The following is a 461,373-nucleotide window of genomic DNA, read 5'->3' on the forward strand; positions in this document are numbered from 1 at the left end:
GAGGAAGGTATTTCCACCAATATCCTCGCCACCCGTCTGGCCCATCTTGAAGCCACAGGCATGCTGACACGCCATCAAGACCCTGAAAAGCGTAGCCGTGTCTTTTATCTGCCAACGCGTAAGGCGCGCGATCTTCTCCCTGCTTTTCTGGGCTTGATGGTCTGGTCGGTGAAACACGACCAAGTCACCGAAGCACCAGATAGTTTTGCTCCCTTCTATGAGGATGACCCCAAGGCAGCCGTGGCCTGGTATGAACAAGAGATCGACAAGGTGAACGCAAAATTTGCGAGCAAAACCTAAAGCAAAGCGAAAATAGCCCCGCAAACGCTAGACCTGCCCCAGCGTCATCTTTAATCTGTCAACTTAGCGAGGGGAGCAAGAATGACAGAAAATACCGTTCAGGCCAAAAAGCTCAGCCGTATTCAGCAACGAAACCGTGACATCATTATGAATGCCGCGCTTGATGTGTTTTCACAAAGCGGGTTTCGAGGCGCAACACTCGACCAAATCGCAGAGGTCGCTGGTCTGTCTAAACCAAATATCCTCTACTATTTTTCCGGCAAGGAAGAGATCTATGTCACCCTGCTGAACAAAATGGTGACAAGCTGGTCTGACCCGCTGAGAGAATTTGACGCTGACGGTGAGCCAATTGAAGAAATCGTTGGCTATATCGAACGCAAGATGGAGATGACGCGTGAGTTTCCGCGTGAAAGTCGTCTGTTTGCAAATGAAATCATTCAGGGGGGCTCGCGGGTCATGGACCACAACGTGGCTGTGATCAAACCTCTGTTTGAGGAAAAGGCCGCTCTCATTCAAAGATGGATTGATGAAGGCCGTCTGGCCCCTGTGGACCCGCAGCATCTGCTCACCTCGATCTGGGCAACGACACAGCACTACGCGGATTTTGAAGCGCAGACCAAAGTGTTCCTAGGGCAAGGTGACAATGTGCTGGATCGCGGAACCAGTTACCTGACGGACCTATTCAGGAAGGCACTGCAGCCTGAATAAAACGCACTCTCTCAAACTGAAAAGAGCGCCCGATGGGCGCTCTTTCTGTTTGTTTACTTCTCTGGCAAGAGCCCGTGCGGGCTGAAGCGCAACACGAGCAGCAGGATCAGCCCCATGGTGAACGGACGCAGGTACGCGACCCGCTCTAACAGGCCTTCGCGGATTGGATGGGTTGCATCCAAACCAGACGTAAGCGTGTTCACGAGGAAGATCGAAATTGGCTCGACCTCAACCCAGAGGAACCAGATGAACATGCCCCCCAGAACAGCGCCCCAGTTGTTACCGGAGCCGCCGACAATCACCATCACCCAAACAAGGAAGGTGAAGCGCAGCGGCTGGTATGATGCAGGCGTCAGCTGACCATCCAACGTCGTCATCATCGCCCCCGCGATGCCACAGATGGCGGCACCCAGAACGAAGATTTGCAGGTGGCGCGCGGTGACGTCTTTGCCCATGGCCTCAGACGCTGTCTCGTTGTCACGGATCGCGCGCATCATGCGGCCCCATGGCGAGTTCAATGCCAGCTGCATCAAGGTTACGATCAGCACAATCACCGCAATAAAGAGCGCCGCATAGAGCAGCTTTACAAAGATCGTGGAGCCGGTCACCGGGTCCGCACCTATGCGTTCCATCCAGCCAAGGAAGGTCTCGGACTGCTGCAGGTCAATCTCATAAGGCACCGGACGCGGCAGACCATTGACGTTTTTCACGCCACGAGACAGCCAGTCTTCGTTCTTGAGAACAGCGATGATGATCTCACCAATGCCGAGGGTCGCAATCGCCAGATAGTCTGAGCGTAAACCCAGCGCGGTTTTGGCAATGAGCCATGCCACACCAGCTGCGAAAAGCCCACCGACAGGCCATGCAATCAGGACCGGAAGGCCGAGACCACCAAGGAAGCCTGTTTGAGCAGGGTTCACCGCTTCGATCGCAGCAACTGCTGGATCAAAGAGTGCACGGAAAGCAAAGAAGCCACCGATCAGCCAAACTGCAACGATCAACCCGCGCGGCAGGTTTTTCGGCAAGCGAGACCAGCCCAAAATCGCACCGGCGATAACACCGACAGCCACAAGCAAGGACATCAGAATTTGCACGCCGCCCGCTTCCCAAGCCTCCCCAACCGGAGACACGGAGGTCAGCACGACGGACAGACCGCCCAGCGCCACAAAGCCAACAACGCCCACGTTGAAGAGGCCAGCATAGCCCCATTGCAAGTTCACGCCCAAAGCCATGATCGCAGAGATCAGACCGAAGTTCAGAATGAAGAGCGCATTGTTCCAGCTTTCAAAGATGCCAACGCCCAGGATGAGCATACCCATAAAGGCGAAATAGAGTGGAGCACGTGAATTGGTCATACCGCTTTCCCCTTAAACAGGCCGGTCGGCTTGAACAGCAGAACGATGATGAGAATGGCGAAGGACACCGCGAACTTATCGTCGGTCGAGAGCAACTGGATGAGCCCGTCGGGTCGCCACCCCTCTGGACCGAGGTAGGTCACAACTTTCTTGAAGGCGTAGGTGAGTGTCACCTCGGAAAAGGCGATGACAAATCCGCCTGCGATGGCTCCCAGCGGCGATCCGAGACCACCTACGATGGCAGAGGCAAAGATAGGCAGAAGGAGCTGCATGAAGACAAAGGGCTTGAAGCTTTTGTCTGGGCCATAAAGCGTGCCTGCGACGGTCGCGAGCGCTGCTACGACGAGCCATGTGATCATGACCACCCGTTCCGGGTTGATGCCCGAGAGCAGCGCCAGATCTTCGTTGTCTGAATAGGCGCGCATGGATTTACCTGTGCGGGTCTTGTTCAAGAACCAAAAGAGCAGAGCCACGGTCGCGACAGCGACAACAAGGGTCAGAACCTGTGTCGTACGGATTGCGAGACCTTCGGAAAGGCCGGTCATCTCTTTGAAGTCCCGCGCACGCATGATGAAGCGTTCTCCATCGGCGAAGCGACGGTCATCGGTGCCCACGATCATACGGATGATGCCGTTCATCATGAACATGACACCCATAGATACGATCACCAACATCACCGGCGCGGCTTTTACGCGACGGTAGAACTTGTAGACCGTTTTATCGGTGAAAAGCACAAGCGCTGAGGCTGCAGCGATACCGAATGGCAGCGCCAAAAGCGCTGTGGGCAGTGGACCCAGCGAGATGCCCCAGCTTTGGAACAGGCCTGTGACCAGCAGCACAACCATCGTGCCAAAGGCCATAGTCTCACCATGGGCAAAGTTTGAGAACCGCAGAATGCCGTAGATCAGCGTAACCCCAAGCGCGCCGATTGCGAGCTGTGCGCCGTAGGCGGACGCCGGGATAATGACGAAGTTGGTGAATGCCACCAATGCGTTGAGAATGTCGACCATGATCAACCTCCCAGGAATGTACGGCGCACTTCAGGGTCGGCCAAAAGCGCTTCCCCGGTGTCCGTATAGGCGTTGCGTCCCTGAACGAGCACATAGCCTTTATCTGCGATTTCAAGTGCTTGACGGGCGTTCTGTTCCACCATGAGGATGGAAATGCCAGTCTTTGCAACTTCGATGATGCGGTCAAACAGCTCGTCCATGACGATCGGCGAAACACCCGCTGTTGGCTCATCCAACATCAGAAGTTTCGGCTGTGTCATCAGCGCGCGACCGACAGCAACCTGCTGGCGTTGACCGCCAGAGAGTTCACCTGCGTTTTGGTTGCGCTTTTCATAGACCGCTGGGAAGAGCTCGTAGACCTGATCGATGGTCTCTTCGAAATCATCGGTCCGGATGAAGGCCCCCATCTCGAGGTTCTCGCGCACGGACATGGTTGGGAAAATGTTGCGAACCTGAGGCACAAAGCCCATGCCCATGTGCACACGCTCCTGCGGAGAGAGGCCCGTAATGTCCTGACCGTCCAGAACCACCGCGCCTTCACGCAGGTTCAGCATGCCAAAGACAGCTTTCATGCCGGTGGATTTCCCTGCCCCGTTTGGGCCAACGATCACAGCGATTTCGCCTTTGTCTACGGAAAGTTCCAAGTCATGCAGGATGTCCGGCCCAGTGCCGTAGCCGCCGGTCATGTTGTTTGCAGAGAGGAAGCTCATGATGCGCCCTCCTTTTTCTTGTTCTTCACGCCGGTACCCAGATAGGCCTCAATCACGGCTTCGTTGGACATGATCTCATCCGCAGTACCCGTCGCCATGACAGAGCCCTGCGCCATCACGATCACCGGATCGCAAAGCTGTTTGATGAAATCCATATCGTGTTCGATCATGCAGAAGGTGTAGCCGCGCTCCACATTCAGGCGCTTGATCGCGTCACCAATGGTGTAAAGCAGCGTGCGGTTCACACCTGCGCCGACCTCATCAAGGAAGACCATCTTGGCGTCGACCATCATAGTGCGGCCAAGTTCCAGCAGTTTCTTTTGACCACCCGACACGTTACCCGCCTTCAGATCAGCGATGTGTTCGATGGTCAGGAATTCCAGCACCTCATCGGCTTTCGCCCGCAAGGCCCGTTCTTCATCCGCAATGCGTTTGCGCCCGAACCAAGTGTTCCACAGCGTTTCGCCATGCTGTCCAGCGGGCACCATCATCAGGTTCTCGCGGCAAGTCATGGAGTGGAATTCATGCGCGATCTGGAAAGTGCGCAGGATACCTTTGTGAAAAAGGTTATGAGGTTTCAGGCCGGTGATGTCTTCCCCATCAAACAGCACAGTGCCGCTTGTTGGCGTCAGAACTCCAGCGATGCAATTGAAAAGCGACGTCTTTCCCGCCCCATTCGGGCCAATCAGCCCGGTAATGGTCCCCTTTTCGATGGTCAGCGAAGCCCCATCGACAGCGCGAAATCCGCCGAAATGCATGTGTAGGTCACGCACTTCGATCATGTTCTATGTCCCATGTGATTGTGCTCCCTCCTAAGTTCTTGATGTTAGTTGAGGGATGGATTGGAAAAAGCCCGGAGCGCGAAACTCCGGGCTTTTCCGTTATCAGCTCGACTTAGCGGTAGCCGATTGTCTCTTGCTTACCGTTCACTGTCTTGATGACACGGTAGGAGCCGGATGCTTCACCTGGCTCGATCAGCTCAACAGCGGATGCGCCAACCAGATCGACTTCGCCACCATTTGCCAGGATTTCCAGCGCTTTCGCCAGTTCGCCAGGGAAGATCTGCTCACCCGGTGCGTTGGCAACGTCAAACATCTTTTCCTTGTAAACAGCTGGATCATTGGATCCTGCCGCTTGCATCGCCAGAAGTAGGATCGCAGCTGCGTCATAGGATTCTGGTGAGAACGGTGCAGTCGCGTCAAAGCCGTTTGCTTCGCCGATTGGGGTGTATAGATCACCACCCGGTGCATCTGTGCCAGGAACCTGACCCATTGTGCCGTCCAGATCCGCGCCGAAGTTTGCTTCTGTCGCAAAGCCAACCATCGCATCAGGCAGGTGGAAGGTGTCAAATGCACCTGTGTCCAGCGATGCCTGAATGATGCCTTTACCACCTTGGTCTGCATAGCCGACAACAACCAACAGGTCACCGCCCGCGGATGCCAGAGCGCCAACTTCAGCAGAGTAGTCGCCTTTACCATCTTCGTGAGACGCGTTGATGGTCACTTCGCCGCCATTTGCGGTGTAATTCGCTTCAAAGCTGTCCGCCAGACCTTTGCCATAGTCGTTGTTTGTGTAGGTCACAGCAACGGAGGTGATGCCTTCTTCCAGCAGAATATCTGCCATCACCGCGCCTTGGCGCGCGTCAGAAGGTGTCGCGCGGAAAAACAGGCCATTGTCTTCGATTGTAGACAGCGCTGGGGATGTTGCGGATGGGGAAATCATCACCATACCGTTTGGAACGGCAACGTTCTGCAGTGCAGCGGTTGTCGCGCCAGAGCAGAGCGCACCGATGATGCCGGAAACGCCATCAGCGGTGACAAAACGTTCAGCAACCGAAGTTGCGATCGCTGCGTCGGCACAGGTGGAGTCACCCTCAACCAGTGTCAGTTTCTTGCCGCCAAGGAAGAGGCCGCTTTCCGCAACTTCTTTCACCGCGGCGCGTGCACCACCCGCCATTGGAGGCGCATAGGATTCAGCTGGGCCAGTGAAGCCAAGCATCAAGCCAACTTTAACTTCATCTGAGTGACCCGCTGCGTAAGCAGAGCCTGCAACGAGCGCGGTAGCAGCCGAAGCCAGAAGGAATTTTTTCATTTGGTATTTACTCCCTGTTTGGAACTTTGTCCTGGCGGAGAGCCTAAATGTGACCAATTTCTTTTGAAAGAGTTACGCTAGGAAAAAACAAAAAGAATGCAGATTACAGGAAATTTGATCAAACAAGCCAGAAAATGAAATGAATTTGGTAAATTATTCGATTTTATTCAGGAAAAAGGCGCAAATCACTTGAATGCTCAAAGCGCTCCGGCTGTCTGTTTCAACAATTTCGTAAACCTAAGGGGAATAAAAGCGACAAAAACATGCGTTTTCGTAGAGTCTGTCGATAGGTCATGATTCCGGTGGCAGCTTCATTGAATCCAGATTTATGCCGCCGAGAGGTTGAAATCGTTGCTATGGACAAACTGCCTCTACATGTGGAATTGAAGCGCAGCCGTTGAAATGCAATCCACCGGATTGGGAGATGTCCATTGGCGCGATCCGTAGCCAAAGATCACGATCAGAAACGCCAGCATATTCTATATGCCTCCGCACGAGTTTTCGCAGAGGAAGGTATTGCGCGGTCTAATATGGTTCAGGTCGCCAAAGCCTGCGGCATCTCAAAAGCCAATATCTATCATTATTATGACAGCAAAGACGCGCTGCTGTTTGATATCCTCAACACATATCTCTCTGCTTTGCGTGACAGATTATTGGCACTTGTCTCAGATGATACGGCACCGGAAGATCACTTGCATGCCTTCGTGAGCGAAGTTCTCTTGGCCTATCTGAAAATGGATGCTGAGCACAAAATTCAATCCGAAGGCGTCCCGCTTTTGCAGGAAGACCAGCAATTGATCTTGAAATCCTATCAACGCGATATTGTTCGCGCGCTGAATGGAACGTTGCTAGAGATTGCCCCCCAGCGTTTCACGCATGATAAATCCAGTCTGCGTGCCACCAGCATGTCGATCTTCGGCATGCTCAACTGGTACGCCATGTGGAATGAAGACGCGGACGAAATGGCGCGCAACAACTACGCCAAACTGGTCACGGATTTGGTGATCAATGGTGTGCGGGGCGGCTGAGCGCTGAACAGGCCTATGCCCGGGTCAAACCTAATCCAAATCTTGTGCAACGTAAGTCACATCAGTCTCGGAGCTATGGATTGCCAAGCGGAGTGCTGAACCTTGGGCTTTTATTGTGTGCGCAAGATCGACAAATCCCAGATGCTCTAAGGCCGCGATGACTTCGCTATTAACACGCTCAAGAGAGTTGTTCTCGACATAGTTTATTAGGATCTTGGCAGCCGTGCTCGCACCTCGCAATGCGATGCCGTTTGCGGGATCATCCAATGCAGCGACGCTTTGGGCATTCAATTCGATGATCGCCTTCACGTTGTCAGGGGCTTGCGTTTGAATATGACGGATTTCCCCCGTCAAAGACGTTATTCTATCCTCCAACCCGAGCATCTGCACTTCCACATCCTGGCCGGTTTTCACATAGCCCAAATGCGTTGGGGGAATAAAAAACTCAGCCAAGTACCCCTGTGAATCCGAAGGTCTGATTTCCAGAATTTCTGTGTCAGAGAGCGCCGCACTCATGAGAGGCAACCGCCTCAGACGTACCACCTGCCCCTTGTCTGGCGACAGCAACCTTGGATCATCAATCAATGCCAATAGACGTTGCCGCATCTGCTGGTCGGCCTGAAGCTCCCTGGAAATAGTCGCCAATCGATGGCGCCTATCCCTTCGATGCTCTGACATATTGCGTTCGTGTTCGGACACCATCATCTGCTCGCGTTCAAAAAGACGATTGCGAGCAAATTGCAATGAGAGAACCTGTCGGAAATCATTGCTCTGGGCATCCGCTTGAGGGTCAAGAGATGTCAGCAGACTTTGGATGAGCCCTTCAAGCAACTTTTGATCTGATTTTAAAAGGCTGCGCGATTTTTCAAATTCCAGAACCATCGTCGCAGTCACATCCGCGTCTTCTACACATTGCCTATCAGCGTCTTCGACGGCTTGAATTTGCTGTGCTGGAAGACTTTCAGAAAGGTCATTGTCAACTTCAGATGACCGATGGTTCAGCAGACAGGCGCGCAGCCTATCATTATGCAATAGCCGCGCATCCAGAGCCGCGACTTGAGATGTCATAACCTCTGCATCCAAGAGCGCCACAGTTTGCCCGGCGTATACGACCTCATTTCGCTCTACGAGTATCTCTTTTAGAAAAGCGCCTTCCGGAACGGTGACCGCCACTGGTGATGCAAGCGGGCGCAGCGTCCCGATGAAACTATGTCGCGAAGCAACAGTCGTATTTGCCAGCAAAACCGCAGCAGGCGCGATCACGACTGCGAGGCTTGAGAGTACAGCCAATATCCACAATAGCCTGCTTAGACGTAAGCGGCCTTTTGGCAGATCAGAATAGAAATCAGGAAGAGGTCTGTGCATGGACCCTGCCCGGTTTCACTTCGGTCTTGCGTGGGTCATAGGTTTCAACCTTGACCTTAATCAGACGCCCTTCAAGATGGCTTTCGAAGGCGACATCCAAACTGTTTGCCATGATGGCTGCCAACGGGTTGCGCCTTGAATCCAGAGGCTTCTGTTCAGCCAATTCTTGTGCCTTCTGCACCTGACCTGAGGAAATAGGTGGTGACCCATCCATCATGTGAACGCTGCAATGCCCTTCAAAATTCTTGAACAGGAATTCCACCGTATCGTCATCGCCCAAATTCGCTTCGCGGCAGGACACTGCCAAAAGCTCCGAGGCAACAAGGGCAACTCGCCGTCGATTGGCTTCATCCCCATTGCGACGGAAATGAGATCTGATCCATTTCTCCAGATTCTGTTCAGCCTCGAGTGACCGTTGCGCAATGAAACGATGCCATCCGCTTGCCCGGCGCTCGCGTACTTGCTTGGCAGGGCCGAAATCCACCAACGTGCCGTTTTGCAGCACAAAAAGCCGATCACATTTATCAAGCAATGCGCGGTTGTCAGATATCAGGACGATGCTGCGGCCCAAGCGGACTTCTTGATCCAGCCGATGGCAGAGCGCAGAAACCTGTGCTGCCTGCAGGGCGTCTTCTGGTCGGTCAAAAAAGTAAACTGAAGGCGACAGTGCGAATGCGCGGCTCAGCGCCAATGATTTGCGATGCATAGACGGCAATAGCCTTGCATCTGGCGCGCTACAAATTTCCTGCACGAGATCATGTGCGAATACCATTTGTTCAAGAAAATATCGCCCGCGCTTCAGCTGATCATCCCCCTGATAACACGATAGGTTGTCCGCTCCAGATGCAGGCAATATCAACGGTGTATCTGCCACATGTACAGCCGGCACCAACTGTATCCCCGAAGATCTCTGCCACAAATCTGTGCCATTCTGTGTAACCAGCCCAGATACTTGAACATCGGCCAGTGAAAACGGATCGACCAAACTCTGCATCAAAAGGGACTTCCCAGCGCCGCTTTCACCGATAATGCCGACGATCTCTCCGGGATCAATCGAGAGGGAAATATCTGCCAAAAGCGGATTGCCATTTTGCGTTCGGACATTGAGATGCGAAACGATCAGACCAGTGCCGGGCAGCGTCGAGTTTTCGACCGGTTTTTGAACACGTGTCGATTTGCCAATGTCCTCTCGATTTTGGCCAAAATGCACTTGCGCATACTTCAGCACATCGTTGACACACCATGCGCTTATCAACGCAAGCGACAGCATAATACCTGGCATCAAAACCTGCTCAGAAACAAGAAAGGCCCCTGTTGCGAAGCTGATCAGCAGAGCCATCAAAACAACAACGCGTCTAAAAGGGTCGCTCAACGCATGATTGGCTGACTTGGCCATCGCCTTCGCTGCCCCGTTGCCGTCCCGTCCTGCGCAAAGAGACACGGCTTCTTCTGGGAAATACACCCAAGGGGGCTCATTGCTCTTTACTCGCGATAATTGTCTCTGAACAAGCCACCCCACCCCTGAACATATCGGGATGCTGAGGCCCGCCAGAGGATGCACAAAGAGTATTGTCATAGATATCGGCGCAGCAAAAACCGCCGCAACCAGACGCGCCTGCTGTTCTCGCATCCAGCGAAATCCACGGAGTGATCTTGTATGGGCGAACTCAAGCAGCGCCACCCCCATTACAAGGCAAAACCCAACACCAAGCAGAACCAGTGCCATGCGACTTTCGCCGGCCTCTACGACAATCGCGTGAAACAGAAAGGACAGGAGGATTATGGCCAATGTGCAAAGGAATATGCTGACCCCGAAAGTGGCCCCAAGCACCAAAGCCCAACGCGGGGAGGATCGGTCCGCCATGGCCAGCTTTGCGTCCACGATGTCGATCGTTTCTGAGCTAACCGATGGCTCATCCAATTCCATATCTCTGGAATGTAACATGTGGGACTCCCGTCTATGTGACGAGACTTGATTAACCCAGCACTCTTAAAAAACTTTTGAGAAATACCGCCTGAATGAGAACAACCAGCGGCTCGCAAATGAAAAGAATTTCAAATTTTCGACGTTCGAAGTTTATTAAGGGTGTTGCGCCTAAGGTCTAATGCGAATCCAAAACTTAGGTGCTTCTCTGAACATGCCAGGCGATCCAAAATCTAAAGCAGACCGTGGGACATTCGGTTCAGCCTCTCTATTGCTGAGCGCAGTGGCCGTGGTCACTGTTACAGCGACCTGGTTTGTCGGCTCCTCCGCAAAATCGATGTTTTTAGCCTATCAAGAAGAGATCAATCCGATCATCGCAGGTGGCGAAGGCGATGCGCTCCCGGCCGTCATGCGAGGCAGCATTCCGGCCATGACCACAAGCTTGGTCTATGAGGAACCTAAGGGGACAAAACCGCCGCGCATGTGTGAAATGCAGTCGGATTACTTTGACGACTTGGATCAAGGTAAGGAAGCCCTATCGGGATACACACAACGCAATGAATATATTCGTAAATATCGCCCTCGACGCGGCTTTTTGAACGAAAGAGAAATGCGTGCAGCGAGAGTTGCCTGGCACTATTTCGAAAAGTTCACCCAAGAAAACACTGGAATGGCCAACTCGGTGGGGAATTACCCATCCACTACGCTCTGGGATACTGCCTCTTACATTGCAGGCGCAGTGGCCGCTTTTGAACTTTGTATTATCGAAAAACCTGAATTTGATCGCCGCATGACGCTGCTTTTAACCACGATCAAAGGGTTAGAGCTCTTTCGAAAAGAATTGCCCAACAAAGTGTATCACACCAAATCAGGCCTCAAGGTCGACTATACCAACAAGGCCGGGGAAATCGGATTTTCCGCTCTTGATATCGGCCGATTTATGGTTTGGATGCGGATCCTGAAAAATCGCTATCCCTACATGGGAAATACCGTCGACTCGGTCCTTCTGAAATGGGATTTCTCTAATGCAGTTTCCAAAGAAGGGCTCTTGTTTGGGGCCTATGTGGACAAGGAGACCGGCGAAACTGTTTATGCGCAGGAAGGCCGTTTGGGATATGAGGAATACGCGGCCAAGGGATTTGCGCTTTGGGGGTTCCGCCCTTTGATGGCGCATCGCGCAGAACCTTTTTTGACGGCCTCAATTTTTGGTATTCAGGTGCCTTACGATGGGCGTGACCCACGAGTGTTTCACAGTCAAAACTACGTCGTAACGGAATCCTATCTTCAAGATGGTCTAGAGCTTGGGTTCGATATGCCCCACGATGATAGCTCACCTTCCTGGGTGCATTCGGACGGTTGGCGTGCGGAGTTTGCTGATCGAATTTACCGCGTACAAGAAAACCGCTGGCGGCGCACAGGGTTTATGACTGCCCGCTCAGAGCATAACGTCAAAGGCCCCCCTTATTTCACCTACGATACCATTTTTTCCGATGGCTACCCATGGAATACGGTCACCCCACGCGGGGATTACACGCCAGACCATGCAGCTGTTGCAGCAAAAGCCGCACTTGGGCTCTGGGCGCTCTGGGATACGGAATATACTGATGTTCTCTACGAGGCGATGATCGAACTCTATGATCCTGAAAATGGAATGTATGAGGGACTTTATGAACGCGGTCAGGGCCGGGTTGAGATCTACACTGCGAACAATAACGGCATCATTCTCACCTCGTTACTGCACAAGGTCCAAGGCAAAATCCTTACGCCGTATACCGGCGAAACCGAAGTTTGGTACACTGCTTACCGAGATCAAGATCTGCGAGAACGTCGCAACTACCCTGACCCGTTTCAGCGCGAAGATTGGCTGCCAGCGCTAAGGCATTCGACTCAAAAGGAGCTTGATTACTGATGTTTAACTCTCAGCGACTGATACGATTTAGTGCGTCAGCTGCATTGATGGCTCTGCTTTGCGGTGGGATAGCATCGGCTCAGCAGTCTTCGACCGCACCTGAGGATTCCTTTACGCTGGATGCAGCGATCCTCGATACTTCCATCCCCTTCTCGGTGGGTGCCCATGAAGCGCGGCAGGAATTGCGCGGAGCCTTTGGCTGGCCAACATTTCAAGAAGGCTTGGTGCAGGGTGTCTATTTCCGGTTCGATCCTGATGGCTATGCACGCTTCTCCCCTACTCCTCGATTGGACACCGATGTGTTTGAAGTCATTTGTCGCCCACGCACCCACGTTTGCATGGCACGAAAAGACAGTTTGACTTTGACGCTTAACAACCGAAACCAGATTCAGCTCGCACTTGAAAATGTAACGGAAGCGGATGACTTTCTAATTGCCGAAGGCATTTCAGAGCTTCCTCTGCCCAGCAATATTCTAAATCCTCTAGATGGGCGCATGGAGCTCATCTTATCGTCCGGAGGTGATCTTGTTGTCTCTCGCGCGAAAAAGGAAGTGGACCGAATATCGCTTAAAGGCTTCGCTGCAGTGACCGCATACCTGCGCTGGGTTAGCGCACAACAAAGCTATACAGTTCTACCGCGGGATTGGCCGGTACCCAACTCCGGCTCCGCAACGGCAGAAATAACCAAATCTGCAAAATGGCAATCACCAATGCCGAAGCCTTTGGCCGCTGAACTCTCCTATCCAGATGAAGATGTGGCCGAAGTTCGCGGCGAACTTCGCGTGTTGCGAGAGTTGCTTTTGAAAGGCGAAACCGCTGCGCCTCAGGATCGAGAGGCAGTCGATCGGCTTAGCGAGGTTCAGCGTGCATTGGATGCATTGGCGCTGGAAATCGAAACGCTGAAAACACCGGATAACCCTATTGTTGTTGAAGCGCCTCAAGCTCTTCAGAGCCACGCCGAATACAACTCAGTTAATACAATCGAGAGGCAAACTGCTCCATTAGAAAACGATGCTCAACTAATCGCGCGCCGGATGGAGTATCTGATGACAGAAATCGGGTTAGAACCGGAAGTGGCGTTGATGTTGCTTAAACAAGGCGAGGTAAAACTCGACAATGAAACTGAAACAACTCCGCAGAACTTGGTCGATGAACTACTGGCAGACTTGCGCGCAAACTTGCCAACAGAGGCTGCAACACCAGAATTGAAGCCCAATATATCTGAAACGGAGTACCAGCTACTGACGGATTACTTTCAATCGGTCTTTGATGAAATCTGACTAAGATGCATGCTGGAACAGTTGTTAATCACGTTCGGAGGCTCTGTGATCCGTTAAGCACCTCCAGCTTTCAGGCAGGTGTTCCCGCATTATTATCCGCCGTTAGTGCAGATTTCCGAGAGGTGTTATCAAGTTTGGCCAAGTTTAAACGCCTGGTCAAAACGACCTGTACCCATACAAAATACAGATAAATCAGTTTGATTTATCTTATTTTAGATAGGATGCGCGCGAACACTTTGCCGAGAGGTATGATTGGTTGCCGACGCCGAATACCTAGATCAGAAACGATGTCAGATTACCGTTTCTCCAACAATCCTGCCGTCGCTTTTGTGCTTTTCAGTTTGTGTTTCGGCCTAACGAATTTCGCAAGTGTAGTTCTGAACGCCGAACCTATTTCGAAGCCAGCGCCAGATGTCTCGCACCTTTTGCAATCGCCTCTGGATGCTTCAGATCGTGGCAAACAACAAAGCCCCTGGTCCATTCAATGTTATCAATCCGCTCACAACTGCATCGCCCGCGCTCCGGGGATGGCTTTATGGTTGGATCATGAGCTGGGCCTGCGTTTCTCGGTGGCGGCGGGATCGAATGCACGTATTTCCATTCAGGAAAGGAACTACACAACAGACGCGCCAAAGATACTTTCCTCTGCGTTGACGAAAAACGACATCCACCGATTGTCCCAGCCGAACAGCTTCATTGTCGTTGAGGAAATGGGCAAAGTGATATTCCGAAATTCCACCTTTGGCCTAGACCAAATATATGCCTCGTTGCTGAAAGCAAACGGGGGACGTGATCCAATCGAATGGGGACCGAATTCCGCACTAAAGGCTGAAGAACAAGACGCAGAAAGTGCATATCTGCCCAGGCACAGCCTGTCGGCAGCTGGTGCCACCGAATTCCCACAAAAGCTACTCCCGAGCAACAAACCACAAAGTGAGTTTGCGATCAGAGCACAGGGGGGGAATTCCTTCTTCTCTGAAACAGGTCAAGCCGGGAATTAAATCACTTCGCTTGCCACAGGGGCCCGTGAACAATGTAGTGAAGGGCTTCCAAAACGACGGCATTTGTATTCAACGTATAAACTTCATTTACGCTTAGATCGGACTCATAAAGCCCCGCTGGCCACCCATATTCGGCGTCGCCTTGCGCTTGCATTTGCGCCACAAGATGATCTGAGTATGCTGTGTCAAACAACGCATCCCACCCAAATGCAGCTTTCAAACTGATGGTCCGTAGCTCTGGAAATGAAGCACCGCTTTCCGTTACCACATCCCAAGCGACCCCATCTGCATAAACAGACGCATAGAGGAAAAATGGATCCTGATCGACGTGGTCTTCAGACACCATGGTCATGACACCGGTGTCCCTGTAGCGCGCTTCTTGCGCCATATAGACCTGCTCAGCAAGCCGTCGCATTTCGCTATCCAGGCCGAGCTCCAGTGCTAACAAAACAAATGGTTCGCTGACGATTGGGCTGATCGCTTGAAATGAGGCTGCGGTCCTGAGATCCGTTGGCACCAAAACCTCTTCAACCTCAATCCACTTTAAGATCCTTTGCGCAGATATTGCGCGCAGGACATCAAGGCCCCAAAGTCCTGCAGCGCGCGCTCCGTACTGTTCGTAACCAAGCCGGCCTTCCTGACGAAAGACCACTTCGCCGTTTTTCACTTCCGTGCCAATGAGTTCCCCGTTCTCAGCCATAGAGCTTAAATCCCATAGCGCCAAAACGGATCGAACGTCTTCCCCGAACTCAGGTGCAACACGTTCCAGGGTACGAAATGCCAACAACATTCGAGCAACATCCAACGCAGACCAACCAATGCCCTTTTCGCTGACCTCATTCTGATAATTCACCATCGCCAGCGTGCGCGTGTCATAGGCTTTGTTGGGAAGTTGGCCTTCAAACAATGGCAGTTCGATAAAGCTGTCGAGGAATTGCTGCGCGCGCTCCTGAAACTCTTCTGACTGAATAACCCCCAATTTGTAAGCAGCGGTCAATGCCATCACATAGGATCCTTGATCCCAAAGTGTTGTGGACGGGAAACCCGCAACGCTGTCGACCAAACCAGTTTCTGATCTTGTATTGCGCTCGATAAATCTCCAGGCACGTTGCGCCGCAAGCTCCTCTTGTGGTGTCAGAGCACGATGTGGTGCGAGTTCCATGCGGTATTCGGAGATGACATCAATTTCGCTGGCGGCGGCCCGCCGCTGCACGTCCCATGCCCCATCTGTGCCGATGGCGACGGTTGCCGCAATGAGCAGTCCTGAAATAAATAGCAAGCTAGACCTTTGAATATACTTCATAATTTCATTCACTTTTTGAAACAGGAGAATGAGCGGGAGGCTCTGGCACGGTCAAAGCGCATAAGGACACACGCACCAGTGCTACGCAGACCCAGCAGATCCACAGGGTATTCACTAAAACGAACGCTGCACTGTAATCACCAGATGGCTCTAAATAGCGGTAGGTTCCATAGGCGACAGCCAACATCAGAATCGTGATAAGTATCAAATTGGGCAATGCATGCCTGAGGGAAGCTGAAAAGACCGGTGTCTTGGGTGTTGGTGCGAAATGAGGTTTTCGCCCCAAAAGTACCTGCACCATTGCGCGCCACTGAATGAACAGGGTTCCAATCGTAATAACGCGCCCCGAAGACAATTGATTGCCCTTCGCGGCGAGGCTCATCGCCAACTCATTGCAGATCAGTACCGGGAGGATATGTCGAAAAAAGTCGATTGAATAACTGGAGATCGGGGCTTGCCCTGAAAAAAGGGAATAAGCTGGCGCCAAAATAAGAATGGGCAGCCAAAATATCGCGAGATAGGACCAGAATGTCGCCAGATAGTGCAGCCTGATTTTCCAAGGCATACCGGTTTTGAAAAGTGGATTGGCATGAAACATGATATCGAATGTGCCGCCTGCGTACTTCAGCTTTTGCAGTGCCCAGGCAGACATTGACCAAGGCGAAAGCATGCGCGCTTCGATCTGTGGATGATAAACTGACCTCCAACCCTTTTGGTGCTGCTGTATCGATGTGAAAATGTCTTCGGAAACGTGATATCGAAACGGTTGCAAATCAGTATGCTGCAAGAGCGCAGAACCGTCTGCATTTTCACGACCAGCCATCAATTTGGCCAAATGCGCCCCTTGTTCCTTCAATGCATTATCAAATACGGCCTCGCGCCGATGAATTGATCCTGCCCCACAACAAAATGACGCTCCATTTCGATTTCTGCGACGTTGGATAACATCAAAAAAGAAGACCGGATTTGACATAAAATGATCCGCACCCAATCGGGATTGACCGGTCAGCTTTTCAAGTGGATAAGCCAGAAAACGTGACCAGCGCCCCAAGCGGGAGGTCAGCCAATCTGACCATGAACGCCCCTTGGGAAGATCATAAAACCAATGCGGCGTTTGAACCCAAGCCACTTTGGGATCGCGGAAATACCCTAGAGTGTTGCGCAGATATGTCGGGAAAAGCTGAGTGTCAGCATCGCAAATGACAATGAAGTCTCCATCAGATTGAAAAAGTGCATTAGCTAGATTTCCGGCCTTGAAACCACGGTTGTCGTTTCGCGAGATGTATCCCACCTCATTTGTCTGCGCCAATTGCCGCATGTCTCTGCGATTTCCATCGTCCAAAAGGTAAATGCGCGTTACAACACCCGACGGGCTCTGCATGGCCTTCGCCGCCAATATGGAAGGCCGAACAATCTCAATGTCCTCATCATACGTCGTGATAAAGAGATCGACGGAAATAGTACCTTCACCAGTTAATGAGAGGTCATTTCGCCGCTGTGGGGGCGGCAGAGCAACAGAGTCCCCTTCCTCCCAAATATCGAAGAAAAACAACGCTGTGCCGATAAGTGCAAGGGTCTCTGAGAGCACAACCAAAATTGAAAATATGGGTGCATCCAGATTCAAGGACGCCGTCCATCTCCAATGAAGATACCAAAGTCCTAGACCGAGTGTGGCCCCCGCAAAGAATTGCCAAAAGACCTGCGAAGCCCCGGAAAATGGAGCATTTTGCGGAGGAACCTCATCCCGAAAGGCCGTGAAATAGGGTAATTTTTTCAAAGCGTTCTCAATCAAGATTGTTCAAGCTGATTGCCGGATGGGGAATGGGCTCACATCTGAATTCGGAACTGAGTGGAGATCGGGCGTATTTTGCTGACCGTTTGCGTCGAGAAAGCGATGATCAATTATCCAATCATTGTGTAGGATCAAATGTTGTCCCCAAAATCCTGGGGCAATCCTCGTTCCCTCCATCACCAAACAGTCTTCCAAAATGCTAGGGCCTGAAATCTTAGCACCAGCGCCAATTACGCAGGTTCCACGCAACTCCACCTTTGCTCCAATTTCTGCGTCTGGCGCGATATAGGACTGCCCTTTAACTCGAGCGCTTTGCGCAATCTCAGCTCTGTCAGAAATCCAATGAGTACCTTCCCGGCGTGCAGGAATTTTCAGGTTTGGAACTCTCCCCAACACCCCCTCTTTCAGGAGCTGCACGTAAACTTGAAGCGAGCGAAGGTCGAAATCTGAGAATGTCGATTGGTAGTAGTGAATTGGTCTACCCTGCCTCGAAAGTTCAGGAAGCAGATCCTCGATAATGTCAACGTGTTGTCCGTGCTCAATTTCCTTAAGAACCTTTGGAGAAAATACGTATGCCGCTGAATCAAAATGCTTCAGATACCGAATAGGTCTGCCTAAGCTTTCATAATCGGCGATGTTCTGTCGACTGGTTTTGGGCTCGCTCACAAGGAGACTATCTTCCTCACTATTTCCCCGCTCTTTCACGGCAATTGTTACGTCAGCTCCGCTTTTTTTATGACTCAACATCATTTCCAATAAATCGACATTTGTCAGGGATGTCCCATTCAGAACAAAGAAGTCATCGTAAAACGCACTCAGATTTTTTTGCATTTTCTTCAAAGAATGAGCCGTTCCATACGGCGCATTTTGCCCCACTAAATCTGACGAATACGCTTCGTTCAAAAACCTTACGGGGCGCATCAACCACTTTGCATCCTGAAAGTGGGAAACAATGCGGTCACCATTTCTGGATGGGTTCACATGTATCTCTTTTATTCCAAATGAGTTCAGATAACGCACCGTCCGCTCTAGGAGCGGTTGACCTAAAACATCTGACATTGGATTCGATATTTCATCAGAAATTGGGCATGACTTGCCCTGCCCCTCATTGCACAGAATGACAGCTGTTGCGTGCCTCAAGCTTGCCCGTTTGAATTCTTCCGATGACAACGCCTCATCTGCATCGCGGTAGATATTCAACCCACGATCCACACCAGTCGCTTGAAGCCTGCGCAAAACAGCCGGACGAAATCCGCAGAACGCCAGAGGTTTGCTCGTAACCGTGGCAGAAAGCTCTACAAGCGATGCCAAACCAGACATATTTGCCCTATGACATTTTGACATATCAATCAGCAACGCCTTGAAACCATTGGAAACCTGCGTCTCACAGATCCGTCGCATTTCAACCAATCGGCCAGTCTGTGTAAGTGCACCCTCTATTTCCAAAACTGCGATGGCGCCCATATGATGACGCAGTCCAATTTTCATCGGTGACTCTCCTTGATGCGATGCTTTTGGAGACCAATGCTCGGCAGCGGTCCGAGGCCAATTGTCCAAGCAAAAAACCTGTTTTTTGATAAGAGATTTACAAAGATTGAGGTGCCCACCAATGCCAATGAAATCTTGCTAAACACCTGATATATTGGCGAATAATTTGCGCCCCTCAGCGCGATTTCACACAGATCCAAGAATATGGGATGGCATAGATAGATACCGAACGAATATGGCGCGAGTTTCGAAAGAGTGCTCGGCCAAGACCTGTATCCAATTGTCAGACATCCTGCGAACAAAAGCGCTGGCATCAAAAAATCGGCCCAATAACCTGCGGTGTCTTCGAACACCCATCGGCCTAACTCGATCGACTTCCATGTCGCCGTCAACTTCATGAGGAACAAAAGGCCCGCCAAAAACACAACGAATGGAAACCATTGTCGCAGCACCCCTGCCTCACCCCGCTGCCAAATACCGACCATTGCACCGGCAAACATACCGTAGCCAGCATAGGTGAGAATTTTCACCATTCTCAGAAGATAGGGTAGATGCTCACTTTGCCAAAAATGCGCATAGAGGAAAGTATCGAGCTCTCTGCGTATAACCAGAAATCCTATGATCGACAGCCCCAGGATGGGAAACTTCTGTGCGAGGCGAAACAGTGGATAGAACAGCAATAGGCCAAACAGCGTCGGCAAAAAGTGCATGTGGTACTTCACATCACCGAGCAAAAAGAACCCAAGCCATTCTGAAGGCGACATCAAAGAGGCCCAAGCAGACGGCGCGTAGCCGAATGCATTCGCTTTGATCAGCCCATAGAAGGCGTAAAAGACCGTCCAGAATGAGAAAGGGAGTAGCAGTCGGCGCACTTGCTCCTTCAGCGTGTCCAGATAGCTTCGCGGACGACGATCTAGCGCCATAATCAATAGGAAAACCGAAATGATTAAAAAGAGTTCTGTTCGCGCGATGTAAACCACCGCCCGCAGGATGAGGGGCGCAATGCGCTCTGCAGTTTCGTAATCAGGCCACGCCTGCCCATTCGGATCTGCAGTGCTATGCAGCGCAACCATCGACAGCCCCGCAATCAGGCGTAAGCTATCCAGCCATATTAATCGCTTTGCAGACATCCCAACTCCAATTTTCGATCCTGATCATTTTGGGAAAAGGTCGAAAAAAGGTAAATTTTTTAGAGGTTTGCAGAAAATTATTCTGTGCCCATATTATCCAACAATTAAGAATTTGAACCTAGAATGGCCATCTAAATGGAGTTTGGTATGGTCGTGAGAATAGCTGCAATCCTATGGGTCCTGCTTGCCCCAACAGCCTTATCCGCTGAGTTAAACGCAAGTGAATGTCTGAGGATTCAACAGCTTTTGAATAAGCTTCCGTCAGAATGCCTCCAGGCTTCCGCAAATCCAAATGAATTAGGCCTCAAGTCTCCAGCTGGGGCGGTGAAGCAAAACCATATCTTCTTCCCTGCGGGAGGCAGTGAGCTTGATCCAAATGCTATAAAGCAACTCTATGCCCTCAGTCGCGCTTTGATGGGGCAAGTCATGGGGGACACGTGCCTGCAACTGATAGGCCATTCCGACACCTCTGGCGGAACTGCTGCCAATGAAAGACTTGGGCAATTGCGCGCAGAAAAAGTGGCTGAATATCTGGATGCTCAGCTACGGAACTCAGCGCGGATTCAAGACGTTACTTCCGTTGGAGAAACGCAGCCTTTGAATGGTTTTGCCCCGCAAAACAAATGGCAAAGGCGCGTAGAAATTCGCGCACGAAAGTGTTCTCCGGTCTCGTTTTAGATCTGATCCGCTTCGGTGTTGAAACGAGAGAATTTGTATCCCACTTCAGCGCGTCATCAGCAAACAGTCGCAACGCAATCAGAATCTGGGTAATCGGTCCAAGTGGTGCCCTTGGGTGAGCGATACAAATACGCGTGGTCTCCGCACGATATCGAAGAATTATATGACTTGCAGAGCGACCCACACGAGCGCCTCAATCTGGCAGAACTCCCTGAGTTCAAGGCACTAAAACAAATGCAGAAGGACAAGCTCTTTGAATGGATGGCACAAGAGCGTGATGCGCTTGTGTTTGGTGGCTACCAACTGCCAGTCGGAAGCTACATCGATGGACGCGACATCACTGAGCAACACCAACACGAACCGCAGCCGTAGACCACAAAGGCTGCGCAGTCCCAATACTGTTTAGCAGAGTTTTCATGTGAACTACCTCAGTCGCTCAGGGCGCTGCCGATAGAATGAGGGACCTTCTGTCATTGGGTAGACCTATCCCACATGCACCCCAAGAAGTACTCGCGTTGTTCCTGAGGCAATCCACCTCAGCCGCATTTAAGCATCCTGTCAGCACTCGGTCTTCAACACGCAGCACCAGTTTCAACAAATCTGAAAACCGCTTCGGACCTGTAAGCATTTGAAACAGCGAGATCGGTTTCCAATTCCCAGCAACGACCTCCACTGAGTCAATCGAGCTCATTGGCGACGGGACAAGTCTCCCGGCTGCGCACGCGCAACCAGCACAGAAAGAAGGGCAACAAAGCAAGCTTCGGGAAAGCTGCTCGGAAATGTAAGCCTCTGTAGAGAAATGGGAGTTTTAGAGATGTAAATGGTGCCCGGCCCGGGAATGAACAACGACTTCAAGTCTGCTTGCAGGGTGTATCATAGAAGGGAAGTCGGTCCCCAAACCGGATTCCGCTCCCTACGCCCCGCCGGCGAGGCGCGCAGGCAAACTTCAGTTTGCGTAACTGCGCGCAGCCCCATTCCTGGGCATGCGATGGGCGCCATCGAGGCGCCTTTGCCGCGCAGCCCAGTATTCCGGGAGCGGATGTGAAATCCCGGAGCCATTTCCTGTCCAATGAAACGCAAAACGGAGAGGGAAATTGGCAGATCTGGACACTCAAATTGAACAGGCCCAGCAGCGATTGAGAGACCTGCAAGCGAAGGCTCGCAAGCAGAAGCGGCGGGATGACACCTGGAGGCTGATCCTCTATGGCGCGGCCTGCCTTGCTCACATCGAAACGCTTGACGGCGACAGGCGAAAAACAGAGGCCGTGGGAAAACTGCATGCGAAGGTTACTCGAAGCAGCGACCGGGTGTTCCTTGGATTGGAGCCGCTGCCCGTAAGACCAGACATTGATCCGGCGACCAAAGCAGAGAAAGCTGCCCCGAGCGAATAAAGGAATTGAGCTTCATGCGAACATGGCGGCGCAAGGCTTGCGCCGCCCAAACAGGCCGCGTCGCTTTTGAGAAGACTTTGCCTTTGGGGGGGAATTCCCTGACGTTCCTGATCAGGCGTTTTGGTAGGGAGACTTGCATACAGCCGCCCCCAGCCAATTCCCTCACCGGGAAACTGACCAATGACCACCTCACCTTCGGAATTGGGTGCGAACCGCGGGTCTGATTGCTGCACCCGGACACGCCGCCTGCACAGAAATCGCGTCGGCTTCACCAGATTGAGCACCGCCAAATTGGCGACATTCGTCACCGTCAGGGAGAACTCCGCAAGTTTCTCCGGAAAGATGGACGTTCCATAGGCCAGAACGACCTCGCCAGTCGCGTCATCGACATGGATGACCAGACAGGGGCGGTCCTTGTCTCCAGGACCATCAGAATGAGGGAAGCGGAATGAAACGATGTCGCCAGTGGAAAGCGGGCGCGTTGCGCCCGGCACGTGTGCCGCCATGGAGGGCTTCAAGATTTGAGGAAGATCGTGTCGCCCCTTCTTCAGATCCATCCTTCGGATGTCTCTGAAGAGAGCTAAGTGCCATGTTTTCTGGGATTTTTATCGACGCCATTCAAGGGGGGTGAAACAAAACTTTATGCCGTAATTGCAAAAAAAGCGGCTTCGGTTTTTTGAATTTCAGCCAATGTAAAATAGGCCAAGCGGCGAAGGCTACCAATGAGGAAAGTCTTCATGCGGCATCAACGAAGACAGAAAGTTCATGCGATCTGAGAACCAAGCTGGGACAGTTATTCTTCGCCACCCCACAATGAGAACGAAATATGAACAAATCTGTGGGAAACTGATCGGATAGTTGCTATTACTGGCCTGGACCGGGCCGTGATACCCATATATAGTGCATGAAAAAGAGGTGCGACCAGGATGAGCCAAGGCTTCACATTTATTGATCTTTTCGCCGGAATCGGTGGTTTGCGCCAGGCTATGGAGAGCATCGGCGGGCACTGTGTCTTCACGAGTGAGTGGGATAAGTTCTCAAAACAGACTTATGAGGCCAACTACCGCGACAACCGTCCGATCGTCGGCGATATTCGTGAAGTGGCTGCCGAAGACATCCCACCGCACAATGTTCTGTGTGCCGGTTTCCCCTGTCAGCCATTCTCCTTAGCCGGTGTTTCCAAAAAGAACTCACTCGGCCGAGAACATGGATTTCGTGATGAAGCACAGGGAACACTGTTCTTTGACGTTGTCAGGATCCTTGAGCATCATCGTCCTGAAGCCTTCATGCTCGAGAATGTTAAAAACCTGATGAGTCATGACAAGGGAAAAACCTTTGAAGTGATCATGGGCGCTTTGCAGGAACTTGGATACTCGGTGAAGGCTCAGGTGATCGACGCCCAGCACTTCGTTCCTCAACATCGCCAGAGGATTGTGATCGTTGGCTTCAAGGAAGACACCGGTTTCACTTTTGAGGACCTCCAGTTGAAGCCTAAGGGCAGTATCACGCTTGGGTCGATCCTTCATCCTCAGAATGGAACCGAGACAGCCGAAATTCCTTATACTGAGGGCCCGGATGCCAGGGTGAACCCAAAATACACCCTTACGGATAAACTTTGGGAATACCTGCAGAATTACGCTGCCAAACACAAAGCCGCAGGTAACGGCTTTGGTTTTGGTCTGGTCGGCCCCGAGAATGTCTCTCGGACGCTGTCTGCACGTTACCATAAAGACGGATCGGAGATCCTGATTGATCAGGGTGTGGGAAATAATCCTCGCCGCTTGACGCCACGTGAATGTGCTCGCCTCATGGGGTATTCTGATGACTTCAGAATTCCGGTGTCTGACACCCAGGCCTATCGCCAGTTCGGGAACAGCGTTGCCGTCCCCGTGTTCAAAGAGGTTGCGCGCATTATGGCACCTCATCTTGCGCACGTGATGGACAACCGCCCGAAGGAGGCAGTCTCTGTCTGACGTTCACGATCAAGCTACCCGCAGCCGCAATATGTCGGCTATTCGCAGCAAGAACACGAAGCCAGAACTTCTGATCCGCCGCGGGCTTCACGCCCGCGGCTTTCGCTTTCGCCTTCATGATAAAGCGCTCCCGGGAACACCAGACATAGTCCTGCGCCGATATAGCGCTCTGATTGATGTGCGGGGATGCTTCTTCCATGGTCATGACTGCAACCTTTTCCGGCTACCGCGCACCCGAAGGGATTTCTGGGAGAGCAAAATTTCCACCAACAGAAGGCGTGACATCAAAACAGCAAGTGAGCTTCAGGATATTGGATGGAGGGTTGCAATTGTCTGGGAGTGCGCCCTCCGTGGCCCAAAGAAAATCAATTCGGAAACTGTTATTGACTCTCTCTCCCAATGGCTGTCCTCTGACGAAAAATTATTTGAAATCAGAGGCGTTGACTCATGTTTACCTCCCTGAGAAACGTTATTTCAGCAATGCAAGATGCGGGGGCGAAGCGATTTTATGCGAAGCGTCTTGCCCCAAATGACAACTCGAAGAACCAAGTTTACCTGGGTGGCGGCTTTGATGCGCTCAACATCATCCCGCATGGTGATATCGAGACCGATTTTTCTGAAAAAGCTGGAGCTGTCCGGCGGCGCGACAAAGCTTCTGTCGAGTTCTATTGGATTGACAGCCAGGGAATATGGCGAGCACCCAACGCCCAACTCATTCTTTACCCCAAATATCCCGAAGTCAGGATGTCGGGCTTTTTGCAAAAAGCTGTGAACGCACCGAAGGGCCTCATGGCGTCCCGCGATGAAGGAAGGGTGATGTTTTTCGGGGTTTCCCCCGAGGGGCGCGTTTACGGCTTCGTAGACGCCTATGATTCTGACGTAGCCGCCGAGCTGGATGCTCTGGGTGAATTTCCGTCGGAAGGTGTGTTTTCTAACATCACCCGCCTGGTAACCAAAGCCAGCCGCGACCCTCGTGAGATTCTTCTGGAAACACTTCGGAATGTTCATGGCAAAGGCTGGATTCCCGGTCAAAGACTGCACTCCGATGGGGTCGTCAGGCCGTATTCCGCACAGAATGGTGGTGGATATACCCTCGAAGCTGAACTGGGGATTATCCCCAACGGAATCGCGGAGCCTGACTTTATGGGATGGGAGATCAAGCAATATTCCGTCAGGGATTTCGTGAATTTTCGGGCGAAATCACCAGTCACATTGATGACTCCTGAGCCAACCTCAGGTGTATATTCTGACAATTTTCCGCTGTTTATGAATGACTTCGGTTACGACGACACTAAAGGCCGACCGGGGCGCCGGAACTTCGGCGGCATTTACAAATACGGATCCGAAGCGCACGCGCGCACTTCGGTTCGGATGATCGTTGAAGGATACGACACGGAAAAGGGCAAGATTGACGACATGGGTGGGAGCATCTTGCTGGTCGCCCCTGATGATCGCGTTGCCGCAGGTTGGGAGTTCAAGAACCTTCTCAACCATTGGAATCGCAAGCACGCTCAAGCGGCCTACCTTCCTTCGCTGTCATCCGGCAACCCGAGGCAATATCAATATGCCGACAGGGTCCAGCTTGGTCAGGGAACTGATTTCTTCAGGTTCATGCGGCTCATCAGCCAAGGCAGTGTATATCTTGATCCGGCAGTGAAGGTCGAGAACGGTAAGCAGAAAAAGAGAAATCAGTTCCGAGTAAGCCACACAGACCTCCCCAAACTTTATGAACGCTTTGAAAGCATCGAGCTAAGGAAGTAAGCAACTGAGCGGCGGCGTTTTTTGTCGTTCCACTAACTTCAAACATAAACTTGCAAGTATTCGCGCAATAGAATTGAAACTCTTGCCAGTCCTCCTTTTTATTGGGGGACTGGCAAGTAAAAAAATCAGTTTTTGACCGCAGTATTGCAATATGGGTGGGTAATCTGACCATTCTCTGGGTCTCCCATGCCACCTTCGCTTTTACGCTTGATATGGTCATATGAGGCAGACTTGTTGGCATCAATTAAACCGCCACAGATCGAACAGCTTAGAGCGCTATCCAAAGATTGGCGTAGATAGATCGCCGACTTTGCTTCATCAGTGAAGTTTCTTGCCGCTCCCTCAAGCTCTGAAGCAACCAGCTTTCCCTGCAGACCGAGCAGCAGCAGAAGTTTCTCCGTATTGACCTCTTCCTTTTTCAATAAGCTGTCGATAATCCCGGTGAACATTTTGCTCAACCGCGCCACCCTTTGAGTGCTGCCAATCTGCACAATTGCTTGATTTATTGTCGCTTTATTTGCGATCAAGAACTTCTCCAATGGTTCCCTGCACTCGATAAACTTCTTAAAAAAGCCCTTGTCGTTATCTTGGATTGCCTTGGCAAAGACTCCAGTGACTGCCAAGAACAGGTGATCACTATGTTTACCCCGATGGTTATAGAAATACACAGCCGGGTGTAATCCTAAACTCGCCGCTCCATTACCTGTTATACGGCGCATTACCTTAGTGCATTTCTTCAACGCCTCTAATGTCGCCATCCCATCAGGGTCTGACTTATTGATTGCCCAGTCCTTCGTATCTGAACTCGTTTCCCGTGCCGCCGTGGCAATAAAATCCATCAGCAAGTTCAATGCACCAATCGGTGATGCGCGCCCCCCAAAGGTAAATCAAGGGTCTTGATTGGCTCGTTGATCTCCGGTTGGAAAAGCAGTTCGTGTAGCTCAAGGGCCGAGTCTTCAATCTGATTCATTGTTTCTTGATCAAAGCGGGACCAATATTTGTGGCCAGTGCCTGCACGAACAATGGAACGCGCCGAAATTGCTACGGGGTTTCTGCGCTCCCGGAGCAATCTCTCTTCGGTTTTATGAAGTGGAGTGCCTTGGGTGTTGATTTTGAAAAAAGAAGTTTCTGCCTTCTCTGCATCACCTTCCACCCATTGAAGGGAGAGCGATCGAGTAGCCAAATTTCGAGCCCGTTTTTTCAGCACATCATCTGATGTGCTGTCTGGATCTATCATAGCCGCATGTAGCGTTTTGTAAGGGCCAATCTCGCGATTAACCAAGTTTCGCACTCTCGTCGCCACACGCTTCTGGTCATCAGGAATTGTGCCCCGATAGAATTTCGAGGAAATTGGCCCATCACCGTAGTCATCTTCGATCCATGCTCGAAGAGTGCTTATGCGATGACCACCGTCGATAACAAAAACGTGGCTGGGGGATTGCCACAAAATCACAGACGGCACCAATTCATTATCGAGGAAGCTTTTTAAGAAAACCAGAATCTGCTTCGGATCCCAATGATTTGTCTCTCGCTGGAAGTCTGGTTTCCTGAGGCGGTGAACCAAAAAGGAGTCTTGTTTCAACTGCGCGACTGAGAAGGTCTGAATTTTCTCAGCAGAACTGTCATCGTCGGATTTTGCTGCAAAGTCCGCGCGCGGAAGCATCGCATCCAAATTTACTTTCTGTGCCATTGGGCCCTCAAAATGTATTCATGCACTTATAAATAGTATGAGGCCCAGACCGAAACAACCATAAAGGGAGTTTCAATCGCCGTCCATGCCGCCTGATCTTCAACGTAGCGAAACCAAAGCCTGCTTTTCTCTCGATCTTCCAGGCAAGTGAGTATAGCAACTCTGGTTAAGTTCATATTGGAAACACGGAACGCTAATGAGGCCACCCACATCCCGCTCGGTGGTTTAGGTCTCAGCAGCGGTTTCCTAAGTGCCTCGTTCGATTTTCTAAGCGAACAATCCGAATTGTCCGACGTGGGATGTGTAGCAAAATGTGAGGCAGATTGTGTAGCAAAACAAGTTAGAGACCAAAGCGAGCACAACCAAAATACAAAGTTATCCAATTAAACCAAATAGATATTCACAATTTCTCTTGATTTAAATGGTGCCCGAGGGCGGAATCGAACCACCGACACGAGGATTTTCAATCCACTGCTCTACCCCTGAGCTACCCGGGCACGGGTGAGTGATCTCTCACTCGGGTTTGCGCGTTCTATGTCAGGGCTGCGGTGGTGTCTAAGGGGATATTCAAAAAATTAGTGCAGTTGGCCGTCTTTTTTTGAACCCACTGATTGGGCCTCAGAAATTGCGTCTTCCAGAGCCTCATCCTCCACCGCTGGAGTGCTGTATTCTTCGTTCAGCCATTTGCCTAAGTCGATGTCAGCACAGCGTTTTGAACAAAAAGGACGGTAGCTTTGTGCGGTGGATTTATTGCAGATTGGGCAGGCCATTTTCAGAGGCCCTCAAGAGGCAGGCGGTCGCGTTTGCGCTGTAGCTCGAAATGTCCCAGAGGGGTCCATCCCGCCATCACAGTCTCGACACCATCAGCTTTCAAAGCTGCACGCAATGTGCTCTCAAAAATCCGGCGATCTTTCTTTGGTATGGGGGCCGCATCTATTGTAATCTGACCGCCAAGGCCGCGTAAACGTAACTGACGTGGCAGGTCTTTTGCTGCAGATATATTGGCTTGCAGCGCAGCGCCAGGCGATGTGTCGCGACCTGTGTTGACATCCACCGCGACCAAAGCCCGGGTGGGTTCAACAAACATATAGGCGCCGTTGCCAAGCGACACGCGCGGGTGTGAAAGATCTTCCAGCGCATCAAGGACACCATGCGTGTCAAAAGACCCGGGACTCGTCACGACATCAGCCGGATCGATCCATTCGCGCCACGCAAGCACATGCGGGCCATCGCCTTCCGATAGCTTTTCTGCAGGGCCTTCGGTTTCGCTCATGATCGCGGTGGCCATATCCTCCATGGAGGCGATGTCCTCGGCAATTTCATCGACATCTTCAGCCGTGCAGCAGGACCTTAGGATCAGCCCCATATCGCCTTCCTGCATGACGCCATGCGCAATGCCTTTCAGGGTATCGCGCAAATCGTCATCTTTGATCGAACGGCTTACATTCAAACCCGGAGAATCTGGGGTGACAATTGCGTAGCGGCTTTTGAACAGAATTTTTTGCGTCACCGGAATGGCTTTGCCGTCTTCGGCATATCCAGTGACCTGTACCAAAAGCGGCTGCCCTGGCGAAAGGCCTTTGACCTGGCGCAGAAAGACATTTCCATCGGGCGTGGAGAGGAACATTCCGCCCTGCCCTTTCATCGGGCGATCCGCAATGGCACGGTAAATCGTGCCCGGCCGCGGCGCATCGTTGTCAATCAGGAAATCATGAAGTTTGCCATCCACCATCAGTGCCGCAGCTTCGCGGCCATTCAAATGGTCGAGGATGATTTGACGCCCTTTCATGGCATCTCCTTATAAAGCGGATAGCCCGCTGCACTGAGCAGCGCCGCGGTTTCAGCCAGCGGCAACCCTACAATACCGGTAAAAGACCCACTGATCCACGGAATGAAGGCTCCGGCTGGACCTTGAATGGCGTAGCCGCCTGCTTTGCCTTCCCAGTCACCCGTCGCGAGATAGAAATTCAGCTCATCATCAGAGAGGCGTTTCATCTTGGCCTGGCTGACAACATCACGCTGCCAGAACTGGTCGCCTCGTTTTATGGCAACCGAGGTGATAATACGGTGACGACGGCCACCCAAGGCAATCAAAAATTCTGCAGCTTCAGACGCATCTGCAGGTTTGCCCATAATGCGGCGACCCAGCGCGACGGTTGTATCAGCGCAAAGCACGATATCATCGGTATCTGCCTGAACAGCAGCAACTTTTTCCCGTGCAATACGGCTACAATAATCTTTGGGAAGCTCACCCTTATGGGGCGTTTCATCGATATCAGGGGGGCGAATATCATCCGCCACAACCCCGATTTGTGCCAGCAATTCACGACGCCTTGGGCTGCCTGAGCCGAGGATCAGTGTCATATCACCAAACCTGCAAACAGCCGCAAAAGCGGAATTACTTGAAGCGGTAATTGATCCGACCTTTGGTCAGATCGTATGGGGTCATTTCGACCTGAACTTTGTCGCCTGCGAGAACGCGGATGCGGTTCTTGCGCATTTTACCTGCCGTGTGAGCGATGATTTCATGGCCGTTTTCCAGCTCGACCCGAAATGTCGCATTTGGCAGGAGTTCCTTTACGACGCCGGGAAATTCGAGCAGTTCTTCCTTGGCCATGGTTTCTCCTTCACAAAACACCCGTCCATTACGGGCGATCCCTTAAATGGTTGCAAATTGCCTGATTTACAAGCGCATTTTGCAGCTATCTCGTAAATATGAACAGTTTACGGACCTCGATCAGCCCTCTTCACCCCAAGCTTCTTTCAATCGCTCGATAATTTCATCACGAGACTTCCGGTAGGCATCCAGTTTGGCGTCCCGTGTTTCCCCCTTGCCGGTCGGATCCGGAATCGGCCAAAACTGCAGGTCCATGTGGAACCATCGTGTCAGTTCCTGCGCTTTGGCATGGCTCGCAGGCGAAAGCGCTACAACCATATCGAAGCTGGAAAGCTGATCGCCGAGTTCTTCCAACTCTTCAAAGGAGCGAGAGCGATGACGTGAGAGCTCGACGCCAATTTCCTGACAGACCGCAATGGCAAAACCATCAATCTCCAGATCATTGCTCAGGCCCGCCGACTGCACATAGGTATCTGTTCCAAATAGCTGTTTCATAATGCCTTCAGCCATCGGAGAGCGTACAGCATTGTGGTCACAGCAAAAGAGAACCGACTGTGGAAGATCGAAGGCCATGAATTAGCCTCCGAAATGCAGAACGCAGATCAAGGTGAACAGGCGGCGCGCTGTGTCGTGATCGACATCGGCCTTTTCTTCCAAACGCTCGGCGAGGATGCGCGCGCCTTCGTCATGGATGCCGCGACGGGCCATATCAATGGTTTCAATCTGGCTGGGCGGCATGTTCTTCACGGCATCAAAATAGCTTTCGCAGATCTGCCAGTAATCTTTGACAACCTGACGAAAGGGAGAGAGGGACAAATGAAATTCTGCCGCCTTACTACCCGCATCGGTTGCAATGTCAAAGACCAATCTCTTGTCGCGAATGGCCAATTCGACAGAATATGGACCGTCAGGAATTTCACGATCTGCGCGTTTGGGCAGATCGAAAGTATTCTTTTCGATCAGGTCAAAAATTGCGACGCGTCGCTCCTGTTCAATTTCAGGAGTCGGCGGCGGCAAATTGCGATCATCAATTTCAATGCGGCTAATATAGCTCATGGATCAACCTGTACCTGACTGCACCAAAAACAGGTAGCCTATGACGGCCAGACGAGCAATGCGGCATCGCCGCATGGGTAGTAATGCGGGGTCTGTTGGCAACGGTTGCCCAATGGCGCATTAAGACCTGAACGGAGGAACTATGACAGATTACGGTGTTTTTTCCCTGAAAGGCCAACGCGCGCTGATCACAGGAAGTAGCTCTGGCTTGGGGTTTGAGATCGCAAAGCTCTTAGCGGAAGCCGGTGCAGAGGTCTGGGTCAACGGTCGTGATTCGAGCACTGTTGACACCGCTGTTCAGGAAATTGGGCCCCATGCACATTCAGCGGTCTTTGATGTGGCAGACCAAACAGCTGCAAGCGATACGCTATCAGAAATAGAAGCTTCGGGTGGGCTTTCCATCTTGGTGAACAATGTCGGCATGCGCGATCGCAGGAGCCTTCAGGAGTTTTCAGAAGACGATATAGTAAATCTCCTAAAGGTTGATCTAATGGCTCCATTTGCGTTGTCGCAAAAAGCGGCTCTCGGAATGGTAAAGCGAGGATATGGGCGCATTGTGAATATTAGCTCGATTGCTGGTTTGATCGCGCAGTCAAATGACGCGCTTTATACTACGGCCAAAGCGGGTTTGAACGGAATGACACGGGCCATGGCAGCTGAACTTGGCACACAGGGTGTCACCGTCAACGCAGTCGCGCCGGGGTTCTTCAAAACCGCGCCGAATGCTTTGGCGGCCGAAGATCCCAACATTCAAAAACGACTGGAGATGTCGTCATCGCTAAAACGTTGGGGCGAACCCAGAGAGCTTGCGCCTGCGGTGCTTTTCCTCGCCTCCCCTGCCGCAAGCTTTGTCACTGGACAGGTCATGGCTGTGGACGGCGGCTTCACAGCGCACTATTGAGATTATTTCTGGTTCAGAGCGTCCAGCCGAGCCAGTACGGACAGTCCGTGTGCCTCGAGGCTTTCGCTTTCTGCCAAAGCTGCAGCAGCCGGACCAATGGCACGCAGACTATCCAGTGTCATCTTGGACAGGGTCGTGCGCTTGAGGAAGTCCATGACTGACAGGCCAGAGCTAAATCGAGCGGAGCGTGCGGTTGGCAGAACGTGGTTTGGTCCACCGACGTAGTCACCAATGGCTTCTGGCGTGAACTGGCCCAGGAAAATGGCGCCAGCGTGAGTGATATTCTCGGACAGAGCATCTGGATCAGCGACACACAGCTCTAAGTGTTCTGGCGCAATACGATCTGACAGGCGCGCAGCTTCATCCAGATCAGTCACTGTGATCACCGCGCCAAAATCACGCCAACTTGCACCTGCGATGGCACGACGCTCCAGCGTTTCAAGACGTTTTTCAACAGCTTGCGCCACCTGTTGACCAAAAGCGGCGTCATCCGTGATCAGGATCGACTGTGCGCTTTCATCGTGCTCTGCTTGGCTTAGCAAATCGAGCGCGATCCAATCCGGGTTGTTGTCTTTGTCTGCAATCACAAGGATTTCAGACGGACCCGCAATCATGTCGATGCCAACCTTGCCAAACACACGGCGTTTGGCTGCTGCAACAAATGCGTTGCCCGGCCCCGTGATCTTATCAACAGCCGCAATGGTTTCTGTGCCATAGGCCAAAGCCGCCACCGCCTGTGCGCCGCCAATGCGGTAGATTTCGTCGACCCCAGCCAGTCGTGCGGCCAACAGAACCAATGGGTTTGCAATGCCATCTGGCGTTGGAACAACGATCGCAAGTCGTTCAACACCCGCAACTTTGGCAGGAATGGCGTTCATCAACACTGAAGACGGGTAGCTTGCAAGACCGCCGGGAACATAAAGGCCCGCTGCCGAGACCGCAGTCCAACGCCAGCCTAATGTCGCGCCGCTTTCATCTGTCCAGCTATCGTCCGCTGGCATTTGCCGCGCGTGATAGGCGCGAATGCGGTCTGCCGCCAATTCTAGCGCTGCCCGCTCTTCATCAGACACCTCAGCGCAGTAGGCGTCAATTTCCGCCTCTGAAAAGCGCATCGTTTCAGACGTGAGCTCTAGGCGGTCAAATTTCGCCGTCAGCTCCAGCACCGCCGCATCACCACGGTTGCGCACGTCTGAAATGATCTCAGCCACAACCGCATCCACATCCGGGCTGTCTTCGCGCTTTGCGCCGAGCAAGGCTGTGAACTGGGTTTCAAAATCCGCATCCTGCGTGTTCAGAAACTGGGGCATGTGGCTCTCCTTTGCGACGCTCTTAGCGGGCAACGCAGCAAGCCTCAAGTATTACTGGAAATCAGCTGCTTTCGCATGGGCTGTCCATCGGTCGTATAACAAACAACACGCTCGCCATCGATCTCCCACCCTTGCTTTAAGTAATAGTCCTGCGCGGTCTTGGAGCTGACCAGACGCGCCGCATCAACTCCTTTATCACGCATTTCATTTTCCATGTGCTGCAACAGGGCGGAACTATGCCCCTGCCCACGCGCGTCCGGCGCCACATACAGAAGTTGGATCATCCCATCAGTGGAGTAGCAACCGACGGCGCCGATGCCCTCGTTCGCGAGACTAAGGCGCATATGGGCACCCTCTTTGAGCCATTGGCAAATGTGCTCCGGAGACTTGTTTTCGATCCAACCCTTAATCAGTTCAGGATCATCCAAATGGTCCGCCGCACAAAGCTCGGTAATAGAACGGATCAGCACATTGCTGATCTCATTGGCATCTTCGAGAGTGGCTTGGCGAATTTCTGGCATAGGGCCTCCTGTGATCGGACCCTATGCAGCGTAAAGAACCAAAGCAACCATGGTTTTAGGCTGCTTCACCCCAATCACTCGTCGTGAGCCGGCACCTGCTTGGATGGCGCTATATAGGGGCGCGTGACATCTTTAAGCGCGACCTCAAGCGCTTCAACAGTCAGGCGGATCGCTCCATCCCCAGCCAATGTGACGGTGACCGCACCCGTCTGATCATCGGCTTGTTCGAATTCGACAGCAAGAACCGATAGGATCATATCTCGATCAGAGCGATCGACACCCTGGCTCGCGACTTTCAATACGTTTTCGATAACCAACAAGGACTGCACACGTTCGACATCGCGCCGACGACTTTCGGCATTGTCTCGATCTTCCCAGCGGAAACGGTTCAGCAAAATGGCAAAGCGGCGGTCTTTGGCACGCCAGGTCATTTCAGTTACCGGGAATACAGCATCCTGCACCAGAGCAGAAACAACCTGCAGGTCTTCGCTGTCCAGTGCCCCAAGATTTAAGGGTGCTTCGCGACCATCTTCGAACCGTGCATCTTCACTCATACGCCTTCCACCCTCTCGATCAACGCGCCTACGTTGCTCAGTTTTTCTTCCAACCGTTCGTAACCACGGTCAAGGTGATAGACGCGGTTCACCAGCGTTTCCCCTTCTGCCGCCAGACCCGCAAGGATCAAAGACACGGAGGCTCGCAAATCTGTCGCCATCACAGGCGCACCCTTTAGTTTTTCAACGCCATGGACGGTCGCAGTACCACCGGCAACCTCAATATTTGCGCCCATGCGGATCAATTCCGGTGCGTGCATAAAGCGATTTTCAAAGATTGTTTCTTCCAAAACCGAAGTACCCTCTGCAAAGCACATCATGGCCATGAACTGCGCCTGTAGATCGGTTGGGAAACCTGGGAAGGGCGCTGTGGCAACATCCACTGCTTTCAGGCGGCCACCCGGATGGCGCACCTTCAGGCCAAGGTCCGTTTCAGTGATCTCAAGACCGGCCTCTTCCATCTTATCGCAAAACGCCGCCAAAAGATCCCGACGTCCGCCAATACACTCTACTTCGCCGCCAGCAATCCCCGGCGCTGTCATGTATGTGCCCAATTCGATCCGGTCGGTGATCACACGATGGGTCGTGCCATGCAAACGGTCCACACCGCGCACAACCATTGTCTCTGTGCCCGCACCTTCAATATCCGCGCCCATCGCGATCAAGCAATCTGCGAGGGCTTTTGTATCAGGTTCACGGGCAGCGTTTTTGATGACCGTGGTGCCTTTCGCGAGCACAGCCGCACACATGATATTCTCAGTCGCGCCCACAGAAGGGAACGGGAATTCAATCTCCGCACCTTTCAAATCGCCAGAGGCATGCACATAGCCGTCTTTCAATTCGACCTTGGCTCCAAGCTTTTCCAAACCGGTCAGGTGAAAATCAACGGCACGCGCACCGATCGCACAGCCACCCGGCAGAGACACAACAGCTTCGCCAGTGCGGCCAATCAATGGGCCCAGCACATTAAATGACGCACGCAGTTTACGTACCATGTCGTAATGCGCGAGATGAGATGTCAAAGCGGACGCAGAGAACGCCAGAGTGCCGCCTTCGTTCAGGCGCCCAATCTCTACCCCCAGGCTTTCAAGCAGCGTCGATAGCGTAGCGACATCTGACAGGCGCGGCACATTCGTTAATGTCAGCGGCTCTTCGGACAGCAGCGAAGCACACATCAGTTTCAGACAAGTGTTCTTAGCCCCTGCAATTGGGATTTGGCCTTTCAGCGCGCCATTACCTTTTACGAGAATCGAATCCATTTACTCTTGTCCCTTATCCTGCACATTTGCCTCAGACCCCTCTTTTTCAACGCTGCGCGCACGGGCCTGCGCCTTACGGCGGCCCATATTGGCCTTCAGCGCGGCCTTCAACCGTGCTTCGCGATCTTCCGCCTGTTTGGCTTTGCTTGAGGGTGGTTTTTTGCTCTCCATGCACTTTCCATACATGAGGTAAAAAAAACATTCCAGATGCCCTTGCGCGGGGGGGAATTTGAGTCTAATCACCGCGCCACGGTCGATGTCACTAACGTGCTCATCCTCGCCGACAGCTGCTGCTGTAGCTCAGTGGTAGAGCGCACCCTTGGTAAGGGTGAGGTCGGGAGTTCAATCCTCCCCAGCAGCACCATCTCTCTTTGATAATTCATCCTTTAAAAACATCAGTTTTGCAGCCATTGTATTTGCTTTGGAAGTGCGATTTTAGTCGCTTCACATGCGCGGAGTTCCCGCAAAATTTTGAGAAGGATTTTAGGATGCGATCTTGGGCTATTGCTGCTGTATTCTCCCTGACCTGTGTCATAAGTTCAGCAAGTGCTGAAGAGTTGGTGCAGCGAAGCGAGCTTAACCGAGCACCTCTGACTGGCGTCGAAGGCATGGAAGTCATTGTCAGCAAACTGGTTTTACAGAACGGTGGTCGCATTGTGCTGCACACTCACCCAGGGGATGAGCATGCGGTGATTGTGAAAGGTGGCAAGGTGGAACTACCCAATGGCAAAATAGTCGACTTTGCCGATGATACTCCCATGTTCTTCCCTGAAGGACCGGCGCACGGCGGTGTCACGTCACGCAATGAAACACCGATCATTATTTACACGACACACATCGTGCGCGCGGGTGAACCACTAGTAACAATAGCTGAATAAGCATGAAACGTCGGGGTACTGCCTAACAAGCAGCCATCAAACGATAGACAATCTGTGCAGCAGTAAAATCCCAAGCCGCATTGCCATCTGGTGCCAGCTCAACCACATCAAGCCCGACGCATCGACGCCCTTTCAAGGTGTGTTCGACCAAACGAAGGGCCTGATAATAGCCCAATCCACCCGGAACGGGCGTACCCGTCGCAGGCATCTGACTTGGGTCGAGACCATCCACATCAAAGCTGACATAGATGTCCTCAGGGAAGTCATCAGGCAGATCGACTTCGTGGATATTTCCGACAACCAGCTCTTCAGCGTCTTTGAAAAAGACCTGATATGCGACGCGGCTCTCTTGTTCCTGCTCACACAGCGCGCGAACGCCAAATTGCGCGAGACGGATGCCTTCTTCGGACAGAAGATGCATGACAGAGGCGTGGCTGTGTTTGTTGCCCTGATAGGCCACCCGCAGGTCGGCGTGGGCATCGATCTGAACAATACCAATCGGCTTCTTCAGTGCGCGCGCGACCCCCATAACGGCACCATAAGAGAGCGAGTGTTCCCCGCCCAATGTAACCGGAACCTTGCCAGCTTCTGCAGCTGCCTGTGTCCGCTGAGCAATGCGTTCCATGACCTCGGCCAGATCACCTGTACAATCCACCGGCACTTCGGTGAAGATACCGTCCGCACAGGGTTCTTTGCCGACTGTGATGCGTTCCAGTTCGTTGGACGCTTCGATGATGGCCGATGGGCCATTTTCTGTACCGGAGCCGTAAGACACGGTGCGTTCCAATGGAACCGGGATGATGCGGAATTTCGCGCTCTCGGCGCGTTCTTCATTCGCGAGTTCGCTGTCGAGAAAAATGCTCATGACAGGCGTCCTTTGAAATCTTCGTAAGTAAACTCGCGGATCATTTTCAAATCATCCGTGCGGCTGTCCCAGAGCGCGATGGACGGCAGTGGAACGCCATTGAAGGTGTTGGTTTTCACCATGGAATAATGCGCCTGATCTAGGAAAGCGAAACGCTGCCCGATCCGGAGCGGCTTGTCCCAAGTGTAGTCTCCAATCACATCACCAGCGAGGCAAGACGGGCCGCCAAGGCGGTAAGTCGTTCCTTGCTCTGCCTCACCCAGCAGCGCCGGACGGTAAGGGGCTTCGATCACATCAGGCATATGGCAGGTTGCTGAAATATCGGTGATTGCGATCTGTTTTTCGTTGGTGAATGTATCGAGCACTTCGCCGACCAGAATACCTGCATCCAAGGCAATGGCTTCACCGGGTTCGATGATGACTTCGACATCGTATTTGGTGCGGATATCTTTCAGCAGAAAGATCAAAACGTCACGATCATAGTCGTCGCGCGTGATGTGATGCCCACCACCAAAATTGAGCCATTTCAATTGGTTGAAATAGGGCAGCAACTTGTACTCAACCGCAGACCAGACATGCATCAGCGGCTGGACACCCTGTTCGCACAGCGTGTGAATATGGATACCGTCAACGCCATTCAGCGCCTCAGGAGTAAGCTGACTGATCGGTGTGCCCAGACGAGAGCAAGGCGCCGATGGATCGTATTTGGCAACTTCGCCGACGGAGTACTCCGGATTGATGCGCAGACCAACCTGAACTCCTGCAGCCTGGCATTTTGCCAGGAAACGATCTTTCTGCGCAGGGCTGTTAAAGATCACATGATCTGACAGTGCGATGATCTCGTCGATGTCGCTGTCTTTATAGCCCGCGCAGAAGGTCGCGACTTCTCCGCCGTATTCTTCGCGTGCCAGACGGGCCTCAAAGATGCCGCTGGCACAGGTGCCGGACAAATATTGGCGCACCAGAGGGGCTAATGAAAACATCGAAAAGGCTTTGAGCGCTGCCAGCACTTTGGCGCCGGAGCGATCAGAAACGTCCTTCAGGATTTGAAGATTGGCTTCAACTTTGGCGGCATCCACCACAAAGCATGGGGATGGGACACGATTGAGGTCGAATTCCTTGAAGGCACCAGGATCGCCTGCTTGGGTGGTCATCATGTCGGACATCACGCGCCTCTTGATTTCCCTGAGGTTGGCAGGGGGCCAGCCCCCAGACCCCCGGAGTATTTATTCAAAGAAGAAGATGGGGCGGTCGGGATGCCCGCCCTGTTGTTACTTAGAAGTCGACCGGACCGTCGAGTTCGTGGACCTGCCATGGCAGGCCGTGTTCGTTCAACATATCCATGAAGTCATCTGGATCAAGTTGTTCCATGTTCCAGACTCCCGGTTCTTTCCAGTTGCCTTTCAGAAGCTGCGCCGCACCGATCATAGCTGGCACGCCTGTGGTGTATGAAACAGCCTGTGAGCCGACCTCTGCGTAGCACTCTTCGTGGTCACAGATGTTGTAGATGTAATAGGTCTTTTCGCCGGAGCCGTCTTTGGCTTGGCCGGTCGCGATATCACCGATACAAGCTTTGCCTTTGGTCAGCGCACCCAGATCGCCCGGATCAGGCAGCAGAGTTTTAAGGAATTGGATCGGGATGATCTCTTTGCCGTCGTGCATCACCGGGTCAATGCGGGTCATGCCGACGTTTTGTAATACAGTCGCGTGCATGATGTAGGCATCACCGAAAGTCATCCAGAAACGCGCGCGTTCAATTTCCGGGAAGTGCGTGGAGAGGCTTTCCAGCTCTTCATGGTACATCTGGTACATGTTCTTTTCGCCAACACCTGGGAAGTCGAAAGTGACCTTATTGGTCAGGGCCGGGCTGTGTTGCCACGCGCCGTTTTCCCAGTGGCGGACCTCAGCCAGAACTTCGCGCAGGTTGATTTCCGGGTTGAAATTGGTGGCAAAGGCCTGACCGTTGTCACCGCCGTTTGCATCCAGAATGTCGATCTGACGAATGGTCTCGAGCTTGTGTTTCTTGAGCCAGGTCGCGAAGACAGAGGTCACGCCCGGATCAAAGCCAGAACCGAGGATCGCAGTCAGGCCTGCCTCTTTGAACTTGTCTTGGTAGGCCCACTGCCAGTGGTATTCGAACTTAGCCACATCTTCTGGCTCGTAATTCGCGGTGTCGAGGTAATGGCAGCCCGCTTCCAGGCAGGCATCCATCAGCACGAGATCTTGATAGGGCAGTGCGAGGTTCACGAGGATTTCTGCACCGGTTTCTTTGATCAAAGCCACGGTATCAGCGACATTGTTTGCATCAAGTTCCGCTGTTTTGATGTCAACGCCCACACGCTCTTTTACGGCAGCGGCAATCGCATCACATTTGGATTTGGTGCGGCTCGCAAGTGTGATCTCGGAAAAGATATCCGAATTCATCGCCATTTTGTGGACAGCAGCGTGGGAGACGCCCCCTGCCCCAACAACAAGTGTTTTGCCCATGTTCATAATCCCCTAGGTGTCGTCAGAGACAAGTTGTTATTCATAATAGGTGTAGCCATTAATGGAGTCACGATAGGCTCCCATCAGCGTTTTGCGGTCTTTGGCTTTCAAAGCCCCGGTCGAGATCGCTTCGTCCACCATTTTGCGGAATTCGGCGACGCAGTCCTGTGGATCGAATTCAACGTAAGACATGACCTCGGAAATCGTGTCGCCCTCTTGCTCGTGCAACAGGTCGAAGCCACCGTCGGCGCGCAGGTCAATGGTCACCACGTTGGTGTCGCCAAAGAGGTTGTGCAAATCGCCGAGCGTTTCCTGATACGCCCCCACAAAGAAGACGCCCATGTAGTAGGGTTTGTCTTCGGGCAACGTATGCACCGGTAAGGACGGCGCTACTCCGTCAGCGAGAATGAAGCGGTCCACTTTACCGTCGCTGTCACAGGTGATGTCTGTCAGTACCGCGTGACGGTCTGGCGTTTTGTCCAGCATCTGCAGCGGTACAATCGGGTGCAGCTGATCGATGGCCCAGACATCTGGCAGCGACTGGAACAGCGAGAAATTGCAGTGATAGATATCAGCCAATTTCGTCAGCTGCTCATCGCTGATCGGGATTTGGTCAAAGCCCGCGTGTTCTTTGATACGTGCCATCAGGTGCAAATAGATACGTTCCGCGCGGGCCATCTGGCGCAGGTCGATATAGCCACGGTGAAAGAGCGCCCGCAGCTCATTGCGGTAAAAGTTGGCGTCGTTCCAACATTCCTGCAGCCGTTCGCCGGAGATATATTCGGTGATGGCCAAAAGGTCAGAGATCAAATGGTGATCGCCTTCCTCTGCCTGCGGAGCCGTCGGCGCATCATAATGCGTCGCTTCAAGAACGTTGAAGATCAGCATAGAAGACGTCGCAACGACAGCGCGTCCGCTTTCGGTGACCAAAGTTGGGTGATCGATTTCTGCCGCATCCATCGCGTATTGCACTGTCTCGACAACGTTGGTGCAGTACTCACGCATAGAGTAGTTGATGGAGCTTTCTGTCGCGCGTTTTTCACCGGTGTAGTCAACGCCCATGCCACCGCCCAAATCGAGGTGAGTCAGCGGCACACCTTCTTGGGTTAGTTCCGTGTAAAAGCGGCAAGCTTCCGTAACAGCGCGGCGTACATCATTCACATCGGGCACCTGGCTGCCGAGATGGCTGTGCTGAAGTTTGAGGCAATGCAGAAGGCCTGCATCACGTAGCTTATCGACCATCGAGACAAGCTGATCGGTGTTCAGACCGAAGGCCGACCGATCCCCAGAGCTTTTTTCCCATTTGCCTGAAATCTGATTGGTCAGTTTGACCCGCACACCGAGCATCGGATCGACGTCGAGTTCCTGTGCTACCGCAACGACGGTATCCACCTCCTTCGGACTTTCCAGAACGATGCAGGTGTTGAAACCAAGCTTGCGGGAAAGGATGGCCAGACGAACGAATTCTTCGTCTTTGATACCGTTGCAGACAATCAAAGCCTCGCGCGAAAGGCGATGCGCCAGGGCGATGACCAATTCTGGTTTAGAACCGGCTTCAAGACCATAGTTATGAGGACGACCGAACTCGACAATCCGATCGACAACCTGTGCCTGCTGATTCACTTTGATCGGGAACACACCTCGGTATTTTCCGCGGTACCCAACACGTTCGATCGCCTCATTGAAGCAATCATTCATATGCTTGATTTCATGTTCCAGATAAGACGACACCCGCAGGATCATCGGCACCTGAATGCCGCGGTCATCCAGATCTTCTAAAATGGCTGGCAGGCTGACAGATGGCGCGTCAGGGTTGAGCGGGTTTTTCAACCCGATCTCACCCATATCATTCACGACAATGAGGTCTTTTCCCCATTTATTAATGCCGTAGATGTCATGCGGCGCGGCATAAGTCTTGTTCAATCAGGTGTCCCCCGAAACCAGCAGTATAGCGTGATAGATGGCGCGGTTTATGCGGGTTTGACGATTCTTCCAAGAAGAAATTGTTGAGGTTACGCAGTGCAGCGGAACCCTGTCGCAGCCAAGCACTGAATGGTCGTTTCAGTGAAGAAGATCGGAAAGCTGCGCCGCGCTTTCTTTCAAAAGCCCAACGCATTCAACAGCACGGGGCAGCGGAAAGCGCTGTTCTGGTGCGTGCACGGACAAGGTCGACACAAGGCGTCCATTGCCTTCAAAAATCGGCACCGCAACCGCTGTCATTCCCTCCATGAATTCGCAGCGATCCAAGGAGTAGCCAACCTCGCGGATATTCTTGATCTCTTCAATCAAGGTATCGGCTCTGGTGATGGTGGATTTGGTCCGCGCTTCCATGGAAGTGGCCTGCGCGTAGTTTTTCAGATGTCGATTGTCGAGCGAGCTCAGATACATCTTGCCTGAGGCAGTGCAATAAAATGGCACCCGTGAACCGATGGGCAACTGAATACGTAGTGGCCATTTGGTTTCAACACGGTCGAGATAGATCATGGCATCCCGGTCAGGGAGCGCGATGTTACATGTTTCACCGACTTGATCCGCCAATTTAGACAGAACAGCCACACGGGCAGTCCGGATACGTAGCGAGGAAATAATGCCGGTGGACATATTGCGCAGGCGTAACCCTGGAGAGTAGCCGCGCCCGTCGATTTCACGCTGGATGAATCCTTCGGTTTCAAGCGTGGAAAATAGACGGTGGATGGTGGGTTTGGGGAGGCCGAGGGTTTGGTTTACCTCAGTGGGTGTCACAGGGACCCCGGCCTTGGCCATGGCTTCTAGCACCAGCAACAAACGTAAATTTGTAGGAATTCCGTTTTCTTTGCTTGTACCATCAGCCATCGCTATCCCCCAATATTCTTATCTTTCTGTCCTTAACCCGACGCCGGGATCAACATTGTCGACAGCGCTGGTACCAACGAGACAATGATCCATACCGCGAGCAGCGAGAACAGGTAAGGCACCGTGTAACGCAGAAGGCGGAAGTATGGTACCCCGGTCACACCTGAGGCCACATATAGGTTGAGACCATATGGTGGTGTGATGAAGCCGATCGATGCACCCACAAGGAAGATCACGCCAAACTGCACCGGTTCGACACCGACAGAATGAGCAATCGGGGCCAAGATTGGCGCCAAAATGATCGTCACAGGTAGAGATTCCAGAACCATGCCACAGACGAAAACAATCGCCATGGAGGTAAAGAGAACCGCGTAGTAGCCACCCATGCCACGCACGAAGTCACCAATGATTTCCTGCGCACCCAGAACTGACAGGATCTGTTGCATAACAACAGAAACTGCGATCAGTGGCGCAAGGATACCCGCGATCTGAGCAGAGCGCATTGTAATCGATGGCACTTCAAATGGTGTGAAGCCCTTTACAACCAGGTATTCTGCAACGCTGCGTTCCTTGAAGTCACGATCTTCAGATGGGGAACCCATCATCTTATAGATCGGCAAGCTCAGGAAGCCGACGATGATACAGAAACCAACGGTCACGCCCGCAGCCTCGGTCGGCGAGAATTTACCAGTGTAGATGCCCCACAGAACCAAGCCGATTGCAAAGAAACCAAGCCACGCGCCAATCGCCGTCTTAAAGACACGGCCGAACTGCAACTTGATCAGGTAGCCCCAGCCGTTGATGGTACAGATGACAAAGGCCACCGCCATCATCGCGAACACCATCATCGCACCTGGGATGATACCGGCCACGAAGAGCTCGGAAATCGGTAGGTTCAGCAAGAAGCCGTAAACGATGAAGATGATCGATGGTGGGATGATGATACCAACGGTACCACCCGCCGCAGCCGTCGCCGCAGAGAAGCGCTCGTCATAGCCACCCTTCACCATTTCAGGGTGAAGCATGGAACCGATGGTCGCTGTTGTCGCAGAGTTCGAACCCGAAATCGCCGCAAAGAGACCACAGGCACCCAGCGATGCCATCGCCAGACCACCACGCAGCCAACCAAGGCAGGAGTAAGCGAAGTCAGACAAGCGACGCGCGATACCTGAACGGTTGATCAAGTCACCGGTCAAAATAAAGAGCGGCATCGCAAGTAGCGCAAAACCATCGGTAAAGACGTCGCCGAGGGCCGCGCCAGTGTTGATCAGAGGCAGACCGAGCACGAAGCTCATGCCTATCACCCAATAACCAATCACAAGAAAGACCGGCACGCCGAGCATGAAGAAGAAGGTCACCCCAAGAGAGATGATAGTAATCCAAGTACTGTCCGTCATTGTTCCAATCCTTCCCTCAGCCTTCGCCAATCGCGGCCTGCTTGATCAACGGCTCGCCGCTGCGCAGGTTTTCGATATCTTCGAGGTAGTTTTCCATTGCACGCCCTGTGACCAGCACAAAGGACAGTGGAACAGAAACGAGGAACCACCACTGAAGGATGTTGTCTGTACCCAGCAAAATCTGGAAGTTTGACGCGGAGTTAATTGCAACCTGAGTGGATGTCGTGATGATCACCCACGAAAAGCAGACCCAAAGGACGAAGTCCAAAGTGAGGCAGGCGAATTGCAAACCGCGTGGCATGTTTGATCTGAATTCGGCAAAGGCCAAGTGCGTTCGTAACTTAACGTTATACGCACAGCCAAACCACGTCATGATCAAGAACAAGAACGGTGGAATTGTCGTGGACCAAGGTGCTTGAACGCCCAACACGAAGCGCCGGAACACTTCGACAAAGATGATCACACCGATCAACAGATAGGTTGAAACCATCACTGTTGATTCAAAATTTCGCTCAATCCAAGGAATGTGTTTGTAGAGGTACAGGAAGAACATCCCGCCCAATACTGTAATGAGGGCCCCCATAACCCAAGCTGCTGGCCCCTGAAAGGCCTCGCTCATCATCCAGGCATCGTTTGCAAACGTTGCACTGACGATTTCGAGCATATCACTGACGATAGACATAATCCGTCTCCTCCCTGAGGACGAACCTTACCTATTGGTAAGTTGTCACTAGAGAAAATTGTGGCGGCAGGAGACTCCCCTGCCGCCAACGTTGAAGTTTAGGCTTTCCACCAGCGACGTGGCTCAACGTTCTCTGCCAGCATATCTGCAGGAACTTCACGAGCAACACGATGCAGTTCAGTGTAGGTGTCCATGCCACCTGCCCATTTGTTGATACGCTCACGCCACTGTTCCCAAGCCGCTGGCTGGAACTCTGGAGAACACATTTCTTCCGCCAGTTTCAGCTGGTCTGCGCCCAGGAACGCGTTGCGAACGCCATTCTGCGCAAAGATGGTGTTCGGCAGTTGTGGATCAGATTGACCAACAGTGTTAACCAGCGCCGCTTCGTTCGCTGCTTGTACGTGAACCTGTGCGAGGTAGGAAGATTCCATAACCGCGTCTTGCAGGTTGCCGTCCAGGCTGTCGAATGCTTTCGCAGACATCGCAGTGTGCTCTGTACCGCAGAAGAACTTCAGGTCAACAGACTGAGAAACAACTGGGGACATGTTCGCATATGCAACCGCAGACGCCCATGTTTCCGCACCATCGATCAGACCAGTTTTCAGACCGTCGAGTGTTTCTTCCCAAGCAACAGGAACCGGGTTCAGGTTCAGAAGCTGCATCGCGATGCGGCCCAGCTGTGTACCTGTTACACGGTTTTTGGTGCCAAACAGCTCTTCCAGTTTGGTGACAGTTGGCTTGTCTTTGAAGTTCGCACCCATTTGCAGACCACGAAGTTCACAGTGGCTGAAGAGGAACTTCAGGCCGTGACGCTTCTCAAACGGCTCACGCAGGATCGCGTTTGATTCTGGGCTGTAGAGGAAGTGGTACTGGGATGCGCGGCCTGGGAAGACGTACGCATAATCCAGAACGTTCAGATATGGCGCACCACCTGCTGAGTTTTGCGTGGATGCCGCATAGATATCGACAATGCCATTTTGCGCTTTTTCGACGCAGGACAGCTGACCACAGATTTGGTTGTCGCCGATGAATTCAACGCGAATTTCACCATCGGTTCTGGATTCCAAATCGCGTGCAAATTCAAGACAACCTGCGCGCTCAATCAAAAGGTTACGCTGGTTAAAGCCAGCGGCGCCAAACTTCAGAGTATGTTTAGCTTCTTTCGCGTAGCGTTTCTCATAGGTTGATTCGACCGCTTTTGCCAAAGATGGCAAAGTCATAGTGCCGGTGAATGCGCCAGCTGCAAGAAGCGTAGACGACATTCCGTATTGGCCCGCGAGCTTAAAAAGATCGCGGCGCGAAATGCCACTGAGCTTGTCAGATACTTTCATGAACTATCCTCCCTGTTCATAACTGTTAGTTTTTGAGACTTGCGGTATCATTTTTATTGATTTAAGAATCGATTGCAAGAAAAACATTCACCTGAATTAATGCCACTGGGAGGAGCGCATGAGTCCTACGAAAGCCGATTACATAGTTGTTGGTGCTGGTTCGGCAGGTTGCGTCGTAGCGAACCGCTTGAGCGCGGATCCATCCGTCAATGTTGTACTACTTGAAGCAGGTGGTCGTGATATTAACCCATGGATTCACATTCCTGTGGGGTATTTCAAAACAATTCATAACCCTTCGGTTGATTGGTGTTACAAAACCGAGCCAGATCCGGGACTTAATGGCCGCTCCATCGAGTGGCCTCGCGGCAAGGTTCTGGGTGGCTCCTCCTCTCTGAACGGCCTGCTTTATGTACGTGGCCAATCTCAGGATTATGACCGCTGGGCGCAGATGGGGAACAAGGGGTGGTCTTGGGATGAAGTCCTGCCGCTGTTCAAACGCGCAGAGAACAACGAGCGTGGTGCAGATGAATACCATGGTGACGAAGGCCCGCTGTCGGTTTCCAATATGCGAATCTCTCGGCCAATCACTGACGCGTGGGTCGCAGCTGCTCAGGCTGCAGGCTATCCGTTTAACCCGGATTACAATGGCGCAGATCAAGAAGGCGTAGGCTTCTTTCAGCTTACTTCTCGTAATGGCCGCCGCTGCAGCTCTGCTGTTGCCTATCTGAACCCAATTAAAGATCGTAAAAACCTGAACATCATCACCCACGCGCTTGTTGAGCGCGTTGAGATGGATGGTAGCAAGGTGACCGGCGTGACCTATCGCGACCGTTCTGGCCGTTCAAACACCATCAGCGTATCGAAGGAAGTCATTCTGTCGGGCGGCGCAATCAACTCGCCACAAATTCTGATGCTTTCCGGTATCGGCGAAGCAGAACAGCTGAAAGCCAACGGTATAGAAGTCAAAAAAGACCTCGCAGGTGTTGGTAAGAATATGCAGGACCACCTGCAAGCGCGTCTGGTCTATAAGTGTAACGAGCCAACACTGAACGATGAAGTGCGCACACTTCACCGTCAGGCCTTCATTGCTATGAAATATGCGCTCTATCGCGCGGGCCCAATGACCATGGCGGCTTCTCTGGCCTGCGGTTTCATGAAAACCCGACCGGAGCTTGAAACCCCTGACATTCAATTCCACGTGCAGCCGCTGTCTGCTGAAAACCCAGGTAAAGGTGCCGATCCGTTCTCTGCCTTTACCATGTCGGTTTGCCAGCTACGCCCGGAATCCAAAGGTGAGATCAAGATCGTTTCCAAAGATCCAACGGTCTATCCGAAGATTCACCCGAACTACCTGTCCACTGAAACAGACTGCCGCACTATCGTGGATGGCGTGAATGTTGCTCGGAAAATCGCGCGTCATGCGCCACTAACATCCAAAATTTCTGAGGAGTATCGCCCAAGCGCCGATCTGGACATGGATGACTACGACGCGACTCTGGATTGGGCACGCAACAACACCGCATCGATCTACCACCCAACAGGCACCTGTAAGATGGGGAGCGACAGTACAGCAGTCGTTGATGAACGTCTGCGTGTACATGGCATTCAAGGTCTGCGCGTTGCAGACTGTTCCATCATGCCAGAGATCGTATCGGGCAACACCAACGCGCCAGCGATCATGATTGGCGAAAAGGTCTCTGACCTCATCAAAGAAGATCAGAAACTGGCGGGTTAACCCTCCTCCTCCGCCGGATTTGCTGCCTCTATCCCTTTCAACCAGAGCGCAGCCGCACCCCAACGTCACCGTCCACCGATGTTGGGGTGCCTTTTTGTTTGCCCCACTTCACATTTCTTTACAAGCGCACTCAGGTCTTGCCGTGCAAGAAGTCAACTGCATACGTTAGCGCTATCTCAACCTGCGGAGCGCGCAAATGGCAAATCCAAGACGGTTATGGCTGGCCATCACGGCCGCCTTTATGGTGAACGGTGCCTTTTACGGAATATGGGCGGCGCGCATTCCTGCTGTGGCGAATGAATTTACTCTTGGCCACAATGAGTTAGGCATTCTACTCTTGCTTCTCGCCCTCGGTGCAATCGTGTGTTTCCCTGTTGCCGGTCGCATGGCTGACCGCCACGGAGCCCCGTTGGTAACCCGCATTTTGACCCTTGGGAAAGCTGTTTCTATGATTGGTCTCGCCCTGTCTCCCAATGTCGAAACGCTCGCCATTTCACTTTTCATTTTTGGCGCCAGCCATGGCGGAATGGATGTCGCGATGAACGCATGGGCGTCGGATGTAGAACGCGTGACCAAGCGCACTTGGATGCCGAGTTTTCATGCCATGTGGAGTTTTGGGGCCGGGATCGGAGCAATTTCTGGCTATCTCGCCGTCTCAGCGGGTTTGACCTACTCCACACATTTCTTGATCACCTCCGCCGTAGTGCCGGTCATTGGCTTCTGGGGCATGCAGATCCCTTGGGGCACCACCCCAAAGTCTTCATCGGAAAAAACGCCACTTTTTCCAATACCGCGCGGCATGCTTTTGATTGTTGGCATTTTTGCTCTTTGTACAACTTTAGGCGAAGGTGCGATGGCGGATTGGAGCGCAATTTATCTGATCGAAGTCACTCTGGCTGAAGAACGCATCGCGCCTATGGGATTAGCGGTGTTCTCTGCAACCATGGTGGCTATGCGTCTGATGGGCGGGCTCGTAATTACCGCGTTGGGCACAACGCGCGCAGGGATTGGCTCTGGGCTTTTCGCAACTCTAGGCACCGCAACGGCAATTTTCGCACCCTCAGCAATGATTGCCATGGTTGGCTTTGCTTTGATGGGTATTGGCTACGCCCTAGCCATGCCCATCGCCTTCTCACGTGCGGGGAATGACCCGCATATTCCACCAGCACAGGCCATCGCAAGTGTCGCCACGCTGGGTTATGGCGGTATCTTACTTGGCCCGCCGATCATCGGGTTTCTCTCTGAAATTGTCGGATTGAGAGGAGCCTTCTCTATCCTGCTAATTTTAGCGTTTGTGATGCTCGCGCTCGCACCCGCGATCAAAACTGAGGCGACCGTAACCGCCGAGGTGCGCTAAACGCCCGACCAGTCCACATCGTTGGCTTCTTCAATGGTCAGTCGCCCCTCAGGCCAAGGATGCATAAGCTGTGCTGCCGCTTCTATTGACCCGTTGAGCCAAGTATCTATGTCCGTCGGACGAAGCAGAACACCCATTCGGTGATGAATTGGCTTCACGTCTGCGTTTGGCTCACAGGTTACCGTCGCCACCTGTTTGATCTCGCGCCCACCCGGAGCCGTCCAGACATCAGTGATTGCTGCAAAGACCACCGGTTCATTTCCGAACAGGCGCCAAGCCGTCTTGCGACGTTTTTCACCGGTCCATTCATACCAACCATCAACGACCACGACAGCGCGTTCGACACCTTCAAAAGCCGATTTATCAAACACGGTTTCTGAGCGTGCATTGATGATGGTTTCCATGACCGGTCGCCCCCGCGCATTCACTCGGCCAACCGGAATAATGCCCCATCGCATAGGTTCAAAACCCATTGGCGTCAGGGTGATAACCTCCTGACCGGGCTGAATATTGCGTCTTGGTTCTGTCTCAGGAAGTTTCGATTGTTCTACCCCGGCGAATTTCGCAATTTCATCTATTGGAGTTGTGAGAAACAATCTGCCCGGCATGTTCAGTTCTCAGAGGTGTGCTCGACAAGTGCGAGTACATGTGGGCCGAGGGCATCAACAATCATGGCAACGCCCTTTGCATTTGGATGAATGCCATCCGCCTGCATCAGCCCCTGTACTTCAGCTGGATCAACCGAGCCCAGGCCTTCAAAAAAACTTGGGGCAAATAGGGTGGCAAATTGCTCAGAGAGTTGCGGATACATGGAGTCAAAACTCTCTTTGTACTCTGGTCCGTAATTGCCCGGCGCCTGCATTCCAATCAGCAATACGTTCACATCCTGCGCCGCGGCAGCAGCCAGAATGCCTGATAGGTTTGCCCTCGATGAGGCCGGATCAATTCCACGCAGAACGTCGTTGCCGCCCAAAGCGACAATCATCGCGTCCACATCCGGCGTCATCGTCCAAGCAGCGCGCGAAAGTCCTCCGGCTGTCGTGTCACCGGAGACCCCGGCGTTCACGAGACGAACATCGGCGCCCTGCCCCGTCAGCCACGCTTGAAGCTGCGGTACAAACCCTTGGTCCACATGAAGTCCATATCCCTGGGTCAAGCTGTCGCCCATGGCGGCGATTGTCACAGGCTCAGCAAATGCGGCAGAAGACGAAAGCAAAACCGCGGCAGCCACCTTGCTGATTTCACGGCAAGCCCCATATTGGCGTTTAAGATTGATCAACAGGCGAACTCCATGGACACGATCCTTTCCCTTAAAGATGTGCGTTTGGCGCTAGAAGGCAATGCCGGACTTGTCGAAATCCTACACGGCATTTCGCTAGATGTGCAAAAAGGTGAGACTTTGGGGCTGGTTGGCCCATCAGGATCGGGCAAATCGTCATTGTTAATGCTGATGGGCGGATTGGAGCGCACCACAGGCGGCGAAATCAAAGCTCTGGGTCAAGATCTGACCGCTATGAATGAAGACGCCTTGGCACGCTTCAGGCGCGATCACATGGGCGTTGTGTTTCAAAGTTTTCACCTCATCCCGACCATGACGGCTTTGGAAAACGTGGCCACACCCTTAGAACTTGCAGGGCACAAAGATGCATTTGAACGCGCTGAGGCTGAACTCGAAGCCGTTGGGCTAGGCCATCGCGGCGACCACTACCCTGCACAGATGTCCGGCGGTGAACAGCAACGTGTCGCTTTGGCGCGCGCATCTGCGCCACGCCCGAAAATCTTGCTGGCCGATGAACCAACCGGCAACCTCGACGGTGCCAATGGCGCCGCCATCATGGATCTGCTCTTTGGTCTACGGGATCGCCACGGCGCGACATTGGTTCTGGTGACACATTCCAATGAGCTCGCGAACCGCTGCGATCGCGTGGTGCGCCTGCGGGACGGGCGGATTGATGACATGCGAAAGGCTGCGGAATGAGCTTTCGTACTGCGGCAAAATTTGCCCGCCGTGAACTGCGCGGCGGCCTGAAAGGATTTCGCATCTTCCTTGCCTGCCTCACCCTGGGAGTTGCAGCAATTGCAGGTATCGGATCGGTCCGTGAAAGCATCCAAGCGGGCATAACCAGCCAAGGCACCCAAATTCTGGGTGGCGATGCAGAGATAGAGTTCACCTACCGCTACGCCACTGAGGACGAGCGCAATTGGATGGGCGAAAATGCCGATGCGATCTCTGAAATTGTTGATTTTCGCTCCATGGCTGTCGTTACACGGGGCGAAGTTACGGAAAGGGGCCTGACCCAAGTCAAAGCCGTAGATAACGCCTACCCCCTGGTTGGTGAGGTCATATTGGACCCAGCTGTTCCGCTGGAAACCGCGCTCGGCTTAAGCGAGGGTGTGCCCGGCGCTGTCATGCATCCGCTGTTGGTTGACCGTCTGGCACTGGAAATTGGTGACACTTTCGCGCTGGGCCAGCAAGAGTTCCGCCTGACTGCCAGGCTTGAAGGTGAACCTGACAACGCTGGAGGAGGTTTTGGACTTGGCCCACGCACACTCGTAGCCACGCAAAGCCTTGAAAATTCTGGCCTTCTAGCCCCGGGCACTCTGTTTGAAACCCAATACCGTCTCCTGTTGAAAGACGCTTCTGACCTCGATGCGATAAAGGCTGAAGCTGAGGCGCAGTTTGAAGAAAAGGGCCTGCGCTGGCGCGATAGCCGCAATGGCGCACCGGGTGTTTCCAGGTTTGTCGAGCGCCTCGGCTCTTTCCTGATCCTTGTGGGTCTGTCCGGACTTGCTGTTGGTGGCGTCGGTGTATCCGCGGCCATCCGTGCCTACCTCGCCAGCAAAACTCATGTGATTGCAACGCTGCGCTCCTTGGGGGCAGATCGTTCAACGATATTCTTAACCTATTTCATTCAGATCGGGGTTCTCAGCCTGCTTGGTATTGCTATGGGCCTTTTGCTCGGAGGCGTTGCCCCAATCGCGCTTGGTCCGGTCATTCAAGCGGCTTTGCCATTGCCTGCTGTGATCACCCTGCACCCTTTACCTCTCATTGAAGCCTCGGTTTACGGGCTTTTGACAGCACTGATTTTCACCCTTTGGCCGCTTGCGCGTACCGAAGACATCCGTGCAGCCGAACTCTTCCGAGAAGCCATGAATGCAGCCAAAGGTCTGCCAGCAGCGCGTTACCTCGCGGCGACAGCTGCGCTAGTGGCTCTGTTGGTCAGCGCCGCAAGTTATTTTTCTGGTTCTCTCACACTCACGCTCTGGACAACTGGCGGTATTGCAGCAGCCTTGCTTCTGCTCGCTCTGGCATCGCTCTTGATCCGCTGGATTTCACGCAAATCCGCGCCTCGTGCACGCCGTCGCCCAGCATTGCGTTGGGCGCTTGCTGCAATCAGCAGCCCGCGCGAAGGGGCGGCATCGGTTGTCTTGTCGCTGGGGTTGGGCCTATCCGTACTTGCCGCCGTTGGACAGATTGATGGCAACCTAAGGAACGCGATTGCCCAAGACCTTCCCGGCGTGGCACCAAGCTATTTCTTTGTTGATATCCAACGCGATCAAATGCCCGGTTTTCTGGATAGGGTCGAAAATGATCCGGCTGTAAGTAAAGTTGAAAACGCCCCAATGCTGCGCGGTATTATCACCCAGATCAATGGCAGGCCTGCTGCAGAAACAGCGGGAGATCACTGGGTCATTCGAGGCGACCGCGGCGTGAGCTACGCAAGCACCCTGCCCGAAACCTCCAAACTCACCGCGGGCGAGTGGTGGGATGAAGACTATACCGGGGAACCTCAGATTAGCTTTGCAGCTGAGGAAGCCGAAGAAATGGGTTTGAAGCTCGGTGACAGCATGACGGTGAACATCCTCGGACGGGATATCACTGGCACGGTCACCAGCTTCCGAGAAGTTGATTTCTCGACAGCTGGAATGGGTTTCGTTCTGGTCATGAACGAAGCAGCGCTTGTCGGAGCGCCCCATAGCTTCATCGCGACCGTCTACGCAGAGGAGAGCGCTGAAGCGCAGATCCTACGTGATATCTCAAACGCGTATGCCAACGTGACAGCCATCAGAGTGCGCGATGCAATAGATCGCGTTACAGAAGTTCTTGGCTCTATTGCGGCAGCCACCGCCTATGGGGCCGCTGCGACGCTTCTTACCGGCTTCCTTGTCCTGATCGGTGCAGCGGCTGCAGGTCAGCAAACCCGCACCTATGAGGCTGCCATCCTGAAAACCCTAGGAGCGACCCGTCGCCGGATACTGCTGAGTTTCACTCTACGCGGGGCCCTACTGGGAGCAGCAGCCGGTATCGTCGCCATTGCAGCAGGTATTCTCGGAGGCTGGGCGGTCAGTGAGTTTGTCTTGGAAAGCGATTTCATCGTGATCTGGGGCAATGCGCTCGCGATTGTCATTGGAGGCATTGCCGCCACGCTTCTTGCAGGGCTCGCCTTTGCAACTGGCCCGCTTAAAGCCAAACCAGCAGGTATTCTGCGAACCGCAGACTGACACCCCTGCATTCACCTTTGCAAAAATACTCCCGCCAGAGGCATGAAATTTATCAGGTAAGACCAAAATGAGAGCGGCCCCCATTTCGGAGCCGCTCATCCGATTATTCAGCCGCTTCTGCGTAGTCATCCATCGGTGGGCAGGTACAGATCAGATGCCTGTCGCCAAAGGCATTGTCCACGCGGTTGACCGGTGGCCAGTATTTGTCGACCCGAAAGGCGCCGGGAGGGAAACAACCCTGCTCGCGGCTATCGGGACGATCCCAGTCTTTTACCAAATCTTCCATCGTATGCGGTGCGTTTTTCAGCGGGTTGTTCTCCGCATCCATATCGCCTTTTTCGATGGCGTCGATCTCTGCCCGGATCGCCAACATCGCGTCGCAGAACCGATCCAACTCAGCTTTGGTCTCAGATTCTGTCGGCTCAATCATCAGCGTGCCAGCCACAGGCCAAGACATTGTTGGCGCGTGAAAGCCATTGTCGATCAGACGCTTGGCGATGTCGTCAACCGACACACCAGCCGTGTCCGCAAAGGGTCGCGTGTCGATAATGCATTCGTGCGCCACTCGGCCGGTTGGGCCTTTGTAGAGAACTTCAAAAGCGCCTTCCAAACGCTTTGCGATATAGTTGCCGTTCAAGATTGCCACGCGAGTGGCTTGCGTCAGACCATCACCGCCCATCATCAGACAATAAGCCCAGCTGATCGCAAGGATGGACGCGGAGCCCAAAGGCGCTGCTGAAACCGGCCCTTCTTCGCCGCCCGTCTCTGGATGCCCTGGCAAATGCGGTGTTAGATGCGCTTTCACACCAATCGGTCCCATGCCCGGACCTCCACCGCCATGTGGGATAGCGAAGGTCTTGTGCAGGTTGAGGTGGCTTACATCACCGCCCAGATCACCCGGACGCGACAGGCCCACCATGGCGTTCATATTCGCGCCGTCGATATAGACCTGCCCGCCGAAATCATGGGTGATCTGGCAAACCTCATGCACGGTTTCCTCAAACACGCCGTGGGTCGATGGATAGGTTATCATGCAGCCCGCGAGGTTTTCGCCATGTTTTTCAGCCTTGGCTTTAAAGTCCTCGAGATCAATGTCGCCGTTCTCAGCAGACTTCACCGGAACGACTTTCCAGCCCACCATCTGAGCCGATGCCGGGTTGGTCCCATGCGCACTCATTGGGATAAGGCAGATGTTCCGGTGCCCCTGGCCATTCGCACGGTGATACGCCGCAATGGTCAACAGACCCGCATATTCCCCCTGCGCGCCGGAGTTCGGCTGCATGGAAATCGCGTCATATCCGGTGATGTCACAAAGCTTATCTGACAGATCCGTCACCATCTCGGTGTAACCTGCCGCTTGGTCCACAGGCGCAAACGGGTGCATATGCGCAAACTCAGGCCAGCTGATCGGCATCATTTCTGCCGCCGCGTTCAGCTTCATGGTGCAAGACCCCAGTGGGATCATCGCGCGATCCAAAGCCAAATCGCGATCCGCCAGACGGCGCATGTAACGCATCATTTCGGTTTCAGCGCGGTTCATGTGGAAGATCGGATGCGTCAGGTATTCCGTCCTGCGGTGCATGTTTTCAGGCACGCGGTAGCCCTGATCCAGCTTGTCGTCTTTGGTGACGATACCAAAGGCACGCCAGACGCCTTCGATCACATCAGAACGTGTGGCCTCGTCGAGCGTGATGCCCACGCGGAACTCACCCACTTTACGCAGGTTGATGTTCTCATCCCGTGCAGATTTCAGAACCGCCGCCTGCAGAGGGCCAACATCCACTGTGATCGTGTCAAAGAAGGACTGTGGATCGACTTTGAACCCAGCCGCTTCAAGGCCGTTCGCCAAACGCACGGTCTTGCGGTGAATACGCTGCGCAATCGCCTGCAAACCTTTCGGGCCATGGAACACAGCGTACATCGATGCCATCACAGCCAGCAAAGCCTGCGCGGTGCAGACATTGGATGTCGCCTTTTCACGACGGATGTGTTGCTCACGGGTTTGCAGAGAGAGACGATAAGCGCGGTTACCGTGAGCATCGATCGACACACCGACCAAACGGCCTGGCATCGCGCGTTTGTAAGCGTCCTTTGTGGCCATGTAAGCCGCGTGCGGGCCGCCGTATCCCATCGGCACGCCAAATCGCTGGGTAGAGCCAACAGCGATATCGGCGCCCATAGCGCCGGGTTCTTTCAGCAGTGTCAGAGACAGAGGATCGGCTGCGACAATAGCAATCGCTTTGTTTTCATGCAGCTTTTCGATCTGGGGCGTAAAATCGCGCACATGACCGTAGGTGCCCGGATACTGGAACAATGCCCCAAAGACCTTGTCAGCTTCCAGCTTATCCGGATTGCCGACGATCACCTCAATCCCCAGAGGTTCAGCACGCGTTTTCACAACCGCGATGTTTTGTGGGTGACAATCGCGGTCTACAAAGAAAGCCTTCGCTTTGGATTTCGCAACCCGCTGCGCCATGGTCATCGCTTCAGCACAGGCAGTGGATTCATCCAGCAACGAGGCGTTGGCGATCTCCAATCCCGTCAAATCGCTGACCATGGTCTGGAAGTTCAAAAGCGCTTCAAGACGGCCCTGAGAAATCTCTGGCTGGTAAGGCGTATAGGCCGTGTACCACGCTGGATTTTCCAGAATATTGCGCTGGATCGCAGGCGGTGTGACAGTGCCGTGATAGCCCTGCCCAATCAGGCTGGTCATCAGCACGTTTTTCTCTGCCGTTTGGCGCATCCGATACAGCAGCTGGCGCTCAGAAAGAGGACGACCGAAGTCTAATTCTTCTTTTTGACGGATCGATTTAGGTAGTGTGTCTTCGATCAAGTCATCAAGGTTTTTCGCTCCAACCACCTCCAGCATCTCAACCATCTCCTCCGGAGATGGACCGATGTGGCGACGGTTCGCGAAGTCGTAGGGCAGATAATCTGTAGGTTCGAAAGGCATCTTAGTCTCCAGTCGAAGTTTGCAATCAGCAATCAAGGTGCCCGGCCCTTGAACCGGGCAATATTTTACCCGATGAAGTTGTTATAAGCGGCTTCGTCCATGTAATCGTCCATCTGGCTCAGATCAGACGCTTTCATTTTGAAGAACCATGCATCGCCAATCGGATCTTCATTGACTTTGCCAGGCTCATCTACGAGCGCTTCATTCACTTCGACGATCTCACCATCCAGAGGTGCGAGAATGTCTGAGGCGGCCTTCACAGATTCAATCACGCAGACTTCGTCATCTTTTGACACTTCAGTATCGATCTCTGGCAGTTCGACAAAAACAACATCGCCCAATTGTTCTGCCGCGTGGGCGGTGACGCCGACCACCACAACATCGCCCTCAACGCGCAGCCATTCGTGCTCTTCAGTAAATTTCATGGGTTCGCTCCTGTGTATTCTGTTCAGCGTTTGAAGTTGGCTGGGACCAATGGCAGCTTCGCCACTTTCAGCGGCATACGTTTGCCTCGGACCTCGCCGAATAAGTCAGTTCCAACAGCCGCGTAGCTGCTGCCAATATAGCCCATGGCCACCGGGCCATTCACGGTTGGGCCAAAGCCACCAGAGGTCACGGTGCCAATTGGCTCCCCGCCGTCATCGGTTGCAAAAATCGGAGTACCTGCACGCATTGGCGCCCGCCCCTGCGGCAGCAATCCTACTCGTTTGTGGGCCACACCTTCAGCCATGGCACTTAAGATATGGGCTGCGCCCGGAAAGCCGCCTTCGCGCTCGCCACCTGCACGGCGCACCTTCTGGATCGCCCAGATCAGACCCGCTTCAATGGGGTTTGTGGTGGCGTCGATATCATTGCCATAAAGGCAGAGCCCGGCTTCGAGGCGCAGACTGTCACGTGCACCCAGGCCGATGGGTTCGACCTCCTCCATCTCAAGCAGCGCCCGGCAAAGCGCCTCTGCCGCATCATGCGGCACTGAGATTTCGAACCCATCTTCGCCGGTGTACCCGGAGCGAGAGACCCAACACTCTGCCCCAGCCAATTCGAGATTGGCGACATCCATGAAGACCATTTCCTCGGCGACAGGATTGAGGCGCGCCAGAGCCGCCTCTGCTGCGGGGCCTTGCAGTGCAATCAAAGCCCGGCCAGTGATTTCATCAACTGTGACTTCAGGCTCCAATGCCGCCTTCATCCGGGCGATATCGGCTTCTTTGCAGGCTGCATTGACCACGACAAAGAGATGATCGCCACGATTGGCAAACATCAGATCGTCTTCGATCCCACCGTCATCATTTGTAAAAAACCCGTAGCGTTGCTTGTTCTGATCCAAATCCGCAACATCCATCGGCACCAGAGTTTCAAAAGCATGCGCAACCGCCTCGTAGTTTTCGCCGCGAAGGATCACTTGCCCCATGTGGCTCACATCAAACAACCCTGCCTGCGCACGGCAATGCAGATGCTCTTTCATCACTCCAAGTGGATATTGCACAGGCATGGAATAGCCAGCAAATGGCACCATCTTGGCACCGAGTTCAGCATGCAGATCAAATAGCGGCGTATGGTTCAGGTCACCTGTCTCAGCCATCTATGTCGCTCCCTTATTCCGGAGCATGCTGAGTGCAGACTACCGGCATCACATTTGCGCAGATTGTCCCTGCGCGCGATGCCCCCTCTGTCCTTTCGCCTGAGATCGTTATCCCTTCGGCGGGTGCATTTGCACCACTCTCCAGAGTTCAGCGGATGACGTCGGTCCCTTTGGCCTGAGAGTTTCCGGGGCGGTTGCTCCTTCGGCACCGGGTTACCCGGTTCTCCCGAGTCACCTTAGCTTAGGTGACAAATTAGATGTGAGATTCGACATATTCAAGCCCATTTACGACAAGCACGGATCTGGAAGCAAAATTTTCTGCAATGCTTTGTTATTACAAATCAAACTGTCGAGGGTCAGATCATCAAGACTTGCGAAGAAAGCCTCAGCCGCGCGTTGCAGTGCTTCTTTGAGACGACATGCTTCCACCAAAGGACAGCTTCCATCGGTATCCGCAAAGCAATCATTCTCCGGCACAGGGCCTTCCATTTGGCGGAAGATTTCTCCTATTTGGATTGCGCTGGCCTCACGGCCAAGCTCAACCCCGCCATTGCGCCCTCGGTGGGTGTTCAAATAGCCAAGATGACCCAATTCATTGATCACTTGCGCAAGATGATTTTCAGAAGTCTGACAAATACCAGATATCTCCGCTTTGGTGACCAAACGCCCTTTGTTGACGGCACAAAACATCAAAACACGCATCGCGAGGTTGGTTCGTTTTGTCATGCGCATTGTCGTCATCTCCGCTTGGTTTGCTGAAAACCTTACCCGCGACCTCATCTTTTCGAATTGACACAGATCAAGCAGCGCGCGATTTCTGAGCCTATGACAGCCCCTTATTTCTTTGGCTACGGCAGCCTAGTAAACCGGCGCACCCATGATTACGGGGATATTCAGCCCGCAACGCTGACAGGCTGGCGGCGCGTCTGGCGGCAGACCACATATGCCCCGCGCCCCATTTTAACAGTCGAACCCTGCGAAAACGTTACGATTACCGGGCTGATTGCGCATGTGCCCAACGACGATTGGGCAGAGTTAGACCAGCGCGAACATGCCTATGATCGCGTGCCAGTGAACCATGCAATCCGCCACGATCTTTCAAACCCTGCTGACATTGCGACCTACACTGTGCCGATCGACAAACATCCGGCAAGTGAAGAGCTGAAGCCGATCTATTTGAGCTACCTAGATGTTGTTGTTCAGGGCTATCTGATGGAATTTGGTATCGAAGGTGTTCGCGCGTTTTTTAACACGACAATAGGCTGGGAAGCCCCGATCAAAAATGACAGGAACGATCCGATTTACCCGCGCCACCAGATTCTCACACCAGAAGAAACGCGGTTGGTAGATGCAGAACTGTCTCGGATTGACTGTCGATATCTCCCTTAACGGCGCAGGTGCATTATAGACATCAGACGACCTTGGCGGGCAAATGGTGCTTGGTCGGGCTCTTTGCGAAGAGACATGACGCGATAAGCGAGGATCAAGGCAATGCCCGCAAAGATCACCCCCCCCACGGCCTGACCGATCAGAACGCCCGGTGCTCCCCACCACGCAGCTCCAATCCAGACAAATGGAATGGTACCCAGAGTGTGCCGGCCCCAGTTGATCCATGTGGAATAAAATGGGTGGCCAAGGTTGTTGAAAGCGGCGTTGGAAACGAAAAGCACACCGTTGAAGAAGAAAGCCAAAGCCAGCGGTCCGCAGAAGAGATAGAGCAAGGTAACGGCCATGCCTTCGGCGCTAAACAGGGCGACCAGTGGATCTCTGAGCAGAAACAACAGCACAGTCATTCCGCCCACCCACATGGCGGTAAACAGCAAGCCCTCGCGGAAAGCGGTTCGTACACGGTCATACTGTCCGGCTCCAAAGTTCTGCCCGATGACTGGGCCTACCGCACCAGAGAGCGCAAAGATCATACCGAATGCCACTGGGGTAAGACGTGCGACGATGGCCATACCAGCAACCGCGTCCTCGCCATATGTGGCCATCGTGCGAGTCACATAGGCTTGCCCAATTGGCGTTGCGAGTTGGGTCAGAATGGCAGGCCCTGCAATGCCAACGATCGCCATCAGATCAATACGGAATTGCGACGGTGTCGGTTTATCTAAACCTTTGTGCACCTTTATCACCGGATAGAGTGCAAAGAAGGCAATCGCAAAACGCGCTGCGACAGAAGCCCATGCCGCGCCGGACAGCTCCATATCCAGACCAAAGATCAGGATCGGGTCGAGTACAGCGTTCACTGCCCCGCCAATAATCGTGGACATCATTGAACGGCGCGCGTCGCCATGAGCGCGCAGGATCGCGCCGCCCACCATGGCTATCAGCAGGATTGGCAGAGTGGGAATGATGATCTGCAGGTAGCTGACAGCGAGCTCAAGCGTAAGGCCACTAGCCCCCATGAGGCCCGCGAGGTATTCGAGATTAAACCAAACCAGCGCGGCAAAAATTGCAGCAAAAATAAAGCCATAGAGCAATGAGGTCGCAGCGCGGCGTCCAGCCTTCTGCCGATCGCCCTCACCCAAGGCCTGCGCAACAAGCGCGCCTGCTGCAATGGCCATTCCGATACCAAAGCTTGAAGTGAAAAACAGGATCGCACCAGCGTATCCGACAGCTGCAGCCAGCTCATCTTTGCCAAGCATTGAGATGAAGACCATATCGACCAGATCAACAAGGAAGATTGCCATTAGGCCAACCGATGATGTGGCCGACATGACAACCACATGCCGGAACAAACTGCCTGTTAGAAATTTCGCCTGTGCATTCGCCGGGGCATCAGCCATTTACACGCTCCCTCTGTCCATGTCTTAACAGATCACGAAGCGAACCCCATGCCAATCTGCAAAAATGCACATACATCACGGCGCAAACAAAAAGGCCGCCCTAGAGAGAGAGCGGCCTTTTGAAACATTTGGCTGGACAGATTATCCCCGCGCTTTGATCACCTTCAGCAGCGGCAGGACCGCGGACATGTCAGGGCCATGGCTCTGACCGGTCAGTGCCTTGCGCAGTGGCATGAACAGACCCCGCCCCTTGCGGCCAGTTGCTTCTTTCACAGCCTTGGTCCAAGCACCCCAGGTTTCACCGTCAAATGGCCCTTCCGGCAGCAACGCCATGGCTTCGGTAACAAAGTCTTTGTCTTCGTCGTCGATCACTGGTTCCGCACCGTTCGCGAAGAGATCCCACCAGGGAGCGATGTCTTTACGAGTTGTGATGTTCTCGCGCACGACCATCCAGAATTGCTCCGCCAGCTCAGATGGCACCCCAGCCGCGGCCACATCATCTGCAACCTCGGCCAAAGAGCGGTCGCCCAGCAGGCGGGCGGTCAATGGATAGAGATCCTGTACATCAAACTTGGTCGGCGCTGTGCCGAACTGGCTGATGTCAAAACCTTCTGCAATCTCGTCAATCGAGCCACGCAGCTCAACCGGCTGGCTAGAACCAAGACGCGCCATTAGGCTCAAAAGCGCCATTGGCTCAACACCTGCTTCACGCAGATCGCGCAGTGCCAATGTGCCTAGACGTTTCGAGAGGCTTTCGCCCTGAGGACCGGTCAGCAGCGAATGGTGTGCAAATGTTGGAACCGTGCCGCCCATCGCTTCGATCATCTGAATTTGGGTCGCTGTGTTGGTGACGTGGTCAGAGCCGCGCACAACATGGGTCACACCCATTTCCGTGTCATCTACAACGGATGCCAGCGTATAGAGGAACTGGCCATCGCCACGGATCAGAACCGGGTCAGACACAGACGCCGCGTCAATCGACAGATCACCCAACACACCATCCGCCCAGTTGATGCGTGTTTGATCCAGTTTGAAGCGCCAGTGGCCATCGCCGCGTTCTGCGCGCAGCTTCTCGCGCTCTTCATCAGACAGGTTCAACGCCGCGCGATCGTAGACCGGCGGTTTGCCCATGTTCAGTTGTTTTTTACGCTTGAGGTCGAGTTCAGTCGGTGTCTCAAAACACTCGTAGAACTTGCCCATCTCACGCAGCTTGTCGGCTGCTGCATGGTAGCGGTCCAGACGCTCAGACTGACGCTCGATCTTGTCCCAGGTCAGACCCAGCCATTCCAGATCTTCTTGGATCGCATCAACATATTCCTGCTTGGACCGTTCTGGATCCGTATCATCGATACGCAGAATGAATGTCCCGCCCGCCTTCTTGGCGATCAGGAAGTTCATCAGTGCAGTGCGCAGGTTGCCAACATGGATATAGCCCGTGGGCGACGGGGCAAATCGAGTAGTGGTCATAAGACGTCTCCAAATATCCCGCGCTGCTTGTCACAAGCCATTGCCATTGTCCAGAACAAGGCTCTGCGCTGATCGTTCTAAAATGCACACAAAACCGCGCTGTGACCTCCATACCCGTTTGGACAGGTGCCTCTCCGCATTGGCGGCTCTTCACCCCCATAGGCCTATCAGGTGAGCGCGGAAAATCACCTAAAGTTGCAGGATATTTTGGGGCAAGAAATTTTTGAAAAGGAGAATTCGATGGACACGACCATTTTCGATGCGATTCAATCGATTGGCGGGCGGTCAGACCTGTTTGACCGCGCCATCTGTAACATCGCGACCAATCCACTACTCAAGGGAGCCTTGCCCATGATCTTCTTCTGGGCGCTTTGGTTTGCGCCATCCTACAATCGGATGGTCTACCGTGCTCGCCTCTTGGCCATGCTCGTTGTGGCCGCCGTAGCCATTGTTATCGGCCGTGCCATGGCAACTCTTCTACCTTTTCGCCTGCGTCCGCTGCATGATCCAGACATAAAAATGCAATTATCCTTCGACTTGGATCCATCCATCCTATCTGGCTGGAGTGCCTTTCCAAGCGATCACGCAGTCATGTTCTTTGCACTCTCGACCTGCTTCTTCCTGATCCAAAAACGCATCGGCTATATTGCTTTCGTCCACAGCATAATCGCAATCGCATTTGCACGCGTGTTTCTTGGGTTTCACTGGCCATCTGATGTCCTGGCGGGTGCATTGGTCGGCGCAGGTGTTGCAATGGTTCTGTTCAGACCCGTTGCAAAACTCATCAGTCAGACGCAATTGACCCGCTGGCTAATTCGCCGTGAGCAGTTTCTCTATCCGGCGCTGTTCATCATTACGTATCAAGTCACCACAATGTTCAACGCGACACGTGAACTTGCTTCGGCCATGCTCGACGCTCTGAGCCTCGTTTAGTAAATAACGTTAGCAGAGGCGCCTATCGCGCCTCTACTGTCCAGATTTTGTCGAGGTCTTTCAGCCCTGCCCCGACGAGTTCTCGCAGCACATCCAGGTCGATGTCTGCGAGTTTGTTTACATAGAGGCAGCTTTTCCCAAGCTTATGTTTACCAAGCCTCCCCATGATCTCTGAATAATCCTGATAGCCGGGCATGATGTAGATCGAGAGATTGGACTTTCGTGGTGAAAAACCGGTCGCAAGGAAATCGCCCTCTCGGCCGCTTTCATATATGTAGTGATACCGGCCAAACCCAATGATGGACGGCCCCCACATCACCGGTTCAAATCCGCTGACCTCTGTAAATAGATCGAGTAGCACCAAACCGTCCTCTCGGCGAGTTGGATGCTCCACTTTCAGAAGAAAGTCCCGCGGGTCTTCCCCGCTGGCCACTGTCTTGTTTTGTGCTTTCGCCATGCTCACCTCCGGATCACGCAATCGCTATCTTGAAATATTCGGAATCAACCTATCATCTTCGTCAGCTGCTCAGGAGGATGCCATGCACAAGACCAAGACACTATCCCACGGAAAACTATCCCGCAGAGATCTGATGATTGGTGGCGCCACATTGCCGTTGATTGCGGGTGCCAGCAAAGCCTTTGGTGCCGCAGAGATGATGGGTGTTGGCGGGACGCGCTTTAATCGCATGAAGCTCGGTGGCTTTGAGGTCACGACGCTCCTTGCTGGTACGCGCGCTGTGGAAGATCCCAAAAACATTTTTGGATTGAATGTGGATGGCAGTGAGTTCGACGCGGTGTCTGCAGAAGCCAATATCCCAACAGACGTTGCACAGTTCTTTTTCACACCAACTGTCGTGAACACAGGCACCGAGCTGATCCTTTTTGACACTGGTTTAAACCCGGCTGGTATCACCAGAGCACTGGCTGACGCAGGTTATAATGCCGATCAGATCGACGTCGTTGTAATCACCCATATGCACGGAGATCACATCGGAGGTCTTTATGGTGATGGCGGAGAAACCTTCAAAAACGCGCGTTATGTCACCGGATCTGCTGAGTTCGATTTCTGGGCCAAGGCTGAAAACGAACGCTTCGAAGTCAAAGTACGGCCCCTCGCAGATAAATTTGCGATGATTGGGGATGGCGTGTCGGTTGCCTCTGGCGTCACCGCCATGGGAGCCTTCGGACATACGCCGGGCCATATGACTTACCGGTTAGAAAGCAATGGTCAACAATTGGTACTGGGCGCAGATTTCGCCAACCATTATGTCTGGTCTGTCGCCCATCCTGATTGGGAAGTGCGCTTTGATATGGACAAGTCAGCGGCAGCCGCAACGCGGCGCAAAATGCTCGACATGATGGCTGCGGATAACATCCCGTTTATCGGCTATCACATGCCATTCCCCGGCGTTGGTTATGTTGAAACCCGTGGAGATGGGTTTCACTACGTGCCAGCGAGCTATCAATTGATGCTCTGAGGTTTAGAAGACACCCATTGCCAACCCGGCAGCCAGCGCTTGGCCAATGTCTCGACATTTGGCCAAGTCATTCTCCGGAATGGTTTTGGGCGCCAGAATGGCCGCTTCGGTTTGCGCGCTGGTGTTCACAATGATGGCCGGCTGCACTTCCTTTAAACGCCACCCTGTTGTTATTCGCGCCAACTGACGCACCGCATTCTCTCCGTCAGAGCCCGCACAGATCATCTGCGCGTATGGGCGGCCTTCAAGCTTTCCAAGCACCGGGTAATAACAGCGATCGAAGAACTCTTTCATCATCCCGGACAAAGCCGCCAGATTTTCAGGCGCGCAGAAGATGTAGCCATCTGCTCCCAGAAGATGCTTAGGTTCGGCATCCTCGGCCCGCATCAGGGTCACATCGCACTCGTCTTTCGCCGCCGCATAAGCGGCCTCAGCCATCTGGCGACTGCCGCCTGTGCGAGAGTGATAAATGATGAGTAGCTGCACGTCTCTATCCTCTAGTGTCACCGTTCAAACGGCATGCGGACGCAAAAGCTCGGCCTCAGAGCCATATGGCGGCGCGCCCTCCGGTAAGTCTTGCAGAATTACAGCCTCCTCGTCACGCAATTGGCGCCAGAGCACCGGCATTAGTCGACGATAAGCCGCTGGAATTGACCGCTCCGGCACGGGCAACTGATCCCTGAGATACTCGTGCAATTTGGGCAAGTTGTAATAGGGCACCATGGTGAACATGTGATGTTCAAGGTGGTAGTTCATATTCAGGTAAATGAACCGGCTAACCGGGTTCATCATAACCGTTCTGGTGTTCAGGCGATGGTCAGTGACATTTTCTGCCAGTCCCAAATGCTGCAGAAGACCGGTCATCACATGATGCCACGCACCATAAAGACGCGGCAGGCCGATCACCATCAGTGGCAATATTGACCCCAGCAGCATCGACAGCGCAATAACCCCCAAATAAATCGCCAGCCAAATCCGTGCGACGCGGGTCACCCGAGCTATATCCAGATCCCTGACGAAACTCGCCTCTTCGGGATCAAGTCGCCCGCTTGCATGCAATAACATGCGCCCAACTGCCTGATAAACATCGATGATACCAAACAGGTTCAACACAATTCGCCACAAATCCGGCGGGCGCATCGCGACAATCTCAGGGTCCCGGCCGACGATGATTGTATCCGTGTGATGCCGCACATGGCTGGCCCGCCAGACAACGGGAGACCGCATCATCATGAAGGAAGCTATCTGGTAAACAACGGTGTTCATCCAAGCGGTTTTGAAAGCCGTTTTATGCCCACACTCATGCCACCGAGAGTCTCCGCCAGAACCATAAAGCACCCCATAGGCCGCCCAGAACGGCAATGACCAAAGGCTTGGCCAAAGCGCAATGCCGATTCCTGCGAGCACCAACATGGCACCCAGCCAGATCAGGGTATCTCGCATCGCGATCCGGTCTGACTTCTGCATAAGCCCCCTGACAACCGCAGGGTCGATTGTCGGTTTAAACCACTTTGGGTTCGCGAGCCCGCTTTCCTGCGCGAGGCGCGCGCCTTCACCTAACAGATGATAATCTCGCGTCATGCTCGGAGGCTAGCCACAGGTGACAAGCCGGTCAATCAGCGTTGCTTAACTCTCATCTCGGAACCGGTTCACAATCGGATAGCGCCGATCCATCCAAAAGGCTTTCTTGGACAGACGCGCGCCGGGTGCAGACTGGAAGCGCTTGTATTCGCTGATGTAAAGCAGGTGTTCGACCCGCTTGACCGTCGCACGCTCATACCCGGCCTCGACGCAATCCGCTACGGATTTCTCCTGATCGACCAGCATCTCAAGAATGCCGTCGAGAATGTCATAGGGCGGCAGGCTGTCTTCGTCTTTCTGATCCGGACGCAGCTCTGCAGACGGTGGTTTGTCGATGATCGTCACCGGGATCACCTCGCCCGACGGCCCGTTCATCCATTCCCGGTGGTTTTCGTTGCGCCAGCGGCAGGTTTCAAAAACACGGGTTTTGTACATGTCCTTGATCGGATTATAGCCACCGTTCATGTCGCCATAGATCGTGGCATAGCCAACTGCGACCTCGGATTTATTGCCTGTCGTCAGCAGCATCTCGCCAAATTTATTAGACATGGCCATCAAGAGAAGCCCGCGCAGGCGCGATTGGATGTTTTCTTCCGTCAGCCCTTCTTCAAGACCTACAAAAAGCGGCGCAAGCGTATTGGTGACGGCGTCGCGGCTTTCTTTGATCGGCACATAATCATAGTGCACGCCCAACCGTTTCGCGATGTCTTCAGCGTCATCCAGCGAGCCTTGCGAAGTGTACTCAGATGGCAGCATCACGCAGCGCACGTTTTCAGCGCCCAGCGCATCAACCGCAATGGTTGCAACGATCGCGGAATCGATACCGCCAGACAGTCCCAAAAGAACCTTCTTAAAGCCTGTCTTTCCCATGTAATCGCGCAGGGCTTCGACGCTGACGCGGTAGTCCTGCTCTTCTCCTGCAGGCAGCAGAGCCCGTTCGCCCTGTTCACAGACCCAGCCGTCTTCGCCGCGCACCAGATCCACATGTGCGATCATTTCATCAAAGACAGGCAGCTGCACCGCGAGGTGTCCGCCCGGGTTCAGGACAAAAGAACCACCGTCAAAAACCTGATCATCCTGTCCGCCCACCATATTGAGATAAATCAGCGGCAGGCCGGTTTCGATCACGCGCGCCACCATGTGGCTCATGCGGCGATCAAACTTATCACGGTAGTAAGGTGACCCATTTGGAACCAGCAGGAATTCGGCACCGGTTTCCTGCATTGTCTCTGCGACATCTTCATACCAGGCGTCTTCGCAGATTGGAGACCCAATGCGCGTATTCCCGACGGCATACGGGCCACCCATGGGGCCGGAATCAAACACCCGCACTTCGTCGAAGACGTTGTAGTTTGGCAGGTGGTGTTTCAGTTGTTTGCTAGCAATTTTTCCACCCTTCAGGATGAAGTAGGCATTAAACAGCTTATCGTCTTCAGCAAATGGCCCTCCGATGGCCAATGCAGGTCCGTCGGCACAGTCGATTGCCAATTGTTCGACGGCTGCCAAACAGGCGGCTTGCACCGAGGGCTTCATCACCAAATCCTGTGGGTTGTATCCAAGAATGAACATCTCAGGCAGCGCAACAAGATCAGAACCTGCCGCTTTGCCTTCTGCCCAGGCAGATTTCGCTTTGGCCGCGTTCCCCGCGATGTCGCCCATCACCGGGTTGGCCTGCGCCAATGTCACTCGGAATTTGTCTGCCATGATCGCACTCCGGGGCCTGATCCTTCCAACTTGCGCAAGATTTAGCAGAACCAGCCCCAAGGAAAAGCGTAAAGCGGCAAAAGGCGTTGCCCCGCAGGCCGCCCTGCACTAAATTTCCGCTGAGGCGCAGGCCAGCAGGGGCAAAATAATGAAAACCAAACTCGCACTTTCTATGATTGCAATGGTGGCAGCTCTCGGCACCACCAGCCCAGCATATGCGCAAGACAGTGGTGTTTTGACCAAGCAATACGATGATGGCGGTGTCTATGAGGGCACCTTCAAAGACGGATTGCAGCACGGCACCGGCACCTATCGTCTTCCAAATGGATACGAATACACAGGCGCTTGGGTTGAAGGCGAAATCCTTGGCATGGGCCAAGCCCGCTTCCCCAACGGCTCGCTGTATGAAGGCGAATTTGTCAAAGGGAAACCAGAAGGCATCGGCAAGATCACCTTTACCGATGGCGGCACTTACGAAGGCGAATGGGTTGATGGGAAGATCACCGGTCAGGGTCTGGCGACCTATGCAAACGGTGTGACCTACGAGGGTGGCTTTGTGAACGCCATGCACCACGGCACCGGCACCATGCGCAGCCCCGGTGGGTATGTTTACGCCGGAGACTGGGTCAACGGTGTGAAAGAAGGTACAGGCCAGATCACTTACCCTGACGGAGCCGTCTACAACGGCGCCATCATTGCGGGTCAACGCCAAGGTACCGGCACGCTGACGATGCCAGACGGGCTGGTCTATGAAGGCCTCTGGAGTGCGGGGCAAATTGACGGTCACGGCAAGCTGACTCAGCCAAATGGCGATGTTTATGATGGTACGCTTGTTGGCGGCCAGCGCGAAGGGTTCGGCCGGGTTCTCTATGCCAATGGCGACATTTACGAAGGCGAGTTCAAAGCCGACCGCCGCGAAGGCAATGGCGTCTTCATCGGCGCAGATGGCTACAAATACGAAGGCGATTGGGTCGCAGGCCAAATCCAAGGAAATGGAACCGTCACCTACCCTGATGGTTCCATCTATGTGGGTGCCTTTATGGAAGACCTCGCGGATGGCCAAGGCATGATCACCTATCCTGATGGTTCTGTTTACGAGGGCGATTGGAAGGGCGGCGTCATTCAAGGGACCGGCAAGGCGACCTATGCAAATGGGCTTGTTTACGAAGGTGAGTTTCAAAACGCCAAGAACCACGGACAGGGTGTCATGACTTACGCGGACGGCTATCGCTATGAAGGTTCATGGGCAGATGGTCAGCGTCACGGCGAAGGCACCGCGACCTACACAGATGGAACGACCTACGCGGGCAACTTCGTGGATGGTCAACGCGAAGGTCAAGGCACAATCACAATGCCCGACGGTTTCACCTATACTGGCGAATGGAAAGCCGGTGAAATCGAAGGGCAAGGCGTCGCGACCTATGCTAATGGCGATGTCTATGAAGGCACGTTCAAGGCCGGTAAGCGTCAGGGTGCAGGAACGATGAAATACGCCTCTGGTCAAGAAGCCACCGGAGATTGGGAAAACGGCGCGCTACAGCAGAACTAAGAGTCGTTAAAACGGTTTCTTGTCTAAACCCTATCGTCTAGCGCGCCGTGTCTCCTCGTCGGTATCTGTGCCCATGGCCATGCCAAAAATTCGCTGGTGACCTGTTTCGGAAAGTACGATCTCCAGGCGTTACTTCCGGCGTCTGAAAAACCGAGGGTTTCGCCGTACGAATTCGTCGATAATCCCAGTCAGCCCTCCTCGCTCACGCCCGTGAAGATAGAGATAACCTGCGGCAGCACCAACTCCAGCGCCAACAGCATCAACGATCAGATCTCCCATTGTGTCAGAAAGCCCGGATTTTTGCATATTCAATCCAAGCAACCTATCCATTGAAAACTCAAAAACTTCCCAAGCCACTCCAATTGTGACTGCGAAACAGAATGCAAAAACCGCCACTCCAAATGGCGGCGCGGCGTATCGATCTCCCTGAAACATCATGAAAATCAACAAAAAACCGGTGAGCCCAAAGGCAACGGCTGATCCTCCGTGCATGGCAACGTCCCACCACCAGTACCGTTCGTAGAAATCAAAGACTTCGCCCAGAAACAGTGTACCACCGACAAACAGAACCACTCCCACAACAAAGCTGTCTGGAACCCTCACATTGGCCCATCGGGAAATCACCACGGGCGCCATCGACAGCATCAGTGTCATGGTCGACACAAAAGCAAGTTGCCAGCGCGCGAAGAAAAGAGCGATCAATGCGGTTACAGCAAGGCCTAGCCAGATCAGTTTGGCCAATTTGGGCTGGTCTGCAAACATGTGGTGACAACTCCCAGAGGCTGTGTTGATATCAGAAATATGAGTATACCCCGGTTGCGCATCGCAACCTACAACTTACAGAAATGCATTGGGCTAGATCTTCGCCGCCGACCTGATCGAACTTTGCAGGTTATCGAGGCGATTCAAGCTCATGTGGTGGTTCTGCAGGAGGTAGACAAGCGCCTCCCCCCTCGTCCGGCGGCTCTCCCGCATGGAATGGTTGAAGATCATGGATGGCGGATTCTACCGTTCGGTGCTCCGGGTGGGTCTCTTGGTTGGCATGGCAATGCGATGCTGGCATCGCCAGACGTTGAAGTTTGCGACACCGGACACATTAACCTTCCCGGCCTTGAACCCAGGGGCGCAATTTATGCTGACCTGCAAACACCGATTGGAGAAATCCGTATCGTCGGTCTGCATTTAGGACTTTTGCGCCACTATCGGCTGCTTCAAATCGCGGCCATCGTTCGCCATCTGAGACAGCTTCCCTACATGAGTACCGTTTTCGCAGGTGATTTTAACGAATGGGGTACGGGACGCGATCTTGACGCGACCGCCAAAGGAGTGAGTTTCATCCAATCACCTCCCAGCTTTCCAGCCCTAAGCCCCGTTGCAAGACTTGATCGTTTCGCACTTAGTTCAGAGCTTTCACATCTGGATACCGACATCCATAGCGCCCAACCAGCGAGAATTGCCTCAGATCATTTGCCTGTTTGGGCCGATATTATTCGGAGCAAAGTCTAAATCGATGAATTCGAATAACCGGAATCGATAGCCCTCAATTTCAGGCACTCATTAATCCTGAGGGAATGGGCAAAGTTATCAGATAAACTTTGAAAATTCGGGCTTTTATTTCCACTTCACCGATGTATAGTCCCCCCCATGACACGCCAGACCCATATCGCAAATTCCGAGCGCCTTCCGGCGCCGTTTGCGCGTGGTCTAGACCTACTCCTAACTCGCCTCTGAGCGCGGCCTACTCGGCGCGCGTGCTCAGAGGAGTTGTGACGCGCCGTAAATCCGTATCAACCGAGTTTAGGACAATCCAAAATGCAAAAAGTGAACCTTGCTGAAAAGCTGGCGATGTTTTCGTCCCACTGGGATCCCCATGTCGTCGCAAGCTACAATGATAACGACGTGATGGTCGTGAAGTTCAAAGGCGAATTTCCCTTCCACAAACATGATACCACCGATGATTTCTTTCTCGTCCTCGAGGGTGAAGTCACCATGGAATACGAAGCGCATGATCCTGTGTCCTTTGGTCCGGGTGAGCTTGTGGTCGTACCCAAAGGCGTTGTACACCGCCCGAAAGCTGCAGAAGAAGTCAAAGTTCTGCTGATCGAACCCAAGGGTGAACCAAATTCCGGGGACAGCGGCCGAGAGCCAGCGCCCAAGCCGCATATCTGAGGATAAAGACAATGGATAAGAACAGAGTCGTCATTTTTGACACCACCCTGCGCGATGGCGAGCAATCCCCGGGCGCGACCATGACCCATGATGAAAAGCTCGAAATCGCAGAGATGTTGGATGATATGGGCGTTGACATCATCGAAGCCGGTTTTCCGATTGCTTCTGAAGGTGATTTCCGTGCGGTCAGCGAGATCGCAAAACGTGCTAAAAACAGCCGCATCTGTGGTTTGGCGCGGGCGAATTTCGCCGATATCGACCGCTGCGCCGAAGCAATCAAACACGCAGAGCTGAACCGCATCCATACCTTTATCGGGACATCTCCGCTGCACCGGGCCATCCCGAACCTCACTATGGATGAGATGGCGGATAAAATTCATGAGACTGTGACTCACGCGCGCAACCTGACCGAAAACGTGCAATGGTCCCCGATGGATGCAACCCGCACTGAATGGGACTACCTCTGCCGCGTGATCGAAATCGCCATCAAAGCAGGTGCCACAACGATCAACATCCCTGACACCGTTGGCTATACTGCACCAGCGGAATCAGCGGATCTGATCAAACGCCTGATTGAAACCGTACCGGGCGCGGATGAAGTCATTTTCGCAACCCACTGCCACAATGACCTCGGCATGGCGACTGCGAACTCCTTGGCCGCAGTGGCTGGCGGTGCGCGCCAGATCGAATGTACCATCAATGGTCTCGGCGAACGCGCGGGTAACACAGCTTTGGAAGAAGTTGTGATGGCGATGAAAACTCGCAACGACATCATGCCTTGGCACACAGGCATCGACACGAAAAAGATCATGGCAATCTCGCGTCGCGTTTCCACCGTGTCAGGTTTCCTGGTCCAGCCAAACAAGGCCATCGTCGGCAAAAACGCTTTCGCGCATGAAAGCGGCATCCATCAGGATGGCATGCTGAAGAATCCAGAAAACTTCGAGATCATGCGTCCCGAAGACATCGGTCTGTCTGGCACCTCTCTGCCACTGGGCAAACACTCTGGTCGCGCCGCTCTGCGCGATAAGCTGGAGCAGCTGGGCTATGAGATTGGCGACAACCAATTGAAAGACGTGTTTGTGCGCTTCAAAGACCTCGCGGACCGCAAAAAGGAAGTCTTTGACGATGACCTGATCGCCCTGATGCGGACAGATGACGCCAATGACGTGCTGAAGTTGAAAACACTGCGCGTTGTCTGCGGCACGGGTGGGCCTGCGGACGCAACTCTGGTGATGGAGATCGACGGCGAAGAAAAGACCGCAATTGAATCCGGAGACGGTCCTGTTGATGCGGCATTCAAAGCCATTCGGCAGCTGCACCCCAACAAAGCGCATCTGGAGCTTTATCAAGTGCACGCTGTCACAGCGGGTACCGACGCGCAGGCAACAGTCTCAGTTCGCCTGTCCGAGGATGGCAATGTTGCAACCGGGGAAAGTGCTGACACGGACACAGTTGTAGCCTCAGCCAAAGCCTATATCCACGCTTTGAACCGCCTGCTCGTAAGACGCGGCAAACTGGGCGACGGTGCCGATACGAAAGAAGTGTCTTACAAAGACCTCGCATAGGGTAAGTGCGGGCCTAAGGGCCCGCTTTTTCTCTTTGCTAAAATACCTTGGGGGAGAGGTCGCGTTTTTAAGAATGCGACCGAGGTGGCAGCGCCGCCCCCTCAAACCGAACCCGCAAGGCGCAGCTCCATCGCTAGGTAGAAAAGAGTTTGCTCAGACGCTTGGCTTCGTCATGCAATCCATAAGGTGCGTTCACAATGAACATGCCTGATCCAATCATGCGATGCCCCTCCCGTGCTGCTGGAAAACGAACTTCATGGCGCAGGGTCTTTGGAAGGTTTTGGAATTCCAGCGCCGTTAGCATCTGGAGATGCGTTTGGTCTTTCAAAATAGGATACCAAAGCGCGATCACACCGACATTCCACTTGCGGTGAAGTTTCGCGATTTGCTTTGGGATCAGATCGTAATCCGTTTTCAATTCGTAGCTTGGGTCGATCAGCAAGAGCCCTCGCCGTGGTGTCGGAGGGCACACGGCCTGCGCCATTTCAAACCCGTCGCGGCGGTGAATTTTCGCGTCAAACATCACCATCGCATCTTCAAGCGCATCCCCTTCGCGCGGGTGCAACTCCGCAAGATGCATCTTATCGCCAGCCCGCAACAATTGCGCGGCCAGTAAGGGGGATCCGCCATAGGCTTGCTCTCCGAAACCGTCCCGCACGGCTTTCAGCGCGCGTCGGAAAGGGTGGTCGACGTCGAACCAATCCTCCGCAATGCCAATCCCGGCCTCTGCTTCGCCAGTTTTTACCGCCTCAGGGGCTTCAAGATCGTAGAGACCGCGCCCCGAGTGAGTCTCCAGATAACTCATCGGCTTGGGCTTTTGCCCCATGTAGTCAAGCATAGCGCACAACAGGGCATGTTTCTGCACATCTGCCAGATTGCCCGCGTGGTAAATGTGCTGATAACTAAGCATAAATGTGCCCTTTGACCCGTGATCAGCGCTCTTTAGCGCAGTTTGCCCGATCAGGACAGCCGCCAAATGCCAAGCCGCTTTCGGCAGGGGCGCATTATCCGGCGGAATAACGCTGATTTACGCCCGCGCGCCCTTTCCCAAGCCCAGCCCCAGCCCTATAAGAGAACGGCCCTCACTCTCCCAGAGTCGTGGGCCATTTTAGAATCGTTTTGGGGATCGGGGTAGAAATGCTGGGAAATCTTGGCGGGCTGTTTACGTCTGACATGGCCATCGACTTGGGCACGGCCAACACGCTTGTTTACGTGAAAGGCAAAGGTGTCATTCTCAGCGAACCTTCGGTTGTGGCGTACCACGTCAAGGACGGTGTGAAAAAGGTTCTGGCCGTGGGCGAAGACGCGAAGCTGATGCTAGGCAGAACACCAGGCAGCATCGAAGCGATCCGTCCAATGCGCGAGGGTGTGATTGCAGACTTTGACACCGCGGAAGAGATGATCAAACACTTCATCCGCAAGGTGCACAAACGCTCCACTTTCTCTAAGCCAAAAATCATTGTCTGCGTCCCTCACGGCGCGACACCCGTTGAAAAACGCGCGATCCGCCAGTCCGTGCTGTCTGCGGGTGCCCGCCGAGCGGGTCTGATTGCAGAGCCAATCGCAGCCGCCATTGGTGCAGGCATGCCAATCACCGATCCAACCGGTAACATGGTTGTCGATATCGGCGGTGGTACAACCGAAGTTGCGGTTCTCTCTTTGGGTGACATCGTTTACGCCCGCTCCGTACGCGTCGGTGGTGACCGCATGGACGAAGCAATCATTTCTTACCTGCGCCGCCAGCAAAACCTGCTGGTTGGTGAATCTACTGCGGAGCGCATCAAAACCTCCATCGGTACAGCGCGGATGCCGGATGACGGCCGTGGGTCTTCAATGCAAATTCGCGGTCGCGACCTGCTGAATGGCGTGCCGAAGGAAACCGAAATTTCTCAAGCTCAAGTCGCAGAGGCGTTGGCAGAACCCGTGCAACAGATCTGCGAAGCAGTAATGACTGCGCTTGAAGCAACCCCACCGGATCTGGCGGCTGATATCGTGGATCGCGGCGTAATGCTAACAGGCGGTGGCGCGCTTCTAGGCGACCTAGACCTCGCTCTGCGTGAACAGACAGGCCTCGCGGTTTCCATTGCTGATGAAAGCCTCAACTGCGTTGCTTTGGGCACCGGCAAGGCGCTGGAGTTTGAAAAGCAGCTGCGCCACGCGATTGATTACGAAAGCTAATCACGCGCAAACCTCTTGGCAGGTGCCCCTGCACCGCCATATTCTTTTGCAGGCACTGTTCTGAACCGGAGGACGTATGGCCCGAGACAGGACGCAAGGCGAAGACTATGTCGCCCCACTCAAGAGGCTCTTTGCGGGCCTCATTGTGGCGTGCCTGCTGGGAATTTTCCTTCTCTGGCGAATAGATAGCCCGCGTGTAGAGCAATTCCGAGCCTCGCTTGTTGATCGGTTTGTGCCATCCTTTGAGTGGGCCATGGCACCAGTCACCGGCACGATCAACCTCTTCCGCGATTTCCAAAGCTATCAACGCGTAGTGGAGCAAAACAAAGAATTGCGCCGCGAACTGCAGCAAATGAAAGCCTGGAAAGAAGCCGCATTGCAGCTGGAACAGGAAAACGCGCGGCTGCTAGATCTGAACAATGTGCGGCTCGACCCGCGCCTGACCTACATCACTGGTGTGGTGCTTGCTGACAGTGGCTCGCCCTTCCGCCAGTCTGTGCTTCTGAACATCGGTGGCCGCGATGGCGTCGTCGACGGATGGGCCGCAATGGATGGCATTGGCCTGGTCGGACGAATTTCAGGCACCGGAGAAACGACAAGTCGTGTCATCCTTTTGACCGATGCCTCTTCACGTATCCCAGCCACAATCCAGCCGTCAGGTCAGAACGCTCTGATCGTCGGAGACAATACACTGTCACCACAAATCGACTTTGTGGAACATAGCGACCAAGTTCGACCCGGAGATCGCGTAATTTCGTCTGGGGATGGCGGAGTTTTCCCGGCTGGCCTTCTGATTGGGCGTGTGGCATCTGATCCGGGTGGGCGTCTGCGCGTGCGATTGGCTGCTGACTATGAGCGTCTGGAATTCCTGCGCGTCCTCAGAGACCACGGCAAAGAGGCCGTTGGTGAGACCGGTGATCTTATTGTACCGGAGGGTGACCTTCAGAGCGATCTTCTGCTGGAGGATCGCAATGGCTGAGACCAACAGCGCCAAACCCTGGATCATGCGTGGCACCTTTGCAGCATTGGCCATAGGCTTATTGTTTTGGTCTCTACTGCCATTGAACACGGTTCCTAGAAATTGGACGGGACCAGATCTCCTGATGGTGCTTACAATGGTTTGGGTATTGCGGCGCCCGGACTATGCACCTGCTTTTTTGATTGCAGCGGTTATTTTACTTGCCGATTTTTTGCTTGGTCGCCCCCCCGGATTGCTAGCCGCAATAACCGTCTTTGTCTGCGATAACCTGCGCCGCCGCGCTATGAACCGTTCCGAGATGGTCTTCTCCGTGGAATGGCTCACAGCAGCCGCTGCCTTGACCGTAATTGCGGTTGCCAATCGCCTGTTGACTGCGGTTTTCATATTAGAGCAAGCGCCCCTCACTCTGACCCTTGTTCAATTGGTTGCGAGCATATTGGTTTACCCTCTTGTCGCAGGCTTTTGTTCGTTGATTTTGGGTGTACGCCAAACCCGGTTCCGCGAAGGTGATCCAACATGAGACGCACTGAGGCCGAAAACGCAGCGAATTATAGCCGCCTGACGCGCCGCGCCATGTTGCTCGGAGGTGCGCAACTCGGGTTCATGGGTATTCTCGGCCTACGTATGCGCCACCTGCAAGTCGATCAAGCCGACGAATTCCGCCTCTTGGCAGAAGAAAACCGCATCAATATCCGTTTGATCCCCCCAGCAAGGGGTGAAATTTTTGACCGCAACGGTGTGATCATCGCAGCCAATGAACCAAGCTACCGGATTTCCATTGTGCGCGAGGATGCCGACAATGTGGAAGAAGTCATCGCCCGGCTTTCAAATCTGATCGAACTGGATGACACGGCGCTCAATCGCGCGATGACCGAGATGAAACGCACGGCCCCATTCTTGCCTGTGACCGTGGCGGAACGGATCAGTTGGGAAGAGATGTCGCGGGTCGCCGTAAATGCGCCTGCTTTGCCCGGTGTGACACCGGAGGTGGGCCTATCCCGGCTTTATCCTCATGGCCCGGACTTCGCGCATGTGATTGGCTACGTTGGCCCTGTTTCAGACTACGATCTGTCTAAGATCGAAGACCCAGACCAATTGCTTCTGATCCCACGGTTCCAAATCGGCAAAGTGGGACTGGAAGCCAAACGCGAAGAAAAGCTGCGTGGTGCTGCGGGCACCAAGCGCGTTGAGGTGAATGCCTTTGGTCGTGTCATGCGCGAGCTGGACCGGCGCGAAGGCCAGGCCGGAGACGACCTTCAACTGACGGTCGATCAGCCGTTGCAAACCTATGTCCAGGCGCGTCTCGGCGATGAAAGCGCAGCCGCCGTTGTGATGGATTGCAAAACCGGCGAGATCTTGGCGATCAACTCTGCCCCTAGTTTTGATCCCAACTTGTTTGTGCGGGGGATCTCGGTCGCGGACTATTCAGAGCTTACCGAAAACGATCATCGCCCATTGGCCACGAAGTCCGTTCAAGGCACCTACCCACCCGGTTCAACATTCAAAATGATCGTGGCATTGGCTGCCCTCAAAGAGGGTATTGTTGATAGTAAAAGCACTTACTATTGCCCCGGACATCTGCAGGTATCCAATCGCCGTTTCCATTGCTGGAAACGCGGGGGTCACGGCCATATGAACCTTGAAACCGCCCTGCGAGAGAGTTGTGACGTCTACTTCTATGAGCTCGCTTTGGAAGTCGGGATCGAAAAGATCACCGAAATGGCCAATCGGTTCGGGCTAGGTGTGAAACACGGCATTCCGATGTCAGCCGTTGCGACGGGCCTCACGCCGACGAAGGCTTGGAAAGCACGCAACCGGGACAGCCAATGGGTGGTGGGCGATACGGTCAATGCCTCCATCGGACAGGGCTTTGTGTTGGCCTCACCGCTACAGCTGGCGGTCATGGGCGCACGGTTGGCCTCTGGCAAAGCTGTTGAGCCAATCCTGGTGAAATCCATCAACGGGATCGATCAGACTGTCCCAGCCGAAGACGTGCCAGATATCGACGTGAACCCCAACCATCTGCGCATGGTGCAACAGGCGATGTATGCGGTCTCTAATCACCGCAAAGGCACGGCCTGTAGCCAACGCATTATCAAAGACGAATTTAGACTAGCCGGTAAAACTGGCACAAGTCAGGTGCGCAACATCACTGCTGCAGAGCGTCGCGCCGGGGTGATCCGCAACGAGGACCTGCCATGGGAACGTCGCGACCATGGTTTGTTTGTAAACTTTGCACCCTATGACGACCCGCAAATTGCGGTGGCAGTTGTGGTTGAGCATGGTGGTGGCTCAAAGGCGGCGACACCTATTGCGCGCGACATCACCTTGCAGGCGCTTTACAAAGGCGACCCTCCGCTTGATGCCTATCCAAGCAAAGACCGGAACCGCATCAAATCTCAGCAGGAACGCCTGCGCCGAGAGTACCCTGCGCTACGAAATGACGGGCGAGATCGCGTATGAGCTATCTTGAGTATTCCGTTAAAACAGTCCCATCCGGCCTAAGTAAAATCTTGCATTTAAACTGGGCCCTGGTGGTTTTGTTGATGGCTGTCTCGAGTGTTGGTTTTTTGATGCTCTATTCCGTTGCCGGTGGGTCATATGCCCCCTGGGCCGAGGCCCAGATGAAACGCTTTATCATGGGGCTTGTCCTAATGTTTGGCATCGCTATGGTGCCCATTTGGTTTTGGCGCAACGTGTCAGGCGTTCTCTATGCTGGCTCCCTGATCCTGCTCGTACTGGTCGAGTTCATGGGCACAGAACAAAAAGGGGCCCAGCGCTGGATTGACCTTGGTTTCATGCGCCTTCAGCCCTCGGAGCTTATGAAGATTACCTTGGTGATGTTCTTGGCGGCCTACTATGATTGGCTTCCAGCGAAGAAAACATCACGCCCATTTTGGATCGCGCTTCCGCTTGCCATTATTCTTGTGCCCACATTCCTCGTCTTTCAACAGCCAGACTTGGGCACCTCTTTGCTGTTGATGATGGGTGGCGCGGTCGTGGTCTTCATTGCAGGTGTCCATTGGGGCTACTTCGCGGCTGTCTTTGCAAGCGGCTTTGGATTGATCTTCGCAGTTTTGCATTCGCGAGACAAAAGCTGGCAATTGCTCAACGCCTATCAATATCGGCGGATCGACACCTTCCTGGACCCGTCAAAAGATCCTCTAGGGGCTGGCTACCATATCACTCAATCCAAAATCGCCTTGGGATCTGGTGGATGGACGGGACGCGGTTATATGCAAGGCACGCAAAGTCGTTTGAACTTCCTGCCTGAAAAACACACAGACTTTATTTTCACGACGCTCGCCGAAGAATTTGGCTTCCTCGGAGCCTTCTCTTTGCTCTGCCTCTATGCGCTGATCATCATCTTCTGTGTGGTCTCAGCTTTGCAGAACAAAGACCGGTTCTCTTCACTTCTGATCATGGGCATCGCAGGCACGTTTTTCCTGTTCTTTGCAGTGAACATGTCGATGGTTATGGGGATGGCTCCGGTGGTGGGCGTGCCACTTCCGCTGGTGAGCTACGGTGGGTCAGCCATGCTCGTCCTGATGGTGGCCTTTGGCATGGTGCAAAGCGCCCATGTGCACCGCCCGCGTTAATCCACTCTCAAAACTGGAGCGTACATGAGTGCTTTTCATCTTGCCATTCACGTGACCCATCTGGACAAAGCAAGAGACTTTTATGGGAAAGTACTTGGCTGTAAAGAAGGTCGCTCGACCGAGACCTGGGTCGACTTCGACTTCTTCGGGCATCAATTGTCGCTGCACCTCGGTGCCCCATTCCCGGTGGCAAAAACTGGTATTGTCGGAGAGCATAGTGTGCCCATGCCGCATTTTGGCGTGGTGCTGCCGATGGAGAAATGGAATGCATTGGCCGAACACCTGACGTCGCTCGGAATGGAGTTTGAACTGCCGCCGCAAATTCGTTTTGAAGGCAAAGCGGGTGAGCAAGCGACCATGTTCTTTCATGACCCATCAGGCAACCCGATTGAGATCAAAGGCTTTCAAGACCAAAGCGGGGTTTTTGCGTCATGATCAACGTTTTGTTTGCAGCCTCTGACGCAAATTGGACAACCTATCAGGGTTCCCTGATGAAAAGCTTCGACGTCTTGGGGCTTAAGGTCAATTTGCAACGGGAGATGGATGCAAAATTAGTCGACTATATCGTCTACGCACCAAGCAGTGAGCTGCAGGATTTCACGCCGTTTACGAACTGCAAGGCGGTGCTCAGCCTGTGGGCTGGGGTCGAGAAGATTGTGGGTAATGAAACTCTGACGCAAACGCTTTGCCGGATGGTTGATCCCGGCCTCACTCAGGGCATGGTCGAGTGGGTGACGGGCCATACTCTGCGCTACCACTTGGATATCGATGCCAATCTACAAGCGCAGAATGGAGACTGGGTACCTGTGGTTCCTCCACTGGCTTCCGAACGGAAAGTCGCGGTTCTTGGACTTGGAGAATTGGGGCAAACCTGCGCTAAGACTCTCAGCGCACTTGGCTTCAACGTCGTTGGCTGGTCACGTCGGCCGAAAGAGATAGATCGCATCCCATGTTATTCGGGGAATGACGGCCTTGTGCAGGCGATTTCGCAGTCTGAGATCATCGTTCTCCTCCTTCCGAATACGCCCGAAACAGAAAACACGCTGAATGCATCGACGATCAATATGCTGCCCAGAGGCGCTCGGATCATCAATCCCGGACGCGGGACACTGATTGACGATGACGCGCTTTTGGATGCGCTTAACTCAGGCCAGATCGGTCATGCAACACTGGATGTTTTTCGAGTGGAACCATTGCCCGCTGACCACCCCTACTGGGCGCATCCAAATGTGACTGTCACACCGCATATCGCGGCGGAAACACGTGCCAGTACCGCGTCACAAGTGATTGCCGAGAACATCCGTCGGGGTGAAGTTGGTGAGCCGCTTTTGTATCAGGTCGATCGTGAGACCGGCTATTAGGGGTTTAACTCCAAAGTGAAGCGAAAGGCTGAAGCCTCAAACTATCGCAGCTTTGGCGGCTTTTCTGGATCGCTTCCCGGTGCGACTTGCACGTATTCTTGAGGCTCCTCCGGCTCTGGTAAATCAAAGCGCAATCCCACTTTGGCCAGCTGTGCGGCAATCGGGTCATTCTTGGAAAAGAACCCAACATCAAGCGCGCCAGCATCGATACCGGAAAAAGTCAGCGCTTCGGATACCGCCTTAGCCAATGCGCCTTCAGCGTCAGGAAGTGCGCCGACGAACCCCAACAGATGCGAACGGACGCCGTTTTCCTGAACTGTGCCTACCAGATATGCCCATTGCGCCAAACCAATCGCTGTGGACAGTTTCGCATCTAGCGACGAGATCAATGTTTCCGGCAAACCGGACGGTGGGGTAAATTCTGCAAGTTTCGCTTCCACCTCATCCGGCGCGTTGCCAAGCGTTTCCACAAGCCATGCCATCGCATCTGCAGGAATGAGGATCGACGATGGTGCGACTTCCAAATTAACGCCCATGCCAATGCCAGCGGGCGCAAGCATGTCGGCAATCACCCGGCCTGAAAGCGCTGCATAGGGTGCGGGTTTTCCAACAAACTCTGCGAGCCGTTCCACCGTGTCAAACACCAGCACAAAGGACGCGTCCTGTACCTCAAAGACTTCTGGTGAAATCCGGTTACTTTCTGGCTCTTTCTCAAGCAACAGAAACAGCTCTGCATCAGCCAGTCGTTCGTAGAACTTCAAGCGCGCATTGTCGTCAGTTGGGTTTGCTTCCATCACCGCATGGGTGAGGTCAATTGGGGTCTGGTCGATATTGGTCACGCCAAAGCCTCTCTTACAGATTGACGAAGAACTGGAAGCAGCTCTTCCTCAAACCAGGGATGTTTCTTCAACCATGCCGTATTCCGCCAAGACGGATGTGGCAAGGGGAAGACCGAGGGCGCATGGTCGCGCCAACCAGCAACGGTCTCCGTAACTTTCCCCGCACCGATGTGCCATTTCTGCGCATATCCGCCGATCAATAATGTCAGGCGCACGGAATTTAGCTGTTCCATCGCACTGCCTCGCCATGTCTTGGCACAGATGGCAGGCGGGGGTAGATCGGCTCCCTTGTCGTTATACCCCGGAAAACAAAAGGCCATGGGTAATATGGCTAGCTTGGATCGATCGTAGAACACGGTTTCATCAATCCCCATCCATTCGCGCAGGCGATCCCCAGAAGGGTCAGTGAATGGTCGCCCGCTTTCGTGCACCCGCGCGCCGGGTGCCTGACCGGCAACCAGAATACGCGCGTTGGGTTGAAACCAAACGACTGGGCGAGGTTGATGCGCTGTATGTGTCTTGGCAAAGCGATCAGCGCATAGCTGGCAACCGGCGATCTCTGTTTGCAGTGTCATGGCAGGGTGGATTAGACAGCAGCCCGCACGGTCGCGAGTTTGGCGCCAAACCCGATGAATACCACTCCTGTGATCCCTTTGAGCCAGCGCTGAAATCCTCCACCGCTGGCAATCTTCGTCAGGCGCGTCAACAAGAGCACCATCGCGCCAAACCAAATCGCATTGATCAAAGCGTGTACAGTCACCAGCATAAAGGATGTCGCAGCAGTGGTTTCCCCCACGGTAATAAACTGCGGGAAAGCAGCGATATAGAACATCGAAACCTTTGGATTCAGCGCGTTTGTCAGGAACCCTTCGATAAAAGATCGTCTGAGCGTGCGCTCCCTTTTGGCGGGTTTCGGCGTTGCCACGTACTGCGCCTTTCGAAAGGCCTCACCAAGGGACCGTATCCCAATCCAGCAAAGGTAGGCAGCCCCTAGGTATTTCACGATGGCAAAGAGAGTCGCGGATTGCATGAGAAGCAAGGAGAGCCCAAGAATGGAAAAGATGCCGTGCAGATAGAATGCTGCGATGAAGCCGAGAACGTTGGCAAACCCAGCCTGCCGCCCTGAAGTTGGAACTGTCCGAGCAATCAATACCCCATTTGGTCCGGGCGACATCACCAGTAGCCCTGCAACAATGGCGAAGGTCAGTATCTCTGCAATGGTCATGGCACGCTCCTCTTAGATGTTTGCACCCTCCCCCTTTCACCTGTGAAAATCAAATTAATTCGATATTTCGAGAATTATGAAAATAAAACTTGCAGGGAATCGATATTTCGATAATTTTAGAAATATGAAAATTATGCACCCATCCGATCTGAGTTTGGAAGTTGCGGCTTCTTCCTTTGCCGCCCTTGGTTCCGAGCAACGCCTTAGTGTTTTGCTGACGCTGGTTCGCGCAGGAGAGCCCGGCCTCAGTATTGGCGAATTGGGAGAGCGCAGCGGTGTCACCGGGTCAACCCTGACCCATCATATGAAAATACTGACTCAGGCCGGTCTTGTGCGGCAGGAGAAAAAAGGGCGCAGCATCATCTGCGCTGCCATCGCATTTGAAGAAGTGCGCACCCTCTCTGAATTTTTGCTCAATGAATGCTGCGCAGATTGCGACAATCAGGAACACAACCATGGCTGACATCACTCAATCTCCACGGACGCCGCTTTTGAAGCGTATAGACAAAGCCTGGCTGGCCTTGGTTTTGATCCTCTTGGGGGTGGCAGTCTTTGATCGTCCGCAATTTGTGCCAACCTTGAGTTTTTCCTTAGAGGCCCTTGCTGGGACAGCGCCTTTCATCACTTTTGCGGTCCTCGCCATTGCATACCTCAAAGCAACCGGAGCAGAGAACGTTGTGGCGAAGGCCTTTGCGGGCCGCGAAAGCCGCATGATTATCTTTGCTGCCTTGCTTGGTGGCCTTGCTCCCTTCTGTTCCTGTGAAGTGATCCCTTTCATCGCTGCTCTATTGGCCGCAGGGACCCCGCTGTCTGCTGTGATGGCCTTTTGGCTGGCCTCCCCTCTGATGGACCCCGCAATGTTTTCGATCACAGCGGGCCAATTGGGTTTTGACTTTGCCTTTGCAAAAACATTGGCCGCCATTGGGCTGGGTGTGTTTGGTGGCTTCGTGACCATGTCTCTTGCGAAATCTGCAGTCTTCGCCGACCCGCTACGCGAAAAGCCTCAGGTCGGTGGCTGCTGTGGGGTGAAAGCGCCGTTTTCGGAAAAGCCAGTATGGGCATTCTGGAAAGATAACACCCGCAAGATTGTGTTTCGCGAAACTGGCCTGGACAACGCCGTCTTCCTGCTAAAGTGGCTTTCGCTTGCCTATGTCATCGAAGCTTTGATGATCCACTACGTACCGGCGGAATGGATCGCGACCTTCCTTGGTGGCGAGGGGCTGCAACCGATTGCTCTGGGAGCATTGGTTGGTGCGCCTGCATATCTCAATGGCTATGCAGCTGTCCCTCTTGTTGACGCCCTCTTGCAACAGGGCATGGCTCCGGGTGCGGCGATGAGTTTCATGATCGCAGGTGGCGTCAGCTGTATTCCGGCCGCTATCGCCGTCTGGGCTCTCGTGAAGCCACGGGTATTTGTCGCATATCTTGGCCTCGCGATGATCGGCAGCTTCTTCGCAGGTGTACTGTGGCAAGCGATTTCACTGGCCTGATCTGATCAAATTTCGGCGAAGTCTCAAAAATACAGCACAAAAAGATGCATTTTCTTCAAACCTTTAGCTTATCGCTTACGCGGAACACGCGTCAAAACCGCTCTAAGCGTGGTCATCCCGTTGTTCAGACCTCATATTTCAGGTATCCAAAATAAAAAATGTTTCCTGGGGAGGACTGATGTACCGCGTTTGGAATTTTCTTACCAATTATTCGCTTTTATTGATCATCGGTGCTCTTCTTGCGCTTTTATGGGCCAATACAAACCCTGAAACCTACCACCACTTTGTGGAGTTTGTGATCTGGGATCATGCACCGATTGGCCACTATCACCACGGCCATCGAACTCTCACGCTTCATTATCTGGTCAACGACATCCTGATGGCACTGTTCTTTGCGATGGCAGCAAAGGAAGTGTGGGAAGCTGTGATCCTGAAGGACGGCTCACTACGCGGCAAAAAGGCAGCGACTCCTCTGTTTGCGACCGCAGGCGGCATGTTTGGCCCAATCGGTGTTTACCTTGGTTTGGCCTTTCTGATGGGTTCTGACACCTACAATGCTGTTGCGAATGGTTGGGCGATCCCAACTGCGACAGATATCGCTTTCTCCTATCTTGTCGGTCGGATCGTGTTTGGCGCGGGCCATCCTGCTGTGCGCTTCCTGCTGTTGCTGGCGATTGCCGATGATGCGGCGGGCCTCATAATTCTGGCGATCTTCTATCCATCTGGTGATCTTGCGCCTGAATGGCTGTTGGCCTCCTTTGGTGCGGCACTGGCAGTTTACCTGATCTTCAACTGGCTGCCCCGTAAAATGGACGCCGGCAAACAGGATCGCCCGAACTCGACTTGGGTCCGCAAGAACCTGCACTTCCTGCCCTATGCTGTTGCAGCCTGCATTAGCTGGTATGGCTTCATGCGCTCAGGTCTGCACCCTGCGTTGGGTCTGCTGCCAGTTGTGCCTGCGATCCCGCATGCTGACCGCGCGTTTGGCTTTTTCTCCGAAGCGGAAACGCATCTACATGACCTGCTGAACGTAATTGAACACGCATTGAAGCACCCGGTTGAAGTCATCTTGTTCTTCTTCGGTCTACTGAACGCTGGCGTCGAATTCAGCGCAATGGGCGATGCGACTTGGCTGGTTCTGGCAGGTCTGATCATCGGCAAACCGATTGGCATCCTGCTCTTTGGCTGGGTGGCGGCTGTACCGCTGAAACTCGGCATACCAAGGGGTATGCGCATCATAGACCTTGTCGTAATCGGCTTTGTTTCGGCCATTGGCTTTACGGTTTCGCTCTTTGTCGCCTCGGTGGCCTTCCCCCCTGGCGATGTGCAAGACGCGGCGAAAATGGGGGCACTCTTAAGTTTCGGGGCCGCGATCATATCAATCGTCGCTGGCAAGCTTCTTCGAGTGCAAAAGGCCGATTTGGCCCCAGCCGAATAATCCAGCCTCTAAAACCTTACAGAAACCGGTGCATTCGCGCCGGTTTTTGTCATTTTTTTGCCCCAATCCGAACGCATATGTTGTCAGGGATTGGGGAAATCCGTCATAATACAAACAAAGCGGCGCTGATCTCTTAGCGAGAGATGCATCGTGCAAAGACTTCTCAGATCATGGGGAGCATTGGCAGAGCAGCCGGAGCACTAGAATGCTCGAGTTTGAAAACGTCAGTAAGTCCTTCTGGACGGGGACGCAGCGCAAGGTCATTCTTGATCGGGCGTCTTTCCGCGTGGAAGTTGGACAGTCTCTGGGCATTCTGGCCCCAAATGGATCGGGCAAAACCACAATCATCAATATGATGGCAGGCTTGGAGAAACCTGATGAAGGCGAAATCCGCCGCACCTGCCGGATCTCCTTCCCATTGGGGTTCATGGGCGGCGTGGTTAACAAACACACCGCTGTCGAAAACAGCCGCTACATTGCCCGCCTCTACGGGCTTGACCCGGACTATGTCGAAGCCTTCTGCCGTTGGCTCTGTGGTCTGGACGAGTATTTTGATCAGCCCCTCGGCACCTATTCCTCGGGCATGCGCGCCCGGTTCTCCTTCGCTTTGATGCTGGCGTTGGATTTTGACATCTACCTTGTGGATGAGGGCATGCCGTCTTCCACCGATGTTGAGTTCAACCGCAAAGCGGGTGAAGTCTTACGAGAACGCCTGCGCACCACAACAATGATCATCGTGTCCCACCAGCCCAAAACGCTGGAGAAATTCGCCCGGTCCGCCGCTGTGCTGGTCAATGGGCAAATGCATATGTTTGACACCTTGGAAGAGGCAAAGCAGCTCTATGACTACCAAACCCAAGGCTAAGAAGTTTCGCATCCGTCGCAGCGCCGCGCAGCAATCCGCGGCGGCAGAGGCCATGCACGTTGAGGCAACTACACCAGCTGCGGAACAGGAAGTGGCTGGTGCGCCGATGCCTGAAACGCAACTAACGGAAGTTGCGACACCCCCAAATGCAGAGCCTCCCCAGCCTGATGCCGAGGTATCTGACCGGGCAGCGCGTCGACAGGCGCGCCTCGCACGCTCGGCAGAGCGGCGTGCAAAGACTGCACCCGCTGAAGATAGTCAGCCGCTCCCGACCTCGACCGAAGAGGATATGGGCGGTTTGGAAATGGCGGCGGCAGCACCTGCTGCAGCCACGCCTCCGCCTTCAACCAGTGGCACAACAGCGCCACCATCTTCAATTCCTGCTGCGGCGAATCCAGAACAAGAGATCGCGGCTATCAGACAGGAAGGTCTGACTGGGCGCCAACTGCGCATGGCACGGCGACTCGCCCAGAAACACAATTTGGCAGCAACATCTGACTATGACGCTGTTCGGCTACTGCGTCAGCAGGGGCTAGACCCCTTCCGCAGATCAAACATGCTCGACAATGTGGCACCAGAGGGCGGCCCGCCTGCCCCGGTTGGCACGCCGCAGTTGCCGCAAACTCAGGCAGCGGGCGGCAATACCCTGCCTTCGATGGAAATGGCTTCTCCTGCAGAACGTCGCGTGCGCGAGATTGGCGATATCCAGAAAGACATTGCCCGTCGCCGCCGTCGCAAGTCACTTCTAATGGTGTCTCGCCTTTTGGCATTTGTGATGCTGCCAACTTTGTTGGCGGGTTACTATTACTATGCCGTGGCGACTCCGATGTATTCGACCAAGTCCGAATTCCTGATCATTCAATCCGAACAAGCTGGCGCGGGTGGCGGACTTTTCTCTGGCTCTCCTTTTGACCAAAAGGACTCTACCTCCACTCAGTCTTTCTTACAGTCGAAAGAGGCGATGCTCCAGCTTGAGGAGGATGTTGGTTTCAAAGCTGTATTCTCTGATCCATCCGTTGATCCTTTGCAGCGGCTGGAAGAAAACCCATCCAACGAAGAGGCCTATAAGGTCTACACAAAGTACGTCAAAATTGGCTTTGATCCGACGGACGGTGTGATCAGAATGGAGGTTTCCTCTCCTGATCCAGAAGTCAGCACGAATTTCTCTAAAGCCTTGATTGCCTATGCCGAGGAACGTGTGGATGGACAGTCTCAGCGCAAACGTGAGGACCAGTTGAAAGATGCGCGTCGCTCATTGGAAAAAGCCAAAGAGGATCGCCGCGCTGCACAGCAGGCTCTCGTTGAATTGCAGGAAACTTCGGTTCTTGACCCGGAAGGCCTGATTGCGAGCCTGCGGCAGCAAATCAGCACATACGAATTGGAACTACAGGAAAACCAGTTGGAACTTAGCCAGCTCTTGGATAACCCACGCCCGAACCAAGCGCGGGTGAACGGGGTCAAGGGCAGCATCAGAAACCTGCAATCTATTCTGCAAGGGCTTGAAAGCCGCATGACCGACATTGGGGGAGCTCAATCTTCACTTGCGGGGCAAGCGGCCGCCATTCAGATTGCACAGGCTGACCTCGTCACTGCAGATTTGATCCTCCAAGCTGCGCTGCAGACGCTGAACCAAACAGAGCTAGAAGCATCAAGACAAGTGCGTTATCTGACCACTTCAGTGCAGCCCGTATCGTCTCAGGATCCAAGCTATCCACGCGCCTTTGAGAACACGATTCTGAGCTTCCTGATTTTTTCAGGCATCTACCTGATGCTCTCGCTGACCGGATCAATTTTGAGAGAACAGGTTTCGGGTTAACAATCGAAAACTAGAATGAGTAAGGGGCGCCTTAGGCGCCCCTTTTCGTTTATGCAACCAAACCACGGCCTTTAAGGAGCGCTTCTACGCCAGGTAGGCGGCCCCTGAAGCGCGTGTAAAGCGTATCGGCTTCAACCGATCCTCCTTTGGACAGGATATGTTCTTCAAGCGCCTGTGCCTGCGCCGGATCAAAAGCACTTCCGGCCTCTTCAAACGCCTCGAAAGCATCAGCATCCATGACTTCGGACCACATGTAACTGTAATAGCCGCTTGAATACCCGTCACCTGCGAAGACATGAGCAAAGTGGGGTGTTGCGTGACGCATTGTGATCGCCTTAGGCATTCCCAATTCGGTCAGCACTTCGGTTTGCTTCGCCATCGGATCTTTCGCAGCGGCACCGTCGTGGAACGCAAGATCCACAAGAGCCGAGGCGACATATTCAACAGTCTGGAACCCCATGTCGAAATTCGCAGCCTTCAAAACCTTGCTCAGCATCTCTTCGGGCATTGCCTCCCCCGTCTCAGCATGCGTTGCAAATTCCTTCAGAACCTCTGGCACTTCCAGCCAATGTTCATAAAGCTGGCTTGGGAGCTCCACAAAATCCCGGGCAACCGATGTGCCGGAGACACTTTCGTACGTCACGTTAGACAGCATTTGGTGCAGCGCATGGCCAAATTCATGGAACAGAGTGCGCGCGTCGTCATAGGACAGAAGCGCAGGATCAGATTTCGCAAAGTTACAGACGTTGATGACCACCGGCGTCTGGGTGTCAGGGTATTTCGCCTGACCGCGCATCGCGGAACACCAAGCACCAGAGCGTTTGCTGCCGCGCGCGAAATAGTCACCGATGAAAACCGCAATGTGCTGACCATCACGAGTCACATCCCAGGCCCGACAATCGTCATGATAAAGCGGCACATCCAGCGGGGCGAACTCTAACCCGAAAAGCCGGTTGGCGCAGGCAAAGGAGGCTTCGATCATGCGATCAAGCTGCAGATAAGGTTTCAGTGCAGCTTCATCCAAATCATGCTCTGCCTTGCGACGCTTCTCTGCGTAGTAGCGCCAATCCCAAGCTTCCAGCTCACCGTTGACGCCATCGGCGTGCATCATCTGTGTCAATACTTCTGCATCGGCATTGGCCTGTGCCTTAGCTGGCTCCCAAACATCCATCAGCAATTTGCGCACGGCATCCGGCGTCTTGGCCATTTCGGTTTCGAGCTTGAAAGCCGAGAAGCTTTCATACCCCAACAGGCTCGCGCGCTCTTCACGCAATGCCAGCGTTTCCGCCGCAATGTCGCGATTGTCTGTGTCGCCACCGTTCGCCCCGCGTGCGACCCAGGCTGCAAAGGCTTTCTCACGTAGGTCGCGGCGCGGCGAAAACTGCAAGAAAGGTACAATCAGAGATCGAGATAGCGTGATAACGGGCCCATCGCTGCCCATTTCTTCTCCGGCCGCACGCGCGGCTGCAACTACGAAACCTGGCAGGCCATCCAGATCTTCTTCAGTGAGCGGCATGAACCATTCGCGCTCATCCGCCAGAAGGTTCTGCGTGAAATTGGTTCCCAAGACCGCCAGTCGACCCTTGACCTCTTTCATGCGCGAGTCATCCTCGCCCTCAAGTGCTGCCCCTCCCCGCACAAATCCGCGATGGGTTAACATCAGGACACGGGATTGCTCCTCATTCAAACCCAGCTCATCGCGCTTCGCCCAAAGGTCAGCAATGCGGCCAAAGAGCTGTTTGTTGGCTGAAATCTCAGCGGAATGCGCGGCCAGCTTTGGTGCAAAATCTCGCTGAAGCGCTTCACGCTCTGGATTACTGTCAGCGCCAGCAACCGTGTAGAAAACGGACAGAACCTTATCGAGGCCTTCGCCTGCCGACTCCAAAGCGCCAATCGTATTTTCAAATGTCGGCGCATCCGTGTTTTCTGCGATGCCATCGATTTCAATTTTATGCGCATAAAGAGCTGCTTCAAACGCTGGTTCAAAATCCGTGTCTTCAATCAGATCGAAGGGTGCGATTTCAAATGGGGTCGCCCATTTTGCAAGCAACGGGTTGGTCATTAGATTCTCCTTTGCAGAGAGCCTAAATCCACCACCGATTTCCGCAATGCAAGTTTTAGCGATCCTCAGCTTGCGTTGCCGCAAACCGGGCAATCATCCCGACGTTTCAACTGGATTTTGCGAGTCTCGCCATAGAGCGCGTCGTAGATCATCATCTCCCCTCGCAAGGGGGTACCAGCCTTGCTGATGAGTTTGATGGCTTCGACAGCCATCATTGATCCAATAACACCGGGAAGTGGGCCAATTACCCCGGCTTCGGCGCAGCTTGGAGCCAATCCTGCAGCGGGAGCTTCAGGAAAGATACATTGGTAACATGGGGCGTCATGTTTGGGATCAAAGACTGAAATTTGCCCTTCCCATTGGCTGAGCGCCCCGGAAATCAAAGGCTTACCTTGTTCAGCACAGATCTTGTTGACGAGATAACGTGTGTCGAAGTTGTCCGTCCCATCCAGCACCAGATCGTAATCCACAATCAGATCTGCTGCATCTGCTTCAGACAATCGGCGTGCATATGGACGAACTGTCACAAATGGGTTCTGAGCCCGCATCATTTCAGCGGCCGAATGGACCTTTGGCACACCTATGGCCTGATCCTGATGGATCACCTGACGTTGGAGATTGGAGTTGTCGACCTCATCATCATCGACAACGCCTATAGTTCCCACCCCAGCAGCGGCCAAATACATCAGAGCCGGAGACCCAAGTCCTCCTGCACCAACCACCAAAACCTTCGCATCCTTGAGCCGTTTCTGTCCCATTCCGCCAATTTCTCTGAGCACTATATGGCGCGCGTAGCGATTGAGTTCAGTGTCAGAAAACGGTCCCTGTTGTTGCTCCACAGGTTCAGGTTTGTGTACGCGAGATTTGAGCCAGCGTAGGCCACGGACATATGCAAAGACCAGGGCCGCAGCAGCTCCCAATAGCAACCAAAGCGCAGCAGAGCCGCCTGTGGCAATCCTCAATGGATGATCATCTGGGAAGGCCACATGCAGCCCAAGCACCGCCACGTAAATCAACGCGATGATCAGCCCAACCACCTGATTGGGCGCTTTCATCAATCGCCCCAGTCCCCAGACCAATGCAAAGAGGCCAAAGACAAAAAGCATCAGGCCACTCCGGTCGAACCAAATCCACCAGCGCCGCGCTCTGTTTCACTCAGGCCTTCTGCGAGTTGAAACTTTGCCTGCATTACCGGCACCACGATCATTTGTGCGATACGATCCCCATGGGCGACGTGAAATTCTTCTTGCCCGGCGTTTAAAACGATCACTCCCAACGGGCCACGATAGTCGCTGTCGATTGTTCCGGGGCTATTGGGCAAGGTGATGCCGTGCTTAAGCGCCAACCCAGATCGTGGCCGTATCTGAACTTCGTAACCTAGTGGAATTTCCATACGCAGACCGGTTGGCACCAAAGTACGTTCACCTGGCGCTAAAGTGACGCCATCGTTCTCTGCCGAGCCAAAATTGGCTCGCAGATCAGCCCCGGCAGCGCCCGGTGTCTCATAAGAGGGCAACCCGAGGCTTCGATCCGCCTCATCTGTCCAAGTAAAATTGATGGTAACCAAGTCTGGCCCTCGTCTATTGGACCTTAGCCCAGTTTCTCTGCAATACGGCCCGCCAGTTGGCGCGCCACAGCATCCTTGCTCATACGCGGCCAATGTTCTGCCCCCTCATCGGAGATCAGAACCACAGCGTTTTCGCGCCCACCCATGATGCCCGTTTCAGGGCTTACGTCATTGGCCACAATCCAATCGCAGCCTTTGCGTTTGCGTTTTTTAGTTGCGTTTTCAATCACGTCATCAGTTTCAGCCGCAAAGCCGACAACCAATCCTGGACGTTCACTGTCGAGTTTCGACACATGCGCCAATATATCAGGATTTTCAGCAAAACTCAGGCTTGGGATTTTGCCGTCCTGTTTTTTGATCTTGCTATCGCTTGCGCTTTCAACACGCCAGTCAGCAACCGCAGCAGCGAATACGGCTGCATCCGCTGGCAAGGCATTGGATACGGCTTTCATCATTTCGCTTGCGGTTTCAACTTCCACCACATGTGCACCTTCTGGGCGCGGCTCATCAGCCGGGCCGGTGACAAATACAACTTCAGCACCCAACATCACCAGCGCTCGGGCTATTGCAGTTCCCTGAGCCCCGGAAGATCGATTGGCAATGTAGCGTACAGGATCAATCGGCTCATGGGTGGGGCCTGAAGTCACAACAATGCGGCGACCGGTCAGCGGCCCTTCGGCCAATTGGTTTTCAATTGCAGTCACAATCTCGACGGGCTCCGCCATGCGGCCCGGACCATATTCACCGCAGGCCATATCGCCTTCATTGGGACCAACAAAAGCGACGCCATCTTGGCGCAGCGCTGCCAGATTTCGTTGCGTGGCCGGATGCAACCACATACGCACGTTCATCGCCGGCGCTACGAGCACCTGAGTGTCAGTGGCCAGCAAAAGTGTAGAGGCCAGATCGTCCGCCTGTCCATTGGCCATTTTCGCCATCAAATTCGCCGTCGCCGGAGCAACAACAATCAAATCCGCAGATCGGGAAAGCTGGATATGGCCCATCTCAGCCTCATCAGTCAGATCAAACAGATCGCGATAGGCCTTTTCCTCTGAAAGCGCAGAAACCGAAAGCGGCGTTACAAATTCCTCAGCCGACTTGGTTAGAACCGGCGTCACCCAAGCCCCACGCTTGCGCAACTGCCGGATCAATTCCAGCGACTTGTAAGCAGCGATCCCGCCGCTGATTATCAGAAGAATACGTTTGTCTTCCAGCATTTGGCTTCTCCGAACCTAGGCTGGGAAGACACTAGGCATTTGCGCCTAGAGAGACAAGCCGTGGACTTAGGCTTGTGCGTTCAACAGTTGGCGAAGCTCAGGTGCATGCCCCTCCAAAGTCTTGCGCATTTTAACCAAGGCCGCGACCTCAAGTTGGCGTACGCGTTCTTTGGAAATTCCAAGAGTTTTACCGAGTGTTTCAAGCGTTTCTGAGTCATCGGTTAGCTTACGTCGCTGAATGATGAGCTTTTCACGATCAGTCAGCCGATCAATTGCTTCACTCAGCCATTCCTTTGCCTGCATACGGTCTCGTGAGTCGGCAACACTGTCAGCACCTGACGCGGCCTCATCTTCAAGCACATCAATCCATTCACGCCCATCTTCGTCACCGCCCTGTATCGCGTTCAGAGAAAAATCACCGCCGGCCAGACGCCCCTGCATCATGCAAACATCTGAAACAGACACTCCGATTTCAGAAGCCACACGTTGGGACAGCTGATGCGAATCCAGATCTTCATTAGCTTTGCGTGCGTCTCTCTCTAGTTCTGCCTCAACACGTCGCAAATTAAAAAACAGTGACTTCTGGGCTGACGTCGACCCTGTGCGCACCAAGGACCAATTGCGCATCACGTGGTCCTGAATACTTGCTCGGATCCACCAGACTGCATAGGTCGAAAAGCGCACACCGCGGTCCGGGTCGAAACGATCAGCGGCCTTCATCAGGCCAACGCCAGCTTCCTGAATCAAATCGGCAACCGGCACGCCGTAACGTTTGAATTTCATCGCCATTGAAATCGCCAAGCGCATGTAGGCCATGGTCAAACGATGAAGCGCTTTTTCGTCTCGATCATCGCGCCACGCACGTGCCAGAGCCAATTCGGTTTCTGGATCAAGCATTTTCGCCTTCATAGCCGCTTTGGTGACCATATTGGATCGATTTTGTCCGTACATAGCAGCCTCCCTTGCTTGCCAGCCTTTAGGAGATTACGCAGGACATCGAATTGTGGATCACTCTTAGGAGCATCATGTTACCTAAACTCTCCTTCGTGCTAGGCGGAGCAGCCTCAGGAAAGTCGGCATTTGCTGAAGGATTGGTTGTGCAAACCGGTGCGCCAAAGGTCTACGTGGCGACAGCCGAAATCTATGATGATGAGATGCGCGCGAAAGTTGACGCACACCTGGAAATGCGCGGAGAAACCTGGCGCACGATTGAAGCCCCACAAGATCTTACCCCAGCGCTTGAGAGTGTGAGATCGGACGAAGTGGTCCTTTTGGACTGCGCAACCATGTGGCTCAGCAATCAAGTGATGGCTGAAAGTGATCTGGTTGAAGAGACGGATAGACTGTTGGCTGCAATAAACAACTGCGCAGGCCGCGTCGTAGTGGTTTCTAACGAGGTTGGCATGGGCATCGTGCCAGACAACGCTCTTGCGAGGCGGTTTCGGGATAAGCAAGGAAAGCTCAATCAACGCATCGCAGCCGAGGCTGATCTCGCTGTTTTTGTCATTGCTGGTCTGCCCACCTTCCTAAAAGGTCAGCTGCGATGAGCCGTCTCTTTTTGGTCCGCCATGGGCCGACTCACGCAAAATCCATGGTCGGCTGGTCCGATCTGCCAGCAGACCTATCCGATACCGCAGCACTTGCGCGTCTTGAGGCGTTCTTGCCAACAAAGGCTCATATAGTCTCCTCTGATCTGTCGCGTGCTGTTGAAACAGCCAATGCTATTCAGGGCGATCGAAATCGACTGCCGCATGTCTTTGACTTGCGTGAAATGCACTTTGGTGATTGGGAACTCAAAACCCACACCGATGTTGAAGACAAAGAACACATGATGGCGTTCTGGGACACGCCCGGAGATATCCGCCCACCCAAAGGGGAAAGTTGGAACGAAGTCGTAGCCCGTGTTGATGCCGCTATTGATTCACTGCTTCAGAACGCCGACGGTCATGACCTCGTGATCGTTTGCCACTTCGGGGTCATCGTTACACAAATTCAGCGCGCTTTGCGACTGACACCCTATGAGGCATTTGGACATAAAATCAGCAACTTGTCTGTCACCGTGATCGATACGGCATCGGACTGGCTCACAGAGCACATCAATCACAATCCCTGATGGTAATCTGCACAAACTTTCGTTTTCGTGATATGCCATTTTCGTCGTAAACTGCTCCCATGTCTTATGATCTGGTTATTGGCGACTACGCCTACTCGTCTTGGTCCCTCAGGGGCTGGTTATTGTTTGAGAAATTCGGCATCGCATGCGACGTCACGTTGCTGAATTTCAATTCTGAGAGCTCGGTTGCAGCACAGCTGCGTGACTTTGCTCCCGCAAAGACCGTGCCGACTATCCGCACGCCAGAAGGTGCCATAATTTCAGAGAGTTACGCGATTGCAGAAGATCTTGCTGATCGCCACCCTGAAGCGGGTATCTGGCCAAGTGATCCCAAACATCGCGCCATCGCGCGCTCCATTTCTGCAGAAATGCATTCTGGTTTTATGGCCCTGCGATCTGCATGCCCAATGAACCTGCGCACGGCCTTTATCTGGGAAGAGCCTGATCAGGCCGTGCTCGACGATCTCGCTCGGATCGAAGACATCTGGGCCTGGGCGCGGCGCGAATGCGGCACCGAAAACGAACCTTGGCTTTTTGGGAGCTACAGCGCCGCAGACGCCATGTATGCACCGGTGGCTATGCGAATAGCGGGATATGGCTTGCCTGTAAGCGAGGCGGCACAAGCCTATGTAGAACAGCACCTGAATGACCACGCATTCCGACGTTGGCGCGCCATGGGTATGGTGAATGGTGAACACCTGTCTCGCTATGACCAGCCGCACCCAACACGTGAGTGGCCGGGTCCCAAACCCCTTGCCGCCACTGTAAGCGAAGCCACTCCGGTGAATAACCACTGCCCCTATAGTGGCAAAATCAGCACGCACATGTTGGAGCTCGATGGTGTTGTCTATGGGTTCTGCAACGCGATCTGTCGTGACAAATCCATCGCTGACCCAGAGGCTTGGCCTGCTTTTACAGAGTTACGCCAAAAACTTGGTTAAGACTCAAGTAACCATCCTCCCAATAAGGTTTTTCGAAACCGATTGGGGGGACCATGGTCGCGAAATCCTATACAGTCGCCTTTGAAGGCGTTGAGGCTCATCAGGTCGAGGTACAATGTGCTGTGACGCCCGGCTTACCGGCTTTCTCTGTTGTGGGGTTGCCTGACAAAGCCGTGTCAGAAGCACGAGATCGGGTTCGCGCGGCTTTGACTTCGTTGGCAATCGCCCTGCCCTCTAAACGTATCACAATCAATCTTTCACCCGCTGATTTACCGAAGGAAGGCAGCCACTTCGATCTGCCGATAGCGATGGCTTTATTGGCAGCCTTAGAGATTATCCCAAAAGATGCCGCTGAAGGCGCCGTTTCGCTTGGGGAGCTTTCATTGGACGGCGCGTTGGTGCCCGTGATTGGCGCACTGCCTGCAGCAATGTCAGCGGCTGAAGAAAGTCGAACGCTGCTATGTCCTCAATCTTCAGGCGCAGAAGCCGCTTGGGTGGGTGCTGCGGAGGTTATTGGCGCGGCCACCCTCGCCGATGTCATCCGCCATTTCACTGGGCAAAGCCCCTTACCGCCCTGCGCACCGGGAGAGATTGTCTCACCCAACGTTGCAAAGGATTTGCGTGACGTCAAAGGACAGGAGCGCGCGAAACGTGCTTTGGAAATCGCCGCAGCCGGGCGACATCACATGATTATGCTCGGTACGCCGGGGTCAGGAAAATCGATGCTGGCATCGCGATTGCCATCGATACTGCCACCGCTCTCTGCAATTGAAGCGCTTGAAACCAGTATGATCCATTCGATCTCTGGCCTGCTGGATCAGGGCGGTATTTCGATGCAACGCCCGTTCAGAGAGCCACATCACACAGCTTCTATGGCTGCCATCGTTGGAGGCGGGCGTCGCGCCTCTCCCGGTGAAATCAGCCTTGCCCACAACGGCGTCTTGTTCATGGATGAGCTGCCAGAATTTTCGCGGCAGGTCTTGGAGACGCTCAGGCAACCCATAGAAACAGGCGAAGTCATGGTCGCGCGCGCCAATGCGCATGTGACCTATCCCTGCCGCTTTATGCTCGTGGCCGCAGCAAATCCCTGCAAATGCGGGTTTATGTTTGATCCCTCAAAGGCTTGCCCGCGTGTTCCGGGATGTGGCGAAGAGTATCTCGGGAGAATTTCCGGCCCCCTCATGGATCGTATCGATCTGAAAATCGAAGTGCCACCGGTGTCTTTTCAGGATCTGGACCTGCCAGCTGACGGTGAGACCTCTGCTAATGTCGCCAAACGTGTGGCCGCGGCACGAGCCATTCAATCGAAGAGATTTGAAGGGAAGGACGGATTGCGTTCAAACGCGGATGTTCAAGGCAGCCTGCTAGAAGAAAGTGCAGCCCCGGATGCCGAAGGCCGATCCATGCTTCTGAAAGCGTCAGAAGTATTTGGCTTGACCGCGCGTGGTTACCACAGGGTCTTGCGCGTTGCGCGCACGATTGCCGATTTGGAAGCGAGCGACAAAGTGCACCGCAATCACATTGCCGAGGCCATCAGCTATCGGATGGCCTCGGCAAATTCGTGATTACAGTTTTGCTTCAATCGCTTGCCAGATCTTTTCAGCGATATTCACACCGTCAAAACGCTCAAGTTCCTGAATACCAGTCGGCGAAGTCACATTGATCTCGGTGAGGTAATCCCCAATGACATCGATCCCAACAAAGACCTGACCTTTTTCTTTCAGAAGCGGCCCAATGGCAGCACAGATTTCGAGGTCACGATCACTAAGGCTGATTTTTTCTGGGCGACCGCCGACATGCATGTTGCTGCGTGTCTCACCGGCGGCAGGAACGCGATTGATCGCACCAACCGGTTCACCATCCACTAGGATCACGCGTTTGTCGCCATTGCTCACATCCGGCAGGAATTTCTGAACAATGAGCGGTTCACGGCTGAACCCTGTGAAAAGCTCATGCAGGCTGCTGAGGTTGCGATCGTTTGCATCCAAGCGGAACACGCCCGCGCCGCCATTGCCATAAAGCGGCTTCAGAATGACATCCTGATGTTTGGCTTTGAATTCTTTGATGGTCTCCAAATCCCGCGCGATTGTTGTTGGAGGCGTCAATTCCGGAAAATCCAAAACCAGCAGCTTTTCTGGGTAGTTGCGCACCCAAAACGGGTCGTTCACCACCAAAACATCATCTTTCAGACGATCCAACAGGTGGGTCGATGTAATGTAGTGCATGTCAAACGGAGGGTCCTGGCGCAGCCAAAGGACGTCGAAATCCTTCAACTCCACCTTTTTAACAGGACCAAGGTCAACATGATTGCCCTCTTCGCGACGCACGACCATGTCCTGCCCACGTGCGGTGATCACGCCTTCTTCATAGGCCAGCTGATCAGGCGAATAGTAAAACAGCTCGTGTCCGCGCGCTTGTGCTTCTTCCGCAATGCGAAAAGAACTGTCTGCGTTGATATCGACCGCGTCGATTGGATCCATTTGAAAGGCGATTTTCATGGGCGTCCCTCTTTGTCTGCCCACTACATGGCGTAGCACCCCGCCCGTTGCAATGGGTGAATCAAGTCGCCAACAATGCGTTTTCAAGAATGTGAACTTCGCCTTTGCCATTCACCAGAGCAACGTCAAAGCGCATATCGACAAGCACACCGCCAGAATAGCGTTCGGCAAAGATGGATGCTGCGTTCATGATACGAGCGACCTGAGCAGGGGAAATGCGCTGCGCTGCCAAGTCGTGTCTGCGGGCTGTTTTCACTTCGACAAAGACCAGCCCTTGATCATCCTCGAACACCAGATCCAATTCACCCCCACCACCGCGCCATCGCTGCGTTAGGGGGCGGCACCCGCGATCTTCGTAGATGCGCTGAACAGCGTTTTCCCCGCTTACGCCGGACAGATAGTTTTGCTGTCCGCGCAATTGACGAGCGTTGAGCTGCATTGGGAATCTCCCAAAAGGTTCACTTCCCTTTCAGTTCTAATGCCAGTGAATAAACTTTCCGTTTATTCACGCCAAAAGCTTTCGCGACAGTATCCGCCGCATCGCGCACTGTCATAGACTGCAGCGCCTTCTCTAGGGCCGTTTCGATGTCTTCGGCAGAGCTTTCATCACCCTGACCACGATCCACCAGAACAACGATTTCGCCTTTAACCCCGGTTTCCGCAAAGGAGGCTGCCAGTTCTACCAACGTGCCCCGGCGAACCTCTTCGAATTTCTTGGTTAGCTCGCGGCAAACGACGGCATCGCGTGTTGCTCCGAGAACATCTGCGGCGTCTTCCAGCATTTGCACCAGCCGTTTGGGGCTTTCATAAAAGACTAAAGTGCCAGGCACATCTTTCACCGCCTCAAAACCATTGCGACGCGCTGACTTGGCGCTGGGCAGAAAGCCAACAAAGAAAAACGCATCTGTCGGCAGACCAGCAATTGAGAGCGCCGTCACAATCGCCGATGGGCCCGGCGCTGACGTTACAAGATGGCCTGCTTCAGAAACGGCCTTTGCCAAGTGGTATCCGGGATCAGCGATCAGGGGCGTACCGGCCTCAGAGGCATAGGCTACCGATTTCCCATCTTCGAGATACTGAAGAAGGCGGTTCCTCACATTTTCCCCAGAGTGATCGTGATAGGCGATGACCTGCCGATCTTTCAGAGGCACGCCATGAATTTCCAAAAGGCGGCGTAAAGATCGGGTATCCTCGGCAGCGATCACATCTGCGCTGGCCAAAATGTCCAGTGCTCTCAATGTGATATCGCGCGCGGTGCCAATCGGTGTTGCGACGAAGTATAGCCCCGCCTTCAATGGCACAAATTGATGATTCAACGCTGGACCCCCTGAGTGTGGCGTTTATTATCCGCAGCAACCGCGGCGCGGTGTGTGTTGCGCTGCCACTTTGGCCTTAGTCTGAGGATCGTGTACATGTTTGCTGCTTTTAAACCCCGTCGTCGTTTTCTGAAAGGGATTCTCTTTGCCGGGGCAACTGCCTTGGTTGCAGCCTGTGAACCGATCAGCGTTGGCGGCGGTCCTTCCATCAATACATCCAAACCTGTGCCGGTCGCTTTGCTGGTTCCAAAGTCTTCGCAGTCTTCAGGTGATGCGGTGCTTTCACAGAGCCTTGAAAACGCGGCGCGTTTGGCGATGACGGATCTGAACGGCGTTGAGATTGATCTGCGTGTCTATGACACCGCAGGAGATGCCGCCGTTGCGCAAGCAGCTGCTTTGAAAGCTGTCGGCGAAGGGGCAAAGATTATTCTTGGGCCGGTGCGCAGTGGTCCTTCCAATGCAGTTGGTGTCGCCTTAGCTGGGAAAGGTGTGAATGTTCTCTCATTCTCTAACAACACCTCCATCGCTGGTGGAAATGTCTTTGTGCTGGGGCCAACATATGAAAACTCCGCAAGACGCCTTGCCAGTTTTGCATCCCGCAACGGCAAATCAAACATCCTGACGGTTCATGCTCAAAACGTGGACGGAGAAGCGGGTCGGAATGCAATTGCAAGCGCGCTTGCATCAAGCGGAGCGGGTAATGCGGGCTCTGTCGCTTATGAATTCTCTCAACAGGGTGTGGTGAACGCGGTTTCTGATATTCGCAATACGGCCCGCAGCTCTGGAGCGGATGCGATCTTCCTGGCTGCAAATACCTCTGGCGCCTTGCCCCTGTTTTCTCAGCTCCTGCCAGAAGCAGGCGTTGATCCAGCGCAGGTTCAGTACATCGGTCTGACCCGGTGGGATATTCCCGCGCAGACGCTGGATCTGCCAGGTGTTCAAGGCGGATGGTTTGCCATGCCTGACCCTGCGCTGAGCGGCCAATTCCGCGACCGCTATTCATTGGCCTATGGCACAAGCCCGCACCCGATTGGCGGCTTGGCCTACGACGGGATCGCCGCGATTGGCGCGTTGGTTTCTCAAGGAAAGTCTGACGCTCTGACGACCTCAGCCCTAACGCAGGGTGCCGGTTTCAGAGGTGTCAACGGCGCCTTCCGCCTGCGCGCGGATGGCACGAACGAACGCGGACTGGCAGTTGCCACGATCCGTGAAAAACAGGTTGTTATCATTGACCCAGCACCAAGAAGTTTTGGCGGCCCAGGCAGCTAACCCTGCCGCCATCCTCCCGGCACCACCGGAAAATCTCATTTGCGACGCCGACCTGATCGTAGACCGCGCCCAACTGGGCGCGGCATTGATCGAAGTGTGTATGGAAAACTCCAATGCGCGGGAGATAAGATCAGCCGTTGTCGCACTTCTGCGAGACAAACAAAAGGCAGGGCGCGAGGCAATTCAGGCCGCATTTGAAAACGATCCGTTTTCTGCACGCCCGATGACCCGTGCTTACACATGGCTGACCGATTGTCTTGTAAATTCAGCCCATTACGTGGCGACACAAGCGCTCCATCCCCTTTCCAATCCGACAGAAGGTGAGCGCATCGCGCTTTTCGCCGTTGGCGGGTATGGCCGTGGCGAGATGGCCCCTCAGTCAGATGTCGATCTGCTGTTTCTGACGCCCTACAAAATCACTGGCTGGGCGGAAAGCGTCATCGAGTCCATGCTCTATATTCTTTGGGATTTGCGCCTGAAGGTGGGGCATAGTTCGCGCACCGTGCGTGATTGTGTGCGCCTTGGTGGAGAGGATTTCACCATACGCACGGCCCTTCTGGAACAACGCTTCCTTGCAGGGCATGCGCCTCTATCCAATGAACTTTCAGAACGGCTGGAAAAGGACCTGTTCAAAGGATCCGAGCGAGAGTTTGTGGATGCGAAGCTTCTCGAACGTGACGAGCGGCACAAAAAGCAAGGCCAGCGTTATGTGGTTGAGCCGAACGTGAAAGAGGGCAAGGGCGGGCTGCGTGATCTTCAGTCGTTGTTCTGGATCGCGAAATACGTTTACCACGTGGATGACACACATGATCTGGTTGGGCTCGGGCTATTTCGGCAGGACGAATTTGAACTGTTTGAACGCGCAGAGAACTTCCTTTGGGCCACGCGAGCGCATCTGCATCTGATCAATAAGCGCCCGATGGAAAACTTAAGTTTTGACATGCAGGTGATGGTCGCAGAGCGCATGGGCTATACCGACAAAGGTGGCCGCCGCGCCGTTGAGCACTTTATGCAGGACTATTTCCGGCATGCGACCTCGGTTGGGGATCTGACTCGGATTCTGCTGACGAAATTGGAAGACAGCCACACTAAGTCGGCGCCGCTTCTGGAACGCATATTCAGACGTCGCCCTAGCAAGGTCAAAGCGGGATATACCGTCAATAACAACCGCATTTCGATTGCAAACGATGACGAGTTTCTAAGCGATAATCTCAATATCCTTCGCATGTTCGAAGAGGCTCTAAGGACGGGTCTTCTGATCCACCCGGACGCCATGCGCTTGCTACAAGCCAACCTGCATTTGATTGACGAAGAGATGCAGAGCGATCCAAAGGCTGCTCGCATTTTCCTGGATACACTGCTGAAACACGGCAATCCCGAACGCGCCTTGCGGCGGATGAACGAATTGGGTGTTCTCGCGGCCTATATTCCAGAGTTTGAACCCATCGTCGCGATGATGCAGTTCAATATGTATCACTCTTACACGGTGGATGAGCATACGATTCAGGTGATCTCGACTTTCACACAGATTGAACGCGAAGACCTGATCGAAGAACTGCCGCTGAGTTCTGAGATCTTGAAGCGCGGGATCAATCGCAAAGTCCTTATGGTCGCGATGCTGCTGCACGATATCGGCAAGGGCCGGGACATTGACCACTCTATTCTTGGCGCTCAAATTTCCCGCAAAGTCGCACCACGGTTGGGGCTAACAAAAGAAGAATGCAAAACCGTTGAATGGCTGGTGCGGTATCACCTCTTGATGTCTGACGTCGCACAGAAGCGTGACTTGTCTGATCCAAGGACCATTCGCGACTTTGCGAAAGCCGTGAAATCGGTGAAAAACCTTGATTTGCTGACTGTGTTGACCGTCTGTGATATTCGTGGCGTTGGCCCGGACGTGTGGAATAACTGGAAAGCGACCCTGATCCGCAACCTCTATGCCCAAACGCTTGCCGCTCTGGAAGACGGAGCAGAAGCCTTGAATAGCAAGCAGCGCGGCAATGAAGCACGCAAGTCTTTGCGCACAAGATTGACGGATTGGGATAGCAAACTCATCAAAGCAGAATGCGCACGGCATTATGAACCTTACTGGCAAGGTCTTCCGGCGGAAGCGCATGTCGCCTTTGCCAAGCTGCTGCAAAATCTGGATGGCGGAGAAGTCCACATAGATCTGCAACCGGATGAAGATCGCGATGCGACGCGGGTTCTCTTCGCTTTGGAAGATCACCCAGGCATCTTCTCTCGACTTGCCGGCGCTCTGGCGCTTGTGGGGGCAAACGTGGTGGATGCGCGGACCTACACGTCCAAGGATGGCTATGCGACAGCAGCCTTCTGGATTCAGGATGCAGATGGCAGCCCCTATGAAGCCAGCCGACTGAACCGCCTGTCCCAGATGATCCGCAAGACCTTGATGGGTGAGGTTGTCACCTCTGAAGCCATGAAGTCACGCGATGTCATCAAGAAACGCGAACGTGCCTTCCGCGTGCCGACAACCATCACCTTCGACAATGAAGGGTCCGAGATTTACACGATTATCGAGGTCGATACCCGCGATCGTCCAGGCCTGCTTTTTGACCTCACCCGCACACTTGCGAACAGCAATGTCTATATCGCGTCTGCGGTGATCGCGACCTATGGCGAACAGGTCGTCGATACCTTCTACGTGAAAGATATGTTTGGACTGAAGTTCTACGCGGAGAGCAAACAGAAAACGCTAGAAGCCCGCCTGAAAGATGCCATCGTCAAGGGCGCTGAAAGGGCCAGCGCGTGAAGCCAATCCGCCTGATACGCAGCTTCCTAACAGTTGGGTTTTGGACGCTCGCGAGCCGAATTCTCGGCTTCGCGCGTGAAATCATGATTCTCTCGCTGATTGGTCCAGGCGCTGCGCTCGACGCTTTTGTGGCTGCATTCAGACTGCCAAACATGTTTCGTCGTTTCTTTGCCGAAGGCGCGTTTAATGCAGCTTTCGTACCCATGTTTTCAAAAAAGTATGAAGCTGGGGATGATCCGCAGGCCTTCGCTCAGGATGCTTTGAATGGATTGTCCTTATCCGTCCTGATCCTGATTGCCGTCGCGATGATCTTCATGCCCGGTTTTGTCTGGCTGACGGCAGAGGGTTTTTATGGCGACCCGCGGTTTGACGTAACCGTTGGCTACGGGCGGATTGTCTTCCCTTACATTCTTTTCATGTCACTTGCCGCTCTGTTTTCCGGGGTTCTGAATGCAACGGGGCGATTTGCAGCAGCAGCAGCAGCCCCCGTTCTTTTGAACATCTTTGCGGTGGCTGCGATGACATTCGGCTATGTTCTGGGCGGAGAAGTGGTCACTTGGCTGCTATGGGCGATCCCTGTCGCTGGCATTGCGCAGCTGGCTCTTGTTTGGGTCGCCGCGGAAAGGGCCGGTGTCACGCTCAGGATAGGAAGACCACGCTGGACGCCCGACATGTCCCATATGGTCAGAGTCGCGGTACCCGCGGCGCTTGCTTCCGGAGTGATGCAGATCAACCTTGTGGTGGGCCAGCTCGTGGCCTCCCGAACCGAAAGCGCCGTTAGTTGGCTCTTTGCCGCCGATCGGCTTTACCAACTGCCTTTAGGAGTGGTTGGGATCGCCGTTGGGATCGTATTGCTTCCAGAACTCTCTCGCCGCTTAAAGGCAGGTGATGACGCAGGTGCACGCGATGCCTATTCGCGAGCCGGCGAGTTCGCCCTCGCGCTCACCATTCCATGTGCCGTTGCTTTTCTTGCCATCCCATTGGCGCTGGTTTCTGTGATGTATGAACGCGGAGCGACCACCGCTGAAGATAGCCAAGCCATCGCCTGGGCGGTTGCGATTTATGGCCTTGGATTGCCTGCCTTCGTCCTGCAGAAACTGCTTCAGCCTTTGTATTTCGCACGTGAAGACACGAAAAGTCCGTTTCGCTTTGCGGTCTATTCTATGATCATCAACGCCGGTCTAGCCTTTGGATTGCACCCTGTTATCGGCTGGCTTGCCCCGGCTGTAGCTACAACTGTCGCCGGCTGGGCAATGGTGGCCATGCTAGCCCTTGGAGCGCGTGAGTTCGGTGAAGTTGCGCGTTTTGATCACCGCTTCCGTGCAAGTGCTCCCCGGATTATTGTGGCCGCCATACTGATGGGGGCTGCACTGCTAAGCGTTCAATGGCTCCTGAGTGATGTGCTCATCACCGCAGGATGGCGCTATCTCGCCCTGCTCGCGCTGATTTCAGCGGGCGCAGTTGTCTATTTCGCAATCGGACAGATAATCGGCGCGTTTAACTTGCGCAGCCTTCTTAAAGGTGGTCGTTAAATCTTAGTCGTGGCGGATCATGGCGCGGATGCGCGCCCAACCGCCCGGTACTAAGAAAAATGACATCCCAAAGCCAGTTGCAAACCCAGTAAGATCAGCAATCCAATCTCCGTTGCCGCCAAAAAGTGCGCCAAACAGCAGCTGAATACCCAGCAGCATCGCAATCAGAGAAAAAGCGCGCATCTGGTTTTCCCCGCCGACTTTCAGACGAATCCAGATCAGAAAAGTGAAAGCGCCAATAAAGCCGTAAGCGCCCGGATAAGATCCAATCAGGGTGACCGGGTCAGGCCATACTGCGGTGTAGACTACCGCTCCGAGCGCACCTGAGGCGAAAAACACCAAAAGTACGGCGATGGGGTGGAAAACCTCGCCCACCATCTTACCCAGTGCCAAAACGATCACCGCGCCAAAGAGCGCGTGCGTGAAACTTCCATGCAGGAAAAGATAGCTAAATATCCGAATGATGTGTTCGCTGGGCCAATTCCCATTCTGCCACATCCACGCAAAAATATCGGGTGAATAGGCAAACTTCTGAACAGCCTGCAGCCTCCACGCAATTGCCTCAGGGCCACCAACCAGCCCGGTGCTTCCTGCATAAAACACGATCTCTACGCCGATGATCACTATCGCCAGCGCCGCAATTACGGGTGGAAGCGCATTAAATGGGCTTGAATTATTCGGGTCAGACATGTGCGCTCCTTGACGGCATTCGGTGCCATGGGTAAGCCAAGCGCGCAACAAATTCCAGACGGAGTATCTGATATGAGTGAGGCGGTCCAAACGTCTTCTGCTTTCACCCCGCGTGTTTTCTCGGGCATCCAGCCTTCAGGTGGCCTGACACTCGGCAATTATCTTGGCGCGATGAAGCGCTTTGTGGACACTCAGAACACCGGAGTGCAATCGATCTACTGCATGGTGGATCAGCACGCGATCACCGTCTGGCAAGACCCGGAAAACCTGCGCCGCGCCACTCGCGAACTTTGCGCGGGTTACATCGCGTCGGGTCTCGATCCTGAGAAATCCATTCTGTTCAACCAATCCCAGGTGCCTGAACACGCGCAGCTGGGTTGGATTTTCAACTGCGTCGCCCGCATGGGCTGGATGCAGCGTATGACCCAGTGGAAAGACAAAGCGGGTAAGAACTCGCAGAACGCTTCTTTGGGTCTCTTCGCTTACCCCGCCCTGATGGCAGCTGACATTTTGATCTACCACGCGACACATGTGCCGGTTGGAGAAGATCAGAAACAGCACGTTGAACTCACACGCGACATCGCGACTAAGTTCAACCACGACTACAAGGTCGATTTCTTCCCGATCCCAGAACCGGTGATTGAGGGCACGGCGACCCGGGTGATGTCTTTGCGTGATGGCACCAAAAAGATGTCAAAGTCAGACCCGTCTGATGCCTCTCGCATCAACCTGACCGACAATGCAGACACGATCGCTAAGAAGATCCGCAAGGCGAAAACCGATCCTGAAGGCCTGCCTTCTGAAGCCAAAGGTCTGGAAGAGCGTGCCGAAGCGCGCAACCTTGTGAACATCTACGCTGCCCTAGCTGAAAATTCAGTTGATGCAGTTCTGGCAGATGTTGGCGGCAAGCAGTTCTCGGAGTTCAAACCGATGCTGGCCGAGTTGGCGGTTGAGAAGCTGTCTCCGATCTCAAACGAAATGGCGCGTTTGATGGAAGATTCTGCCGAGATCGACAAAATCTTGGCGCGCGGTGCTGAACGTGCGCGCGAGATCGCGTCTCCGATCTTGAAAGAGACCTATAAGATCGTGGGCATGGTTGGCTCATAAACATTCACGACAAGAGAAATCAGAAGCCGGGCACACTGCCCGGCTTTTTTTTTGCACCCTAGGCTGGGGCACTGCTTCGTTTCAGCCCTTTTGGTTTTGTGAACATCACGAAGTTTCCCATCACGATCAGAGCCACGCCAATGAAGGCAGTTCCGGTCCATTCGTAGCCCTCAAAGAGGGTCGACAAGAGCAATGCGATCAGCGGAAAGACGACGGTCGCATATCCGGCCTTTGCAGACCCGACATTTTGTACCAACAGCAAATAGGTGGTGAACCCAACAACCGATCCGATGACGGAGAGATAAACCAGCGCACCCAAATAGGTCGCTCCTGTTGGGATAATGATGGATGTGCCGCTCCCCCAAATGAGTGCGAGCAAGACGACAGACCCGATGCCCATACCCCAGGCATTTGCGGTGATCGGTGTCACGCCCACCGAAGTATTCTTGCGCGAAACCATGTTGCCCAGTGAAAACAGCATGGTGCCACCGCAAGCCCAGGCGACACCACGCAGGCTGTTCATATCGAAACGTGCAAAGAGGTCGTTCCAGAAAAGTAACAACAGTCCCGAAACACCGATAAACCCTGCAGAGATCACACGAGGCGATATGCGCTCTTTGTAAATCAGCCGCGCATTCACGGCGTTAAATATGGAAGCCAAGGAAAACACCACCGAGACCAACCCGGACGGGATTAGCCCTGTCGCGTTGTAAAAGCAGATGAAGTTGAAACTAAAAAGGCACAATGCCTGCAAGACAACAAAGCGCCAGACGTTTGGCAGTTTCAATCGGCCGAGCAGCACCAGCCCGACGATCATGACAATGGCCGCTAAAGCAAAGCGGTAAAAGATCGAGACGAGCACCGGCACATCGCCCAATTGAAAGGCGATGGCGATCCAGCTGGTGCCCCAGATCAAAACGGTGGCGGTAAAAAGTAAGAAAACAGTCATAGGCGCGATAAAGCTCTGAATTGAAGCGATGTATTGCACGATCTTGCGCAAAACGTCTTTGCCGCGCTTTCACCACCTACGCGATGGGACTATGTTCGCGTCATGAAACACTCGGTTTTTGATTTCCTTGATCAGTCCCCTGAGGCCGTAACCCATGCTCACCTTGAGCTTGGCGACGGTTGCGGTGTGACCATTTGGGAAAACAACAACGATCGCATTCGCTATGAAGCTCCTGCGAATAATACCTTCAGCCTTTATCTGAAAGGCGGCACCGGCACCTATCGAACTGACGCTGGTCGCGCGTCGGGCTACCCAGGTGCCGTCTGCATTATGCCAGAGGGCTGCGATTCCGAGTGGGAGATCAATAAGCCCTTCCGCTTTGTACATCTCTATCTGTCTAATGAACGGTTGTGCAGCGGCTTCGTGCGCACGCACGATTGCGACGTGCGTCGGATGCAAATTGACGAGGCGACATTTGCTGAAAATCAGCGCATGGCTGCTCCGCTCCTGCAGCTTGCCCAGGCGGCTTATCGGGATGATCGGCTTCAGGCCGAAACAGCCATCGCGGAATTCTTCGGTGCCTTGGACCCCAAATCCACATCGATGAGCGCGGGCTTAAGTCCTCATGTTTTAAGGCGTATTGATGAATGGATCGAAGCCCACTTGCATGAAGCCATTTCATTGGAAGACATGGCGGATCAGGCAGAGCTTTCCAGCTTTCATTTCCATCGCATGTTCCGCTTGTCGCGTGGGCTGGCCCCGCATGCATGGGTCACCGAGCGCCGAACCCAGCGCGCTTGCGCGTTGCTGCAAACCGATCTGCCGATTGCGCAGATCGCGGCAACTTGTGGGTTTTCGCATCAAAGCCATATGAACCGGGTCTTCAAACGTGCTCTGGGAACCACCCCTGCGCAATATCGCCTCCTCCATCGCGCAGGTTCATAAAACCGCAATGTTAATGTTGCGAATCCGTTTCAATTGCCTGCTATCAAATTGACACCGACAAGCTATCTGCGCGGTTACCCCCAAAGCGCGCGCGCCATTTCATGGGCTTACGCCCAACTACATTTTAAAAGCGCCGCCCCGGAGCTTTGGCTCTGGGGCAATTTCTTGATGGACAGTGTCGAACTGCCACGCCCCAATCGCACTTTAATCCCATTGCCCTCTCCCCATCCTTCGGCCATGATGCCGCCAAGGAGGCGTTTTCATGCGTAAATTTCTAGTCGTGCTGGATGACAGCCGGGAATGTTTGAACGCGATGCGTTTTGCAGCGATGCGAGCGAGGAAGACCAACGGGGGCGTGGAAATCCTGTCGATTATCCCGCCTGAGGAATTCCAGCATTGGATCGGTGTAGGCGATATTATGCGCCAAGAAGCACGCGAAAGAATTGAAGCTCACTACGAAGTCTTTGCCAAATGGATGAGGGATCGTCAGGGCATTGACCCTGAGCTTGTGATCCGTGAAGGCGAACTAGTGACTGAAATCTTGGCACAGGTGAGTGCTGACCCAGATGTAGGTGTTCTCGTGCTGGGTGCCGGAACTGACAAGGGCGGCCCTGGCCCATTGGTAACTCAGCTAGCTCGTGCCTCAGGCACCCTGCCGATCCCAATCACTGTTGTTCCGGGCGATCTTTCCAAAGAACGTCTCGAAGCCATCACCTAAAGCAATAGGCCGGGTACTTAATCCGGCCTTTTAGAATCATTCCAAACCTTGACAGCGCTTGATCTGCCCCGCATATCAAAGGGCAGATACGAAAGGCATGGCTATGTTTATTCAAACCGAATCCACCCCTAACCCAGCAACCCTGAAGTTCCTTCCGGGCCAGACAGTGCTGGAAACCGGTACCGCGGATTTTCCATCTCAGGAAGCAGCGGCCAATTCTCCATTGGCGCAGCGCGTTTTTGGTGTGGCGGGTGTGACAGGTGTCTTCTTTGGCCATGACTTTGTCACAGTAACCAAAGCTGATGACGTTGAATGGGATCACCTGAAACCCTCCATCCTCGGTGTGATCATGGAGCATTTCCAGTCTGGTCAGCCTGTATTGGGTGCTGAGGCCGTTGCGCCTTCTGGCCATGCAGAACATGATGGTGAAGACGGTGAAATCGTCAACCAGATCAAAGAGTTGCTTGACACACGTGTTCGCCCCGCTGTGGCTCAAGACGGTGGTGATATCACCTTCCATGGCTTTGAACGCGGCGTTGTTTACTTGCACATGCAAGGTGCCTGCGCGGGCTGCCCATCTTCGACAGTGACGTTGAAAATGGGCATCGAGAACCTGCTGCGCCACTATATCCCTGAAGTGACAGAGGTGCGCCCAGTTGGCTTCTGATCCTCTGATCCTTGGATTTGATACATCGGCCGCGCATTGCGCGGCCGCTTTGCTCTGTGGAGACCGTCTTTTGGGTTCCGTTGCCCAAGAGATGACGCGCGGCCAAGCCGAAGAGCTTATGCCCATTCTTGAGGCCCTTCTGAAAGAACATGATCTCTCCTGGAAAGATCTCAACGTCATTGGCGTCGGAATCGGGCCGGGCAATTTCACAGGCATTCGCATTTCAGTCTCTGCCGCGCGCGGGTTGGCACTGGCACTTGGAATTCCCACGATCGGAGTATCGACATTTGAGGCGAGCCTTCATGGCATCAGCGGCCCAACAGTGGCTTCAGTTCCCGCGCCACGAAATCAGCAGTATATTCTTGAACCACAAAAAGAGGCGGTTTTGCATCAGGGTGTTTTCGAAACCACCCTTCCAGTTGTGATCCCACCCGCTGCTGACGAACTCGCGACAAATATTGCCTATGTGGCCCGTGAGAGAATGCATCACGAAACGGCCCGACCTGCTCCGCTTTACATTCGAGCTGCAGATGCCGCGCCATCGCGCGATATCCCACCACAAATTCTATGACTCCGAGCGGCTTCGCCAGAATATACGAGCGCGCGTTTCCCGAATCTCGCCCCTGGTCGGCTGCTGAGTTTGAGGACATCCTAAGTTCAAAGCACAGTTTTTATGTGGGTGACTCGCGCGGCTTTGCCGTTGGGCGTGTGATCGCCGGAGAATCCGAGCTGATCACCTTAGCCGTCGAGCCGAAATTTCAAGGGCAAGGATTTGGGCGTAGATTGCTGAAACTCTATCAAGCAGAAGCATTAAAATTAGGCGCAGAAAGCTACTTCTTAGAGGTGGCCAGCGACAATAAAACTGCGATTAATTTATATATTTCAGATGGGTACAGCGTATCATCCTCGCGTCCAAACTACTAAAAACGCGATGACGGCCGTACCGTTGACGCGATTATAATGATCAAAGAAGCGGCAACTCAAAGCTGAGCCAGCGCTATTCTGGGCCATTTGGTCAAAAAACCGGTTGACCCTCCCACCCCTTACCGGCCAATTTTGGATATTGATCTGATAGATCTTAAAATTCCAAGGTCCGGCGAGAGTGACAGACTGGACCATTCCAAACTGTGGGAGATACATTCATGACCCTTATGCAGAAATTCCTCGGCGCTGCGGCGACCGTTGCTCTGACTGCAGGCGTCGCTGCTGCTGATCCAGCCGTCATTTTTGACCTGGGTGGTAAATTCGACAAATCCTTTAACGAAGCTGGCTACAACGGCGCAGAGCGTTGGGCAGAGGAAACTGGCGGCAAATATCTGGACATCGAACTTCAGTCCGAAGCTCAGCGTGAGCAAGCGCTGCGTCGCTTTGCTGAAGCAGGTGCAAACCCAATCGTAACCATGGGTTTCGCGATGACACCAACCATCGAACAGGTTGCTCCTGAGTACCCAGAAACCAAATTCGTGAACATCGATGGCTGGGCGAACCTGCCAAACGTTCAAACCATCTCTTTTGCTGAGCACGAAGGTTCTTACCTGGCAGGCGTTATGGCGGCGAAAGCGTCTAAGTCTGGCACCGTTGGCTTCATCGGCGGCATGGATATCCCTCTGATCCGCAAATTTGCATGTGGCTACGCACAAGGCGTTAAGTCTGTGAACCCAGACGCAACCATCATCGCGAACATGACAGGTACAACTCCTGCGGCATGGAACGACCCGGTAAAGGGCTCTGAGCTGACCAAAGCGCAGATCTCTCAAGGCGCTGACGTTGTTTACGCAGCGGCGGGCGGTACCGGTGTTGGCGTTCTGCAAACAGCAGCTGACGAAGGCATCCTGTCCATCGGCGTTGACAGCAACCAGAACCACCTGCATCCAGGTAAAGTTCTGACATCCATGCTGAAGCGCGTGGACGTTGCGGTTTATAACGCGCTGAAAGACGGCGAAGGCCTCGCAACCGGCTTCCAGAACCTCGATCTGGCAAGCAATGGTGTTGGCGTCGCGTTTGACGACAACAACGCGTCTCTTGTGAGCGCCGAAATGACCGAAGCGGTCGATATGGCGACAAAGGCGATCGTTTCAGGTGAGATCACTGTAGAAAACTACGCCGCAGCAGAATCCTGCTCGGTTCTGGAATTCTAATCCTCACATGACGGATACTATTGATACGGGGCGGCCAGAAATGGCCGCCCCTACCGCTGGCACTCCTTTGGCGCTTGAGCTGAAGGGCATTTCCAAAGCTTTTGGGCCTGTACAGGCCAACAAAGACATTTCGATCTCGGTCCGTCCAGGCACGATCCACGGTATTATCGGGGAAAACGGTGCCGGAAAATCGACTTTGATGTCGATCCTCTATGGATTCTACAAAGCCGATTCAGGCGAGATCTATATTCGGGGTCAGAAAACCAGCATCCCCGACAGCCAAGCCGCGATTTCAGCTGGCATTGGCATGGTCTTCCAGCACTTTAAGCTGGTCGAGAATTTCACAGTTCTTGAGAACATCATCCTTGGTGCCGAAGACGGTGCGTTGTTGCGCCCCTCGCTTGCAAAGGCGCGAAAAGAACTGAAACAACTCGCTGAAGAATACGAGCTGAACGTCGATCCAGATGCGATGATCGAAGATCTCAGCGTAGGTCACCAGCAAAGGGTTGAGATCCTGAAGGCGCTCTATCGCCAAGCGGATATCCTCATTCTGGACGAACCAACTGGCGTTCTAACACCAGCCGAAGCAGACCAACTGTTCCGAATTCTGGATCGCCTGCGGGCTGAAGGTAAAACCATCATTCTGATCACGCACAAACTGCGCGAAATCATGGAATACACTGACACGGTGAGCGTAATGCGCCGAGGTCAGATGACCGCGACCGTCAAAACCTCTGATACCTCGCCCGAAGGATTGGCAGAGCTGATGGTGGGTCGCAAGGTTCTCTTACAGGTCGACAAAACGCCCGCAGAGCCGGGTGAGGAAATCCTGAAAATCCAAAACCTGCGAGTTGTGGATGAAAGCGGTGTTGAGCGTGTCAAAGGCATAGACCTGACTGTCCGTGCAGGTGAAATCGTCGGTATTGCGGGCGTTGCCGGTAACGGTCAATCCGAACTGCTTGAGGTTCTGGGCGGCTTCCAAGACGCAACGGGCTCTGTACAAGTCAACGGCCAGGAACTGCCGCTATCGGGCCAGGGGGCCGACGGCCAAGCGCGCCGTGCGGCAGGTATCGCGCATGTTCCAGAGGACCGTCAAAAAGAAGGTCTGATCATGGAGTTCTCCGCCTGGGAGAACTCTGTCTTCGGTTATCACCACGAGCCCGAATACCAAAACGGCATCCTGATGGATAACAAAGGCATCCTCGCAAAGGCTGCCGACCAGATGGAGCGCTTTGACGTCCGTCCTCCGCATCCGCATTTGGCGGCCAAGAACTTCTCTGGAGGTAACCAGCAGAAAATCGTTGTGGCCCGCGAAATCGAACGCAATCCGGATGTCCTACTGATCGGCCAGCCGACCCGAGGTGTGGACATTGGCGCGATCGAATTCATCCACCAGCAAATCGTGAACCTGCGCGATCAGGGCAAAGCGATCCTTCTGGTCAGTGTTGAACTGGAAGAAGTCCTGTCTCTGGCAGATCGTGTGGCCGTGATGTTTGACGGTCAGATCATGGGCGAACGAGCAGCTGCTGATACCGATGAGAAAGAACTGGGCCTTCTGATGGCCGGTGTCTCTGGCAAAGATGAGGAGACAGTCTAATGGGTAAAATGCCACTTTGGGCCGACGCCATTCTCGTGCCTTTAATCAGCCTGCTTCTGGCAGCTTTCTTCAGCGCAATTGTTATCTTGGGCATCGGTGAGAACCCGGTTGAAGCATTCAACCTTATGGTCGACGGGGCGCTGAAACGCTCCGCAGGCTGGGGCTATACGCTTTATTACACCACAAATTATATCTTCACTGGCCTTGCTGTTGCCGTCGCCTTTCATGCCCGGCTCTTTAACATTGGCGGTGAAGGTCAGGCCATGATTGGTGGCGTGGGTGTTGCGCTTGTTTGCCTCTATATTCCTTGGCCGCATTGGACTCTTGCGATTATCGGCGCTTCTACAGCCGCAGCGCTCTTTGGTGCAGCATGGGCCTTTATTCCAGCTTACTTGCAGGCCAAGCGCGGTAGCCACATCGTGATCACCACGATCATGTTCAACTATATTGCCTTTTCGGTGCTTGGGTACCTGCTGGTTGAAGTCCTGCGCCCAACGGGCCAGATGGACCCGGCCTCCGCGAGCTTCCCGGAAGCGACGCACCTGCCGAACTTCCACGAAATGTTCGCCCCAGAAGGCTCCCGCATGTTCCGGGGCGCACCGGCAAACGTGACCTTCTTCCTGTCTCTGTTGGCCTGTGTTTTTGTCTGGGTACTGATCTGGAAAACACGTCTGGGTTATGACATCCGCAGCTTTGGTTTCTCTGAAACGGCTGCGAAATATGCCGGTACGTCTCCAGTTCGTATCACTGTGATCGCGATGCTGATCTCCGGCGCCCTGGCAGGCATGATGTCTGTAAACACTACATTGGGTGAAAGCGAACGCCTGATCCTGAACTCCACCGAAGGTGCGGGTTTTGTCGGGATCGCCGTAGCTCTCATGGGACGCAACCACCCAATTGGTATTCTGATGGCAGCGCTCTTGTTTGGCTTCCTTGCTCAAGGTGGCGCGGAACTGGCGCTTTGGACTGACATCCCGCGTGAGCTGATCGTTGTGATCCAGGCCTTGGTGATCCTCTTCACAGGGGCGCTGGATAATATGGTGCGTATGCCGCTTGAACGTCTGTTCCTAAGCTTCAGCCGGAAGGAGAACGCATAATGGATTTCCTGACACTCCTTCAGGTTCTGGACAGTTCTGTTCGTCTGGCTGTGCCTTTGCTCTTGGCCTGCCTTGCTGGTCTCTACTCTGAACGCGCAGGTATCTTTGACATCGGCCTAGAAGGCAAAATGCTGGCGGCAGCCTTTGCAGCAGGCGCATTTGCGGCGGTCAGCGGCTCTGTCTGGGTCGGCCTTATTGCTGGTATTGGCGCCTCTATGATCCTATCGCTGCTACACGGTGTTGCGTCGATTACGTTCCGGGGCAATCAATTGATCTCTGGTGTGGCAATCAACATGTTGGCAGCCGGGATGACCGTCTTGATCGCACAGGATTGGTTCCAACAAGGTGGACGTACACCGTCTTTGTTGACCGAAGGCCGTATGAGCCCGATCAACTTGCCGTTCGCTGACATGTTTGAAAGCATCCCTCTCTTTGGTCCCACCTACAGCGAGTTGATCTCTGGTCACAGCTTGATCGTCTATGTGGCTTTTGCCTTTGTGCCTCTCACGTGGTGGATTCTGTATCGCACAAGGTTTGGTCTTCGCCTGCGGGCCGTAGGTGAGAACCCCGCGTCTGTAGACACAGCCGGTGTCTCTGTGATCCGCCTGCGTTTCACCGCTGTGCTAATCTGTGGCGCACTCTGTGGCGTAGCGGGCGCTTATCTGGCGACCGGTCTGCAAGCGGGCTTTATCAAGGACATGACAGCAGGTCGTGGCTTTATCGCGCTTGCGGCTTTGATCTTTGCGAAGTGGCGTCCCTGGTATGCGCTTTGGGCCTGCCTGCTCTTTGGCCTGCTACAAGCCCTCGCCGTGCGATTCCAAAGCATTGAGATCGGCGGCGTGGTGATTCCCGTACAGCTCATGGAAGCTCTCCCATTCATCCTTACCGTTGTGATTTTGGCCGGTTTTGTGGGCAGAGCGATCCCTCCACGGGCTGGCGGCGAGCCTTATGTGAAAGAACGGTAAGTCCAGTTCAAAAAAACTATGCAACCGGGCCGTCAAAATGACGCAGCCCGGTTGTGTTTTTTAAAAAGCAGGCGCTATGTGGCGCCATGCAAATCTATCTCCCGATCGCAGAAGTTTCTGTAAACGCTTTCCTCCTTCTCGGACTGGGCGGCCTTGTGGGCGTTCTCTCCGGCATGTTTGGGGTTGGCGGCGGATTCCTCATGACCCCGCTCTTGTTCTTTATTGGCATTCCACCGGCTGTGGCCGTGGCAACAGAAGCCAATCAAATCGTCGCTTCTTCTTTCTCTGGCGTGCTTGCGCACTTCAAAAGGCGAACGGTGGACTTGAGGATGGGGACGGTCTTGCTGATCGGTGGTCTCACCGGTGCGGCACTGGGCGTGTTCATCTTCAACTACTTAAAATCGCTCGGCCAAGTCGATCTGTTGGTTAAGCTTTGCTACGTGGTCTTCCTAGGCATCATCGGCAGTTTGATGTTTGTTGAAAGCCTGAACGCGATCCGCAAATCACGCAAACAAACTGGTCCGATCAAGCGCAAGAAACACACTTGGGTGCATGGTCTTCCGTTCAAAATGCGGTTCCGTGTTTCCGGACTTTATATCTCTGTGATCCCTCCCCTGCTCGTCGGTGTCTTTGTCGGCATCCTCTCAGCCATCATGGGTGTTGGCGGTGGCTTCATCATGGTGCCTGCGATGATCTATCTGCTGGGCATGCCAACCAAAGTTGTTGTCGGCACCTCGCTTTTTCAGATCATCTTTGTGACGGCTTTCACGACACTGTTGCACGCCACAACAAACCACACTGTGGACATGGCATTGGCCGTTCTGCTGCTCGTGGGTGGCGTGATTGGAGCACAGTTCGGTGCAGTCATCGGTGCAAAACTGAAGGCCGAACAGCTACGAATTTTGCTGGCCATGATGGTGATCGCGGTCTGCCTGAAACTGGCGTTGGATTTGCTGATCATGCCAAGCGAGCTCTACTCGCTCGGTGCCGCGGGAGGTCACTAAGATGTTGCGTTCTATCCTTATCGCACTTTGCTTTATGCTCCCATTGTCAGCGCAGGCTGAAGAAGAAGTCGTCCTTGGCCTCAGTCAAAATCGCGTCGCAATTACCGCGAATTTCGATGGCTCTGAAATCCTTGTCTTCGGCGCAGTCAAACGTGAGGCCGCCATCCCGGATGGAGATCCACTTGAAGTCGTTGTCACGGTTTCTGGCCCTTCTGAACCAATCACAGTACGCCGGAAAGAAAAACGGTTCGGTATTTGGGTGAACACGGATAGCGTAACCATAGATGCGGCGCCTAGCTTCTATGCAGTTGCATCAAGCGGCCCGCTGCAAGATATCCTTGCGAAGCATGAAGACATTTTGCATCGCGTCTCAATCGAAAATGCTATCGACTCGATTGCCGCGCGCTTCCGGCAACCAGAGGCCCCTCGATTTGCCGAAGCTATCGCCCGCATTCGCACAGACAACGGACTCTATTCTGTGCATGAAGGTGCCGTGCAAGTAGAAGAACAAACCTTGTTCCGAACGTCCATTGCCATGCCTGCAAACCTAACGGAAGGCGACTACAGCACGCGGGTTTTTCTAACGCGTGGAGGCCTGGTTATTTCAGAATACGAGACCACGATTGACGTTCGCAAGGTTGGGTTGGAGCGTTTTCTCTTTAACCTGTCGCGCCAGCAGCCCCTGGTTTACGGCCTTCTGTCATTGGCCATTGCAATCATCGCAGGCTGGGGCGCATCGGCCTTCTTCAGATTTGTGCGTCAGGGCGCGTAATACGCGCCCTGCCCTTTACCCACGGCCGATATAGGGCATCTTGGTTGCCATGACGGTCATGAACTGAACATTGGCCTCTGCAGGCAACTCCGCCATATGTAGAACAAGGCGCGCCGCATCGTTCACATCCATCATTGGCATGAGCTTCGCGTTTGGGTCTTCTGCCAAGGCACGGGCATTGAGATCATCCACCATTTCCGTTCGCGCATTGCCAATATCGATCTGCCCACAGGCGATATCGTGCTCTCTACCATCCAAAGAGATACTACGCGTCATCCCAGTGATTGCGTGTTTGCTGGTTGTGTAACACACCGATTCCGCACGGGGGCTGTGAGCTGAGAGGGAGCCGTTGTTGATGATGCGCCCCCCCTTGGGATGTTGATCCCGCATCTGGCGAAACGCCAATTGCGCCGCAATGAACATGCCCCGAACGTTCACGTTAAGCACATTGTCAAAGTCATCCAGATCAACTTCATCAATGCTCGCACTTGGCCCAAAGCTCCCGGCATTGTTGAACAGAGCATCCAGACGTCCTGTCAAATCAAGGAACTTGTCAAAGGCCGCCTGCATCCCAACTGCGTCAGTCACATCAACAGGCAACGGAATGGCCGCTTTGTTCTTGGCCGCAATGTCAGCCAGACGATCTCCGCGGCGGGCGATCAGTCCAACTTTCCAGCCTTGCTCAAGAAAAGCCTCTGCCGTCGCGCGCCCAATGCCTGAACTCGCGCCGGTGACGATGATGCTCTTCATGTTTGTTCCTCCAAGGTCAGGGGCGCTGGCGCGACCCTCAAGTCTTCTGTCTGCAGTGGCCCCGTCGGTTTCGCCAAACGGTTGCGCACCACCCAATAAAGGCGCTCTTGCGCGCGAGTGATCGCCACATAAGCCAGACGTTTCCACAAAGGCTGGCCGGCTTCAACCCGCCCCATGCGCGCGGCCACAAACAGGTCGGGTGCAAAGACCTGCACATTCTCCCACTGGCTGCCCTGTGCCTTATGAATAGTCACAGCCGCCCCGTGCAGAAAGGCCGCGCCCATCCTCGCAGCATAAGGAATGAACGGTTCTTCTTCGTCAGGCTTTTCGATTTTCACAATCGAGGCCGCTGAAACCTGAGGGTCTTCTGCGCCCATCACATGCAGGCGAGAGAAACCAGGTTTTCGTCCCGGTCCCAGATAGATTACCTGAGCCCCCTTGATGAGCCCTCGGGCTTCAAGATCAAGGCGCTTCTTGCGGTGTTTCATCGGCAACTCGATACCGTCGCAGATCAGCGGCTCCCCCTCAAGAAGATCATCCTCTGGCGCGCCATGGACATGACGAAATGCGTTGATCAATCGAATGCGGGTATTATTGCGCCAGACCAAAACCGGTGAACGCGCCATCAGATCCACTTCGACCCGCTGTGACCAGACGACACGGTCATCGTTTCGAGCCTTTTCTTCAATCATGCGCTCGAAATCTTCAAACCCCATTTGCGGGTCGGCCAAAGCATGGGCCAAATCAAGGATCGGGTTGTCAGCATCCTGACGGTGTATGCGGCTGAGTGAGAATTTTGACTGTTCTGGAAGCTTGTCAAAAACCATCGACCCCGATTGGTTTACCGGTGCCAGCTGGGCTGGATCGCCAAACACAACAAGCGTTGAAAAAATCTCTTTCAAATCATCAAATTGACGATCATCCAACATAGAGCCTTCATCGACAAACCCGATATCAAGGGGCTCATCCCGTCGTTTCCATCCCGTAATGAAATCCGATCCACGCAGCCCCGCCGCAGCTAAAGCCCCTGGGATGGATTTATGTAGCTGATAGAAGGCATGAGCGCGGTCCAGCGCCTCTTCTGTCAATCCTTCGATCTCCGGCTTCTCGCCGTTCTCAGCAAGCCATTCCGCGATCTTTTCGTATTCCGGGTCATAGACGGGGCTGTAGAGAATACGGTGGATCGTCGTCGCAGGTACACCACGCATGCGAAGAACGCTGGCAGCTTTGTTCGTCGGTGCCAAAATTGCCAGAGTTCGGCGATCCAGCGCTTTCTTGCTTTCGTAGTCGCCAGAAACAATCGAAACGCCTGCTTCCTTCAGGGCATTCACCAGTTCGGCAAGCAAAAGCGTCTTACCAGATCCGGCCTTCCCCATCACTGCTGCCACCGCAGATGCGCTGCTTTTCGGAGGCATCAGCAGGCTGTCGTCCAGATCGACACCAGCCCCTTTCAGGATGGCGGAAATCTGGTCAAAGGCATCCGCCTGATCGTGGGAAAGGGTCACTGCCCCCTTGGGCACGGGCTTCGTCATGAGCGGACCCTACAGGCGGCAAGATCAAAGTGCCAGCACTGGTTGCCCCAATCCTCTAATGAGGTCGATGACTTCCGTTCTCTGCCGCGAGACACTCGGCCTCCTGCTCTTCTTTGGCCGCAATTTCAATGGCGGCAATGAGCTTTAGCTCCGCAAGCTCCGTGGCCAAAGTTTGCATGTTATTGGCTGAAGAAAACGTTTCCAGATCTGCTATCACGTCGATCATCCAGTCATATTTCATCTCTGCACTCAAACCTTTCGGTATATGGCGGACTGGGTTTAATCAGGGCGCACACGACAACAAGGCGGCGTTTGGAGGCAGGTCTCCGAACATCAGCCATGCCGCTGTGAATAGCAGCGAAACGGTTTCTCAAACGTAAACCGCCAGCGGGCCGAAGCGCGCTGGCGGTCATAAATTTCAAGCTTTCGCGCCGAATTTAACCGGCGTCGAGAACCTCTTGCAGAGTGCGCAGACCGGTCTTCGGAGCCTGAACCAGAACAGACATGTTCCCTGGTTTGTGCTCGTTGCGGTACATTTTCATGTGCGCCTCTGGGATTTCGTCCCAAGTGAATGTCTCAGACAGGAACGGCTCAATGCGACGCTCGATCATCATCTGGTTCGCTGCGGCTGCTTGCTTGAGGTGCGCGAAGTGTGAACCCTGCAGGCGCTTCTGGTGCATCCATGTATAACGAACGTCGAAGGTCAGGTTGTAGCCGGTGGTACCCGCGCAGATCACAACCATGCCGCCTTTCTTACAAACCAGGTTGGACACTGGGAATGTGGTCTCACCTGGGTGTTCGAAGACGATGTCTACGTTGTTGCCTTTACCAGTGATGTCCCAGATCGCCTTGCCGAAACGGCGCGCTTCCTTGAACCACTCATTGTACTCCGGTGTGTTCACGGTTGGCAGCTGACCCCAGCAAGTGAAGTCCTTGCGGTTGATCACGCCTTTCGCGCCCAGAGACATAACGAAGTCACGTTTGCTTTCGTCAGAAATCACACCAATCGCGTTTGCACCGGCTGCTTTGATCAGCTGGATCGCGTAGGTGCCCAGACCACCGGATGCGCCCCAAACCAGAACGTTCATGCCCGGCTTCAGCTCATGTGGAGGGTGGCCAAAGAGCATGCGGTATGCGGTCGCCAGAGTCAGGGTGTAGCATGCGCTTTCTTCCCAAGTCTGGTGTGTTGGACGACGCAGCAGCTGCTGTGCCTGTACGTTGGTGAATTGAGCAAAGGAACCGTCTGGTGTCTCATAGCCCCAGATGCGCTGGCTATTGGAATACATTGGGTCGCCGCCGTTGCATTCCTCATCGTCACCATCGTCCTGGTTACAGTGGATGACAACTTCGTCGCCCACTTTCCAGTTCTTAACTTTCTCACCAACGGCCCAAACGATACCGGACGCATCGGAACCCGCGATGTGGTAATCCGCGCCGTGGCCGTCAAATGGAGAGATCGGTTTGCCAAGGCCCGCCCAAACGCCGTTGTAGTTCACACCTGCAGACATAACGAGAACCAGAACTTCGTGCGCGTCCAGCTTTGGAACGTCAACCACTTCTACCTTGAAGGACTCGTCAGGTGTACCGTGACGTTCACGACGGATTGTCCAAGCATACATCTGCTTTGGGACATAACCCATCGGAGGGATTTCCCCCAGTTCATAGAGATCTTTTTCCGGTGCGTCGTACTGAAGAACGCTGTTTTCAGAATCCAGAGCCATTTTCGCCTCCTGGTTAAAAGTTTCGCCGCGACGCAGAATCGCGTTTCTGAGGTAGAGATAGATTCTTGCGCGAAACATTGCAATACTTTCCACTCCACTTCGGTAATTTTATAACCCAGCAACCGCAGAAACGTGGCGTCACATCTAAAAATCCAACCCAGCATCAAATTATATTTATTATTTGCAATGCCTTAGCAAGATTTCACGCGAATTGAGCGATTGAAATTGATCGCATTTTACACGAAGAACTTCACGAATTTCTGCTTATATTGTAGATTTTTCGCTCATTTCTTGCGTTTTTGCCGCGCTGCGGCGAATTGACAAGTGCGAAAAATTCCGCGTAATTACACAGCAACGAAATATTATTGCCGAGCCACCGAAAGAGGACCGCCAATGTCGCAAGTGCAGAAAGACCGCCCCTGGCTGATCCGGACCTATGCGGGTCACTCCACCGCTAAGGCCTCCAACGCTTTGTATCGCGCGAACCTTGCGAAGGGTCAGACGGGTCTTTCCGTGGCTTTCGATCTACCCACTCAAACCGGCTACGACAGTGACCACGTTTTGGCACGTGGTGAGGTTGGTAAAGTGGGTGTACCTGTATGCCACTTGGGTGACATGCGGACGCTGTTTGACGAGATCCCGCTCGAGCAAATGAATACCTCGATGACAATCAACGCCACCGCGCCTTGGTTGCTGTCGCTTTATATCGCTGTCGCCGAGGAGCAAGGCGCGGATGTCACCAAACTGCAAGGCACGGTACAAAACGACCTAATCAAAGAATACCTGAGCCGCGGCACATATGTGTGCCCGCCAAAACCAAGCCTGAAGATGATCGGCGATGTGGCAGAATACTGCTACACGAATGTTCCAAAATGGAACCCGATGAACGTCTGTTCCTATCACCTGCAAGAAGCAGGCGCGACGCCGGAACAGGAACTCTCTTTTGCTCTTGCGACGGCCATCGCTGTTCTTGATGAGTTAAAGCCACGTGTACCAGCAGAGGATTTCCCTGCCCTTTGCGGTCGGATTTCCTTTTTTGTGAACGCGGGCATCCGCTTCGTCACCGAGATGTGCAAAATGCGTGCCTTTGTGGAGCTGTGGGATGAAATCCTGCAGGAACGCTACGGCGTAGAGAACCCAAAGTTCCGTCGTTTCCGCTATGGCGTTCAGGTGAACTCCCTGGGCCTGACCGAGCAACAGCCTGAAAACAACGTGTATCGCATCCTGATCGAGATGCTGGCCGTGACCCTGTCTAAACGTGCGCGCGCCCGTGCGGTGCAGTTGCCAGCATGGAACGAAGCGCTTGGCCTTCCGCGTCCATGGGATCAGCAATGGTCCATGCGGATGCAACAGATCATGGCCTATGAAACGGACCTGCTGGAGTACGATGATCTCTTTGACAACAACCCAGCAGTCGACCGCAAAGTGGCAGAACTCAAAGAAGGTGCGCGCCATGAGTTGGCGAACTTGGAATCCATGGACGGAGCGATCGGCGCCATCGACTATATGAAAGGCCGCTTGGTTGAATCCAACGCCGACCGCCTGAACCGCATTGAGGCGGGTGAAGTCGTCGTGGTTGGCGTAAACAAGTGGCAACAAGGCGAGGTCTCCCCGCTGATGACCGGCGATGGCGGCATCATGGTGGTGGATCCCGCTGTAGAACAAGAACAGGTGTCGCGCCTGAAAGAATGGCGCGCGTCTCGTGATGCCGCAGCTGTCGAGGCAGCTCTTGCAGAGCTGCGCGAAGCAGCCGCCACCGGTGCCAATGTCATGCCAGCCTCGATCAAAGCAGCCAAAGCGGGTGTCACCACCGGTGAATGGGCTGCGCAAATGCGTCAGGTCCATGGCGAATACCGTGGCCCAACCGGCGTTTCTGGCAGCCAGTCGAACAAGACCGAGGGTCTGGATGATCTACGTAACGCGGTGGATATGGTCAGCGACAAGCTGGGACGCCGTCTGAAGTTCGTGATCGGCAAGCCGGGTCTGGATGGACACTCCAACGGTGCCGAACAAATCGCCTTCCGTGCCCGCGACTGCGGCATGGACATCACCTATGATGGCATCCGCCTAACGCCCGAAGAGATCGTGAAAACCGCGCTGGAAGAAGAGGCCCACGTGGTTGGTCTTTCCATCCTATCAGGCTCTCATATCCCACTCGTGGAAGAGCTGGTGCAGCGGATGAAAGACGCGGGCCTTTCTGAGACACCTGTTATCGTCGGCGGCATTATCCCAGACGATGACGCAGAGCGTTTGTTGGCGATGGGCGTTTCCCGCGTTTACACGCCAAAAGACTTTGAGCTGAACACCATCATGCATGACATTGTGGTGCTAGCAGACCCCGCTCCGATCGCGGCTGAATAAGCAGATTTGCCAAAATCCATCCTCCCTGCCAGAATTGGGCCGGGAGGATGTCTTATGTCAGTATCAGTGGATGCCCGTGTCACGGGCCGCGTTCAAGGTGTCGCCTATCGCCATTGGGCCAAATCGCGCGCGGATGCACTTGGGCTGAACGGCTGGGTGCGTAATGATGTGTCAGGCGCCGTAATTGCCCATCTTGAGGGCGAGAAAAAGCTGGTTCATCAAATGGTTGAGGAAATGTGGTCGGGCCCCGGAGCCGCTTCAGTTCGTGACGTGCAATATCGCACCAATAGCAAAGGCCTTGCGGCAGACACACCACTCAGCCGCTTTGAAATACGCTACTGATCACCATCATACCAAGTGACCAATTCGTCATAGGTGTAGCTCTCTCGAATATCTGCATCAGGTTCAGGTTCATACCCCTCTGCCTGGATCAGACAGCCTGCGCCACAAACCAGTGAAATCGTCATATCCTCGGTATCGATATACCAAAGGCGCCCACCCGGCGTGGCAACATATCCGTCAATCCCTTCCGCCTCATCGCTTTCAATATCGTCAACACTTGGCACCTCATAGCCATCATGGCCCTCATATCCGCCATGTGTGTGGTATGAGGCGATGATCACTTCAATATTGCGTGGATCACGCGGCGTGCAGCTGGATTTCCGGCCTTTACGCGCTTTGGAAGCGACCAGCTCTCCGTCGTCATCGAACCCGATGTATCCGCAATACTCGCGATTTCTGGCCAATGAGCCCGGTTGGATTTCCTGAAACACCTTCTTGATCAGCGCAATTTCGTCTTTTGGCCCAGCAAAAACAGGGGCTGCCGCAAAAACAAGACCAGAGCAAATCAGATTGCGGAGATGCTTGCGCATGACTACTTTCCCTCATCAAATACACTGCGAAATAAGCACAGGGGTTACACCATGACAATTCATATCGGCGCACAGCCCGGCGACATTGCGGAAACAGTTCTCCTTCCTGGTGACCCGTACCGTGCCAAATGGGCCGCAGAGACTTTTCTTGAGGATGTGAAATGCATCAACGAAGTTCGCGGTATGCTGGGCTTCACCGGCACGTGGAAAGGCAACCGTGTGACCATACATGGGTCTGGCATGGGCATGCCAAGCCTATCCATCTACGTGAATGAGCTGATCAAAGACTATGGCGCAAAGACACTGATCCGCATCGGCTCCTGTGGTGGCATGCAAAAAAAGGTGAATGTGCGCGATGTCTTGTTGGCGATGACAGCCACATCCGTCTCTACCCCTTCACGTGGTATCTTCAAAGAAATCAACTTCGCTCCTTGTGCGGACTATGACCTTCTGCGCGCGGCCGCGGATGCTGCCGCTGCGAAGGGCACGCCAACGCATGTAGGGGGCATATACTCCAGTGATGTCTTCTATGACGAGCGCCCAGACCTTAATGAACAAATGACGCGCCACGGCATCCTTGGGGTCGAAATGGAAGCGGCTGAGCTTTATAATCTTGCAGCCCGCTACGACTGCCGCGCATTGGCCGTACTAACGGTCTCAGACCACCTCATCACCGGTGAGGCGCTTCCCAGTGATCAACGCGAGAAATCCTTCGGTGACATGGTCGAAATCGCACTCGAAGCGGCTTTTAGCTAAAGCTTCTTACAGACCCTAGGCGGCTTTCCATCGGCGGAAAAATCCTCTGCCCCGCAGGCCATGCATTTGTAAAACGTCTCACCATCTCTGTTGAAGCTACGGTCCATACGCCAGCGGCACCCACGAGTTTTGCGATTGCTCATCACGGCGATGAGGACAAAGGCCAGGACCAAACCGATCACTATATGCATGGCACACCTGTCAAACAAAAAGGGACGGTTAACCGCCCCTTTTCTTTTTGGTAAAATACCTCGGGGGTGATCGAAAGCATCGCTTTCGATCTTGAGGGCAGCGCCCCCTTCACGGTCGTTAAACCGCGCGTTCCACCATCATCTTTTTGATATGCGCGATGGCTTTCGCCGGGTTCAAACCCTTCGGGCAGGTTTTTGCGCAGTTCATGATGGTGTGGCAGCGGTAAAGCTTAAACGGATCTTCCAAAGCATCCAGACGCTCACCGGTCGCCTCATCGCGGCTGTCAATCAGCCAGCGGTAAGCGTGCAGCAGCGCCGCTGGGCCGAGGTAACGATCACCATTCCACCAATAGCTTGGGCATGAAGTGGAGCAAGAGGCGCACATCACACACTCATAAAGACCATCAAGCTTCTTGCGGTCTTCGATGGATTGCTTCCATTCTTTCGCTGGACGGTTTGTCTTGGTTTCCAGCCACGGCATGATCGATGCGTGCTGCGCGTAGAAGTGCGTAAGGTCTGGGATCAAATCTTTCACAACTTCCATATGCGGAAGTGGATAGATCTTCACGGTGCCTTTGACTTCATCGATGCCATAGATACAGGCCAAAGTGTTGATCCCGTCGATGTTCATCGCACAGGAGCCACAAATACCTTCGCGGCAGGAGCGGCGGAATGTCAGCGTTGGATCAATCTCGTTTTTGATCTTGATCAGCGCGTCCAGGATCATCGGGCCGCAGTTGTCCATATCGACGAAATAGGTGTCGACAGATGGGTTTTTGCCGTCATCGGGGTTCCAGCGGTAAATCTGGAACTTCCGCAGATTTTTCGCGCCGGCTGGTTTTGGCCAGGTTTTCCCGGTTGTGATACGCGAGTTCTTTGGGAGCGCAAATTCGACCATTGCGTCTTCTCCTTACTTGCCTGGCGCGCAAATCGCGCGCGGGGTGGATTCTGCACGGGCTGGGCCTGCGCGTTGAGTGGAACGCAAATGGGTCATGAATCCCCCACCTGCACGATATAGGGAAACTGCGCCTGTTCAACGTAGTTCGCCAAAAGTTCGGCGTCCTTAGGCATCAATTTCTGCATGAGTTTCACGAGGCCAGCATCTTGGCTGGCCGCGAGGAGAACGATTTGAAAAGAGGCATCATTGGCCATTTCAAGCCAGCGGCTCTGCGCTGTGAGGTCTTCTGCGCGGACCGCGTCCTTCTGAAAAGATGACCCACCACCGTAGGGTTGCACAATACCCAGCGTGTTGTCTTTGCACGGCAACCCAAGCGCTTGCAGCACCTTCTCGCGATAGACCGGACGTGCCATCCAGCGATCATAGTTCACCGGCACCAGACCCAGAGGTTTGGCCTGGGTGATCAGCTCCAGCATGTCGCGATATTTATCCAAGGCCACCATCATGATGCGCAGACACACAAGGGTGTCGAGCTCGTCATTTGCCTGAATTTTCCGCAGCAAAGATGCCGCCCAGTTCATGAAGTCCCGATAGAATAAAACTTCATGGGTGACATCAGAGTCTGCCAGATCCGGTGTCAGACCCGCAGCCATATCGTCTGGATCGGGTGAGAAGTCTTCATAAGACACAATCACCAAAGCACCGTCGCCCGCGACTTTGGTCACTGGACCAATCGGCTCACCTTTGGTGATGCTTGCGCGCTTGCCATTCAGTTCAATGGAGCGCCAAGTCCGCCGCGCAGGGCGCCCAACGGAACAGTTGTTCAGAAACACCGATCCGTTTTCAGCATTGCGCAGAAGCCAGTTGATGATGGCGTGGTTACCGGAACGGCGCATCCCATAGGTCCGCAGGATCACACCCGGCTGAAAGCCGAGCGCGTCTGCAAGGGATTTTTGCGCCGCTTCTGCCATCACTGTTTAGAAGGTCCGTGCCTTTGGCGCGATCTTCTTCAGCTCGATGCCGCCATCTTCCTCTTTGGTCAGAGGGTCCAGCACAACGTTACGATAGCTCAGTTCCACCTTGTTACCATCAATGCGGCTGATGGTGTGAACGCGCCAGTTTTCGTCATCACGATCAGGGAAGTCCTCATGGGCGTGCGCACCACGAGATTCCTGACGTGCTTCAGCACCGTGGATTGTGCCCAAGGCGTTTGGCATCAGGTTGGTCAGCTCCAATGTCTCCATCAGATCAGAGTTCCAAACCAGCGACGTATCGGTGACTTTCAGGTCGTCCATTTTCGCCGCGATGTCGGTCATCTTCTCGACGCCCTCTTTCATGGTTTTGGCTGTCCGGAAGACCGCCGCGTCAGCCTGCATCGCTTTCTGCATTTCCAGACGCAGATCAGCGGTTGGAATGCCACCTTTCGCGTAGCGCAGGTTGTCAAAGCGCTCGAATGCCGCATCCACAGACGCTTGGTTCAGCTTTGGATTTGGCGCGTCAGCGTCGACAACTTTACCTGCACGGATCGCAGAGGCGCGACCGAAGACCACGAGGTCGATCAGAGAGTTGGAGCCCAGACGGTTTGCACCGTGAACAGAGGCACAACCCGCTTCACCCACGGCCATCAGACCCGGAACAACGGCGTTCTGGTCTTCTTCAGTTGGATTCAGCACTTCGCCCCAATAGTTGGTTGGAATGCCGCCCATGTTGTAGTGCACGGTCGGGATAACCGGGATCGGCTCCTTGGTCACGTCTACACCTGCGAAGATTTTCGCAGATTCAGAAATGCCAGGTAAACGCTCCGCCAGTGCTTCTGGTGGCAGGTGGTTCAGGTTCAGGAAGATGTGATCCCCATCCGCACCCACACCACGGCCTTCGCGGATTTCCATGGTCATAGAACGGGAAACATAGTCACGAGGGGCTAGATCTTTATAGGTCGGTGCGTAACGCTCCATAAAGCGCTCGCCTTCGGAGTTGGTCAGGTAACCACCTTCACCGCGCGCACCCTCTGTGATCAGGCAGCCAGATCCGTAGATGCCGGTTGGGTGGAACTGCACGAACTCCAAGTCCTGCATTGGCAGACCCGCACGGGCCACCATGCCACCACCGTCACCCGTACAGGTGTGCGCAGAGGTTGCGGAGAAGTAAGCACGGCCATAACCGCCAGTCGCCAGAACAACCATCTTGGCATTGAAGACGTGCATGGTGCCGTCATCGAGCTTCCAGCAGACAACACCCTGACATTGGCCATCCTCGGACATGATCAGGTCGATCGCGAAATATTCTACAAAGAATTCCGCGTTGTTTTTCAGGGACTGACCGTAAAGCGTGTGCAGGATCGCGTGACCAGTCCGGTCAGCGGCCGCACAGGTACGCTGTACTGGAGGACCTTCACCATACTCAGTGGTGTGACCACCGAATGGGCGCTGGTAGATTTTACCTTCTTCCGTACGGGAGAAAGGCACACCGTAGTGCTCAAGCTCGTAAACCGCCTTTGGCGCTTCGCGGGCGAGGTATTCCATCGCATCGGTATCGCCTAGCCAGTCAGAACCCTTCACGGTGTCATACATGTGCCATTCCCAGCTGTCCGGGCCCATATTGGACAAGGACGCCGCGATACCGCCTTGCGCGGCAACGGTGTGGGAACGGGTTGGGAAAACTTTGGTTACGCAGGCAGTGCGCAGGCCTTGCTCTGCCATGCCCAGCGTTGCGCGCAGACCAGCACCGCCAGCACCAACAACCACCACGTCGTATTCGTGGGTTTCGTATTCATATGCGTTTGTCATTGTTCTTATTCCTTGGCGCTCGAATTACAGAGCGATCTTTGCAAGGGCGAAAAGACCCGCTGCAATCACCGCGTAAGAGAATGCCTCTGCTGCAATCAGCGTCAGCTTCTGAGCAATCCCGTGCATGTAGTCTTCGATGGCCGCTTGTGCTTCGCGCATCAGGTGGAGCATCAGAACCACCAAGCTCAGGCCGGTGAAGATGGCTGGGAATGGGCGGCTGAAATACTCGGTGACTTCGTCGTGGCTTTCACCAAGACCACCACCAATCATCAGAATGAATACCGGAACGATGAAAACCAGCGCGATCGAGCTTGCGATCATCTGCCAATGGTGATGTGTGCCTTCGCGGCCAGAACCTGCACCCTGTGCGCGTTTGCGGTCAGTCAAAAATGCCATTCTGAAATCTCCTTAAACCACAATCGCTGTCAGCACGGCGAGAACAGTTGCCCCGATGAACATCGCAGCACCCAGCTTTTCACTGATCTCAACTTCCAGGCAGTAGCCGAAGTCCCAAATCACGTGACGAAGACGGCCCAGCATGTGGTAGTAGAGCGCCCAGGCGGCTCCGAACATCACAAGGTTGCCAATCCAACTCGTCAGAAGACCATCCACAGCCGCGAACGCCGCTTCGGAGGATGCTGCTGAAATAAGCCATGCAACGACCAGCACTGCGAGGAAAAACGATGCAATCCCTGTGACACGGACCATGATTGAAGACATGGAGGTCATTTGCGGACGGTAGATCGTTAGGTGGGGCGAAAGCGGTCGATTACCGCGGTTCACGTCTGCCATTCTGAGTCCTTTCCGGTTCCTTGCGTTTCTTACTACAGAATTTTCGCTCTCTGTCACCTTTCAGAACCCCAAAAACCTGTGATTTTTTGGTAGATTCGACGGTTTGCGCAAACAAGTCGCACCATTGTGATCACACGATCAAGCTCTGTGATCACAAATCAGCCCCCATCATATTAAATGAGCGGGAAAATACCATTTGCGTCAATACATCGTCAGTTTCAGAACTGACCAAAATCTCAAAGGGTTCCGGTGCTGAACTTTATTTGACTCTAAATTCGCTTGAATAGTATCGATCCGGCGGGACCGACTAAACCTCTCCGATCAGAGAGGCATCAGCGCCCAATAGTCGAGATCAAGCAGCACCTCTGGCAGGTATTTACCATCCTCGCCTTTCAATTCGAAGGGCGCGCCGCCTTTAGTGGCCACCAACCGCAGACGGATCGCCCCTACGCCCGGAGCATTGGTCTCTGCCTTGTCCAAAACTTCAGTCCAAGCCCGGACCGTATTGCCAGACAGACATGGGTTCGCATGGGCGCCACCGTTCAAGCCAACAATCATCTGTGCATTTGCCAAACCATTGAAAGACAGGGTACGCGCCATAGAGATTACGTGGCCACCGTAAATCAATCGTGTGCCATCTGGACGAGCAGTGTTGTCAAAGTGAACCTTGGCTGTGTTTTGCCAAAGACGCGTGGCGATCATGTGCTCGGCTTCTTCAATCGTCACACCATCGACGTGATCGATGGTTTCGCCAACCTCATAGTCTCCCCAGCGATGCGCTTCGCCCGCCAGTTCAAAATCGTAGTTGGTGAAATCCAGCCCCTCTGGAATGACCAACTGATCCGCAGGGATAACTTTGTTCAGCTCAGGGATAACAGTTTCTGGCGCCGGAGCATCCAGATCGCGTTTGCGAACCATAACCCAGCGCACGTATTCCATCACGGTTTCACCATTTTGGTTCAACCCACGAGTACGCACGTAGACCACACCGGATTTGCCGTTGGAGTTTTGCTTGACCCCGATCACCTCGGACTCAGAGCGCAGAGTGTCGCCTTCATAAACCGGCTTCAACCACCGCCCTTCGGCATAGCCAAGGTTTGCAACGGCGTTCAAAGACACATCTGGAACGGTCTTACCAAAGACCACGTGAAACGCGATAAGATCATCCAAAGGTGCCTTAGGCAGACCAGACGCGCGCGCGAATTCATCAGAAGAATAAAGCGAGTGACGCGCTGGATAAAGCGCGTGATAAAGCGCGCGCTCGCCACCAGAAACGGTACGTGGCACGGCGTGTTTGATCACATCACCGACTTTATAGTCCTCGAAAAAACGGCCCGCGTTGGTCTTAGCCATTTCAGTGTGCTCCTAGCTTGGTATCTGGGGTGTAAGTGCCTTCAACCTCTTTCACCACGGCTTGTGCGCAGCGCATGACTCCCTTTGCAGAGTCAAACGCGTAGCTTGGATCGCCATGCAGCTCCCACCCCTTATTCAGGGCCTCGGTCACTTTGTGGCAGAAGGCGGATGTATCGTCTTCAGTAAGCAATCGATAAAGTTTCATTCCATCATCCTCCGAACGGGGTTAGCCCAAAGAACGTGTGTATGTAGCCAATCACACCAACCAACAAGATCGAGATTGCGAAAAACATGGCGTCTTTTGCGACTGTGCCTTTCGGGTTTGGTTCCCAATCTCCCTCGGCACGGTTGATGACAACGATCTCCAACAGAGCCCAAAGACCAATACCGCCAAACAGAACAAGAGACGCAAGATCTCCGTTCACCAGAAGGTGCGCAATGACCCATAGTATTGTGCCAGTCAGCATCGGGTGTCGAAGCTTATAAAAAATGGCGCCCTTCTTTGGGCCTGGGCTTGTGAAATAAAGGGCAAATACCATCAAAATGTTGTTCACAGGTGTCGACCAGCCGGTGCGATCCCAGAGGTGAGTGTAGTCTGCAGCTCGGTACCCGACTACCATCAGGGCAACGGCTCCAAATATCACCAATGCGACAAGGCCTTTTCCCTTGTCGCCCATTGGCCCTCGAAGACCAGGTGCCACGCGTTTGAACAAATGCGCAGCAACCCAAAGTCCTAATCCTATGACAAGCAGCGTCATGTGTGCGATCTCCAAATCAGAATGTAAATCGCGTTAACTTTAGCCACTAAATTCCGCAATTGCATCCGCTTTTGAGATTATTTCTCGTGCGGTAATAACATGCAGATTTTCAACGATTTTTCCATCCACGACCGCGATTCCAGACCCATCGCGTTCAGCTTCTTCGAAAGCTTCGATCTGGCGACGCGCCAAATCAACTTCTTCGTCAGAAGGGGCAAACACGTCATTCGCAACCGCTACCTGAGATGGGTGGATAAGAGTTTTACCATCAAAACCCATATCACGGCCCTGCTCACATTCGGCACGCAGACCTTCGTCATCTTTGAAGGCGTTATAAACACCATCCAGAATGACCAGACCCTGTGTTTTCGCGGCAAGCAGGCATAGGCCAAGGCTTGTCATCAAAGGCAGCCGATCTGCGCGGTGACGGGTCTGTAGATCCTTCGCCAGATCATTCGTGCCCATAACCATGCCAGAGATCAGCGGTGCGCGCGCAATTTCATAAGCATTCATCATGCCACGAGGCGTTTCCATCATCGCCCAGATCGGCGTGTTTCCAGAAATCTGGCGCAGCAGGTCCAATTGACCCGCGCTTTCAACCTTTGGCAAAAGCATCGCATCACAATCCATTCGCGATACGGCTTTGGCATCCTCACCACCCCAGCGTGTAGAGAGCTCGTTGATTCGAACAATTTTCATCTTCTTGCCAAATCCACCGGCAGCAAGAGTTTCTCCGAGAAGCTTGCGAGCATTCTTTTTCTCATTGGCTGCAACCGCATCTTCGAGGTCGAAGATGATCGCATCAACGGGCAACGATTTGGCTTTCTCCATGGCGCGCTCGTTAGAAGCCGGCACATAGAGAACGGAACGGTATGGTCTTGCACGATGGTTCATCAGATTCGCTCCAGCAATATAGTTGCGTGAATTACTGGCATTTTTTGCAAAAAGAATTCAAGCGCTATTTTGCTGCGATGCAGAAAGAGACCTAACGTCACAAAAACGCAAAATTCGATGTGAAAAACGATGCGAGCGGTCGGTTAACCACATATTTCGAGTTTATCCGGCATGATTTTCATCCAGCAGAGGTCCAAGCCTTTTGCACTGCAGCAAACACGTTTGGACCCGGAAAGGTGAAACCATGAAGGGACTTCAAAACAGTTTAACACTCGCGCTCACATCCATCCTGATGACAAATACAGTGCAGGCGCAAACCCAGCGCAATTGCGCCCCAAGGGCGACCGTTGTCGAAAGATTGGCACAGGGTTACGGCGAAACGCGCCAATCGATTGGTCTGGGACGCGACAATACAATGGTTGAAGTCTTTGCCAGTCTACAAAGCGGATCTTGGACCATCACCGTCACAACGCCCACTGGCCTGACTTGCTTAATCGCTTCAGGGCAAAGCTTTGAGCCTCTGGCGGAAGCTCTGCAGGTGCCAGACAAAGACGCTTAAGTCACGGTATTTAGCCCCACCTTCACATACATTCGAAGGCAATAAGACTTTATCTTCTCAATTAGAATCGCGTGCATTTGGGCAGTTGATCTTCGCCATTTTAGGCAATTTTGTGCGGCATTATGCGCTCAATTCATGCTGCGAGCGCAAAGAAAATGCGTCACGCAAGGTTCCTTAAAGTTAGCGCTAAAATGTATACAATAGTGCACAAAAATGCAGATCGCGCCAAATTTGACGGGTTTGCGACGCTCTGTCTTAGGCCAAAGTGCTTGCGCCGAGCCCGTTTATTCCTTACCCACTGGCGCAAATTTAACCGGATCGGAGATTTCCCAATGGCACGACCCAAGATCGCCCTTATCGGCTCAGGTCAGATCGGTGGCACCCTCGCGCACCTCGCAGCAATCAAAGAACTGGGCGACGTAGTTCTGTTCGACATCGCAGATGGCGTCCCTCAGGGTAAAGCGCTGGACATCGCAGAATCCGGCCCTTCCGAAGGTTTTGACGCGGCAATGTCCGGCACAACCGACTACGCTGATATCGCTGGTGCGGACGTTGTGATCGTGACCGCAGGTGTGCCTCGTAAGCCAGGCATGTCCCGCGACGACCTGCTGGGCATCAACCTGAAAGTCATGAAATCCGTTGGTGAAGGCATCCGCGACAACGCGCCAGACGCCTTCGTGATCTGCATCACCAACCCGCTGGACGCGATGGTTTGGGCTCTGCGTGAATTCTCTGGTCTGCCACACAACAAAGTTTGCGGCATGGCAGGTGTTCTGGATAGCGCACGTTTCCGCCACTTCCTGGCAGAAGAATTCAACGTTTCCATGCGCGACGTGACTGCCTTTGTTCTCGGTGGCCACGGCGACACAATGGTGCCTTCTGTACGTTACTCCACAGTTGCAGGTATCCCCCTGCCAGATCTGGTAGAGATGGGCTGGACCACTCAAGAGAAACTGGACGGCATCGTTCAGCGCACTCGCGACGGCGGTGCGGAAATCGTTGGCCTGCTGAAAACTGGTTCTGCTTACTATGCACCAGCAACTTCTGCGATCGAAATGGCGGAAGCCTATCTGAAAGATCAGAAGCGCGTTCTGCCATGTGCAGCATATGTTGATGGTGCTCTGGGTCTGGACGGCATGTATGTTGGCGTTCCGACCGTTATCGGCGCAAATGGCGTTGAGCGTATCGTTGACATCAAGCTGAACGACGAAGAGCAGGAAATGTTCACCGCATCTGTGAATGCGGTTAAAGGTCTGGTTGAAGCTTGCAAAGGCATCGACGAGTCACTGGCGTAATTCCAGCATCTTAATAAACAAAAGGCGTGGCTTCTGAGCTGCGCTTTTTATTTGAGCCATGGACGCGGCAATTCTGACTAGAATCTTAAGCTCCGGCCCATTCGAATCGCATTTTGCAGTCTCTATATCAATTTTGTGATCACACCTTTTTTGACTGTGATCACAAATGTCACTTTTTCCCCGAAAATTCCAAAAACCGCTTAGTTCGCTCAAAATTATAAGGCTATACCTGTCTCAACTGCAGCAATATGGGACAGTTTCATGAACATCCATGAATACCAGGCGAAGGCTCTACTTCGCTCTTACGGTGCCCCGGTTTCTGAAGGACGTGTTGTTCTGAAAGCCGAGGATGCCAAAACCGCAGCGGGCGAATTGGACGGACCTCTCTGGGTTGTCAAAGCGCAAATCCACGCTGGTGGCCGCGGCAAAGGCTCTTTCAAAGAAGCAGATGCTGGTGAAAAAGGCGGTGTGCGCCTGACCAAATCTGTTGAAGAAGCAGCAGAAGAAGCCAAGAAGATGCTCGGCCGCACACTGGTGACACACCAGACTGGCCCAGCAGGTAAGCAAGTGAACCGCATCTATATCGAGGCAGGTTCCGGCATCGAAACCGAACTCTACCTTGCACTGCTGGTTGACCGTCAGACATCTCGCGTGTCTTTCGTATGCTCCACAGAAGGCGGCATGGACATCGAAGAGGTTGCGGAAGCAACGCCTGAAAAGATCCTGTCATTCTCTGTTGATCCGGCAACTGGCTTCCAGCCATACCACGGTCGTCGCATCGCATTCTCTCTGGGCCTGAAAGGCGCACAGGTTAAGCAGTGCGTTAAGTTGATGTCCCAGCTCTACAAAGCCTTCATCGAGAAGGATATGGAGATGCTGGAAATCAACCCGCTGATCGTGACCGATGGCGGTGACCTGAAAGTTCTGGACGCGAAACTGGGCTTTGACGGCAACGCGGTTTACCGTCATCCAGACGTAGCAGAGCTGCGCGATGAAACCGAAGAAGATCCAAAAGAGCTTGAGGCGTCTAAGTACGACCTGAACTACATCGCTCTGGATGGTGAAATCGGCTGCATGGTGAACGGTGCGGGTCTGGCGATGGCCACCATGGACATCATCAAACTCTATGGTGCAGAGCCAGCAAACTTCCTTGACGTGGGTGGTGGCGCGACCAAAGAGAAAGTGACCGAAGCGTTCAAGATCATCACTTCTGATCCAAACGTTAAAGGCATTCTGGTCAACATCTTCGGCGGCATCATGCGCTGCGACGTGATCGCAGAGGGCGTTGTGGCCGCTGTGAAAGAAGTTGGTCTGCAAGTGCCGCTGGTTGTGCGTCTGGAAGGCACCAATGTGGAAGCCGGCAAAGACATCATCAACAACTCCGACGTTGACGTGATCGCGGCAGACAACCTGTCCGATGGCGCTGAGAAGATCGTCAAAGCGGTGAAAGGATAAGAAAATGGCCATTCTCGTAGACGAAAATACCAAAGTTATCTGTCAAGGTCTGACAGGTTCTCAAGGTACCTTCCACTCTGAACAAGCGATCGCTTACGGCACTAAAATGGTTGGTGGCGTGACACCAGGCAAAGGTGGTCAGGAACATTTGGGCCTGCCGATCTTTAACTCTGTGCACGAAGCAAAAGCGAAAACCGAAGCAAATGCTTCTGTGATCTATGTACCTCCTCCATTTGCGGCGGATTCCATTCTGGAAGCCATCGATGCGGAAATGGAACTGATCATCTGTATCACGGAAGGCATTCCTGTGCTGGACATGATGGCCGTGAAACGCGCGCTGGAGAACTCTTCCAGCCGTCTGATCGGTCCAAACTGCCCAGGTATCATCACACCTGACGCATGTAAGATCGGCATTATGCCAGGTCACATCCACAAGCGTGGCTCTGTGGGCGTTGTATCCCGCTCCGGTACGCTGACTTATGAAGCGGTGAAGCAAACCGCTGACATCGGTCTGGGCCAGTCCACTGCTGTGGGCATCGGCGGCGACCCGATCAAAGGCACAGAGCACATCGACGTGCTGGACATGTTCCTGGATGACGACGAAACCGAATCCATCATCATGATCGGTGAAATCGGCGGTTCTGCAGAAGAAGAGGCTGCGGAATTCCTGGCGGAGCAGAAGAAAAAAGGTCGTTGGAAACCAGTTGCTGGTTTCATTGCGGGCCGTACAGCCCCTCCAGGCCGCCGTATGGGCCACGCCGGTGCAATCGTTGCAGGCGGCAAAGGCGGTGCGGAAGACAAGATCGAAGCAATGAAGTCTGCGGGCATTGTTGTGGCTGACAGCCCAGCGGGCCTCGGCGAAGCGGTCTTGAAGGCCATCGGCTAATCGTATTTGAATTGGTGGCAGGCCGTATTCTCGGCCTGTCGCTTTAAGTCCGGCAAAAAGTCGGATGTAACAATGAAACCAAAATGGCCGGGAGTCTCCTCCATGACCGACCAATCCCCAAACGATATTTTCCACGCCTCCAGTTTTATGCAGGGGCATAACGCAGAGTACCTCGAACAGATGTACGCCCGTTATGCGAGTGACCCGAATGCAGTGGACGCAGCCTGGCAAGACTTTTTCAGTCAGCTGGGCGACGCAGAACTGGATGTAAAAGCAGAGGCAAGTGGCCCAAGCTGGGCACGCTCTGATTGGCCTCCTGCGCCAAACGATGACCTCACCGGTGCGTTGACAGGCGAATGGCCTGCCCCGGAAGAGGCGAAAGCGGCTGGCAAGAAGATCAAAGCCAAGGCCGAAGAAAAAGGTGTTGAGGTCTCTGACGAGGCAGTCAAACAAGCGGTGCTGGACTCGATCCGCGCCCTTATGCTGATCCGCGCCTATCGTATTCGCGGCCACCTGGTTGCCGACCTTGATCCGCTGGGCATGCGGGATCAGACGCCACATCCCGAGCTGGATCCGGCCTCTTACGGCTTTAGCGGCGCTGATATGGATCGCCCGATCTTTATCGACAACGTTCTGGGTCTGCAGATCGCAACCATGCGCCAGATCCTAGAGATCGTGAAGCGCACCTATTGCGGCACCTTTGCCTTGCAGTACATGCACATTTCCAATCCAGAAGAATCCAGCTGGTTGAAAGAACGCATTGAAGGGTTCGATAAGGAAATCACCTTCACCCGAGAGGGCCGCAAGGCGATCCTGAACAAGATGGTCGAGGCAGAAGGCTTCGAAAAGTTTCTCCACGTTAAATACATGGGGACTAAGCGCTTTGGTCTTGATGGTGGTGAATCTCTGATCCCGGCAATGGAACAGATCATCAAGCGCGGTGGCGCGCTTGGCGTGAAAGACATCGTGGTTGGCATGCCGCACCGTGGTCGCTTGAATGTTCTGGCAAACGTGATGGCGAAACCCTACCGCGCGATCTTCAACGAATTCCAAGGCGGCTCTTTCAAGCCAGAGGAAGTCGACGGTTCCGGTGACGTTAAATATCACTTGGGTGCATCGTCTGACCGCGAGTTTGATGGTAACAACGTTCACTTGTCTCTGACAGCGAACCCGTCCCACCTTGAGGCCGTTAACCCGGTTGTCCTTGGTAAAGTACGCGCCAAGCAGGACCAGCTGAGCGACGAAGAACGCACAGCTGTGATGCCAATCCTTCTGCACGGTGACGCGGCCTTTGCTGGTCAGGGTGTTGTGGCAGAATGTTTCGCGCTTTCAGGCCTGCGCGGTCACAAGACCGGCGGCACCATGCATATCGTTGTGAACAACCAGATCGGTTTCACCACAGCGCCGCACTTCTCGCGCTCTTCCCCATATCCAACCGACAACGCCTTGGTTGTGGAAGCGCCTATTTTCCACGTGAACGGCGATGACCCGGAAGCGGTTGTACACGCGGCGAAAGTGGCGACGGAGTTCCGTCAGAAGTTCCAGAAAGACGTTGTGATCGACATCTTCTGCTACCGCCGCTTTGGTCACAACGAAGGCGACGAGCCGATGTTCACCAACCCGGTGATGTACAAGAAGATCAAGGGTCACAAGACCACCTTGTCTCTGTACACAGAGCGTCTGGTCAAAGACGGTCTGATCCCGGAAGGTGAAATCGAAGACATGAAAGCCGCTTTCCAGGCGAAGATGAACGAAGAGTTCGAAGCCGGGAAAGAGTTCAAGCCAAACAAGGCTGACTGGCTGGATGGCAAGTGGTCTCACCTCGACAAGAACAACGAGGACTATCAGCGTGGCGAAACCGCCATTAAGAAAGAGACCTTTAATGAGGTCGCAAACGCGCTGACCACCGTGCCAGAGGGCTACCCTCTGCACAAAACCATCGGCCGTTTCTTGGACAACCGCCGCAAAGCTCTGACCGAGGGCGAAGGCATTGACTGGGCAACCGGTGAAGCCATGGCGTTTGGCTCATTGCTGACCGAAGGCTACCCAGTTCGCCTGGCAGGTCAGGATGCGACACGCGGCACCTTCTCGCAACGCCACTCCGGCATTGTGAACCAGGAAAGCGAAGGGCGTTACTATCCGCTGAACAACATCCGTGCAGGTCAGGCTCAGTATGAAGTCATCGACTCGGCCCTGTCCGAATATGCGGTGCTTGGCTTTGAATACGGCTACTCGCTGGCAGAACCAAACGCGCTGACGCTCTGGGAAGCGCAGTTCGGTGACTTCGCCAACGGTGCGCAGATCATGTTTGACCAGTTCATCAGCTCTGGTGAAAGCAAATGGCTGCGGATGTCTGGTTTGACTGTTCTTCTACCGCACGGCTTTGAAGGTCAGGGCCCAGAGCACTCCTCTGCACGTCTGGAACGTTTCTTGCAGATGTGTGGTGGTGACAACTGGATCGTTGCGAACTGTACAACGCCTGCAAACTACTTCCACATCCTGCGTCGTCAGCTGCACCGCAGCTTCCGTAAGCCGCTCATTCTGATGACACCGAAATCCCTGCTGCGCCACAAGCTGGCGGTCAGTAAGGCCGAAGAGTTCACAGATGGGTCCAGCTTCCACCGCGTTCTGTGGGACGATGCGCAACACGGCAACAGCGACACCAAATTGGTGGCAGATGACAAGATCAAACGCGTCGTCATGTGTTCCGGTAAGGTCTATTTCGACCTTCTGGAAGAGCGTGACGCTCGTGGCATCGATGATGTCTACCTGCTGCGGATCGAACAGTTCTACCCATTCCCTGCGATCTCTGCGGTGAAGGAACTGGAGCGCTTCAAACAGGCCGAGATGGTCTGGTGTCAGGAAGAGCCAAAGAACCAAGGTGCCTGGTCCTTCATTGAACCAAACATCGAATGGGTTCTGGGTCGCATCAAAGCAAAACACACACGTCCGATCTATGCGGGTCGCGCAGCTTCTGCGTCGCCAGCGACTGGTCTGGCGAGCCAACACAAAGCACAACAAGAAGCGCTGGTCGACGCCGCGCTGACCATTGAAGGGTAATAAGAATGACCTCTGAAGTACGTGTCCCTACTCTGGGCGAAAGCGTGACCGAAGCCACCGTTGCAACCTGGTTCAAAAAGCCGGGCGATGCGGTTGCCGTGGATGAAATGCTCTGCGAGCTGGAAACCGATAAGGTGACAGTCGAAGTGCCAGCGCCAGCGGCAGGCGTGATGGGCGAAATCGTAGCGGCGGAAGGCGACACTGTTGGTGTTGATGCTCTGCTCGCAACTATCGTCGCAGGTGAAGGCGCAGCCCCTGCATCAGCGGCAGCGGCTCCTGCAGCAGAAGCAGCGCCAGCCGCTTCCGGCGCATCTGTCGACGTCATGGTGCCAACACTTGGTGAATCCGTAACCGAAGCGACCGTCTCCACATGGTTCAAAGCCGTAGGCGACTCTGTCGCGCAGGACGAGATGCTCTGTGAGCTGGAAACCGACAAGGTCTCTGTCGAAGTCCCTGCCCCGGCAGCGGGTGTTCTCACCGAGATCATCGCAGCCGAAGGCGCAACTGTTGATGCAACGGCTAAACTGGCGGTTCTGTCCTCTGGCGGCGCAGCGGCAGCGGCTCCTGCCCCAGCTGCGGCAGCACCTGCAGCGGCGACAACCGGCAAAGACGTTGAAAACGCCCCGTCCGCCAACAAGCTGATGGCGGAAAAAGGCATCGACGCGTCTCGGGTTCAAGGCTCTGGCCGCGACGGTCGCATCATGAAAGAAGACGTGCTGAAAGCAGCAATTGCACCTGCAGCGGCGGCAGCCCCTGCCCCAGCAGCCGCACCACGCGCGCCTGTGTCAGCAGACGATGCCTCCCGCGAAGAGCGTGTGAAGATGACACGTCTGCGCCAGACTATCGCGAAACGCCTGAAGGACTCTCAGAACACTGCCGCGATGCTTACCACCTACAACGAGGTCGACATGACCGAGGTGATGGCGCTGCGCAACGAATACAAAGACCTGTTCCAGAAGAAACACGGCGTGAAGCTTGGCTTTATGTCCTTCTTCACCAAGGCCTGTGTACATGCTTTGAAAGAAGTGCCTGAAGTGAACGCAGAGATCGACGGCACAGACATCGTCTACAAGAACTTCGTGCACATGGGCATCGCCGCCGGCACACCAACTGGTCTGGTTGTGCCTGTGATCCGCGACGCAGACAGCATGTCCTTTGCTGAGATCGAAAAAGCGATCGCCGAAAAAGGTGCGCGCGCACGCGACGGCAAACTGTCTATGGCAGAAATGCAGGGCGGTTCCTTCACTATCTCTAACGGCGGTGTCTACGGTTCCCTGATGTCTTCCCCGATCCTGAACCCTCCGCAGTCCGGTATCCTCGGCATGCACAAGATTCAGGACCGTCCAATGGTTGTGAACGGTGAGATCGTGATCCGTCCGATGATGTATCTGGCCCTGTCATATGACCACCGGATCGTGGACGGCAAAGGCGCAGTGACCTTCCTTGTGCGCGTGAAAGAAGCGCTGGAAGACCCACGTCGACTGCTGATGGATCTGTAATATGAGCAAGGGTACTCAACCTAATAGGATGAGTGCCAGACTCGTCGGGAAGCAGATTGAAGAAGTTAGGCAGAATTCAGATGCCACTTTCGAAATCAGTTTCACCGACGGCGCCTCTCTATTTCTAACTTCCCTCCCAATTGATGGCGGAATTATCGAAGCGAGTCTGCTAGATGACTCTGATCTGAATCCGCCAAGAAAGTAGCCCAATAGGGCTTGACGAGCATTGAGAATAGGAACTCAAAATGTCCCAATATGACGTCATCATCATCGGCGCTGGCCCTGGCGGCTATGTATCCGCTGTGCGCTGCGCCCAGCTGGGCCTGAAAACCGCTATCGTGGAAGGCCGCGAGACCCTCGGCGGCACTTGCCTCAACGTCGGCTGTATCCCGTCCAAGGCGCTCTTGCACGCGACACACCTGCTGCACGAAGCAGAGCACAACTTCGCGGGCATGGGTCTGAAGGGCAAATCGCCTTCCGTCGACTGGAAACAGATGCTGACCTACAAAGATGAGGTCATCGGCCAGAACACCGGCGGCGTTGAGTTCCTCATGAAGAAGAACAAGATCGACTGGTTGAAAGGCTGGGCGAGCATCCCTGCGGCGGGCAAGGTCACTGTGGGCGACACCACTTATGAGACCAAGAACATCGTGATTGCCTCTGGCTCCATCCCGTCTTCTTTGCCGGGTGTCGAGGTCGACAATGACGCGGGTGTGGTTGTGGACAGCACAGGCGCTCTGGAACTGAAAAAGATTCCAAAGAAAATGACGGTGATCGGCGCGGGCGTGATTGGTCTGGAACTGGGTTCCGTCTACGCACGTCTTGGCTCTGAAGTGACTGTCGTTGAATACATGGACGCGGTGTGCCCAGGCATGGACAAAGACGTGCAGCGCACTTTCAAGCGTATCCTTGAAAAGCAGGGCCTCAAGTTCATCATGGGCGCGGCTGTGCAGGGCGTGGATGCAACCAAAACCAAAGCCAAGGTCAAATACCAGCCTAAGAAAGGCGGCGATGAGGAAGTCATCGACGCGGATGTGGTTCTGGTGGCAACAGGCCGCAAGCCATATGCCGAAGGTCTGGGTCTGGACGCGCTCGGCGTGAAGATGACCGAACGCGGTCAGATCGCTGTGGATGCACATTGGGCAACCAACGTTCCGGGTATCTATGCCATCGGTGACGTGATCGAAGGCCCGATGCTGGCGCATAAAGCCGAAGACGAAGGCATGGCAGTCGCAGACGTGATCAAAGGCAACCACGGCCACGTAAACTACGGCGTCATTCCGGGTGTTGTTTACACCACTCCTGAAGTGGCGACCGTGGGCCAAACCGAAGACGCGCTGAAAGCAGCGGGCCACAAGATCAAGGTTGGCAAGTTCTCCTTCATGGGCAATGGCCGCGCAAAGGCCGTTGGCCAAGCGGATGGCTTCGTGAAGCTCATCGCTGACAAAGAGACCGATCGTGTGCTTGGCGCAGCCATCATCGGCCCGGCAGCAGGTGACATGATCCACGAGATCTGTGTCGCTATGGAGTTCGGTGCGTCTGCTCAGGACATCGCCCTGACCTGCCACGCCCACCCGACCTACTCTGAAGCGGTCCGCGAAGCTGCGCTGGCCTGTGGTGACGGTCCCATCCACGCGTAACCACTGGTACAATCAAAACAAAAAGAAGGCGGCCTTAGGGCCGCCTTTTTAGTCTGGGTTCTCAGGGGTTACGCGGAACGGCAGTGGGTTTCTGCACAGTCGCAGCTGCCGCTCCGCAAAAGGCTGTAAAGCCTAGGCGCGCATCGGGGGGTGCGCTTAGCCAAATGTAGGGACCGCGATCGGATATTTCTCTTAACGTCGCTTCACGAATACGTGGGCAGCAAAGAAGAGCCGCAAACGCTGAAACGGCTTTATCGGTTTGGCTTTCTTGAGCGCCCCGAAATGCGCGATCTCCTTTTGATATTCCGACTGTTCACATTTCTTCTTCCTCGGCAGCGGCAGTATCGGCATCATCTGATCTCTCCTCTTCATCCTGACCTCCATCCTGCCGAAACCGAAGCTTGACAAAAATGGAACAAAATGAAGTGATCATTTCATGAATGAAACGAACCTAAATTGGGATGATCTGCGACTTTTCCTGGAAGTTGCGCGTGCAAGTGGGCTGGCTCCTGCTGCGGACCGGACAGGCAAGAGTTCTGCCACCCTTGGACGCAGGCTTCTCGCGCTTGAGACTGCGATGGGACAAGAACTGGTCCAGCGTCACGCGCGCGGATACACGCTGACAGCGCAGGGCGAGGCCCTCATGCGGCGCGCAGAAGCCATTGAAAGCCAGATCACTCAGGCGACGCAAAGTGAGGGTGCCGCGCAGCGACCCATCGTGAAACTATCGGCGGGAACTTGGATGGCCCGCTATTTGGCGATGCACATCAATCAGTTGGTGTTTCCCGACGATCAGCTGAGGCTGCGTTTTGTCTCTACGGAAGAGAAGCTGGATTTCAACCACCGTGAAGCTGTCATTGGCATTCGCAATCAGCGCCCCACAGAAGTCGCTCTGGCGGCTCAAAAAGTTGGCCGTGTGCATTTCGCGGCCTATGCCAGCGCGCCCGATCTTACGACATGGGTTGGTGTGGAAGTGGAGACCCCCTCGGCGCGCTGGGTCAGAGCTAATAAAGCGGATCGGATAAGGGTTGAAGCCAACACACCTATAATGGCGCTTGAATTGGCCAAGGCAGGCGCAGGTTGCATTGTCTTGCCGGAACGCATTGGTGAAGCGGAAGAAGGTCTAAAGCGGATCTCTGGCACAATTGAAGAGCTGAGCCATGATCAATGGCTGGTTTCACATCACGAGGATCGAAACGCTCCGCATGTACGCAAAGTCTTGAACCGGGTGCGTACCTTGCTCACGCAGTAATCACCACATGGTCTTAGCAGCCCGAGCGCCCCATTCTGCATCGTAGCGCTCACCACCCTCTGCACCATCTGTCTGCTCGGCGAGGATTTCACCAACCGTTGGCAATGTGCCACTCTCGTCTTCTCCGCTCCAGGTGCGAGCGCGCATCAAAGCGCGGGCACATTGACTGTAGACCTCATGAATCTCAATCACGATTACAGAGCGCGGCTGTTTGCCTTTGAATTCAAACTGAGCACGTAGGTCGTCATCAACGGTGACATGGGCGCGCCCGTTCACACGCACCACATTGTTGGAGCCGGGCACCAGAAACATCAGAGATATCCTCGGATCGCGCACAATGTTGCGCAGCGTGTCGATGCGATTGTTGCCATGCCAATCGGGCATCGCGAGTGTTTTGGGATCAAGCTCAGTCACCACCGGGCCATCATCTCCACGCGGGCTTCCATCGGTCCCTTCTGGGCCAACGGTACTCACCATACAAAGCCGAGAGGTCATGATCCATTTGCGATAAAGCGGGGTGAGCTGCTGCGCGACCTTTCGGATCGAGGCCACGCCGGGAGTACCGTAGTGGTTTTCTAGCTCTTCAACCGTTTTGAGGAACTGCATTCAGATTAAACCCCGCCTCTGTCATCAGAGCGTTTGAACGCTCTTCCACTTGGCTCTCAAGCTGCGTCATGAAGAGTTTTTGTTCAAGCCCTGCTGGGATCGGATCAAGGTATTCAATCACCGCATGACCTCGTTTACGCAGGATACCGCGTTTGGGCCAGAAGACCCCGACGTTGGTCGCCGCAGGGACGCAGGTTTGGCCAAGTTGTTGGTACAGAACATATGTGCCGACTTTATCAGGCCTGTCAGCGCCGGGCGCGACACGCGTACCTTGTGGGTAGATGATCAGCTGACCGGGGTGCACAGCACCACGCAGGACATCCTGAGCCATTTTTTTAATCGCCTTGCCGCGTTTGCCACGGTTCACCGGGACGCACCCGATACGCCACGCATATTGGCCAAGGATCGGCGCGAACATAAGTTCGCGCTTCATGATGAACTTACCGGATGGCAAACTGCCCATCAGCATGATGATGTCCAGAAAGCTTTGGTGTTTGGAGGCAACAATGACGTTGCCCTCCGGTGGTGTGCCACGGACTTCAGATGTAAGTCCAACCATCCAACTCAGAGTCCAACGAACCCACCAGCAATATACCTTCATGCTACGGATCGCGATGTCGCGGCTGAGCAGGGACGGAATAAAACAGATAACCCCCATCAAGAACATCATCAGATACATTTGAATGATGAACAGAAGCGAACGCACCCATTGTAAAGCCATCAGCGAAGCTCCCGGAGTGTGCGGCGTGCTGCGACGCCGGTAGAGACATAGCCAACTACAGCAGCCAATAGCGGGATCATCAGCAACCAGGCAGCACTCAGCCCTTGGAAGCCAAGCCCGGTCAGGAAGCCGCCCTGCTCCTGCGCGGCAGGCAGAATGAGGACAGCTAGGAAACCGACCGCAGAGCCAATTGCGGCACCAGCCAAAGCGCGCAGTGTGAAGCGGCGCACGAAGGCTTTGGCGATGTAGCTGTCTTGAGCACCAACAAGTCTTAGAACCGCAATGATCTTTGCGTTTGCAGCCAGCGCAGCCTGAGCCGCGAGGGTGATCATCGCCGCCGTGACGAGCGCGATCAGCCCGATCGAGAGCAGCCCCAACAATCGCAAGCGTCCCGCAGCCTGCTGAAGGGGTTTGCGCCATCTGACGTGGTCATCAAGAATGGCTCCAGGAACCTCGGCTTGTAGTCGCAGCCGAAGCCCTGCTGCGTCATATCCTTCTGCGGTTTCTTCAATTGTGATCAACTGAGGGATCGGAAGGTCCTCTACCGGCAAATCAGGGCCAAACCACGGAGCCAAAAGCGCTCGTTGGTCTTCAGAAGACATCGCCTCAGCCCGAGCAATACCTGGCGTTGTTTGAAGCACATTCAATGCGGCAGCGGTCTGAGCTGCCATTTGCTCAACTGGTGCCGAAATGCGCAGCGTCGAACTTTGCGCCAACTCCTGCCCCCAACGATGCGCCAATCGCCCTGAGGCCAAAGAAAGCGCAATCGCAAAGACCGCGAGGAAGGCCATGGCGGCTGATGCAAACAAAGTGAGGCGCGCCGTAAAACCTGTCGGCGGGACCATGCGATCTGCCTGAGCATCACCGACGATAACTGAGATGATATTTGAGAGAGCGGTCTTCATGGATCTGCCCCCGCCAATTGAACCTGACGATTTGCAATCCGCAGAACACGTGCCTGAACCTTCGTTTTCGCCGCGCGGATCAAGTTCATGTCATGGGTGGCAATCATCACGGTCTTGCCCATTTTATTGAGCTCGATCAGCAGCTGCAGCAGGCGCTGGGACATTTCCCAATCGACATTACCAGTCGGTTCATCCGCCAGAACAATATCAGGCGACATGATGACCGCCCGAGCCAGAGCCGCACGCTGACGTTCACCACCGGACAGTTCTGGCGGCAATGCCTTGGCACGTTTCTTAAGACCGACCCATGACAGGAGTTCTTTAAGATTGGCCACCTGTTCCAAATCGTTGCGATCTGAAACGGTCAGAGGCAGAGCCACATTGTCTGCAAGCGGGAGATGGTCCAGAAAGTGGCAATCCTGATGCACAACGCCAATCCGGCGGCGCGCCATAGCGTGATCATCGCGGCTCATACCGCGAATGTCTTTGCCAAAGAGCGTGGTTTGCCCAGCCGTTGGCGTCAGCTCTCCGTAACAAAGTTTGAGGAACGTGGTTTTGCCCGCACCAGATGGTCCGGTCAGGAAATAAAACCCACCCGGCTCAATCGCCAAATCAATGTCGCTTAGCAATTCCCCGCCGCCATAACTGTAGGCGACGTTGTTCAACTCAATCACAGAGGGCCTCAATCACAATTTGCCCTGTTGTGCCGCAGCATCGCTCTGGTTGCAATATTGGCAAGGCCGCCTTTGCACTTTCCCGCGCGCCCATTCCACAATATGTTGTGTAAAAGACCATGGGATAACTGAGGTTGTAGGGGTATATGCGGTTAACTTGTCCAAATTGCGATGCGCAATACGAAGTGCCTGACGACGTGATTCCTCAAGATGGTCGAGATGTTCAATGCTCCAACTGCGGAAATACATGGTTCCAAGCGCACCCTGATCATGCGGTCGAGGTTGTGGACGATCCCGAAGCACCAGAGCCCGATGCCGAGTGGACGCCTGAGGTTACAGAAGATGAACCGCTACAAGAAGTGGTTGCTGATAGCTCAGACGACATAGATGAGACGGAGAGTTCGGGCCCGGTAACCATGTCATCTGATGCGCCCGATGAGGTGCTTGCCGCAGCCGTAAAAGCCGCCATCCGTCGCGCTAAGCCGACACAGGATGTTGAAGATCCTGATGATGAACCGCAAGAGGAGCCCTCCTCCGTTGCGGCAGAACACGAAGAACACAGCTTCGAGGACGACCTCGATGCCAGCTTGAATGAGCTGGAAGACGTGGCAGATGAGACCGAAGAGGCAGAAGAAGACGCCGAAGACAGCGTATATTTTGATGCCTCTGAAGACGAAGACGAATCCACTGAGGAGGTCTCTTCTGAGGAACCCAAGCGCCGCACTATAGACCCTACAGTAGCCAACATTCTTCAAGAGGAAGCCGCGCTAGAAGCCGAAAGGCGTGCTGAAGACAGTTCTTTAGAAAGCCAGCCAGACCTTGGACTTGAAGAAAGCCAGGATGATGCTGCCAAACGCGCGCGACAGGCGCGTGAGCGCATGGCACGTATGCGTGGCCTGCCCGCCGATTCTATCGACAAACCCGTCGAACCTATCCCTGCAAATTCCCGCCGCGATCTTCTGCCGGACATCGAAGAAATCAATTCGACGCTGCGCGCCACCGAAGATCGCGCGCCTGATGAGCAACCAGACGGCCGCCCAACGGCCAACCAGCGTCGCGCTGGTGGCAACCGCATTGGCTTTGCCATGGCGCTCCTACTGATTGGTCTCTTTGCCTATGTCTACAACCGCCCTGAAGTTGTGAGTGCAACGATTCCAGGATCTGAAAACGTCGTGGCTGGCTTTGTCAATTTCGTAGATAACGCCCGCATTTGGCTTGATTCACAAATGACCAAGCTGATGCTCTGGTTGGATAGTCTGTCCTCTGAGTAACCGGCATTGCAGCCCGGAAGGGCAATCGTGTCAGAACCGATCCAGAAGACGTTTGAGATAATTGCGTTCGATCTCAGGACGTTCGCTCTCGCCCGCTCGACGGCGAATTTCGTCCAGCAAGTCACGCGCACGGCGATACACATCTTCACCCTGCAATAGCCCTTGCTCCGTGCCCGGCATCCCCTGCTGACCGGGGTTACGCCCCAGTGGATCACGTGCCGAACCTTGATTGTTCTGCGCCTGACCTTCCTGACCTGAATTCTGCTGGTTCTGTGCCAAGGCCTCGCCGAGGCTGCGCATGCCTTCTCTGAGGGCTTCCATCGCTTCTGATTGCTGGTCGATGGCCTCAGCCAGATCATCATTGCGCAGCGCGTCTTCTGCGCCATCCATCGCTTCACCTGCGCGCCCCAAGGCCTCGCGTGCGGCATCACCTTCCGGTGTGCCCTGCCCGGGCAGGTTTTGCTGCTGGCGCTGGAGTTCCTGACGCAGGGCCTGCTGACGATCCGCCAGCGTGCCTTCGAGGCCTTGTCCGTCCTGACCTTCGGCCCCTTCGCCTTCACCTGATCCCGTGCCCCCGGTGCCATCATGTGATTGCCCACGACCTTCACCGCCAGAGAACCCCTCGTTTTCGGAACTCTGGCCCGATTGGGCATTAGGATTGAATTGTTCTTGGAGCTCTCGGAAGGCTTGATCGCTCAATCCTTGTTGCTCACGCAGGGTTTCGCCAAGCTCACCCAGCGCTTGTTCACCGGCGGATTGCTGACCTTGTCCGCCCTGCGTCACCCGCATGTTCTCCATCATGCGCTGGAATTCTTCCAAGGCCTGCTGCGCTTCTGCCATCCGGCCCTGTTCCATCAGCTCTTGGATGCGATCCATCATGCGCTGCAGGTCATTCTGGGTCATCTGGATACTGTTCTGAGCCTGTTGCTGATCACGTGAGAACTCTTCGCTCTGATTGTTCTGCTGCGCGAGTTGGCGCATGTAATCCTGCGTGGCTTCGCGCAGTTCCTGCATCAGTCGCGCGATCTCCTCAGGCGTCGCGCCGTTCTTCATGGCTTCCGACAACCGTTCGCGCGCGCGTTCCATCCGCTCGCGCGCATCATCCAAATCGCCCTCTTCCAGCTCAATCGCAAAGGCCCAGAGTTCTTCAGCGATTTCATCGCGATCCGCTTCAGGTAAGCCCTCAGGGATGGCTCTCTCCAGATGACGCAAAATAGTGCGCAATCTCAGATAGTCTTTGTCTTTGCGAAAGATGCCTTCATCTGGTCTGTGAGAGATGGCACGCATCAATTGTGCAACACGAGGACCGTTTTCACGAGACCACAGCAAATCGCGGCGCAGTTCCACCAGAGCATTCGCGATAGGGTCAAAGAAGCGTCGGGCTGGCAGATCGAAATTCACCTGATATGGCACGCTGAGCTGATCCGCTGCATCACGAACCTGCAACGTAACTTCAACTGGCAAATGCGCCCAAGGATGGGCAGAGAAATCATCTATCAGAGTTTCATCAAAGTCATGTCGTTTACCGGTAATCGGCAAGGGTAATTGCAGATCAATGGCGGTCAGATCTTCGGGTTCCGGTGCAAGACCGTGGATCCGATTAACCTCCTCCACGTTCAACAGGACCTTAGCGGTCCCATCGACGACCTCGTAGTCATCGGTCGCTGAAAACGGCAGGCTCATTTCCCCGCGCCCAGAAGTTTCGACCTCGCCTACAAAGGTCAGTTCGGGTACGTCGTCAGGTATCAAAGTCACATCCCAACGACGACCACCAGTCCCGGCAATCTCCAGTTCCCCATCTTGTCGAAGCAAAAACGCCTGCGCAGGATCGGCAGCACTTGGCACTTCAGTCCGAGCCGAAACGGTTTCGCTCAAGGTCAGTGCGCCAATTTCACCATACAGGCGGACGGTAACCTGACTGTTTTGCGGAATCTCAAGCACGCCAGATGGCAGGTCATTCAAATAGAGCGTCGGCAGTCCGGTGTAATTGGGTGGTGTTATCCACCCTTCCCATGACGCCTGCGCGATCAGTGGCGATGACGCTCCGGGTGCCATAGCTGACACACTACCCATACGGCTCACACTGCCAAACATCAGCCCAATACACAGCAACAAAAGCGCCGTGAACCTCAGTCCGAAGGGGTCGAGGTGTGATATCACCCAGTTGGGCCTTGGCGCGCGCGCTTTGGCTGCCTTTTCCGCCATACGCGCCTGGTGCGCTTTCCAGATAGCCGCCGTCGCTGGGTCTGCCTGACCCAATGCGGGTTGATCCATCAGTGTCTGAACAGGGCGTCCGGGCAGCGTGTCGTCCAACCGGATGAGAGCATCTTCTCGACTAGGCAGTGATATCTGCCGCGCACCACGCCAGATAAAAAACAACAGTCCGGCAAGGCAAAACACGCCAGTGACCCAAACGACTTCAACTGAAGCGGCGTCTTGAACACCCATCATCAGAGCAGCGGAAACCACGAATATCAGAGACCAGACGGGCCAGAAGGCACGAATCAAGCGCTCAGATAACAGGCCCAGTCGCGTGAGCGACAAAACCCAACTCAGTTTATTCAGGACAGCTTTCGCACGGTCAGCCTGTGCCATGAACGCTCTACGAGTGCTCCCAATCAGGTGGCCGAGGGCGGGATTGCCCCTGAGACAAACTCAGAGCCACTCAGGAATGGTATCGCGATTTATCATTTCTTCAAAGGTCGGACGTCGGCGGATAACCGCAAATTGATCGCCCTTCACCAGAACCTCAGGAATGAGAGGCCGTGAATTGTATTCGCTGGACATCACAGCGCCATAGGCCCCGGCAGAGCGGAAGGCCACCAGATCGTCGGATTTGACTTCGGACATGGTGCGACCTTTGGCGAAAGTGTCACCACTTTCGCAGACGGGCCCCACGATATCGTAAGTCGCCGGTTCCTCACCCGGTGCGGCTTCGACAACCGGGATGATGTCGTGATGTGCTTCATACATCGCCGGGCGGATCAGATCGTTCATTGCGCCATCGATGATCATGAACTGGCGGTCTTCGCCTTCTTTCACATAGATCACTTTGCTGACCATGATCCCAGCGTTGCCTGCAATCAGGCGGCCCGGTTCGATCTCAATCTCACACCCCAGATGACCAAGGGTTTCTTTGACCATCGCGCCATATTCCACCGGCAGCGGCGGCGCTTCGTTAGAGCGCTCATAAGGAATGCCTAAACCGCCACCCAGATCGAGGCGTTTGATGTTGTGCCCATCCGCCCGTAGGGTCTCGGTCAGTTCGGCAACTTTTTCGTAAGCCAATTTGAACGGCTCTAGCTGCGTCAGCTGACTGCCGATGTGCACATCGATGCCAATCACTTCGAGCCCAGGCAGACTCGCGGCATGCGCATAAACTTCACGTGCGCGGCTGATCGGGATGCCGAATTTGTTCTCGGATTTACCTGTTGCGATTTTCGCGTGGGTTTTGGCGTCCACGTCTGGGTTCACACGCACGGTGATCGGGGCTTTGACGCCAAGCTCGACAGCCACTTCGTTGATCACGGCCATTTCTGGCTCGGATTCAACGTTGAACTGACGAATGCCACCGGTCAGGGCTGCGCGGATTTCCTCATGGGTTTTACCAACACCCGAAAAAACGATCCGCTCGCCTGGTACGCCTGCTGCCTTAGCACGCGCATATTCTCCACCCGACACCACATCCATGCCCGCGCCCAGCGCGGCAAGGGTTTTCAGGATGGCTTGGTTGCTGGCCGCTTTCATGGCGTAGCAGACCAGATGGTCGGTGCCTTCCAGCGCTTCATCAAAGAGGCGGAAGTGACGTTCGAAGGTTGCGGTGGAATAGCAATAGAAAGGCGTACCCACCTGCGCCGCGATTTCCGCTACAGGGACATCCTCTGCAAAGAGGGCCCCATCTTTGTAAATAAAGTGATCCATGCGCGCGCCCCTAATTCCCGTCAGGCCAAAACCATTTCGCTTCTCTTAGGCAGAACCCGCGACGCATGCAATCTTATCAGGTCTGCAAGGGTGATGAATTTTTGTTTGGGGCGGCCAACCAAAAGAAAAGAAAGAGCGGCAATCCGCAGCTAACGCCAATGCAAAAAGTGGCTGGAATGGCGATCAACCAGTGCCACTGCCGATGTTTCAGTGTTTCGAAAATCACCCAGATTGCCAAGGCGATGGCCGAGATCGTGAGGTCCCAGACAAGTCCGCTGCTGGCATCATTCACATGCCAAGCCTCGATCATTCCAGCCAAGTTAAAGCCGTTTTCGGAAAACCATGAGAGGAAGTAGGCCATGGGATGGATCGCTCCCCAGATGGTCAAAAGCAAAAAGACCCAGCGTATGCCAGGTCCTCTTTGCATCACAGGCTTACACCCACGCTGACGTTGCCTTTGGAAGCGCCAACTTTGGCGGAGGTCGATAGACCGTTTGGCCCAATGCCAATCCCAATGCCAGCACTTGGCCGGATCGGTTCGCCATCTACGCCACAAGAGGCAAGAAACAGAACCGCTGTCAAAGCTGCGATGATTTTCATCCCAAAAGATCCTTCCAACGCGCGACCTGCGCGCGCACTTGGCTCGGCGCGGTGCCGCCATAAGAGGTGCGTGAGGCCACGGAGTTATGCACGCCCAGAACGCCAAACACATCCTCGGTGATGTGCTCGTGTACGGATTTCATATCCTCGAGCGTAAGATCCGGCAAATCACAGCCGCGAGATTCCGCCATCGCAACCAATGTACCAGTCACGTGGTGGGCATCGCGGAACGGCATGTTCAGCGCGCGCACCAGCCAGTCCGCCAGATCGGTCGCAGTTGAGAACCCACTGCCCGCCGCTGCTTCAAGGCTTTCAGTGTTAGCAGACATGTCTTTGACCATGCCTTCCATTGCCGCGAGCGCCAGCATCAGGTTATCGGCTGCGTCAAAGGTCTGCTCTTTGTCTTCCTGCATGTCCTTGGAATAGGCCAGCGGAAGACCTTTCATCACGATGGTCAGCGCTGTGTTGGCCCCAAAAATCCGACCGATTTTCGCGCGGATCAGCTCTGCCGCATCTGGGTTCTTCTTCTGCGGCATGATCGAGCTGCCGGTTGAGAAACGATCAGACAAGGTCACGAAACGGAACTGCGCAGAAGACCAGACGACCAACTCTTCAGACAGACGGCTCAGGTGGATGGCGCAGATCGAGGCTGCGGACAGGAAGTCCAAAGCAAAGTCGCGATCAGATACCGCATCCAAAGAGTTCGCCGCTGGACGATCAAATCCCAGCGCTTCTGCAGTCATTTCGCGATCAATTGGGAAAGAGGTCCCCGCCAGCGCTGCAGCACCCAATGGGGATTCGTTCATCCGTTTACGCGCGTCCATGAAGCGGCTGCGGTCGCGCGCCAGCATTTCCACATAGGCCATCATGTGGTGACCCCATGTGACAGGCTGCGCTGTCTGCAAATGTGTAAAGCCCGGCATCACCCAGTCGGCCCCGGCTTCGGCCTGCGTCAACAAGGCGCGCATCAGCGCTTCGATGCCAGAAATCGCCGCATCCATCTGATCCCGCACCCAGAGTTTGAAGTCCGTCGCAACCTGATCATTACGCGAACGCCCTGTGTGCAAACGCCCTGCAGGCTCTCCGATGATTTCTTTCAGACGCGCTTCGACATTCATGTGAATGTCTTCCAGTGCAGCGGAGAAGTTAAATTGACCGTTCTCGATCTCTGACAAGACCGTGAGCAGCCCTTCCCTAATCGCCTCGGCATCCTTATCCGTAATGATGCCTGCCTTGGCCAACATGGCTGCGTGGGCCCGCGAGCCAGCAATATCCTGCGCCGCCATCCGCTGATCGAAACCGATCGAAGCATTGATTGCTTCCATGATCGCGTCTGGACCGGCGGCGAAGCGGCCACCCCACATCTGGTTTGAGGATTTGTCTGTCATGTCGTGCCCTTCGGAGGAACTATGCGTCGAATTGGTTTGAGCGTGCTTTATATGGCCTTGGCGCTTAGCGCAAATGTTGCGTCTGCTGATATTGAAACCGCCACCGCCCTACGCGAAGGCGATATGAAGAAACTTGTCTTCCACCCAGAGGCGATGGAAATATCTGATGCCGCCTTCATTCATGAAAACGGTGGTGAAGGTACGCTTCAGGATTACGAAGGCAAATATGTTCTTCTGAACTTCTGGGCCACATGGTGCGCGCCTTGCCGCCACGAGATGCCAATGCTCTCTGAGCTGCAAACGGAGCTGGGCGGCGACGCTTTCGAAGTGGTTACATTGGCCACGGGCCGGAACCTTCCCCCTGCGATGGCAAAGTTCCTTGACGAGATCGGCGTAGAAAACCTGCCCCAACACCGGGACCCAAAACAGGCAGTGGCGCGCGAAATGAAGGTCTTTGGTCTGCCAACAACAATGATCATCGATCCAGACGGCAATGAAATTGCCCGTCTCAGAGGGGATGCTGATTGGTCGAGCGACAGCGCGAAGGCCGTCCTACAGGCGCTCATTGGGAGTGGTGAAGGCTAAATTCCATTCAATTTAAGCTTTAACAGCTTGTTCACGCCTTCGGTCTCTACTTGGAGGGAGCGAAGGGATTCGACATGGGCGAGCTGCAAGACAATGCACCGGAAGACATTCCGGAAACTAAAAAGCGTGTTGAGACAAACAATCCACTGGATTGGGCAATCGACTCACGGGATCAATCCGTTATGAAAATGGTGGATGAGGCGATCCAGCATAAAGAAGTCATGCTGGCTTATCAGCCGATCGTACATGCCGCAGAACCAACCAAGGCCTTACTCTACGAGGGGCTGATCCGGGTTCTCGATGAGACGGGCCGGGTGATTCCCGCGCGCGAATTCATCGATCACGTGGAAGACACGGACACGGGCCGTCGGTTGGATTGTTTGTCGTTGGAACTGGGGTTGGAGGCGCTCACCCAGAATCCCGATATCTCCCTTTCGATCAATATGTCGGCGCGGTCTATTGGATACGGAGAATGGAATCGCATTCTGAAAAGCGCCTTAAGGCTGCGCCCTGATCTAGGGCAACGTCTGATTCTGGAAGTGTCTGAACCATCCGCAATGCAAGTTCCGGAACTTGTTATGGATTTCATGGATGAATACCAAGCTCAAGGCATTGGATTTGCATTGGATGACTATGCGTCCAAGCTGACATCTTTCAGGTATTTCAAAGACTTCTTTTTCAACTATGTAAAATTGGATGGGTATTTCACCCAAAACATCAGCACAGACCGCGAAAATCAGGTCATAGCCGAGGCAATCGCCCATATTGCGCGGCAATTCGACATCTTCACAATTGCGACACGTGTCGCGAGTATGGATGATGCAAAGACCCTTGCAAGGCTGGGGTTCGACTGTTTGCAGGGCTATTATTTTGGCGCTCCTACGGTCAATCCGCCGTGGAGCAAGCAGGATAATTCCAAAGAAGCGGCCTAATTTGCAATTTTCTTACGCCAATCCTGTAGTTTTTATTGTCGCACTGCAGCATTTCCGTTAAGCAACCCTTGGAAGGGGATCGAAATGTGTCCCGCCGGTGGACGCATTTCTTGCATCTTTTAGAGGATCGACGAACATGACTAACGTAGTAATCGCCTCCGCAGCACGTACCGCTGTGGGCAGCTTTGGCGGCTCTTTTGCCAACACCCCTGCACATGACTTGGGTGCAGCAGTTTTGGAAGCGCTGGTAGAACGCGCGGGCATCGATAAATCCGAAGTGTCCGAGACCATCCTGGGTCAGGTTCTGACAGCAGGCCAAGGCCAAAACCCTGCACGTCAGGCACACATCAATGCTGGTCTGCCGCAAGAAAGCGCAGCCTGGGGCATCAACCAAGTATGTGGCTCTGGCCTGCGCGCCGTTGCTTTGGCAGCACAGCACATCCAGCTGGGTGACGCCTCCATCGTCGCCGCAGGTGGCCAGGAAAACATGACACTTTCCCCACATGTGGCGCACCTGCGTGCTGGCCAGAAAATGGGCGACATGAAATACATCGATTCCATGATCCGTGACGGTTTGTGGGATGCGTTCAACGGCTACCACATGGGTCAGACTGCAGAAAACGTTGCCGCAAAATGGCAGATCTCTCGTGAAATGCAGGACGAATTCGCTCTGGCCTCCCAGAACAAAGCGGAAGCCGCTCAGAAAGCAGGCAAATTTGACGACGAGGTGATCCCATTCACCGTTAAAACGCGCAAAGGTGACATCATTGTCGACAAAGACGAATACATCCGTCACGGCGCTACCATCGAAAATATGCAGAAACTGCGTCCAGCCTTCATGCGCGAAGGCGGTACGGTGACTGCAGGCAACGCATCTGGTCTGAACGACGGCGCAGCAGGTACCTTGCTGATGTCAGCTGATGAAGCAGAAAAGCGCGGCATCGAACCGCTGGCGCGTATCGCATCATATGCTACGGCTGGTCTGGACCCATCTGTCATGGGTGTGGGCCCAATCTACGCCTCCCGCAAAGCGCTGGATAAAGCAGGCTGGTCTGTATCCGATCTGGATCTGGTTGAAGCCAACGAAGCCTTCGCTGCACAGGCATGTGCTGTGAACAAAGACATGGGCTGGGATCCTTCCATCGTGAACGTCAACGGCGGTGCCATTGCGATCGGTCACCCAATCGGCGCATCCGGCTGCCGCGTTCTGAACACTCTGCTGTTCGAAATGAAGCGCCGCGACGCCAAGAAAGGCCTCGCGACCCTCTGCATCGGCGGCGGCATGGGCGTGGCGCTCTGCGTTGAGCGTCCATAATTCCGGGACTCCGAACACGATTAGTGAAAGGCGTCCCGCATTGGGGCGCCTTTTTTGTTACAGAGTGCATTCATTTTCACCCCGTAAGCGTAAATCGGCCACCCTGCGTCAATTTTCCCAAGGAAATATTGTTGCACATACCAGCCATTTTACGTAACAGAATTACCAGAATATTTAGTCATACTGGAGTAAGACCATGGCAAAAGTAGCTCTCGTCACCGGCGGTTCCCGCGGCATCGGTGAAGCCATTTCCAAAGCACTCAAGGCCGAAGGCTACGAAGTTGCAGCGACCTATGCAGGCAACGACGAAAAAGCGGCAGCATTCACTGAAGCGACCGGCATCAAGACCTACAAATGGAACGTTGCCGACTATGATGCTTCCAAAGCGGGTATCGCGCAGGTCGAAGCAGACCTTGGCCCCATTGATGTTGTTGTTGCGAATGCAGGCATCACCCGTGACGCGCCTTTCCACAAGATGACCCCAGAGGCATGGAAAGAAGTTGTCGACACCAACCTGACCGGCGTGTTCAACACGGTACATCCAATTTGGCCAGGCATGCGCGAGCGTAAGTTCGGCCGCGTAATCGTGATCTCTTCGATCAACGGTCAGAAAGGTCAGTTCGGTCAGGTGAACTACGCCGCAACCAAAGCAGGCGATCTGGGCATCGTGAAATCTCTGGCGCAGGAAGGCGCACGTGCAGGTATCACAGCAAACGCGATCTGCCCGGGCTACATCGGGACCGAAATGGTTCGCGCGATCCCAGAAGAAGTTCTGAACACCAAGATCATCCCGCAGATCCCAGCAGGCCGTCTGGGTGAGCCAGAAGAAATCGCACGCTGCGTGACTTTCCTGGCATCCGATGATTCCGGCTTTATCAACGGTTCCACCATCTCCGCGAATGGTGCTCAGTTCTTCGTATAATCTCAACGGGACTGTAAAAAACACTAAGGGCCGGTCTTTTGACCGGCCCTTTTGTTGTGCCCCGTAAGAACTGTTTCCAGATCAGCGGGACGGTTCCGTAAGGAGCATTGGCACCAGCGGAACATCCTTGTTACCCGTGAACCAAGATAGAAATCTGGCAAATGCCAAGGCGCGCTCGGCATGAGCTTTACGATAGGCTTGGGCAACTTGTGCATTGTGAGAAACTTCGATCATCCTGCGCTCCTGCATTTGAATTTCTGAACTATCCCAAACATGCGACGTGCAAACAAAGTTTACAAACGAGACTTTTCAAAGCGCCAGTTTAGTTTTACTTAAGTGATATGTCTGATCGCCTTCCCCCGTTAACAGCCCTGCGCGCCTTTGAGGCCGCGGCTCGCCACCTCTCATTTGCCAAGGCTGCAGATGAGCTCAATGTGACGCCTGCCGCGCTCTCTTTTCAGATCAAATCGCTAGAGGAGCACTTGGGCCATCCCCTCTTCACTCGGCTCAATCGGGCCGTTGAATTGACCGAGGCGGGACAGTCGCTGGCTCCGGGGACATCAGAAGGATTTGATGCGCTGGCAAATGCTTGGCGCACAGTGAAACGCACCGTGGTTGTGAACTCTCTCACAATCACAGCCGGCCCTGCCCTGACGGCCAAATGGCTCGCGCCCCGGATTTTCGATTTTGCTCGCGCCCACCCCGATATCGAGCTGCGCTTTTCTGCAACGCTCAGAAATCTTGATTTCGACCATGACGATGTGGATGTCGCGTTTCGATTTGGACAAAAGGACTATCCTGATCTCTATAGCGTTCCGGTCAGACGGGAATGGATCACGCCAGTTATGACCCCTGAGATGGCAGAAGAGTTCGACACTCCGGAAAAGCTCATCAACGCACCCCTCATATTTGATGATTCAATCAACTTCTTGAATCCCCGCTGCGACTGGCCAGCCTGGTTCAAAGCCATTGGATTAACGTACCCGTCGGACAAACGCGGCGCGCATTTTTCCAATGCAGATCACGCGATTGACGCAGCAGTTGCGGGCGTGGGGGTCGCCCTAGGTCGTCGGCCCATCATTATGAAAGACGTAATGGAAGGAAGGCTCGTCGCCCCGTTCAATATTGCACTAGAGATGGATGCACGGTTCCGTTTTCTCTGTCGCAAAGGCGCTGAATCCCGCCCAGATGTCGCGGCCTTGCGTGATTGGTTCGTTGCAGAAATCGAAAAAACCGCGCATTTCTCTGACGATTTCGAAATCATTCCTGTGACGGAGCTGGAAACCAAATGACGACCAAGCGTGCGACGATGATTGGCTTTGTGGCCGTTATCCTTTGGTCCTTCCTTGCGCTCTTCACTGTCGGCACCGCTCCAATGCCGCCTTTGTTGCTGAATGCCATCTGCTTTGCGATTGGCGGATCACTGGGCCTGGCCTGGATCGCCAAAAGCGGAGGGTTTCGCCAATTGAAATCAGTTCCCTTGTGGGTTTTTGGATTTGGCACCATTGGCCTGTTTGGCTACCACATCCTTTATTTTAGCGCGCTTCGCCTGGCGCCTGCCGCTGAAGCAGGGCTGATTGCCTATCTATGGCCTCTTTTGATTGTGCTCTTTTCCGGCTTACTGCCCGGCGAGCAGTTAAAACGAGCGCATATACTGGGCGCCGTGGTGGCATTTGCGGGCGCAGCCATGATTGTTCAAAGTGGAGGTTCTGGGTTTCAGATTGAAGCCCTCCCCGGTTATGCACTGGCATTTTGTTGCGCTCTCTTTTGGTCGGGGTACTCTGTCCTGTCCCGCAAGCTCGGTGATGTTCCAACCGCCGCTGTCGCGGTGTTCTGCGTGACAACGGCTTTTCTGTCGCTTGCCCTGCATCTAGCGCTGGAAGAGCCTCAGTGGCCTTCCTCCGCCTTAGGCTGGGCGTCAGTTCTCGCACTTGGCCTTGGTCCGGTTGGGCTGGCATTCTTTGTTTGGGACATCGGCGTCAAAAAAGGAGACATCCAGTTGCTTGGCACCAGCTCCTACGCGGCCCCCTTGTTATCGACGCTCATATTAGTGGTGGCTGGTGTTGCCACAGCCAGCTGGGTCTTGGCCCTGTCAGCGCTGCTGATCACAGTCGGCGCTATGATTGCAGCACGTGCGAGCGTGTCTTCTGATACTTAGGCAAAATAAAACCCCGCTTCCGAAGAAACGGGGCCTCGTCTAAAGGGTGAATTGTCGTCAAGCAGACAGTCTGGTGATCTCTTCTTTGATTTTCAGCTTCTGCTTCTTCATCTCAGCAATCTCAAGGTCACTGGACCCTGGTGCGCGCTGTTCTTGTTCGACAAGTTTTGAGAGGCTCTCGTGTTTCCGTTTAAGTTCTTCCAAATGTGAGCTCACGCTCATGTGGCATCCTCCTCTCTAAATGGGTTTCTATTAGCAGAGACAGTCGACCACAAAAATCTGTGCCTGTCACGCTGCGGGCGCATCATTTTCACCCCAAATTTCGGTCAAAGATGTTGAAAATTGGCGCACAATTATTGCGCAATCAGGAATTCTCTAGCAATTTAATAAGGTTAGAGACCTTCCCGCCATGCGCGAAATTATGCCGGAAATTTCAAGGCTGCGCCGTCTCTGAGCACTGATTTTATTTCTGGCGTGTAATCTTCTGCATCTTTTACGTGCAAGGCCCCCATATGCAGCTGAATTGGCGCGTGCAATCTCAAGGGTGCGCGCCCGGAATGCCGCGCCCGAACGAGGATCAAATTGGCGTCCCGACCTGACCGGGGAATGAACGGCTGAACCTGGATCGAGCCCAATGAAGTTGGGATGCATGCAAGAAGATCCGCCAGCCTCTCAGCGCGATGAATAAACGTCACATAGCCTTTGGGCGCGACCCGTTTGGCCGCAACAGACAGCCAAACTGAAAGAGGTGTGTCCTCTCCCATGGCCCTCTCGCGCCCGGCATCTGTCGCGGAATGACCTGTGCTGCGGTCAAAGTAGGGCGGATTGGCAATCACATGGTCAAAACGCTGCTGTTTCAGATCCCCGGGAAGGTTGGAAAGGTCTGCGTCAATGACGTCAAATGCAGCGGCATTTAGCTCCGCATTTTCGCGAGCGAGCGCTGCATAATCAGACTGTATTTCAACACCTGACAAAGACAAACTGGGCACCCTTGCGGCGAGGCAGAGTGCCGCAGTCCCAACCCCGGTGCCAAGCTCCAGAATAGATTGCCCAGATTTGGCAGGAATTGAGGCTGCCAATAGCACCGGATCCACCCCCGCGCGATAGCCGGAAACGGGCTGGCGGATGCGGACCTTGCCGCCAAGGTATTCATTTTCGGTGATTTTTTGGCTCACGGGCGCCCCAGGGGAATGTCGTTGTCCTTCATAACCCGCTCAGCCTGTATCAGACGATCCTCGTGTACCAATATACGACGTGGAAAGATGCCAATTCCACCTTCCAGCACGCTCATATTTACGTCCATTTCAAAGCAGTCTATACCCTCCCCTCGAAGGAGTGCCATGGCAAAGGCGATGATCGTCGGGTCGGTGGTACGTAAGAGTTCCTTCATAATGGGGATGTAAGGGCAAGGGTCGCCTGTTGTCGAGCCTTGTGACGGGAGTGTGATGGGTCTGGACCACGCAGCAACTAAACCGCACGAGGCGCTGAGCGCGCTTTTGACCGATGAAATGCAGGCGGTGAACGATCTGATTACAGACCGTATGGCCAGCAAACACGCACCTCGTATTCCTGAGGTGACAGCCCACCTCGTGGGCGCTGGTGGCAAACGCCTCCGTCCTATGCTGACCTTGGCGGCTGCCAAGCTTTGTGGCTATGACGGACCGTATCACCTGCACCTCGCCGCAACTGTGGAATTCATTCATACAGCTACTTTGCTGCACGACGACGTTGTAGACGAAAGCGCTCAACGTCGTGGGCGCCCAACAGCGAACCTACTGTGGGACAACAAAAGCTCTGTTCTGGTCGGTGACTACCTCTTTTCACGCTCTTTCCAACTGATGGTGGAAACGGGCTCCATGCGGGTTTTGGATATTTTGGCGAATGCGTCGGCTACCATTGCGGAAGGCGAAGTGCTTCAGCTGACCGCTGCACAGGATTTGCGCACGGACGAAAGCATCTATCTGCAAGTTGTGCGTGGTAAGACAGCGGCTTTGTTCTCAGCTGCAACTGAAGTTGGCGGCGTGATTGCAGCGGCCGATGAAACACACGTTCAGGCACTTTATGACTACGGTGATGCGCTAGGGATATCATTCCAGATTGTGGATGACCTGCTGGATTATCAAGGCGACACGAAGGCGACCGGTAAAAACGTTGGCGATGATTTCCGTGAACGCAAGCTGACTCTGCCAGTGATCAAAGCCGTTGCAAAGGCAGATGCCGATGAACGCGCCTTCTGGGAACGCACCATCGAAAAGGGCAAACAGGACGATGGCGATCTTGAGCACGCATTAGAGCTGCTTCAGAAGCACGATGCGCTCGTGGATACCCGAAAAGATGCATTGGCCTGGGCGGAGAAAGCCAAGGCGGCGCTCGCCCCGCTCCCGGATCATCAGATCAAAGCGCTGCTCATTGACCTGGCCGACTACGTGGTGGCCCGCGTCAACTAAAGGTCAGATCGAAGCCTATTGGCTGTGACATGCATGAAAGCGCCCTCTGGAGAGGGCGTTTTTTATTGCTCGTTTGCGACCTGAATTGGCGTGGCACCCTCTTCTGCCAGAACAGCATCTAGCCCACGGTCAAGCTTTGCGCGAATACGATTAGGATCAGCCTCGGAGTTCTCTGGATCATCGATAAAGCTCAAGGCCCGCGCCCATTGGAATTGGGCCTCCGTTTCGCGCCCAACCGCCCAATAGACGTCTCCCAGGTGGTCATTCACCACAGGATCAACCGGCAAAAGCTCTGTTGCACGCTCCATATGCTCCACAGCGTCCTCAAAGCGCCCAAGGCGATAGAGCACCCACCCAAGGCTATCGACGATGTAGCCACTGTCAGGACGCGCGGCCACGGCACGTTCGATCATGCCCAGAGCCTCATCAAGCTTGATGCGCTTTTCTACCAAGGAGTAGCCGAGGTAGTTCAAAACTTGTGGCTGATCGGGGTTCAATTCCAAGGCCTGACGGAAATCCGCCTCGGCCTTGGACCAATTCCCCATGCGCTCATGGCAAATGCCCCGTGCATAGAAGGAAAACCACTGGCTTTCCTGAGGTGTATCAAACAGGGCAAGCGCCTCATCATAAGCCTTCGCCGCCTCATCAAATCGATCCTGCTGGCGTAGCGCATCTCCCAGTGAAGTGTGCACAATTGGCAGATCGCTATGGGTGCGCGTCAGTTGCTGGAGCACTTCGATAGCCGCTTCGGCTTTGCCGCCGGCCCTCAGAGCTTCTGCGCGTCCCATCTCCGCAGCGTGAAAGCTAAAGTGCCCGGCAGGCACGCTTTTGTAGACTTCAGTTGCCAGATCATATTGTTCGACTTGTTCGAGCAGATCGGCACTGAGAAGCAGCGCATCAATGTGATCTTCCCGCAGGAACTGGGCGGTGCGCGTGTAAAGCAGTGTGTAGTCAGGTGATGCATCGTCCTGCAGCGCATCAGCAATGCTGAACAGCACCTCCGCCATGCCATCACGAGCCGATTTAACCTGTGTGAAGTCGAGCATTTCGTCATTCACGAGGCTCTGTCGCATCACGCGTAATTCTGGATCTAAGTTGGTTCCAAAAAGCGCATCTAGTACTTCAAGCGCATCTGCATTGCGTTCAAGTTGACTGAGAATTTCAATATGGGCCATCACGGCACGACGAGACAGCTGAACGTTGGCAGCGGTCTCTCCGCCGAAGATATCTTCTGCGCGTTCAAAATCCCCAACTGCTGCAAGGGCAAGCGCTTTGTGATAGAGGGCAAACCCCGCAAGACCGCGCTCTTCACCGACTTTGTCAAAGGCCGCCAATGCATTACTGATCTGTCCAGCGCCATATTCAGCCCAAGCGATCAAAAGACCATCCGCCAAAGGACCAATGCCCTGATCACCCTTAAGGCGCTTGATCAAAGTAGGAAAATCTTTCTGGTCGATCAGGTCCGCAATGAGAACCATGTTGCCGATCTGGCTATTCACAGAATTGCTGTCGAGCACACGCGCCGGCGGCACTGCCTTCGTTACATTGCCAAGCGCAAGATGCGCGAGAACCAGATTTTCCAAAAGGAAGACATCCCCAGGATTGCGCGCCAAAAGCTGCGTGTAATACTGCGACGCGGCAGCGTAATCGCTTGAAAACGTCGCTGAGCGTGCAGCGAGGTAAGCCCCGGCGTTTGTGTCAGCTTGGATAGGAACGGACGTCGTGCCCAAAAGCAAAGTGGCTGCTAGCAGTCGCAGAGTTTTTCTAGGCACATTCGGCTCCTTCATTTGCGCGTTACGGCGAGACTAGTCGCCTCAGTGGGGCGAGGCAATGCCGCTTCTTCAAAGCCAATTGCTAACGCGCAGAATCGCCGATTATCACATAACTTTTTCTTGAGTTGATCAATCGATCCTACGCAAATGCACCTCACACGTCTGTGAAATGCAAAAACGCCCGCTAAAAAGCGGGCGTTTTCGAAAGATATTGTCGGATTACATGTTCGGGTAGTTAGGCCCGTCACCGCCCTGCGGGGTGACCCAGTTGATGTTTTGCGCCGGGTCTTTGATGTCGCAGGTTTTGCAATGAACACAGTTTTGGAAATTCACCACGAACTCTGGCTTGCCCTCTTTCTCGACGATCTCGTAAACGCCTGCCGGACAGTAACGCTGCGCAGGTTCGTCATACATTGGCAGGTTATCAGAGATCGGCTTCATCGGATCAGCCAAACGCAGGTGACAAGGCTGGCTTTCCTCGTGGTTTGTCATCGCGAAGCTGACGTTGGTCAGGCGATCAAATGACAGCGTGCCATCCGGTTTTGGATAGTCAATTGGCTTGTGAGCCGCTGCTGGCTCAGTCGCCGCCGCGTCGGTTTTGCCGTGGCTTAAGCTGCCAAACAGTGAGAACCCTTTGGTTATGGTCTGGAACCACATGTCAAAGCCACCCAGAACTAGTGAGGCAACCATGCCGAATTTCGACCACAGAGGTTTGACGTTGCGCACCTTCTTCAGGTCCTGACCAATGGCGCCTTTGCGGACTTCTTCTTCATAGTCGTGTAGCTCGTCGCCAGACCGGCCCGCCTGGATTGCCTTATAGGCCGCTTCCGCTGCCGCTTTACCAGAGAGCATCGCATTGTGGTTGCCCTTGATACGCGGCACGTTGACCATGCCAACGGAACAGCCCAGAAGCGCGACACCAGATGCAACCATCTTTGGCATAGACTGGTAGCCGCCTTCAGAAATCGCACGTGCACCATAAGCCACGCGTTTGCCGCCTTTCAGCAGTTCCGCCACCATTGGGTGGTGCTTAAAACGCTGGAATTCCATGTAAGGGAAAAGATGCGGGTTTTTGTAGTTCAGGTGAACTACGAAACCGACGTACACCTGGTTGTTCTCAAGGTGATAGATGAAAGACCCACCGCCCGCGTTGGAGCCCAAAGGCCAACCCATGGTGTGGGTCACAGTGCCTTCTTTGTGCTTGGCCGGGTCAATTTCCCAGATCTCTTTCATACCAATGCCGAACTTCTGAGGCTCTTTACCATCAGAGAGGTCGTATTTCTCGATCACCTCTTTCGCGAGGGAACCACGCACACCTTCTGACAGGAAGACGTATTTACCATGCAGTTCCATTCCAGGCTCTGTGCCAGGTCCATATGAACCATCGGCTTCCAGACCAAAGACGCCGGCAACCACGCCTTTGACTTCGCCGTTTTCACCGTAGACCAGCTCGGAACATGCCATACCCGGGAAGATCTCGACACCCAGTTCTTCGGCTTGCTCAGCCATCCAACGGCAGACGTTACCCATGGAAACGATATAGTTGCCATGGTTGTTCATCAGCGGCGGCATTGGGAAGTTTGGAATACGGATTTGACCCGCTTCACCCAAAGCGAAGAAATTGTCTTCTTTCACCGGCACGTTCAACGGCGCGCCCTTTTCTTTCCAATCTGGGATCAGCGCGTCCAGGCCAGACGGATCAAGCACCGCACCCGAGAGAATGTGGGCACCGACTTCAGAGCCTTTTTCCAACACGACAACATTCAGGTCCGCATCCAATTGCTTCAGACGGATTGCAGCAGACAAGCCTGCAGGGCCTGCACCGACAATAACGACGTCATATTCCATTGCTTCGCGTTCGATCTCGGCCATCGTGGCTTCCTTCCTTAGGGGGCTTCCGGCTGGCGTCCGGGACATATTCTTTCGCGATTGCTATCCTTTTCCCTCTGGAACCGTCAATGCGAACGCGACGCAAAAATAAGTGTAAACGCCACGTTATCTGCCAAATGCTTAAAAAGCCGCAGGCAAAACCGCAGCCTGCTTATGATTGGAGACGGATCGGGTCATAAAACGAAGCAATAATTTGCCACGTCGAAGCTTTTCCTTGCATTCACATTCCTGTTTGGGTCAGGTATTTCAGCCGTTAAGCACGCAGCGCCAATGAGCGACGCTGTAAGATAAGAATTTGGGGAAAGAAAAATGGATAAGATCCCGATGACTCGCGTGGGGTTCACCACGCTCGAGGCAGAGTTGAAAACACTGAAATCCGAGGAACGACCAGCCATCATTCAAGCGATTGCTGAAGCGCGTGAATTGGGGGATCTGAAAGAAAACGCAGAATATCATTCTGCGCGGGAAAAACAGGGTTTCATTGAAGGGCGGATCAAAGAGCTTGAAGGCATTCTGTCTTTGGCTGATGTGATCGACCCGACCAGCCTCAGCGGCGCAGTGAAATTCGGCGCGACAGTTACAGTTGCCGATGAAGACACAGACGAAGAAAAGACCTGGCAGATCGTTGGCGAATACGAAGCCAATGTCGAAAATGGCCTATTGAACATTAAATCTCCCATCGCACGTGCTTTGATTGGTAAAGAAGAAGGCGACAGTGTTGATGTACGCACCCCGGGTGGCACGAAAAGCTACGAAATCGTTACGATAGCTTACGTGTAATCCGGTTTGCGGAGGTAATGATGACAGACGAGAGTAACGGTAAACCAACCCGGATCGGTCTATATGACCGGCCGAAAACCCGCGACGTGACGGGAATTGAAATCATTGCGGTTGCTCTGAGCTTGCTTTGGTTGCTAGGAACCGTGATTTTTTTCCTTGTTCTAGAGCCTGGCCCAAACTCGATCGATAGTCTTCAGTTCATCATGACCATGGTTGCCATTTTCATGCCGGTGGCCCTGATTTGGGTTGCCGCGATGACAGCGCGGTCGAGCCGCACCATGAGAGAAGAAGGCCAACGTATTAATGCTGCGGTTGAGGGCCTGCGCCAAAGCTACATGGCCCAAGCGCAGGCCAGTGGCAAAGCGCCGATGGAGCCTTCGATTGCGAAGAAGCTGGATGAAATCGCCGCAGCTCAGAAGAAAACTGAGACTGCTATCGCGATGTTTTCCACAACACGAGAAACGCAAGCTGTTCGCCCTGTTGTCGAACCGGTTACAGCACCAGCTGAGCAGGAAGATCAGGCTTCACTTGCGCTTGGCACACCATCCGAAGAACTCGATCCGCCTCTGAATCATGGTGATTTGATCCGTGCGATGCATTTCCCGGAAAACGCCGAGGACCAAGAGGGCTTCAATGCGCTGCGAAAAGCCCTCAAAGACCGCAGAGCGAGCCAGCTCATTCAGGCAGCGCAGGACGTTCTGACGCTACTGAGCCAGGACGGGATTTACATGGATGATCTGCGTCCAGATCTGGCACGTCCTGAAATTTGGCGCCAGTTTGCAGAAGGCATTCGTGGGCGTGAGATCGCAGCGCTTGGTGGCGTGCGGGATCGCTCTTCATTGGCACTCTCAGCCGGTCGCATGAAACAAGACCCCATCTTCCGTGACGCAGCGCACCACTTCCTGCGCAGGTTTGATAAGTCCTTCGTAGAGTTTGAAAAAACAGCGACCGACGCGGAAATCACCGCACTTTCTGAAACCCGCACGGCACGCGCGTTTATGTTGCTTGGACGCGTCGCGGGCATTTTCGACTGATTGCAAAAATCATCGCGCAGCTCCGTGGCTGCGCTCGTTTCCCGGCCTCGAGCCCAAACTCCCGATAGCTGTAAAAGCGCACCATATCACCCGGTGTGATCTCGATGGCCTCATCTGGCAGCTCAACGAGCCCATCTGCCCAGCTTAACCCTGAAATACGCCCTGACCCTTCTGAGGCAAAGGCTTCCACTTGGCCATCTTTAACGCGGGCGCGCAGGTACTCTCGACGCCCTGCTTTCTTGGATTTGGTAAAAGATGCGGGCATCAAAACACCATCGGGGGCGTTCCAGCCTTCTCCCGCCAAAACGCCCATCGCGGGCAGCGCGAAGATCATCGCACAGACACCTGCTGCAACGGGATTGCCAGGCAGGCCGAAAACAGGCGTGTTTTGCCAGAGGCCCAATGCCAAGGGCCGCCCAGGTTTGATTGCCAATCGCCAGAGTGCCATGGCACCTGCCTCATTGAGCAGCGCCGACATGTGATCCTCATCGCCCGCAGACGCCCCACCACTGGTGAGAATGACGTCCGCCTCGGCGGCGGCTTTATCCAGTGCATCGCGCAGTGTTTCGCGGTCGTCAGCAACGCGACCGAGATCGATTGCCGTATGTCCGAGCTTGGCCACGATGGACAGAAGCATCGGGCGATTGGCATCAAAAATCTGATCGGGACCTGCAGCGGTGCCCGCCTCTGCCAGTTCATCACCCGTGGAAAGGACCGCCACACGAAGGGGGGTGTAGACTTTCACAGTTTGAACACCTGCAGCAGCCATCAACGCCATGTCGGCGGGGCGGATTCGGTGGCCAGGGGCGAGAATTTCATCGCCCTCTTTGAAGTCCTCACCGGCTTTCCGAGCGTTCGACCCGATCTTCAGAGGGCCACGAAAGGCGATTTCGCCTTCGCCAACAGAAACATCCTCTTGCAAGATGACGGTATCGGCACCCTCTGGCATGGTCGCGCCAGTCAGAATACGCAGCGCTTCACCGGTGGGCACAGCACCATCAAACGGCTGACCCGCCGCCGATCGCCCCTCAGTCAGACTTACAATGTGATCACCTGCCCCAAATTCAGCACCTTTAACGGCATAGCCATCCACAGCACTGTTTGGCTTCGGGGGGTTAGACCGGTGCGCTACGACAGGCGTGGCAAGCACACGCCCCAATGCCATCTGCATGGGCAGGTCTTCGGTACCAACAACCGTATGCAGTCTCTGCCTGAGCAATTCCTGTGCTTCGGCCACTGGGGTCCAGTGCACACCGGGGGGCAGTGCAAAACAATCATTCTGAAGTGGCGGCGGAGTGAGATTTAATTGGCTCATGGTGACCCTTTATCCACGCATTTCCGCAAGACCGGTTTGATCCATCACAAAATCGGCAATTTCATCAATCCGATTGATATCCACCTGAGGCACCTCAGTTTCCAGCATCTCATCCGTGGCTATTAGCTTAACCGTGCTGTTGTTGTTAGCAATCAAAGGCATTTCACACCCCTTGCGGTGGCATTCGATTTTCGGATGCGGCTCCTTCTTGAAACCTTCCACGAGGATCACATCCACAGGGTTCAATCTTTGCAGCAAATCGGACAATTTTGGAGGAGCAACTTGGTGCTCTTTGAGAATGGCATAGCGCTTATCAGACGCAAGCATCACTTCCTGCGCTCCCGCGCTACGATGCGCGAAACTATCGGTGCCCGATTTGTCCAAGTCCACATTGTGATGTGTGCGTTTGATCGTAGAAACCGTAAATCCGCGCGCGGTCAACTCGGTCACCAGGTTAGAAACCAACGTTGTCTTACCTGCGTTTTTCCAACCTGTAACGCCGAAAACCTTCATGACATCTCCTGCAAAAGCACACGCGCTTTCGCCAAATCTTCTGGCGTATTGACATTGAAGAATGGGTCGTAGGCCCTAGTCTCAAAAACCGCTTCCCGCGCATTGTGCTGATCGGTCCACATCACCACTTTACGCAAGCCGTTTGCAAGGGCAGCTCTCAGATCGTCTCGCAAGGCCACGGGCCACAGCCCAAATGTAGGCTGTCGCCAGCGTTTGCCATTCGTGTCCTGCGTGGCTGCAAGGGCAAGTGGCAATTCCATCCCTTCGCTCACCGCGGCCAATTCCGATACGAAATTCTTTGGAAAAAAAGGTGTATCAGCGGCAGCGGTTACTATGCTCTCAGCGCCTTGCTCATGTGCCCAATCCAACCCTGCGAGCACGCCTGCAAGCGGGCCGGGGTATTCTGCAATACTGTCAGCGATCACTGGCAAGCCATAGGATTCAAAACGATCTGGATCGCCATTGGCATTCAATGCAATCGCGTCGACCTGACCCGACAATCGATCGATTACGTGCCGCAAAATGGGGCGCTCATCAAGCAACAAAAGCCCCTTGTCACCCCCACCCATTCGGCGTGCTAGCCCACCGGCAAGTATGACACCCAGCGGAGCGCCCATCAGCGCGATCCCTTGCGCGCAGATTTCTTAGGCTCATCAGCGATCTGGGATAGGTCTGCGTCACGTACCAGCCGATCTTCTCCTGACAGGCACACGAAGCGATTTCCGCGCAGGCGGCCAATCAACGTCAAACCAACTTGCTGCGCGATCTCAACACCCCAAGCGGTAAAACCAGAGCGGCTGACCAAAGCCGGGATGCCCATCAGCGCGCATTTGATCACCATCTCAGAAGTCAGGCGACCCGTGGTGTAAAGCACTTTGTCTGCGCCAGAAGTGCCCGTCTGAAACATCCAACCCGCCACTTTATCCACAGCATTATGACGCCCAACGTCTTCCATATAGATCAATGGCTGGTCGCCTTGGCACAGCACCGTTCCATGAATTGCGCCCGCCTCCAAATAAAGCGAAGGGGTCCGGTTGATCTGGCTGGAGAGGGCATAAAGGTCTGACGCGCGCACCTGCAGCTTGGGGAGCGTGACATCGCTTAGACCTTCCATCATATCACCAAAGACCGTTCCTACGGCGCAGCCGCTGGTGCGCGTCTTGCGATTGAGCTTATCTTCATAATCTGTTTCGGTTTCAGTCCGAACGACAACGGTTTCAAGCTCCTCATCGTAGTCGACGGAGGTCACCGTTTCATCCTCTTGCAGCATGCCCTGATTGCGCAAAAAACCCAGTGCGAGCAGGTCTGGATAGTCCCCGATGGTCATAGCGGTGACAATTTCGCGGCGATTCAGGAAGATTGTTAATGGCCGTTCTTCAACCACCGAAGTCTCAACGGGGTGTCCGGCTTGATCAAAGCCTTGGATCGAACGCGTCAGACCCGGCTTATGCGGATCAGGCGCGATGAGATAATTGATATCCGTTAGTTTTGCCAATTGCGTCTCTCATGTCAGGCGATGTCGGCCAAGCACGACCAAACTAGGCACAGCGCATGGCAATCACCACCTCAAAATCGGCGATCTGACAGTGAATTCACGACGGGCTGCCGCGTTACCTGCGCGCGCTGGCAAAAATTCCCACTGAATCAAAGACCCGCAGTACGCTCGTATTCGGGAACGAAGGCGCGTAACACACCCGTTTTATCGTCCTCATCATACTCATAGAGACGCTCAAAAGTCGCGCCTTTGTCGGCAAATGTCTCCATCAGACGTTTTGGATAGTAAGACGGTTTCACGTCCTCAAAACCCGGCAATTTGGACAGCAGTCGGGATGTCGACATCGCGCAATGGGATTGCATCACGGCTGGATGATTCACGACCATCTGCAGGGCCTGCTCTGCCACTTCTGGTGAAACCTCAATGGTCTGGATCACAACGTGATAGGTCTCGCGTGCATGAAAGCGCGTGTATTGATCGACCAAATAGGGCGTCATACCAAAAACAGTGTCATTGCGGGACACGATTTTCTCATGACGGAATGACCCAGCAGGATCAAACGCCACACGCTGGCTGCCATTCACAAGAATCGACGTATGCGCGCCGGCTCCGTTGCGATTGGAAAGCATGGTATAAAGCGTGATGCTGGGGGGGCCATCATGCGAATAGGCGGCGCGTGACACCTCTTCGAGGTCAGCGCCTCCTGAATTGGGAACGGTACAAGCCGTCAAAACGGCTGCAGATGCGGCCAGAACCATGGCCTGAACAAAACGTTTCAACATGCCCGCCCCCAGCGGTTTGGCTTAGCTGTTAAACAGCGCCAGGAAGATCAGAACCGCAATAGATACCGCAGCTACATATGTCGAAGCTTTAATAAAGCCCTCAAAGGTCTTTTCCTGAACTTCGGTGTTCATTGTGCCGTGTTCATGTTCAGCCATTTCCAACGTCCTTTTAACTGGTTTGACCGCTGAATACTTCAAATTCGATCACCTGTCACCTGCACAATCCGCCACTCTCCGCGACATTGTGCCAAGCCAGCAAAACCAGGCGAAACAGGGTGCGAGCGCGGGCGTTTTGGCAGGTTTTGCGTCGATTATTGCCGACTCAGCTATTCTCTTCCAAATCACGCGCCAAACGAAAGCCGATCCGATTTGGCTCCTTTGCTTCGACCTTGGTCGGCAAGGCACGCAGCATCACATTGAGCTGGCTCACGTGTTGAACCAACTGGGTTTTTGCACCCGACATGTCTGTTCCATGAAATGTCACCATGTCTGGGTCAAAATACCCCATACCTTCAATGCGTAGAACACCGGCGTCACCGCCCGTGAATCCCATGGCTATCTCGTGCTCATTGTCGAGTTGCTGTTCAAAATTCTGGATGTAGAGAATCAGGCGCTCATAGGCCCAAGCCGCCGGACTTTTCTGCTGAACTGGTTTCGTGTCCACTGCGGTTGGCAAATCTTTTTTGCAGGCACCTTCGTTGGCATCGATCTCATATCGACGCGGCAAAGCCGCCGCTTCTTCGGCCTCAGCAGAGGTTTTGATGTCATCACTCATATCTCAATCCTTTTTCTGCCAAAGCCAGGCGCCATCCGCCCGACGCTCCCGACTTACATCACCAAGATGATACAGATGATTGAGATGAGCAATCGCTTCAACCAAGGCGAGCCCATATTCGCCTTTGCCGATCGAGCGCTTAAAGAGCGGAGGGAAACAATCCCCTGCCACGCGTGGTTCCGTCAAATGGCCCACCAAACGATCAAGCGCGCCGTGGTGGTTGTCGATCAACTGCCGCATACGTGTCGGCAGCCCTGTAAATGGCAATTTATGGCCGCCGAGCACTAGTTGATCGGGGCGTGCGTGTTGCGAAAGCCGCTCGCAAGCCTCTAGCCAGTCGGCAACCGGGTCAGCCTCTGGTTCAGTCGCATACACCCCGATGTTGGAGCTAATAGAGGGCAGAATCTGATCCCCAGAAATCACGAGATTGTCATCCTGCGACCAGAGAGTCAGATGCTCAGGCGCGTGACCGTTGCCCATATGAACATCCCAATTTCGGCCACCGACACGAATCACATCATCCTGCTTGATACGTTTGAACCCCAAAGGCATTGGATAGACGACATCCGCAAAATTGAATGGGCGTTCAGACTTCCGTTCTTCAAATATCTCACGATCCATCCCTGCTGAGAGATAGAAATCTAGCGTTTCCTGACGCGGTACCGCCTGCTCATCCAATTGCAGCATGCGCGCAAAGAGCCAGGCCGTGCGTGTCGTCCAAAGCGTGGCCCCGTGCTCGGTCTGAAACCAGCCGGCAAGACCAACATGATCGGGGTGATGATGAGTCACAATCACGCGCGAGACAGGTTTGCCACGTAGTGGCTCAGCTAAGAGTTTCCCCCAAATCGCGCGACTGCGGCGCGAGGAAAAACCAGTGTCGACAATGGTCCAGCTATCGCCTTCATCGAGCGCATAGACATTAACGTGATCCAACGCCATGGGCAGCGGAAGGCGCACCCAGAGGACCCCTTCAGCCACTTCGATTGCCTCCCCCTCGGCCGGCGGCTCCTGCCAAGGGTAGCGAATGCCTGTTGCCTCGCTCATGCGCTCAGATCATCGATACTGAGGTCATAAAGCTCCGCTGCACCCTGGGTGGCATGTGCAAGCAGCCCCGCATGCTCAGGCAGCAAGCGTTTTATGTAAAAGCGTGCGAGTTTGGTACGTGGGCCTTCGCCCTCTTCCGCACAGGCCGCTTTCAAATGGTAATGCGCGCCGAGAATGCGCGCGAAACCATCAAGGAAGGGGACGCAGCCCGCAAAGCGTTCATTCAGATCGCCCTGACCAACCATCCATTCTGTGGCCTCACGCAGCGTTTCAGACGCCTGCCAGACCATCTCTGCCATGTTTGGGCGTGTCGCACGCGCTTGTTCAGCAAAGTTCTCGATCTCTTCGATCAGCGCATAGGCCGCATCGCCACCATCCATCAGCTTACGGGCTACAAGATCCATGGATTGGATACCGTTGGTGCCTTCATAGATCGACGTAATACGGACATCCCGCGCATATTGCGCCGCGCCGGTTTCTTCAATGAAACCCATCCCGCCATGCACCTGGATGCCCAGATCAGCCACTTTGATTCCGGTGTCCGTTCCGAAGGCCTTGGCAACTGGTGTCAGGAAAGCCGCACGGGCCTTCCACTCGGCGGTGCCTGTGGCGTGACTCATGTCGATGGCAAGCGCGGTCTCCAGAGCAATGGCGCGGGCCGCGAAGGTTTCAGCCTTCATGGTCGCCAGCATGCGTCGCACATCCGCGTGATCCACAATGGTGCCTTCGCCAAGAGGCGTGCGCCCCTGTTTGCGCTCCAAAGCATAGGCCAGCGCATGTTGATAGGCCCCTTCCGCCACACCAACGCCCTGCCCGCCAACACCGAGCCTTGCATTGTTCATCATGGTGAACATGCATTTCATTCCGTCATGCTCTTCACCGACAAGCCAACCGGTGGCGCCGTCATACTGCATCACAGCTGTTGGGGAACCGTGGATGCCCATTTTATGTTCCAGGCTCACAACCTTCAGGTTGTTGGCAACACCAGGCTCGCCGTTTTCATCAGGAATATTGCGTGGCACAACAAAGAGGCTGATGCCTTTGGTCCCTTTCCCACCGTCTGGCAGGCGCGCTAGAACAAGATGCACAACGTTTTCCGCAAAATCGGAATCGCCCCAAGTGATGAAGATTTTCTGACCAGAGATCGCATAGGTTCCGTCGTCGTTCCGCGTCGCTTTGGCGGCCAGCGCTCCTACATCAGAACCTGCCTGTGGCTCTGTTAGATTCATGGTGCCGTTCCATGCGCCTGAGTTGAGTTTAGGTAGGTAGATCCGTTTGATCTCATCCGTTGCATGCGCTTCAAGCGCTTCGATATGACCCTGTGTCAGCAACGGATTGAGCTGCAGCGCGAGGTTTGCCGAAGCCATCATTTCGTTCACTGCCGTGGTCACGGTAAACGGCAACCCCATGCCACCATATACAGGATCAGCCGAGGTCGAAATCCAACCGCCTTCTGCGATGCCTTTGAAAGCCTCTTCAAAACCGGGAGAAGTCCGTACCTTGCCGTTTTCCAAAGCCGCTGGCGTCAGATCACCGTTGCGCAGTGTTGGATAAAGCACCTCTTCGCTCATCCGACCTGCCTCGGTCAGAATGGCAGAAACGGTGTCTGCATCCACTTCAGAAAACTTATCGGTCTCGCTGACCTGACCCAGATTGATCAGTGCGTTGAGGATAAAATCGTATTCCCCGACGGGCGCGCGGTACGGCATGCGGTGGACCCTTATAGGTTGGCTTTATGTTGTGAGGCTTGTATGCAGCCCAAAGCACCATAGAAACCTGAATTCCGACCGCATACCCTAACGCAGCGTCAAAAATGAATGACCTAACGACCGAAATTCTGTTAGCAAATCCACAGGGGTTTGAACGCGCTGCTGAAATCTGGCGTGCGGGTGGATTAGTCGCGCTGCCAACAGAAACGGTTTATGGACTGGGTGCAGATGCGCGCAATGATCTGGCGGTCGCGCGGATATTCGAAGCCAAAGGTCGTCCACGCTTCAATCCGCTGATTGTGCATGTCGCGAGTGTTGATGACGCCAAAGATTTGGTCGAATGGAATGATGTTGCAGATCGCCTGGCAAGCGCATTTTGGCCGGGGCCGTTAACATTGGTTTTACCATTGAAATCAGGTTCAGGCCTCTCTCCACTCGTCACGGCTGACCTGCCGACATTGGCTGTCCGGATGCCTGCAAACCCACTGGCGCAGGATGTTCTTCGGGGCTTTGGCGGTCCAATCGCGGCACCTTCAGCGAACCCATCAGGCAAGATCAGCCCGACCTCCGCAGAACATGTGAAAGCGGGGCTTTCTGGCAAGATCGAAGCCATCGTCGATGGGGGCACCTGCGATGTTGGGTTGGAAAGTACAATCGTAGGCCTGTTTGACAAGCCGACGCTCTTACGTCCCGGCGGACTGCCAAAAGAGGCCCTTGAAGCTGCCCTTGGTGAACCCCTGGGTGTCCATTCGGCCGCAGATCCGCTGGTTGCACCAGGTCAGATGACGTCGCACTATGCACCCGGCGCCTCTGTAAGATTAAATGCCTCTGAGGCTGAGGAAGGTGAACTACTGTTAGGATTTGGCGCGGTTGACTGCACACTTAACCTGTCTGCATCTGGCGATCTCAGAGAAGCAGCGGCAAACCTATTCCACCATTTGCATGCGCTTGACGCGATGAACTCCAAAGGCATCGCTGTATCACCGATCCCAAATCAGGGTCTGGGTGTGGCCATCAATGATCGCCTGAAACGCGCCGCGGCCCCTCGCGATTAGGCGCGGCCCGCGCTTGCAGAAAGCGTCAACGGGTCTACCCCCAAAGTGTTGAGCGCCGCTTCCCATTTCTTCTCGTCTGCAAGGTCAAAGACCAGATCAAAGCCCGCATCGCAGATCAGCCAGCCATTGTCGGCAATTTCCGCCTCAAGCTGCCCAGGGCCCCAGCCTGAATAGCCAAGCGCCATCAGGGCTTTGTCAGGACCATCCCCCTGCGCCATCTCTTCGAGAACATCCTGCGTTGCCGTCATCGCAAAAAAGTCGTCCACCGGCAGCGTGGATATCTGGGAGCGGTACTCAGAGGAGTGAAGAACGAAGCCTCGCCCACCTTCAACAGGACCGCCAAAATGCAGCGGAATGGGTCGGCTTTGGGCGGATTCTTCTATGGAAAGTTGTTCCAGCAGATCGCTGAAAGTCATTTTCCCCATAGTCTTGTTGACGATCAGTCCCATGGCCCCATCAGGACTATGGGCACATAAAAATACTACCGAATGAGCGAAGCGTGGGTCGCCCATGCCGGGCATGGCAATCAATATTTTGCCGGTGAGGTCTAATTGATCCGAGGCATCAGCCAAGGCAACACGTCCTTTCAGTAACTCTTCTTTCAATGTGAGACCTACCCGCCCAAGACGCAAGCCTTTGGTTTCAAAAACGGTTTCAAAAATATGTGGTAAATAGGAAACCGACACAATCGCTCGCCGGAATGTGAGTTGGCATTTGCCAATTGATATCGCATTTCTTGGGTATGAACATAACCCGTCTTACATCTGCTTTCGCCCTGATGGCCCTGGCCACTGCTCCTCAAATCACTGAGGCGCAGGCCTATGAGCTGGCTGTGGAGGCCGATGTTCTAGAAGGCTGGAGAGGACAGGATGGCCGGCACATTGCGGCGGTTCGGTTCCGCCTGAAAGATGGCTGGAAGACCTATTGGCGCTCCCCCGGAGATGGCGGCATTCCGCCGAGGTTTACATGGAAAGGCTCACGCAACTTGCGGACCTTGGATGTGGTTTGGCCAACACCTGAAGTCTTTAATCAGGATGGGATGACCTCTTTAGGCTATGAGCATGAAGTTGTGGTGCCGGTTGTCATTGAACCGCGTCGTGCAGGGAAAGACATTGTCCTAAATGGTGAGCTGGAAATCGGTGTCTGCAAGGACATCTGCGTACCTGAAACCCTGAGCGTCTCTGCCCGTTTGCCTGGAGATGGGAGTCAGATTGATCCTAGCATTTCGGTCGCCTTAACGGATCAACCCTATGCAGCAGACGAGGCTGGTGTTCAGAAGGTCACATGTTCAGTGTCGCCTACTGCTGACGGCATGAAAGTCGATGCGCAGATCCAAATGCCATCCAGTGGCGGGCGCGAGTTTTCTGTCATTGAAACCGATAACCCGTTGCTTTGGGTTGCCGAGGCAAAAACGCGCCGCTCTGGGAACACACTGCATGTGTCCAGCGAGGTTATGCATGTGGAATCTCAGGCGTTCCTATTGAACAGATCAGGCCTGCGCATCACCGTTTTGGGCGGTAGCTACGCCGTTGATATTCAAGGGTGTTCAGCTGGCTAATTGCCTGCGGCGCGACAGTATCAACAATACCAGACCGAGCCCATATGCCAATAGGCTGAGCAGTGCCGCCCCTGCCGCGAAGAGAAGCATCGCAGGTGCAAAACGATCAATCGTCGCGAGTTGTTCGATTGACTGCAGCAGCGGATGTAGTTCACCCTGAACAAGCACCCAGCCAAGCGTGGCGACCAGCCAGATGGCGATCAAAGCAGATGTGCCAGCAAAGAGAGCACGAATCGCGCGAGCTTTCACTGCTCGGCGGTACGACCTGAGCATTTTGCCGACATCCTGTTGTGCTGCCAAGAGCGCTGGCACAACCAGCAGAACGAGCAGAACACCGAAGCCAAGGCCATAGACCAAAGTAATCACGGTAGGTTTCAGGAACTGCGCCTGTTGAGAGCGCTCAAACAGCAGTGGGGTCAAACCAAGGACGGTTGTCAAAGTCGTCAACATCACCGGGCGCAGACGTTCCGCCGTGCCCTCAATGATCGACGGGATTATACCTCGCTCTTTCGCATAGCCATCGATGGTGGTGACCAAAACAATAGAGTCGTTGATGATGATCCCCGTCATCCCCAAAAGGCCAACGACCGAGAACATCGACAACGGCACGTCGTGATAGTGGTGTCCCCAAATCGTGCCAACCAGCCCGAATGGGATAATGGCCATGACAACAAGCGGTCGAGTCCAGCTTGCGAAGACCCAGGCGAGTACCAGGTAAATGCCTGCCAGACAAAGGATCAGCCCATTGCGTGCATCGGTCAGGAAACTGCTTTCCTGTTCCGACAATCCCGCCAAATGCCATTCCACCTGCTGAATAGACGCAATTTCGGGCAGGATATTGTCTTTCAACGCATCTTCGATTTCCGTGGCGCGGGCTGCATCGTCTTCTGAAATATCGCCCAAGACCGAGATCACACGCACCCCGTTTTCGCGACGGACGGTCGAGAAACCGGTTTTGCGATCAACACTGACGATATCAGCCAAAGGCACGTAGTTGCCGCTTGGGGTCCGCATCATGGTGCGTTCAAGGAAGTCAGCGGTCAATTCGCCATCCGGCAGCGTCACGTGAATGCTCGCTGTGCGTGGTCCTTCTGGATAGGTCGCAGCTTCCAGACCATTGAGTCGATGTCGAAGTACCCTCCCAAGACCGTCAATGGTAAAGCCCAGCGCCTGCCCCTGCGGTGTCAGGTCAAGGATCAGCTCTTCTTTATCGTATGGCAGCGTATCTTCGACTGCAGAGACTTCTGGATAGGCCAACAAAGCGTCTTTCAGATCTTCAGCCGCCGCTTTGAGCGTCTCGCTATCAGCACCGAAGAATTGAACATCCAACGAGTCCCCACCCGGGCCTGAACGCCACCCCCTGAAGCTTACGGTCTCCGCGAGTGGATGCTTTTGAACACGATCCTGAAGCTCCGCTACAAAGGCAAAGCTGGAATAGGGTCGCAGGTCTGCATCGATGAGTTCAATCGCAATAGAGCCCAGCTGATCAGCGGATCGGTTCTCTGCACCCGACAACCCACGCCCCGTGTTGCCACCTATTTCAGCCATCACAAAGTCGAGAGGATTGCGCCCGTATTTTTCTTCATATTCGGCACCAAGCTCTTCTGTCGCGCGCTGCAACTCGCGCATCATGGCAAAGGAGTCTTCACGTGTCGCATCCGCTGACATGATGAAGTTGCCAGAAACCGAGCCACGTTCTGGCGCGTTGAAAAAACGCCATTTCACCTCACCGGTCGCGAACAGGCTGGCCTGTGATGACAACAGCAATATGGCACCAGCCAGAACCGGGTAGCGGGCAATCACAACCAGACGCATGAAGGCGCGGAACGGGCCATCTCGGAACCAGCGGAACCCGACATTCACCATCTTGCTGGGCAGGTCATACCAATGCTCTTTCGCAGTATGAGTCAGCGCGTGTTTCATGTGGTGTGGCAGGATCAAAAAGCACTCAACCAATGACGCAGCGAGTACGAGGATCACCGTAGTTGGGATATCGATGATCAAATCGCCAAACCGACCACCAACTGCGGTGAGGCCAAAGAAAGCGATGATGGTTGTGAGGGTCGCGGAAAAGACTGGCAAAGCCATACGTTGCGCCGCGTTTTCAGCCGCCACCGCCGGAGATTCTCCGAACCGACGCGCCCGCATGTCGGCGTGTTCTCCAACGACAATGGCGTCGTCCACGACGATTCCCAAGGTGATGATCAACCCAAAGAGAGAGACCATATTGATGGTCACCCCTACCAGATACATCAGCGCGATCGCCGCACACATCGCGACCGGAATACCTGCAGCAACCCAAAGAGCGGTTCGCGCATTCAGGAAGAGGAAAAGCAGCATCAGAACCAGCCCCAATCCCATCAGGCCGTTGTCCAACAGCAGGTTGAGACGTCCGCTAATCGCCTCAGCGCGGGTCCGGATGAGGTCGATGGATGCCCCTTGCGGCAGCGTTTCCTGCAGTTGATCGGCAACCTCTTGTACAGTCGCTTGAATACCAATCGCATCACCCTGTGCTGAGCGATCCACACGCACTGAAATGGCCGGGTTTTCTCCAACAAAATAACTTCGATTACGATCGACACCTTCCACGACAACGGTAGCCACATCACCAATTGTCAGCGCAGATCCATCAGCTTCGGTGCGCAATACAATCGCTTCGATCTGATCAGCGCTTCGTTTGGCAACGCCTGTACGCACGCGTGTATTGGCACCCGCCACGTCCCCAGCGGGGTCAGCATCCACTTCTTCAGCAATCGCAGAAGCAATATCTGCCATGGATATGTCGAATTGAATGAGGTTGAGCGAGGGTACTTCCACCACAGTTCGTGGTGCGGCGACGCCTCGGATAGTTGCGCGGGTTACGCCTTCTGCAAACAGTCTCGTGACAAATTCATCCGCGAAGCGTCCCAACTGTTCAGGCGCAAGTGGTCCGGTGATGACAACATCTGTTACCCGATCCCGCCAAGCCCCGCGCCTTACGCGCGGATCGTCTGCATCCTCAGGCAGGGTTGAGATCGTGTCGACCGCGTCCTGCACATCATTTGCCGCCCGCGCCATATCCCAGCCGGGTTCGAACTCCATCGAAATCCGCGCAGAGCCTTCGGTAGAGCGCGCTTCGGTTGTGGCGACGCCCTCAACGCCGAGCAAAACCGGCTCCAGAACCTGCACAATTGCGTTGTCGACGTCTTCGGCCCCTGCTCCGTCCCAACCGACTGAGACAGAGACATTGTCCACGATCACATCAGGGAAGAACTGCGCGCGCATCTGCGGTGCCGCTGCGAAGCCCGCGATCAGCAAGATCACAAGCAGCAGATTGGCAGCGGTTCCGTGGCGGGTGAAATAGGAAAGAAGACCACTCGCTTGAGGAGGAATACCGCGCACCATGGCTTATCCCCCCATCCGCTGCTCTAACCGATCAACGACCTGCGTCGGCACCAAAGGCTGGGCGAGCTGATCCAAAATGCGTTGCTTGCGATCAGCCGGCATCCGTTGATTGCCTTCAACAAAGGCAAGCAATTTGGCGCGGCGCTCATCGGTCAATTCTACCATTGCAGGCGCGGCCGGCTCTTCTGGCACGCTTTCACCAACAGGTTTAACGCGAATTCCTGCCCCCAATAATGGGGTGAGTTGGGTCACGACCGAACGGCCAGCAATCGCCTGCCCTGCGACCAGAACCTGATCTCCTTGGCGTCGGAGCAGTTGCACAGGCACGGCTTCAAGACGTTCACCCTCACCCACAACAAGCACACGGCCCTGCGCATCCAAGGCGGATGACGGCAATTCGACAACATTTCTAAGAGGCTCTTCTTCAACGGCCACGCTGACAAAATCGCCAGGTTTTAAACCGCGCGCTTCATTCAGATTGGCAAAGATCAATCGCCCCGTCAGGCCTTCACCCACTGCTGCGCTGTCGCGACTTATCTGACCCGAAGCTTGAAGCTGGAAGCCTGAAACATCGAGCTGCACGGCAACCTCAGCCCCGCGCAAATCACCTTCTTGATTAAGAAGGCGGGCGTATTGGCTCGTGGATACGCGGAAAGAAACTTCCAGAGCGTTCGGATCGATCAGTCGCGCCAGACGCTCATTTGCGGATACCACGCCGCCTTCGACAACCGCGACTTCCGCCAGGGTACCGTCAAATTCCGAGATGATCTGGCGTTCCGCGAGATTACGCGCGGCTTCGACCTGTGCGATCTCGGTACGTTCAACAACACTTGTCGACCTTGAAACCAGCGCCTCTGACTGAGCGACAGCCTGCCTGCGGGCGAGCTCCTGTTGGCGCGCATTTGAGAGATTGAGTTCGGCTGTCTCTATTGCAGCTGAAGTACCAACTCCACGGCTTTCCAAATCCCGTTGCCGCGCCAAGGCGCGTTCGCGCAAATCTATCTGCGCGGTTGCAGCTGTCCATTCTTCGCGTGCCAGTTCCAGACCGCGCTGTGCTTCAATCACTTCCGACCGAGCAGAGCCTAAATCGGATTCGACACGCGCCAGCTCATCCTCTGCATCTGCTGTATCGAGTTGGGCCAGCAATTGTCCTTTTCTAACACGACCACCATCCCGGAAGGCATCTGAAAGCGTTACAATGGTGCCACCTGAGGGTGCTCGAATGTCGAGCGAGCGCTGGCTTTGAATTTCACCAAAGGCCCGCAACCTGGGCGTCACCACAGAGGGTGCAGCCAATTGCACATTCACAGTAAAGACGCGTTCTCGTTGCTGCGGCGGGCGCGTTTCACGGTTGGCGCGTTCTGAAAGGGCTGACGTAAACACCTGCACAGCGCTCACCAGCAAAGCCACCGTGACCGCCAACAAAAACAGGCCCATGAAACCCTGACGCAGAAAGCGCATACGACATTCCCTTATTCGCGCCCTGAATCCTTGAACTGATTAGGGTCGACCTATCTAACCTGTGCCGTTTTGAAAGAATTGCAAAGGTATACCTTGCTTAAACGGGCCCATTCCGGGTTTCCGTCGCAGAAAATTGATTAATTTCTTAATTTCAGAGCAGTTCAGCCTTTGCTGCGCTTCAGATGCTCATCGAGACGCGGCAGGATTTCCACGAAATTGCAAGGCATGTGGCGATAGTCGAGTTGGAACTTCAGGATTTCATCCCAAGCATCTTTGCAAGCCCCGGTGCTGCCGGGCAGCGCAAACAAATAAGTACCATTGGCCACACCACCGGTTGCGCGGCTTTGAACAGCCGACGTGCCGATCTTGTTGAATGAGATCATTGTAAACAGAGTTGAAAAGGCGTCGATTTCCTTTTCGTAGACATCCCGATGTGCTTCGACCGTCACATCACGCCCTGTCAGACCTGTGCCGCCAGTGGAGATGATGACATCAATCTCCGGATTCTCAGTCCAGATACGCAGCTGATCAGCGATCTCAACCCGTTCATCTTTAAGGATGGTCCGGTCGGCCAACACGTGGCCCGCCCCTTCGAGGCGGGCTACCAGCGTGTCTCCGCTTTTATCCTGATCCAATCCGCGCGTGTCACTGACTGTGAGGATGGCAATACGCACCGGCACAAAAGGGCGGCTTTCGTCAATTCGAGACACTTAAGCTTTCTCCATAATGGCAAGGCGCGCGGCGAGGCCTGCAAAAATCGCTGCGGTCACATATCCGATCCCGCGTTGGAACTTAGGCGAACCAGTCAATACGCGACCCATTCCGCCAGAGAATGCCCCAACCAGCCCGTTCACGATGAAGCCGCCAAAAGCAATGATGGCCCCAAGGCTTAGAAATTGCAGAAGGACGTTGCCCTGCGCCGGATCAACAAATTGCGGCACAAAGGCCAGCACGAAGAGGATCACCTTCGGATTGCTCAGGTTCACAATGAAGCCCTGACGAAAAGCTTTGGCAGCTGTCAGAGGTTTCACTTTAGATTGATCAGCAGAGCTCGCCCGCAGCGCGCCGATGGCCAGCCACAAGAGATAGGCAACACCAACCCAGCGAATGACATCAAAGAGCCAAGGCACCGTTGCGACCAGCGCACCGAGGCCGACGCCGGCCAGGGCGACATGCATCATGGCCCCAGTCGAGATTCCTGCACTTGCGGCGACTGCCGGACGGGTTCCGGAGCGGAGCCCCTGCCCCAAGCAAAACATCATATCCGCACCCGGCGTGAGGTTCAGAGCCAATGCGGCCGGGATAAAGGCAATCAGAAGATAGAGATCCATGGCACCTGCCTATTTGAGGCTGAGAAGCTTTGCTTTGAGTTCGATCAAATCCGCCCAAGCCTCGCGTTTCATGTGCGGGCTGCGCAGAAGGAAGGCCGGGTGGAACATGGGCAAAACCGGGCGATCCAGCGCTTCGGTCCATTGGCCACGCAGGCGCGTGATGCCGCGTTTTCCAAGCACGCCATGGCAAGCGATATTGCCCATCAAGACAACGACGTCTGGATCCACCAACTCAACGTGGCGCTTTACGAAGGGCATCATCATGAAAATCTCTTCGGGCTGAGGATCACGATTCTGCGGCGGACGCCATGGCAGAACATTGGTGATGTAGACAGCCTCGTCTGTTGCCTCCGCGGTTCGATCCATATCGATTGCGGCCAGCATCTTATCCAAAAGCTGCCCAGCGCGCCCTACAAACGGACGGCCAATGCGGTCTTCATCCCGCCCCGGCGCTTCGCCGATGATCATGACCCGTGCAGAGGGGTGACCATCGCTAAATACCAGTGAGCGCGCACCACGTTTCAACGCGCAATGCTCAAACTGAGCGATGGCTGACTTCAACTGATCAAGGTTGGCAGCCTGCTTTGCCATTTGCTGAGCGATTTCAAGCGGATCGACTTTCGGCTCTCTGACCGGAGCAGATTGCTGGCATTGCGCCGGACTGGACTTGACCTTTTTCTCAGGAATTTCATAGCGATTGACCGGCGCATCCAAAATCGCCTCGGTCGCCCCAAGTTCGACCTGCCAATCCAGCAGCGCTTTCGCTGTGTGAAAATCCAAAGTTGATTCCATATCAAGCACCCTACTCTGCTCACTTCATGGCGAAAACCACAATCGCGCCTGCTGGCTGCTTGCGCCACTTGCTAGGGAGGCATCAGCTACCTATAAGCAGCCCAGATCAGACCATCGTCACAAGGAGCCGCGTGATGTTTCGTCAAAAGCATCTTCTGGGGATTGAGCAATTGCACCCCCAAGAGATCACCACTCTTCTCGATTTGGCTGATCAATATGTCGATCTGAACCGTCAGGATGTGAAACACTCCGAAGCCCTGCGCGGGCTGACGCAGATCAACATGTTCTTTGAAAACTCCACCCGCACCCAGGCGAGCTTTGAGATCGCAGGCAAACGACTGGGTGCGGATGTGATGAACATGGCCATGCAGGCGAGCTCGATCAAAAAGGGTGAGACCCTGATCGACACCGCCATGACCCTAAATGCGATGCATCCCGATTTGCTGGTTGTGCGTCATCCGCATTCCGGTGCTGTGGACCTGCTGGCTCAGAAAGTGAACTGTGCTGTGTTGAACGCGGGCGACGGCAAACATGAGCACCCGACGCAGGCGCTGCTCGATGCTCTGACCATCCGTCGTGCCAAGGGCCGTTTGCACCGCCTGAACGTTGCAATCTGTGGCGATATCAGCCACAGCCGCGTCGCTCGTTCCAACCTGATCCTGCTGGGTAAAATGGAAAACCGCGTGCGTCTGGTTGGCCCGCCCACTCTGATGCCAAGCCAGATCGATCAGTTTGGCGTCGAGGTCTATGAAGATATGGCCGAGGGCCTAAAAGACGTCGATGTGGTTATGATGCTGCGACTGCAACGCGAACGCATGGACGGGGGCTTTATCCCGTCAGAACGTGAATATTATCACCGCTATGGTTTGGATGCGGAAAAACTCGCCCATGCAAAAGACGACGCCATTGTCATGCATCCTGGCCCAATGAACCGTGGCGTTGAAATTGACGGCGAACTGGCTGACGACATCAACCGCTCGGTCATTCAAGAGCAAGTCGAAATGGGCGTTGCCGTGCGTATGGCTGCCATGGACTTGCTTGCGCGCAACCTGCGGGCCGAGCGCCAGAACAAACCGGTAGAGGTCTGACATGGAAGATCCCAAAGACCCAAAAATGAGTGGCCGCGTGGCGACCATCGCCCTTTTGGTCATGTTTGGCCTGGTGGGCCTGATGGTCTGGGTGGCGGGCTGATTGGATTGCAGTGATGCCTGAGCAGATGAAGGTCAAAGCCCAGGAACACGGACTGATCCGCATTTTTGCTGTTGATCTGCCACCAGAAGAGGCGGATCGGTTTGATCATCGAACCTTTGATGACGACTTGGGTACTTGGCCTTTGAGAGACGCGCTCGGAGCCGATTATCTGGACGAAGACTTCATCGAATTCTTTGACGTCGCTGATCTAGAAGAGCTTGGACTGGCGGGCTACATGGTTCAAGGCTTGGGCATCGCGCGAAAGGACGTCGATGAAGTCCGCGCGCAGATCGATCAGATTTCTGGCCACGTCTTAATTGTTCTCTCGAATGCCTTTGATGGATTTGAGCAAACATTGAACCCCAAAGCCCCCCTCAGGTGGATTGGCACTTTTGAGGAAGAGGGCGCTGACGTGCAATTTAAACCGCTGAAAAGCGCCGCCGCCAAAGGCAGCGTCGCAGAAACGCCTCCAGCGAAAGCCAGCAATCCGCATCTCATGGTGTTGACGGCCATCGTGGCCCTACCCGTCCTCATCGGATTGATCGCCTTGATCGTCTGGCTGGTTCTGAGATGACATCACCCTGCAAAAACTTGACGCCACGGCTGCAAACCGGCATGTGGCACAGAACGACGCGCTGGCCGCGGATCAAAAGAGGATTTGACCACTCATGAGCCTTCTTTTCACCAACGCCCGCTTGATTGATCCCGAAAACCAAACAGACACCATCGGCAGCCTGCTGGTCGAGAACGGCATCATCACTGCTGTTGGCGAGACCCTTACTGACCCGAAAGATGCGGAAGTCATCGATTGCGGCGGCAAATGCCTCGCGCCGGGGATCGTGGATATCGGTGTGAAGGTCTGTGAGCCGGGTGAGCGCCACAAGGAAAGCTACAAGACAGCTGGTCAGGCGGCAGCCGCGGGCGGGATCACCACAATGGTTACGCGCCCAGACACTGCGCCTACCATCGACAACCCGGAAACACTTGAATTTGTGACCCGCCGCGCCAACGAAGCTGCACCGGTGAATGTTGTGCCTATGGCTGCCCTGACCAAGGGCCGCGCCGGCGGGGAAATGACTGAATTCGGTTTCCTAATGGACGCTGGTGCAGTGGCTTTTACCGATTGCGACAGCGTTGTCACCGACAACAAAGTCTTCTCCCGCGCGTTGACCTATGCGCGCTCTTTGGGTGCTTTGGTCATTGGCCATCCACAAGATCCGGGTCTCTCTAAGGGTGCCGCCGCGACCTCAGGAAAATTCGCGAGCCTGCGGGGCTTGCCTGCAGTATCTCCGATGGCAGAACGCATGGGGCTTGATCGCGATATCGCGCTGATCGAGATGACAGGTGTGAAGTATCACGCAGATCAGATCACCACAGCCCGCGCCCTGCCCGCATTGGAGCGCGCCAAGGCCAATGGTTTTGACATCACCGCAGGCACCTCAATACATCATCTGACTTTGAACGAGTTGGATGTGGCTGATTACCGGACCTTCTTTAAGGTCAAGCCGCCTTTGCGCAGCGAAGATGACCGTCTTGCCATAGTGGCTGCCGTGAAATCCGGCCTGATTGATATCATTAGCTCGATGCACACGCCTCAGGATGAAGAGAGCAAACGCCTGCCATTCGAAGAGGCGGCCTCCGGTGCCGTTGCATTGGAAACCCTGCTGCCTGCCGCGATGCGACTTGTGCATGCAGAGCAGCTGACCTTGCCGGAATTGTTCCGTGCATTGGCTCTGAACCCCGCAAAGCGCCTGGGTTTACCTTCAGGCCGGCTCGCTGAAGGCGCACCCGCGGATTTGGTTCTGTTCGACGCCGATGCACCGCTGGTTCTGGACAGGTTTAAACTGCAATCAAAGTCAAAAAACACACCGTTTGACGGGCAGAAAATGCAGGGTAAGGTGCTGGCAACCTATGTGGCCGGCGAGGCCGTTTACCGGAGAAAATAATGCCCGCATTGGAAACCGGCCTGATGGCCCTGATTGTTTGGGGATTGGTCGGATACCTGTTTGGCTCTATCCCTTTTGGTATTGTGATCACCCGTGTCTTTGGCCTTGGTGACCTGCGTAAGATCGGGTCCGGCAACATTGGAACAACCAATGTTTTAAGGACAGGCTCTAAACCCGCAGCAGCCGCCACATTGATTTTGGATGGCGGCAAAGGGGCGATTGCGGTTTTGGTCGCTCGCATTTTGGCCGCTGAGGATGCCGCGCAATTGGCAGGACTTATGGCCTTTCTTGGCCATTGCTTTCCGATCTGGTTGAAATTCAAAGGCGGCAAAGGCGTTGCGACGTTTCTGGGTTTGATGCTGGCTTTGGCATGGCCTGTGGGCATTGCCTGTTGCCTCACATGGTTGATCACGGCGATTGTGAAGCGCATCTCTTCTCTGTCAGCGCTTGTTTCTGCAACATCAACTTCTGTTTGGATCCTCATCTTGGGTCATATCCAAGTATTACTGCTTGGTGTCTTGGTCACCTTGCTGGTGTTCTGGCGCCATCATGAAAACATTGCGCGCCTACGTGCGGGTACAGAACCAAAGATAGGTCAGAAATAAGCAGTTCGCGATTGACGAACATTTGCTCTGCGCCAATGCACAATCAAAAACTCTTGTTTTGCAGTTGATCGGAACCTTCACAATCTTGGGTTTGTCCGACGCAATTACGTCGTGACAGCATTTTTCGACCCAGATGAAATTTCGGCTGACGGGTCAGCAAAATCCGAAAGGTTACATCATGAAAACTCTGAAAACCCTCGCAGCAGGGATCGTTTTGGCATCTTCCATCGCAACAACTGCACTTGCCGCTGGCGTAGACGTCAATGCATCCAACACCGGTCTTGCATTGCAAGGTTATGACCCGGTTGCATATTTCACAGAAGGTCAGGCAACACCCGGCAGCTACAAAATCACAACTGTTTACAACGACACGACCTATCGGTTCGCGTCTGAAGCCCACAAGGCGACCTTTGAAGCGAACCCAGAGGCTTACCTACCGCAGTATGGCGGCTACTGCGCTTTTGGCGCGGCGATGGGCTTCAAATTCGATGGCGATCCAGAGTTGTGGAAGATTGTTGATGGCGAGCTCTACCTGAATCTGGCGCAAGATATCCAAGAGCGTTGGGAAGGTGACATCCCTGGCTACATTGAAAAAGCGGACGCACAATGGACCAACATTGAAGACGTCGCTCCTGCGGTTCTTCAAGCACAATAATCCCTGGCACTAAAACAGGAACGGCGGCGCATCACTGCGCCGCCGTTTTCTATTCTACAACAACCAGTTAATAGCTAAATTCGTCGTATATTCTCGTCAGATCACCGTTCCAGGCACCGTGATACCGCTCTAGCAATTCATCCGCTGGCACCTTGCCGCTTTCAAGGCTTTCCTTGAGTGCGTTCAGGAAGTGTGTCTCGTCTGGGATCAAACCTCCGGCACCTGGTATTGCCCGCGCTTTCAAACCTGCCTCTGACATGGCCACAACTTCGCGTGCCAGATCATGCATCTTGAGACCTGCCACTTCGGCTTGCAGGCCTTGCTCACTTGCTGCAACGCGCAAATTCTCGCGGGTCTCGGCATCCCAGCCTTTAACCAAATCCCAAGCCGCATCCAGTGAGGATTGATCATACATCAGACCAACCCAGAAAGCAGGAAGAGCACAAAGACGACGCCATGGTCCGCCATCTGCACCGCGCATTTCCATGAACTTCTTGATGCGTGCTTCAGGGAAGGCGGTGGTCAGATGGTCAGCCCAATCCGAAAGCGTTGGTGTTTCACCGGGCAGCGCAGGCAGCTCACCTTTCAGGAAGTCACGGAAGGACATGCCCAGCGCATCGACGTATTTTCCATCGCGATAGACAAAATACATTGGCACATCGAGCGCATATTGCACCCAACGCTCAAAACCAAAGCCCTCTTCAAAAACAAATGGCAGCATGCCGGTGCGTGCCGAATCCAGGTCACGCCAAACGCGTGAGCGCCAGGATTTGTGGCCATTCACCTTGCCATCAAAGAAAGGCGAATTTGCAAACAGGGCCGTTGCCACAGGCTGCAGAGCCAAAGCAACACGCAGCTTTTGGACCATGTCAGCCTCTGAACCGAAGTCTAGGTTCACCTGAACGGTACAGGTTCGGTACATCATGTACTTACCCATCGTTCCAACGCGATCCATGTAATCGGTCATTAGCTTGTAACGCCCCTTTGGCATCACTGGCATCTGTTCGTGCGTCCAGATCGGGGCGGCACCAAGTCCGATGAATTTAACGCCAATCTTATCCGCAATGTCTTTCACATCACGGAGGTGAGCGTTTACCTCGTCGCAGGTCTCGTGGATGGATTGAAGAGGTGCGCCAGACAGCTCCAGCTGCCCGCCCGGTTCAAGCGATACATTGGCACCGTCCTTTTCAAGGCCAATCAACTTATCGCCTTCATGAACTGGCGCCCATCCGTGGCCGTCTCTTAGGCCTTCCAGAACCGCCAAGATAGAGCGTTCGCCCTCATAGGGCAGCGGATTCAAACTATCCTGACAAAAACCAAACTTCTCATGCTCTGTGCCAATGCGCCAATCTTCGCGCGGTTTACACCCCGCTTCCAGATATTCGGCAAGTTGCTCGTGGCGTTCGATAGGTCCGCCGCCGGACTGAGGGATGGACATGGGCTAAGCTCCGATGGGATCGCATGGTGCGAGAGGGTCTTGAGGTAGCTTTCGTGGAATGAATCGGTGCCACTGTCAATGCAATGTCTTGACAGGTTTGGCCCAGATCACGACAGGTTGAGTGGCATCGGCCTTAAGGGCGGAAAGCATGAATTCGGTGCGAATGCCGGGAAGCGCTGCGAAAGCATCAAAAAGCTTGTCGGCCCCTTCAGCATTCACGGGGATTGCGATGTCTGCCTGACGTGGTTGCTGCAAAATCCAAACTGGCGGCTTTTGTGCAGGATCAAGCACAACCATTGCCAAATCATCGATGGCTGCAACGCCGCCAGAGATCGGGCCGTAATAGCTCACTTCACCCTCATCGACGGTCACAACACCGGGGCCACCTTTACCAGAGCGAAAGCGCGCACGTTGAATTCCGGTGTAAATCAGAATTGCGCCGCCAACCGCTACTGCGATTCCGATCCATTGCAAAATGCCACTACCTGAAAGCCACCAAAGTCCCAGCAAAAATACCACAACGCCGAGTAGTGTTTCTCGCCACTCCAGCAATGCAGTGCGGGCTTCAGGCCGAATGAAACTCATGTGCGTCCTTTGATTGATCGCATCACCAATCCCCAAACTTCTGCTGCCAAATCGTCAACGCGGCGACAGCAGCGGTATCTGCGCGAAGGATACGTGGGCCCAAGCTCACTACATGAGCCTGAGGATGTGCGTGCAATCGCTTTCTCTCAGCCGGCGAAAACCCACCTTCTGGCCCGATCAAAATCGCCCATTTTTCGCCCGATGCAGCGCCGAGCGCTTTTGCGGTGCCAATTTCGGCTTCATCGCAGAACATCAATTGTCGATCCTCTGGCCAATCGGCCAGTAGACGTTCGAACTTCTTCAAGTCAGCCACCTCAGGGACATAGGTGCCGCCGCACTGTTCGGCTGCCTCAACAGCATGCGCCTGCAAGCGGTCCTGTCGGATGCGATCAGAATTCGTGAACTCCGTCTGTATTGGCAAGATGCGCGCTGCTCCCATCTCCGCAGCTTTCTCAACGATGAAGTCGGTCCGCGCCTTTTTTATCGGGGCAAAGATCAACCAAAGATCGGGTGGCATTTGCAACGGTTTGGTCTGTTCGACACAGGCCAGCTCACCCGCGCGTTTACCCGCCTTGATAACCTCAGCCCGCCATTCCCCATCCTTGCCATTGAACAGCAGTACATGCGCACCCAGTGCGAGCCGCATCACCCCAAAGAGGTAATGTGCCTGATCGCGCTCCAGAGGAACCGATTGCCCATCCCCCAGGGGATGATCTACATACAACCTGACTTTTGCATCCTTCATGAGGACTTACATATGGCCGAGACCCCCACAACGCCAGAGCCGAGCGGACAAGTTTCTGACGCGGTGAAAGGAAATTGGGTCGACAGCTATGCCCCAGCTCCGACACGCCCCTATCTGAGACTGTCTCGTGCAGATCGTCCGATTGGAACTTGGCTATTGTTTTTGCCCTGTATGATGGGGCTCTTGCTCTCGATGTTGAATGACAACGTGGTCACTTGGCACGATGCCTGGACGGTCGTTGGCTGTGGGATGGGCGCCTTTCTGATGCGCGGCGCGGGATGCACTTGGAATGATATCACCGATCGCGAATTTGATGGCAAAGTCGAACGAACAAAATCACGCCCGATCCCAAGCGGCCAAGTCACCGTTACCGGAGCTGTAATCTGGATGGCAACGCAAGCCGTCTTGGGTTTATTTATTCTGCTGACTTTTTATCCCAATGCGATTGTTCTCGGCTTTATCGCTGTAATCCCAGTGCTGATTTATCCATTTGCCAAACGCTTCACATGGTGGCCGCAACTCTTCTTGGGAATTGCCTTTAATTGGGGTGCCCTGCTGGCCTGGACAGCGCATAGCAATTCGCTTCAATGGCCCGCCGTTGTGCTCTACCTTTCAGGTATCACCTGGACGCTGTTCTACGATACGATTTATGCCCATCAAGACAAAGAAGACGATGCGCTGATTGGGGTGAGGTCCACAGCGCGCCTGTTTGCTGAAAACACGCCGCGTTGGTTGCTGATTTTTCTCATCGCGACGCTTTGTCTGATGGCCTTTGCGGTGATTGGCTCCACCATTCACCGCAGCCCGATCTCAATGGCGGTGGCTCTGGTTGGAGTTTGGGCCATGGGGTGGCATCTGCATTGGCAGCTCAAGAACCTGGACACAGAAAACTACGAGGTTCTGGTCAAACTCTTCCGCTCAAACCGCGACGCAGGCTTGATTCCTTTGCTGTTTTTCGCCGGTGCCCTGTTCCTTTGATTGATAAGGCGGCCTGAGTTGCGTATCAGACACGGAACGCTGGAAACAAAGAAGACGTTATGCGACTGCCTTTGACATTAACCGTGGCCGCCACTTTCGGACTGGCCGGGATCATGAGCCTTGCTGCAGCGAGCCTCACTGCAACCGTGATCGAAGACAGCACTCAGAACAGTGTTCAAGCAGCTCTGGATAAAGAAGGTCTGGATTGGGCTGAAACTTATGCAGAGGGACTGAACGTTTTTCTATCGGGCACCGCACCGACGGAAGCGGAACGGTTCATGGCCATGTCGACCGCTGGCAGCATCGTTGATGCGGCGCGGGTCATCGACAATATGAATGTCGCCGCGATCGCGGCTCTCGCGGCACCAGATTTTTCCGTTGAAATCCTTCGCAATGAAGCCGGGCTTTCTGTAATCGGTTTGATACCGCAAACCAGTGATCGCGACGATCTTCTCAAACGGCTAAAACGCTCTGTTACGCCGAATGAAAAGGTCGCCGATTTCTTGGAAACTGCGGCCTACGATGTTCCGGTTGGTTGGAACGCTGCCCTGAGATTTTCACTTGATGCTTTGGAGGATCTTCCACGAAGCAAAATTTCGGTTTCTGCGCAGAACGTACAAATCACGGCAATGGTCGACAGCGCTGAAGAAAAACAAGCGCTGGAACGCAGCCTCAGGGACGGAACGCCAAAAGGCGTTGATCTTGTACTTGCGATCTCAGCCCCTCGCCCAGTGATCACACCCTTCACGCTCCGGGCCATTCTAAATGAGGGCAATCTGCGATTTGATGCCTGCTCGGCGGATACTACCGAAGCGCGGGATAAAATCGTCTCTGCAGCTCAGAGTATGGGATTATCAGATCGGCAATCCTGCCGCATCGGTCTGGGTGTTCCTTCGCCAAACTGGTCCGATGCCTCGATTGTGTCACTGACCGCGCTTAGCGAACTGGGTGGGGGTTCTGTTACACTGACTGACGCAGATATTTCGCTCGTGGCGCCTGTGGGCACTGACCCGGCTTTGTTTGATCGTGTGGTTGCCCAAACTGAGAAAGACCTACCAGATCTCTTCGCCCTACATGCTGCACTTCCAACCGTGGACGAAAATGGTGAAGTGGAACAGGCAGAGTTTATTGCGACGCTTAGTCCTGAGGGATTGATGCAGATGCGTGGCAAGCTTGGCAGCGCATTGAGCCAAACGACGATTGATAGCTATGCGCAGGCGCGCTTTGGCAGTGAAAATGTCTATGATGCTGTACGGCTATCAGATCAAGTCCCAACCGGATGGCCGAGCCGCGTTATGGCTGGTCTGGATGCCCTATCTGCCTTGCACCATGGGTCCGTTACGGTCACCCCAGACTTCGTAGAAATCTCGGGCAAGACCGGGGCTCAAAATGCCGGCGCATCTATTAGTCAGGTTCTCGCAAATCGTCTTGGCGGGGGACAACAATTCGCCATCGACGTCGCCTATGTTGAATCTCTCGATCCCCTTGCCTCTATCCCAACACCTGAAGAATGCATCGCGCGCCTTCAAAATGTACAGGCCGAGACGAAGATCTCGTTTGAGCCTGGATCGGGCACATTGGACGCCAATGCCGCACCGATTTTGGATGCGGTAGCGGTCATTCTTGAAGATTGTGGTGAGCTACCGCTGGAAATCCAAGGTCACACCGATAGCCAAGGCCGTGAGTCGATGAACCTCGCGCTCAGCCAGAACCGCGCACAGTCTGTTTTGGCTGCCTTGCGCGACCGACGCATTCTGACCGGCACCTTCAAGGCAACAGGTTTTGGTGAGGCCACCCCAATTGCCAGCAACGAAACCGAAGCCGGGCGCGAAGCCAACCGCAGGATCGAATTTGTCCTAATCCAAACAACCGTAGAAACCGCCGAAACTACGGGAAATGAAGAGGGTGAACCTCAAGAATCCCTTGAAACCAACGGCGATCCGGTAAATGAAGAGGCAGAGACAGGCGAAACAGCCGAGCAGGAGACAGAGGCGAATGTCGAGAATTGAATTCATTATCGCAACAGCGATTGTTCTGTTTGTCGCCTTTTCTCTAGGTTGGTTTGCCAATTGGCTTGTACATCGCTTCACACGCGTCGCACAATCTGACGTCGACCAGCTAGAGCGCATGAGCCAAGAGCTGCATGAAGCTGAAGAGACCCGCGATCAGGCGATTACCTATCTGCAGCAGCGTGAAGCAGAGCTGACCAATCAGCTGAACCAGACCGAAGCTGAACTTGCCGCGGCTATGGAAGGCTTGCGGGACGCACGTCACGAGGCGGAAGAGCTTCGTAAATACGTTGCCCAAGTCCAGCAAGCAGGCTAACTCACCAGCGTTTCAGCGCGTCTTCGTCAGTATCCTTCGCAGCGACCCATTCGGCGCTGTCAGAGGTGATTTCTTTTTTCCAGAAAGGTGCGCGGGACTTCAGGAAATCCATCAGGAATTCCGCCGCTTCAAAGGCATGAACCCTGTGTTTAGACGCGGTGGCAACCATCATGATCAGCTCACCAGGCTCCAAGTCGCCATACCGATGGATCACCAATACGTCGCCCAGATCCCAACGAGAGGACGCCTCTTCCGCAATCTTGGTCAGAGCCTTCTCGGTCATGCCAGGGTAGTGCTCTATCCGCATAGATTGCAGAGTGCCTTCTACGTTGTTGCGCACAATGCCTGTAAAGGTCACCACCGCGCCCATATTGGACTGCGCTTCCGCAAATGCGTTGCTTTCAGCCCCTAGATCAAAGGCCGCCTCTTGCACCAGGATGCGCATCTCAGCCCCCTGTCATGGGTGGAAAGAACGCCACCTCGCGCACGCCACTGAGGGATGCGTCAAAGTCGGAAAGCTCTTGATCGAGCGCCACGCGAAGCGCGCTGAGGTCGGAGAAGGCTATTGCATATCGGTCTTCACGCGCGCGCAGTTCTTCCACCAGTTCCATCACGCTGGAGGCTTCTGTATCGACGCGTTCTTTCGGCAAACCAATGCGTTCCCGCACCCAAGCAAAATAGACAACATCCATGGTTTTAGTCCTTCAGATAAGGCGTGGCCTTACGGAAATAGTCGAGACCCGTCACAAAAGTCAGAAGTGCAGCCAGCCATATGAGCATCAGGCCACCGCTTCGGGTCCATGCCTCGCCCTGATACATAGCACGCAATCCTAGCTCATCGTCGATTTCACCCGACAGAATCTGAGTCAACGTGTTGTAGTCCATGCCCCATGACCACATGCCAAAATAGTGCTCAAAGATGCCCTGCGCAAAGAGAACGGCAATTGCGACCATCTGAGTGGCCGTCTTCCACTTGGCAAGCTTAGTCACTTTCAACGTTCCAGCAGTGTCGCCAAGAAACTCACGAAGCCCCGATACAAAAACCTCGCGGAAGAGGATCACGGCGGCTGGCAGGAGCAATAACAAGGACATGCTGGAAAAGGCGACAATGATCATCAGCGCAATCACCACCATTGCCTTATCGGCAATCGGGTCGAGCATGGCACCGAGTTTCGTCACCTGTTTCCACTTCCGGGCCAAGTAACCATCCAAATAGTCTGTCAGCGAAGCCACGACAAAAAGCCCTAGCGCGAAGAAATCGGCGAAGGGGCGAGGGAAGAGCAAAAACATGACTGCAATCATGGGGGCAGCAAGAAGCCGTAGCGCAGTCAAAACGTTCGGAATGGTCCAAGTCATGGGCCATTCCTAGCCTGTCTCTTAGCGCAGGGAAAGCACCCATAACATCCCAAGACCAGCAAAAGCATCGATCTATGCTATACTGTTGCTATGCAAAACAGTTTCGGGAGGAAAGGACATGGAACCTGTTGTTCTATTGGTCGGACGCCTGCCGCATGTAATCGGCGATGTGGCACGCGAACTTGAGGATTTACCGATCCGCTGGTTAGGGGCGCATGATCACGGAGAAGTGGTGCGCCAGTTGGATAATGAGCCGGGTATTTCCTGCGTCATCATGGGGGCTGGCTTAGAGGATGATATCCGCGGCGATTTAATCGGCATTATCGCTGAGAAGCGCCCAGATGTGTGTATTCACCTCAAAGATCGCGACTCTGGTCCTAAAGGCATGGTGCCCTTTATCCGCCAAGTCGTTCAGGGCGGCATCTTGAACCAATTCGTGGTCAATTAAGGACATTAAAAAACCCGGGCATTGGGTATGCCCGGGTCAGTGTACGAAGCAATTTCATCCCCGAAATTCTTACTAGGAATTTGCCGCGTCTCCTGGGGTGGAAACCTGAGATCGGGATGCTTGTGATCCAGGTTCCGGCGACGAAAGCAAATCTGATTTAGGCTTCGTTAGAACTGTTTTACTCGCTCGCGTTTAGCGCGAATTCGCTGGCAGCGGATAGGTTCTACATAATGCGGATAGGCCCGTATACTTTAGTATAGGAAGCTAATCAGCGGCCCTCATGAAAGAAATCATAGATCGATTCTGCTAATGAATCCGAGATCCCTTCCACTGCCTTGAGGTCTGCGAGATTCGCGCGACTCACCGCCTTGGCGCTACCGAAATGCGCGAGCAAGGCACGCTTCCGAGTCGCGCCGACACCAGGAACCTCATCCAAAGGCGTCGCCCCAACCGCTTTCGCCCGCTTGGCGCGGTGAGTGCCAATGGCGAAGCGATGGGCCTCGTCCCGCAGACGTTGGATAAAGTAGAGCACAGGATCGTTGCGGCGTAGCGCAAAAGGACGCTGACCCACTCGGTGGAACTCTTCCTTACCGTGGTCACGATCGACACCTTTGGCGACTCCGACCATCGGAATGTCTTCGACCCCCCATTCCCGCATGATCTCTGCAACCGCTGAAACCTGCCCCGCGCCCCCATCAATCAACAGCAGGTCTGGCCAATGCCCTTTGTCGCGATCAGGGTCTTCTTTGAGTAGGCGTTTGAAGCGGCGCGACAGCACCTCTTTCATCATGCCGAAGTCATCGCCCGGCGTGAGATCATCTCCGCGGATATTGAATTTGCGGTAGCTGTTCTTCATGAAGCCATCCCGCCCCGCAACGATCATCCCGCCTACGGCGTTTGTGCCTTGAATATGCGAGTTGTCATAAACTTCGATCCGTTCCGGTGGGCCTTCCAAAGAGAAGGCCTCAGCAATCCCAGTCAGCAGTTTCGCCTGTGTTGCGCTTTCGCTCATCTTCCGCGCCAATGACTCGCGCGCGTTGCGCACGGCACCCGCAACCAATTCAACCTTTTCGCCCCGCTGGGGCACCGTAATCTCGACCTTGCGCTTAGCCTTCTCTTCCAAGGCTTCAGACATCAACTCTGCGTTCTCGATGGGGTGAGACAGGATCAACTGCCTGGGCGGCTCTTTGGTGTCATAGAACTGCCCTGTGAAGGCTTCGAGCACCTCTGCAGCCTCGATGTCCGCACCAACACGTGGGTAGTAGTCTTTGTTCCCCCAGTTCTGATTGGCGCGAATAAAGAACACCTGCACACAGGCCTGCCCTTTTTCTAGGTGCAGCGCGATAACATCAGCCTCGCGTACACCGCGTGGATTGATGCCCTGCGCGGTTTGAACCTGGGTCAGGGCGCGAATACGATCTCTTAGAACCGCAGCCTGTTCGAACTCCATATTGGCGCTGGCCTCTTGCATTTGGCCAGCCAACTTCTCTTGGATATCAGTGGAGCGTCCCTGCAGATAGCGTTCTGCATCAGCCACCGATACTGCGTAGTCTTCGGCGCTAATCTTACCTACGCAGGGTGCTGTGCAGCGTTTGATTTGATATTGCAGACAAGGTCGCGTGCGGCTTTCGAACGTCGCGTCAGAACAGTCGCGCAACATGAAGACCTTTTGCAACTGGTTCAGGGTGCGATTGACCGCGCCAGCGCTTGCGAAAGGACCGTAGTAATTGCCCTTTTCCTTCTTCGCTCCGCGATGCTTTTTGACCTGTGGGAAGTCGTGTGCCTTGCTTACAAGGATGTTTGGGAAACTTTTGTCATCACGCAGCAGCACGTTGTACTTAGGTTTCAGCTGCTTGATCAGGTTTTGTTCAAGCAGCAGCGCTTCGGTTTCTGTCTTGGTCGTCAGAAACATCATCGAAGCGGTTTCGCTGATCATGCGAGAAATGCGGCCAGTATGCCCGGTTGGCCGTGAATAGCTTGATACCCGCGCTTTCAGATTGCGCGCCTTACCCACATACAAAACCCGTGCCTGACTATCGAGCATGCGATAAACCCCCGGAGAACCATCCAGAGTTTTCAGATAATCGGCGATCAACACATGGCCTGTCAGGCGCTGGGGTTCGTCAGAGGTAGTGTCAGACATTCAGACTATGAGCCTACATATGATTCTTTCCCTGCCTGCAATCTCAGGGGGCTTTGCGCAAGAGTAAACATGTCCACTGAATCTGTGGATAACTCTGAAGATAACTTTCCGTGAGAATTGAATCCCCCTTATTTTTAAGCCCAATTTGGTGATTGCACAAAAAATAGGCATATAAATATCCGTCTGTTTTTAAAGGATATTTTTTCCTAAAACTCTCAAAACACTGAAATCATTACAGTTTTCGTAACGCTTTCGTGACAGTTGTGTGACCGGTGCACAACTCGCATCCCTTCGCGCGGATGGCGCACGTAACTGCCACTCTCGGTCAGCAGCACAAACGTCAGAATTACATAAGGAAAAGGGAGATTAGGCCAGCACAGCTAAGATGTAGACGACGTACAGCCCAGTGAGCAGAACACCCCACCGCCGCGTGATATCAGCCTTGAACCAAACAAATGGCAGGATCAACAGGCTGGCACCTGCCATGACCCAAAGGTCAAACTCCAGGAAGTCGTCCTCAACCGGGATAGGACCAATCAGGCTGGCAATGCCCATTATGGCCAACAGGTTGAACATGTTGGAGCCAATGACATTCCCCAAAGCGACATCTGCCTGGCGCCGGAGCGCGGCCATGACAGTTGTGGCGAGTTCTGGGAGGCTGGTACCCAAAGCCACCAGTGTAAGACCAATCACGGCCTCCTCGACATGGAAGGCACGGGCAATATCCACGGCGCTTTCTACCAATAGATCAGCGCCCAATGGCAGACCAATTAAACCCAGAACAAGAAACATACCGATACGCCACCAAGGCATATCTGGATCAGCGCCTTCCAGATCATCCAAATCCTCTGCTTCACTACAGGCGGCCTTGCCATTTTTTCGGTGCTGCATGGCCATTCGGAAGGCATCCCCCAACACAAAAGTCAGAGCAGCCAGCAAGATCAATCCGCTCAGCCAGGTGAACACGCCACAAAATGCGAGTGCAATGAACAATGCAGTTGCTGCCATCATGAAGACGTAGTTCTTGCGAGTATCGCATGTGCTTGTGTGCAAGCGCGCTAAGATCGCGGGCAGGCCTGACACCAAGAGAATATTCGCTGTGTTGGAGCCGACTACGTTCCCCAGTGCAATGCCCGGAGCACCATCGTCAATCGCGCTGATCGCAATGAGCAGCTCAGGTGCAGACGTGCCAAATGCCACAATCGTCAGGCTCACGATCAATGCAGGAATGCCAATACGAAGGCTCATGTTGACCGCGCCGCGCACAAGTGCATCGCCTGCGAGCAGCAGAATGATCAGCCCTAAACCGGCTGTTAGCCAAACGAGCATGTGGTCTTAGCCCTTCCTGCTGCGACAGCGACAGGGTCCCTTGCCTAACTTAAACCGCCCGCATTCAGGGCATCTTCGCGCATCCAATTGTTTCTTACCTGGCAGCGTAAGCTTGCCAAACATGGCCAGTACAGCCATGCCAACGAGAAACAACAGGACAATTTTTGTCAGCACATCAAAGCCCGAACCGCGCGTATTCTGCGCGTTCCTCTATCCCGCTTAGGGCATCCTGTGCAACCTGTGCGCCAAATCTTTGCCAAAATGGACGTCGCATGTCGTAACGACGGAACCGTACATCCTTGCCAAATTTTTCTTTCATAACCGGTACGATATGCCCCAAACCATCGGCTAGACCCTGGTCGATCGCTTTCTGGCCGATCCAAATTTCACCGGTAAACATTTCGTCATTTTCGATGAGCTTGTCGCCACGACGCGTTTTCACATGGTCGATAAAGTTCTCATGGATCTGTTCAAGAATCTCGCCAAGACGCGCGACATCTTCTTCCTTTTCCGGGCTGAACGGGTCGAGCATCGATTTTGATTTTCCGGCGGTGTGCACGCGTCGCTCTATGCCATGGCGCTGCAAAAAATCATGCGCGCCAAAGCCAGCAGAGATTACGCCAATGGACCCCACGACGGATGATGCATCAACATAGATTTCGTCAGCAGCCGCGGCGAGCCAGTAGCCACCGGATGCAGCAACGTCTTCGACAAAGGCAAATACCGGCACATCCAGTTCTTCCGACAGTCGCCGAATGCGCGCGCCGATTAGCGCACTTTGCACTGGGGAGCCTCCGGGCGAATTCAGGATCAAAGCAACCGCGCTAGGCTTGCCACGCCGAAAGGCTTTTTCGATCAGCGGAGCCAGAGATTGATCGCTCAAGCCGCCCCGGTTTCCGGCGGCAATCACACCAGCCAGACGGATAACAGCGACGGATGGTGGCTTTTTGGTAAAGGGGATCCAACGTTTCATGAGTGGCATTTAGAAAGCCTGAAGCCTTCAAACAAGATGGGCGCTTCAACAAAGCGCCCACCTGATGCATATACGTCAATTTCAGAATGTCTGAACTAGCTGCGGATGCGCCAGCCAGTCTTAAATATCCACCAAATTACGACCATGCAGATTCCGGTGAAACCAGCGATAGCCAGAAGGCTCAATCCGATCGGCACATCGGCAAGACCAAAGAACGCCCAGCGGAATCCAGAGATCAAATATACCACTGGGTTGAACAGGGTCACGGTCTGCCAGAAAGGCGGCAGCATAGAGATCGAATAGAATGATCCGCCCAGGAAGACCAAAGGAGTCACGATCAAAAGTGGTACAAGCTGCAACTGTTCAAAGTTCTTAGCCCAGATCCCGATGATGAACCCAAACAAAGCAAAGCTCGTGCAGGTCAGCACCATAAAGGCGATCATCGCAATCGGGTGTTGGATACTCAGATCAACAAAGAAACCTGCGGTGGCCAAGATCACAACGCCTATGAACAGCGACTTGGTTGCAGCGGCGCCAACGTAACCGATAACGATCTCAAGAAAATTCACCGGCGCCGACAGAAGTTCGTAGATCGTCCCTATGAACTTCGGGAAATATATCCCAAATGATGCGTTCGATATGCCCTGCGTCATGATCGACAACATGATCAAACCCGGCACGATAAAGGCTCCGTAGCTGACGCCTTCAACCTGATCGATCCGACTGCCAATCGCGGCCCCAAACACTACAAAATAAAGCGACGTTGAGATCACCGGAGAGATAAAACTCTGGGTCAATGTGCGGAAGAACCGCGCCATTTCGAAAACATAGATGGCTTTGATGGCTGTCCAGTTCATGCTTGCCCCTCCTCGACCAAGCCTACGAAGATATCTTCGAGGCTGCTTTGCTCTGTTTGCAGATCCTTCAGCACCAATCCTGCGCCTGAGAGATCGGCCAACAACGTGGTGATACCTGTGCGCTCAGCTTTGGTGTCATAGGAGTAGGTGATAGATGTTCCATCCTCACTCAGGCTCAAATCATAGCCGTTGAGCCCCTCTGGCAAGCTTTCAATCGCGTCCTGTAGCTCAACTTTCATCTGTTTCTGCCCAAGGCGCTGCATCAGGGCAGACTTCTCTTCGATCAAAAGAAGCTCTCCCTTGTTGATGACACCTACGCGATCCGCGATCGCTTCGGCCTCTTCGATATAATGCGTCGTCAGGATGATCGTCACACCATCGCGCTTGAGTTCATCCACCGTATCCCACATGTCTTTACGAAGCGCGACATCGACACCCGCAGTAGGTTCATCCAGAAACAGAATGCGAGGCTCATGACTAAGGGCCTTCGCGATCAACACGCGCCGTTTCATGCCGCCAGAGAGTTCCATGATACGGCTGTTTTTCTTATCCCAAAGGCTCAACTGCTTCAGGATCTTTTCTAGATAGGCATCGTTACGGCGTTTGCCGAACAGGCCACGCGAAAAGCGAACCGTATTCCAAACCGTCTCAAAGGGTTCTAGATTGATCTCCTGCGGGACAAGCCCAATCAGACTGCGCGCAGCGCGGTAGTCTTCATTAACGCAATGACCACCGACATGAATGTCGCCAGAGGTGCTGGTTGTGATCCCGCAAACGGTCGAAATCAACGTTGTTTTACCAGCACCATTTGGCCCCAACAGCGCAAGAATTTCGCCTTCTTGTATTGAGAGCGTGACGCCTTTAAGCGCCTCAAATCCGCCCTCATAAACCTTCTTCAGGTCCTTTATTTCCAATATGGACGTCATAACGTTCCCTCGTAAGTACCGCGCGAAACTACGTGTTCGCCCGAGTTTGGCCAAGATACTAAAAAGACATATAGACCTGTGCAAAAACGCATATCAGGCTGATGCTGCGTGCATTCATAGACCCCCTGACTGTCAATTAATGACAGCAATTTGGGACCAAAACTGAGTGCAGCAATATTCGCAATCACACATCTGCTCTTATGAGCCGTGTCATCTTGGCCAATGGCACGATACAGTTTAGCGGACAGGCCGATACGTGGGAGATTCAATTGCCGATCAGACCCCGTAATGGCTGGACAGAGTCGAAGCGCTTTCGAAAGATGCCGCTAGAAACAAAGCTCACATTCTTCGGTGTGTAAACTGACTTACTGATAGGAATGATTTCACGGAGTCGAACGCCATTCGGGACACCTCAAAACCGGTGCCTCCAAACGCAACACAGGCTCGCAGTTAGGCAAAACCGGTGCTTCTTGAACTGCTAACCGAGAAGCGCGTCACGGTCGCAAAGTAACGTTTGAAAAAATTTGAAAGCGATGCAAAATTCTCGTCGCTTTCCTCTTGACCCTATCGCAGGGCTAAACTAAACCCCGCTCCACTCATGGCGCGGTAGCTCAGCTGGTTAGAGCGCTCGACTCATAATCGAGAGGTCGGGAGTTCAAGTCTCCCCCACGCCACCACTTCCCTCAATACGCAGACATATGGATCCAGCCCATTTGTGGTCCATTTCGAGTCCTCCGGGAATGCAATCAAGTTATAGAATTACAAAGGGCCGGCACAATGGCCGACCCTTATCAGATAAAGCCAATTCGCCGCATGGGATGCATTTAGCGAACCCGGCCTAATCCAGTTAAGTTGTCACTCTTTACACTGAAACCGAGAGTATCAAGAAGACACTATAATTAAACAATAATTTCGCGACGAACATGACGAAGTTCGTGACGAACACTGTGTGATAGAGAAACACCTCGGTCAGCGGAACAAGCCCGCAGAGCTTGACCTAGGGTCAACCAACATCTTAATCATAAGATATTGGCTCTGAGTGAAGCAATTACATCAGTATTTTCCTCAACTAGGGCATTCATCTTCAACGGAGGTTTGGGAAGTCCCAAATAAATTTGGCACCCAATGACCAGCTGGACTCCACTTAAGATGAACCCACAAGAAGTTGTTGCTGTGCGCGCACTTCGCAAGGCTGCCATTCAGTCGTTTGGTACTCCATGGATTCTATCACTGTTCCTTGGAATTACCGCGTTGATCGCCTTTGTGGCACCCAAGGCGCTACCAACTGATTCCATCCTTTTAATTTGGCTTGGAACCGGAGGAATTGCCGTGGTGTCGGTGGTTTATCAGATTACGACGGGCCCGTGGTTTGTCGTGATATTTGCTAGAAGACACTACTCTGTCCTCTTCAGCCTTATAATCAACAGTCTAATCGACGTGGTTTTGCTTACGGCCTTGGCCATGCCAGCAATTTCACCAGAATTCATCGCAGAGCATGGATTTATCGATGTCGCCTTCCGTGTCTATATGGTTTTATTCCTACTCACTTGGGCTTTCGTACATGTCTATCTGACATTGATGGAGAATATCTTCGCAGACATATTGGCGAAGGCAAATCTCCCGACCCGGATATTTCCCCAATTTCGAACTGAGAAAACTGATGCGCTGCAAAAGCTTCTTCCCATCAATGTTCGGGGGCCCGTTCGCTACATCCAAGCGCAAGATAAATATGTGCAGGTCGCAACGTTCAATGGAAACCATCTTCTGCCCATGCCTCTGAGCCAAGCGGTGTCGAAGATCGATCCACAAAGCGGCATGCGAGTTCATCGTTCGCTTTGGATCAGCTGGGAGGAAGTCGACCGCGTGGTTTATGAAAACGGCAACCCACGCATCATTGGCAAAGACGGTGAAGTTTGGCCCGTGAGCCGAAAGCATGTAAAGCAGCTCAAGTCCGAGCTTCTAGACCGTGAGAAAGGTTGAATCAGGCGCTTCGCACAGTATCGATCATCAGCTGAACATTCTCTGGATCAGCATCAGGCGTGATGCCATGGCCCAAATTGAAGATATGTGGGCCATTGCTCAACGCGTCAACGATCCGTTTGGTTTCGGAAACCAGTGCATCTCCACCTGTCACCATATGAGATGACTTCAAGTTGCCCTGAACACAGCCATCAGGTTGAACGGCCTTCGCAACCCACTCTGCTGTGACGCCATCATCAAAGGCTACGCAATCTGCTCCGGTTGCCTGTGCAAAGCCTGCATAGCGTTCGCCGGCGCCGCGCGGGAAAGCAATGATCGGTGTTTCCGGATGCAGCTCTTTCAATGCTGCAATAATGCGTTTGGTGGGTTCCAGAGCATAGCGGTCAAAGTCCTGGCCTTTGAGGGAGCCTGCCCAGCTGTCAAAAAGCTTCACAACCTCTGCCCCGGCTTTAATTTGCTCAGACAAATAGGTAATGGTGCCTTCTACAATCAGATCGATGACCTGCTGGAACAGTTCTGGATGCTGATCTTTCAGAGCGTGGGCTGGTCCTTGGTCTGGCGTACCACGCCCTGCGATCATATAAGTTGCTACCGTCCATGGTGCGCCAGCAAATCCGATCAGCGTGGTTTCGCTTGGCAATTCGCGACGCAAGATGCGGACGGTTTCATAAATTGGTGCGAGCTTGTCATGAACTGCAGCAGCAGGTTTCAAGGCGTCGAAATCCGACTGAGACTGGATGGTGGAAAGCCGCGGCCCCTCTCCAGTTACAAACCAAAGATCGGCCCCAAGCGCCTGCGGCAATAGCAAAATATCTGCAAATAGGATCGAGGCATCAAAACCGTAGCGACGGATCGGCTGCAGGGTCACTTCGGCTGCCAGTTCGGAGTTATAGCAAAGCGAAAGAAAATCCCCCGCCTGCGCACGCGTAGCGCGATATTCCGGCAAGTATCGACCTGCTTGGCGCATCATCCAGATAGGTGGCGTCGGCAATGTTTCTCCTGCCAATGCACGCAGAATGGTTTTTTGCTCAGCCATGATCCACCTCATTCAATCTAGTCTCACGCTAGGTCTAGCGCGCGCGGCAAGATGTCAAGGCTCGGCGGCCGCCATTCTGCTTGTCAGGACAATCTGGCGCGGCTAGACCTCAGCCCATGACAGTGACCATGCCAACACCCGATGCACCCTTGAAAATAGGCACCCGAGGCTCTCCGCTTGCGCTTGCGCAGGCCTATGAGACGCGCCATCGATTGGCCGAGGCGTTTAATCTGGATGAAGCCGCTTTTCACATCGAAGTGATTAAAACCACTGGTGATGATCGCCAGATGATCGCAGCGGATCGCCCGTTGAAAGAAATCGGGAACAAGGGGCTATTCACCAAAGAAATTGAAGATGCCATGCTGCGCGGCGACATTGATATCGCTGTGCATTCCACGAAGGACATGCCAACCGAACAGCCTGAAGGTCTGGTGCTTGAAACCTTCCTGCCGCGTGAAGATGTGCGCGATGCGTTTATCTCGGTAAAATATGGCTCTATTTCAGAACTACCCGCCGGAGCGAAGGTTGGCACCTCTTCCTTGCGTCGTCGCGCTCAGCTGATGCAGATTCGCCCGGATCTCGACATCGTTGAATTCCGGGGCAATGTCCAGACGCGGTTGAAAAAGCTGAACGATGGGGTCGCGGATTGCTCATTCCTTGCCATGGCGGGGCTCACACGCTTGGGCATGCTGGATCAGGCGACATCCGCAATTGAAGCAGAAGAAATGCTGCCTGCCGTGGCGCAAGGAGCCATTGGTATTGAATGCCGCGCGAACGATAAACGCGCGGAACATATGCTTGCAGCCATTCATCATGCAGAGACCGGGCACCGTGTCCTGTGCGAGCGGGCCTTTTTGCGCGCGCTTGACGGATCATGTGAGACCCCAATTGCAGCGCTATCTGTCGTCGAAGGTGACACAATTCACCTACGCGGAGAAATTCTGCGGCCAGACGGCTCCCAGAGCCTGAAAACTGAAGGCAAGTCTGCACTGAGTGACGCCGAAAGCTTAGGACGTCGTCTGGGGGAAGAGTTGCTGGTGCAAGCCGGAGCTGACTTCTTCGATTTCCGTTAAAGCGGGCTGTCTTAGACCCACTTCGCCATTGGCGGCAGGCTCATCAAAACCGCATTGGCGTCATGTCCGGTTTCAAGTCCAAACTTGGTGCCGCGATCATAGACCAGATTGTATTCGGCATAGAGACCACGATGCACCAACTGTGCGTCTTTCTCTGCGTCGCCAAACCCCTGTGACCGACGTTTTTCGATCAACGGCAGGAAGGCAGGCAGAAATGCCTTTCCTATGTCTTGGATGAAGGCAAAGTCAGCCTCCCAATCCCCTGTATTATGATCGTCAAGGAAAATACCACCAACACCACGAGCGCGGCCGCGATGAGGAATGTAGAAGTACTCATCCGCCCAGTCCTTCAAACGCGGGTAATGTGCTTCACCGTGGCGGTCGCAGTGCTCTTTTTGAACACCATGGAAGTGGGCTGTGTCTTCGTCATATTCGAGACAAGGGTTCAGGTCAGAGCCCCCCCCAAACCACCAACCATGTGGCGTCCAGAACATACGTGTATTCATGTGAACCGCTGGGCAATGCGGGTTTTGCATGTGGGCCACCAGAGAGATGCCAGAAGCCCAAAACCGTGGATCGTCCTGCATGCCGGGCAAACCCTTACGTGCAGCCATGGCTTTCTGGGCCCTTTCCCCCAGCGTTCCATAGACGGTCGAGACGTTCACCCCGACCTTTTCGAAAACACGACCGCCCCGCATCACAGACATGAGGCCGCCGCCAGCGTCTGCACCATCATCAGAAGCACGCCGCGTTTCGGTCACCTCAAAACGGCCAGCATCCTGATCAGAAAAAGGTCCGGTGACATGAGTATCTTCAAGACGCTCAAATGCTGCAACGATCTCATCCCGTAGCGAACGGAACCAAGCGCTTGCAGTGTCCTTTTGAGGCTGCATCGTGTCAGTCATCGATATGTCCTTAGTGCGCGGGGGATTTGACCGGGTCAATTAGCGTACGTCCACCGTCCACAGTGACCACCTGCCCTGTCATAAAGGCCGAGGCATCAGATGTAAGATAGCGCACGGTATCGACCAGCTCTGTGGGGGCTGCGATGCGCCCTTGTGGGGTGTGATCCTCGATGTCATTTCTGAAATCGGGATGTTCCTTCAGAATATTTTTAAGACTCGCGCTCATGACCGATCCAAATGCGACTGCGTTCACACGAATACGATGGGGTGCAAGTGCTGTGGCCAGTCCGCGCGTCATCTGATCAAGCGCTGCAGTCGCCATCGAATACCCCATAAGGTCTGGGTTGGTGCGACAAGCAGCAATGGACGACAGATTCACAATCGCCCCAGCAGAGCCTTCGCGCTCATCCTCTTCGGATTGTTTAATCATACGTTTGGCCACGGCCTGACTTAACCGCAGTGAGGTCAATAGGTTCTGGTTCAACATCGTTGAGATACTGTCGTCATCGATATCCAACGGATCAGTCCGCATCAGTTGGCGGCTTGCATTCACGAGAATATCTACGCGTTCAAAACTATCGATCGTTGCTGAAAGCAGGTTCGCTATCGTCAGGCGTTCGCGCAGATCGCCTGCGAAAAATTCAACTTTGCTGTCTTCCGAAACGTCTCCGGCCTCTTTGCTAAGCTGTTTGTCATCCATATCAACCATCATGACATTCGCACCCTGCTCGGCGAACTCCCGACTGATGGCCAAGCCGACCCCATTGGCTGCTCCGGTCACGATGGCGGTTTTACCAGCGATAGAAAATGACATGATGATCCCCGGATTTGGTCCTGATGATTCTTGTGGAGGTTACGCGGATTTAACGCGCGGTGCGAGTTGGCCGCTCAGCGCGTAGGATTTTGAACCGATTGTCGCCTGCCACCTCTTCGACTTTTACAAAAAGGTCTTCCAATGTTGCCTCGTAAGGAAGATGACGATTGGCCACCATCCAGAGCTGGCCTGAGGGTGCCAACATCCGCGCCGCGGCCGCGATGAATGCTTTGCCAAGTGCGGGGTCCGCTGTGCGGCCGCTGTGGAACGGCGGGTTCATGACAACTGCGTTCATTTTAGCGCGCGGCTCCCAAGTGGTTGCGTCAGACCAGTGAAACTCCGCGCGCGCATCTTTGACATTCATTTTTGCGCATTCCAAAGCCACATGGTTGGCTTCTACGAGATAAAGCGTTTCGACCTCGTCGCGTGTCAGGATGTTATTAGAGATATACCCCCAGCCCGCGCCAAGATCGGCAACGTAGCGCCCTAATTTCTCCGGTAGCGCGGCGACCAAAGCGGCCGAGGCTGGATCAATCCCATCCGCCGAGAACACTCCTGGCCGAGTAAGGAATCCCCCATCAATGGAAGTCTCAGCGTCGGGCACCCAGTCTTTGAAGTCACCGCCTTCAAACCAGAATAACTTGCCATGCGCTTTAGAGAATGATCCCGCCAAATCTGAACGACGTTTACAATCTTTCAGCATGGAGTCTGCACCATCGGTTTTTCGGCCATCCACAATAACCATGCCGCCAAGCGCTGAAGCCTCAGCAACCAGGGCGCGGGCCTCAGCTTTGGCGCGGGTCAGGAACACCACGGCAGCTGAGAATTCTCCGCTGGCGGAGACCGATACGTCATAACCAGCCTGAGCGAAGGCATCGTGGTCAGGCTTCATTCCAGTGATGACTTGAACGCGATCTCTTGGCAAAGCGCTCAGATCCGTGGCAGCTGTGGGCGAGAAGACTGCGATCCGGCCCTCGGACGGCAGAACCAACTGACCGCTTTCAACCGCCAGTGACAAACGGGAAGATGACATGAAACTTATCGATCCGAGCTCTGGCTTCGGATCACTCCTTTTCCATCGTGCATTGCAATGGGTGCTGATGGCGACGCGCGAAATCCATCACCTGTGTGACTTTGGTTTCGGCAATCTCGTGGCTGAATACGCCAACAACAGCCACACCTTTTTTATGCACGGTCAGCATGATCTCAAAGGCCTGCGCATGTGTCAGGCCGAAAAACCGTTCAAGAATGTGAACGACAAACTCCATTGGCGTGTAATCGTCATTCAGTAAAAGCACCTTATAGAGAGGCGGACGCTTGGTGCGCGCACGCGTTTTGACAGCGATGCCAACATCCCCGTCATCCTCATTATCCGACGCCATGAAAAACGGCTCTGTTGCCATATCAAATGTCATTCCGGTTTTTCGTATCCGCGATGTATATAACCTGTCGCCGCCAATAGAAAAGGCCTTCGGTATAACTCACACTATGCAGATCGCGTTTATTCGCTGTTTTCGCATTAAAATCTTTGCAAACCGATGACAAGTTAAGGAAATCCTGACCCGCCCCAAGCTTCGATTCGCCTCGATCTGATGCCATTTTAGCGAAAATCCTGATCCAGATCGATATCCGCGGTGAAGCTGGTTGTTGTCTAACTCCATCTTAGTAACCGCTTGCATCTCGTCGCTTTGGTCTGTCGGAATCAATGTCCTTACCAGGCGGTCAATTTACCATAATTCGAGCGCCACATTCTCGCCACAATCGACGGTTTAGTAGCACTTCTCATTGCTTCCGCAAGATGTTGGATTTACCGACCGTTAAACAATTCCAAACTCCTTGAATCAAAGGGTTTATTTGAAATTGGCCCTGTGTTAGCCTTTAGGAAAAGGTCAGCCAAAAAATTGGCGGCAGAGGCAGTAAGGGCAAGTAACGTGAAGGTTCGGCAGAGCAGGCCGGCCCATTTTGGGCTATTTATCCTCTTAGCGTGTTTATTGACATGCGTGACCGCGTTCACCGCGGCGGCAGCGCCTTATGCTGCTATGGTCATCGACTCTCGCTCTGGCAAAGTTCTGCATTCTCGTAACGCCGATACACGCCTGCACCCGGCCTCCCTGACTAAGATGATGACGCTCTATATCGCGTTTGAAGCTGTTCAGAACGGCGAATTGTCTATGGACACGAAGGTCCGCATCTCCAAAGTTGCCGCTGCAGAGCCACCATCCAAACTCGGCTTGAAAGCGGGTCAGCGTATTGCCTTCCGATATCTCGTGCGCGCGGCAGCAGTAAAATCTGCCAATGATGCGGCCACCGCAATTGGTGAAGCCATTTCGGGTTCCGAAGCCGCCTTTGCCCGTCGCATGAACCGCACAGCGCGGGCTTTGGGTATGACACGCACAACTTTCAAAAATGCACACGGTTTGACCGAAAGCGGTCACATGTCGACTGCCCGTGACATGACCACGCTGGGCCGCCACGTGCTTTATGATTATCCGCAGTATTATAACCTCTTCTCTCGCCAATCGACCCATGCAGGTGTGAAGGAAGTGGCCAACACTAACCGTCGTTTCCTCAGCAACTACCGCGGCGCCGACGGCATCAAAACCGGGTACACCCGCGCCGCTGGCTTTAACCTTGTGGCATCTGCTGAGCGTGGCAACGAACGGATTATCGCAACTGTCTTTGGTGGCCGCTCCACCGCTTCGCGCAATGCAAAGGTGGCCGAATTGCTTGATCTTGGCTTCCGCCGCGCCCCAAGCCGCGTGGCGTTGAGAAAGCCAACCCGCCCTGCCTACGCAGGCAACGTAGGAACGTCTGGCGCACAGCCAGCCGCAAAGACCGTGCGTGTTGCGACAGCAGTGAAAAAGAGCCTGCGTCCTATTCTAAGGCCAACAACAAGCGCCCCTGCCCCGACAACAACAATTGCCGCGACAGATGGCATTAATGTCGAAATCGAAAACGCGCTAAAAGAAGCGCAAGCTAATACAGCCTCGCTCTTCCCGACATCGGTGAAGAAATCCGCGGCCCCTGCCCCGACACCTGTCATTGTCGAAGATCCGGAACCCCAAGTCGTCACCCGTTTGTCTACCTCTGGCGGGCGTCACTGGGGTATCAATGTTGGCCGGTACGGAAGCCGATATGCGGCTGAGAAAATGCTCCTGAAAACGGCGCTCGCTGAGATGAGTACACTTGATGGCTCACTGCGAAAGGTTGTGAAATCCAAGCGCGGATTTGACGCCAACTTTATGGGGCTCACCCGAGACACTGCAGACTTAGCCTGTCGGCGCCTGCAAGCGCGCCAAGTGTCCTGCTTTATGATCGGGCCAAGTTAACCCCCCGGTCATCTGACTGTGAAAGGATCAAGCTATGCCAGATCCCTATTTTTCCGAAGTCAAATTCCTCGGTGCCGGCAACCAAGACTTTGTCGAAATCGCTCTTGATGCAGGCACTGACCCAAGCACGATTCAGCTGGTTGTCTATCATCCCAATGGGACCGTACGAACAACCAATGATCTCGATAGTCCGGACAGCTCTAATGCTGGCAAGGATATCTATTCGATCGATTCAGCTGGATCAGACACGTTCAATGGCGTCCATAAAAATGGAGCCATCGCCCTTGTTGAAAATGGTGTTGTTGTTCAATTCATCTCTTTTGAATCAACGCTCACGCCGAGCAATGGCCCTGCAGCGGGGATGACATCCACTGCGCTTGGCGGAACCGCACAGGGTGAGTCACTCGAATCCACCGATGGTGGCGGAAGCTATGGAGTGAATACCGCCCCATCCAAGGGCACGATCCCGTGCTTTCTTGCTGGCACTCAGATTAAATCGGTTGGTGGTGAAACGGCTGTGGAAGACATCGTATCAGGCGATCAGTTGGAAACCAGAGATAACGGTTTGCAAACTGTGATCTGGGTCGGAAAGCGATGTTTGACTCTTGATGAATCCAGCGATCCGAAAACCAGACCAATTCGCATCCCCGCACAGGCGTTGGGGGCTGGCGCTCCGCACATCGATACATACATTTCGCCAAACCACAGAGTTCTGATCTCTGATCATCTTTGTCAACAGCTCTTCGGATCGCGAGAGGTTTTCATTGCCGCGAAATTCCTGCTTGGGCACCGCGGAATTGGTCACGCACCTGTGGCATTACCGATCTGGGTTCACCATGTGTTGTTTGAGCACCATGAAGTTATCACCGCTAATGGACTGCCAGCGGAAAGCCTCTTTCATGGTACCGTTGCTGCGGAAGGTTTCAGTTCTGAGGGTTCTGAAGTCCCAACTGGGTTAGAGGGATTTACTCATCACGACTCCCCGGCCCGCAAAGTCCTGAAATCTGGCGAGGCCGCGCTCCTATTGCGTGAACTGGAAAAGCAGGAAACTTTCCATTTGATGGTCAGCTAACCGCTTAGTCTTTCGGACGGTCGTCGTACTCGCCACTCAGGATGCGCTGCGCGTCTCCATCCGGGTCGTCATACTGTTCGCTGCGCAACGTATAAAGGAACCCCCAAAGCCCTAATCCTCCGAGGATAAGAGACACAGGAATAAGCAATCCGAGTACGGTCATGGGTTACCTCAAACGTAGTGCGTTCAAACTGACTGTAATTGAACTCGTCGACATTGCCAAAGCGGCAATCAAAGGTGTGGCAAGACCTGCGATCGCCAGGGGCACTGCTATGACATTATAGAGCGTGGCAATGCGGAAGTTTTCCCGAATACGTCGTCTTGCGCGGCGCGAGATCTCAAGCGCTTCTGCAATACATGACAGATCAGAGCCCAGTATCACGATATCTGACGCCACACGGGCGGCATCTAGCGCGGAAGCCGGAGACATCGAGACATGAGCGGCCGCAAGTGCAACCGTATCGTTAAGCCCGTCACCAACCATCATGACTTTGCGATTTTGCGCCGCGATATCTGAGATGTATTCGGCCTTGTCTTCTGGCAGCATGTCAGACTTCCAGTTCGAACAGCCAATATCTGCAGCCACTGTCTGGACAGCACCCTCGCTATCACCTGATAGTATGTGCACTTCGATGCCTTGGCTTTGAAGGATCGAAACCGCTTCTTTGGCCCCCGCCCTCAAATCGTCTTCAAATCGAATTGCAACCGGTTTGGCCAAGCCCAAGTTCAGATATACTGCACTGCCCTCTACAGGGATGGCGTCTACCCATTCCGCACGCCCTAAACGGACGGATTTACCATTCCAGACACCTTGAACACCAAATCCCGGAATTTCTTCGATTTCGGACACATCGGCAGTTTCCAATCCATCTCCGATTGCCACAATCGCCTGGCTGAGCGGATGCGCCGAGCCTGCCGCCAATGCTAGAGCGACGCTGGCCGCCTCGGCATTCAATTCATCCCAGTTTTGCACAACCGGCGTACCTTTGGTCAGCGTCCCAGTTTTATCAAACACCACGGTATCGACCTCTGCGAGCCGTTCCAGTGCTGTAGCATGTTTGACAAGCAAGCCCATCTTGAAGAGGCGGCCACTGGCGGCTGTAGTTACAGCTGGCACAGCCAAACCCAATGCACAGGGACAGGTGATGATCAAAACCGCCGCAGCAATGTTAAGGGCGGTGCGCATATCAAACGTGTAAAGATACCACCCCACAAATGCCAAAGCAGATAGAATATGCACACCAGGTGCGTATAGTTTGGCGGCACTATCGGCCAAAGAAGTGTAGCGGGATCGTCCACTCTCTGCGATGGCCACCAAATCGGCCATTCGATGCAGGCTCGTATCGCGCCCAACTGCGTTAGCACGTATGACCAGCGGACCGGTTAAATTGACCTCCCCAGCGCTGACAACAAAGCCTTCTTCGACAAAGACAGGGGCTGTCTCACCTGTCAGCAATGAGCGATCAAGCTCTGATCGGCCTTCTACAATTTCACCATCAACCGGCATCCGCCCGCCCGGACGCACAAGAATCAGATCGCCAATCGCAAGATCAGCCAAAGCCACAACTTCTTCAGAACCCGCTCTTAGCCGTGTCGCCCTCGGCACTTCGAGCGCCGCAAGCTCTTCTGCTGCAGATCGCGCAACGGCTCGGGTCCGGTGATCCAGATAGCGACCTGCCAAAAGGAAGAACACAAGCGTGAGCGCCGCATCAAAATAGGCATGATGACCAGACAGCATCGTCTCCCACAATGACGTGACCAGCGCCAGGGCGATGGCCAGCACAATCGGCACATCCATATTCAGACGCCGTGCCTTTAGAGCCGACCACGCGCTTACAAAGAAAGGTTTTCCCGTAAATGCAATAGCTGGCAGGGCGATGGCCGCTGATATCCAGTGGAATAGATCGCGGGTTGCGCTATCTGCACCTGACCAAACAGAGACGGACAGAAGCATAACGTTCATCGTCGCAAAGCCGGCAAGCCCGACACGCATCAGAAGATCACGACCTGCCTTATCAGAGGCTGTAGCGCTCAGGGTCCCGGCATCCAACTCATGTGCCTCATAGCCTATGGCTTCCAAAGCACCAATAAGTTGGCTCGCATCAAGCTCTGCATCCGCCTCTACGGTCGCACGTTTAAGCGTTAGATTAACCCTTGCGGATTGCACACCCTCTTGAGCCTCAAGCGCGCGCTCTACGGTGGCAATGCAAGCCCCGCAATGCACGCCCGGAACGCTCAGCGCAATCTGCGCGTCTGTCGCGAGCTCCAGATCAGCAACAGCTTCAGCTGCAGGAAGAGCATCACAAGCTGGGCATGCAGAGACCATTGTCATCGTTTAGTGTTCCACCCGCAAAATAACACGCTGCTCAAAAGCGGTGCCGTCGAATGCTTCCGCTTTCATACGGATATTCCAGTTGCCATCTCCCAGTTCAGCAGGGGCCACATAGGCGCGGCCGTCAAACTGAAAATCCGGAGTTAGGTCATCTTTGACATGCGTCGCGCGTCCAAGCACAGCATCAAGAGATTTAACGGCAACTGGTGCACCATTTGCATCTTTGATTGAGAGGATCACCAATCCGCCAGTGGCCTTAGCAGAAACGTCCCACCCTAGGGCTTCCTGACTGGCCTTGCGATCGTCAAAAGTCTGGCTGGCAACATATGAGTTTTTCACTTCAAGCCCAGGGAATGTCTTCACTGCACTGAAAGCCAGAACCAGATTCACTGAGATGATTACAGCAAAGGCACCGACAAATATCATCGCTGCATGGCGACCGGTAAATCGTTTTTCGCGCGTCATCGTTATTCCCCTTTCCCGTGAAATACAGTGTCTTTGTGCACCCGCTCTCCGCTTTGGGTATCTTCAACCCAGAAGCGTAGATCGCTCAGCGCACCATCCGCAGCGCCAGATCCTTTGGGTGCCACCACATAGACTCGCTGTAGACGCATCGCGTCTGCTGGAACCGTCACAGCTTCGCCTTCCTGGCCTTCAAGGATCACCTGCATATCAGCCTCCCCTTTAATCGTGACGGCAAACGGGCGCTCTTCACCGTGTTTGTTCCGCAACCTCAGCTCGTAAGTGTTGCGGATGTCACCATTGGAGAGTGTTACGAAGGTTGGGTTGCGAACGGGCGCAACAGTTACGTCAATATCGGAGCGCATGAACAGCGCCACAACCAAAAGCACACCAACCAAAGACCACAGACCTGTATAAACCATCGTACGCAGGCGCAGGATGTGCTTCCAAACACGGCGAGGCGCTTGACCTGCACGTTCCAATGGTTCGTCGCTGATTGCCATGTAATCGATCAACCCACGTGGTTTTCCGATTTTGTCCATAATGTCATCGCAAGCATCGATGCACAGCGCGCAGGTGATACATTCCATCTGCTGACCATCGCGGATATCAATCCCCATCGGGCACACTGTCACGCAGGCCATGCAGTCAATACAATCGCCCTGAGGATCTTCGGTTTGCACAGCTTTCTTAAGCTTGCCACGAGGCTCCCCACGCCAGTCACGGTACCCGACAGTCAACGTGTCTTCATCCATCATCGCCGCCTGAATACGCGGCCATGGGCAGGCGTAGATACAGATCTGCTCACGCGCATAACCACCGAAGAAGAAGGTCGTCGCAGTCAAAAGCGCCATCGTGGTATAGGCAATCGGATGCGCTTGCCCGGTGACCAAATCCACCATCAGGGTTGGCGCGTCAGCAAAGTAGAAGACCCAAGCCCCGCCTGTCGCCAAACCGATTAATAGCCAGGCGATGATCTTGGTCACTCTCAACCGCAGCTTTCTGAAGTCCCATTTCTTCTGGCGATGCAAACGCAGTCGGGCGTTGCGATCGCCTTCGATCCAACGCTCCACGAGAATAAAGAGATCTGTCCAGACGGTCTGCGGGCAGGCATAGCCGCACCAAACGCGCCCAAGCGCTGACGTGAACAGGAAGAGCCCAAGCCCAGCCATAATCAATAGGCCAGCAATGAAATAAAATTCATGCGGCCAAATCTCGATCCAGAAAAAGAAGAAACGACGGTTGGCCATGTCGACCAAAACTGCCTGGTCCGGCAAAGCCGGTCCTCGGTCCCAACGGATCCACGGGACGAGGTAGTAAATCCCAAGGGTCACCGCCATGATCCACCATTTGAGGGTTCTGAATTTGCCGGAAACACGCTTCGGGAAGACCGGTTCGCGTGCGGCATAGAGGCTTTGGGAGGAATCGCTGTTACTCAAGGACGTGGCTCGCTCTGCAAATTGGCTGCCTCGTTTTCGCAGGCGCGAGCCTTGCAGACTTTGACCAAGATCAAATTCTGAGTTTTGGACGCACCTTTTCCAAGAAAACTGGTTTTGGCTGGTTTTGATATAGAGTTTTGGGGAGAGTTCGGTGCCGGGCCCTCAGGAAACGCGCGAACAGGACGAGAGTCCGGCACCATTTGCCCACGCTCCTCAAGGTGGACAACTGTCAGCGAAATGATCGTTTGTGGGAGGACCATTTCGCCGTTGATGTTAGATTCGCAGATTCGGGCGTGATTTGCCTTGATGCAGATCAATCAGCCAATTTTGGGCGACAAATATTCGCCAAACGCTGAGTGCACTGAGTTACTGTTCAGACGCCAGCACAAGAACCCAATAGGTATTTGATCCACTCCCGGCTTTGGCCAAGGCAAAATCTTCGAAATTGGGGTTGATGTTGTTGGCGTGGTGACCGGGCGAGTTCGTCCAGGCGGTCATAACGGCCTCTTCAGACTGCTGACCACGTGCGATGTTTTCGCCATAGGTCCGCCAGTTGTAGCCGGCCGCAGTAATGCGATCCCCAGGAGACGATCCGTTTAAACCCGTATGACTGAAATAGTTATTGGCCCGCATATCGTCCGCATGACCCTGAGCGGCGTTTGCCAATCGGGCATCAAAGGCAACGTTGCCAGCGCCGTTTGTAAGACGCACATCATTCAGAAGCGTAGCAAAGGACGCGTTGTTGGCCCCTCCCCCAGTTGGCGGTGGTGTTGAGCCTCCGGATGATGGTGGCGAGGTTGAAGGCGGCATTGTCGCAGCCGGCGGCGCCGTTGTGCTTGTTGGTAATACAGATGAACCGCCACCTGTTGTTGCGCCACCGCATGCGGAAAGCGCCGAAACTGCCAAAATCGGGATGAACCACTTCATAGTCTGCTCCTTGCCTATAGCCGAGGATGTAGGTTGCAGGGTCACTCTCTGTACAGGAGGACAAGAATTGGGACGCCAGAAAGGCAACATAATGCTGAAAATGCTATCAACCGTCGGCAAGTCCCCGCGCGATTGAAGCAACCGGCGATCTTTAGCGCATCATGGGCGGCAGATTGCTTGTTTTATTGCCTTTCCCGCCTCCGGATTGCGTTGACAATCCGCTCGAACATATGTCCCCGGCGACATGAAAATGGCTCAAATTCATAAATTACGCGGTGCCTTCAAGCCGCTAATCTGCGCCGCCACTATTTCGGCAACTGCACTGTCGGCACATGCACAGTCCACTTTTTCTATAGATGACACCGGTTTAGTTCGTGCAGAGGAAGCGTTGCAGTCTTCCAATTTCAATCTTGCGCGAGACCTGGGGCAAACGGCCTATGCCCATGCCAATTCAGATGTTAAAAAGCTGCAATCTGCACGACTTGTCAGCGCAGCTTACTTTGGTCTTGGCCGTTTCACTGCCGCACAATTCTGGCTGCGCCGCGCCACCAATCACGCCAAGACTCCGCAAGATGCACTGCAGCTTCGAGAGGACATGAGCGCCATCCGCAAATCCAATCCGCTCGCCACAAGTCTCTCATTCTCTATCGCGCCTTCTGACAATGTGAATGGCGGTGCCGCTGATAGAACTTTTTCGCTGGGTGATTTCACATTCGAATTTGCACCAAGCAGTCTCGCGCTTTCAGGTATCGAATATTCCGGTCAGGTGGATTTTCTATATAACTTGGGTGAGAGCGAAACCGGCGTCACAGCCGCGGGTCTTTCACTCTATGGCCGCACTTACTCACTGAGCCAATCCGCAAAGGAGGCTGCCCCCGGAGTGTCAGGATCTGACTATGCTTACACGCAAGTAGAAGCTTCTTTGCGTCATCGGCAAAACATCTTTGAGGGCCTTGGACCCTCGGAAATCGCACTTCAGGTCGGAAGAACCTGGTATGGTGGCGACCCCTTGCGCAACTACGCCCGCCTCGGCCTGTCTCAGGACTTTGTGCTTGGGCAAGATGCAGCGCTGACGATCAGCGGGTTCGCAGAAAACCAAAACGCATTGTCCGCAGCCCAAGTCGATACGCGAGTGTATGATTTGAAAGGAATTTATGCCCAGCGCCTGGCTAATCAGGATGTCTTACGGCTTACCCTGCAGCGACGCTTTCATGACGCGGATGAGGAAACATTCACTTACTCCGACAATCGCTTTGTGGTCAGTTACGAGTTGGCTGAACGCTATTGGAACACCAAACTCTCTTTGTTCGCGGGGTTTGGTTACAAGAACTACGACGAGTTTTCCCTGTCGCTGGATGGCCGCCGTGATCGATCCGTCTCTGCTGGTTTAACAGCCGTGTTTGAGGGTGTCTCTTATTTCGGATTTTCTCCCAGTATGACGTTGGCTGCCAACAGGACCCAGTCCAACGTTGCGCGGTTCACAACGAATGGCTTGGAAGCGCGGCTCGGGTTCACGTCGAATTTCTAACAAAAAAGGCCCCCGCACAAAAAATGCGGAGGCCTTTTTGTTTCATGTGCAGGTGGCTATTCACCGCCACCCAGCTGGTGAACGTAGGCTGACACCGCGCGGATCTGAGCTTCTGTCAGGCGGGTATCCCAGCTTGGCATGACACCAAAACGGCTGTTCACAACCGTCTCGCGAATATCATCGTATGACCCACCGAAGAGCCAGATCGCATCTGCGAGGTTTGGCGCACCCTGATCACGGTCGCCTAGGCCCGCTTCGCCGTGACAGGAGGAACAGTTGTCTGCGTAGACTGTTGCGCCCTCGGTCACCATGCTTGCGTCCATTGGTTCACCGCTCAGAGACATCACGAAGTTCACGACCTGATCAATCTGCTCGTCTTCCAGAAGTTCATCGCGCCCGAAAGCGGGCATCTCAGAATACCGCGCGAGGTCGTTGTCCTCATTGCGGATACCCGCTGTCACAGTCTCGTGGATCGCTTCGATGTCACCACCCCAGAGCCAGTCGTTGTCCAGAAGGTTTGGATAGCCTTTGGCACCAGCTGCACCTGAGCCGTGACACTGCGCACACCACGTCTTGAAGACCGCGGCACCGGCAGATTTGGCATAGCCGTTCAGCTCTGGATCGCTTTCAATTGCGGTGAGTTCAGCAGATGCCAAACGCGCATTGATCGCTTCATTGCGGGTGTTCACCTCGTCAATTTCAGCCGCCACTTCGGCCCGAGTGGAGTAACCTAACAGACCCTCAGTGGCGCCTTTGATCCCCGGCCATGCAGGGTAAGCGATGGTGTAACCGATGCCCCAGATGATGGTGATATAGAAGGTCCACAACCACCAGCGTGGCATAGGGTTGTCGTATTCCTGGATACCGTCCCACTCGTGTCCAGTGGTTGGAATATCCTGTTTTTGAACAGGTTTCTTGCTCATTTCTGCGCCTCCTTCTCAGTCTCGGCGTCTGGCGCGGGTTTGTCTTCGTAGCGGAATGGAATGCCTGCTGTGTCCTGATATTCTGCCTTGGAACCTGGGCGGAACACCCAGAGGATCACCATGAGGAAGAAGGTGAAGAGGAACAGCAGCATCCAGCTATCTGCGAATTCACGTAGGAGAGAATAAGTTTCCATTGTTCCCTCCCTTAGCGTGACGCGTCAGGCGTGAAGGTCGAGAAGTCGACCAGTGTGCCCAACATTTGCAGGTAAGCCACCAAGGCATCCATTTCGGTTGTACCCGGTTGACCGTCGAAGTTACGGACGCTGACACTGTCTTCGCCGTAGCGTTCCAGAAGGCCATCATAGTCAAGATCAGGATCAGCCTGCGCATTGAAATCAAGCTGCGCGTTGGCGATCATGTCCTCGGTGTATGGCACACCAACCATGGCGTTCACCTTCATCAGATCCCCGATGTATTCACCATCGATCCGATTGTTTGTCAGGTAGCCATACTTAGGCATGATGGATTCTGGAACGACGGATTGAGGATCGATCAGGTGATCCACATGCCAGTCATCAGAGTAACGACCGCCCACACGGGCCAGGTCTGGCCCTGTCCGTTTGGATCCCCATTGGAATGGGTGGTCGTACTGCGATTCTGCCGCCAGAGAGTAGTGACCGTAGCGTTCAACCTCATCTCGCATTGGGCGGATCATCTGGCTGTGGCAGACATAGCACCCTTCGCGGATGTAGATGTCTTTGCCAGCCAGCTCCAGCGGGGTGTAGGGGCGCATGCCCTCCACATCCTCGATGGTGTTTTCCAGCCAGAACAGTGGGGCGATCTGCACGATCCCCCCGATTGTCACAACGAGGAAACTGAACACCAACAGAAGCGTCGCGTTGGTTTCTAGGATTTTGTGTTTATCAAGAATAGCCATCTCTCAGACCCTCCTTATTCTGCTGGAACTGCGACGGTCAGGCTGGCTTCTTTTGCCGGAGCCTTGCGTACAGTCAGCCAGAGGTTCACACACATGATGATCGCACCTACGAGGTACATGACCCCACCCAGTCCGCGCACCACATACATTGGGAATTTCGCGGCAACGGTGTCGGCGAAGGAGTTCACGAGGAAGCCGTTCGCATCCACTTCACGCCACATCAGGCCTTCCATGATGCCGGTCACCCACATGGAGGCCGCGTAAAGGATGATCCCGATAGTCGCGAGCCAGAAGTGCCAGCTTACCATGGTCAAGCTGTACAGACGTTCGCGTTTCCACAGAACCGGTACCAGGAAGTAGAGAGCACCAAAGGTGATCATACCGTTCCAACCCAGCGCACCAGAATGCACGTGACCAATAGTCCAGTCGGTGTAGTGGCTCAGAGAGTTCACCGCACGGATCGACATCATTGGACCTTCGAAGGTCGACATGCCGTAGAAGCCAAGCGAGATCACCATCATCCGGATCACCGGGTCGGTGCGCAGCTTGTCCCATGCGCCAGAGAGCGTCATCAGACCGTTGATCATACCACCCCAGCTTGGCATCCAAAGGATGATCGAGAAGACCATACCCAGAGTCGATGCCCAGTCAGGCAGCGCAGTGTAATGCAGGTGGTGTGGACCCGCCCAGATATACAGGAAGATCAGCGCCCAGAAGTGGATGATCGACAGTTTGTAAGAGAACACCGGACGTTCAGCCTGCTTCGGAATGAAGTAGTACATCATGCCCAGGAAGCCCGCTGTCAGGAAGAAGCCCACCGCATTGTGGCCATACCACCATTGCACCATGGCGTCCTGAACACCTGCCCAGAGGATCACGGATTTGGAGCCAAAGATGCTGACCGGAATGGTCATATTGTTCACAAGGTGCAGCATCGCAACGGTGACGATAAAGCTCAGGAAGAACCAGTTCGCCACGTAGATGTGCTTTTCCTTGCGTTTGATGATGGTGCCAAGGAACACGGCCAGATAAGCGACCCAGACGATGGTCAGCCAAAGGTCCACATGCCATTCAGGTTCGGCATATTCTTTGGACTGCGTGCCACCCAGAACATAGCCGAGTGCTGCCAACACGATGAACAGCTGGTAGCCCCAGAAGACAAACCACGCAAGATTGCCACCCCAGAGACGTGCGGCGCTGGTGCGCTGCACGACATAGAAGGATGTCGCAATCAAAGCGTTGCCGCCAAAGGCAAAAATTACCGCGCTGGTGTGCAGCGGGCGCAGACGGCCAAAGTTGCCGATACCTTGTGTCCATTCAAAATTAAGAACCGGAAAGGCCAATTGGAATGCGATGAAAACGCCTACCAAGAACCCCACAACGCCCCAGAAAGCCGTGGCAACCACGCCTGCCCGGATCACGTCATCCATATATTCGGACTGCGAAGGTACCGGCTTTTCTTCACCCGTTCCCCGCAGCACCCATAAAAAAAGCCCACCGGAAACAAGCACAATCACAAGTGCTTGCACCATATAGGCCAAGTCGCGCGCATAGTTGGCCGCAATCATCGCTCCTAGCGTGATGAGGCCCAGCACGATCAGCTTCACAGTGTTGATCATTTCGTGTCCCTTTGTCTTGCCCAGCTGGCGCGCTTGGACGAATCCAAACGGACCACGGGCGGCTTCAGACTGAGGCCTTTTTGCTTTTGCTGGGGATGTGCTGCCTTGATCTGCATCAAGGAAATTCGCCCCTTACGCGCGCAGGCTGATTTTTAAGGGGTCTCAGCGACCCAGTTCTCTAATCATTTATCAAGGAGGCTCCGATGCCCTTCAAATCCGTGATGTCCGTGTTGACCGATGTGGATTTTGCCGAGCAGACTTTGAAACAGGCCAGCCTATTTGCACGCGAGCATCGGGCGCATCTGGATGTCTTAACCCTCGGCGTAGATCGCAGTCAGATGGGCTACTATTTTTCAGGAGCCAGCGCTGTGGTGGTAGAAACCTCTCTCAACCAGGCGCGCGAAGAAGCCCAGGCGATTGAACGCGTGGCAGAGACTTTCTTAAGGAATACAGAATGCCGCTGGGCGGTGGAGGCTGGTGTCTCTCAGATGACAGATGTGGCCCGCCATGTCGCCGCGCGCGCACGGTTCTCAGATGTGATGATCCTGCCGAAACCCTATGGCGAAAACCATGGGTATGAAATGGAGACGACCATCGAAGCCGCTCTGTTTGATGCAGGCGCTCCGGTTCTTGTGGTCCCGGAAAGCGGGAAAACCATTTCGAAGCCGAAATCGATCACCGTGGCTTGGAACGAAAGTCAGGAGGCGCTTGGCGCTGCTAAAGCGGCCTTGCCGCTTTTGGCTGAGGCTGATCTAGTGCGCGTTTTGGTAATTGACCCGCCGACCCATGGTCCTAACCGGTCTGATCCGGGTGGCCTGCTGTCAACATTCCTCGCCCGTCACGGCGTGCGCGTGGAAATCGACGTTCTGTCAAAATCCATGCCACGCGTTTCTGATGTTCTGCTGCGTCATGCGCAGGACACCGAGGCGGAGATGATTGTCATGGGGGCCTACGGTCACTCGCGGTTCCGCGAATCCATCCTGGGAGGCGCGACCCGCCATATGTTGGAGCAGGCCGAAATCCCTGTCTTCATGGCGCACTGATCAGATCAGAACACCACCGTCCGCATCATCGCCTGCTTCTTCCAGCAGGCGATCCATATCATGCACCGTGACATGGCGATTGCCTTCCAGCGAAATCACCCCATCACGCTTTAGCGCCGAGATCTGGCGGCTGACGGTTTCCAACGTCAAACCCAGATAGTCTGCCATTGCCTCACGGGTCAGCGGCAGATCGAATTCCATCGTCCCTTGCAACGTCGCCAGTTTCAGGGTCGCATCACGCCGCGCTATGATGGCCAAAAGCGAAGCGATTTTCTCGCGCGCTTTCTTACGACCCAGCACAAGCATCCATTCGCGGGCAGCATCCAGCTCATCTAGGGTCATTTGCAAAAGACGCTGCGCAATATGCGGCGTCTTCTCCATCATCGCCTCAAACGGCTTTTTGCGGAAACAACACATCACTATGTCTGATGTCGCGACCACATCATAAGGCGCGATATCGCGGCCGGGCCGCCCTACGAAATCGGAGGGCAGCAAGAGCCCTACCATCTGCGTACGCCCATCTTCCATCGTTTGCGTCAAAGTCGCGATCCCTGTCACAACCGAGCCAACAAAATCCATTTGGTCACCGGACCAAATCACAGTCTGGCCTGCTTCGTAGCTACGATAATACTTGATCTCGTCAAGCTGGGTTAACTCGTCAGCGTCGCAACGAGAGCAAACCGCGCGGTGCCTAATCTGGCAGTCTCCGCAGTCTCGTGGTGCGCCGGTTGGCAATTCCAATGACATGTTTTTCAACACCCTTGATCTGTATCAAAGAGAAGCTTTTGTTGCTCCCCTAACGCTAACTTCATGAGACCAAAACAGCAATTCGCCGATCTGGGACTGTTTGACGCGAAAGTACCTCGCTACACAAGCTACCCCACCGCCCCGCACTTCAGCAATGATATTGATGCGGGTTTTTTTGAGTCATGCCTGTCGGAAATCCCCGAGAATTCAGAGGTTTCTCTCTATGTGCATGTTCCCTTCTGTCGGCGGCTCTGCTGGTTCTGTGCCTGCCGCACGCAGGGTACGCAAACGGCCTCCCCCGTTGCTGCCTATGTTGAGGTTTTACAAAGCGAACTTGCATTATTGAAATCACGCTTGCCAAAAGGTGTTTCTTTGTCACGCCTTCACTGGGGCGGTGGTACACCAACACTTTTGACCGCCGATATGATCACGGCGCTTTCAGAAAGCATCTTCGAGCTCGCACCAATGGCTGAGGGCGGAGAGTTTTCGGTTGAAATCGATCCAAATGAAATTGACGAAACCCGCATGGACGCGCTTGCAGCGGCGAGCATGAATCGCGCATCGATCGGTGTGCAGGATTTCGACCGAGGCATTCAGGAAACCATCGGTCGCCTGCAAAGCTATGAGGTCACGAAGCGCGCTATCGATATGATCCGGGATCGCGGCGTTGAAAGCCTGAATGCTGACATCCTCTTTGGCTTGCCGCATCAGACGCCAGAAAAGATAACGGAAAGCGTGCAGAAACTGCTCTCGCTATCTCCTGATCGCGTCGCGCTCTATGGCTATGCCCATGTGCCTTGGATGGCCAAACGTCAGCAGTTGATCCCATCCGATGCTCTGCCAACCCCCGAAGAAAGGCTGGCACTCTTTGAAACAGCCGCAGAATTGTTCAGCTGGGATGGCTACGATGCAATTGGTATAGACCACTTTGCGCTGCCAACAGACGGGCTTGCGAAGGCTGCCCAGAAGGGTCTACTGCGTCGCAATTTTCAGGGCTATACGGATGATCAAGCAGACGTTCTGATCGGGGTTGGTGCCTCATCCATTTCGAAATTCCCGCAAGGATACGCACAGAATGCGCCTGCGACAGCCGCTTATACGAAGGCCGTTCAATCGGGCGCTTTCTCGGTATCGCGCGGTCATGAATTCAGCGACGAGGATCGGTTGAATGCCCGTCTCATCGAGGCGGTCATGTGTGATTTTGCGGTCAATGCTAAAGAGATCGTTGAAACTTTCGCCATTTCGCAGGACGATCTTCGAGACATATTCGACGCGGTAAACCTGAAATTTGATGGGCTTCTGAATGTGTCTGATGAGGGTCTTTTGGTACCAACAGAAGTACGCCCTCTCACCCGACTAATAGCACGCGCGTTTGATGCCTACGATCAAAGCAAAGCACGCCATAGCGCAGCGATTTGATCAGTCTGCCGCAGCAAGAAGTTCTTGAGTGTAGCCCGTCTTCGGATTTGTAAACACGTCTTCAGCTGCGCCAGCTTCAACAACGTCGCCCTGTTTCATCACCATGATCTTGTGGCTCATCGCGCGCACAACGTGCAGGTCGTGACTGATGAATAGATAAGCGAGCCCGTATTTCTTCTGCAGATTACGAAGCAGGTCCACAATTTGCACCTGAACAGTCATATCCAGCGCAGAAGTCGGTTCATCCAGCACCACCAACTTGGGTCGCAAGATCATAGCCCTTGCGATGGCAATACGTTGGCGTTGACCACCAGAAAACTCGTGCGGGTATCGGTCCATTGTCGCCGGATCGAGCCCAACCTCTTCCATGACTTCCGCCACCAACTCACGCGGGTCACGCCCATCCGGATTGCCATGCACTCCCAGCCCTTCCGCGATGATCTGCTCGCAACTCATACGGGGAGAGAGACTGCCAAACGGGTCTTGGAAGACGATCTGCATGTCCTTACGCAGTGCACGCAATTCTTTGGTTTTGCGCTTGCGAATGTCCTCATCCATGAAGCGGATGTCACCTTCGGATGCGATCAGGCGCATGATGGCCAAGGCAAGCGTCGTTTTGCCTGATCCGCTCTCACCGACCACCCCAAGCGTTTCACCTGCTCGAACGGTCATGGTTGCGTCATTCACCGCTTTCACATGACCAACGGTACGACGCAAAAGGCCACGTTGGATTGGGAACCAAATACGCAAGCCCTTGGTTTCAGCCACCACCGGCGCGGTCTCAGCCACCGGGTCCGGTGCTCCTGCGGCACGAGCATTTAGCAGTTTTCTGGTGTATTCATGCTGTGGATTGGCAAAGATTTCAGCGACCGGCCCCGCTTCGACAATCTCGCCATCTTTCATGACGCAGACCTTATCCGCGATCCGACGCACAATCCCAAGGTCGTGGGTAATAAACAAAAGGCCCATACCTTCGGATTTCTTCAGTTCAGCCAAGAGCTCCAAAATCTGTGCTTGGATGGTCACGTCCAGCGCTGTCGTCGGTTCATCTGCCACCAATATGTCTGGCTTGTTCGCCAGAGCCATCGCGATCATGATGCGCTGCCGTTGTCCACCGCTTAGCTGGTGCGGATAGGATGTCAACCTGGATTCAGCGTCTCGGATTCCAACTTTGTTCATCAAATCCAAGATGCGTTCGCGCGCCTCGTCGCCGACAATCCCCTGGTGAAGTGCAAGCGACTCGCCCAGCTGCTTTTCCAGCGTATGCAGAGGGTTCAGTGAGGTCATCGGTTCCTGGAAAATGAAGCTGATGTCATTCCCGCGCACCTTACGCAGCAGCTTTTCATCCGCTGACACCATCTCCTGACCATCATATGTCACCGATCCCGACACGGTGGCGCTTGCACCAAGCAGGGATACTGTCGAAAGCGCGGTCACGGATTTGCCGGAACCTGACTCACCGACCAAAGCGACGGTTTCTCCACGATCCACCGAGAAGGACACGCCTCTGACGGCCTCAAAATCTCGCCCCTCCACACGGAAGGACACACGCAGGCCCTTTACCTCAAGAATGCTCATGAAAAGGTCTTTCGTGGATCAAATGCATCGCGCACGCCTTCGAAAATGAAGACCAGAAGCGACAGCATAATGGCGAATGTAAAGAAGGCGGTGAAGCCAAGCCAAGGGGCCTGAAGATTCTGTTTGGCTTGCAAGGTCAGCTCTCCAAGCGAGGGGGCTGACGACGGCAGACCAAAGCCAAGGAAATCCAGCCCTGCCAAGGTCGAGATCGTTCCGGTCACGATAAACGGCAGCATAGTCACTGTCGCCACCATTGCATTCGGTAGCATGTGGCGGAACATGATCACACGGTTGGAGACCCCCAAAGCCTTCGCCGCCCGAACATACTCTAGGTTCCGGGCCCGCAGGAATTCTGCTCGCACGACGCCCACCAAGGCTGTCCAGCCAAAGAGCACCGTGAGAAAGACCAACAACCAGAAACTTCGTCCCAAGATCGCAAAGAGAATGATGATGATATAGAGGCTCGGAGTCGCGCCCCAGATTTCGATGACACGTTGAAAAATCAGATCAACCCAGCCACCGAAATAGCCCTGAATGGCCCCTGCGATAATTCCGACAATGCTTGCCAATGTGGTCACAATCAAAGTGAAGAAGATCGAGAGGCGGAACCCGTAAATCACGCGCGCAACCACATCGCGCTTGGTATCATCTGTCCCAAGCCAGTTCTGCCCATCCGGGGCCAATGGCGCAGCACCCGGACGATCCACAGGCGTATCATAAGAATACGGAATAAGCGGCCAAAGCGCCCAGCCCTTTTCAACCGCCTCGCCTTCGATCACAGCGTCCCGCGCGTCCTCGATATATCCTTCAGGTTCATCAAAACACAGGTCCATCCCACCTGTGGCAATCAGACATTGCACCTCTGGATCACGATAAGCGGCTTCGGTTCGAAAATCACCGCCGAAGGCGGTCTCAGGATAAAAGGTAAAGACAGGCGTATAAAAATCACCGCGATATTTCACCAAGATCGGTTTGTCGTTCGCCAACAGTTCCGCAAACAGACTCAGTCCAAAGACAACGCTGAAGATAATCAGCGACCAAAACGCGCGCCGGTTCTGGCAGAAATTTCGCCAGCGACGCTGATTGATAGGAGACAATGCCATTAGCCCTCCCTCCTTTCAAAGTCGATCCTTGGATCCACAAAGACATACATCAGGTCGCTCAGGATCCCGACCACAAGGCCAATCAGACCAAAGACAAAGAGCGTGCCAAAAATCACCGGATAATCACGCGCCACCGCGGCTTCAAAGCCCAGACGCCCCAGCCCATCAAGCGAGAAGATCGTTTCGATGATCAACGAGCCGCCAAAAAACACACCTATAAATACGGCTGGAAAACCCGCAATCACAATCAACATCGCATTGCGGAAAATATGACCATAAAGCACGCGCCGCTCACTCAGGCCCTTGGCCCTCGCGGTCATCACGTAGTGCTTTTTGATCTCATCCAGGAAAGAATTCTTGGTCAACAAAGTCAGCGTCGCAAAAGCAGAGATCGTACTGGCCAACACTGGCAACGCGATGTGCCAGAAGTAATCCAGTACCTGCCCGACAAGCGTCATATCCTCCCAACCATCGCTGGTCAGGCCGCGCAGCGGGAAGATGCGCCAATAGGACCCGCCTGCAAATAGAACCACCAAGAGGATTGCAAAGAGGAAGCCAGGGATCGCATAGGCCACAATGATCGCACCACTGGTCCAGGTGTCAAAGGCAGTCCCATCCTTCACAGCCTTTCGAATGCCCAATGGAATAGAGACGATATAGGCAATCAAAGTCGACCAAAGACCCAGAGTGATAGACACGGGAAGCTTTTCAAGCACTAGGTCGATCACACCGATTTTTCGGAAATAGCTCTCGCCGAAATCAAACTGGATGTAGCTCCACATCATATCGAAGAACCGTTCGACCGGCGGCTTATCAAAGCCAAATTCTTTCTCAAGCTCTTCGATGAATTCCTTAGGTAATCCCCGTGCACCAGCGTATTCGCTATCTGATCCAAAAGTCTCCTCACCAAGGCCAACATCATTGCCGTCTCCGGCAAAACTAGAAAATACGTCGCCTTCGCCCTGAAGCTGGGCCAGAACCTGTTCTACAGGTCCACCCGGTACAAATTGAACGAGTGTAAAGTTGATAATCATGATCCCCAAAAGCGTGGGTATCACGAGCAGCAAACGCCGAAGAATATAGGCTCCCAAGGATCAGTTACCTCAACGCGCCTGAGGCTTTAAGAGCCTCGTATTTATCTTGGTTCATCCACCAGAAATCCAACACGCCAACTGCATAAGGCGGTAGTTTCTCTGGGCGTTCCAACATGTCGTAATAGGCCACCCAATACGCAGGGACATAGCCAGCGTGTGCGATAACACGTTCGTAGCGCAGCGCGCGATCCAAAGCTGTCAGCGCGGTGATTTCTTCCTCGCGTGAATTCGCTTCAAGCGCGGCATCCACAATCGCATCCACCATCGGGCTGCGCAGTGCAGACGGGTTATAGGATGAAACCTCTGCGGTTTCCGCGCCAAAGAGCTGCTTTAGTCCCGTGCCCACCGTAGAGAAGCTCAAGATGCGCGTGTTGATCATATCGTAGTCTTTATCAAGGAAGCGTTGCTGTCCCTGCGCAGCGTCCACGGCATTGTCATTGACCTCGATACCCCAATCGCGAAGCGTATTATTGTAGGTTTCGATCATCGCCTTCCGAGTATCATCCCAGCTTGAAATCACGAGGAAATCCAATGACATCTGATTGCCGTCTGCATCGACCATCTTGCCTTCGTCATTCACAGACCAGCCCTCTGCTTCAAGCAACTTTAGGGCTGTACGCTTATTGCGACGATCAATCGGGTTTGACGAACGGGACGAATGCGGCATCACCGCAGGCTCTGTGTAAATCTCCTCCGGCACCACGTCACCAAGCGCTTTGAAGAACTCCAGTTCTTTGCCCTCTGGCAGGCCATCAGCCATCCAGTCCTGGTTTTCAACAAAGGAATTACGCTGTGTGGTCAGATTGAACTGCAGCGATTCCTTGGTCCATTCGAAGTTAAAAGCCAATGACAATGCTTGACGGACATTCCGATTGTCCAAAGGCGCGCGCAGAGTATTGAAGATCATGCCACTATTGCTTGGCGCATTCCCGTTCGGAATTTCCTGGCGCACAGCATGCCCTTTTTCAATGGCTGGGAAATCGTAGCCCGTTGCCCAGCGCTTGGTCGAACCTTCTGAACGGAAGGTGTAGATGCCAGTTTTGAAGGCCTCAAATTCCGCTGTAGCATCCGCAAAATACTCAATGCGCACGCTGTCAAAATTGAAACGGCCAACGTTCGCCGGGTGATCCCAACCCCAGTAATTCGGATTGCGTTCATAAACCACGTAGCGATTGAATTCGTAATCGCCGACCTGATACGGGCCAGACCCCATGGGCGACATGACAGATGGTTCGTCCAAACGTTCACCGGTTTCTTTGTACCAAGCTTCAGACAAGATCGGTGTCCCACCAACTTGACTGATCAGAGAGCGTCGCGAAATCCCATCAACAAATGTGTATTTCAGCGTGTGATCATCAATGACCTCAACACCTTCGATCCGCTGGCTCACCGAACGCGCAAAGGACCGAATGCCTTGTTCGAGGAATAGGTTATGCGTAAAAGCCGCATCCTGCGCCCGCAGAGGGGACCCATCACGGAATACGACGTCATCGCGCATGTGGAAGACGCACCAACGTTTGCTTTTCGGATACTCAACTTCGCGCGCAATTAGGTTGTAGGAATCTGTCAAGGAATCGGCAGGCGCACCGCCGCCCCAAGGCATTTCTGCAAACATTGATTCCGCGACTACCGAAGCATCAGTCTGAGGATTGCCACGCCAAGCCCAGCGATTAAAGCCATCAAAGGTTCCCCGCGCTGACAGGACGATCTGACCGCCCTTCGGAGCGTTTGGATTGACGTAGTCAAAGTGAGGATAGTCCGCAGGATATTTCAAATCTCCAAAGAACGAATACCCATGGGACCGGATCATCTCATCATCATCCGCGTAGACACGACCGGGTAAACCCAATCCAATGGCTGCTGCACTGCTGCCCATAAGCCCCAATACATGTCGACGTGAAAATTCTAGGAACTTCTTTTCTTCGGCATGTTTTGCCATCTATGGGCCCTTTCTGCTGATGAGCAACGCTTCTACGCGTTCTTTTACATTAGATTATGTCTGTGCCCCGCCGGCATTCAAGCTAAGAATGCATAAACAAGTGGTGATCAGCCCGTGCGCAGATGCATCCTAACCCTTTGAGTTCCAACTAGAACAGGATCGCAAAAAGAAAAGGCCGTTGCATGAGCAACGGCCTGTCAAAGTTCTCAGCTGAGAACTAAATTATTGGATAGTCGCCAGATAAGCGATCAGGTTGGCGCGGTCTGCTGGTTTTTTCAGACCACCAAAGCCCATTTTTGTGCCCGGTGCGAATTTCTTTGGGCTCGCCAGGAAACCATCGAGGTTTTCTGCGGACCAAGTTTCCGCAACTGCAACCATTGCACCGGAATAAGCAAAACCATCTTGTACGCCAACCGCGCGGTCAACAACGTTGAAGAGGTGCGGGCCAGTGCCGTTAGCGCCGTCTTCCAGCTTGTGGCAGGCTTTACACTTGCCGAATACTTTTTCGCCTTTGCCGATGTCCGCAGCTGCCAGAAGCTCTTCCAGGGATGGGCCTTCCTCTGCAGGGCCAGCCGCCGCGACTTCTACTTCGATCGCGTAGCCTTGCTTGGCTTCTTCGCCACCGTGGGCACCGTGGCCACCACCGGTGGAATACAGAGCATCAGCCGCCCATGCACCCAGCAGGAATACCAGAAGCGCGCCGCACAGAGCGCCAGTTACTTTTGTCAGTGTCATCGTGTCGAACATGCTACGTTTCCATCTCGTGGCGTTTGCGGCGTATCTATCCGCTTCCTTCTGCGGAACGCAAGGTATAGTTACCGCGACCAATCGCCCTTCTTCGGGAAAATGACGGAAAAAACGAAATGACACATCGGATAGCTTTTCAGGGAGAGCCCGGCGCCTACTCACATGAGGCCTGCCGCGACGCACGTCCAGACATGGAGGCCCTACCCTGCGCGACCTTTGAAGAGGTCATCGACGCCGTCAAAAATGGGGATGCGCAGTTAGCAATGCTACCCGTTGAAAACACAACTTATGGACGCGTTGCGGACATCCATCGGCTGCTGCCAAAAAGCGGACTTCACATTATCGATGAAGCCTTTGTTCGCGTGCATATCAACTTGCTTGCGGTGCCCGGAACGAAGCTTGAAGAGGTTAAAGAAGCCCATTCCCATCTGGTTCTGTTGCCGCAATGCGCAACTTTCCTGAAGCAACACGGCATCCGTGGTCGCGTCAGCCCTGATAACGCAAGGGCGGCTCGGGAAGTGTCTGAAGTCGGAGATAAGTCGTCCGCTGCGCTGGCTTCTGAGCTTGCAGGCGAAATCTATGGTTTGGATGTTCTGGCGCGCCACGTCGAGGATTTCGACAATAATACCACGCGATTCTTGATTATGGCGCCTGAGGCACAGACGGATCGACGTGACAAAGGTCATGGTATGATCACGAGTTTTGTCTTTCAGGTTCGCAACATTCCTGCAGCACTTTACAAAGCTATGGGCGGCTTTGCGACCAATGGGGTCAATATGACGAAATTGGAAAGCTACATGGTCGATGGTCGTTTCACAGCCACGCAATTTTATGCAGAGGTTGAAGGTCACCCGGATGATCCATCGCTGAAACTGGCGCTGGAGGAGTTGGACTACTTCACCAACTACCTTTCAGTTCTGGGAGTTTATCCTGCAGCCAAGACGCGCCACTACGAGTAATCAGGCGGCCTGATAGTAACGTTCTTCCAAGTTGCGACACTGAAGCTTCACTCGCTCCTGCAGCTTTTTGTCAATATTGCTGCGGGCGAGCTTGAGCGATTGCAACAGCAGGCGCATCGGTAAAGTTTTGGCGCTTGAGTTGGCTTTAAAGTGCAAGCGCGTGCGTTTTTTTGAAAGTGCGAGCAATTCGAAGGACACAGTCACGTCCATGCCCGGCATGATCGCCTCGATTTCGATCCAATCCGGACGATCGAAACGAATGATCTCTGCGCGCATCGGAATGTCTTTGCCACGCCACGCGAATTCAACGGTCCATTTGGTGCCAACGCCAATCGGCGCGTTGGGCTCGTGGCGCTGCACCTCGATCCCTCTACGCATCGCCATGCGTTCAAACACGTCGTATTCTGAAAGAAGATCAAATGCGTCTTCAATTGGTACGTCTACATCTTCACGTGCGGTAAATTCCATAGAACTGCTCTTTGGTCGTTGGACGTTTATGATTGTCGACTTGGTGAGATTCTGGCGTCAATCAAGGCAATCTTCAAGCCAGTTCTTTAATATAAAGTGTGCAATGGCACCGTTTCTGGGGCGGCGAACTCTTGGATGCTCCCCTGAAAAGGCCAGCATGACCTCTTCTCTTGTCATCCAGATCGCGTCCTCCAGCTCTACCGGATCGAGGGTAATTTCGGTTCCCAAAGCTTCTGCATGAAAGCCCAGCATCAAAGAGGATGGGAACGCCCAAGGCTGGCTTCCAAGGTATTCGACCGCTCCCACACGAATGCCAGCTTCTTCGAAAACTTCACGGCGTACCGCAGCTTCGGGCGTTTCTCCGGGTTCCAGAAAACCAGCCAGCAGCGAAAACATCCCATCAGGCCATCCGGGGCTGCGACCAACAAGAACCGAGTTGCCTTGCGTGACCAGCATAATCACCACAGGATCAGTGCGCGGGAAATGAAGCGCTGAACACGTGTCACAACGTCTGCGCCACCCAGATTCATCGATATGACTTTCTGCACCGCACTTGGAACAAAACCGATGGGTCGCGTGCCATGACAACAGTGACCGCGTCATTGCGCAGAGCTCGGCATCGCGATCAGACAATCGGGTCATGATTGTGCGCAATTCGCTAAACGCCTGATCCGCGGGAAACCCCGGATAATGCTGCTCTGTCTGATCAAGGAAGCTCCCATCTGGCGTGTCTTGATTCATCGGTTCCCAAGCAGAGATGTCTTGAGCAAAGAGACACCCTTCTTCCCCACGCCCCAAAAAGATCGGTTCTTCAGCAGCATGCTCAAAAATCGAGTGGTCCAATTCGAGGAGAACAAGTTCTTTGTCACCCTCTCCACTCACCAAGGGTTTGCCCCGCCAGAAGACAATCGAACGGCTTTCGCGATCACGTTTGATCGCAGCCATCTTCGTATCATCGCCTCGAAGTTCGGCGGCGCGGTCAAATCCCACGCCTCCGAACGTCACTGATTCAAAATGCGCCATGCTCGATCCTTTCCTCAGAGCGGGGATAGCCAGAATTTTGGGCTTTGTCTTTCAAATTCGAGGCATTTCAATCTTGAATTCCACGTCCCAACGTTGACACAACCTTAAGATGAATAGACTGTAAATAGCTGAATACCCGCCCTTTTTGATTCTCTTTTTGACGAAACCGGATGCCGAACCCTGAAATTCACACAAATAAAATTTCACTGACTATTTTGGCCACATCTGACGTGCATGGAGTGCTGGTGAGTGGGAATGAGAATGCTCCGACTCAAGGGGGGCTTAGCCGCATTGCAACTCTTGTTGACCGTATAAGAGATGAACAGCCGAATTGCTTGCTGTTTGACAATGGCGATTTCTTACAGGGCACACCGATCTGCGATTTTGTCGCCTCTGGAGATATCCAACTGAAAGAGGGCCATCCAGTGATCGAAGCGATGAACCGCCTTGGTTACGACGCAGCTGGCTTGGGAAACCATGAATTTGACTATGGGCCTCAGTTTCTAAAAACCACGCTTGGTTCCGCAAATTTCCCAGTGATCGGTTCCAACATAAATTGCTCAGATCAATGCTGGGAAAACCACCTTCTGCTGGATCGGCAGGTTTTCGACCAAGATGGACGGAGTCGGCGGCTTAAAATCGGCGTACTTTCGGTCATGCCTGAACAAGTGACCGCTTGGAATGCGGGGGTATTAAATAGACAGCTCAAAACACAAGACATTACCCAGTCCGCTAACGACACTGCGCATGCTCTGAGGGAATCCGGGGCGGACATCATTGTAGCATTGCTTCACAGTGGGATAGGAGCATCAGAGAGCGGGGCAAGGCAAGAAAACGCTGTTATACCGATCGCGCAACTGGCCGATATTGACGTCATTGTCTGTGGTCATACCCATCAAGCGCTGCCCGATGATACTGTTGAAAATACAGAACATGTTAACTATTCCACCGGAAAAATCTGCGGAATTCCAGCGATCATGCCGGGATTCAATGGCGCGTTTCTAGGGCAAATATCTTTGGAGCTCGAAGTCCGTGAACAAGGGTTTGATATCCTTGATGCACAATCTCGATTGATTTCAACCTCCGCAGAAGAATCCTCTGATTTCCCGGACCAGAAAAATGAAATTCGCGCGATTGCCGATGCGTTTGAAGCCGCCTGCGCGGCTTTACTGCGCAAGAACATTGGCACGCTAGACACACCTGTGCACAGTTACTACTCCCGACTTCCTGGGGATTCTGCAGTGGCTTTGGTTGCGGCGGCTCAATTGCACTTTGCGCGTCACGAATTGAAAACCTATCTGCCCGACGACTTGCCCCTGATCACCGCTGCAAGCCCTTTTAAAGGTGGGGGCCGCGGAGGCCCCAACAATTTTGTGGCCGTTCCCAAAGGTCCAATAACCAGAGGGGACTTGGCCAACTTACACCCGTTTCAAAACACATTGGTGGCCAAACGCATTAATGGGGGACAGTTGAAAGATTGGCTGGAGATGTCGGCCTCAAATTTCAATCAAATCCTACCAGGCACCAAAGGCATAAGTTTAAGAAACGACAGTTTCCCGTGCTACGGGTTTGATACGGTTTTTGGTGTTTCTTACGTGATAGACCTGTCGCAACCTGCGAAATTCAACGTCTTGGGTGAACAGGTTTCTGAAGGTCAGCGCGTCTACAGCTTAAGTTGGAACGGTAAGCCTGTTTCTGAAAATCAGCACTTTGTCATGTTAACAACGAGCTATCGCGCTGGTGGCGGTGGTAATTTCCCGAACGTGCACCAGTGCCTCGAATATGAGATCCCCGCAATAGACTCGCGTGCTCTGCTTACAGAATTCGTATCAAAAGGGGTTTGCCGCGAAGATCTCCCGCCCTCGCCCTGGTCCTTCGCGCATATCCCAGGTGCATCAGCCTGGGCCGCGATTGGCCCCGGTGTTTTGCCGTTCTTTGCGCAGGGTCATCGCCCGGAAATCGAGATCACGGCGCATGGTATCGGGGAAGATGGCTTCGTGCCATTCACCATTAATTTCGACGATTGATTGAGATCCAGCTTGCTTGCATTCCACTCTGGCTCGGCCTGTATCGGCTCCTGAGAGGTTGGCGCGGGCAAGCGCCTCGCCAACCCGGTCAGATCCGGAAGGAAGCAGCCGTAACGAGCCCCGCTTGGGTCGATGTTCAGCCTCTCACCTCGCCTAAAGGCGCCCATCTGGCGTCGCATGAAACAAACGGAGGGACTTTATGATTGTCATGACCGCCCTTCGGGCAGCGGCCTGAGACAAGGCTTGCCTTGCCTGAACCAGCTCGCGCCTTGCACTGCAGCAAGGTCGTTGAACAAAATGTTTCATAGGCAAATCAATGACATATAGCTTACAAGACCTCGGCTGGTCTTCCTTTTTTGCGCGTCAGTTAGAGACTGAAGACGTGCAACCTTTTCGCGTATCCGAAGTCCATCGCAGCAGCGTAACCGCGCTCTCACCAGAGGGCACCAATCGCCTTTTGTCACCGGATCACGAAACCGGCGCGATCGCCGTCGGTGACTGGGTTCTGGCAGATGATGAATTCAGGATAACAACGATTCTAGAGCGGCAAACGCTCTTGCAACGACGGGCCGCAGGCCACGAGGTGAAACCGCAGTTGATTGCGGCAAACGTCGACACACTGTTTATCGTCAGTTCGTGTAACGCTGATTTCAATATCGCCCGCCTAGAGCGATATTTGGCGTTGGCAAATTCAGCGGGTTCGTACCCTGTTGTTCTGCTAACCAAAGCGGACCAATGCGACGACCCATCCGATTTTAGGCGCGAAATTGAAATGCTGCCAATGGCGCCTGTGGTGGAAACCCTGAATGCCAAAGACCCAAGTGAAGTCAAAGCTGCAATGAACTGGGTGAAGCCAGGTCAGACGGCCGCTTTCGTTGGGTCATCAGGTGTAGGAAAAACCACCTTGGCCAACGGTATGACGGGCGGCAATGACGCAACTGCTGGCATTCGCGAAGATGATGCGCGAGGACGCCACACAACGACTTCGCGGTTCCTGAAACGAATGCTTAACGGCGGTTGGCTGATTGACACACCGGGCATGCGGGAATTGCAGCTCTTTGATGCACAGGACGGGTTAGATGCCGTGTTTGAAGACCTTCAAACACTTGCTCAACAGTGCAAATTCAACGACTGCGCCCATGAAACCGAACCCGGTTGCGCAGTCAGGGCAGCTCTGGAAGCAGGAGACATCGACCCAGAACGTGTCGAACGTTGGCGCAAGCTGGAACGCGAGAACCTCTGTAATTCTGAGTTACTCGCTCAAGCCCGCTTGCGGCAAAAGACATTCAGTCGTCACGTCAGATCGGTCGTCAAAGGCAACAAAAAGCGCAAGGGGCGCTAATTTAGCTACAATGCAATCCACCGGGGCGCGGCAGTTTTCTGCGGCGCCCTTTTTGCGCCCACTCATACTGAGCGTCCGTCTCAATCGCACAGGGGCGAACCGCCCTCAGATGCCCAAGTGCTTCTTCAATATGTTCGCCAGCTTCCATCATCAGCCGCAAAGCGACCATACCGGATCGTCCGCATCCGCCCTTACAATGCACCAGCACGCGGCCACCACCCTTTAAAGCCATCAGAACTTTCTCAGCCACATCGGGCCATGCCGCTTCGAAGGTTGCGTCGGGTACACCAAAGTCAGTGATAGGAAGATGCTCCCAACGGGCGGCACGTGCTCGAATTTCGGAGCCGAGTGTTTCGGCCCCGAAGTCTGCCAACTCACCAGACGTTACCAATGTGAGAACGATGGAAGGCTGCCATTCTCGGATATCCTCAAGATCGCCCTGGTAGTCGCCCCCAAGCCCCGGAAGCTGGGAAATCGCCAAGACCCCTCCCCCAACAGACAATGCATGAAATGCAATATGCGCCATCAAAACCTCCCGGCGAGTCACACTCGCCGGGAAGTATCTTTGCATAGTTCAGGTTAAGGCAAATAGACTTTTTGCGCCTTAACCTAAACCGCCTTCAATCACCTGTCCGGGATGGGCTTCTGCCCAGTCTGCCAAAAAATTCGCGACAGCCTCATCCCCCGCCAGATCGATGGCACGTCGCGGCAAAGCAACTCCTTCGGTCAGTGCCAGGTCCAGACAGGCAATGTAGTCCCGCTCTTTACGGTTCGGGCAGTTTTCCGATCCATGAATGATTGTGGACAACAGAGTGCCGCCATAATCGTTGATATGACCCAGATCTGGTTTCAGCTTCAGGAAATAATCCATGACTTCGGGCAACCCTTCCCACCCTGCAAGCTGAACCGGTGTCAGCCCTTCACGGTTTGGGCGATCCCACTCCAAGCCCAACGCAACCAGCTGTTTCACATGCGGTAGCTTGTCGGGCATTGCCAAAAGGGTGCAGAGCATTTCCCGGTAGGTCTGCGGCAGGAGCGCTGTATCGACAAATTGCCCATTTGTATCGACGCCATCGGCAGCCTTCGCCAATAGGATTTCCTCTGGTGTCAATTCCGGGGCCTTGCCACATTTTTCTATGGCCTTTGCCAAATCGCGATTACCGAACACCCGAGCGTACCCGTAGGAGGTCATGCCGTTGTACCGCAAAGAAGGATCAGCACCAGCCTCCATCAACACATCAATCATCTGCGGCCCACACATCCGACGCGCAGCTTGGTGTAGTGCAGGCAGAACCCAAGGCAATTCTCCCCCAACTTCTTCGGCGGCGAATTCATTCACGTCACCGCCTGCCGCGATCAATTTACGCACCGCTACATGATCATCAAAATCCATCGCCCTGAGCAGCGCATTGGTACCGCGCGGATCAACCCCGTGCGCGATCAACATGTCGATCCCTTCATGATGCCCAAGCTCAGTCGCGTGATAGAGGCTTTCCCCGTCATTCGGATCCGCTCCGTTTTCCAGAAGCCATTTTGCAAGCCGCATATTGTTCGCATGGCCCAGCGCACCATAAAGAACCGACAGCTGGTGATCATTGTCGGGCGCAACGGGAATGGAGTCATTTACATCCGCACCATGTGCTACCAACAGCTTCGCGATTGCCATCATGTCATCTGAAAATTCGGGGTGCGTTTGGTGCCAGGTTGAAAAACAAAGATGCGCCATCGGGGAACGCGGGCCAAGCTTACGTGTTGCCGCTTTCGGGTCAGCCCAAATCGCAGCTTCGACAGCTGCCAAGTCATAAAGAGCGATCTGAACACCGAGCAGCCCTTCAGGCAAATCGGGGTGTTCTTTTAGCAGAAACGCCACCACGCGATTTTGCCCATGCGCCAGCGCCATTTTCAATCGTTGTTGCAGGGCTGCGCGGTCTAACCCGACGGTTTCTGCTGCCAGCTTCAAGGCCGGCCAGCTGGAAAAATTGTGTTCCTGCGCAATGACATGCAGGTAATCTGCATGGCGCAGCTCGGTTCCCTCTGGACGGGGTGGATGAACACGCAACCTTTCCCGGGCCGCTGGCAAGCCAAGTGCGTGATCTTTTGCCAATCGCTTGGCCATACGGCGCAATTGGTCGAGTTTCAGTGTGTTCTGAGAATTTAGCATCGGTTTCCCTCTCACACCCATGGTTCGCTCAACGGGTCGGAAAGCCGATCATGTCGGTTTAAATATACTAAAGGGATGCGTCTGGCTTTCCGCGAACCTGGTGGCCGTCCCGTCGGCCAGGGTCACCCTAACGCGAGACAAGTGTGGCATCAACGCCGAAAGCGCCCATCGAGATGCTCCGCAATGCGGCGCGTGAACCAACATCGCACCTTGCCAATCCGGTGGACGCGCCGCCCCTCTGGCCTTAACCTGCGTGAGACCCGATTCAGAAGGCAAAACATGAGCGACCCACAAAACACTGGCGAACAAACCGGCTATCAGGTTCTGGCCCGTAAATACCGTCCGGAAACCTTCGCTGACCTTGTTGGCCAAGATGCCATGGTGCGCACGCTCAAAAACGCCTTTGCCGCCGACCGTATTGCCCAGGCCTTTGTGATGACAGGCATTCGCGGCACAGGTAAGACCACTACGGCACGGATCATTGCAAAAGGCATGAACTGCATTGGCCCTGACGGAAATGGCGGACCAACGACAGAGCCTTGTGGCGTTTGCGAGCATTGCACTGCCATCATGGAAGGCCGCCATGTTGACGTCATGGAAATGGACGCCGCTTCACGCACGGGCGTGGGCGACATCCGCGAGATCATTGACTCGGTTCATTACCGTGCGGCCTCCGCCCGCTATAAGATCTACATCATCGATGAGGTGCACATGCTCTCTACCAGCGCGTTCAACGCGCTGCTGAAGACATTGGAAGAGCCACCCGCGCACGTAAAATTCATCTTTGCGACTACTGAAATTCGCAAAGTCCCGGTCACGGTGCTGTCGCGGTGTCAGCGCTTTGACCTACGCCGCATCGAACCCGAAGACATGATCGCCTTGATGCGCAAGATTGCCACTGCTGAAGGTGCTGAAATCGCCGACGATGCATTGGCTTTGATCACCCGTGCCGCGGAAGGGTCGGCGCGTGATGCAACCTCGCTTTTAGATCAGGCGATTTCCCATGGCGCGGGTGAAACAACCGCCGATCAGGTCCGCGCCATGTTGGGTCTCGCCGACCGGGGGCGTGTTCTTGATCTTTATGACATGATCCTGAAAGGCGACGCAGGCGGTGCCTTAAATGAGCTCTCGGCGCAATATGCCGATGGGGCTGACCCCATGGCCGTGCTGCGGGATCTAGCTGAGATCACCCACTGGGTCTCGGTTGTTAAAATCACGCCTGAAGCTGCAGACGACCCGACCATCAGCCCTGATGAACGCGCGCGCGGCCAAGCCATGGCAGAAAACCTGCCAATGCGCGTTATGACCCGCATGTGGCAGATGCTCCTGAAAGCCATCGAAGAAGTTGCCGCTGCGCCGAACGCGATGATGGCGGCGGAAATGGCAATCATCCGATTGACTCACGTTGCCGATCTACCAAGCCCAGAAGAACTGGTGCGCAAACTGCAAAACACACCCGTTCCACCATCTCCACCAAATGGCGGCGGTGGCGGAGGAGCCCCGGTGCCACAGCAAGGTGGAGCCACGCAGGCTCATTCCAGCAGCCAAGTTTCTGGCGGCCCTGGTGGCACTGTGACCGCGTTGGCACCTCAAGTTGAAAATGCACTCGCCCAATACGCTACCTTTGATCACATAATTGAGCTGATCAAAGAACGTCGTGACGGGTTGCTTCTGAATAACGTTAAAAAATATGTGCGCCTTGCTGGCTATCGTCCCGGGCGGATTGAGTTTGTACCAGCGCCAAACGCCCCGCAGGATTTGGCTCAGAAACTCGGCAGCGCATTGCAACGTTGGACGCATCAACGCTGGGCCGTGATTTTGGTGAATGAAGGCGGTCAACCTTCGATCTTCGAGGTTGAAGACGCCGCTGCCAAAGCGCTGCGCGAAGAGGCCCGCGCACATCCGCTCGTGCAAGCTATCTTTGATGCTTTCCCTAGGGCGAAGATCACTGAGATCAAATCCCAACAGGAGATCGCTAATGAGGCATTGGCTGAGGCCCTGCCTGAGGTCGAAGACGAATGGGACCCATTTGAGGAAGACTGATCTTTGAAACGCCGGTTCATCCAATGCGATGTTTTCTCTGACGTTCCCGGAAAGGGTAACGGCCTCGCTGTTGTATTGGATGGCGAAGGTCTCAGCACTGAAGATATGCTCGGCTTCGCGGCTTGGACAAACCTTGCTGAGACGACATTCCTCCTTGCGCCGACAACACCCGAAGCTGATTACCGCGTGCGCATTTTCACGCCCGGACGCGAGATGCTTTTTGCGGGGCATCCGACACTTGGAAGCTGCATGTCATGGCTGCACGCTGGTGGCCAACCGGCGACATCTGGAATTGTCCGACAGGAATGCGCGATTGGCATCGTCGAAATTGATGTTTCCGGGAAGAATCCTGCCTTCGTGGCACCTGACACAAATATCGCTGAAATGCCAAAAGACGCCCGTGCGCTGCGCCAATCCGCGATGGGGCTGAACGACGCTCAGATCAAATCGACCGTGCACCTTAACAACGGGCCAGAGTGGTTCCTGTTCGAACTCCACTCAGCAGAAGATGTGCTGGCGGTTGACTCAGGCACCACGCAATGGCCGGAGCATTTCGGAACCACGCTGATCGGCGCACATCCGGCGGGCCATGAGTGTGACTATGAAGTACGCAACATCGCGCCCTCGTCTGGGATGAGTGAAGATCCCATCACCGGGTCTTTGAATTCCGCCATTGCAAAATGGCTCGCGCGGGAAGGTCGGCTGACTGAAGAACTCCTGATTGCTCAGGGGACGGTTATCAATCGCCTCGGCCGTGTCTATCTTAAACGAGACCTGGTGGATGATCATAAACTCTGGATCGGTGGAGCAGTGAACATCGTGATTGAAGGCACAGTTGATATCTAATGATATTTGAACCTGCCTTGTGCCTCATCTTCGCAGCGCTTAGGTAAGACTGAATCGACTTTTTCAGGAGTTCCCCATGCTCAAAGGACTGGGCCAGCTTGGCGATATGGCCAAGATGATGAAACAAGCGCAGGACATGCAGGAAAAAATGCAGCAGCTGCAAGATGACCTGCACAATATGACCGTGACCGGCGAAAGCGGTGCGGGCCTGGTCAAAGCGACCGCGACCGCAAAGGGCGATCTAAAAGCGCTCGACATCGATCCTTCGATTTTCGTGCCATCCGAAAAGGAGGTCGCAGAAGACCTGATCCTTGCAGCCATCAAAGACGCACAAGCCAAAGCGGCAGAAAAATCTCAGGCGGAAATGGGCAAGATCACAGAAGGTCTTGGCCTGCCAGCAGATTTCAAACTGCCGTTCTAATTTCTAAAGACGCCCCTGCTTCTTCTTTGTATAAATACTCAAAACCGGCGCAACAGATGCACCAGAGTAGGCCCGAAGAATGAGCAGCAGTGATCTCGAGAATCTGATTGACCTGATGGCCCGCCTGCCGGGCCTAGGTCCCCGCTCTGCCCGCAGGGCAGTGCTGCATCTGATCCGCAAACGCGGCATGCTCCTTACGCCACTTGCAGATTCCATGGTGCGCGTTGCCGAAACTGCGCGAGAATGCCTGAACTGCGGCAATGTCGGCACCACGGACATCTGTGACATCTGCGCAGACGAAAAACGCGCAACCGGGGAAATCTGCGTCGTCGAAGATGTCGCTGATCTTTGGGCAATGGAACGCGCAGGCGTTTTCAAAGGCCGCTATCATGTTCTGGGCGGCACGCTATCCGCTCTGGATGGCATCGGCCCCGAAGACCTCTCCATCCCGCGCTTGATCGACCGGGTGACGACAGAAAGCGTGAGTGAGGTGATCCTTGCTTTAAACGCGACTGTCGACGGGCAAACCACTGCGCATTACATCGCTGATCAGTTGGAACATACGGTGACCATCTCTTCACTCGCACAGGGTGTGCCCATTGGTGGGGAGTTGGATTATCTGGATGAAGGCACCATCACAGCCGCATTGAAGGCCCGCAAACCAATCTAAATCTTTGGCGGTGTTGGATATTGGCCGAAATCTTCAAGATTTCGCTTTTACCTCTGAATTACCTTAGACGGATATTGGAAAACGAGAGGCACACATGAAACTGCGCTACGCAATATTTTACGTTGACGACGTCAAAAGAACGCTTGAATTCTACAATACCGCGTTTGGACTCCACATTGGATTTCTGCACGAAAGTGGCGACTACGGGGAGCTTCTGACCGGCGACACAAAACTCGCGTTTTCTTCTATTGAGCTTATGAAAACGCTTGGGAAATCACCTTCACGACCGGATCCGAAAAGCCCATCCAGTGAGATCGCCTTTGAAACCGAAACCGTCGCTGAAGCGCTTGCGGCCGCAATCGAGGCCGGTGCCACTTTGGTGCAAGAGGCGCGAGAAGAACCCTGGGGACAAACGACGTCCTACGTGACCGACATCAATGGATTTCTGGTGGAGATCTGTTCCCCAGTCGCCAGCGCGGGCTGAGCCAACTGATGCTGAACCTTTGCATTTGATCGCAGCGCAAGCGGGCTTAGACCAAACCAATGTCTGAACTCGCGCGCCATATGGGCCTGGTCTGAAAACCCATGATCGGCGGCAACCGCAGCCAGAGGCGACTGGTGATCTTGTGAGGCGCGCCGAACACGAGCCAAACGCAGCCAGAAAATCGGTGACTTTCCTGTTTCTTTGATGAGTAGGCGGTGCAAGCTTCGCACGGAAACGCCACTGGCCCTTGCGGCACGTTCCACGCCCTCTGCCTCTGATAGGCATCGGATGGCCTCAGCGGAACGTGTTTGGGCGGTTACTTCGTGATGAATGTCATTTCCGTTGACCTCAATTCCTTGCTCCAATCCGCACAGGAAATCTGCCGAAATATGCGAACCGGGGGACAATCGATATCCCGTCAAATCTGCACCGGGAGTTAGTTCAACAATTTCTGGCGCGGCCTGAAGAGGCGTCACGCGCCACTCGCATTGCCCGTTTGGATGATCAATCCGAATAATATCTCGGCACCCATCCGGAAGCACCAGCTCCGCTGCGCAAACTTGCGCTTTATGCATCCACTTTTGAAGAACCGCAGTCATACGCCTATGTTGACCGCCAAAAGAAAAGCCCGCAACCAAATGGTGCGGGCTTTCTGAAAATCTATGCGATGAAAGCCTTACGGCTGCTCGTCATCGCTGTCGCCTGGCAGGTCAAAGAAGCTGTCGGCGTCAGAGAAGTCTTTCTCTTCTTCCTCTTCGCGAGGATCGTCCAGACCGGCAGTGTCTTCACCAGCACCCAGAGTGAAAGTCTCAAGACCTTCAATCGCGGATGGCATGCGTGGCTCTGCGTCCATCTCCAGAGATTGCTCTGTGGACACAAGCTTACGACGCTCGTCATCAGACATCACATTGCCTTCAGCCGCTTGTTTCGCCGCCGCTTTCTGAACCGCTGCGTCCAGCTCGGTCTGCTTACACAAGCCCAGCGCAACCGGATCGATTGGCTGCATGTTTGCGATGTTCCAGTGGGTGCGCTCACGGATCGACTGGATTGTTGGCTTGGTTGTGCCAACCAGTTTCGCGATCTGACCATCAGAGAGTTCTGGGTGAAACTTTACCAGCCACAGGATCGAATTTGGACGGTCCTGACGCTTGGACAGCGGTGTGTAGCGTGGGCCACGGCGTTTTTCTTCGCCCACAGCTGCGGCGTTGAACTTCAGTTTCAGCTTGTGCAGCGGGTTGCTCTCTGCCGCATCGATCTCTTCTTGAGTGAGCTGGTTATTGGCAACTGGGTCAAACCCCTTCACGCCACCAGCCACATCACCGTCTGCGATGCCTTGGATTTCCAGCTCGTGCATACCCACGAAGTCCGCAATCTGCTTGAAGCTGATTGTGGTGTTATCAACCAGCCACACAGCGGTGGCTTTTGCCATAATCGGTTTCGCCATTTCGGCCTCCTAGAATACAGGTGTCCCCTCGTCAGACTTTGCGTCTGACGGCATCCTTTGGGGGGATGCGGGTTTCCGTTGTCGGGGAACTTGCAGCCGATATAGTGCGCTTGAGTGAAAAAGGAAAGAGTGAATGCGGTTTCTGGTTTCTGCCCTTCTGGCGTTTGGATTGACGACATCGGCATTGGCTGAAGGTGAAAAGGCGGGTGAATTTGACTACTACGTTCTTGCACTCAGCTGGTCACCAAACTGGTGCGCAATTGAAGGCGATGCCAAGGGCTCTCCGCAATGTGATCCACGAGAGGATCATGGCTGGATTTTGCACGGGCTCTGGCCGCAATTCCATCGTGGATGGCCAAGCTATTGCCGGACCTCAGAGCGCGCTCCTTCACGTGGCATGACCAGTGACATGGCTGACATCATGGGCACATCGGGACTGGCTTGGCATCAATGGAAGAAACACGGCACCTGTTCTGGTCTGTCCGCAAGCGGCTATTTTGAGCTTTCCAGAGAGGCTTATGAGAGGATCGAGCGCCCTCAGATTTTACGCAAGCTCGACAAATCTGTGCGCCTTCCTGCCCATTTGATCGAAGAAGTCTTTCTAAAAGAAAACCCCGGGCTTTCACCCGAGGGTCTCACGGTGACGTGCAAGCAGGGTTACATTCAAGAGGCCCGGATTTGCCTGTCCAAAGACCTCGATCCGGTACCTTGCGGCCGCGATGTAATCAAAGATTGCACTCTATCGGATGCGCTCTTTGATCCTGTGCGCTAGGTCTATTCCGCAGGGGTCTTAGTTGGGCGCTGGTCTTTAGGCTGCCATCCAGGGCGGTTCACAAGATATTGCCAGGCTTCCCGTGTTGTCCGCGCTTTTCGTAAGTCGGCAAACACACCGGGCCATTCTGAGAACCACACAGAAATCGGATTTCGCGTGTCAAAATCTCGTGCCAAACCATAGCGTGGCGTTTCTTCCTCAACCTGAAATGTTCCAAAGAGTCGATCCCAGATGATGGTGATGCCACCGTAGTTCTTGTCGAGGTACTTTCGATCAGACCCATGGTGCACCCGGTGATGCGATGGCGTGTTCAGAACCCATTCGAGTGGCCCCAGCTTTCCGATAAGCTCTGTGTGAATCCAGGTCTGATAGGCCAGTACCACGATGATCCCAAAGAAGATCATTTCTGGGGAAAACCCTAAGAACACCAACGGCAGATGGGCGATAAGAGACCACATGCCTTCCAAAGGCCCAAAGCGAATACCGGTGATGATATTATAGTCCCGCGAGGAGTGATGCACGGCGTGCTGCGTCCAAAGGATACGCACCTCATGCGCAATGCGGTGTTCCCAATAATAGGTGATATCCGCAGCCAAGACAGCCAGCGCCAACCCCCACCACGTCATTGGGATGGACCAGCTCACAAGGTTCTCGGACAGGATATAGAAAATGCCGTAGGCCCCAGTCATTATAAAGATCTCAACCACCAAATAGGGGATTTGTGTGGAGGCGCTGACAAGCATCTCGGCAAAGGTGCGCCCCTTGTGTTCGCCTTTGAACAGGGCTTCGGCGATCTCAATTAACAAGATCGCGATACCAATCATAAAGAACGCTTCATCAATCTGCGTTCCCAAGATCTCCAGACCTTCAATCGTCATGCTTTTGCTCCCTCTGAAAGCAGGCCCCATGCAAAGTCGGCGGCTTGCTTGGATGTCGCCTCTTCGTTGCGCACCATTTCCCAGCCTGCATAGATTAGGTTTTCATAAGCTCGTGCGAACCATTCGGCGGGCACTTCTTTGCGCAGGCCGCCTTCGGCTTGTGCTTTTTTCACATCTCTGACCAATTCATCAAAGTCAGATTGGATACGCTCGGCGATGTCACCTGTCTGGGCGGCGGCCTCTGTCGCAAGAAACATCTGGCGAGAGGCGAGCGGCAGCATCGCTTCAAGCGCAAGGCGTAAACCCTCTGTGTATGAGGGCGCACCTTTCACCGCCTCATCCACAGCCGCATCCAGCTCGTCCATAGCGTTTCGTGCAAGAGCACGGATCAACTCATCCCGCCCGGCAAAATGCCGATGCAAGGTCGCCCGCCCGACGCCAGCCAGTTCGGCAACATCTGACAATGAGGCTCCGGGGTTTTTCCCGAAAATCTCAAAGGCTGCTTCCAAGATGGCCGTTTCAGTATTTAGTCGTTTTCGAATCATGAGACAAAGATGTCTCATTTGATACAAAATTCAACCCCTGCAAATTAGATTTCCCCACTGAGGCATTCTGCGCATTGAGTTTTTTCGTGACCCACGTAAAACGCCAGCAACTAATTGTGCGATGCCAGTGACCCGTTTTCGAACCTATTTCCAGATTTATGAACGCTACGCGGCGCTGATCTTTTTGATCATCGCGCTGACGCTGCCGCGTATCTCTGCTGTTTTGGTTGAATTCATCCCTGGCGTTGAAACAGTGATTATCTGTACTGGAAGCGAATATATCTCTGTCACGCTTGGCCCGGATGGTGAACCTCTGAACACCGAAGAAATTGGAGAGGCGCATTGTACACTCTCTGACGTCACGCAAGTGGATCAGGCTGAATCGCCTTATTGGCACATCCTTGCGGCAAGCTTCCACAAAGCGTTTTCCATTAAGGAAAACTGGCAGCTGGCTACGCTAAACTTCTCTCCTCACGCGCCAACGCGCGCGCCTCCTACGTCGATCTGAACACACTCAACCCTCAGATCTACATAGGAATAATCTAAATGACCGATGCAACTGCACCGGCTCCATCCGCGTCTCATACGACCGGAGGAGCCTTCTACCGTCTTGTCTGGAAATGGCACTTTCTGGCCTCTCTTTATGTTCTGCCTTTCATGACCATGTTGGCCATCACCGGCGGCATCTATCTGTACAAACCCCAAATCGAAAACTGGCTTTATGAAGACCGTATGCATGTGGAGGTCGCCGGTCCGGCACTCCCCTTAGCGTCACAAATTGCTGCGCTTAAGGAACACTCTGGCATCACACGGCTACGTGGCGTGACCAGCTTTGATGACCCATCGCGCAGCACTTTTCTCGAGTTCAATGATAGCCAAAAGGTTCGCTCATATGCCTGGGTGAACCCCTACACAGGAGAAGTTCTTGGCGCAGTCGCGAGAGATGAAACCGTGATGCGGTTGCTCAAGAAATTCCACGGCGAATTGCTGTTAGGAAAATTCGGCACGAAATTCGTTGAGCTTTCGGCGCACTGGGCCATCGTCATGTTCATCACAGGCGCCTACTTGTGGTGGCCGCGCGGTAACCGAAGCTTGAAACAAGCTATTCGGCCACCGAAGGGATCCCCAAAACACGGCCGCAGCTGGTGGCGCGAAACGCATCTTTTCACGGGGCTGCTTGCAACCGTTCTTGTTGTGCCAATACTGATTACCGGCCTACCTTGGACGGACGTTTGGGGCGGCGGACTATCTTACGTGCAAAGCGAAACAGGACAAAAATCGCAATCCCTAAGGTTCAGCCGTTCTGCGCCGAATTCCACAGCCTCCGAAGGCACGCAAATCGCTTATGAAGAGGTCTTTGCCATTGCCAAGGCGGAAGGCCTGAAAGCGCCATATGAAATGCGGCCACCGCGCAATGAAAGGGCTGCATTCTGGGTTCGCTCTGCCAGCAGCAATCGTTTTGAGCAATCCGAACTGATCGTGGATCAATACAGCGGTGATATCCTAAGGCGGTTCAATTTCTCGGAAAACCCGCCAGTCGCCAAAGCAGTATCTTTGGGTATCTCATTTCACCAAGGGGAACTCTACGGCCGCGTGAACCTGATCCAGAATACCATGGCGGCCATTTTGGCGTTTGTCTTGGCGATCACCGGCTTTGTTGCTTGGTGGAAACGTCGGCCAGCAGGCAAGCTTGGTGTACCGCATGCACCTGAAGCTGCACTCAGTCCGATGATGATCATCTTGGTGATCTTCTTGTCGGTACTTTTGCCATTGGTCGGCGCATCTTTGATCGTCGCTTTGATCCTTGATTGGCTCCTGTTCCAGCGCCTCGGCTGGTTCCGAACTTAAACGAGCGAACGGCAGGCTGATATCCTCAACCTGCCATTCATCTTTGTAAAAATACTCTGGGGGAGACTGTACCAGTTCACTCGGGGGCAAAGCCCCCTCCCCGATCAGACCTTCAGCACAATTTTCCCGATATGCGCATTGGTTTCCATTCGCGCATGCGCACTGGACGCTTCCTCAAGCGGGTATTCGGAATCAATCACCGGAGCGATCCGGCCTGCGTCCAGCAAAGGCCAAACGTGAGCCCGTAGCTTCTCTGCAATCTTTGCCTTTGCAAAATCGCTTTGAGGGCGGAGCGTCGAACCCGTGATCGTCAATCGACGCAGCATGACCTGTGCAAAGTTCAGCTCCACCTTTGGTCCTTGCAGGAAAGCGATCTGAACGAGGCGCCCTTCTGTGGCCAGAGCTTTCACGTTGCGCGGGAGGTAGTCACCACCAACCATATCAAGGATCACGTTTGCGCCACCTTCGGCCTTCATCACCTCGACGAAGTCACCCTCGCGATAGTTGATCGCCTGCTCAGCCCCAAGTTTACGGCACACTTCACATTTTTCATCAGATCCCGCAGTTGCGAAGACACGCGCTCCCATAGCACTGGCCAACTGAATTGCTGTCGTCCCAATGCCAGAACTTCCGCCGTGCACGAGGAACTTTTCGCCTGCTTTCAAGCCAGCGCGATCAAAGACATTGCTCCAAACGGTGAAGAAAGTTTCGGGCAAACAGGCTGCTTCACGCAGCGCCATGCCCTTAGGTACAGGCAAACAATGTGCTGCTGGGGTCAGAACGTATTCCGCATAGCCACCGCCCGGCAGCAAGGCACAAACCTCGTCACCTTCTTGCCACTCAGTGACATTTGGTCCGACGGCGGCAATCAAACCGGAGGCCTCAAGGCCCGGCAATGGGCTCGCAGAGGGCGGTGGGCGGTAGAGCCCCGCGCGCTGCAACGCATCTGGGCGGTTCACACCAGCATAGGCCACTTTGATCAGAACTTCGCCCGCACCCGGCATTGGCACCGGCTGCTCGCTGAGTTGTAGAACCTCTGGGCCTCCCGGCTCAGAAATTTCGATTGCGCGCATGGCTTCGCTCATGAACGTCTCCGCTTTCTTGTTAGATTTCGATTAGCGCCAGCGTCCCGGCATATTGGTTGCGTGAGTTGGCGCTTTCACTCTGGATAGCGCCTCAATGGGGCCCGCAAATACCTTGCCAAAGGGGCTCTTGCTAAACGCAGCTTTGGCTTTCTCAAATTGCATGACATTCTCGATACGTCGGTCAAGGAAAGCCCAGGTGGCTTCATGCCCTTCACTATCGTCTCCCAGCCAATACAGAACCGTAGCGCCATAAACCGCGCTGAGGGTTGCACGTTTGGAATACCAATTGATGTCATCAGAGGTATCACCTAGCGCAGTCCAAATGACGTCAGCCGTGCCCCAGATCAATTGAGAGCCGGTGCCGGCATATTTTGGCAGCGCAAAAAGCGTAGACCCACGACGCACCACTTCTTTGTCTTCAATCAATTGAAGGCGCAACTTCACTGCATGGGCGATACGATCTCGGAACCGCATGTCATCCAATTCCGCCTCAGCGAGCGCTTTGACCATCTGCGCATCACCCTGCTTATGGAAGGCCGCTGCCAAGTCGACCGCGCCTCTAGGGCAAACCGCCTTTGCGACAATTGGTTCCACACCGGAATCGCTGATCGCAGCCTTAAAAGTCGCCTCTCCCCAGCCGTCAAAGGCCACATGTGGCAGCGCCGATTCGATCAAACGACCCTTAATTTCTTCGCTCATGAGGCTCTCCTGCTGGTTCGCGGGCATACTAGACAGATCAAATCGCCTTTGCTATAGGGCGAGCTCCTGCAATCTTTATTGCAACTTCAACTTAGAAAGGTGGTGAAAACCACATGCAGGTTAGTGTTCGCGACAACAACGTCGATCAGGCGCTTCGTGCCCTGAAGAAAAAGCTGCAGCGTGAAGGTGTCTTCCGTGAAATGAAGCTCAAGCAACATTTCGAGAAGCCGTCTGAGAAAAAAGCGCGTGAGAAAGCTGAAGCGATCCGCCGTGCCCGTAAACTGGCACGTAAGAAAGCCCAGCGCGAAGGTTTGCTCTAAGCAGATCCAGCTTTGGACACAGAGAATAGATAACCCCCAAGGTTCGCCTTGGGGGTTTCTTTTTGTCTTTAACCCATCTTGATCCATTTTAGAATTATTCTAAATTAGTAAGAGCAAGCCGCCGCCAGCACCCAACATATTTGAAGGAATGAACATGCAGTTGAAACCCGATCTCGCGCAGGCTCTAAACAATCAGGTCAATGCAGAGCTTTCTGCCGCGCACAACTATCTGGCAATGGCGGCTTATTTTGATTCAATTGATCTTCCAGGCTTTGCGCAATGGTTCCGCGCGCAATCCACTGAGGAAACCCAGCACGCGATGAAGTTTTATGACTTCGTCGTGAAACGCGATGCAGATGTAACGCTCACTTCCATTGACGCGCCCAAGCAAGCTTTTTCAGGACCTATCGAGGCGATCGAAACCGCCCTTGCCATGGAGCAAAGCGTTTCAGCTCAAATCCATGCACTTTATGGGCTGGCCTCTGACGCCAAAGACTATGCGGCTCAATCTCTGTTGAACTGGTTTTTAGATGAACAAGTTGAGGAGGAAGACAGCTTCCGCAATCTGCTAATCCAAACACGCGCCGCTCAGAATGACCCCTGGAACCTACAGGTTCTCGATAAAGAACTTGCTGCTCGTCAGATCGAACCCGCCCCAGCCTGAGAAAGTTAGGTCAACTTCGTGTGATCTGAGTAGGCGCCATTTACCTTGGCGCTTACTTCGCTAACCTACGACCGCAAATGAGTTAGCAGGATAGCCGTCATGACAGACAATACGTATGTCCCTCCCAAAGTTTGGGTTTGGGAACAAGGAAATGGCGGGGAGTTCGCCAGCATCAACCGTCCAATCGCAGGAGCCACACACGACAAAGAGCTTCCAATCGGCAAGCACCCGCTGCAGCTTCACTCACTCGCGACCCCAAATGGGGTCAAAGTGACTGTCATGCTGGAGGAACTGCTGGCAGCTGGCCACAAAGGCGCAGAATATGATGCATGGTTGATCAACATTGGCGAAGGAGATCAATTCGGCAGCGGGTTTGTCGAGATCAATCCGAATTCAAAAATCCCCGCTTTGAAGGACACCGAGACCGGCTCTCGCGTTTTTGAGTCAGGATCAATCCTGCTCTATCTTGCTGGGAAGTTTGGGGCCTTTCTGCCAAAAGATCCCGCGAAGCGCACAGAGACAATGAATTGGCTCTTCTGGCAAATGGGCAGCGCTCCATATTTGGGCGGAGGCTTTGGTCACTTCTACGCTTACGCGCCTGAGAAATGGCAATATCCGATCGATCGCTTTGCCATGGAAACCAAGCGCCAGCTTGATGTGTTGGATCGCCAGTTGGCTGAGAACACATATATTGCCGGAGAAGAGTACACGATCGCGGATATAGCGATCTGGCCATGGTACGGGCAGCTTTTGCTCAACCGGCTTTATAATGCCGCGGAGTTTCTGGATGCCGAGAGCTACACGCATGTGATGCGCTGGGCGAAGATGATCGATGCGCGTCCGGCTGTGCTGCGCGGACGCATGGTCAACCGACCTTTCGGCGAACCTGAGATGCAGCTTCATGAACGCCATGACGCCAGCGATTTCGATACAAAGACACAAGATAAGTTGGCTGCAGCCGACTAATCGAATTGGAGGGCTAAACAGATTTGGCCCTCCACATCCTAATTCATACTATTCAGACTGGCAGAGCCGTTGTTTTGAAGACAGTGCGCAGCGCGAAAGAGCTCTGCATCTGCGCGACGCCTGGCAGGCGTGCGAGATATTGACGGTGAATACGCGCAAAATCTTCGGTGTTTTCTGCGACAACCTTTAGAATGTAGTCCGCCGTGCCAGCCATCAGATGACATTCCAAGACGTCAGGAATGCGCGCGACGGCTTTCTCAAATGACTCAAGCACCTCGTCTGCCTGCCCAGAGAGTGTGATTTCCACAAAGACTGTGGTTGGGACCCGCATTTTGCGCGCGTCAAGCAAGGCGACGTAGTCGCGAATATAGCCGTCCTTCTCCAGGCGATGCACACGTCTGTGACAGGCGGATGGCGAGAGGTTCACAGCCTCTGAAAGCTCAGCGTTTGAGATTCGCCCCCGTTTTTGAAGCACCTTCAAAATGCGACGATCTGTGTTATCAAGTGACATATATCCGAAACCTTTTGCACATTTTTCGACATTATACGAAGATTCTTCGAAATGCATGTTTTCATTCTGCTCAAAAAAGCAGCAAATTTTTTACTCACTGTTGGATGATGGTCCCATCGATTTAACAGGGAAAAGCAAAATGAAAATCGGTTGCCCAACAGAAATAAAACCACAAGAGTTTCGCGTCGGTATGACACCAGACGCTGCTCGTGAAGCAGTCAACCACGGCCATGATGTTGTGATCCAACGCGGTGCTGGCATGGGTGCGGGTTTCACAGATCAGGACTATCACGCAGCTGGTGCGGTGATACTTGATACGGCGGAAGAAATCTTTGCGACTGCGGACATGATCGTGAAGGTAAAGGAGCCTCAAGCGGTGGAACGCAAGATGCTGCGCGAAGGCCAGCTCTTGTTCACCTACCTGCATCTCGCACCGGACCCAGAGCAAACACATGACCTTCTGGAAAGCGGCTGTACTGCCATTGCATATGAGACAGTAACCGACGATCGCGGCGGCCTGCCTTTGCTGGCGCCAATGTCTGAAGTGGCTGGTCGGCTGGCACCACAGGTCGGCGCATATACTCTGCAAAAGGCCAACGGTGGCCGCGGCGTCCTGATGGGCGGCGTACCGGGTGTTGCCCCTGCTAAAGTTGTTGTGATCGGCGGCGGCGTTGTTGGGACCCATGCTGCGAAAATCGCAGCAGGCATGGGCGCAGACGTAACCGTACTGGACCGTTCTCTACCTCGCCTCAAATATCTCGATGACGTCTTTGGCGGCACTTTCAAGAACCAATACTCCACCGCTGGCGCAACTGCAGAGTTGGTCCGCGAAGCAGATATGGTGATCGGTGCAGTCCTGATCCCGGGTGCAGCTGCTCCAAAGCTCATCTCGCGCGCGCAGCTTTCCGAGATGAAACCAGGCGCAGTTTTGGTGGACGTGGCGATTGACCAAGGTGGGTGCTTTGAAACCTCTAAAGCCACCACGCACGCTGATCCGATCTACGAAGTAGACGGCATCATGCACTACTGTGTGGCAAACATGCCGGGAGCAGTGGCACGCACATCAACTCAGGCTCTGGGGAACGCCACGCTGCCATTTATGCTTTCCTTGGCGGACAAGGGCTGGCGGCAGGCCTGTGAGGATGACCCTCACCTGCTGAACGGTCTGAACGTGCACGCGGGTCAGCTGACCTATTACGCGGTTGGCAAAGCCCTCGGCATCGATGTGCTGGCACCGAGCCTCGCACTTAAGGCCTAAACATCAAATAGGGGCGCTTACGGGCGCCTCTATTTGCTTTCCCAAGGCGGCGCCCTTCCGATTTCTGCAATCAGGAAATCCATGAAGATACGCACTTTTGGTGACAGCACGTTGCTTTTTGGGAAAACCAACCAAAGCACCGCTCCGTCATCGATACGATGGTTGGGTAAAACCTGCTCCAACTGACCAGACTTCAATTCTGAGCTGATACTCCACAAGGCATTTGCCGAAATCCCCGCCCCTGCCAAGGTGACGACCTTTTGACTGGTTCCGTCATCAATCAATATTCGCCTTCTTGCATCAGGGGGTGGGAACTGACCCGCCTCGGCTCCGCTCCGATCCCGTAGCGGGCGGGTTTCCCAGCTTTTGAAAACAATCAGGTCATGCTCGGCTAAGTCTTCGATGGACTCGGGCCGGCCACGTTCATCCAGGTAGGAGGTAGCAGCGCAAAGAATTCTGTGGTCATCTGCAAGCTTGCGCCCCTTCAGACTAGAGTCCTTTGGTTTTGTATTTCGGAGCGCTAAATCGAAGCTGCCTTCCAACAAATCCTGTTCGGTATCTGAGAAACGCAGGTCTAAAGACACATCAGGCCATTGGATAAGAAACTTTGGCAACACAGGTGCGATGTAGAGCTGTGCAAAGCTGCTTGAAGCAGCAAACCTCAGCGTGCCTTTTATGTCAACTTTACCAATACCAAGCGCTGCGCGGGCGGCATCTTCCTGAGCAATGATTTCCCTCGCGAAAGGTAGAAAGTTGGCTCCTTCCAGTGATAAGGCAACCTTACGTGTGGTGCGATGCAGCAATTCAATTCCAAGGCTGTTTTCCAGTTTCGCCAACCGTGCGCTGGATACAGCTGGCGCAAGGCCAAGCGATTTCCCTGCCGCGCTGATGTTTAGCTTTTCAGCCGCTAGAATGAATAACCTCAGAGCGTCCGTATCCATTATATCCAATTTCCGAATTCTGATTGTACTTTCACGCCATTTATAACGCCAATCTATTCAATATGTTCGCATAACCGCAATACCGCGGAGGAAAAAGGACATCTAATTTGGCTTACTATTCTGTACTCGCAGTTACCCCAACCACCGACGAATGGATTCCGGATTATCTGGAACCAGCAAATCGCTTGGTTGCTCAATATGGCGGCAAATACTTGGCACGCACGGCAAACCACTCGCAACTTGAAGGGGATGACACTCCTGCAGCGCTTCGCATCGTCATCGAATGGCCATCAAAGGAAGCCGCAGAAGGGTTCATGGCGGACCAGGAGTACGCGCCACATTTGGCCGCGCGAACCGCTGGATCTCAGTCATTCCACTTTCTCATCGAAGGCAAAGACGACCTGGCCTAATCCTGTGGGCATTCACCCTTAAAAAGCGGTTGCAGCGCGTTTAGTCGGGCTGCAACAAAATCCAAAAAGACCCGAATGCGTGGAACATCTTTGAGGTCAGCATGGGTCAGCACCCACAATGGCAGTTGGTTAAAAACCGGCATGCCGGGTACGCGCGCAAGCTCAGGGTCGCTGTCACCCAAGAAACAGGCCATGCGAGTGGCGCCTATACCGGCCCGAACAGCCCCAATGGCGGCAGTCATGTCATCCACGGTCAAGCGTGGGCGCAATTCACGCACCGCTTTAATTTCCGCGGGTGGCCCCGGCCAATGCGCAAAGCGTATCCAATCAAGCGGAGTTTGATCGCCCTTGTCGCGCTCCAAATAGCTGCGTGATGCATAAACCGAGCCTCGCTGCTCAAACAATCTCCGCCCAACGAGAGTATCAGGAGGATTTCTAGAGAAACGGATCGCCACGTCCGCTTCCCTCTGCGCGAGATTCAAAGATGTATTTGTAGCCATCAGCTGCAGATCAATCTCAGGATAGAGATCTGAGAAATCCCGCAGAATAGGTGCAAGGCAGCATTGGATCAAAAGCTGCGAAGCCGTGACACGGAGCAGTCCACGCAATTCCGTGTCCCGCGCGCCAATCTGCCGATCAAGGTCAGCCTGCATGGCCTCCATCTGCTCGGCGGTTTGAACCGCGTCATGACCCGCATCGGTGGGCACATACCCACTTGGAAGCCGATCAAACAGCCGCGCACCAAGGGCTTTTTCAGCTGCCGATATCCGGCGTGCGACGGTCGCATGGTTGACCCCGAGTGACCTCGCAGCCCCGCTCGTCCCGCCATGACGCGCTGTTTCGAGCACAAATCTCAAATCATTCCAGTCCAGCATCACCTGATAGTAATCGCACATAAGTTACGCAACAATGATCATTTTTGATCAAAAGGCGCGCACGTAGGTTGGCGGCAAACAACACAGGAGCACAGAAATGACCGCATATGCACTTGTCACCTTATCCGTCGAAGATCAGGACAAACTTGCAATCTATCGCGAAGCCGCAGGCCCAGCGATGGCCAAACACGGCGTAAAGCCACTGGCTGTTTCGGGAGAGGCCCAAGTGATCGAGGGCGACGGCCCTGCCCCAAATGTAACTGTGATATTGCAGTTTGAGGATCGTGACGCCGCTTTGGGTTGGATAAATGATCCTGAGATCGCCCATGTGCATCAGATGCGCAAAGACACCGGCTCTTCTCGCATTGTCCTGATGTAAGGAAAGCGGGCGGGCCTCCCCTCAAAGGCCCGCCCTCATAGTGGATCAAGCTTCGCGCTTGATTTCCACCGTGTGTGGGTAAGGGATTGAAATCCCATCTTTATCGAAGGCTTCTTTGACCGCCTGGGTCATTCCAAACTTCAATTCCCAAAAATCTTCGGCAGAGCACCAAAGTCTGGCCGTGATGTCAACAGAGCTGTCACCCAAATTTGTCACACGAACCCAAGGTTCTGGGTCAGACATCACCCGAGCATCGTTATTCGCAAGGTTTAAGATGATGGATTTCGCCTTTTCAATGTCATCACCGTAGTCGATTCCAAAGACCAAATCGCATCGGCGGGTCGCATGATGGGAGAAGTTAGTGATTACTGCACCCCAGGCCTGACCATTTGGCACAATGATCTGCACGTTGTCCGCGGTCGCAAGCTCGGTCACGAAGAGATTGATATCTTTCACCGTGCCCGCAGAGCCCGCGATATCCACGAATTGCCCCAGCTTATAAGGGCGGAAGATGATCAACATGAAACCCGCCGCCAAGTCAGATAGCGTTCCCTGCAGCGCCATACCTATGGCGAGAGTCGCCGCACCCAATATGGCCACAAGACTCGTGGCTTCGATCCCAAAGATTCCAAGTACCGCCACGGCAACGATCAGCAAAATCACCCAACGGGCAATGGAAGCAATGAAGCTTCCGATAGTATCGTCTAGAGATTCACTGGACAGCACCTTCCGGCGGATCAGGCGTGACACAAGCCCGGCGAGCGTCCAACCCACCACCAAAACCAAAAGCGCTTTGACTGCATTGGTCACCAATCCAGCCTGTCCCTGCGCAAATTCCAAGAGGAATTCCATAACTCACCTTTTCATTATAAAGGGCCGAGCGTTATCTACTCGGCCCAAATTCAAGCCCAAACGGCGTCTGGTTGAACTACTTCTTCAAAGCGTCGCGGATTTCAAGAAGAACATCCAGCTCGCTTGGACCAGCTGGAGCCTCCTCGGCTGGCGCTTCCTCTTCTTTGGATTCCGCAGCTTCTTTCACCTTGTTCACGTAGCGCACCAGCATGAAGACCACAAAGGCAATGATCAAGAAGTTGATGACAGCCATGATGAAGGCACCATGTGCAAACACAGCCGCGCCTGCTTCTCGCGCCGCTTCCAGCGATGCACCCGCAGCCACTTCGCCAGACAGCACCAGATAGCTATTGGTAAAGTCGACCCCGCCCATGAACAGGCCAATGATCGGATTGATCAAATCACCCACCATGGATTTCACGATTGCGGTGAAAGCCGCACCGATGATGATACCAACGGCCATGTCCATCACATTGCCCTTGGCGATAAAATCTTTGAACTCTTGCAACATATTGCGTTCCCTCTTGTCCCCTTAACATGTGTGCAAAGCATTCACTCTGCGCCACTGCACACAACCCTGCCCATAAACGCACGTAAAAGCGACTAAAACGACGGGAATTTCATCATATCTTCCCCGTAACCGAAGCAAGGAAACCACAATGACCGACCTTTCAGCCTTTCCAATTACCAAAAAATGGCCTGTTCAAAACCCTGATGTACTGCAGCTTTTTAGCTTCCCAACCCCAAATGGTGTTAAGGTGGCCATTGCACTGGAAGAGATGGGCATCCCCTACGAAGCGCATCGAGTGACCCTGGCGGATGCGGATGTGCGGAGCCCAGAATTCCTGAGCTTGAACCCAAACAACAAAATCCCTGCGATCATTGATCCGAATGGACCTGATGGCGAACCTCTTGGCCTTTTTGAAAGTGGAGCGATCCTAATCTATCTGGCAGAAAAATCTGGCAAGCTGATAGGGGAAACTGCGGCGGATAAAGCCAAGGCCATCCAATGGCTGATGTTCCAGATGGGTGGTGTTGGCCCGATGTTTGGCCAGATCGGCTTCTTCGTGAAATTCGCAGGCAGCGAGATTGAAGACCCGCGTCCGCGTGAACGCTATGTCAACGAAGCCAAACGCCTGCTCGCGGTGATCGAAAAGCAGCTGAGTGGTCAGGATTGGATCGCCGGAGATTTCTTTTCAATCGCAGATGTGGCCATCGTTCCTTGGCTCAAAGGCCTGCATTTCTATCAAGCGGATGAGCTTGTGGGGCTGCATGATCTGCCAAATGTTCAGAACTATATCGAGCGGTTCAACGCACGGCCTTCGGTTGTGAAAGGCTCCAACATCCCACCTCGCGAGGGCTGATCGCAGCAGCACAACAGTTGATATGTGGCGGGTGAGGAAGCGGGCAAATAATTGCCCGCTCCGACCCGCCGCGGTATTAGGCTGGCAAAGCACCCGTCAAAATATAACGCAGCATTTGAACGACTTGACTGGGTTCCTCTGCAACGGCCAGAGCCGCAGCATCAACTTCTTTTAAAGCATGCTGGTGATCCGCTCCGTGCAGGATGATGAGGGATTTACCCAAAGCGGAGGCGTAACCCGCATCAAATGCGGCATTCCACTGTTTGTATTTCTCACCGAAACGCACGACGACAACATCCGCGTCAGCAATGGCTTTTCGTGTCCGAATAGCATTCAGCTTTGCGCCTTTGTGATCGTGCCAGAACTTTTGATCCTCAGCACCCAAGATGCGTACTCCACAATCATCGCTCGCATCGTGATCTGTGACCGGCGCGTCAAACACCACATCCAGCCCCTTGGCCCCTTCGATGATTTGCTCCCGCCAATCGGTGTGAATTTCCCCGGATAGATACACTTTTAGGGTCATGAGATGCCTCCATTATTCGGAGGCACTATTCACACAATGCCAAAGCGCGTCCACCACCAAGTCTGGATCAGCGTTTCCGGGCGACGATATAGCGGCGGGCTTCCTTCGCAGGATAGTGACCCGCTTCAATTATCTGAAAGCCTGCGCGTTCGATCTCTGCATCAAATTCCTCGACCGAATACATGCCAACAAATGGGGCTTTGCCAAGCTTCTGTAGCACCGGAAGCACGAGGCGCATCATGCGATATTTAAAATGGAAGCCTTTGGTCGGCTTCACGAAGGTCTTAGAGATAAAAACACCCCCCGGACGCAACGCGTCATAAGCAGCCTTCAATGCACCGGGCAAATCCTCAACTAAATGAAGTAAGTTATGCGCCAGGACCGCATCAAATGGCCCTTTTGGCAACTCCTCTGCTGAGCAGCGTTCAAACGAGATGTTGCTGATACCATCATTCCAAGCTTTCTCGCGCCCGACGTCCAACATTTTATCTGACAGGTCAGTCGCCGTTATCTCTGCAACCCCTTCGGCCAGAAGCAGAGCCGTAGACCCTGTCCCAGCGCCGATCTCCAGGACCTTGTCATCGGCCTTCAAATAGCTCCGTGTCCGGTTCAGGGTATATTCATAGCCCTCCTGGTTCTTAATCGGAGACTTCGCGTATTTCCCCGCAATGCCATCCCAAAACGCCTCTGCGTTGCCCATGGTTTTGTCCTCTTGGAGTGGATCACCCAAGGTGACCGCTGTGTCATTTTCTGGGCGTAGAATACAAATACGCAAAACATTAGGAATTGCCGAAATTCGCAGTTTGCTTATACGTAAATGCATGAATGCTACACCACACCAACCCGACTGGAACCATATCCGCGCCTTCCTTGCGACAGCGGAAACAGGGTCTCTCAGCGCGGCCGCGCGCGAGCTTGGCTTGACGCAACCCACTCTCAGCCGCCAGGTTGCGGCGCTGGAAGAAGAGCTTGGTGTCATGTTGTTTGAGCGCGTGGGGCGCACGCTCGAACTGACAGGGGCAGGTGTTGAAATGCTGGAACATACGAAGGAGATGGGGCTGGCCGCCAACAAGATTTCGCTAGTCGCGACCGGGCAATCACAAGCCATTGATGGTGAAATCCGGATCACTGCGGCAGACGTCTTCTCGGCCTATCTTCTGCCCGAAGTCCTGAAGGATTTAAGGGAAGTAGCCCCGGATCTATCCATCGACATCATCGCAGCCAATGACATTCAGGACATCATGCGTCGCGAGGCGGATATTGCCATCCGCCATGTGCGCCCTGAACAACCTGATCTGATTGCGCGTTTGGTAGCGGAACCCAAAGCCTATTTCTATGCCAGCAAGAGCTACGTTCAAAATCATGGCCAGCCTAAGGATTTAAAAGACCTTGAGAATTTCGATTTCATTTCCTTTGGCGACAAGCAGGAAATGATTGGCTTCATGGAACCGCTGGGCATCAATCTGACCGAGAAAAACATTCGGATCGGATCAAAAAACGGACTGGTAGCCTGGCAACTTTGCCGCGAAGGTTTTGGCGTTTCCGTCATGGGGGCAACGGTCGGCGACGTGGCGCCGGAGATGGTCAAACTGTTGCCGGATGTTGAGCCAATCGTCTTTCCAACCTGGTTGGTAACGCACCGCGAGCTTCACACCAGCCGACGCATTCGACTGGTTTATGACATGCTCGCTGAATTTCTATCGCGCAAAGGCTAACCTTCGCAAAAGGCAATCAGCTTACGTAGGGCCCACGCAATTGCGAGATCGCACGTTGTATCGAGCGCCAGGTTTCAGCTTCTGGCGCATTGCCTGCATCTTCACTCTCCCGTGCTTTTTGCGCAGCTTCTGCTTCGGCCTTGTCGCCATGAACACTATAGAGCGCACGGGCATATTCTGAGATCTTGGTCGCTTCCATGATCCATCTCCCTTGCTGGTGAATGGGTCGAGTATACCACCAATTCCGTGTCACAGCCGAATGCAGGCCAAAACAACCCGAACGACAACCTCATAGCAAACAAGATCAAACGAAAAAAGCCCCCCGGAAACCGGAGGGCTTTTCAGATTAACTTTCAGCGCCTTAGCCGCGCAGAGTGCCGCCAGTCGCCTTGCTGACTTTTTCGATGATCTTAGCAGCAACCGCCTCGATATCTTTCTCTTTCAGCGTTTTGTCGGTTGGCTGCAGGCGCACCGTAACGGCGATAGATTTCTTACCTTCGCCCATTTGCGCTTCAGCTTTTTCGCCCTTGAACTCATCAAAGACGCGCACGCTTTCGATCAGCTCTTTTTCCGCACCAGCGGCTGCATTGACCAGCGTCAGGGCCTCGACAGAGGCGTCAACGACAAAGGCAAAGTCACGTTCGACCGCCTGTAGATCGCGCAGTTTAAGCGCCGGACGAGTTGCAGACGATTTACGCGGCATTGGGATTTCTTCCGGGTAGATCGTGAAAGCCACAGCAGGGCCTTTAACGTCCATTTCTTCCAGAATTTTCGGATGCACTTCACCGAACACTGCCAGTGTTTTCTTTGGCCCCAGGCAAACACGGCCATGACGGCCAGGATGCCACCAAGCGTCGCCGCCACGCAGGATCTGCACCTTGGCTGGCGCGCCAAGCGCCGCCAGAACAGCTTCGGCATCTGCTTTGGCATCAAACAGGTCTACACCTCGGCTTTCGCCGTGCACGTCTTTGCCAACAGTGCGGCCAACCAAAAGACCAGAGATCTGCAGGTGCTGCTCACCCGGTTCGCCACCTTGGAAAGCCGCGCCCGCTTCAAAGAGCGCCATATCCATGAAGCCACGCGCCTGATTGCGCGCCGCGGCTTGCAGGAGGCCCGGCAGAAGGTCTGGGCGCATGTGGCTCATCTCGCTGGAGATCGGGTTCTCCAGCATTGTCGCGTCATCGCCACCGCCAAAGAGCGTCGCGGATTTCTTGTCGATGAAGGAATAGGTGACACATTCGTTGTAGCCGAGCGACGCGGTGGTGCGGCGACCGATCTGTTCGCGCTTTTGCAGCGGTGTCAGGATTTGCTGCGGCACACCTGCGGTTGCGCGTGCCAATGGCTTGCCTTCGAGCTTCGTCAGAGACGCCATACGCGCGACTTCTTCCACAAGGTCAGCTTCGCCCAACACATCAGGACGCCAAGACGGCACATGCGCCATGTCGCCTTCCAGCACAAAACCCAGCGCTTCCAGCGTCTTACGCTGTTGCTCAGCTGGAATTTCCATACCCACCAGAGACTGAACCCGATCTGTATCGAGCTTATAGGCGCGGCTCACGTCAGGCACTTCGCCAGCAACCACAACCTCAGTCGGTTCGCCGCCACAGAGTTCCATGATCATCGCAGTGGCAAGGTCCAGTGCTTCCATATTGAAAGCAGGGTCGATGCCGCGTTCGTTGCGGTAACGCGCATCGGAGTTGATTTTCAGAGCCCGGCCAGTCATCGCGATCTGAATGTGGTCCCAGACAGCGGCCTCAAGAAAGACGTTGGTTGTCTCACCCGTACAGCCTGTCGCCAGACCACCCATGATACCACCGATGCTCTCGATGCCTTCATCGTCAGAGATCACAACCTGACCTGCAGAGAAGGTGTATTCTTTTTCATCCAAACCCACGAGGGTCTCGCCACCTACCGCGCGGTGTACACGCAGGTTGCCTTTGACCTTGTCTGCGTCAAAGACATGTAGAGGACGGTTGCGGTCAAAGGTGAAAAAGTTGGTGATATCCACAAGGGCAGAGATCGGACGCAGACCAATCGCTTCCAGACGCTCCTGCAGCCACTTCGGAGATGGGCCGTTTTTCACACCTTTGATCAGGCGACCACCGAAGACATGACAGCCGTTTTCACGGGTATCTTCGTCGATGGAAATGGTGATCGGGCTCGGGCCGTTGCCGGTCACATCTGCGGTTTTGGCTGGCTTCATGGTGCCTAGACCACGTGCTGCCAGATCAAGCGCAATGCCCCGCACACCCAGAGCGTCCGGACGGTTTGGAGTGATGGCGATTTCAATCACAGGGTCGACTTTCGCCGGATCATTGGCCGCCAGCCAATCGACAAACTTCTCACCCACCTCGCCGGATGGCAATTCGATGATACCGTTGTGTTCGTCAGACAGTTCCAGCTCACGCTCAGACGCCATCATGCCGTGGCTTTCCACGCCTCGGATGTTGCCGACCTTGATGGTAATATCCAGCCCTGGAATGTAGCTGCCCGGCTTACACAGAACCACGGTGATGCCTTCACGCGCGTTTGGCGCGCCGCAGACGATCTGGCTCTCGCCTTCGTCCGTCATCACCTGACAGACTTTCAGCTTGTCCGCATCCGGGTGTTTCTCCGCATGCAGAACCTTCGCGATGGTAAATTCTTTCAGACGGTCGGCAGGATTGTGAACCTCTTCCACCTCCAGACCAAGGTCGGTCAGGGCATAGAGGATGTCATCAAGGCTTGCGTCGGTGTCCAGGTGATCTTTCAACCAAGAGAGAGTGAATTTCATCGGTCTGTTCCGTCAGTCAATTTCGGTTGAAGGCAATCAGCGGGTCAGGCCGCCATGCAGTGTCGGCTGGTCCAGAGACGCAAAGCCGTAGTGGCGCAGCCAGCGCAGATCGCTGTCGAAGAAGGCGCGCAGGTCCGGGATGCCGTATTTCAGCATGGCCAGACGGTCGATGCCGATGCCAAAGGCAAAGCCTTGGTATTCATTCGGATCAATGCCGCCAGCCTGAAGGACTTTCGGGTGCACCATGCCAGAGCCCAGAACTTCGAGCCAATCGTCGCCCTCGCCCACTTTCACGGAGCCATTTTCCCAGCTGCACTGGATGTCGACTTCTGCGCCTGGCTCAACGAACGGGAAGTGCGAAGAGCGGAAACGGGTTTTCACGGAGGTGCCGAAGAAGGCTGTGAAGAACTCTTCCAGAACCCACTTCAGGTTCGCCATCGAGATGTCTTTGTCCAAAGCCAGACCTTCGATCTGGTGGAACATCGGTGTGTGTGTCTGGTCATAGTCCGCGCGATAGACGCGACCCGGACAGATGATGCGGATCGGCGCGCCGAGTTTCTCCATGGAGCGGATCTGCACCGGAGAGGTATGCGTTCGCAGCACATGCGGCGGGCGATTATCGCCTTCGGCGCGGTGTGTGTAGAAAGTGTCCATCTCGGCGCGTGCCGGGTGGTGGCCCGGAATGTTCAGCGCGTCGAAGTTATACCAATCGGTTTCGATCTGCGGGCCTTCGGCCACGGCGAAACCCATATCGGCAAAGATCGCGGTGACTTCTTCAGTCACCTGAGAAATCGGGTGAATGCTGCCCTGACGACGGCCACGACCCGGCAGGGTCACGTCGAGCCATTCTGTTTTCAGGCGCTCTTCCAGAGCCGCATCCGCAAGTGCTGCCTTCTTGGCGGACAGCGCAGAGTTGATCTCATCTTTCAGTGCATTCAGCTTTGGGCCCATGACCTGGCGCTCTTCCGGGCTCATCTTGCCCAACTCGCGCATTTTCAGGGCGACTTCGCCTTTTTTGCCAACCGCCTGCACGCGCAGCTCTTCGATGGCTGCTTCATCTGCAGCATCTGCAATCAGACCGATATACTTGTCTCTGAGATCGTCCATCGAGGCCTCCAAATTTGTCGTCCCCTGCTAACGAGTCGTGGCGCGAGGTGCAAGATCGTTGGCCCATCTTGATGTATGACAAAGTGCAATTCTGACGGGCAAACCATATAGTGCGCACCGGAAGCCATATCGCCACCGACAATCGACCCGTTTTCTGACTTAAGGCTGCCTATGCTCTCTCATTTCTTTTCCGCCGGCTTCCGCCCGATGTTCTTGCTCGGTGCCATCTGGTCGGCGCTTTGTGTCTTGCTTTGGATTGCCATATCGAGCGGGCTCACGACTTTCGATCACCCCTGGGTGGCGCTGGACTGGCATGTGCATGAAATGGTGTTTGGTTATGGCAGCGCGGCTTTGGCCGGCTTTTTGCTGACGGCTATCCCCAACTGGACAGGGCGCGAAGCGGTGAAAGGAACATCATTGGCACTGCTGACCGGCATTTGGGTGACCGGTCGGGCTGCCGTCTTTTGGCTGCCTTCGACGTCACCTATCTTGGCAGCTTTGATCGACGTCAGCTTTCCGATCGCATTGTGCGTGGTTAGCGCACGCGAGTTGATTGCAGCCAACAACCGCAGGAACTTCCTTGTGGTAGCCGTTGTTGCCACTTTCGCTTTTGCCAATCTCGCCTTTCACTGGCAGGCCATCGGCGACGGGCTTGCGAGCCAGAGCGGAAGTGCACGATTTGGTATTGTGGCTTTGATCCTGTTGATCAGCATTATCGGCGGTCGCATCGTCCCTATGTTCACGAGGAATTGGCTGAAAGCGCAGGGCGCCGACGCCATTCCACCTGCATTTAATAGATTTGACGGTCTGGTACTGATCGCCACAGCTCCAGCCCTTACCCTCTGGGCATTGCATCCTGATGTTTGGGTAACTGCGCCAGTGTTAGCTCTTACGGGCCTGTTGCACGTCCTGCGACTGGCGCGCTGGCGGTCGGCAATGACATGGCGAGAGCCTTTGTTGGTTTCCCTTCATGTTGGATATGGGTTTATGCCGCTGGGCATGCTGCTTTTGGCGCTTGCGATCATGGTGCCTGAGATACAGCCCACGGCTGGGCTGCACGCTTTGACTGCCGGTGCCATCGGGGTGATGACCCTCACCGTGATGACGCGCGCCTCGTTGGGACACACCGGACGCAAATTGAAATCACACCCGATGGAAGCAGTCTTTCTCGGCATGGTTATCGTCTCTGCCGTCCTGCGCATCCTTGCCGGGCTGACCTTCTCTGACCTGCTGTTGCAGGCGAGTTCATCGCTGTGGATTTGTGGTTTCGGACTGTTCGTGATCCGATTTTTGCCAATCGTGATTGGCCCCAGAGTGGATACAGTCACACCTTAAGTGCCGTACGAAGCGCTTTACTGAGGCTTCGCGCTCTCAACAAACTCTTTCGCAAAAGCGGTGTATCCGTCCGACGTTACCTTGTGATGGCCTTTGATGTCGTCGTGCAAAGTTGGCAAATTGTGAAACGGCACCGCCGGGATTGTGTGATGCTCCACATGGTAAGGCATGTTCCACGCGATGAAGCGTACCAGCCGTGTCGTATAGGTCGTCCGGGTATTCTCAAACATATCCGAAACAAAGGCGCAGCGGCCATGTTCTGCCAAAAGGTAGAGCCTTAGAAACGGCATCCCTAAGAATGTCGGCAACATCCAGACCCAAAAGAGCAGATCCGTAAATAGCAGTGAAACAAGAGACAGCGCATAGAGCAGGCTGATGACCCACCCTTCGCGGATGACTTTCGAATAGGCGCTCTCTGGCACGTAGTCGCGGAACCGTTTGCCCTGCGCATTGCGTTTGATCTGACGTATCATGCCGTTCCAATACGGCAATGCGGTCAGGTACCAGAAGAAGTCCTTCCGGGTTTCAGGCTTGTAGCCCGTGACCAGCTCCGGGTCTTTCCCCGGAATATTGGTGTAGCGATGGTGCGCCAGATGAAAATAACGGAACCAAAAGAAGGGCTGCAGGATCAGAAACCCAGAGATCGATCCGGCCCATTCGTTCAGCCAGCCGGTTTTAAACGGGGTTTTGTGGGTGGCTTCGTGTTCCAGCGTAAACAGAAAGCTGATTGCGATACCCTGCCAGATCAGCACCAGCGGCCATAGAAACCAGCCCTGCATGATCCAAACGCCGCCGAAGACGATCATCGCGACGTGACCCGCAAGGTGCAAAAGACCAGGCGCATCCCGTCGCTGCATCAATGCAGCGAGGTGATCGCGATCCATCTCCTTTACAAAGCTCTTGTGATCCATCAGCCCTCAGCCCTTCACGCCGCGATGTATACGGGATGAAAACCCAGTAGTACCAACGAAAAACGCCGCGCTTATTCAGCGCGGCGTCGGAACTTCAGTGCGATGGGTCAGCTTACGCTGCCAGCGCGCCTTTAGCTTGGTCAACGATTGCGTTGAACGCTTCTGGCTCGTGTACGGCGAGATCCGCCAGAACCTTACGGTCCACTTCGATGCCAGCCAGGTTCAGGCCGTTGATGAATTTGGAATATGTCAGTGCTTCGTCATGTGCACGAACAGCTGCGTTGATACGCTGGATCCACAGTGCGCGGAAATTACGCTTACGATTCTTACGGTCGCGTGTTGCGTACTGGTTTGCTTTATCAACCGCCTGGGACGCTACCTTGAAGGTATTCTTGCGACGGCCGTAGTAGCCTTTCGCTTGCTTGACGATTTTCTTGTGACGGGCGTGGGTTACGGTACCACCTTTAACGCGGGACATAGTTCAGAGCTCCTTAGCGTGCGTACGGCATGTATGATTTAACGATCTTCGCATCTGGCGCAGACAGAGTTGTCGTGCCGCGTGCGTCGCGCAGGAATTTGTTGGTGCGCTTGATCATACCGTGACGCTTACCTGCTTGGCCTGCTTTGACCTTGCCGCTTGCTGTCACTTTAAAGCGCTTTTTGGCGCTCGATTTGGTCTTCATCTTAGGCATTTCCGTCTCCTTCATAGTCGTCGGTACAAACGCGACTCGGCATGCCACTCAGCCGGACGCGCGGATAGAGGCGCCGTATACGCCCGGATTGCCAATCCCGCAAGAGGATTCGGCTATGTTTTTTGGGGCTATCTGATGAGACTTGCAATCTGGTCGATCACAACCCGGGGAATCTCATCCGCTGTATAACCGCCGGGTTTGGTTGAGACCGCGCTAACCACCGCAATACCGGCCAAAATAATGCAAAGGGACGCCGCTCTTGTTGAACGACCATCAGACAGTGCCGACAAGAAAGCCGGCACCGAAAAGACTGCCAGAAACAGCCCAATCGTCAGAATAGTATCACTGCCCATCCCTTGCTCCTGAGGGAACTCCGATGGGCAGAATATTACTCAGGTTCGGTGGCAGAAATCAAACGTTCGTCGCAAGGTGCAACGCGCACGATGTTGGTGGTACCCGGAACATTGAATGGAAGGCCGGCAGTCACAACAACCTGATCCTTCTCGGTTGCCATCTCCAGCCGCTTGGCTGCCCCAACAGAGGCCAGAACCGCCATTTTGAACCGCGTTATCTCACCAGTAGTCACACAGGTGGTGCCCCAAGTCAGAGCGAGACGACGCGCCGTACCCAGACGGCTGGTCATTGCAATGATAGGAACACGCGGACGCTCACGCGCGACTTTCAAGGCTGTGGTGCCGCTCTGGCTAAAGCAGCAGATCGCGCTGATTTCTGTGGTTTCTGCAATCTCGCGTGCCGCGGCAACAATCGCGTCGGAAACGGTTTCACCTTTGCTGCTGCGCGATGCTTCGATAATCTCACGATATGTGCCGTCGCTTTCAACTTCCTGCGCGACGTTGTCCATTGTGGTCACAGCTTCGATCGGATAGGAACCAGCGGCTGATTCAGCAGACAACATGATCGCGTCCGCACCCTCGTAGATCGCTGTCGCGACGTCAGAAACTTCAGCACGTGTTGGCATCGGGCTTTCGATCATGCTTTCCAGCATCTGGGTCGCCACGATCACAGGCTTGGCCGCGCGACGACAACGGCGCACAAGACGTTTTTGGATAGGTGGAACGTTCTGGACGGGCAGCTCAACACCGAGGTCACCGCGTGCCACCATGATGCCATCAGAGACGTCCAGGATTTCGTCAAAGTTTTCAACCGCAGTTGGTTTCTCGATTTTGGAGAGAACCGAGGCACGACCACGTATCATTTCGCGTGCTTCCAGAACATCGGCTGGGCGTTGCACAAAGGAAAGCGCGATCCAGTCGACACCCAGTTCCGCAACAAATTCGAGATCTTTCTTGTCCTTTGGAGACAGCGCTGCCAGAGGCAATACCACGTCGGGCACGTTAACGCCTTTGCGGTTCGATATCCGGCCACCTGTCACAACGATACAATCAGCAAAATCCTTGCCGCAGTCTTCCACGCGCAGACGGATTTTACCGTCATTGACGAGCAAATGCGCACCTGGTTTCAGAGCCGCAAAAATCTCTGGGTGTGGCAGGTTCACGCGCTTGATATCACCAAGGGCCTCATCTAGGTCCAGTCGGAACTTTTCGCCTTCAACCAGATCCTCGCCTTCGTCATTGGCAAAAACACCAACTCGCAGTTTCGGCCCCTGCAGGTCTGCCAGAATGGCGATAGGGCTGCCTAAGTCATCTTCGACCTTCCGGATAATCTCGTGTTTGACCTGAATCTCTTCGTGGCTGCCGTGGCTCATATTCAAGCGGAACACATCCGCACCCGCCTCGTGCAACGCGCGGATGGTTTCATAGGTTTCTGAAGCCGGACCAAGGGTGGCCACAATCTTTACGTTACGCAGGCGTCTCATCGGTTTTCTATCCCCAGAGCTAAAATGTTAACGCTAGCTATAACGTCAGCAAAATTTACGCAATTCCCTTTTCTAAGCGCGTCGCATATTGGGTACGCGAAGGAAACGACACACAGATGACACACGAATCTTACCACATTTATGGAGAAGACCGTCCAAGCCGCTGGATCATTACCGTAGACCATGCGCGCAATACCGTTCCTACCGAGGTCAGCGGCGGCGACTTAGGGCTTGTACCTGAGGATATGGAACGCCACATCGCCTATGACATTGGCGCACTTGGCGTGGGCCTGAAACTCGGGGAATTGATGAATGCCCCAGTGATTGCCTCGAATTTCTCTCGCCTTGTGATCGACCCTAATCGCGGCGCCAACGATCCGACGCTGATCATGCGTCTTTATGATGGCACATTGATTCCGGCGAACGCGGAAATCGATGCAGAGGAAGAGCAGCGCCGAAAGGAATGCTACTACGACCCCTACCACAGAGCGCTCAATAAGCTTGCTGATAGACGCGAAGATCCGATTATCGTGGCCATGCACAGCTTTTCGCCAAAGTTGAACGGCAAATCCCCCCGACCTTGGGAAATCGCGATTTTGCATGCCGCCCACGACCCTCGCAATCTACGCCCGCACGTTATTAAGCGTCTGGAAGAGGAAGGCGATCTGACCGTCGGCAATAACGAACCGTACCACGGACACCTCCCTGGTGATTCCGTTGATCGTATTGCCTTGCAAAGGAACCGCATGAACGTGCTGATCGAAGTGCGGCAGGATCTCATCACGGATGAGACCGGACAACATGCCTGGGCGGAACGATTGGACCCTGTCTTAACAGACGCCTTCAACCGTAGCGGATACTAAGGAGACTTTGTCGTGCCGCATCTGATCCTCGAACACTCCAGTGAATTGTCAGATCGTTATGACATCTCGTCTCTGGTTCAGGCCCTGTTCCAAACCGCGACTGATAGCGGCGTGTTTGGGCCAGAGGACATCCGCGCCCGGTCAACGGCATGCCAAAACACATTGACAGGTGCGGCGAAACCGAATTTCGCACATCTGACACTGAAAATGATGGCGGGCCGTCCCGAAGAGGTACGCAAACAACTGGCCGAAGACTTGCTGGCGGTTATGCTAGAACACCTCCCCGAAGTGGGGGCGCTTTCGGTCGCCCCCGAAGAAATTCAGCGCGAGACCTATGCTCGGCGCGTCATTCACAAAGGAAATGACAATGGATGATCAAACCCGCATCGAACTCGAAGCAGCAGCCTTTCGCACACTGCGCGAACACCTGATGGTAAAGCGTACCGATGTGCAGAATATCGACATGATGAACCTCGCTGGTTTCTGCCGGAACTGCCTGAGCCGCTGGTATCAGGAAGCCGCAAATGAACGTGGCATCGAGATGGACAAAACCGAAGCCCGCGAGATTTTCTACGGCATGACCATGGACGAATGGAAAGCCAACTATCAGACCGACGCGAGTCCAGAAAAACAGAAAGAGTTTGAAAAAGCGTTCAAAGAGAACGTTACAGACCAGCAGAAATAACAAAAAAGGGCAGGTCCAAGACCTGCCCTTTTGCATTTCAATTTAGTGACGCCTCAGATCGCCTTTGCGCGAGCTTCTTCCAAATAGATTTCACGCAGACGCTTCGCGATTGGGCCCGGAGTACCGTCACCCAATTGTGCGCCATCAATCTCAACAACCGGCATCACAAATGCGGATGCGGAAGTCGTGAAGGCTTCATCCGCCTCTTTGGCTTCTTCAATGGTGAAGAGGCGCTCTTCGATCTGCATCTGCGCTTCTTCTGCCAAACGCAGAACAGCCGCTCGGGTGATGCCGTGAAGAATGTCGGTGGACAGCGGGCGCGTTACAATTGTGCCGTCTTTGACATAGTAGGCGTTGTTGCTGGTGCCTTCGGTCACATAGCCGTCTTCGATCATCCAAGCATCATCGGCACCGGCCGCCTTCGCCATCATCTTACCCATGGATGGGTAAAGCAGCTGAACAGTTTTAATGTCGCGGCGACCCCAGCGGATGTCATCGATGGAAATGATCTTCGCACCTTTTTGCGATGCTGGGCTGTTCGCCAGGCCAGGCTTGTTCTGCGTGAAGAGAACCAGTGTTGGTTTTGTATCTTCCGATGGGAACACGAAGTCACGATCACCGTCAGAACCACGAGACACCTGAAGGTAAACCAGGCCTTCATCGATCTCGTTCAGTTCAACCAGCTTGCGGTGGATTTCCAGCAGCTCTTCTTTGGTGCAGGCCGCCTGCATATCCAGTTCGTTCAGAGAGCGTTCCAGACGCACTGCGTGTCCTTCAAAGTCAACGAGCTTGCCGTCCAGAACAGAAGTCACTTCGTAAACAGCATCGGCGAAGAGAAAACCACGATCAAAGATCGAAACCTTAGCTTCGTTTTCTGGCAGGTATTCGCCATTCACATAAACGGTACGGGTCATAATGGTCTCCTCAACCCCAGAGTGCCGGTTTGGGTGGATGCACACCGGCTGAATCAAAATTCAATGGTACGTCCCGGTCTTCGGCCAGAAGCAGCGGCCCGTCAAGGTCCGTGATCATCGCACCTTGCGCAACCAGGGTCGCCGGGGCCATCGCGAGCGACGAACCCACCATGCAACCAACCATGACTTTATAGCCTTCAGCCAGCGCCTCATCGCGCAATTTCAGCGCTTCGGTCAGGCCACCGGTCTTGTCGAGCTTGATGTTCACCACATCATATTTGCCTTTGAGTTTTGGCAGACTGGTGCGGTCATGACAGCTTTCGTCGGCGCAAACCGGAACTGGGCGCTCCATGCCAATCAGAGCGTCATCTTCGCCAGCCGGAAGTGGCTGTTCAACCAATGCCACTCCCAAACGCACCAGATGCGGCGCGAGATCAGCATAAACTTCTGCAGACCAGCCTTCATTGGCATCTACAATAATGGTTGAGTCAGGCGCGCCCGCACGCACTGCTTCAAGACGCGGCATGTCATCTGGCGTGCCAAGTTTGATCTTCAGAAGCGGGCGAAACGCGTTTTCAGCCGCCTGTTCTTGCATCTTCTCGGGTGTGTCGAGGGAAAGCGTGTAAGCCGTGATTTCTGGTGCCAGAGCGTCCAGTCCGGCCAGTTCGCGAGCTGATTTTCCAGCGGTCTTTGCCTCTAGATCCCACATCGCACAATCAACGGCGTTTCTTGCAGCGCCTGCAGGCAGCAAGTCTTGCAGCTCTTCGCGGGTGAACTCTGCAGGCAGTGCTTCGATTTCAGCGGTCACGCTTTCCAGAGTTTCATTGTAACGTGCATAGGGCACACATTCGCCCCAGCCTGTGACACCATCTTTCTCGATTTTCACGGTCAAGACCTTGGCTTCGGTCCGAGAGCCGCGCGAGATGGTGAATACCTGTGCCAATCGGAACGTATCCGCGGTCACGGTGATGTTCATTCGTCAGTCCTTTCGACGGAAAAAGGGCGCCTGTTGCCAGACGCCCTTTACTAATCAGATCGCTGCGAGCGCGTCTACAAGACGACCGGCACCATGGCGATATGGATCAACAGTTGGCAGACCCATTTCCTCTTCGACCTTCGCGCAATAAGCTGTCGCATCTTCGTCAGACAGGTGCTGGGTGTTGATGGAGATACCAGCAACAACAACATTCGGATTTGCAACTTTTGCCAGTGTCAGAGCAACGTCACGCAGCTCCTGCAGACTTGGCAGGCTGAAACCCGGCAGACCGCGCATGTGTGTGCGGGTTGGCTCGTGGCAAAGGATCAGCGCGTCAGGCTGACCACCGTGCACCAGTGCCATGGTCACACCGGAATAGGACACGTGGAACAGAGAGCCCTGACCTTCGATCATATCCCAGTGATCTTCATCATTGTCAGGCGTCAAATATTCAACCGCACCCGCCATGAAGTCCGCAATAACGGCGTCCAGTGGAACACCAGAACCTGTGATCAGGATGCCGGTTTGGCCAGTCGCGCGGAAGGTGGACTTCAGGCCACGCTTCTGCATTTCAGCATCCATCGCCATCGCGGTGTACATTTTACCTGCAGAACAGTCGGTACCAACCGCCAGACAGCGCTTACCGGAACGAGGAATACCGGTTGCGATTGGATACTGAACGGAAGGAATGCGCACATCGTGCAAAGTACGACCATGCATCAGCGCCGCAGCGACCAGATCACCTTCGTCAGACAGCAGATTGTGCAGGCCAGACGCAATGTCATAACCCATCTCAAGCGCCTTCAGAAGTACCTCTTTCCAAGCTTGGGAAATGATGCCGCCGCGGTTGGCTACGCCCACAACCAGAGTTTTCGCGCCCGCTTCCAGCCCCTGTTCCAGAGTCATTTCAGTCAGACCAAGATCAGCGCCGCAGTTTTCTAAGCTGATCTGACCGACTGCGTTCTCAGGACGCCAGTCGCGGATACCAATAGCCACTTTCGCGGCCAACATGTCAGGCGCATCGCCCAAGAAAAGCAGATATGGAGTCTCGATCATTGCCGCGGTCCCTTTGAGAATTAGTAAATCTCAGGGAAAATCCATCATTTTGACGAGAATTTATTGCTGTTTACGTCAGATAAGCCCGGTTTTGCGAAATATATCTTAGCAATATCCAGCATTATTCGAAGAATGTTTCACTCAGACTTTATTTGTCGAAGAATCTGCACACCATTCGAAATCGCCGCAACGCAGCGTAATTTTGCCGCGAATGCAAAAAATAGGATTGCGAGCCTTTGCGCAATTTAATAATCAGAAATCAGAAAAAATCGTAATTTCCTTGCTTGGAGGATTCCAGATGAGCTTCCGCATTCAACCTGCGGCCCCTGCGCGCCCAAACCGTTGCCAATTGTTTGGGCCGGGTTCCCGCCCAGCCATTTTTGAAAAGATGGCGGCATCTGCAGCTGACGTGATCAACCTTGATCTGGAAGATTCTGTCGCCCCGTCCGACAAGGACTCTGCCCGCGCCAATATCATCGAAGCGCTTGGCAGCATCGACTGGGGTAACAAATACATGTCTGTGCGCATCAATGGTCTGGATACACCTTATTGGTATCGCGATGTCGTTGATCTGCTGGAGCAGGCTGATGAACGTTTGGATCAGATCATGATCCCAAAGGTTGGCTGCGCAGAAGACATTTACGCTGTTGATGCGCTTGTAACAGCAATCGAAACAGCCAAGGGTCGCAAAAAGAAAATCTCATTTGAAGTCATCATCGAATCTGCTGCTGGCATCGCGCATGCAGAAGAAATCGCAATGGCCTCCCCTCGCCTGCAGGCCATGAGCTTGGGCGCGGCCGACTTTGCGGCTTCCATGGGCATGCAGACCACCGGCATCGGCGGCACGCAAGAAAACTATTACATGCAGCGTGGAGAGGACAAACATTGGTCCGATCCATGGCATTGGGCGCAAGCTAAAATTGTGGCCGCTTGCCGTACACATGGCGTACTGCCTGTTGACGGCCCGTTCGGTGATTTCTCAGATGACGCTGGCTTTATCGCTCAGGCGAAACGCTCTGCAACGCTAGGCATGGTTGGCAAATGGGCGATCCATCCAAAGCAAATCGCCCTAGCCAACGAAGTCTTCACCCCATCCGAAGAAGCCGTCGCCGAAGCGCGCGAAATCCTTGCTGCAATGGAAGAAGCCAAAGCCAAAGGTGAAGGTGCAACCGTCTACAAGGGTCGTTTGGTCGATATCGCTTCGATCAAACAGGCTGAGGTGATTGTGGCACAGGCAGAGCTGATCGCTGCAAGCTAAAGTTTCGGGCCAGGTTTCCCCAAAATTCATGGCCCGTTCTGGCAACCCGGTTCAAGCTCTCTCCGGGTTGCCGAAATTAACTCCGTTCGTCTTTCGGCGATCCCATCACCACATAGCTGGTGATTGAGTGAACCTGCGGTAATATCCCTAAGACATCCGTGTGGAATGTTTTGTAGGCTACGAGGTCTGTGGCCTCAACACGCAGCAAATACTCCACAGCACCCGTGATATTATGGCATTCAATCACTTCGGGTGCCCGTGAAATAGCCTGTTCAAAGGCTTCCTGTGCCGCTTTGGTGTGCTGATTTAAACCAACAGTCACATAGGCGACGAAACCGATGCCACGCTTGCCACGATCAAGCACTGCCCGATAGCCGGAAATCACCCCTCTCCGCTCAAGTTCTTGCACCCGTCGCAAACAGGCCGACGGGGACAACCCGACTCGCTCCGCGAGATCGAGATTACTGATCCGCCCATCGCGCGAAAGCTCTCGCAATATACTGTCGTTGATTTGGTCATTCTTAGCCATTAGTTGTGATAATTGCCGCCAAACGCACAAGAACGCAACCAAAAGCGCCAAAAATTCAATCAGTATTGCACACATGACTTATGAGATACTGACAGCCTTGGTCGCCTTTGCCTTTGTGACGTCCATCACACCGGGGCCCAATAACATGATGCTCTTGGCTTCAGGTGCAAACTTCGGCTTTACCCGAACCATCCCGCACATGCTGGGAATTGGGATCGGGTTTACCGTTATGGTGATGCTGGTGGGCGCGGGCTTGATGCAGCTCTTTGACGCCTGGCCACCAAGCTATACAATCCTGAAAGTGCTAAGTGCCGGCTACATGCTGTGGCTCGCATGGAAAATCGCTCACTCAGCAAGCCCAGTGGGTATGAGCGCGGGTGCGAAACCGATGAACTTTCTTCAGGCCGCTTTGTTTCAATGGGTTAACCCAAAAGCTTGGACCATGGCGCTTTCTGCGATCACGCTCTACGCACCGGGTCGCGAGTTCATCGCAGTCCTATGGGTTGCCCTGGTCTTTGGATCGATAAACCTACCATGTGTGAGCTCCTGGACCATACTTGGGCAGAAACTTCGACTTATCCTGAGCAATCCTAAGAGATTGGTCGCGTTTAACTGGACAATGGCCGCACTTTTGATCGTTTCATTGATCCCAAGCCTAATAGCATGAGTTGCATTTCCTCTCACGCAAGGTCATATACCGAGACGCACAAGTGCGCGGAGTGACTAATGACTAACTACCTCGATTTTGAAAAACCGTTGGCCGAGATTGAAGGCAAAGCCGAAGAACTACGGGCCATGGCGCGGCAAAATGAGGAAATGGATGTCTCTGACGAAGCAGCGGCATTGGACCGTAAAGCCAGTGAAATGCTGGATGAGCTATATCAGAGCTTAACGCCTTGGCGGAAATGCCAAGTCGCACGCCATCCAGACCGCCCGCATTGTGAAGACTACATCAATGCACTCTTCACCGAATATACCTCATTGGCAGGTGATCGGAATTTTGCCGACGACCATGCGGTGATGGGTGGACTTGCGCGTTTTAATGACCAACCGGTCATGGTGATCGGCCAGGAAAAGGGCAATGACACCAAATCGCGCATTGAGCGCAACTTTGGCATGGCGCGCCCAGAGGGCTACCGCAAAGCGATCCGCCTGATGGAGATGGCCGATAAGTTCAATATTCCAATTGTGACGCTTGTGGACACTCCAGGTGCCTATCCAGGAAAAGGCGCAGAAGAGCGCGGCCAATCCGAAGCCATCGCGCGCAGCACTGAGAAATGTCTGCAAGTCGGCGTGCCTGTGATTTCCGTAATCATTGGCGAAGGCGGCTCTGGGGGCGCGGTCGCGCTGGCAACGGCCAACAAACTCGCAATGCTGGAGCACTCGGTCTATTCCGTCATCACCCCAGAAGGCTGCGCCTCGATCCTCTGGAAGGACTCCAACAAGATGCGTGAAGCGGCTGAGGCCCTTCGCCTGACCGCGGCAGACTTGATGCAGCTTGGCGTCGTGGATCGCAGCATTACAGAACCTGTTGGCGGTGCACACCGTCACCGTGCGTTGGCGATTGAAGCCGTTGGTAAAGCGATTGGTGAAATGCTGTCTGAGGTCAAGGGCATGAGCCGTGATGAGATCATCGGAGCGCGCCGCAAAAAATTCATGGGAATGGGCAGCAAGGGCCTCGCGGCCTAGGATTTAAGATGTCAGGTGGCGCAGGCCCTGCGTCACATCTGACCGCACTGCCAAGCGTAAACCCGGTTCGTCGCCCGCTTTCAATGCAGCCAAAATCAGTCGATGATATTGCGGCGGTTCAGTGCGGCGCAATTTGCCATAAAGGGCCCGCATCGTCGGACCCAGCTGCAACCAAACGGTCTCTGCCATTGCCAGCATCGCAGGCGCCTGCGCGCGCAGATAGAGCGTGCGGTGAAACTCCAAATTCGCCGCAATATAGCCGACCGGATCGCGTTGCGCGACACGCTCAGCCACGTGGTTATTGATCATCTGCAAGCGATCTATCAGAGCCATATGGGCCCGTGGCAAGGCTCGGCTCGCAAGCTCAACCTCGATCAGCGCGCGCAGAGCCGCCAACTCTTCAATACGATCATTCGAAAGCTCCGGCGTTAACACGCGCCCTGATGATGTCAGCGTTAATGCACCCTCAGCGACAAGCCTGCGAATAGATTCACGCGCGGGTGTCATCGACACGCCATATTCCGCGCCTATACCGCGCAGAGTCAGGCTTTGACCTGGCGAAATCTCCCCATGCATGATCCGGGTTCTAAGACCACGATAAACGCGATCATGTGCGGAGGACGATGTTTCGGGCGCGCGCGTTTGAGAGAGCATTCCCGAAATGTGATCACAAAGACGCAGAAGGTCAATTGACAAATCGCCGCGTCAAAATCGATAGCGATGTAGTTTCTCACCATGCTGCTTCAACCAGCGGCGTTCTGCTTGATGCGGTCCGTATAACCTCTCAACTAGCGCCCAGAATTTTGCCGAATGATTCATTTGATCCAAATGCGCAACCTCATGCGCAGCGACGTAGCGCAGCACCTCTTCTGGCGCCATGATCAAACGCCAGGAGAACATAAGCCCACCTGTCGAGGTGCATGATCCCCAACGCGACCGCGTATCCCTCATGGTCAGCTTCGTATAATCGCTCCCGAGAGCAGCTGCATAGTCATCACAGGCCTGAGCCAATCGAGACCGCGCCTGTTCTTTTAGAAAGCTTTCAATCCGTTTCGAAGTGCTTCTTCGCGCCGACGGGACCAGCAGCGATTGGTCTTTGATGTGTATCCCTTTGCCCGCACCGGTTACGATCTCAAGTAAATCGCCCTGAAAAGGAAGTGAAACGCCAATGTCGACCTGCACATGTTCGGGACGATCCGCAATCTGTTGACGAATCCATTCCTGCTTTTCGGTTACAAAGGCCAGCCCCTCTCTCTCAGGCACCCGCGTGGGCAGGGTTAAAGTCACCTTTCCATCTAAGCGAGAGACCCGCAGGCTAATCCGCCGAGCCCGCGCACTGCGACGCAGATTGACGGCGATTTTCGGCTCTCCTGACAGAAAATGTTGTGTCATTGCACTCCCGACGCGGCTGAGCGCGCGTTACCCTTTGACTTGCTCTGCCACTTATGGCACTTGGCCCGAACTGTCGACAAGACTCACGTGATTTAGGGGGATTCCCATGCCCAAAGAAGAATGGGGCGTTAAGCGCCTGTGCCCTACAACTGGCAAGCGCTTCTACGACCTGAACAAAGATCCAATCGTCAGCCCTTACACTGGTGAAGTGGTTGAAATGGACGGCGGCAAGAGCCGCATGATCGCAGCAGATGACGAAGATGCGGCGACATTAAAAGCGAAAGCTGCAAACGCGGACGACGCAGAAGTTCTGGATGATGATGACGCTGTAGACATCGATCTGGATGATGATGTTTTGGATGAAGACGATGATGATAACGTCTCTCTGGACGACATCGCCGATGTCCCTGCGGACGACAACGACGAATGATCTCGTTTGGGCGGGTTTTCCACTTGATCCCGCCCAGCGAAGCGCCTAGTTAGGCGCTCACAGACGGAAACGTCACATGGTTTTGGGGCCTTAGCTCAGCTGGGAGAGCGCTACAATGGCATTGTAGAGGTCAGGGGTTCGATCCCCCTTGGCTCCACCAAATCCTTACTGTACCGTGCAGCATAGTTTTGCCTTTTGGGAAGCATAATTCTTCCTTTTGCTTTTGTGCCTAACGTTTGAAAATCCAAGGTTTATCTTTTGCAATACGGAACCTGAGTTCGTTATATTTGTTCGCTCATAAGTATGTTCCTATTCTAGAAATAGAGCCCCGATTGTTGTGGTATGGTGCTCAAAGTTGCGATCTGGAGTTTGAAATGCATACCCTACAATTTTCTATGCACCCCGGAGAAGTGTTAACGGAGTTGTACATGAATCCGCTTCAACTCTCTTCTTCAAAGCTAGCCAAAGCCCTTGGTGTTCCACGCAGTCGCGTTGAGCAGATCTTAGGTGGAAAATCGAAAATAACCACGGATACCGCACGCCGATTAGCTCGCGTATTTCGCACTTCCCCTGAGCTTTGGCTTAAGATGCAAAACGCCCACGATCTGCAAAAAGATCGTCCTGCTTAAGTTATCAAAGACGTTGTTTCAGTTGTTCCAGCTCCTGGAAAGAAGCGAGCTGGAAAAATTAATATCATCCCCCGCGCAACGGAGCAGCACCTGCCCCGCTTAGCAGACATTCGCTGCAAACGCACCCTGAGTGAGTTATCGAATGGCAGCTGCGTCCGCTAATTTGACTCTCCTGGCTGCTTTTTGCCAAGAAATTCCACAGCGTTTCAGTAGAAGTCCGCTGAGAATCCTAGGTTACTTCATCAATGAAACAAATTTCAGTTTTGTCAGGAGATGCGAACAGAATCCTTCAATTGAGCTTTGCTCTTGAAAAGCAGCCAAAGCGTAGATTTCAAGTGTTGAAAGATCGGGCTGCACCAAATGCCAGTCGCTTACCAGCGTGAGTTGCAGATACAAGTTACTTCTCCGTTGTACTGACCAGTTTTTGCAGCAATATAAGCAGTTGCTCCGCCTCTTCGGGTTCCAAGCCTTTCAAGACATTTCTGTTCGACTCCCGAATGATGCCTGGCAACAAATCAGCCTTTTCCCGGCCTATCTTTGTTAGATGGACTTTAACGGCGCGACGGCTATTCGGATCAGGTCGGCGCTCTGCATAGCCATCTCGTACAAGGCTATCTACATGGCGGCTAGTCGAATATTCAGGGAAATCCATGTACCGGCCGAGTTCGCGCTGTGACAACCCATCGTGATCTCTCAGTGTTATGAGATTGGGAAAATTCTTAATGTCAATCTCGTGCTCATTCAGCAGCGACTTCATTCCGTCTTCAATTCGCCGCGCCATTATCTGGATTAAGAAACCCAAACTTGCTTTGCGCATCCCTGGCTGTTTCGATAATTTCATCAGGAAGCTAAGGCTCCATCCCAATTGCCTGGCATTATTCTTGCTCATTGCAACTATTGCACCTTCGCCGATTGACTTCAAATCTTGCATTCCGTACTGTTGCATGTGCAAGCTAATGGCGCAACCGAAACTACCACTGCCAGCTTGCCTATACAATATTTGCGATTGCAAGTGTTACAGATGCAGATTATCTTGCGGTTAGAGAGGCCAATTCGGCTCACAATTGGCCGAACAACGGGAAGCGCAAAATGAAAAGCAAAATTCTATCCGTTGCGGCTTTGGCTCTGCTCACAGTCCCAACTTTTATGAATGCTCAAGAAGCGGGACGCGATGTTATCCAAACGACTTTCGAGTCCGCCGATACATCCAAAGATGGTAAAATTGATGTTGCTGAGCTGACCCAGATGGCCGGTAGCATTTTCTTCGGCATGGACTACGATCAAGATAATACAGTGTCTGAAGAAGAGTTTTTCGGCTCTGATTTTGGGCTCGAAAGACTTGCTACAGAACGTGATGAAGCAGACATCTTCGGCGCCGCAAAGCGTATCCTTTTTGCCCTGCGGGACAGGAACCAGGACGGCTTCATAAATCAAACCGAACTCGAACGAAGCACGCAAGATTTCATGCGACATGCAGATTTGGATGGCGATGAGACGCTGTCAACAAAGGAGTATGAACAAGGCTATGTTCCGTCACTTGTATTTAGAGCGGCACTGGCGCCTAGGGCTTAAACCGTGCCGGGGTTCATCTATTAATCCACAGTCCTAAGGAGACCAAAAATGATCATGCGAAACGGTGTCATAGCTTCAGTGCTAGCGACTTTCATCCCTATGGCCTCACTCGCGCAGGACGTACCGGAGGGCCAGCGATTGGCAGAACTGGCTTTTGAAAATATTGATGTTCATGGAAATGGATACATCCATCAAGGCGATGTTGAAGAATTTCGAGAGTCGCTTTTCGTATCCATGGACCAGGATGACAATGGAAAGCTCAATCTGGAAGAGTGGATGGGCTGGGATTACGGATTTCGCATTTTGGCGGAAGAGAATGATCGCGTTTTGGCTTATGAAACTGCCCTCAAAGTTATGTTCGCCGTGGCAGATCGGAACGGCGACGAGTTGGTATCAAAGACTGAACATCGCAAAAACAGCCTCGCTGGCTTTGAGCGAGCGGATTTAAACGGCGACGCCATCCTGACGGAAGACGAATATCTTGGCGGTTTCACAGTTTTGGTGGCAATCCGCGCAGCCCTCAAACCAGAAGAATAGGGGTCCATTCCAATGACCAAGCGTGCCGGTATCTTTGGAATCGTTTCAATACTTGGTTTGTTCGCCCTGCTTCACATCGGATTCGCCAACGATGAAATTTCACCGAGAGCGCTTGGCGCTACTCTTGTTGGAGGTATCGCGTTCCTGTTGATGGCGACGTCCATCTTTCTCGCGACACGTCCGTCAGTTTTGGAAGACGCCTTCGGCGGCCTGGACCGCATGTATCAGGTTCACAAAACGTGCGGTGTCATCGCCACGATCCTTGTTTTGGTCCATTTCTTTGCGTCGCCAAAAGAAATCCCAGAAGGCATTGTGGCGACAGCGGATGTCACGTTCCCGTCTTCGCCGCTTGGCATGGCGGGCATGATCTTGTTGGTTGTCTTGGTCATTGTCACCCTGAATCGAAAGATCGCGTATCATCGCTGGCGAATGCCGCACAAACTTATGGGTGTGGTGTTCGTCCTGATTGTCGCCCACTTCATGACAGCGCCGGAGTTTTTCTTTGACCGGTTTGGTCCGTCAGGTTTGCTGCTCATTCTGGCAGGGATCGTTGGTATTCTTTCCTATGGATACAGCATGTTTGGCATGAATAGAGCGTCCGCCAAAACTTACGTCATCGACGCCGTAAACAAGATGGAGCGCGCGACTGAAGTTGTCCTTTCACCAATTGGAGATGCGCTTCAGTTTAAGCCGGGTCAGTTTGCTTTCGTAGAGGTGAAGGGTGATGGCTTTTCTGAACCCCACCCATTTACAATTTCCAGCGCTCCGGACGAGGACAAGCTTCGATTCACAATAAAGGTCCTTGGTGATTGGACACGGAAAGTACGTGAAGAATTGACCCCAGGATTGGAAGTTGATGTGCGTGGACCATACGGACGTTTCGACACCAGCCATGCTGACAACAAGCAGGTTTGGATCGCAGGCGGCATTGGTGTGACTCCGTTCCTCTCCACAATCCGGGGTCTCAAAGATGGTGATGATCGCGAAATCTATCTCGTTTACGCCGTTCGCGAAGGGGCTGAGGCGCTCTTCTTTGATGAGCTGCGCGAAAAACTGACGATGATGCCGAATATGAAGCTGATTTTGTTGGAATCCAACAATGGCGAATTCTGCAAAGTGGAAAAAATAAAGGAGAAGCTGGGCACGTCGATGACGAGTTTTGACTACTTCTTGTGCGGACCACGCGTCATGACCTCATCGATCATTAAGGACCTGAAGTCTGAAGGTGTGGCCGCGAACAAAATCCACACTGAAGCTTTTGAGTTCCGGTGAAACAACAAGAGAACTGACAGGAAAAAACACAATGAAAGAAGCTCCCTTCAATATTTCGATGGTCCTTTTAGGAACTTACCTCGCTGTGACCCTATTGGGTGGCGTCGTTGGAGCAATCGTCGCCGCAATCGGTATGAGCACTTTGTGGGGGGGATTTCTTGCCGGCGTGCTTCCGGTTCCCTTCGGCGGAGTGGTTCGCCAAGGGATTGCAAGCATGTTCGCGCAGGAGGCTGGTGTGACCGGGGATGCCCCGCTCGCGTTCTCATTGGGCGTTCGCGTTCTGATTGGCGCGGTCTTTGCGTTTGGCATCGCGTACCTTTTCTCAAGCACTGAGTTTTATAGCATCGGATTTGGGCTTGGGGCAGTGTGTGCGCTACTAACTGGACTTCTGACTTCGTTGATCTTTCTGTTTACAACTATGTTTGGAAGCGGTTGAACGCATGAACCATTGGCTTCTTGCGATTATGCAGTTTTTCTGTGCCGGTTTTCTAACCGGCATCGGAATTCTGATCCTAATTCTGACCGATAACTTTACGACGAAAACCGCAATATGGTGTTTTGCCATTGCAGGCGCACTTGGCCTACCAGCCGGAGTGTGGATCTGTAAGCGCATGACCGGCGAATAACTTTATAAACTGGGAGGTAGCATGATTGGACGCGTAGTTTGGATATTGCCGCCTCTGCTTGCTGGTGCCGCCGTATTCATTTGGATGACGCGTCCTGGCGAAACGCTCTCCCAAGAGGCTGTCGAACCGAAACCGCTTCCCGTTCGCGTCGAGGTCATCGAGCCAATTGTATTCCAGCCGCAAGCCGTCGGTTATGGCTATGTTCAGCCAGTCAGGAGTTGGAAGGCCGTAGCGCAAGTGAGTGGTCGGATCTTGCGGCTTGATCCATCTATAGAGGAAGGCGCATTTATCGCATCTGGTGCACTGGCAGTCGAAGTTGATCCACAAGACTATGAAGTCGCACTTTCCATCGCCGATGCGGCTCTGGCAGAAGCTGAAATATCTCTAGCCGAACTTTCTGCCAGCGAAGCCAACACCCGTCGGACCCTTGCTTTAGAGAAAGAACTTGAAGCGGTTTTTGCAGTCGAGGTTGACCGCCAGCAATCATTGGTAGATCGGGGGTCAAGCACTCAAACTGCGGTCGAAAGCGCCCGTCGTTCTTTGTTGGGCCAACAGCGCACGGTCTTGAGCCTGGAGAACACTCTGGCTCTGTTGCCAGTTCAAACTCAAAGTTTGGAAGCTGCTATAAAGACGCGCAGGGCTGAGGTTGAAAATGCAAGAAACATACTGAGTACCACAAAGCTCAACGTACCATTTGAGGGCCGGGTGCAGGAGGTTGCTGTTGCCGTCGATCAGTTCATTCGTGCGGGAGACACCCTATTCTCTCTAGATGACATATCGGCAAGCAATATTGTCGCTGAGTTCCAACCGGCTCAACTCTCGGATCTTTTTAGCAGTGCAGAAACCTTGTCGGTGGCAGAGCTCATCGACCCGCAAGATGCACGTGAAGTATTTTCGGTTGTGCAGGCCATGGATCTGTCAGCGACAGTTCGTCTGACAGTTGGGGACCTCATACATGAGTGGGACGCCGACCTGGTGCGGATCATCGGAATTACCAGCGCCGAAACCGGAACAGTCGGTATTGTGGTTCGCGTGGCCAATCCAGGTGACATCGATCCGAGCAAGCAACGTCCCCCGTTGTCCAACGATGCATTTGTTGAAGTGCGACTCACGAGTCAACCATTGCCTGATGTTACCTTAATTGAGCGTGATGCTGTTCGATACGGCGTCGATGGCCAACCCTTTGCATATGTTGCTGATGAAACTGACCGGCTGGATATTCGTGCTCTGAAACTTGGGGCGGTTTCGGGCGATTATATTCTAGTCTCAGAGGGTTTGGAGCGAGGAGACCTGATCGTCCTATCGGATCCGCAGCCCGCCGTGCTTGGGATGCCCTTAGCCGCCGTTTCAGCGGAGTAAAGCCATGTTGCGTTACTTCGCTCATCATCCGAATGCCGCCAACCTTATTCTTCTCGCCGGTCTTTTGATTGGCTTGATAACCGTGAGTTCCATCGAACGGGAGACATTTCCAGAATTCAGCCCATCCATAGTTACAGTTGATGTCACTTACCCCGGCGCGTCGGCGGTAGATGTCGATGAGCAGATATGTGTTGAGTTAGATGGAGCCCTCAGTGGCACAAGTGACCTCCACAGCCTTCAATGCCAATCTGTCGAAGGTCGTGCGACTGCTACTCTTGAAATGTCCGAGAGTGGTGAAATTGGGCAGTTCTTTAACGATGTTTCGTCAGGGACAGCGTCGATTTCAACCTTTCCCACAGAGGTGGAGCCACCTGTTGTGGCCATATCCGGGCGCACCGAGGTAATCGCTTTGCTAGCAGTTTCAGGCCTTCATACTGAGGATGGCCTCCTGCGATATGCGGAAGAGTTGGCCGACCGTATCGGACAACTCAGCCAGGTAGCGGGCGCAAGCGTATCGGGCGTCTCCCAATCCGACATCATCGTCAGCTTCTCTCAAGAGGAACTACGTCGATATGGGGTCAGCGCGCAGGATGTCGCAGACATTCTGGAATCACGAAGCTTGCAAGCGCCTCTAGGTTCGCTGAGCACATCAAATCGTGATATCGCCTTGCGTCTCGATGAGACGCGAAGAACCATCCCTCAGTTAGAAGACTTGATCATTCTCCGGAATGCGTCCGGAGGTTTGGTTCGCCTTGGGGACTTTGCAAAGATCGAGCTTCGAGCAACCAACCCTGAGTCAAAATCTTTGATCGACGGCAACCAGGCGGCGATTATTTCAATCACCAAGGCAAAAGCAAATGATGCAATTGATGCGTTTGCGCAGGTCACCGAGCTATTGGAAATAGAGCGGTCCTTATACCCTGCCCCCTTCGCGATCGAAGTCACAAATGACATGACCGCGACAGTCGCTGATCGCATCGACCTTGTTGTCAAAAATACCATTCAAGGGCTCGCCCTCGTGATCGTTGTGATGTTGATGTTCTTTTCGCTCCGCGAAGCGATCTGGATTTCGGCCGCCCTGCCCTTCTCTTTTCTGGTGGGTCTGTTCTTGATGAGCCAAGTCGGTGTGACCATCAACATGATCTCGCTGATTGCGTTGCTCATGGCAGTTGGGCTGATCATGGATGACAGTATTGTCATTGCCGACAACATCGCGAAATGGCGGCGCGAGGTCGGGCCACAAGAGGCAGCTTACCGTGGGATGCGCGAAGTCTTTCCTGGGGTCTTGTCTTCCTTCTTAACGACAGCCTGCGTATTCGGACCGCTCATGTTTTTGAGCGGCACCTTTGGGGCGATCCTGAAAGTTATTCCTATCGTTTTGCTCATCACTCTATCGGTCAGTTTGATAGAGGCGTTTTTGATCTTGCCACGCCACCTTTCACATACGGGTTCTGGTAAACCTCAGGAAGAACGTCTCGTGCCGCGTCTTCTGGAAGCTTTTAAGAGGCGCTTTGTCCTGCCCGCGGTAGTAGCGCTGGTTCGGCTGCGCTATTTCACGGTCGGTACAGTAGTTGCCATTTTGATTGTTTGTGTTGGTCTAATCGCGAATGGCACCGTAAAAATCATAGGTTTCCCTGCAACGGAAGCCGACACCATTGAGGTCAGGGTTGCGTTGACGACTGGCAGTCAACTTGACCGCACTGAAACCGTCGTCGAAACATTGATAACTGCGTTGGAGCGGGTTGACGCGGAGCTCACGCCAGCAACCGAAGGCGGTTTACCGCTGGTCCTGCGACACCTTGTTCGTTTCTCAGAAAACAGCGATGTCAAAGACAACGGTCCGCATACTGCAACCGTGTCGGTCGATCTGCTTGAAGCAGCAAGACGCAATGTGTCGGCGGAAACAGTGCTGGCCAAGTGGAAGGAATACGCTGGTCTGATCACGGACGTGTCACAAATCAATTTTACCCAATCTGAAAGTGGTCCAGGCGGCAACGATCTTGAGGTAGAGTTGTTCGGGAGAGATGCTGAAAACTTGGCCAAAGCGGCGGGCGTCTTGCTCAGCCTTTTGCAATCTCGAGATGACGTGATCAGTGCCTACCAGGACTTCTACGGCGGAACACCAGAGATTTCTGTCTCGTTGAACGAATACGCTTACAGCCTCGGCGTCACGCAGCAACACGTCGTCAGCCAACTTCGAACAGCATTTTCGGGAACCGAGACAGACAACTTCAAAACGGGCGCGACAACGCGCGAGGTTCGCGTAGAATTGTCTTCGGAAATTCGCTCAATGCGAGAATTAGAACAATTTTCGATCAGTCTGCCCGGGGGGCAACAAGTGGCGCTGAGCTCAATAGCCAGCCTGAAACCCGGCCTTACATTTGCTCAGATCACACGAAAAGATGGCGCAATGGTCGCCAGGATTATCGGTGATATCGACAATTCGACACAAACCGCTACGGGCATCGGGGACGTAGTCACTGACGAACTTGGGCCAATAATGGCGGTGGATTATCCGGACGTGTCAATTGGGATTGGTGGATCGGCTGAAGAGACAGGCACTGCAATGATGTCTATTGCGACCTCACTTTTGCTTGGTTTGGTGGGGGTCTACATCATTCTCGCATTTCAATTCCATAGCTACGCTATGCCGATATTCGTCATGATGTCGATTCCATTTGCGCTCATTGGCACCATTCTGGGGCACGTCGCGCTTGGATATGACTTGTCCATGCCAAGTCTAATTGGCTTCGCTTCGCTTGCAGGCGTCGTAGTAAACAACGCGATCCTCTTCCTGACTTTTTTCGAAGGCTCTGTAGAAGATGGTAACTATGAGAGCGCTGTTGTTTCAGCCGTAGATCACCGTTTCCGCGCTGTAATCTTGTCATCATCAACGACTTTTGTGGGTTTGCTGCCGATCATTTACGAGAGTAGCCCACAGGCACAAACACTGGTGCCTTTGGTCGTTGCCGTAGCCTTCGGCCTATTGGCTTCCACATTTCTTGTGATTTTTGTGTTTCCGGCTCTTATTGCCATCTTCTTTGATTTCGGAAGCCTCGACCGGTGGCTTGAAACCCGCGATCGGACTGCTTCCGAAACCCTTAAAGACGACGCTTCACATCCGAACTCCAAGTTGGGTCGTGCCTCAACTTGAACGCATCCTGGCGTGATTGAAACATATCCCCACCCTGAATACTCGGCTGTCGCACCTGCTCCACGTCTGGTAGTAATGCGATTTACTACCCCACAGTGCTTTCCATCTTCTTCAAACCTGCGCCCATCGCCATATAAGCCCAACCGGAAGTCAAAAGGCTCAAACCGAACATTAACCCCAATGCCCATGAGGCCGTGCTTGGCAAACCTGCGAACACAAAGATACCCGCTACAACCCCAACGATGCCGGAAAGGATCATCACGCCCCTACCGGGTTTAGATGCTGAAGTAACCCCGACAATCAGCTCGAGTATGCCTTGCCCCACCAACTGAATCGCCAAGATGATGGTCAGTGTCAAAAGGCCGGTCAGGGGAAAGAATGCCAACCAACCGCCCACAAACAGGCAGATTGCACCGATCAAAAAGCTGAATAGAGGTGAAGGGCCACCTTGACGCAGCGCCGCGTACACAACCAATGCACCAAACAGCAAGAGCATCCAGCCTAGCATTACTTTGAGGGCTATTGTGGTGAAGATCGGGGCGGCAATCGCAATGATGCCGAGAATTACGGCGCCCACACCCACTCCGTACACGATTCCGCCCACTGTTGGATCACTGTTTGCTTCTTTCATCATCTGTCTCCTTTTGAGATATTGTGGCCAATGCTTTGACGGTTTTCGCTTCAGACCGTGGGCTCCAACTTCAATCAACTTCCGCATCAAGCTGCGTTTTCAACATCCTCGTTTGCTCATTGGTCCAGGTCTCAGAAGGGATGACTTCAAGCCAGGCATCAACGTAGCTGCTTGGAAGAAAGCTGTGTCCAAAGCCGTAGGGCGGGCTAGCTGAAATCGGGATGTCGAACAGAACTTGAAAGAACGTCACGACAGGATACCAATCGAAATATTGTGAAATATCCTCCGCACGACCTTCGTCAGACAACCAGTCTGGTCGTGCGTATAGAAGGCTCGCCCCAAACCACGACATCGGATCGCTGGCATGTTGGATATAGACGTAGCGTTGATTTGCCCATTCTGAGTACCCATCCCTCAGCGAGCTTTCCCTGCCGGTAAAACGCAACAGAGACCCATCTCCCACACGGGGAAGCCAGATCGGACTACCCTCCGTGCGGGAGGCAACCAATTCGCGCCATAGGTCAGATGGAAAGGGTGGACCACTGCGTAGGGCACCATCGATCGGGTCACTTAATGTCGCGAAATGCGACGCTGCAGCTTCGGACCCCATTGAACCCAGACTCAGGCCAAACAGATAGAGTTTTGGCCGAGTCTCGGCATCCATTTTAGTCCAGCGATCATAAACGGCATCAAATAGAGCTTTCGATGACTGCTTTGAACGGTTTGGATCTAGAAGGATCGTCATCCAACTTGGTGTGTAAGAGTATTGGAGACCAACAATGGCTGTGTCGCCGGCATGAATGTACTCCAGTGCGTCCACTGCGCCGGGGTCAAGCCAGCCTGTCCCCGTTGGGGTGCCAAGCACCAGAATGGAGCGATCGAACGCCCCTACCCGGTCCATCTCCGTAAGAACCAGATCAACGCGTTCAGACTCAGTTTCTGCTAGCTCCAGGCCGCCGTATATCCGGATCGGGTCCTGAGCGTTCTCGAGGCCAAATGCTTTCAGATCCTCACGAGATGGCCCGCTCACAATGAAGTCTTGACCCCATTTTCCAGTCTTGTCCCAGGTTATCAGGCTCGCGTCGCTGCCCGCCTGGGAAGACCTGACAGGTTGTTCCACACCTTCTTCGGATGTTCTGTTTGAGACGAAGTAGATGCCATCAAGAATGTCCACCGCGAGATTGGCCAAACCGCCGGTGATGCCGAAAATCGTTACCAGAATCACGCTGAGGAAGCTCAGAAGTGCTCCTGCCCGTCCCGGTAAGACATGCGTGATCTTTTCAACGGCCCTGCGCCACAGCCATTTGACACCAGCACCAATCGAAAAACAAACCAAGATCACAACGCTGGCCAGCGCAACGACTTGGACTACGAAGACAGCTGTCACTGCCTCCATGCCCATGATTTCCCGCAATTCATTTGCCCATGTAGTTGTGCGTAGACAGGACCAGCCGAAAAACAACAAGGCGCTGGCTAGGGCTAACAAGAACGCGTTGTTATGTCGTTTTGCAGGCAGCTCGAAGTAAGTCAGAACGACGATGGATCCGCGGCCTAGTGCGTAGCCAACAGAAAAGACGAGCCCCGTCAAAATACCTTGGACAAGAAAATTCCGAGGTATCAAAGATGGCGTCAAAGACATTCCGGCAAACACCACAGCCAAAACCAGGCCCAGCCAGCTGAGATGTTTAAGTCTCTCGGTTATGCCCATCAATATGCGCCTCCACTTCTTCCAATGCGTCGCGGATCATGGGGTCTTCTTTCACATGTCTGTAAAATTCCGACGCGACGCTCGTGGCCAAAACCACGAAGAGACCGACGCCTACAAAGACAAAACCAATGGTGAACAATTTCCCAACTGAGGTTTGTGGCACCACATCACCGTAGCCGATCGTGGCAGCCGTCACGACGACGAAATACGCTGAATCGAGCAATGACCATCGCTCGACCAGCCAATAGAATACAGTCGCCGCTCCCAGGACTGAGCTGTTGATCATCAGCAACCCGACCACCTTTCCCGCTGAAAAGGTCCGCGCCAACGATCTAACAAGGTGTATGTGAACCTTGAGAAATCTGAAATTGGTGACCTCAGACATCTCCACGTTCCGACATCATGACAGCAATGGGTCGCACTGAGGGGATCTCGGAAAGGATGATCATGATCACTGCGGTCAGAGGCACTGCAAGAATGGCCCCGATAGACCCCCAGACGACCATCCAGAACGATAGCGCAAGCAGAACCATAAATGGGCTGAGATTGACCGAACGTCCCAATAGTCGGGGCTCAAGAACATAGCCGACGTAAATCTGAGCAGCCATCAAGGTCACAAAAGCCAATATACCCAATATCCAGCTGCCAGTTTGCAGGAAAGCAATGACAACCGGGAAGAGTACGCCGACCACTGATCCGATGTAGGGAATATAGTTGAAGAGCGCGATCAGCAGCGCCCAAAATAATGCGAATTCGACGCCAAGCAGCAAGAGGATCACGAACGAAACCACTCCCAAAATCGCATTCACTAGCGTTTTGGCGCCTAGATAACTCCCAATCCGCTTGTTGATGTTGTTGGCCATCAAAATGGCACTAGCGGCTTTACCTTGATCAACGAAGGCCTTCTCTGTCTTCTTTGGCAAGTCATCCAATTCAGCCGCTAGAAAAGCGGCATAGAGTAACGCGGAGACAACTACAGAACCAAATGAGTAAACAACCGATATGAGGTATTCCATTATCGTGCCAAAACTGACCGTTTCGGATACTGTGGTACCAATACTCTCCCAGTCGATCGTCGTTTCCAAGCCCATGCTGTCCAGAAGCTGGGTCATCAAAACCTCAAGGTTTTCTGCATAGACCGGTACCGTCTCGGAAATGCTCTGTGCGTTTTGCGCAATGAAGAGGACTAGAAGTGAGAGAATTGCTAAGAAAAATATGATTACGGTAAACCTTCGAACTCCCCTTGGAAGATTCTTCATCCCTCCAAACCTTGCCAGTGCATCAGCGGCTGCCACATAGAGATAGACGCCAATGACGCCAATTAAGACTGGCAGGATAACTGACTTCCCTATGATGCAGAGCCAACCGATCAACACAGCCAAGCCAAGATAGCAGGACAACGCCAACAGCTGGACAAAGCCAGATGATGCACTGTTTGCTTTCTCGTTCTCGTTGATGTCCATGAAGTTCCTCCCTATGGGAACGTAGCTTGCATACGTATATGTTGCAAGTGCAAGCTTATATCTCATTGAACCTGTAAGAAGTTGCTGAGAGTGCTGATTTGTTGAATGAAACCGAAGCGCCGAACGTCTGGTTCCCGTAAACGCATTTTCGATGGCGAGAACTGATGATCCACAAGGTTGGAACGGGCGCGTTCCTGTCATTGGCTGCGGCGCGGAGACGGCCCGAGCCAAACATTCGTGAACATCGCGGCGAAGGTGTCAGTAGAGCCCAGTTTTCTGGATGCTGCGCGAACCACCAATGACTGCTATGCGCAGATGTAGCAGACTTTGCAAAGTAGAATGAGTTGTCCAATAGAAGACCTGAGCAAATGCACTGGACAATGGGCTAATTCCATTCAGGAACTGAAATCAAAGCCATGGAATTGGTTGAAACTCTGGGTCTGGCGCTACCTCCAAATTTGGGTGCCGCAGAACCTCGTCGATCACGCCATCTCCATATTTTGAACGTAAGTTTTTTTCGAACTCAGGTTCAATATCGCGAGCGAAAGCCAGTAGGCCACGCATATAATAAATCTCCCCAGCATCCAGTTTACCGTTTAACCAACGGTGAACCAGCGCTTTTATTTCACGTTTTCTTTCGCGGCCAATCGACAATTTATGGTCCGAAGTGATGATCACACCTGTGACCCGCCTGGCATATTTTTTGGATAAGTAAGTTGTCTTACGCCTGTTTAGTCGAAGCGTAAGGTGAGCGACATCTCTCTTTGCTTTCGCGATCAGTGGTTCAAGCTTTTTTAGTCGGTCCGGTTCGTTTGCCGAAATAAAAAGGTCATCTGCGTATCTAGAATAAATAAGCCCTTTAGACTGGCACCAGTCGAAAAGTGCCCTGTCAAAATCAAACATCATGGCATTCGTCAACGCCGGTGAACTTGGTGCGCCGATTGACAGACGGCCAAATCGACACACGATATTTCCGACAAATCGCAAATCGTCGTCATCAAAAGGCATGCCCAGCTTTTCAGCCTCTTGTTTAACGAAATTTTCGACCTGCGTTTGACCGAATGATGGAAAGAAATTCGCAAAGTCATATCGGTTTGTGTATCTACTCGTCCTATGTCTCTCCGCGTTCTCTCTAACGCCGCTCCCCTTCCTGTAGGCCGTCGCAGCATGATGGACCGGAAATCTGTCGATGATTACTTTGGTAATCCATCTTTGCAGGGCCTTGATTTCACGACTTGGGTGCTCGATCTTTCTGTGCCCATGCCCCCGTTTAGGGATGAGGTAAACTTTGTACCGTCGATCTGCGCTTGCAGCCAGATGCCGAAGATCTTGCACGTCAAGTTTTGTAGTTCTTGCGATCTGTTGAATCAGCATCAGTCCAGTTCCTTTAAGATCGCCTGGAAATCACCATCGGCAGCAAAAAGTTGCGCGGAGATATCAACCGTCAGCTCGCTATGAGCTGTCTTAAAGCCGTCGCGTAATTGAAGAGCCTGAGGTTTGCCATCATGCACTGTGAGATGACCATAGTCCCCAATTTCAATAAGTCGCTTCGAACCCAACAAGATTGAAATAATTTTCTTCACTTTACTTGCACTGAAGTGGTTTCCAAAAAGAGCTGTCAAAAAAAACTCAATGTCATCGGTTGTGGCGATCACCAGAAGTTCGACTAGCTGGTGAGCCAATGCAAACAACTCAAATGAGCTCATTTTTGAGAATTCAACTACGGAAAACTGTCTGCGATTCCCCTTTAGCTTCACTCGATCAACAATTCTTTGCGACACCAAACTGAAATCGGGGTTTTGATAGTCCATCTGAATTGATGTTTTGAAGATAGACTTTTTATCGACCTTGCTTGCTGGGCCAAGAGATATGAAACTGTCAGATCTTTGGTGATTGGAATCTAATGCCAAGACAATCTTCTTAACAAGGTCCTCTTGTCCTGAGAAATATCCCAGTTCTGCGAACGATCCAGGTGCTTCGGGAAATAAAACAATGGCCAAGGAAAGGTCCCCAATCAGCTTCTCAAAGTCGGCGATGTCGAATGGTTCGGTGTCTCCCATTGAAAAATAATCAAGCATGGCAAACTCAGGCTCGAAGAACTCATGCTCAGGTAGTAGCGCCGCAAACTTTTTTTGAAACTGACGCCGCATGTCTTCGTCTTCGTTGCCGCCGCAAACGAAAACAATGTTGCTCTGGCGAAGGATGCTAAAGCCATTCTTCAAAAGCTGGATCACCCTACTGCGTAGCTCTTTATTGGTATCGCTAAGCAGCGGGTGATCCATTCTTTTCTCTTACTTAAGCGACCGACTTCGAAATGTTTGTCGGCTCCGAGGAGGAACGACCGGTGACGACAAACATTTCGAAGTCGGCGCCCAAAGTCGTTCAATCAAAATCAGCCTGGCAAATCACCCGGCATAGAGCGTTTTTAAAAACACCCAGCTAAGAGTAGGGCAATCGTACAACTATGCGTATCATCGTCAAGATCCAATCAGCTTTGGCGTTATTTAACAAATACCGTGCTCCGTCTCGAGCAAATGAATGGCTGCTTTGGGCTGCGACCGGACATTCAGAGGAAGATGTGGATAGGCAGTTTTGTCCGCAAACTCGACATTAGTGCGGGTCGCAGCGAATGTCAGCTTCCCGCCCATAATTCCAAAGTTGTGAGAACTCGCCGCGAAGAGGTGCGACATCATTCTCTTCTAACTGTGTTTTAGAATTCTGCCGGAAAGCTGGCCATTCACGTTTCGTCTACTCCGCGTCGGACTTGATGGTCGCTATCGACTCCATCAACCGTTGAGCGTTCTTTGGCGAACCCAACAGATAACTTGTTTCGTCGAAAGAGATGTAGTCTGCCAAGGGCAACATGACGATTGCTCTTTCATCACCGAGTGAGATTTGGACTGGTTTACGGGACTCGCAGACTTCGGTGAAGATCGAACCGAAATCGACATCTACTTCTTCAAAAGTCATCGTTTTCATAATTGGGTCCTCCCAATTTGGACATTCTTCACTCTAACCTTAACGCCTTACCTGAAAGTGCGTCATAATCTGAAGTTTTTTCCACCAAAAAAATTCTCTCTGCTTCGGTGTCCGGATGTCGCCAAACTGATATTTTCTCCGCCGATTTCAGCCTAAAAATGCACTCTGATAAAGCACTAGACCGCAAATATCACAAGCGTCCCGAAGAAATGGCAAAAACTGCGATTTCACGACGATGGATAAGAACATCCGACATTTCAACAAGTTGCTGGAAATCAGCATCCGTGCGCTGGTTAGAAAAATTGGAACGAACGGGAAAAATCGGAATCTTGGGGAAAAATCCGCCTCAAACGGAAAAATTTGCATAGCCAGAAAAAATCTGCATCGCCACGAAAAATTAGCAATTTCAGAAGGATACGACCAGCACCAAGGCTCTTGATAACGAATCAATTACTGTGGCACTACACGAGTGATTCGGAACTGTGGCAATTTCAAAGGGTGATGTTTTGACGAAGAAGGCAAAGCACTGCGATCGAGAAAATCGAGCGCGTATCCGCTATCTTCTAGAGATGTCAGGGGAGAATTTCTCTTCCGCGGCAGCTCAAATCGGCGTCTCTGCAACTTTGGTCGGTTCTGTTGCTGCGGGACGTACGCGCTCGCGCAGAGTTGAGGCCTCATTGGCAAAAATGCTTGAGGTCCCTTTGGAAGAACTCTTCCCATCTCTCTATCCGGCAAAGGAGCAAAACACCTAATCGAGCATGATCAGGGAAGACAAAGAGTCCAATGCCAATAAAAAAGGCCCTCCTGTTGGAACCAGGAAGACCCTTTGAAACGTCAAACATGTAGATCTGACGCCTCTTCATCACCTGAAAACTAAACGTAGTCAACCCGCTGATTGAGTCAGCGGGCTCTACAAATTCATCCAATTCTATGAAGAGGAAATCGGTGGGTACTGCTTCGGCGTGCCTATCGACACAACAAACATGTCCAAATCAAAGATCTACCGCATGCCTCATCCGAGCCGTGCGACCCGAAAGGTTGTGAGCAGATCACGCGCAAGCCTGCGCGGATTTCTCATCGCAATGTTGCCAGCCTTTCGATGGCCAAGGGAACTGCACTTCGAAAGCGAGCTTGAATACCGCTTTTTGTGTTTGATGCTCATCCGCGAAGACATCTTCGACATCTGGGACCAGCCAACCGCCATCAAATACGTTGGCCGCGATGGCCGCCCAGCGTCCCACACCTTCGACTTTCTGGTGATAATGCTTGACGGCACTAAGGTCGCCGTCGCGATCAAGCCAGAAGACCGAGCAGCATCAATAGGCTTTACCGAAGAACTAGAGTTGGTCGCCCAGGCAATGCCTAAACAATTTGCCGATCAAACGATCCTTGTCACCGAAAATCAACTGAACCGCAAAGCAGCGCGTGCAGCAGCGCGCAAGCTCGCACAAACACGCCCATCTCTCGTTGAGGAAGCATCATGACACATCCTAACCAACGAAGCACAACTGATATGTTCACGCATAACGATATCGGTTTTCGGCCGGTTGAAATTACAAGCGTTGGCATGGTCGCCGAACGGCTCAATAACCCTGAGGTCTGCGAAACATTCACAAATGAACGCCTAGCCGAGCTGCAAAATTCGCCAAGTTTCAGGTACTATCCCAAGTTCTTTTCCCGAGAGGAACAACTCAACAACGAGAGTGCAGGTTGCGAGTCAATTGGTGAATTGGAACATGAAGATCAATCCTTGATCCTCTGGAGCGAGGCAGTCGTAAAAGCCGTTATGAAGCTACACGCCGACGGCAAAATCAAGCTCACCGAGACTGACTACCACCGCAACCTTTCGCTCATCGCAGTTGAAGTAAACTCCCTCGATGGACAAGACTATAGCAATCGCAAAAAACGGCGAGCTGGGGCAAAGCTTGAGAGTAGAGCATTACCCTGCGCACGTACCGCACTTGAGTGGCGCCGCACCTACATCCGGGCAGGCTACAATCCTGTAGCCCTACTCCCTAAGCAAAAACGATCCGGAAACAGAAACCGGCGTTGGTGCATAGATACCGAACGGTATGCACTTCGGGTCATCGACCACTACTGCGCGGAGAAAATTTCGAAACCCAAAGCAGTGTCCAGAACGCTGGACGACATCAAAGCAGAGAATGAACGTCGAGAGCAGAACGGGGAACCGCTTTTAACTGTCCCTTCGAGGCGCGCCATTTTCGATCGCTTAAGGCTCGCCTCCCCTTACCGTGTTTGCGCTCGTCGCGAAGGCATTGATGCAGCAAACCGTAAATTCAATCTTTACGAGACTGGTGTGGACGTCGAAGATCCGCTTGAGCGTGTTGAAATGGATGGATGCAAGCTCGATTTGATCAGCGTCTTTTCTTATTTCAGGATTCTGGATTTTCTACCGCCTGAGCGCAGAAAGGCTCTCGAGCGTGGCCGACGTTGGCTTTACGCAGCCATAGACTGCCGGACCAAAGTGATCCTCGCGCTTCGGTTAGCAGAAAACCCGTCCGCCGACGTGGCGGTCAAAACTCTCAGAGATGTCTATTCCGACAAGTCGGATATCGCGGCGGCCTGTGGATGTGATGGTAGTTGGCACGAAGGTGGCCCCGTGGGGGAGTTAGTTACAGACCAAGGGCCAGAGTTTTATTCAGTAGAGTTCCGCGCGGCGGCTTCAGCGCTCGGCACCACACTAAAATACCCACCCGCTGGGATGCCTTGGATGCGCGGACAAATTGAAAGGTACTTCAAGAATTTGGGGCATCATTTGCTCCCTCTACTTAGTGGTCGCACAGGGTTCAACCCTAAAGATCGAGGCGATTATCCGTCTAAAGAAATGGCTTGTCTCACAGATGACGAACTCATTCAGCTAATCGTGCGGTTTGTTGTCGATGTGTACCACAATGAGCCGCACAGCTCATTGGGAGGAGAGACACCAAAAGACTGTTGGGAGCGGCTGACACAACAAGTTCCGCCACCTGCTCTCCCAGATGGTCAAGCGATACGCTTCGCGTTTGGTCGCAAGTTCGTCCGAACCATCAAAGGGAATGGTGTGACCTTCGCTGACATTGGCTACAGTTGCGATGCACTTAAGGAGGCTTTCAACCATTCTCCTAATCGCACTGCAGAAATCTGCGTCGATTTGCGTGATCTGGGGTGGATAATGGTGAAGGTCGGCGACAGCTGGCACCCTGCCCGCTCCAACGTGCCCGGTATGGATGGTGTATCCCACGACCAGTTGAAGGAAGCTAAACGCGCCCTGTCATATAAATATAGTGCCCAGGCGGAGTTAACTGTTCCGATCATTCGCAAGGCATTGTCGGACATCAGTGATGTAAATCGCGCCGCCATGCGGAGAATGGAACTGACCCCGTTTCATACGACTGACGAAGAGATTGAGCGCAACGAAGGAACGTTCCGTTTCTCCTTACGTACTCAAACTGAAATTGACGATCCAGACGGATACGGTCTCGATCCACTGTCTGAGGGGATCTTGATATCTCCGCCTGTGCGAGACGAGCACTCAGCATCTTCGAAAAACGTACCAATAGCCTGTGATGCATCTATCAACGCAGCGATCCCAACTCACAAGCCCTCAAAGAAGTGGACCTTCGACAATGACTGATATGTTTGAAACCGCCGCGAAAATGACTGAGCTGAAGAAGTTGTTTGTTCAGCACGAGCGCTTTGACCCACTTTACAATCAGTTTCAACTTCTCATGCAGAAGCGCCTGGCAGACATCAATGCTGGTGAAGTGAACGAGGCGCACGGCATCGCGCTCTCAGGCGGTTCCGGCGCAGGCAAAAGCAGGGCTATCGACAAACTCATCTCGAGAGCCAGAAAGGAGGGTGGAGCTGACGGGCTGTCTCCGACGGCTATCGTGAGCGTTAAGATCCCTTCCCCAGCAACACTGAAATTCGTTGGCCAGAAGATCCTTCGCGCCCTGAACTTCAATCTGAGCAGTGAGCGCCAGGCTTGGTATATTTGGGATCTTGTACACCATCAGCTTCGAGAACAGGAGGTCCTGTTCCTACATTTGGACGAGGCACAGGACCTAAGCAAACGGGGATCGCGATCAGAGTTGAACGAGATTGCGTCTATGCTCAAATCGCTCATGAGCGACCCTGAATGGCCTGTTGGAATACTACTTTCGGGAACACCCGAACTTGAGAGTATTCTTAATCACGACCCCCAGCTTTCTCGCAGAATGAAGTCCGTGCGCTTTACACCAATTACGACATCGCTGCAGGCACCAGATATCCAGGATCTTCTCCGAGAATACGCGTCGGCGGCCCAGGTCTCTTTGAACTCAGAGATATCAGAACTCATCTTTGCGGAGCGCATCATTCACGCAGCCGCCAACGAGTTCGGATTGGTGATCGAGCTTATCTTGGCAGCGATTGAAGAGGCATTCATTGAATCTACAACCACCGTTGAGCGGAGACATTTCGAACAGGCCTATCTGGCGCGCACAGCATGCTCCCCTGCCCTCAATCCGTTCATTGCATCCGACTACTACCGGATCAATACACGTCAGGTTTTTGCCCTAAAGGATAGCGAGCATGCATACCTTTAACCAGCGGCTCCCGCTCCTGGTCCCATTTAGGATCGGTGAGACGGCTTTCTCTCTCGCCTCACGCCTTGCACGTCGAAATGGCATCGGGCGCTTGGTGAATTTCTGTTCAGATGTTGGCCTCAACTACAAAGAGCTGATTGTTGGAGACGGTGTTCAAATCGAGCGGTTAGCGATGCTAGCCGCCGTCGACGCAGATGAGTTGAAATTCTGGACCCCTCGCGTGCTTGAACGAGGATGGTTTCAGCTTGGCAAAGCTGAACTAAAATTCACCAGTTTCACCAGAAACCGTACAAAGGTTTGCCCTCAATGCTTGAAGGAAGATCGAAACCTCGATCCAAAGAGCTTGCCGGCACATCGCGGAATTTGGCAGCTCAACTCCATCAGAAGCTGTCACATACACAATTGCACTCTTCAGGATTTGCCTGCTTCGAAATCAGGTAAACCACAATTCGACTTTGCTGAAGTACTAGATACAGCGGCAATCACCCAAAGCGAACCAATTGATCCCGCAACTCAAGAATTTGAAAAACACCTGCGGAGGAGGATCGGAGGTACGGAGGACAAGTCCTGGTTTGGTCGCCTTCCCTTTCATGTGGCGTCACAGACCGCTGAGAACCTTGGTGCTCTATTGCTTTTCGGCCCGGATCGACACCGCGATACGCTGACATCGAAAGAATGGATCGAGGCTGGCGCACATGGTTTCACCACAATGAGGCATGGGGCTTGGCTGGTCAAAGATGCTCTCGCGCGTTTCCAGCGCAAAGCACCTATCGACCACACCTTGTATCGGACACGTTTCAAACTCTTCTTCGATTGGCTCCGTGAACGGGACGAAGACCCGGCTTTTGATGTCATCCGCGATCTGGCTCGGGAATTTGTATTCACGAACTATCCAATCCCCACCGGCGCAGTTGTGTTGGGGGAGCCCTGCCCCAAGCAGACCGTATTCACCATATCCAAGGCAAGTCGAACATTTGGCATCTCTCAAAAACACCTGGGAATGCGGTTAGTTGATCTTGGCATCGCGAAAATCGCAAAAAGTGGCAAAAGCTATGAGTTGAAACGGTACATTGATGAAGACCTTATCCTGAAAATCAAAGCCGACATTGAACAGCTGCGGAATGCCTCGGAAACATCCGATGCGCTTGGCATGCATTACCTTGTCTTGCGGCAGCTATCGGCAGCAGGGCTGATCAAGAAGTTCTTTTCAAATCCCAAAGCATCACCGCTTTATCATCCGAAGGAACTGGAAAGGTTCCGAGCGCAATTCAAAGAACTCGATCAGGATCAAGAAACCACCGACGGTTGGGAAGAAATCACGACTGCGGCAAAACGGTTCAAATGCCCCATCGCGAAAGCGGTAAATCTTATCCTTGAGCACAAACTCCCGCTTCGACGAACATCCAAACATTCAGGGAAGTTTTCAGACCTATGCGTGAATATCTATGCTCTGTCTGATTTGCTCCGGCTCAGCACCGCGAACACTTTGAGCCTTGGTTCTGCCAGTTCGCAACTGGATATCAACATGCGAGCTCTTAACAGCTTGATCGATCAACGTTTGCTCAGAGTGGTCACGACTAAGGATGCCGATGGACCAGACATTCGAACGAGCATCGACAGCAGATCCTTTGATCAGTTTCGAAGGGATCACATCAGTCTGAAAGAACTGGCTCGCGAGAATGATAGACCCCCAGATGAAGAACTGTTGCGATGTCTGGAAATCGGCGCCTTTCCATTGGATCTAAAAAGTAGAAACAGCATCGTTTTTCGAAGATCAGACGTTATCTAAAACTCTAACCGGCCTCGCGCCGGTTATTTTTTTGGCCTGTGAGAGGCAAGGTTATGCTTCCAAAAAGGTAAAGTAAGTGTCGAAGTGGAAAACAGGCCCATTGATTTTATTGAATAAATTTTAGTGCCAGAGGCAAAACTTTGCTGCACGGTACACTTACAGTTCAATATGATAGCCGAACATTAGAGTGGTGTGACACACAGGTGTGACACAACAATGCGGCTACATGCATATCTTACAAAGTCCCGACACGGCATTTTTTACTTCCGTTGGCCACTGCCAAGGACTGATCCAAGCCAAACGCGCAAAACTATTAGATTGTCATTGCGTACGAGATGCCCGTTAGAGGCTGGAACTCTCTCCAGACATCTTGCAGTGTTCGGCCAATCATTAATGTCTCACATGGACACGACGGGCATGGAACACAGCGAACTCCGGGCAAAAGTTGAAACCTACTTTCTTGGACAGTTGGAAAGGGGCATTGCTAGACGCAGTTCTCTTGGGCCTCTGACCGACGAGGAAAAAACACGACATCGCCAGAGCGTTGATTTGCTAAAAATGCCAAACGAAGACTTCTGGAGAATGATGGGGCGTGAAAACGTCAGAAGCGAGATCAAAGCATTTTGCGAATCTGCGGGCATCTCCGACGAGGACTGCAAGAACCACTTTTGGGCGATACTAGATGAGATCAGGAAGGCGAAAATAGGTTCGTATGAGGCTATGGAGGCCCATGCGGAGTCTTTGAACCATTACAACTTCTCTACGGCCTTGAACAGCTCTGTCAGAGCGCCCATGACCACTGATGATGCCTCCCGTTGCACAACCCGCGCAACACCGTCACAGCAGCCATCTGGCCCGCTTCTGTCCGAGTTGTTTGCCCAGCGCCTTGCAGACGCCAAAGCAGCGGGTGAGTGGTCTCCCAAAGCTCTGGAGGACTACCAATCGTGGGCAGAACTTTTCATCGAATTGCAAGGCGACCGCCCAATCTTGACGTACCTCAAGGCGGACGCGCGTGAATTCAAAACAGCATTACTCTCGCTTCCCGCCAACCGAAATAAGAAACCCCAAACTCGAGGTTTACCCGCCAAAGACGCAATCGAGGCTGCCAAGGAATACGCTCTCCCAACTATCGCAACTAACACCGTCAATAAGGCGCTCGGAAGAATGCAAGCGATATGGAAATGGGCCGATAAGCAATTGGATGCAGACGTAGCCGATATATTTGGCCCGATGAAACTGACAAATGTCACCTCGGCAAGGGACGAACATCACCCGTTCTCGATGGAGCAACTGCAAACCATCTTTGACAGCCCACTCTACACAGGATGCAAATCAAAGCGGTTCCGGACCAAACCCGGCTCCACGGACATGAGCGCGACTAGTTGGTATTGGCTTCCTCTTCTTGGACTTTGGACAGGTGCCCGCTTGAATGAACTATGCCAGTTGCGCATTGAGGACATCGACGATGAAGACGGCATTCCATTTCTTAAGATCCACGAGGGGGATGGGACGCAGCGAGTTAAGTTTGGAAAACACCGAGTCGTCCCGCTACACCCAACACTAACGAAACTAGGCGTCCTTCAATACGCCAAACACCAAAGAGACAAAGGCGGAGACCGGTTATTCCCAGAACTAAAACTGGGGTCCTCCGGTTACTATTCGGATCAGGCAAGTAAAGACTTTAGCAACTATATCCAGAGCATCGGGGCGAAGACGCCTAAGACCTCATTTCACTCATTTAGGCACAACTTCAAGGATGCCTGCCGTCATGTTGGGATTAACTCGGACCTAAACGATATTCTTCTTGGCCACGCACTCCCCGGCATGTCAGGTCGTTATGGAGACGGCAAGGTGCCGGTAAAGGTGCTACACAATGCTGTATGTAAGATCAGGTATGATGCGGTTGGAATGGATCACCTTTATAAGGAGTTTTAGATCAACTTCCCACTGGGGCCAGAGCTTGAGAACGCGGTTTGCACATTGACTTCAATACGTCCAATGTACATCAAATACCGCTACATTCGAGAACACAGAACTTAAACCCAAATCGTTGGCATCCCCTGCTCTTTACGAGCAATTACGTGAATGCTGCGCGGAAGAGCGCTGAATTTAGAGGCCTAATTTAATTGAAAAAACTTTCCTTCAAACGCCGCATAGCATTTGTACGCACCGCTCAAGCAAGATGGAAAAAAGACCTATACCGTAAACAGCTTCGCAAAAGTAAAAAGAAGCGGAAGGTTGCAAAAAAAGCGCCTACTGAGGTTCGGATCATTCCACCATCCGTTTTCAGTTTTTCAAACAACTACGACGCAACAGTCAACTGCCTCCGGGAACTAAAGGCTGCAGCACTCAAAGTAGATGAAAATGGGCACCATGAGACGGTTTTTCTCGATCTTGAACCTATTCAGGAAATTTCAGTGGCTGGCGCGCTTGTGCTGGCTGCTGAGATTGATCGGTGGCGGCTCACAGTTAGAAAGAAGATCAAGCCTCGGAACACAAAAAACTGGAACTCAAACGTGCATGCCTTGCTCTCGGGGCTGGGGTTCTTTGATCTGCTCGGCGTGACATCGCCCATCGAAGACGTTCACGACGACACGAAAGAAATCACTGTACTTCCAATGGTGAGTAGCACTCTGTTGGACGCGCGATTGCTCAAAACGCTATCGCAAATATCCGAAGTTCTTCACAAAGATCCCTCCGTCTATGACGGCCTTGTGGAAGCGGCATACAATGCCACAAAACACGCATATCCAAAAGGTCACAAATGGGAGTTTCTGCCTGCCACAGAGGGATGGTGGGCTACCGCCAGTTGGAACCCAGCCAACGGAAGCGTAAAGTTCATTGTCTACGATCAAGGCGTAGGTATTGCAGCAACGCTTCCCCGTTGGGAAGGGTGGGAGAAAGTCAGAGAATTACTGTCTCACTTGCCACTTGGAAGCGCACTCAATGACTCTTCAAAAATGATACAGGCTGCGCTGGAAGTTGATAGGACATCTCTTGAAGGAGGACACGGCAAAGGTTTGCAAGATGTTGTGTCTTTGGTTGATGGCTTCGAAGGTGCTAAAGTTCGAATATTGAGCGGAACCGGCGAGTTACTATATTTAAAGGGTGGAACGGTTGAGTTGAGAGATCATGAGTCGCATATAGGCGGGACGCTAGTGGAGTGGACTATCCCCACCCATGCCCTTGGAGAATGACGTGAGATGGACCAATTGATTAATATTGCTGAGGACTACACGGAGTTCCCAGGCGGTCGCTACGTTGAAGATGGCGATGGCAACGGAACAACGTTCCGAGAGGAGTATTTACTCCCCGCCATGAAACGCAATGACGACGATGTAGTTAGCGTCATTTTGGACGGTGCTGCGGGGTACCCGTCATCATTCCTAGAAGAGGCTTTCGGGGGGCTTGTGCGTGAGCATGATTTTACGCCTGAAGATGTTCTAAAGAGATTTAAGTTCATTGCGAACGAACCCGGTTTTTCCCGATATGTTGCTCTCATCGAACAATACGTAACGCAAGCTCAGCGCAAGGACACATAGAATTGCCTGAAACCACCATCTCGCCGTTTTTGTCAGCGGCTATCGGTGTTGCAGCGGCGCTTTCCGTGAAGGGTGTGGAAGTTTTGCTGGCGCGAGTTTTTAAGCGCTCGGACAAGCTCGACTCTGTTAGGGATGCGGATGTAACTCTTTTGAAGCAAGTTGTTTTCGAAGTTCGCGACTTATCGAAAGACTACTGGTGTGCGAATGGAAGAGATGAACAGTGTGAAGGCGCGCTTACCGGAAGGTTACTATTTCTTGGCCACGTTTGCGACGAATTGTTCTCGAAAAGACTCGACAGCTTGCGCAGTGTTCAAGTCTGTCTGAATCGATTAGATAGCGCCTGTACAAGTGGGCAATTCGGCACTAATTCTCGCAAGTCTGAACCTTTCCGATGCTCTCAAATTGAGAAGGCAGCGTACACACTTGCCTACGAAGTGGCGAAGCAGCGCAGAAAGCTATGAGCTTACCTTGCACACCTTACCGATCTAAAATTTTCGACACATTTTTTTGAGCACATATCTATTCCGTTCACCGGACGTGTTTCCCCCATACCCCCCTTAAGTCATCACATCTGTTACACCCACAACCCTCCTTGACGATTGCAACATCGAACCATAACTTCAGTACATTCGAATGGAAGTGGGAACGATCCAGTTGCAAAAGTACGTAATTTACACGCGCGTAAGCACACAAGAGCAGGGCCGCAGTGGGCTTGGCCTAGAAGCACAGGACCGAGACATTGAGTTGTTCCTAAGTCAGTTTAACGACAAACCTTACAGCGTTTTGGAGCGATGTACCGACGTACTAAGTGGGACCAATGACGACCGACCGGAGCTCGACCGGGCACTTGGCGTTTGCCGTAAGACAGGAGCGACCCTGTTGGTGAGTAAACTCGACCGCTTGTCCCGAAAGGTCTCCACTATCTCCGCCATCATGGACGACAAGAAAGTAAAGCTGCGGGTCGCGCAGATGCCATATGCCGACAAGTTCCAACTACATATCCACGCTGCACTAGCAGAACAGGAACGAGAGTTCATCTCAGCACGCACTAAGGCAGCACTCGCAGAAGCAAAGGCCAAAGGTGTTAAGCTGGGCGGGCTGCGAGATGCGACTATGAAACGAAACGAAATAGTCAAAGCCAATGCAGCCGCTAGGGCTGAGAAGGTGGCGGGCATTGTGTTGCCACTTCGTGAAGCCGGGGAACCGCTACGAGAGATCGCAAATCGATTGAATGAGGCAGGCGTAGCCACGGCCCGTGGCGGCTCATGGCAAGCCTCTCAGGTGAAGCGCGTACTAGATCGGCTTGAGAGCCGCTGAGCGCGCTCGCAAGCGCTGTCAGCGCATTTTCCAGCCCAACCCCGCTCAGGACATTACCCGAACTGAGCGCGGCGCACAGAGGTTCTGGCGATATCTGTTTTCTTCGTCCGAAGGAACCTTGTCGGAGCAACGTAGTTTTAGCCAAATAGCTACATAACGCTAGTGCTAATTCAGCAGACAAAATTCGCAACACACCTGTGAAGAAAAATCCTTGCAAGACAAATGCTTACTTTAACCCTCCCTCCACAGACGGAGAGGATAATTAATACTCCAAGATTACTTCTGTATTAATCTAGATATACTCTAAAACTGGTATCTAGATATACAGAAAGGTGTCTCAACTAATCTTAAACCGTTGAGAGAGCGCTTAGCCCTTCCTCCACAGACAGAACAATCTCGGTATCTGTTTGAAAACCATCAAAGATGGAAATTACCTAGTTTAATAAGATAGCAATACGAACCGCAAACTCTTCGAGCTAGTAGTCCACAGATAGATCTTAGATTTCAGAGTATAGTAATAAACCACTATTATAGCACTTTAGCTGGTTTGCTACGCCACTCTTAAGCTGATTGGATGCGCCACCAAGTATACTACTGTTATCAGGCAGACGACTTAACCCGTTAGCGGCTTGATGATCACAACATCTAAACCCATCAGGTGCAAACCCGGTATCTGTTACAAAACCATCGAAGATGGAAATCTACTAGTTCAATATCAGTATTCAATTAGTGAACCACGAGTCCAACAATTCACTCTGACATTAAGTGTATAATAAGAACCATTGGATATTCAGGCACGCATTGCGCATCCTTCTAGTATTCAAAGCCCGACAATAGAAACTCGCAACTTGCAATTGCAGCAAGTGTGACACTAAGGTGTGACACACAACGAAACACAACACTGCAATAGTGTTCAATATCAATGCTTTATGGATTTTCTGGAGTTCCCCCTAGGCTCCACCAATTTTCCTTTGTACCATGCAGCGAGACCCTCGCCTCTCCAACCACAGATCGCTCTCCATTCTGGTGCATCTGAAGTCTCAGAACCAAAACGCGTTCGGCTTCGTGTTGGGCGACGACCCGCCCGGTTAGGTCAAAGGGCTTCTCCGTAAAGACTGGTGAAACAAACTGCACCGTTATGCGTTGAAGAGCATACCCTTCGGTGCGGGCTTTCGCATAGCGTTCCATCACTGAAAGGAGAAGCTGGCCCGGTATTGGAATTCCTACCAGGCCGGCGTTAACTGCGACGGCAGGGTCGCGGTGCAAAGGATTGTCATCGCCCACCTGTTCCAAATATGGGACCAGAGCATCGGTTGAAACCGCACCCACCTGTTCGGGCACCAATTGGCTGCCTATGGTCAGCGCACCGATCATATAATTGTCTTACCCGAAACGCGCATCATCTCGGTTTCAAACTGAGCCGCATGTCTGCCTTCACGGTCCTTGATGACACCAGAAATGATAACACGCCCCGCCTCGTCGCGCTGGCACGAAAGCCATATTGTATAGGCTTCATCAGGCATCATTTCTTGTTGCATCTGCACGTCCTGACGCAAATGAAGAAGTCCCTCTTCTGCACCATCATGGCCAAGTGTCTGAAGCGCTTCGATCAAGCCAGGTTTGACCGTGTCATGTCCCAGTAGCGTTGGAATGTAAGACAAGGGAATGGGCCCTTCGCGGTCCAAGGTGCTGTTACCAAAGCCTGTTGCATCACAAAAATCCGCTAATTTTGTCACGGAAATGCAAATCGGGATCGGACCGACTTTGGCATTCCTATTAGGCTTGTCGAGTGTCAAACTTCTGGCGCCGCTAGGATCAAAGAAGCGTTCATCCCGCCGAATGCAAAGGAATTAGACAATGCATACCGGATCGGCCGGTTCGTGGGGATGTCGGCGGCCAGCGTGATCTCGCATTTAGGATCAGGCTCAGCGCAATTGATATGGGGCGGTACAATTTGCGCGCGTGCAGCGGCGAGGGTGATAGCCAGCTCTATCCCGCCAGATGCCCCGAGCAAGTGGCCCGTCTGGGATTTACTCGAAGATACCAGAAGACTGTCGGTTGCATCCCCAAACACCCGACGAATGGCGGTTGCTTCGTTGACGTCATTGAGAACCGTACCCGTCCCGTGGGCGTTGATATAATCAATGTCGTCCGCTGAAAGCCCCGCATCGTCAAGCGCACCCTGCATGGCAGCGGCGGCCCCATCGACATCAGGCTGTAGCATGTCGCGGGCATCGCTTGTCGTTGCATAGCCGTTCAGCCATCCAATTGGCGCGCCGCCGCGTGCAGCGAGCGACGCTTCGGATTCAAGCAAGACTACGCCCGCACCTTCACCCAGAACCGTCCCATTGCGGTTATTGGAAAATGGTTTGCATCCGTCGGGTGACAGGACACGCAGCAATTCCCATGCACGGATCGTTGGAACCGTCAGGCAAGCTTCGCTTCCCCCGGCGATGGCGCGATCGACCACGCCGGCGCGGATCAGCATCATCGCCAGCCCGATGGACTGGCTTGCCGACGAACAGGCGCTGCAAACGGCGAATGACGGCCCCTGCGCACCATATTGGATGCTGACATGAGCGGTTGCTGAACTCGGGATCAGTTTCGGGACACTTAACGGGTCCATGAACCGGCGACCTGAATTCAGCTGGTTGTAGCCCGCATCAAGCGTTGTCATCCCGCCAATGCCAGACCCAATGAACACGGCCGTGCGAGGGCCCCGCAAGAGCTCCGGATCAATACCGGATTGAGTAACCGCTTCACGCGCGGCGAGATGTGCAAACTGGGAATACCGATCGCAACGCTTCAGTATTGCCGCATCCTCATCTTCCGAAGGGTCGAAATCCGCAAACGCCCCAAAAATTCCAACAGAAAGAATTTCGTTGCCAGGGAAGTCGTGCGCACGGACTGCCGATTTACCGGAAACCGCAAGCTGCCATAAGGCCTCGGCGCCGATACCGGCCGCACTAACGGCGCCAATTCCTGAAATCGCGACCCGGCTCAAATGGCTGCCGGTGATCCGGCGTCGGATTCACCGTCTCCTTGCGATGCGATTTTAGCGATAAATTCAGATAGGTTTTTGGCGGCTGCCAATTCGTTGTCGATGGGAACGTAAATACCGAGGTCCTCTTCAACTGCCATCAAAATTGAAACCACGTCGACCGACGCGATGCTCAGAGACTCCAATGTGGCACCGGGAGTGACTGACTCTATGTCGACCATGCCTTCTTTGGCGATAATGGCGATGATCTGATCAAGTTTTTCGGGCTCCAGATCTTCAGGCCAAGTTGCCACTGAACTCGTATTATCAGTCACGTGTTTCCGCCTCCTCTGCTGCAATATTTTTTCTCATGATACGGAAGGTCCGCGTTCTTGCAAAGCCGAATTGCTCCAGCAAACGGACCAGTGCTGTGTTGTCCTCAAGCACCCATCCGGCTTCGACCCATGCGCTACGGGGTTGATAGGTTGTCAGCTCATCAAGCAATTTTTCAACCAGCGACATTGCCACAACCGCGCCACCTACCGTGTGCTTGATCTCTGAGCGCACCCCCAGCACAATGATCCGCCCGGATGTAAACTTGTGAAACACCGTGCGCCACAGGAGTTTGATCCATCCCCAAGGAGACGGATTAGAGCCAAGATCCGAGGTTATTTCATAAAGATTAGGAACAAGTACTGCGACCCCAACTGCCTTTCCGTTCCGCTCAATAATGGCACCCCATTCGGGGCGCATGTAGGGTTTTAAATCCGTCGACATCGCATTGAGATCAGCGTCGGTCAGCGGAACGAAACCCCAATTGTTTTGCCAGGCGTCATTATACACCTCGCGGATGATCTGGGCTTCCTTGGCAATGTTTTTTAGGTCAAGTTTTCGGATGGTGTGGCCCTTTAGACGACCTTGTATTTTGGGCCTGTCGCGCAGCGCTTGAAAAGCCTTGGAATCGGTGGCGATACGCCAGTAATGCAGATCCTTGGCATAGCGATATCCGCAGGCATCAAGATGCTCTGCGATATAGGCTGGATGCCAGGACGTACCGATCATTGGGGGTTCATCCTGGCCCTGAATCATAAGACCTGGTTCGGTGTTCATCGACAGCGTCAATGGTCCCATCGCAGAAGCACAGCCCTTCTCTCGCAGTGCGGCTTCGGCCACTGATAGCAATGCGCGCACCACGTCAACGTCATCAATCGTATCAAGGCAGCCAATGAGCCCAGCCTCAGTGAAATCGCCACCAAGCTGCGCATGGTCGATCTGCGCTGAAATCCGGCCAACAGCATTTCCATCGCGACGCGCCAGCCAGTACTGCGCTTCTCCGTGTTCGAAAAAAGGAGCCTTTTGGGGGTCGAGCACGCCCCGTCGGTCAAGCATAAGCGGAGGAATATATTCGGGAAAAGATTGGTAAAGCCGCGCCGGCAGCGCCAGAAACTCTGACATCGCCTTTGCGCCTTCTACGGGCTCTATTGTAATTTTTCCTGCCTTCATTGGTTGAAAATATCGCCCAGAAACAGGTTGCGGACATTCAAATCTTTGATGAGCTCTTCCGCTGTGCCTTGGGCCAGCAGCGCACCCGCATGCATAATGTTGGCGCGATCGACGATTGACAGCGTCTCGCGCACATTATGATCGGAAATCACAACTCCCATACCGCGTTCCTTTAGCCGGATTATGGTTTGCTGCACTGACGAAATTGCGAGCGGATCGACACCGGCAAAAGGCTCGTCAAGCAGCACATATTTCGGATCGCCCGCGATCATCCGCGCGATCTCGCAGCGCCGACGCTCGCCGCCAGACAGGACCGCCGTTTTGCGACGTCTAATCTTGGTAAGGCCAAATTCATTCAGCAGGCTTTCAAGGCGTCTGGATATCTCAGCCCTATCAGACTCGACTGCTTCGAGATACAGAAGAATATTGTCTTCGACTGATAATCCGCGAAAGACGGAAGCTTCCTGTGGGAGGTATGCCACGCCAAGCTGAGCGCGCGCATAAAGGGGCAGTTTCGTAGCATCGACCCCATCAATTTCGATTTTGCCTGTATCGGGCAATTGCACCCCTGCAATCAGACCAATCAAAGTTGATTTGCCTGCACCATTTGGCCCCAACAGTCCGACAATTTGACCGGGTTCAACCACTAGGCTGATGCCACGAACAATATCTTGTTGTTGCAGCGCTTTTTTGACGTCGCGAATGCGCAAGGAACCGGCGGCCGGCTGAAATTGGGGCTCTGTGCGGTGCATCTGCGTCGGAACGGTCCCATTCATCGAAACTTGCTTCGACGCATACCGCATCGAGACTTAACGCTCACAGTTTTAAAGTAGATTTCAAACCAACGATAGACATATAATATGGCAATCGAAAAGGTGGCGTGATGATACTTTTAGATGTGGGATTTCGACCCAACGGCAGGTCGCGCTTGGGAACCTGTAGATCTTACTTTATGTCTCAGCTTCGCTTGAAACATCGGCCGTTTCGACTTTGAAATCGAACGCTCTGATCCGACGCCGAGTATCCGGCCCTATCCTGCGCCGCTACCGTGCGGTGTTTGCTTACGAAGTATTCAGGCTGGCGTTCTTCGTCTTACTGGGGGCGCAGGCGATATTTTTGACAAATGTCGTGGTCGCCGATTTGTTGCCTGAAGCGATTGAACACCAAGCCGGTCTTTGGAACTTTCTCGCGTTGACCATTCTGACCGTTCCAGGTGTCCTCGTGATCGCGTTGCCGCTTGCCGTTTTGGTGGGCAGTTATCTGGTCATCATGAATAGACGGGCATCTGGGGAATTCGCAAGTTTTGCGGGGATGGGGTTCACGACCAAAGGTCTTCTGCAGATGAATTTCGGCATAGGCCTTGGCGCTATTTTGGTTTCGCATCTGATTTCAGGTTATGCCGAGCCGCTTGCGCGCTATCATCTGGCAAAAACCTTATTCGATATCAAAAACGATGCCGTGCGTGAGGGGCGGATCGCAGCGGGTGAGTTCAATGCAGTCGGCGATTACGTGTTTTTTGCAGACTCTGGTCGGTTTAACGAAACCGCCCGGGGATTGTTCATCCACGAGCGCCTCGATGATGGAACCACCCGGTTTGTAACCGCTCACCACAGCTTTCGAGCGCCAGTTGAAGAAGAGCTTGGGCTTGGTCTGATATTAGGTGATGTCGCGGTCTATCAATTTAGTACCGACGAAGCGGCTTCCCAAAGCACTGAACCTTGCGATGGATGCGCGTCTGAGACCGCCGAAATCGCATTGTCAGAGCAAATGTTTATCCAATTCCAGGAGCCTGAAACGGCCGAATTGCCAGAGCGCCGCAGCCGTGTTCCCGACTGGACCAATCTGGAACTGCTCAGTTCGGGAAAAGAGGATGCAGATGCCGCTGCAACGCTGGCCGAACGATTTCTGCGAGATCTCCTGTGTCTGCTCGCGCCTTTTGTGGCGTTACTTGCAGCGACACTGACAACGCCACGGACCTATTTATTTGCGCTGCCGCTGGCCGGTGGGCTAGTTCTGTCAGCACAGTTTTTGGGAACTTTTTTGGTGCAATCGCTGACCGGTGCAGGCATGGTCACCATGCTTGCAGGCATCGCTACCGTGGCGGCAATCATTTGGATTGCGCTGATTGTCGGTTTTATCCGACGCGAGAGCGGCCTGATTCAACCGTTGGAAACACGATTATGAGCGCCAACTCATCTCCATCCCGGCAGAAAAAGCCTGCGGTGAGTCATCTGAGAGCCCTGTTTGGACGGGAAACTTCTTATGTGGCAGGGCTCTATTTTCGCCGTGCGCTGGTATTTGGCGGCATCGTTCTGGCAATAATCCTCGCGCTGGATGTGGTTGGCCGAATGACGCGTGTGTTGTCATTGAATGATGACGCTGGGGGCCTCGATGGGCTTTGGGTGCTCGTGCACTACGTTTTCCTGCGCGCAGCATTCGTTCTGCCGCAACTGTTGCCAGTCGCTGCGATGATGGGTGTGCTTTGGGCGGAATTCGCGTTGTCAAAGTCCAATGAGCGGTCGATGATCTTCGGCAGTGGGCGCGCGCCAATATACTCTGTAGTGCCCGCATTGGTCTTTGGCGTGGTCATCGGTGCCATGCAATTTGGCGCTGTGAATATTACCCGCACGTATTCAGCCCAAGCACAGGCGGAAGCGGGCTATCGGAACTATGGGGCCGGGTTCACTCGCAAAGAAACCGCTGTTTCGGAATGGTTCGCAACAGAGGGAACAGTGTTCAACGGACGCATTGCCTTCGGGCCAGACCCGGTTTTGAAAGAGGTCGTCGTTTACCGGATTGCGCCATCGGGCAAATTGGAAACGATCATCACCGCTGATCAGGCCACGGCATTGCCTGCGGCCGGAGGCTGGGAGTTTCAGAACGGTAAGGTTTGGTCCTTTTCCTGGGCGGAAGATGGCTGGAGCTGGCTTGCCCGTGCAGACGAAAGCTTCTTCTCGTCGATTGCCGAGCAAGTTCCGCTTAGTCCCGTTTGGGCGGATTATATCGGAATCGACCCGCATCTTTTACCACTTGGGCCATTGCGGCAACTTGCGACTGCTCAGGGAAGCGTCCCAAACGCGTTATCATTTAGGGCTGCTTATCAGCAACGTTACTCGGATGTTCTGATTTGCATCGCTATGGCGTTGGTTGGAGCCGGTCTTGCTCTGACCATGTTCAAACCGCAGACCGAACCGTTGCGCCTTTTGGCTGTCGTAGCGATAGGATACGCCGTCCATGTCGGAACCACGACACTTACGCTTTTTGGAGAAAGCGGGCTCGTGCCCTTGCTGGTCTCGGTTTGGATTTGGCCGACCTTTCTAGCGCTTGGAACCCTGGTCTTTCTTTATGGTCATGATCAGCGCGTGCAGGACGATATCGATAGAAACGATCACGGATTGCGGACGGAATGAGACGTGCAACGCCAATCACAGACCCTGAACATGTCGTAATCACTGGCGCGACAAGCGGGCTCGGACGCGCCCTGGCGATTGGTTATGCGCGCCCTGGCAGAATGCTTTCGCTTGCGGGCCGCAATGCCGAACGGCTGGAAGAGGTGGCGACTGCCTGCGAGCGCGCTGGCGCGAATGTGCATACTGCAACTCTCGATGTGACCGATGCGGCGGCGATGGAGGCATGGTTGGCGCGTTGTTACGATGCACTGCCAATCGATATTCTCGTCGCTAATGCGGGGCTCGGAGGAGCGGCGGCCCTTGCACCGCCTTCTGGTGAAGATGGGGAGCAGGCGCGAAACATCCTTTCCGTCAACACTGTCGGTGTCGTCAATACGGTGACACCCGCCACGCCAAAAATGGTCGCGCGTGGGCGCGGCCAAATTGTTATTGTCGGGTCAATTCAGGACTCTCTCGGCGTTCCCCAATCGCCTGTCTATTGCGCGTCAAAAGCTGCGGTACAGATATATGGCGACGGGCTGCGCCGCTTGCTGTCTGAGAAAGGTGTGGGGGTCACGGTTGTTCGACCGGGCTTTATCGATACGCCGATGAGCCAGTCGCTCGCCATGCCGCGTCCCTTTTGCTGGACGCCTGAGCGCGCAGCGGAAAAGGTTATGGCCGGTGTTGGAAAGGGAGCCGCGCAAATTACTTTCCCTTGGCCACTCCGCTTGGTTTTGGGATTGCAAAAATTTGCACCAGTTTGGCTCATCGACTTTGTGGTTGCTAGATCAATGCGCATAGGCTGGGCACCGCCGGGTTCACCTGACGCCGATGGGACCGATTAGCGACGCAAGCGCTGAATGACATGCTCCGCGCCATCCAGTGTTAGCCCGTGAAAGTCGACGTGGACCACATTGGGAATCCCGCCAAGCCCCTCGCGCCATTCAACGAAAACACAGATCAGCTGCGCCTCTCGGTTCGCGACCGGCATCACTGCGCGCACCTGGCCGTCAGGAGTGGGTTCAAGGCGCACTTTGATATTTGGCGCGGCATTCAGACTTGCCGAAAATTTGCCAGGCTGCCCAGCTAGCGGTTTAACATTCACGCCAAAGGCCAATTGGCTTTCTAAAAATCGCAGCGGCCCCTTGCGTCCGCTCCCACTTAGATATCGCCAGTAACCTTCGACCGGATCATCTGGATCAATCGCGCCATCCGCCAGCTGGTTGGCCACATAGACGATCGTGTTTGAGTTGCCGGAGCGCTGGATGAAAAAGACAACGCCCTCATCTTTGGGCACGGGATATTGAGGCGCACAAAGCGATTGGCCATAGCCCGGCGATGCGGCCGCGACGCCAAGCGTGGCACATAGCAGGACGAGTTTGAGCTTTACTAAGGCCGTTATGGCTCCTATCAAATTGTATCGTTTCATACCGCCACCACAGCATCCAGATGCAGAGACCCAATTTGGATTTACCCACAACGCAACTGGAATCTAGTCACAGACCGCTGCGTCTTGCAATCTTTTCGGGTGTCTATGACTATATTGTTGATGGCGTCGCCGTGACGTTGAACCGGCTGGTGGAACAGCTGGAGCGCGACGGCGTTGAGGTGCTCGTATTCGCACCAACAGCTAAGCACTCAGCGCTCGACTATGCCGGCACGCTCGTATCTGTGCCGTCTATCCCCATGCCCGGGCGGCGGGAGTATCGCGCCTCGGTTGGGCTCGGGCGCAGCGCAAAGAAACGCCTTGATGCCTTCGAGCCAACGCTTTTTCACATCGCAGCGCCCGATATTCTTGGCTGGCGGGCACTGTTTTACGCTCGACGGCACAACATCCCGGTGCTGGCGTCGTATCACACGCGCTACGAAACATATTTCGACTATTATGGAGCTGGCTTCGCACTTTCGCTCGCATCAAAATATTTGCGAAACTTCTACAGTAAAGCTGACCGGGTTTGCGCGCCCACCCAATCGATGGCTGACGATATTGAACAAGCGGGCTATGGCCGCGACATCGTGGTATGGGCGCGCGGGGTCGATTCCGATCAGTTTAGTCCAACCAAGCGATCAACCAAATGGCGGCAGGACCTAGGGATTGGCTCCGACGAGATTGTGGTTTTGTTTGTGTCGCGACTGGTGCGCGAAAAGAACCTTGGTGTTTTGGTTGACGTGCTCAGTGGATTGAAGGCACGTGGACTGGCATTTCGCGCTGTTGTTGTTGGTGATGGTCCGGAGCGCACCTCCCTTGAAGCGCGACTTCCAGAGGCAATCTTTACCGGCTTTCAAGGAGGCGACGATTTGGCCCGCGCCTATGCTTCGTCCGATATTTTCTTTTTTGCGAGCCTCACCGAAACCTTTGGCAATGTCACGCTTGAAGCGATGGCTTCAGCGTTGCCAGCGGTCTGCGCCGACGCCACTGGCAGCCGATCACTGGTTGATCAGGGTGTGACGGGATTTCTTGAACCGGCCGACGATGTAGGCGCAATGATCGACAGGCTATCGGAGTTTGTGCAGAACGACGACTTGCGACGGAGAATGGGAGATGCGGCTCTCGTCCGAAGCGCCACCTTCACCAAGGCCGCAGCGTATCGTCAGGTGCGCAATGCCTATGCAAGCCTCTTAGAAACGCACTGATCGGTCGGAGTGATGTGATGGAACGCAACGCGCCGAAAATCTTGTTTGTCACGCATAAATACCCGCCAAGCCTTGGTGGCATGCAGCAACAAAGTTATGCGCTGACCCGCAACTACCAAGAAATCGGCGAGAGTAGCGTTATTGCCTACAACAGCCGCTATCCGGTCTGGCTGTTCTTTTTGATCATCATCCCGTGGGTAGCGATACGTCTAATAAAAGACCGTGAAATCGATGTTATCCACGGGAATGATGGCCTGATGGGGATTTTTCTCACGCCATTCCTGATCTCGCGTAAGAAGGTTTTTGTGACCGTTCACGGGTTGGACGTGTATCTCGGAATGCGTGCCTACCAATGGTGGGTGCGAACGTTCCTAAAGCGTTTTGAAGGCGTGATCGCGGTCAGCGCGGAAACAGCAGCGGGCTGTGTTGAACGCGGGGTCCCCGAGAAAAAGGTCAGCATCGTGTTGAATGCATGCGACACCAATTGGAGCGACAGCAAAGATCCCGAATTCGCAAAATGGCTCAAAGAACAGCACGGCATAGATTGCGACAAACAGGTCATTGTTCTATCCGCAGGCAGGCCGGTCCCGCGAAAAGGGTTTTCTTGGTTCGCTGGGAATGTACTACCAGACCTCCCCGACGATGCAATATATGCGGTTGTTGGCCCGGCATCGGGTGCAGGTCCTATGTTGCAGTTTTTGCGCAAATTCTTGCCCGACGCTTTGTTCCAAGGGCTCTGCCATGCCGTCGGCGCAGAGACGGACTACATCAAACTGAAGGACATATCACAGCGACCGGAATTGAAGGGGCGGGTCGCCCTTTTGGGCCGTTTGCCGCGCGAGCACTTGAACCAAATATACCTTCATAGCCATATATACGTGATGCCTAACCTGAAGGTCGAAGGCGACTTCGAGGGCTTCGGATTGGTTATTCAGGAGGCGACGTACAATGGCGCGCTTTGCCTTGCTGCGGATGTCGATGGAATCCCGTCCGCTATCCGCGATGGTGAAACGGGTATACTTTTGCCAAGTGGAAACGCCGCAGCCTGGACCGCTCGGATCAACGCCTTGTGCGCTGACCCAGAGCAACGCGGCAGCCTTGCCCGCCGCTTCCAAGCCAAATTGCGCAAAGACATGACCACATGGGCCGATGTGGCGCTGGCCTATCAACGGATCTTTTCAGTATCTTTGGCGCGCGACACCAAAACTTCTGACGGATCACCCATGTCTGAAACGCATTGATCTCATAGGGTGCCGTCCAGCGTTTGCGCTGGCAATACCCGGCTTTGTAGGGCAAGTTCACGCCGAGGAACTGCGATTAGACGAACTGCAAGGGAACGATGAGCAGCGCATTCAAGATCTTCTTCCACGCCGAGGGCTCAAAACCGTTTCTTGTGCTTATGGCGCTAGTCCTAGCCAGTGCGCTAGAGATCATCGGCATCGGCGCTTTGTTACCGCTCTTTTCATCAACGGTTGAAGGAGAGCAGTCCAGACTCGCTCAGATCGCGCTTGGCGCCCTTTCAACCGTGGGATTGGAACCAGGAAATCGCGAACTCATTGTATTTCTCTTTATCTTGTTTGTCGCCAAGTATGGCCTTTCTTATCTTGCTTTGAACGTTTCAAGCTTTGCCGAGATTGATGTTTCCGCGCGCCTTCGTACGAAACTTTTAAAGCTTCTTTTTGGCGCGAATTGGCGATTTCTCGTGCAGCGCAAGGCCGGGCAGCTAACCAATGAAATTGTCAATAATACAAACCGTGCCGTCGTGGCTTACCGCCAGTCGGCGCGTTTGTTCAGCTACTCCATACAAGCATTCTTTTACCTTGCCGCTGCCGTGTTGGTGTCACTCGGGTTAACCATAATCGGGATTGTTGTCGGTCTCGGGTTCTATCTGTGTTTTGGTTTTCTGGTGAAACGCACGCGCATATTAGGCAAACGTCAGACTGAAAGTTTTTCGGCACTATCGACTTCTCTGTCAGACACTTTGACCAACATTAAGCCGATCGTCGCCATGGATCGCCAAGCGCACATTGAGGCGCACATTCAAGAACAAAACCGCCAAATACGAGCCTCAGGCCGGCGCATATCCATATTAGGGAATACCGTTTATACGGTCAGCGACGCGTTTCTCGTCGGCACGCTTCTGATCGGGATCTATATCGCGAATGTTTGGCTGGAAATTCCGTTTTCTGAATTGGCCATCATGGGCATTCTTTCTATCCGCGCCATCGAAACGCTAAAGCAAAGCCAACGTTGCCTGCAGCAGGTCGCCGGTGCCGAGGCTGCCTATTGGAGTGCGCAGGATCAGGTTGAACAACTTGAAGCCATGCAGGAGGAGCGATCGGGTCACAAAGTGCCAAGCATCGAACGCGATTGCACTTTTGATGCAGTTTCCTTTGGACACGATGGTAAATCGATCATTAAAAACGCGAATTTTACGATTGAAGCTAATGAAATCACCGTACTGATCGGACCATCCGGGGCGGGCAAGTCGACCCTCATCGACCTGTTGCTTGGACTGTATCAACCAGATTCAGGCCGGGTTCTTATAGACGATACTCCTTTGGCAGAGATCGACCTTGGCCTTTTGCGCCAAATGATTGGGTATGTCCCCCAGGAAACGACGCTTTTACACGGAACATTGCGCGAGAATATCACGCTGGGCGACCCTGATATTACCGATGCAGCGATTGAAAAGGCGCTGCGTTTGGCGGGTGCTGATACTTTCGTAGATGCCCTGCCCCACGGGCTTGAGACGAATGCTGGCGAAATGGGTACACGGTTCTCAGGTGGTGAGCGGCAGCGCCTTGCGTTGGCGCGCGCGCTTGTCACCGAGCCAAAGATACTGCTTCTTGATGAAGTCACCAGCGCGCTCGATCCGGAAACTGAAATGGCAATATGCTCAAACATCAAAGACTTGCGTGGTATGCTGACGATTTTGGCGGTCACCCATCGCCCGGCATGGACGTCGATCGCTGACAGCATTTTGCGGGTTGAAGCTGGATCGGTCGAACCGGTCACGGCCAGCGCGTTTACTGCAACAGAGACAAAAGGGCATATCGGTTTATGAGTAGTCGTAAAAAAAGCTGCGATGTCATAATGTTGGCGACGCCAGAAATTGATCATTACGCGCAGCATTCAAGCGCTCTTTGGGCAGCCTATTGCGAACGCAAAGGATACAATTACTTTCGCTATTCAGAGCGGCTCATTCCGGACATGCATGTCAATTGGAGCAAAATTGAAATGGTGCGCCAGCATTTGGCGAAGAGTACTGCTGAGATCGTGACGCTCGTGGATGCTGACACCTATGTCTGCAATCCAGACCTTTCGATGGATGCCATTTTAGAGCGGTTTTTTCCAAAGGCGTTGGTCTTTTCACCGGATACGGCTCGCGTTGGGGCCATCGAATTACCTTTCAATATACGGGCTGCTCTCGAGTACCGGAAAATACGCCTGCCGAATGCCGGCTTTATCGTTATGCGTAATTCGAAATTTGTCAGGCAGTTCTTCGATGATTGGCTAGATTTGGCCCGAAATGAACTCAGCCATCTCGCTGACTTACATCCGCGCAACCAAAGGGTGCTTTGGAGAGGGCTAATGTTTAAACACCGGTCTCAGATCGCCCTTTTGGGTGGCGAGGTCAGACGACTTCAAACAGAAGACCAGCTCTCAAAAGCGCTGCTACAAGGGTGTGATGTGGCCCATGTTCGCTATCATATCTCACCGGCAGGTGTGGCCAGATTGGCGCGTAAAATCGAAGAAGCGCCGGCACCAATTGCCCAAGAACGCCCAGCGCAGAGGCCATACATTCGGCGCGGCAATGCGTTCGTCACGGATCTACGCGAACATCTTGCCTATGGCCCCGCATTGCTAAAGTTGACCTTTCAAAGTAATTTGTCGCGCGCGTCACGTAAGTCGGCGCGTCGGGCAGAAAATGTTGTTGTCAGCCTGACCAGCTACCCAGCTCGATTTGAGAAGCTGCATATCTGTATCGCGGGGCTATTGTCTCAAAGCGTGAAGCCAGACGCTGTTGTCCTTTATCTGTCGTCGCGTGAAACAATCAGTGAAATACCACCGAAATTGCAATCACTGGTTGGGGAGCGGTTTCAGATCCGCTTTGTGGATACGAATGTCAAATCACTGAACAAAATCTACCACGCGCTGCAGGATTTTCCCGATAAAGCAATTGTGACCTGCGACGATGATAAGATTTATCCAAGAAATTGGCTGGAGGGGTTGGTCAAAAAAGCAGAAATGCATCCGAAGAGCATAATCTGTAATCGGTCGCGTGAAATAGTACTAACACCTAAGAACCAGGTTGCGTGCTATATCGATTGGCCTCCCGGCTCAAATACCAAGCCTTCGGCGTCGCTTTTACCATTGGGTGTTGGCGGTGTACTGTACCCGCCCGGCAGCCTTCACTCCGACACACTCAAAGCTGACTTGTTTCGCGAAATCTGTGAAACAAGTGACGATCTATGGCTGAAAGTCATGTCGTCACGGATCGGGACGACATGCGTTCAAGTCACAGAGACGGCTAAGGAATATAATTCTATTCCACACTGGAACGGTGAGAGGCTGTCGCGAGGAAACGTACGGGGAGACGGCAACGACAAGAACCTGCAAAACCTGATCACCCATTTCAAGTTGGATATGGCAAAGTTGCTTCGCGCCGATGAAACATGTGAATAAAGCCGCCGAGGTGAAAAACTTCGCACTCGTCTATTCCGTCGATCAGGGATTTCTGCCCCTGGCCTGCATTTCAATCGCCTCGCTTGTCGAAAATAATGTCGGAACTCTGCCACATGTGACGATCCTCTTGCACGACGTTGACGCGTCGTCCAAATACCGCGCCGAACTTTTTTTGGCCCGTTTTGAGCTGGATGTTGACTTTGTGGAGGTCGACGGCACTTGGTGCGAGCCTTGGGCGAGTGCGCGTGGCAAATCGCAAGCGATGTTCGGGATATTGCGATTTGATGAGTTTCTGCGGAATTTGTCAGATCGCGTAATTATCATTGATGCCGACACACGCTTTGTCGATGATATCGGTCCGCTAGCTCAGCTTGACCTTGGCGAAACGCCCCTGGCGGCTGTGAACGATACGGCTGTTATTTCCGACGATCGGGTTGAGGTGATTACCAACAAACTTGGTGTGCCGAAGGGCGCGGGGTACTTCAATTCAGGCCTTCTGGTGGTTGACTCTTTGAAATGGACCAACCACGAAATTGGCCAAGAAGCCATTTCAGTCCTACGGGACCGGCCGCATATACTTACGTTCAATGATCAATGCGCACTGAATGCCGTTCTGCAGGGGGGCTACACCCGATTGGGCTACCGCTGGAATCATCTTGTGGGGTCGACGCCTCGGCATTGGCCAGTTTCAATATATCACTATGCTGGCCTCCTGAAGCCATGGAGACTTTTCGGTGCTCGGAGGCGCTCGGCGCTCCGCGGCCTGATTTCCTCAGAACATTTTGAATATTACAAGACTAAATCCGATGAACTTAAATGGCATAAGCCTTTGGTTCAGAGCGGTTTGGCTGGCACCGTTAAGTCGCATCTCCGCGTGAATAGATTGGCCTTTTCCGGCCGGATTGAGAGTTTTCACCGCCGTCAAACCTCAACTCATATTGCGCAATCAGTCGCCTCAAATCCTCGGCTCCTTGACTAATACCGGTTTTGGCAGAGCGCATTCGCAGGTAAGATTGAAGGCACAGGCTTTCCATGGCGCGCGCTTTACGTAAGAATGGCCTAAACAACAAATTCCCTGAGGCTAAGCATTCTTGATGCCTAACGAAAACTACCTCGCCAAATGGCGCAATAAATCTGCGGATGACTTTAAGGAATTAGTGGAGGACGCTCGCTCAGCAGGACTTTTGGACACTGCACAGAAGTTACGGCGTCTTGATCAACAGGCAGATCTTTTTGCTGGCTTCGAGGAGCTTCCATTGGGCATGGTGCTCGATGCCACGCCTGACCCAACCATTCTGGAACATGCAGGGCGTGAGGTCATCAATTTCGGTACGAACAACTATCTGGGCACCAGCCATCAAGCCGACGTCGTCGCAGCTGCAAAGCAAGCAATCGACACCTATGGCACCGGGGCGACTGCGTCGCGACTGGCAGGGGGCACTCAATCGCTAAGCTTGAAGGTCGAGCAGCAGATCAGCGACTTGTATGAGCGACCATGCAGTATGATTTTCAGCACCGGGTTTGGGGCAAATGCCTCGCTCCTCGGGGGCATGGGTGAACAATTTCAGCGCATCTTCGTTGATGAAGAGTGTCACGCGAGCCTCTACGAAGGTGTGCGTCTGAGCGGCACCCAAATGACCCGGTTTCGGCACAACGATGTGGCCCATCTGACGTCACGTTTCGAAAGATATGCCCATGAGGACGGCAACTGGCTCGTTGTGGTTGATGGTCTGTATTCCATGTCGGGCACAGTCGCGCCACTGAAGGAAATTTTGGCCCTTCGTGGCATCCGACCATTCACTATGATGGTCGATGAAGCTCATTCTTTCGGCACCATTGGTCGTAGAGGCCTGGGTGTCGCAGAGGAATGCGGTTTGTTATCCGAGGTGGAAATTATAACGGGCACATTCAGCAAGGCACTTGGTTCAATTGGCGGCTTCGCGACATTCAATTCCGCCGAATTCGAACTCTTGCGCTTCCTGAGTGTGAACTATGTGTTCAGCGCCGCTTTGCCACCTGCAACGCTTGCGGCGGTGTCAAAGGGGCTCGATGTTTCGATCGCACAGGGCGATGTACTGAGAAAGGCTCTCCGGTCGCGATGCGACCATGTCCGACAACGACTGTCGAACATCTCGGGCAAGCAAGACTTCATGCCTGGCCCGGTGTTTTCGGTTTCGGTCGGTGGGCCAGAGCAGACCGTCGCGATTTGGCACCAACTTATCGAGGCGGGGTTCTATACCAATCTCATCCTACCGCCCGCCAGCCCTGGCAACACGGCGATGCTGCGTTTGGGTGTCAGTGCCAAACACAAACAGGCTCAAATCGACAATTTGCTGAACGCGCTTGAGGCTATCTGCAGCAGATAAGGGTCAGGTTGGGTGCGAGATTCAGTTTCGCTGAGGCCGCGAAAGCCCTGAGAATACCTGCGAACTTGATGGAGGTTCTGTTTCTGGAAGCTGTGGAAACCTTCCAATTCCGCTACCAAAAAGCCCGTTTGCGTGTTTTGGTATCAGAGAGAATGTTAGATTTGTCGAGGATGGTGTGGACCTATCATTCGCGCCGCGCCGCCCGAACAGCCTGATCTGTTTGCGAAGACTTTTCTCAGACATCGACACCGGGTGCACGCCGCTTCGGGTTACATCGCGGCCAATCCGATTTAGTGCCTCCCGACTCTTATTCTGAGGGATCACAAACGCAGCTATTTCTGCGATCAGTTTTGAGCGCCTGCTGTTGTTGAGCCACACAGGCAACGTTCATAATCAATCGAAAGGCGTTTATCTAAAGGTTGGACAGGCATTTATCGCAAACTGAGAGGCAGAGTTATCTGACCAAATAAGCCCGTTTTGCTCTTCAACATTGTTTCGTCTCTCTGGTTTTAAAGAGAAAATCTCAGGCCATGGGCAAAACCATGTGCCCCTTCTGAACTGATATAGCTTTAGACCACTTTGGTACGTTGATGTTTCGGTGTTGCCCCATAGCGTCTGCGGTAGACCTTGCAGAAATGCCCGATGCTTCCAAAGCCGCAAGCGACGGCAATCTCAGTGATAGATTGCTCCGTCTGAAGCAGCATTTGCCGCGCGCGCTCCAGCCGTAGCTCGGTTTGATAACGCTTTGGCGTTATCTGTAAATACTTTCGGAATAGTCGCTCCAGCTGACGTGTCGAGATTCCAATCTGGTGAGCTACAATTGCTGTAGAAGTCGGTTCTTCGAGCGAGTTCTGCATGATCTCAACGGCATTCGCCAAATGCGGGTTGCGTATACCGACACGCGCTTGAAACGACACTCTCTGGCCCACAGTTTCATCTCGAATGGAGTTGTGAACCATTTGATCCGCAACGGATATCGCCAGCTCCTCACCATATTCTTGGCCGATTAAAGAGAGCATCAAATCAACGTTTGCCGTGCCGCCTGCTGCGGTCAACACCTTCTCTTTGCTGACAAATACACTACGTACGACTTCCGTATCAGGGAAGGTTTCCCGGAAGCTTTCATGAAATTCCCAATGCAAGGCTGCCCGCATGCCGTTGAGAAAACCGAGCTCCGCGAGGATCCAAGCGCCAGAACACAGGCCGCCCATTTTGGTGCCGCGCGCACGTTCATACCTCAACGCGGTTTTCAGCGCGGGGGTCAACCCAGCTTTCATGTCATAGCTCGCGAGTACAAAGAGACGGTCGCACTTTGGCAGATTTGCGAAATCCGTATCGACGGCAAGTTTGAAACCATTCAGGCAGGTCGCGGTCTCTCCGTTTTCTGAAGCTAAAGTAAACTTATAGAGTTCTTCGCCACTCGCGCGGTTGGCCAAACGGAGTGGTTCGACGGCGCAGGAAAAGGACAGGTGGGAGAACCCATCCAATAGCAAGAAACAAAAATGCTGTCCCAAATTATGCCTCTCCCTGCAATTCGTCAGGCCCCACGACCCCAGGACATGATGGGATCACCCAGAAGGTCTCGGTTGATTGCCACGCCCAGCCCCGGAGCTTTTGTCGGCATAACGCCTCCATTCTCGATCGGAGCATGAAACTGACCGGTTGGAATATTGATCATATCCCGGGTGTCCAGGATGCAGCGCAGAAGGCTTGTGGGTACCGTGGCTCCCATGTGCACTATGGCCGCGAAAGCCAGAACCGAACCGGTTGTGTCCTGAACAGACATGCTCAGACCTGTGGCGCGGCAAATGTCGCGCTGGCGCCGAGACCGTGTGAGACCACCCGATTTCGTGATTTTCAAGCCAATGCCATCTGCTGCATCTTCCGACACAAGCAAAGCCACATCTTGGTCCTGCTGGATCAATTCATCCAAAATGATCGGAACAGTCGTACGCCTGCGCAGCGACAGCGTTTCTCGCCATGTGGCACAGGGGGCTTCCAATACGAAATCCAAACCCTGTGGCAGCGCGTTCAACATTCGCAGTGCGGCCTCAGGCGTTAGACCGCCGTTGGCGTCAACAATGAAATATTCGCCGGATTGCCGATCTGCTAAGGAGGCGACGATCCGCTCGGCATCCAGTAGCGGTCCCCCCTCTTCTTCAGAAGCACCAACTTTGATGGAATGACCGAGATAGCCTTTGGCGCGATGCGCTGCGATGCGCGCACGCATGTCTTCAGGGTCTCCGGCATAGATCGAACTGATGATCGGCAAAGGCGTACCAGTTGCACCACCCAAAAGCGTACAGACAGGCAGGCCCACAGATTTACCAAAGAGATCCCAGCAGGCTACGTCCAGCGCGGCTTTGGCGTGGTTGTGCCCTGTTAGTGCTTCGTCCATAGCATCGTTGATGCGTTCAACATCTCGCGGATCGCGCCCAATCAAATGCGGCGCGATTTCTTCGATGCCGGCGCGGACGCCCAAGGCATGTGCGGCAATATAGTTTGATCCAAAAGGTGTGCTTTCACCCCAACCTTCTGTTCCGTCATCCGCTGTTAAGCAGACAAAAGTGCCATCAAAGCTGTTGTAAACCCGCCCACCCGAAAGCTTGTAGGAGCCTTGGGCGTAGGGCAGGTCTACTTGATATACTTCAATCGTCTCAATGCGCATTAGCTGTCCTGCGGTGGGATCAACACCAGCTGCCCGGTGTGCTTCTTGGTCAGGAAGTCTTCTTGCGCGCGAGCGATGTCGCTCAGCGGGTAAGTTCCAGCGACCACCGGACGAATTTCACCAGCTTCGATGTATTTAACGAGGTTCTCGAACACGACGTCTTCCTGAAAAGTGCAGCCGAAGAGTGTCAGGTCTTTCAGATAGAGCGTGCGAATGTCGATTTCACAAATCGGCCCAGCAATTGCGCCCGCTGTTGCATACCGTCCGCCCCGGCGCAGAACGTCTAACAGGCTTGGCCACTTCTCTCCTGCGACCAAATCCACAACAACGTCAATTGTGCCTTCGCCGAGTTCTGCCACCAAGTCTGCATTGCGGTCTAGCACGCGGTCTGCACCAAGCGCTTTAACCGCATCCGCTTTGGATGCCGACGAAAGTGCGATCACTGTCGCACCGCGACGCTTGGCCAGCTGAACCGCGGCGGAACCAACCCCCCCGGACGCGCCTGTGATCAGCACAGTTTCCGCGCCTAAGTTGGCCCGATGCAGCATGTTTTCCGCAGTGGAATAGGCGCAAGGAATGGCTGCGAGTTCGATGTCGTCCCAGTCACAGTTTACCGCATGTGTTTCGTCAGACCGGGCCACGCAATATTGCGCAAATCCACCGTCTATTTCACTTCCGATGGTCAGGCACTCAAATGGGCGGTCTTCGGCATGGTGGCGTTGCATGTTACGCACGATGACACGCTGCCCAATACGAGATGCGTCCCCACCCTCACCGACAGCGACGATTTCACCGCAGATATCTGCACCCTGGATACGAGGCAATTGAAGCGCTTCGCCGGACCAGGTTGCATCTTCCTCGTTTACGCCATCAAACCCGCCTGCGCCGCCAGCATCAGTGTCTGTTGTCACGGATTTGGAATACCAACCAATGCGGGTGTTGATGTCTGTGTTGTTCACACCGGCCGCCAGTACGCGGATCAGGACGTCATCCGATGTCGGCACGGGTACCGCGACATCTGTGCGGTACTCCAGTTTTTCCAATCCACCATGACCGGTTAAGTGAACCGCGTGCATTGTCTGTGGGATCATTCTTGTCTCCCTAGAACGAGGCGATTGGGTCGCCAAACAGTGTTTCATCCGGCTCCACGCCCAGACCCGGACCGGTTGGCCTCTGGATATGGCCGTCTATGATTTTGATACCGTTTTCAGGATCATAGTGACCTTCAATGTAGGGGGCTGCAAGCCAAACACCTTCGTTGAGTTGCGGTTTTACGGTCGCGCCAATTTGCGTGCAGGCGGCGGCTATAATGTCTCCGCCCCAACTGTCGTCGCACGTGTGCGGTAGGTTTCGGGCTTCACAGATGTCGCGGAAAACCCGCATATTCTGCAACCCGCCAATGCGGGTGACCTTCATACCAAAGCCATCCACCAATCCGGTGCCAACGGCGGAGATCACCGTATTCAGATCTATCGAATTTTCATCCATATAGATGCCGTGACTGACTTGAGAGCGAATTTTCTCAAGATCCTGGATAGTATTACAGGGCTGCTCCATAACAAATGGAATTTCCGGGCATTCACGGCTGACCCGTAGAGCATCTCGTGTTGTCCAGCCTCTGTTTCCGTCCACGGCAAGGCGCATGCCAGAGCCACCTATTTGCTCCCAGACCTTCCGGATGGTTTCGATATCGATTTCGACAGGGCGGCCGCCAACTTTGACCTGCAGCCGCGGGTATCCTTCATCAAGTTTTTCCTTCGCGAGACGTGCAATGTCATCCGGTGCACCCACGCCTGTGGCATAATAGGAAGGCACGCGATCGGTCACCGCACCGCCTAGCAACTCTGCCACGCTCACCCCAAGCTGTTTGCCGAGTAGGTCGTGAGCTGCAATATCAATGGCAGCTTTCGCGTAGTTATGTCCGTTTAGCAGACCAGCCATCGCCCGATTGAGAGATACAGGCCAAATATCCGCGCCGATCAGACCCTTAGCCATTTCCACTAAGGCTGCTCGGGCACCGCCTACATGCGCTTCCGCGTAGGTCGGGCCAATGGGACAGGTCTCCCCCCACCCAACATGACCACTATCTGACACAAGTTTCACCAATGTAGTGTCGAGTGACCAAACCTCTCCGCTTGCCATTGTGTAGGGGCCGTTTTTAACCGGGAGATCATGTGAATAGATATAGATCTCGCTGATTTTCATGCGCGACGTGCTTTCTTGTTTGTCCGCTGGACGGGTTGAAACTGAACTCTGGAATTGGTTCGGCGATGGTACAAACACCGCCGAACCAGGTATTTAGGTTACTCAGCAGGTGCTGTGCCCTCGGCTTCTGTCTTCTCGCGCTGACTGTCGCGATAGAGCGCTTTCGCAAGTGCGACCATCATCAAGCCCATCACCATTGTGAATGGCAGAGCGCCGATGATCATTGCGTTTTTGAGTGCATCCAGCGGGTTGTTTTCGCCAGCTGCGACGATCAGCGTGCCGATCACCGCTGTCAGGATCAGACCCCAGATAATGCGGTGTTTGACGCCGGTTTCCTGAGCGCCACCAGACATAATAGTGTTCATCACCAGAATGCCTGAGTCCGCGGAGGTCACGAGGAATGTCATGATTAACACAACGCACATCACAACGATGATGCCATAAAGCCCTTCACTCAGGATGTTCTCGAGCGCCACAAACAGTTTGTTTGTGGTTGATGCCGCTGCAATGGACGGATCAGCCAGGCCGGCCACTTCCAAATCAACCGCTGTGCCACCCAGGATGGTCATCCAAGCGAAACAGACCAACGCAGGTGCGATAACGCAGCCAAGGATGAACTCGCGAACTGTGCGACCCTTGGAAATACGTGCCAGGAACAGACCAACAAATGGCGAGAATGCAATCCACCAAGCCCAGTAGAAGGTTGTCCAACCGGCTTGCCAACCGAACAGGCGACCATCGGCACCCGCAGCATAAACGGCTTGCAGTGTGGTATCGTCAAGCTCCGCAGCTGCACCTGTTAGACCAGACTTGAACCCATCAAAGCTGCCCCAAGCATTGGTTGCGCCACCGATCAGATCATCCGCCAATGGTTTGGCTGCTTCTGGCAGACCCGCTGCAAATTCGCTCGCCGCTTGTGGGCCGTAGGCCTCAAACGACAACGATATGAAATGCATGATGTAGTCGACCATTGCGGTAGCGTAAGTCGTCATCGCAAACAGGAATGAGCCGAAGATAATGAAGGTCAACAGTAAGATCAGCGACAGCACCATGTTCAGGTTGGAGAGGTATTTCACTCCACGGCCAACTCCAGAGACAGCAGAGATGATCGACAGACCCATAATAATTACGAGAGCTGTGATCAGACCAACCGTACTCGGAGCAGGTACATCGCCGTTCATGTTGACCAACCAACTCATGTTGGTCACGGCATAAAGACCATCAACAAACTGCGAGACACCGAAACCGATGGTCACAGAAACACCAAGGATTGTCGCAACAACACCCAAAACGTCCACGATGTGGCCGATAAAGCCATTTGCAGCAGAGCCCAGAATTGGGGTCAGCGCAGACCGGATGGTCAGTGGCATACCACGGGTATAGGCGTAGTAAGCCAGCGACAGACCGGTGATCACATAAATCGCCCAGGCGTGGAAACCGTAGTGCAGGAAAGTGTAACGGAACGCGGATTCAACGGCCGCTTCAGAGCTGCCTTCGACCGCGCCCGCGACCACAACCGGGTTAGAGCCCCAAAGCCCCATAGGTTCCGCCGTCGCATAGACCATAAGGCCCACGCCCAGACCGGCGCCAAACATCATGGAGAACCAGGAAAAGTTTGAAAACTCAGGCTTTTCTCCCGGTGTACCCATGACCTTACGGCCCGAATATGGCAAAGCTGCTACGATGAAGAGAAAGAAAGCAAACAGCCCGACAATGATGATGTAGAATTGGTTGAAGCCCTCTAGCAAGGACCAGTTCAAGCTACCCAACGTGCTGTTAGCATTCCCGGGCCAAATTAGGGCCCAAAGCACCAGTGCAACCATGATCCCCTTGGATATCAAGGCGATCGGCAAACTCGCGTCTTTATAAAAACCGTCATCCTCAGTTTTTATCTCAAGCTCCGTAAATGGAGGTTTTATTGACATCACATTACTCCCTGTTCCTTTTTTAATGTGCTCCGTGAGGAGAGTAGTTTTGTCGCCTGGAAAAACGGTCCGGATGGAACGCTTCGATGGCAACATGCGGCGCTCGCCCTGCAATTTCTGCAGCCACAAGACGACCAGTTGTTGCGCTCAATGTCAGGCCAAGTTGGCCGTGACCCGTTGCAAACATCACGTTGGCAAGGCGAGCGCTGCGACCGATCACAGGTCGCGTATCGGGGGTGAAAGGGCGCCGTCCCATGCGGCGTTCTGAGTTGGTTGTGTTCAAGCCGGGCAACACGCGGCGTGCGTGGTTCACAAGAACCTCTGCACGACGCCAATTCGGCTTTGCATCCAAATTCATAAACTCGGCGGTGCCAGCAACTGCCAGCGCATCCTGATACGGCGTGATCCCAAAGCCGCCCTTTGGATAAAACACGGTGTGTTTCAGATCGACGCCACTTTCCGGCAATAGCGTTGAATAGCCAGCGAGCCCTTCGACAGGCAGGCGGATACCCAATTTGCGCGCCAGCATTTTGGAACCTGTCCCAGCGGCAATCACAATCTCGTCGGCAAAGATATCTTCGCCGTCGGTAGATCGCACTGACCGAACAACCGAGCCGTCGCGACTGAAGTCAGCAACAGCTGCAGATTTTACAGTGCCGCCCCGCGCCAGAAACGCTTCTGTTAGCCGCTTTACAAGCTGAACAGGGTCAGTGACATAGCTCCAATCACGCAAAATTGCGGCGTGCTGAAAATCACCCGCGATGGCCGGTTCCATATTCTTGGCTTCCTGACCGGAGACTTCGTCGATGGTGCAACCCATTTCGCGAGCCAGATCAAAAGCCGCGCCCATCGTGGCTTTGTCTTTATCGTCGTCAAACACCTTAAGTATCGGACGTTCCACAAGAACTTCCGGATGACCAATATCTGCCGCGAGAGCCTTGAAATCATCCGTGGCTTGAAATGTCAGCGTCGCAAGATCCGCTGCTATTGCCCGCATTTTGTGAGGGAACGAATTCAACGTAAAACGTGTGAACCAAGGTAGCAATCCGAGAAAAGACGTTGGACGCACGGCCAGCGGTGCTTCGGGATCCATCAGCCAACCAGGCACCTGCATCAGCATTTTGGGTTGCGACAGAGGCACGATTTCTCCTACGGCCAGACACCCGCAAGACGCCCAGCTGGCCCCTTCCCCAATAGGTCCGGGCTCCAGCACCGTGACCTCATGCCTATCACTCTGCAAAGCGAGCGCGCAGGAAATCCCGACGATGCCGCCGCCTATGACTGCAATATGTTTCACTCAGAAGTTCCTGATGTATAGCCAAGTTCGGCCAGAAGTTCAGAACTGACTTCGACACCTTCAGCTTCCGCTTTGGTGCGTTTGCCCAACCGACCATCACCCGGAATGCGCGCCGTACCATTGCCATCAATCGCACCGCATATCTGTGCCACCGCGGCATCAAACCCTGCGTTTCCGAAGCGGCTTGGATCAAGTGCGATCAGAGTTGCACCGCCTTTCACGTTCAACGCCCCATGTGCCAACCGATTTTCATTGTCGATCGCCAGAGTTCCGCCCGCCAAAGCCGCGCCCAGAACTTCAACCATAAATGCAATCGCTGCGCCTTTGTGCTCCCCAAACGGCAGGAAGCTCCGCGTGGTCATAATCTCATTCGGATCTGTGCTTGGGTTCCCATCGGTGTCGAGACCAGCTGGAACGGGCAGCTCATGCCCCTCGGCGGCAGCCATCTTGATGTCCATCATGGCGGCCATGGATGATGCTTGATCCCAGACGATAGGCGGTTGGCCAGGACGTGGGCAGGCAAAAGACATCGGGTTGGTGCCAAAGACGGGGCGGACACCACCTTGAGGCACGACCATGGAAAGCGAATTCACAACGCCTATGGCGACAAGACCTGCCGCTGCCAAAGGCTCTGTGTCAAATCGAAGACCGCCCAAGTGATGGCAGTTGGCACAAGTGAATGAGGCAATGCCTTGTTCACGGGCAATAGCAATCAATTCATCGCGCGCGGCAGCGGCTGCAAGCTGATAATAACCATTGTCGCCATCGCCGCGCAGAACACCGGGAGCGATCTTCTCGATTTTTGGAGAAGCCGAAGGGTTGGCATAACCAGACGTGAAACTCTGAACGTACACAGGCAGCATTCGAAGGCCATGGCTGCGTGGCCCGTCCCTTTCGGAGCTCGAAACAATTTCAGCTATTAGGTCGCTGCCCGCTGCATCCATACCTGCCCTAACAAGCACGGATTTTGCCAACTTGCGGATCTCGTCCAACGACAGAATTTGTGTAGACGGGTTTGTCATTCTCTAAGTCCTCTTACGCATTTACTCAGGCAGCGCTGGCAATTGCCCGCGCGCCCTTTGATCAGTGGCTTAGCTATACTCGGCCCGTTTTTTCGCAACAAACTCATTGAGTTCGCCACGTTTGTCCGGCGGCATGTAGGGCTCAACGTAAGTGTCCAACATGCGCTGAGCCTCTAAAAGACCGACAGTTTCGGCATCTTTAGCGCCCTCTGCTTCCCACTGCTCAAAGCTGTCGTTGTTTTGCAGAGGGTTCATGTGCATTGGATTTTCGCGCGTATGATCGGTGCCGAGGAAGTGCCCGCCAGGGCCGATTTCGGCGATGTCATCCAAAATCGCGTCGAGGTTTTCTTCGGCAAGGCCGCTGAAGAAACGGTGGAAATTCTCAAGTTGGCGCGCGTCCTGCACCCATTTTGAATAGCTCACACCAAGCGCACCTTCGAGGAAGCCAGCGGAGTGAACAATGTAATTGCAACCACCAAGCAACACCGGCCACATGGTGTTGGCAGTGTCAAAAGCCGCCTGCATGTCAGGCGATTTGGATCCCGTCCACATGGTGCATGTTCGCCATGGCACCCGATAGAAACGCGCCATCTGACCAACTAGAAGGTTCATCAAACCCGGTTCTGGAGACCCCATCATGGGTGCACCGGTTTTCATGGAAACACCCATGATCGCTACACCAAGTACCATTGGCGCTCCGCGCCGGATGATCTGGCTATAGGCCATACCCGCCAAAGATTCCGCGATCAGCAGAGCCACACCGCCTTGTGGGCTTGCAGGTGTTGAAGCGCCCGCAAGAACAAAGGGAGAAAGCAAGCAAGGTTGGTTCGCTGCTGCATAAACACGCAAGCTTTCCAACATGGTTTCATCCCAAACCAGAGGTGTATTGCAATTCAAAAGCGCGGCCATCACCACGTTATTGTCGACAAACTCCTCACCAAAGACGATGCGTGTCATGTCAACGGAATCCCGTGCGGCCTGTTCAGACAGCACAGATCCCTTGATCGGTTTGTCAGTTAGGGTCAGGGCGGCGTGAACAAGCTCCAGATGTCGCTGTGGCACCGGCACATCCTGCGGCTCAACCGGAAGAATGCCAGGGACCATCATGGACTGGCTCATCTGGCTCAACTTGAAGAAGTTGTGTGCATCTTCCAGCACTGAGGGGCGGCGTACACCGTCTAAGCCGTAGACAAAGGGAGCGCCGTAAGCATTGGCGAAAACAGAGTTGCGTTTGCCCACTTTCAACGAACGCTCAGGATTACGTGCTGCATAGTCCCATTCTTCTGGCACTGTGGAAATCAGATCCATAAGCATGTCACGACCAATGCGGACACGCTCCCCGTCAACTTTCGCGCCGTATTTCTTCCAGTCAGCCAATGCGACCGGATCACGGAACTCGATACCCGTGGTTTCTAGGATCGTCATAGCCGCGTTGTGGATTTTCTCCACACCTTCGGGACCCAACAGATCTATCGGACCGACTTTTCGATTCAATGTAGACAAGTAGACTGGCGGCGGATTGGTGCGGGCAGCCACCCGTGCAGCGCGTCCACCACGGGCTGATCGTTCTCTTGTTTGAGTGTTCATCGCTATAACTCCGGACTATGCACGCGCGCGAGCGCTGGTTGGGTCAACGGCACAGGTGTCGATCACTTCGGCATCGCGCAGCTCTCCATGAATTTTCACCTGCATTTGAGTGCCGGGAGCCGTCAGCTCCTGCGGAACAAGCGCCATGGCTATGTCGTGCTGGCAGTAATAGGAGAAACCGCCTGAGGTCACTCGACCGACGATTTCGCCGTCTTGGTAGACCGCTTCATATGCAATCACCGAAGTATCGCAGAATGGCAGTTTAAGAGTGACAAGTGTATTGTACCCGCCCTCTTCTTTCTGCTTCAGCAAGGCCTCTTTACCGATGAAATTGCGTTCACGAACGACGCCCTGCACCTTTTCTGTCATCGCCACGAAACGACCCAGATCGGCCTCATATGGCGTCATATCTTTGCAAATCTCACGGTTGATCGCGCGATAGGACTTCTCCAGTCGCATGGATTCCAGCGCCAGTGCCCCGAATGGCCGCACGCCTGCCTTAAGAAGCTGTTCCACGATATGGCGGTTGTAGTTCACAGGGTGGTGAAGCTCCCAGCCGAGTTCACCTGTGTAGCTCACGCGCAGCAGGTGAACGCCTTTGGCAAAGCCAAACTCACCCTTTTGCGCCGACAGCCACGGGAAAGCTTCGTTGGACAGATCATTGTCGGTGAACTGCTGCAGGATTTCGCGGGACTTCGGCCCAGCCAAAGCAACAACACCCATCTGTTCGGAAATGTCTTCCATCACAACAGAGCCATCTTTTGGCATCAGCTTGGACAGTTGATCCCAGTTGTAGACCTGACCGTTGGGCGTCGAGACAAGATAAAAATCATTCTCGGCATAGCGCACGATGGTGTATTCGCCATCCATGCCGCCACGTTCATTAAGCAGCAAAGACAGAGTCATACGCCCGACCTTAGGCAGCTTGTTGGCCATGATGCTGTCAAGCCATGTCGCCGCGCCGGATCCACGCACTGTGAATTTGGTCATCGGTGACATCTCGATGAAGCCTGCTTCATCACGCGTCGTCTGAACCTCGGCTTCCACATGGTCCCAGGCGTAGGTGCGGCGGAAACTATGCGCGGGGATTGCTTCTTCTGGGGATGGCGCAAACCATTTTGGGAATTCGTAACCGTTGTAAAGTGTCCAAACGGCTCCCTTCTCGGTCAGCAGATCATAAGATCCCACAGTGCGCATCGGGCGGGCAGAGTAAAAATCTTCGCCTGGGAAATGCGCATGCATATGCGTTCCCCAAGTTTCACGCACTTTTTTCATTGTCCAACGTTTGGACGCGAAGTCACCAAATCGACGCGGATCCAGCTCAGACATGTCGATGCCCGGCGCGCCTTTCAGGATCCATTGCGCCAATTGGTTGCCAACAGTGCCGCCCCAAAGGATGCCGCCCGGCATACCTTCTGCGAGCCAGAGATTGTCATGGCCTGGCGCCGGTCCGGCCAATGGCAATTCGTCCGGCGTCATCTGGAAAGGGCCACGGGTGTTGGCTTTGATACCAACTTCACCCAGCATCGGAACGCGTTCAATGGCGCGTTCCCATTGCGTTTCCACGGCTTCGAAATCTTCTGGCAGCAGGTCCGCGCCAAAGGTTGGGGGAACGCGATCCTCGGCGAAGAGCTTCAGGTCTTTTTCGAACTCATACGGGCCAAACTGAATGCCGCCGGTGTCTTCACGCAGATATGCGCCATAGTCTTCATCGCGCAGGATCGGGAATTCTGGCAGACCCTGTTTTTTGCGGTCGACCAGCATAGGCACAGTTTCCGTGGTCCAGTACTGGTGCAAAATTGGGATGCAAGGCAGATCAATGCCGACACGGCGCGCGTTTTCGCGTGCGTAGTTTCCTGTGGCGAAAATCAGATGTTCACAGGTGATTTCGCCTTGGTTGGTGGTTACCTTCCAGTGACCGTTTTCCAGTTTTTCGTAAGATTGCGCTTCGGTGTTTTGATAAATCGTGGCACCCGCATCGCGCGCAAGTTTTGCCATTGCCTGTGTAATGTCGGCCGGGTTCACATAGCCATCTTCTGTATGCAGAATACCGCCTTGAATGCTGTCGCTCTGGTTCAGGAGGGGATGTAGTTCCGCAATTTCTTCCGGCGTTACAAGACGGCATGGAACATCAGCTGCCTCAGCAACCGACAGGTAGCTTTGAAACTCGTCCCAGCGTTCCGGCGTGTTGGCCACGCGTAGTTGGCCAACTTTGCGCAAGCCAACGGAGGCACCCAGTTTCTCTTCAACTTCAGAATAAATGCGAATGGTTTCCAAAGTCATTTTGGAGACGTTGTGAGACCGCACGAAGGTCACCAGCAATCCTGCTGCGTGCCAGGTTGAACCGGATGTCAGTGTTGTCCGTTCCAGCATGACGGCGTCGTTGCAGCCGTGTTCTGTCAGGCCATAGAGAATCGAAGCGCCAACACAGCCTCCTCCGACAACAACTACCTTTGCATGTGATTTCATAGGGATCTCCGTTGCACACGCCCTTCTGCAAGGGGCGCTACCATCAGCAAAATTTGAGCATATTTTTTGCCTTCACCGCTGGCCTTGCAACTGCAAAAAAAGTAAGCTTGAGATACTTGAACTAATTCAAGATTCACCCACAGCGTCGTGTTTTAGGGCGAACCATTCAACACAAGGAATACTGACCTTGCCCAATCGCCCCTATGATCTGCCCTCATCAAAATGGCTGGTGTCATTTGAGGCCGCAGCGCGAAATGCCAGTTTCAAACTGGCGGCTGAGGAACTTGGTGTGACACCGGCAGCGATCAGTCATCAGGTGAAAGCCTTGGAAAGTGACCTGAACTGCGAGCTCTTTCACCGTTTTCACCGCGGCGTGGAACTGACCGAAAGCGGAGCATATCTTCTGGTTTCCCTGCAACGCGCTTTTGAGGGCATCAACGAGTCACTGTCGCAACTGCGGGCGCAGCACCGGCGGTCTTCTGTAGCCATCGGGTCGACACCTGCGGTCAGCTCCCTCTGGCTTACCCCGCGCCTCGCAGAATTCTGGAAAAGCCACGGGCATATCTCTGTCGCTCAGATCGTCAGTGACATGCCTCTTGATACGCCGGCCTGTGATATCAGCGTTAACTACGGTGATATGACACGCGAAACCCTGCCCTGCCGCCACCTTTTTCACGGCAATATCTCGATCCTAGCCAGTCCCCGTTTTGCCAAAAAACACAATGTCGAGGACATTCAAGATATGTCAGGCGTGCCACTGATCCAGCTTGCCGATGGACTGGCTGAATGGATGAACTGGCAACAATGGAGCAAAGCCAAAAATTTCAAAGGCACGCTCAATATTGAGCACAGAGTCAACAACTACTCCATCGCCTTGCAGGCGGCTCAAGACGATATGGGCGCTGTGCTGGGTTGGCACAGCTTGACAGCGGAGTTGCTTGAATCAGGTAAATTGGTGCGCCTTTTGCCTGACTCCGTGAATACAAATCTGGGGTTTTATCTGAAGCTACACAACGAAAACTCAAGCCGCGCCAGACGCGTGTTTGAATGGCTTTCTGAATCGGCCATATAGTACACAACCAATTCTATTTGCGGGGCTGAAATATCATTTGCATCGCTATTCTATCGAACCGATGGTTCTTAATATCTACCAACTGTGTCCCAGCAAAGACTTGGGCAAGCCCAAATGGCACATTCCGAAAGCCCATCCAAACGGAATTAATTATGTATCAGATGGGCTTTCTTGATGTGAAAGCGACTTCGAGCTAGCGATGTACGTTAGTATTCCTGATTGAGTTCAGCAGCAGCCGGAATTTCTCTTTCACGGCGCGCAATATACTCCAGCAGCTCCTCATTCTTGGCAATATCCAGTGTCGGTTCCTGGTATTCACCAAGCAGTTGCCGCGCATACTTGAGAGCTCGTTCAGTGATCTCCACTTCGCCTTCCGCAGTCCATTGCTCAATTGAATTGTTGTCAAAAAGCTCCGGCATGAAGAAAGCTGTCTGAAAGTTTTCTTGCGTGTGCTCATGGCCAAGGTAGTGACCACCCGGACCAACGTCAGACACAGCTGCAACGGCTTGATCAAAGTCGTGCCATTTCGGACCCTCCGCCATGCGATACGCCATAGCGCATTGTTCTGCGTCGACAACAAACTTTGCGATTGAGCAGTGCATGCCAGCTTCGTTCCAGCCCGCTGAGTGCCAAATGTAGTTGGCACCTGCGTGCATAACGGCGGAAAGCGTTGTACTGCTTTCATAACCAGCTTGAGCATCGAAGGTCTTTGCGCCGCCCAAGGTGTTGGATGTACGCCAAGGCACTTCGTAAAAACGGGCCATCTGACCGATCATGAAGTTCATCAAGCTGATTTCCGGGGTGCCAGCCATAGGAGCACCAGATTTCATACTGACGGTGGACAGGTAATGGCCATAGATGGCAGGGGCGCCTTTGCGGATAACCTGAGTGTAAGCCAATGCGCTCAGGGCTTCTGCATTCAGCTGAGCGACCGTAGCTGGCACACTGGCTGGAGTGTTTGCGCCACCCAAAACGAATGGGGAGCACAGCACTGGCTGTTTGCGTTTACAGAAGGCCCGCATCGCACCCAGCATGGTCTCGTCCCAAACCAGCGGCGAGTTGCCGTTGCAGTTGCCAGTTGTGACGGGGTTTTCTTCCATGAATTCCTCGCCAAAGAGGATGGCGCACATGTCCATGACGTCTTCGGCGTTCTTTGGGCTTGTGGTCATGCCCATGAACATCTTGTCGGAATACTTCATCGACGAATAAGTAATGCGCAGGTGACGCTGGCTGATCGGATGGTCGTAAGGTTCGACAATATGGTGCGCTGAGCTATTGAGCGCTGGCATCATGTGGCTCAATTTGTGGAAGGTCGCCAAATCTTCCATCATTGGGTTGCGGCGAACATTATCGAGGTCACGAATGAAAGGCGCGCCTGTCATTGGCACGAACACAGAGTTCCGGCCACCGAGTTTAACGTTATTCTTGGGATTCCGCGCATGGTAGGTGAATTCGGACGGAATCGTCGCGATCAGATCCATCACCAAGTTGCGATCCAGATACACCATCTCATCGACAACCTTGGCACCAGCCTTTTTCCAATCTTCCAAGGCAATTGGGTCACGGAATTGCACGCCGACATTTTCCAGAATGTCCATCGATGCGTTGTGAATGCGCTCAACCTGCGCACCGTCCATTACTTCGCAAAGCGGCAGTGTGTTGGTCAGGCCGGGAAGCATGTCAAAATTCGTGGCGGTACGGACGGCTCGGCGAGCGGAGCGGCCACCGGCACGAGTGCGCGTAGCTGATTTCTGGGTCATTCATGGTCTCCTTTAGACAGAGACTCGCGGATTCTTTGACCCGCCTCGTGCTGATGGGCGAAGAGTCCTTGCAGAAACCGACATTTATCCGGGAAGCAGCTTTATTTGTATCGCTGCATAGATGGGCTAACGCCGTAGGCCGTGCGATAAACTCGGGAGAAATGTCCTGTGGTTTCGAAGCCACAGGCAATGGCCACATCGATTACGGATGCTTCGGTTTGCATCAGCAAATGCCGAGCGCGCTCTAACCGCATTTCCAGGTGGTATCGTTTGGGAGAGGAATTCAGGTAACGACCGAAGAGACGCTCTAGCTGACGGGAAGAAATGCCAATATCCTTGGCAATATCTGCGGGTGAAATGGGGTTTTCTAACGTGTCCTGCATGATTTGCAGGGCTTTCGCGAGATGTCGATTACGCATGCCGTTGCGCGCTTGAAGCGAGACACGCTGTTCTGCTGAAGCATTGCGCGCACCAGAATAAACCATCTGGTCCGCCACATCCATCGCGAGGCTGCTGCCATGGTCCATTTCCACCCGATGCAACATCAGATCAGCCGTGGCCGTCCCACCCGAAGCGGTGACATATTTCTCGTCTGATACAAAGACGTTGCGCACTAGATTCACTTCGGGAAATTCCTCCATGAATGCGTCATGAAAATCCCAGTGAATGGCGGCCTGCATACCGTCCAGAAACCCAGCCTTTGCGAGGATCCATGCGCCGGAGCATAGCGCTCCGATCGGATTTCCCATGGCGCGTTGTTTGCGCAGTGTGCTGATCAAATGGGCCGACGCATGCTTCTGCATATTCGACCCAGAAAGCACAAAAAGCTGATCGCATTTAGGAACTTCGTCAAAGTCGCCATCGACCTGCATTACGATACCACCGGAACAGGTAACCGTCTTTCCGTTATCAGAGAGGAGCGTCCATTTATACAATTCCTCTCCACTGATCATGTTCGCGATGCGGAGCGGTTCCACAGCGCATGAGAATGCCAGATTGGCAAACTCTTCGACCATTAAGAAGACAATATGTTTCGTCATCGTAGTTTGTCCGCAAATAAAAGGGCGAAGTGGCACGTGCCACTTCGCCCTTCAGATGTAGCAAAGTTTATTGTGCCGCTGCGCGTGCTGCCGCTAGCCAGGAATCATACTCTGCTTGATTGTCAGAAATCCACTGGCTTACATGCCGGTCGATATCGTCGGAACCATCCTGACCGTCAGAGATTAGCTTATTCTGCGCGGAGATATCATTGATGGAAATCTTCGCCAATTCAAACAATTTCGCTGCTGCTGGGTTTGCACCCAGAAAGTCGTCAGTTGCAACTACGCGAATGCTGTCGACTGCAAAGCCAAGGTCTTTGCCCTCAAATTCGGTGTTTGCTGTCGCGCCATCTGGCAGGGAGCTGTATGGCACCGCCAGCCATTCAACGTCCTCACCTGGCACCAATGCACCGGATACCCAGTAAGGTGTCCAGGTGTAATAAAGGATGTTTTCGCCAGCGCTGCTGCGGGCAATGGTGTCAGCGATGATGGCGTTATATGCGCCTTGGTTATGTGAAACGGTGTCACGCAGGCCGAATTCCGTCAGCTGGTGCTCAATGACGCGTTCACAACCCCAGCCCGGCACACAGCCCGCGAGGTCGGCAGTGCCGTCGCCATCAGCGTCGAACATTTTGGCGACTTCCGGATCCTTCAGATCACCAAGGTTTTGAACACCCGCGTCATATGCCGACTTGTTGATCAGATAGCCTTGCAAAGCACCGTCAACCAGGGTGCCGACTTTCTCAAGAACTGCATCTCCGCCAGATTCTTCAAAGAAGTTGTTGTGCAGCGCATTCCAGTGAACGGCAGTAAAGTCGCCATCACCAGTGCCCAGTGCAAGGTGAATGGTCTGATATTCAACCTCTTGTGGTTCAGCCACAGTGTAACCAAGGTCTTCAAGCGCGCGGAACAAAACGCGGTGCTGGAAGGTTTCTTCCAGAGATGGCGCCATAATCGGACGTACGTCGACGCCTTTTCCTGGCATGCTGTCCGCAATTGCTGCGCCGCCCATCAGGGTCGTTGCAAGCAATGTTGCGATTGCTGTTGTTTTTTTCATAGAGTCGCTCCTCTGTTGGTTATTTTATTTTTCCTGTGGTGCGCAGGATCAGCCCGACCGGACCGCCCTGCCACCAGTGGCGATGCCCGCGCTCGCGGCCCGATTGCCCCATGCCCTGGGTGATCCGGTCCAAAACGATCGCGAGAATGACGATGCCAAGGCCACCGACGAGGGCCTTGCCCGCATCCAACCGCCCCATGGCGCGTAGAACTTCGTTGCCGAGACCCTTCACCGAGATCATCGAGGCAATCACAACCATCGAAAGCGAGAGCATGATGGTTTGGTTCACACCAGCCAGTATGGTCGGGGTGGCGAGCGGTAGTTCAACTTTCAACAAGATTTGCCTTGGGTTGGCGCCAAAGGCCTTTGCTGCTTCGACAACAGATGGGTTCACGCCGCGGATGCCCAATGAGGTCAGGCGTACAAGCGGCGGTAGGGCGAAGATGATTGTGACAATCACACCGGACACGTTGCCAATGCCGATCAGCATGACCACCGGAACCAGATACACAAAGGCTGGGATGGTCTGCATCGTGTCCAAAACAGGTCGAATGGTGGCTTCAAACCGATCGTTTTTTCCCGCCAGAACACCGAGCGGCAGCCCGATCAGGAAACACAGGAGGACTGAACTGACCACAATCGCCAATGTCGTCATCGCGAGGCCCCAGGCGTTTGGCGCAAGGAAGCCCAGGCAGAACATGCTAACTCCAACTAAGATAGCCACCCGGCGACCCGCCGCTTGCCAGGCAACTAAGACCAGCAAGATCAGCATGATCGTCGGCGGCACTGCATTCAGAGCTGTGTCGATGCCCACGATCATTTCGTTGAAGATGTTTTTAATGGGCTGGATTATGCCGCGATTGGCAATCGCCCATTGTTTTACGCCATCAGCGGATTCCGCGATGCCCAGATCAACTGAGGAAAACGGATCAAGGATGCTGAAACTATTCTCTTCCATGATGGGCTCCTCAGTGCTTTACGGCGCTCTGGTCGTCGACATCACCTTGGATGCCGCGCAGCAGAGCGTTCTTGGTCACAACGCCAATCGGGCGGCCATCGACTTTGACCATGATTGGGTTCTGGGTTGAGATTGAGAGATTGACGAGATCATCCAGAGATTGGTCGGGATGCGCCTCGGGCCAGGCATTTACATCATCGATCGGACCCCGGCGCCCTTCGTAGGCTTCCACAGATTCCATGATTTTCCCGGCCGAAACGAGATCAAGCTTGGAAATGCCCGCGACAAAGTCCGCCACATAGTCGTCCACCGGATTGGTCACGATGTCCTCCGGCGTGCCTACTTGGACCAATGCACCGTCTTTCATGATCGCGATGCGGTCTCCGATGCGGATCGCCTCGTCCAGATCGTGGGTGATGAACAGTGTGGTTTTGTTCATGTCCGCCGAAAGCGACATAAACTTATCCTGCAGCTGACGGCGAATAAGTGGGTCCAGCGCCGAGAAGGGTTCATCCATCAAAAGAATTGAAGGATCGGCCGCAATGGCGCGGGCCAGACCAACGCGCTGCTGCATGCCGCCAGAAAGTTCGTCTGGGTATTTCTGATCCCAACCATTCAAATCCACAGCATCAATAGCGCGCATGGCGTTTTCTTTGCGGCTTTCCAGATCGTATCCGCGCACCTCTTGGCTGAAAGCGACGTTGTCGATGACAGTCCGGTGCGGCATCAGCGCCATGTTTTGGAAAACCATGCCAATTTTTTCAGCGCGCAACTCGCGCAAGTCGCGTGGAGAGAGCGCGTTAACGTCTTCACCTTCAATAAATAGCTGGCCTGTTGTGGGTTCGATCAGGCGGTTTACGTGACGAATCAAAGTGGACTTGCCCGATCCCGACAGGCCCATGATGCAAAAAATTTCGCCGCGCCCGACTGTAAATGACGCGTCTTGAACACCAACGACGCAGTCAAACTGATCACGCACCTCCAGCTTGCCAAGTCCTTGTTCTTGAACGGCCTTCATCGCGGCGTCGGCGCGCTTTCCGAAAATCTTCCAAAGATTTCGGCAATCAATCACCGGGTCTGCCAAAGCATCTGTCACTTCAATCTCCCTGAATTTTTTTCTTGTATGCTGCATGTTTTTATATTGTACACAAGTTGTATTTTTGAAAAGGTGATTGAGAAAACCCCGTAGGACGGCCAATAGTTGTTCCCACTGAAGGTGAAAAAAACCGAGTAAAAACAGAGGAAATGGGATGAAAGAAGAGGCACGTCGACGCAAAGAAGAGTTGTTCGATCACTTGAAGGTATCGATTCTCACTCAGCGTCTGCGTCCAGGTTCCGACCTGGATGAAGCGGAACTGTCTGCCGCTTTTGGTCTTTCCCGTACACCTCTACGGGAGGTCTTCCGCGAGATGAGCGGAGCAGGCTACCTGGATCTGCGTGCAAACAAAGGCGCGCGCGTTTCAGATTTGTCCTACCGAACCCTCCGTGACTTTTTCCTCGCTGCTCCCATGATTTACGGAGCAATCCTTCGGTTAGCCGCGTTGAACGCATCCAATAGCCAGATTGAACGGCTTAAGGATGCCCAGCAGGAGTTCAAGGCAGCCCTTCGCAACGGTTCCGCAGGGGACCGGGCTTTGGCGAACAACCATTTCCATGAAGTGACCGGGGATATGGCGGGCAACATTTACTTGCAGCCCTCTTTCCAACGTTTGCTGATCGACCATGCGCGTATCGGCACGACGTTCTACCAACCACAGAATTCCGAAATGGTCGGCAATCTCACCAAGGCCAGCGAACAGCACGATCAGATCATTTCGGCAATTGAAACAAGAGATGAACAACTTGCCGGAACATTGGCAGACGATCACTGGAATCTGTCCCGCGGACAGATCGAAATCTATGTGATGCCCGATGCTCTGGACGTGCCCTTGGGGACGCTTTCGAAATCAACTTCTGCATGAGGAATGAATGACGCCGATATTTAACTTCGACGGGATATATACACCTGTCGTGACGCCGTTTCATGAAGACGGCGCCTTCAACTGGGACGCGTTGGCCGACGTGATTGAATACCTGATCGAGAAAGGTGTTCATGGGCTGATTTCTGGTGGCTCAACGGGCGAAAACTACGCACAGACCATCGAAGAACGCATCGAGATCGCAAAATTCACCAAGGAGCGCATCAACGGGCGTATTCCACTGGTGGTTGGCACTGGTGCGATGATGACAGCGGATTCCATTGCCTTGGCGAAAGGCGCCAAGGATATTGGCGCCGAGGCCCTGCTTTTGGCGTCTCCAGCTTATTCCGTGCCAACTGACCGTGAAAACGCACTCAACGCGCTTGCGATAGATAAGGCTGCCGACCTGCCGATCATGCTATACAACTACCCGCATCGCACGGGCACGATGATGGGCGAAGAGTTCCTTGATCGTGTGGGCCGCAGCCGAAACTTCTGTGGCATCAAGGAAAGCTCCGGAGACATCAACCGCGTGCATCTTCTGGCGCGGGACTACCCGCACATTCAAATGGGCTGCGGTATGGACGATCAGGCGCTGGAGTTCTTTGCCTGGGGGTCTCCGTTTTGGGTTTGTGGCGGATCAAACTTCCTGCCCGAAGAACATGTCGCGCTTTACAATGCCTGTGTGATTGAGGGCGACTTTGTGAAGGGTCGCAAAATCATGTCGGCCATGCTGCCACTGATGCGCGTGCTCGAACAGGGTGGCAAGTTCATCCAGACCATCAAACATGGCGTCGCGATGAACGGCTTTGAAACCGGAGGCATGCGGCCGCCGCTCAAAGGGCTGAACAAAGACGACAAGCGCGCTTTGGAACAAGTGGTGCGCGTACTCAAAGCGACCATTGCAGAAATCACATCGGAGGGCGCGAAATGAGCCTGCTGACTCAAGACGAATACCGTGCAATCGCTGCTGGTCTGACCCTGCCAACCAGTGCGTTCATTGACGGCGGATACCGCCCGGCGATCTCTGGCAAAACCTTCACATCGGTGAACCCAGCAACAGGGGAAACCCTTGCTGAGATAGCGGCCTGTGGCCAGGAAGATGTTGATTTTGCCGTGCAAAAAGCGCGCGAAGCGTTTGACGACGGTCGCTGGAGCAAGATGCACCCGAGCGAACGAAAAGATGTGCTGATCCGGTTTTGCAAACTGCTGACCCGCAATGAACGTGAACTCGCAGTCATGGAGAGCCTCGACAGCGGCAAGACCATTTATGACTGCGAAACTGTAGATGTGCCGGAAACCATTCACTGCCTTAAATGGCATGCTGAAGCCATCGACAAAATCTACGATCAGGTGTCACCGGCATCTGACGATCACATCGCTATGGTCGTGCGCGAGCCCATCGGCGTGGTCGGATTGGTTCTCCCCTGGAACTTCCCGCTTTTGATGCTGGCCTGGAAAATCGGTCCGGCATTGGCTGCGGGTTGTTCTGTGGTGGTGAAACCCGCTGCAGAGACAACTCTGACAGCACTGCGGGTGGCTGAGCTGGCATCAGAAGCAGGCCTCCCCAAAGGGGTTTTAAACATCGTACCTGGCGGCGGCGCTGAGGTAGGTGAACCCATAGGTCGCCATATGGATATCGACATGGTGTCCTTCACCGGCTCGACGGTGACCGGCAAACGTTTTCTGACCTATTCTGCGGAAAGCAACGCCAAAGAAGTCGTTCTTGAAATGGGTGGTAAGAACCCGGCCGTTGTCATGGATGACGCTGAGAACCTAGATCGCGTTGCGCAGCATATCGTGAATGGCGCTTTCTGGAATATGGGTGAAAACTGCTCTGCCAGTTCTCGCCTGATCGTTCATAAGGACGTCAAAGATCAGCTGCTGGAACGCGTCGCATTGCATGCAAAGGAATGGAACGTCGGAGATCCGCTTGATCCAGAAACCCGGTTGGGTGCACTTGTGTCCCAAGCGCATTTCGACAAAGTCGCTAGCTATGTTTCACAGGCCAAAGACGTTGTTATCGGCGGCAATGCCAAAGATGGTTTTGTGGATGCAACAGTCGTGAACGTGCCGGGAAATGACGACACATTGGCGCGCGAGGAAATCTTCGGCCCGGTTTTGTCGGTGATTGAAGTCACAGGCTTTGACGAAGCGATCCAGATTGCGAATGACACCGAATATGGGTTGTGTGCATCTATCTTCACAGCAAACACCAAACGCGCAATCCGAGGAGCACGTGCCCTGCGCGCTGGTACCGTGACGGTGAACAGCTTTGGAGAAGGGGATATCTCGACTCCATTTGGTGGCTATAAGCAGTCTGGATTTGGAGGCCGTGACAATTCTCTGCATGCGCATGATCAATACACACAACTGAAAACCATTTGGATTGATCTTGCAGATGATGCGGATGAGGCCGTCGATTGACAGGTTTTAAGGCAAAACGTCAGCCGGTGCATCGCGGGCCCGCAGGATGGAATACCATTCTGGGCCCACAAGATGCGCCGGCGGAATTGACGCAAGACACAACGGCGGACTTTGTTGTCATTGGCGCGGGTTTTGCGGGAATGGCGGCGGCTCGGCGTCTGGTGGAACTGACACCAGACAGCCGCGTTATCGTGCTAGATGCGGGCCGCGTAGCCGAAGGGGCATCGGGCCGCAATTCTGGCTTTATGATCGATCTGCCACACGAATTGACATCAGAAGACTATGCTGGAGCGGGCGACGACAAAAAGATGATCGCTTTGAACCGCGAAGCAATCAAATTCATAGGCAATGCTGTCGAGCGATACCACATTGATCCGAATTACTTTGACCCCACGGGCAAGGTGAACGGAGCAGCAAGCGATGCAGCCCTTCGACACAACGCAAGCTATGCTGAACACTTGCGATTGCTGGGCGAGGAATGCGAATTGCTGGACGCAAAGCAAATGCATGAGGTGACCGGCAGTCCTCACTATTTGGGAGGACTCTTCACGCCGGGCACTGTGATGCTGCAACCGGCTGGCATCATGCGGGGCATGGCCAAGGGTCTGGCGCGAGACGGTGTTGCGTTATTTGAAAACAGCCCGGTAACCGAGATCACCAAAAATGGCGCGGGGTGGCACGTCAAAACCGCCAAAGCCAAGATATCAGCGGCCAAAGTGATCCTGACAGTTAACGGCCATCTTGAAAGCTTTGGCGTGGAACGCGGAAAGCTGATGCAACTCTTCCTGTTTGCCACCATGACACCGGAACTTGATGTCGACACATTGAAGAATCTGGGTGGGCAAAGCCGTTGGGGCATTACACCGTCCGATCCTATGGGCACCACGATGCGCCGCATTGATGCCGGACAAGGTGGCAATCGCATTGTAACCCGAACCTGCGCAGTAGTTCGCCCCAACATGCAAACACGCGAGAATGATCTGAAGCGCGCGAAAACGGTGATGCAGCAAAAATTTGATCAGCGCTTTCCGCAGCTTGCTGGCATGAAAATGGAGCACAGTTGGGCGGGGCATCTGTGCCTCAGTCTGAATGGCGTCTCTGTTGCTCGTGAGATCGATACAGGCGTGTATTCCGGCTGTGTTCAAAATGGTTTGGGCACTGCGAGGGGAACACTGACCGGCATTACTGCAGCAGAATTAGCCGTGGGGGTCCAATCGGATATTTCGGATCATTTCAGTGCCGAAATTCCACTCAAGCCTCTCCTTCCCGAACCACTATTTTCATTAGGAGCCAACGCTGTCATCAGGCACCGCGAATGGAAGGCCCGCAGCGAATAGTCACTGATATATTAGGACCTTCACACCGACTTCCAGGTAACTTGAAACGCAAAAGCTGCAAACGCCCTCAGTGGCGATGAAACTCCCGTAACTTTAGCGCAAAGGATACCTCCCGTGCGGTGGCCTCTTCACTGGTCGTCGTTTTGGGAAGGATTGCACATGTCGATTGGTCTGGCCATCTCGGTCACTCCGCCTCTGCTGAGTGCCGCAATCTTATTTGCCAATTCACGCAAACGGCCGATCGCGCTGAAAGCGAAACAGCTTCTTTTATACAATGGGCCACTGGCGGTTTTACCGCCAATGACCTCCTTTATTTGACTTGATCCGATGAATTATTGCGGTTCATCGAATGAGGCTAGATCTACTGGGAGGGTATTTGATCTATCAAGCCAGGCCTCTTAGTTTTTGAAATTCATGCAACATTTCACCAACACGGCCGCTGAATTTCGGATCTTTGGCCGAGAACTCATCGACGACCTCCATCGAGTAGCGACGCAGGTTAGCAATCGCAGCGTCGTCCAGGCGGGTCAATTCACCACCCATTTCTTCAACGAACTGCTTCTTAAACAACATATCGCGATAGACGAAATGGGCACTTGCATCAGCAGAGGTTGCACGAACGACTTCGCTCACCGTTGCTTTCAGATCGTCGCCAAGACCTTCCCAAGCCTTAAGGCCTGCGAAGACTTCTCCATTCATGTGGCCAAGCAGATCAGGCTCCGCGATAAACTTGTTCACCTCCTGAAGATTCATTCCCCAGCCGGTCGCCGTGGAACCCCAATGCGCCCCCTCAGCTACTCCAGTCTGAAGGGCTTGGTAAAGCTCGCCTCCTGGAATGGAAACCGGAGCCGCACCCATTTTTGTAAATACGAGAGCTGCAGGGCCTGTCGAGCGAACGCGCCAACCTGAGAAATCTTCTGTCGTACGCAGAGGTCGGTTGGAGTAAAGTGTCAAACCAGAGTAGGAAACCGGACCGATTTGGAAGACGCCCTGCTCTGCATAGGCCTCTCGGATGACATCCAAGGCACCCATTTCATACATAAAGGCCGCCATTTCCTCATGTTTGGACCAGGCACCGATGTGTCCGTTGAGGTGGCCGGCGACTGGAATACGACCAATCCAATAGGCTGGATAAATGAAAGCACTTTCCAGAAGACCGCGACGTACCGCATTCAACACTTCGCCGGTCGGAACAATCCCGTTGCTTTGCACAGGTGTGATGGTCAATTCGCCATTCGTCGCTTCAGTAATGCGGTCGCAGAACTTTACAAAGACGTCCTCGTAATACCAGTTGCCTGTCGGCCAGTGGGTTTGCATACGCCAGGTGATTTTACCTGCCGCGATTGCCGGTGGCGCTGCAAGCATGCTGCCGGTCGCAGCTGCCGCTGCTGTAGAAGCGGTTGCCGTCAAGAAACCACGGCGTGAAGTTTTGGTAGTGTCGGTCATTTTTTTCCTCCAAGTTGACAGACGAATTTAGTCGTTCGTGAAATTTGTGATGATTTCTGGGAACAAGAAAATCAGCGCACCGGTGGACAGCATCAGCACCAAATAGGGTAGTACTGCATTGTAAATTTGAGTGATTGGTGTCTCGGGGCTTAGGGTCTTGAGATAGAACAGGTTGTAGCCGAATGGGGGTGAAATATAACCGATGCAGAGGTTCAACTGAAACAGCACACAGAACCAGATCGGGTCCACACCAAGACCGGCAACTATCGGATAAAAAATGGGCAATACCAAAAGGATAATGCCGATTGGGTCAAGGAACATGCCTAGGACCAGCGTGACCGCTTGCATCAACAAAATCATGACCCAAGGCTCGATATCCATGCCACGCAGTGCATTTTGCAAGAAGGCTGTTCCACCGCCACTTCCATAGATCGCAGTGAAGGCTGACGCACCAAATACAATCCAGAGCACCATACCTGTGACCGTGGCTGACCCATGGCTGACTTCCTTGATGTAGGTCCAAGTAAGTTCGCCTCGAATGGCGACCGAAAAGGTTACCGCTGCCGCGCCGACGGCTGCAGCCTCGGTCGGTGTGGCGATCCCGGCGAAGATCGACACAAGAACGGATAAGATAACCACGAGCGGCAGGATCACGGATTTCAAGGAAGACAGGCGCTCGGCCCACGGCGTGCGTTCAGAGGCTGGCGGCGCAAGCTTGTTGTTGCTGAGTGCGCGAAACAGCACATATATCAGGAAGACGGCAAGTAGGATTAAGCCTGCAGCCATACCGCCCACAAACAACTTGCCGACAGACTGACCAGTCTGCATGCCAATCAATATGAGCGTGATGGACGGTGGGATGATGATACCCAATGTGCCCGAGGCGCCGATTGTACCAAGCACGAAGTTGCGGTCATATCCTCTCTGGTCCATTGCCGGAATGCCGACCATGCCCGTGGTGATGGTTGATGCTGCGCAGCTACCAGTCATCGCGGAAAGAGTAGCGGCAAAGCCCGAAGTTCCTACAAGCAGACCGCCCGGCATTCGGCCCGACCACAGATAGAAGGCGTGGTACAGGTCTTCTGCAATGCGCGAGCGCGCAAGAGCAACACCTATGAAGACGAAAAAGGGGATCGACGAAAGAAGGATCGACCACATGCCGCCAAACATTGTTGAGACGATGGAATACATGCCGTTTGAACCGAACATGATGTAGCCAAAGACAACAGCGGTTCCACCCATCGCAAATGAAAGGGATACACCACAAATGATGGCCAGCAGTACCATGCCGAACATGCCGAATGTGAGGAGCTCAGGAGACATCAGGTAACATCCTCCGTGTTAGAATTCGGATTGAAGAACGTCCAGATGGCTTCGATCGCAGATACAATGCCCTGTACGGTGATGAGCAAGCTGCCCAGAAAAAGCGCCAATTTTGGAGGCCACATAGGGTGAGCGAGCGCGCTGTCGTCCAATTCATTGAACTGCCACGCGTCCAGAAAGAACAACCAGCCTTCCTTGGTGAGGATCACACCCCATAGGATCAGGAACAGGTAGTTCAACAAATCCAGAAGCGCGCGCCCCCGCGGACCAGCCGTGTTCAGAAGAATATCTACCCGAACGTGGTCTTTGCGAATAAGGGTATAGGCCCCAATAAGCACAAAGTAAGAGCCGAAAATTCGCTGAGTGTACCCATGTGCCCAAAGCGTCGGCTGCCCAAATCCGTATCGCGCGATGACTTCAAAGCACAACACAACAATGCCAGCCCAGATGAGCAAGCTCACGAGTTGGCCAATCAAGATATTGAACCCAGTTATGACTTTGAGGGCGTTCATCGGGTTCCGCCCCAAAGGTGGTCACCTTTTTCGATGATCTCTTGAGCGCGCCGTGCAAAACGCTCTGCAAGAGGAGCCAATTCTGCGGCTTCTTGGGACGATGCGTTCCCCGCCCGCGCGCGGTCAGCAATCCCAACAAAGATGACTGCGAAGCGAAACAGAGCAAAAACCATATGAAAACTGCGCAATGGGCTTGTTGGAAGAGCGAGCGAAAAATACTCAGCAACAAATTCCTCTAGCGTCGGAATGCCACTTTCTTGCCAGGGCGTCCCGTCAATTCCGCCATATTCGTCAGGTGCTGTATGCCAAGGCATCACGCAAAATCCAAGATCCGCCAGGGGATGTCCCAGAGTCGAAAGCTCCCAATCCAGTACGGCAATAACCCGCGGCTCTGTCGGGTGAAACATCATGTTGCCGAGCCGGAAGTCCCCGTGTGCGATGGATGTAGCGCCATCGTCTCCGGGCATATTTTCAGGCAACCAATCTACCAAAAAATCCAGCGCGGGGATGCGCGGCCCATCTGATTCCAGATATTGCTTTGACCAACGCCTGATCTGACGCTCAAAATAGTTTCCCGGTCGACCATAGTCCCCCAGCCCTACTTCATTGGGGCGAACCGCGTGCATTCGCGCCATGGTCCGCGCCATATCCAGATACATTTCGCGCCGGTCTTGTGGAGAAACATCCGGCAAGGTGCAGTCGGACATAACGCGACCTTCCAGACGGTCCATCACGTAAAAGGGTGTGCCAATAATGCTCTCGTCTTCTTCCAGCCACAGGGCTGTCGGGACAGGCACATCGGTCGCTTCCAGCGCTTTCAAAACGCGAAACTCCCGTTCGACAGCATGAGCACCGGGTAGGATCTGACCTTCGGGTTTTTTGCGTAGCACCAGCTGGCGCTGCCCCCAGGTGACAAACCAAGTCGGATTGGATTGACCACCGGTGATTGGTTCTGCGGTCAGCCCGGTTTGCCCCGGCAATTTTTGCGCAAGCCAGTTCTCAAGCGCAGAGAGGTCAAGATTACTCATTGTTTGCCATCTCCTTGGCTTGTTCACGAAGTAAGAATTTTTGGATTTTTCCAGTCGCTGTCTTGGGCAACGGTCCGATTATAAAGCGGCGCGGACGCTTGAACCCGGCGAGGCGTTCACGGCAGAAAGCGTCAAGTGCATGGATATCTATCGCTTGCCCCTTGCGGGTCTCGATAAAGGCCCAACCGGTTTCCCCCCATTTCTCGTGAGGAGCCGCCACCACCGCTGCGATCAGGATGTCAGGATGTTGGTGTAAAGTCGTTTCCACTTCGAGGCTCGAAAAATTCTCCCCCCCAGAAATGATGATGTCTTTGGAGCGGTCCCTGATTTCGATCTGTCCGTCACTGTGCATCACCGCAAGGTCGCCGGTATGGAACACCCCACCCGCAAAAGCCTTTTCGGTCGCATCGGGATCTCGAAAATAGCCTGCCATGACGGTATTGCCGCGAAGAACAATCTCGCCCATGGTTTCTCCGTCAGCAGGAACGCTGTCTCCACTTTCGTCAACGACCAATACACCGCCGGTGTTGACATGGCGGCGCCCCTGGCGCGCCAGGGCAAGAGCGCGCTGCTGAACGTCATCTGACCCTTCCGATCCCGGGTCATTAATCGTCGCCGGGCCGTAGCTTTCTGTCAGTCCGTAGAGATGGGTCAGGTCAAATCCGAGCGCATTAAGCCCTGCCAGAAGCGTCGGCGTTGGGGCCGCGCCGCCGGTTCCAACCCGAACGCGGGAGGGCGCTGGCATCTCCATCTGATCCATCAGCATGTAGAGCACGACCGGCGCACAGCACATATGAGTGATGTTGTGTTCAGCAATGGTCTTAACGATCAGTGCGGGATCAACCTTATCCAAACAAACATGCAAACCACCGGCTGCGGTTAATGCCCAAGTATGGGTCCAGCCATTGCAATGGAACATCGGAAGCGTCCAGAGATAGCGGGTCTCTGGTGTGAACTGCATCATCGTAACATTGCTTATTGCGTTCAACTGGGCTCCGCGGTGCGTATAGACCACACCCTTCGGCTTGCCGGTCGTTCCAGATGTATAGTTCAGGGCGATCGGCTGATTTTCATCTGTCACCGCCGTGAGCAGATCAAGCGCCGGAGCGTCTCCGCTGAAGAAGGTGAGCCCGTCTGTCTGATCAGCGCTGCTGCACAGGGTATGTACAGGAACGCAAAGGTTGCTGAAATCGAGCGATACCGATCTGTCTGTCAGCAACAGCTTTGTACCAGCGTGATCCAGAATGTAATTCACTTCGCTGATATCGAGCCGGGTGTTGACAGTGTTCAGTACCGCGCCAAGCGCCGGAACTGCATAATGCGCTGCCAATAGCTCAGGGCGGTTTGTCAGCATCAGGGAGACGACATCCCCAGCGACAATCCCCTGCTGTCGCAGCCAATGTGCCATTCGCGCGACAATGGAATCAAAATCGGCATAGCTCCAAGTTTTTTCGCGCCAGGCGACAGCCGGGCGCTCAGCGTAAACTGCGCGCGCGCGCTCTAGGAAATTCAGCGGCGTCAAAGGCTGAAAATTCACTGTACGCGGTGCCAAATGTGGCTCACCAAACATCAAGGCTACTCCCCGGACCGTTTCTCAGTTTGAATGGGTTTCCCATTTCCAGAAATCTCGCTTCTGATCCGCTAGATGGCGGTTTAGAACCATTTGATGCACCTCATCAGCCCCGTCTACGAGACGGGCCTGGCGGGCGTAGCGATAAATCCATTCAAGGACTGTGTCACAGCTGTAGCCACGAGCGCCATTGATCTGAATGGCAACATCGGCCGCCTTGTGTAGCAGGTTAGCCACGTGGATTTTCGCCATCGAGACTTCCTTGCGTGCAAAGCTACCTTGATCAATTGCCCATGCGGCTTTCATCACCAGCAGGCGACCCATTTCGATCCCCATTGCCAGATCACCTAGTTTGATCTGAATGCTCTCACGGTCCGCCAGTCGGACACCAAACCCATGCCGGTTATTGGCGTATTCGGTAGCAATTTCAGTGCATCTCTTGGCCAGACCCAGCCAACGCATACAATGGGTCAAGCGAGCCGGGCCGAGCCGCATCTGGGTGACTTTAAGTCCCAAGCCCTCCCCTAGCAGGACTCGATCCGCCGGCAGTTCCATGTCCTCATAGACAATCTCGCAATGCCCGCCATGTTCTTCTGGCCCCATTATGGGAATGCGGCGGTCAATGTGCCAGCCAGGCTCATCGCGGTGATGCAGGAAGGCCGTCAGTCCGCGGCGCGGATCATCCGAGGTGCGTGCCATGGTGATAAAGTGGCTCGCATCCGCTGCTCCAGTAATGAACCATTTGCGCCCTCTCAGAACATAGCTGTTCCCTAATTTGGTCGCAGTGGTCAACATCATCCCCGGGTCGGACCCACCACCCGGATGAGGCTCTGTCATTGCAAAAGACGAGCTAACCTCGCCCGACACTATCGGAGCCAGCCAACGCGCTTTCTGTTCTTCAGTTGCGGCTTTTTCCAGCACCATCATATTGCCATCGTCAGGCGCTGCGGAGTTGAACACGACTGGTCCAAAAATGGATCGGTTCATTTCTTCATAGCAGACCGACATCCCTACTTTATCCAACCCTTGACCTCCGGTTTCGGGTTGAAGTTGCAGGCACCAGAGCCCTTCAGACTTCGCTTTTTCGCGAAGGGCTAACAACCAATCTTTGGCTATATTGCCGTGCTCATCCCAGCTGTCGCGATTTTCTTCAACAGGCAGGATTTCATCTTCAACGAAGCGCGCAATACGCGCTCGGAAGTCTTCAACTTTTGGCGAAATGGTAAAGTCCATTTTCTTTTCCTTTAAAGAGATGAAATTAGGTGGCCACCATCAACAGCAATGTCGGCGCCGGTCATGAAACTGCCAAAGTCAGAAGCCAATAAGAGCACGGCTCCGTCCAGATCAGACGCCTGGCCCAAACGGCGCTGAGGAACGCGTCTGATCAACGCTTTACCAGGCTCGGATGCGAAGAAGTCGCGGTTCAGTTCAGTCTCGATGTAGCCTGGACACACGGCATTTACGCGTATGCCATGACGCGCCCACTCAAGGGCCAATGACTTCGTTAGCTGCATTACGCCGCCTTTTGAGGCCGCATAGGCTGATACATGCCCCGCAACGCGCTTTCCGAGGATTGAGGCGATGTTTACGATGCTGCCACCCTTGGCATTGGCCTTCATTGCTTCGGCGGCGACCTGAGCAACGTAGAAAACACCTTTCAGGTTGGTATCAATGATCCGGTCAATGTCCTCAGGGCTATGATCCAGCGCAGCTGCAGACACCGTCGTTCCAGCATTGTTAATCACAATTTCAAAGTCACAGCTCTGCATCGCTGACCTGACTGAAGATGGGTCCGAAACATCCATTTGGAGCCCAGAAGCACTGCGCCCTGCGGCGTTAAGTTCTGCGCACAGAGCGTCGACTTTCTCCAAACGCCGGGCAGCAACTGTGACATGCGCCCCCTGCTCGGCAAAAAGTTTGGCAAAATGCACACCCAATCCCGAAGATGCTCCGGTCACGAGTACGCTCTTATTTGAAAGGCCTGGAAACCTTGGAACAAAGTTATCTTTAGGGTCCACGTCGAATCTCCTCCAAAATCGAACGCTCGCTCTTTTTAGGCGCAATTTAATCAGTTGTCAATCGAGCGCTCGTTCTATATTTAGGTCGCAAGAAATTGGGGAGACCGTCATGGCAATACGTTCAGTCGCAATTATAGGCGCAGGTACAATGGGCGGTGGCATAGCCATTGGGTGTATGGCCGCGGGTCTAAAAACACTTGTGATCGACACTCAACAGGAGAGCCTAGACAGACTTAAGAACCGTGGGCAGCGATATTTCGACCGGCTGATCGAAAAAGAAAAGATCACTCTTGCCGAACGTGAATCTGCGCTTGGGAGCCTGACAGTCTCAACGAAACTCTTGGAAGTTCAATCAGCCGACTTGATCATTGAAGCAGTTTTTGAAGACCTTGACGTCAAACAAAGCCTGCTAAGATCCATCGCTGAATTTATTTCTGCAGACTCTATCGTGGCAACGAACACCAGTGCGCTGAAAGTTTCGGATATGTCAGATAGCCTTCCTTATCCCGAACGCTTTCTTGGCCTGCACTACTTTAGCCCAGCAGAGCACAATCCACTTGTTGAACTTGTCGCAGGTTCCGAAACAGATGATGATGTGCTGCGTATTGCACAAGAATTTCTAGTATCTACTGGCAAGACTGTTCTCCCATGCAAGGATTCCAATGGCTTTGCCGTTAACAGGTTTTTTTGCCCCTATACCAACGAAGCAGTTCGTATATTGGATGACGGGTTAGCAACCACGGGTCAAATCGACCAGATAGCTCAAGAGGTTTTTGATCTCGCGGTTGGCCCGTTTGCTGTGATGAACATCGTTAAGCCAAGTATCAATCTCAATGCTGTCTCCAACCTTTCTAGCCTCGGAGCATTCTACTCTCCGGCGGTTGGACTTCGCGAGATTGGCGAAGCGGGCAATTCATGGCAGATCGAAGACGACGCTGCTCCTCTGCCCCAAAAGACAGCTGACAAAATAGCCCAGCGCTTAATGGCGGCTGTGTTTCTCCCAGTTCTCGACGCAATTTCCGAAGATGTTGCTGCGCCAATTGCTTTTGATCTCGGTGCCACCAACGCACTACGCTTCGGCAACCCTCCAATTGCGCTAATGCGTTCGCTGGGTCGCAGCGAAGTCACGGATATATTGGCACCGTTGCTCGAAAAACACGACCATCCCCTTCCCAATTCGGCATTGGCGAGGGTGTTTGACGAAATGCCGTTAGGCTCAGAATAGCCAACTGAGATCGATCGCTCGTTAGAAAATAGCAAGGTAGATCACTTGATTGGATATAGAGTTGCTGCAAAGTTAGACTTTGTCCGCACAAAAAGGAGGCCACCGTGCTCGTCTCGTTAGACCACTCTCCAGAAGCGCTATGCCGATCCATGTTGGAGCGCAACAGCGATACAATTTCTATTCGCAAGCCCGAAGTTGCAATCAAGAAGTTGGTTGTGATCATCGAGACAGCTCTCGCAATATCAAACCGCAAGGGCTTTCACGCAATGTCGCTACGTGAGCTTTCCAAGGAAGCTGGCATTTCGATGGGCGGCCTCTATGCCTACTTCGATAGTAAAACCACACTGCTCAATATGATCCTCTCTCAGGTCGCGACCTCGGTGGAAGACGTTTTGCAGCACCCGCCTGAAGAAGCTACGAAAGATCCAATCAGCCATCTGCGTTGGCTAATCGCGGCACATATTCACCTGACAGAAGAAATGCTATCCTGGTTCGCCTTCTGTTTCATGGAAGCCAAAAGCTTTCCTGAAAAAGAACGCCAAATGGCTATCGAGAGCTCTATGTTTACTGAGCAGGTCTTCGCTGACGTGATTAAGCGCGCCGTCGCGCAGAACATGTTGCGCGAGGACGTATCGCCCTTTCTTCCTTCACTTATCAAACCGCTTCTACAGGACTGGTATGTGAAACGCGCGAAATACCGTAAACGCAACATTTCCGTCGAAACCTACGTCCAGACGATTCAGGATTTCGTACTCGCAGCTGTCTTACCAGTCTCTGAGAGCTCTAACTCCCCAAAACCCAACTAGCTCTGGAGCCATAATCAACTGGTGACAAAGCGCATTAAAAGGAACAACCTATGACCAAATCCGTTGTAATCGCATCCGGTGTCAGAACCGCCATCGGAACGTTTGGCGGCGCACTCTCAGGATTGTCGCCTTGTGATCTGGGTACAGCCGTCGCGGAAGAAGCGATCAAACGTGCGGGCATCGATGCAGCTGACGTTGAACAAACCGTACTTGGGAATGTAATCCATACGCAGCCAGAAGATATGTATATCAGTCGCGTTGTTGCCATGCGCGCGGGGGTGCCAGAGACATCTCCGGCACTAACGCTAAATCGCCTTTGTGGTTCTGGTCTTCAATCGGTTGTGACAGCTGCTGAGCAGATCATGCTTGGCAATGCAAGCATCGCGCTTGCCGGTGGAGCCGAATGCATGAGTCGCGCTGGCCACCTTCTGACGCAAGCACGCCATGGGCAAAAGATGGGTGACACTAAGGCCATCGATATGATGGTCGGAGCCCTAACTGACCCTTTTGGAAACGGCCATATGGGGGTAACCGCTGAAAACATCGCTGATCAAGACAATATATCGCGTGAATTTCAGGATGCATTTGCGCTCGAAAGCCATCGCCGCGCATCAAAGGCCATCGAGGCCGGGTATTTCAAGGACCAGATTTTGCCCATAACGGCAAAAAAGGGTCGCAAAGAAATAGTTTTCGATACTGACGAGCATGTACGGCATGACGTGGCAATCGAAAACCTTGAAAAACTGCGCCCCGCTTTTCGCAAGGAAGGTACAGTAACTGCAGGCAATGCATCCGGCATCAATGATGGCGCAGCTGCGCTCATTCTTGCAGAAGAGGAAGCGGCACTAGCGAAGGGCATTACTCCTGTCGCGAGAATTGTGAGCTATGGCCTGGGAGGTGTTGCTCCAAATGTCATGGGAATGGGACCAGTTCCTGCGACAAAGCAAGCGCTAGAACGTGCCCAGCTGACTATAGATGATCTGGATGTGATCGAGAGCAATGAAGCTTTCGCCGCCCAAGCTTGCGCTGTTTCCAAGGCGCTAAATTTTAACGCCGATAAAGTGAACCCGAATGGTGGCGCCATTGCGCTTGGGCATCCGATCGGAGCATCGGGCGCAATCATCCTGGTCAAGCTCTTACACGAGCTGCAACGCACATCCGGTCGATATGGGCTTGCCACAATGTGCATAGGTGGTGGGCAAGGTATTGCAGTTGTGGTTGAATCACTTATCTAGCTGAAACTTTTTCCACGTTCGGACCGTCGAACGTGGAACGCTTCACTGGATTGCATCAACGGCAAAAAGCACAACGTTTGCCAATCGGGGTTAGACCAATTGATCGAGCTCTCCAGCGATTTCTTGGGCCAGCGCTTCTACATCCACGCTTTTGCGTTCCAGTGAAGCACGCAATCCTATGAGGTCCGACTGATAGCGCCGGGCGAGACTGGCCGGGTCATAATGCGCTGCAATCTCATTAGCGTCTTGAGCAGCAACAAAAAGCGCCTCAAATTGCTTTTCCATCTGATCAAGAAGACTATGTGCCTTGTCCGAAAGAGCCTCTTGAAGCCCTTGGACTTCGAGCAGTGTTTTCACCAGCATACAGGCTTTCGCTCGATCACTGTTTTCGCGATCGGCAAAGCCAAGAACATAAGCTTTCAGTGCTCCGATTGGTCCCAAATCATCCGCAAGTGCCCGGAGGCGAGCGGTGCCGCGTTCCGCATATAAATCGAGCGTCTCGGCATAGAGTGCCTCTTTGGAACCAAAGGCAGCGTAGAAACTGCCCGGCCGGATGCCCAGCACTCTCTCGATATCCTTCATCGAGGTCCCCGCCCAGCCGCGCTGCCAAAAGAGGCTCTGAGCACGAGATACAATGTCATTTCGATCAAATTGGGCGGTTCTGGGCATGGGGCTGGCTCAATATTGAGTGATTGCTCAATTATATACTTGAGCGATCATTCAAGAAAGACTTAAGTAGAGGCTCCACTGTTGATAAAGGAATGCTCATGACCACCTTCCCATCTCATGACCTAGAAACTGCGCCGGAAGCCTCCAAACCCCTGCTGGAGAATTCTCAGAAAGCCTTTGGCCGCCTGCCTGGTCTGCACAAAGTGATGTCCGAAAGCCCTCAAGTTTTTGAAGGTTACCAAGTTCTACACAAACTCTTTACCGAGACAGCTTTTGATGCGGATGAAATGACCGTCGTCTGGCAAACCATCAACGTTGAACATGAATGCCATTATTGTGTTCCCGCGCACACTGGCATCGCCAAAATGATGAAAGTGTCTGATGACATTATCAACGCCCTTCGAGATGAAACGCCTTTGCCATCTGCTAAACTCGAAGCCCTTCGTACGTTCACGCTTGCTATGTTGCGCAGCCGTGGCAACGTAACCGATGCAGAAATGGCAGCCTTCTTTGATGCCGGTTATAGCCACCGCGCTGTTCTGGATGTCATTCTTGGCCTCGCTCAGAAAGTGATGTCAAACTACATCAACCACGTCGCGGAAACGCCGCTTGATGAGCCTGTCAAACCATTCGCCTGGACGCGGAAACAGATCGCAGCGGAATAAAGCAAATGGCGAGTTCGCTAGATGCGACTCGCCCTCACCTATGTTCTCAATCGTTTCAGTTAACGAGTGTTATTTCTTACTCAAGTAAGTGAGAAGAAGCCCAATTGCTTAACAGGGCATGGCCGGCAAGCAATCGGGCTAAATTCACCAGTAAATCTGGACTTGAGAGTTCAATGATCACTCACAAGCTTTCATTCGATGACATCAACACAGCTTTACATCTGATGCTCGGAGGCAAATCGTTGAGTCCTGAGGTTGAGTTCTAGAACTCCCCGCTGTTAATTACCGATAAGGCTGCTCCCATATCTTGGGAACACAATCACCAACCAAACTCTTTAAATGGAGGCCACCCTGGGAATGACGTTTCGTTCGGCCAAAGATCGACCGGTTCACCTTGGACGCCTCAAACTAGAAACTCTGAAGCGTCGGACTGAGACTGATCTGTCGGAGGTGCCAGAGTTCGAGCCACTGCGCTTTCACCAGCCAGATGTTCCCGCGTCCATCGTGAATGCAATGGGGGATCATCAGGCGATGCTGGATGCGATCCGGGATGGTTTGGTGAACAAAGCCGTCGCAGATGCGCCATCGGAACCACAAGAACGGGCAGACCACCTAAAGGCCTTTGGCTATTTTGCAGACGCGACAATTGTTGGCACTTGCGCTCTGCCAGCAGCCGCGGTCTTGCCAGAACCTGTGTACAACCCCGATATTGATCGCTTAGCCGAAGATCTGCGCACCAAACAGGTTAAAACCTTCGCCTCTGGTGTCGATATGATCATGGCGGATCTCAAGGAATCCATGGACGCTCCGCCCACGTCGATCAACAGCCACACCCATGCGATTGTTTTTCTTTACGCGCATCCACGTGATCCGCGTGAAGATGAAGTAGGCACCACCTGGATCCAAGGTGCAGCCGCGCATCGGTCTGCCATTTTGGCATCAGAAACTGCAGTGGTCATCGCGAACTACCTGCGCCTCCTGGGCCATGAGGCGCGCGGCCACACCCTATCTTGCAGTGATGTTGATCTGGGCCGCGTTGCCGTGGCCGCGGGTGTAGCGAAGGTGGAAAACGGTGTCTTGTTAGCACCTTACGTCGGCGAAGGCTTCAGCTTAGCTGTGGTTACAACCAATTTTGAGATCGCGGCTGATCTGCCACTTGCAGAGCTGCCTTCTTTGCAGGAACCAATCTTTGCGACGCGTGACTTCAAAGACGGGGCGCATCCCTTTGAGAAGCTGAAACGCGTAGATAACCCGACAACTTACATCGATGAAGCGCGTATCCCACGGGTGCCAAAACGGACCGATATGTTTAGCCGTGCTCTTTTCGGGGACATGGGGAAACACGTTCAAGACGCCTCCAAAGGCGGGCACTACGTGCGCAAGTCCGCCCCCTCGATGGCACAACGTCGGGCACTTGGCGCCTTTACGTTGTTGCAGGACGGAGAAACTGCGACAGAGCAGGTGAAGCTAAACCCGCAAGAGGCTCATGATCTAATCAAAGCGACCAGCTATTATCTGGGCATCGATGCGGTCGGTATATCCCGATGTCCGGATTGGTCCTGGTATTCCCATGACGCTGCAGGTCAGCCGATCGATCCGCCTCATGATCAAGCCATCAGCATGATTGTGGATCAGGGCTATGACACGATGGAGGGGTCATCAGGCGATGACTGGATTGCGGTCGCAATGTCGATGCGGGCCTACCTTCGGTTTTCCCTATTGGGGGGTGTGATTGCGCGCCAGCTGCGTAATCTTGGATACAAAGCCAAGGCACATACGGTGATGGATGGTGAGGTGTTGCAACCTCCGCTTTTGTTGCTCTCGGGCATGGGTGAAGTCAGCCGCATTGGTGAGGTCATTCTAAACCCCTATCTGGGGCCGCGCCTGAAATCGGGTGTGGTGACAACCGACCTGCCGATGACTCATGACAAGCCCATTGATTTTGGCCTGCAAAAGTTCTGTGAGGCTTGTAAGAAATGCGCGCGGGAGTGTCCGTCTGGCGCGATTACAGCAGGGCCGAAGCTGATGTTCAACGGCTATGAGATTTGGAAATCTGATAGCCAGAAATGCACCACTTACCGGATCACAACACCGGGCGGCGCGATGTGCGGGCGCTGCATGAAGACATGTCCTTGGAACCTTGAAGGCATTTTGGCTGACAGCGCCTTTCGCTGGGCGGCGATGAAAATCCCGGGCACAGCCCCTGCCTTGGCAAAACTAGATGATATGTTGGATCGCGGCTCGCTGAACTCTGTCAAGAAATGGTGGTGGGATTTAGAGATCCAGGAAGATGGAGGCTATCGCCCAACCGACAAGCCCATAAATGCGCGGACGCTGCAGAAGGATCTTAATCTGCAATACGAAGATCAAACTTTGGCGGTTTATCCCGCCAACCTTGCCCCACCGCCCTACGCCTATCCGCACCCAATGGATCGCGAAGCGGGCATCGAAGCCTATCAGGCGATGATCACGGCAGAGGAATACAAAAAGCGCATCGCTCATGGAGACAACAGCGGTGCCCATATGCGGCCTGACTTCTCAGATAGTCCAGTGCTGCAGGTCAAGATCACTGAAGCCGCCAAACAAGCCGAGGGTATCACCAAGTACGTGATGCAAAGCCTTGATGGCAGCGACCTGCCAGTATGGACCGCCGGGGCACATCTGGACATCGTGGTCGCGCCAGAATTTTTGCGTCAATATTCCATGTGCGGTGATCCAGCCGATCGCTCGACCTATCAGATTGGTGTCTTGCGCGAAGACGCGGGTCGCGGCGGGTCTGCGCTGTTGCACCGCATATTTAATGAAGGTCGCAAGATATTTGTCTCCAAACCGATCAACCACTTCCCACTGCAGGAAGAAGGCGCAAAGTCTTATCTGATGGGCGGTGGCATCGGCATCACGCCAATGATCGCAATGGCGCATCGGTTGCACGCGTTGGGCAAGGATTTTGAGCTGCATTATTCGGGCCGCTCGCGCCAGACCATGGGGTTCTTGGACGACCTGGCGACTTTCCCCTGGGCGGACAGAGTGCGGCTGCATATTTCTTCAGAAGGCACACGTGCAAAGCTGGATGAGATCCTCACATTTTCTGAAGGGGCTCATGTTTATACCTGCGGCGCAGAGCCTTATATGCAGGCCATTTTGGACTGCGCCGAACAAGGCGGATTTCCCGAAGAAAACCGCCATCTGGAATATTTTAGCGTGCCCGAAGCGCCAGACTATGAGAACCACCCGTTTCAGATCAAACTGGCAAAATCCGGTCAGCTTCTGGATGTACCGGCAGACAAAACTGCGGCTGATATTCTGGTGGAAAACGGAATTCATATCGACATCAAATGCGCAGATGGAATTTGCGGAGTTTGCAAGTGTGGGCTCGTCACTGGTGAGGTGGAACACCGAGACTACGTTCTATCCAGAAGCCAGCAGAAAACTGCAATCATAACCTGCCAATCAAGGGCGGCGGAGCCTAATGGCGTAATCGAACTTGATCTATAAGATCAATATCGGGGCGAGTGTATCGAGCTAGATCTACGAAGTACCAATGGTCATCTACCTGTTTTTACTTCGCAATCAACACTCTGCCCATCAGGATTCAGATTTTGGAAAAATGAGAATTGCCCTAAAGTCATTCACATTTGTCAGCGTCGGCCCACAGATGATTTGCCCACCCAATTTCGAAAAGAAGCTATGTGCATCGTTGTTCCCAAGAGAGGCTTCGGCGATGGCATAGTGCTCCTCTGATTGCAGGGTCTCGGGCCCAAAATAAGCTCCTGCTACTTCTGCTGCCCCATCCACGCCATCAGTGTCACAAGCGATCAAATGAATGCCGTCAGCCTCTGTCAGAGCCAGACCTGCAGCCAAAGCATACTCTGCGTTCGGCCCGCCTATTCCATTGCCGATACGCGTGACCGTACACTCACCTCCAGACAACAACAGATGCGGTGCTGATCCCGCAGTCATTTGAGATTGTACTTTGAGTGCAAGCTCTGCGTGACTTCGGCCTAGATCCCGCGCCTCTCCTTCCAGCGCATCACCCAACAGTGTCACCTCACAGCCTTGGGATTTTGCGAGATCGGCAGCGGCGGCCAAAGACTGCGACGGGGCCGCGACTATAACGGAGGTGCCCGCAGTCGCTTTGCCAGACAACTTCTCCTGCGGAGCTGACAATAGCCTGATGACCTTTTCATCGACAGGAATTTCATGCCGATCAATCACCGCCAACGCCTCTTCATTGGTTGAAGAGCCAGGTACCGTAGGACCAGATGCGATTTCGGCAGGATCATCGCCGGGTACATCTGATATTATCAAACTCAGCAATTGAGCGGGTGAACATGCTGTAGCCAAACGCCCGCCCTTTACCTTGGAAAGCCGCGCACGGACTGTATTCATCTCGCTAATGGGGGCTCCTGACGCCAATAAGGCGGCATTAACAGCTTGCTTATCTGACAGGGTTAACCCTTCGATAGGCGAGCAAAGCAGGGCTGATCCGCCACCAGAAATTAAAGCCAGCACAGTGTCTTCGGGCTGCAATTCTGAGACCAGATCTAGCATTCGAGCCGTAGCATCCACACCCGATTGATCCGGAACAGGGTGCGCCGCTTCAACAATTTCGATACCTTTGCAGGGCCTCGCGTAGCCGTAGCGAGTGATGACCAGCCCTTCGCACGGTCCATATACGCTCTCGACAGCTTCAGCCATGCGTGCGCTCGCCTTCCCCGCACCAATGACAAGCAAACGACCCTTCGGGCGTGGCGGCAAATGTTTGGGAATGACCTGCATCGGATCCGCGGTTTTAACCGCAAGTTCAAAGAGCTCAGAGAGGAAGCGTTCAGGTTGATCAATTCGCATTTGCGTCGCCAGTTCAACTTGTGATGGGCATAATTCCAAGAGGCAATCCAAATGGATCACCCTTCAGACGCTACGGTTTTAACGCAGTCGTTAGTCTGCACCAAGCCAGGATCTGTAGTCGCTAACGAGTAGATGGGTTGGCGCCTCATCCTCTACGATGTCAGCAAATCGCCCGATCGGTTCACGGAACACATTGTCGGTTTCATCGTCATTGACGGTCGAAACCTCACCAATCAAAACATCCCCGCCTTCGCCCCAGAAGGCGTGCCAATCGCCAGGCTGCAGGGTGATGCTCTCACCGGGAGCCAGCTTGATCTTTTCGCCGGCCGAATAGTCGCGACGTATCCCGTCACACCAAACAGTGCCGCCCTCGTCACCTGCAAAGTTCCCCTGATCATCGGAACCGAAGAGTTCGATGACCAAAGTTGCCCCACCGCGGTTGATAATATCTTCTGCTTTGATCACATGGGTATGCATCGGTGACAATTGATCCTGACGCGAGATCAACAGTTTCTCCGCGTAACACATGCCACCACCGCGTTGCAGATCAGCAAGGCGCCCATTGCGCAACGTGAACAGAAACAGACCCATCTCGTCAAATCGCCCGTCACCGTAGTCGGTGATATCCCAACCACAACGCGCCTCAACCAGATGCTGCGCATCTCCAGTGCGTGCCTTGAACTCTTCCGGGGTCCAATAGGCAAAAGGCGGCAAGGTGAAGCCATAATGGCGGATCATCTCATCGGCTTCAGCCATAATTTGATTGATGCGGGAACGCTTCATGCGACCTCTCCGGTAAGTTTTAAAAACTCGATCACCATAGCCGCGGTCCAAGTAAAGTGAAGACCCCCACATGGTTCACCGGTCATCGGATCAAAGTATTCGGCGAAACCGCCGGTTTCGATCAGCTTGACGCTATCACTGATGATGCGGGCCGCGGTGTCATGATGACCTTCCCGCTTTAGACCGTCAGAAATCATATAGTTCACGATCAGCCAAGCCGGACCACGCCAGTAACGAGCGCCGTCATAGTTTTCGTCATCGGGATGATGGCTAGGCACCAGATACTTCACGCGCTTCCCTAGCTCGTCGATGTGCCGTGCGATGGCTGTGGAATGTTCCTTATCGATGTGGGCAAAAACCGGCAGAAGACCACCAATAGATGGGCTGTCGATCACATCACCTATCACACGATCATAGCACAGATACTGCTGCCTCTTCTCGCTCCAAAGGTCGTTGAGTGCTCGAAGTCCCTTATCTGATCGGGTTCGTTCTTTTGCTGCCAGTTCGGTTTCGCCCAAACTCTCCGCCATAGCAGCAAGATCTTGGCTAGACCGCAGTAGGATCGCGTTAAAGCCTGGATCAACAACCTGAAACGGGGAAGCATCGTGCAGTTTGGTGTAGTCCCAGTTTAGGCCACGGAAGAGTTGAACAAGCCAAATGTACCTTTTGTACTGCTCTTGCGTTGGACGATGCGCTGGATTGGTGTGATTTAGATCACGGCGCTGAAACTCACCAACCCCCTCGGTTGGAACACGTTCAAAAGCCGCATCCCAGTCAACAGAGTTATCTCGGCCAGACTCCCAAGGGTGCAAAATCGCGACCAAACCAGTATTTTCAGGGTCACGTGCCTTGTAGAACCAATCATGCCAAGCAGCAATCTTAGGCAAAAGCGCGGCGGCGCGACGGCGCGCCATTTCCGTGTCTTTGGCCCTTTCGAGCAACCGACGTACAGCAAAACCAGCGACCGGAGGCTGGGTGATACCCGTGGTTGGAACCGGTCGATTGGTTTGCCAGACCTCTGGGCCTGGATAGTAGCCGTCATCATCTTTGTGGAAGATGATATGGGGTACCATTCCATCATCCCATTGATGCGCAAACAGCGTTTCGATTTCCGTCCATGCCCTTGATTCATCTACGTAATACTGGCCAAGAGAAGACAGGGCGCTATCCCAATTCCACTGAAAAGGGTAAAGCCCATGCGTTGGCACTGTGTAGTGCCCTTGGTCGTTACGCGCGAGGATCTCGACGGCTTGGTTGAAAATATTGGTACTCATGGTTCTACCTGATGGGTTACGCGACAGCGAGGTTGGTTTGCGTGTCGAACCAGCGGATGCGGTCCGGCTGAGGAGCAAGGTTCAACATGTCGCCAGATTTAAGCTTCAGATCGCTTTCCAATATCGCACGGAACATAGTGCCATTGACGTCACAGGTGACAAGCAAATGGGCACCAAGGGGTTCAACCAAACGAACTTTGGCCGGCAGGCCATTTTCAGATGGCACGATATCCTCAGGGCGAATAGCGAATTCTATAGGGCCATTTCCGCCTGATGGACCAGAGTAGGTTTGACCAGCGACTTGCCAGTTTCCACCATCGGCCTCGGTTGCAGGCAGGAAGTTCATCGGCGGGTTACCGATAAAGCCAGCTACAAAACGTTCGGCAGGATTGCGATAAACCTCAACCGGAGTGGCGGCTTGAACGATGCGCCCCTCGTGCATGACCGAAATCCGGTCCGCGAGACTCATCGCCTCGACCTGATCGTGGGTCACGTAGATCGCTGTCGTATTGCTTTCTGCCAGAACGCCTTTCAGTTCTGCGCGCATTTCAAGACGCAGAAGCGCGTCCAAGTTGGAAAGCGGTTCATCCATCAGGATAACATCTGGCTCCATCGCAAGCGCGCGAGCCACCGCCACACGTTGGCGCTGACCACCTGAAAGCTCACCAGAGTAGCGCCCAAGCAGTTGATCGATGTGCATCAGACCCGCTGTCCGTTCGACGCGCTTTTTGACTTCAGCATCCGGCAATTTCTGCATACGCAGGCCAAAGCCGATGTTTTCAAACACGGTGAGGTGCGGGAAAACGGCATAGTTTTGGAATACCATCGCGATGCCGCGATCCTTAGGCGCAAGGTGGTCAACCCGGCGCCCGCCGATCCAGACTTCGCCTTCTGTCGCCGTCTCCAGGCCACAGATAATGCGCAGAAGCGTGGACTTGCCGCAACCCGAGGCTCCGAGCAGGACCATGAATTCCTGATCCGAAATGTTGAGGTTGATGTCGCGCAGCGCCTGATACTCTCCGAAGCGTTTGGCGACGTTCTTGATCTGAATCTCAGCCATTGTTTGGCTCCTTAAACTTGCAACCGCTTAGCGGTTGGCGATGCCCCACATCGCAAAGAGGTATTTGCGCACAGCGAAGATGAAGATCAGCGCTGGCACGACGAGGATGAACCCACCGGCGAACTTCAAGTGAAGCGGTGATGTGTCGAGGTTTTGCAGAAGGAACGCGGTCAGCGTCCGGTTTTCGATGGTCAAAACCGCAGCTGCAAACACCTCGTTCCAGGAAATCACGAATGCGAAAATCGCCGATGCTGTGATACCTGGAAGGATCAGAGGCAGGATCACCTTGGTGAAGGCGGTCAATCGTGTGCAGCCCAAAGTCCAAGCCGCTTCTTCCAGTTCCATTGGAATACCCGAAAAGAGCGAGAACGTGATCAGAACCGCGAACGGTATGGCCAGCGTTGTGTGAACCAGCGCCAATCCAAAAATCGTATCGTCAATCCCTGCGCGAATGAACATGACTGCCAGTGGCAGCGCCAGAAGCGGCAGTGGGAAGGCACGGGTCAGCAGGATCAGCAACCGGAACAGCTCTTTACCTGGGAAATCAAACCGAGAAAGAGCGTAACCCGCAGGTGCCCCGATAGAGATCGACATAACCATGGTCAGTGCCGCGACCAGAATCGAGTTTTTCAGCGCCGTCAGAATACCCGCAAAGTTGGCAAAGAAAGTTAGACTGCCGAGATCAAACTCAGGAACGAACGATTTCGGGAATGCGTTCACCGCCTCCGGTGAGCTGAGCGTATTGATCAACAGGAAGTAGATCGGGACGAGCACCCAAGCGCAGAGCATGGCCACGGCAGCGCCGTAGACAAAGCGGCCCGCTCTACGAGTATCCGCCGGAGCGGCTGCAACAGTTGCATCACTCATATCGAAGCTCCTTTCGGTACGCGCAGTGCACGCAGGATCACAAGTGTCGAAGCGATTGAGATCGCAAGGATGATCAGGGCAATCGCGGCCGCTGCTCCACCATTCAGCAGTTCAAACTGGTAGGTGTAGACCTCGCCCATCAGGACTGGGAACAACGTGCCCCCCAGCGCCGAAACAACAGCGAATATTTCAAAGGCCAAGATGACTCGCAGCACCAGCGCGGTTTGCAGAGATGGACGCAGAAGCGGTAGCGTGACCTTCAGGAACCGCTTCCATGGCGAGGCACCAAAGACTTCAGCAGCTTCGTAATATTCCTTGGGGATCAGGCCGATGCCAGCCACCAGGATCACCAGCATGATCGCGGTTGCACGCCAGATTTCTGCTCGGGCAATCGCTAGGAAGACGACACCCGGAGTTTGGTAAGACAGAAGGTTAAACGGCTTGTCCGTTGCCCCAACTGCGTTCAGCATGGAGTTCAGGAAACCTGACTGGTCAAAGATCGCCAACCAGATGATCCCTGCGGCTAGGTCCGAAATGCCCAACGGAATGGTCCAGATGTAAAGGACAATGTCACGCCCTTTTTTCATCTTGTTGACCATCGTGGCCATCAACAGAGCCAGCGCGAGCTGTACGGGGACAACGGCGGCAGCCAAAATCAGAGTGTTTTGCAGCGAAATTGGGAACTTCCAGTGACTACTTACGTCTCGGAAATTATCCAGAGTGAAACCTGCTCCGGTGCTGAAGGCTTGCTGTGCGACCAGTACAAACGGGTACAGGAAGAACAAGCATAGAAACAGCGTAACCGGGAGGATCAGCAAATACGGTAGGAACCGTGCGTTCATGGGATCGCTCCGGGGTTTTGGTCAAATTTGGTGTTTGGTTCGGGTGTCCGGGCCATTCAAGGCCCGGACAGGGTTGCAGGTAGAAAACCTGCAGTGGGAGAGCATTACTCTACCGGGCAGGCTCCTTCGGATGGGGCATCTGGTGCCCAGCAAGGTGCGCCTGTTTCGTTCATGATCTTCGCAAGAGTTTTCTTCTGATCATCCAGAACCGCACGGATTGGCTGACCGGCCAGAACGATACGCTCAAAGCTGTCTACGAAGACACGGTTGAAGTCACCGCCTTTGTCACCAAGACCTGCTGGCAACAGACCAGGGTTGGCATCCGCAGAAGCACTCATGATAGCAACCGCATTCCCTGCAGCTTGAACTGATGGAGGCAGGTCACCAGGCAGTTCAACATCTACAACCGGGAAGAAGTTGGTCGCGCGAAGGGTTGCGATCTGAGTTTCAGGCTTAAGCATATGCGCAACAATCGCCTTTGCCGCATCCATGTCAGGAGCTGTACGTGGAATTGCAACGCCAGCGATCACAGGCATGAAGCCCCGGCCTGTTGGACCAGCTGGTGCTGGGAATGCCACGAAATCATCTGGGCGTTCATTGAATGCTGCCGCCAGACGAGATGTGTGGTCAAATGCAATCCAAACATCTTCAGAGAGCAATTGCTCCTGCAAGAATGAGAAGTTGGTTGAAGCCGGGTTGGTCACAGCCCAGAGTTCGCGCATCTTTTCCCAAGCCGTTACAGCTTCGTCAGAGGCAAATGTGCGCACAACACCGTCGGTGTAGGACGGGTAGAGATATCCTTGGAAGAAGCGATGCTTCAGACCCTTTGGCCCGGCTGGAAAACCAAATTTAGCTTCGCCAGTCGCCTCTTTGACGTTTGTAGACCACTCAATCAGTTGGTCATAAGTCAATGCGTTGATATCCGCGCCCGCTGGCAAATGCTCCAACGCTTTTTTGTTGGCGGCCATGATGTAGCTCGCCTGCATCCAAGGAATGTATTGCGTGTCTGATGTGCCAAGCTTCGCCAGTTCGTTGAAAGTCGCACTTGCAGCGCCCAGGCCCAGATCGCCCAGATCGAGAAGATCATCTGGGTTCATCGCCGAAAAATCGCCGTGCAATGCGCCAAGGACACCGATGGAACCGGAGCCTGCTTGAAGCTCAGCGTTCAGACGGGTCAGCCAAGGGCCACCATCGTTTGGTTGATAGTCAACGTCCTGTCCGCCCAGAACTTGTTCACGCATCGCCTGTGCTTCTTCGACAGGTTTGGCCTGTGTAGACCAAAACAATACGTCTGCTTGTGCGATGGTGGCAGAGACCAGAATGGCCACGCCTGAAGCTGCACTTGCCAATTTGGCTTGGAATTTCATGATTTCCTCCCAATTGAATCACGAAGCTCTCTTCTTATTGAGGCTTCCGTTTGTAGTTGCGATCCACTCCTCCCCTGGAGCACGACACCGAATTCCACTGCTACTGAAGGCAATTAGGAATCGGCGCTGATCTGCCAATAGCATGGTATAACGTTATACCAATCGTCAATGATTTTTATGTGGTTTTGTGAATACGGTCGAAAATACAATCAATACCTCCTTGTAACTATAGGGTATCAGGGGGTAAAACTGCCAAAACGTTAAACCAAAACTGGAAAGAATGGCCCGAAAACCGAAATTAGAAACGGTCGCAAAGGAAGCAGGCGTATCAGTCGCGACAGCGAGCCAAGTGATACGCGGCACCGGTCGAATTTCGGAAAAAACGCGCAAAAAGGTACTCGAAGCAGCCCAAAAGCTACACTACGTGCCAGACTCTCGGGCAGCATCAATGCGCTCAGGTGACAATCGCGAAATTGGATTTACGATTCATCAGATCGCCAACCCGTTTAATGCTGAAGTCATCAGTGGTGTCAGTGATCTGCTAGAAAACGAAGGCTATCTGGTATCCGTCTTGGACTCGCAAGATGACCCGGAGCGCCAGAGGCGTCAATTGGAAGCATTCATCCGAAGCTCTCGTGGTGGGCTATTGTGGGTTCCAGCACATGATACTCCTCAAAGCAGCATCGATTTGCTGCGCAACCACCAGATGCCGACCGTTACCTTTTTGCGACGAGAGGGCACATCTGATTTCGATCACGTGGGTATCCTGAACACGGAAGCGACAAAGACCGCCACGACCTATCTGGCGGACCTTGGGCATCACAACATCGCGTTTTTGGGCGGTAAAGCGGACGTAGACGTCAGGAACCAGCGTATCGCCGGCTACAAGTCCGTCATTGCTGAACGAAATCTCGGCCCTGAAATTATCTGGGATTCCGCAGACGACAAATTGGCGGGGCTAAACGCGATGATGGATTTGCGGCTCGCACATCCTGAAGTCACCGCGATTGTGTGCAACGGCGATCAAATTGCGCTTGGCGCTTGTCTGGCTCTTGCGCGAAATGGTGAAGAACCTGGGAAAGACGTTTCGATTGTCGGTTTCGATGACATTCAAGATGCCGCCGCCGCCACGCCTCCCCTAACTACGATGGCGACCTCGCCGTATCAGCTCGGCAGACGGCTGGCACGTGCGCTGCTGGAACGCATCCGAAATCCGGATTCTCCTATCGCGATATCTGAGATTTCAGCAAAACTCGTCGAACGCGAGACAACTGGTGCAAGATCAGAACGAGTGAAAAAGCCACGATAGTCAGTCCTATGACATGCGTTAGCTACAGGCGGCCATCAACTTAGTCAGGTGTTTCCTGTAATGCTCCCACTTGGCGACTGAGCTTGTGTAGATTGGCTCGCGAACCTGCGTGATACTGGCTGTGCGCACACGACGCTTAGATTTATGAGAGTGCAAGCAAGCCTCTTCCCAGTCCAAACCACAATATGTCAGCAAAGCCTTCACCTGCGTTTCTTGGTCGGACACCAACTCTTCATATTGAAGTGTGTGAAACGCATCTGAAGGCAGCATCGCTTCCCAATGTAGCATAAGGCGCTCATAACCTTTGAAATAGCGGCCCATTTCAACCTGATCGTAGCTGTGAAACTGGCTGCGCTCAAAAAGACGCGTGAAGCCAGAGAAGCAGCTGTCCATGCCACTGCGTTTGACATGCACAATCTTAGCGTTGGGCAGAAGCGCATGGATCAGACCAATCAGATCGAAGTTGGAAGGCATTTTATCGGTGACGAAAGCAGCACCATCCGAAATGTCAGTCAGAATTGCTAGATAGCGATCAACCAGTGCGCGGATTTTATCACCTGCGATCCGAGCAAAGGCATTCGGGAATTCTGCGCGGGTTGTCTCATCGAGCTGTTCAAACAAATTGCGCAAATCATTCAGCTCGCCCGCCCCATAAACCTTCGAGTGGCTCGCGAGAATGGTTTCGGTCAATGTGGTGCCGGAGCGCGGCATGCCGAGTACAAAGATCGGTGTGGCAGAGGGGTTGGCAAAGGCGCGCAGTTGATCGATGAAATCAAGAGTGAAGGTTTGAATAATCGCATCCACCTGAGCGTCGCGCGCATCCGCATCGTATTGGATGGTCGACCGTTTCAAAGCAGCCCCGCGTTCATATTGTTCCCACGCCTTATCGTAATTGCCCAAAGCGTCGTAACAATCAGCCAAGCCAAAGCGGAACGAAATCTGCTTTGAGATAGGCATGTTGTTCACCTGTGACAGCTCCTGCTCCAAGGCCATAAAAACCGGGTCCGTTGGAGATTTAGGCTTTAAAACACGGCTCAGAGCCACGAGGGCGGACGTATCAGAAGGTTGTAGCTGCAATGCTGCCTCAAAGGTTTCCATCGCTTTTGTTTTGTCACCCATCTCCAGATAGATGTGCCCCTTCCCCATCAGGCTGGGCGCGAAAGTTGGATCCTGCGCAAGTGCCTCATCATAGTGGCGCAGAACCGAGTCACTATCGGCTAGACCACTTTTGACCAAACCCAACTGGTGAAGACAGCTGGCATTTTGAGGCTCAAGCTCAAAAGCTCGCTCTGCCGCATTGAGAGCAAGTTCAGGATGGTTCTTTTCCAGATAGACCTGTGATAGCCCAATATGGGCGGATGTCTGTTTTGGATCAGACACCAACGCGCGGCGGAACAACCGCTCTGCTGCATCCAGTTCCAAACGCATTAAAAAGATACGACCCTGATTGCGCAGCGCCTCGGCATTATTCGGATCTTTGGCCTGAATGTGAGAAATTTCCAAAAGCGCCTCATCCAGGCGATCCAAATCAATCAGCACGGTAGACAGGTTATTGCGGCTTTCATGGTGATCGGGGTGGATGGCCAGCACTTGGCGATAATACTCAATCGCAGCATCGATCTCCTTTTCATCCCGCGCGATGGACCCAAGATTGTTCAGAGACGCGATGTGTTTGGGATCAAGAGACAGGGCTTTTTGATGAAGCGCTTTTGCTTTCTCAATCTCACCGAGGTCGTAATAAGCCAAAGCGAGGTTCGCAAATATCGGCGCTGATTTGGCCCCACCGGCAACGGCGCGCTCGCCGTATGATACCGCCTCAGGAAGACGATCGGCAGAACGGAAAACCTCGACCATATTTGACAGCAGCATCAGATTCTTTGGATCAATCGCAAGCGCCGACTGAAGACGCTCGGTAGCCGTTTGCAGATCCCCCTTTTGATAAGCGGCCAACCCGATCAGCTGTTGCGCCATCGCATTTTTTGCCTCTGCCTGCAGCACGCGATCACACAGATATATACAAGCGTCCAACTCACCCTTTTGGAAGTTGTTCAAAGCCATTTGAATGGCTTGGGCAACGCTTAAAGTTTGAACGGTTTCTTGCGAGTTTGAGGCCGTGGTCATCTGTATCAGTCCTTTGTTCCCCTCTGCTTTATCTAACCAGAAATCGACCGGCAATCGCGTGCTCGTCAAAAAGCGCGCAGGCTACCGCTTAAGCCTCAAATCGACATAAACTTTGGTTATAAACCTGTTTTTTAAGGGTTTTCCGAAGCGCGATCCCCATTAAGGGAATTTCAAGGAATACGGCGCGCACCTCAAGCCTAGAGGTCGCCACATCATTGCGATGAGAATATTGGGGACAAAAATATGAGCAACGCAGGCAGACAAACGATCGCCTCACAGGCAGGCGGACGCATGATCAAATGGAAGGGGCGTGTCGCGAGCTTGGCACCCTCTTTGCTGTTGGGAACTGTCTCTGTCACTGCACTAGTTGTGGCAGGCGCACAGGCAGAAACGGTCAACACTGCCCAGGCAACCGCGCTGGTCAGCGCCGTGGATGAGGATCACACAATCACCCAGGATGGGTCGATCACTTTGAACCCAATGACCGACCGCGCACTCGTTGAAATCAATGTCACGCAGTATAATCAAACGCTCAGCAACCAAGGCGCCTTGAGCGGCACAAATGCAAACAATCGCACCCACGTTGGCATGGGCGTGAATGGGTTGCTCGCCGGGACAGTATCAAACAGCGGATCGGTCACTTTGTCTTCGACAGGTGTCACCTCAGCAGACCACCGCGGCATCGACCTGAGCGACATTCAGGGGACGGTCACAAACTCCGGATCTGTTGACGTCATTGTTGATGGATCCACTTGGGTTCAAGCGACGGGTATCTACGGTGGAGCCACCTCTGGAACAGTGAGCAACTCTGGTGACATCAGCATTCTCGCGGACGGCAGCTCTGCCAGAGCTTACGGCATCAATTTGCGCGCAACATCAGGAACCGTGGACAATTCTGGGACGATTTCCGTAACTGCAAATGGGACGGGATCCTCAGCAACGGCTTACGGCGTGCGCATGGTCGGTCTTTCAGGGACGTTTCGAAACAGCGGTACCATTGACGTGGTGGCCAACGCGGGCAGTGAAGGTTCAGCCTACGGAATTACCGCCTATGACGTGAGCGGTAACCTCGAAAACACAGGTACCGCAACGGTGGCCGCAACTGGTAACACCAATCCGGTTGCCCTTGGCATTGATTACGGTGATCTGGCGGCGACCGGCAGTATTACCAACGCAGGCACCATCGATGTTCAGGCGACAGGGACAAACGTGAGCACCGCCACTGCAGAGGGTATCTCTGGTTTGGCTCTTGATGGCACGCTTACAAACAGCGGTACGATCCGAGTATTGGCTGCAGCGAATTCAGCGTCCAGCGTGGATGCCATTGGGATCTACAACCACAACATTTCTGGTACTTTGACCAATAGTGGCACTCTGGAAGTTCAGGCTCTTGGATTAAGCGCGAGTAACGTCAGTGCAGTCGGTATCGAGGGCCGCACTATGTCTGGCACTGTAAGTAACTCAGGCTCTATCCTAGTTAATGCTGTTGGCGGTAGCTGGGCCAGCGCAGAAGGCCTCTCTATGGATTCCATCACCGGGGACCTGACAAACACAGGAAATATCGTGGCCCTGGCTGAGGGCACAAGCTCGGCTTATGCAGGTGGGATTTATTCGCGCACAGTTTCAGGGGATGTGAACAACTCAGGCACTATTGTTGCTGCTGCACTCGCTTCAAGCTACGCATATGCAACAGGTCTTTACGCCAGCATGCTAAATACTGGCGGGACACTGCAAAACAGCGGGACAGTTCTGGTTATAGCTGCGGCAGGTTCAAGCAGCGCGGCAGCAACTGGGATGGGCAGCGGGTTCGCTCGCGGTACCATGTCAAACAGCGGGACCTTGCAAGTTGGCGCGATCGGAGACGGTGTGGCCTACTCAGAGGGTATGAGCGCTTTCTTCACTGACACCGACACCGAGGTTCGAAATTCAGGCCTGCTGCAAGTCGGAGCCCTTTCTCTGAATTCTTCGGCCACTGCTGTTGGCATCCAGTCCGTACGCATGGCAGGCACACTTGAGAATTCCGGGACCATTGAAGTCATTGCTGGGGGCACTTCAGCACGGGCCTATGGGGTCAATCTCGGCTCCATGGAGGGTGGACCATTCCTGTCGGTCACCGGACAGGTCAATAACACTGGCACAATTTCGGTCCTCGCAGCCGGTTCGTCTGAAGCTGTCGCCTATGGCATTCGCGCAGGCGCTGTTGAGGGAACAATCACCAACTCCGGCGATATTAATGTAGCAGCCTTTGCTGCAAATGGTGGCCTTGTAACTGGTCTAGACTTCAGCAGCGTCGCCTCAACGGGCACAGTGACAAACTCCGGCGATATCACGGTCTTGGCGGATTACACCAATGCAACCCGCTACTACGCGGCGGGCATTGGTGGCGGCCAGATGGACGGCACGATGATCAATACCGGAAACATCGTAGTGACATCGACCACGGTCGCGCCCGGCGTTGCTGATGCCGCTTTCATCACTGGGATCGCGGCCTTTGACATAGCAGGGACGCTGACGCATGACGGCACAATCGACCTGACAAATGCAGGCGGCGCGGGCAGCCAAGCTTACGGTATCTTCGCCAATAATTTAACAGGCACGCTGAATGTGAACGGTGACATCGCAGCGCGTGGAGCCGACTCCAATTACGCTATTTACGCAGGCGGCGGGGCTGGCACGCTGAACATCAATACCAGCGCGACTGTGGACGGAATGATCCGCGTTGAGGACCACAATGTAAACCTGACCCATTCCGGCGGCGCACGCGTTTATCAGTTCGAAGACGCCAACACTGCGGGCGGCGCGTTTGCGACCAATGTTACCATCGACAACGGCGTCTGGTTTGTTTCCGATGCCGGCGGCTCTGCACCTGTCTACGCATCCGCCATTGGTGAAGACTTTGCGGTTAACACACTCCTCCCTTTCCAGATGGGCGCTTTGGCGGATGGTCTGTCCTTCGAACTTGCGCAGTCACCAACAAATGTTGTGAGCCGCAATTCGATGGAAGATGCCAGTGGAACAGCCATTGAAACCTTCGCACGCATCAGCCTTAGCACCGCGGACGGCTCTAGCATGGCAGGTGCAGAGCAGTCTGACCTTGGCACGCTTACCGCGGGCTTGAAGGCTTCAGTTGGGGACACGCACTACGGGCTTGGCCTGTCTATGGCATCGGGCAACTCATCGCAGGCGACAAACGCCACTGAAACAGATGGTGCCTTCCTGAGTGCTGAAGTCGCTCACGACTTAGGATTTGCAGAGCTTAATTTTGGTCTGGGCTATGGTCAGTTTGACCACACCAACACCCGGACCATTGGTGGCAGCCCTGACGCCATTGGAGAATTTGGCAGCACCGTCAAAACAGCCCATATTGGTATCCGGCGCGACTTCCAGCTATCGGATGGATCAACGCTGACACCGCGCGCCTCCTTCCGAAAAGGTGTTCAGGACATCGAGGGATACACTGAGACCGGTTCTTTGGCGAATGCCACATTGGCGGATCGGAAAGTTGAGTTTCAGGAAGCTAAGCTTGGCGCGCGTTTCGCGAAAGCGGCTGGCGCGGGCACCTTCAGCATCTCCTTTGATGCGGTGCACCGTAGCGTGAGCAGTCCAACCTTGATTGATGTCTCAACCTTTGGCTCTTCCAGCGCACTTACGGCAGGCGGTTCCCAAGACGAAACTTTTGGTCTGGTCGCTCTCGAGTTCGCAACGCCTCTGGGTAAAAACGATCTTTTCACTATTGGGGCCAGCAGCCAGATCGGCTCCAAGTCCCAAGCACAAACTTTCTCAGCTGAATATGCTTTGAAGTTCTAAAAACGACCGCTTTCGCCCTCGAAAGCACAACATAAACTTTGCAGTTGCGCGCCACCTCGGTGGTGCGCTATTGCGCCTGCGGCTCATCTGAGACACGCGCGCACATCTATGAACAGGACCGATCCGATGCCTTCAAAATCCAGACTGACATTCGCATTTTTTGCTTCGCTAAGCTGCGCCTTCGTCATGATGTTTGAAGATATTGGCGAGGCCATGGGTGCGGAATGGATCGAACGCTGGGATGATCACCATGTTTGGGAAGTCATGATCATGGCGTTCCTCTTTGGTGCGATCGCCGTTCTAGGCCTGGAAGTGCGCAAAATGCGTCGCTACCAGGAAACGCTGGAAGACAAGGTCAACCGCGCGTCTGATGCGTTTGAGGAAATGCTGACCGCTTACTTCGACCAATGGGCCTTCTCTAGCGCGGAACGCGATGTGACACGCCTTTTGCTCAAGGGCTGCTCGGTTGCTGAGATGGCTGAAATCCGCAACGCGAAAGAAGGCACAATCAAAGCGCAGACAAATTCGATCTACAAGAAGTCTGGTTACTCCGGTAAGACGCAGCTGCTCAGCGCATTGCTAGAAGACCTGACACACGGCGGCTCCGTATCCGTCTAAAGTCTTGGAAGAACTATCGCATGGGCGCTATCCGCGCCCTGCTGTCTTGCCTAGATCAAAATCAGGCAGTTTGCCAAAGGCCTCGCGTAAGGCCCCTCCCCAACCATCTGAAATTTCGTTGTAGTAAGGATCGTCTGCCTCAATGCGGAATTCCTGCGCCGTTGAAAGCGTATCAGCTTGATAGACTCGCACATCTAAAGGCAGATCCACGCCAAGATTGGCTTTGATGGTTGAATCGAAAGAAACCAAAAGCAGTTTGACGGCCGCATCAAATGACATGTCAGGATCAAAGGCCCGGACCAAAATCGGCCGCCCGTATTTGGTTTCGCCAATCTGCAGGAACGGCGTATCTGCGCTGGCTTCGATGAAATTGCCTTCTGGATAGATCAAGAACAGACGGTGATCTCCGCCTTTGATCTGCCCCCCAACCAATATCGTGGCATTAAACCCGCTGTCGGCCCGTTGCCCCTCCATCGCATGATCAGAAATCACTTCTTTCAGGGTATCTCCAACCAAAGTGGCAACCTGAAACATCGTTTCTGCCTGCAGAATAGAAGGATTACGATCCTGTGCAGCCTTACTACGTTCCTCTAACAGGCTGACGACGGCTTGAGTGGTCGCCAAATTTCCTGCGGTCATGAGCGTGATGGAGCGATCTCCGTCGACGTCCCAAGAGAACATCTTGCGGAAGGTCGAAATATTGTCGACCCCGGCATTGGTTCGGGTATCAGACATGAAGACCATGCCTTCGTTCAACATAAGCCCAACGCAATAAGTCATTGTGCCCTCGATTTAGGTTCACGCTTAAGAATTAGGCTATTGCTGTACTTGCAAGGCAACTTCAAGTGCTTCTTGCCCCGCACCTTGACGAATTCCGTGAATTGGAGCCGCTTCTCTGTAATCACGTCCGATCGCTATCGTGATATATCGACTGTCCGGCGATATTCCATTTGAGACGTCAAATCCCAACCAACCCAAACTTTTAACATGAACTTCGCACCAAGCATGCGTCGCATCTTGATCAATGCGATCATCCATCAAAAGATAACCGGAGACATAGCGCGCGGGAAAACCCAATGCGCGCGCGGCAGTGATCATGACATGCGCATGATCCTGACAGACGCCGCTTCCATTGCTCATCGCCGCTTCAGCAGTAGTCGCAGAGTCAGTTGCGCCGATCTGATATGTAACGGCTTTAGAAATTTCGGCAGAAAGCGCGTGTAGCAATGCGATGTCATCGACGTCTTTGCGGTACTTCTGCATCTCTGCGACAAGTGACCTAATCGTCGAACCAGGGCTTGTGAGTGCCGTGGTCTGCTCAAAGAGCCAGAGCGGCGCGTATCCTTTGGATTGACCGGTCACCCCCGCCATATCCTCAACCTCAACGACACCCTCGGTTAGAATTTTCACCGAAGTTTGCCCGGTCTCCACCTTCACCAGCTGCGTGCGGTTCTGCAGGTGATCTTCGAATTCCACCTGCTTGGTGCCGCCCGTGATCGCAGTCGTCCATTCGAGAACTTGCTGACCCTTTGTGTCACGCGGAGTTAGCCGTAACTGCTGTAACGCATAATGCACCGGGACATCATAAGTGTATGATGTCTCATGGCGCACAGTCAGTCGTCTTGTCTCAGCCATAGAAGCGGAAGTCCTCTTCGATATGCCCGGCTAGCTTAGCATTATTGTCAATGAAACTGCTCAGAAATTCGTGCAGCCCTTCTTCAAAGATCGAGTCGACAGTGTGAGACTTCACGCGATGGCACATCGCGTCGGCTTGAACATGACATTCTTCGCGAGCATCATATTCGAGTGCGAGGTTGGCGAGGTTTTCTCCAATCTTTTTCGCGCAAAAGGCCAAAGACCTCGGCATGCGGCTATCTAAGATCAAGAAATTCGCAATGGTTGCAGGGCTGCTTTCACCGCCGTAAAGCCATCGGTAGCTCCGCTCCGCGGAAACCGACCTTAAGATCACTTCCCACTGCGCATTGTCCATCGAAGACCCGACAAAGGCCGCAGATGGCAACAGCACGTAGTACTTCACGTCCAAAATACGCGCAGTATTATCCGCCCGTTCGATAAATGTGCCAAGGCGAGAGAAGGCGAAGATGTCATTGCGCAACATGGTGCCATGCAATGCGCCCCGCACGACCGACGTCCGAAAACGGATTTGAGTCAGAATGTCGTGCATCGCCCGTTCGGTCACCGGACGTGCAAGTAGGTCTTTGAGGACCATCCAGCATTCATTGGTCGCTTCCCAAACCTCAGAACTCAGCGCGGTGCGTACCAGTCGACCGTTGTTTCTGGCATTGGTGATGGCTGTCATGACAGATGACGGATTGTCTTTGTCACGCAGCATAAAATTGATCACCTGACCAGCTTCAAAGGTGTCGTACTTCGCAAGATACGCCTCGTTCATCCCAGCGGTGGTGATAATGGATTGCCATTCGTTAGAAGCTCCACCGGATCGTGTCAGCGCGATATGCCAACCGGCTTCTAGCAGGCGAGCCGTATTTTCAGCGCGTTCAAGGTAACGGAACATCCAGAACAGGCCGCCAGCTGTCTTTCCTAGCATCATGTCTTAGTCCCCCAGTACCCAAGTGTCTTTAGTGCCGCCACCCTGCGAGGAGTTCACCACCAAAGACCCTTTCTTCAATGCCACCCGGGTCAACCCGCCCGGCGTGATCTCAACCCGGTCAGGCGATACCAGAACGAATGGGCGTAAATCGACGTGCCTTGGGGCAAGGCCCGATTTGGACAGTATGGGGACGGTAGAAAGCGATAGCGTCGGCTGCGCTATGTAGTTGGCAGGTTTGGCGCGCAGTTTTCGTTCAAAAGCCGCAAGTTCTTTCTTGCTCGCTGCTGGGCCAACCAGCATGCCATAGCCACCGGATCCATGCACCTCTTTCACAACCAGATCAGATAGGTTCTCAAGCACGTAGCTCAGGCTGTCTGCTTCGGAACAACGCCATGTAGGCACGTTTTTGAGGATCGCCTGTTCGCCGGTATAGAACTCAACGATGTCGGGCATGTAGGAATATAGCGCCTTGTCATCGGCAATCCCGGTACCAGGTGCGTTGGCAATCGTAATGTTGCCTGCGCGGTAGACATCCATGATCCCTGGTACACCAAGTAGGCTGTCTGGGTTAAAGGTCAGAGGATCAAGGTAGTCATCATCCACTCGACGGTAGAGGACATCGATGGGTTGATAGCCACGCGTTGTCCGCATGGAGACATAACCGTCCTCCACGCGAAGATCCGTGGACTCAACCAATTCGACGCCCATCTGATCCGCTAGGAACGCATGCTCAAAATACGCAGAATTATGGATACCCGGTGTGAGTACAGCGACGACTGGTTTCGCGTTCGGTGAATTCGCCGGACAGCTGCCCGCCAGAGAACGCCGCAGAAGTTGTGGGTAAGCAGAAACAGGTCGCACTTTCAGCTGGCTGAATAGCTCAGGGAACATCTGCAACATGGTTTCCCGGTTCTCGAGCATGTAGCTCACACCAGAAGGTGTTCGTGCGTTGTCTTCCAGAACAAAGAACTCATCCTCTCCGGTTCGCACCAGGTCAGTTCCAACGATATGTGTGTAAACGCCACCCGGAGGTTTGACCCCGACCATCTCAGGCAAAAACGCCTCGTTGCCGATGATGATCTCTTTTGGAATACGGCCAGCGCGCAGGATTTCTTGGCGGTGATAAATGTCGTGTAGAAAGGCGTTGATGGCGCGTACGCGTTGCTCAATGCCCCGCTCAAGTGTGCGCCATTCCTTTGCCGAAATAATCCGAGGAACAATATCGAACGGGATCAGCCGCTCATCTGCTTCTTCCTGTCCATAGACATTGAAAGTGATACCAATCCGCCGGAAAAAACTTTCAGCTTCCGAAGACTTTCGCCGAAGCGCTTTTACGTCCTCTTTGCTAAACCAATCGAAGTAAGCCTCATAAGGTTGCCGGGGCTGGTCCGCTCCAAGCAACATTTCATCAAAATGCACATGGTTATCCGTCATAAAATTACGGTGGCATAATAAAATCTGAGCGCAAGCAGATAATTTGGTTCGGCGAATTAGGCCGTAATTTCAGATAATGAATTGATGAAGAATGCTGCTTTTTTACGCACTTTACCTTGGGCAAAATTTTGCACTGCGCGATTGAGCCCCACCACAAAGAGATGAGTTTTAATATTAAAATCAAAGACTTAAAGTCACCTTCGCGTAGAAAACACGGGCGAAGTTTCGCGGCACTTCCAAACCGTGCACCACTTCAGGTTCTTATAGAGGCTGCCCGACCGAGAGCCCAACAAATCACAACAGGAATTGTCAAACGTAGACGGGCGAGCAGCTCAATCTCACTTATCGAGGGAAAGATCAGGAATCATGCAAACCGATCTCTGATTTTCGGCGTGCAATGAACGCCCGTAGCTCTTCATTGATAGCTGGATCAAGCATCGGTTCTTGATACTCTTCCAGCTGCGTTTTCCACATCTTGTTGGCCCGTTGTGCGGCGTCCAACTCGCCTTCTTCCAACCATTGTTCATAGCTGTTGTTATCAGCGGTCGTGGCACTATAGAACGCGCTTTCAAAGTTTTTCAGCGTATGTTCCGTGCCCAGATGGTGATCGCCCGGGGCATGAGCCAGAAGGCCTTCCAGCGCTTGCCCGTTCTCACTGAGGTCCAAACCTTCAGCGAATTTGGCCATCGCACCCAGCTGGTCACAATCCAGAATGAACTTTTCATAACCAATAGCGAGACCACCTTCGAGCCATCCTGCGGAGTGCAGAACAAAGTTCACCCCTGCCATCAGAGTTGGGTGAATTGTGGCGGAAGATTCATAAGCCGCTTGCGCGTCAGGAATTTTGGATGCGGTCAAAGAACCACCAGAGCGGAAAGGAACGCCAAGACGACGCGCCAAAGCAGCAATGGTGTAAAGCACGATCGCAGGTTCAGGTGTACCAAATGTCGGCGCGCCAGATTTCATCGACATAGAGCTTGCGAATGATCCGAAAATTGCCGGAGCACCGGGACGCACCAGCTGGGTAAACGCGATACCGACGAGGACTTCCGCCAAAGACTGCGCGGCGACACCCGCGGCAGTCACTGGTGCCATCGCACCTGCCAGAATGAACGGCGTAATGATGCAAGCCTGGTTATTCGCAGCGTAGACTTCTGCCGCATCCAACATCGTGTCGTCCCACACCATCGGAGAAGACGCGTTAATGAGGCTAGTCATAACAGTGCGATCACCGAGATCACCGCCAAAACCGATACGTGCCATATCGATGGAATCCTGTGCACGCGAGCCTGCAGTCACAGAGCCCATGAACGGTTTGTCGCTATACCGGAGATGGGCGTAGACCATATCGAGGTGACGAACTGACACCGGGATATCCACCGGTTCACAAACCGTCCCTCCGCTGTGGTGCATGTGCGGCGCGGTATAGGCCAGTTTGACGAAATTCTCGAAATCATGGAGCGTCGCATAACGACGCCCCTGGTCGATGTCGTGCACGAATGGAGATCCGTAGTTCGGCGCAAAAACCGTGTTCTTACCACCAATCTGCACATTGCGAGCTGGGTTCCGAGCGTGTTGTGTGTACTCGGAAGGAGCAGAAGCCTGAATGATCTCACGGCACATGCCACGCGGGAAACGCACACGTGTCCCATCTACATGAGCGCCTGCCTGACGGAACCGTTCGATGGCGCTTGGCGCGTCACGGATTTCAATACCAACCTGCTCCAGCAGCGTGTCAGCATTGCGTTCTATCAGTGCAAGTCCATCCTCCGAGACAATCTCGAAAGGATCAAGCTTTCGTGTCACATAAGCTGGAGCTAAGATATCACTCGCTCCGCGCTGCGCACGGCGCCCCTGACGACCACCTCCACGACGGCCTTTACGGCTCGCCACGTTTGCGTCACTTATATCAGCCATTTTCGCTCTCCACTAAGCTGATCGAACCCGTTCACATTAGGGCCCGTGTTAAACGTTTTTCTCCCACCGTTTTCCAAGCGCCGAGTGCTTAGGGGTCGTATAGTCAACCAGAACAATCAGAAGCCTGCGGCTCGCTCATTCAGTTGAATTACATGATCATCCTGGCAGACGGAAAGTGTTGGGAAAGGCATCGTTCCGCATCGTGGAACAATTCCATATTATGGAATGCTAGCATGCGAAAATAAGCTCTGTCACCAAAATTCAATTCGCTGACGGTAGATATTCGGCAGAAAAATCGGGGAAAGTTAAAGATACCGACCCATCAGCCGACTAGACACACGTTGCGCGGTTTTCATGACCGCTTCGGTGATCGAATCTTTTTTGTCGGACCCAGGAAAACGATAAGAAGGACCGTGAGCATGAATCGCTGCTATCGCTGCGCCTGATGCGTTGAAAATCGGAGCTGCAACAGAGTTCAGCTCATCTGACATTTCCGCCTCACACCATGCAAACCCGTTGGTTTTTGCGACGTCCAGGCGGCGGCGCAGAAGCTCCGGGTCAATGGTGGAATTCTCTGTCCAGGCCTTCAGGGGTTGATCCAGAATGCCTGTGACGATGGCGTCATCAGCATGAGCTAACAAAATAATCCCGGATGAAGTCACGTGGGCATCGACTCGCTCTCCGGTCCAGTTTCGAACCTGAACTTCCTGCTGGCTCGCCACCTGATCATAGTAAAACATACCGCCGTCTTCCAAGACGCCTAACCCAGCTGCTTCCCCAATCTCTTCAACCAAATCGGTTAGATAGGGGCGGACAATAGGGATCAGATTTTGGCCTATTCTTGGGTTTGGGGAAAGCTCTGCAATCACTTTGCCCAACCCGTAGGTACCCAACGCCTCATTCTGCTCAACGGCACCAACTTCAACCAGCGTGGCAAGCAGTCTCGCAACTGTACTTTTTGGGAGCTCAGTGCGAATTGCGATCTCCGACACACCTGAAGGACCGGTTGAAAGGCTTTGGAGGATCGAGAATGCTCGACGCACCGATTGAACTGTCGACATAAAGCCACCTCCTATTGAAGGCAGCTTTACACCAAGACGCCGCTGGACCCAACCAATTGTCCTATCTCAATAATCAGTTGGGTTCTTACTTAGCTGCGTGGCTTCAGGTTTTCTGGGTCATAAAGCGGCGCATAACCAACACCAGCCACTTCAACCGGGTAGATTTCGTCGAAGTATGACACCGTCAGCTTCTCACCGACCTTGCAGTATTCCCAAGGCAAATAGGCCAAAGCGATGTTCTTGCCGATAGTCGGGCCAAAGGCGACAGAGGTCGTGTAAGACCGGCGACCCACTGAATCGACCAAGGTTTCCCCTGTCTCAGGATGCATGACCGGCATCTGACCAACCGGGTAACGTGCAACGCCATTCCGGTCAGTGTTTTCAGTCATGACCAAAGTACACAGCATGGCTGGCTGATGCTCACGAGCGCGGTATTCCAGGTGCTTTTCCTTACCCCGGAAGTCAGCTTCCTTGACCTTTGGACGCGCGAGATCGCCTTCGTAGAGGTTGTATTCAGTCTGCAAATCCGCGTTCTGAAGACGCAGGGATTTTTCCATCCGGCGAGAGTTGGCATAGGTTTCAACACCCATCGCCATGATGCCTTCAGCGCGCAGTGCGTCCCAGACGGCCAAACCGTCTTCGTAACGCATGTGCAGCTCCCAACCCTGCTCACCCACATAGGAAATGCGGAATGCAGAAACGGTTTTGCCCGCGATCTCGATGTTTTTGATGGCGGCGAATGGGAAGTTCTCGATGTCCAGCCCATCAGGATCAGCCACAACCTTTTTCAGGTTCTCACGCGCATTTGGACCCCAGATGCCAATGGTGGTGAAGTCTGTGGTGACGTCGGTGATGGTGACATCAAAGCCTTTGTCCTGCGCGATGCGGCGCATGTACTGGAAATCCCGAGGACCAGCGTCGGCACCATTCACCAGCCGTCCGCGGTCTTCCATGCGGAAGATGGTGAAGTCCGCCCGCACCATGCCTTCGTCATCCAGCATGTGGGTGTAGATACCCTTGCCGATGTTCTTCTCGCCGCCGATCTTTGCAGCACAGAGCCATTCCAGCATTTCAACGTGATCCGGACCCGCGATATCGGTCATGTGGAAATGCGACAGGTTGATGATCGCGCAATCCGCACTCATCTCCAGCTGTTCGGCGTTGGAGACGCGCCAAAAGTGGCGGTTGTCCCACTCGTTTTCACGCACTGGTACCTGGTCCGCGTATTTCTCTAGCAGGTGCTCGTTGGCTGCATATCCATGCGCCCGTTCCCAGCCGCCGAGTTCCATGAAGTAGCCACCCAGTTCAACTTCGCGCTCGTAGAATGGCGAGCGACGCACGCCGCGTCCCAACGAGAACGGCTCGCGTGTGTGGACAGGCGGGTTGTAGATTTTCTGAGCTGTTTCGTAGCAGCGGTCGTGAATGTACTGCTTTTCCAACTGGTAGTCGTTGAAGCGTGAGAAATCGATGCCGTTGTGGTCGATGTGGGTGCGTCCGTCGGTCATCCAATCGGCCAGCAATTTCGCCATGCCCGGCGCATCTTTCACCCAGATCGCAACCGCATACCAAAGGCCACGCAGCTTCTGGCTTTCACCAATCGACGGACCGCCATCTGTTGTGGTTTGCAGCAGGCCGTTGAAGGAATGGTTCTCACGATACCCCAGCTCACCTAGGATAGGGGTCAGCTCCATCGCACGTTCCAGCGGGTCCATGACCTCTTCCAACTCCAGATCGCGCTGTGAAGGGGAAAGACGCGCCTCTTCCTTTGGAAGGATCTCATTTGGATGCACCAGATGCGGGTCTTTTTCGTAGTAGTAACCCCATTCGATCTGGCCACCCTCGGTGGTGTTTGGATCGCCCGTGTCGCGCAGGTAGGCAGAGTTACCCTGATCACGCAGCAGTGGGTAGCCGATCTCAAGGCCGGTATCTTTGAATTCATCGTAGCCGCTGAAGAAGGTCAGCGGGTGATCTACCGGCATGACCGGCAGGTCTTCATCTGCCATTTCAGCAATCAGACGACCCCAGAGGCCTGCACACACGATCACGTGGTTCGCATGAATGTCACCACGGGAGGTCTTCACACCGATAATGCGATTGCCTTCGGTGATCAGATCAAGCGCCGGGGTGTTGGCGAAGGACTGCAACTTGCCGGTTTTTTCCGCGCCATCGATCAGCTTGCCAGCAACGGTCTGTGACCGTGGCACAACGAGGCCAGCATTTGGATCCCACAAAGCAGCCTGAATTTGATCTTCTTCCAGAAGAGGAAACTTTGCTTTCGCTTCTGCCGGCGTCATCATCGACAGGTTGGTGCCAAAAATTTTGCCGGTATCGATGCGGCGCTTTTCTTCTTCGAGACGCTCGGTATCACCATTGCGCACGACCTCGATGCCGCCGATGCGTGAGTAGTGGCCCATCTTCTCGTAGAAATCCATCGAGTACATGGTGGTCCAAGCAGTCAGATAATCATGACCGGTGGAGAAGCAGAAGTCCGACGCGTGGGCCGTCGAACCAACGTCGGTTGGGATACCAGATTTGTCGATACCGACGATGTCATCCCACCCGTTTTCGATAAGGTGGTGGGCAACCGAAGCCCCAACGATACCGCCGAGTCCAACGATGACCACGTTTGCTTTCTGAGGAAATCCGGCCATTCAATTCTTCCTTGTCGCAAAGACGTCCGAGTAAGAGGCGCGGCAAAGACCCCGCCATTTTGAGAATTTTGCCGACTTATTGCGGCAAAAAATAGAATGTTTGCGCCAAAAGCGGATTATCGCTACGACATAGCTTACAAAGTCAACGAAGGCAGAAGTTGATGTCCGAGATCCAAAACCGCTCAACCACCATGAGACCGGGAAAATCGCCAGACAAACCTGAAGCACCTCGTCTTTCGGTGGGGTTTATTCTGACGCAAAAATTCACGCTCTGCGCCTTTGCGAACTTTGTCGATGTGCTACGTCTTTCAGCGGATGAAGGCGACCGCAGCCGGCCCATTCTCTGCAAATGGACGGTTCTGTCCGATACGATGAACCCGGTTATGTCGAGCAGTGGCATTTCTGTTCAGCCCAATGAACGGCTCGGTGATCCAAGTCGGTTTGATTATCTGGTCGTTGTTGGAGGGTTGATGGATGAAACTCCAACCCTAAGCCCCGCCTATCACAAGTTCCTCCAACGCGCGGCGGATCAGGGCGTCCCACTGATAGGCGTTTGCACAGGCGTCTTTTTCCTGCACAAGGCAGGTTTATTGAATGGATACAAATGCTGTGTCAGTTGGTTCCATCATCTTGATTTCCTGGAACAATTTGAGGGCTTGAACCCGGTTTCAGATCAGATTTTCGTCGTAGATCGAGACCGGCTCACATGTTCGGGTGGTGCGAGTTCTGCGCATTTGGCAGCGTTTCTGGTGGATCGCCATGTCGGCCGCGCTCAGGCCAGTAAAAGCCTGCATGTCATGATGATTGATGAGGCTCTTCAAGCGGAGAAACCTCAACCGGGCACGCCAATTCGCATGAAAACAAAAGATCCGATTGTGCAACGGGCATTGCTTCTGATGCAGCAGAATATCGATGTGCCGATATCGATCACTGAGTTGTCCAAACGTCTTGGCAACAGCAAGCGCCAAGTTGAACGCCATTTCCGGGATACACTCGATACATCACCGCAGGCGGCTTACTTAGAAATCCGCTTGGATATCGCGCGCTATCTCGTGGAGTCGACCAGTAAGCCAGTTGGCCAAATTGCGATGGATTGCGGCTTTTGCGACTCATCGCACATGAGCCGCATGTTCCGCCGACAATTTGGTGACACACCTAAATCCATCCGCCAAAATCAACCGCTGGAGGCCTGAGCGTTAGGCGATTTCCTGTGCCAACTCTTTGCACCCTGTTGCCAATGTCTGAGCGACATAGGGTGCAAAGCTGTTCCAAACGTCTAACCTGAAACGATCCGGCGCGTCCCGCCAGAGGATGACGCTGGCGCCATCAAAAACGGTTCTTCTCGCCGAGCCAATTGGGAACGCTTCGATATTTCTAGGGCAGCCGATTGTCATCAAATCGGATGCATTGGGTCCAGATATCTCAAATGTGATCTCGCGAGCGCTGATGTCCACCAAGCTAAGAGGCTGATTTTCCGCGGCTTGTGCGAACCCCGCAGCGAGTTTACCGGCGCGTTTCGCATTTGCCAGGATCAGCCACTCATCCGGGCCTAGACACAAGACCTCCAGACCCTCGGATTGCATGCATGAGCCAATCTCTGTGCTCAATGCCATACCGAGGGCGTCGTTTAAGGCACTCAAATCTCCGCGCGCCCGTAGCGAATATCGGACCACTGGTTTGCCCAAGGTCACTTTGGCCGCAGGGGTATCCGCAATGGTTTGCGGCATTGGGAAAGAAAATGATTTGCCCATGTCAAACCTCCGACGGGATTTTCAGGCGAGTGTTTTCCGGGTCGAGGAAAACAGTGCCAGTGATTTTGGCAGCAATTGTGCGATCAGGCATTGGGATATAGACGGTCTCGCCCATTTTCTCCTGCCCACCTTCTACAAGCGCCATGGCAATTGGACGACCGGTTGTCCCCTGATCATAAGACGAGGTCACATGCCCCACCATTTTCATTGGGATCGGCTGATTTGGGTCCAGAACGATCTGAGCGCCTTCTTCGAGCTTCGACATGTCATCCGTTAGTAGCCCAACCAAGTGCCGCCGACCGGCAGCTTTCAAGTCTGGACGTTCTAGACCACGTTTGCCCACAAAATCAGGCTTCTTACGACCGATGGTCCAGCTCATATCCATATCATGCGGCGTCACGGTTCCATCCGTGTCTTGGCCGACAATGATATAGCCCTTTTCAGCTCGGAGAACGTGCATCGTTTCCGTGCCATAGGCTGTAATGTCATAGGCTTGGCCAGCATCCCAAATCGCTTCCCAAAGCTGGCGTGCAGAGTGCGACGGTACGTTGATCTCAAATCCGATTTCACCGGTGAAGCTGATACGGAACAAACGCGCTGGCAGCCCCGCGACGATGCACTCGATGCAAGACATATGCGGGAATGTCTCTTCAGTCAGATCAACACCCTCAACCAATGGTGCCAGCACCTTGGCCGCATTTGGACCGTTAAGCGCGACAGCCGCCCATTGTTCTGTTGTCGATGTCAGCCAGACGTTCAGCTCTGGCCATTCCGTCTGCAGATAATCTTCCATGGTGTTCAGCACACGTGCTGCACCCCCGGTCGTGGTGGTGACATGGAAGCGATCTTCGGCCAGACGCCCGATCACACCGTCGTCTCGAACGAAACCATCATCCCCCAGCAACAGAGCATAGCGGCAGCGACCAATGCCGAGCTTGGTGAAAGGGTTTGTGTACATGCGGTTCAGGAACTCAGCAGCATCGGGGCCAACAACCTCGATTTTACCAAGCGTAGAAGCATCAAAAACCCCAACCGAAGATCGTGTAGCTGCACATTCACGTGTAACAGCCGCATCCATGTCTTCGCCCGTTTTGGGGAAGTACCAAGCACGACGCCATTGCCCGACAGGCTCAAACGCGGCGCCTTGTTCTTCGGCCCAGCTATCGATTTGGGTCTTGCGGACCACTTCGAAATGATCCCCGCGATGGTAGCCCGCGAAGGCCCCAAAGGAGGTTGGTGTGTATGGCGGACGGAATGTGGTCAAACCAACTTCTGGCTGTCTCTTGCCCAGAGCGTCAGCAGCGATGTTCAGACCGTTGATGTTGGACATCTTACCCTGATCGGTCGCCATACCGTTGGTCGTGTAGCGCTTCACATGTTCGATAGAACGCATGCCTTCACGAACCGCGAGACGCAGGTCTTTTGCCGTCACATCGTTTTGGTAATCAACAAAGGCCTTCGCCTTGCCTGCATTCTTATCCGTTGGAAGCTCACGATGGGTGACCCCGCTCCCCTGACGGTCATGCTCAACGTCATAAGACTTCTCAGCCGCCGCCTGGCCAAGCGCAGCCACGACCTCAGCCCCTTTCGCAGCGCCATCGTTCAGCGCGGCCGAAATACCCCAAAGGCCACGGCTCGCCCCAGCGATCACGCAGTCTTCTGGCGTTTCATTTGGCAGGAAGGTTGTTTGATCATCATCCCAGGTCAGCGACCCTTTGGTATGAGAGAAGAGGTGCAAAGATGGCGTCCAACCACCCGACATCAAAAGCGCGTCACAAGAAATGACCTCCCCGACACCGACTTCACCATTGGCAACCGGATTGAGGCGCACGGACTTAACCCGCAGACGGCCACTGGTCTCGGTGATCGTGTAGGACAGCTTAACCAGAATTCCCCGCTCTTGCGCAGCGTTCATCAGCTCGAAGTCGACATTTTCTCGCGTGTCTACAATGGCTTGAACCTTCGCGCCTGCATCGTGCAGGTCAAAGGCCGCATACCATGCGCTGTCATGGCAAGTCGCGATGACCGGAGATTTCCCGACCAGAACACCATAACGGTTCAAATAGGTCTGCGCTGACCCAGCAAGCATAACACCTGGGCGATCATTGCCGTGAAACACCAGAGGTTTTTCCAGTGCGCCCTGCGCCAACACCACCTGTTTTGCGCGCACACGCCACATACGTTCGCGCGGGGTTTCGTCGGGCAGAGATTCCATGTGATCTGTCAGCTTCTGACAGAGACCGATCATGTTCTGGTGATAGTACCCAATCGCAGTGGTACGGGTCATGATCTTGACGCCCAGCGCGGTCAACGCTGCCTTTTCAGCATCAATCCAATCCCAGGCTGCGGAACCATCAATGACGGCCTGAGGCTCCGAGAGAAGGCTGCCACCCAGCTCTGAATTTTCATCCACGATGACGACTTTCAAACCGTCCACTGCCGCAGCTTTCGCTGCGGCAAGACCTGTCGGTCCAGCCCCCACAATCAACACATCGCAATGCAGATACCGCGAAGCGTAGTGATCTGGGTCTTCCTCGGTCGGAGACACACCCAATCCAGCCGCCGCGCGAATGAACGGCTCATAAACCTTGTGCCAAAAGTTCTTCGGCCACATGAAGGTCTTGTAATAAAACCCTGCCGAAAACAGCATGTAGGCCGCGTCATTCACCGCGCCGACATCAAACTTCAAGCTTGGGTATTTGTTTTGAGAGGTGGTTTCGAGCCCCTCCCAAATCTCCTGCACGGTAGCACGGGTATTCGGTTCAAAACGCCCCGGACCACGCCGCGTCCCGATCAGGGCATTTGGCTCCTCAGAGCCAGCAGCAACCGGTCCTCGTGGGCGGTGGTACTTAAACGAGCGGCCCATAAGATGCACGCCATTGGCCAAAAGCGCTGAAGCAACGGTATCCCCTTCAAACCCTCTGAAGGTTTTGCCGTCAAAGCTGAAGCTTACAGGTTTCGCAGGATTCACCCGGCCTTTGCCGGCCACACGGTAGTTGCTCATCGATCCAACTCCGCCATTAGTTTTTCAAGATCGGGCTTCGGCTCACCTGCTTTGTAGGTGATCAGGAATTTATCCGAGACCGTGTCGCGAACTGCATTGAAGAACCGCCCGCACCCATGAATATGGCGCCAACGTTCAAAATGCAGACCTTTCACATTTGCACGGATAAAGAGGAATTTCTCCCATTCTTCATCGCTAAGCTCAGAGGGGTTTTCAGGACGCACAATATGCGCCTCGCCTGCATAGGCGAATTCAGCCTCTGGCAGGAGTTCATCACAGTAAGGGCAATGGATCAGTAGCATTTTGATCTCCCTTGTGAGCTACGGCGGCAGCAGCCGCTTCGTCGATTAGGCGCCCGGTGCGGAAACGCTCCATGGTGAATGGTGCGTTGATCGGGTGCGGTTCATTTTTGGCGATGGTCCAAGCGAAGGTATGGGCAGACCCAGGTGTGGCTTTAAAGCCGCCAGTACCCCAGCCACAGTTGACGTAGAGCCCTTCGACAGGAGTTTTGGAAATGATTGCGGAGCGGTCAGGTGTCACGTCCACAATCCCACCCCATTTCCGCAGCATGCGCATGCGGTTGAAAATAGGGAAAATCTCAGAGATCGCAGCGACTGTATGCTCGATCAAAGGCAGGCCGCCTCGCTGGCTATAGCTGGTGTATTGATCGGTTCCCGATCCGATCACCAATTCGCCTTTGTCGGACTGGCTGATGTAGGCATGCACCGCATTAGACATCACCACGCACGGGAAGATCGGTTTCACCGGTTCACTAACCAGCGCCTGCAACGGATAGCTTTCAAGCGGCAACTGGACATCAGCGGTTTGCATCACCACCGATGTGTGACCCGCAGCGGAAACGCCTACTTTCTTGGCTTTGATAAAGCCCTTCGCCGTTTCCACACCGGCAACTGACCCGTCTGCGTTGCGCCGAATAGCCGTTACTGGGCAATTCTGGATGATATCCACACCCCGCATCGCCGCGCCGCGCGCATAACCCCACGCAACCGCATCATGCCGAGCTGTTCCGGCACGTTCCTGAAGCGCTCCACCCATCACCGGGTAACGTGCGTTCTTGGAAATGCTGAGAGGCGGGCAGTATTCTTTACACTCTTCAGGAGTGAGCCAACGGTTATCCACCCCGTTAAGACGGTTTGCGTGCACATGCCGCTTAAAGCTCTGAACATCGTGCACATTGTGCGCCAGCATCAAAACCCCGCGACGGGAATACATGACGTTGTAGTTCAAATCCTGGCTGAGGTTCTCCCATAGATCGACTGCGTGATCATAAAGCCGCGCGCTTTCATCATAGAGATAGTTGGACCGGATAATCGTCGTGTTACGGCCGGTGTTCCCACCGCCAAGCCAGCCTTTATCGATCACAGCGATATTGGTGATGCCATGTTCCTTGGCAAGATAATAAGCCGCCCCAAGCCCGTGCCCTCCGGCACCGACAATGATGACATCGTATTCATCTTTGGGCTGGCTATCGGGCCATTGCTCGGTCCAATTTTTGTGACCACCCAAAGTATGTTTCAGCAGTGAAAGAGCACTAAAGCGAGACATGGTCCGACCCGTTCGTTCGCGAAATTGAAGATGATTGAGACTAGATCAAATGCGAAACATCAGTCGGAATATTTGCGTCACACAAAGAGTAAAATCTCGCCATGCAATCAGACGGGCAGTGAACCAGCGACCTCTTCAAGAACAGGGACCGCACGCTCACGCGCCTCGCGATCAAATCGGCTGCGTACACCAGAAATGGCCAAGGCACCCAACAGGTCTCCGGAACTCGAAAACACAGGGGTCGCGATCGAGGAAATGTCAGGCATGGTCTCTGCTACTGAATGCGCTGTCCCGCGGGCGTTTAACTCACCTGCCCTGCCCGTTTCTTCACCTGAAAAATGTCGCAAAACCAACCCCGATGCCCCGGAGGTCAGGTTTAGGCGAATTCCCTCCTCCGCATGAAATCGAACAGCACTCGGAGAGTTTTCGCGATAAAGACACACTCTTTGATCACCTGCCCGAACATAAAATGACGCCGTCTCCCCAGAAAACTCCACAAGTTTGCGAAGGCTCGGCTTCACGACATCTCGGCTAAGGAATTCTTTTCGAAACAGAAGACCAAGTTGCCACACGCTAGGCCCAACGCTGAACTTGCCGGTATTATCGCGGCGGATAAATCCATACAGCGTCATCGAATTCGTAAGACGCAGCACTGTGCTTTTGTGCAGCCCTGTTTCATGCGCCAACTCGGTCAAAGTCAACTTAGGCGTCTCGGTTGTGAACGCCAAAAGTATCGACATCGCGCGCTCAACGGATTCTGTACGAGTTGCCACCACCTGTTCTCCCAGATGAAACTTAGTTGGGTTCTTGTTGCATTTTAGATGCCCAATTGTCTAGGTGTGCAGCAACGGCCCGGCGGATGAAATCTGCAAAACGCACCTCCAAATGGCCGAAAAGATCACTCGCATAATAGGCGAACAAACACTGTTCGCGGTTAAGCATATGAGAATGACATGACAAAAATTTTGATCCCTTCTGGCGCTTTGGGACTCGGTTACCATCGAGAAGCATTGGCGCGCGGCGTGGCAGAGAAACCTGATCTCATTGCCATTGATGGCGGCTCTACAGACAGTGGCCCGCATTACCTTGGAACCGGCACCTCCAAGTACTCTCGCAATTCCACAAAAGCGGAATGGCGCGAGTTGATGGCGGCTCGCGCCGAAGCAGGCGTTCCGCTTGTGATTGGCACAGCTGGCACTTGCGGCGCGGATGATGCTGTGGATTGGCTGATCGATATCACCAAGGAAATCGCGGCCGAGAATGGTGAGGCACTAAAAATCGCCGTTCTGAAATCCGGTCAAAACAGTGTTGATGTTATCAACGCTCTAGAAAGTGGGCGTGTTCACCCGCTGGAACCGGCGTTTGATATCGACCCTGAGCTACTCTCCTCTTGCAGCAACATCGTAGCCTTGGCTGGGGCAGAGCATATCCAAGCCGCGCTTGAAACAGGTGCCGACATTGTCATTGCGGGCCGAACGACAGACACCGCCATTATTGCCGCGCTACCATTGGCCAACGGTTGTAACGCTGGCGGTGCGTGGCATGGTGCCAAAATCGGAGAATGCGGGGCGCTTGCAACCACTGATCCGAACTCCGGCACCATCATGATTGAATTCGACGCCGAAGGCTTCACCATCACACCAATGGGTGAAAAGGCACGGGCCACGCCATACACAGTGTCGGCTCACATGCTTTACGAAAACTCCAATCCGTTCCAACTTTACGAGCCCGGTGGTCACCTTGACGTCACCGAGGCCCATTATGAGGCGTTGGATGATCAGCGCGTCCGGGTGACTGGCAGTCGTTGGATTGAGAGCGACACTTACACGGTCAAACTAGAGGGTGCGAAAAGCGCTGGATTTCAAACGGTTTCAATCGCGCTGGTTCGAGAACCGAAATACGTGGAACGCGTGCGGGAATGGGTGGATGACATTCAGGAGAAGTGCACTGAAAAAGCTCAGACGCGCGTTGGCGGTGAATTTGAACTAGAACTCCGCCTAATTGGCGCAGACGCGACCCTTGGCCCATTGGATCAAGGCGCGCGCATGGGCTCCGAAGTTGGGGTCATGGGTATTGTCACAGCACCAACCGAAGCCATGGCGCGCGAAGTTGCAAAAATCCTAAACCCATATCTTTTGCATCACCCACTGCCCGAAGATGAAGATATGCCGACCTTTGCCTTCCCATTCTCTCCAACCGAGATGGCGCGAGGCGAAGTCTGTGAATTCTGCCTCAACCACATCATGGAATTGGATCAGCCAATGGATGGCTTCCACCTCAGCACAATCGAGATCGCCGCATGACCAAGCTTTCTGACATTGCGAAAAAGATCCGCTCCAAGAATGCGGGACCTTTTTGGCTGACCATCGATGTTTTCTGCGACACCGCAGAGGCCTATCAGAAGGTCGTAAATACCCTGGATGTAACGCGACTAGCGGATGTGCTTCAGGCCGATCCTGCCACGCTGAAACGGTTTGAAATCTCTGACCTCAATGTGGTGAAAATCAGCATTCCACGTCCCGCAATTCAGGGGACGCGCCAAGACCGTGACATGCATGGCGCATCCTTTGCGAATATTCTGGCAGAGCTTGAGGTCTGAACTAACTTCAAGGTTTTTCATCATCTGCCATCTAAGCAAAAAAAGGGCGCCAACAGGCGCCCTAGTTCGTTAATCTTTGGGAGATTATTTTTTGCCTGCGACTATCCGGTCAAGGATCAATGCGCAGAATAGAATGGCCAAACCGGCCAGAATCCCTTGTCCTGCTGCCGCATATTGCAGCGCTTCCAGAACATCTTCGCCCAGACCTTTCGCACCAATCAGCGAGGCCACAACAACCATCGCAAGGGAAAGGAGGATCGTTTGGTTCACTCCGGCCATGATCGTGTTGCGGGCCAGAGGCAGATCCACACGCCACAGCAGGTAGCGAGGGGTCGCACCGAAGGCCAAAGCGGCTTCACGCACGGTCTCCGGGACCTGCTGCAAACCAAGGACCGTAAAGCGGATCACAGGAGGTGAACCGAAGATCATGGTCGCAACCACACCTGCCGGCTTACCGGAACCGATGAAGGCCACAACCGGGATCAGATAAACAAAGGACGGCATGGACTGCATGAAGTCCAAGATTGGTCGGATGATCGCATAGACCTTTGGGCGACGGGCACAATAGATGCCCAGCGGAATACCCAGCGTGATCGAGATCAGCGCCGCGGCCCCCAGGAGCGCGATGGTGGTCATCGCTTTTTCCCAGAAGTCCAACAGACCTAAGTATGCCAGCGCTGCACCTGTGAAGATCGCAACACGTGCACCGGCAGATAGGTAAGCCAGCATGACGATCACAAAGGCAACAACCGGCCAAGGCGTATCCACAAGCACCACTTCGATCCAGTCAAGCAGCGTCCGCATGCCGAAGGTCAGGCTGTCAAAGAAGCCACGACCGTGCAGCTTGGTCCAGTCAAAGCCCGCTTGCACACCGTCACCAACATTCAAGCGCCAGTTTCGATCCGTTGGGAAAGTCGACAGAATAGCGAATGCATCTGGCTGCGCGAATTTGATGCTGGTCAGAACCACAACGCCAAACGTCAGAACCGCAGAGATGATCATCCGCATTTGCGACCAACCGCTGTTCACACTGCGATCAGAGCGCCACTTGGCGAATTGCATTTCCAAGGTCCAGTTGGCGGTCGCGGCCTGCAGGAATTTAAACCCAGCAAGAAGCACGATACCCACGATCAAAAAATAGGTGCCGGTATTGTCCGCAGAAATCGCTGCTTGTTGCGCATTGGCTAAAGCACCTTCTAGACTTTCGGCAGCGCGCTTCAGCGACTCCAGCGAAGAGGCTCCCGATTTCTCAGCCGCCTCGATCTGTTGGCGGCGCAGCTCCAATGTTTGTGCGATTTGGTCCGCTCGTTCTCGGAAGTCACGACCAAGATCGCCAAAGAGGCCCAAACCGATCTGGATATAGGCCATGGTTTCCAAAAGCAGGAAACCCAGCATCCAGTTCCAAAGGCCACGCGCGCCAAACCAAACTGGTCCAAGAAGACCTGCAACCCAGTTCAGTGTGAAGCGATAGCCGGGGGCCTGCATCATGAAGCCAAAGGTTTCTTTGTAATATGCTTCGCTGCTGCCAACGAATTGGCCGATCAGCCCATTCAGACGCTCAGCGGTTTCAGGCTTGATATCTTGATTGCTCATGATCGATCCCCTTACGCCTGGCTATCTTGAATTGCGCGGATCAGACCCGCACGGTTTATCACACCAACCGTTTTGTGGTCGGCATCAGTCACGGCAACAATTCCGTGACCTTCCACGCAAAGGTTCATGAGATCACTCAGGTCCATATCCGGTCGCGCCTTCTGAGCATCTCCTGGAAGATCCCCGTGTTTGGCCTGGAATTCATCCACCGGCTGCATCACTGAATGCGCGAAGATCATGTTGAGCTTGGAAATACCCGCCACAAAGTCCGACACATATTCATCTGCTGGGTTCAGAATGATCTCTTCAGGTGTACCAATCTGCACGATACGACCATCCTTCATGATAGCGATACGGTGACCAATACGGATCGCCTCATCCAAGTCGTGCGTGATGAACATGGTTGTCTTTTTCAAGCGGTTGGACAGCTCCATGAACTGGTCCTGCAGCTGTTTACGGATCAGCGGGTCAAGCGCAGAAAATGGCTCGTCCATCAGCAGGATTTCTGGATCAGAGGCAATCGCACGGGCCAGACCCACACGCTGCTGCATACCACCGGATAGTTCATGGGCGTATTTGTCTTCCCAGCCGGTCAGCTCCACCAGTTCAAGCACTCGATCCGCTTCTTCCCAACGGCGTGCTTTGCCTGTACCGCGGATTTCCAGCGGCATCGCCACGTTGTCGCGCACGGTACGGTGCGGCATCAGTCCGAAGTTCTGGAAGACCATCGCAACCCGACGGTTGCGCAAGTCACGCAGACCTTCTGGGTTCAACCCCATCACGTCTTCGCCGCCAAGATAGATGTGACCATCGGTCGGTTCCAAAAGGCGGTTCACGTGACGAACAAGCGTCGACTTGCCCGAGCCCGACAGACCCATTACGCAGAACAATTCGCCTTTTTCAATTTCAAAGCTCGCGTCGGCCACACCGACCACGCAGTTAAAGCGTTCGAGCACTTCGGCCTTACCCAGACCTTCGGCGTGGATGGCCTTCAACGCTTCTTTTGAGCGGTCGCCAAACACTTTCCAGACGCCTTTGGCGTCAATTGCAATTTCTTTATCCATCCCATCCCCGCGGAGAAACGTTGTTCCTCGGCGGCAATTGCCGCCGAGGTATTATTGATGAAAACGAGAGCCCTTAGCTCAGGCCAAGCCAGCCATCGACGATGTCACCGTTGTTTTCGATCCACTCGGAAACAACCTCATTGATGTCACCACCCTGAACCACAACTTTGTAGGTCAGCTCAGACAGGGACTGCGCGCTCATGTCGATGTTTGCCAGGAAGGACGCTGCTGCCGGGTTCCGCTCATTCAGAGAGTTGGAATATGCAACAGTCACGGTTTTCACAGGCTCACCTGTGTCCACGCGGGACTTGTTGTACCAGTCTGCGTCTTGGTCAGGCTGAACCATTTTGTAGGTATTCGGATCGTTTTCTGGCTCTTCTAGGATGGTCACAGGATACAGCGCGTGTACGTAATGTGGGGCATAGCAATAAAATGCTGCACCTTTCTTTTGGTCAACCAGATCCTTCAAACGAGAGTAGAACACTGTTTCGTCTTCGGTGGTTGGCTCAAGGAAGGTTTCAATACCGTAGTCACGCACACGAACTTTAAATGTGTTTGTAGACGCCCAACCTGACGCACCGACCCAAACTTCGCCTTTGCCATCACCATCGGAGTCAAAGAGATCTTGTGCTGTCGGAGTCGCAAGATCGTAGATGGATTTAATGTTGTGCTCTTCAACCATGTAGTTTGGAACACAGATACCCGCGCGCCCTTCATAAGAACCAGCAGACAGGGACACGGTGCCCTTTTCGTCTACATATTCGTTTGTGAAGGAAGACTGGTTTGGCAGCCAAACATCTGGGTGCACGTCGATGTCACCACGACCGCCATCCATGGACGCGAAGATAACCGCGTTCGCGCCAGGTGCATAACCCGCTTCGCCACCAAGGCGTGTCTCAATGATCTGGCCAATAATGCGGCTCATGATTTTCGCACCTGGCCAGCTTGGCTCGCCCACCATGACTTTATCCTGAGCCATGGCACCGGTTGTACCGATTGCCATTGCCAGAGTTGCTGTAAATACTAGTTTTTTCATACCTTTTTCTCCCGTTGGTGTTTGTATGAGCTTATGCTCGTGCCCGCTTTCGTTGCGGGTCTATGAATGGAATATCGGTCACGGTAGCGTTCAGGCGTTTCATACGTCCGTCCAGCAAACCAACTTCCAAAATCTTGTCATTCTCTGCGTATTCGACGGCAATGCGGGCCATCGCGATTGCACGTTCCAATGAAGGCGAGCGGGTCGCGGATGTGATCTCGCCGATCTGACGCTCTCCTGCGTAAACAGGTGATCCATGCGTCGGCACGTCATCACAATCAAAGAGCAATCCTTTTAAAACACGACGCGGATCTTTCGCGTTGCGTTCCAGAGCTTCTTTGCCTCGGAAGGTTTCTTTCTTCAGATCAACCGCAAATCCCAAACCGGCTTCAAATGCGTCAACGCCCGGAGGGAACTCCGCTGCCGCCGCAGCAAGGCCTGCCTCAATACGGATGATTTCAAGCGCATCAGACCCCATGGGCTTAATGCCAAACTCTTCACCCGCTTCTATAATCGCGTCCCAGACCTCAACGGCGTCGGACTTCGCACAGAAGACCTCATACCCAAGTTCGCCAGTGTAGCCGGAGCGGGACAACATGAATGGCGCGCCGTTCCGGTCATTCAGCCGCGCGACTGAAACACCAAACCATTTCAGATGGTCGAGGTTGGGAACCGTTGGCTGGAAGAAGCAGATCTTCTTCAAGAGATCACGAGACTTGGGTCCTTGGATCGCAAGATTAGGTAAGCTGTTGCGCATTTCATGGATACGCACCTGAAGGTTCATTTCTTCAGCGAGCGCATTCAACGTCCGGCCGCTTTCTTCCGAACCACAGAACCAGCGGAACAGATGATCACCCAATCTGAAGAGCGTTCCGTCATCAATGACTTGTCCACTTTCATCACACATGAGGGTGTAAGTGCCACGCCATACCGCCAGTTTGGCGATGTTTCGCGTTAGAGCGTGCTGCAAAAGCGTCTCGGCGTCTGGACCGATGATGTCATATTTTCGCAGACCACTCATATCCTGGATGGTCACTGCATTGCGGCAGGCCCAGTATTCACCGAGTGTTCCTGTGCCCGGAAAGCTGACAGGAGTCCAAAGATCCCGTGCGGGGGCAAAATGTTCTGTCAAAGGGGCCAGCCGCTCGTGGAAAGCGGATTCTTGACTGATTGACATTGGGGCGTCTTCCTTTTCGCGATAGGCCACCGCGCGCCTGATGGGCGTGTCTGGCCGGTAAATACGCACATGCACATCGGTTGGGTTCCAACCGTTGATGGGATCGATGTCATCTGGGCAGGCTGTTGAGACGCAAACCAGATCTTCCATCGCCCGCATCACCACATAGTCCCCTGGACGCGAATGAGATTCCGCTGTCATCAGGTGGTTGCTGTTGTGATCGATCCAAGTGTTCCAGAAAAAGTTGATCGCAGGCCACGCAGAGCGCTTTTTGATCCCGTATGGATCAAGCGCATAAGACATGTTGTCTGAACAGTTCACATGCCCCGGAAATCCACGTTCTTCATAGCCACGCGCCGTGCAGGCCAGACCAAAAGCGTCATGGCGACCGCAGGTATCCTGAACCATGTTCAACAGCGGGCGCATGTCTTGGTCGTAGAATTTATCCAACATACCCGGGCCGGGATAGGCTCGACCAACCATTGTTCTAGTCGCCGTAGAGTCGATCATGATTTCGGTCTGTCGATCCAGACCCGCCATGCAGAAAGCCATGAAGTCGGAACACTGCTGGCCCTCAACATCGATGATTTGCACGTAGTCGCCCTTGCGCACCTCATAGGCAATGCCGGTGCCGGTCTGAACGGTGAACTCATCTCTCGTATCGCCAAGCAAAGGCGGCAGGTGGCTAGAGGTAAAGGACGCCAGTTTATGCGTTACTGAAACTGTTCCGTTTCCTTTCGCCGAAACCAGCGAAAACGCCTCCACCGGGCGGCAAAGCCATAGGGTCACAGACGCCCGCGCTTTCAGAATCAGGTCTTCATCCTGCCCCTCATATCGCGCACTTGAGATGTCTGCGGAAACATCGCCGCCGTTTGCAGAGATCCACCCTTTAAGTGCACGGCTGTCGAACTTTGAAAGATCCAATTGGTTGGTTGCAACCAGGTTCACCTTGCCCAAGGCCGCAATTCCATCCGGTGCAAAAGCAGCAATTTCCAAAGGCACATCTGCCTCAACACCTTGAATCGTTAGAAGATCACCGGCCTCCATTTCGATTTCAATCGCCTCGCGGCTTGCGATTGCGTGGTGTCGAACACCAGAGTTTTTCTCAAACCCCGAGAAGTGCCGACGGGATTGAAGAAACCCCATATTACTGAAGTCGTGGAGAACGGTTTGGCCAAGCATATCCAGATTCGCGCTTATGTAACTGGTTACACAGCCTCATGTAACTAGTTACACGTGTCAAGTTTTTCTATTTCTCTCACTCAAAAAAAACGCTACTGCTGGGCTAATGCGCAAAATTGGTAATCAAAAACGAGCGAACTTAAGAGACGTTGCAAAGGCGGCAGGTGTTTCCGTTGCAACGGTTTCACGTGTCTTAAATTCACCGGACTCTGTCGCGCCGGAAACGCGGGCAAAAGTTCAGAGCACAATCTCCGAATTGCGCTTCATGCCCAGCGCCGCCGCACGCGCCATCAATAGCGGTCGCACTCGATTTGTCGGTGCATTGGTTCCAACTCTCGACAACGCGATTTTTGCGAGCTTTTTGTCTGCACTGGAAAACAAGCTTAACGATTACGGGTTGGCCTTGATCGTCTCAACAATCGGCGAGAACCCACAGCTAGAAGTTCAAAAAGCGCAGTCTTTGATTAACCTGGGCGCAGAAGCTTTGATACTGTCAGGCGCCGCACATGACCCAAAGCTTTTCCAGCTGACAAACCAAACGCGGTTTCCCACTCTCGCGACATCCTTCTATGACGACAGCGCGCCGCTTCCGACCATCGGATATGACAACCACGATGCCGCTCAGCTTGGCGTTCAGTATTTAAAAAGCGCTGGCCATCGGCACATCGCGGTGGCGCATGGACCTGTTGAAACAAATGACCGAACGCAGGCACGCATCAACGGTGTTCAATCGGTTTCTGGAATGACCATCGACTACCACGAAGCAGATATTTCTTTTGAAGGCGCCCAAGTGATCGCGCGTAACATCTTGGCACAAAAAGACAGGCCAACTGCCGTCGCATGCATGTCAGACGTATTGGCCATTGGTTTACTGCAACAATTTCAGCGCAGTCATTTGCGTGTGCCGGAAGACATCTCTGTTCTTGGGATGGACGACCTTCCCTTCGCGGCACACACTTTCCCTGCGCTTTCGACCATCCATCTGCCAGTGAAGCGCATGGGGACAGCTGCAGGACGAGCCATCGGAGAGTGGCTGGAACATGGAAACGAACCCGCGCCAGAGCGGTTAGAACCGCAATTGATCTTGCGAGAATCCGTTGCTGAAATTTAGTGACTTTTAGATGGCCCCAGATGCGCAAGAACACGATCTCTGGTTTCATGTGTGATCGAATGCTGTGCCGAAAGGCAGGCCCTTGCATGAGCCAACTGTACGTCAGCAGCATCTGATTGCCAGAGCCTCAGTACGGCATCGCGTAAATCATCGGCGTCGGCCACCTGATGTACCGCCTTCGCCTCATGCAACATCTGATAGGTGTCTTTGAAGTTGCTGGTATAAGGACCCGTCACCACGTTTGACCCCAACAAAATTGGCTCAAACGGATTATGCCCCCCCACACCTTCGACCAGTGACCCGCCAACAAAGCTCACCTTGGCGCCACGGTACCAAAGACCCATTTCTCCGATACTGTCTGCGACGTAGACCTGCCAGTTGTCTTGCAACTGATCGCCGCTGGCTCGCGAGCCTGTTTCCAAACCGAGTGCACGAGACTGTTCAATAATCTCAGCACCACGTTCTGGATGTCGGGGCACAAGGATCAACAAACTACCTTCAGGTAAAGACTTGTGCGCCGAAAGGATGATCGTATCCTCGCCTTTATGGGTGGAGGCTGCGACCCACACTTGTCGAGATTGCAGATATTTAAGCTCTGCTTCGATATCTCCTTCTGCAGGCAAGGCAGGCGCTAATTCCGACTTCAATGACCCTGTCAGAAACCGCTTTTCCGATTTCACACCCAGAGAGGCCAAAAGCGCATCCGTAGCCTGATCCTGCACCGTGATGGCATCAAACAAGGAGAATATCGATCCAGCGGCGCGACGGGCAAACCCCCACCTTTCCAATGACTTCTGAGATACACGGGCATTCAGAAGGACCATCGGGATGCCCTGCGCCTTTGTTTCTACCAACATGCGTGGCCAGATTTCGCTTTCAACCCAGACAGCCATGTCAGGTCGCCAATGCGTCAAAAATCTTCTAACTGCGCTTGGCGTATCTATTGGCGCAAATTGATGCATCGCCCCATTCGGCAAGTCTCTCGCCATCAATTCAGCCGAAGTGCGTGTCCCACTTGTCACCAGTATTGAAAGCTCATCACGCGCTTCTAGCAAGGCAGGGATCAGACCCAACAGTGACTGCGTTTCACCAACGCTTGCTGCATGCATCCAAATCAGCGTGCCCTTAGGCCTCACGATCGAGCTGTGGCCAAACCGCTCGTGATATCGAAGGGGATCTTCCTTGCCCGTCGCTTTGCGGCGTGACACCACGCCGCGATAAACCGGGTCCAATACGCGCGTAAGCCCTAGGTAGGCGTTTAGTATTTTAGAGCCGCTGCCCAACGCCTGTCCCCTTTGCATGAGCCGATTTAGTGGCCATACCCTTCAATTGCTGCCCTGTCGAGCGCAGTGCGCAGCAGATCAATCACTCCAAGGTCATATCTTGTGGCTGATCCATATGCTTCAGGACTTTCCAGCGACGGTGAAACCAGAACCATTGCGCCATATTTTGGCGCACCTGGCTCTCCAACTTGTCATTATAGGCTTGGACCATCTCAGCTGGATCACCATGCGGAATGGGCACATCAACATGGGCTTTGTAACTGATCCCATCAGCCTGGCGGATCGCAAATACGGGCACGAAGAGCGCATCATAGCGCAAAGCCAGTTCCGCCATGCCCAGCGCCGTCCAAGCTGGTTTGCCAAAGAAGGTCAAAGGCACGCCCTCACCAGCGCGTACATCGATCAATGCAGCCAATGCGCCGCCCTTTTTGAGATGACGCAGCATCTGACCAAAACCTGAACGGCCGCGCTCAAAAAGCGGAGTACCAATGGTCGAGATGTTGTTGAGGTAATAGTCATGAAACAGCGGATTGTTCATCCGACGATAAAGCGCGCCCACATTAAAACCGCGTTTGATCAAAGCGGCCCGCATCACATCGTAATTCCCGAAATGGCCTGAAACGAATATAACGGGCCGTCCGTTTTCCATGGCTTCCTCAATGGCCGGCAATCCCGGCCCAGCCAGAGGGACATCATGGGCGAGCTTTACGAGGTCATCTGGCGAAAACAGCTCACCCAACATGCGACCAATGTTGTTGGATATCTGCCCCACCAAAGCGTTCCGTTCATTCTCTGGCACTTCTGGCACGACCAGCGCTAGATTTTCGCGCACCCGCCGTGTGTATCCAGCAACCGGCGCGATCACGCGCTGCATAACCCAACCCATTGCTGCGATACGGCGACGATAGGGCATCAAATGCACGGCTCCAAGAATCGCTCGGATGACGGCGAACTCGAGACGCTCAAGAATCGATGGTGATCTATTTTTCTTCGATTTGCTCATGATAGGGTCTTATCGCCGAAGCAATTGATAATGAAAAGAGGCAGGAAAAACCCAGTGCCTACAAGGTGCAAAGCGTTTCCTGCCTGCTCTAAGGAATTCCTTCGGAAAGCAAAATGTAATCGATTACTTTTTCCATTGACAATGTCTTGAACATTGCATCATGAATATATGTAATCGATTTCATAACTGTTTTAGAACAAGTTTCACGCACAAAAAGGTGTGAGAAAATCGAACGAAAAACATGTTACCAAATGGGAAAAATGGAGATGCCCATGCCGCTGTCGCTTCAGCTGTACAGTATGAGAAATGCGCCTAATCAGGACCAAGTATTGGCGGCCTGTGCTGCTGCCGGTGTCGGATGTATCGAGGGATATTCCGCGATAATGCAGGAACCAGCCGCTTTTGAAAGCGCCTTGGCAGATGCGGGTTTGACGATGCCGTCTGCACATATTGCATTAGATGACATCGACAAGGATCCTCAGGGGGTTATCGAACGCCTGAAGCCATTGCGTGTGACCAAGGTCTACGCCCCCTATCTTGATGCTGCCCTGCGTCCAAAAACCGCCCAGGGCTATGCCGAAATTGCGAACATTTTGACAGAGCGCGGAAAGATCTTTGCAGATCACGGCATGACCGTTGGATGGCACAATCATGACTTCGAATTTGAAAAGCTTGAAGACGGTGCGCTACCAATGCAGGCGATGTTAGATGCACAGCCGGACCTTCCTTGGGAAGCCGATCTTGGCTGGGTCATCAGGTCTGGAGCGGACCCCATGGCATGGCTCACCAACCACATGACCAACATCGATGCGATTCACGTCAAAGATATTGCCGCCGAAGGTGAGAATCTGGACGAAGACGGCTGGGCTGATCTGGGCGACGGAACCGCAGACTGGTCCGGGCTGATCGCCACCGCGCGCGCTGCAAAACCTGAGATGCTTTTCATTCTTGAGCACGATAACCCAAGCGATCCTTACAGGTATCTCGAACGCTCTGCTCAGGCATTCCACACGATTTGGGAGAACACCAATGGCTGATTTAGGAGTCGGCATTATCGGTTGCGGTAATATCTCTGCCGCTTACCTGCGCCTTGCGCCGATGTTCAAAGGATATGAAATCCGCTCTGTGGCTGACATCAATCTTGATGCAGCCCATGCACGGGCGGAAGAGTTCGGGGTGACCGGGCAATCAGTCGAAGACCTTTTGGCAAATGACGACGTCGATCTGGTGATCAACCTGACAATTCCGGCAGCGCATTTTCAGGTATCTGAGCGTGTGCTTCAGGCAGGAAAACATGTCTACTCTGAAAAGCCATTCGTCCTGTCTCGCGAAGAGGGTCAAAAACTAGCCGATCTCGCGGCCTCCAAAGGTCTTAGAATTGGTTCAGCGCCAGACACTTTTCTGGGTGGCGCCCATCAATTTGCGCGCTCGTTGGTAGACGAAGGCCAGATTGGCAAAGTTACATCGGGCACCGCTGTTGTGCAGTCGCCGGGCATGGAAAGCTGGCACCCCAATCCGGATTTCTTCTTTCAACCGGGCGCGGGCCCTGTCCTCGATATTGGCCCGTACTACATCTCAAATCTTGTACAGCTGATCGGCCCTGTTGCGCGGGTGACTGCCGTTGCCGGCAGTGCGTCCAACAAGCGCATCATCGGCAACGGGCCTCGACTCGGAGAAGAAATTCCGGTCGATACACCGACAACCATTCATGCGGTCATGGAATTTCAAAGTGGCGCGATTATCACGCTCCTGACCAGCTGGGATGTATGGAGCCATGACCATTCTTGCATGGAGCTCTATGGTACTGAGGGCACGATGTATCTACCTGACCCCAACTTCTTTGGCGGAACGCTTCGGGTAACACATAAGTCAGAAACGGCTGAACTATCTCCTTGGCTACATCCTTTCTCCATCGTCAACGATGGCGAACAGGCCAATTACCGAGGCGCTGGTCTCGCAGATATGGCGCGTGCCATTGCTGAAAATCGCCCGCATCGCTGTTCTAATGATTTCGCGCTGCATGTGGTCGATGTCATGACCTCGATTTTGACAGCAGCGGAAACTAAATCTGTTGTCGACATCCAAACGACCTGCACACGGCCAGAACCTTTGGACCCAGCAAGCGCCGCAGCATTGATGACAGATCAGGAATAGGAGCTCTGCATGCCCGCAACCATGAAAGGTCCGGCACTGTTTCTGGCCCAATTTGTCAGTGACGATGCCCCATTCAATACTTTGCCCAACATCGTGAGATGGGCGGGTTCCCTTGGCTATAAGGGTGTCCAAATCCCGTCCTGGGACGCACGACTGTTTGACCTCGCTCAGGCTGCAGAAAGCCAGGACTATTGTGATGAGATCAAAGGAATCTGCGCAGCGAACGGCGTCGAAATTACGGAGCTTTCCACGCATGCTCAGGGCCAACTAATGGCTGTCCACCCGGCTTACAATGAGGCGATGGACATGCTGGCACCCTCTGAAGTGCAGGGCAATTCTGAGGCGCGTACTGCGTGGGCCAAAGATCAGCTGATTATGGCCGCCAAGGCCAGCCGAAACCTCGGTTTGGACGGTTCTGTAAGCTTTACCGGGTCACTCGCCTTCCCTTTCCTATATCCCTGGCCACAGCGGCCAGCTGGATTGATTGAAGAGGCCTTTTCAGAGCTGGCCAAGCGGTGGCGCCCGGTCTTGGATGTCTATGACGAGTTTGGCGTCGATGTCGGATACGAATTGCATCCGGGCGAGGACGTTTTTGATGGTGCAACCTTCGAGCGCTTCCTTGAGGCTCTGGATAACCACCCCAGATGCCAGATCAACTACGATCCCAGCCATTTCGTGCTGCAGCAGCTCGATTACCTGGAATTTATCGATATTTACCACGAGCGGATTAGCGCGTTTCACGTCAAAGACGCCGAATTCAATCCGACAGGGCGTCAGGGCGTGTATTCAGGCTATGAAAGCTGGGCCAATCGCGCCGGTCGTTTCCGGTCCTTAGGCGACGGCCAGGTGGATTTCCGTGGCGTCTTCTCTCGATTGGCGACTCATGGCTACGACCGCTGGGCAGTCCTGGAATGGGAATGCTGCCTGAAACACCCTGAGGACGGTGCTGCCGAAGGTGTCCCCTTCATCAACGATCACATTATCCGGGTGACAGACAAAGCCTTCGATGATTTCGCAGGTGGAGATTCTGATCCCGGTCAGATCCGTCGAATGCTGGGGCTATGACCCTGCGCGGCCTGCGAAGTACTTTCGCGGGCCACAAGATCCACACTCAGGACTTCTGGCCCCATGTTCTGCGCATTGGGCCCAGCAGAATCTGCCTTCAGGCTCTGCAACAACATCTCAGCCGCCCGCGCACCGATCCGATGACGGTCCTGTCGAATGGTCGTCAGGCTAGGCACGAAGACCTGCGCAAGATCGATATCGTCAAAGCCAACAACCGAAATGTCCTCGGGCACACGAATGCTCAGCGCTTTCAATCCGGATATCAGGCCAAATGCCACCTCGTCAGACGCACAGAAAACCGCGGTTGGACGATCTTCCATGGCAAACACCCTCTGGGCGGCATCTAGCCCGGACTGCACAGAGAAGTCGCCACGGATGATCCATTCGGGACGCGTCTCCAGGCCAAGTCGTTCGCGCTCTGTCACCATGCCCTGGCGCCGCTCCTTTGTCAGGACATTGCATTCAGGTCCGGTCACATGTGCAATTTTCCGATGGCCCAGATCATACAAATGTCGAACAGCCAGTTGTGCTCCCATCGCATTGTCGACCCGCACCGAAGGGTAATCTGAGTGGGCGACCCATTCGCAGGCGAAGACGATTTTATTGCTGCCCGCGCCCTGATCAAAGCGCTTCAACTCTTCCTCACTCAGATCACCGTCCAAGCTGATCATGCCATCAACACGTGAGGCCATGAAAAACTCGGCCAGTTTGCCCTTTTGACGTTCAGCAGAGCTATCCGCGATAAGCACAGAGAATTCACTTTCGGCCAAGACAGAATTGATGCCCGCAAGGATTTGGCTGAAAAATGGATTCCCCAGATTTGGAACAAGGATCAACACTGCACCTGCGCGCTGTTTTCTCAGGTTGCGCGCAGCCTGATTCACCCGATATCCGGTCTTCTCAATCGCATCGAAAACCGCCTCGCGAGTCGTCTTCGTCAACATATCCGGGTTGGACAAAGCCCGACTGACAGTCGCTGTTGAAACTCCTGCCTCTCGGGCAACATCCTGAATTCGAGCGTTTTTTGGGGCCATTCTGGCGTTCTCCTAGCTTGCCTATCGCTACCTGTGCAAAGACGTCTTGACAAGAGGTGCCGACTCAATGAATGCTTCCATGCAATCGTTTACATATCAGTTTGCTCACAAATGTAATCGATTACAAAGCAACAGGAGCAACACAACCGGCGCAATACTCGCGCCTTTGGGAGGAAGAAATGAATTTTAAGCGCATGTTCCTTGCGACGACTGCAGCCGTAGGATTGGCGACAGCATCGCATGCGGTTGACCTAGAAGTGACACACTGGTGGACATCCGGCGGCGAGGCAGCTGCTGTATCAGAGTTTGCCAAGGCATTTAACGAAGGCACTGACCACAACTGGGTGGACGGCGCGATTGCAGGCGGCGGTGGTACTGCACGCCCAATCATGATTTCTCGCATCATCGGTGGTGATCCGATGGGAGCAACGCAGTTTAACCACGGTCGCCAGACTGAAGAGCTCATCGAAGCCGGTCTGATGCTTGACCTGACGGATGTGGCCGAAGCCGAAGGCTGGGCTGACATTGTGAACCCATCCAGTCTGCTGGCAAGCTGTACTGTCGATGGCAAGATTTACTGCGTCCCTGTGAACATCCACTCTTGGCAGTGGTTGTGGTTGTCCAACAAAGCTTTCGCTGATGCGGGTCTGGACCTTCCAAACAACTGGGATGAATACGTTGCTTCTATGCCGGCCCTGGCCGAAGCAGGCAAAGTTCCCTTGGCTATGGGTGGCCAGGCTTGGCAATCTTCTGGCGCGTTCGGTGTTCTGACTGTTGCCCTCGCTGGCCAGGATGCCTGGCTGAAAGTGAATGCTGAAAAAGACGCGGCTGTGGCAGCCGGCCCGGAATACGCGAAGGTCTTTGAGGCAGCTGCAGCAGCACGTGAGTTTTCTAAAGACACCAACGTTATAGACTGGAACCTGGCCACAGCCATGGTTGTTGAAGGCAAAGCTGGTGGCCAGATCATGGGCGACTGGGCGCAGGGTGAATTTGCCGTTGCAGGTAAAGTTGCTGGCGAAGATTACACATGCCTGCCAGGACTTGGTGTGAATGAAGTCATCTCTACAGGTGGTGATGCTTTCTACTTCCCAAAAAATGACGATCCAGAGATCGAAGCAGCACAGAAAGAGCTGGCGTCTCTGATGATTTCCAAAGCTGTTCAGGTCTCTTTCAACCTGAAAAAGGGTTCCCTCCCTGTGCGTGGCGACGTTGACCTGTCTGCCGCAAACGACTGCATGAAAAAAGGTCTCGAAATTCTGGCGGGTGGCAACATTCTCCCAGATGGCAACCAGGTTCTCTCTGCAGATACCACAGGCCAGATCGAAGACCTCATGACTGAGTTCTGGTCAACCGATTTGTCTGCAACTGACGCACAGGCGCGTTACGCAGACATCATCGCAAGCGCAGACTAACCCACGCACTTAAACCCGACCGAGCCAACTTCGGTCGGGTTTTTTGCGTCTAAACTGGCACATCGTCTGTGCACAGAGAGCTCAAATGGCTGACATTTCCCAATCCACCACGACCCGCGCGGCATCCTCTGCCCGCTCGTCGAAACCGCCAATCAGGATTTTCCGAAACCTGAACGCTAAGATCGCCGCGACACCTATGATCCTGACCGCATTGGTCATCTTCGTTGGCTGTTCTGTTTGGACGATCGTTTACTCATTTACCAACTCCCGGCTGCTGCCCAAGACCAACTTCGTTGGCTTTGACCAATATGAACGGCTCTGGAGCACCAAACGTTGGATGATCGCCGTCGAAAACGTTGCGATCTACGGTATCCTTTCGCTGATTTTCACCATGATCATCGGCTTCTTCCTCGCGGCTCTTCTGGATCGTAAAATCCGCTTCGAGGACACTTTCCGCACCATCTTCCTTTACCCTTTCGCCCTGTCATTCATTGTGACGGGCCTTGTGTGGCAGTGGATTTTGAACCCAGAGTTTGGCGTGCAGAAGATTGTGCGCAACCTTGGCTGGGAGAGCTTCACCTTCGACCCACTGTTTAACGCCGAGATCGTGATCTACGGCATCTTGATCGCAGGTCTTTGGCAAGGCACCGGTCTAGTCATGGTCATCATGCTGGCAGGTCTGCGCGGCATTCCCGAAGACATCTGGAAAGCTGCTCGCGTTGATGGCATCGGCACCGCCAAAACCTACACACACATCATTCTGCCAATGATGAAACCGGTTCTCGTGACAGCATTGGTTCTAATTTCAGCAGGGATTGTGAAAGTCTATGATCTTGTCGTCGCGCAAACCGCCGGTGGACCGGGCATCGCGTCAGACGTGCCAGCAAAATACGTCTATGACAGCCTCTTCCAGCGTCAGAACCTTGGCCAAGGCTTTGCGGCCTCCACCATGATGCTGGTGATGGTGATCATCATCCTCATCCCCTACCTCTACCTTCAATACGGGGGCAAGAAAGACAAATGAGCACCGCCGTTCAAACATCCCCGAATACACCGCGTGGCCCAAAGCCAAAACGTGCCTTTACGCCCGCGAACATCATGATCTATGGCACGCTTTTCGTAGTCTCGATCTACTACCTTCTGCCGCTTTACGTGATGGTTATGACCTCCTTGAAAGACATGGCAGAGGTTCGCGTCGGCAACATCTTCTCGCCTCCGGTTGAGATCACATTCGAGCCATGGGTCAAAGCCTGGGCCGAGGCCTGTACCGGTATCAATTGTGATGGCCTTTCGCGCGGCTTCTGGAACTCCGTTCGTATTCTGATCCCATCCGTTGCTGCCTCAATCGCAGTTGCCTCGGTCTCAGGCTACGCGCTCAGCTTCTGGCGCTTCAAAGGTTCAGAACTCTTCTTCAACATCCTGATCGTCGGGGCCTTCATCCCTTATCAGATCATGCTCTACCCGATCGTGATCATCCTGCGTGAATTGGGCGTATATGGCTCTCTGACTGGTCTGGTGATGGTGCACACTATCTTCGGCATGCCGATCCTGACGCTCCTCTTTAGAAACTACTTCGCGAGCGTGCCGGAAGAATTGTTCAAAGCTGCCCGCGTCGATGGGGCAGGCTTCTGGGGCATCTACTTCCAGATCATGCTGCCCATGTCGCTGCCGATCTTCGTGGTCGCAATCATCTTGCAGGTCACTGGCATCTGGAATGACTTCCTCTTCGGCGTCGTCTTCACCAAACCCGACATCTACCCGATGACAGTGCAGCTCAATAACATCGTGAACTCGGTGCAGGGCGTAAAGGAATACAACGTCAACATGGCAGCGACTCTGCTGACCGGCGCTGTACCGCTCGTCATCTACTTCGTCTCCGGAAAACTCTTCGTGCGCGGCATCGCTGCCGGTGCAGTCAAAGGCTGAACCCATAGGTTATAAAATGGATCAAATCGTAAATCCCAGCATCTCTATCAAAAATCTGGACCTGAGCTTTGGCGCTGTCGAAGTTCTGAAGGACCTCAATCTCGACATTGCAGACGGCGAGTTCGTCGTTCTGCTCGGATCTTCAGGGTGTGGCAAGTCCACACTCCTAAATTGTATCGCAGGGCTCTTGGATGTGTCTGACGGAGAAATCCATATCTCCGGCAAAAACGTCACTTGGGCAGAGCCTTCCCAACGTGGGATTGGCATGGTGTTCCAATCTTACGCGCTCTATCCGCAGATGACGGTCAAAGGGAACCTCAGTTTTGGCCTCCGCAACGCAGGTGTTTCCAAAGCTGAAATTGAAGATCGCGTCGCAAAGGCCGCAAAGATCCTGCAGATTGAGCCGCTTCTCAGCCGCAAGCCAGCCGCCCTGTCTGGCGGTCAACGCCAGCGGGTCGCCATCGGGCGCGCCTTGGTTCGTGATGTGGATGTCTTTCTATTTGACGAGCCACTTTCAAACCTCGACGCGAAATTACGTGCGGATTTGCGCGTAGAGATCAAGCAACTGCACCAGCAGCTGGGCAACACCATGATCTACGTGACACACGATCAGATCGAAGCGATGACGCTAGCGGACCGCATTGCGATCATGCTGAATGGCAACGTCTTGCAATTCGCCAGCCCATTTGAAATTTACAACCACCCAGCCAACAAATATGTCGCGCAGTTTATTGGCTCTCCGACCATGAACTTCATTGAAGGCTCAGTCTTGGATGGCGCGTTCGATTGTGATCTGGGACAATTATCTTTGGATGGCTATGAGTTTGCGAACAGCCATACCAATGGTGCAGCCTGCCTTGGTATCCGCCCAGAGCATATGGCGACAGGCGATGAAGCGACCCAGAAACCGATACAACTTAGTGGCAAGGTTGAATTCGTCGAACCTCTGGGATCAGACACCCTCGCGCGTGTTCATGTGGGTGGGCAACAGATGTGGGTCCGTATGGATGGGCAAGCCAAAGTTGCGACAGGCGATGAGTTGACCATGGGGTTCCATGCCCAGCATTGCCACCTGTTTGACGCCCACACTGAAGAACGCCTGTGAGTTTGGAAAGGAGCACTTCCATGACACGGAAACTTCGACTGGGCATGGTTGGCGGCGGCCAAGGGGCCTTCATCGGAGACGTACATCGTATGGCGTCTCGGCTGGATGGCCAATGGGAACTTGTGGCCGGGGCCCTGAGCTCTGAGCCCGGACGTGCATTGGCCTCTGCGTTGGAATTGGGCATTCCTGAGGATCGCAGCTACGCCAATTTCGAGGACATGGCTATCAGGGAAGCGGCGCGTGCGGATGGCATCGACGCCGTTGCAATTGTTACCCCAAACCACATGCACGCAGCGCCATGCATCGCTTTTTTGGGCCAAAATATTAACGTGATCTGCGACAAACCTTTAGCGGCGACATTGGAGCAGGCACAGGCGATTGAGGCGGCGGCCAAGGCCTCTTCAGCACAGTTCTTTCTGACACATAACTACACTGGCTATCCACTGATCCGACAAGCACGGGATATGGTGAAGGAAGGTGAGCTGGGTACCATCCGTCTGGTGCAAGTTGAATACGCGCAGGATTGGCTCACGGAGGAAGTCAGCAACAAGCAGGCTGACTGGCGCACCGATCCTGCCCGTTCGGGTGCTGGGGGCTGCGTCGGAGATATCGGCACACATGCCTATAACCTCGCCAGCTTTGTGACCGGTCTGAAACTAGAAAGCCTTTCTGCGGAGCTGACAAGTTTTGTTCTGGGAAGGCAGCTTGATGACAATGTGCAAGCGAGCCTTCGGTTCGAAAGTGGCGCACGCGGTAGTCTCTGGGCCAGCCAGGTGGCTGTGGGGAATGAGAATGGCCTGCGGCTTCGGATATATGGCACGAAAGGCGGTCTGGAGTGGGAACAAGAAGATCCCAACAAGATGACTTTCACACGCTTTGGCGAAGGGAAACAGATCCTGACCCGCGGTGGTGCTGTGTCAAACGCATCAAACCTCACTTCAACACGCATCCCGGCAGGACATCCTGAGGGGTATCTTGAGGGCTTTGCCAATCTTTACCGGGATGCGGCTGATCTCATCCGTGCTCAAATCGATGGGGAAGCAGGCGATATATCAAACCTTGTCAGCCTTGAGGATGGATTGGACGGCATGCGCTTTATCCAAGCCTGCGTGCAATCGTCCGAAAACGACGGCGCATGGACCCGCATCGCAGATTTTTAACGAGTGAGACTGGCGGGTACTATTTTTGATAGTGCCCGTCGGTGTTTTGATGCCAACGCCACGCGTCGCGGATCATCGTTTCCATATTAGACCTTGTTGGCTTCCATCCAAGTTCATTGACTGCGCGATTGGAACCAGAAACCAGTTTTGTGCAATCGCCCGGACGCCGGTCCCCTTCTACAATCGGCACAGCACGATTGGTTACCGCGCTGCTTTGATCCACCACTTCACGTACAGAAAACCCATCGCCGGTGCCCAGATTGAAGACCCGGTCTTCTCCTCCGTCCTTTAGCCAATTCAGCCCCAGAACATGCGCATCCACCAAGTCGCAGACATGCACATAGTCTCTGATGCAGGTTCCGTCCGGCGTGTCATAATCCGTGCCGAAGATCGTCAGCGCCTCGCGCTTACCATCTACCGCGTCAAGCAACAGCGGTATGAGATGGGTTTCGGGTTGGTGTAATTCACCTACTTCGGCGTCAGGATCAGCCCCCGCCACATTAAAGTAGCGGAAAATAACATGTCTTAAACCGTCAGACGCTGCGAAATCCTTAAGAATGTCCTCGATCGCTTTCTTGGATGCACCATAGGCGTTGATCGGCAACTGCGCGCTGTCTTCATTTAAGACTACGTGGTCCTGATCTCCATAAGTCGCGCAGGTGGAGCTGAAAACGAAGTCCAGGCAGTTCGCGGCCACCGCAGCTTCCACGAGGTTCAAGGCCCCCGTGACGTTTTCCCGCCAATAGCGCCCTGGCTCACGCATGCTTTCGCCCACTTGGCTGAGCGCTGCAAAATGCATTACCGCGGCCGGTTGATATTCTTCAAACACCTCGGCCAAACGTTGGCGATCCAAAAGATCACCTCGCGCGAAAGGGCCAAATTTAACGGCGTCTTGCCAGCCAGTTGAACAGTTGTCGTAAGTCACCGGTACAAACCCGGCAGCCTTTAGCGCCTTACAGGCATGAGACCCGATATAGCCAGCCCCGCCAGTGACCAAGATATTTTGGTTTGTCATGGTAGGGCCTTGCTGTCTTTATTCCGCAGCCTGTTGAGAAATTGCGATGTCTTGCAGGAATTGGCTTAGATCGTCCCGCAGGTCCTCTCGCGCCAATCCGAAAGACACGGTCGCTTGCAGGAAACCTGCCTTCGATCCGCAATCAAAACGTTGGCCCCGGAAACGATAGCCATAGACATTGTTGTTTGCCCCGATTTCTTTTGCAATCGCATCCGTCAGCTGGATTTCACCACCGGCTCCAGCCTGAGTGCTGTCCAAATTATCCAACACCTGAGGCGCCAAGATATAACGCCCGATCACAGCAAGATTGGAGGGTGCCGTCCCCGGCTTCGGCTTTTCCACCATTCCTTTGACAGACACCATATGGCCCATGTCCTCAGCGACGTCCAAAACACCGTATGAAGAGGTCTTTGCCGCAGGAACTTCCATCGCGGCAACCATGTTACCACCAGTCTCGGCATAGGCCTCAACCATCTGTTTTAAGCAAGGGGTTTCCGCCGCAATCACATCGTCGGGCAATAAAACCGCCACAGGTTCATCACCGACCAGCCTCCGGGCACACCAGACCGCGTGGCCAAGCCCTTTTGGCTTGTGCTGCCGAACGTAGGCCACTGCACCGGATTCCATATTGGTGTTCTTTAGCGTGTCCAGAAGCTCGGTCTTACCTTTTTGGGCAAGCTCCATTTCAAGCTGCGGAGCATGATCAAAATAGTCTTCCAAAGCGCCCTTGCCGCGGGATGTGACAAAGATGAATTCTTTTATACCAGCTGCGCGCGCCTCATCGATCGCATATTGGATCAATGGGCGGTCTACCAAAGTCATAATTTCTTTTGGCACTGATTTTGTCGCAGGCAGGAAACGAGTGCCCAAACCGGCAACCGGAAAAATCGCTTTTGTGACTTTCCTCGTCATGACACTTCCTTTCGATCTTCAAGCCCAACCGCGTCATCGTGTTGTGCCTGATCAAGTCCAGATAAACATCTAAACCCTGCGACTTCCTAAAAGCTTACGAGCAAAGAGCCCTAAAATGGAAGCGAAGGTTTTCGACACTCACGTGAAAATTCTTCTTGTTAGCATTCTGCTAATGGCCAAACGGGGCAGCATAGTGGCCGCTTGGTGAGGATAATGAGGAACAAAATCATTCATTTTTCTCCAAATTCGCGACGATGCGCTGAGGATGAATCTTTCCGGTCGCGAGCTCCCAAAGAGCCCAGATATTTCCCGTGATCCTCCCTGTCCGTCGCACCCATCTTTCACACCAAACGAGCCTGACCAAGTTTGCCGCGAAATTTCGCAGAATTAATCTGGCTGCATGGTTTCTCCGCATAGTTCCTTTTCTCATCAAATACAAAGGGTTGGCAATCTGGCTATACCCAAGAGCAACCCCAAACCTTTCACGACCTAAAGGTGTTCCACAATGGACGCCAACTAAACTACCTATTCGGATAATTTTGCCATCCACACGGTTGGAAAAGTCTACATCTTCCTGCCAGCCATATTTCGGCAGAGCCTCATCAAACCGTTCTGTTCCAATCGAAGACGTTCGAAAGGCCATATTGCATCCATAAAGTCCGTTGCATCTTCGATCCTCTATCGTTGTAGCTGGCTTCTGCGCTGACTTCTCAAACTGGGTAATTAATCGCTTTGCCTGAGTACAACTCATGCCACCGGTGTGGATTCCATCAGCAAGCAGTTGCCCGGTTACTCCCGCCACATCCGCATGCAAAGCAAAGGCTTTTGCAATCGATTGAACCGCATGTTTTTCAGCAAGGTAATCATCGTCCATGAAGAAGATCACATCGCAACTCTTTAACAATCGCTCTAGGGCAACGTTGCGTTGGCTCGTGAGACCTTCTGGGGAAAAAACGATATCCAGATCTGCGCTACTTCTTTCTTCGACATTGTCTGGAATGTCCATTGAGCCAGTTGCAACAACCAACACCTGACATGGCGTGTATGTTTGGCGGTTCAGCCATTGCAATGTTTCAGCCAACTGGGCGGGGCGTCCCTTGGTGCAGATCGCAACTGCTACCCGCAACTTTTCCGGGGCGTTTGGTGCAGGATTTGACATCACTGAGCTCAACATCCGTTTCTCCGCCAAATCACACCAAATGTTTTGAAGAGGATATGCATATCCAGTTTGAAACTGAGGGCTTCAGCATAATCACGATCATGTTTGACGCGGTTTTCAAAGGACATACCCCTACGCCCCGATACCTGCCATAACCCCGTAATCCCCGGGCGCACGCAATCATATGCCTCGCGATGTTTTCCATATCTCAGCAGCTCATTTTCTGTGATTGGCCGCGGCCCAATTAAGCTCATGTCCCCCAGCAAGATGTTCCAAATCTGCGGCAACTCATCCAATCCTGTTTTGCGCAAGACCCGCCCCAACCGTGTAACGCGCGGGTCTTTTCGCAACTTCTGGGTTTCCTTCCATTCAAGCTGCAAAGCCTCATCAGACTTCAAAAGCACGACGAGGCGTTCTTCGGCATTCGGAACCATGGTTTGGATTTTCCAGCAACGAAATTTCCGGCCTTCTTGCCCGCATCTCAGATGACCAAAAAAACCTGCCCCACCCTCCCAGCGTGACAGGACGAACAGTATGAAAATGAACGGTAAAATTGCGGGGAGCATGAGGAGACAAGCCGTGATGTCGAACAGCCGCTTGAGCGAGCGGCGATATCCAAACTGAGGGTAAGAGCCCAGTCGAGACTTCCTAGCGGACAACGCGCGACCGTAGATTTTAAAAACTTCTGGCAAGGCAACATACCTCCTGCATTCAAGAGATGTCGACGCATCGACAAACTAGATGATGCCTCATGAACACATCCTGCTGTGTTCATAGGGGCGATCACTGCTGACCTGCCCGGATAGATTGTTATCGCTAAGAAAAATCTATCTATGGTTGTTTTCCTCTTTCCTACGACTAAGCCCTTAATGACCTGTTAAATTTGGATTTTATTACGTGTGAATCTGGATCCAACCGAGGATCTGACTTGTTCAGAACAAGAAGTGCAGGCTTGGCACCCAGATTTTGCAAGAGATCAAGACACGACGTGATTGCTCTTTTCGGCGTTCTCGAGAACTCCGCAATAAAGACGATTAGATCGGCATGCTCCACGAAGCGAAGACTGCCGGACTGTTCCAATAACGGACGTCCATCTATGACAATCGTGTCATAGTTTTTCTGCATTTCTTGCAGCCGACTGGATAAAGATGAATACGCCCCTTCGCAGAGAAGCTCATTAATCTCCTTGCAGTCAAAGGCACCACCCTGCGTTTCTTCCAGATCATTAACTTGAGCTGCTGGGGCATCGCTGCTGATAAGCAGCGTTTTCTTTCCCGCTTCAGAGTGAAGATGTGACAATGCCAATGCAATGGTACTCCGCCCTTCTTTAGGTCGAGCGGATACCAGCAATATCACCTGAGACGTTGAAGACGTTTGATGTGAAAGAAGCATCTTCATCTGACGAAGCCGCTCCGCAATGGGGGCACGCTTTGGGCTCTTTAATCGGGTCAAGATCTCCGAACTTGACTTGAGATGATCCTGAGGCAGTACGCATACAGCGGAATGATCTGTGAGACGCATGAATTCTTCACGTGAAAGCACACCACGTCCAAGCGCTTCAAGGATCAAGACGGAAAAGAAACCAATGGATGCACCGATGCAGATACCAAAAAACGCCATAAACTTTGGTCTTGGCGCACTGGGCCCCGTAGGTATCTGAGCCAAGCTTAAGACACGTGCGTCAGGCAGCTGCAGCTCTGACTGCGCACGGACATCGGCCAGTCGTCCCACAAGTTTCTCATAGCTCTCACGCGCAGATTTCGCTTCGATCTCAAACTGTCGAAGCTGCCTTGATGAGGCCATATCATCCAGGATCTGCGCCTGAAGTAAGTCGACCTCATTGCCCAGCGATCTTTCACTGGTCGACAGAGATCCAATTTCGTTCTCGTGAGCCTCTTTCAATCCCTTCACACTGTCCGCCAGTCGCTTATCCAATTGCTGCAAACCTAAGCGAATATTTGTCCGCTCCCGATGGTGTTCACCGAATTCAGAAGCCATTTGTCTTTCGGCCTGCCTCAGTTTCTCTTCCTCGGCGAGCAGGCTCAGGAATGGCTCGCGGTTCATCGTCATTGCCACACTTCGAATGCCGCTCTTTTGAATGCTCAATTCGAGCGTATCGAGCCGCGCCTTGGCTGCGGATAGATTAGCTTGAACACCTGCACGCGCCTTTGCGAGTTCGGTGAGCTGCAAAGTCAGAACTTCTGATGAAGCCCCAAATACTTCCGCATGTTGTCGTCGTGCCGCCTCCACACGCAGATCGGCCTTGGTCAAAGCCAAACGCTGAGTTTCGACCAACTCTTCGTGCCACTGGCTGGCTTTTGCAGCGATAGTCTTTCGCTCAGAGACCTGCTTAGTGATGTATCGCTCGGTCAGAAGGTTCACCACTTCCGCTGACAAAACGGGGTTAACCGTCGTGACCTGCAACTTCACAACAAAGGAATTGCCAATTCGAGACACCGAAGTGCCTTGAGCGATCGTATGAACGATCCGAAGCAACGCCCGGTCATCAGATGATATCAGCGATTGGCGATTGGTGTTCTCTGGTGCCAGTAATTTCTTCAACCAATCGACAACTCCCAACAGGCCAGAATACGTTCCAACACCGGGATCGAGCGATTGAAGATGCGCATAGCCCAACGTTTTCACAACGTCATGAATGGCGGAAAAGGAGGCGATCCGAGCGACCTCACTTTCGACAGTCGCGGTCGTAAGGTCCAAGTCTGCAACGACCTGTGTCTCGGCAGTGATCAAGTTATACTCACGCGGATCCAGCAGCACCGTCGCTTCGGCTTTGAACTGCTCTGACTGCCGCGCGGCAAGCATAAAGAAAGTTAATCCGGCGAAGAAAGAGCACGCAAGAATATGCCATTTCCGAAGCCACAAGACCCGCAACACCCGTGTGGTATCCGGTATCGTCGCCATTGGATCAGCCACTTGGGCATAGGCACTAGGCGGTTCTTCGACACGCCCCTCCCGTCCTGTTCTGGAACTTTCAAAAAAGTTCACTCAATCCCTCTCTAACCAAACTGGCATCCCTCTCGGCCATCAGGTGCCACGCTTAAGAGATCGCCCTCTGCAAGAGATTCCCGTGCAGATTTTATTTACTTTTTAATGAAATAACGTCGGAAGGTTTAACAAAGGCTTTACAGCCAAGGGGCTTTGCGTGACCCGATTTCCCCCTGTGTTAGAGACGAAATCGACCGCTTTTTTGCCGAATGCGGTGATTGCGATTTTGGGGCAATCCTCGCAACAAATCTCCTCCCTCATCCTCGCCCTCTTGGCCGCAATGGTTTTATCCGTCGCGGATTATGGGCTTTTTATGCTGGCTGTAGCGGTCATTGAATTCGTGATCCTTTTCGCCCACGCAGGGTTTTTCCATCACTTCATTCATAGTGAAAAATCTGCTGAGACATTCAGGAGCACGATGTTCCTATGCATAACCGGAATCGGCTTGCTGGGAGGCATTGCAGTTTGGCTGCTCGCCCCCCATCTGGCGAAGCTTTTCGGCACGCCGGATTTGACATCTGTCTTACGTATTCTGGCGGTGTTGCAGCCCTTCGGCGCAGTCATTGCTTGGTCGACAGCCGCGCTTATCCGAGAAGGTCGGACGCGGCGATACTATGAAATCTTGTGCGTCGGAAATACTTGTTCTCTGATTGCAGGTGCCGCGCTTTTGTTGGTCTGGCCATCGATTTATGCTCTGGTTTTTTATCGCATCCTTCGCGTTTCGATTAATCTCGGTCTCTTTCTGCGTGCGGCACCTGTGCCAAAATTTCTTCTATTCGATACGAAGGATTTCAAAGCGGCTTTGCGTTTCGCACGCGGGATATATGGGGCCAAACTGTCAGACTACATTTCAAATTTCGGCGCTGATTTACTACTCGCCTATATGTTCTCAACCAGTGAATCCGGGCTGTATCGAATTGCAAATCGACTGGCCGTTGCAGCGACCGAAGTTGTCGTATTGCCTTTACGAATTCACGCAACCAAAGCTTTCGCTAAATGCACGCAAAAAGCTCGATCTATGACGCAGGAGTATTCAAATTTTTTGTCGTCCGGCAGCGTCATGATTGGAGGAATGAGTTGGTTGATTTTTTTCCTAGCGGATGATCTTGTGACATTGCTTTTCCGCTCTGATTACGTCGGTGCAGTCATCATCATACAAATTTTGGCTTTTCGCGCATTGGCACTTTGGCCATATCAACTGTTTGAGCCTGTGCTGATGGCTCTGAACAAAACCACAACGATATTTGTTCTCTCTCTCTTATGGCTGCTTATGTCCGTTCTAGTTGTGCTGTTCGCATCGCCTCAAGGGATGATCATTTTGTCGGCGGCACAGGTTTTAGGGGCAATCGTCATCTCTCTGGTGGCTTGCAATGTTCTCACTTCAATCCAAGGCATCGACGTGAGGACCGCGGCGTTTAAATCCAGTTCGGCGCTGATACTGGTAATTGCTTTCGGCGGTCTAGCACACCTCAGCGGACTTTGGATTGAGAGCCGCGTCGCGGGCTTAGAAACCCAGCTTTTTCTGCGTGTGGCATCACTCATCGCATTGGGTGTTGGTATGTTGCTTATTGCGTCGAGAACCCAGAGGCTAACTTGGGATGTCTTTGAGAGCCGCTAGTTTGCCTGCCAACCCAGCGCCGAACTGATGCGCAAATTTCGTGCGAGCAAAGCAAGCGCCAGAGGTCCAGCCAAACCCAGACAAGTTGCGGTCAAAGTCACGAACCAAAGGCTATCGGCTCCCAATGCAACAAGGACGATGCGCGTGCCCGCTGTGAACAGTATGTGTAAAACAAACACTGCCATCGAGTGGCGTCCAATCATGCGGAGAAGCGCCAAAATGGATGACTTCGGACGTTTCAAAGTTAACGCTTTAGCTGATGCAAAGATCAAAACCGGGCTAATCAACATCGCGGGTAAATATCGAAACTGATCTGCGGGGTATCCATTGATTTCCTCTCGGGCTTCAAACCAAGCGAAGTAGATCATGATTGCAGCGACAGCGGCGCAAATCCAAACAACATATCTGAATTGGACCTGCCTGAGGTCCGTCAGCGAAATCGTACTCGCCAGCAAGAACAACCCAACAAATCGGAAGTTTGGAACGGGGGGTTCGTAGATGTAGGGGAAAATTAGAAACAGCCCTCCTGCAATGACGACAATGCGCCTAGGCGCGCTGCCTAGCGCGCGCCGTATCAAGAGAGCAATCAACAATACATATAAGAACCACATCACGGCGGGAGGGTTCCATAAGATCCGCCAGGGCGCGTAGGTTGCGAGGGCGCGGTTGGTGTACTCGCTCAGCATGAAGTGGGTCGCAAGCAGTAGATTGGACCACAGCAAATATGGCCAAACAATTCGGGACAGCATGTGACGCGTGAAAGATGGCAATGGTTGCACGATCAGGCGCCCACACATGCCACCCGCCAAAACAAACAGCACAGGCATATGAACGCCGTAGACAACGATCAGTAAAAATCGGCTAAGTTGGGTACTTTCAAAATTTGTAGATGCACCGATCAGCGCATGGCCGAACACCACAAGCAGCATCGCTATTCCTCTGGAGAGGTCGATCCACTCCACTCGATGTGTGTGCTCTGTTCTGATCATGACCGAACAAGAAATTGGTATGACTTTGACTGTGCCGCGCTTGGATTGCCAGCACTGGCGGCTGCCATCTGGTCCAATCCCACCGCCAGGCCGCACATAATAAAAAAGGGCAAACCAGGATTTGGATAAGGCGTGGTAAGTGCGGATTGGCAGAGCACTGCCAAACACCCGCATCTCAGTGCACTTGCGAGTTCAAAACACTCGGATTGAAACGGTGGCTTCGTAGCCGGCGGTCTCAGCACCCTGAAAAGGAACCATCCAAATACCAGTGCGCCAGGCCAACCCAAATTCCCAAGCACTGCGAATCCAAAACCCGAGGCTCGGACACTTCCGATCCCCAAACCCAGTCCAAAACTCTCTGAAAAGTTAGATAACGCCTGCGCATTCCAGCTAAACCTCTCCTGCCCAGAGTCAGAAAGCGCTTTGTCCAAAAACAATACTTCGACAAGGGTGTGAGCAGTTGCTGAGAACTCTATCCAAATCCACATTCCGCTCACCAATGCCGGCAGGGCTCCTAGAAGGCAGACATAAATCCCAAATCGCCTCTGAGATATCGCATCAGCCACTGCGTGCCACATCAGGAAAGCGGAGCTGAAAAGTATGACGTTTGCGATGGTCGCACTTGAGGTCGAACGAAGTGCCAGAATGAGCATCGCAAACATCATGACCCCAGCGGCAAAGCTGCGCATGTTACCGAACCAATACCTCAACCAAAAACCATAAAGACCAACGGTATAGAGACCAAAACTCGCCGGTTCTGTATGGCCCCCGATCAAGCGTCTTACCGATCCAAAGTGTTGGTCCACCAAGATAGCTTGGTGGACCGTTCTGATCCGATCTAATACCTGCGCGAACCCAATGGGGTAGCTGACCCAGTCCAGGAGGCTGACCGAGACATGTAGAAAACTCGCAACGCAGACAGCTCGCAGAATGAGCAACCCATCACCCGAACGCCATTCCACAACGCTGACTGCGAAAAACACCAGCGCGCCAAGCAAAAACCGAATGGCCTGTGCAGGTTGTGCTGCAGAAGGAACCAAAGGCGCCAGGTCGATAAACAGGCGTCCATCGACACTTTGAATGAGATAGACCGCGGCTCTATCCGCAAAGATTCTAGGTAGAAAATAGGCGCCCAACAGAATGATGACGCAAAGAACCAGCAACAAAAATCCGGGAGTTCCCGGCCATAAACTGGCGACAACCCTGTCCAGTTTGATGCGGATTACTACTGCCAGCACATAGGCGATCGCGCAGAAATCTAGCAGTAAAACATTACCGATCCCGTTGGCGGAAAAAACAGCCGTCGCGCCAAAAGGCATCGCTGCAAACACTGCCCAAAGTCCCCGTTTGGGACCAAACACCAAGATCCATGCAAATAATGCCAATCCGATGGGTGTTGACGGAACAAATGAAATCAATCGCCAAACCTAATAGCCTACAACCACTCCGAGCCAACGCGACAGCTCGGCCCAAAAAGACTTCCATTCTGTTCTTAACAAATTGCAAAGAATTTTCGTCAAATCTGTAGCGAATGCTGACCCTGATCGCAGTGAACGCTATGGGATTTCTGTTTTGGAAAGACTTCTGATCAACGCCCGCTTTCGAGACCGCCCGATGACGGGTGTGGACAGGGTGGCACAAGAACTATTGACCGCTTTGCAGAAACTTCCAGAGTTTCAAATTCGCTTCTCTATGCAGGAAGTGCGCCCCCCAAAATCCTTAGAGGCCTCATCTGGAGCCAATCAAATACGGCGCTTTTTGTGGGAGCAGCGGGCGCTTTCCAAATTGTCCCGACGTGATCTACTTTTCTCGCCATGCAATGCTGGCCCGGTGTTTTCACGCAACCATATTGTCTTTATTCACGACGCTCAGGCGTTTCACGCGCAAGACAGCTATTCGCTCGCATTCCGGACATATTACAAGCGATTGTTGCCATTGCTCGGATACGGCGCAAAGGCAGTCGTGGTCCCATCTGAATTTACGAAAGCACAGTTGGTTCAACATAAGATCGCGCCGGGTCACAATATCTCTGTTGTTCCGAACGGGTCCGATCACATCCTACGCATTCAGCCCCAACCCAATACGCTGCAAAAGTTCGGTTTGACCGATAAGAAATTCTTTCTCGCCATCGGCAGCTTAGCGCCTCACAAGAACCTCGACATGTTGGCACGAGCCTCCCATGGCCGATCAGATCGTGACGTCCCAGTTGTCATTGCAGGAGGAGGCGATGAACGCATTTTCCGGAAGATCGGGATCAAACAAAGCCGATCATTAAGACTGCTTGGCAGGGTCACTGATCAAGAGTTGCGCGCCCTATATGCCCACGCCACAGCCCTCCTTTTTCCTTCAAAAACAGAAGGATTTGGCCTGCCCGCGGCCGAAGCCATGGCATGTGGCTGCCCCGTCGTTTCAACAACGGCGGGCGCTGTGCCTGAAGTTTGTGGGAAGGCGACATGGTCTATTTCACCAAGTGATCAACAAGGATGGACCACTGCGATGGAAAAGCTGTCGTGCGATGTCAATTTGCAAAGTCACTTCAGCAAGATGGGGAAAGACAGGGCAGCCCAGTTTACTTGGCGTGCAGCTGCTGAAAAACTACTCCCCATCATGCTCAACTGCTCACCCGTATATGGTGGAAAATCCGGCAGGGGCAGCATAGGTAAAGTCCTGCACCGCTCCGACCAATGTGGCGCGCGCTAGAGGATTATTTTGCAACCCTGCGTAGGTGTAGAGCGTCCCGCTGAGACCCGAGATATCGAGCCCGCCAATTCCAGCAGCAGGATCAGAACCCACTGTGTTGTTCCAATCTCCAGTTCCGTTCCGACGCATCCAGATAAGGCCAGCATCGGTGTCGATCGCAATCTGAACGATATCATCCTGCACCAACGCGGCTCCCATATTGGTATTACCACCAGTGTGGAACAGAAAACTTCCACTCCAGAAACAACGCTGCTCACCAAAGCTACCGCCAAAGATCGCTGTTACAACGTCAGTGCCAACCCCAATACCTAGGACATGCGAGCCAATGGAAACTTCAAAATAGCGCTTCCCTAACAGGGCATTTGACCCTAGAGCGTGACGAATGCCGTTGATCGCTTCGGTTGCCGAAACAACAGTGTCACCGTCGGAATACTGCAGCTGGAACGGTGCAGAGGTATTGAGTGATGCATTCCACGTTACAGATGTCTCTACTGCAGTGATCTCAATAGAAAAATAAGGCAAGACGTCGGACAAACCATCATCATCTGTGACACGCAAAGCGATGCCCTGTTGGATCTCTGCTGCTGTCGGTACTCCTGAGATTTCGCCAGTAGACGCATTCAATGTGAGCCCACTAGGCAGCGCCCCTCCAGCCAAATCAAAGGTATAAGGAGCTCGGCCACCTTTGACAGTGGGGGAAAACATATAGGCGTTTCCGGCGGTCCCTTTGTCTGCGGCCTCCCCTGATAACTGCAGTTCTTCAGACGTGTTTTCGACAAAGAATGCTGCTGCCTTGTGGAATTTTACCGTCAGATTTGCCCCAGCTGCGACGCAGACAAATATTTGAAAGTTCTGTACATCTCGATCAGCGTCATAGGCGAGATCCTGTGTTCTGAGGTTATATTCACCGACCCCTAATGCCCATTCAGGGTCCAATGTCATGGGGCTTTGTCCTTGTGCCTGAACCCCAATTGACTTCAAACCCGACACACCATCCAGAATTTCAATCTGCGCCGCAAACGATACGACGTCCCCTTGCTGAGCACCTATTTCAACCGACGGAACCGTCAAAACACATGTGCCGTCCTCGGCAGGATCGCTAATCGATAATTCGAATATCCTGTCGGTTGTGTAATATCCCTGCCAAAGGTCCGCACCCTCACCTCTGGTAACATCCCAGGACATAGGAATATCCCCGGAAACACCTGCCGCTTCAGACGGTCTAGCCCCCTGAAATTGTTCCGCACCGATCAGTAAATTCTCGACATTGCCAGCTTCAAGCACATCCCCATGAACAAGAGGCAGAAGCAAATCCGCCAGTCTGCTAGCAAGGAATTCCGCGCCCAGCGCATTTGGATGAGACACATCCGATTTCATCGTCATCCGATCAAATTCAGCGACATCAACTGCGTAAAACCCTTCATGAGCAGCCAGAACATGATCTACACCATCAAAGCTGACAGTGCCGCCATTTGCATAGGCCATGACCCAATCTGCAAGCGCGGTTTTCTTACTGTCTTGCGTTGTTAAACCGCCACCATCAAGCAAGGTTGGAACAGCAATCACAACGGCGCCCGCTGTCAGGTATTGCTCAAAAACCTGATCCATATAACCGGTAATCTCTTCAAAACTGTCGTCAGCCGCGCTTTGGTTTGCACCGATGGGCCCAACCAAAACCACTGTATTCCCAGCATCGATTTTTGAAGCCACTTCAGGCGCACCAAAGAATACCTTTTGCGCTGAATCTCCTCCTTTCGCATTTTGGTAACCTTCCGGGAAACGAAACTTATGGCCCACCATTTGCTCAAGATAAATTCTTGTCCCGGGCATGTTGTGCATCACGCTATCACCGTCAAACATCAGCAACGGCCCGGATGCATTTGCGGTAAAAGGCGCGTGGGGGAGCACTGGGGCAATCGTAGCGCGTCGCACAAATCGTCCTTCAGCGATCAGTTCCAGCGTTTGCCCATCTCTTTGCCAAATGTTGAACAGGCACAGACGCCCCTCTGGAATGGCTTCGAGTGCGCCGGCCTCCACTTGGACCTGTCCCGTACTGGCAATCTCTATCAGTGGAGGAGTTAGCGCATCCATCCCGACCGTCAGAACCCTCTCGCCATGCTCCGGTGGGTTTTCAATCTCTAAGCAAAGAGCCTCTCCAGCTGGGAATTTGATATCGAAATTTTCGATTCCAGATTGGAAATCATAACTTTGCCTGTGCATAGCGCCCCCCACTTGTTGACTGGGGAGCATTGCCTAACTAAGAAAATGAGACATTAAGCCTAAGAACTCTCAAAGCGCATCGCTTGCACTATAGTAGGGTCGAGATCGGCAAGGCAGTCCAGTATTTCTGACCGAAATCTTTGCTCTGAAAACTGCTTTGCTTGAGATGTACAAGCTTCGTGACAGTATTGTTCCAGGCCAGAGCGTTCAAACTGAATAACTGCGTCCATCAATCCTTCAACAGATTGATCATGAAAAAGAAGGCCTGTCTCTCGATCGATTACGGTATCAAGGGCGCCCCCTTTACCGTAAGCAATCACAGGGCGCCCGGAGGCCATTACCTCCACAGGTACAATCCCGAAATCCTCCTCTCCTGGAAACACCAAAGCTCTGCATCGAGCCATAAAGGACTTAAGGACAGTGTCGTGCACACGGCCCAAGAAGACCGTTTTGGGACCTGATGTTTTGACCAGTTTCTGCCAGCATTTCTCAGGACCGCCTATCACAACCAGCGGACGGTCTAGCTGTTGAAAAGCTTCGATTGCCAGGTCCGGCCTTTTGTAAGGCGCGAGTTCCCCTGCCCAAAGATAAAAGCCACCGCGTTCTGAAGGCGCCACAGGCCTGAACCCATCAACGGCGACGGGTGGATGTACGACGCGCGCCTTTCGTCGCCAATAGGACTTCACACGGGCCGCAACATGTTTTGAATTGGCAACGATCAAATCTGCACGCGCGGAGGAGGTTACATCCCATTGTCGCAAGCGATGCGCCACCTTGGGTAGGATCAGTTTTGCAAGTAGGCCCATATCATCGTGATAGGTGTGATACTGATCCCAAATATAGCGCATAGGCGAGTGGCAATAGCAAAGATGAGGCACGCCGGGGGGAGGAATAATCCCTTTCGCTGGCCCGGCCTCGGATGAAATGATCAAATCGTAGCCAGAGAGATCAAACTCCTCCAAAGCAAGTGGCATAAGAGGCAAATAGGATTTGTAATAGCGTCGTGCGAAAGGCAGCGCGGCGACGCGACTTTCGATGATACGATGGTTAAGTAACGTTGTACTCAAGCGCCCAGGAATTGCGACATGCGTATAGATGTCTGCCTGCGGAAACATCCGACACAGGGCTTCCAGAACCTTTTCTCCACCGCGCATTCCCACCAGCCAATAATGGACTATCGCCACACGTGGAGAGTCATCCATTTTGACCGCCGGGCTCGATGTCTTTGTATATCATCAGCGTGTCGCCTGGCATCAACTCGGTCTTGAGGTTCAGACCTTCTTCTGGAGGTCGATCTAAACGCCTGCTCAGAATTTCGAAATGCAATCGACTTGGTTGAGTTCCTGACTGATCGGCGTGTACCTGATCCAACAATTCCAATTGCAAACGCAACGTTTTCCGTAACTTTATGGTTTCAGGAACGCGTTCCCTCACCCGCTGTAACTCTGTGATCAGACCCTCCCGGTACTCTGCTTCACGAATATCTCTTTGAGACATAAGACGCTGTAAAGTTTGCAAATTGCGCAAGGATGCGCTTTCGAGCTCCAACAAGTCGGACTGTGTATCTGCGCTTTGCCGTTGGAGTGTTGCCAATCGCACAGAGGTTTGCAGCCCTTTCGCTCTGAGTGCCTCCACATCCGCCAGTTCGCGCGATGCTATCTCTGATTTGGTTTTTTGGACGAGAATGCGGTCAGTGAGCAGCTCCTGTCTTTCCATTACGCTCTTCGTTTCTTGAGACAACGAGTGCATGGCGATGGAATGTGTCCGTTGTTTTGCTTGCCAGACCGAAACAATTTCCGAAGTGTTCAGGTCAGGTTGAGACGATAACTCTGATGCATTAGCCGCCATAAGGCGCTCTATCGATAAAAGCGTCTCGCGGTCAGATTTGAGTTCTAATTCCAAAGTTTCTAAATCAGCAAACAATCGTAGTCGGCTTCGCGAGAGTTCAAGCAAATATCCAGCATCAAACTGGGGACCTCGCGCAAGCGACAATGCTGCTCCGATGGTTAACCCGGGAAAGAAGCGAATTTCACCCGGATTGAGGACATCACCTGCAATCAAAACTGGCGCATATCGATTAATCGAAATGGTCACTTCAGGATCGATATAGAGATCAGATTGGCGCAGCCGGTCACGAATTGCTTGCGTGGTTTCGTGTAGTGTCAGGCCAGACACATGAACCGATCCCACGCCCTCCACGCGAAGATTGCCGTCCAAATCTACTTCACGTGTGATCGACGCTTGTAAAACCGGATAGCTGATCTGAACCACATCTCCCGTCACCAACATATATTCTGACCGCCCATCAGCAATCAGTTTGCCTGAAAAAAGGCTGAGAAATAGTAACAGAATTAGTTTACTTAAGTATCTGAGACACGGACGAAAACTTATCCCAAACATGTTGTTACCATCCATTCGGTTAACGACTTAGCTAAAGTTCGGCACCCAATCGTTTCTGCAAATGGTTTATGATCAATTAACCATGCTGCGTTTGATTATCCTGAAAATGCCCCACCAATCTCCGATGCTGGCAACAAAGCTCATCCGCGATCGACAAAGATAAGTCGCTTTCCAGTTCGACTGCTTCAGACGAACGAGCCTCAATCTTTCGTGCTCGGCCACTGTATATCGGATCTCCACCTCCACCTTTGGTCGAGGCAGGATGTGAGGCGTACGTGTTATCCAGACTGCGTGACAGCCCAATCCACTGCCCGATACCAATGAGGGTCTGTTCAGGATCACGGAGTAAGCTCTCACTGGTTAAACCAATGCGATGATTGGCTGGAAATCGGTGCCACAAGCTCTCTAATCTTTGGATTCGATCCAAATAATACCGACCAGCATCCTGCAACGATGATATCTCTGGCAAATCAGATCTCTGTGACAGATTGTAGATTGATCTGACTGAAGGCGCTGGTTTGCGCACAAGGAAAATAGCTCGCGCATTCGAAGTGGTCTCAGGCGAGAAATCATCGAGATGATTGTGGAGTATCTTATCCAAGATAAACGGTGACTTCGGCTGAAAGGCGCGTCGCCTGGCGATGTTTACGAGCACGCGGCCTGGCGCGAACTTGTCTCCGTGACAGACATGGGTTTCCCCATATCCCGATACGTCAGGATGCGACGCCAGAACATTGCAAAGAGCCGTTGAGGCGGAGCGCATGTGTGACAGGACGAGGATCATTCGCCCAGGATGAGCCTGAGGTAGAACAACAGTGGCCGGCCATGCCAAGCCCAATTTCACGAAAGCGCACAGTCCCCTGCGTGATTGTAAACTCATCACCAAGAATGGCGTCAAAAGTAGATAAAATAGGGTTAACTGAAGCCGTGTTCCGATCGGTTACAGGTGATTGAGCCTGTGTTTTTCGAGCAAGGCGATCAATATCTCTTTGGCATGTTGCCGATGTTCTCTGTGACGTTTGCGAGCGGTCTCGGCATCACCTTTTTGAATTGCCTCATAAACAGCGCGGTGGTCGGCATTTGACTTGGTGGGTACGGGGCGAATGAAAAGAGTCGTCATGCGGGCTCTTCGTACTTGATCGTTCATCATGTTGAAAATCGTCGCCACACGATTGTTCCCCCCCAGCCGCACGAGTTCTGCGTGAAAGCGATTGTCTGCTTCAGCCCATGCTTCCAGGTCTTCAGCCTCCACTGCCTGATCCATTGTTTCAATCGCATCAGCCAACTCAGAAAGTTCAGCAGACGAATATCCGCGCGATGCCGCTAATTCCGCCGCTTGGCTCTCTAAAGCTGTTAACACTTCATAGATCTCGCGCATATCACTTGGGGACACAGGAAGGATGCGCACCCCTTTGCGGGGACGCAGCTCAAGCAGGCCCTGGTTTTCAAGCGTTAAAGCAGCCTCACGAATGGGTGTCCGAGACATGCCAAGACGCTCAGCCAACTCGCTTTCCAAATGATCCGTACCTCCGGCCAACTCACCGGAGAAAATCATGTGACGCAACTCGCGGAGTGCACGTTGAGAGTTAGATAGCGATTTTGGGGCGGCTTCGTTCAAGGCTCCTCCAAAGAGATTTTGCGACCTGTTTCTGCAGACTCGTAAATCGCCTGCTCGATTTCAATGACCCTAAGGTAGTCCGCAGCGATATTCTCAAGCGGGGTTTTCCCCAAAAAGCCTGAAACTGCGTGGCTTTGCAAGGCATGGACGCAATCACCGCCAAATCCATGCCAAGTATCTGCCGCCAGAATTTCGGTTTCAGACATGTCTCCGAACGCTCTAAGGGTTACCCTGCCGTCACCGTAGATGGCCAGTGTTCCTTCCGTGCCCTCAATCAGAGCTTCTCCCATCGTACGGCGATGGTTATCAGCAGAGTGGTCCAAATTTCGATTGCCATCAAAAAGCGCGCGAACGCCGTCCGGGTGGTCAAAGAGAACATATCCTGCGTCCTCGCCTGCAATCACCGGGTTCACTTTGCGAAGATCGGCATAAACCGCCGTCGGATCCCCAAGTAGGAATCGGAAAGTATCCACCCAATGCACGGCTGTTTCATGCACAAGAAATTTATCCATCTCTTGAAAATAAGGCTGCCGGTCCAAATAAGCGTCAGGGCCCTGCCCGTCACCGGGTCGTAGTCGAAACGTCACCTGCTGCAAGGTTCCGATGCGCCCAAGATCCAGCTCTGTTTTCACGGCGCGGTACCAAGGTTGAAAACGGAAATTCTCATGCACAACAATTGTGGCGCCAGCGGCCTCAACCTCCGCCACGATTTCTTTTGCTTCATCCAGATCGTTGCAAAACGGCTTTTGGCAAATCATCCATTTCAGACCATGTGACAGAGCCGTACGAATGGTCTTTGCATGAGCAATAGGTGGAAGGATAATGTCCAAGATATCGGGGCGTTTCTCCACCAGCATTTGTGACAGGTCATCGAATGCAGGCCACCCCGTGCATTCTGCCTTTTCAATGTCTCGATTGCAGCTTCCAACCGGCTCCACGTTCGAAATGCGCGACCAGCTGCCATAGTGAAACTGGCTGAAATACCCTGCCCCTATGCAGGCAACTTTTAGCTTCTGATCTTCAGTCATGATACAAACAGCATATCCAATACAGCACTCGCGGCCTCTTCGGTACCCGCGCTCCCCCCAAGATCTCGTGTCAGAAACCGACCATCCGCAACAACATCTTCTACAGCTTCGCGCAGTCGACGCCCATCATCAACTAATCCTGCGTGATCCTTTTCGATGCCAAGCCAATCCAGCATCATAGCGGCGGACAATATCATCGCCATCGGATTGGCCACACCTTGGCCCGCAATGTCTGGCGCAGAGCCGTGACACGGTTGAAATACAGCGTGCTCAAGACCAATGTCCGCAGACGGCGCTAGGCCAAGCCCCCCCATCAACCCTGCGCCCAGATCAGACAAAATGTCTCCGAACATATTCTCAGTGACCAAGACATCAAAATCCCATGGCTTCTGAACCATCCACAATGCGGTTGCGTCGACATAAGCGTGATCGGATTCAAGCTCTGGGTGCCGTGATGCTTCGGCGTTGAACATGTCCCTGAAGAAAGCAAAGGCGCGAAATACATTTGCCTTGTCCACGCAAGTCACCCGTCCAGGACCACGCCCTGCTTTCTTCCGGTTCTGTGCCATTTCAAATGTGAAACGGAACAGTTTCTCAGAGATATCTCTCGTGATCAAAAGCGTTTCGCGCGCTTCATTTTCGCTAACTTCGCCGCATCCTTGGGTATAAAAGAGACCTTCCGTACTTTCGCGCACCAGCACAAAATCGATTTCTTTACCCTCTGGCATATTCAACGGAGTGCGCTGACCTGTTTTGACGGTCACAGGACGTACTCCAGCAAAAAGCGTCAGCGCCTTACGCAGATCAATTTGGGGAGAAATTTCTGTGCCGTCTTCATAACGGACATCCGGCAACCCCATTGCGGAAAGCAGGATCGCATCAGCAGATTTTGCGGTGTTCATCGAGGATTCGGGAAACGATTCGCCCGTCTTGGCGTAGTGAGCTGCACCAGCGGGGGCATCTTCGAATCGAAGCGAATAGCTATCGCTGGCATCTGACATTCGGCGCAGGATTTTAACCGTTGGGGCCATAATTTCAGGGCCAATCCCGTCTCCTGCAAATACCGCAATATTGAAAGTCTCTGCCATTTCTTCCCGCTTTCTTTCCGTTCGGATCGCTTAATTCGAGGCTTTTTCAAACCAAAAGTTGACAATGCATTCATTAATGCATACGCAAATAAATGCAATACAAAACGCATTACTCTTGGGAGGAGCACAAAAATGAAATTTGCGTTGCGCAAAGCAGTGGCGATCACTGCAATCGCCGCGGGGCTGGGAACGGCTGCTGCTGCACAGGATTATCCATACCGTGACATCACGACGGCCGTGGTTTGGGGCGCTGGTGGTGGCACAGACTCCATCAACCGCATGATCATGGCAGAAATGGAAAAACACCTGCCGGTTTCGATCAATGTGATCAACCAAACTGGCGGTGTCGCCGGTTCAAACGGCATGGTCTATGTGTCCAACCAGCCAGACGATGGCTACACACTGGTCGGTCTTTCAGAATCAAACGTAACCGCTGCCGTTCAAGGTGGGTGGGATAAGAAATTCGACTACTGGTATCCGTTCATCGTAGGTGGTTCACCTGACCTGATTTCTGTTCCAGGCAACAGCCCTTACAACACAATTGAAGAATTGGTTGAAGCAGCGAAAGCAGCACCGGGCTCGATCCCAGCCGCAGCATCTGGCGCAGGCTCCATTCACCACCTGAACCTACTGGCAATCGAGCAAGGTTCCGGTGCAACCTTTAAATTCGTTCCATACAAAGGCTCTGCACCGGGCCAAGAAGCAGCAATCGCAGGCGAAGTTGCTCTGGTTGTGACCTCATTGGCAGAACAAGCAGCATTGATCGAAGGTGGTCAGTTGAAACCACTCGCAATGCTGACGCCAGATTCCGTTGAAATCGCAGGCAAGACAGTCCCTTCAGCGTTCGATAGCTTCGACGGCTTGGACAAATATCTGCCGCTGAAACAGGCCATTGGGTTTGCGGTACACAACTCTGCAGGTGATGACGTGAAGGCGGCTCTGGGAGGTGCATTCGAAAAAGCGATCGCATCTGATATCGTTGCAGAGTGGGCAACTGCGAACAACTATGATGTTGGCGGCCAATACGGTGAAGAAGCGCAAGCGCTGTTTGCAACGCTGGAAAGCACCTTCGCCTACACCCTGAAAGACCTCGGAGCGACCACCGTCGATCCAATGTCTCTCGGCATCGACAAGCCATAAGGCGCAATGATCCCAGGGGGCGCCTTCGGGCGCCCTTTTTCTGTGTGGAGACAAGACTTTGGACCAACCCGACGACCTCACCGTACTGCGCGCTCGTGACTTTTGGAGCTCACTGGTTCTCATCGCACTGTCGATTTTCTTTTTCTGGGAGACCACTTCCATACCGCTTTTCGGTGAAAACCGCGCGGGCGTAAGTGGAGCTGACTGGTATAACTCGGCTGCACTTGTACCCTTTGGGCTGTTTGGTGGCATGTTCGTTTTGGCCATTGTCCTGTTGGTTATATCCATACGTTCAGGCGGCGCACAACACGCCCTTTCCTCGGTCGGGATTGGCTGGAACAAAGATGAAGTACTGCGATTTTCCACCATCGGCCTCACACTGGCCGCCTATATCGTCGGGCTCGTACCTCGCGTCGATTTCATCCTATGTAGCGGATTGATGATCACAGCCATGATCTATGGCTATCGGGGCGGACACGCGCCTCGCATGGTGCTTTCAGCGATGGTCGTCACAGTGGCAGGGCTATACGCCTTTGTCGCGAACATGCCGCAAGCCGATTGGAAGCTGCACGATGATGATTGGGTGACACTAGTCCTTTGGATCGGACTAACAGCCTTTATCCTGATAAAGCATCGCAGCGATCGGGTCATTCGGATCATCCCGATCATCGCTGTATTTGCACCGACAATCCTCGTTTGCGCTATGGCCTTTGGCTTCCGCCAAAATGTGCCCAACCGCGGCGGGTTGATCTTCAAAAACATCGAATACCACTACTACGTCTCGCTTAAGCCGCTCTGGAGCCAAAAATAATGGACTTTGTAATCTCTCAACTTGCTGGCTTTGGCGGAGCCATGGCGTCTCTCGTTGTTGATCCGCTCACCTACGTTTATCTGATCACATCTGTGTTCCTGGGGATTACCTTTGGCGCGTTACCGGGGCTTACAGCGACGCTAGCCGTGACCATTCTCACCGGCTTTTTCAGCAACAAAATCCCTCTGGATTACTCCCTCATCGCATTACTCGGTGCCTATGTGGGTGCGATCTATGGCGGCTCCTATCCTTCGATATTGCTCAATATTCCGGGCACCGCCGCCAGCGCCGCGACAGCTATGGATGGATACCCCCTTGCGAAGTCAGGACGTGGTGGTGAGGCCCTTGGCATGACCACAACAGCGAGTTTCATCGGCACCGTCATTGGCACCATCGCACTTTTGATTTTCGTTTGGGTGCTGCTTCTGATTTCCAAGAACATTGCCAGCCCCGAAAAGGCTCTCTTAGCGCTTTTCGGAATCCTCCTCTCCGGAACGCTGATGAGCGAAGACCTGGTCATAAAGGGATGGATCGCGGGTCTTATCGGGCTGGCGATGGCAATGGTTGGACTTGACCCACTACTGTCTGAGCCGCGTTACACCTTTGGCTGGTCTTACATGCTGTCAGGCTTTCAGGTTGTTCCCGTTCTGATGGGGGCCTTCGCTATTCCACAGATTATCGAAGGCATGCGCCACATTGAATCGGGACAGGTGTTGGCTCTGAAGGGCCGCATCATTCCCAATATGGCAGCCATCAGACGATACCTCCCCACCATTGGCCGTTCAGGTGTCATCGGTACAGGTGTTGGGGCGCTTCCCGGTGTCGGTGAAGACGTGGCCGGATGGGTGTCTTACGGTGTGGGAAAAACGGTTTCAAAGGAAGGTGACAAGTTCGGCAAAGGCAGCCTCGAAGGGCTTCTGAGTTCCGAAACCGCGAACAACGCCTGCATTGGTGGTGCGCTCATTCCGCTGTTGGTGCTTGGGATTCCAGGTTCACCTCCAGCGGCAGCGCTCATGGGGGCCTTCAAAATCAACAACGTCATTCCCGGTCCAACCATTGACCCGGCCATTATCCTACGTGTTGTGGCTATTCTGGTGCTGGCCAGCTTGACCATGTTTATCATGGGTCTCTTCACTGCTAAGATCTTTATCAAGATCCTCAAAATCCCGCAGACGGTTTTCCTTCCAGTGGTGATGATCCTGACGACCATTGGTTCCTTCTCAGTTGGCGGAGGTATCAACGACTTGTATCTGATGCTGGGTGTTGGTTTCGTGGCTTACTTCATGAACCTACTCAAATACCCGATCGCACCTTTGGTGATTGGCGTCATCTTGGGGGGCTTGTTTGACGAAACATTCCGCCGCTCCCTTTTCCTTTCTGACGGTGATCTGTCTGTATTTATAAGCCGCCCCGGCGCCGCTATTCTTCTGTGCCTAAACCTAGCGCTGATCCTAAGCCAACTGCCGATCACACGCCGCGGCCTTGCTTGGCTCAAAGGGAAGATCGCCTAATGTTCGCCGTAGTCGTTAAATTCACTGTCAAACCTGATCGGCATGAAGAGTTCTTGCCGCTAATGATCGAAAACGCACGCATGTCTAGGAAGATGGAGCCGGGATGCAAACAGTTTGATGTATGCGTCGGAGAAGACCCATCTAGCGTGTTCCTCTATGAGATCTATGACTCCAAGGCTGCCTTTGATCTCCACCTTCAGAGTGAACATTTTCTAACCTTTGACAAAACAGTCGCCAATATGGTCGCCTCAAAGTCAGTGCAACTATTTCATGGGGTCATCAGATGAGCGACTGGGAAGTTTACTCGGTCAAATATGCCGATCGGAATAGCCGTACGCGCGCGGATAGTTTCATCTTTGACGATAACCACGACGCCCCCCACGACATGGACTACTTCATCTGGGTATTGCGACGTGGTGACAAAGTTATTCTCGTAGACACTGGATATGACGAGGCCGAAGCGAGGGAACGGGAACGGCCGATCATTATGGATCCGAGAGAGGCGCTCAAGCCACTCGGATTGCAGCCCGAAGCGATCACCGACGTTATTGTCACGCATCTCCACTATGATCACGCCGGAGGGCTCCACATGTTCCCGAATGCGCTGTTACACATGCAATCCGCTGAAATGGCCTTCGCAACGGGGCCTTGTATGTGCCATGGAACGCTCCAGGCGCCATTTTCTGCTGGCCATATTTGTGAGGCCGTTAAACGCCTCTACGCAGGTAAGCTTACCTTCTATGATGGATGCGCTGAGATTGCCGAGGGTGTCACAGTTCACCACATTGGCGGGCACTCGCGAGGGTTGCAGTGTGTCCGAGTCAAAACCCAGGCGGGCTGGCTGGTCTTAGCCTCTGACGCCACTCACTTCTACGAGAATTTTCTAAGTGAAAAACCGTTTCCAATCGTGGTTGATCTTGAGGATATGTTGAAAGGCTTCGCCACGCTGCGGCAATTGGCAAGCTCTCCAAAACTGATCATCCCGGGACATGATCCTCTTGTGAAGCAACTGTTTCCACAATTTGGGTCAGACCATATTCATCGGCTTGATATCGGCCCCCTAGATGAATTCGCTGAAATCTGGAAACAAGACACTGTAAAATAAGAGAAACTTTTGTCGCAAAATTCACTCTTACTTGTGGCACAAAATTTGAACATACGCTCAAAAAGTGGGTGATTTTTTGCGGGGAACATCCTATAAGTCTCAAGATGAGGTATGAGTAACTATGACTGACATTTCCAAACTTGCTGAACTTAGAAAACTCCTTTTGGGAATGGAGCGGGCGATGGGTCTAGAAGATCTGTCAGCTGTTGAGCGGGATATTTACTATGCCGCAACAGAGCTTGCCTCACACAACCATGGCGTGCGCACAACAGGTCTTCTATCACATAGCTTGGTGGAACATGTGTCACGTCCGACCTTCTTTCGCGCCCTTAAATCGTTGGTGAACAAAGGTTACCTCTCACAAAGCTCGACATCCCGCCGCGGCGTTTATATGGTGCATGCACCACAGGTCTAAATTGACCAATCGCATGGGAGCACGCATTGAGGTTGAAATCGCTTGCTGTTGACACAGTCATTGCGTCTACAGCCTATATCATTGCCTTCTTTGTAACTTTCGGCGCCTTGATGCCTGTTCAAAACCTTTTTTTCGCGGATTTTCATAGCAGCGCTAGCCTTTTGTTTTTGCCCCATGGAATACGAGTACTCGCTGCATGGCTTTTAGGGTGGCGCTCTAGCATAGCGTTGCTACCGGGTGTTTTCTTCACATACTACTATCTTGCAGGCGCAAATGTATTCTTGCCAAGCCGACTTGCCGGCATTGCGATAGCTGTATTGGTTGCCCCAGCGGTTTTCTTTGCAATCTCTCGTCTTTGGCATGACATTAGTCCATCAAAAGACCAAGATCCTTGCTGGCCCTGTGTAATGTTCGCTGGTGTTATCGCTGCAATCCTTGGTGGCATCCTGACCAACTTGGCATTTGGAAGCCCTCCACTGGATTATTTTGCTTTCTTCATTGGTGATGTTGCTGGTCTGTTTTTCTTGATGCTGATCCTAATGCTGATCTTTCGCCATATCCGCATTAACGCGTAAAGCACCTCTAGATGCATGAAAAATATAAGTTTCTCATCAAATCGGCTTGCGTAGTGTGAGCATGAAAGAAATCCATGACGTAACTTTATAGACATCGCGACGTCATTTTTTGTATTTTTGTTGCGCTGCAACTGCAAAAGGATTATGTCACACTGCAGCAAAACAAGGATGTGATTCATGGCTCATGACGGACAGGACCTTACTATGACCAACTCTGCCATTCTGCCCGATCTTCTGGATCTGACCAAAGCCGCGCTGCCTCCGGTAAGCGCAATCGTTGATACGGCAACGACCAAACTGCGCGAAGCGACGCTTGATGGTGACCGTATTTCCGGTGCCAAGATCGAAGAAAACCAAGTTGCTGCGCATGCACTGTCATGGCTCGCAACTTACGACGAAGCCCTGAAGCAAATGCAGGCCTGGGCTGAACGCCTGACCGCGGATGGCAAGTTCGGCGAAGTCGAACAGCTGATCCACCAAATCGCTTTCGGTGAATACCTCTGGCAGATCTATGGTGGTATCCCGATGAGCCAAGGCGAAATTATCCGCTTACAGGACATAGGCCTATCCCAAGACGAAATGCGTGGCTTGATGGAACCAGCCGTGATGACGCTCTGCCAAAACGGCAACACACAGTCGGCACGCACTCGTCTGGTCGAGCTGATGCAGGAGCAAGCTGCGAATATTACAGTTGGTACTTCTGGCCTTGATGAAGAGCTGGAAATGATCCGTGAACAATTCCGTCGTTACGCGGTCGACAAAGTCATCCCCCACGCACACGAATGGCACCTAAAGGATGAGTTGATCCCACTGGAAGTCATCCAAGAACTCGCCGAAATGGGCGTCTTTGGCCTGACCCTGCCGGAAGAATACGGCGGTTTCGGACTGTCAAAAGCGTCTATGGTTGTTGTGACCGAAGAACTGTCTCGTGGCTACATTGGTGTAGGCTCCCTTGGCACACGCCCGGAGATCGCATCAGAGCTGATCCTCTGTGGTGGTACCGAAGAGCAGAAACAGAAATGGCTGCCGAAACTCGCGAGCGGTGAAGTTCTGCCTACAGCTGTCTTCACGGAGCCAAACACCGGTTCGGACCTCGGCTCCTTACGCACACGCGCCGTTAAAACCGATGATGGTTATGAGATCACAGGGAACAAAACCTGGATCACCCATGCTGCCCGCACACAGATAATGACCTTGCTCGCACGCACCGATCCAAACACCGACAACCACAAAGGTCTGTCGATGTTCATCGCTGAAAAGACACCGGGAACAGATGAAAACCCATTCCCGACCGAGGGCATGACTGGCACAGAAATCGAGGTGCTCGGCTACCGCGGCATGAAGGAATACGAGCTGAGCTTTGACGCCTTTAAAGTAAAGGAAGAAAACCTGCTCGGCGGCGAAGAAAACAAAGGCTTTAAACAGCTGATGCAGACCTTCGAAAGCGCGCGCATTCAAACAGCGGCGCGTGCTGTTGGCGTCGCACAGGCCGCGCTGGATGTATCAATGCAATATGCGATCGACCGCAAGCAGTTCGGAAAGTCGCTGATCGACTTCCCTCGCGTGTCCGGCAAACTAGCGATGATGGCGGTAGAGATCATGGTCGCCCGTCAGCTGACTTATTTCTCTGCGTGGCAGAAAGATCACGACAAGCGCTGTGACCTCGAAGCGGGTATGGCGAAGCTTCTGGGTGCTCGCGTTGCTTGGGCCGCGGCTGATAACGGCCTGCAGATCCACGGCGGTAACGGCTTTGCACTGGAGTATGAAATCAGCCGCATCTTGTGTGACGCGCGCATCCTGAACATCTTTGAGGGTGCCGCGGAAATCCAAGCACAAGTGATTGCGCGCCGTCTGCTTGGGTGAAAGCAAGGAAACCTAAGAAGAAAGGGCACCGCTTATGCGGTGCCCTTTTTTGTGTGTTCAGGTTATCATTGTCAGGGCGAGCCGCGTCGTAGGCCGACAATAGATACCAGTGGGATCAACAAGAATATGATCCATTGTGGCATTTGCCAGATTGTGCCCAATAGCGTGGCCCCATACCACAGAAACAAAGCCGCAAATCCCAGTTGAATAGCGATCATCTGCCAGATCATCGCAGGGGTGTCATGTTTTGCAGCCCAGAGATACGCCAAAGCAAATCCGGCTATGACGACCGATACGGCATGCCACAGGACGGCACTAACGGCGCGCAAATACTCGGACAATTCACTTGCCTGGATGGGCACGTGAATTTCAGGCCCTCCCGCAAAAACATGCACCGATAGGGTCACTACCGTCAGTGCTGATGCCGCCAAAAACCACCGATTCATATCGCTCTCCCGATTCCATACGCTAGCGTATGGAATAACGCGACTTGCCCCCGCTTGCAACGCCATTTAGGCCTGTTGCATGGCAAAGAATCGACTTTCACGCGAGTTGTGGTTGGCAGCTGGCTTCAAAGCATTGACCGAACAGGGTCCCGTAGCACTTAAAGCGGAGCCATTGGCGCGCCGACTGAACACGACTAAAGGCTCATTCTATTGGCATTTTCAGGATGTTCCCGCGTTTCAGGCTGACATGCTTGAACTCTGGGAAAAGCGCGCTTTTTCTGAAATCGTCGCTGCTGTAGAAGCGGTGGACAACCCCATCAAAAGGCTCAGAACCTTAAGTGATATCGCTGCCAAGTCCGCCCCCGAGGAATTTGGCGGTGCAGGTGCAGAACCAGCGATCCGCGCATGGGCGCGTGAGAACGAAGCCGTGGCGGAAGCCATGGATCGGATCGATGCAAAACGTATGGAATACTTGCAGGGTCTACTTGCAGAAATCGGCCTCACCAATGGCGAACTTTCTCGCATTCTCTACGGGGCACTGCTGGGTATGCAGGAACTGTCGACACGCGATCAGCATGACAATGCGCAAGCTATGGGCACTTTGGTCGATCTGCTCCTTGCTCTATATGAAGACGAATGAGATTTCTTGCGCTTCTTCTTTTGATCTCCGCCTGTGAACGCGATGAAAGCCTGACCGCTTACGGAGCGGCTGGTACCTGGGACTTGCAGGAAATCAACGGGCAACCATTTGACGCCCCCGCATCCATCGTCTTTGCAGAGGATGGTCAGGTGAAAGGCGAAGCCCCCTGTAATTCCTACAGCACCTATCAGTCAGCGCCCTACCCTTGGATAGAGCTTGGTCCAATTTTATCGACCAAACGCGCGTGCGCAGATTTATCCGCGGAACAGGACTACTTTGCAGCGCTGGGAAAGATGTCACTGGCGGAAGTGTCTGGCGAATTGCTGATTCTGAGCAATGATGAAGATGAGAGTCTTCTGTTCAGGAAGCAGCACGACGGCTAAGCGCATCCAGAAAACGAGCGCGTGCATCGGGGAGCGGCTTGTTCCCTAGGTTGGGCGCAAGCTTGTTCTCCAGAAAATACCCAGTGGTTTTTAAAGCAGATAATATCGCCAAGTCATCATCTGATCCTTGACCCAACAGGATTTCCGGAAGCGGCAACATTCGATCAATCCACTCGCCAGCCCCCTCGATGGTGACGGCCCTGCCAGATTTCGGGGATATATGGGTCAGCGCTTTTGTACGTCCGGTCACAGCGCAGCTGGTCAGATCAAGACCATACCCAAGCTCATCCAACAATGCGAGTTCCCACTGTAGGTAGGCCAGAGGCCAAATCTCATCCTGACCCAATAAATCCAGAAGCGGTTCCGTCTTTTCGTACAGCGCCAGATGCGCCTCACGTTCTGGCAGTGAAAACGACAACAAGGCCGTGACCGCATTTAGTCCAGCTAGTGAGAAGCGATCTCCGAGAGCGAGAGCCCGACTTCGAATAGGCTCAACCGTGAAAGAACCGATATGTTCTGAGAGGCGTGCTTTCCACTGTACCTCAACCTGACCGCCGGCCTGTAAGATCGGGGTCATTTTTCGGCTGGTCCCCCCGCGCACAACACCTGCGTGACGACCTCGTGAAGGCGTGAAAACCTCTAGGATCACAGAGTTTTCTCCGTGTTTCCGGGTTGAAAGAATTATGCCTTGGTCACGCCATTCCATGAACGCACCCTATGGGGGATTAGGCCGTTGCTGCAATTGAGTATTTTTGGAAAGAAAACAGAGGCTCAGTCTTTAAGGCCCGGCTCGTCGAGCAAATGACGACCTTGGCGATCTTCGACTTCAATAACCCAGAGGTCGGGATCAAAACCGCGCTGCTTGGACAGAGCGGCATCCACATCCGTTTCGTTGCCTTCAGACAATACGACCCAAGTGCGTTCTCCGCTCATCAAGTCAAAGGACCGCTGATAGGCCACGGCCAGCCCATTGAGCGTATTGAGCTTAATAAGAACAGCTCCGGCCGTATTGTCACCGTGTGCAACAACGAAAGCTGGGATTTCATAAAGGCGCAGGCGTGTCAGATAGGCCTGCACCCAGAATTCTGCCGTCAGGCGGGTCATGTGTTGCCGTCTTTGAAATCGAGGCCCATTTCCGAATAGCGCTCGGATTCCTCAAGCCAGTTCGGACGCACTTTGACCTGCAAGAACAGGTGGACCTTACGGCCCAGAAACTCAGTTAGCTCTTCGCGAGCAGCTTTAGAGACAGCCTTGATAGTTTCGCCCTTTTTGCCCAGCACGATGCCTTTGTGGCCGTCCCGCATGACATAGATCATCTGATCCACACGGGCAGAACCGTCTTTGCGTTCTTCCCATTTTTCGGTTTCAACAGTCAGCTGGTAAGGCAGTTCCTGATGCAAACGAAGAGTCAGCTTCTCGCGGGTCATTTCCGCGGCGATCATGCGCATTGGAAGATCAGCGATTTGGTCTTCTGGATAGAGCCACGGGCCTTCAGGCAATTCCGCCGCGAGCCAGGCCCGCAGGTCTTCTGCTCCATGTCCCTTTTCAGCAGAGATCATGAACGTTTCGATAAAGTTATAGCGGCCATTCAGATCCTGAGCGAGGCCAAGCAGCTTTTCGGACTTCACCATGTCGATCTTGTTGATCGCCAGCGCCACTTTGCGGCCCTCTCCGATCTCTTCGAGGCCTTCCAGAATGCGTTCCACGCCTTCGGTGATGCCACGATGGGCTTCTACCATCAGCACGATCACATCCGCATCCGCAGCGCCACCCCAGGCGGCAGCAACCATCGCGCGGTCGAGACGACGGCGTGGGCGGAACAGACCCGGCGTATCCACAAAGACGATTTGGCTATCGCCTTCGATTGCCACGCCACGAATGCGCGCGCGTGTGGTTTGAACCTTATGGGTCACGATGGATACCTTGGCACCAACCATGCGGTTCGTGAGCGTTGATTTACCTGCGTTTGGCTCTCCGATGAGGGCCACAAATCCTGCGCGTGTCATGCGCTCTCCAATCTTGTCAGCAGCGCCTTGGCGGCGGCTTGTTCGGCCTGGCGCTTTGACCCGGCAGTGGCTTCTTCTGTCTCGCCGTTATCAAGCACCGCCTTGATGGTGAAGACTGGCGCATGGTCTGGGCCCGCGCGTTTCACCAGTTCATATTTCGGTGGCGACAGACGACGTGCCTGTGCCCATTCCTGCAGCGAGGTCTTTGCATCGCGCGCATCAGCCTCCACCTTGGTCACCCTGTCACACCAAAGGCGCACGATAAGGGCTTTGGCCGCATCAAAACCAGCGTCTTTATAAACCGCGGCAATGACAGCCTCCATTGCGTCGCCAAGCAGGGCTTGTTTACGGCGGCCGCCAGACAGCATTTCAGAACGGCCAAGTTTCAAAGCCGCTCCTAAGTCAATCTCACGCGCAACATCAGCACAGGTTTCTTTACGCACAAGCGCATTAAACCGGGGGGCCAGTTGGCCTTCGCTTGCAGCGGTATCTGCTTCAAGAATGGCCTCAGCCATCACCAGCCCCAGTACGCGGTCGCCCAGGAACTCAAGACGTTGGTTGTCTTGTCGTGTCGGCGAAGACATGGAGGAGTGCGTGACGGCCCGCACCAAAAGTTCGGGGGCATCAAAGCGATGCCCCAGTCGTTCTTCCAGTGCTTTCAATTCGTTAGATAGTTTCACTCAATCGCCTTGAAAAATCTATCTCCGCGCCAGGTCCAGAATGCAAACATAGACCGGCCAGCGGAGGAGAACATCACTCGATCAGCCCGGCCGATCAGGTTCTCAAATGGAACGAAGCCAACACCGCCACGGCTTTGTGTGACGCGGCTATCGGTGGAGTTGTCGCGGTTGTCACCCACGAAAAAGAAGTGACCCGTTGGAACTGTGAAGACCCCAGTGTTGTCGACATAAGAGTTTTCGATGTTCAAAATCGAATGGCTGACGCCACCAGGAAGGGTCTCAATCAAACGAGTCTTATCGCACTGACCACCGTGACCAACCGCACCGTTTTCGCAACGCGGCAGACCGCCTTGCGGTCCCTGTGGCTCCATGGTTTCAGAGAATGTTCCACCGTGCTCCAGTTTGACCGCTTCGTCATTGATATGAAGCACGCCATTTTTCATCTGAACACGGTCACCAGGAAGGCCGACAACCCGTTTGATGAAGTCGGACCCAGTCACTGGGTGGCGGAACACAACGACGTCGCCACGCTCAGGCTCAGAACCAAACAGGCGTGTGTTGTCACCGTCAAACACAGAACAGAGTTTCTTTGCGTCGATGCCAACTGCAGGGATCGATGGGCAAGAGGCGTAGGAATAGCCATAGGCCAGCTTGTTCACAAACAGGAAATCGCCGATCAGCAGCGTGTCTTTCATCGAGCCCGATGGGATCCAGAAAGGCTGAAACAAAAGCGAGCGGAACAGCCCGGCAATCAGCAGCGCGTATACAACGGTTTTGACGGTTTCAACAAAACCGTTGGATTTCGTGGTGGCGTCCGATGCCATATTGCCTCTCCGAATTGGGTCCGGGGATACATGCGTTTCACGAGGGCCGAAGTCAACCCGAAGCACCTTGCACGGCGCTAATCGGCAAGGCTTCAATCACGACAAACGCCTGCGCCCAAGGGTGATCGTCGGTCAGGGTGACGTGAATGGTCGCCTCATGCCCCTCTGGGGTCATTTCCTCGAGCCGTTCCTTAGCCCAACCGGTGACCTGCATAACCGGTTGCCCTGTGCGCAGATTGGTCACATGCATGTCTTTCCAGGAAATGCCCATCGCAAGCCCTGTGCCCAATGCCTTTGAGCAGGCCTCTTTTGCGGCCCAGCGTTTTGCATAGGTTCCTGCAATGTCTTTGCGCCGCTCAGCCTTTCGCTGTTCGACCTCGGTAAAGACCCGGTTTTTAAACCTTTCTCCGAAGCGATCCAAAGTACCCTGGATTCGTTCTATGTTCGCCAAGTCGGTTCCAATACCGAGGATCATTCTAGAAAGGCCTCAATCAGTCCTGTGGATTGGTTCAGACTGAAGAGAAGGTCGCCTGAGATAAAATCGCCCAATTCACCATCGTAGTATTGCACCTGTACGCCAAACATCAGGCCGATCGCTGGATCATAATCGGCAGCGAGCTCTTCAAACCCGATCCCTGAGAAGCCCGCACCACCAGATAGGCCGATAGTCTGACATTGCCGCCCACCCAGTTCATCAAATGGCGGCGACAACACTAACAAATGGAACGACCCTGCTGCTGGTTCGATGGTGTCCAAAAGCGCGATCCTGACATCGCCATTTGCATAGGTCCGTGAAAACTCCTCCCACGGCTCATAAATGGCATCAGCGCGTGCCTGCCAGTCACAATCAACGATCTCCTGAGCCATCGAAGGGGTGGCAAGAAACAGAGAGACTAAAATGCTTCGGATCACGGTTACACCTCCAAACGCGTGGTGAGTATTTTTAAACTCGCCGCACCAAAAAGGGCGGCGAACACTGCATCAAACCAACGTTTTGCGGACACATAACCGCGTACCACTGCCGGGTGCGAGAACAGCAGACCATAGCCGACAAACACGATTACTGAAGTTCCGATGAGCATTGAAAAAAGCTGCCAGATCATGGCCGAGCTTGCCCCCACTGGCAGCGCAATCGCATAAATCGCGCCCCAAGCCAAAATCGCTTTTGGATTAGTAATGTGAATAAGAAATCCTTTTGCAAAAAGGCTTTCATTTGATTGCGGTTCAATTGTGAGCGGTTTGGGCCTTACAGCGCTACGCATTGACTTGATGGCGAGATAGAACAGATAGGCGGCACCCGCGTAGCGGATGATCTCGAACATCCAAGCATTGGCTAACATCAAAGCGCTCATGCCCAGTGCTGCGGCAATGCCCCAACTGGCTGAACCGGCAACAACACCGACTGCAACGGATACGCCTGCTGCACGGCCAGACGCCATCGCTGTCCCGGAAATGGCTAAGGTCGCTGGGCCAGGGCTCCCGCCCGCAATCGCCCAACCCAATACAATCAACCAAATTTCAGGGAGAAGCATGTTCAACCTATCTCCTTAGTCGCTGCGAGCATCATCCATCAGGTGCCGCATTTCTTTGATGGCAGATTCCAGTCCAACAAAAAGCGATTCACCCATGAGGAAATGGCCAATATTGAGTTCCATCACTTCCGGCAATGCGGCAATGGGCTGAACAGTATCATAGGTCAGCCCATGACCGGCATGAACTTCCAATCCGAGAGAATGCGCGAACTGCGCCATCTCAGTCAATCGCGCCAATTCTTCATCACGTTCTGCAAATTTGCCTTCTGCATGAAAGTCACAGTAAGCGCCCGTGTGGAGTTCGATCACAGGGGCACCAATCCGATGTGCCGCTTCGATCTGTTTTTGATCTGCCCCGATAAAAATTGAAACGCGACATCCTGCGTCTCGCAAGGGCGCAATAAAATGCGCCAATCGATTTTCCTCGCGCGCGACCTCCAAGCCACCTTCAGTGGTTTTCTCTTCGCGCTTCTCTGGCACGATGCAAACCGCGTGTGGTTTGTGACGCAGGGCAATCGCCTGCATCTCATCGGTCGCAGCCATTTCAAAGTTCAGCGGCGTTTTCAAAGCTGCCATCAACCCATCGATGTCATTATCCATGATGTGACGGCGATCTTCGCGCAGGTGCGCGGTAATTCCATCGGCCCCCGCAGATTCAGCAAGCAATGCAGCACGTACGGGATCAGGGTAGGCACCACCCCGCGCATTCCTGACAGTTGCCACATGGTCAATATTCACACCCAGACGCAGCATAATTAGTCTCCAGAAGTCATTCTTAGGCCGACCCTAGGAGGTTCGACCTTAAGAGGAAACCGCTTTTTGCCCACCTTTAACTTTCAGGCTCCTGCGTATTTGAGGAATGTTCAGAAACCTGCGCGCTCGCCTGCTGCGCCTTGGCTTTCAACGCCTCAAATTTGGCCTGAATTTTCTTAGCACGGCGCTTTTGATAAGCGCGTATGACAGGCACGGTCAGGTAGTAGGCCACCGTTGCCGCAACCATGCCAGGCAAGATGCCGCCAATCAGATAGGGATAAAATACCTCTACCCAAAATACCGAAAGCCCATGCCAGTCCATTTCCACATCGGTGAAAATGGCCCAGAAGTTATGAAGCAGATCATAGCCGGCATCGGTGAACTTTCGGATCAGACTACGCTCTTCACCGGCTTCGAATTCGGTGCCCAACAAGAAGTGACCCGTTTTCAACGAGATAACCCCAATTGGCAGGTAGGTCAGTGGGTTTCCAAAAAAAGTACCCAGCAGCGCGGCCAACAAATTGCCTTGGACGAAACGCGCCACGATCGCGGCAATGATAAAGTGCAGACCATAAAATGGGGAAAACGTCGTAAAGACCCCAGCCCAAATGCCTCGCCCGATCCGTTCGGGCGATCCTGGCAAGCGATGTACGCGATGCCGCACATATCTAAAGGCACGAGACCAACCACCTCTGGGCCAGAGGAAATCCAGCGTAGCCTGCAGGATTGTTCGTCTGTCCCGGCGTTTAAAGACCACTAGGTCGTTCCTTATTGCTTGGGGGCAGGTATTGCCGCCCGGCTCGGATCACGGTGCCGCTTGATGGCTGCGACTTCACCCTCTGCCTGCAACGCAAGCATCAAAGAGTGCAGGTGCTCAATGTCGCGCAATTCGACATGTACAAGCAGCCGATAGAAATCTTGTTTGCGTTCGGTGAACTCCAGGTTGGAGATATTCGCCTTATGCGCACCAATCAATGAGCAAATCCGCCCAAGAACCCCGGCGTCATTGCTGATGGTCAACTCGATGGAGCAGTCGTGGATTGGCCTGTGTTTACCAACCTGCCAATGGAGGTCGAGCCAGCGTTCGGGCTGATCTTCGAAATGCGTCAGGTTCTCGCAATCAATGGCATGAACCACCACGCCTTTACCCCGCTGAGTGATGCCGATGATGCGCTCACCCGGCAGCGGCTCACAACACGGTGCACGCTGAAAACTCTGGTCGCTCGCCAAACCGATCACGGCGCGATCTTCTGACACTTCATCTTTGTCGTCAGTGGTCAATTCAGGGAAAACTGATTGAACCACGTCAGAAGCCGTCAGTTCGGCGCTGCCAAGTCGTGCCAAAACCGTATCGCGATCATCCAAACGAAGCTGCTTGGCAGCCATATCAAGAATGCGATCGGTAGGTTTTTTCCCCACATGCTCAAAAGCCGCACGCGCCAATTCGTATCCGAGTTTCACAAAGCGCTCGTGATCCAATTCGCGCAAAGCCCTGCGAATTGCAGATTTGGCTTTGCCCGTCGTGGCGATCTCGAGCCAAGTCGCCTGCGGCATCTGACCATTGGCGGTTATGATCTCTACCGATTGCCCGTTTTTGATCCGCGTCCAAAGTGGCACGCGCATATGGTCTACCTTTGCACCCACACAGGCGTTACCGATCCGGGTGTGAATGGCATATGCGAAATCGATAGGGGTCGCTCCGCGCGGCAGTTTGACCACATCACCTTTCGGAGTGAAGCAGAACACTTGGTCCTGATACATCTCCAGCTTCACCGCCTCGAGAAAATCCTCATGATCCTCTTCAATGTCAAATTGCTCAGTCAGCGAGCGAATCCACCGTGCCGGATCAACGGCAAATGGGTTTTCCCCTCGTACACCGTCGCGATACGACCAGTGCGCCGCAACGCCGGTTTCGGCCACGTCGTGCATTTGACGGGTCCGGATTTGAACCTCTACGCGGCGTCCGTCACGACCAGAAACGGTCGTATGGATTGAACGATATCCATTCGACTTCGGCTGGCTGATGTAGTCCTTGAATCGGCCCGGTACCGCGCGCCAGCGTTGATGAATGGCACCAAGAACGCGATAGCAATCGTTTTCGCTCGCGGTAACAATACGGAAACCGTAGATATCAGAAAGCCGGGAAAACCCCTGATCTTTGGTCTGCATTTTTCGCCAGATGGAATAAGGCTTTTTCGCCCGACCAAAGATCTCAGCGTCAATCTCTGCCTTTTCAAGCTCCGTCACCATGTCATCAGTGATACGTTGAATGACGTCGCCGGTTTCTTTCTGAAGCGTAATAAAACGCCGCATGATCGAGGCGCGACCATCGGGGTTCAGTACCTTAAAAGCCAAATCCTCAAGCTCTTCGCGCATCCATTGCATACCCATGCGCCCTGCAAGGGGTGCAAAGATATCCATGGTTTCACGTGCCTTCACAATCTGCTTCTGCGGGCGCATCGCTCGGATCGTACGCATATTGTGCAGACGGTCGCCCAGCTTCACCAGGATAACACGCAAGTCTTTGGACATCGCCATAAAGAGCTTGCGGAAATTCTCTGCCTGTTTGGTCTCGGTCG

At 53.5% G+C, this 461,373-nt stretch carries 444 protein-coding genes, 4 tRNA genes, 1 other RNA gene, 1 pseudogene and 1 riboswitch (2 of these 451 running past the window's edge); of the genes and pseudogenes, 192 read left to right on the forward strand and 258 right to left on the reverse strand.

What is annotated here, in order from left to right:
- Both M0D42_RS10580 and M0D42_RS10585 read left to right on the forward strand, forming a co-directional pair.
- On the forward strand, positions 1-300 hold the 3' portion of the coding sequence (locus M0D42_RS10580; protein ID WP_265018579.1) for a winged helix-turn-helix transcriptional regulator. The gene continues 141 nt to the left of window position 1, outside the view; only the last 300 of its 441 coding nucleotides appear in the window; its start codon lies beyond the left edge, outside the window; it ends in the stop codon at positions 298-300.
- An 81-nt stretch (positions 301-381) separates the two neighbouring features.
- Positions 382-1,008, forward strand: a complete 627-nt coding sequence (locus M0D42_RS10585) for a TetR family transcriptional regulator C-terminal domain-containing protein (protein WP_265018580.1) — start codon at positions 382-384, stop codon at positions 1,006-1,008.
- Between the two features lie 53 nt (positions 1,009-1,061).
- Here the strand turns inward: M0D42_RS10585 and M0D42_RS10590 are convergent, their stop codons facing one another.
- The 5 genes from M0D42_RS10590 to M0D42_RS10610 all read right to left on the reverse strand — a co-directional run bounded on the left by M0D42_RS10590 (position 1,062) and on the right by M0D42_RS10610 (position 6,174).
- A complete protein-coding gene (locus M0D42_RS10590; protein ID WP_265018581.1) occupies positions 1,062-2,363 on the reverse strand; it encodes a branched-chain amino acid ABC transporter permease in 1,302 nt (433 codons plus the stop codon).
- Positions 2,360-3,373, reverse strand: coding sequence for a branched-chain amino acid ABC transporter permease (locus M0D42_RS10595; protein WP_265018582.1), 1,014 nt, complete (start codon positions 3,371-3,373; stop codon positions 2,360-2,362). The genes M0D42_RS10590 and M0D42_RS10595 overlap by 4 nt, the downstream gene beginning before the upstream one ends.
- A gap of 2 nt (positions 3,374-3,375) precedes the next feature.
- Positions 3,376-4,083 (reverse strand): ABC transporter ATP-binding protein, encoded by a 708-nt coding sequence (locus M0D42_RS10600; RefSeq protein WP_265018583.1) that lies wholly within the window; start codon positions 4,081-4,083, stop codon positions 3,376-3,378.
- Positions 4,080-4,865, reverse strand: coding sequence for an ABC transporter ATP-binding protein (locus M0D42_RS10605; protein ID WP_265018584.1), 786 nt, complete (start codon positions 4,863-4,865; stop codon positions 4,080-4,082). Before M0D42_RS10605 ends, M0D42_RS10600 begins: the two co-directional genes overlap by 4 nt.
- 112 nt (positions 4,866-4,977) lie before the next feature.
- Positions 4,978-6,174 (reverse strand): ABC transporter substrate-binding protein, encoded by a 1,197-nt coding sequence (locus tag M0D42_RS10610; protein ID WP_265018585.1) that lies wholly within the window; start codon positions 6,172-6,174, stop codon positions 4,978-4,980.
- Between the two features lie 431 nt (positions 6,175-6,605).
- Between M0D42_RS10610 and M0D42_RS10615 the strand changes: the two genes are divergently transcribed.
- Positions 6,606-7,202 (forward strand): TetR/AcrR family transcriptional regulator, encoded by a 597-nt coding sequence (locus tag M0D42_RS10615; protein ID WP_265018586.1) that lies wholly within the window; start codon positions 6,606-6,608, stop codon positions 7,200-7,202.
- Positions 7,203-7,232: 30 nt separating this feature from the next.
- Here the strand turns inward: M0D42_RS10615 and M0D42_RS10620 are convergent, their stop codons facing one another.
- The gene (locus tag M0D42_RS10620) at positions 7,233-8,567 is read right to left on the reverse strand and encodes an HlyD family secretion protein (protein WP_265018587.1); all 1,335 of its coding nucleotides are present in this window, start codon (positions 8,565-8,567) and stop codon (positions 7,233-7,235) included.
- Positions 8,548-10,512, reverse strand: a complete 1,965-nt coding sequence (locus tag M0D42_RS10625; protein WP_265018588.1) for an ATP-binding cassette domain-containing protein — start codon at positions 10,510-10,512, stop codon at positions 8,548-8,550. Before M0D42_RS10625 ends, M0D42_RS10620 begins: the two co-directional genes overlap by 20 nt.
- A gap of 160 nt (positions 10,513-10,672) precedes the next feature.
- On the opposite strand from M0D42_RS10625, the gene M0D42_RS10630 reads away from it, so the two are divergent.
- The 3 genes from M0D42_RS10630 to M0D42_RS10640 all read left to right on the forward strand — a co-directional run bounded on the left by M0D42_RS10630 (position 10,673) and on the right by M0D42_RS10640 (position 14,681).
- Complete coding sequence (locus M0D42_RS10630) at positions 10,673-12,400, forward strand: DUF3131 domain-containing protein (protein WP_265018589.1); 1,728 nt, start codon at positions 10,673-10,675, stop codon at positions 12,398-12,400.
- Positions 12,400-13,680 carry a hypothetical protein gene (locus M0D42_RS10635; protein WP_265018590.1) on the forward strand — a complete coding sequence of 427 codons (1,281 nt, stop codon included), beginning with the start codon at positions 12,400-12,402 and terminating at the stop codon, positions 13,678-13,680. Before M0D42_RS10630 ends, M0D42_RS10635 begins: the two co-directional genes overlap by 1 nt.
- A 527-nt stretch (positions 13,681-14,207) precedes the next feature.
- Positions 14,208-14,681: a hypothetical protein gene (locus M0D42_RS10640; protein WP_265018591.1), complete on the forward strand. Its 474-nt coding sequence runs from the start codon at positions 14,208-14,210 to the stop codon at positions 14,679-14,681.
- Position 14,682: 1 nt separating this feature from the next.
- Here the strand turns inward: M0D42_RS10640 and M0D42_RS10645 are convergent, their stop codons facing one another.
- Genes M0D42_RS10645 through M0D42_RS10660 form a run of 4 tightly spaced genes read right to left on the reverse strand, consistent with a single transcriptional unit; the run spans position 14,683 to position 20,394 of the window.
- Positions 14,683-15,984 (reverse strand): DUF3131 domain-containing protein, encoded by a 1,302-nt coding sequence (locus M0D42_RS10645; protein WP_265018592.1) that lies wholly within the window; start codon positions 15,982-15,984, stop codon positions 14,683-14,685.
- A 4-nt stretch (positions 15,985-15,988) separates the two neighbouring features.
- Positions 15,989-17,761: a glycosyltransferase gene (locus tag M0D42_RS10650; protein ID WP_265018593.1), complete on the reverse strand. Its 1,773-nt coding sequence runs from the start codon at positions 17,759-17,761 to the stop codon at positions 15,989-15,991.
- A gap of 21 nt (positions 17,762-17,782) precedes the next feature.
- Positions 17,783-19,264, reverse strand: a complete 1,482-nt coding sequence (locus M0D42_RS10655; protein WP_265018594.1) for a sugar phosphate nucleotidyltransferase — start codon at positions 19,262-19,264, stop codon at positions 17,783-17,785.
- On the reverse strand, positions 19,261-20,394 hold the full coding sequence (locus M0D42_RS10660; protein WP_265018595.1) for an acyltransferase: 1,134 nt from the start codon (positions 20,392-20,394) through the stop codon (positions 19,261-19,263). The genes M0D42_RS10655 and M0D42_RS10660 overlap by 4 nt, the downstream gene beginning before the upstream one ends.
- A 147-nt stretch (positions 20,395-20,541) precedes the next feature.
- Here M0D42_RS10660 and M0D42_RS10665 point away from each other — a divergent pair, with 147 nt between their 5' ends.
- Both M0D42_RS10665 and M0D42_RS10670 read left to right on the forward strand, forming a co-directional pair.
- Entirely contained in the window at positions 20,542-21,072 is a 531-nt protein-coding gene (locus M0D42_RS10665; RefSeq protein WP_265018596.1) for an OmpA family protein, read from the forward strand.
- A gap of 111 nt (positions 21,073-21,183) precedes the next feature.
- A complete protein-coding gene (locus M0D42_RS10670; protein WP_265018597.1) occupies positions 21,184-21,444 on the forward strand; it encodes a hypothetical protein in 261 nt (86 codons plus the stop codon).
- A 64-nt stretch (positions 21,445-21,508) separates the two neighbouring features.
- On the opposite strand, the gene M0D42_RS16045 is transcribed toward M0D42_RS10670, so the two are convergent.
- Entirely contained in the window at positions 21,509-21,763 is a 255-nt protein-coding gene (locus tag M0D42_RS16045) for a winged helix-turn-helix transcriptional regulator (RefSeq protein WP_419195936.1), read from the reverse strand.
- 403 nt (positions 21,764-22,166) lie between these two features.
- Between M0D42_RS16045 and M0D42_RS10675 the strand changes: the two genes are divergently transcribed.
- From M0D42_RS10675 to M0D42_RS10690, 4 genes are all read left to right on the forward strand, one after another.
- Positions 22,167-22,463 (forward strand): hypothetical protein, encoded by a 297-nt coding sequence (locus tag M0D42_RS10675; RefSeq protein WP_265018598.1) that lies wholly within the window; start codon positions 22,167-22,169, stop codon positions 22,461-22,463.
- Positions 22,464-23,389: 926 nt separating this feature from the next.
- Positions 23,390-24,436: a DNA (cytosine-5-)-methyltransferase gene (gene dcm, locus M0D42_RS10680; protein ID WP_330221170.1), complete on the forward strand. Its 1,047-nt coding sequence runs from the start codon at positions 23,390-23,392 to the stop codon at positions 24,434-24,436.
- Positions 24,437-24,467: 31 nt separating this feature from the next.
- Positions 24,468-24,899, forward strand: a complete 432-nt coding sequence (locus M0D42_RS10685) for a very short patch repair endonuclease (RefSeq protein ID WP_265018599.1) — start codon at positions 24,468-24,470, stop codon at positions 24,897-24,899.
- On the forward strand, positions 24,884-26,197 hold the full coding sequence (locus M0D42_RS10690) for an MvaI/BcnI restriction endonuclease family protein (RefSeq protein ID WP_265018600.1): 1,314 nt from the start codon (positions 24,884-24,886) through the stop codon (positions 26,195-26,197). Before M0D42_RS10685 ends, M0D42_RS10690 begins: the two co-directional genes overlap by 16 nt.
- 125 nt (positions 26,198-26,322) lie before the next feature.
- On the opposite strand, the gene M0D42_RS10695 is transcribed toward M0D42_RS10690, so the two are convergent.
- From M0D42_RS10695 to M0D42_RS10735, 9 genes are all read right to left on the reverse strand, one after another.
- Positions 26,323-27,036, reverse strand: coding sequence for an HNH endonuclease (locus M0D42_RS10695; protein ID WP_265018601.1), 714 nt, complete (start codon positions 27,034-27,036; stop codon positions 26,323-26,325).
- A gap of 8 nt (positions 27,037-27,044) precedes the next feature.
- Positions 27,045-27,887, reverse strand: a complete 843-nt coding sequence (locus M0D42_RS10700; RefSeq protein ID WP_265018602.1) for a GmrSD restriction endonuclease domain-containing protein — start codon at positions 27,885-27,887, stop codon at positions 27,045-27,047.
- A gap of 422 nt (positions 27,888-28,309) precedes the next feature.
- Positions 28,310-28,384 (reverse strand) — tRNA-Phe (locus tag M0D42_RS10705).
- Positions 28,385-28,462: 78 nt separating this feature from the next.
- Positions 28,463-28,657: a DNA gyrase inhibitor YacG gene (locus M0D42_RS10710; RefSeq protein WP_265018603.1), complete on the reverse strand. Its 195-nt coding sequence runs from the start codon at positions 28,655-28,657 to the stop codon at positions 28,463-28,465.
- A gap of 2 nt (positions 28,658-28,659) precedes the next feature.
- Positions 28,660-29,676 carry a ribonuclease E/G gene (locus M0D42_RS10715; RefSeq protein ID WP_265018604.1) on the reverse strand — a complete coding sequence of 339 codons (1,017 nt, stop codon included), beginning with the start codon at positions 29,674-29,676 and terminating at the stop codon, positions 28,660-28,662.
- Positions 29,673-30,251: a Maf family protein gene (locus M0D42_RS10720; RefSeq protein WP_265018605.1), complete on the reverse strand. Its 579-nt coding sequence runs from the start codon at positions 30,249-30,251 to the stop codon at positions 29,673-29,675. Before M0D42_RS10720 ends, M0D42_RS10715 begins: the two co-directional genes overlap by 4 nt.
- A gap of 34 nt (positions 30,252-30,285) precedes the next feature.
- Complete coding sequence (gene infA, locus M0D42_RS10725) at positions 30,286-30,504, reverse strand: translation initiation factor IF-1 (protein ID WP_007205486.1); 219 nt, start codon at positions 30,502-30,504, stop codon at positions 30,286-30,288.
- Between the two features lie 120 nt (positions 30,505-30,624).
- Positions 30,625-31,077, reverse strand: a complete 453-nt coding sequence (locus M0D42_RS10730; RefSeq protein WP_265018606.1) for a low molecular weight phosphatase family protein — start codon at positions 31,075-31,077, stop codon at positions 30,625-30,627.
- A gap of 3 nt (positions 31,078-31,080) precedes the next feature.
- Positions 31,081-31,560 carry a UPF0262 family protein gene (locus M0D42_RS10735; RefSeq protein ID WP_265018607.1) on the reverse strand — a complete coding sequence of 160 codons (480 nt, stop codon included), beginning with the start codon at positions 31,558-31,560 and terminating at the stop codon, positions 31,081-31,083.
- Positions 31,561-31,702: 142 nt separating this feature from the next.
- Between M0D42_RS10735 and M0D42_RS10740 the strand changes: the two genes are divergently transcribed.
- Positions 31,703-32,461: an SDR family oxidoreductase gene (locus tag M0D42_RS10740; RefSeq protein ID WP_265018608.1), complete on the forward strand. Its 759-nt coding sequence runs from the start codon at positions 31,703-31,705 to the stop codon at positions 32,459-32,461.
- A 2-nt stretch (positions 32,462-32,463) separates the two neighbouring features.
- Here M0D42_RS10740 and hisD read toward each other — a convergent pair whose 3' ends face one another.
- The 5 genes from hisD to M0D42_RS10765 all read right to left on the reverse strand — a co-directional run bounded on the left by hisD (position 32,464) and on the right by M0D42_RS10765 (position 36,273).
- Positions 32,464-33,768, reverse strand: a complete 1,305-nt coding sequence (gene hisD / locus M0D42_RS10745; protein ID WP_265018609.1) for a histidinol dehydrogenase — start codon at positions 33,766-33,768, stop codon at positions 32,464-32,466.
- A gap of 44 nt (positions 33,769-33,812) precedes the next feature.
- A complete protein-coding gene (locus M0D42_RS10750; protein ID WP_265018610.1) occupies positions 33,813-34,289 on the reverse strand; it encodes a GNAT family N-acetyltransferase in 477 nt (158 codons plus the stop codon).
- A 74-nt stretch (positions 34,290-34,363) separates the two neighbouring features.
- The gene (locus M0D42_RS10755; RefSeq protein ID WP_265018611.1) at positions 34,364-34,843 is read right to left on the reverse strand and encodes a DUF2948 family protein; all 480 of its coding nucleotides are present in this window, start codon (positions 34,841-34,843) and stop codon (positions 34,364-34,366) included.
- The gene (murA, locus tag M0D42_RS10760) at positions 34,840-36,102 is read right to left on the reverse strand and encodes a UDP-N-acetylglucosamine 1-carboxyvinyltransferase (protein ID WP_265018612.1); all 1,263 of its coding nucleotides are present in this window, start codon (positions 36,100-36,102) and stop codon (positions 34,840-34,842) included. The genes M0D42_RS10755 and murA overlap by 4 nt, the downstream gene beginning before the upstream one ends.
- Positions 36,103-36,273 carry a hypothetical protein gene (locus tag M0D42_RS10765; RefSeq protein WP_265018613.1) on the reverse strand — a complete coding sequence of 57 codons (171 nt, stop codon included), beginning with the start codon at positions 36,271-36,273 and terminating at the stop codon, positions 36,103-36,105.
- 118 nt (positions 36,274-36,391) lie between these two features.
- Here M0D42_RS10765 and M0D42_RS10770 point away from each other — a divergent pair.
- Together M0D42_RS10770 and M0D42_RS10775 are read left to right on the forward strand one after the other, a co-directional pair.
- A tRNA-Thr gene (locus M0D42_RS10770) sits at positions 36,392-36,466 on the forward strand.
- A gap of 124 nt (positions 36,467-36,590) precedes the next feature.
- Positions 36,591-36,980 carry a hypothetical protein gene (locus M0D42_RS10775; protein ID WP_265018614.1) on the forward strand — a complete coding sequence of 130 codons (390 nt, stop codon included), beginning with the start codon at positions 36,591-36,593 and terminating at the stop codon, positions 36,978-36,980.
- 22 nt (positions 36,981-37,002) lie between these two features.
- Here the strand turns inward: M0D42_RS10775 and speB are convergent, their stop codons facing one another.
- The 8 genes from speB to M0D42_RS10815 form a co-directional block, all read right to left on the reverse strand.
- A complete protein-coding gene (gene speB / locus M0D42_RS10780) occupies positions 37,003-37,845 on the reverse strand; it encodes an agmatinase (protein WP_265018615.1) in 843 nt (280 codons plus the stop codon).
- Positions 37,842-39,011: a carboxynorspermidine decarboxylase gene (gene nspC / locus M0D42_RS10785; RefSeq protein ID WP_265018616.1), complete on the reverse strand. Its 1,170-nt coding sequence runs from the start codon at positions 39,009-39,011 to the stop codon at positions 37,842-37,844. The genes speB and nspC overlap by 4 nt, the downstream gene beginning before the upstream one ends.
- 109 nt (positions 39,012-39,120) lie before the next feature.
- Positions 39,121-40,332 (reverse strand): saccharopine dehydrogenase family protein, encoded by a 1,212-nt coding sequence (locus M0D42_RS10790; RefSeq protein ID WP_265018617.1) that lies wholly within the window; start codon positions 40,330-40,332, stop codon positions 39,121-39,123.
- 36 nt (positions 40,333-40,368) lie between these two features.
- Complete coding sequence (speA, locus tag M0D42_RS10795) at positions 40,369-42,255, reverse strand: biosynthetic arginine decarboxylase (RefSeq protein WP_265018618.1); 1,887 nt, start codon at positions 42,253-42,255, stop codon at positions 40,369-40,371.
- A gap of 138 nt (positions 42,256-42,393) precedes the next feature.
- Entirely contained in the window at positions 42,394-43,164 is a 771-nt protein-coding gene (locus M0D42_RS10800; protein WP_265018619.1) for an IclR family transcriptional regulator, read from the reverse strand.
- Positions 43,165-43,196: 32 nt separating this feature from the next.
- A complete protein-coding gene (locus M0D42_RS10805) occupies positions 43,197-44,561 on the reverse strand; it encodes a TRAP transporter large permease (RefSeq protein WP_265018620.1) in 1,365 nt (454 codons plus the stop codon).
- A gap of 16 nt (positions 44,562-44,577) precedes the next feature.
- Complete coding sequence (locus M0D42_RS10810) at positions 44,578-45,243, reverse strand: TRAP transporter small permease (RefSeq protein WP_265018621.1); 666 nt, start codon at positions 45,241-45,243, stop codon at positions 44,578-44,580.
- A 98-nt stretch (positions 45,244-45,341) separates the two neighbouring features.
- A complete protein-coding gene (locus M0D42_RS10815; RefSeq protein WP_265018622.1) occupies positions 45,342-46,574 on the reverse strand; it encodes a TRAP transporter substrate-binding protein in 1,233 nt (410 codons plus the stop codon).
- A gap of 118 nt (positions 46,575-46,692) precedes the next feature.
- Here M0D42_RS10815 and M0D42_RS10820 point away from each other — a divergent pair, with 118 nt between their 5' ends.
- Both M0D42_RS10820 and M0D42_RS10825 read left to right on the forward strand, forming a co-directional pair.
- On the forward strand, positions 46,693-48,309 hold the full coding sequence (locus M0D42_RS10820) for a GMC family oxidoreductase (protein ID WP_265018623.1): 1,617 nt from the start codon (positions 46,693-46,695) through the stop codon (positions 48,307-48,309).
- Between the two features lie 196 nt (positions 48,310-48,505).
- Positions 48,506-49,666: an MFS transporter gene (locus tag M0D42_RS10825; protein WP_265018624.1), complete on the forward strand. Its 1,161-nt coding sequence runs from the start codon at positions 48,506-48,508 to the stop codon at positions 49,664-49,666.
- Here the strand turns inward: M0D42_RS10825 and M0D42_RS10830 are convergent.
- The gene (locus M0D42_RS10830) at positions 49,663-50,274 is read right to left on the reverse strand and encodes an SOS response-associated peptidase (RefSeq protein WP_265018625.1); all 612 of its coding nucleotides are present in this window, start codon (positions 50,272-50,274) and stop codon (positions 49,663-49,665) included. The two genes, M0D42_RS10825 and M0D42_RS10830, sit on opposite strands and share 4 nt — an antisense overlap.
- Positions 50,275-50,276: 2 nt before the next feature.
- Positions 50,277-50,945 carry an arylesterase gene (locus tag M0D42_RS10835; RefSeq protein WP_419195937.1) on the reverse strand — a complete coding sequence of 223 codons (669 nt, stop codon included), beginning with the start codon at positions 50,943-50,945 and terminating at the stop codon, positions 50,277-50,279.
- Between the two features lie 12 nt (positions 50,946-50,957).
- On the opposite strand from M0D42_RS10835, the gene M0D42_RS10840 reads away from it, so the two are divergent.
- Both M0D42_RS10840 and M0D42_RS10845 read left to right on the forward strand, forming a co-directional pair.
- On the forward strand, positions 50,958-51,644 hold the full coding sequence (locus M0D42_RS10840) for an ABC transporter ATP-binding protein (RefSeq protein ID WP_265018626.1): 687 nt from the start codon (positions 50,958-50,960) through the stop codon (positions 51,642-51,644).
- Positions 51,641-54,169 (forward strand): ABC transporter permease, encoded by a 2,529-nt coding sequence (locus M0D42_RS10845; protein WP_265018627.1) that lies wholly within the window; start codon positions 51,641-51,643, stop codon positions 54,167-54,169. Before M0D42_RS10840 ends, M0D42_RS10845 begins: the two co-directional genes overlap by 4 nt.
- Before the next feature lie 103 nt (positions 54,170-54,272).
- On the opposite strand, the gene gcvP is transcribed toward M0D42_RS10845, so the two are convergent.
- From gcvP to M0D42_RS10865, 4 genes are all read right to left on the reverse strand, one after another.
- Complete coding sequence (gene gcvP / locus M0D42_RS10850; protein ID WP_265018628.1) at positions 54,273-57,122, reverse strand: aminomethyl-transferring glycine dehydrogenase; 2,850 nt, start codon at positions 57,120-57,122, stop codon at positions 54,273-54,275.
- A gap of 65 nt (positions 57,123-57,187) precedes the next feature.
- Positions 57,188-57,547: a glycine cleavage system protein GcvH gene (gene gcvH / locus M0D42_RS10855; RefSeq protein ID WP_265018629.1), complete on the reverse strand. Its 360-nt coding sequence runs from the start codon at positions 57,545-57,547 to the stop codon at positions 57,188-57,190.
- Between the two features lie 23 nt (positions 57,548-57,570).
- A complete protein-coding gene (gcvT, locus tag M0D42_RS10860) occupies positions 57,571-58,704 on the reverse strand; it encodes a glycine cleavage system aminomethyltransferase GcvT (RefSeq protein ID WP_265018630.1) in 1,134 nt (377 codons plus the stop codon).
- Between the two features lie 152 nt (positions 58,705-58,856).
- A riboswitch (glycine riboswitch) is annotated at positions 58,857-58,943 on the reverse strand.
- 46 nt (positions 58,944-58,989) lie between these two features.
- A complete protein-coding gene (locus tag M0D42_RS10865) occupies positions 58,990-59,436 on the reverse strand; it encodes an RrF2 family transcriptional regulator (protein WP_265018631.1) in 447 nt (148 codons plus the stop codon).
- A 93-nt stretch (positions 59,437-59,529) separates the two neighbouring features.
- Here M0D42_RS10865 and M0D42_RS10870 point away from each other — a divergent pair, with 93 nt between their 5' ends.
- Positions 59,530-60,093: a gamma-glutamylcyclotransferase family protein gene (locus M0D42_RS10870; protein WP_265018632.1), complete on the forward strand. Its 564-nt coding sequence runs from the start codon at positions 59,530-59,532 to the stop codon at positions 60,091-60,093.
- Here the strand turns inward: M0D42_RS10870 and M0D42_RS10875 are convergent.
- Both M0D42_RS10875 and gltX read right to left on the reverse strand, forming a co-directional pair.
- Positions 60,090-61,490 (reverse strand): MATE family efflux transporter, encoded by a 1,401-nt coding sequence (locus M0D42_RS10875; RefSeq protein ID WP_265018633.1) that lies wholly within the window; start codon positions 61,488-61,490, stop codon positions 60,090-60,092. The genes M0D42_RS10870 and M0D42_RS10875 overlap by 4 nt on opposite strands.
- 141 nt (positions 61,491-61,631) lie before the next feature.
- A complete protein-coding gene (gltX, locus tag M0D42_RS10880) occupies positions 61,632-62,957 on the reverse strand; it encodes a glutamate--tRNA ligase (RefSeq protein WP_265018634.1) in 1,326 nt (441 codons plus the stop codon).
- 240 nt (positions 62,958-63,197) lie between these two features.
- Here gltX and M0D42_RS10885 point away from each other — a divergent pair, with 240 nt between their 5' ends.
- A complete protein-coding gene (locus tag M0D42_RS10885; RefSeq protein WP_265018635.1) occupies positions 63,198-63,890 on the forward strand; it encodes a phosphatase PAP2 family protein in 693 nt (230 codons plus the stop codon).
- A gap of 22 nt (positions 63,891-63,912) precedes the next feature.
- Here M0D42_RS10885 and M0D42_RS10890 read toward each other — a convergent pair whose 3' ends face one another.
- Positions 63,913-64,347 carry a DUF1801 domain-containing protein gene (locus M0D42_RS10890; protein WP_265018636.1) on the reverse strand — a complete coding sequence of 145 codons (435 nt, stop codon included), beginning with the start codon at positions 64,345-64,347 and terminating at the stop codon, positions 63,913-63,915.
- A gap of 82 nt (positions 64,348-64,429) precedes the next feature.
- Between M0D42_RS10890 and M0D42_RS10895 the strand changes: the two genes are divergently transcribed.
- Positions 64,430-65,368 carry an MBL fold metallo-hydrolase gene (locus tag M0D42_RS10895; protein WP_265018637.1) on the forward strand — a complete coding sequence of 313 codons (939 nt, stop codon included), beginning with the start codon at positions 64,430-64,432 and terminating at the stop codon, positions 65,366-65,368.
- Positions 65,369-65,371: 3 nt separating this feature from the next.
- Here the strand turns inward: M0D42_RS10895 and M0D42_RS10900 are convergent, their stop codons facing one another.
- From M0D42_RS10900 to M0D42_RS10910, 3 genes are all read right to left on the reverse strand, one after another.
- On the reverse strand, positions 65,372-65,806 hold the full coding sequence (locus M0D42_RS10900; RefSeq protein ID WP_265021140.1) for a flavodoxin family protein: 435 nt from the start codon (positions 65,804-65,806) through the stop codon (positions 65,372-65,374).
- Positions 65,807-65,878: 72 nt separating this feature from the next.
- Complete coding sequence (locus M0D42_RS10905; protein ID WP_265018638.1) at positions 65,879-66,949, reverse strand: fatty acid desaturase family protein; 1,071 nt, start codon at positions 66,947-66,949, stop codon at positions 65,879-65,881.
- Positions 66,950-66,994: 45 nt separating this feature from the next.
- Entirely contained in the window at positions 66,995-68,653 is a 1,659-nt protein-coding gene (locus tag M0D42_RS10910) for an NAD+ synthase (protein ID WP_265018639.1), read from the reverse strand.
- 148 nt (positions 68,654-68,801) lie between these two features.
- On the opposite strand from M0D42_RS10910, the gene M0D42_RS10915 reads away from it, so the two are divergent.
- A complete protein-coding gene (locus M0D42_RS10915; protein WP_265018640.1) occupies positions 68,802-70,202 on the forward strand; it encodes an MORN repeat-containing protein in 1,401 nt (466 codons plus the stop codon).
- A gap of 129 nt (positions 70,203-70,331) precedes the next feature.
- On the opposite strand, the gene M0D42_RS10920 is transcribed toward M0D42_RS10915, so the two are convergent.
- Positions 70,332-70,964, reverse strand: a complete 633-nt coding sequence (locus M0D42_RS10920; RefSeq protein WP_265018641.1) for a hypothetical protein — start codon at positions 70,962-70,964, stop codon at positions 70,332-70,334.
- Between the two features lie 39 nt (positions 70,965-71,003).
- On the opposite strand from M0D42_RS10920, the gene M0D42_RS10925 reads away from it, so the two are divergent.
- From M0D42_RS10925 to M0D42_RS10935, 3 genes are all read left to right on the forward strand, one after another.
- On the forward strand, positions 71,004-71,708 hold the full coding sequence (locus M0D42_RS10925) for an endonuclease/exonuclease/phosphatase family protein (RefSeq protein WP_265018642.1): 705 nt from the start codon (positions 71,004-71,006) through the stop codon (positions 71,706-71,708).
- Positions 71,709-72,014: 306 nt separating this feature from the next.
- Complete coding sequence (locus M0D42_RS10930) at positions 72,015-72,371, forward strand: cupin domain-containing protein (protein ID WP_265018643.1); 357 nt, start codon at positions 72,015-72,017, stop codon at positions 72,369-72,371.
- 11 nt (positions 72,372-72,382) lie between these two features.
- A complete protein-coding gene (locus M0D42_RS10935; RefSeq protein ID WP_265018644.1) occupies positions 72,383-73,939 on the forward strand; it encodes a 2-isopropylmalate synthase in 1,557 nt (518 codons plus the stop codon).
- A gap of 133 nt (positions 73,940-74,072) precedes the next feature.
- Here the strand turns inward: M0D42_RS10935 and M0D42_RS10940 are convergent, their stop codons facing one another.
- Positions 74,073-74,849 (reverse strand): 23S rRNA (adenine(2030)-N(6))-methyltransferase RlmJ, encoded by a 777-nt coding sequence (locus M0D42_RS10940; RefSeq protein WP_265018645.1) that lies wholly within the window; start codon positions 74,847-74,849, stop codon positions 74,073-74,075.
- 227 nt (positions 74,850-75,076) lie between these two features.
- On the opposite strand from M0D42_RS10940, the gene M0D42_RS10945 reads away from it, so the two are divergent.
- The 7 genes from M0D42_RS10945 (at position 75,077) to M0D42_RS10975 (ending at position 82,056) form a co-directional block, all read left to right on the forward strand.
- Complete coding sequence (locus M0D42_RS10945; RefSeq protein WP_265018646.1) at positions 75,077-76,117, forward strand: rod shape-determining protein; 1,041 nt, start codon at positions 75,077-75,079, stop codon at positions 76,115-76,117.
- Positions 76,118-76,193: 76 nt separating this feature from the next.
- Positions 76,194-77,096 (forward strand): rod shape-determining protein MreC, encoded by a 903-nt coding sequence (mreC, locus tag M0D42_RS10950; protein WP_265018647.1) that lies wholly within the window; start codon positions 76,194-76,196, stop codon positions 77,094-77,096.
- Entirely contained in the window at positions 77,089-77,616 is a 528-nt protein-coding gene (locus M0D42_RS10955; RefSeq protein WP_265018648.1) for a rod shape-determining protein MreD, read from the forward strand. The genes mreC and M0D42_RS10955 overlap by 8 nt, the downstream gene beginning before the upstream one ends.
- On the forward strand, positions 77,613-79,559 hold the full coding sequence (mrdA, locus tag M0D42_RS10960; protein WP_265018649.1) for a penicillin-binding protein 2: 1,947 nt from the start codon (positions 77,613-77,615) through the stop codon (positions 79,557-79,559). Before M0D42_RS10955 ends, mrdA begins: the two co-directional genes overlap by 4 nt.
- On the forward strand, positions 79,556-80,695 hold the full coding sequence (gene rodA / locus M0D42_RS10965; protein ID WP_265018650.1) for a rod shape-determining protein RodA: 1,140 nt from the start codon (positions 79,556-79,558) through the stop codon (positions 80,693-80,695). Before mrdA ends, rodA begins: the two co-directional genes overlap by 4 nt.
- Positions 80,696-80,719: 24 nt before the next feature.
- Positions 80,720-81,130 carry a VOC family protein gene (locus tag M0D42_RS10970; protein ID WP_265018651.1) on the forward strand — a complete coding sequence of 137 codons (411 nt, stop codon included), beginning with the start codon at positions 80,720-80,722 and terminating at the stop codon, positions 81,128-81,130.
- Positions 81,127-82,056, forward strand: coding sequence for a 2-hydroxyacid dehydrogenase (locus tag M0D42_RS10975; protein WP_265018652.1), 930 nt, complete (start codon positions 81,127-81,129; stop codon positions 82,054-82,056). The genes M0D42_RS10970 and M0D42_RS10975 overlap by 4 nt, the downstream gene beginning before the upstream one ends.
- A gap of 41 nt (positions 82,057-82,097) precedes the next feature.
- On the opposite strand, the gene M0D42_RS10980 is transcribed toward M0D42_RS10975, so the two are convergent.
- Genes M0D42_RS10980 through M0D42_RS10990 form a run of 3 tightly spaced genes read right to left on the reverse strand, consistent with a single transcriptional unit; the run spans position 82,098 to position 84,120 of the window.
- Complete coding sequence (locus M0D42_RS10980; protein WP_265021141.1) at positions 82,098-82,850, reverse strand: SseB family protein; 753 nt, start codon at positions 82,848-82,850, stop codon at positions 82,098-82,100.
- 41 nt (positions 82,851-82,891) lie between these two features.
- Positions 82,892-83,470 (reverse strand): uracil-DNA glycosylase family protein, encoded by a 579-nt coding sequence (locus M0D42_RS10985; RefSeq protein ID WP_265018653.1) that lies wholly within the window; start codon positions 83,468-83,470, stop codon positions 82,892-82,894.
- 11 nt (positions 83,471-83,481) lie between these two features.
- Positions 83,482-84,120 (reverse strand): LysE family translocator, encoded by a 639-nt coding sequence (locus M0D42_RS10990; protein WP_265018654.1) that lies wholly within the window; start codon positions 84,118-84,120, stop codon positions 83,482-83,484.
- A 124-nt stretch (positions 84,121-84,244) separates the two neighbouring features.
- Between M0D42_RS10990 and M0D42_RS10995 the strand changes: the two genes are divergently transcribed.
- From M0D42_RS10995 to M0D42_RS11015, 5 genes are all read left to right on the forward strand, one after another.
- Entirely contained in the window at positions 84,245-84,583 is a 339-nt protein-coding gene (locus M0D42_RS10995) for an ArsR/SmtB family transcription factor (RefSeq protein ID WP_265021142.1), read from the forward strand.
- Positions 84,576-85,610 (forward strand): permease, encoded by a 1,035-nt coding sequence (locus M0D42_RS11000; RefSeq protein WP_265018655.1) that lies wholly within the window; start codon positions 84,576-84,578, stop codon positions 85,608-85,610. Before M0D42_RS10995 ends, M0D42_RS11000 begins: the two co-directional genes overlap by 8 nt.
- 178 nt (positions 85,611-85,788) lie before the next feature.
- Entirely contained in the window at positions 85,789-87,048 is a 1,260-nt protein-coding gene (locus M0D42_RS11005) for a Na+/H+ antiporter NhaA (protein ID WP_265018656.1), read from the forward strand.
- Positions 87,049-87,253: 205 nt separating this feature from the next.
- Positions 87,254-87,913, forward strand: a complete 660-nt coding sequence (locus M0D42_RS11010) for an ABC transporter ATP-binding protein (protein WP_265018657.1) — start codon at positions 87,254-87,256, stop codon at positions 87,911-87,913.
- Positions 87,891-89,729: a capsule biosynthesis protein gene (locus M0D42_RS11015; RefSeq protein WP_265018658.1), complete on the forward strand. Its 1,839-nt coding sequence runs from the start codon at positions 87,891-87,893 to the stop codon at positions 89,727-89,729. The genes M0D42_RS11010 and M0D42_RS11015 overlap by 23 nt, the downstream gene beginning before the upstream one ends.
- A gap of 49 nt (positions 89,730-89,778) precedes the next feature.
- On the opposite strand, the gene M0D42_RS11020 is transcribed toward M0D42_RS11015, so the two are convergent.
- From M0D42_RS11020 to M0D42_RS11040, 5 genes are all read right to left on the reverse strand, one after another.
- Positions 89,779-91,791 (reverse strand): M3 family metallopeptidase, encoded by a 2,013-nt coding sequence (locus tag M0D42_RS11020; RefSeq protein WP_265018659.1) that lies wholly within the window; start codon positions 91,789-91,791, stop codon positions 89,779-89,781.
- 65 nt (positions 91,792-91,856) lie between these two features.
- A complete protein-coding gene (locus M0D42_RS11025; protein WP_265018660.1) occupies positions 91,857-92,897 on the reverse strand; it encodes a HesA/MoeB/ThiF family protein in 1,041 nt (346 codons plus the stop codon).
- Complete coding sequence (gene dut / locus M0D42_RS11030; RefSeq protein ID WP_265018661.1) at positions 92,897-93,358, reverse strand: dUTP diphosphatase; 462 nt, start codon at positions 93,356-93,358, stop codon at positions 92,897-92,899. Before dut ends, M0D42_RS11025 begins: the two co-directional genes overlap by 1 nt.
- A 23-nt stretch (positions 93,359-93,381) precedes the next feature.
- Positions 93,382-94,575: a bifunctional phosphopantothenoylcysteine decarboxylase/phosphopantothenate--cysteine ligase CoaBC gene (coaBC, locus tag M0D42_RS11035; protein WP_265018662.1), complete on the reverse strand. Its 1,194-nt coding sequence runs from the start codon at positions 94,573-94,575 to the stop codon at positions 93,382-93,384.
- A 66-nt stretch (positions 94,576-94,641) separates the two neighbouring features.
- Positions 94,642-95,526 carry an RNA polymerase factor sigma-32 gene (locus tag M0D42_RS11040; protein ID WP_265018663.1) on the reverse strand — a complete coding sequence of 295 codons (885 nt, stop codon included), beginning with the start codon at positions 95,524-95,526 and terminating at the stop codon, positions 94,642-94,644.
- 74 nt (positions 95,527-95,600) lie between these two features.
- Here M0D42_RS11040 and cobU point away from each other — a divergent pair, with 74 nt between their 5' ends.
- From cobU to M0D42_RS11060, 4 genes are read left to right on the forward strand one after another with little or no spacing between them, the layout of a single operon-like run.
- On the forward strand, positions 95,601-96,122 hold the full coding sequence (cobU, locus tag M0D42_RS11045) for a bifunctional adenosylcobinamide kinase/adenosylcobinamide-phosphate guanylyltransferase (protein WP_265018664.1): 522 nt from the start codon (positions 95,601-95,603) through the stop codon (positions 96,120-96,122).
- Positions 96,119-96,688, forward strand: coding sequence for a histidine phosphatase family protein (locus M0D42_RS11050; RefSeq protein WP_265018665.1), 570 nt, complete (start codon positions 96,119-96,121; stop codon positions 96,686-96,688). The genes cobU and M0D42_RS11050 overlap by 4 nt, the downstream gene beginning before the upstream one ends.
- Before the next feature lie 59 nt (positions 96,689-96,747).
- Positions 96,748-97,629 (forward strand): glutathione S-transferase, encoded by an 882-nt coding sequence (locus tag M0D42_RS11055; protein WP_265018666.1) that lies wholly within the window; start codon positions 96,748-96,750, stop codon positions 97,627-97,629.
- A 53-nt stretch (positions 97,630-97,682) separates the two neighbouring features.
- Complete coding sequence (locus M0D42_RS11060) at positions 97,683-99,194, forward strand: YifB family Mg chelatase-like AAA ATPase (RefSeq protein ID WP_265018667.1); 1,512 nt, start codon at positions 97,683-97,685, stop codon at positions 99,192-99,194.
- On the opposite strand, the gene gshB is transcribed toward M0D42_RS11060, so the two are convergent.
- The 3 genes from gshB to rsmI form a co-directional block, all read right to left on the reverse strand.
- On the reverse strand, positions 99,195-100,127 hold the full coding sequence (gene gshB, locus M0D42_RS11065) for a glutathione synthase (protein WP_265018668.1): 933 nt from the start codon (positions 100,125-100,127) through the stop codon (positions 99,195-99,197). It abuts the gene before it with no gap.
- A gap of 61 nt (positions 100,128-100,188) precedes the next feature.
- Complete coding sequence (locus M0D42_RS11070; protein WP_265018669.1) at positions 100,189-100,566, reverse strand: YraN family protein; 378 nt, start codon at positions 100,564-100,566, stop codon at positions 100,189-100,191.
- A 19-nt stretch (positions 100,567-100,585) separates the two neighbouring features.
- Positions 100,586-101,443 (reverse strand): 16S rRNA (cytidine(1402)-2'-O)-methyltransferase, encoded by an 858-nt coding sequence (gene rsmI / locus M0D42_RS11075; protein WP_265018670.1) that lies wholly within the window; start codon positions 101,441-101,443, stop codon positions 100,586-100,588.
- A gap of 96 nt (positions 101,444-101,539) precedes the next feature.
- Between rsmI and M0D42_RS11080 the strand changes: the two genes are divergently transcribed.
- Genes M0D42_RS11080 through murJ form a run of 3 tightly spaced genes read left to right on the forward strand, consistent with a single transcriptional unit; the run spans position 101,540 to position 107,014 of the window.
- A complete protein-coding gene (locus M0D42_RS11080; protein ID WP_265018671.1) occupies positions 101,540-102,712 on the forward strand; it encodes a penicillin-binding protein activator in 1,173 nt (390 codons plus the stop codon).
- Positions 102,672-105,482: a [protein-PII] uridylyltransferase gene (locus M0D42_RS11085; RefSeq protein ID WP_265018672.1), complete on the forward strand. Its 2,811-nt coding sequence runs from the start codon at positions 102,672-102,674 to the stop codon at positions 105,480-105,482. Before M0D42_RS11080 ends, M0D42_RS11085 begins: the two co-directional genes overlap by 41 nt.
- Positions 105,479-107,014 (forward strand): murein biosynthesis integral membrane protein MurJ, encoded by a 1,536-nt coding sequence (gene murJ, locus M0D42_RS11090; RefSeq protein WP_265018673.1) that lies wholly within the window; start codon positions 105,479-105,481, stop codon positions 107,012-107,014. Before M0D42_RS11085 ends, murJ begins: the two co-directional genes overlap by 4 nt.
- Positions 107,015-107,017: 3 nt before the next feature.
- On the opposite strand, the gene M0D42_RS11095 is transcribed toward murJ, so the two are convergent.
- Positions 107,018-107,704, reverse strand: coding sequence for a rhomboid family intramembrane serine protease (locus tag M0D42_RS11095; protein ID WP_265018674.1), 687 nt, complete (start codon positions 107,702-107,704; stop codon positions 107,018-107,020).
- Between the two features lie 72 nt (positions 107,705-107,776).
- Here M0D42_RS11095 and trpS point away from each other — a divergent pair, with 72 nt between their 5' ends.
- Positions 107,777-108,811, forward strand: a complete 1,035-nt coding sequence (gene trpS / locus M0D42_RS11100) for a tryptophan--tRNA ligase (protein ID WP_265018675.1) — start codon at positions 107,777-107,779, stop codon at positions 108,809-108,811.
- Between the two features lie 58 nt (positions 108,812-108,869).
- Here the strand turns inward: trpS and M0D42_RS11105 are convergent, their stop codons facing one another.
- Complete coding sequence (locus M0D42_RS11105; RefSeq protein WP_265018676.1) at positions 108,870-109,760, reverse strand: DMT family transporter; 891 nt, start codon at positions 109,758-109,760, stop codon at positions 108,870-108,872.
- 33 nt (positions 109,761-109,793) lie between these two features.
- Between M0D42_RS11105 and M0D42_RS11110 the strand changes: the two genes are divergently transcribed.
- The 11 genes from M0D42_RS11110 to M0D42_RS11160 all read left to right on the forward strand — a co-directional run bounded on the left by M0D42_RS11110 (position 109,794) and on the right by M0D42_RS11160 (position 119,663).
- Complete coding sequence (locus M0D42_RS11110; RefSeq protein WP_265018677.1) at positions 109,794-110,705, forward strand: helix-turn-helix domain-containing protein; 912 nt, start codon at positions 109,794-109,796, stop codon at positions 110,703-110,705.
- 262 nt (positions 110,706-110,967) lie between these two features.
- Positions 110,968-111,423 (forward strand): universal stress protein, encoded by a 456-nt coding sequence (locus M0D42_RS11115; protein WP_265018678.1) that lies wholly within the window; start codon positions 110,968-110,970, stop codon positions 111,421-111,423.
- Between the two features lie 103 nt (positions 111,424-111,526).
- Positions 111,527-112,090, forward strand: a complete 564-nt coding sequence (locus tag M0D42_RS11120) for a NifU family protein (RefSeq protein WP_265018679.1) — start codon at positions 111,527-111,529, stop codon at positions 112,088-112,090.
- On the forward strand, positions 112,080-112,661 hold the full coding sequence (tsaB, locus tag M0D42_RS11125; protein WP_265018680.1) for a tRNA (adenosine(37)-N6)-threonylcarbamoyltransferase complex dimerization subunit type 1 TsaB: 582 nt from the start codon (positions 112,080-112,082) through the stop codon (positions 112,659-112,661). Before M0D42_RS11120 ends, tsaB begins: the two co-directional genes overlap by 11 nt.
- Positions 112,658-113,014, forward strand: a complete 357-nt coding sequence (locus M0D42_RS11130) for a GNAT family N-acetyltransferase (RefSeq protein ID WP_265018681.1) — start codon at positions 112,658-112,660, stop codon at positions 113,012-113,014. Before tsaB ends, M0D42_RS11130 begins: the two co-directional genes overlap by 4 nt.
- Positions 113,015-113,232: 218 nt before the next feature.
- The gene (locus tag M0D42_RS11135; protein WP_265018682.1) at positions 113,233-114,228 is read left to right on the forward strand and encodes a BMP family lipoprotein; all 996 of its coding nucleotides are present in this window, start codon (positions 113,233-113,235) and stop codon (positions 114,226-114,228) included.
- A 40-nt stretch (positions 114,229-114,268) separates the two neighbouring features.
- Positions 114,269-115,825, forward strand: coding sequence for an ABC transporter ATP-binding protein (locus M0D42_RS11140; RefSeq protein ID WP_265021143.1), 1,557 nt, complete (start codon positions 114,269-114,271; stop codon positions 115,823-115,825).
- Entirely contained in the window at positions 115,825-116,922 is a 1,098-nt protein-coding gene (locus tag M0D42_RS11145; RefSeq protein ID WP_265018683.1) for an ABC transporter permease, read from the forward strand. The genes M0D42_RS11140 and M0D42_RS11145 overlap by 1 nt, the downstream gene beginning before the upstream one ends.
- A complete protein-coding gene (locus M0D42_RS11150; RefSeq protein ID WP_265018684.1) occupies positions 116,922-117,887 on the forward strand; it encodes an ABC transporter permease in 966 nt (321 codons plus the stop codon). The genes M0D42_RS11145 and M0D42_RS11150 overlap by 1 nt, the downstream gene beginning before the upstream one ends.
- A gap of 86 nt (positions 117,888-117,973) precedes the next feature.
- Complete coding sequence (locus M0D42_RS11155; protein WP_265018685.1) at positions 117,974-118,891, forward strand: sulfite exporter TauE/SafE family protein; 918 nt, start codon at positions 117,974-117,976, stop codon at positions 118,889-118,891.
- A 1-nt stretch (position 118,892) separates the two neighbouring features.
- Positions 118,893-119,663 carry a TIGR02186 family protein gene (locus M0D42_RS11160; RefSeq protein WP_265018686.1) on the forward strand — a complete coding sequence of 257 codons (771 nt, stop codon included), beginning with the start codon at positions 118,893-118,895 and terminating at the stop codon, positions 119,661-119,663.
- Between the two features lie 15 nt (positions 119,664-119,678).
- Here M0D42_RS11160 and M0D42_RS11165 read toward each other — a convergent pair whose 3' ends face one another.
- The 4 genes from M0D42_RS11165 to ccrA form a co-directional block, all read right to left on the reverse strand.
- The gene (locus M0D42_RS11165; RefSeq protein WP_265018687.1) at positions 119,679-120,413 is read right to left on the reverse strand and encodes an SDR family oxidoreductase; all 735 of its coding nucleotides are present in this window, start codon (positions 120,411-120,413) and stop codon (positions 119,679-119,681) included.
- The gene (locus M0D42_RS11170) at positions 120,410-121,945 is read right to left on the reverse strand and encodes an ATP-dependent DNA helicase (RefSeq protein WP_265018688.1); all 1,536 of its coding nucleotides are present in this window, start codon (positions 121,943-121,945) and stop codon (positions 120,410-120,412) included. The genes M0D42_RS11165 and M0D42_RS11170 overlap by 4 nt, the downstream gene beginning before the upstream one ends.
- Positions 121,946-122,000: 55 nt before the next feature.
- Positions 122,001-122,186: a hypothetical protein gene (locus tag M0D42_RS11175; protein WP_265018689.1), complete on the reverse strand. Its 186-nt coding sequence runs from the start codon at positions 122,184-122,186 to the stop codon at positions 122,001-122,003.
- Between the two features lie 196 nt (positions 122,187-122,382).
- Entirely contained in the window at positions 122,383-123,666 is a 1,284-nt protein-coding gene (gene ccrA, locus M0D42_RS11180; RefSeq protein ID WP_265018690.1) for a crotonyl-CoA carboxylase/reductase, read from the reverse strand.
- 393 nt (positions 123,667-124,059) lie between these two features.
- On the opposite strand from ccrA, the gene M0D42_RS11185 reads away from it, so the two are divergent.
- Together M0D42_RS11185 and M0D42_RS11190 are read left to right on the forward strand one after the other, a co-directional pair.
- Positions 124,060-126,027: a protein meaA gene (locus M0D42_RS11185; protein ID WP_265018691.1), complete on the forward strand. Its 1,968-nt coding sequence runs from the start codon at positions 124,060-124,062 to the stop codon at positions 126,025-126,027.
- A 54-nt stretch (positions 126,028-126,081) separates the two neighbouring features.
- Positions 126,082-126,369, forward strand: a complete 288-nt coding sequence (locus tag M0D42_RS11190) for an acylphosphatase (protein ID WP_265018692.1) — start codon at positions 126,082-126,084, stop codon at positions 126,367-126,369.
- Here M0D42_RS11190 and M0D42_RS11195 read toward each other — a convergent pair.
- Positions 126,363-126,899: a DUF4329 domain-containing protein gene (locus M0D42_RS11195; RefSeq protein ID WP_265018693.1), complete on the reverse strand. Its 537-nt coding sequence runs from the start codon at positions 126,897-126,899 to the stop codon at positions 126,363-126,365. The two genes, M0D42_RS11190 and M0D42_RS11195, sit on opposite strands and share 7 nt — an antisense overlap.
- Before the next feature lie 51 nt (positions 126,900-126,950).
- Between M0D42_RS11195 and deoD the strand changes: the two genes are divergently transcribed.
- Positions 126,951-127,655, forward strand: a complete 705-nt coding sequence (gene deoD, locus M0D42_RS11200) for a purine-nucleoside phosphorylase (protein ID WP_265018694.1) — start codon at positions 126,951-126,953, stop codon at positions 127,653-127,655.
- Positions 127,656-127,964: 309 nt separating this feature from the next.
- On the opposite strand, the gene M0D42_RS11205 is transcribed toward deoD, so the two are convergent.
- From M0D42_RS11205 to M0D42_RS11245, 9 genes are all read right to left on the reverse strand, one after another.
- Positions 127,965-128,744 carry a succinate dehydrogenase iron-sulfur subunit gene (locus M0D42_RS11205; RefSeq protein WP_265018695.1) on the reverse strand — a complete coding sequence of 260 codons (780 nt, stop codon included), beginning with the start codon at positions 128,742-128,744 and terminating at the stop codon, positions 127,965-127,967.
- A gap of 92 nt (positions 128,745-128,836) precedes the next feature.
- Positions 128,837-129,715 carry a hypothetical protein gene (locus M0D42_RS11210; RefSeq protein WP_265018696.1) on the reverse strand — a complete coding sequence of 293 codons (879 nt, stop codon included), beginning with the start codon at positions 129,713-129,715 and terminating at the stop codon, positions 128,837-128,839.
- 6 nt (positions 129,716-129,721) lie between these two features.
- Positions 129,722-131,530, reverse strand: coding sequence for a succinate dehydrogenase flavoprotein subunit (gene sdhA, locus M0D42_RS11215; RefSeq protein WP_265018697.1), 1,809 nt, complete (start codon positions 131,528-131,530; stop codon positions 129,722-129,724).
- Between the two features lie 24 nt (positions 131,531-131,554).
- A complete protein-coding gene (sdhD, locus tag M0D42_RS11220; RefSeq protein WP_265018698.1) occupies positions 131,555-131,926 on the reverse strand; it encodes a succinate dehydrogenase, hydrophobic membrane anchor protein in 372 nt (123 codons plus the stop codon).
- Between the two features lie 12 nt (positions 131,927-131,938).
- Entirely contained in the window at positions 131,939-132,322 is a 384-nt protein-coding gene (gene sdhC, locus M0D42_RS11225) for a succinate dehydrogenase, cytochrome b556 subunit (RefSeq protein WP_265018699.1), read from the reverse strand.
- 321 nt (positions 132,323-132,643) lie between these two features.
- The gene (locus M0D42_RS11230) at positions 132,644-133,675 is read right to left on the reverse strand and encodes a MaoC family dehydratase (protein WP_265018700.1); all 1,032 of its coding nucleotides are present in this window, start codon (positions 133,673-133,675) and stop codon (positions 132,644-132,646) included.
- 1 nt (position 133,676) lies between these two features.
- On the reverse strand, positions 133,677-133,880 hold the full coding sequence (locus M0D42_RS11235) for a DUF1737 domain-containing protein (RefSeq protein ID WP_265018701.1): 204 nt from the start codon (positions 133,878-133,880) through the stop codon (positions 133,677-133,679).
- A gap of 4 nt (positions 133,881-133,884) precedes the next feature.
- Positions 133,885-134,433 (reverse strand): NnrU family protein, encoded by a 549-nt coding sequence (locus tag M0D42_RS11240; RefSeq protein ID WP_265018702.1) that lies wholly within the window; start codon positions 134,431-134,433, stop codon positions 133,885-133,887.
- Between the two features lie 39 nt (positions 134,434-134,472).
- A complete protein-coding gene (locus tag M0D42_RS11245; protein WP_265018703.1) occupies positions 134,473-135,327 on the reverse strand; it encodes an HpcH/HpaI aldolase/citrate lyase family protein in 855 nt (284 codons plus the stop codon).
- Positions 135,328-135,619: 292 nt separating this feature from the next.
- Between M0D42_RS11245 and M0D42_RS11250 the strand changes: the two genes are divergently transcribed.
- The 7 genes from M0D42_RS11250 to lpdA all read left to right on the forward strand — a co-directional run bounded on the left by M0D42_RS11250 (position 135,620) and on the right by lpdA (position 145,721).
- Entirely contained in the window at positions 135,620-135,886 is a 267-nt protein-coding gene (locus M0D42_RS11250; protein ID WP_265021144.1) for a hypothetical protein, read from the forward strand.
- Positions 135,887-136,218: 332 nt separating this feature from the next.
- Positions 136,219-137,181 carry a malate dehydrogenase gene (gene mdh / locus M0D42_RS11255; RefSeq protein WP_265018704.1) on the forward strand — a complete coding sequence of 321 codons (963 nt, stop codon included), beginning with the start codon at positions 136,219-136,221 and terminating at the stop codon, positions 137,179-137,181.
- A gap of 261 nt (positions 137,182-137,442) precedes the next feature.
- On the forward strand, positions 137,443-138,636 hold the full coding sequence (gene sucC / locus M0D42_RS11260) for an ADP-forming succinate--CoA ligase subunit beta (protein ID WP_265018705.1): 1,194 nt from the start codon (positions 137,443-137,445) through the stop codon (positions 138,634-138,636).
- A gap of 4 nt (positions 138,637-138,640) precedes the next feature.
- On the forward strand, positions 138,641-139,522 hold the full coding sequence (sucD, locus tag M0D42_RS11265) for a succinate--CoA ligase subunit alpha (protein WP_265018706.1): 882 nt from the start codon (positions 138,641-138,643) through the stop codon (positions 139,520-139,522).
- Positions 139,523-139,624: 102 nt separating this feature from the next.
- Positions 139,625-142,582: a 2-oxoglutarate dehydrogenase E1 component gene (locus tag M0D42_RS11270; protein ID WP_265018707.1), complete on the forward strand. Its 2,958-nt coding sequence runs from the start codon at positions 139,625-139,627 to the stop codon at positions 142,580-142,582.
- A 5-nt stretch (positions 142,583-142,587) separates the two neighbouring features.
- The gene (odhB, locus tag M0D42_RS11275) at positions 142,588-144,081 is read left to right on the forward strand and encodes a 2-oxoglutarate dehydrogenase complex dihydrolipoyllysine-residue succinyltransferase (RefSeq protein ID WP_265018708.1); all 1,494 of its coding nucleotides are present in this window, start codon (positions 142,588-142,590) and stop codon (positions 144,079-144,081) included.
- 245 nt (positions 144,082-144,326) lie between these two features.
- Positions 144,327-145,721, forward strand: coding sequence for a dihydrolipoyl dehydrogenase (lpdA, locus tag M0D42_RS11280; RefSeq protein WP_265018709.1), 1,395 nt, complete (start codon positions 144,327-144,329; stop codon positions 145,719-145,721).
- 192 nt (positions 145,722-145,913) lie between these two features.
- On the opposite strand, the gene M0D42_RS11285 is transcribed toward lpdA, so the two are convergent.
- Complete coding sequence (locus M0D42_RS11285) at positions 145,914-146,075, reverse strand: hypothetical protein (RefSeq protein ID WP_265018710.1); 162 nt, start codon at positions 146,073-146,075, stop codon at positions 145,914-145,916.
- A gap of 82 nt (positions 146,076-146,157) precedes the next feature.
- On the opposite strand from M0D42_RS11285, the gene M0D42_RS11290 reads away from it, so the two are divergent.
- Positions 146,158-146,973 (forward strand): LysR family transcriptional regulator, encoded by an 816-nt coding sequence (locus M0D42_RS11290; protein WP_265018711.1) that lies wholly within the window; start codon positions 146,158-146,160, stop codon positions 146,971-146,973.
- Here M0D42_RS11290 and M0D42_RS11295 read toward each other — a convergent pair whose 3' ends face one another.
- Genes M0D42_RS11295 through M0D42_RS11310 form a run of 4 tightly spaced genes read right to left on the reverse strand, consistent with a single transcriptional unit; the run spans position 146,974 to position 149,879 of the window.
- The gene (locus M0D42_RS11295; protein ID WP_265018712.1) at positions 146,974-147,579 is read right to left on the reverse strand and encodes a pyridoxamine 5'-phosphate oxidase family protein; all 606 of its coding nucleotides are present in this window, start codon (positions 147,577-147,579) and stop codon (positions 146,974-146,976) included.
- Positions 147,557-148,300 carry a lysophospholipid acyltransferase family protein gene (locus M0D42_RS11300; RefSeq protein ID WP_265018713.1) on the reverse strand — a complete coding sequence of 248 codons (744 nt, stop codon included), beginning with the start codon at positions 148,298-148,300 and terminating at the stop codon, positions 147,557-147,559. The genes M0D42_RS11295 and M0D42_RS11300 overlap by 23 nt, the downstream gene beginning before the upstream one ends.
- Positions 148,300-149,205: a cell division protein FtsX gene (locus M0D42_RS11305; protein WP_265018714.1), complete on the reverse strand. Its 906-nt coding sequence runs from the start codon at positions 149,203-149,205 to the stop codon at positions 148,300-148,302. The genes M0D42_RS11300 and M0D42_RS11305 overlap by 1 nt, the downstream gene beginning before the upstream one ends.
- Positions 149,202-149,879 (reverse strand): cell division ATP-binding protein FtsE, encoded by a 678-nt coding sequence (locus M0D42_RS11310; protein ID WP_265018715.1) that lies wholly within the window; start codon positions 149,877-149,879, stop codon positions 149,202-149,204. Before M0D42_RS11310 ends, M0D42_RS11305 begins: the two co-directional genes overlap by 4 nt.
- A gap of 146 nt (positions 149,880-150,025) precedes the next feature.
- Between M0D42_RS11310 and M0D42_RS11315 the strand changes: the two genes are divergently transcribed.
- Positions 150,026-151,150 (forward strand): zinc-ribbon domain-containing protein, encoded by a 1,125-nt coding sequence (locus tag M0D42_RS11315; RefSeq protein ID WP_265018716.1) that lies wholly within the window; start codon positions 150,026-150,028, stop codon positions 151,148-151,150.
- 30 nt (positions 151,151-151,180) lie between these two features.
- On the opposite strand, the gene M0D42_RS11320 is transcribed toward M0D42_RS11315, so the two are convergent.
- From M0D42_RS11320 to argH, 5 genes are all read right to left on the reverse strand, one after another.
- Entirely contained in the window at positions 151,181-153,745 is a 2,565-nt protein-coding gene (locus M0D42_RS11320) for a TIGR02302 family protein (protein ID WP_265018717.1), read from the reverse strand.
- Positions 153,746-153,805: 60 nt separating this feature from the next.
- Positions 153,806-155,071 (reverse strand): diaminopimelate decarboxylase, encoded by a 1,266-nt coding sequence (gene lysA, locus M0D42_RS11325; protein ID WP_265018718.1) that lies wholly within the window; start codon positions 155,069-155,071, stop codon positions 153,806-153,808.
- A gap of 76 nt (positions 155,072-155,147) precedes the next feature.
- Positions 155,148-155,498, reverse strand: a complete 351-nt coding sequence (locus tag M0D42_RS11330) for a DUF2834 domain-containing protein (protein WP_265018719.1) — start codon at positions 155,496-155,498, stop codon at positions 155,148-155,150.
- On the reverse strand, positions 155,498-155,671 hold the full coding sequence (locus M0D42_RS11335) for a hypothetical protein (RefSeq protein WP_265018720.1): 174 nt from the start codon (positions 155,669-155,671) through the stop codon (positions 155,498-155,500). Before M0D42_RS11335 ends, M0D42_RS11330 begins: the two co-directional genes overlap by 1 nt.
- Positions 155,668-157,059, reverse strand: a complete 1,392-nt coding sequence (gene argH / locus M0D42_RS11340; RefSeq protein WP_265018721.1) for an argininosuccinate lyase — start codon at positions 157,057-157,059, stop codon at positions 155,668-155,670. Before argH ends, M0D42_RS11335 begins: the two co-directional genes overlap by 4 nt.
- Positions 157,060-157,080: 21 nt before the next feature.
- Between argH and M0D42_RS11345 the strand changes: the two genes are divergently transcribed.
- From M0D42_RS11345 to phbB, 4 genes are all read left to right on the forward strand, one after another.
- Complete coding sequence (locus M0D42_RS11345; protein ID WP_265018722.1) at positions 157,081-157,644, forward strand: TlpA family protein disulfide reductase; 564 nt, start codon at positions 157,081-157,083, stop codon at positions 157,642-157,644.
- Positions 157,645-157,718: 74 nt separating this feature from the next.
- Entirely contained in the window at positions 157,719-158,576 is an 858-nt protein-coding gene (locus M0D42_RS11350; RefSeq protein ID WP_265018723.1) for an EAL domain-containing protein, read from the forward strand.
- Between the two features lie 136 nt (positions 158,577-158,712).
- Positions 158,713-159,891: an acetyl-CoA C-acetyltransferase gene (locus M0D42_RS11355; protein ID WP_265018724.1), complete on the forward strand. Its 1,179-nt coding sequence runs from the start codon at positions 158,713-158,715 to the stop codon at positions 159,889-159,891.
- Between the two features lie 196 nt (positions 159,892-160,087).
- Positions 160,088-160,813, forward strand: a complete 726-nt coding sequence (gene phbB, locus M0D42_RS11360) for an acetoacetyl-CoA reductase (protein ID WP_265018725.1) — start codon at positions 160,088-160,090, stop codon at positions 160,811-160,813.
- A gap of 81 nt (positions 160,814-160,894) precedes the next feature.
- Here the strand turns inward: phbB and M0D42_RS11365 are convergent, their stop codons facing one another.
- The gene (locus M0D42_RS11365; RefSeq protein ID WP_265018726.1) at positions 160,895-161,047 is read right to left on the reverse strand and encodes a hypothetical protein; all 153 of its coding nucleotides are present in this window, start codon (positions 161,045-161,047) and stop codon (positions 160,895-160,897) included.
- A 107-nt stretch (positions 161,048-161,154) separates the two neighbouring features.
- On the opposite strand from M0D42_RS11365, the gene M0D42_RS11370 reads away from it, so the two are divergent.
- Both M0D42_RS11370 and M0D42_RS11375 read left to right on the forward strand, forming a co-directional pair.
- Positions 161,155-162,105, forward strand: coding sequence for a transcriptional regulator GcvA (locus M0D42_RS11370; protein WP_265018727.1), 951 nt, complete (start codon positions 161,155-161,157; stop codon positions 162,103-162,105).
- Positions 162,102-162,971, forward strand: a complete 870-nt coding sequence (locus M0D42_RS11375; protein WP_265018728.1) for a DMT family transporter — start codon at positions 162,102-162,104, stop codon at positions 162,969-162,971. The genes M0D42_RS11370 and M0D42_RS11375 overlap by 4 nt, the downstream gene beginning before the upstream one ends.
- 57 nt (positions 162,972-163,028) lie before the next feature.
- Here the strand turns inward: M0D42_RS11375 and M0D42_RS11380 are convergent, their stop codons facing one another.
- The 3 genes from M0D42_RS11380 to M0D42_RS11390 all read right to left on the reverse strand — a co-directional run bounded on the left by M0D42_RS11380 (position 163,029) and on the right by M0D42_RS11390 (position 164,361).
- Entirely contained in the window at positions 163,029-163,193 is a 165-nt protein-coding gene (locus tag M0D42_RS11380) for a YdcH family protein (RefSeq protein ID WP_265018729.1), read from the reverse strand.
- A 197-nt stretch (positions 163,194-163,390) separates the two neighbouring features.
- A complete protein-coding gene (locus M0D42_RS11385; protein ID WP_265018730.1) occupies positions 163,391-164,146 on the reverse strand; it encodes a tRNA1(Val) (adenine(37)-N6)-methyltransferase in 756 nt (251 codons plus the stop codon).
- Positions 164,143-164,361, reverse strand: a complete 219-nt coding sequence (locus M0D42_RS11390) for a DUF2007 domain-containing protein (RefSeq protein ID WP_265018731.1) — start codon at positions 164,359-164,361, stop codon at positions 164,143-164,145. Before M0D42_RS11390 ends, M0D42_RS11385 begins: the two co-directional genes overlap by 4 nt.
- 55 nt (positions 164,362-164,416) lie before the next feature.
- Here M0D42_RS11390 and M0D42_RS11395 point away from each other — a divergent pair, with 55 nt between their 5' ends.
- Positions 164,417-165,418 (forward strand): polyprenyl synthetase family protein, encoded by a 1,002-nt coding sequence (locus M0D42_RS11395; RefSeq protein ID WP_265018732.1) that lies wholly within the window; start codon positions 164,417-164,419, stop codon positions 165,416-165,418.
- Positions 165,419-165,480: 62 nt separating this feature from the next.
- Here M0D42_RS11395 and M0D42_RS11400 read toward each other — a convergent pair whose 3' ends face one another.
- Together M0D42_RS11400 and M0D42_RS11405 are read right to left on the reverse strand one after the other, a co-directional pair.
- Complete coding sequence (locus M0D42_RS11400) at positions 165,481-167,190, reverse strand: tetratricopeptide repeat protein (protein WP_265018733.1); 1,710 nt, start codon at positions 167,188-167,190, stop codon at positions 165,481-165,483.
- 219 nt (positions 167,191-167,409) lie between these two features.
- Positions 167,410-169,062, reverse strand: coding sequence for an electron transfer flavoprotein-ubiquinone oxidoreductase (locus M0D42_RS11405; protein WP_265018734.1), 1,653 nt, complete (start codon positions 169,060-169,062; stop codon positions 167,410-167,412).
- 327 nt (positions 169,063-169,389) lie between these two features.
- Between M0D42_RS11405 and greA the strand changes: the two genes are divergently transcribed.
- Complete coding sequence (gene greA / locus M0D42_RS11410; RefSeq protein WP_265018735.1) at positions 169,390-169,860, forward strand: transcription elongation factor GreA; 471 nt, start codon at positions 169,390-169,392, stop codon at positions 169,858-169,860.
- A 20-nt stretch (positions 169,861-169,880) separates the two neighbouring features.
- Positions 169,881-170,894 carry a hypothetical protein gene (locus M0D42_RS11415; protein WP_265018736.1) on the forward strand — a complete coding sequence of 338 codons (1,014 nt, stop codon included), beginning with the start codon at positions 169,881-169,883 and terminating at the stop codon, positions 170,892-170,894.
- Here M0D42_RS11415 and glp read toward each other — a convergent pair.
- From glp to M0D42_RS11460, 9 genes are all read right to left on the reverse strand, one after another.
- Entirely contained in the window at positions 170,857-172,209 is a 1,353-nt protein-coding gene (gene glp, locus M0D42_RS11420; RefSeq protein WP_265018737.1) for a gephyrin-like molybdotransferase Glp, read from the reverse strand. The genes M0D42_RS11415 and glp overlap by 38 nt on opposite strands.
- Positions 172,210-172,218: 9 nt before the next feature.
- Complete coding sequence (gene mobB / locus M0D42_RS11425) at positions 172,219-172,722, reverse strand: molybdopterin-guanine dinucleotide biosynthesis protein B (RefSeq protein ID WP_265018738.1); 504 nt, start codon at positions 172,720-172,722, stop codon at positions 172,219-172,221.
- Positions 172,719-173,339 carry a molybdenum cofactor guanylyltransferase MobA gene (gene mobA, locus M0D42_RS11430; protein WP_265018739.1) on the reverse strand — a complete coding sequence of 207 codons (621 nt, stop codon included), beginning with the start codon at positions 173,337-173,339 and terminating at the stop codon, positions 172,719-172,721. The genes mobB and mobA overlap by 4 nt, the downstream gene beginning before the upstream one ends.
- On the reverse strand, positions 173,339-174,217 hold the full coding sequence (locus tag M0D42_RS11435; RefSeq protein ID WP_265018740.1) for a formate dehydrogenase accessory sulfurtransferase FdhD: 879 nt from the start codon (positions 174,215-174,217) through the stop codon (positions 173,339-173,341). Before M0D42_RS11435 ends, mobA begins: the two co-directional genes overlap by 1 nt.
- Before the next feature lie 149 nt (positions 174,218-174,366).
- Positions 174,367-174,999 carry a hypothetical protein gene (locus tag M0D42_RS11440; RefSeq protein WP_265018741.1) on the reverse strand — a complete coding sequence of 211 codons (633 nt, stop codon included), beginning with the start codon at positions 174,997-174,999 and terminating at the stop codon, positions 174,367-174,369.
- Between the two features lie 21 nt (positions 175,000-175,020).
- The gene (locus M0D42_RS11445) at positions 175,021-175,155 is read right to left on the reverse strand and encodes an aa3-type cytochrome c oxidase subunit IV (RefSeq protein ID WP_265018742.1); all 135 of its coding nucleotides are present in this window, start codon (positions 175,153-175,155) and stop codon (positions 175,021-175,023) included.
- A gap of 166 nt (positions 175,156-175,321) precedes the next feature.
- Complete coding sequence (locus M0D42_RS11450; RefSeq protein ID WP_265018743.1) at positions 175,322-175,774, reverse strand: DUF6173 family protein; 453 nt, start codon at positions 175,772-175,774, stop codon at positions 175,322-175,324.
- Positions 175,775-175,777: 3 nt separating this feature from the next.
- The gene (locus tag M0D42_RS11455) at positions 175,778-176,818 is read right to left on the reverse strand and encodes an MBL fold metallo-hydrolase (protein ID WP_265018744.1); all 1,041 of its coding nucleotides are present in this window, start codon (positions 176,816-176,818) and stop codon (positions 175,778-175,780) included.
- Complete coding sequence (locus M0D42_RS11460; protein ID WP_265018745.1) at positions 176,815-178,527, reverse strand: acyl-CoA dehydrogenase; 1,713 nt, start codon at positions 178,525-178,527, stop codon at positions 176,815-176,817. Before M0D42_RS11460 ends, M0D42_RS11455 begins: the two co-directional genes overlap by 4 nt.
- Before the next feature lie 104 nt (positions 178,528-178,631).
- On the opposite strand from M0D42_RS11460, the gene M0D42_RS11465 reads away from it, so the two are divergent.
- Positions 178,632-179,582, forward strand: coding sequence for an L-threonylcarbamoyladenylate synthase (locus M0D42_RS11465; protein WP_265018746.1), 951 nt, complete (start codon positions 178,632-178,634; stop codon positions 179,580-179,582).
- Here the strand turns inward: M0D42_RS11465 and M0D42_RS11470 are convergent.
- On the reverse strand, positions 179,579-180,154 hold the full coding sequence (locus M0D42_RS11470) for a YqgE/AlgH family protein (protein ID WP_265021145.1): 576 nt from the start codon (positions 180,152-180,154) through the stop codon (positions 179,579-179,581). The genes M0D42_RS11465 and M0D42_RS11470 overlap by 4 nt on opposite strands.
- 170 nt (positions 180,155-180,324) lie before the next feature.
- On the opposite strand from M0D42_RS11470, the gene M0D42_RS11475 reads away from it, so the two are divergent.
- Entirely contained in the window at positions 180,325-181,140 is an 816-nt protein-coding gene (locus tag M0D42_RS11475) for a protein-disulfide reductase DsbD domain-containing protein (RefSeq protein ID WP_265018747.1), read from the forward strand.
- Here the strand turns inward: M0D42_RS11475 and M0D42_RS11480 are convergent.
- From M0D42_RS11480 to M0D42_RS11500, 5 genes are all read right to left on the reverse strand, one after another.
- Positions 181,129-184,524, reverse strand: a complete 3,396-nt coding sequence (locus tag M0D42_RS11480) for an efflux RND transporter permease subunit (protein ID WP_265018748.1) — start codon at positions 184,522-184,524, stop codon at positions 181,129-181,131. The genes M0D42_RS11475 and M0D42_RS11480 overlap by 12 nt on opposite strands.
- Positions 184,525-184,527: 3 nt before the next feature.
- On the reverse strand, positions 184,528-185,985 hold the full coding sequence (locus M0D42_RS11485; protein WP_265018749.1) for an efflux RND transporter periplasmic adaptor subunit: 1,458 nt from the start codon (positions 185,983-185,985) through the stop codon (positions 184,528-184,530).
- A 161-nt stretch (positions 185,986-186,146) separates the two neighbouring features.
- Positions 186,147-186,695, reverse strand: coding sequence for a molybdenum cofactor biosynthesis protein B (gene moaB, locus M0D42_RS11490; protein ID WP_265018750.1), 549 nt, complete (start codon positions 186,693-186,695; stop codon positions 186,147-186,149).
- The gene (locus M0D42_RS11495; protein ID WP_265018751.1) at positions 186,696-187,316 is read right to left on the reverse strand and encodes a LysE family translocator; all 621 of its coding nucleotides are present in this window, start codon (positions 187,314-187,316) and stop codon (positions 186,696-186,698) included. It abuts the gene before it with no gap.
- A 9-nt stretch (positions 187,317-187,325) separates the two neighbouring features.
- A complete protein-coding gene (locus tag M0D42_RS11500; RefSeq protein ID WP_265018752.1) occupies positions 187,326-188,108 on the reverse strand; it encodes a uracil-DNA glycosylase in 783 nt (260 codons plus the stop codon).
- Positions 188,109-188,242: 134 nt separating this feature from the next.
- Here M0D42_RS11500 and M0D42_RS11505 point away from each other — a divergent pair, with 134 nt between their 5' ends.
- The 5 genes from M0D42_RS11505 to M0D42_RS11525 all read left to right on the forward strand — a co-directional run bounded on the left by M0D42_RS11505 (position 188,243) and on the right by M0D42_RS11525 (position 192,505).
- Complete coding sequence (locus tag M0D42_RS11505; RefSeq protein WP_419195938.1) at positions 188,243-189,196, forward strand: aspartate carbamoyltransferase catalytic subunit; 954 nt, start codon at positions 188,243-188,245, stop codon at positions 189,194-189,196.
- A gap of 116 nt (positions 189,197-189,312) precedes the next feature.
- Positions 189,313-189,873, forward strand: coding sequence for a hypothetical protein (locus M0D42_RS11510; protein ID WP_265018754.1), 561 nt, complete (start codon positions 189,313-189,315; stop codon positions 189,871-189,873).
- A 94-nt stretch (positions 189,874-189,967) separates the two neighbouring features.
- Positions 189,968-191,245 carry a dihydroorotase gene (gene pyrC / locus M0D42_RS11515; RefSeq protein ID WP_265018755.1) on the forward strand — a complete coding sequence of 426 codons (1,278 nt, stop codon included), beginning with the start codon at positions 189,968-189,970 and terminating at the stop codon, positions 191,243-191,245.
- Complete coding sequence (gene plsY / locus M0D42_RS11520) at positions 191,245-191,850, forward strand: glycerol-3-phosphate 1-O-acyltransferase PlsY (protein WP_265018756.1); 606 nt, start codon at positions 191,245-191,247, stop codon at positions 191,848-191,850. The genes pyrC and plsY overlap by 1 nt, the downstream gene beginning before the upstream one ends.
- Positions 191,851-192,028: 178 nt before the next feature.
- Complete coding sequence (locus M0D42_RS11525) at positions 192,029-192,505, forward strand: YHS domain-containing (seleno)protein (protein ID WP_265018757.1); 477 nt, start codon at positions 192,029-192,031, stop codon at positions 192,503-192,505.
- Between the two features lie 67 nt (positions 192,506-192,572).
- Here M0D42_RS11525 and M0D42_RS11530 read toward each other — a convergent pair whose 3' ends face one another.
- From M0D42_RS11530 to M0D42_RS11540, 3 genes are all read right to left on the reverse strand, one after another.
- The gene (locus tag M0D42_RS11530; protein ID WP_265018758.1) at positions 192,573-193,943 is read right to left on the reverse strand and encodes a glutamate--cysteine ligase; all 1,371 of its coding nucleotides are present in this window, start codon (positions 193,941-193,943) and stop codon (positions 192,573-192,575) included.
- 75 nt (positions 193,944-194,018) lie between these two features.
- Positions 194,019-194,528, reverse strand: coding sequence for a hypothetical protein (locus M0D42_RS11535; RefSeq protein ID WP_265018759.1), 510 nt, complete (start codon positions 194,526-194,528; stop codon positions 194,019-194,021).
- Between the two features lie 22 nt (positions 194,529-194,550).
- Positions 194,551-195,273, reverse strand: a complete 723-nt coding sequence (locus M0D42_RS11540; protein ID WP_265018760.1) for a 16S rRNA (uracil(1498)-N(3))-methyltransferase — start codon at positions 195,271-195,273, stop codon at positions 194,551-194,553.
- Between the two features lie 12 nt (positions 195,274-195,285).
- On the opposite strand from M0D42_RS11540, the gene ubiA reads away from it, so the two are divergent.
- The 3 genes from ubiA to M0D42_RS11555 are packed head-to-tail and all read left to right on the forward strand — an operon-like array spanning position 195,286 to position 198,576.
- Complete coding sequence (gene ubiA / locus M0D42_RS11545) at positions 195,286-196,251, forward strand: 4-hydroxybenzoate octaprenyltransferase (RefSeq protein ID WP_265018761.1); 966 nt, start codon at positions 195,286-195,288, stop codon at positions 196,249-196,251.
- A 59-nt stretch (positions 196,252-196,310) separates the two neighbouring features.
- The gene (locus M0D42_RS11550; RefSeq protein ID WP_265018762.1) at positions 196,311-198,260 is read left to right on the forward strand and encodes an OmpA family protein; all 1,950 of its coding nucleotides are present in this window, start codon (positions 196,311-196,313) and stop codon (positions 198,258-198,260) included.
- Positions 198,247-198,576 carry a hypothetical protein gene (locus M0D42_RS11555; protein ID WP_265018763.1) on the forward strand — a complete coding sequence of 110 codons (330 nt, stop codon included), beginning with the start codon at positions 198,247-198,249 and terminating at the stop codon, positions 198,574-198,576. The genes M0D42_RS11550 and M0D42_RS11555 overlap by 14 nt, the downstream gene beginning before the upstream one ends.
- Position 198,577: 1 nt before the next feature.
- Here the strand turns inward: M0D42_RS11555 and M0D42_RS11560 are convergent, their stop codons facing one another.
- From M0D42_RS11560 to pgsA, 3 genes are read right to left on the reverse strand one after another with little or no spacing between them, the layout of a single operon-like run.
- Positions 198,578-199,021 carry a molybdenum cofactor biosynthesis protein MoaE gene (locus M0D42_RS11560; protein ID WP_265018764.1) on the reverse strand — a complete coding sequence of 148 codons (444 nt, stop codon included), beginning with the start codon at positions 199,019-199,021 and terminating at the stop codon, positions 198,578-198,580.
- Between the two features lies 1 nt (position 199,022).
- Positions 199,023-199,268, reverse strand: coding sequence for a molybdopterin converting factor subunit 1 (moaD, locus tag M0D42_RS11565; RefSeq protein ID WP_265018765.1), 246 nt, complete (start codon positions 199,266-199,268; stop codon positions 199,023-199,025).
- Positions 199,269-199,272: 4 nt separating this feature from the next.
- A complete protein-coding gene (gene pgsA, locus M0D42_RS11570; RefSeq protein ID WP_265018766.1) occupies positions 199,273-199,932 on the reverse strand; it encodes a CDP-diacylglycerol--glycerol-3-phosphate 3-phosphatidyltransferase in 660 nt (219 codons plus the stop codon).
- 118 nt (positions 199,933-200,050) lie between these two features.
- Here pgsA and M0D42_RS11575 point away from each other — a divergent pair, with 118 nt between their 5' ends.
- Positions 200,051-200,380, forward strand: a complete 330-nt coding sequence (locus M0D42_RS11575) for a hypothetical protein (protein ID WP_265018767.1) — start codon at positions 200,051-200,053, stop codon at positions 200,378-200,380.
- 268 nt (positions 200,381-200,648) lie between these two features.
- Here M0D42_RS11575 and uvrC read toward each other — a convergent pair whose 3' ends face one another.
- The 5 genes from uvrC to M0D42_RS11600 form a co-directional block, all read right to left on the reverse strand.
- Positions 200,649-202,523 (reverse strand): excinuclease ABC subunit UvrC, encoded by a 1,875-nt coding sequence (uvrC, locus tag M0D42_RS11580; protein WP_265018768.1) that lies wholly within the window; start codon positions 202,521-202,523, stop codon positions 200,649-200,651.
- Between the two features lie 366 nt (positions 202,524-202,889).
- Positions 202,890-203,852: a calcium/sodium antiporter gene (locus M0D42_RS11585; RefSeq protein ID WP_265018769.1), complete on the reverse strand. Its 963-nt coding sequence runs from the start codon at positions 203,850-203,852 to the stop codon at positions 202,890-202,892.
- Between the two features lie 175 nt (positions 203,853-204,027).
- On the reverse strand, positions 204,028-204,825 hold the full coding sequence (locus tag M0D42_RS11590; RefSeq protein ID WP_265018770.1) for a S49 family peptidase: 798 nt from the start codon (positions 204,823-204,825) through the stop codon (positions 204,028-204,030).
- A 95-nt stretch (positions 204,826-204,920) separates the two neighbouring features.
- On the reverse strand, positions 204,921-205,682 hold the full coding sequence (locus M0D42_RS11595; RefSeq protein WP_265018771.1) for an ABC transporter permease: 762 nt from the start codon (positions 205,680-205,682) through the stop codon (positions 204,921-204,923).
- Positions 205,679-206,608 carry an ABC transporter ATP-binding protein gene (locus M0D42_RS11600; RefSeq protein ID WP_265018772.1) on the reverse strand — a complete coding sequence of 310 codons (930 nt, stop codon included), beginning with the start codon at positions 206,606-206,608 and terminating at the stop codon, positions 205,679-205,681. The genes M0D42_RS11595 and M0D42_RS11600 overlap by 4 nt, the downstream gene beginning before the upstream one ends.
- A 600-nt stretch (positions 206,609-207,208) precedes the next feature.
- Between M0D42_RS11600 and M0D42_RS11605 the strand changes: the two genes are divergently transcribed.
- Together M0D42_RS11605 and M0D42_RS11610 are read left to right on the forward strand one after the other, a co-directional pair.
- Positions 207,209-207,285, forward strand: a tRNA-Met gene (locus tag M0D42_RS11605).
- A gap of 448 nt (positions 207,286-207,733) precedes the next feature.
- Entirely contained in the window at positions 207,734-208,588 is an 855-nt protein-coding gene (locus M0D42_RS11610; protein ID WP_265018773.1) for a LytTR family DNA-binding domain-containing protein, read from the forward strand.
- Between the two features lies 1 nt (position 208,589).
- On the opposite strand, the gene hemE is transcribed toward M0D42_RS11610, so the two are convergent.
- Positions 208,590-209,624 (reverse strand): uroporphyrinogen decarboxylase, encoded by a 1,035-nt coding sequence (gene hemE, locus M0D42_RS11615; RefSeq protein ID WP_265018774.1) that lies wholly within the window; start codon positions 209,622-209,624, stop codon positions 208,590-208,592.
- A gap of 116 nt (positions 209,625-209,740) precedes the next feature.
- Here hemE and hemC point away from each other — a divergent pair, with 116 nt between their 5' ends.
- Entirely contained in the window at positions 209,741-210,697 is a 957-nt protein-coding gene (hemC, locus tag M0D42_RS11620; protein ID WP_265018775.1) for a hydroxymethylbilane synthase, read from the forward strand.
- 11 nt (positions 210,698-210,708) lie between these two features.
- On the opposite strand, the gene hemF is transcribed toward hemC, so the two are convergent.
- Genes hemF through clpS form a run of 4 tightly spaced genes read right to left on the reverse strand, consistent with a single transcriptional unit; the run spans position 210,709 to position 213,831 of the window.
- Positions 210,709-211,602 (reverse strand): oxygen-dependent coproporphyrinogen oxidase, encoded by an 894-nt coding sequence (gene hemF / locus M0D42_RS11625; RefSeq protein ID WP_265018776.1) that lies wholly within the window; start codon positions 211,600-211,602, stop codon positions 210,709-210,711.
- Between the two features lie 10 nt (positions 211,603-211,612).
- Complete coding sequence (locus tag M0D42_RS11630; RefSeq protein WP_265018777.1) at positions 211,613-212,416, reverse strand: SDR family NAD(P)-dependent oxidoreductase; 804 nt, start codon at positions 212,414-212,416, stop codon at positions 211,613-211,615.
- A gap of 49 nt (positions 212,417-212,465) precedes the next feature.
- Positions 212,466-213,449, reverse strand: coding sequence for a class I SAM-dependent methyltransferase (locus tag M0D42_RS11635; RefSeq protein WP_265018778.1), 984 nt, complete (start codon positions 213,447-213,449; stop codon positions 212,466-212,468).
- 31 nt (positions 213,450-213,480) lie between these two features.
- Positions 213,481-213,831, reverse strand: a complete 351-nt coding sequence (gene clpS / locus M0D42_RS11640) for an ATP-dependent Clp protease adapter ClpS (RefSeq protein WP_419195939.1) — start codon at positions 213,829-213,831, stop codon at positions 213,481-213,483.
- A gap of 516 nt (positions 213,832-214,347) precedes the next feature.
- On the opposite strand from clpS, the gene M0D42_RS11645 reads away from it, so the two are divergent.
- A complete protein-coding gene (locus M0D42_RS11645) occupies positions 214,348-215,745 on the forward strand; it encodes a D-alanyl-D-alanine carboxypeptidase family protein (protein ID WP_265018779.1) in 1,398 nt (465 codons plus the stop codon).
- A 34-nt stretch (positions 215,746-215,779) separates the two neighbouring features.
- Positions 215,780-216,817 (forward strand): Hint domain-containing protein, encoded by a 1,038-nt coding sequence (locus tag M0D42_RS11650; protein WP_265018780.1) that lies wholly within the window; start codon positions 215,780-215,782, stop codon positions 216,815-216,817.
- Positions 216,818-216,821: 4 nt separating this feature from the next.
- Here M0D42_RS11650 and ccoS read toward each other — a convergent pair whose 3' ends face one another.
- From ccoS to M0D42_RS11675, 5 genes are all read right to left on the reverse strand, one after another.
- Positions 216,822-216,980 carry a cbb3-type cytochrome oxidase assembly protein CcoS gene (gene ccoS / locus M0D42_RS11655; protein ID WP_265018781.1) on the reverse strand — a complete coding sequence of 53 codons (159 nt, stop codon included), beginning with the start codon at positions 216,978-216,980 and terminating at the stop codon, positions 216,822-216,824.
- A gap of 3 nt (positions 216,981-216,983) precedes the next feature.
- A complete protein-coding gene (locus M0D42_RS11660) occupies positions 216,984-219,149 on the reverse strand; it encodes a heavy metal translocating P-type ATPase (RefSeq protein WP_265018782.1) in 2,166 nt (721 codons plus the stop codon).
- Between the two features lie 3 nt (positions 219,150-219,152).
- Positions 219,153-219,614: a FixH family protein gene (locus M0D42_RS11665; protein ID WP_265018783.1), complete on the reverse strand. Its 462-nt coding sequence runs from the start codon at positions 219,612-219,614 to the stop codon at positions 219,153-219,155.
- A 2-nt stretch (positions 219,615-219,616) separates the two neighbouring features.
- The gene (gene ccoG, locus M0D42_RS11670) at positions 219,617-221,050 is read right to left on the reverse strand and encodes a cytochrome c oxidase accessory protein CcoG (protein ID WP_265018784.1); all 1,434 of its coding nucleotides are present in this window, start codon (positions 221,048-221,050) and stop codon (positions 219,617-219,619) included.
- 366 nt (positions 221,051-221,416) lie between these two features.
- Positions 221,417-221,977 carry a CAP domain-containing protein gene (locus M0D42_RS11675; protein ID WP_265018785.1) on the reverse strand — a complete coding sequence of 187 codons (561 nt, stop codon included), beginning with the start codon at positions 221,975-221,977 and terminating at the stop codon, positions 221,417-221,419.
- Between the two features lie 250 nt (positions 221,978-222,227).
- On the opposite strand from M0D42_RS11675, the gene M0D42_RS11680 reads away from it, so the two are divergent.
- On the forward strand, positions 222,228-223,505 hold the full coding sequence (locus M0D42_RS11680; RefSeq protein ID WP_265018786.1) for a hypothetical protein: 1,278 nt from the start codon (positions 222,228-222,230) through the stop codon (positions 223,503-223,505).
- Between the two features lie 56 nt (positions 223,506-223,561).
- On the opposite strand, the gene ccoP is transcribed toward M0D42_RS11680, so the two are convergent.
- From ccoP to ccoN, 4 genes are read right to left on the reverse strand one after another with little or no spacing between them, the layout of a single operon-like run.
- Positions 223,562-224,428, reverse strand: a complete 867-nt coding sequence (gene ccoP / locus M0D42_RS11685) for a cytochrome-c oxidase, cbb3-type subunit III (RefSeq protein ID WP_265018787.1) — start codon at positions 224,426-224,428, stop codon at positions 223,562-223,564.
- Positions 224,425-224,622, reverse strand: coding sequence for a cbb3-type cytochrome c oxidase subunit 3 (locus M0D42_RS11690; RefSeq protein ID WP_265018788.1), 198 nt, complete (start codon positions 224,620-224,622; stop codon positions 224,425-224,427). Before M0D42_RS11690 ends, ccoP begins: the two co-directional genes overlap by 4 nt.
- Positions 224,623-224,633: 11 nt before the next feature.
- A complete protein-coding gene (ccoO, locus tag M0D42_RS11695) occupies positions 224,634-225,365 on the reverse strand; it encodes a cytochrome-c oxidase, cbb3-type subunit II (protein ID WP_265018789.1) in 732 nt (243 codons plus the stop codon).
- A gap of 14 nt (positions 225,366-225,379) precedes the next feature.
- The gene (ccoN, locus tag M0D42_RS11700) at positions 225,380-226,984 is read right to left on the reverse strand and encodes a cytochrome-c oxidase, cbb3-type subunit I (RefSeq protein WP_265018790.1); all 1,605 of its coding nucleotides are present in this window, start codon (positions 226,982-226,984) and stop codon (positions 225,380-225,382) included.
- Between the two features lie 203 nt (positions 226,985-227,187).
- Here ccoN and M0D42_RS11705 point away from each other — a divergent pair, with 203 nt between their 5' ends.
- The gene (locus M0D42_RS11705; RefSeq protein ID WP_265018791.1) at positions 227,188-228,027 is read left to right on the forward strand and encodes a universal stress protein; all 840 of its coding nucleotides are present in this window, start codon (positions 227,188-227,190) and stop codon (positions 228,025-228,027) included.
- On the opposite strand, the gene fnrL is transcribed toward M0D42_RS11705, so the two are convergent.
- A complete protein-coding gene (gene fnrL, locus M0D42_RS11710) occupies positions 228,028-228,774 on the reverse strand; it encodes a transcriptional regulator FnrL (protein ID WP_265018792.1) in 747 nt (248 codons plus the stop codon).
- A gap of 63 nt (positions 228,775-228,837) precedes the next feature.
- Here fnrL and hemN point away from each other — a divergent pair, with 63 nt between their 5' ends.
- A complete protein-coding gene (gene hemN, locus M0D42_RS11715; protein WP_265018793.1) occupies positions 228,838-230,193 on the forward strand; it encodes an oxygen-independent coproporphyrinogen III oxidase in 1,356 nt (451 codons plus the stop codon).
- On the opposite strand, the gene M0D42_RS11720 is transcribed toward hemN, so the two are convergent.
- From M0D42_RS11720 to M0D42_RS11740, 5 genes are all read right to left on the reverse strand, one after another.
- A complete protein-coding gene (locus M0D42_RS11720) occupies positions 230,194-231,771 on the reverse strand; it encodes an ABC transporter ATP-binding protein (RefSeq protein WP_265018794.1) in 1,578 nt (525 codons plus the stop codon). It abuts the gene before it with no gap.
- Positions 231,768-232,874, reverse strand: coding sequence for an ABC transporter permease (locus tag M0D42_RS11725; RefSeq protein ID WP_265018795.1), 1,107 nt, complete (start codon positions 232,872-232,874; stop codon positions 231,768-231,770). Before M0D42_RS11725 ends, M0D42_RS11720 begins: the two co-directional genes overlap by 4 nt.
- Positions 232,874-233,965: a microcin C ABC transporter permease YejB gene (locus M0D42_RS11730; protein ID WP_265018796.1), complete on the reverse strand. Its 1,092-nt coding sequence runs from the start codon at positions 233,963-233,965 to the stop codon at positions 232,874-232,876. Before M0D42_RS11730 ends, M0D42_RS11725 begins: the two co-directional genes overlap by 1 nt.
- 7 nt (positions 233,966-233,972) lie before the next feature.
- Positions 233,973-235,907, reverse strand: coding sequence for an extracellular solute-binding protein (locus tag M0D42_RS11735; RefSeq protein WP_265018797.1), 1,935 nt, complete (start codon positions 235,905-235,907; stop codon positions 233,973-233,975).
- Between the two features lie 222 nt (positions 235,908-236,129).
- A complete protein-coding gene (locus tag M0D42_RS11740) occupies positions 236,130-236,654 on the reverse strand; it encodes a c-type cytochrome (RefSeq protein WP_265018798.1) in 525 nt (174 codons plus the stop codon).
- A 116-nt stretch (positions 236,655-236,770) separates the two neighbouring features.
- Between M0D42_RS11740 and M0D42_RS11745 the strand changes: the two genes are divergently transcribed.
- A complete protein-coding gene (locus M0D42_RS11745) occupies positions 236,771-237,613 on the forward strand; it encodes a prephenate dehydratase (protein WP_265018799.1) in 843 nt (280 codons plus the stop codon).
- Here M0D42_RS11745 and M0D42_RS11750 read toward each other — a convergent pair whose 3' ends face one another.
- Both M0D42_RS11750 and nudC read right to left on the reverse strand, forming a co-directional pair.
- Positions 237,614-238,081, reverse strand: a complete 468-nt coding sequence (locus M0D42_RS11750) for an SRPBCC family protein (protein ID WP_265018800.1) — start codon at positions 238,079-238,081, stop codon at positions 237,614-237,616.
- 57 nt (positions 238,082-238,138) lie between these two features.
- Complete coding sequence (gene nudC, locus M0D42_RS11755) at positions 238,139-239,104, reverse strand: NAD(+) diphosphatase (RefSeq protein WP_265018801.1); 966 nt, start codon at positions 239,102-239,104, stop codon at positions 238,139-238,141.
- A 170-nt stretch (positions 239,105-239,274) separates the two neighbouring features.
- On the opposite strand from nudC, the gene M0D42_RS11760 reads away from it, so the two are divergent.
- The 3 genes from M0D42_RS11760 to rsgA all read left to right on the forward strand — a co-directional run bounded on the left by M0D42_RS11760 (position 239,275) and on the right by rsgA (position 242,473).
- On the forward strand, positions 239,275-241,131 hold the full coding sequence (locus tag M0D42_RS11760; RefSeq protein WP_265018802.1) for a 5'-nucleotidase C-terminal domain-containing protein: 1,857 nt from the start codon (positions 239,275-239,277) through the stop codon (positions 241,129-241,131).
- A gap of 51 nt (positions 241,132-241,182) precedes the next feature.
- Positions 241,183-241,281: signal recognition particle sRNA small type (gene ffs, locus M0D42_RS11765), an RNA gene on the forward strand.
- Positions 241,282-241,447: 166 nt separating this feature from the next.
- Positions 241,448-242,473 (forward strand): ribosome small subunit-dependent GTPase A, encoded by a 1,026-nt coding sequence (gene rsgA, locus M0D42_RS11770; protein ID WP_265018803.1) that lies wholly within the window; start codon positions 241,448-241,450, stop codon positions 242,471-242,473.
- 1 nt (position 242,474) lies between these two features.
- Here the strand turns inward: rsgA and M0D42_RS11775 are convergent, their stop codons facing one another.
- Together M0D42_RS11775 and M0D42_RS11780 are read right to left on the reverse strand one after the other, a co-directional pair.
- Positions 242,475-242,999, reverse strand: a complete 525-nt coding sequence (locus tag M0D42_RS11775) for a dual specificity protein phosphatase family protein (protein WP_265018804.1) — start codon at positions 242,997-242,999, stop codon at positions 242,475-242,477.
- Positions 243,000-243,077: 78 nt separating this feature from the next.
- Positions 243,078-244,634, reverse strand: coding sequence for an ankyrin repeat domain-containing protein (locus M0D42_RS11780; RefSeq protein ID WP_265018805.1), 1,557 nt, complete (start codon positions 244,632-244,634; stop codon positions 243,078-243,080).
- A 279-nt stretch (positions 244,635-244,913) separates the two neighbouring features.
- Here M0D42_RS11780 and M0D42_RS11785 point away from each other — a divergent pair, with 279 nt between their 5' ends.
- The 5 genes from M0D42_RS11785 to M0D42_RS11805 all read left to right on the forward strand — a co-directional run bounded on the left by M0D42_RS11785 (position 244,914) and on the right by M0D42_RS11805 (position 249,098).
- On the forward strand, positions 244,914-246,677 hold the full coding sequence (locus tag M0D42_RS11785) for a DNA polymerase III subunit gamma/tau (protein WP_265018806.1): 1,764 nt from the start codon (positions 244,914-244,916) through the stop codon (positions 246,675-246,677).
- A 3-nt stretch (positions 246,678-246,680) separates the two neighbouring features.
- Positions 246,681-247,523 (forward strand): PhzF family phenazine biosynthesis protein, encoded by an 843-nt coding sequence (locus tag M0D42_RS11790; RefSeq protein ID WP_265018807.1) that lies wholly within the window; start codon positions 246,681-246,683, stop codon positions 247,521-247,523.
- Positions 247,524-247,599: 76 nt separating this feature from the next.
- Positions 247,600-247,944, forward strand: a complete 345-nt coding sequence (locus M0D42_RS11795; protein WP_265018808.1) for a YbaB/EbfC family nucleoid-associated protein — start codon at positions 247,600-247,602, stop codon at positions 247,942-247,944.
- A 79-nt stretch (positions 247,945-248,023) separates the two neighbouring features.
- Positions 248,024-248,614: a recombination mediator RecR gene (recR, locus tag M0D42_RS11800; RefSeq protein WP_265018809.1), complete on the forward strand. Its 591-nt coding sequence runs from the start codon at positions 248,024-248,026 to the stop codon at positions 248,612-248,614.
- A gap of 94 nt (positions 248,615-248,708) precedes the next feature.
- Positions 248,709-249,098 carry a VOC family protein gene (locus M0D42_RS11805; RefSeq protein ID WP_265018810.1) on the forward strand — a complete coding sequence of 130 codons (390 nt, stop codon included), beginning with the start codon at positions 248,709-248,711 and terminating at the stop codon, positions 249,096-249,098.
- Here M0D42_RS11805 and M0D42_RS11810 read toward each other — a convergent pair.
- Both M0D42_RS11810 and M0D42_RS11815 read right to left on the reverse strand, forming a co-directional pair.
- Positions 249,035-249,697, reverse strand: coding sequence for a helix-turn-helix transcriptional regulator (locus tag M0D42_RS11810; RefSeq protein WP_265018811.1), 663 nt, complete (start codon positions 249,695-249,697; stop codon positions 249,035-249,037). The two genes, M0D42_RS11805 and M0D42_RS11810, sit on opposite strands and share 64 nt — an antisense overlap.
- Positions 249,698-249,774: 77 nt before the next feature.
- Positions 249,775-250,542, reverse strand: coding sequence for a DUF1013 domain-containing protein (locus M0D42_RS11815; RefSeq protein WP_265018812.1), 768 nt, complete (start codon positions 250,540-250,542; stop codon positions 249,775-249,777).
- Between the two features lie 133 nt (positions 250,543-250,675).
- Here M0D42_RS11815 and M0D42_RS11820 point away from each other — a divergent pair, with 133 nt between their 5' ends.
- Positions 250,676-251,314, forward strand: coding sequence for a ribonuclease T2 (locus M0D42_RS11820; protein ID WP_265018813.1), 639 nt, complete (start codon positions 250,676-250,678; stop codon positions 251,312-251,314).
- 2 nt (positions 251,315-251,316) lie between these two features.
- On the opposite strand, the gene M0D42_RS11825 is transcribed toward M0D42_RS11820, so the two are convergent.
- Positions 251,317-252,192 carry a sterol desaturase family protein gene (locus M0D42_RS11825; RefSeq protein ID WP_265018814.1) on the reverse strand — a complete coding sequence of 292 codons (876 nt, stop codon included), beginning with the start codon at positions 252,190-252,192 and terminating at the stop codon, positions 251,317-251,319.
- Positions 252,189-252,737, reverse strand: a complete 549-nt coding sequence (locus M0D42_RS11830; protein WP_265018815.1) for a TetR/AcrR family transcriptional regulator — start codon at positions 252,735-252,737, stop codon at positions 252,189-252,191. The genes M0D42_RS11825 and M0D42_RS11830 overlap by 4 nt, the downstream gene beginning before the upstream one ends.
- A gap of 127 nt (positions 252,738-252,864) precedes the next feature.
- Here M0D42_RS11830 and M0D42_RS11835 point away from each other — a divergent pair, with 127 nt between their 5' ends.
- Both M0D42_RS11835 and M0D42_RS11840 read left to right on the forward strand, forming a co-directional pair.
- Positions 252,865-253,245, forward strand: coding sequence for a hypothetical protein (locus M0D42_RS11835; RefSeq protein ID WP_265018816.1), 381 nt, complete (start codon positions 252,865-252,867; stop codon positions 253,243-253,245).
- Between the two features lie 38 nt (positions 253,246-253,283).
- Positions 253,284-254,585, forward strand: a complete 1,302-nt coding sequence (locus tag M0D42_RS11840) for a PepSY-associated TM helix domain-containing protein (protein WP_265018817.1) — start codon at positions 253,284-253,286, stop codon at positions 254,583-254,585.
- 104 nt (positions 254,586-254,689) lie between these two features.
- Here the strand turns inward: M0D42_RS11840 and M0D42_RS11845 are convergent, their stop codons facing one another.
- Positions 254,690-255,670 (reverse strand): NAD(P)H-quinone oxidoreductase, encoded by a 981-nt coding sequence (locus M0D42_RS11845; RefSeq protein ID WP_265018818.1) that lies wholly within the window; start codon positions 255,668-255,670, stop codon positions 254,690-254,692.
- A gap of 30 nt (positions 255,671-255,700) precedes the next feature.
- A complete protein-coding gene (locus M0D42_RS11850) occupies positions 255,701-256,369 on the reverse strand; it encodes a COQ9 family protein (RefSeq protein ID WP_265018819.1) in 669 nt (222 codons plus the stop codon).
- A 113-nt stretch (positions 256,370-256,482) separates the two neighbouring features.
- Between M0D42_RS11850 and rpsU the strand changes: the two genes are divergently transcribed.
- The 3 genes from rpsU (at position 256,483) to yghU (ending at position 258,319) form a co-directional block, all read left to right on the forward strand.
- A complete protein-coding gene (gene rpsU / locus M0D42_RS11855) occupies positions 256,483-256,689 on the forward strand; it encodes a 30S ribosomal protein S21 (protein ID WP_005614280.1) in 207 nt (68 codons plus the stop codon).
- Positions 256,690-256,843: 154 nt separating this feature from the next.
- The gene (locus M0D42_RS11860; RefSeq protein WP_265018820.1) at positions 256,844-257,353 is read left to right on the forward strand and encodes a ferritin; all 510 of its coding nucleotides are present in this window, start codon (positions 256,844-256,846) and stop codon (positions 257,351-257,353) included.
- 99 nt (positions 257,354-257,452) lie between these two features.
- Positions 257,453-258,319: a glutathione-dependent disulfide-bond oxidoreductase gene (gene yghU / locus M0D42_RS11865; protein ID WP_265018821.1), complete on the forward strand. Its 867-nt coding sequence runs from the start codon at positions 257,453-257,455 to the stop codon at positions 258,317-258,319.
- 52 nt (positions 258,320-258,371) lie between these two features.
- Here the strand turns inward: yghU and M0D42_RS11870 are convergent, their stop codons facing one another.
- A complete protein-coding gene (locus tag M0D42_RS11870; RefSeq protein ID WP_265018822.1) occupies positions 258,372-258,830 on the reverse strand; it encodes an Lrp/AsnC family transcriptional regulator in 459 nt (152 codons plus the stop codon).
- Positions 258,831-258,969: 139 nt separating this feature from the next.
- Here M0D42_RS11870 and ald point away from each other — a divergent pair, with 139 nt between their 5' ends.
- Positions 258,970-260,088 (forward strand): alanine dehydrogenase, encoded by a 1,119-nt coding sequence (gene ald / locus M0D42_RS11875; RefSeq protein WP_265018823.1) that lies wholly within the window; start codon positions 258,970-258,972, stop codon positions 260,086-260,088.
- 29 nt (positions 260,089-260,117) lie between these two features.
- On the opposite strand, the gene M0D42_RS11880 is transcribed toward ald, so the two are convergent.
- A complete protein-coding gene (locus M0D42_RS11880; protein ID WP_265018824.1) occupies positions 260,118-261,029 on the reverse strand; it encodes a LysR family transcriptional regulator in 912 nt (303 codons plus the stop codon).
- A gap of 107 nt (positions 261,030-261,136) precedes the next feature.
- Between M0D42_RS11880 and M0D42_RS11885 the strand changes: the two genes are divergently transcribed.
- Positions 261,137-261,439, forward strand: a complete 303-nt coding sequence (locus M0D42_RS11885) for a DUF1330 domain-containing protein (protein WP_265018825.1) — start codon at positions 261,137-261,139, stop codon at positions 261,437-261,439.
- On the opposite strand, the gene M0D42_RS11890 is transcribed toward M0D42_RS11885, so the two are convergent.
- Positions 261,436-262,335 (reverse strand): LysR family transcriptional regulator, encoded by a 900-nt coding sequence (locus tag M0D42_RS11890; protein WP_265018826.1) that lies wholly within the window; start codon positions 262,333-262,335, stop codon positions 261,436-261,438. The two genes, M0D42_RS11885 and M0D42_RS11890, sit on opposite strands and share 4 nt — an antisense overlap.
- A 76-nt stretch (positions 262,336-262,411) precedes the next feature.
- Here M0D42_RS11890 and M0D42_RS11895 point away from each other — a divergent pair, with 76 nt between their 5' ends.
- A complete protein-coding gene (locus M0D42_RS11895) occupies positions 262,412-262,693 on the forward strand; it encodes a DUF1330 domain-containing protein (protein ID WP_265018827.1) in 282 nt (93 codons plus the stop codon).
- A 45-nt stretch (positions 262,694-262,738) separates the two neighbouring features.
- Here the strand turns inward: M0D42_RS11895 and M0D42_RS11900 are convergent, their stop codons facing one another.
- Together M0D42_RS11900 and mscL are read right to left on the reverse strand one after the other, a co-directional pair.
- On the reverse strand, positions 262,739-263,545 hold the full coding sequence (locus M0D42_RS11900) for a mechanosensitive ion channel family protein (protein ID WP_265018828.1): 807 nt from the start codon (positions 263,543-263,545) through the stop codon (positions 262,739-262,741).
- A 76-nt stretch (positions 263,546-263,621) separates the two neighbouring features.
- Positions 263,622-264,056, reverse strand: a complete 435-nt coding sequence (gene mscL / locus M0D42_RS11905; RefSeq protein ID WP_265018829.1) for a large conductance mechanosensitive channel protein MscL — start codon at positions 264,054-264,056, stop codon at positions 263,622-263,624.
- 148 nt (positions 264,057-264,204) lie between these two features.
- Here mscL and M0D42_RS11910 point away from each other — a divergent pair, with 148 nt between their 5' ends.
- A complete protein-coding gene (locus M0D42_RS11910; RefSeq protein ID WP_265018830.1) occupies positions 264,205-264,909 on the forward strand; it encodes a glutathione S-transferase family protein in 705 nt (234 codons plus the stop codon).
- Positions 264,910-264,985: 76 nt separating this feature from the next.
- Here the strand turns inward: M0D42_RS11910 and M0D42_RS11915 are convergent, their stop codons facing one another.
- Complete coding sequence (locus M0D42_RS11915) at positions 264,986-265,435, reverse strand: YtoQ family protein (RefSeq protein WP_265018831.1); 450 nt, start codon at positions 265,433-265,435, stop codon at positions 264,986-264,988.
- A gap of 67 nt (positions 265,436-265,502) precedes the next feature.
- A complete protein-coding gene (locus M0D42_RS11920; RefSeq protein WP_265018832.1) occupies positions 265,503-266,258 on the reverse strand; it encodes a class I SAM-dependent methyltransferase in 756 nt (251 codons plus the stop codon).
- Between M0D42_RS11920 and M0D42_RS11925 the strand changes: the two genes are divergently transcribed.
- On the forward strand, positions 266,257-267,150 hold the full coding sequence (locus M0D42_RS11925) for a LysR family transcriptional regulator (protein WP_265018833.1): 894 nt from the start codon (positions 266,257-266,259) through the stop codon (positions 267,148-267,150). The two genes, M0D42_RS11920 and M0D42_RS11925, sit on opposite strands and share 2 nt — an antisense overlap.
- A 16-nt stretch (positions 267,151-267,166) precedes the next feature.
- On the opposite strand, the gene M0D42_RS11930 is transcribed toward M0D42_RS11925, so the two are convergent.
- The 3 genes from M0D42_RS11930 to pheS all read right to left on the reverse strand — a co-directional run bounded on the left by M0D42_RS11930 (position 267,167) and on the right by pheS (position 271,030).
- Positions 267,167-267,349 (reverse strand): hypothetical protein, encoded by a 183-nt coding sequence (locus tag M0D42_RS11930; protein ID WP_265018834.1) that lies wholly within the window; start codon positions 267,347-267,349, stop codon positions 267,167-267,169.
- A gap of 162 nt (positions 267,350-267,511) precedes the next feature.
- Positions 267,512-269,923 (reverse strand): phenylalanine--tRNA ligase subunit beta, encoded by a 2,412-nt coding sequence (pheT, locus tag M0D42_RS11935; protein WP_265018835.1) that lies wholly within the window; start codon positions 269,921-269,923, stop codon positions 267,512-267,514.
- 36 nt (positions 269,924-269,959) lie between these two features.
- A complete protein-coding gene (gene pheS / locus M0D42_RS11940; RefSeq protein ID WP_265018836.1) occupies positions 269,960-271,030 on the reverse strand; it encodes a phenylalanine--tRNA ligase subunit alpha in 1,071 nt (356 codons plus the stop codon).
- Between the two features lie 171 nt (positions 271,031-271,201).
- Here pheS and M0D42_RS11945 point away from each other — a divergent pair, with 171 nt between their 5' ends.
- Complete coding sequence (locus tag M0D42_RS11945) at positions 271,202-272,365, forward strand: NnrS family protein (protein ID WP_265018837.1); 1,164 nt, start codon at positions 271,202-271,204, stop codon at positions 272,363-272,365.
- Positions 272,366-272,382: 17 nt separating this feature from the next.
- Here M0D42_RS11945 and M0D42_RS11950 read toward each other — a convergent pair whose 3' ends face one another.
- The 5 genes from M0D42_RS11950 to pyk form a co-directional block, all read right to left on the reverse strand.
- Positions 272,383-273,276 (reverse strand): fatty acid desaturase, encoded by an 894-nt coding sequence (locus tag M0D42_RS11950; RefSeq protein ID WP_265018838.1) that lies wholly within the window; start codon positions 273,274-273,276, stop codon positions 272,383-272,385.
- Between the two features lie 112 nt (positions 273,277-273,388).
- Positions 273,389-273,754 carry a 50S ribosomal protein L20 gene (rplT, locus tag M0D42_RS11955; RefSeq protein ID WP_265018839.1) on the reverse strand — a complete coding sequence of 122 codons (366 nt, stop codon included), beginning with the start codon at positions 273,752-273,754 and terminating at the stop codon, positions 273,389-273,391.
- 13 nt (positions 273,755-273,767) lie between these two features.
- Complete coding sequence (rpmI, locus tag M0D42_RS11960) at positions 273,768-273,968, reverse strand: 50S ribosomal protein L35 (protein WP_072793070.1); 201 nt, start codon at positions 273,966-273,968, stop codon at positions 273,768-273,770.
- 128 nt (positions 273,969-274,096) lie between these two features.
- Entirely contained in the window at positions 274,097-274,321 is a 225-nt protein-coding gene (locus M0D42_RS11965) for a hypothetical protein (protein WP_265018840.1), read from the reverse strand.
- Between the two features lie 35 nt (positions 274,322-274,356).
- On the reverse strand, positions 274,357-275,805 hold the full coding sequence (gene pyk / locus M0D42_RS11970; protein WP_265018841.1) for a pyruvate kinase: 1,449 nt from the start codon (positions 275,803-275,805) through the stop codon (positions 274,357-274,359).
- A 116-nt stretch (positions 275,806-275,921) separates the two neighbouring features.
- Here pyk and M0D42_RS11975 point away from each other — a divergent pair, with 116 nt between their 5' ends.
- The 3 genes from M0D42_RS11975 to M0D42_RS11985 are packed head-to-tail and all read left to right on the forward strand — an operon-like array spanning position 275,922 to position 277,353.
- Positions 275,922-276,668 carry an N-formylglutamate amidohydrolase gene (locus M0D42_RS11975; protein ID WP_265018842.1) on the forward strand — a complete coding sequence of 249 codons (747 nt, stop codon included), beginning with the start codon at positions 275,922-275,924 and terminating at the stop codon, positions 276,666-276,668.
- 12 nt (positions 276,669-276,680) lie between these two features.
- The gene (locus M0D42_RS11980) at positions 276,681-277,043 is read left to right on the forward strand and encodes a 5-carboxymethyl-2-hydroxymuconate Delta-isomerase (RefSeq protein ID WP_265018843.1); all 363 of its coding nucleotides are present in this window, start codon (positions 276,681-276,683) and stop codon (positions 277,041-277,043) included.
- A complete protein-coding gene (locus M0D42_RS11985; RefSeq protein ID WP_265018844.1) occupies positions 277,036-277,353 on the forward strand; it encodes a DUF1244 domain-containing protein in 318 nt (105 codons plus the stop codon). Before M0D42_RS11980 ends, M0D42_RS11985 begins: the two co-directional genes overlap by 8 nt.
- Positions 277,354-277,406: 53 nt before the next feature.
- On the opposite strand, the gene M0D42_RS11990 is transcribed toward M0D42_RS11985, so the two are convergent.
- From M0D42_RS11990 to dgcN, 3 genes are read right to left on the reverse strand one after another with little or no spacing between them, the layout of a single operon-like run.
- Positions 277,407-278,267, reverse strand: a complete 861-nt coding sequence (locus M0D42_RS11990; RefSeq protein ID WP_265018845.1) for a D-amino-acid transaminase — start codon at positions 278,265-278,267, stop codon at positions 277,407-277,409.
- A 10-nt stretch (positions 278,268-278,277) separates the two neighbouring features.
- A complete protein-coding gene (gene dgcA, locus M0D42_RS11995) occupies positions 278,278-279,243 on the reverse strand; it encodes an N-acetyl-D-Glu racemase DgcA (RefSeq protein ID WP_265018846.1) in 966 nt (321 codons plus the stop codon).
- A gap of 54 nt (positions 279,244-279,297) precedes the next feature.
- Positions 279,298-280,299, reverse strand: coding sequence for an N-acetyltransferase DgcN (dgcN, locus tag M0D42_RS12000; protein WP_265018847.1), 1,002 nt, complete (start codon positions 280,297-280,299; stop codon positions 279,298-279,300).
- 298 nt (positions 280,300-280,597) lie between these two features.
- Between dgcN and M0D42_RS12005 the strand changes: the two genes are divergently transcribed.
- Entirely contained in the window at positions 280,598-281,557 is a 960-nt protein-coding gene (locus M0D42_RS12005; RefSeq protein WP_265018848.1) for an L-malyl-CoA/beta-methylmalyl-CoA lyase, read from the forward strand.
- A 76-nt stretch (positions 281,558-281,633) separates the two neighbouring features.
- On the opposite strand, the gene M0D42_RS12010 is transcribed toward M0D42_RS12005, so the two are convergent.
- On the reverse strand, positions 281,634-282,086 hold the full coding sequence (locus tag M0D42_RS12010) for an Lrp/AsnC family transcriptional regulator (RefSeq protein WP_265018849.1): 453 nt from the start codon (positions 282,084-282,086) through the stop codon (positions 281,634-281,636).
- A gap of 73 nt (positions 282,087-282,159) precedes the next feature.
- Here M0D42_RS12010 and M0D42_RS12015 point away from each other — a divergent pair, with 73 nt between their 5' ends.
- Both M0D42_RS12015 and M0D42_RS12020 read left to right on the forward strand, forming a co-directional pair.
- Positions 282,160-282,753: a LysE family translocator gene (locus tag M0D42_RS12015; RefSeq protein ID WP_265018850.1), complete on the forward strand. Its 594-nt coding sequence runs from the start codon at positions 282,160-282,162 to the stop codon at positions 282,751-282,753.
- Positions 282,754-282,812: 59 nt separating this feature from the next.
- On the forward strand, positions 282,813-283,775 hold the full coding sequence (locus M0D42_RS12020) for an acetyl-CoA carboxylase carboxyltransferase subunit alpha (RefSeq protein WP_265018851.1): 963 nt from the start codon (positions 282,813-282,815) through the stop codon (positions 283,773-283,775).
- Positions 283,776-283,778: 3 nt separating this feature from the next.
- Here M0D42_RS12020 and M0D42_RS12025 read toward each other — a convergent pair whose 3' ends face one another.
- Positions 283,779-284,429, reverse strand: a complete 651-nt coding sequence (locus M0D42_RS12025) for a GntR family transcriptional regulator (RefSeq protein WP_265021147.1) — start codon at positions 284,427-284,429, stop codon at positions 283,779-283,781.
- 51 nt (positions 284,430-284,480) lie between these two features.
- Positions 284,481-285,167 carry a M48 family metallopeptidase gene (locus tag M0D42_RS12030; protein ID WP_265018852.1) on the reverse strand — a complete coding sequence of 229 codons (687 nt, stop codon included), beginning with the start codon at positions 285,165-285,167 and terminating at the stop codon, positions 284,481-284,483.
- A 106-nt stretch (positions 285,168-285,273) separates the two neighbouring features.
- Between M0D42_RS12030 and M0D42_RS12035 the strand changes: the two genes are divergently transcribed.
- The 3 genes from M0D42_RS12035 (at position 285,274) to M0D42_RS12045 (ending at position 286,226) form a co-directional block, all read left to right on the forward strand.
- Positions 285,274-285,597, forward strand: coding sequence for a TIGR02300 family protein (locus M0D42_RS12035; RefSeq protein ID WP_265018853.1), 324 nt, complete (start codon positions 285,274-285,276; stop codon positions 285,595-285,597).
- Positions 285,598-285,681: 84 nt separating this feature from the next.
- Positions 285,682-285,757: transfer RNA gene (locus M0D42_RS12040), tRNA-Ala, on the forward strand.
- A gap of 235 nt (positions 285,758-285,992) precedes the next feature.
- Positions 285,993-286,226 carry a HigA family addiction module antitoxin gene (locus M0D42_RS12045; RefSeq protein ID WP_265021148.1) on the forward strand — a complete coding sequence of 78 codons (234 nt, stop codon included), beginning with the start codon at positions 285,993-285,995 and terminating at the stop codon, positions 286,224-286,226.
- A 397-nt stretch (positions 286,227-286,623) separates the two neighbouring features.
- Here the strand turns inward: M0D42_RS12045 and M0D42_RS12050 are convergent, their stop codons facing one another.
- A complete protein-coding gene (locus M0D42_RS12050; RefSeq protein WP_265018854.1) occupies positions 286,624-287,157 on the reverse strand; it encodes a MarR family winged helix-turn-helix transcriptional regulator in 534 nt (177 codons plus the stop codon).
- A 158-nt stretch (positions 287,158-287,315) separates the two neighbouring features.
- Between M0D42_RS12050 and M0D42_RS12055 the strand changes: the two genes are divergently transcribed.
- Genes M0D42_RS12055 through M0D42_RS12085 form a run of 7 tightly spaced genes read left to right on the forward strand, consistent with a single transcriptional unit; the run spans position 287,316 to position 294,746 of the window.
- Positions 287,316-287,798, forward strand: a complete 483-nt coding sequence (locus M0D42_RS12055; protein ID WP_265018855.1) for a hypothetical protein — start codon at positions 287,316-287,318, stop codon at positions 287,796-287,798.
- A 48-nt stretch (positions 287,799-287,846) separates the two neighbouring features.
- Positions 287,847-288,335 (forward strand): EF-hand domain-containing protein, encoded by a 489-nt coding sequence (locus tag M0D42_RS12060; RefSeq protein ID WP_265018856.1) that lies wholly within the window; start codon positions 287,847-287,849, stop codon positions 288,333-288,335.
- 12 nt (positions 288,336-288,347) lie between these two features.
- The gene (locus tag M0D42_RS12065; RefSeq protein ID WP_265018857.1) at positions 288,348-289,607 is read left to right on the forward strand and encodes a ferric reductase-like transmembrane domain-containing protein; all 1,260 of its coding nucleotides are present in this window, start codon (positions 288,348-288,350) and stop codon (positions 289,605-289,607) included.
- A 31-nt stretch (positions 289,608-289,638) separates the two neighbouring features.
- Entirely contained in the window at positions 289,639-290,043 is a 405-nt protein-coding gene (locus tag M0D42_RS12070; RefSeq protein ID WP_265018858.1) for a hypothetical protein, read from the forward strand.
- 4 nt (positions 290,044-290,047) lie between these two features.
- Positions 290,048-290,233: a hypothetical protein gene (locus tag M0D42_RS12075; RefSeq protein ID WP_265018859.1), complete on the forward strand. Its 186-nt coding sequence runs from the start codon at positions 290,048-290,050 to the stop codon at positions 290,231-290,233.
- Between the two features lie 21 nt (positions 290,234-290,254).
- Positions 290,255-291,592 (forward strand): efflux RND transporter periplasmic adaptor subunit, encoded by a 1,338-nt coding sequence (locus tag M0D42_RS12080; protein WP_265018860.1) that lies wholly within the window; start codon positions 290,255-290,257, stop codon positions 291,590-291,592.
- 4 nt (positions 291,593-291,596) lie between these two features.
- Positions 291,597-294,746, forward strand: a complete 3,150-nt coding sequence (locus M0D42_RS12085) for an efflux RND transporter permease subunit (protein WP_265018861.1) — start codon at positions 291,597-291,599, stop codon at positions 294,744-294,746.
- An 85-nt stretch (positions 294,747-294,831) separates the two neighbouring features.
- Here M0D42_RS12085 and M0D42_RS12090 read toward each other — a convergent pair whose 3' ends face one another.
- From M0D42_RS12090 to M0D42_RS12120, 7 genes are all read right to left on the reverse strand, one after another.
- Positions 294,832-295,377 (reverse strand): HdeD family acid-resistance protein, encoded by a 546-nt coding sequence (locus tag M0D42_RS12090; protein WP_265018862.1) that lies wholly within the window; start codon positions 295,375-295,377, stop codon positions 294,832-294,834.
- A gap of 70 nt (positions 295,378-295,447) precedes the next feature.
- Positions 295,448-297,085, reverse strand: a complete 1,638-nt coding sequence (locus tag M0D42_RS12095) for an alpha/beta hydrolase (RefSeq protein WP_265018863.1) — start codon at positions 297,083-297,085, stop codon at positions 295,448-295,450.
- Positions 297,063-297,371 (reverse strand): potassium channel family protein, encoded by a 309-nt coding sequence (locus M0D42_RS12100; protein ID WP_265018864.1) that lies wholly within the window; start codon positions 297,369-297,371, stop codon positions 297,063-297,065. The genes M0D42_RS12095 and M0D42_RS12100 overlap by 23 nt, the downstream gene beginning before the upstream one ends.
- A gap of 91 nt (positions 297,372-297,462) precedes the next feature.
- Entirely contained in the window at positions 297,463-298,548 is a 1,086-nt protein-coding gene (locus M0D42_RS12105; RefSeq protein ID WP_265018865.1) for an AI-2E family transporter, read from the reverse strand.
- 408 nt (positions 298,549-298,956) lie between these two features.
- Positions 298,957-299,922, reverse strand: a complete 966-nt coding sequence (locus M0D42_RS12110) for a retron St85 family RNA-directed DNA polymerase (protein WP_265018866.1) — start codon at positions 299,920-299,922, stop codon at positions 298,957-298,959.
- Positions 299,922-300,830 carry a retron St85 family effector protein gene (locus tag M0D42_RS12115; RefSeq protein ID WP_265018867.1) on the reverse strand — a complete coding sequence of 303 codons (909 nt, stop codon included), beginning with the start codon at positions 300,828-300,830 and terminating at the stop codon, positions 299,922-299,924. Before M0D42_RS12115 ends, M0D42_RS12110 begins: the two co-directional genes overlap by 1 nt.
- 466 nt (positions 300,831-301,296) lie before the next feature.
- Positions 301,297-301,527 (reverse strand): type II toxin-antitoxin system Phd/YefM family antitoxin, encoded by a 231-nt coding sequence (locus M0D42_RS12120; RefSeq protein ID WP_265018868.1) that lies wholly within the window; start codon positions 301,525-301,527, stop codon positions 301,297-301,299.
- A gap of 235 nt (positions 301,528-301,762) precedes the next feature.
- Between M0D42_RS12120 and M0D42_RS12125 the strand changes: the two genes are divergently transcribed.
- From M0D42_RS12125 to M0D42_RS12175, 11 genes are all read left to right on the forward strand, one after another.
- The gene (locus M0D42_RS12125; RefSeq protein WP_265018869.1) at positions 301,763-301,966 is read left to right on the forward strand and encodes a hypothetical protein; all 204 of its coding nucleotides are present in this window, start codon (positions 301,763-301,765) and stop codon (positions 301,964-301,966) included.
- Positions 301,967-302,033: 67 nt separating this feature from the next.
- On the forward strand, positions 302,034-302,279 hold the full coding sequence (locus M0D42_RS12130; protein WP_265018870.1) for a hypothetical protein: 246 nt from the start codon (positions 302,034-302,036) through the stop codon (positions 302,277-302,279).
- Positions 302,280-302,510: 231 nt separating this feature from the next.
- Positions 302,511-303,011, forward strand: a complete 501-nt coding sequence (locus tag M0D42_RS12135; protein ID WP_265018871.1) for a Tn7 transposase TnsA N-terminal domain-containing protein — start codon at positions 302,511-302,513, stop codon at positions 303,009-303,011.
- Positions 303,008-305,161: a hypothetical protein gene (locus M0D42_RS12140; protein ID WP_265018872.1), complete on the forward strand. Its 2,154-nt coding sequence runs from the start codon at positions 303,008-303,010 to the stop codon at positions 305,159-305,161. Before M0D42_RS12135 ends, M0D42_RS12140 begins: the two co-directional genes overlap by 4 nt.
- Positions 305,154-306,113 carry a TniB family NTP-binding protein gene (locus M0D42_RS12145; RefSeq protein ID WP_265018873.1) on the forward strand — a complete coding sequence of 320 codons (960 nt, stop codon included), beginning with the start codon at positions 305,154-305,156 and terminating at the stop codon, positions 306,111-306,113. Before M0D42_RS12140 ends, M0D42_RS12145 begins: the two co-directional genes overlap by 8 nt.
- Positions 306,100-307,902 (forward strand): TniQ family protein, encoded by a 1,803-nt coding sequence (locus tag M0D42_RS12150; RefSeq protein WP_265018874.1) that lies wholly within the window; start codon positions 306,100-306,102, stop codon positions 307,900-307,902. The genes M0D42_RS12145 and M0D42_RS12150 overlap by 14 nt, the downstream gene beginning before the upstream one ends.
- 417 nt (positions 307,903-308,319) lie before the next feature.
- Positions 308,320-309,837, forward strand: coding sequence for a site-specific integrase (locus M0D42_RS12155; protein ID WP_265018875.1), 1,518 nt, complete (start codon positions 308,320-308,322; stop codon positions 309,835-309,837).
- A gap of 191 nt (positions 309,838-310,028) precedes the next feature.
- On the forward strand, positions 310,029-311,099 hold the full coding sequence (locus tag M0D42_RS12160) for a hypothetical protein (protein ID WP_265018876.1): 1,071 nt from the start codon (positions 310,029-310,031) through the stop codon (positions 311,097-311,099).
- Positions 311,100-311,105: 6 nt separating this feature from the next.
- Positions 311,106-311,444, forward strand: coding sequence for an STAS-like domain-containing protein (locus tag M0D42_RS12165; RefSeq protein ID WP_265018877.1), 339 nt, complete (start codon positions 311,106-311,108; stop codon positions 311,442-311,444).
- A 2-nt stretch (positions 311,445-311,446) separates the two neighbouring features.
- The gene (locus M0D42_RS12170; RefSeq protein WP_265018878.1) at positions 311,447-311,905 is read left to right on the forward strand and encodes a hypothetical protein; all 459 of its coding nucleotides are present in this window, start codon (positions 311,447-311,449) and stop codon (positions 311,903-311,905) included.
- A 193-nt stretch (positions 311,906-312,098) separates the two neighbouring features.
- Positions 312,099-312,761: a recombinase family protein gene (locus tag M0D42_RS12175; protein ID WP_265018879.1), complete on the forward strand. Its 663-nt coding sequence runs from the start codon at positions 312,099-312,101 to the stop codon at positions 312,759-312,761.
- 927 nt (positions 312,762-313,688) lie between these two features.
- Here the strand turns inward: M0D42_RS12175 and M0D42_RS12180 are convergent.
- From M0D42_RS12180 to lptB, 6 genes are read right to left on the reverse strand one after another with little or no spacing between them, the layout of a single operon-like run.
- Entirely contained in the window at positions 313,689-314,135 is a 447-nt protein-coding gene (locus tag M0D42_RS12180) for a MaoC/PaaZ C-terminal domain-containing protein (RefSeq protein WP_265018880.1), read from the reverse strand.
- A complete protein-coding gene (locus M0D42_RS12185; RefSeq protein WP_265018881.1) occupies positions 314,132-314,557 on the reverse strand; it encodes a hypothetical protein in 426 nt (141 codons plus the stop codon). The genes M0D42_RS12180 and M0D42_RS12185 overlap by 4 nt, the downstream gene beginning before the upstream one ends.
- Positions 314,554-315,765: a beta-ketoacyl-[acyl-carrier-protein] synthase family protein gene (locus M0D42_RS12190; protein ID WP_265018882.1), complete on the reverse strand. Its 1,212-nt coding sequence runs from the start codon at positions 315,763-315,765 to the stop codon at positions 314,554-314,556. The genes M0D42_RS12185 and M0D42_RS12190 overlap by 4 nt, the downstream gene beginning before the upstream one ends.
- Positions 315,762-316,076, reverse strand: a complete 315-nt coding sequence (locus tag M0D42_RS12195; protein WP_265018883.1) for an acyl carrier protein — start codon at positions 316,074-316,076, stop codon at positions 315,762-315,764. Before M0D42_RS12195 ends, M0D42_RS12190 begins: the two co-directional genes overlap by 4 nt.
- Positions 316,069-317,196: a hypothetical protein gene (locus M0D42_RS12200; protein ID WP_265018884.1), complete on the reverse strand. Its 1,128-nt coding sequence runs from the start codon at positions 317,194-317,196 to the stop codon at positions 316,069-316,071. The genes M0D42_RS12195 and M0D42_RS12200 overlap by 8 nt, the downstream gene beginning before the upstream one ends.
- A 44-nt stretch (positions 317,197-317,240) precedes the next feature.
- A complete protein-coding gene (gene lptB, locus M0D42_RS12205; protein ID WP_265018885.1) occupies positions 317,241-318,020 on the reverse strand; it encodes an LPS export ABC transporter ATP-binding protein in 780 nt (259 codons plus the stop codon).
- A 214-nt stretch (positions 318,021-318,234) separates the two neighbouring features.
- Between lptB and M0D42_RS12210 the strand changes: the two genes are divergently transcribed.
- The 3 genes from M0D42_RS12210 to M0D42_RS12220 are packed head-to-tail and all read left to right on the forward strand — an operon-like array spanning position 318,235 to position 321,478.
- On the forward strand, positions 318,235-319,428 hold the full coding sequence (locus M0D42_RS12210) for an LptF/LptG family permease (protein ID WP_265018886.1): 1,194 nt from the start codon (positions 318,235-318,237) through the stop codon (positions 319,426-319,428).
- A gap of 38 nt (positions 319,429-319,466) precedes the next feature.
- On the forward strand, positions 319,467-320,654 hold the full coding sequence (locus M0D42_RS12215) for an LptF/LptG family permease (protein WP_265018887.1): 1,188 nt from the start codon (positions 319,467-319,469) through the stop codon (positions 320,652-320,654).
- Positions 320,651-321,478, forward strand: a complete 828-nt coding sequence (locus tag M0D42_RS12220; RefSeq protein WP_265018888.1) for an SDR family NAD(P)-dependent oxidoreductase — start codon at positions 320,651-320,653, stop codon at positions 321,476-321,478. Before M0D42_RS12215 ends, M0D42_RS12220 begins: the two co-directional genes overlap by 4 nt.
- On the opposite strand, the gene M0D42_RS12225 is transcribed toward M0D42_RS12220, so the two are convergent.
- Positions 321,475-322,062, reverse strand: coding sequence for a DUF4833 domain-containing protein (locus tag M0D42_RS12225; RefSeq protein ID WP_265018889.1), 588 nt, complete (start codon positions 322,060-322,062; stop codon positions 321,475-321,477). The two genes, M0D42_RS12220 and M0D42_RS12225, sit on opposite strands and share 4 nt — an antisense overlap.
- 35 nt (positions 322,063-322,097) lie before the next feature.
- Here M0D42_RS12225 and M0D42_RS12230 point away from each other — a divergent pair, with 35 nt between their 5' ends.
- The 6 genes from M0D42_RS12230 to M0D42_RS12255 all read left to right on the forward strand — a co-directional run bounded on the left by M0D42_RS12230 (position 322,098) and on the right by M0D42_RS12255 (position 330,322).
- Positions 322,098-323,267: a glycosyltransferase family 4 protein gene (locus M0D42_RS12230; protein WP_265018890.1), complete on the forward strand. Its 1,170-nt coding sequence runs from the start codon at positions 322,098-322,100 to the stop codon at positions 323,265-323,267.
- A gap of 17 nt (positions 323,268-323,284) precedes the next feature.
- On the forward strand, positions 323,285-324,508 hold the full coding sequence (locus tag M0D42_RS12235; protein WP_265018891.1) for a glycosyltransferase family 4 protein: 1,224 nt from the start codon (positions 323,285-323,287) through the stop codon (positions 324,506-324,508).
- Between the two features lie 98 nt (positions 324,509-324,606).
- Positions 324,607-326,334 (forward strand): ABC transporter ATP-binding protein, encoded by a 1,728-nt coding sequence (locus tag M0D42_RS12240; protein ID WP_265018892.1) that lies wholly within the window; start codon positions 324,607-324,609, stop codon positions 326,332-326,334.
- On the forward strand, positions 326,331-327,956 hold the full coding sequence (locus tag M0D42_RS12245) for a hypothetical protein (protein ID WP_265018893.1): 1,626 nt from the start codon (positions 326,331-326,333) through the stop codon (positions 327,954-327,956). The genes M0D42_RS12240 and M0D42_RS12245 overlap by 4 nt, the downstream gene beginning before the upstream one ends.
- Positions 327,940-328,935, forward strand: a complete 996-nt coding sequence (locus M0D42_RS12250) for a glycosyltransferase family 8 protein (RefSeq protein ID WP_265018894.1) — start codon at positions 327,940-327,942, stop codon at positions 328,933-328,935. The genes M0D42_RS12245 and M0D42_RS12250 overlap by 17 nt, the downstream gene beginning before the upstream one ends.
- Before the next feature lie 115 nt (positions 328,936-329,050).
- Positions 329,051-330,322, forward strand: a complete 1,272-nt coding sequence (locus M0D42_RS12255; RefSeq protein WP_265018895.1) for an aminotransferase class I/II-fold pyridoxal phosphate-dependent enzyme — start codon at positions 329,051-329,053, stop codon at positions 330,320-330,322.
- Positions 330,323-330,891: 569 nt separating this feature from the next.
- Here the strand turns inward: M0D42_RS12255 and M0D42_RS12260 are convergent.
- From M0D42_RS12260 to M0D42_RS12300, 9 genes are all read right to left on the reverse strand, one after another.
- On the reverse strand, positions 330,892-331,836 hold the full coding sequence (locus M0D42_RS12260; RefSeq protein WP_265018896.1) for a GlxA family transcriptional regulator: 945 nt from the start codon (positions 331,834-331,836) through the stop codon (positions 330,892-330,894).
- A gap of 23 nt (positions 331,837-331,859) precedes the next feature.
- Positions 331,860-332,990, reverse strand: a complete 1,131-nt coding sequence (locus M0D42_RS12265; RefSeq protein ID WP_265018897.1) for a mandelate racemase/muconate lactonizing enzyme family protein — start codon at positions 332,988-332,990, stop codon at positions 331,860-331,862.
- Positions 332,990-334,081 (reverse strand): alcohol dehydrogenase family protein, encoded by a 1,092-nt coding sequence (locus M0D42_RS12270; RefSeq protein WP_265018898.1) that lies wholly within the window; start codon positions 334,079-334,081, stop codon positions 332,990-332,992. The genes M0D42_RS12265 and M0D42_RS12270 overlap by 1 nt, the downstream gene beginning before the upstream one ends.
- Before the next feature lie 10 nt (positions 334,082-334,091).
- Positions 334,092-335,195, reverse strand: a complete 1,104-nt coding sequence (locus tag M0D42_RS12275; RefSeq protein ID WP_265018899.1) for a mandelate racemase/muconate lactonizing enzyme family protein — start codon at positions 335,193-335,195, stop codon at positions 334,092-334,094.
- A 98-nt stretch (positions 335,196-335,293) separates the two neighbouring features.
- Positions 335,294-337,120, reverse strand: a complete 1,827-nt coding sequence (locus tag M0D42_RS12280; RefSeq protein WP_265018900.1) for a BCCT family transporter — start codon at positions 337,118-337,120, stop codon at positions 335,294-335,296.
- A 22-nt stretch (positions 337,121-337,142) separates the two neighbouring features.
- A complete protein-coding gene (locus M0D42_RS12285) occupies positions 337,143-338,417 on the reverse strand; it encodes an NAD(P)/FAD-dependent oxidoreductase (protein ID WP_265018901.1) in 1,275 nt (424 codons plus the stop codon).
- On the reverse strand, positions 338,414-339,439 hold the full coding sequence (locus M0D42_RS12290) for an Ldh family oxidoreductase (protein ID WP_265018902.1): 1,026 nt from the start codon (positions 339,437-339,439) through the stop codon (positions 338,414-338,416). The genes M0D42_RS12285 and M0D42_RS12290 overlap by 4 nt, the downstream gene beginning before the upstream one ends.
- A 69-nt stretch (positions 339,440-339,508) precedes the next feature.
- On the reverse strand, positions 339,509-341,026 hold the full coding sequence (locus tag M0D42_RS12295) for a trimethylamine methyltransferase family protein (RefSeq protein ID WP_265018903.1): 1,518 nt from the start codon (positions 341,024-341,026) through the stop codon (positions 339,509-339,511).
- 15 nt (positions 341,027-341,041) lie between these two features.
- Positions 341,042-343,495 (reverse strand): GcvT family protein, encoded by a 2,454-nt coding sequence (locus M0D42_RS12300; protein WP_265018904.1) that lies wholly within the window; start codon positions 343,493-343,495, stop codon positions 341,042-341,044.
- Between the two features lie 187 nt (positions 343,496-343,682).
- Between M0D42_RS12300 and M0D42_RS12305 the strand changes: the two genes are divergently transcribed.
- Entirely contained in the window at positions 343,683-344,567 is an 885-nt protein-coding gene (locus M0D42_RS12305) for a LysR substrate-binding domain-containing protein (protein ID WP_265018905.1), read from the forward strand.
- Between the two features lie 206 nt (positions 344,568-344,773).
- On the opposite strand, the gene M0D42_RS12310 is transcribed toward M0D42_RS12305, so the two are convergent.
- From M0D42_RS12310 to M0D42_RS12330, 5 genes are all read right to left on the reverse strand, one after another.
- Positions 344,774-346,327: a trimethylamine methyltransferase family protein gene (locus tag M0D42_RS12310; protein WP_265018906.1), complete on the reverse strand. Its 1,554-nt coding sequence runs from the start codon at positions 346,325-346,327 to the stop codon at positions 344,774-344,776.
- Between the two features lie 101 nt (positions 346,328-346,428).
- Positions 346,429-347,367 (reverse strand): GlxA family transcriptional regulator, encoded by a 939-nt coding sequence (locus M0D42_RS12315; protein ID WP_265018907.1) that lies wholly within the window; start codon positions 347,365-347,367, stop codon positions 346,429-346,431.
- Positions 347,368-347,434: 67 nt separating this feature from the next.
- Positions 347,435-348,424 carry a glycine betaine/L-proline ABC transporter substrate-binding protein ProX gene (gene proX, locus M0D42_RS12320; protein ID WP_265018908.1) on the reverse strand — a complete coding sequence of 330 codons (990 nt, stop codon included), beginning with the start codon at positions 348,422-348,424 and terminating at the stop codon, positions 347,435-347,437.
- 19 nt (positions 348,425-348,443) lie between these two features.
- On the reverse strand, positions 348,444-349,382 hold the full coding sequence (locus M0D42_RS12325; RefSeq protein WP_265018909.1) for an ABC transporter permease: 939 nt from the start codon (positions 349,380-349,382) through the stop codon (positions 348,444-348,446).
- Between the two features lie 10 nt (positions 349,383-349,392).
- Complete coding sequence (locus tag M0D42_RS12330; protein WP_265018910.1) at positions 349,393-350,478, reverse strand: quaternary amine ABC transporter ATP-binding protein; 1,086 nt, start codon at positions 350,476-350,478, stop codon at positions 349,393-349,395.
- 154 nt (positions 350,479-350,632) lie between these two features.
- On the opposite strand from M0D42_RS12330, the gene M0D42_RS12335 reads away from it, so the two are divergent.
- Genes M0D42_RS12335 through M0D42_RS12350 form a run of 4 tightly spaced genes read left to right on the forward strand, consistent with a single transcriptional unit; the run spans position 350,633 to position 355,104 of the window.
- Complete coding sequence (locus tag M0D42_RS12335; RefSeq protein ID WP_265018911.1) at positions 350,633-351,343, forward strand: GntR family transcriptional regulator; 711 nt, start codon at positions 350,633-350,635, stop codon at positions 351,341-351,343.
- 7 nt (positions 351,344-351,350) lie between these two features.
- Entirely contained in the window at positions 351,351-352,274 is a 924-nt protein-coding gene (locus tag M0D42_RS12340; RefSeq protein WP_265018912.1) for a dihydrodipicolinate synthase family protein, read from the forward strand.
- Positions 352,271-353,767, forward strand: coding sequence for an aldehyde dehydrogenase (locus M0D42_RS12345; RefSeq protein WP_265018913.1), 1,497 nt, complete (start codon positions 352,271-352,273; stop codon positions 353,765-353,767). Before M0D42_RS12340 ends, M0D42_RS12345 begins: the two co-directional genes overlap by 4 nt.
- Positions 353,764-355,104 carry an NAD(P)/FAD-dependent oxidoreductase gene (locus tag M0D42_RS12350; RefSeq protein ID WP_265018914.1) on the forward strand — a complete coding sequence of 447 codons (1,341 nt, stop codon included), beginning with the start codon at positions 353,764-353,766 and terminating at the stop codon, positions 355,102-355,104. Before M0D42_RS12345 ends, M0D42_RS12350 begins: the two co-directional genes overlap by 4 nt.
- A 384-nt stretch (positions 355,105-355,488) precedes the next feature.
- Here M0D42_RS12350 and M0D42_RS12355 read toward each other — a convergent pair whose 3' ends face one another.
- Genes M0D42_RS12355 through M0D42_RS12385 form a run of 7 tightly spaced genes read right to left on the reverse strand, consistent with a single transcriptional unit; the run spans position 355,489 to position 363,001 of the window.
- The gene (locus tag M0D42_RS12355; protein WP_265018915.1) at positions 355,489-356,550 is read right to left on the reverse strand and encodes a TRAP transporter substrate-binding protein; all 1,062 of its coding nucleotides are present in this window, start codon (positions 356,548-356,550) and stop codon (positions 355,489-355,491) included.
- 27 nt (positions 356,551-356,577) lie between these two features.
- The gene (locus M0D42_RS12360; protein WP_265018916.1) at positions 356,578-357,873 is read right to left on the reverse strand and encodes a TRAP transporter large permease; all 1,296 of its coding nucleotides are present in this window, start codon (positions 357,871-357,873) and stop codon (positions 356,578-356,580) included.
- Positions 357,873-358,385 carry a TRAP transporter small permease subunit gene (locus tag M0D42_RS12365; protein WP_265018917.1) on the reverse strand — a complete coding sequence of 171 codons (513 nt, stop codon included), beginning with the start codon at positions 358,383-358,385 and terminating at the stop codon, positions 357,873-357,875. Before M0D42_RS12365 ends, M0D42_RS12360 begins: the two co-directional genes overlap by 1 nt.
- The gene (locus tag M0D42_RS12370) at positions 358,382-359,413 is read right to left on the reverse strand and encodes a phosphotransferase family protein (protein ID WP_265018918.1); all 1,032 of its coding nucleotides are present in this window, start codon (positions 359,411-359,413) and stop codon (positions 358,382-358,384) included. The genes M0D42_RS12365 and M0D42_RS12370 overlap by 4 nt, the downstream gene beginning before the upstream one ends.
- Positions 359,406-360,983 carry an AMP-binding protein gene (locus M0D42_RS12375; protein WP_265018919.1) on the reverse strand — a complete coding sequence of 526 codons (1,578 nt, stop codon included), beginning with the start codon at positions 360,981-360,983 and terminating at the stop codon, positions 359,406-359,408. Before M0D42_RS12375 ends, M0D42_RS12370 begins: the two co-directional genes overlap by 8 nt.
- A gap of 24 nt (positions 360,984-361,007) precedes the next feature.
- Positions 361,008-362,216: an acyl-CoA dehydrogenase family protein gene (locus tag M0D42_RS12380; protein WP_265018920.1), complete on the reverse strand. Its 1,209-nt coding sequence runs from the start codon at positions 362,214-362,216 to the stop codon at positions 361,008-361,010.
- 11 nt (positions 362,217-362,227) lie between these two features.
- Complete coding sequence (locus tag M0D42_RS12385) at positions 362,228-363,001, reverse strand: SDR family NAD(P)-dependent oxidoreductase (protein ID WP_265018921.1); 774 nt, start codon at positions 362,999-363,001, stop codon at positions 362,228-362,230.
- A 109-nt stretch (positions 363,002-363,110) separates the two neighbouring features.
- Here M0D42_RS12385 and M0D42_RS12390 point away from each other — a divergent pair, with 109 nt between their 5' ends.
- The 3 genes from M0D42_RS12390 to bktB all read left to right on the forward strand — a co-directional run bounded on the left by M0D42_RS12390 (position 363,111) and on the right by bktB (position 366,267).
- Entirely contained in the window at positions 363,111-364,226 is a 1,116-nt protein-coding gene (locus tag M0D42_RS12390) for a 3-hydroxyacyl-CoA dehydrogenase family protein (RefSeq protein ID WP_265018922.1), read from the forward strand.
- A gap of 104 nt (positions 364,227-364,330) precedes the next feature.
- Positions 364,331-365,032, forward strand: coding sequence for a TetR/AcrR family transcriptional regulator (locus M0D42_RS12395; protein ID WP_265018923.1), 702 nt, complete (start codon positions 364,331-364,333; stop codon positions 365,030-365,032).
- A gap of 50 nt (positions 365,033-365,082) precedes the next feature.
- Complete coding sequence (gene bktB / locus M0D42_RS12400; protein ID WP_265018924.1) at positions 365,083-366,267, forward strand: beta-ketothiolase BktB; 1,185 nt, start codon at positions 365,083-365,085, stop codon at positions 366,265-366,267.
- A gap of 90 nt (positions 366,268-366,357) precedes the next feature.
- On the opposite strand, the gene M0D42_RS12405 is transcribed toward bktB, so the two are convergent.
- Entirely contained in the window at positions 366,358-366,936 is a 579-nt protein-coding gene (locus M0D42_RS12405) for a TetR/AcrR family transcriptional regulator (protein WP_265018925.1), read from the reverse strand.
- Between the two features lie 98 nt (positions 366,937-367,034).
- Between M0D42_RS12405 and M0D42_RS12410 the strand changes: the two genes are divergently transcribed.
- A complete protein-coding gene (locus M0D42_RS12410; protein WP_265018926.1) occupies positions 367,035-367,601 on the forward strand; it encodes a carboxymuconolactone decarboxylase family protein in 567 nt (188 codons plus the stop codon).
- Between the two features lie 351 nt (positions 367,602-367,952).
- Positions 367,953-371,096, forward strand: a complete 3,144-nt coding sequence (locus M0D42_RS12415; protein ID WP_419195970.1) for a 2Fe-2S iron-sulfur cluster-binding protein — start codon at positions 367,953-367,955, stop codon at positions 371,094-371,096.
- A 90-nt stretch (positions 371,097-371,186) separates the two neighbouring features.
- Here the strand turns inward: M0D42_RS12415 and M0D42_RS12420 are convergent, their stop codons facing one another.
- The 7 genes from M0D42_RS12420 to M0D42_RS12450 form a co-directional block, all read right to left on the reverse strand.
- Positions 371,187-372,449, reverse strand: coding sequence for a glycerate kinase type-2 family protein (locus M0D42_RS12420; protein ID WP_265018928.1), 1,263 nt, complete (start codon positions 372,447-372,449; stop codon positions 371,187-371,189).
- A gap of 90 nt (positions 372,450-372,539) precedes the next feature.
- Positions 372,540-373,232, reverse strand: a complete 693-nt coding sequence (locus M0D42_RS12425; RefSeq protein WP_265018929.1) for a D-lyxose/D-mannose family sugar isomerase — start codon at positions 373,230-373,232, stop codon at positions 372,540-372,542.
- On the reverse strand, positions 373,229-374,506 hold the full coding sequence (locus M0D42_RS12430; protein WP_265018930.1) for an amylo-alpha-1,6-glucosidase: 1,278 nt from the start codon (positions 374,504-374,506) through the stop codon (positions 373,229-373,231). Before M0D42_RS12430 ends, M0D42_RS12425 begins: the two co-directional genes overlap by 4 nt.
- Before the next feature lie 16 nt (positions 374,507-374,522).
- Positions 374,523-375,566, reverse strand: a complete 1,044-nt coding sequence (locus tag M0D42_RS12435) for an ABC transporter ATP-binding protein (RefSeq protein ID WP_265018931.1) — start codon at positions 375,564-375,566, stop codon at positions 374,523-374,525.
- A 27-nt stretch (positions 375,567-375,593) separates the two neighbouring features.
- The gene (locus M0D42_RS12440) at positions 375,594-376,433 is read right to left on the reverse strand and encodes a carbohydrate ABC transporter permease (protein WP_265018932.1); all 840 of its coding nucleotides are present in this window, start codon (positions 376,431-376,433) and stop codon (positions 375,594-375,596) included.
- Complete coding sequence (locus M0D42_RS12445; RefSeq protein WP_265018933.1) at positions 376,430-377,275, reverse strand: carbohydrate ABC transporter permease; 846 nt, start codon at positions 377,273-377,275, stop codon at positions 376,430-376,432. The genes M0D42_RS12440 and M0D42_RS12445 overlap by 4 nt, the downstream gene beginning before the upstream one ends.
- A gap of 104 nt (positions 377,276-377,379) precedes the next feature.
- The gene (locus M0D42_RS12450; RefSeq protein ID WP_265018934.1) at positions 377,380-378,642 is read right to left on the reverse strand and encodes an ABC transporter substrate-binding protein; all 1,263 of its coding nucleotides are present in this window, start codon (positions 378,640-378,642) and stop codon (positions 377,380-377,382) included.
- A 280-nt stretch (positions 378,643-378,922) separates the two neighbouring features.
- Here M0D42_RS12450 and M0D42_RS12455 point away from each other — a divergent pair, with 280 nt between their 5' ends.
- Positions 378,923-379,951, forward strand: coding sequence for a LacI family DNA-binding transcriptional regulator (locus M0D42_RS12455; protein WP_265018935.1), 1,029 nt, complete (start codon positions 378,923-378,925; stop codon positions 379,949-379,951).
- An 18-nt stretch (positions 379,952-379,969) separates the two neighbouring features.
- Here the strand turns inward: M0D42_RS12455 and M0D42_RS12460 are convergent, their stop codons facing one another.
- Positions 379,970-382,072: a tetratricopeptide repeat-containing sulfotransferase family protein gene (locus tag M0D42_RS12460; RefSeq protein ID WP_265018936.1), complete on the reverse strand. Its 2,103-nt coding sequence runs from the start codon at positions 382,070-382,072 to the stop codon at positions 379,970-379,972.
- Positions 382,073-382,363: 291 nt separating this feature from the next.
- Here M0D42_RS12460 and M0D42_RS12465 point away from each other — a divergent pair, with 291 nt between their 5' ends.
- Both M0D42_RS12465 and M0D42_RS12470 read left to right on the forward strand, forming a co-directional pair.
- Positions 382,364-385,879 (forward strand): beta strand repeat-containing protein, encoded by a 3,516-nt coding sequence (locus M0D42_RS12465; protein ID WP_265018937.1) that lies wholly within the window; start codon positions 382,364-382,366, stop codon positions 385,877-385,879.
- 126 nt (positions 385,880-386,005) lie between these two features.
- On the forward strand, positions 386,006-386,497 hold the full coding sequence (locus M0D42_RS12470) for a helix-turn-helix transcriptional regulator (RefSeq protein ID WP_265018938.1): 492 nt from the start codon (positions 386,006-386,008) through the stop codon (positions 386,495-386,497).
- A gap of 27 nt (positions 386,498-386,524) precedes the next feature.
- Here M0D42_RS12470 and M0D42_RS12475 read toward each other — a convergent pair whose 3' ends face one another.
- The 7 genes from M0D42_RS12475 to M0D42_RS12505 all read right to left on the reverse strand — a co-directional run bounded on the left by M0D42_RS12475 (position 386,525) and on the right by M0D42_RS12505 (position 396,132).
- The gene (locus tag M0D42_RS12475) at positions 386,525-387,277 is read right to left on the reverse strand and encodes a proteasome-type protease (RefSeq protein WP_265018939.1); all 753 of its coding nucleotides are present in this window, start codon (positions 387,275-387,277) and stop codon (positions 386,525-386,527) included.
- A gap of 36 nt (positions 387,278-387,313) precedes the next feature.
- Complete coding sequence (locus tag M0D42_RS12480) at positions 387,314-388,132, reverse strand: transglutaminase family protein (RefSeq protein ID WP_265018940.1); 819 nt, start codon at positions 388,130-388,132, stop codon at positions 387,314-387,316.
- Complete coding sequence (locus tag M0D42_RS12485; protein ID WP_265021149.1) at positions 388,125-389,066, reverse strand: alpha-E domain-containing protein; 942 nt, start codon at positions 389,064-389,066, stop codon at positions 388,125-388,127. Before M0D42_RS12485 ends, M0D42_RS12480 begins: the two co-directional genes overlap by 8 nt.
- A 6-nt stretch (positions 389,067-389,072) precedes the next feature.
- On the reverse strand, positions 389,073-390,503 hold the full coding sequence (locus M0D42_RS12490) for a circularly permuted type 2 ATP-grasp protein (protein ID WP_265018941.1): 1,431 nt from the start codon (positions 390,501-390,503) through the stop codon (positions 389,073-389,075).
- Between the two features lie 357 nt (positions 390,504-390,860).
- Entirely contained in the window at positions 390,861-392,420 is a 1,560-nt protein-coding gene (locus M0D42_RS12495; RefSeq protein WP_265018942.1) for a trimethylamine methyltransferase family protein, read from the reverse strand.
- Between the two features lie 305 nt (positions 392,421-392,725).
- Positions 392,726-393,481: an IclR family transcriptional regulator gene (locus M0D42_RS12500; protein ID WP_265018943.1), complete on the reverse strand. Its 756-nt coding sequence runs from the start codon at positions 393,479-393,481 to the stop codon at positions 392,726-392,728.
- A gap of 89 nt (positions 393,482-393,570) precedes the next feature.
- Positions 393,571-396,132, reverse strand: a complete 2,562-nt coding sequence (locus M0D42_RS12505; protein WP_265018944.1) for a GcvT family protein — start codon at positions 396,130-396,132, stop codon at positions 393,571-393,573.
- 161 nt (positions 396,133-396,293) lie between these two features.
- Between M0D42_RS12505 and M0D42_RS12510 the strand changes: the two genes are divergently transcribed.
- Positions 396,294-397,325 carry a GlxA family transcriptional regulator gene (locus M0D42_RS12510; RefSeq protein WP_419195940.1) on the forward strand — a complete coding sequence of 344 codons (1,032 nt, stop codon included), beginning with the start codon at positions 396,294-396,296 and terminating at the stop codon, positions 397,323-397,325.
- Positions 397,326-397,328: 3 nt separating this feature from the next.
- On the opposite strand, the gene M0D42_RS12515 is transcribed toward M0D42_RS12510, so the two are convergent.
- The 5 genes from M0D42_RS12515 to M0D42_RS12535 all read right to left on the reverse strand — a co-directional run bounded on the left by M0D42_RS12515 (position 397,329) and on the right by M0D42_RS12535 (position 403,226).
- Positions 397,329-397,883: a sarcosine oxidase subunit gamma gene (locus M0D42_RS12515; protein ID WP_265018945.1), complete on the reverse strand. Its 555-nt coding sequence runs from the start codon at positions 397,881-397,883 to the stop codon at positions 397,329-397,331.
- A gap of 1 nt (position 397,884) precedes the next feature.
- Positions 397,885-400,887 (reverse strand): sarcosine oxidase subunit alpha, encoded by a 3,003-nt coding sequence (locus tag M0D42_RS12520; RefSeq protein ID WP_265018946.1) that lies wholly within the window; start codon positions 400,885-400,887, stop codon positions 397,885-397,887.
- Positions 400,884-401,189, reverse strand: a complete 306-nt coding sequence (locus M0D42_RS12525) for a sarcosine oxidase subunit delta (protein ID WP_265018947.1) — start codon at positions 401,187-401,189, stop codon at positions 400,884-400,886. Before M0D42_RS12525 ends, M0D42_RS12520 begins: the two co-directional genes overlap by 4 nt.
- The gene (locus M0D42_RS12530; protein WP_265018948.1) at positions 401,161-402,453 is read right to left on the reverse strand and encodes a sarcosine oxidase subunit beta family protein; all 1,293 of its coding nucleotides are present in this window, start codon (positions 402,451-402,453) and stop codon (positions 401,161-401,163) included. Before M0D42_RS12530 ends, M0D42_RS12525 begins: the two co-directional genes overlap by 29 nt.
- A 107-nt stretch (positions 402,454-402,560) precedes the next feature.
- Positions 402,561-403,226 carry an IclR family transcriptional regulator gene (locus tag M0D42_RS12535; protein ID WP_265018949.1) on the reverse strand — a complete coding sequence of 222 codons (666 nt, stop codon included), beginning with the start codon at positions 403,224-403,226 and terminating at the stop codon, positions 402,561-402,563.
- A 180-nt stretch (positions 403,227-403,406) separates the two neighbouring features.
- Between M0D42_RS12535 and M0D42_RS12540 the strand changes: the two genes are divergently transcribed.
- Both M0D42_RS12540 and M0D42_RS12545 read left to right on the forward strand, forming a co-directional pair.
- Positions 403,407-404,756, forward strand: a complete 1,350-nt coding sequence (locus tag M0D42_RS12540; protein ID WP_265018950.1) for a DUF1446 domain-containing protein — start codon at positions 403,407-403,409, stop codon at positions 404,754-404,756.
- Positions 404,753-405,052 carry a DUF4387 domain-containing protein gene (locus M0D42_RS12545; protein ID WP_265018951.1) on the forward strand — a complete coding sequence of 100 codons (300 nt, stop codon included), beginning with the start codon at positions 404,753-404,755 and terminating at the stop codon, positions 405,050-405,052. Before M0D42_RS12540 ends, M0D42_RS12545 begins: the two co-directional genes overlap by 4 nt.
- An 84-nt stretch (positions 405,053-405,136) precedes the next feature.
- Here M0D42_RS12545 and M0D42_RS12550 read toward each other — a convergent pair whose 3' ends face one another.
- From M0D42_RS12550 to M0D42_RS12565, 4 genes are all read right to left on the reverse strand, one after another.
- The gene (locus tag M0D42_RS12550; protein WP_265018952.1) at positions 405,137-406,645 is read right to left on the reverse strand and encodes an ABC transporter permease; all 1,509 of its coding nucleotides are present in this window, start codon (positions 406,643-406,645) and stop codon (positions 405,137-405,139) included.
- 11 nt (positions 406,646-406,656) lie between these two features.
- Positions 406,657-407,709, reverse strand: coding sequence for a quaternary amine ABC transporter ATP-binding protein (locus M0D42_RS12555; protein WP_265018953.1), 1,053 nt, complete (start codon positions 407,707-407,709; stop codon positions 406,657-406,659).
- A gap of 73 nt (positions 407,710-407,782) precedes the next feature.
- Positions 407,783-408,745, reverse strand: a complete 963-nt coding sequence (locus M0D42_RS12560; protein WP_265018954.1) for a glycine betaine ABC transporter substrate-binding protein — start codon at positions 408,743-408,745, stop codon at positions 407,783-407,785.
- Positions 408,746-408,776: 31 nt separating this feature from the next.
- A complete protein-coding gene (locus M0D42_RS12565) occupies positions 408,777-411,104 on the reverse strand; it encodes a DUF1989 domain-containing protein (RefSeq protein ID WP_265018955.1) in 2,328 nt (775 codons plus the stop codon).
- Positions 411,105-411,210: 106 nt separating this feature from the next.
- On the opposite strand from M0D42_RS12565, the gene M0D42_RS12570 reads away from it, so the two are divergent.
- Positions 411,211-412,215, forward strand: coding sequence for a LacI family DNA-binding transcriptional regulator (locus tag M0D42_RS12570; protein ID WP_265018956.1), 1,005 nt, complete (start codon positions 411,211-411,213; stop codon positions 412,213-412,215).
- Here the strand turns inward: M0D42_RS12570 and M0D42_RS12575 are convergent.
- Positions 412,212-413,498, reverse strand: a complete 1,287-nt coding sequence (locus M0D42_RS12575; protein ID WP_265018957.1) for a 3-deoxy-D-manno-octulosonic acid transferase — start codon at positions 413,496-413,498, stop codon at positions 412,212-412,214. The two genes, M0D42_RS12570 and M0D42_RS12575, sit on opposite strands and share 4 nt — an antisense overlap.
- An 82-nt stretch (positions 413,499-413,580) precedes the next feature.
- Entirely contained in the window at positions 413,581-414,501 is a 921-nt protein-coding gene (locus tag M0D42_RS12580) for a lysophospholipid acyltransferase family protein (protein ID WP_265018958.1), read from the reverse strand.
- Positions 414,502-414,773: 272 nt separating this feature from the next.
- Between M0D42_RS12580 and M0D42_RS12585 the strand changes: the two genes are divergently transcribed.
- Genes M0D42_RS12585 through M0D42_RS12595 form a run of 3 tightly spaced genes read left to right on the forward strand, consistent with a single transcriptional unit; the run spans position 414,774 to position 417,720 of the window.
- The gene (locus tag M0D42_RS12585) at positions 414,774-415,538 is read left to right on the forward strand and encodes a sugar phosphate isomerase/epimerase family protein (RefSeq protein ID WP_265018959.1); all 765 of its coding nucleotides are present in this window, start codon (positions 414,774-414,776) and stop codon (positions 415,536-415,538) included.
- On the forward strand, positions 415,531-416,655 hold the full coding sequence (locus tag M0D42_RS12590) for a Gfo/Idh/MocA family protein (protein WP_265018960.1): 1,125 nt from the start codon (positions 415,531-415,533) through the stop codon (positions 416,653-416,655). Before M0D42_RS12585 ends, M0D42_RS12590 begins: the two co-directional genes overlap by 8 nt.
- Positions 416,656-416,664: 9 nt before the next feature.
- Entirely contained in the window at positions 416,665-417,720 is a 1,056-nt protein-coding gene (locus M0D42_RS12595) for a sugar phosphate isomerase/epimerase family protein (RefSeq protein ID WP_265018961.1), read from the forward strand.
- Here M0D42_RS12595 and M0D42_RS12600 read toward each other — a convergent pair.
- Positions 417,693-418,754: a LacI family DNA-binding transcriptional regulator gene (locus tag M0D42_RS12600; RefSeq protein ID WP_265018962.1), complete on the reverse strand. Its 1,062-nt coding sequence runs from the start codon at positions 418,752-418,754 to the stop codon at positions 417,693-417,695. The genes M0D42_RS12595 and M0D42_RS12600 overlap by 28 nt on opposite strands.
- Before the next feature lie 179 nt (positions 418,755-418,933).
- Between M0D42_RS12600 and M0D42_RS12605 the strand changes: the two genes are divergently transcribed.
- From M0D42_RS12605 to M0D42_RS12625, 5 genes are all read left to right on the forward strand, one after another.
- Positions 418,934-420,166 carry an ABC transporter substrate-binding protein gene (locus M0D42_RS12605; protein ID WP_265018963.1) on the forward strand — a complete coding sequence of 411 codons (1,233 nt, stop codon included), beginning with the start codon at positions 418,934-418,936 and terminating at the stop codon, positions 420,164-420,166.
- An 85-nt stretch (positions 420,167-420,251) separates the two neighbouring features.
- Positions 420,252-421,190, forward strand: coding sequence for a carbohydrate ABC transporter permease (locus M0D42_RS12610; RefSeq protein ID WP_265018964.1), 939 nt, complete (start codon positions 420,252-420,254; stop codon positions 421,188-421,190).
- Positions 421,187-422,092 carry a carbohydrate ABC transporter permease gene (locus M0D42_RS12615; protein WP_265018965.1) on the forward strand — a complete coding sequence of 302 codons (906 nt, stop codon included), beginning with the start codon at positions 421,187-421,189 and terminating at the stop codon, positions 422,090-422,092. Before M0D42_RS12610 ends, M0D42_RS12615 begins: the two co-directional genes overlap by 4 nt.
- 16 nt (positions 422,093-422,108) lie before the next feature.
- The gene (locus tag M0D42_RS12620) at positions 422,109-423,197 is read left to right on the forward strand and encodes an ABC transporter ATP-binding protein (RefSeq protein WP_265018966.1); all 1,089 of its coding nucleotides are present in this window, start codon (positions 422,109-422,111) and stop codon (positions 423,195-423,197) included.
- 20 nt (positions 423,198-423,217) lie between these two features.
- Positions 423,218-424,357: a Gfo/Idh/MocA family protein gene (locus M0D42_RS12625; protein WP_265018967.1), complete on the forward strand. Its 1,140-nt coding sequence runs from the start codon at positions 423,218-423,220 to the stop codon at positions 424,355-424,357.
- Positions 424,358-424,376: 19 nt separating this feature from the next.
- Here the strand turns inward: M0D42_RS12625 and galE are convergent, their stop codons facing one another.
- From galE to M0D42_RS12650, 5 genes are all read right to left on the reverse strand, one after another.
- On the reverse strand, positions 424,377-425,372 hold the full coding sequence (gene galE, locus M0D42_RS12630) for a UDP-glucose 4-epimerase GalE (protein ID WP_265018968.1): 996 nt from the start codon (positions 425,370-425,372) through the stop codon (positions 424,377-424,379).
- A gap of 18 nt (positions 425,373-425,390) precedes the next feature.
- Complete coding sequence (galU, locus tag M0D42_RS12635) at positions 425,391-426,284, reverse strand: UTP--glucose-1-phosphate uridylyltransferase GalU (RefSeq protein WP_265018969.1); 894 nt, start codon at positions 426,282-426,284, stop codon at positions 425,391-425,393.
- A gap of 226 nt (positions 426,285-426,510) precedes the next feature.
- The gene (locus tag M0D42_RS12640; RefSeq protein ID WP_265018970.1) at positions 426,511-427,443 is read right to left on the reverse strand and encodes a glycosyltransferase family 2 protein; all 933 of its coding nucleotides are present in this window, start codon (positions 427,441-427,443) and stop codon (positions 426,511-426,513) included.
- An 8-nt stretch (positions 427,444-427,451) separates the two neighbouring features.
- Positions 427,452-428,135, reverse strand: coding sequence for a sugar transferase (locus M0D42_RS12645; protein WP_330221171.1), 684 nt, complete (start codon positions 428,133-428,135; stop codon positions 427,452-427,454).
- Between the two features lie 166 nt (positions 428,136-428,301).
- Positions 428,302-430,449, reverse strand: a complete 2,148-nt coding sequence (locus M0D42_RS12650; RefSeq protein WP_265018971.1) for a GumC family protein — start codon at positions 430,447-430,449, stop codon at positions 428,302-428,304.
- 157 nt (positions 430,450-430,606) lie between these two features.
- Here M0D42_RS12650 and M0D42_RS12655 point away from each other — a divergent pair, with 157 nt between their 5' ends.
- A complete protein-coding gene (locus M0D42_RS12655; RefSeq protein ID WP_265018972.1) occupies positions 430,607-432,067 on the forward strand; it encodes an oligosaccharide flippase family protein in 1,461 nt (486 codons plus the stop codon).
- Here M0D42_RS12655 and M0D42_RS12660 read toward each other — a convergent pair.
- A complete protein-coding gene (locus M0D42_RS12660; RefSeq protein ID WP_265018973.1) occupies positions 432,064-433,056 on the reverse strand; it encodes an acyltransferase family protein in 993 nt (330 codons plus the stop codon). The two genes, M0D42_RS12655 and M0D42_RS12660, sit on opposite strands and share 4 nt — an antisense overlap.
- Positions 433,053-434,387 (reverse strand): hypothetical protein, encoded by a 1,335-nt coding sequence (locus tag M0D42_RS12665; RefSeq protein ID WP_265018974.1) that lies wholly within the window; start codon positions 434,385-434,387, stop codon positions 433,053-433,055. The genes M0D42_RS12660 and M0D42_RS12665 overlap by 4 nt, the downstream gene beginning before the upstream one ends.
- 241 nt (positions 434,388-434,628) lie before the next feature.
- Between M0D42_RS12665 and M0D42_RS12670 the strand changes: the two genes are divergently transcribed.
- Positions 434,629-435,756 carry a glycosyltransferase family 4 protein gene (locus tag M0D42_RS12670; protein WP_265018975.1) on the forward strand — a complete coding sequence of 376 codons (1,128 nt, stop codon included), beginning with the start codon at positions 434,629-434,631 and terminating at the stop codon, positions 435,754-435,756.
- Here the strand turns inward: M0D42_RS12670 and M0D42_RS12675 are convergent.
- From M0D42_RS12675 to M0D42_RS12700, 7 genes are all read right to left on the reverse strand, one after another.
- A complete protein-coding gene (locus M0D42_RS12675; protein ID WP_265018976.1) occupies positions 435,676-437,976 on the reverse strand; it encodes a putative Ig domain-containing protein in 2,301 nt (766 codons plus the stop codon). The two genes, M0D42_RS12670 and M0D42_RS12675, sit on opposite strands and share 81 nt — an antisense overlap.
- A gap of 59 nt (positions 437,977-438,035) precedes the next feature.
- Entirely contained in the window at positions 438,036-439,178 is a 1,143-nt protein-coding gene (locus tag M0D42_RS12680) for a glycosyltransferase (protein WP_265018977.1), read from the reverse strand.
- Positions 439,171-440,391 (reverse strand): polysaccharide biosynthesis/export family protein, encoded by a 1,221-nt coding sequence (locus M0D42_RS12685; RefSeq protein WP_265018978.1) that lies wholly within the window; start codon positions 440,389-440,391, stop codon positions 439,171-439,173. The genes M0D42_RS12680 and M0D42_RS12685 overlap by 8 nt, the downstream gene beginning before the upstream one ends.
- Positions 440,392-440,452: 61 nt before the next feature.
- Positions 440,453-441,256, reverse strand: a complete 804-nt coding sequence (locus tag M0D42_RS16050; RefSeq protein ID WP_419195971.1) for a sulfotransferase family protein — start codon at positions 441,254-441,256, stop codon at positions 440,453-440,455.
- Between the two features lie 60 nt (positions 441,257-441,316).
- Positions 441,317-441,994 (reverse strand): GntR family transcriptional regulator, encoded by a 678-nt coding sequence (locus M0D42_RS12690; protein WP_265018979.1) that lies wholly within the window; start codon positions 441,992-441,994, stop codon positions 441,317-441,319.
- Positions 441,991-443,022 (reverse strand): Gfo/Idh/MocA family protein, encoded by a 1,032-nt coding sequence (locus tag M0D42_RS12695; RefSeq protein WP_265018980.1) that lies wholly within the window; start codon positions 443,020-443,022, stop codon positions 441,991-441,993. The genes M0D42_RS12690 and M0D42_RS12695 overlap by 4 nt, the downstream gene beginning before the upstream one ends.
- On the reverse strand, positions 443,019-444,110 hold the full coding sequence (locus M0D42_RS12700) for an isocitrate/isopropylmalate dehydrogenase family protein (RefSeq protein WP_265018981.1): 1,092 nt from the start codon (positions 444,108-444,110) through the stop codon (positions 443,019-443,021). Before M0D42_RS12700 ends, M0D42_RS12695 begins: the two co-directional genes overlap by 4 nt.
- A gap of 132 nt (positions 444,111-444,242) precedes the next feature.
- Here M0D42_RS12700 and M0D42_RS12705 point away from each other — a divergent pair, with 132 nt between their 5' ends.
- The 9 genes and pseudogenes from M0D42_RS12705 to M0D42_RS12740 all read left to right on the forward strand — a co-directional run bounded on the left by M0D42_RS12705 (position 444,243) and on the right by M0D42_RS12740 (position 451,530).
- Complete coding sequence (locus M0D42_RS12705) at positions 444,243-445,250, forward strand: Bug family tripartite tricarboxylate transporter substrate binding protein (protein ID WP_265018982.1); 1,008 nt, start codon at positions 444,243-444,245, stop codon at positions 445,248-445,250.
- Positions 445,251-445,308: 58 nt separating this feature from the next.
- A complete protein-coding gene (locus M0D42_RS12710; protein WP_265018983.1) occupies positions 445,309-446,061 on the forward strand; it encodes a tripartite tricarboxylate transporter TctB family protein in 753 nt (250 codons plus the stop codon).
- On the forward strand, positions 446,061-447,572 hold the full coding sequence (locus M0D42_RS12715) for a tripartite tricarboxylate transporter permease (protein WP_265018984.1): 1,512 nt from the start codon (positions 446,061-446,063) through the stop codon (positions 447,570-447,572). The genes M0D42_RS12710 and M0D42_RS12715 overlap by 1 nt, the downstream gene beginning before the upstream one ends.
- Positions 447,572-447,859, forward strand: a complete 288-nt coding sequence (locus M0D42_RS12720) for a putative quinol monooxygenase (protein ID WP_265018985.1) — start codon at positions 447,572-447,574, stop codon at positions 447,857-447,859. Before M0D42_RS12715 ends, M0D42_RS12720 begins: the two co-directional genes overlap by 1 nt.
- Positions 447,856-448,677 carry an N-acyl homoserine lactonase family protein gene (locus M0D42_RS12725; protein WP_265018986.1) on the forward strand — a complete coding sequence of 274 codons (822 nt, stop codon included), beginning with the start codon at positions 447,856-447,858 and terminating at the stop codon, positions 448,675-448,677. The genes M0D42_RS12720 and M0D42_RS12725 overlap by 4 nt, the downstream gene beginning before the upstream one ends.
- 121 nt (positions 448,678-448,798) lie before the next feature.
- Complete coding sequence (locus M0D42_RS12730; protein WP_265018987.1) at positions 448,799-449,092, forward strand: hypothetical protein; 294 nt, start codon at positions 448,799-448,801, stop codon at positions 449,090-449,092.
- A 407-nt stretch (positions 449,093-449,499) separates the two neighbouring features.
- Positions 449,500-449,667 (forward strand): hypothetical protein, encoded by a 168-nt coding sequence (locus tag M0D42_RS12735; protein ID WP_265018988.1) that lies wholly within the window; start codon positions 449,500-449,502, stop codon positions 449,665-449,667.
- A 91-nt stretch (positions 449,668-449,758) separates the two neighbouring features.
- A pseudogene (locus tag M0D42_RS16055) lies at positions 449,759-449,875 on the forward strand (twin-arginine translocation signal domain-containing protein); the annotation flags it as partial.
- On the forward strand, positions 449,845-451,530 hold the full coding sequence (locus M0D42_RS12740; protein WP_265018989.1) for an acyl-CoA dehydrogenase family protein: 1,686 nt from the start codon (positions 449,845-449,847) through the stop codon (positions 451,528-451,530). The pseudogene M0D42_RS16055 and the gene M0D42_RS12740, both read left to right, overlap by 31 nt.
- Positions 451,531-451,601: 71 nt before the next feature.
- Here the strand turns inward: M0D42_RS12740 and M0D42_RS12745 are convergent, their stop codons facing one another.
- On the reverse strand, positions 451,602-451,976 hold the full coding sequence (locus M0D42_RS12745; RefSeq protein ID WP_265018990.1) for a hypothetical protein: 375 nt from the start codon (positions 451,974-451,976) through the stop codon (positions 451,602-451,604).
- 79 nt (positions 451,977-452,055) lie between these two features.
- Here M0D42_RS12745 and M0D42_RS12750 point away from each other — a divergent pair, with 79 nt between their 5' ends.
- Both M0D42_RS12750 and M0D42_RS12755 read left to right on the forward strand, forming a co-directional pair.
- Positions 452,056-452,616: a TetR/AcrR family transcriptional regulator gene (locus M0D42_RS12750; protein WP_265018991.1), complete on the forward strand. Its 561-nt coding sequence runs from the start codon at positions 452,056-452,058 to the stop codon at positions 452,614-452,616.
- Positions 452,613-452,999: an META domain-containing protein gene (locus tag M0D42_RS12755; protein WP_265018992.1), complete on the forward strand. Its 387-nt coding sequence runs from the start codon at positions 452,613-452,615 to the stop codon at positions 452,997-452,999. Before M0D42_RS12750 ends, M0D42_RS12755 begins: the two co-directional genes overlap by 4 nt.
- Here the strand turns inward: M0D42_RS12755 and recO are convergent.
- From recO to M0D42_RS12810, 11 genes are all read right to left on the reverse strand, one after another.
- Positions 452,977-453,705: a DNA repair protein RecO gene (gene recO / locus M0D42_RS12760; RefSeq protein ID WP_265018993.1), complete on the reverse strand. Its 729-nt coding sequence runs from the start codon at positions 453,703-453,705 to the stop codon at positions 452,977-452,979. The genes M0D42_RS12755 and recO overlap by 23 nt on opposite strands.
- 65 nt (positions 453,706-453,770) lie before the next feature.
- Positions 453,771-454,103 (reverse strand): DUF1491 family protein, encoded by a 333-nt coding sequence (locus M0D42_RS12765; protein WP_265018994.1) that lies wholly within the window; start codon positions 454,101-454,103, stop codon positions 453,771-453,773.
- Positions 454,100-455,005, reverse strand: a complete 906-nt coding sequence (era, locus tag M0D42_RS12770; protein ID WP_265018995.1) for a GTPase Era — start codon at positions 455,003-455,005, stop codon at positions 454,100-454,102. The genes M0D42_RS12765 and era overlap by 4 nt, the downstream gene beginning before the upstream one ends.
- A complete protein-coding gene (rnc, locus tag M0D42_RS12775; protein WP_265018996.1) occupies positions 455,002-455,685 on the reverse strand; it encodes a ribonuclease III in 684 nt (227 codons plus the stop codon). Before rnc ends, era begins: the two co-directional genes overlap by 4 nt.
- Entirely contained in the window at positions 455,682-456,509 is an 828-nt protein-coding gene (gene lepB / locus M0D42_RS12780; RefSeq protein ID WP_265018997.1) for a signal peptidase I, read from the reverse strand. Before lepB ends, rnc begins: the two co-directional genes overlap by 4 nt.
- Before the next feature lie 52 nt (positions 456,510-456,561).
- A complete protein-coding gene (acpS, locus tag M0D42_RS12785) occupies positions 456,562-456,984 on the reverse strand; it encodes a holo-ACP synthase (protein ID WP_265018998.1) in 423 nt (140 codons plus the stop codon).
- Complete coding sequence (locus tag M0D42_RS12790) at positions 456,981-457,421, reverse strand: hypothetical protein (protein ID WP_265018999.1); 441 nt, start codon at positions 457,419-457,421, stop codon at positions 456,981-456,983. The genes acpS and M0D42_RS12790 overlap by 4 nt, the downstream gene beginning before the upstream one ends.
- A 2-nt stretch (positions 457,422-457,423) precedes the next feature.
- Positions 457,424-458,041, reverse strand: coding sequence for a LysE family translocator (locus M0D42_RS12795; RefSeq protein ID WP_265021152.1), 618 nt, complete (start codon positions 458,039-458,041; stop codon positions 457,424-457,426).
- A 15-nt stretch (positions 458,042-458,056) separates the two neighbouring features.
- On the reverse strand, positions 458,057-458,794 hold the full coding sequence (locus M0D42_RS12800; RefSeq protein ID WP_265019000.1) for a pyridoxine 5'-phosphate synthase: 738 nt from the start codon (positions 458,792-458,794) through the stop codon (positions 458,057-458,059).
- 76 nt (positions 458,795-458,870) lie between these two features.
- Positions 458,871-459,551, reverse strand: coding sequence for a DUF2062 domain-containing protein (locus M0D42_RS12805; protein ID WP_265019001.1), 681 nt, complete (start codon positions 459,549-459,551; stop codon positions 458,871-458,873).
- Between the two features lie 11 nt (positions 459,552-459,562).
- Positions 459,563-461,373 carry the 3' portion of a RelA/SpoT family protein gene (locus M0D42_RS12810; RefSeq protein ID WP_265019002.1) on the reverse strand. 328 nt of this gene lie beyond the right edge of the window, so 1,811 of the gene's 2,139 nt are visible here — the last part of the coding sequence; its start codon lies off the right edge, out of view; the stop codon is at positions 459,563-459,565.

Origin of the sequence: Cognatishimia activa (genome assembly GCF_026016445.1) — a bacterium.
Taxonomy (GTDB): Bacteria; Pseudomonadota; Alphaproteobacteria; order Rhodobacterales; family Rhodobacteraceae; genus Cognatishimia; species Cognatishimia activa_B.

Coding starts and splice junctions, on each gene's coding strand:
- M0D42_RS11975 (WP_265018842.1), top strand. CDS start 275,922: ATGACACACGAATCTTACCACATTTATGGAGAAGACCGTCCAAGCCGC.
- M0D42_RS12055 (WP_265018855.1), top strand. CDS start 287,316: ATGAAAAGCAAAATTCTATCCGTTGCGGCTTTGGCTCTGCTCACAGTC.
- M0D42_RS11890 (WP_265018826.1), bottom strand. CDS start 262,335: ATGTGCGATTACTATCAGGTGATGCTGGACTGGAATGATTTGAGATTT.
- M0D42_RS12485 (WP_265021149.1), bottom strand. CDS start 389,066: ATGCTAGGAAAGACAGCTGGCGGCCTGTTCTGGATGTTCCGTTACCTT.
- M0D42_RS11950 (WP_265018838.1), bottom strand. CDS start 273,276: ATGGATCACAAGAGCTTTGTAAAGGAGATGGATCGCGATCACCTCGCT.
- M0D42_RS12430 (WP_265018930.1), bottom strand. CDS start 374,506: ATGAGTACCAATATTTTCAACCAAGCCGTCGAGATCCTCGCGCGTAAC.
- M0D42_RS10930 (WP_265018643.1), top strand. CDS start 72,015: ATGCAAAAAGTGAACCTTGCTGAAAAGCTGGCGATGTTTTCGTCCCAC.
- M0D42_RS11345 (WP_265018722.1), top strand. CDS start 157,081: ATGCGTCGAATTGGTTTGAGCGTGCTTTATATGGCCTTGGCGCTTAGC.
- gltX (WP_265018634.1), bottom strand. CDS start 62,957: ATGACCACTACTCGATTTGCCCCGTCGCCCACGGGCTATATCCATGTT.
- sdhD (WP_265018698.1), bottom strand. CDS start 131,926: ATGGCATTTTTGACTGACCGCAAACGCGCACAGGGTGCAGGTTCTGGC.
- argH (WP_265018721.1), bottom strand. CDS start 157,059: ATGACAGACAAATCCTCAAACCAGATGTGGGGTGGCCGCTTCGCCGCC.
- M0D42_RS12480 (WP_265018940.1), bottom strand. CDS start 388,132: ATGGCTGAGACAAGACGACTGACTGTGCGCCATGAGACATCATACACT.
- era (WP_265018995.1), bottom strand. CDS start 455,005: ATGACACGCGCAGGATTTGTGGCCCTCATCGGAGAGCCAAACGCAGGT.
- hemF (WP_265018776.1), bottom strand. CDS start 211,602: ATGACTGACACGATGCAGCCTCAAAAGGACACTGCAAGCGCTTGGTTC.
- M0D42_RS12150 (WP_265018874.1), top strand. CDS start 306,100: ATGCATACCTTTAACCAGCGGCTCCCGCTCCTGGTCCCATTTAGGATC.
- gshB (WP_265018668.1), bottom strand. CDS start 100,127: ATGAAAATCGCCTTTCAAATGGATCCAATCGACGCGGTCGATATCAAC.
- M0D42_RS11920 (WP_265018832.1), bottom strand. CDS start 266,258: ATGCATTTACGTATAAGCAAACTGCGAATTTCGGCAATTCCTAATGTT.
- M0D42_RS11735 (WP_265018797.1), bottom strand. CDS start 235,907: ATGGCAAAACATGCCGAAGAAAAGAAGTTCCTAGAATTTTCACGTCGA.
- mreC (WP_265018647.1), top strand. CDS start 76,194: ATGGCCCGAGACAGGACGCAAGGCGAAGACTATGTCGCCCCACTCAAG.
- M0D42_RS11350 (WP_265018723.1), top strand. CDS start 157,719: ATGGGCGAGCTGCAAGACAATGCACCGGAAGACATTCCGGAAACTAAA.
- M0D42_RS11105 (WP_265018676.1), bottom strand. CDS start 109,760: ATGACTGTTTTCTTACTTTTTACCGCCACCGTTTTGATCTGGGGCACC.
- M0D42_RS12725 (WP_265018986.1), top strand. CDS start 447,856: ATGAGCGACTGGGAAGTTTACTCGGTCAAATATGCCGATCGGAATAGC.
- M0D42_RS11555 (WP_265018763.1), top strand. CDS start 198,247: ATGTCGAGAATTGAATTCATTATCGCAACAGCGATTGTTCTGTTTGTC.
- M0D42_RS12365 (WP_265018917.1), bottom strand. CDS start 358,385: ATGAACGCCCTCAAAGTCATAACTGGGTTCAATATCTTGATTGGCCAA.
- M0D42_RS11285 (WP_265018710.1), bottom strand. CDS start 146,075: ATGATGCCGATACTGCCGCTGCCGAGGAAGAAGAAATGTGAACAGTCG.
- M0D42_RS11740 (WP_265018798.1), bottom strand. CDS start 236,654: ATGTTCGACACGATGACACTGACAAAAGTAACTGGCGCTCTGTGCGGC.
- M0D42_RS12275 (WP_265018899.1), bottom strand. CDS start 335,195: ATGAAAATCAGCGAGATCTATATCTATTCACATGATCTCCCGGTTAAA.
- M0D42_RS11440 (WP_265018741.1), bottom strand. CDS start 174,999: ATGTTGAAACGTTTTGTTCAGGCCATGGTTCTGGCCGCATCTGCAGCC.
- M0D42_RS11985 (WP_265018844.1), top strand. CDS start 277,036: ATGGATGATCAAACCCGCATCGAACTCGAAGCAGCAGCCTTTCGCACA.
- M0D42_RS11240 (WP_265018702.1), bottom strand. CDS start 134,433: ATGACGCTGCTTGTCATAGGATTAGGACTTTGGGTTGCTGCGCATTTG.
- M0D42_RS12705 (WP_265018982.1), top strand. CDS start 444,243: ATGAAATTTGCGTTGCGCAAAGCAGTGGCGATCACTGCAATCGCCGCG.
- M0D42_RS12765 (WP_265018994.1), bottom strand. CDS start 454,103: ATGACCCGCCTGACGGCAGAATTCTGGGTGCAGGCCTATCTGACACGC.
- clpS (WP_419195939.1), bottom strand. CDS start 213,831: ATGACATTTGATATGGCAACAGAGCCGTTTTTCATGGCGTCGGATAAT.
- M0D42_RS11060 (WP_265018667.1), top strand. CDS start 97,683: ATGGTCGCGAAATCCTATACAGTCGCCTTTGAAGGCGTTGAGGCTCAT.
- M0D42_RS11155 (WP_265018685.1), top strand. CDS start 117,974: ATGCAAATCTATCTCCCGATCGCAGAAGTTTCTGTAAACGCTTTCCTC.
- M0D42_RS11575 (WP_265018767.1), top strand. CDS start 200,051: ATGGAACCTGTTGTTCTATTGGTCGGACGCCTGCCGCATGTAATCGGC.
- M0D42_RS12200 (WP_265018884.1), bottom strand. CDS start 317,196: ATGTCAGAGTTTCTGGCGCTGCCGGCGCGGCTTTACCAATCTTTTCCC.
- M0D42_RS12515 (WP_265018945.1), bottom strand. CDS start 397,883: ATGGGCAAATCATTTTCTTTCCCAATGCCGCAAACCATTGCGGATACC.
- bktB (WP_265018924.1), top strand. CDS start 365,083: ATGACCAAATCCGTTGTAATCGCATCCGGTGTCAGAACCGCCATCGGA.
- galU (WP_265018969.1), bottom strand. CDS start 426,284: ATGACGAGGAAAGTCACAAAAGCGATTTTTCCGGTTGCCGGTTTGGGC.
- M0D42_RS11990 (WP_265018845.1), bottom strand. CDS start 278,267: ATGACCCGTACCGTTTATGTGAATGGCGAATACCTGCCAGAAAACGAA.
- M0D42_RS12235 (WP_265018891.1), top strand. CDS start 323,285: ATGGAACGCAACGCGCCGAAAATCTTGTTTGTCACGCATAAATACCCG.
- M0D42_RS12420 (WP_265018928.1), bottom strand. CDS start 372,449: ATGCGAATTGATCAACCTGAACGCTTCCTCTCTGAGCTCTTTGAACTT.
- M0D42_RS11055 (WP_265018666.1), top strand. CDS start 96,748: ATGTCTTATGATCTGGTTATTGGCGACTACGCCTACTCGTCTTGGTCC.
- M0D42_RS10980 (WP_265021141.1), bottom strand. CDS start 82,850: ATGGAAGCAAACCCAACTGACGACAATGCGCGCTTGAAGTTCTACGAA.
- M0D42_RS10665 (WP_265018596.1), top strand. CDS start 20,542: ATGGTCGTGAGAATAGCTGCAATCCTATGGGTCCTGCTTGCCCCAACA.
- phbB (WP_265018725.1), top strand. CDS start 160,088: ATGGCAAAAGTAGCTCTCGTCACCGGCGGTTCCCGCGGCATCGGTGAA.
- M0D42_RS10710 (WP_265018603.1), bottom strand. CDS start 28,657: ATGGCCTGCCCAATCTGCAATAAATCCACCGCACAAAGCTACCGTCCT.
- sucD (WP_265018706.1), top strand. CDS start 138,641: ATGGCCATTCTCGTAGACGAAAATACCAAAGTTATCTGTCAAGGTCTG.
- M0D42_RS12125 (WP_265018869.1), top strand. CDS start 301,763: ATGGATAAGAACATCCGACATTTCAACAAGTTGCTGGAAATCAGCATC.
- M0D42_RS11010 (WP_265018657.1), top strand. CDS start 87,254: ATGCTCGAGTTTGAAAACGTCAGTAAGTCCTTCTGGACGGGGACGCAG.
- M0D42_RS12530 (WP_265018948.1), bottom strand. CDS start 402,453: ATGTCTCGCTTTAGTGCTCTTTCACTGCTGAAACATACTTTGGGTGGT.
- M0D42_RS12525 (WP_265018947.1), bottom strand. CDS start 401,189: ATGCTACTGATCCATTGCCCTTACTGTGATGAACTCCTGCCAGAGGCT.
- M0D42_RS12390 (WP_265018922.1), top strand. CDS start 363,111: ATGGCAATACGTTCAGTCGCAATTATAGGCGCAGGTACAATGGGCGGT.
- M0D42_RS12030 (WP_265018852.1), bottom strand. CDS start 285,167: ATGACACAACATTTTCTGTCAGGAGAGCCGAAAATCGCCGTCAATCTG.
- M0D42_RS11195 (WP_265018693.1), bottom strand. CDS start 126,899: ATGCGCAAGCATCTCCGCAATCTGATTTGCTCTGGTCTTGTTTTTGCG.
- M0D42_RS12090 (WP_265018862.1), bottom strand. CDS start 295,377: ATGAAAGAAGCAAACAGTGATCCAACAGTGGGCGGAATCGTGTACGGA.
- M0D42_RS12615 (WP_265018965.1), top strand. CDS start 421,187: ATGAGCACCGCCGTTCAAACATCCCCGAATACACCGCGTGGCCCAAAG.
- M0D42_RS10740 (WP_265018608.1), top strand. CDS start 31,703: ATGACAGATTACGGTGTTTTTTCCCTGAAAGGCCAACGCGCGCTGATC.
- M0D42_RS11665 (WP_265018783.1), bottom strand. CDS start 219,614: ATGACGCGCGAAAAACGATTTACCGGTCGCCATGCAGCGATGATATTT.
- M0D42_RS12065 (WP_265018857.1), top strand. CDS start 288,348: ATGACCAAGCGTGCCGGTATCTTTGGAATCGTTTCAATACTTGGTTTG.
- M0D42_RS12360 (WP_265018916.1), bottom strand. CDS start 357,873: ATGTCTCCTGAGCTCCTCACATTCGGCATGTTCGGCATGGTACTGCTG.
- M0D42_RS10975 (WP_265018652.1), top strand. CDS start 81,127: ATGATCAACGTTTTGTTTGCAGCCTCTGACGCAAATTGGACAACCTAT.
- M0D42_RS11020 (WP_265018659.1), bottom strand. CDS start 91,791: ATGACCAACCCGTTGCTTGCAAAATGGGCGACCCCATTTGAAATCGCA.
- M0D42_RS12015 (WP_265018850.1), top strand. CDS start 282,160: ATGACTTATGAGATACTGACAGCCTTGGTCGCCTTTGCCTTTGTGACG.
- M0D42_RS12550 (WP_265018952.1), bottom strand. CDS start 406,645: ATGAGCAATCAAGATATCAAGCCTGAAACCGCTGAGCGTCTGAATGGG.
- M0D42_RS11395 (WP_265018732.1), top strand. CDS start 164,417: ATGGGTCTGGACCACGCAGCAACTAAACCGCACGAGGCGCTGAGCGCG.
- M0D42_RS11300 (WP_265018713.1), bottom strand. CDS start 148,300: ATGGCTTTACAATGGGTGCGTTCGCTTCTGTTCATCATTCAAATGTAT.
- hemE (WP_265018774.1), bottom strand. CDS start 209,624: ATGGCTGAGCAAAAAACCATTCTGCGTGCATTGGCAGGAGAAACATTG.
- M0D42_RS12405 (WP_265018925.1), bottom strand. CDS start 366,936: ATGCCCAGAACCGCCCAATTTGATCGAAATGACATTGTATCTCGTGCT.
- M0D42_RS10955 (WP_265018648.1), top strand. CDS start 77,089: ATGGCTGAGACCAACAGCGCCAAACCCTGGATCATGCGTGGCACCTTT.
- infA (WP_007205486.1), bottom strand. CDS start 30,504: ATGGCCAAGGAAGAACTGCTCGAATTTCCCGGCGTCGTAAAGGAACTC.
- M0D42_RS12050 (WP_265018854.1), bottom strand. CDS start 287,157: ATGCAAGATTTGAAGTCAATCGGCGAAGGTGCAATAGTTGCAATGAGC.
- M0D42_RS10925 (WP_265018642.1), top strand. CDS start 71,004: ATGAGTATACCCCGGTTGCGCATCGCAACCTACAACTTACAGAAATGC.
- M0D42_RS11595 (WP_265018771.1), bottom strand. CDS start 205,682: ATGAACTGGACAGCCATCAAAGCCATCTATGTTTTCGAAATGGCGCGG.
- M0D42_RS12075 (WP_265018859.1), top strand. CDS start 290,048: ATGAACCATTGGCTTCTTGCGATTATGCAGTTTTTCTGTGCCGGTTTT.
- M0D42_RS12585 (WP_265018959.1), top strand. CDS start 414,774: ATGCCGCTGTCGCTTCAGCTGTACAGTATGAGAAATGCGCCTAATCAG.
- M0D42_RS11115 (WP_265018678.1), top strand. CDS start 110,968: ATGCGTAAATTTCTAGTCGTGCTGGATGACAGCCGGGAATGTTTGAAC.
- rpsU (WP_005614280.1), top strand. CDS start 256,483: ATGCAGGTTAGTGTTCGCGACAACAACGTCGATCAGGCGCTTCGTGCC.
- M0D42_RS11530 (WP_265018758.1), bottom strand. CDS start 193,943: ATGTCCATCCCTCAGTCCGGCGGCGGACCTATCGAACGCCACGAGCAA.
- M0D42_RS12675 (WP_265018976.1), bottom strand. CDS start 437,976: ATGCACAGGCAAAGTTATGATTTCCAATCTGGAATCGAAAATTTCGAT.
- M0D42_RS10935 (WP_265018644.1), top strand. CDS start 72,383: ATGGATAAGAACAGAGTCGTCATTTTTGACACCACCCTGCGCGATGGC.
- M0D42_RS12425 (WP_265018929.1), bottom strand. CDS start 373,232: ATGAAGCGTTCCCGCATCAATCAAATTATGGCTGAAGCCGATGAGATG.
- M0D42_RS11080 (WP_265018671.1), top strand. CDS start 101,540: ATGTTTGCTGCTTTTAAACCCCGTCGTCGTTTTCTGAAAGGGATTCTC.
- recR (WP_265018809.1), top strand. CDS start 248,024: ATGAGCAGCAGTGATCTCGAGAATCTGATTGACCTGATGGCCCGCCTG.
- M0D42_RS10995 (WP_265021142.1), top strand. CDS start 84,245: ATGAAAATTATGCACCCATCCGATCTGAGTTTGGAAGTTGCGGCTTCT.
- M0D42_RS12620 (WP_265018966.1), top strand. CDS start 422,109: ATGGATCAAATCGTAAATCCCAGCATCTCTATCAAAAATCTGGACCTG.
- M0D42_RS11965 (WP_265018840.1), bottom strand. CDS start 274,321: ATGGGCAGTGATACTATTCTGACGATTGGGCTGTTTCTGGCAGTCTTT.
- M0D42_RS12115 (WP_265018867.1), bottom strand. CDS start 300,830: ATGGATCACCCGCTGCTTAGCGATACCAATAAAGAGCTACGCAGTAGG.
- M0D42_RS10870 (WP_265018632.1), top strand. CDS start 59,530: ATGACAGCCCCTTATTTCTTTGGCTACGGCAGCCTAGTAAACCGGCGC.
- M0D42_RS11910 (WP_265018830.1), top strand. CDS start 264,205: ATGACCGACCTTTCAGCCTTTCCAATTACCAAAAAATGGCCTGTTCAA.
- M0D42_RS10655 (WP_265018594.1), bottom strand. CDS start 19,264: ATGAAAATTGGACTGCGTCATCATATGGGCGCCATCGCAGTTTTGGAA.
- M0D42_RS10765 (WP_265018613.1), bottom strand. CDS start 36,273: ATGGAGAGCAAAAAACCACCCTCAAGCAAAGCCAAACAGGCGGAAGAT.
- M0D42_RS11675 (WP_265018785.1), bottom strand. CDS start 221,977: ATGAAGTGGTTCATCCCGATTTTGGCAGTTTCGGCGCTTTCCGCATGC.
- M0D42_RS10635 (WP_265018590.1), top strand. CDS start 12,400: ATGTTTAACTCTCAGCGACTGATACGATTTAGTGCGTCAGCTGCATTG.
- M0D42_RS12455 (WP_265018935.1), top strand. CDS start 378,923: ATGGCCCGAAAACCGAAATTAGAAACGGTCGCAAAGGAAGCAGGCGTA.
- M0D42_RS11315 (WP_265018716.1), top strand. CDS start 150,026: ATGCGGTTAACTTGTCCAAATTGCGATGCGCAATACGAAGTGCCTGAC.
- dgcN (WP_265018847.1), bottom strand. CDS start 280,299: ATGATCGAGACTCCATATCTGCTTTTCTTGGGCGATGCGCCTGACATG.
- M0D42_RS10815 (WP_265018622.1), bottom strand. CDS start 46,574: ATGAAAGTATCTGACAAGCTCAGTGGCATTTCGCGCCGCGATCTTTTT.
- ccoN (WP_265018790.1), bottom strand. CDS start 226,984: ATGATCAACACTGTGAAGCTGATCGTGCTGGGCCTCATCACGCTAGGA.
- M0D42_RS12070 (WP_265018858.1), top strand. CDS start 289,639: ATGAAAGAAGCTCCCTTCAATATTTCGATGGTCCTTTTAGGAACTTAC.
- M0D42_RS12315 (WP_265018907.1), bottom strand. CDS start 347,367: ATGACGAAACATATTGTCTTCTTAATGGTCGAAGAGTTTGCCAATCTG.
- M0D42_RS12250 (WP_265018894.1), top strand. CDS start 327,940: ATGAAACATGTGAATAAAGCCGCCGAGGTGAAAAACTTCGCACTCGTC.
- M0D42_RS10755 (WP_265018611.1), bottom strand. CDS start 34,843: ATGAGTGAAGATGCACGGTTCGAAGATGGTCGCGAAGCACCCTTAAAT.
- M0D42_RS11040 (WP_265018663.1), bottom strand. CDS start 95,526: ATGTACGGACAAAATCGATCCAATATGGTCACCAAAGCGGCTATGAAG.
- M0D42_RS11160 (WP_265018686.1), top strand. CDS start 118,893: ATGTTGCGTTCTATCCTTATCGCACTTTGCTTTATGCTCCCATTGTCA.
- M0D42_RS11650 (WP_265018780.1), top strand. CDS start 215,780: ATGCCAGATCCCTATTTTTCCGAAGTCAAATTCCTCGGTGCCGGCAAC.
- M0D42_RS11840 (WP_265018817.1), top strand. CDS start 253,284: ATGACCGATGCAACTGCACCGGCTCCATCCGCGTCTCATACGACCGGA.
- M0D42_RS11560 (WP_265018764.1), bottom strand. CDS start 199,021: ATGCGCATCCTGGTGCAAGAGGCGGCCTTTGATCTAGGGGCTGAAAGC.
- M0D42_RS11660 (WP_265018782.1), bottom strand. CDS start 219,149: ATGACAATGGTCTCTGCATGCCCAGCTTGTGATGCTCTTCCTGCAGCT.
- M0D42_RS10715 (WP_265018604.1), bottom strand. CDS start 29,676: ATGAAAGGGCGTCAAATCATCCTCGACCATTTGAATGGCCGCGAAGCT.
- glp (WP_265018737.1), bottom strand. CDS start 172,209: ATGAGCCAATTAAATCTCACTCCGCCGCCACTTCAGAATGATTGTTTT.
- M0D42_RS10630 (WP_265018589.1), top strand. CDS start 10,673: ATGCGAATCCAAAACTTAGGTGCTTCTCTGAACATGCCAGGCGATCCA.
- M0D42_RS12155 (WP_265018875.1), top strand. CDS start 308,320: ATGGAACACAGCGAACTCCGGGCAAAAGTTGAAACCTACTTTCTTGGA.
- M0D42_RS11500 (WP_265018752.1), bottom strand. CDS start 188,108: ATGGAATCAACTTTGGATTTTCACACAGCGAAAGCGCTGCTGGATTGG.
- M0D42_RS12100 (WP_265018864.1), bottom strand. CDS start 297,371: ATGATCAACAGCTCAGTCCTGGGAGCGGCGACTGTATTCTATTGGCTG.
- M0D42_RS11455 (WP_265018744.1), bottom strand. CDS start 176,818: ATGAGCGAGGCAACAGGCATTCGCTACCCTTGGCAGGAGCCGCCGGCC.
- M0D42_RS10695 (WP_265018601.1), bottom strand. CDS start 27,036: ATGGATTTTATTGCCACGGCGGCACGGGAAACGAGTTCAGATACGAAG.
- M0D42_RS11095 (WP_265018674.1), bottom strand. CDS start 107,704: ATGTCTGACCCGAATAATTCAAGCCCATTTAATGCGCTTCCACCCGTA.
- moaD (WP_265018765.1), bottom strand. CDS start 199,268: ATGGATGTTGTCTATTTTGCTTGGGTGCGGGAACGCATTGGTTTGCCG.
- M0D42_RS12750 (WP_265018991.1), top strand. CDS start 452,056: ATGGCAAAGAATCGACTTTCACGCGAGTTGTGGTTGGCAGCTGGCTTC.
- M0D42_RS11705 (WP_265018791.1), top strand. CDS start 227,188: ATGCCCTTCAAATCCGTGATGTCCGTGTTGACCGATGTGGATTTTGCC.
- M0D42_RS10735 (WP_265018607.1), bottom strand. CDS start 31,560: ATGAGCTATATTAGCCGCATTGAAATTGATGATCGCAATTTGCCGCCG.
- M0D42_RS12295 (WP_265018903.1), bottom strand. CDS start 341,026: ATGAACACTCAAACAAGAGAACGATCAGCCCGTGGTGGACGCGCTGCA.
- M0D42_RS11635 (WP_265018778.1), bottom strand. CDS start 213,449: ATGTCATCTTCCCGTTTGTCACTGGCGGTTGAAAGCGGTCAGTTGGTT.
- M0D42_RS12165 (WP_265018877.1), top strand. CDS start 311,106: ATGGACCAATTGATTAATATTGCTGAGGACTACACGGAGTTCCCAGGC.
- M0D42_RS12370 (WP_265018918.1), bottom strand. CDS start 359,413: ATGAGTAATCTTGACCTCTCTGCGCTTGAGAACTGGCTTGCGCAAAAA.
- M0D42_RS11820 (WP_265018813.1), top strand. CDS start 250,676: ATGCGGTTTCTGGTTTCTGCCCTTCTGGCGTTTGGATTGACGACATCG.
- mobA (WP_265018739.1), bottom strand. CDS start 173,339: ATGGGCGCTCCGCTGGGTGTCATACTTGCCGGTGGGCTAGCACGCCGA.
- M0D42_RS12120 (WP_265018868.1), bottom strand. CDS start 301,527: ATGAAAACGATGACTTTTGAAGAAGTAGATGTCGATTTCGGTTCGATC.
- M0D42_RS11365 (WP_265018726.1), bottom strand. CDS start 161,047: ATGATCGAAGTTTCTCACAATGCACAAGTTGCCCAAGCCTATCGTAAA.
- fnrL (WP_265018792.1), bottom strand. CDS start 228,774: ATGTCATTGGAATTGCCAACCGGCGCACCACGAGACTGCGGAGACTGC.
- M0D42_RS11815 (WP_265018812.1), bottom strand. CDS start 250,542: ATGGCGAAACCGATTATGGCAAAAGCCACCGCTGTGTGGCTGGTTGAT.
- M0D42_RS12680 (WP_265018977.1), bottom strand. CDS start 439,178: ATGGATGACTCTCCACGTGTGGCGATAGTCCATTATTGGCTGGTGGGA.
- M0D42_RS10645 (WP_265018592.1), bottom strand. CDS start 15,984: ATGAAGTATATTCAAAGGTCTAGCTTGCTATTTATTTCAGGACTGCTC.
- M0D42_RS12580 (WP_265018958.1), bottom strand. CDS start 414,501: ATGAGCAAATCGAAGAAAAATAGATCACCATCGATTCTTGAGCGTCTC.
- uvrC (WP_265018768.1), bottom strand. CDS start 202,523: ATGTCTGACACTACCTCTGACGAACCCCAGCGCCTGACAGGCCATGTG.
- cobU (WP_265018664.1), top strand. CDS start 95,601: ATGTTACCTAAACTCTCCTTCGTGCTAGGCGGAGCAGCCTCAGGAAAG.
- M0D42_RS11870 (WP_265018822.1), bottom strand. CDS start 258,830: ATGTCACTTGATAACACAGATCGTCGCATTTTGAAGGTGCTTCAAAAA.
- M0D42_RS10940 (WP_265018645.1), bottom strand. CDS start 74,849: ATGCTTAGTTATCAGCACATTTACCACGCGGGCAATCTGGCAGATGTG.
- M0D42_RS11025 (WP_265018660.1), bottom strand. CDS start 92,897: ATGCTTTTTGTCTTTGGCCTCTTTGCATTGGTCTGGGGACTGGGGCGA.
- M0D42_RS12270 (WP_265018898.1), bottom strand. CDS start 334,081: ATGATCCCACAGACAATGCACGCGGTTCACTTAACCGGTCATGGTGGA.
- M0D42_RS11725 (WP_265018795.1), bottom strand. CDS start 232,874: ATGGCATTGTCTCCTATCAATCAGCGTCGCTGGCGAAATTTCTGCCAG.
- M0D42_RS11850 (WP_265018819.1), bottom strand. CDS start 256,369: ATGAGCGAAGAAATTAAGGGTCGTTTGATCGAATCGGCGCTGCCACAT.
- M0D42_RS11405 (WP_265018734.1), bottom strand. CDS start 169,062: ATGGCCGAGATCGAACGCGAAGCAATGGAATATGACGTCGTTATTGTC.
- gcvP (WP_265018628.1), bottom strand. CDS start 57,122: ATGCCTTTCGAACCTACAGATTATCTGCCCTACGACTTCGCGAACCGT.
- pyrC (WP_265018755.1), top strand. CDS start 189,968: ATGAGCCTTCTTTTCACCAACGCCCGCTTGATTGATCCCGAAAACCAA.
- M0D42_RS10810 (WP_265018621.1), bottom strand. CDS start 45,243: ATGTCTATCGTCAGTGATATGCTCGAAATCGTCAGTGCAACGTTTGCA.
- M0D42_RS12735 (WP_265018988.1), top strand. CDS start 449,500: ATGTTCGCTGGTGTTATCGCTGCAATCCTTGGTGGCATCCTGACCAAC.
- pheS (WP_265018836.1), bottom strand. CDS start 271,030: ATGGACGATCTCAGAGACAAGTATATCGGTCTGATTGCAGATGCTGCA.
- rplT (WP_265018839.1), bottom strand. CDS start 273,754: ATGTCCCGCGTTAAAGGTGGTACCGTAACCCACGCCCGTCACAAGAAA.
- M0D42_RS12555 (WP_265018953.1), bottom strand. CDS start 407,709: ATGGATAAAGAAATTGCAATTGACGCCAAAGGCGTCTGGAAAGTGTTT.
- mrdA (WP_265018649.1), top strand. CDS start 77,613: ATGAGACGCACTGAGGCCGAAAACGCAGCGAATTATAGCCGCCTGACG.
- M0D42_RS12565 (WP_265018955.1), bottom strand. CDS start 411,104: ATGCTTGGCCAAACCGTTCTCCACGACTTCAGTAATATGGGGTTTCTT.
- M0D42_RS12060 (WP_265018856.1), top strand. CDS start 287,847: ATGATCATGCGAAACGGTGTCATAGCTTCAGTGCTAGCGACTTTCATC.
- speB (WP_265018615.1), bottom strand. CDS start 37,845: ATGAGCATTTTTCTCGACAGCGAACTCGCGAATGAAGAACGCGCCGAG.
- M0D42_RS10990 (WP_265018654.1), bottom strand. CDS start 84,120: ATGACCATTGCAGAGATACTGACCTTCGCCATTGTTGCAGGGCTACTG.
- M0D42_RS12715 (WP_265018984.1), top strand. CDS start 446,061: ATGGACTTTGTAATCTCTCAACTTGCTGGCTTTGGCGGAGCCATGGCG.
- ccoS (WP_265018781.1), bottom strand. CDS start 216,980: ATGACCGTACTCGGATTGCTTATTCCTGTGTCTCTTATCCTCGGAGGA.
- odhB (WP_265018708.1), top strand. CDS start 142,588: ATGACCTCTGAAGTACGTGTCCCTACTCTGGGCGAAAGCGTGACCGAA.
- M0D42_RS11245 (WP_265018703.1), bottom strand. CDS start 135,327: ATGAACCATCGTGCAAGACCATACCGTTCCGTTCTCTATGTGCCGGCT.
- M0D42_RS11390 (WP_265018731.1), bottom strand. CDS start 164,361: ATGAAGGAACTCTTACGTACCACCGACCCGACGATCATCGCCTTTGCC.
- pgsA (WP_265018766.1), bottom strand. CDS start 199,932: ATGACTTGGACCATTCCGAACGTTTTGACTGCGCTACGGCTTCTTGCT.
- M0D42_RS10685 (WP_265018599.1), top strand. CDS start 24,468: ATGTCGGCTATTCGCAGCAAGAACACGAAGCCAGAACTTCTGATCCGC.
- M0D42_RS10605 (WP_265018584.1), bottom strand. CDS start 4,865: ATGATCGAAGTGCGTGACCTACACATGCATTTCGGCGGATTTCGCGCT.
- M0D42_RS12795 (WP_265021152.1), bottom strand. CDS start 458,041: ATGCTTCTCCCTGAAATTTGGTTGATTGTATTGGGTTGGGCGATTGCG.
- galE (WP_265018968.1), bottom strand. CDS start 425,372: ATGACAAACCAAAATATCTTGGTCACTGGCGGGGCTGGCTATATCGGG.
- M0D42_RS12135 (WP_265018871.1), top strand. CDS start 302,511: ATGTCCAAATCAAAGATCTACCGCATGCCTCATCCGAGCCGTGCGACC.
- M0D42_RS11270 (WP_265018707.1), top strand. CDS start 139,625: ATGACCGACCAATCCCCAAACGATATTTTCCACGCCTCCAGTTTTATG.
- M0D42_RS12700 (WP_265018981.1), bottom strand. CDS start 444,110: ATGGCAGAGACTTTCAATATTGCGGTATTTGCAGGAGACGGGATTGGC.
- ald (WP_265018823.1), top strand. CDS start 258,970: ATGAAAATCGGTTGCCCAACAGAAATAAAACCACAAGAGTTTCGCGTC.
- M0D42_RS11320 (WP_265018717.1), bottom strand. CDS start 153,745: ATGGCACAGGCTGACCGTGCGAAAGCTGTCCTGAATAAACTGAGTTGG.
- M0D42_RS11945 (WP_265018837.1), top strand. CDS start 271,202: ATGCTCTCTCATTTCTTTTCCGCCGGCTTCCGCCCGATGTTCTTGCTC.
- ccrA (WP_265018690.1), bottom strand. CDS start 123,666: ATGGCTCTGGATTCTGAAAACAGCGTTCTTCAGTACGACGCACCGGAA.
- M0D42_RS12640 (WP_265018970.1), bottom strand. CDS start 427,443: ATGTCAAATCCTGCACCAAACGCCCCGGAAAAGTTGCGGGTAGCAGTT.
- M0D42_RS11880 (WP_265018824.1), bottom strand. CDS start 261,029: ATGGATACGGACGCTCTGAGGTTATTCATTCTAGCGGCTGAAAAGCTA.
- hemN (WP_265018793.1), top strand. CDS start 228,838: ATGAGACCAAAACAGCAATTCGCCGATCTGGGACTGTTTGACGCGAAA.
- M0D42_RS11785 (WP_265018806.1), top strand. CDS start 244,914: ATGAGCGACCCACAAAACACTGGCGAACAAACCGGCTATCAGGTTCTG.
- M0D42_RS12380 (WP_265018920.1), bottom strand. CDS start 362,216: ATGGACTTTACCATTTCGCCAAAAGTTGAAGACTTCCGAGCGCGTATT.
- M0D42_RS11380 (WP_265018729.1), bottom strand. CDS start 163,193: ATGAGCGTGAGCTCACATTTGGAAGAACTTAAACGGAAACACGAGAGC.
- M0D42_RS11925 (WP_265018833.1), top strand. CDS start 266,257: ATGAATGCTACACCACACCAACCCGACTGGAACCATATCCGCGCCTTC.
- M0D42_RS12240 (WP_265018892.1), top strand. CDS start 324,607: ATGAGCAGCGCATTCAAGATCTTCTTCCACGCCGAGGGCTCAAAACCG.
- M0D42_RS10840 (WP_265018626.1), top strand. CDS start 50,958: ATGGACACGATCCTTTCCCTTAAAGATGTGCGTTTGGCGCTAGAAGGC.
- M0D42_RS12335 (WP_265018911.1), top strand. CDS start 350,633: ATGAAAGAAGAGGCACGTCGACGCAAAGAAGAGTTGTTCGATCACTTG.
- M0D42_RS12080 (WP_265018860.1), top strand. CDS start 290,255: ATGATTGGACGCGTAGTTTGGATATTGCCGCCTCTGCTTGCTGGTGCC.
- M0D42_RS11250 (WP_265021144.1), top strand. CDS start 135,620: ATGACAAATACAGTGCAGGCGCAAACCCAGCGCAATTGCGCCCCAAGG.
- proX (WP_265018908.1), bottom strand. CDS start 348,424: ATGAAAAAAACAACAGCAATCGCAACATTGCTTGCAACGACCCTGATG.
- M0D42_RS11810 (WP_265018811.1), bottom strand. CDS start 249,697: ATGACTGCGGTTCTTCAAAAGTGGATGCATAAAGCGCAAGTTTGCGCA.
- M0D42_RS12465 (WP_265018937.1), top strand. CDS start 382,364: ATGATCAAATGGAAGGGGCGTGTCGCGAGCTTGGCACCCTCTTTGCTG.
- M0D42_RS11525 (WP_265018757.1), top strand. CDS start 192,029: ATGAAAACTCTGAAAACCCTCGCAGCAGGGATCGTTTTGGCATCTTCC.
- M0D42_RS12440 (WP_265018932.1), bottom strand. CDS start 376,433: ATGAGTGATGCAACTGTTGCAGCCGCTCCGGCGGATACTCGTAGAGCG.
- M0D42_RS10825 (WP_265018624.1), top strand. CDS start 48,506: ATGGCAAATCCAAGACGGTTATGGCTGGCCATCACGGCCGCCTTTATG.
- M0D42_RS12020 (WP_265018851.1), top strand. CDS start 282,813: ATGACTAACTACCTCGATTTTGAAAAACCGTTGGCCGAGATTGAAGGC.
- M0D42_RS11050 (WP_265018665.1), top strand. CDS start 96,119: ATGAGCCGTCTCTTTTTGGTCCGCCATGGGCCGACTCACGCAAAATCC.
- M0D42_RS10920 (WP_265018641.1), bottom strand. CDS start 70,964: ATGTTTGCAGACCAGCCCAAATTGGCCAAACTGATCTGGCTAGGCCTT.
- M0D42_RS11335 (WP_265018720.1), bottom strand. CDS start 155,671: ATGAAAATCATCGCAGCTTTGACAGCGGTTCTGTTTCTTGCCTCTTGT.
- M0D42_RS11295 (WP_265018712.1), bottom strand. CDS start 147,579: ATGCAGTTCCTCAAAACGGTTGAAGAGCTAGAAAACCACTACGGTACT.
- M0D42_RS11230 (WP_265018700.1), bottom strand. CDS start 133,675: ATGGCTAAGACCAACGCGGGCCGTTTTTTCGAGGACTATAAAGTCGGT.
- M0D42_RS12500 (WP_265018943.1), bottom strand. CDS start 393,481: ATGTCGACAGTTCAATCGGTGCGTCGAGCATTCTCGATCCTCCAAAGC.
- M0D42_RS11535 (WP_265018759.1), bottom strand. CDS start 194,528: ATGAGTTTCATTCGGCCTGAAGCCCGCACTGCATTGCTGGAGTGGCGA.
- M0D42_RS11135 (WP_265018682.1), top strand. CDS start 113,233: ATGACCCTTATGCAGAAATTCCTCGGCGCTGCGGCGACCGTTGCTCTG.
- M0D42_RS10690 (WP_265018600.1), top strand. CDS start 24,884: ATGTTTACCTCCCTGAGAAACGTTATTTCAGCAATGCAAGATGCGGGG.
- M0D42_RS11165 (WP_265018687.1), bottom strand. CDS start 120,413: ATGAAGAGCATCATCGTCACCGGCGCGAGTTCAGGCATTGGGCGCGCG.
- rpmI (WP_072793070.1), bottom strand. CDS start 273,968: ATGCCTAAGATGAAGACCAAATCGAGCGCCAAAAAGCGCTTTAAAGTG.
- M0D42_RS11895 (WP_265018827.1), top strand. CDS start 262,412: ATGACCGCATATGCACTTGTCACCTTATCCGTCGAAGATCAGGACAAA.
- M0D42_RS11690 (WP_265018788.1), bottom strand. CDS start 224,622: ATGGAAACTTATTCTCTCCTACGTGAATTCGCAGATAGCTGGATGCTG.
- lptB (WP_265018885.1), bottom strand. CDS start 318,020: ATGAATGGGACCGTTCCGACGCAGATGCACCGCACAGAGCCCCAATTT.
- M0D42_RS12590 (WP_265018960.1), top strand. CDS start 415,531: ATGGCTGATTTAGGAGTCGGCATTATCGGTTGCGGTAATATCTCTGCC.
- M0D42_RS12745 (WP_265018990.1), bottom strand. CDS start 451,976: ATGAATCGGTGGTTTTTGGCGGCATCAGCACTGACGGTAGTGACCCTA.
- M0D42_RS16045 (WP_419195936.1), bottom strand. CDS start 21,763: ATGAGCTCGATTGACTCAGTGGAGGTCGTTGCTGGGAATTGGAAACCG.
- M0D42_RS12095 (WP_265018863.1), bottom strand. CDS start 297,085: ATGGGCATAACCGAGAGACTTAAACATCTCAGCTGGCTGGGCCTGGTT.
- pyk (WP_265018841.1), bottom strand. CDS start 275,805: ATGAGACGCCTGCGTAACGTAAAGATTGTGGCCACCCTTGGTCCGGCT.
- M0D42_RS11475 (WP_265018747.1), top strand. CDS start 180,325: ATGAACATAACCCGTCTTACATCTGCTTTCGCCCTGATGGCCCTGGCC.
- M0D42_RS12445 (WP_265018933.1), bottom strand. CDS start 377,275: ATGAACGCACGGTTCCTACCGTATTTGCTGATCCTCCCGGTTACGCTG.
- M0D42_RS11505 (WP_419195938.1), top strand. CDS start 188,243: ATGTTTCGTCAAAAGCATCTTCTGGGGATTGAGCAATTGCACCCCCAA.
- M0D42_RS12600 (WP_265018962.1), bottom strand. CDS start 418,754: ATGGCCCCAAAAAACGCTCGAATTCAGGATGTTGCCCGAGAGGCAGGA.
- M0D42_RS11720 (WP_265018794.1), bottom strand. CDS start 231,771: ATGAGCATTCTTGAGGTAAAGGGCCTGCGTGTGTCCTTCCGTGTGGAG.
- M0D42_RS12740 (WP_265018989.1), top strand. CDS start 449,845: ATGGCTCATGACGGACAGGACCTTACTATGACCAACTCTGCCATTCTG.
- M0D42_RS12225 (WP_265018889.1), bottom strand. CDS start 322,062: ATGAAACGATACAATTTGATAGGAGCCATAACGGCCTTAGTAAAGCTC.
- M0D42_RS11795 (WP_265018808.1), top strand. CDS start 247,600: ATGCTCAAAGGACTGGGCCAGCTTGGCGATATGGCCAAGATGATGAAA.
- M0D42_RS10590 (WP_265018581.1), bottom strand. CDS start 2,363: ATGACCAATTCACGTGCTCCACTCTATTTCGCCTTTATGGGTATGCTC.
- M0D42_RS11120 (WP_265018679.1), top strand. CDS start 111,527: ATGTTTATTCAAACCGAATCCACCCCTAACCCAGCAACCCTGAAGTTC.
- M0D42_RS11775 (WP_265018804.1), bottom strand. CDS start 242,999: ATGGCGCATATTGCATTTCATGCATTGTCTGTTGGGGGAGGGGTCTTG.
- M0D42_RS11460 (WP_265018745.1), bottom strand. CDS start 178,527: ATGCCGTACCGCGCGCCCGTCGGGGAATACGATTTTATCCTCAACGCA.
- M0D42_RS10720 (WP_265018605.1), bottom strand. CDS start 30,251: ATGACACTGATCCTCGGCTCAGGCAGCCCAAGGCGTCGTGAATTGCTG.
- M0D42_RS10625 (WP_265018588.1), bottom strand. CDS start 10,512: ATGTTACATTCCAGAGATATGGAATTGGATGAGCCATCGGTTAGCTCA.
- M0D42_RS12355 (WP_265018915.1), bottom strand. CDS start 356,550: ATGACCGACACTACCAAAACTTCACGCCGTGGTTTCTTGACGGCAACC.
- M0D42_RS10885 (WP_265018635.1), top strand. CDS start 63,198: ATGGACACGACCATTTTCGATGCGATTCAATCGATTGGCGGGCGGTCA.
- ccoP (WP_265018787.1), bottom strand. CDS start 224,428: ATGAGCAAGAAACCTGTTCAAAAACAGGATATTCCAACCACTGGACAC.
- M0D42_RS12180 (WP_265018880.1), bottom strand. CDS start 314,135: ATGATCGGTGCGCTGACCATAGGCAGCCAATTGGTGCCCGAACAGGTG.
- M0D42_RS11845 (WP_265018818.1), bottom strand. CDS start 255,670: ATGAGCGAAGCCATGCGCGCAATCGAAATTTCTGAGCCGGGAGGCCCA.
- M0D42_RS11465 (WP_265018746.1), top strand. CDS start 178,632: ATGAATGACCTAACGACCGAAATTCTGTTAGCAAATCCACAGGGGTTT.
- M0D42_RS11900 (WP_265018828.1), bottom strand. CDS start 263,545: ATGGAATTCCTCTTGGAATTTGCGCAGGGACAGGCTGGATTGGTGACC.
- M0D42_RS10700 (WP_265018602.1), bottom strand. CDS start 27,887: ATGGCACAGAAAGTAAATTTGGATGCGATGCTTCCGCGCGCGGACTTT.
- mdh (WP_265018704.1), top strand. CDS start 136,219: ATGGCACGACCCAAGATCGCCCTTATCGGCTCAGGTCAGATCGGTGGC.
- M0D42_RS11480 (WP_265018748.1), bottom strand. CDS start 184,524: ATGGTGCGCGGTATTCCTCCTCAAGCGAGTGGTCTTCTTTCCTATTTC.
- M0D42_RS11830 (WP_265018815.1), bottom strand. CDS start 252,737: ATGATTCGAAAACGACTAAATACTGAAACGGCCATCTTGGAAGCAGCC.
- M0D42_RS10790 (WP_265018617.1), bottom strand. CDS start 40,332: ATGGGCAAAACACTTGTTGTTGGGGCAGGGGGCGTCTCCCACGCTGCT.
- M0D42_RS16050 (WP_419195971.1), bottom strand. CDS start 441,256: ATGAGTTTACAATCACGCAGGGGACTGTGCGCTTTCGTGAAATTGGGC.
- M0D42_RS11600 (WP_265018772.1), bottom strand. CDS start 206,608: ATGACGTCCATATTGGAAATAAAGGACCTGAAGAAGGTTTATGAGGGC.
- lysA (WP_265018718.1), bottom strand. CDS start 155,071: ATGGATCACTTTATTTACAAAGATGGGGCCCTCTTTGCAGAGGATGTC.
- M0D42_RS11000 (WP_265018655.1), top strand. CDS start 84,576: ATGGCTGACATCACTCAATCTCCACGGACGCCGCTTTTGAAGCGTATA.
- greA (WP_265018735.1), top strand. CDS start 169,390: ATGGATAAGATCCCGATGACTCGCGTGGGGTTCACCACGCTCGAGGCA.
- gcvH (WP_265018629.1), bottom strand. CDS start 57,547: ATGAAATTTACTGAAGAGCACGAATGGCTGCGCGTTGAGGGCGATGTT.
- M0D42_RS12025 (WP_265021147.1), bottom strand. CDS start 284,429: ATGCTCTCTCAAACGCGCGCGCCCGAAACATCGTCCTCCGCACATGAT.
- ubiA (WP_265018761.1), top strand. CDS start 195,286: ATGGCCGAGACCCCCACAACGCCAGAGCCGAGCGGACAAGTTTCTGAC.
- dgcA (WP_265018846.1), bottom strand. CDS start 279,243: ATGAACATCACCGTGACCGCGGATACGTTCCGATTGGCACAGGTATTC.
- M0D42_RS11305 (WP_265018714.1), bottom strand. CDS start 149,205: ATGAAGACCGCTCTCTCAAATATCATCTCAGTTATCGTCGGTGATGCT.
- M0D42_RS10620 (WP_265018587.1), bottom strand. CDS start 8,567: ATGCACAGACCTCTTCCTGATTTCTATTCTGATCTGCCAAAAGGCCGC.
- M0D42_RS10595 (WP_265018582.1), bottom strand. CDS start 3,373: ATGGTCGACATTCTCAACGCATTGGTGGCATTCACCAACTTCGTCATT.
- M0D42_RS10585 (WP_265018580.1), top strand. CDS start 382: ATGACAGAAAATACCGTTCAGGCCAAAAAGCTCAGCCGTATTCAGCAA.
- M0D42_RS11930 (WP_265018834.1), bottom strand. CDS start 267,349: ATGGAAGCGACCAAGATCTCAGAATATGCCCGTGCGCTCTATAGTGTT.
- M0D42_RS10640 (WP_265018591.1), top strand. CDS start 14,208: ATGGCTTTATGGTTGGATCATGAGCTGGGCCTGCGTTTCTCGGTGGCG.
- M0D42_RS10890 (WP_265018636.1), bottom strand. CDS start 64,347: ATGGCGAAAGCACAAAACAAGACAGTGGCCAGCGGGGAAGACCCGCGG.
- M0D42_RS12730 (WP_265018987.1), top strand. CDS start 448,799: ATGACTGACATTTCCAAACTTGCTGAACTTAGAAAACTCCTTTTGGGA.
- M0D42_RS11805 (WP_265018810.1), top strand. CDS start 248,709: ATGAAACTGCGCTACGCAATATTTTACGTTGACGACGTCAAAAGAACG.
- hemC (WP_265018775.1), top strand. CDS start 209,741: ATGACAGTGACCATGCCAACACCCGATGCACCCTTGAAAATAGGCACC.
- M0D42_RS10775 (WP_265018614.1), top strand. CDS start 36,591: ATGCGATCTTGGGCTATTGCTGCTGTATTCTCCCTGACCTGTGTCATA.
- M0D42_RS11415 (WP_265018736.1), top strand. CDS start 169,881: ATGACAGACGAGAGTAACGGTAAACCAACCCGGATCGGTCTATATGAC.
- M0D42_RS10820 (WP_265018623.1), top strand. CDS start 46,693: ATGAGTCCTACGAAAGCCGATTACATAGTTGTTGGTGCTGGTTCGGCA.
- M0D42_RS11915 (WP_265018831.1), bottom strand. CDS start 265,435: ATGACCCTAAAAGTGTATCTATCCGGGGAAATTCACACCGATTGGCGG.
- M0D42_RS10830 (WP_265018625.1), bottom strand. CDS start 50,274: ATGCCGGGCAGATTGTTTCTCACAACTCCAATAGATGAAATTGCGAAA.
- M0D42_RS12310 (WP_265018906.1), bottom strand. CDS start 346,327: ATGACCCAGAAATCAGCTACGCGCACTCGTGCCGGTGGCCGCTCCGCT.
- M0D42_RS11145 (WP_265018683.1), top strand. CDS start 115,825: ATGGGTAAAATGCCACTTTGGGCCGACGCCATTCTCGTGCCTTTAATC.
- M0D42_RS12045 (WP_265021148.1), top strand. CDS start 285,993: ATGCACCCCGGAGAAGTGTTAACGGAGTTGTACATGAATCCGCTTCAA.
- M0D42_RS11485 (WP_265018749.1), bottom strand. CDS start 185,985: ATGCGCTTTCTGCGTCAGGGTTTCATGGGCCTGTTTTTGTTGGCGGTC.
- M0D42_RS12290 (WP_265018902.1), bottom strand. CDS start 339,439: ATGACAAACCCGTCTACACAAATTCTGTCGTTGGACGAGATCCGCAAG.
- M0D42_RS12460 (WP_265018936.1), bottom strand. CDS start 382,072: ATGACCACGGCCTCAAACTCGCAAGAAACCGTTCAAACTTTAAGCGTT.
- sdhC (WP_265018699.1), bottom strand. CDS start 132,322: ATGGCAGACGTGAACCGCGGTAATCGACCGCTTTCGCCCCACCTAACG.
- gcvT (WP_265018630.1), bottom strand. CDS start 58,704: ATGGCTGAGACAGGTGACCTGAACCATACGCCGCTATTTGATCTGCAT.
- rsgA (WP_265018803.1), top strand. CDS start 241,448: ATGACATATAGCTTACAAGACCTCGGCTGGTCTTCCTTTTTTGCGCGT.
- M0D42_RS12140 (WP_265018872.1), top strand. CDS start 303,008: ATGACACATCCTAACCAACGAAGCACAACTGATATGTTCACGCATAAC.
- M0D42_RS10895 (WP_265018637.1), top strand. CDS start 64,430: ATGCACAAGACCAAGACACTATCCCACGGAAAACTATCCCGCAGAGAT.
- M0D42_RS12660 (WP_265018973.1), bottom strand. CDS start 433,056: ATGATCAGAACAGAGCACACACATCGAGTGGAGTGGATCGACCTCTCC.
- M0D42_RS12755 (WP_265018992.1), top strand. CDS start 452,613: ATGAGATTTCTTGCGCTTCTTCTTTTGATCTCCGCCTGTGAACGCGAT.
- M0D42_RS10660 (WP_265018595.1), bottom strand. CDS start 20,394: ATGTCTGCAAAGCGATTAATATGGCTGGATAGCTTACGCCTGATTGCG.
- nudC (WP_265018801.1), bottom strand. CDS start 239,104: ATGGCGCATTTTGAATCAGTGACGTTCGGAGGCGTGGGATTTGACCGC.
- M0D42_RS11150 (WP_265018684.1), top strand. CDS start 116,922: ATGGATTTCCTGACACTCCTTCAGGTTCTGGACAGTTCTGTTCGTCTG.
- M0D42_RS12280 (WP_265018900.1), bottom strand. CDS start 337,120: ATGTCAATAAAACCTCCATTTACGGAGCTTGAGATAAAAACTGAGGAT.
- M0D42_RS12495 (WP_265018942.1), bottom strand. CDS start 392,420: ATGGCTGATATAAGTGACGCAAACGTGGCGAGCCGTAAAGGCCGTCGT.
- sucC (WP_265018705.1), top strand. CDS start 137,443: ATGAACATCCATGAATACCAGGCGAAGGCTCTACTTCGCTCTTACGGT.
- M0D42_RS10905 (WP_265018638.1), bottom strand. CDS start 66,949: ATGACGCGAGATTATCATCTGTTAGGTGAAGGCGCGCGCCTCGCGCAG.
- M0D42_RS11825 (WP_265018814.1), bottom strand. CDS start 252,192: ATGACGATTGAAGGTCTGGAGATCTTGGGAACGCAGATTGATGAAGCG.
- M0D42_RS10805 (WP_265018620.1), bottom strand. CDS start 44,561: ATGACGGACAGTACTTGGATTACTATCATCTCTCTTGGGGTGACCTTC.
- M0D42_RS12220 (WP_265018888.1), top strand. CDS start 320,651: ATGAGACGTGCAACGCCAATCACAGACCCTGAACATGTCGTAATCACT.
- yghU (WP_265018821.1), top strand. CDS start 257,453: ATGACAGACAATACGTATGTCCCTCCCAAAGTTTGGGTTTGGGAACAA.
- deoD (WP_265018694.1), top strand. CDS start 126,951: ATGACAATTCATATCGGCGCACAGCCCGGCGACATTGCGGAAACAGTT.
- M0D42_RS11005 (WP_265018656.1), top strand. CDS start 85,789: ATGTACCGCGTTTGGAATTTTCTTACCAATTATTCGCTTTTATTGATC.
- coaBC (WP_265018662.1), bottom strand. CDS start 94,575: ATGCTGGAAGACAAACGTATTCTTCTGATAATCAGCGGCGGGATCGCT.
- M0D42_RS11290 (WP_265018711.1), top strand. CDS start 146,158: ATGAATGAAACGAACCTAAATTGGGATGATCTGCGACTTTTCCTGGAA.
- M0D42_RS12475 (WP_265018939.1), bottom strand. CDS start 387,277: ATGACTTATTGCGTTGGGCTTATGTTGAACGAAGGCATGGTCTTCATG.
- M0D42_RS11370 (WP_265018727.1), top strand. CDS start 161,155: ATGTCTGATCGCCTTCCCCCGTTAACAGCCCTGCGCGCCTTTGAGGCC.
- M0D42_RS11590 (WP_265018770.1), bottom strand. CDS start 204,825: ATGAAACGTTGGATCCCCTTTACCAAAAAGCCACCATCCGTCGCTGTT.
- M0D42_RS11540 (WP_265018760.1), bottom strand. CDS start 195,273: ATGAAGGATGCAAAAGTCAGGTTGTATGTAGATCATCCCCTGGGGGAT.
- M0D42_RS12110 (WP_265018866.1), bottom strand. CDS start 299,922: ATGCTGATTCAACAGATCGCAAGAACTACAAAACTTGACGTGCAAGAT.
- M0D42_RS12410 (WP_265018926.1), top strand. CDS start 367,035: ATGACCACCTTCCCATCTCATGACCTAGAAACTGCGCCGGAAGCCTCC.
- M0D42_RS12490 (WP_265018941.1), bottom strand. CDS start 390,503: ATGACGGATAACCATGTGCATTTTGATGAAATGTTGCTTGGAGCGGAC.
- M0D42_RS10910 (WP_265018639.1), bottom strand. CDS start 68,653: ATGGCAGACAAATTCCGAGTGACATTGGCGCAGGCCAACCCGGTGATG.
- M0D42_RS10600 (WP_265018583.1), bottom strand. CDS start 4,083: ATGAGCTTCCTCTCTGCAAACAACATGACCGGCGGCTACGGCACTGGG.
- M0D42_RS12605 (WP_265018963.1), top strand. CDS start 418,934: ATGAATTTTAAGCGCATGTTCCTTGCGACGACTGCAGCCGTAGGATTG.
- M0D42_RS11630 (WP_265018777.1), bottom strand. CDS start 212,416: ATGTCATTTTCTATCGCTGGTAAAACCGCCATCGTGACCGGAGCAGCC.
- lpdA (WP_265018709.1), top strand. CDS start 144,327: ATGTCCCAATATGACGTCATCATCATCGGCGCTGGCCCTGGCGGCTAT.
- mscL (WP_265018829.1), bottom strand. CDS start 264,056: ATGTTGCAAGAGTTCAAAGATTTTATCGCCAAGGGCAATGTGATGGAC.
- M0D42_RS12560 (WP_265018954.1), bottom strand. CDS start 408,745: ATGAAAAAACTAGTATTTACAGCAACTCTGGCAATGGCAATCGGTACA.
- M0D42_RS12540 (WP_265018950.1), top strand. CDS start 403,407: ATGACAAAAATTTTGATCCCTTCTGGCGCTTTGGGACTCGGTTACCAT.
- M0D42_RS11495 (WP_265018751.1), bottom strand. CDS start 187,316: ATGGATCTCTATCTTCTGATTGCCTTTATCCCGGCCGCATTGGCTCTG.
- M0D42_RS12325 (WP_265018909.1), bottom strand. CDS start 349,382: ATGGAAGAGAATAGTTTCAGCATCCTTGATCCGTTTTCCTCAGTTGAT.
- M0D42_RS12105 (WP_265018865.1), bottom strand. CDS start 298,548: ATGGACATCAACGAGAACGAGAAAGCAAACAGTGCATCATCTGGCTTT.
- lepB (WP_265018997.1), bottom strand. CDS start 456,509: ATGGCATCGGACGCCACCACGAAATCCAACGGTTTTGTTGAAACCGTC.
- M0D42_RS12085 (WP_265018861.1), top strand. CDS start 291,597: ATGTTGCGTTACTTCGCTCATCATCCGAATGCCGCCAACCTTATTCTT.
- M0D42_RS11450 (WP_265018743.1), bottom strand. CDS start 175,774: ATGAGTGATGACATCAAAACCTCTGCTGAGGCCGAAGAAGCGGCGGCT.
- M0D42_RS12340 (WP_265018912.1), top strand. CDS start 351,351: ATGACGCCGATATTTAACTTCGACGGGATATATACACCTGTCGTGACG.
- M0D42_RS10985 (WP_265018653.1), bottom strand. CDS start 83,470: ATGACACTGCAAACAGAGATCGCCGGTTGCCAGCTATGCGCTGATCGC.
- hisD (WP_265018609.1), bottom strand. CDS start 33,768: ATGCCCCAGTTTCTGAACACGCAGGATGCGGATTTTGAAACCCAGTTC.
- M0D42_RS11205 (WP_265018695.1), bottom strand. CDS start 128,744: ATGGTCGAATTTGCGCTCCCAAAGAACTCGCGTATCACAACCGGGAAA.
- M0D42_RS11355 (WP_265018724.1), top strand. CDS start 158,713: ATGACTAACGTAGTAATCGCCTCCGCAGCACGTACCGCTGTGGGCAGC.
- M0D42_RS12545 (WP_265018951.1), top strand. CDS start 404,753: ATGACCAAGCTTTCTGACATTGCGAAAAAGATCCGCTCCAAGAATGCG.
- M0D42_RS11550 (WP_265018762.1), top strand. CDS start 196,311: ATGCGACTGCCTTTGACATTAACCGTGGCCGCCACTTTCGGACTGGCC.
- mobB (WP_265018738.1), bottom strand. CDS start 172,722: ATGAAGGTTTTCGGCGTTACAGGTTGGAAAAACGCAGGTAAGACAACG.
- M0D42_RS11175 (WP_265018689.1), bottom strand. CDS start 122,186: ATGAAATATGACTGGATGATCGACGTGATAGCAGATCTGGAAACGTTT.
- M0D42_RS10945 (WP_265018646.1), top strand. CDS start 75,077: ATGCTGGGAAATCTTGGCGGGCTGTTTACGTCTGACATGGCCATCGAC.
- M0D42_RS11750 (WP_265018800.1), bottom strand. CDS start 238,081: ATGGAATTTACCGCACGTGAAGATGTAGACGTACCAATTGAAGACGCA.
- M0D42_RS11170 (WP_265018688.1), bottom strand. CDS start 121,945: ATGACGAAGCCCGTGCCCAAGGGGGCAGTGACCCTTTCCCACGATCAG.
- M0D42_RS11745 (WP_265018799.1), top strand. CDS start 236,771: ATGACACATCGGATAGCTTTTCAGGGAGAGCCCGGCGCCTACTCACAT.
- M0D42_RS12450 (WP_265018934.1), bottom strand. CDS start 378,642: ATGAAATTCCAAGCCAAATTGGCAAGTGCAGCTTCAGGCGTGGCCATT.
- M0D42_RS10970 (WP_265018651.1), top strand. CDS start 80,720: ATGAGTGCTTTTCATCTTGCCATTCACGTGACCCATCTGGACAAAGCA.
- M0D42_RS11015 (WP_265018658.1), top strand. CDS start 87,891: ATGACTACCAAACCCAAGGCTAAGAAGTTTCGCATCCGTCGCAGCGCC.
- M0D42_RS12375 (WP_265018919.1), bottom strand. CDS start 360,983: ATGTTTGGTGAGCCACATTTGGCACCGCGTACAGTGAATTTTCAGCCT.
- M0D42_RS12720 (WP_265018985.1), top strand. CDS start 447,572: ATGTTCGCCGTAGTCGTTAAATTCACTGTCAAACCTGATCGGCATGAA.
- pheT (WP_265018835.1), bottom strand. CDS start 269,923: ATGAAATTCACTCTCTCTTGGTTGAAAGATCACCTGGACACCGACGCA.
- ccoO (WP_265018789.1), bottom strand. CDS start 225,365: ATGGCTATTCTTGATAAACACAAAATCCTAGAAACCAACGCGACGCTT.
- M0D42_RS10730 (WP_265018606.1), bottom strand. CDS start 31,077: ATGGCCTTCGATCTTCCACAGTCGGTTCTCTTTTGCTGTGACCACAAT.
- M0D42_RS12010 (WP_265018849.1), bottom strand. CDS start 282,086: ATGGCTAAGAATGACCAAATCAACGACAGTATATTGCGAGAGCTTTCG.
- M0D42_RS12470 (WP_265018938.1), top strand. CDS start 386,006: ATGCCTTCAAAATCCAGACTGACATTCGCATTTTTTGCTTCGCTAAGC.
- M0D42_RS11190 (WP_265018692.1), top strand. CDS start 126,082: ATGTCAGTATCAGTGGATGCCCGTGTCACGGGCCGCGTTCAAGGTGTC.
- M0D42_RS12505 (WP_265018944.1), bottom strand. CDS start 396,132: ATGGCCGGATTTCCTCAGAAAGCAAACGTGGTCATCGTTGGACTCGGC.
- M0D42_RS12265 (WP_265018897.1), bottom strand. CDS start 332,990: ATGCGCATTGAGACGATTGAAGTATATCAAGTAGACCTGCCCTACGCC.
- M0D42_RS12510 (WP_419195940.1), top strand. CDS start 396,294: ATGTCCGAGATCCAAAACCGCTCAACCACCATGAGACCGGGAAAATCG.
- M0D42_RS10900 (WP_265021140.1), bottom strand. CDS start 65,806: ATGGCTGAGGCCGCTTATGCGGCGGCGAAAGACGAGTGCGATGTGACC.
- M0D42_RS12300 (WP_265018904.1), bottom strand. CDS start 343,495: ATGAAATCACATGCAAAGGTAGTTGTTGTCGGAGGAGGCTGTGTTGGC.
- M0D42_RS11680 (WP_265018786.1), top strand. CDS start 222,228: ATGGCTCAAATTCATAAATTACGCGGTGCCTTCAAGCCGCTAATCTGC.
- M0D42_RS12610 (WP_265018964.1), top strand. CDS start 420,252: ATGGCTGACATTTCCCAATCCACCACGACCCGCGCGGCATCCTCTGCC.
- M0D42_RS12245 (WP_265018893.1), top strand. CDS start 326,331: ATGAGTAGTCGTAAAAAAAGCTGCGATGTCATAATGTTGGCGACGCCA.
- M0D42_RS12570 (WP_265018956.1), top strand. CDS start 411,211: ATGCGCAAAATTGGTAATCAAAAACGAGCGAACTTAAGAGACGTTGCA.
- M0D42_RS12345 (WP_265018913.1), top strand. CDS start 352,271: ATGAGCCTGCTGACTCAAGACGAATACCGTGCAATCGCTGCTGGTCTG.
- M0D42_RS12595 (WP_265018961.1), top strand. CDS start 416,665: ATGCCCGCAACCATGAAAGGTCCGGCACTGTTTCTGGCCCAATTTGTC.
- murA (WP_265018612.1), bottom strand. CDS start 36,102: ATGGATTCGATTCTCGTAAAAGGTAATGGCGCGCTGAAAGGCCAAATC.
- M0D42_RS12255 (WP_265018895.1), top strand. CDS start 329,051: ATGCCTAACGAAAACTACCTCGCCAAATGGCGCAATAAATCTGCGGAT.
- M0D42_RS12520 (WP_265018946.1), bottom strand. CDS start 400,887: ATGAGCAACTACCGTGTGGCCGGCAAAGGCCGGGTGAATCCTGCGAAA.
- M0D42_RS10865 (WP_265018631.1), bottom strand. CDS start 59,436: ATGCGCATGACAAAACGAACCAACCTCGCGATGCGTGTTTTGATGTTT.
- M0D42_RS11130 (WP_265018681.1), top strand. CDS start 112,658: ATGACTCCGAGCGGCTTCGCCAGAATATACGAGCGCGCGTTTCCCGAA.
- acpS (WP_265018998.1), bottom strand. CDS start 456,984: ATGATCCTCGGTATTGGAACCGACTTGGCGAACATAGAACGAATCCAG.
- M0D42_RS10800 (WP_265018619.1), bottom strand. CDS start 43,164: ATGGCTGATGGTACAAGCAAAGAAAACGGAATTCCTACAAATTTACGT.
- M0D42_RS12145 (WP_265018873.1), top strand. CDS start 305,154: ATGACTGATATGTTTGAAACCGCCGCGAAAATGACTGAGCTGAAGAAG.
- M0D42_RS10915 (WP_265018640.1), top strand. CDS start 68,802: ATGAAAACCAAACTCGCACTTTCTATGATTGCAATGGTGGCAGCTCTC.
- M0D42_RS12435 (WP_265018931.1), bottom strand. CDS start 375,566: ATGGCTGAGATTCAGATCAAGAACGTCGCCAAACGCTTCGGAGAGTAT.
- trpS (WP_265018675.1), top strand. CDS start 107,777: ATGAGTGAGGCGGTCCAAACGTCTTCTGCTTTCACCCCGCGTGTTTTC.
- sdhA (WP_265018697.1), bottom strand. CDS start 131,530: ATGACAAACGCATATGAATACGAAACCCACGAATACGACGTGGTGGTT.
- M0D42_RS11140 (WP_265021143.1), top strand. CDS start 114,269: ATGGCCGCCCCTACCGCTGGCACTCCTTTGGCGCTTGAGCTGAAGGGC.
- M0D42_RS12800 (WP_265019000.1), bottom strand. CDS start 458,794: ATGCTGCGTCTGGGTGTGAATATTGACCATGTGGCAACTGTCAGGAAT.
- M0D42_RS11445 (WP_265018742.1), bottom strand. CDS start 175,155: ATGGCTGAACATGAACACGGCACAATGAACACCGAAGTTCAGGAAAAG.
- M0D42_RS12625 (WP_265018967.1), top strand. CDS start 423,218: ATGACACGGAAACTTCGACTGGGCATGGTTGGCGGCGGCCAAGGGGCC.
- M0D42_RS11210 (WP_265018696.1), bottom strand. CDS start 129,715: ATGGCAGAAGCGGCGCAAAAATCCCTTGCAGACGCGCTCGGCTTTCAG.
- M0D42_RS11185 (WP_265018691.1), top strand. CDS start 124,060: ATGTCGCAAGTGCAGAAAGACCGCCCCTGGCTGATCCGGACCTATGCG.
- M0D42_RS11760 (WP_265018802.1), top strand. CDS start 239,275: ATGCCGAACCCTGAAATTCACACAAATAAAATTTCACTGACTATTTTG.
- M0D42_RS11070 (WP_265018669.1), bottom strand. CDS start 100,566: ATGCAGCTCAACGCTCGTCAATTGCGCGGACAGCAAAACTATCTGTCC.
- M0D42_RS11375 (WP_265018728.1), top strand. CDS start 162,102: ATGACGACCAAGCGTGCGACGATGATTGGCTTTGTGGCCGTTATCCTT.
- M0D42_RS12685 (WP_265018978.1), bottom strand. CDS start 440,391: ATGGATGGTAACAACATGTTTGGGATAAGTTTTCGTCCGTGTCTCAGA.
- M0D42_RS12695 (WP_265018980.1), bottom strand. CDS start 443,022: ATGACTGAAGATCAGAAGCTAAAAGTTGCCTGCATAGGGGCAGGGTAT.
- M0D42_RS10610 (WP_265018585.1), bottom strand. CDS start 6,174: ATGAAAAAATTCCTTCTGGCTTCGGCTGCTACCGCGCTCGTTGCAGGC.
- M0D42_RS10845 (WP_265018627.1), top strand. CDS start 51,641: ATGAGCTTTCGTACTGCGGCAAAATTTGCCCGCCGTGAACTGCGCGGC.
- M0D42_RS11780 (WP_265018805.1), bottom strand. CDS start 244,634: ATGCTAAATTCTCAGAACACACTGAAACTCGACCAATTGCGCCGTATG.
- dcm (WP_330221170.1), top strand. CDS start 23,390: ATGAGCCAAGGCTTCACATTTATTGATCTTTTCGCCGGAATCGGTGGT.
- M0D42_RS10750 (WP_265018610.1), bottom strand. CDS start 34,289: ATGCCAGAAATTCGCCAAGCCACTCTCGAAGATGCCAATGAGATCAGC.
- plsY (WP_265018756.1), top strand. CDS start 191,245: ATGCCCGCATTGGAAACCGGCCTGATGGCCCTGATTGTTTGGGGATTG.
- M0D42_RS12035 (WP_265018853.1), top strand. CDS start 285,274: ATGCCCAAAGAAGAATGGGGCGTTAAGCGCCTGTGCCCTACAACTGGC.
- M0D42_RS11235 (WP_265018701.1), bottom strand. CDS start 133,880: ATGAAACTTTATCGATTGCTTACTGAAGACGATACATCCGCCTTCTGC.
- M0D42_RS11610 (WP_265018773.1), top strand. CDS start 207,734: ATGACCAGCTGGACTCCACTTAAGATGAACCCACAAGAAGTTGTTGCT.
- recO (WP_265018993.1), bottom strand. CDS start 453,705: ATGGAATGGCGTGACCAAGGCATAATTCTTTCAACCCGGAAACACGGA.
- M0D42_RS12005 (WP_265018848.1), top strand. CDS start 280,598: ATGAGCTTCCGCATTCAACCTGCGGCCCCTGCGCGCCCAAACCGTTGC.
- M0D42_RS10875 (WP_265018633.1), bottom strand. CDS start 61,490: ATGGCTGATGCCCCGGCGAATGCACAGGCGAAATTTCTAACAGGCAGT.
- M0D42_RS11860 (WP_265018820.1), top strand. CDS start 256,844: ATGCAGTTGAAACCCGATCTCGCGCAGGCTCTAAACAATCAGGTCAAT.
- rodA (WP_265018650.1), top strand. CDS start 79,556: ATGAGCTATCTTGAGTATTCCGTTAAAACAGTCCCATCCGGCCTAAGT.
- M0D42_RS11585 (WP_265018769.1), bottom strand. CDS start 203,852: ATGCTCGTTTGGCTAACAGCCGGTTTAGGGCTGATCATTCTGCTGCTC.
- M0D42_RS11330 (WP_265018719.1), bottom strand. CDS start 155,498: ATGCAAAGAGGACCTGGCATACGCTGGGTCTTTTTGCTTTTGACCATC.
- M0D42_RS11510 (WP_265018754.1), top strand. CDS start 189,313: ATGCCTGAGCAGATGAAGGTCAAAGCCCAGGAACACGGACTGATCCGC.
- nspC (WP_265018616.1), bottom strand. CDS start 39,011: ATGTCCGACATGATGACCACCCAAGCAGGCGATCCTGGTGCCTTCAAG.